General features: G+C 72.2%; 402 protein-coding genes, 6 tRNA genes, 3 rRNA genes, 2 pseudogenes and 1 riboswitch (2 of these 414 only partly in view). Of the genes and pseudogenes, 246 read left to right on the top strand and 167 right to left on the bottom strand.

Annotated features, from left to right (window positions below):
* The 6 genes from OHA81_RS15340 to OHA81_RS15315 form a co-directional block, all read left to right on the top strand.
* A protein-coding gene (locus tag OHA81_RS15340) for an aldose epimerase family protein (RefSeq protein WP_329196412.1) crosses the window boundary here: on the top strand, positions 1-392 show its final stretch. It extends 397 nt beyond the left edge of the window; only the last 392 of its 789 coding nucleotides appear in the window; the start codon falls outside the window, past its left edge; it ends in the stop codon at positions 390-392.
* A gap of 21 nt (positions 393-413) precedes the next feature.
* Complete coding sequence (pyrE, locus tag OHA81_RS15335) at positions 414-953, top strand: orotate phosphoribosyltransferase (RefSeq protein ID WP_329196410.1); 540 nt, start codon at positions 414-416, stop codon at positions 951-953.
* Between the two features lie 261 nt (positions 954-1,214).
* Positions 1,215-2,237 carry a class II fructose-bisphosphate aldolase gene (fbaA, locus tag OHA81_RS15330; protein ID WP_329196408.1) on the top strand — a complete coding sequence of 341 codons (1,023 nt, stop codon included), beginning with the start codon at positions 1,215-1,217 and terminating at the stop codon, positions 2,235-2,237.
* 211 nt (positions 2,238-2,448) lie between these two features.
* On the top strand, positions 2,449-3,198 hold the full coding sequence (locus tag OHA81_RS15325; RefSeq protein ID WP_329196406.1) for a ScbR family autoregulator-binding transcription factor: 750 nt from the start codon (positions 2,449-2,451) through the stop codon (positions 3,196-3,198).
* Between the two features lie 126 nt (positions 3,199-3,324).
* Complete coding sequence (locus OHA81_RS15320) at positions 3,325-4,029, top strand: AfsR/SARP family transcriptional regulator (protein WP_329196405.1); 705 nt, start codon at positions 3,325-3,327, stop codon at positions 4,027-4,029.
* Positions 4,030-4,099: 70 nt separating this feature from the next.
* Positions 4,100-6,052, top strand: coding sequence for a helix-turn-helix domain-containing protein (locus OHA81_RS15315; protein ID WP_329196403.1), 1,953 nt, complete (start codon positions 4,100-4,102; stop codon positions 6,050-6,052).
* 75 nt (positions 6,053-6,127) lie between these two features.
* Here OHA81_RS15315 and OHA81_RS15310 read toward each other — a convergent pair whose 3' ends face one another.
* The gene (locus tag OHA81_RS15310) at positions 6,128-7,324 is read right to left on the bottom strand and encodes an IS701 family transposase (protein WP_443056768.1); all 1,197 of its coding nucleotides are present in this window, start codon (positions 7,322-7,324) and stop codon (positions 6,128-6,130) included.
* A gap of 232 nt (positions 7,325-7,556) precedes the next feature.
* Between OHA81_RS15310 and OHA81_RS15305 the strand changes: the two genes are divergently transcribed.
* From OHA81_RS15305 to OHA81_RS15285, 5 genes are all read left to right on the top strand, one after another.
* Positions 7,557-7,970, top strand: a complete 414-nt coding sequence (locus OHA81_RS15305) for a DUF3151 domain-containing protein (protein WP_329196399.1) — start codon at positions 7,557-7,559, stop codon at positions 7,968-7,970.
* A gap of 128 nt (positions 7,971-8,098) precedes the next feature.
* Positions 8,099-8,944 carry a tryptophan 2,3-dioxygenase family protein gene (locus OHA81_RS15300; protein WP_329196397.1) on the top strand — a complete coding sequence of 282 codons (846 nt, stop codon included), beginning with the start codon at positions 8,099-8,101 and terminating at the stop codon, positions 8,942-8,944.
* 13 nt (positions 8,945-8,957) lie between these two features.
* Positions 8,958-10,190 carry a kynureninase gene (kynU, locus tag OHA81_RS15295; RefSeq protein ID WP_329202306.1) on the top strand — a complete coding sequence of 411 codons (1,233 nt, stop codon included), beginning with the start codon at positions 8,958-8,960 and terminating at the stop codon, positions 10,188-10,190.
* Between the two features lie 210 nt (positions 10,191-10,400).
* On the top strand, positions 10,401-11,273 hold the full coding sequence (locus OHA81_RS15290) for an alpha/beta hydrolase (protein ID WP_329196395.1): 873 nt from the start codon (positions 10,401-10,403) through the stop codon (positions 11,271-11,273).
* Positions 11,274-11,476: 203 nt separating this feature from the next.
* Positions 11,477-12,409 (top strand): hypothetical protein, encoded by a 933-nt coding sequence (locus OHA81_RS15285; protein ID WP_329196393.1) that lies wholly within the window; start codon positions 11,477-11,479, stop codon positions 12,407-12,409.
* A gap of 184 nt (positions 12,410-12,593) precedes the next feature.
* Here OHA81_RS15285 and OHA81_RS15280 read toward each other — a convergent pair whose 3' ends face one another.
* Entirely contained in the window at positions 12,594-13,877 is a 1,284-nt protein-coding gene (locus OHA81_RS15280) for an adenylosuccinate synthase (protein ID WP_190186053.1), read from the bottom strand.
* Between the two features lie 184 nt (positions 13,878-14,061).
* Here OHA81_RS15280 and OHA81_RS15275 point away from each other — a divergent pair, with 184 nt between their 5' ends.
* Positions 14,062-14,877, top strand: coding sequence for a diacylglycerol kinase (locus OHA81_RS15275; RefSeq protein ID WP_329202304.1), 816 nt, complete (start codon positions 14,062-14,064; stop codon positions 14,875-14,877).
* A gap of 18 nt (positions 14,878-14,895) precedes the next feature.
* On the opposite strand, the gene OHA81_RS15270 is transcribed toward OHA81_RS15275, so the two are convergent.
* The 11 genes from OHA81_RS15270 to OHA81_RS15220 form a co-directional block, all read right to left on the bottom strand.
* Positions 14,896-16,098, bottom strand: a complete 1,203-nt coding sequence (locus OHA81_RS15270) for a cytochrome P450 (RefSeq protein WP_329196390.1) — start codon at positions 16,096-16,098, stop codon at positions 14,896-14,898.
* 92 nt (positions 16,099-16,190) lie between these two features.
* Positions 16,191-16,850, bottom strand: a complete 660-nt coding sequence (locus OHA81_RS15265; protein ID WP_329196388.1) for a response regulator transcription factor — start codon at positions 16,848-16,850, stop codon at positions 16,191-16,193.
* Entirely contained in the window at positions 16,847-18,208 is a 1,362-nt protein-coding gene (locus tag OHA81_RS15260) for a sensor histidine kinase (protein ID WP_329196386.1), read from the bottom strand. Before OHA81_RS15260 ends, OHA81_RS15265 begins: the two co-directional genes overlap by 4 nt.
* An 87-nt stretch (positions 18,209-18,295) precedes the next feature.
* Entirely contained in the window at positions 18,296-18,967 is a 672-nt protein-coding gene (locus OHA81_RS15255; RefSeq protein WP_329196384.1) for a response regulator transcription factor, read from the bottom strand.
* On the bottom strand, positions 18,964-20,289 hold the full coding sequence (locus OHA81_RS15250) for a sensor histidine kinase (RefSeq protein WP_329196382.1): 1,326 nt from the start codon (positions 20,287-20,289) through the stop codon (positions 18,964-18,966). The genes OHA81_RS15255 and OHA81_RS15250 overlap by 4 nt, the downstream gene beginning before the upstream one ends.
* 10 nt (positions 20,290-20,299) lie before the next feature.
* Positions 20,300-21,502, bottom strand: coding sequence for an acyltransferase family protein (locus tag OHA81_RS15245; RefSeq protein WP_329196380.1), 1,203 nt, complete (start codon positions 21,500-21,502; stop codon positions 20,300-20,302).
* A complete protein-coding gene (locus OHA81_RS15240; protein WP_329196379.1) occupies positions 21,495-22,469 on the bottom strand; it encodes an alpha/beta hydrolase in 975 nt (324 codons plus the stop codon). The genes OHA81_RS15245 and OHA81_RS15240 overlap by 8 nt, the downstream gene beginning before the upstream one ends.
* Before the next feature lie 205 nt (positions 22,470-22,674).
* A complete protein-coding gene (locus tag OHA81_RS15235; protein ID WP_329196378.1) occupies positions 22,675-23,292 on the bottom strand; it encodes a LysE family translocator in 618 nt (205 codons plus the stop codon).
* 155 nt (positions 23,293-23,447) lie between these two features.
* On the bottom strand, positions 23,448-23,837 hold the full coding sequence (locus OHA81_RS15230; protein WP_329196376.1) for a nuclear transport factor 2 family protein: 390 nt from the start codon (positions 23,835-23,837) through the stop codon (positions 23,448-23,450).
* Positions 23,838-23,918: 81 nt separating this feature from the next.
* Entirely contained in the window at positions 23,919-24,497 is a 579-nt protein-coding gene (locus tag OHA81_RS15225; protein WP_443056767.1) for a MarR family winged helix-turn-helix transcriptional regulator, read from the bottom strand.
* A 55-nt stretch (positions 24,498-24,552) separates the two neighbouring features.
* A complete protein-coding gene (locus OHA81_RS15220; RefSeq protein WP_329196373.1) occupies positions 24,553-25,194 on the bottom strand; it encodes a DJ-1/PfpI family protein in 642 nt (213 codons plus the stop codon).
* Between the two features lie 195 nt (positions 25,195-25,389).
* On the opposite strand from OHA81_RS15220, the gene OHA81_RS15215 reads away from it, so the two are divergent.
* The 3 genes from OHA81_RS15215 to OHA81_RS15205 all read left to right on the top strand — a co-directional run bounded on the left by OHA81_RS15215 (position 25,390) and on the right by OHA81_RS15205 (position 28,487).
* Complete coding sequence (locus OHA81_RS15215) at positions 25,390-26,742, top strand: aspartate aminotransferase family protein (RefSeq protein WP_329196371.1); 1,353 nt, start codon at positions 25,390-25,392, stop codon at positions 26,740-26,742.
* 175 nt (positions 26,743-26,917) lie between these two features.
* A complete protein-coding gene (locus tag OHA81_RS15210) occupies positions 26,918-27,589 on the top strand; it encodes a GntR family transcriptional regulator (protein ID WP_329196368.1) in 672 nt (223 codons plus the stop codon).
* A 247-nt stretch (positions 27,590-27,836) separates the two neighbouring features.
* Entirely contained in the window at positions 27,837-28,487 is a 651-nt protein-coding gene (locus OHA81_RS15205) for a hypothetical protein (protein ID WP_329196367.1), read from the top strand.
* A 33-nt stretch (positions 28,488-28,520) separates the two neighbouring features.
* Here the strand turns inward: OHA81_RS15205 and OHA81_RS15200 are convergent, their stop codons facing one another.
* The gene (locus OHA81_RS15200) at positions 28,521-29,231 is read right to left on the bottom strand and encodes an SLATT domain-containing protein (protein ID WP_443056766.1); all 711 of its coding nucleotides are present in this window, start codon (positions 29,229-29,231) and stop codon (positions 28,521-28,523) included.
* A 288-nt stretch (positions 29,232-29,519) separates the two neighbouring features.
* Between OHA81_RS15200 and OHA81_RS15195 the strand changes: the two genes are divergently transcribed.
* The 7 genes from OHA81_RS15195 to OHA81_RS15165 all read left to right on the top strand — a co-directional run bounded on the left by OHA81_RS15195 (position 29,520) and on the right by OHA81_RS15165 (position 35,781).
* Entirely contained in the window at positions 29,520-29,864 is a 345-nt protein-coding gene (locus OHA81_RS15195) for a YbaB/EbfC family nucleoid-associated protein (protein ID WP_329196363.1), read from the top strand.
* A 49-nt stretch (positions 29,865-29,913) separates the two neighbouring features.
* Positions 29,914-30,513, top strand: coding sequence for a recombination mediator RecR (gene recR / locus OHA81_RS15190; protein ID WP_329196361.1), 600 nt, complete (start codon positions 29,914-29,916; stop codon positions 30,511-30,513).
* Complete coding sequence (locus tag OHA81_RS15185) at positions 30,506-31,153, top strand: DUF5063 domain-containing protein (RefSeq protein WP_329196359.1); 648 nt, start codon at positions 30,506-30,508, stop codon at positions 31,151-31,153. The genes recR and OHA81_RS15185 overlap by 8 nt, the downstream gene beginning before the upstream one ends.
* Before the next feature lie 183 nt (positions 31,154-31,336).
* Entirely contained in the window at positions 31,337-32,611 is a 1,275-nt protein-coding gene (locus tag OHA81_RS15180; RefSeq protein WP_136217624.1) for an aspartate kinase, read from the top strand.
* The gene (locus OHA81_RS15175) at positions 32,608-33,684 is read left to right on the top strand and encodes an aspartate-semialdehyde dehydrogenase (protein WP_329196356.1); all 1,077 of its coding nucleotides are present in this window, start codon (positions 32,608-32,610) and stop codon (positions 33,682-33,684) included. The genes OHA81_RS15180 and OHA81_RS15175 overlap by 4 nt, the downstream gene beginning before the upstream one ends.
* A gap of 169 nt (positions 33,685-33,853) precedes the next feature.
* On the top strand, positions 33,854-34,699 hold the full coding sequence (locus OHA81_RS15170; protein ID WP_443056550.1) for a SigE family RNA polymerase sigma factor: 846 nt from the start codon (positions 33,854-33,856) through the stop codon (positions 34,697-34,699).
* Complete coding sequence (locus OHA81_RS15165) at positions 34,696-35,781, top strand: hypothetical protein (RefSeq protein WP_329196354.1); 1,086 nt, start codon at positions 34,696-34,698, stop codon at positions 35,779-35,781. The genes OHA81_RS15170 and OHA81_RS15165 overlap by 4 nt, the downstream gene beginning before the upstream one ends.
* On the opposite strand, the gene OHA81_RS15160 is transcribed toward OHA81_RS15165, so the two are convergent.
* Positions 35,753-36,550: an SURF1 family protein gene (locus tag OHA81_RS15160; RefSeq protein WP_329196352.1), complete on the bottom strand. Its 798-nt coding sequence runs from the start codon at positions 36,548-36,550 to the stop codon at positions 35,753-35,755. The genes OHA81_RS15165 and OHA81_RS15160 overlap by 29 nt on opposite strands.
* 42 nt (positions 36,551-36,592) lie before the next feature.
* Complete coding sequence (locus OHA81_RS15155; protein ID WP_329196350.1) at positions 36,593-38,410, bottom strand: S9 family peptidase; 1,818 nt, start codon at positions 38,408-38,410, stop codon at positions 36,593-36,595.
* A 157-nt stretch (positions 38,411-38,567) separates the two neighbouring features.
* Here OHA81_RS15155 and codA point away from each other — a divergent pair, with 157 nt between their 5' ends.
* On the top strand, positions 38,568-39,869 hold the full coding sequence (gene codA / locus OHA81_RS15150) for a cytosine deaminase (RefSeq protein ID WP_329196349.1): 1,302 nt from the start codon (positions 38,568-38,570) through the stop codon (positions 39,867-39,869).
* A gap of 52 nt (positions 39,870-39,921) precedes the next feature.
* Here codA and OHA81_RS15145 read toward each other — a convergent pair whose 3' ends face one another.
* The 4 genes from OHA81_RS15145 to OHA81_RS15130 all read right to left on the bottom strand — a co-directional run bounded on the left by OHA81_RS15145 (position 39,922) and on the right by OHA81_RS15130 (position 43,522).
* Complete coding sequence (locus OHA81_RS15145) at positions 39,922-40,584, bottom strand: TetR/AcrR family transcriptional regulator (RefSeq protein WP_329196347.1); 663 nt, start codon at positions 40,582-40,584, stop codon at positions 39,922-39,924.
* Between the two features lie 112 nt (positions 40,585-40,696).
* On the bottom strand, positions 40,697-42,154 hold the full coding sequence (locus OHA81_RS15140; RefSeq protein ID WP_329196345.1) for a SulP family inorganic anion transporter: 1,458 nt from the start codon (positions 42,152-42,154) through the stop codon (positions 40,697-40,699).
* Between the two features lie 248 nt (positions 42,155-42,402).
* Positions 42,403-42,476 (bottom strand) — tRNA-Pro (locus OHA81_RS15135).
* 101 nt (positions 42,477-42,577) lie between these two features.
* Positions 42,578-43,522 (bottom strand): metallophosphoesterase, encoded by a 945-nt coding sequence (locus tag OHA81_RS15130; protein ID WP_329196343.1) that lies wholly within the window; start codon positions 43,520-43,522, stop codon positions 42,578-42,580.
* 79 nt (positions 43,523-43,601) lie between these two features.
* Here OHA81_RS15130 and OHA81_RS15125 point away from each other — a divergent pair, with 79 nt between their 5' ends.
* On the top strand, positions 43,602-44,063 hold the full coding sequence (locus OHA81_RS15125) for a GatB/YqeY domain-containing protein (RefSeq protein ID WP_329196341.1): 462 nt from the start codon (positions 43,602-43,604) through the stop codon (positions 44,061-44,063).
* A gap of 92 nt (positions 44,064-44,155) precedes the next feature.
* Here the strand turns inward: OHA81_RS15125 and OHA81_RS15120 are convergent, their stop codons facing one another.
* Positions 44,156-46,459, bottom strand: a complete 2,304-nt coding sequence (locus OHA81_RS15120) for a transglycosylase domain-containing protein (protein WP_329196339.1) — start codon at positions 46,457-46,459, stop codon at positions 44,156-44,158.
* 396 nt (positions 46,460-46,855) lie between these two features.
* On the opposite strand from OHA81_RS15120, the gene OHA81_RS15115 reads away from it, so the two are divergent.
* Complete coding sequence (locus tag OHA81_RS15115) at positions 46,856-47,206, top strand: WhiB family transcriptional regulator (RefSeq protein ID WP_329196337.1); 351 nt, start codon at positions 46,856-46,858, stop codon at positions 47,204-47,206.
* A 93-nt stretch (positions 47,207-47,299) separates the two neighbouring features.
* Here OHA81_RS15115 and OHA81_RS15110 read toward each other — a convergent pair whose 3' ends face one another.
* Together OHA81_RS15110 and OHA81_RS15105 are read right to left on the bottom strand one after the other, a co-directional pair.
* Complete coding sequence (locus OHA81_RS15110; protein ID WP_329202297.1) at positions 47,300-48,598, bottom strand: ArsA family ATPase; 1,299 nt, start codon at positions 48,596-48,598, stop codon at positions 47,300-47,302.
* Between the two features lie 38 nt (positions 48,599-48,636).
* Positions 48,637-49,620, bottom strand: coding sequence for an ArsA-related P-loop ATPase (locus OHA81_RS15105; RefSeq protein ID WP_329196335.1), 984 nt, complete (start codon positions 49,618-49,620; stop codon positions 48,637-48,639).
* Between the two features lie 212 nt (positions 49,621-49,832).
* On the opposite strand from OHA81_RS15105, the gene OHA81_RS15100 reads away from it, so the two are divergent.
* The 5 genes from OHA81_RS15100 to OHA81_RS15080 all read left to right on the top strand — a co-directional run bounded on the left by OHA81_RS15100 (position 49,833) and on the right by OHA81_RS15080 (position 52,747).
* Positions 49,833-49,997, top strand: a complete 165-nt coding sequence (locus OHA81_RS15100; RefSeq protein WP_136216794.1) for a DUF4177 domain-containing protein — start codon at positions 49,833-49,835, stop codon at positions 49,995-49,997.
* Positions 49,994-50,467, top strand: coding sequence for a RidA family protein (locus OHA81_RS15095; protein WP_329196332.1), 474 nt, complete (start codon positions 49,994-49,996; stop codon positions 50,465-50,467). Before OHA81_RS15100 ends, OHA81_RS15095 begins: the two co-directional genes overlap by 4 nt.
* A gap of 224 nt (positions 50,468-50,691) precedes the next feature.
* A complete protein-coding gene (locus OHA81_RS15090; protein WP_329196331.1) occupies positions 50,692-51,621 on the top strand; it encodes an NUDIX hydrolase in 930 nt (309 codons plus the stop codon).
* Complete coding sequence (locus OHA81_RS15085) at positions 51,618-52,463, top strand: MBL fold metallo-hydrolase (RefSeq protein WP_329196329.1); 846 nt, start codon at positions 51,618-51,620, stop codon at positions 52,461-52,463. The genes OHA81_RS15090 and OHA81_RS15085 overlap by 4 nt, the downstream gene beginning before the upstream one ends.
* Positions 52,460-52,747, top strand: a complete 288-nt coding sequence (locus OHA81_RS15080; protein WP_329196327.1) for a hypothetical protein — start codon at positions 52,460-52,462, stop codon at positions 52,745-52,747. The genes OHA81_RS15085 and OHA81_RS15080 overlap by 4 nt, the downstream gene beginning before the upstream one ends.
* A 249-nt stretch (positions 52,748-52,996) precedes the next feature.
* Here OHA81_RS15080 and OHA81_RS15075 read toward each other — a convergent pair whose 3' ends face one another.
* Positions 52,997-53,671, bottom strand: a complete 675-nt coding sequence (locus OHA81_RS15075; RefSeq protein ID WP_003981529.1) for a Crp/Fnr family transcriptional regulator — start codon at positions 53,669-53,671, stop codon at positions 52,997-52,999.
* A 211-nt stretch (positions 53,672-53,882) separates the two neighbouring features.
* Here OHA81_RS15075 and nth point away from each other — a divergent pair, with 211 nt between their 5' ends.
* From nth to OHA81_RS15060, 3 genes are all read left to right on the top strand, one after another.
* The gene (nth, locus tag OHA81_RS15070; protein WP_329196325.1) at positions 53,883-54,923 is read left to right on the top strand and encodes an endonuclease III; all 1,041 of its coding nucleotides are present in this window, start codon (positions 53,883-53,885) and stop codon (positions 54,921-54,923) included.
* Between the two features lie 115 nt (positions 54,924-55,038).
* Positions 55,039-55,797 (top strand): NUDIX hydrolase, encoded by a 759-nt coding sequence (locus OHA81_RS15065; protein WP_443056548.1) that lies wholly within the window; start codon positions 55,039-55,041, stop codon positions 55,795-55,797.
* A gap of 13 nt (positions 55,798-55,810) precedes the next feature.
* Positions 55,811-57,013 carry a MarP family serine protease gene (locus OHA81_RS15060; RefSeq protein ID WP_329196321.1) on the top strand — a complete coding sequence of 401 codons (1,203 nt, stop codon included), beginning with the start codon at positions 55,811-55,813 and terminating at the stop codon, positions 57,011-57,013.
* 348 nt (positions 57,014-57,361) lie between these two features.
* Here OHA81_RS15060 and OHA81_RS15055 read toward each other — a convergent pair whose 3' ends face one another.
* The 5 genes from OHA81_RS15055 to OHA81_RS15035 all read right to left on the bottom strand — a co-directional run bounded on the left by OHA81_RS15055 (position 57,362) and on the right by OHA81_RS15035 (position 65,320).
* Positions 57,362-58,321, bottom strand: coding sequence for an alpha/beta fold hydrolase (locus tag OHA81_RS15055; protein WP_329196319.1), 960 nt, complete (start codon positions 58,319-58,321; stop codon positions 57,362-57,364).
* The gene (locus tag OHA81_RS15050) at positions 58,318-58,776 is read right to left on the bottom strand and encodes a phage holin family protein (protein ID WP_329196317.1); all 459 of its coding nucleotides are present in this window, start codon (positions 58,774-58,776) and stop codon (positions 58,318-58,320) included. Before OHA81_RS15050 ends, OHA81_RS15055 begins: the two co-directional genes overlap by 4 nt.
* Before the next feature lie 52 nt (positions 58,777-58,828).
* Positions 58,829-60,265 (bottom strand): Na+/H+ antiporter NhaA, encoded by a 1,437-nt coding sequence (gene nhaA, locus OHA81_RS15045; RefSeq protein WP_329196314.1) that lies wholly within the window; start codon positions 60,263-60,265, stop codon positions 58,829-58,831.
* 299 nt (positions 60,266-60,564) lie between these two features.
* A complete protein-coding gene (acs, locus tag OHA81_RS15040; RefSeq protein ID WP_329196312.1) occupies positions 60,565-62,562 on the bottom strand; it encodes an acetate--CoA ligase in 1,998 nt (665 codons plus the stop codon).
* A gap of 334 nt (positions 62,563-62,896) precedes the next feature.
* A complete protein-coding gene (locus OHA81_RS15035) occupies positions 62,897-65,320 on the bottom strand; it encodes a SulP family inorganic anion transporter (protein WP_329196311.1) in 2,424 nt (807 codons plus the stop codon).
* 232 nt (positions 65,321-65,552) lie between these two features.
* Here OHA81_RS15035 and OHA81_RS15030 point away from each other — a divergent pair, with 232 nt between their 5' ends.
* Positions 65,553-66,863 (top strand): hypothetical protein, encoded by a 1,311-nt coding sequence (locus OHA81_RS15030; RefSeq protein WP_329196309.1) that lies wholly within the window; start codon positions 65,553-65,555, stop codon positions 66,861-66,863.
* On the opposite strand, the gene OHA81_RS15025 is transcribed toward OHA81_RS15030, so the two are convergent.
* Positions 66,817-67,851, bottom strand: coding sequence for an ATP-binding protein (locus tag OHA81_RS15025; protein WP_329196307.1), 1,035 nt, complete (start codon positions 67,849-67,851; stop codon positions 66,817-66,819). The two genes, OHA81_RS15030 and OHA81_RS15025, sit on opposite strands and share 47 nt — an antisense overlap.
* 109 nt (positions 67,852-67,960) lie before the next feature.
* On the opposite strand from OHA81_RS15025, the gene OHA81_RS15020 reads away from it, so the two are divergent.
* Positions 67,961-68,833: an oxidoreductase gene (locus OHA81_RS15020; RefSeq protein ID WP_329196305.1), complete on the top strand. Its 873-nt coding sequence runs from the start codon at positions 67,961-67,963 to the stop codon at positions 68,831-68,833.
* A gap of 624 nt (positions 68,834-69,457) precedes the next feature.
* Here OHA81_RS15020 and OHA81_RS15015 read toward each other — a convergent pair.
* Positions 69,458-70,321: an HAD family hydrolase gene (locus tag OHA81_RS15015; protein ID WP_329196303.1), complete on the bottom strand. Its 864-nt coding sequence runs from the start codon at positions 70,319-70,321 to the stop codon at positions 69,458-69,460.
* Positions 70,322-70,830: 509 nt separating this feature from the next.
* Between OHA81_RS15015 and ssd the strand changes: the two genes are divergently transcribed.
* From ssd to OHA81_RS14980, 7 genes are read left to right on the top strand one after another with little or no spacing between them, the layout of a single operon-like run.
* On the top strand, positions 70,831-72,069 hold the full coding sequence (gene ssd, locus OHA81_RS15010) for a septum site-determining protein Ssd (RefSeq protein WP_329202295.1): 1,239 nt from the start codon (positions 70,831-70,833) through the stop codon (positions 72,067-72,069).
* Positions 72,066-73,214: a TadA family conjugal transfer-associated ATPase gene (locus OHA81_RS15005; protein WP_329196301.1), complete on the top strand. Its 1,149-nt coding sequence runs from the start codon at positions 72,066-72,068 to the stop codon at positions 73,212-73,214. Before ssd ends, OHA81_RS15005 begins: the two co-directional genes overlap by 4 nt.
* Positions 73,215-73,240: 26 nt before the next feature.
* On the top strand, positions 73,241-74,110 hold the full coding sequence (locus tag OHA81_RS15000; protein WP_329196298.1) for a type II secretion system F family protein: 870 nt from the start codon (positions 73,241-73,243) through the stop codon (positions 74,108-74,110).
* Positions 74,110-74,886, top strand: coding sequence for a type II secretion system F family protein (locus tag OHA81_RS14995; RefSeq protein WP_329196296.1), 777 nt, complete (start codon positions 74,110-74,112; stop codon positions 74,884-74,886). Before OHA81_RS15000 ends, OHA81_RS14995 begins: the two co-directional genes overlap by 1 nt.
* A 48-nt stretch (positions 74,887-74,934) precedes the next feature.
* Positions 74,935-75,132 carry a DUF4244 domain-containing protein gene (locus OHA81_RS14990; protein ID WP_329196294.1) on the top strand — a complete coding sequence of 66 codons (198 nt, stop codon included), beginning with the start codon at positions 74,935-74,937 and terminating at the stop codon, positions 75,130-75,132.
* The gene (locus OHA81_RS14985) at positions 75,119-75,496 is read left to right on the top strand and encodes a TadE family type IV pilus minor pilin (RefSeq protein ID WP_329196292.1); all 378 of its coding nucleotides are present in this window, start codon (positions 75,119-75,121) and stop codon (positions 75,494-75,496) included. The genes OHA81_RS14990 and OHA81_RS14985 overlap by 14 nt, the downstream gene beginning before the upstream one ends.
* A complete protein-coding gene (locus tag OHA81_RS14980) occupies positions 75,493-75,840 on the top strand; it encodes an Rv3654c family TadE-like protein (RefSeq protein ID WP_329196289.1) in 348 nt (115 codons plus the stop codon). Before OHA81_RS14985 ends, OHA81_RS14980 begins: the two co-directional genes overlap by 4 nt.
* Before the next feature lie 370 nt (positions 75,841-76,210).
* On the opposite strand, the gene OHA81_RS14975 is transcribed toward OHA81_RS14980, so the two are convergent.
* On the bottom strand, positions 76,211-78,667 hold the full coding sequence (locus OHA81_RS14975) for a DEAD/DEAH box helicase (protein WP_329196287.1): 2,457 nt from the start codon (positions 78,665-78,667) through the stop codon (positions 76,211-76,213).
* 81 nt (positions 78,668-78,748) lie between these two features.
* Here OHA81_RS14975 and bldG point away from each other — a divergent pair, with 81 nt between their 5' ends.
* The 10 genes from bldG to OHA81_RS14925 all read left to right on the top strand — a co-directional run bounded on the left by bldG (position 78,749) and on the right by OHA81_RS14925 (position 95,528).
* Positions 78,749-79,090 (top strand): anti-sigma factor antagonist BldG, encoded by a 342-nt coding sequence (gene bldG, locus OHA81_RS14970; protein ID WP_030028781.1) that lies wholly within the window; start codon positions 78,749-78,751, stop codon positions 79,088-79,090.
* A gap of 171 nt (positions 79,091-79,261) precedes the next feature.
* Positions 79,262-79,702 (top strand): ATP-binding protein, encoded by a 441-nt coding sequence (locus OHA81_RS14965; protein WP_329196285.1) that lies wholly within the window; start codon positions 79,262-79,264, stop codon positions 79,700-79,702.
* Between the two features lie 731 nt (positions 79,703-80,433).
* A complete protein-coding gene (locus tag OHA81_RS14960) occupies positions 80,434-82,839 on the top strand; it encodes a sodium-translocating pyrophosphatase (protein WP_329196283.1) in 2,406 nt (801 codons plus the stop codon).
* Positions 82,840-83,079: 240 nt separating this feature from the next.
* Complete coding sequence (locus OHA81_RS14955) at positions 83,080-83,637, top strand: small secreted protein (protein ID WP_329196280.1); 558 nt, start codon at positions 83,080-83,082, stop codon at positions 83,635-83,637.
* Positions 83,638-83,991: 354 nt separating this feature from the next.
* A complete protein-coding gene (locus OHA81_RS14950) occupies positions 83,992-85,521 on the top strand; it encodes a DUF7059 domain-containing protein (RefSeq protein ID WP_329196278.1) in 1,530 nt (509 codons plus the stop codon).
* A 407-nt stretch (positions 85,522-85,928) separates the two neighbouring features.
* Positions 85,929-88,751, top strand: a complete 2,823-nt coding sequence (gene topA / locus OHA81_RS14945; RefSeq protein ID WP_329196276.1) for a type I DNA topoisomerase — start codon at positions 85,929-85,931, stop codon at positions 88,749-88,751.
* A 320-nt stretch (positions 88,752-89,071) separates the two neighbouring features.
* Positions 89,072-92,281 carry a dTMP kinase gene (tmk, locus tag OHA81_RS14940; protein ID WP_329196274.1) on the top strand — a complete coding sequence of 1,070 codons (3,210 nt, stop codon included), beginning with the start codon at positions 89,072-89,074 and terminating at the stop codon, positions 92,279-92,281.
* A 132-nt stretch (positions 92,282-92,413) separates the two neighbouring features.
* Positions 92,414-93,625: a DNA polymerase III subunit delta' gene (locus OHA81_RS14935; protein ID WP_329196272.1), complete on the top strand. Its 1,212-nt coding sequence runs from the start codon at positions 92,414-92,416 to the stop codon at positions 93,623-93,625.
* 160 nt (positions 93,626-93,785) lie between these two features.
* Positions 93,786-95,339, top strand: a complete 1,554-nt coding sequence (locus tag OHA81_RS14930; RefSeq protein ID WP_329196270.1) for an alpha/beta hydrolase — start codon at positions 93,786-93,788, stop codon at positions 95,337-95,339.
* Positions 95,340-95,454: 115 nt separating this feature from the next.
* Positions 95,455-95,528, top strand: a tRNA-Thr gene (locus OHA81_RS14925).
* A gap of 48 nt (positions 95,529-95,576) precedes the next feature.
* Here the strand turns inward: OHA81_RS14925 and OHA81_RS14920 are convergent.
* From OHA81_RS14920 to OHA81_RS14850, 15 genes are all read right to left on the bottom strand, one after another.
* The gene (locus OHA81_RS14920; protein ID WP_329196268.1) at positions 95,577-96,962 is read right to left on the bottom strand and encodes a tyrosine-type recombinase/integrase; all 1,386 of its coding nucleotides are present in this window, start codon (positions 96,960-96,962) and stop codon (positions 95,577-95,579) included.
* 65 nt (positions 96,963-97,027) lie between these two features.
* Positions 97,028-97,228 carry a helix-turn-helix domain-containing protein gene (locus OHA81_RS14915; RefSeq protein WP_329196266.1) on the bottom strand — a complete coding sequence of 67 codons (201 nt, stop codon included), beginning with the start codon at positions 97,226-97,228 and terminating at the stop codon, positions 97,028-97,030.
* A gap of 271 nt (positions 97,229-97,499) precedes the next feature.
* Positions 97,500-98,081, bottom strand: a complete 582-nt coding sequence (locus tag OHA81_RS34610; RefSeq protein WP_443056765.1) for a DUF3631 domain-containing protein — start codon at positions 98,079-98,081, stop codon at positions 97,500-97,502.
* Between the two features lie 554 nt (positions 98,082-98,635).
* Positions 98,636-98,992: a hypothetical protein gene (locus tag OHA81_RS14905; RefSeq protein WP_329196264.1), complete on the bottom strand. Its 357-nt coding sequence runs from the start codon at positions 98,990-98,992 to the stop codon at positions 98,636-98,638.
* Positions 98,989-99,891 carry a bifunctional DNA primase/polymerase gene (locus tag OHA81_RS14900; protein ID WP_329196262.1) on the bottom strand — a complete coding sequence of 301 codons (903 nt, stop codon included), beginning with the start codon at positions 99,889-99,891 and terminating at the stop codon, positions 98,989-98,991. The genes OHA81_RS14905 and OHA81_RS14900 overlap by 4 nt, the downstream gene beginning before the upstream one ends.
* A gap of 73 nt (positions 99,892-99,964) precedes the next feature.
* The gene (locus tag OHA81_RS14895) at positions 99,965-100,243 is read right to left on the bottom strand and encodes a hypothetical protein (RefSeq protein ID WP_329196259.1); all 279 of its coding nucleotides are present in this window, start codon (positions 100,241-100,243) and stop codon (positions 99,965-99,967) included.
* Between the two features lie 20 nt (positions 100,244-100,263).
* Positions 100,264-100,443, bottom strand: coding sequence for a hypothetical protein (locus OHA81_RS14890; RefSeq protein WP_329196257.1), 180 nt, complete (start codon positions 100,441-100,443; stop codon positions 100,264-100,266).
* 11 nt (positions 100,444-100,454) lie between these two features.
* A complete protein-coding gene (locus OHA81_RS14885) occupies positions 100,455-100,940 on the bottom strand; it encodes a hypothetical protein (protein ID WP_329196256.1) in 486 nt (161 codons plus the stop codon).
* A 223-nt stretch (positions 100,941-101,163) separates the two neighbouring features.
* Entirely contained in the window at positions 101,164-103,233 is a 2,070-nt protein-coding gene (locus OHA81_RS14880) for a hypothetical protein (protein WP_329196255.1), read from the bottom strand.
* On the bottom strand, positions 103,233-104,846 hold the full coding sequence (locus OHA81_RS14875; RefSeq protein WP_329196253.1) for a hypothetical protein: 1,614 nt from the start codon (positions 104,844-104,846) through the stop codon (positions 103,233-103,235). The genes OHA81_RS14880 and OHA81_RS14875 overlap by 1 nt, the downstream gene beginning before the upstream one ends.
* 79 nt (positions 104,847-104,925) lie before the next feature.
* Positions 104,926-105,264, bottom strand: coding sequence for an RRQRL motif-containing zinc-binding protein (locus OHA81_RS14870; RefSeq protein WP_329196251.1), 339 nt, complete (start codon positions 105,262-105,264; stop codon positions 104,926-104,928).
* Entirely contained in the window at positions 105,264-105,497 is a 234-nt protein-coding gene (locus OHA81_RS14865; protein WP_329196249.1) for a hypothetical protein, read from the bottom strand. Before OHA81_RS14865 ends, OHA81_RS14870 begins: the two co-directional genes overlap by 1 nt.
* Positions 105,494-106,498 (bottom strand): DUF2637 domain-containing protein, encoded by a 1,005-nt coding sequence (locus OHA81_RS14860; RefSeq protein ID WP_329196247.1) that lies wholly within the window; start codon positions 106,496-106,498, stop codon positions 105,494-105,496. The genes OHA81_RS14865 and OHA81_RS14860 overlap by 4 nt, the downstream gene beginning before the upstream one ends.
* The gene (locus OHA81_RS14855; protein ID WP_329196245.1) at positions 106,495-106,821 is read right to left on the bottom strand and encodes a DUF6303 family protein; all 327 of its coding nucleotides are present in this window, start codon (positions 106,819-106,821) and stop codon (positions 106,495-106,497) included. Before OHA81_RS14855 ends, OHA81_RS14860 begins: the two co-directional genes overlap by 4 nt.
* Positions 106,818-107,087, bottom strand: a complete 270-nt coding sequence (locus OHA81_RS14850; protein ID WP_329196244.1) for a DUF6284 family protein — start codon at positions 107,085-107,087, stop codon at positions 106,818-106,820. The genes OHA81_RS14855 and OHA81_RS14850 overlap by 4 nt, the downstream gene beginning before the upstream one ends.
* A gap of 464 nt (positions 107,088-107,551) precedes the next feature.
* Here OHA81_RS14850 and OHA81_RS14845 point away from each other — a divergent pair, with 464 nt between their 5' ends.
* The 6 genes and pseudogenes from OHA81_RS14845 (at position 107,552) to OHA81_RS14820 (ending at position 113,481) form a co-directional block, all read left to right on the top strand.
* Entirely contained in the window at positions 107,552-108,340 is a 789-nt protein-coding gene (locus OHA81_RS14845; RefSeq protein ID WP_329196243.1) for a GntR family transcriptional regulator, read from the top strand.
* Positions 108,337-108,990: a YdcF family protein gene (locus OHA81_RS14840; RefSeq protein ID WP_329196241.1), complete on the top strand. Its 654-nt coding sequence runs from the start codon at positions 108,337-108,339 to the stop codon at positions 108,988-108,990. The genes OHA81_RS14845 and OHA81_RS14840 overlap by 4 nt, the downstream gene beginning before the upstream one ends.
* A gap of 537 nt (positions 108,991-109,527) precedes the next feature.
* On the top strand, positions 109,528-110,730 hold the full coding sequence (locus tag OHA81_RS14835; RefSeq protein ID WP_329196239.1) for a tetratricopeptide repeat protein: 1,203 nt from the start codon (positions 109,528-109,530) through the stop codon (positions 110,728-110,730).
* Positions 110,731-111,552: 822 nt separating this feature from the next.
* Positions 111,553-112,809: a serine hydrolase domain-containing protein gene (locus OHA81_RS14830; protein ID WP_329196237.1), complete on the top strand. Its 1,257-nt coding sequence runs from the start codon at positions 111,553-111,555 to the stop codon at positions 112,807-112,809.
* Positions 112,810-112,907: 98 nt separating this feature from the next.
* A pseudogene (locus OHA81_RS14825) lies at positions 112,908-113,090 on the top strand (SigE family RNA polymerase sigma factor); the annotation flags it as partial.
* A gap of 19 nt (positions 113,091-113,109) precedes the next feature.
* Positions 113,110-113,481, top strand: coding sequence for a hypothetical protein (locus OHA81_RS14820; RefSeq protein WP_329196235.1), 372 nt, complete (start codon positions 113,110-113,112; stop codon positions 113,479-113,481).
* 37 nt (positions 113,482-113,518) lie between these two features.
* Here the strand turns inward: OHA81_RS14820 and OHA81_RS14815 are convergent, their stop codons facing one another.
* Positions 113,519-115,201: a bifunctional 3'-5' exonuclease/DNA polymerase gene (locus OHA81_RS14815; RefSeq protein ID WP_329196233.1), complete on the bottom strand. Its 1,683-nt coding sequence runs from the start codon at positions 115,199-115,201 to the stop codon at positions 113,519-113,521.
* A gap of 591 nt (positions 115,202-115,792) precedes the next feature.
* Here OHA81_RS14815 and OHA81_RS14810 point away from each other — a divergent pair.
* The 3 genes from OHA81_RS14810 to OHA81_RS14800 all read left to right on the top strand — a co-directional run bounded on the left by OHA81_RS14810 (position 115,793) and on the right by OHA81_RS14800 (position 119,553).
* Positions 115,793-116,959 carry a DUF2786 domain-containing protein gene (locus OHA81_RS14810; RefSeq protein ID WP_329196231.1) on the top strand — a complete coding sequence of 389 codons (1,167 nt, stop codon included), beginning with the start codon at positions 115,793-115,795 and terminating at the stop codon, positions 116,957-116,959.
* A 157-nt stretch (positions 116,960-117,116) separates the two neighbouring features.
* Positions 117,117-119,168, top strand: coding sequence for an FUSC family protein (locus OHA81_RS14805; RefSeq protein WP_329196229.1), 2,052 nt, complete (start codon positions 117,117-117,119; stop codon positions 119,166-119,168).
* A 139-nt stretch (positions 119,169-119,307) separates the two neighbouring features.
* Positions 119,308-119,553, top strand: a complete 246-nt coding sequence (locus tag OHA81_RS14800) for a DUF397 domain-containing protein (RefSeq protein WP_329196227.1) — start codon at positions 119,308-119,310, stop codon at positions 119,551-119,553.
* Between the two features lie 159 nt (positions 119,554-119,712).
* Here the strand turns inward: OHA81_RS14800 and OHA81_RS14795 are convergent, their stop codons facing one another.
* Positions 119,713-120,222, bottom strand: a complete 510-nt coding sequence (locus OHA81_RS14795) for an ATP-binding protein (protein WP_329196225.1) — start codon at positions 120,220-120,222, stop codon at positions 119,713-119,715.
* Between the two features lie 354 nt (positions 120,223-120,576).
* Here OHA81_RS14795 and OHA81_RS14790 point away from each other — a divergent pair, with 354 nt between their 5' ends.
* The 6 genes from OHA81_RS14790 (at position 120,577) to OHA81_RS14765 (ending at position 127,611) form a co-directional block, all read left to right on the top strand.
* A complete protein-coding gene (locus OHA81_RS14790; RefSeq protein WP_329196223.1) occupies positions 120,577-121,455 on the top strand; it encodes a helix-turn-helix domain-containing protein in 879 nt (292 codons plus the stop codon).
* A 92-nt stretch (positions 121,456-121,547) separates the two neighbouring features.
* Positions 121,548-123,005 (top strand): aldehyde dehydrogenase family protein, encoded by a 1,458-nt coding sequence (locus OHA81_RS14785; protein ID WP_329196221.1) that lies wholly within the window; start codon positions 121,548-121,550, stop codon positions 123,003-123,005.
* Positions 123,006-123,172: 167 nt separating this feature from the next.
* On the top strand, positions 123,173-125,248 hold the full coding sequence (mrdA, locus tag OHA81_RS14780) for a penicillin-binding protein 2 (protein WP_329196219.1): 2,076 nt from the start codon (positions 123,173-123,175) through the stop codon (positions 125,246-125,248).
* Positions 125,249-125,340: 92 nt separating this feature from the next.
* A complete protein-coding gene (locus tag OHA81_RS14775) occupies positions 125,341-125,883 on the top strand; it encodes a DinB family protein (protein ID WP_329196217.1) in 543 nt (180 codons plus the stop codon).
* 83 nt (positions 125,884-125,966) lie between these two features.
* Positions 125,967-126,725, top strand: a complete 759-nt coding sequence (locus tag OHA81_RS14770; protein ID WP_329196216.1) for a MerR family transcriptional regulator — start codon at positions 125,967-125,969, stop codon at positions 126,723-126,725.
* 178 nt (positions 126,726-126,903) lie between these two features.
* Positions 126,904-127,611, top strand: coding sequence for a DedA family protein (locus OHA81_RS14765; RefSeq protein WP_329196214.1), 708 nt, complete (start codon positions 126,904-126,906; stop codon positions 127,609-127,611).
* Between the two features lie 86 nt (positions 127,612-127,697).
* Here OHA81_RS14765 and OHA81_RS14760 read toward each other — a convergent pair whose 3' ends face one another.
* Positions 127,698-129,338, bottom strand: a complete 1,641-nt coding sequence (locus tag OHA81_RS14760; RefSeq protein ID WP_329196212.1) for a threonine/serine ThrE exporter family protein — start codon at positions 129,336-129,338, stop codon at positions 127,698-127,700.
* Between the two features lie 263 nt (positions 129,339-129,601).
* Entirely contained in the window at positions 129,602-130,096 is a 495-nt protein-coding gene (locus OHA81_RS14755; RefSeq protein WP_030031597.1) for an inorganic diphosphatase, read from the bottom strand.
* Between the two features lie 128 nt (positions 130,097-130,224).
* Here OHA81_RS14755 and dacB point away from each other — a divergent pair, with 128 nt between their 5' ends.
* The 6 genes from dacB to folE all read left to right on the top strand — a co-directional run bounded on the left by dacB (position 130,225) and on the right by folE (position 137,848).
* Entirely contained in the window at positions 130,225-131,679 is a 1,455-nt protein-coding gene (gene dacB / locus OHA81_RS14750) for a D-alanyl-D-alanine carboxypeptidase/D-alanyl-D-alanine endopeptidase (protein WP_329196210.1), read from the top strand.
* A 70-nt stretch (positions 131,680-131,749) separates the two neighbouring features.
* The gene (locus tag OHA81_RS14745) at positions 131,750-132,913 is read left to right on the top strand and encodes a zinc-dependent metalloprotease (RefSeq protein WP_329196208.1); all 1,164 of its coding nucleotides are present in this window, start codon (positions 131,750-131,752) and stop codon (positions 132,911-132,913) included.
* Positions 132,914-133,205: 292 nt separating this feature from the next.
* Complete coding sequence (gene tilS / locus OHA81_RS14740; protein ID WP_329196206.1) at positions 133,206-134,228, top strand: tRNA lysidine(34) synthetase TilS; 1,023 nt, start codon at positions 133,206-133,208, stop codon at positions 134,226-134,228.
* Between the two features lie 69 nt (positions 134,229-134,297).
* The gene (gene hpt / locus OHA81_RS14735) at positions 134,298-134,858 is read left to right on the top strand and encodes a hypoxanthine phosphoribosyltransferase (protein WP_329196204.1); all 561 of its coding nucleotides are present in this window, start codon (positions 134,298-134,300) and stop codon (positions 134,856-134,858) included.
* A 239-nt stretch (positions 134,859-135,097) separates the two neighbouring features.
* A complete protein-coding gene (gene ftsH / locus OHA81_RS14730; protein ID WP_329196202.1) occupies positions 135,098-137,125 on the top strand; it encodes an ATP-dependent zinc metalloprotease FtsH in 2,028 nt (675 codons plus the stop codon).
* 114 nt (positions 137,126-137,239) lie between these two features.
* The gene (folE, locus tag OHA81_RS14725; RefSeq protein ID WP_329196201.1) at positions 137,240-137,848 is read left to right on the top strand and encodes a GTP cyclohydrolase I FolE; all 609 of its coding nucleotides are present in this window, start codon (positions 137,240-137,242) and stop codon (positions 137,846-137,848) included.
* Positions 137,849-137,965: 117 nt separating this feature from the next.
* Here the strand turns inward: folE and OHA81_RS14720 are convergent, their stop codons facing one another.
* From OHA81_RS14720 to OHA81_RS14695, 6 genes are all read right to left on the bottom strand, one after another.
* Positions 137,966-138,454 carry a DUF3180 domain-containing protein gene (locus tag OHA81_RS14720; RefSeq protein WP_329196200.1) on the bottom strand — a complete coding sequence of 163 codons (489 nt, stop codon included), beginning with the start codon at positions 138,452-138,454 and terminating at the stop codon, positions 137,966-137,968.
* A gap of 55 nt (positions 138,455-138,509) precedes the next feature.
* Positions 138,510-139,118, bottom strand: coding sequence for a 2-amino-4-hydroxy-6-hydroxymethyldihydropteridine diphosphokinase (gene folK, locus OHA81_RS14715; protein WP_329196198.1), 609 nt, complete (start codon positions 139,116-139,118; stop codon positions 138,510-138,512).
* Positions 139,115-139,474 (bottom strand): dihydroneopterin aldolase, encoded by a 360-nt coding sequence (gene folB / locus OHA81_RS14710; RefSeq protein WP_136216387.1) that lies wholly within the window; start codon positions 139,472-139,474, stop codon positions 139,115-139,117. The genes folK and folB overlap by 4 nt, the downstream gene beginning before the upstream one ends.
* 130 nt (positions 139,475-139,604) lie before the next feature.
* Positions 139,605-139,991 carry a nuclear transport factor 2 family protein gene (locus OHA81_RS14705; protein WP_229873896.1) on the bottom strand — a complete coding sequence of 129 codons (387 nt, stop codon included), beginning with the start codon at positions 139,989-139,991 and terminating at the stop codon, positions 139,605-139,607.
* Between the two features lie 85 nt (positions 139,992-140,076).
* A complete protein-coding gene (folP, locus tag OHA81_RS14700) occupies positions 140,077-140,949 on the bottom strand; it encodes a dihydropteroate synthase (protein WP_329196195.1) in 873 nt (290 codons plus the stop codon).
* 79 nt (positions 140,950-141,028) lie between these two features.
* A complete protein-coding gene (locus OHA81_RS14695; protein ID WP_329196194.1) occupies positions 141,029-142,882 on the bottom strand; it encodes a phosphatidylglycerol lysyltransferase domain-containing protein in 1,854 nt (617 codons plus the stop codon).
* 152 nt (positions 142,883-143,034) lie between these two features.
* Here OHA81_RS14695 and OHA81_RS14690 point away from each other — a divergent pair, with 152 nt between their 5' ends.
* Positions 143,035-144,144 carry an alpha/beta hydrolase gene (locus OHA81_RS14690; protein WP_329196193.1) on the top strand — a complete coding sequence of 370 codons (1,110 nt, stop codon included), beginning with the start codon at positions 143,035-143,037 and terminating at the stop codon, positions 144,142-144,144.
* Positions 144,145-144,223: 79 nt separating this feature from the next.
* Here OHA81_RS14690 and OHA81_RS14685 read toward each other — a convergent pair whose 3' ends face one another.
* Positions 144,224-145,186, bottom strand: a complete 963-nt coding sequence (locus tag OHA81_RS14685; protein WP_329196191.1) for an ABC transporter ATP-binding protein — start codon at positions 145,184-145,186, stop codon at positions 144,224-144,226.
* A 171-nt stretch (positions 145,187-145,357) separates the two neighbouring features.
* Between OHA81_RS14685 and OHA81_RS14680 the strand changes: the two genes are divergently transcribed.
* The 4 genes from OHA81_RS14680 to OHA81_RS14665 all read left to right on the top strand — a co-directional run bounded on the left by OHA81_RS14680 (position 145,358) and on the right by OHA81_RS14665 (position 149,000).
* The gene (locus tag OHA81_RS14680) at positions 145,358-146,083 is read left to right on the top strand and encodes an ABC transporter permease (RefSeq protein WP_329196188.1); all 726 of its coding nucleotides are present in this window, start codon (positions 145,358-145,360) and stop codon (positions 146,081-146,083) included.
* A gap of 3 nt (positions 146,084-146,086) precedes the next feature.
* A complete protein-coding gene (locus OHA81_RS14675; protein WP_329196185.1) occupies positions 146,087-146,758 on the top strand; it encodes an ABC transporter permease in 672 nt (223 codons plus the stop codon).
* Positions 146,759-146,815: 57 nt separating this feature from the next.
* On the top strand, positions 146,816-147,796 hold the full coding sequence (locus OHA81_RS14670) for an ABC transporter substrate-binding protein (RefSeq protein WP_329196184.1): 981 nt from the start codon (positions 146,816-146,818) through the stop codon (positions 147,794-147,796).
* 112 nt (positions 147,797-147,908) lie between these two features.
* The gene (locus OHA81_RS14665; protein WP_329196182.1) at positions 147,909-149,000 is read left to right on the top strand and encodes a hypothetical protein; all 1,092 of its coding nucleotides are present in this window, start codon (positions 147,909-147,911) and stop codon (positions 148,998-149,000) included.
* 23 nt (positions 149,001-149,023) lie between these two features.
* On the opposite strand, the gene OHA81_RS14660 is transcribed toward OHA81_RS14665, so the two are convergent.
* The 3 genes from OHA81_RS14660 to OHA81_RS14650 form a co-directional block, all read right to left on the bottom strand.
* The gene (locus tag OHA81_RS14660) at positions 149,024-149,239 is read right to left on the bottom strand and encodes a hypothetical protein (RefSeq protein WP_190185956.1); all 216 of its coding nucleotides are present in this window, start codon (positions 149,237-149,239) and stop codon (positions 149,024-149,026) included.
* 90 nt (positions 149,240-149,329) lie between these two features.
* Positions 149,330-150,226: an arylamine N-acetyltransferase family protein gene (locus OHA81_RS14655; protein WP_329196178.1), complete on the bottom strand. Its 897-nt coding sequence runs from the start codon at positions 150,224-150,226 to the stop codon at positions 149,330-149,332.
* Positions 150,227-150,383: 157 nt separating this feature from the next.
* On the bottom strand, positions 150,384-151,526 hold the full coding sequence (locus tag OHA81_RS14650) for an NADH-quinone oxidoreductase subunit D (protein ID WP_329196177.1): 1,143 nt from the start codon (positions 151,524-151,526) through the stop codon (positions 150,384-150,386).
* A gap of 86 nt (positions 151,527-151,612) precedes the next feature.
* Between OHA81_RS14650 and OHA81_RS14645 the strand changes: the two genes are divergently transcribed.
* The 3 genes from OHA81_RS14645 to OHA81_RS14635 all read left to right on the top strand — a co-directional run bounded on the left by OHA81_RS14645 (position 151,613) and on the right by OHA81_RS14635 (position 154,095).
* Positions 151,613-152,104: a PH domain-containing protein gene (locus OHA81_RS14645; protein WP_329196175.1), complete on the top strand. Its 492-nt coding sequence runs from the start codon at positions 151,613-151,615 to the stop codon at positions 152,102-152,104.
* A gap of 38 nt (positions 152,105-152,142) precedes the next feature.
* On the top strand, positions 152,143-153,489 hold the full coding sequence (locus OHA81_RS14640; RefSeq protein ID WP_443056546.1) for a PH domain-containing protein: 1,347 nt from the start codon (positions 152,143-152,145) through the stop codon (positions 153,487-153,489).
* Positions 153,490-153,621: 132 nt separating this feature from the next.
* Positions 153,622-154,095 carry a carboxymuconolactone decarboxylase family protein gene (locus OHA81_RS14635; RefSeq protein WP_329196173.1) on the top strand — a complete coding sequence of 158 codons (474 nt, stop codon included), beginning with the start codon at positions 153,622-153,624 and terminating at the stop codon, positions 154,093-154,095.
* Between the two features lie 31 nt (positions 154,096-154,126).
* On the opposite strand, the gene OHA81_RS14630 is transcribed toward OHA81_RS14635, so the two are convergent.
* Positions 154,127-154,804: a response regulator transcription factor gene (locus OHA81_RS14630; RefSeq protein WP_329196171.1), complete on the bottom strand. Its 678-nt coding sequence runs from the start codon at positions 154,802-154,804 to the stop codon at positions 154,127-154,129.
* A 3-nt stretch (positions 154,805-154,807) separates the two neighbouring features.
* Complete coding sequence (locus tag OHA81_RS14625) at positions 154,808-156,010, bottom strand: sensor histidine kinase (RefSeq protein ID WP_329196170.1); 1,203 nt, start codon at positions 156,008-156,010, stop codon at positions 154,808-154,810.
* 107 nt (positions 156,011-156,117) lie between these two features.
* On the opposite strand from OHA81_RS14625, the gene OHA81_RS14620 reads away from it, so the two are divergent.
* A complete protein-coding gene (locus OHA81_RS14620) occupies positions 156,118-157,125 on the top strand; it encodes an SAM-dependent methyltransferase (RefSeq protein WP_329196168.1) in 1,008 nt (335 codons plus the stop codon).
* Positions 157,126-157,160: 35 nt separating this feature from the next.
* Here the strand turns inward: OHA81_RS14620 and OHA81_RS14615 are convergent, their stop codons facing one another.
* From OHA81_RS14615 to OHA81_RS14605, 3 genes are all read right to left on the bottom strand, one after another.
* Entirely contained in the window at positions 157,161-158,723 is a 1,563-nt protein-coding gene (locus OHA81_RS14615) for a M28 family metallopeptidase (RefSeq protein ID WP_329196166.1), read from the bottom strand.
* Between the two features lie 119 nt (positions 158,724-158,842).
* The gene (locus tag OHA81_RS14610) at positions 158,843-159,967 is read right to left on the bottom strand and encodes a DUF5937 family protein (protein WP_329196164.1); all 1,125 of its coding nucleotides are present in this window, start codon (positions 159,965-159,967) and stop codon (positions 158,843-158,845) included.
* Between the two features lie 567 nt (positions 159,968-160,534).
* On the bottom strand, positions 160,535-161,659 hold the full coding sequence (locus OHA81_RS14605; RefSeq protein WP_329196162.1) for a threonine aldolase family protein: 1,125 nt from the start codon (positions 161,657-161,659) through the stop codon (positions 160,535-160,537).
* Between the two features lie 108 nt (positions 161,660-161,767).
* Here OHA81_RS14605 and OHA81_RS14600 point away from each other — a divergent pair, with 108 nt between their 5' ends.
* The 11 genes from OHA81_RS14600 to OHA81_RS14550 all read left to right on the top strand — a co-directional run bounded on the left by OHA81_RS14600 (position 161,768) and on the right by OHA81_RS14550 (position 170,256).
* Positions 161,768-162,724: a Rossmann-like and DUF2520 domain-containing protein gene (locus OHA81_RS14600; protein ID WP_329196161.1), complete on the top strand. Its 957-nt coding sequence runs from the start codon at positions 161,768-161,770 to the stop codon at positions 162,722-162,724.
* A complete protein-coding gene (panC, locus tag OHA81_RS14595; protein ID WP_329196159.1) occupies positions 162,721-163,731 on the top strand; it encodes a pantoate--beta-alanine ligase in 1,011 nt (336 codons plus the stop codon). Before OHA81_RS14600 ends, panC begins: the two co-directional genes overlap by 4 nt.
* Positions 163,728-165,485, top strand: a complete 1,758-nt coding sequence (locus OHA81_RS14590) for an L-aspartate oxidase (RefSeq protein ID WP_329196158.1) — start codon at positions 163,728-163,730, stop codon at positions 165,483-165,485. Before panC ends, OHA81_RS14590 begins: the two co-directional genes overlap by 4 nt.
* Positions 165,482-166,471: a carboxylating nicotinate-nucleotide diphosphorylase gene (gene nadC, locus OHA81_RS14585; RefSeq protein WP_329196156.1), complete on the top strand. Its 990-nt coding sequence runs from the start codon at positions 165,482-165,484 to the stop codon at positions 166,469-166,471. Before OHA81_RS14590 ends, nadC begins: the two co-directional genes overlap by 4 nt.
* 3 nt (positions 166,472-166,474) lie before the next feature.
* Entirely contained in the window at positions 166,475-167,284 is an 810-nt protein-coding gene (locus tag OHA81_RS14580; protein ID WP_190185942.1) for a type III pantothenate kinase, read from the top strand.
* Positions 167,285-167,486: 202 nt separating this feature from the next.
* Entirely contained in the window at positions 167,487-167,678 is a 192-nt protein-coding gene (locus OHA81_RS14575; protein WP_190185941.1) for a DUF397 domain-containing protein, read from the top strand.
* A 112-nt stretch (positions 167,679-167,790) separates the two neighbouring features.
* Positions 167,791-168,396, top strand: coding sequence for a hypothetical protein (locus OHA81_RS14570; protein WP_329202289.1), 606 nt, complete (start codon positions 167,791-167,793; stop codon positions 168,394-168,396).
* A gap of 14 nt (positions 168,397-168,410) precedes the next feature.
* The gene (locus tag OHA81_RS14565; protein ID WP_329196152.1) at positions 168,411-168,578 is read left to right on the top strand and encodes a hypothetical protein; all 168 of its coding nucleotides are present in this window, start codon (positions 168,411-168,413) and stop codon (positions 168,576-168,578) included.
* A 165-nt stretch (positions 168,579-168,743) separates the two neighbouring features.
* On the top strand, positions 168,744-169,205 hold the full coding sequence (locus OHA81_RS14560; RefSeq protein ID WP_329196150.1) for a BlaI/MecI/CopY family transcriptional regulator: 462 nt from the start codon (positions 168,744-168,746) through the stop codon (positions 169,203-169,205).
* Between the two features lie 9 nt (positions 169,206-169,214).
* The gene (locus OHA81_RS14555) at positions 169,215-169,745 is read left to right on the top strand and encodes an amino-acid N-acetyltransferase (RefSeq protein WP_329196148.1); all 531 of its coding nucleotides are present in this window, start codon (positions 169,215-169,217) and stop codon (positions 169,743-169,745) included.
* A gap of 175 nt (positions 169,746-169,920) precedes the next feature.
* Positions 169,921-170,256, top strand: a complete 336-nt coding sequence (locus OHA81_RS14550) for a histone-like nucleoid-structuring protein Lsr2 (RefSeq protein ID WP_329196147.1) — start codon at positions 169,921-169,923, stop codon at positions 170,254-170,256.
* On the opposite strand, the gene OHA81_RS14545 is transcribed toward OHA81_RS14550, so the two are convergent.
* Positions 170,238-170,843 (bottom strand): SCO3374 family protein, encoded by a 606-nt coding sequence (locus OHA81_RS14545; protein WP_329196146.1) that lies wholly within the window; start codon positions 170,841-170,843, stop codon positions 170,238-170,240. The genes OHA81_RS14550 and OHA81_RS14545 overlap by 19 nt on opposite strands.
* Before the next feature lie 462 nt (positions 170,844-171,305).
* Between OHA81_RS14545 and OHA81_RS14540 the strand changes: the two genes are divergently transcribed.
* Together OHA81_RS14540 and OHA81_RS14535 are read left to right on the top strand one after the other, a co-directional pair.
* Positions 171,306-173,831, top strand: a complete 2,526-nt coding sequence (locus tag OHA81_RS14540) for an ATP-dependent Clp protease ATP-binding subunit (protein WP_190185936.1) — start codon at positions 171,306-171,308, stop codon at positions 173,829-173,831.
* Positions 173,832-174,221: 390 nt separating this feature from the next.
* Positions 174,222-174,872 carry a M23 family metallopeptidase gene (locus OHA81_RS14535; RefSeq protein ID WP_329196143.1) on the top strand — a complete coding sequence of 217 codons (651 nt, stop codon included), beginning with the start codon at positions 174,222-174,224 and terminating at the stop codon, positions 174,870-174,872.
* Between the two features lie 54 nt (positions 174,873-174,926).
* Here the strand turns inward: OHA81_RS14535 and OHA81_RS14530 are convergent, their stop codons facing one another.
* The 6 genes from OHA81_RS14530 to OHA81_RS14505 all read right to left on the bottom strand — a co-directional run bounded on the left by OHA81_RS14530 (position 174,927) and on the right by OHA81_RS14505 (position 180,693).
* Positions 174,927-176,114: a LamG domain-containing protein gene (locus tag OHA81_RS14530; RefSeq protein ID WP_329196142.1), complete on the bottom strand. Its 1,188-nt coding sequence runs from the start codon at positions 176,112-176,114 to the stop codon at positions 174,927-174,929.
* Between the two features lie 88 nt (positions 176,115-176,202).
* Positions 176,203-177,516 carry a two-component system sensor histidine kinase CseC gene (gene cseC / locus OHA81_RS14525; RefSeq protein WP_329196140.1) on the bottom strand — a complete coding sequence of 438 codons (1,314 nt, stop codon included), beginning with the start codon at positions 177,514-177,516 and terminating at the stop codon, positions 176,203-176,205.
* A gap of 13 nt (positions 177,517-177,529) precedes the next feature.
* Positions 177,530-178,240 (bottom strand): two-component system response regulator CseB, encoded by a 711-nt coding sequence (gene cseB, locus OHA81_RS14520; protein WP_329196138.1) that lies wholly within the window; start codon positions 178,238-178,240, stop codon positions 177,530-177,532.
* Between the two features lie 13 nt (positions 178,241-178,253).
* Complete coding sequence (locus tag OHA81_RS14515; RefSeq protein ID WP_329202286.1) at positions 178,254-178,895, bottom strand: hypothetical protein; 642 nt, start codon at positions 178,893-178,895, stop codon at positions 178,254-178,256.
* Positions 178,896-178,939: 44 nt separating this feature from the next.
* Positions 178,940-179,500 carry a SigE family RNA polymerase sigma factor gene (locus tag OHA81_RS14510; protein WP_329196137.1) on the bottom strand — a complete coding sequence of 187 codons (561 nt, stop codon included), beginning with the start codon at positions 179,498-179,500 and terminating at the stop codon, positions 178,940-178,942.
* A gap of 287 nt (positions 179,501-179,787) precedes the next feature.
* On the bottom strand, positions 179,788-180,693 hold the full coding sequence (locus OHA81_RS14505; RefSeq protein ID WP_329196136.1) for an A/G-specific adenine glycosylase: 906 nt from the start codon (positions 180,691-180,693) through the stop codon (positions 179,788-179,790).
* A 332-nt stretch (positions 180,694-181,025) separates the two neighbouring features.
* Between OHA81_RS14505 and OHA81_RS14500 the strand changes: the two genes are divergently transcribed.
* Positions 181,026-181,757, top strand: coding sequence for a hypothetical protein (locus OHA81_RS14500; RefSeq protein WP_329196135.1), 732 nt, complete (start codon positions 181,026-181,028; stop codon positions 181,755-181,757).
* Positions 181,758-181,775: 18 nt separating this feature from the next.
* Here the strand turns inward: OHA81_RS14500 and disA are convergent, their stop codons facing one another.
* Positions 181,776-182,900, bottom strand: a complete 1,125-nt coding sequence (gene disA / locus OHA81_RS14495; protein WP_329196133.1) for a DNA integrity scanning diadenylate cyclase DisA — start codon at positions 182,898-182,900, stop codon at positions 181,776-181,778.
* Positions 182,901-183,116: 216 nt separating this feature from the next.
* The gene (gene radA / locus OHA81_RS14490) at positions 183,117-184,529 is read right to left on the bottom strand and encodes a DNA repair protein RadA (protein ID WP_329196131.1); all 1,413 of its coding nucleotides are present in this window, start codon (positions 184,527-184,529) and stop codon (positions 183,117-183,119) included.
* Between the two features lie 207 nt (positions 184,530-184,736).
* Between radA and OHA81_RS14485 the strand changes: the two genes are divergently transcribed.
* On the top strand, positions 184,737-186,485 hold the full coding sequence (locus OHA81_RS14485; protein ID WP_329196129.1) for a BACON domain-containing protein: 1,749 nt from the start codon (positions 184,737-184,739) through the stop codon (positions 186,483-186,485).
* 61 nt (positions 186,486-186,546) lie between these two features.
* Here OHA81_RS14485 and OHA81_RS14480 read toward each other — a convergent pair whose 3' ends face one another.
* Positions 186,547-187,344: a hypothetical protein gene (locus tag OHA81_RS14480; RefSeq protein WP_329196127.1), complete on the bottom strand. Its 798-nt coding sequence runs from the start codon at positions 187,342-187,344 to the stop codon at positions 186,547-186,549.
* 87 nt (positions 187,345-187,431) lie between these two features.
* Here OHA81_RS14480 and OHA81_RS14475 point away from each other — a divergent pair, with 87 nt between their 5' ends.
* The 4 genes from OHA81_RS14475 to ilvD all read left to right on the top strand — a co-directional run bounded on the left by OHA81_RS14475 (position 187,432) and on the right by ilvD (position 192,098).
* Positions 187,432-188,361 (top strand): Ppx/GppA phosphatase family protein, encoded by a 930-nt coding sequence (locus OHA81_RS14475; RefSeq protein ID WP_329196126.1) that lies wholly within the window; start codon positions 187,432-187,434, stop codon positions 188,359-188,361.
* Between the two features lie 280 nt (positions 188,362-188,641).
* Entirely contained in the window at positions 188,642-189,475 is an 834-nt protein-coding gene (locus OHA81_RS14470) for a sugar phosphate isomerase/epimerase family protein (protein ID WP_329196124.1), read from the top strand.
* On the top strand, positions 189,472-190,122 hold the full coding sequence (locus OHA81_RS14465) for a TetR/AcrR family transcriptional regulator (RefSeq protein ID WP_329196122.1): 651 nt from the start codon (positions 189,472-189,474) through the stop codon (positions 190,120-190,122). The genes OHA81_RS14470 and OHA81_RS14465 overlap by 4 nt, the downstream gene beginning before the upstream one ends.
* Positions 190,123-190,247: 125 nt before the next feature.
* The gene (gene ilvD / locus OHA81_RS14460; RefSeq protein WP_329196121.1) at positions 190,248-192,098 is read left to right on the top strand and encodes a dihydroxy-acid dehydratase; all 1,851 of its coding nucleotides are present in this window, start codon (positions 190,248-190,250) and stop codon (positions 192,096-192,098) included.
* A gap of 49 nt (positions 192,099-192,147) precedes the next feature.
* Here ilvD and OHA81_RS14455 read toward each other — a convergent pair whose 3' ends face one another.
* Positions 192,148-194,307 (bottom strand): serine/threonine-protein kinase, encoded by a 2,160-nt coding sequence (locus OHA81_RS14455; protein ID WP_329196118.1) that lies wholly within the window; start codon positions 194,305-194,307, stop codon positions 192,148-192,150.
* A gap of 107 nt (positions 194,308-194,414) precedes the next feature.
* On the opposite strand from OHA81_RS14455, the gene OHA81_RS14450 reads away from it, so the two are divergent.
* From OHA81_RS14450 to proC, 5 genes are all read left to right on the top strand, one after another.
* Positions 194,415-194,726 (top strand): peptidase, encoded by a 312-nt coding sequence (locus OHA81_RS14450; RefSeq protein ID WP_329196116.1) that lies wholly within the window; start codon positions 194,415-194,417, stop codon positions 194,724-194,726.
* Between the two features lie 79 nt (positions 194,727-194,805).
* Positions 194,806-195,339 (top strand): hypothetical protein, encoded by a 534-nt coding sequence (locus tag OHA81_RS14445; protein WP_329196114.1) that lies wholly within the window; start codon positions 194,806-194,808, stop codon positions 195,337-195,339.
* A gap of 71 nt (positions 195,340-195,410) precedes the next feature.
* Positions 195,411-196,214, top strand: a complete 804-nt coding sequence (locus OHA81_RS14440) for an ABC transporter ATP-binding protein (protein WP_329196113.1) — start codon at positions 195,411-195,413, stop codon at positions 196,212-196,214.
* Positions 196,211-196,948, top strand: coding sequence for an ABC transporter permease (locus OHA81_RS14435; RefSeq protein WP_329196112.1), 738 nt, complete (start codon positions 196,211-196,213; stop codon positions 196,946-196,948). The genes OHA81_RS14440 and OHA81_RS14435 overlap by 4 nt, the downstream gene beginning before the upstream one ends.
* Positions 196,949-197,023: 75 nt before the next feature.
* Positions 197,024-197,833 (top strand): pyrroline-5-carboxylate reductase, encoded by an 810-nt coding sequence (gene proC / locus OHA81_RS14430; RefSeq protein WP_190185916.1) that lies wholly within the window; start codon positions 197,024-197,026, stop codon positions 197,831-197,833.
* Between the two features lie 47 nt (positions 197,834-197,880).
* Here the strand turns inward: proC and trpS are convergent, their stop codons facing one another.
* Entirely contained in the window at positions 197,881-198,879 is a 999-nt protein-coding gene (gene trpS, locus OHA81_RS14425) for a tryptophan--tRNA ligase (RefSeq protein ID WP_329196109.1), read from the bottom strand.
* A gap of 893 nt (positions 198,880-199,772) precedes the next feature.
* Between trpS and OHA81_RS14420 the strand changes: the two genes are divergently transcribed.
* The 11 genes from OHA81_RS14420 to OHA81_RS14370 all read left to right on the top strand — a co-directional run bounded on the left by OHA81_RS14420 (position 199,773) and on the right by OHA81_RS14370 (position 211,841).
* Positions 199,773-201,297, top strand: a 16S ribosomal RNA gene (locus tag OHA81_RS14420).
* Positions 201,298-201,582: 285 nt separating this feature from the next.
* Positions 201,583-204,705, top strand: a 23S ribosomal RNA gene (locus OHA81_RS14415).
* Between the two features lie 73 nt (positions 204,706-204,778).
* Positions 204,779-204,895: ribosomal RNA gene (rrf, locus tag OHA81_RS14410) — 5S ribosomal RNA — on the top strand.
* The 16S, 23S and 5S rRNA genes sit together here, the layout of an rRNA operon.
* Positions 204,896-205,026: 131 nt before the next feature.
* Complete coding sequence (locus OHA81_RS14405; protein WP_329196107.1) at positions 205,027-205,680, top strand: HAD family hydrolase; 654 nt, start codon at positions 205,027-205,029, stop codon at positions 205,678-205,680.
* A gap of 102 nt (positions 205,681-205,782) precedes the next feature.
* Positions 205,783-207,027, top strand: a complete 1,245-nt coding sequence (locus OHA81_RS14400) for an MFS transporter (RefSeq protein WP_329196105.1) — start codon at positions 205,783-205,785, stop codon at positions 207,025-207,027.
* Positions 206,999-208,147: an acetoin utilization protein AcuC gene (locus tag OHA81_RS14395; protein ID WP_329202284.1), complete on the top strand. Its 1,149-nt coding sequence runs from the start codon at positions 206,999-207,001 to the stop codon at positions 208,145-208,147. The genes OHA81_RS14400 and OHA81_RS14395 overlap by 29 nt, the downstream gene beginning before the upstream one ends.
* 115 nt (positions 208,148-208,262) lie before the next feature.
* A complete protein-coding gene (locus OHA81_RS14390; RefSeq protein ID WP_329196103.1) occupies positions 208,263-209,093 on the top strand; it encodes a phosphatase in 831 nt (276 codons plus the stop codon).
* A 114-nt stretch (positions 209,094-209,207) separates the two neighbouring features.
* Positions 209,208-209,417, top strand: a complete 210-nt coding sequence (locus OHA81_RS14385; RefSeq protein ID WP_008738568.1) for a helix-turn-helix domain-containing protein — start codon at positions 209,208-209,210, stop codon at positions 209,415-209,417.
* A 140-nt stretch (positions 209,418-209,557) separates the two neighbouring features.
* The gene (locus tag OHA81_RS14380) at positions 209,558-209,656 is read left to right on the top strand and encodes a 30S ribosomal protein bS22 (RefSeq protein WP_003948845.1); all 99 of its coding nucleotides are present in this window, start codon (positions 209,558-209,560) and stop codon (positions 209,654-209,656) included.
* Positions 209,657-209,751: 95 nt separating this feature from the next.
* Complete coding sequence (locus tag OHA81_RS14375; protein WP_329196101.1) at positions 209,752-210,825, top strand: NAD-dependent epimerase/dehydratase family protein; 1,074 nt, start codon at positions 209,752-209,754, stop codon at positions 210,823-210,825.
* Entirely contained in the window at positions 210,825-211,841 is a 1,017-nt protein-coding gene (locus tag OHA81_RS14370; protein WP_329196099.1) for a lysophospholipid acyltransferase family protein, read from the top strand. The genes OHA81_RS14375 and OHA81_RS14370 overlap by 1 nt, the downstream gene beginning before the upstream one ends.
* Before the next feature lie 93 nt (positions 211,842-211,934).
* Here OHA81_RS14370 and OHA81_RS14365 read toward each other — a convergent pair whose 3' ends face one another.
* From OHA81_RS14365 to OHA81_RS14355, 3 genes are all read right to left on the bottom strand, one after another.
* Positions 211,935-213,140 (bottom strand): DUF5667 domain-containing protein, encoded by a 1,206-nt coding sequence (locus tag OHA81_RS14365; RefSeq protein ID WP_329196097.1) that lies wholly within the window; start codon positions 213,138-213,140, stop codon positions 211,935-211,937.
* A 223-nt stretch (positions 213,141-213,363) separates the two neighbouring features.
* Positions 213,364-214,173: an ECF subfamily RNA polymerase sigma factor, BldN family gene (locus OHA81_RS14360; RefSeq protein ID WP_329196095.1), complete on the bottom strand. Its 810-nt coding sequence runs from the start codon at positions 214,171-214,173 to the stop codon at positions 213,364-213,366.
* A gap of 318 nt (positions 214,174-214,491) precedes the next feature.
* Complete coding sequence (locus OHA81_RS14355; protein WP_329196093.1) at positions 214,492-215,442, bottom strand: HAD family hydrolase; 951 nt, start codon at positions 215,440-215,442, stop codon at positions 214,492-214,494.
* A 123-nt stretch (positions 215,443-215,565) separates the two neighbouring features.
* On the opposite strand from OHA81_RS14355, the gene OHA81_RS14350 reads away from it, so the two are divergent.
* From OHA81_RS14350 to OHA81_RS14315, 8 genes are all read left to right on the top strand, one after another.
* A complete protein-coding gene (locus OHA81_RS14350) occupies positions 215,566-215,844 on the top strand; it encodes a glutaredoxin family protein (protein WP_329196091.1) in 279 nt (92 codons plus the stop codon).
* 273 nt (positions 215,845-216,117) lie between these two features.
* On the top strand, positions 216,118-216,951 hold the full coding sequence (locus tag OHA81_RS14345; RefSeq protein WP_329196089.1) for a redox-sensing transcriptional repressor Rex: 834 nt from the start codon (positions 216,118-216,120) through the stop codon (positions 216,949-216,951).
* On the top strand, positions 216,948-218,642 hold the full coding sequence (locus OHA81_RS14340) for a glutamyl-tRNA reductase (RefSeq protein ID WP_329196087.1): 1,695 nt from the start codon (positions 216,948-216,950) through the stop codon (positions 218,640-218,642). Before OHA81_RS14345 ends, OHA81_RS14340 begins: the two co-directional genes overlap by 4 nt.
* A complete protein-coding gene (hemC, locus tag OHA81_RS14335; protein WP_329196085.1) occupies positions 218,639-219,607 on the top strand; it encodes a hydroxymethylbilane synthase in 969 nt (322 codons plus the stop codon). The genes OHA81_RS14340 and hemC overlap by 4 nt, the downstream gene beginning before the upstream one ends.
* The gene (locus tag OHA81_RS14330) at positions 219,604-221,271 is read left to right on the top strand and encodes a bifunctional uroporphyrinogen-III C-methyltransferase/uroporphyrinogen-III synthase (protein WP_329196083.1); all 1,668 of its coding nucleotides are present in this window, start codon (positions 219,604-219,606) and stop codon (positions 221,269-221,271) included. The genes hemC and OHA81_RS14330 overlap by 4 nt, the downstream gene beginning before the upstream one ends.
* A gap of 146 nt (positions 221,272-221,417) precedes the next feature.
* Positions 221,418-222,419 (top strand): porphobilinogen synthase, encoded by a 1,002-nt coding sequence (hemB, locus tag OHA81_RS14325; RefSeq protein ID WP_329196081.1) that lies wholly within the window; start codon positions 221,418-221,420, stop codon positions 222,417-222,419.
* Between the two features lie 88 nt (positions 222,420-222,507).
* Entirely contained in the window at positions 222,508-222,861 is a 354-nt protein-coding gene (locus OHA81_RS14320) for a hypothetical protein (protein WP_329196080.1), read from the top strand.
* A 62-nt stretch (positions 222,862-222,923) separates the two neighbouring features.
* The gene (locus OHA81_RS14315; protein WP_329196078.1) at positions 222,924-223,196 is read left to right on the top strand and encodes a DUF1876 domain-containing protein; all 273 of its coding nucleotides are present in this window, start codon (positions 222,924-222,926) and stop codon (positions 223,194-223,196) included.
* Between the two features lie 176 nt (positions 223,197-223,372).
* Here the strand turns inward: OHA81_RS14315 and OHA81_RS14310 are convergent, their stop codons facing one another.
* From OHA81_RS14310 to argS, 4 genes are all read right to left on the bottom strand, one after another.
* Entirely contained in the window at positions 223,373-223,825 is a 453-nt protein-coding gene (locus OHA81_RS14310; RefSeq protein ID WP_329196075.1) for a hypothetical protein, read from the bottom strand.
* Entirely contained in the window at positions 223,822-224,331 is a 510-nt protein-coding gene (locus tag OHA81_RS14305; protein WP_329196072.1) for an RNA polymerase sigma factor, read from the bottom strand. Before OHA81_RS14305 ends, OHA81_RS14310 begins: the two co-directional genes overlap by 4 nt.
* Positions 224,328-224,756: a DUF3995 domain-containing protein gene (locus OHA81_RS14300; RefSeq protein ID WP_329196070.1), complete on the bottom strand. Its 429-nt coding sequence runs from the start codon at positions 224,754-224,756 to the stop codon at positions 224,328-224,330. Before OHA81_RS14300 ends, OHA81_RS14305 begins: the two co-directional genes overlap by 4 nt.
* Positions 224,757-224,910: 154 nt before the next feature.
* Positions 224,911-226,683: an arginine--tRNA ligase gene (gene argS, locus OHA81_RS14295; RefSeq protein ID WP_329196068.1), complete on the bottom strand. Its 1,773-nt coding sequence runs from the start codon at positions 226,681-226,683 to the stop codon at positions 224,911-224,913.
* A gap of 166 nt (positions 226,684-226,849) precedes the next feature.
* On the opposite strand from argS, the gene lysS reads away from it, so the two are divergent.
* Positions 226,850-228,577, top strand: coding sequence for a lysine--tRNA ligase (lysS, locus tag OHA81_RS14290; protein WP_329196067.1), 1,728 nt, complete (start codon positions 226,850-226,852; stop codon positions 228,575-228,577).
* A 153-nt stretch (positions 228,578-228,730) separates the two neighbouring features.
* Here lysS and OHA81_RS14285 read toward each other — a convergent pair whose 3' ends face one another.
* The 3 genes from OHA81_RS14285 to OHA81_RS14275 all read right to left on the bottom strand — a co-directional run bounded on the left by OHA81_RS14285 (position 228,731) and on the right by OHA81_RS14275 (position 232,039).
* The gene (locus OHA81_RS14285; protein WP_329202282.1) at positions 228,731-229,999 is read right to left on the bottom strand and encodes a DUF2637 domain-containing protein; all 1,269 of its coding nucleotides are present in this window, start codon (positions 229,997-229,999) and stop codon (positions 228,731-228,733) included.
* 153 nt (positions 230,000-230,152) lie between these two features.
* A complete protein-coding gene (locus tag OHA81_RS14280; RefSeq protein WP_329196065.1) occupies positions 230,153-231,022 on the bottom strand; it encodes a DUF3558 family protein in 870 nt (289 codons plus the stop codon).
* A 123-nt stretch (positions 231,023-231,145) separates the two neighbouring features.
* The gene (locus tag OHA81_RS14275; RefSeq protein WP_329196063.1) at positions 231,146-232,039 is read right to left on the bottom strand and encodes a DUF3558 domain-containing protein; all 894 of its coding nucleotides are present in this window, start codon (positions 232,037-232,039) and stop codon (positions 231,146-231,148) included.
* Between the two features lie 193 nt (positions 232,040-232,232).
* Here OHA81_RS14275 and OHA81_RS14270 point away from each other — a divergent pair, with 193 nt between their 5' ends.
* Positions 232,233-233,426, top strand: coding sequence for an RtcB family protein (locus OHA81_RS14270; protein ID WP_329196062.1), 1,194 nt, complete (start codon positions 232,233-232,235; stop codon positions 233,424-233,426).
* A gap of 106 nt (positions 233,427-233,532) precedes the next feature.
* Here the strand turns inward: OHA81_RS14270 and OHA81_RS14265 are convergent, their stop codons facing one another.
* Entirely contained in the window at positions 233,533-234,294 is a 762-nt protein-coding gene (locus OHA81_RS14265) for an SDR family oxidoreductase (RefSeq protein ID WP_329196060.1), read from the bottom strand.
* 159 nt (positions 234,295-234,453) lie between these two features.
* On the opposite strand from OHA81_RS14265, the gene OHA81_RS14260 reads away from it, so the two are divergent.
* Positions 234,454-234,948, top strand: coding sequence for a hypothetical protein (locus OHA81_RS14260; RefSeq protein ID WP_329196058.1), 495 nt, complete (start codon positions 234,454-234,456; stop codon positions 234,946-234,948).
* A gap of 6 nt (positions 234,949-234,954) precedes the next feature.
* On the opposite strand, the gene OHA81_RS14255 is transcribed toward OHA81_RS14260, so the two are convergent.
* From OHA81_RS14255 to OHA81_RS14245, 3 genes are all read right to left on the bottom strand, one after another.
* Positions 234,955-236,457: an FAD-dependent oxidoreductase gene (locus tag OHA81_RS14255; protein WP_329196056.1), complete on the bottom strand. Its 1,503-nt coding sequence runs from the start codon at positions 236,455-236,457 to the stop codon at positions 234,955-234,957.
* A gap of 21 nt (positions 236,458-236,478) precedes the next feature.
* Positions 236,479-237,261 (bottom strand): Mut7-C RNAse domain-containing protein, encoded by a 783-nt coding sequence (locus tag OHA81_RS14250; RefSeq protein ID WP_329196054.1) that lies wholly within the window; start codon positions 237,259-237,261, stop codon positions 236,479-236,481.
* Positions 237,262-237,425: 164 nt separating this feature from the next.
* Positions 237,426-237,911 (bottom strand): carboxymuconolactone decarboxylase family protein, encoded by a 486-nt coding sequence (locus OHA81_RS14245; RefSeq protein ID WP_329196052.1) that lies wholly within the window; start codon positions 237,909-237,911, stop codon positions 237,426-237,428.
* Positions 237,912-238,096: 185 nt separating this feature from the next.
* On the opposite strand from OHA81_RS14245, the gene OHA81_RS14240 reads away from it, so the two are divergent.
* Together OHA81_RS14240 and OHA81_RS14235 are read left to right on the top strand one after the other, a co-directional pair.
* Positions 238,097-239,002: an RNA polymerase sigma-70 factor gene (locus tag OHA81_RS14240; protein WP_329196050.1), complete on the top strand. Its 906-nt coding sequence runs from the start codon at positions 238,097-238,099 to the stop codon at positions 239,000-239,002.
* A 176-nt stretch (positions 239,003-239,178) separates the two neighbouring features.
* Complete coding sequence (locus OHA81_RS14235; RefSeq protein ID WP_329196049.1) at positions 239,179-240,276, top strand: serine hydrolase domain-containing protein; 1,098 nt, start codon at positions 239,179-239,181, stop codon at positions 240,274-240,276.
* A gap of 43 nt (positions 240,277-240,319) precedes the next feature.
* Here OHA81_RS14235 and OHA81_RS14230 read toward each other — a convergent pair whose 3' ends face one another.
* Positions 240,320-240,757, bottom strand: a complete 438-nt coding sequence (locus OHA81_RS14230; RefSeq protein WP_136216611.1) for a hypothetical protein — start codon at positions 240,755-240,757, stop codon at positions 240,320-240,322.
* A gap of 295 nt (positions 240,758-241,052) precedes the next feature.
* On the opposite strand from OHA81_RS14230, the gene hemL reads away from it, so the two are divergent.
* The 8 genes from hemL to OHA81_RS14190 all read left to right on the top strand — a co-directional run bounded on the left by hemL (position 241,053) and on the right by OHA81_RS14190 (position 249,383).
* Positions 241,053-242,375, top strand: coding sequence for a glutamate-1-semialdehyde 2,1-aminomutase (gene hemL / locus OHA81_RS14225; RefSeq protein ID WP_329196047.1), 1,323 nt, complete (start codon positions 241,053-241,055; stop codon positions 242,373-242,375).
* On the top strand, positions 242,372-243,061 hold the full coding sequence (locus OHA81_RS14220; RefSeq protein ID WP_329196045.1) for a histidine phosphatase family protein: 690 nt from the start codon (positions 242,372-242,374) through the stop codon (positions 243,059-243,061). The genes hemL and OHA81_RS14220 overlap by 4 nt, the downstream gene beginning before the upstream one ends.
* A gap of 295 nt (positions 243,062-243,356) precedes the next feature.
* Positions 243,357-244,574, top strand: coding sequence for a hypothetical protein (locus OHA81_RS14215; protein WP_329202280.1), 1,218 nt, complete (start codon positions 243,357-243,359; stop codon positions 244,572-244,574).
* A 66-nt stretch (positions 244,575-244,640) separates the two neighbouring features.
* Positions 244,641-245,270 carry a TlpA family protein disulfide reductase gene (locus tag OHA81_RS14210; protein ID WP_329196044.1) on the top strand — a complete coding sequence of 210 codons (630 nt, stop codon included), beginning with the start codon at positions 244,641-244,643 and terminating at the stop codon, positions 245,268-245,270.
* Positions 245,271-245,275: 5 nt separating this feature from the next.
* Positions 245,276-246,055 (top strand): cytochrome c biogenesis CcdA family protein, encoded by a 780-nt coding sequence (locus OHA81_RS14205; RefSeq protein ID WP_329202278.1) that lies wholly within the window; start codon positions 245,276-245,278, stop codon positions 246,053-246,055.
* A 13-nt stretch (positions 246,056-246,068) separates the two neighbouring features.
* Positions 246,069-247,781, top strand: coding sequence for a cytochrome c biogenesis protein ResB (resB, locus tag OHA81_RS14200; protein ID WP_329196043.1), 1,713 nt, complete (start codon positions 246,069-246,071; stop codon positions 247,779-247,781).
* A complete protein-coding gene (ccsB, locus tag OHA81_RS14195) occupies positions 247,778-248,857 on the top strand; it encodes a c-type cytochrome biogenesis protein CcsB (RefSeq protein ID WP_329196042.1) in 1,080 nt (359 codons plus the stop codon). Before resB ends, ccsB begins: the two co-directional genes overlap by 4 nt.
* 25 nt (positions 248,858-248,882) lie before the next feature.
* On the top strand, positions 248,883-249,383 hold the full coding sequence (locus tag OHA81_RS14190; RefSeq protein ID WP_329196041.1) for an SRPBCC domain-containing protein: 501 nt from the start codon (positions 248,883-248,885) through the stop codon (positions 249,381-249,383).
* 12 nt (positions 249,384-249,395) lie between these two features.
* Here the strand turns inward: OHA81_RS14190 and OHA81_RS14185 are convergent, their stop codons facing one another.
* Positions 249,396-249,740 (bottom strand): PLD nuclease N-terminal domain-containing protein, encoded by a 345-nt coding sequence (locus OHA81_RS14185; protein ID WP_329196039.1) that lies wholly within the window; start codon positions 249,738-249,740, stop codon positions 249,396-249,398.
* A gap of 90 nt (positions 249,741-249,830) precedes the next feature.
* Here OHA81_RS14185 and OHA81_RS14180 point away from each other — a divergent pair, with 90 nt between their 5' ends.
* Genes OHA81_RS14180 through mqnP form a run of 3 tightly spaced genes read left to right on the top strand, consistent with a single transcriptional unit; the run spans position 249,831 to position 252,681 of the window.
* Positions 249,831-251,288 carry a menaquinone biosynthesis decarboxylase gene (locus OHA81_RS14180; protein ID WP_329196037.1) on the top strand — a complete coding sequence of 486 codons (1,458 nt, stop codon included), beginning with the start codon at positions 249,831-249,833 and terminating at the stop codon, positions 251,286-251,288.
* Positions 251,285-251,761, top strand: coding sequence for a hypothetical protein (locus tag OHA81_RS14175; protein WP_329196035.1), 477 nt, complete (start codon positions 251,285-251,287; stop codon positions 251,759-251,761). The genes OHA81_RS14180 and OHA81_RS14175 overlap by 4 nt, the downstream gene beginning before the upstream one ends.
* Positions 251,761-252,681 carry a menaquinone biosynthesis prenyltransferase MqnP gene (gene mqnP, locus OHA81_RS14170; RefSeq protein WP_329196033.1) on the top strand — a complete coding sequence of 307 codons (921 nt, stop codon included), beginning with the start codon at positions 251,761-251,763 and terminating at the stop codon, positions 252,679-252,681. Before OHA81_RS14175 ends, mqnP begins: the two co-directional genes overlap by 1 nt.
* Here the strand turns inward: mqnP and OHA81_RS14165 are convergent.
* On the bottom strand, positions 252,678-253,301 hold the full coding sequence (locus OHA81_RS14165) for a rhomboid family intramembrane serine protease (protein ID WP_329196031.1): 624 nt from the start codon (positions 253,299-253,301) through the stop codon (positions 252,678-252,680). The genes mqnP and OHA81_RS14165 overlap by 4 nt on opposite strands.
* Positions 253,302-253,392: 91 nt before the next feature.
* On the opposite strand from OHA81_RS14165, the gene OHA81_RS14160 reads away from it, so the two are divergent.
* On the top strand, positions 253,393-254,079 hold the full coding sequence (locus OHA81_RS14160; protein ID WP_329196030.1) for a UbiX family flavin prenyltransferase: 687 nt from the start codon (positions 253,393-253,395) through the stop codon (positions 254,077-254,079).
* Here the strand turns inward: OHA81_RS14160 and OHA81_RS14155 are convergent.
* Positions 254,076-254,210 carry a hypothetical protein gene (locus OHA81_RS14155; RefSeq protein ID WP_268250203.1) on the bottom strand — a complete coding sequence of 45 codons (135 nt, stop codon included), beginning with the start codon at positions 254,208-254,210 and terminating at the stop codon, positions 254,076-254,078. The two genes, OHA81_RS14160 and OHA81_RS14155, sit on opposite strands and share 4 nt — an antisense overlap.
* Positions 254,211-254,333: 123 nt before the next feature.
* On the opposite strand from OHA81_RS14155, the gene OHA81_RS14150 reads away from it, so the two are divergent.
* From OHA81_RS14150 to OHA81_RS14130, 5 genes are all read left to right on the top strand, one after another.
* Positions 254,334-254,789 (top strand): Lrp/AsnC family transcriptional regulator, encoded by a 456-nt coding sequence (locus tag OHA81_RS14150; protein ID WP_190186407.1) that lies wholly within the window; start codon positions 254,334-254,336, stop codon positions 254,787-254,789.
* Between the two features lie 110 nt (positions 254,790-254,899).
* A complete protein-coding gene (mqnE, locus tag OHA81_RS14145; protein ID WP_329196026.1) occupies positions 254,900-256,063 on the top strand; it encodes an aminofutalosine synthase MqnE in 1,164 nt (387 codons plus the stop codon).
* A gap of 132 nt (positions 256,064-256,195) precedes the next feature.
* A complete protein-coding gene (locus tag OHA81_RS14140; RefSeq protein WP_329196024.1) occupies positions 256,196-256,720 on the top strand; it encodes a GNAT family N-acetyltransferase in 525 nt (174 codons plus the stop codon).
* Between the two features lie 158 nt (positions 256,721-256,878).
* A complete protein-coding gene (locus OHA81_RS14135) occupies positions 256,879-257,148 on the top strand; it encodes a DUF4229 domain-containing protein (protein WP_190186469.1) in 270 nt (89 codons plus the stop codon).
* A gap of 482 nt (positions 257,149-257,630) precedes the next feature.
* The gene (locus tag OHA81_RS14130) at positions 257,631-258,953 is read left to right on the top strand and encodes a dicarboxylate/amino acid:cation symporter (RefSeq protein WP_329196023.1); all 1,323 of its coding nucleotides are present in this window, start codon (positions 257,631-257,633) and stop codon (positions 258,951-258,953) included.
* 73 nt (positions 258,954-259,026) lie between these two features.
* Here OHA81_RS14130 and OHA81_RS14125 read toward each other — a convergent pair whose 3' ends face one another.
* Together OHA81_RS14125 and OHA81_RS14120 are read right to left on the bottom strand one after the other, a co-directional pair.
* The gene (locus OHA81_RS14125; protein ID WP_329196020.1) at positions 259,027-259,269 is read right to left on the bottom strand and encodes a DUF397 domain-containing protein; all 243 of its coding nucleotides are present in this window, start codon (positions 259,267-259,269) and stop codon (positions 259,027-259,029) included.
* Complete coding sequence (locus tag OHA81_RS14120; protein WP_329196018.1) at positions 259,266-260,123, bottom strand: helix-turn-helix domain-containing protein; 858 nt, start codon at positions 260,121-260,123, stop codon at positions 259,266-259,268. The genes OHA81_RS14125 and OHA81_RS14120 overlap by 4 nt, the downstream gene beginning before the upstream one ends.
* A gap of 154 nt (positions 260,124-260,277) precedes the next feature.
* Between OHA81_RS14120 and OHA81_RS14115 the strand changes: the two genes are divergently transcribed.
* Positions 260,278-260,730, top strand: a complete 453-nt coding sequence (locus tag OHA81_RS14115) for an ATP-binding protein (protein ID WP_329196016.1) — start codon at positions 260,278-260,280, stop codon at positions 260,728-260,730.
* Here OHA81_RS14115 and OHA81_RS14110 read toward each other — a convergent pair.
* Positions 260,675-261,061, bottom strand: a complete 387-nt coding sequence (locus OHA81_RS14110; RefSeq protein WP_329196015.1) for a MerR family transcriptional regulator — start codon at positions 261,059-261,061, stop codon at positions 260,675-260,677. The genes OHA81_RS14115 and OHA81_RS14110 overlap by 56 nt on opposite strands.
* A 135-nt stretch (positions 261,062-261,196) precedes the next feature.
* Between OHA81_RS14110 and OHA81_RS14105 the strand changes: the two genes are divergently transcribed.
* The 5 genes from OHA81_RS14105 to OHA81_RS14085 all read left to right on the top strand — a co-directional run bounded on the left by OHA81_RS14105 (position 261,197) and on the right by OHA81_RS14085 (position 266,466).
* Positions 261,197-261,850, top strand: a complete 654-nt coding sequence (locus tag OHA81_RS14105) for a class II aldolase/adducin family protein (RefSeq protein WP_329196014.1) — start codon at positions 261,197-261,199, stop codon at positions 261,848-261,850.
* Positions 261,847-262,269 carry a carboxymuconolactone decarboxylase family protein gene (locus OHA81_RS14100; protein WP_329196012.1) on the top strand — a complete coding sequence of 141 codons (423 nt, stop codon included), beginning with the start codon at positions 261,847-261,849 and terminating at the stop codon, positions 262,267-262,269. Before OHA81_RS14105 ends, OHA81_RS14100 begins: the two co-directional genes overlap by 4 nt.
* Positions 262,270-262,623: 354 nt before the next feature.
* Positions 262,624-263,568, top strand: a complete 945-nt coding sequence (locus OHA81_RS14095; protein WP_329196010.1) for a helix-turn-helix domain-containing protein — start codon at positions 262,624-262,626, stop codon at positions 263,566-263,568.
* 228 nt (positions 263,569-263,796) lie between these two features.
* The gene (locus OHA81_RS14090; protein ID WP_329196009.1) at positions 263,797-264,405 is read left to right on the top strand and encodes a hypothetical protein; all 609 of its coding nucleotides are present in this window, start codon (positions 263,797-263,799) and stop codon (positions 264,403-264,405) included.
* A gap of 207 nt (positions 264,406-264,612) precedes the next feature.
* Positions 264,613-266,466, top strand: coding sequence for an AMP-dependent synthetase/ligase (locus tag OHA81_RS14085; protein WP_329196007.1), 1,854 nt, complete (start codon positions 264,613-264,615; stop codon positions 266,464-266,466).
* 43 nt (positions 266,467-266,509) lie between these two features.
* Here OHA81_RS14085 and OHA81_RS14080 read toward each other — a convergent pair whose 3' ends face one another.
* Both OHA81_RS14080 and OHA81_RS14075 read right to left on the bottom strand, forming a co-directional pair.
* Positions 266,510-267,652, bottom strand: coding sequence for a lipase family protein (locus OHA81_RS14080; RefSeq protein ID WP_329196005.1), 1,143 nt, complete (start codon positions 267,650-267,652; stop codon positions 266,510-266,512).
* Between the two features lie 257 nt (positions 267,653-267,909).
* On the bottom strand, positions 267,910-268,944 hold the full coding sequence (locus OHA81_RS14075; protein WP_329196003.1) for an AraC family transcriptional regulator: 1,035 nt from the start codon (positions 268,942-268,944) through the stop codon (positions 267,910-267,912).
* 118 nt (positions 268,945-269,062) lie between these two features.
* Here OHA81_RS14075 and OHA81_RS14070 point away from each other — a divergent pair, with 118 nt between their 5' ends.
* Positions 269,063-270,823 (top strand): AMP-dependent synthetase/ligase, encoded by a 1,761-nt coding sequence (locus OHA81_RS14070; protein WP_329196001.1) that lies wholly within the window; start codon positions 269,063-269,065, stop codon positions 270,821-270,823.
* Between the two features lie 73 nt (positions 270,824-270,896).
* Here OHA81_RS14070 and OHA81_RS14065 read toward each other — a convergent pair whose 3' ends face one another.
* Positions 270,897-272,099: an aminotransferase-like domain-containing protein gene (locus tag OHA81_RS14065; RefSeq protein WP_329195999.1), complete on the bottom strand. Its 1,203-nt coding sequence runs from the start codon at positions 272,097-272,099 to the stop codon at positions 270,897-270,899.
* A 202-nt stretch (positions 272,100-272,301) separates the two neighbouring features.
* Between OHA81_RS14065 and OHA81_RS14060 the strand changes: the two genes are divergently transcribed.
* Complete coding sequence (locus OHA81_RS14060; RefSeq protein WP_329202276.1) at positions 272,302-273,177, top strand: hypothetical protein; 876 nt, start codon at positions 272,302-272,304, stop codon at positions 273,175-273,177.
* Positions 273,178-273,310: 133 nt separating this feature from the next.
* Here OHA81_RS14060 and OHA81_RS14055 read toward each other — a convergent pair whose 3' ends face one another.
* From OHA81_RS14055 to OHA81_RS14045, 3 genes are all read right to left on the bottom strand, one after another.
* Complete coding sequence (locus OHA81_RS14055; RefSeq protein WP_329195997.1) at positions 273,311-273,523, bottom strand: DUF397 domain-containing protein; 213 nt, start codon at positions 273,521-273,523, stop codon at positions 273,311-273,313.
* A 202-nt stretch (positions 273,524-273,725) separates the two neighbouring features.
* Entirely contained in the window at positions 273,726-274,610 is an 885-nt protein-coding gene (locus tag OHA81_RS14050; RefSeq protein ID WP_329195995.1) for a helix-turn-helix domain-containing protein, read from the bottom strand.
* 312 nt (positions 274,611-274,922) lie between these two features.
* Positions 274,923-275,684: a GOLPH3/VPS74 family protein gene (locus OHA81_RS14045; RefSeq protein ID WP_329195993.1), complete on the bottom strand. Its 762-nt coding sequence runs from the start codon at positions 275,682-275,684 to the stop codon at positions 274,923-274,925.
* Positions 275,685-275,870: 186 nt separating this feature from the next.
* Between OHA81_RS14045 and OHA81_RS14040 the strand changes: the two genes are divergently transcribed.
* From OHA81_RS14040 to OHA81_RS14030, 3 genes are all read left to right on the top strand, one after another.
* Positions 275,871-278,771, top strand: coding sequence for a hypothetical protein (locus OHA81_RS14040; protein WP_329195992.1), 2,901 nt, complete (start codon positions 275,871-275,873; stop codon positions 278,769-278,771).
* Between the two features lie 208 nt (positions 278,772-278,979).
* Complete coding sequence (locus tag OHA81_RS14035; RefSeq protein ID WP_329195990.1) at positions 278,980-280,758, top strand: MFS transporter; 1,779 nt, start codon at positions 278,980-278,982, stop codon at positions 280,756-280,758.
* A gap of 89 nt (positions 280,759-280,847) precedes the next feature.
* Positions 280,848-281,051, top strand: coding sequence for a hypothetical protein (locus OHA81_RS14030; RefSeq protein ID WP_329195988.1), 204 nt, complete (start codon positions 280,848-280,850; stop codon positions 281,049-281,051).
* Positions 281,052-281,141: 90 nt separating this feature from the next.
* Here OHA81_RS14030 and OHA81_RS14025 read toward each other — a convergent pair.
* A tRNA-Arg gene (locus tag OHA81_RS14025) sits at positions 281,142-281,214 on the bottom strand.
* Positions 281,215-281,588: 374 nt separating this feature from the next.
* On the opposite strand from OHA81_RS14025, the gene OHA81_RS14020 reads away from it, so the two are divergent.
* Complete coding sequence (locus OHA81_RS14020) at positions 281,589-282,383, top strand: SDR family NAD(P)-dependent oxidoreductase (protein WP_329195986.1); 795 nt, start codon at positions 281,589-281,591, stop codon at positions 282,381-282,383.
* Between the two features lie 44 nt (positions 282,384-282,427).
* Here the strand turns inward: OHA81_RS14020 and OHA81_RS14015 are convergent, their stop codons facing one another.
* The gene (locus tag OHA81_RS14015) at positions 282,428-283,705 is read right to left on the bottom strand and encodes a M6 family metalloprotease domain-containing protein (RefSeq protein ID WP_329195984.1); all 1,278 of its coding nucleotides are present in this window, start codon (positions 283,703-283,705) and stop codon (positions 282,428-282,430) included.
* 262 nt (positions 283,706-283,967) lie between these two features.
* On the opposite strand from OHA81_RS14015, the gene OHA81_RS14010 reads away from it, so the two are divergent.
* The 4 genes and pseudogenes from OHA81_RS14010 (at position 283,968) to OHA81_RS13995 (ending at position 287,528) form a co-directional block, all read left to right on the top strand.
* A complete protein-coding gene (locus OHA81_RS14010; RefSeq protein ID WP_329195983.1) occupies positions 283,968-284,675 on the top strand; it encodes a TetR/AcrR family transcriptional regulator in 708 nt (235 codons plus the stop codon).
* 14 nt (positions 284,676-284,689) lie between these two features.
* Positions 284,690-285,190, top strand: a pseudogene (locus tag OHA81_RS14005) (MFS transporter); the annotation flags it as partial.
* 171 nt (positions 285,191-285,361) lie between these two features.
* The gene (locus OHA81_RS14000) at positions 285,362-286,126 is read left to right on the top strand and encodes a dioxygenase family protein (protein ID WP_329202274.1); all 765 of its coding nucleotides are present in this window, start codon (positions 285,362-285,364) and stop codon (positions 286,124-286,126) included.
* 421 nt (positions 286,127-286,547) lie between these two features.
* Positions 286,548-287,528, top strand: a complete 981-nt coding sequence (locus OHA81_RS13995; protein ID WP_329195981.1) for a sigma-70 family RNA polymerase sigma factor — start codon at positions 286,548-286,550, stop codon at positions 287,526-287,528.
* 193 nt (positions 287,529-287,721) lie between these two features.
* On the opposite strand, the gene OHA81_RS13990 is transcribed toward OHA81_RS13995, so the two are convergent.
* A complete protein-coding gene (locus OHA81_RS13990; protein WP_329195980.1) occupies positions 287,722-288,672 on the bottom strand; it encodes a helix-turn-helix transcriptional regulator in 951 nt (316 codons plus the stop codon).
* Positions 288,673-288,734: 62 nt separating this feature from the next.
* Here OHA81_RS13990 and OHA81_RS13985 point away from each other — a divergent pair, with 62 nt between their 5' ends.
* The gene (locus OHA81_RS13985) at positions 288,735-290,294 is read left to right on the top strand and encodes an MFS transporter (protein ID WP_329195978.1); all 1,560 of its coding nucleotides are present in this window, start codon (positions 288,735-288,737) and stop codon (positions 290,292-290,294) included.
* A 69-nt stretch (positions 290,295-290,363) separates the two neighbouring features.
* Here OHA81_RS13985 and OHA81_RS13980 read toward each other — a convergent pair whose 3' ends face one another.
* Positions 290,364-291,125, bottom strand: coding sequence for a DUF6227 family protein (locus OHA81_RS13980; RefSeq protein ID WP_329195977.1), 762 nt, complete (start codon positions 291,123-291,125; stop codon positions 290,364-290,366).
* A 183-nt stretch (positions 291,126-291,308) separates the two neighbouring features.
* Between OHA81_RS13980 and OHA81_RS13975 the strand changes: the two genes are divergently transcribed.
* A complete protein-coding gene (locus tag OHA81_RS13975) occupies positions 291,309-291,980 on the top strand; it encodes a vitamin K epoxide reductase family protein (RefSeq protein ID WP_443056538.1) in 672 nt (223 codons plus the stop codon).
* 139 nt (positions 291,981-292,119) lie between these two features.
* Here the strand turns inward: OHA81_RS13975 and OHA81_RS13970 are convergent, their stop codons facing one another.
* Complete coding sequence (locus tag OHA81_RS13970; RefSeq protein ID WP_329202272.1) at positions 292,120-292,530, bottom strand: rodlin; 411 nt, start codon at positions 292,528-292,530, stop codon at positions 292,120-292,122.
* 332 nt (positions 292,531-292,862) lie between these two features.
* Between OHA81_RS13970 and OHA81_RS13965 the strand changes: the two genes are divergently transcribed.
* Together OHA81_RS13965 and OHA81_RS13960 are read left to right on the top strand one after the other, a co-directional pair.
* A complete protein-coding gene (locus tag OHA81_RS13965) occupies positions 292,863-293,345 on the top strand; it encodes a hypothetical protein (RefSeq protein WP_329195974.1) in 483 nt (160 codons plus the stop codon).
* Positions 293,346-293,528: 183 nt separating this feature from the next.
* Positions 293,529-293,771 carry a chaplin gene (locus OHA81_RS13960; protein ID WP_329195973.1) on the top strand — a complete coding sequence of 81 codons (243 nt, stop codon included), beginning with the start codon at positions 293,529-293,531 and terminating at the stop codon, positions 293,769-293,771.
* A gap of 86 nt (positions 293,772-293,857) precedes the next feature.
* Here OHA81_RS13960 and OHA81_RS13955 read toward each other — a convergent pair whose 3' ends face one another.
* The 5 genes from OHA81_RS13955 to OHA81_RS13935 form a co-directional block, all read right to left on the bottom strand.
* Positions 293,858-294,202, bottom strand: a complete 345-nt coding sequence (locus tag OHA81_RS13955; protein WP_329195971.1) for a hypothetical protein — start codon at positions 294,200-294,202, stop codon at positions 293,858-293,860.
* 161 nt (positions 294,203-294,363) lie between these two features.
* Positions 294,364-295,581 carry a chaplin gene (locus tag OHA81_RS13950; RefSeq protein ID WP_329195969.1) on the bottom strand — a complete coding sequence of 406 codons (1,218 nt, stop codon included), beginning with the start codon at positions 295,579-295,581 and terminating at the stop codon, positions 294,364-294,366.
* A gap of 121 nt (positions 295,582-295,702) precedes the next feature.
* On the bottom strand, positions 295,703-295,936 hold the full coding sequence (locus OHA81_RS13945; protein ID WP_443056537.1) for a chaplin: 234 nt from the start codon (positions 295,934-295,936) through the stop codon (positions 295,703-295,705).
* Between the two features lie 240 nt (positions 295,937-296,176).
* Positions 296,177-296,587: a rodlin gene (locus tag OHA81_RS13940; protein ID WP_329195967.1), complete on the bottom strand. Its 411-nt coding sequence runs from the start codon at positions 296,585-296,587 to the stop codon at positions 296,177-296,179.
* Positions 296,588-296,693: 106 nt separating this feature from the next.
* Positions 296,694-296,849: a hypothetical protein gene (locus tag OHA81_RS13935; RefSeq protein ID WP_329195965.1), complete on the bottom strand. Its 156-nt coding sequence runs from the start codon at positions 296,847-296,849 to the stop codon at positions 296,694-296,696.
* Positions 296,850-296,952: 103 nt separating this feature from the next.
* Here OHA81_RS13935 and OHA81_RS13930 point away from each other — a divergent pair, with 103 nt between their 5' ends.
* From OHA81_RS13930 to OHA81_RS13890, 9 genes are all read left to right on the top strand, one after another.
* On the top strand, positions 296,953-298,140 hold the full coding sequence (locus tag OHA81_RS13930; RefSeq protein WP_329195963.1) for a DUF3344 domain-containing protein: 1,188 nt from the start codon (positions 296,953-296,955) through the stop codon (positions 298,138-298,140).
* Between the two features lie 100 nt (positions 298,141-298,240).
* Entirely contained in the window at positions 298,241-299,434 is a 1,194-nt protein-coding gene (locus OHA81_RS13925; RefSeq protein WP_329202267.1) for a glycosyltransferase family 4 protein, read from the top strand.
* On the top strand, positions 299,431-300,936 hold the full coding sequence (locus tag OHA81_RS13920; protein WP_443056536.1) for an exopolysaccharide biosynthesis polyprenyl glycosylphosphotransferase: 1,506 nt from the start codon (positions 299,431-299,433) through the stop codon (positions 300,934-300,936). Before OHA81_RS13925 ends, OHA81_RS13920 begins: the two co-directional genes overlap by 4 nt.
* 2 nt (positions 300,937-300,938) lie before the next feature.
* On the top strand, positions 300,939-302,318 hold the full coding sequence (locus OHA81_RS13915) for an O-antigen ligase family protein (protein WP_329195961.1): 1,380 nt from the start codon (positions 300,939-300,941) through the stop codon (positions 302,316-302,318).
* A complete protein-coding gene (locus OHA81_RS13910; protein ID WP_329195959.1) occupies positions 302,315-304,198 on the top strand; it encodes a lipid II flippase MurJ in 1,884 nt (627 codons plus the stop codon). The genes OHA81_RS13915 and OHA81_RS13910 overlap by 4 nt, the downstream gene beginning before the upstream one ends.
* A complete protein-coding gene (locus tag OHA81_RS13905; RefSeq protein ID WP_329195957.1) occupies positions 304,188-304,964 on the top strand; it encodes a polysaccharide deacetylase family protein in 777 nt (258 codons plus the stop codon). Before OHA81_RS13910 ends, OHA81_RS13905 begins: the two co-directional genes overlap by 11 nt.
* Positions 304,961-306,244, top strand: a complete 1,284-nt coding sequence (locus OHA81_RS13900) for a glycosyltransferase (RefSeq protein WP_329195956.1) — start codon at positions 304,961-304,963, stop codon at positions 306,242-306,244. Before OHA81_RS13905 ends, OHA81_RS13900 begins: the two co-directional genes overlap by 4 nt.
* A 67-nt stretch (positions 306,245-306,311) precedes the next feature.
* A complete protein-coding gene (locus OHA81_RS13895) occupies positions 306,312-307,046 on the top strand; it encodes a lipopolysaccharide biosynthesis protein (RefSeq protein WP_329195955.1) in 735 nt (244 codons plus the stop codon).
* Entirely contained in the window at positions 307,043-308,185 is a 1,143-nt protein-coding gene (locus tag OHA81_RS13890) for a GNAT family N-acetyltransferase (protein WP_329195954.1), read from the top strand. Before OHA81_RS13895 ends, OHA81_RS13890 begins: the two co-directional genes overlap by 4 nt.
* A gap of 62 nt (positions 308,186-308,247) precedes the next feature.
* Here the strand turns inward: OHA81_RS13890 and OHA81_RS34605 are convergent, their stop codons facing one another.
* Positions 308,248-309,882: a glycoside hydrolase family 26 protein gene (locus OHA81_RS34605; protein ID WP_443056535.1), complete on the bottom strand. Its 1,635-nt coding sequence runs from the start codon at positions 309,880-309,882 to the stop codon at positions 308,248-308,250.
* A 149-nt stretch (positions 309,883-310,031) separates the two neighbouring features.
* On the opposite strand from OHA81_RS34605, the gene OHA81_RS13880 reads away from it, so the two are divergent.
* The 5 genes from OHA81_RS13880 to OHA81_RS13860 all read left to right on the top strand — a co-directional run bounded on the left by OHA81_RS13880 (position 310,032) and on the right by OHA81_RS13860 (position 315,565).
* Entirely contained in the window at positions 310,032-311,429 is a 1,398-nt protein-coding gene (locus OHA81_RS13880; RefSeq protein ID WP_443056534.1) for a carboxylate--amine ligase, read from the top strand.
* A 140-nt stretch (positions 311,430-311,569) separates the two neighbouring features.
* The gene (locus OHA81_RS13875) at positions 311,570-312,847 is read left to right on the top strand and encodes an NAD(P)-binding domain-containing protein (RefSeq protein ID WP_329195951.1); all 1,278 of its coding nucleotides are present in this window, start codon (positions 311,570-311,572) and stop codon (positions 312,845-312,847) included.
* Between the two features lie 30 nt (positions 312,848-312,877).
* Positions 312,878-313,201, top strand: coding sequence for a hypothetical protein (locus OHA81_RS13870; protein ID WP_329195949.1), 324 nt, complete (start codon positions 312,878-312,880; stop codon positions 313,199-313,201).
* Positions 313,202-313,311: 110 nt separating this feature from the next.
* The gene (locus OHA81_RS13865; protein WP_443056533.1) at positions 313,312-315,315 is read left to right on the top strand and encodes a SpoIIE family protein phosphatase; all 2,004 of its coding nucleotides are present in this window, start codon (positions 313,312-313,314) and stop codon (positions 315,313-315,315) included.
* Positions 315,316-315,397: 82 nt separating this feature from the next.
* On the top strand, positions 315,398-315,565 hold the full coding sequence (locus OHA81_RS13860) for a hypothetical protein (RefSeq protein WP_329195947.1): 168 nt from the start codon (positions 315,398-315,400) through the stop codon (positions 315,563-315,565).
* A 139-nt stretch (positions 315,566-315,704) separates the two neighbouring features.
* Here the strand turns inward: OHA81_RS13860 and OHA81_RS13855 are convergent, their stop codons facing one another.
* Positions 315,705-316,133 (bottom strand): DUF6299 family protein, encoded by a 429-nt coding sequence (locus tag OHA81_RS13855; RefSeq protein WP_329195946.1) that lies wholly within the window; start codon positions 316,131-316,133, stop codon positions 315,705-315,707.
* A gap of 185 nt (positions 316,134-316,318) precedes the next feature.
* Between OHA81_RS13855 and OHA81_RS13850 the strand changes: the two genes are divergently transcribed.
* Together OHA81_RS13850 and OHA81_RS13845 are read left to right on the top strand one after the other, a co-directional pair.
* Positions 316,319-316,933, top strand: coding sequence for a hypothetical protein (locus OHA81_RS13850; protein ID WP_329195944.1), 615 nt, complete (start codon positions 316,319-316,321; stop codon positions 316,931-316,933).
* A 68-nt stretch (positions 316,934-317,001) separates the two neighbouring features.
* On the top strand, positions 317,002-317,496 hold the full coding sequence (locus OHA81_RS13845) for a DUF5949 family protein (RefSeq protein WP_329195943.1): 495 nt from the start codon (positions 317,002-317,004) through the stop codon (positions 317,494-317,496).
* A gap of 83 nt (positions 317,497-317,579) precedes the next feature.
* Here the strand turns inward: OHA81_RS13845 and OHA81_RS13840 are convergent, their stop codons facing one another.
* On the bottom strand, positions 317,580-318,833 hold the full coding sequence (locus tag OHA81_RS13840) for a cytochrome P450 (protein WP_329195941.1): 1,254 nt from the start codon (positions 318,831-318,833) through the stop codon (positions 317,580-317,582).
* A 60-nt stretch (positions 318,834-318,893) separates the two neighbouring features.
* Entirely contained in the window at positions 318,894-320,048 is a 1,155-nt protein-coding gene (locus OHA81_RS13835) for a low temperature requirement protein A (RefSeq protein WP_329195939.1), read from the bottom strand.
* A gap of 179 nt (positions 320,049-320,227) precedes the next feature.
* Between OHA81_RS13835 and OHA81_RS13830 the strand changes: the two genes are divergently transcribed.
* A complete protein-coding gene (locus tag OHA81_RS13830; RefSeq protein ID WP_329195937.1) occupies positions 320,228-320,488 on the top strand; it encodes a hypothetical protein in 261 nt (86 codons plus the stop codon).
* Between the two features lie 10 nt (positions 320,489-320,498).
* On the opposite strand, the gene mscL is transcribed toward OHA81_RS13830, so the two are convergent.
* From mscL to OHA81_RS13800, 6 genes are all read right to left on the bottom strand, one after another.
* A complete protein-coding gene (gene mscL / locus OHA81_RS13825) occupies positions 320,499-321,101 on the bottom strand; it encodes a large conductance mechanosensitive channel protein MscL (protein ID WP_329195935.1) in 603 nt (200 codons plus the stop codon).
* Positions 321,102-321,236: 135 nt separating this feature from the next.
* Positions 321,237-321,632, bottom strand: coding sequence for a hypothetical protein (locus OHA81_RS13820; protein WP_329195933.1), 396 nt, complete (start codon positions 321,630-321,632; stop codon positions 321,237-321,239).
* Between the two features lie 351 nt (positions 321,633-321,983).
* The gene (locus OHA81_RS13815) at positions 321,984-322,817 is read right to left on the bottom strand and encodes an S-methyl-5'-thioadenosine phosphorylase (RefSeq protein WP_329195931.1); all 834 of its coding nucleotides are present in this window, start codon (positions 322,815-322,817) and stop codon (positions 321,984-321,986) included.
* Between the two features lie 77 nt (positions 322,818-322,894).
* The gene (locus OHA81_RS13810) at positions 322,895-323,203 is read right to left on the bottom strand and encodes an FmdB family zinc ribbon protein (protein ID WP_329195929.1); all 309 of its coding nucleotides are present in this window, start codon (positions 323,201-323,203) and stop codon (positions 322,895-322,897) included.
* 108 nt (positions 323,204-323,311) lie between these two features.
* On the bottom strand, positions 323,312-324,610 hold the full coding sequence (locus tag OHA81_RS13805; RefSeq protein WP_329195928.1) for an MFS transporter: 1,299 nt from the start codon (positions 324,608-324,610) through the stop codon (positions 323,312-323,314).
* 427 nt (positions 324,611-325,037) lie between these two features.
* Positions 325,038-326,558 carry a potassium/proton antiporter gene (locus tag OHA81_RS13800; protein ID WP_329195927.1) on the bottom strand — a complete coding sequence of 507 codons (1,521 nt, stop codon included), beginning with the start codon at positions 326,556-326,558 and terminating at the stop codon, positions 325,038-325,040.
* Positions 326,559-326,771: 213 nt separating this feature from the next.
* Here OHA81_RS13800 and OHA81_RS13795 point away from each other — a divergent pair, with 213 nt between their 5' ends.
* Positions 326,772-329,636 (top strand): penicillin acylase family protein, encoded by a 2,865-nt coding sequence (locus OHA81_RS13795; RefSeq protein ID WP_329195926.1) that lies wholly within the window; start codon positions 326,772-326,774, stop codon positions 329,634-329,636.
* Between the two features lie 3 nt (positions 329,637-329,639).
* On the opposite strand, the gene OHA81_RS13790 is transcribed toward OHA81_RS13795, so the two are convergent.
* Entirely contained in the window at positions 329,640-330,236 is a 597-nt protein-coding gene (locus OHA81_RS13790; protein ID WP_329195925.1) for a 5-formyltetrahydrofolate cyclo-ligase, read from the bottom strand.
* A gap of 140 nt (positions 330,237-330,376) precedes the next feature.
* Here OHA81_RS13790 and galU point away from each other — a divergent pair, with 140 nt between their 5' ends.
* From galU to OHA81_RS13755, 7 genes are all read left to right on the top strand, one after another.
* Complete coding sequence (galU, locus tag OHA81_RS13785) at positions 330,377-331,279, top strand: UTP--glucose-1-phosphate uridylyltransferase GalU (RefSeq protein ID WP_329195924.1); 903 nt, start codon at positions 330,377-330,379, stop codon at positions 331,277-331,279.
* 4 nt (positions 331,280-331,283) lie between these two features.
* Positions 331,284-332,621: a molybdotransferase-like divisome protein Glp gene (gene glp / locus OHA81_RS13780; protein WP_329195922.1), complete on the top strand. Its 1,338-nt coding sequence runs from the start codon at positions 331,284-331,286 to the stop codon at positions 332,619-332,621.
* Positions 332,622-332,695: 74 nt separating this feature from the next.
* A complete protein-coding gene (gene moaC, locus OHA81_RS13775) occupies positions 332,696-333,208 on the top strand; it encodes a cyclic pyranopterin monophosphate synthase MoaC (RefSeq protein WP_329195920.1) in 513 nt (170 codons plus the stop codon).
* A 92-nt stretch (positions 333,209-333,300) separates the two neighbouring features.
* The gene (locus tag OHA81_RS13770; RefSeq protein WP_329202261.1) at positions 333,301-333,801 is read left to right on the top strand and encodes a MogA/MoaB family molybdenum cofactor biosynthesis protein; all 501 of its coding nucleotides are present in this window, start codon (positions 333,301-333,303) and stop codon (positions 333,799-333,801) included.
* A 17-nt stretch (positions 333,802-333,818) separates the two neighbouring features.
* Positions 333,819-334,457, top strand: coding sequence for a GNAT family N-acetyltransferase (locus OHA81_RS13765; RefSeq protein WP_329195919.1), 639 nt, complete (start codon positions 333,819-333,821; stop codon positions 334,455-334,457).
* A gap of 147 nt (positions 334,458-334,604) precedes the next feature.
* Positions 334,605-335,624, top strand: a complete 1,020-nt coding sequence (sepX, locus tag OHA81_RS13760) for a divisome protein SepX/GlpR (RefSeq protein WP_329195917.1) — start codon at positions 334,605-334,607, stop codon at positions 335,622-335,624.
* A gap of 78 nt (positions 335,625-335,702) precedes the next feature.
* Positions 335,703-335,776, top strand: a tRNA-Ala gene (locus OHA81_RS13755).
* A gap of 143 nt (positions 335,777-335,919) precedes the next feature.
* On the opposite strand, the gene OHA81_RS13750 is transcribed toward OHA81_RS13755, so the two are convergent.
* A complete protein-coding gene (locus OHA81_RS13750; protein WP_329195916.1) occupies positions 335,920-336,429 on the bottom strand; it encodes a GNAT family N-acetyltransferase in 510 nt (169 codons plus the stop codon).
* Positions 336,430-336,467: 38 nt separating this feature from the next.
* Here OHA81_RS13750 and OHA81_RS13745 point away from each other — a divergent pair, with 38 nt between their 5' ends.
* Positions 336,468-337,271: an exodeoxyribonuclease III gene (locus OHA81_RS13745; RefSeq protein ID WP_329195915.1), complete on the top strand. Its 804-nt coding sequence runs from the start codon at positions 336,468-336,470 to the stop codon at positions 337,269-337,271.
* Here the strand turns inward: OHA81_RS13745 and OHA81_RS13740 are convergent.
* A complete protein-coding gene (locus OHA81_RS13740; RefSeq protein WP_329195914.1) occupies positions 337,253-337,951 on the bottom strand; it encodes a MerR family transcriptional regulator in 699 nt (232 codons plus the stop codon). The genes OHA81_RS13745 and OHA81_RS13740 overlap by 19 nt on opposite strands.
* Positions 337,952-338,112: 161 nt before the next feature.
* Here OHA81_RS13740 and OHA81_RS13735 point away from each other — a divergent pair, with 161 nt between their 5' ends.
* Genes OHA81_RS13735 through OHA81_RS13725 form a run of 3 tightly spaced genes read left to right on the top strand, consistent with a single transcriptional unit; the run spans position 338,113 to position 341,527 of the window.
* A complete protein-coding gene (locus tag OHA81_RS13735) occupies positions 338,113-339,690 on the top strand; it encodes a flavin-containing monooxygenase (protein ID WP_329202259.1) in 1,578 nt (525 codons plus the stop codon).
* Positions 339,687-340,637, top strand: coding sequence for an alpha/beta fold hydrolase (locus tag OHA81_RS13730; protein ID WP_329195913.1), 951 nt, complete (start codon positions 339,687-339,689; stop codon positions 340,635-340,637). The genes OHA81_RS13735 and OHA81_RS13730 overlap by 4 nt, the downstream gene beginning before the upstream one ends.
* Positions 340,634-341,527 carry an SDR family oxidoreductase gene (locus OHA81_RS13725; RefSeq protein ID WP_329195912.1) on the top strand — a complete coding sequence of 298 codons (894 nt, stop codon included), beginning with the start codon at positions 340,634-340,636 and terminating at the stop codon, positions 341,525-341,527. The genes OHA81_RS13730 and OHA81_RS13725 overlap by 4 nt, the downstream gene beginning before the upstream one ends.
* 154 nt (positions 341,528-341,681) lie before the next feature.
* Here the strand turns inward: OHA81_RS13725 and OHA81_RS13720 are convergent, their stop codons facing one another.
* Entirely contained in the window at positions 341,682-345,020 is a 3,339-nt protein-coding gene (locus OHA81_RS13720; protein WP_329195910.1) for a S41 family peptidase, read from the bottom strand.
* 153 nt (positions 345,021-345,173) lie between these two features.
* Between OHA81_RS13720 and OHA81_RS13715 the strand changes: the two genes are divergently transcribed.
* Both OHA81_RS13715 and OHA81_RS13710 read left to right on the top strand, forming a co-directional pair.
* The gene (locus OHA81_RS13715) at positions 345,174-345,764 is read left to right on the top strand and encodes a TetR/AcrR family transcriptional regulator (protein ID WP_329195909.1); all 591 of its coding nucleotides are present in this window, start codon (positions 345,174-345,176) and stop codon (positions 345,762-345,764) included.
* Positions 345,765-345,901: 137 nt separating this feature from the next.
* Positions 345,902-348,094, top strand: a complete 2,193-nt coding sequence (locus tag OHA81_RS13710; RefSeq protein WP_329195907.1) for an MMPL family transporter — start codon at positions 345,902-345,904, stop codon at positions 348,092-348,094.
* A gap of 108 nt (positions 348,095-348,202) precedes the next feature.
* On the opposite strand, the gene OHA81_RS13705 is transcribed toward OHA81_RS13710, so the two are convergent.
* Positions 348,203-348,589 carry an SsgA family sporulation/cell division regulator gene (locus OHA81_RS13705; RefSeq protein ID WP_329195905.1) on the bottom strand — a complete coding sequence of 129 codons (387 nt, stop codon included), beginning with the start codon at positions 348,587-348,589 and terminating at the stop codon, positions 348,203-348,205.
* 181 nt (positions 348,590-348,770) lie between these two features.
* On the opposite strand from OHA81_RS13705, the gene OHA81_RS13700 reads away from it, so the two are divergent.
* The 4 genes from OHA81_RS13700 to OHA81_RS13685 are packed head-to-tail and all read left to right on the top strand — an operon-like array spanning position 348,771 to position 352,551.
* Entirely contained in the window at positions 348,771-349,826 is a 1,056-nt protein-coding gene (locus tag OHA81_RS13700) for an energy-coupling factor ABC transporter permease (protein ID WP_329195904.1), read from the top strand.
* Between the two features lies 1 nt (position 349,827).
* Positions 349,828-350,589, top strand: coding sequence for a cobalt ECF transporter T component CbiQ (gene cbiQ, locus OHA81_RS13695; protein WP_329195903.1), 762 nt, complete (start codon positions 349,828-349,830; stop codon positions 350,587-350,589).
* A complete protein-coding gene (locus OHA81_RS13690) occupies positions 350,577-351,353 on the top strand; it encodes an energy-coupling factor ABC transporter ATP-binding protein (RefSeq protein WP_329195901.1) in 777 nt (258 codons plus the stop codon). Before cbiQ ends, OHA81_RS13690 begins: the two co-directional genes overlap by 13 nt.
* Before the next feature lie 28 nt (positions 351,354-351,381).
* Positions 351,382-352,551 (top strand): serine hydrolase domain-containing protein, encoded by a 1,170-nt coding sequence (locus OHA81_RS13685; RefSeq protein ID WP_329195899.1) that lies wholly within the window; start codon positions 351,382-351,384, stop codon positions 352,549-352,551.
* An 841-nt stretch (positions 352,552-353,392) separates the two neighbouring features.
* Here OHA81_RS13685 and OHA81_RS13680 read toward each other — a convergent pair.
* Both OHA81_RS13680 and OHA81_RS13675 read right to left on the bottom strand, forming a co-directional pair.
* On the bottom strand, positions 353,393-355,009 hold the full coding sequence (locus OHA81_RS13680) for a penicillin-binding transpeptidase domain-containing protein (RefSeq protein ID WP_329195898.1): 1,617 nt from the start codon (positions 355,007-355,009) through the stop codon (positions 353,393-353,395).
* A 199-nt stretch (positions 355,010-355,208) separates the two neighbouring features.
* Positions 355,209-356,975: a dolichyl-phosphate-mannose--protein mannosyltransferase gene (locus OHA81_RS13675; protein ID WP_443056531.1), complete on the bottom strand. Its 1,767-nt coding sequence runs from the start codon at positions 356,973-356,975 to the stop codon at positions 355,209-355,211.
* Between the two features lie 78 nt (positions 356,976-357,053).
* Between OHA81_RS13675 and rsmI the strand changes: the two genes are divergently transcribed.
* The 12 genes from rsmI (at position 357,054) to OHA81_RS13615 (ending at position 372,139) form a co-directional block, all read left to right on the top strand.
* Positions 357,054-357,950 carry a 16S rRNA (cytidine(1402)-2'-O)-methyltransferase gene (gene rsmI, locus OHA81_RS13670; protein WP_329195896.1) on the top strand — a complete coding sequence of 299 codons (897 nt, stop codon included), beginning with the start codon at positions 357,054-357,056 and terminating at the stop codon, positions 357,948-357,950.
* Positions 357,951-358,109: 159 nt separating this feature from the next.
* The gene (locus OHA81_RS13665; RefSeq protein WP_329195894.1) at positions 358,110-358,610 is read left to right on the top strand and encodes a hypothetical protein; all 501 of its coding nucleotides are present in this window, start codon (positions 358,110-358,112) and stop codon (positions 358,608-358,610) included.
* 109 nt (positions 358,611-358,719) lie between these two features.
* Positions 358,720-359,595, top strand: coding sequence for a TatD family hydrolase (locus OHA81_RS13660; RefSeq protein ID WP_329195893.1), 876 nt, complete (start codon positions 358,720-358,722; stop codon positions 359,593-359,595).
* A 381-nt stretch (positions 359,596-359,976) separates the two neighbouring features.
* Positions 359,977-361,593 carry a ubiquitin-like domain-containing protein gene (locus OHA81_RS13655; protein WP_329202255.1) on the top strand — a complete coding sequence of 539 codons (1,617 nt, stop codon included), beginning with the start codon at positions 359,977-359,979 and terminating at the stop codon, positions 361,591-361,593.
* The gene (rsmA, locus tag OHA81_RS13650; protein WP_329195891.1) at positions 361,590-362,492 is read left to right on the top strand and encodes a 16S rRNA (adenine(1518)-N(6)/adenine(1519)-N(6))-dimethyltransferase RsmA; all 903 of its coding nucleotides are present in this window, start codon (positions 361,590-361,592) and stop codon (positions 362,490-362,492) included. Before OHA81_RS13655 ends, rsmA begins: the two co-directional genes overlap by 4 nt.
* On the top strand, positions 362,489-363,418 hold the full coding sequence (locus OHA81_RS13645) for a 4-(cytidine 5'-diphospho)-2-C-methyl-D-erythritol kinase (RefSeq protein WP_329195889.1): 930 nt from the start codon (positions 362,489-362,491) through the stop codon (positions 363,416-363,418). The genes rsmA and OHA81_RS13645 overlap by 4 nt, the downstream gene beginning before the upstream one ends.
* A gap of 55 nt (positions 363,419-363,473) precedes the next feature.
* Entirely contained in the window at positions 363,474-365,270 is a 1,797-nt protein-coding gene (locus tag OHA81_RS13640) for an ABC-F family ATP-binding cassette domain-containing protein (protein WP_329195887.1), read from the top strand.
* Between the two features lie 159 nt (positions 365,271-365,429).
* A complete protein-coding gene (locus OHA81_RS13635; protein ID WP_329195885.1) occupies positions 365,430-367,091 on the top strand; it encodes an outer membrane protein assembly factor BamB family protein in 1,662 nt (553 codons plus the stop codon).
* A 43-nt stretch (positions 367,092-367,134) separates the two neighbouring features.
* Positions 367,135-368,907, top strand: a complete 1,773-nt coding sequence (locus tag OHA81_RS13630; protein ID WP_329195883.1) for an outer membrane protein assembly factor BamB family protein — start codon at positions 367,135-367,137, stop codon at positions 368,905-368,907.
* Between the two features lie 130 nt (positions 368,908-369,037).
* Entirely contained in the window at positions 369,038-369,730 is a 693-nt protein-coding gene (locus OHA81_RS13625; protein WP_329195882.1) for a response regulator transcription factor, read from the top strand.
* Positions 369,731-369,867: 137 nt separating this feature from the next.
* A complete protein-coding gene (gene galE / locus OHA81_RS13620; RefSeq protein ID WP_329195880.1) occupies positions 369,868-370,827 on the top strand; it encodes a UDP-glucose 4-epimerase GalE in 960 nt (319 codons plus the stop codon).
* A gap of 538 nt (positions 370,828-371,365) precedes the next feature.
* Positions 371,366-372,139: a response regulator transcription factor gene (locus tag OHA81_RS13615; protein ID WP_329195878.1), complete on the top strand. Its 774-nt coding sequence runs from the start codon at positions 371,366-371,368 to the stop codon at positions 372,137-372,139.
* On the opposite strand, the gene OHA81_RS13610 is transcribed toward OHA81_RS13615, so the two are convergent.
* Complete coding sequence (locus OHA81_RS13610; RefSeq protein ID WP_329195877.1) at positions 372,098-372,595, bottom strand: MarR family winged helix-turn-helix transcriptional regulator; 498 nt, start codon at positions 372,593-372,595, stop codon at positions 372,098-372,100. The genes OHA81_RS13615 and OHA81_RS13610 overlap by 42 nt on opposite strands.
* A 176-nt stretch (positions 372,596-372,771) precedes the next feature.
* On the opposite strand from OHA81_RS13610, the gene OHA81_RS13605 reads away from it, so the two are divergent.
* Together OHA81_RS13605 and OHA81_RS13600 are read left to right on the top strand one after the other, a co-directional pair.
* Entirely contained in the window at positions 372,772-373,629 is an 858-nt protein-coding gene (locus OHA81_RS13605; RefSeq protein ID WP_329195875.1) for a trans-aconitate 2-methyltransferase, read from the top strand.
* A gap of 1 nt (position 373,630) precedes the next feature.
* The gene (locus tag OHA81_RS13600) at positions 373,631-373,993 is read left to right on the top strand and encodes a VOC family protein (RefSeq protein WP_329195873.1); all 363 of its coding nucleotides are present in this window, start codon (positions 373,631-373,633) and stop codon (positions 373,991-373,993) included.
* A 62-nt stretch (positions 373,994-374,055) separates the two neighbouring features.
* Here the strand turns inward: OHA81_RS13600 and OHA81_RS13595 are convergent, their stop codons facing one another.
* From OHA81_RS13595 to OHA81_RS13585, 3 genes are all read right to left on the bottom strand, one after another.
* Positions 374,056-375,852 carry an FG-GAP repeat domain-containing protein gene (locus OHA81_RS13595; RefSeq protein WP_329195871.1) on the bottom strand — a complete coding sequence of 599 codons (1,797 nt, stop codon included), beginning with the start codon at positions 375,850-375,852 and terminating at the stop codon, positions 374,056-374,058.
* A 196-nt stretch (positions 375,853-376,048) separates the two neighbouring features.
* Complete coding sequence (locus tag OHA81_RS13590) at positions 376,049-376,723, bottom strand: TetR family transcriptional regulator (RefSeq protein ID WP_443056530.1); 675 nt, start codon at positions 376,721-376,723, stop codon at positions 376,049-376,051.
* The gene (locus OHA81_RS13585) at positions 376,720-377,700 is read right to left on the bottom strand and encodes an acyl-CoA desaturase (protein WP_329195869.1); all 981 of its coding nucleotides are present in this window, start codon (positions 377,698-377,700) and stop codon (positions 376,720-376,722) included. The genes OHA81_RS13590 and OHA81_RS13585 overlap by 4 nt, the downstream gene beginning before the upstream one ends.
* 381 nt (positions 377,701-378,081) lie before the next feature.
* Between OHA81_RS13585 and ppc the strand changes: the two genes are divergently transcribed.
* The gene (ppc, locus tag OHA81_RS13580; RefSeq protein ID WP_329202251.1) at positions 378,082-380,775 is read left to right on the top strand and encodes a phosphoenolpyruvate carboxylase; all 2,694 of its coding nucleotides are present in this window, start codon (positions 378,082-378,084) and stop codon (positions 380,773-380,775) included.
* Between the two features lie 71 nt (positions 380,776-380,846).
* On the opposite strand, the gene pth is transcribed toward ppc, so the two are convergent.
* From pth to OHA81_RS13550, 6 genes are all read right to left on the bottom strand, one after another.
* Positions 380,847-381,437: an aminoacyl-tRNA hydrolase gene (pth, locus tag OHA81_RS13575; protein WP_329195868.1), complete on the bottom strand. Its 591-nt coding sequence runs from the start codon at positions 381,435-381,437 to the stop codon at positions 380,847-380,849.
* Positions 381,438-381,547: 110 nt separating this feature from the next.
* Positions 381,548-382,135, bottom strand: a complete 588-nt coding sequence (locus OHA81_RS13570; protein ID WP_329195866.1) for a 50S ribosomal protein L25/general stress protein Ctc — start codon at positions 382,133-382,135, stop codon at positions 381,548-381,550.
* Positions 382,136-382,342: 207 nt separating this feature from the next.
* Entirely contained in the window at positions 382,343-383,320 is a 978-nt protein-coding gene (locus tag OHA81_RS13565) for a ribose-phosphate diphosphokinase (protein WP_136213578.1), read from the bottom strand.
* A 145-nt stretch (positions 383,321-383,465) separates the two neighbouring features.
* Positions 383,466-384,914, bottom strand: a complete 1,449-nt coding sequence (glmU, locus tag OHA81_RS13560) for a bifunctional UDP-N-acetylglucosamine diphosphorylase/glucosamine-1-phosphate N-acetyltransferase GlmU (RefSeq protein ID WP_329195864.1) — start codon at positions 384,912-384,914, stop codon at positions 383,466-383,468.
* A 111-nt stretch (positions 384,915-385,025) separates the two neighbouring features.
* Positions 385,026-385,098: transfer RNA gene (locus OHA81_RS13555), tRNA-Gln, on the bottom strand.
* A gap of 22 nt (positions 385,099-385,120) precedes the next feature.
* Positions 385,121-386,020, bottom strand: coding sequence for a hypothetical protein (locus OHA81_RS13550; protein WP_329195862.1), 900 nt, complete (start codon positions 386,018-386,020; stop codon positions 385,121-385,123).
* A 131-nt stretch (positions 386,021-386,151) separates the two neighbouring features.
* Here OHA81_RS13550 and OHA81_RS13545 point away from each other — a divergent pair, with 131 nt between their 5' ends.
* Entirely contained in the window at positions 386,152-387,411 is a 1,260-nt protein-coding gene (locus OHA81_RS13545) for a sensor histidine kinase (protein ID WP_329202249.1), read from the top strand.
* On the opposite strand, the gene OHA81_RS13540 is transcribed toward OHA81_RS13545, so the two are convergent.
* Together OHA81_RS13540 and OHA81_RS13535 are read right to left on the bottom strand one after the other, a co-directional pair.
* Positions 387,408-387,914 carry an SUKH-3 domain-containing protein gene (locus tag OHA81_RS13540; RefSeq protein WP_329195860.1) on the bottom strand — a complete coding sequence of 169 codons (507 nt, stop codon included), beginning with the start codon at positions 387,912-387,914 and terminating at the stop codon, positions 387,408-387,410. The genes OHA81_RS13545 and OHA81_RS13540 overlap by 4 nt on opposite strands.
* Before the next feature lie 5 nt (positions 387,915-387,919).
* Complete coding sequence (locus tag OHA81_RS13535) at positions 387,920-388,471, bottom strand: YwqJ-related putative deaminase (RefSeq protein WP_329195858.1); 552 nt, start codon at positions 388,469-388,471, stop codon at positions 387,920-387,922.
* A gap of 229 nt (positions 388,472-388,700) precedes the next feature.
* Between OHA81_RS13535 and OHA81_RS13530 the strand changes: the two genes are divergently transcribed.
* From OHA81_RS13530 to OHA81_RS13520, 3 genes are all read left to right on the top strand, one after another.
* Positions 388,701-389,696, top strand: coding sequence for an SMI1/KNR4 family protein (locus OHA81_RS13530; protein WP_329195856.1), 996 nt, complete (start codon positions 388,701-388,703; stop codon positions 389,694-389,696).
* Positions 389,697-389,703: 7 nt separating this feature from the next.
* Positions 389,704-392,106: an SUKH-4 family immunity protein gene (locus OHA81_RS13525; protein ID WP_329195853.1), complete on the top strand. Its 2,403-nt coding sequence runs from the start codon at positions 389,704-389,706 to the stop codon at positions 392,104-392,106.
* Between the two features lie 162 nt (positions 392,107-392,268).
* Complete coding sequence (locus OHA81_RS13520) at positions 392,269-393,129, top strand: cellulose-binding protein (protein ID WP_329195852.1); 861 nt, start codon at positions 392,269-392,271, stop codon at positions 393,127-393,129.
* 156 nt (positions 393,130-393,285) lie between these two features.
* Here the strand turns inward: OHA81_RS13520 and OHA81_RS13515 are convergent, their stop codons facing one another.
* A complete protein-coding gene (locus OHA81_RS13515; protein WP_329195850.1) occupies positions 393,286-394,233 on the bottom strand; it encodes a hypothetical protein in 948 nt (315 codons plus the stop codon).
* 82 nt (positions 394,234-394,315) lie between these two features.
* The gene (locus tag OHA81_RS13510; protein WP_443056529.1) at positions 394,316-395,767 is read right to left on the bottom strand and encodes an MFS transporter; all 1,452 of its coding nucleotides are present in this window, start codon (positions 395,765-395,767) and stop codon (positions 394,316-394,318) included.
* Positions 395,768-396,439: 672 nt separating this feature from the next.
* Between OHA81_RS13510 and OHA81_RS13505 the strand changes: the two genes are divergently transcribed.
* On the top strand, positions 396,440-397,216 hold the full coding sequence (locus OHA81_RS13505; RefSeq protein ID WP_399279362.1) for an ABC transporter ATP-binding protein: 777 nt from the start codon (positions 396,440-396,442) through the stop codon (positions 397,214-397,216).
* The gene (locus tag OHA81_RS13500) at positions 397,213-399,789 is read left to right on the top strand and encodes an ABC transporter permease (RefSeq protein WP_329195847.1); all 2,577 of its coding nucleotides are present in this window, start codon (positions 397,213-397,215) and stop codon (positions 399,787-399,789) included. The genes OHA81_RS13505 and OHA81_RS13500 overlap by 4 nt, the downstream gene beginning before the upstream one ends.
* Positions 399,790-399,903: 114 nt before the next feature.
* Here OHA81_RS13500 and OHA81_RS13495 read toward each other — a convergent pair whose 3' ends face one another.
* A complete protein-coding gene (locus tag OHA81_RS13495; protein ID WP_443056527.1) occupies positions 399,904-401,394 on the bottom strand; it encodes a DUF2079 domain-containing protein in 1,491 nt (496 codons plus the stop codon).
* Positions 401,395-401,549: 155 nt separating this feature from the next.
* Here OHA81_RS13495 and mfd point away from each other — a divergent pair, with 155 nt between their 5' ends.
* The 3 genes from mfd to OHA81_RS13480 all read left to right on the top strand — a co-directional run bounded on the left by mfd (position 401,550) and on the right by OHA81_RS13480 (position 407,374).
* Positions 401,550-405,083: a transcription-repair coupling factor gene (mfd, locus tag OHA81_RS13490; RefSeq protein WP_329195843.1), complete on the top strand. Its 3,534-nt coding sequence runs from the start codon at positions 401,550-401,552 to the stop codon at positions 405,081-405,083.
* 156 nt (positions 405,084-405,239) lie between these two features.
* Positions 405,240-405,875 (top strand): hypothetical protein, encoded by a 636-nt coding sequence (locus OHA81_RS13485; protein WP_329195842.1) that lies wholly within the window; start codon positions 405,240-405,242, stop codon positions 405,873-405,875.
* Positions 405,872-407,374 carry a protein kinase domain-containing protein gene (locus OHA81_RS13480; protein ID WP_329195840.1) on the top strand — a complete coding sequence of 501 codons (1,503 nt, stop codon included), beginning with the start codon at positions 405,872-405,874 and terminating at the stop codon, positions 407,372-407,374. Before OHA81_RS13485 ends, OHA81_RS13480 begins: the two co-directional genes overlap by 4 nt.
* Position 407,375: 1 nt before the next feature.
* Here the strand turns inward: OHA81_RS13480 and OHA81_RS13475 are convergent, their stop codons facing one another.
* Complete coding sequence (locus OHA81_RS13475) at positions 407,376-409,721, bottom strand: YfhO family protein (protein ID WP_329195838.1); 2,346 nt, start codon at positions 409,719-409,721, stop codon at positions 407,376-407,378.
* Positions 409,722-409,957: 236 nt separating this feature from the next.
* Here OHA81_RS13475 and OHA81_RS13470 point away from each other — a divergent pair, with 236 nt between their 5' ends.
* Positions 409,958-410,581, top strand: coding sequence for a SurA N-terminal domain-containing protein (locus OHA81_RS13470; protein WP_329195836.1), 624 nt, complete (start codon positions 409,958-409,960; stop codon positions 410,579-410,581).
* A 28-nt stretch (positions 410,582-410,609) separates the two neighbouring features.
* Positions 410,610-411,593 (top strand): nucleoside triphosphate pyrophosphohydrolase, encoded by a 984-nt coding sequence (locus tag OHA81_RS13465; RefSeq protein WP_329195834.1) that lies wholly within the window; start codon positions 410,610-410,612, stop codon positions 411,591-411,593.
* Positions 411,594-411,606: 13 nt separating this feature from the next.
* Here the strand turns inward: OHA81_RS13465 and OHA81_RS13460 are convergent, their stop codons facing one another.
* Positions 411,607-412,824 carry a globin domain-containing protein gene (locus OHA81_RS13460; RefSeq protein ID WP_329195832.1) on the bottom strand — a complete coding sequence of 406 codons (1,218 nt, stop codon included), beginning with the start codon at positions 412,822-412,824 and terminating at the stop codon, positions 411,607-411,609.
* Positions 412,825-412,956: 132 nt separating this feature from the next.
* On the opposite strand from OHA81_RS13460, the gene OHA81_RS13455 reads away from it, so the two are divergent.
* From OHA81_RS13455 to OHA81_RS13415, 9 genes are all read left to right on the top strand, one after another.
* Positions 412,957-414,231, top strand: a complete 1,275-nt coding sequence (locus tag OHA81_RS13455) for a cytochrome P450 family protein (RefSeq protein ID WP_329195830.1) — start codon at positions 412,957-412,959, stop codon at positions 414,229-414,231.
* A gap of 114 nt (positions 414,232-414,345) precedes the next feature.
* Positions 414,346-415,416, top strand: coding sequence for a LysM peptidoglycan-binding domain-containing protein (locus tag OHA81_RS13450; RefSeq protein ID WP_329195829.1), 1,071 nt, complete (start codon positions 414,346-414,348; stop codon positions 415,414-415,416).
* Between the two features lie 276 nt (positions 415,417-415,692).
* Positions 415,693-415,864, top strand: a riboswitch (cyclic di-AMP (ydaO/yuaA leader).
* Positions 415,865-415,867: 3 nt separating this feature from the next.
* Complete coding sequence (locus OHA81_RS13445) at positions 415,868-416,596, top strand: transglycosylase family protein (protein ID WP_329195827.1); 729 nt, start codon at positions 415,868-415,870, stop codon at positions 416,594-416,596.
* Between the two features lie 262 nt (positions 416,597-416,858).
* Positions 416,859-418,154 carry a phosphopyruvate hydratase gene (gene eno, locus OHA81_RS13440; RefSeq protein ID WP_329195824.1) on the top strand — a complete coding sequence of 432 codons (1,296 nt, stop codon included), beginning with the start codon at positions 416,859-416,861 and terminating at the stop codon, positions 418,152-418,154.
* A 122-nt stretch (positions 418,155-418,276) separates the two neighbouring features.
* A complete protein-coding gene (locus OHA81_RS13435; protein ID WP_136213601.1) occupies positions 418,277-418,765 on the top strand; it encodes an FtsB family cell division protein in 489 nt (162 codons plus the stop codon).
* 40 nt (positions 418,766-418,805) lie between these two features.
* Positions 418,806-419,345 (top strand): DUF501 domain-containing protein, encoded by a 540-nt coding sequence (locus OHA81_RS13430; RefSeq protein ID WP_329195822.1) that lies wholly within the window; start codon positions 418,806-418,808, stop codon positions 419,343-419,345.
* A complete protein-coding gene (locus OHA81_RS13425; protein WP_329195820.1) occupies positions 419,342-420,313 on the top strand; it encodes a Ppx/GppA phosphatase family protein in 972 nt (323 codons plus the stop codon). Before OHA81_RS13430 ends, OHA81_RS13425 begins: the two co-directional genes overlap by 4 nt.
* 473 nt (positions 420,314-420,786) lie before the next feature.
* A complete protein-coding gene (locus OHA81_RS13420; RefSeq protein WP_329195819.1) occupies positions 420,787-422,166 on the top strand; it encodes an NAD(P)/FAD-dependent oxidoreductase in 1,380 nt (459 codons plus the stop codon).
* A 295-nt stretch (positions 422,167-422,461) separates the two neighbouring features.
* Positions 422,462-423,835: a cyclopropane-fatty-acyl-phospholipid synthase family protein gene (locus OHA81_RS13415; RefSeq protein ID WP_329195817.1), complete on the top strand. Its 1,374-nt coding sequence runs from the start codon at positions 422,462-422,464 to the stop codon at positions 423,833-423,835.
* 93 nt (positions 423,836-423,928) lie between these two features.
* Here OHA81_RS13415 and OHA81_RS13410 read toward each other — a convergent pair whose 3' ends face one another.
* Positions 423,929-426,481, bottom strand: a complete 2,553-nt coding sequence (locus tag OHA81_RS13410; RefSeq protein WP_329195815.1) for an ABC transporter permease — start codon at positions 426,479-426,481, stop codon at positions 423,929-423,931.
* A gap of 53 nt (positions 426,482-426,534) precedes the next feature.
* Entirely contained in the window at positions 426,535-427,296 is a 762-nt protein-coding gene (locus OHA81_RS13405; RefSeq protein ID WP_329202245.1) for an ABC transporter ATP-binding protein, read from the bottom strand.
* A gap of 406 nt (positions 427,297-427,702) precedes the next feature.
* On the opposite strand from OHA81_RS13405, the gene OHA81_RS13400 reads away from it, so the two are divergent.
* Positions 427,703-427,787: transfer RNA gene (locus OHA81_RS13400), tRNA-Leu, on the top strand.
* Between the two features lie 341 nt (positions 427,788-428,128).
* On the opposite strand, the gene OHA81_RS13395 is transcribed toward OHA81_RS13400, so the two are convergent.
* From OHA81_RS13395 to OHA81_RS34600, 10 genes are all read right to left on the bottom strand, one after another.
* Positions 428,129-428,989 (bottom strand): immunity 49 family protein, encoded by an 861-nt coding sequence (locus OHA81_RS13395; protein WP_329195813.1) that lies wholly within the window; start codon positions 428,987-428,989, stop codon positions 428,129-428,131.
* Positions 428,986-431,832, bottom strand: a complete 2,847-nt coding sequence (locus OHA81_RS13390; protein WP_329195810.1) for a hypothetical protein — start codon at positions 431,830-431,832, stop codon at positions 428,986-428,988. Before OHA81_RS13390 ends, OHA81_RS13395 begins: the two co-directional genes overlap by 4 nt.
* On the bottom strand, positions 431,829-432,269 hold the full coding sequence (locus OHA81_RS13385) for a DUF6507 family protein (protein WP_329195809.1): 441 nt from the start codon (positions 432,267-432,269) through the stop codon (positions 431,829-431,831). The genes OHA81_RS13390 and OHA81_RS13385 overlap by 4 nt, the downstream gene beginning before the upstream one ends.
* A gap of 25 nt (positions 432,270-432,294) precedes the next feature.
* Entirely contained in the window at positions 432,295-432,606 is a 312-nt protein-coding gene (locus tag OHA81_RS13380) for a pore-forming ESAT-6 family protein (protein ID WP_329195808.1), read from the bottom strand.
* Between the two features lie 42 nt (positions 432,607-432,648).
* Positions 432,649-432,981 (bottom strand): hypothetical protein, encoded by a 333-nt coding sequence (locus OHA81_RS13375; RefSeq protein ID WP_329195807.1) that lies wholly within the window; start codon positions 432,979-432,981, stop codon positions 432,649-432,651.
* A gap of 141 nt (positions 432,982-433,122) precedes the next feature.
* Positions 433,123-434,541, bottom strand: a complete 1,419-nt coding sequence (locus OHA81_RS13370) for a DUF6177 family protein (RefSeq protein ID WP_329195806.1) — start codon at positions 434,539-434,541, stop codon at positions 433,123-433,125.
* A gap of 159 nt (positions 434,542-434,700) precedes the next feature.
* On the bottom strand, positions 434,701-438,675 hold the full coding sequence (gene eccCa / locus OHA81_RS13365) for a type VII secretion protein EccCa (RefSeq protein WP_329195804.1): 3,975 nt from the start codon (positions 438,673-438,675) through the stop codon (positions 434,701-434,703).
* Positions 438,676-438,697: 22 nt separating this feature from the next.
* Positions 438,698-439,921, bottom strand: a complete 1,224-nt coding sequence (locus OHA81_RS13360) for a MinD/ParA family ATP-binding protein (protein WP_329195802.1) — start codon at positions 439,919-439,921, stop codon at positions 438,698-438,700.
* Positions 439,922-439,982: 61 nt separating this feature from the next.
* On the bottom strand, positions 439,983-441,338 hold the full coding sequence (gene eccD, locus OHA81_RS13355; protein ID WP_329195800.1) for a type VII secretion integral membrane protein EccD: 1,356 nt from the start codon (positions 441,336-441,338) through the stop codon (positions 439,983-439,985).
* A 48-nt stretch (positions 441,339-441,386) separates the two neighbouring features.
* The gene (locus tag OHA81_RS34600) at positions 441,387-441,803 is read right to left on the bottom strand and encodes a hypothetical protein (RefSeq protein ID WP_443056526.1); all 417 of its coding nucleotides are present in this window, start codon (positions 441,801-441,803) and stop codon (positions 441,387-441,389) included.
* A gap of 168 nt (positions 441,804-441,971) precedes the next feature.
* On the opposite strand from OHA81_RS34600, the gene OHA81_RS13345 reads away from it, so the two are divergent.
* On the top strand, positions 441,972-442,820 hold the full coding sequence (locus OHA81_RS13345) for a Bax inhibitor-1/YccA family protein (protein ID WP_329195798.1): 849 nt from the start codon (positions 441,972-441,974) through the stop codon (positions 442,818-442,820).
* A 171-nt stretch (positions 442,821-442,991) separates the two neighbouring features.
* Here the strand turns inward: OHA81_RS13345 and OHA81_RS13340 are convergent, their stop codons facing one another.
* On the bottom strand, positions 442,992-443,222 hold the full coding sequence (locus OHA81_RS13340; protein WP_136213617.1) for a DUF4287 domain-containing protein: 231 nt from the start codon (positions 443,220-443,222) through the stop codon (positions 442,992-442,994).
* Positions 443,223-443,320: 98 nt separating this feature from the next.
* Here OHA81_RS13340 and OHA81_RS13335 point away from each other — a divergent pair, with 98 nt between their 5' ends.
* Complete coding sequence (locus OHA81_RS13335) at positions 443,321-443,680, top strand: hypothetical protein (RefSeq protein ID WP_329195794.1); 360 nt, start codon at positions 443,321-443,323, stop codon at positions 443,678-443,680.
* Here OHA81_RS13335 and OHA81_RS13330 read toward each other — a convergent pair.
* From OHA81_RS13330 to OHA81_RS13320, 3 genes are all read right to left on the bottom strand, one after another.
* Positions 443,664-444,497, bottom strand: a complete 834-nt coding sequence (locus OHA81_RS13330; RefSeq protein WP_329202243.1) for a hypothetical protein — start codon at positions 444,495-444,497, stop codon at positions 443,664-443,666. The genes OHA81_RS13335 and OHA81_RS13330 overlap by 17 nt on opposite strands.
* A gap of 251 nt (positions 444,498-444,748) precedes the next feature.
* Positions 444,749-445,969, bottom strand: a complete 1,221-nt coding sequence (locus OHA81_RS13325; protein ID WP_190187660.1) for an acetyl-CoA C-acetyltransferase — start codon at positions 445,967-445,969, stop codon at positions 444,749-444,751.
* 179 nt (positions 445,970-446,148) lie between these two features.
* Positions 446,149-447,276 (bottom strand): SGNH/GDSL hydrolase family protein, encoded by a 1,128-nt coding sequence (locus OHA81_RS13320; RefSeq protein WP_329195790.1) that lies wholly within the window; start codon positions 447,274-447,276, stop codon positions 446,149-446,151.
* Between the two features lie 131 nt (positions 447,277-447,407).
* Here OHA81_RS13320 and OHA81_RS13315 point away from each other — a divergent pair, with 131 nt between their 5' ends.
* Positions 447,408-448,793 carry a cystathionine beta-synthase gene (locus OHA81_RS13315; protein WP_329202241.1) on the top strand — a complete coding sequence of 462 codons (1,386 nt, stop codon included), beginning with the start codon at positions 447,408-447,410 and terminating at the stop codon, positions 448,791-448,793.
* A gap of 453 nt (positions 448,794-449,246) precedes the next feature.
* On the opposite strand, the gene OHA81_RS13310 is transcribed toward OHA81_RS13315, so the two are convergent.
* Positions 449,247-449,636, bottom strand: coding sequence for a hypothetical protein (locus OHA81_RS13310; protein WP_329195789.1), 390 nt, complete (start codon positions 449,634-449,636; stop codon positions 449,247-449,249).
* Between the two features lie 145 nt (positions 449,637-449,781).
* On the opposite strand from OHA81_RS13310, the gene OHA81_RS13305 reads away from it, so the two are divergent.
* Positions 449,782-450,624 (top strand): MurR/RpiR family transcriptional regulator, encoded by an 843-nt coding sequence (locus tag OHA81_RS13305; protein WP_329195787.1) that lies wholly within the window; start codon positions 449,782-449,784, stop codon positions 450,622-450,624.
* 92 nt (positions 450,625-450,716) lie between these two features.
* Here OHA81_RS13305 and OHA81_RS13300 read toward each other — a convergent pair whose 3' ends face one another.
* Positions 450,717-452,105: a diaminopimelate decarboxylase gene (locus OHA81_RS13300; protein WP_329195785.1), complete on the bottom strand. Its 1,389-nt coding sequence runs from the start codon at positions 452,103-452,105 to the stop codon at positions 450,717-450,719.
* 104 nt (positions 452,106-452,209) lie between these two features.
* Here OHA81_RS13300 and hutU point away from each other — a divergent pair, with 104 nt between their 5' ends.
* The 4 genes from hutU to hutI all read left to right on the top strand — a co-directional run.
* A complete protein-coding gene (gene hutU / locus OHA81_RS13295; protein WP_329195783.1) occupies positions 452,210-453,895 on the top strand; it encodes a urocanate hydratase in 1,686 nt (561 codons plus the stop codon).
* A gap of 77 nt (positions 453,896-453,972) precedes the next feature.
* Complete coding sequence (locus OHA81_RS13290; RefSeq protein WP_329202239.1) at positions 453,973-455,163, top strand: allantoate amidohydrolase; 1,191 nt, start codon at positions 453,973-453,975, stop codon at positions 455,161-455,163.
* Positions 455,154-456,494, top strand: coding sequence for a formimidoylglutamate deiminase (locus tag OHA81_RS13285; protein WP_329195781.1), 1,341 nt, complete (start codon positions 455,154-455,156; stop codon positions 456,492-456,494). The genes OHA81_RS13290 and OHA81_RS13285 overlap by 10 nt, the downstream gene beginning before the upstream one ends.
* A 17-nt stretch (positions 456,495-456,511) precedes the next feature.
* Positions 456,512-457,549, top strand: the 5' portion of a protein-coding gene (gene hutI, locus OHA81_RS13280; protein ID WP_329195779.1) for an imidazolonepropionase. It continues 156 nt past the right edge of the window; 1,038 of the gene's 1,194 nt are visible here — the first part of the coding sequence; its start codon is at positions 456,512-456,514; its stop codon lies beyond the right edge, outside the window.

Raw genomic sequence — 457,549 nt, 5'->3', positions numbered from 1 at the left:
TCCCGGCCCAGGCCGGCTGGCACCCCTGGTTCCACCGCAGCCTCACGCCGGGCGGCCCCGAGGCGCAGCTGGACTTCGCCCCCGCCTGGCAGGAGGAGCGCGGCCCCGACCACATCCCCACCGGCCACCGCATCGACCCGAAGCCCGGGCCGTGGGACGACTGCTTCGGGATGCCCGAGGGGGTGGACGTCACCCTCACCTGGCCCGGCGCGCTGGAACTGAAGATCACCAGCCGGGCCGAGTGGGTGGTCGTCTACGACGAGCAGCCGCAGGCGGTCTGCGTCGAGCCCCAGTCCGGTCCGCCGAACGGTCTGAACACTCTGCCGCGGCTGGTCACGCCGGTGGACCCGCTGGAGGTCTCCACGACCTGGGCCTGGCGGCGCCTGCCCTAGTCCCCCTTTAAGCTCAGAGCCATGAGTGACGTACGCGATGCGCTTCTGCAGCAGATCAAGGACAAGGCCGTCGTGCACGGCAAGGTGACCCTGTCGTCCGGGCGGGAGGCCGACTACTACATCGACCTCCGCCGGATCACCCTCGACGGCGAGGCCGCGCCGCTGGTCGGTCAGGTCATGCTCGACCTGACCGCCGACCTCGACTACGACTGCGTCGGCGGTCTGACCCTGGGCGCCGACCCGGTGGCCACCTCGATGCTGCACGCCTCCGCCGCGCGCGGCGCGCGCCTGGACGCCTTCGTCGTCCGCAAGGCGCAGAAGGCGCACGGTATGCAGCGCCGGATCGAGGGCACCGACGTCAAGGGCAAGCGCTGCCTGGTGGTCGAGGACACCTCCACCACCGGCGGCTCCCCGCTGACCGCCGTCGAGGCGGTCCGCGAGGCCGGCGGCGAGGTCGTGGCAGTGGCGACGATCGTGGACCGCGGCGCGGCCGACGCGATCGCCGCGGCGGGCCTGCCCTACCTCACCGGCTACCAGCTCGGGGACCTGGGCCTGTCCTAGATCCACAGGGGCTCGTCGCGGTTGCGGAGGCCGGGCGTCCACGGGGCGAGACGCCCGGCGGAACCGGGCCGTCCGGGCGCCGCGGTCGCTGACCTGCTGTTTTCTCACCACTCCCGGGCCCCGCGGAATGTTTCACGTGAAACGTCCACCCGGCCCGGGTAGAGGCGGGTACCGAGTCTGGAAAGATAGGCGCGACGGCAACGTCGCCCCCAGGTCAGGGCCAGCAATCGCACACTCCCCGCACATCCAAGGAGCGGACAGATGCCCATCGCAACCCCCGAGGTCTACAACGAGATGCTGGACCGGGCGAAGGCAGGCAAGTTCGCCTACCCCGCCATCAACGTGACCTCGTCCCAGACCCTGCACGCTGCGCTTCGCGGCTTCGCGGAGGCCGAGAGCGACGGCATCATCCAGATCTCCACCGGTGGTGCCGAGTTCCTGGGCGGCCAGTACAACAAGGACATGGTCACCGGCGCCGTCGCCCTGGCGGAGTTCGCGCACGTCGTGGCCGCCAAGTACGACATCACGGTCGCGCTGCACACGGACCACTGCCCGAAGGACAAGCTGGACGGCTACGTACGTCCGCTGCTGGACATCTCGGCCGAGCGCGTGGGCCGCGGTCTGAACCCGCTCTTCCAGTCGCACATGTGGGACGGCTCCGCCGAGACCCTGGCCGACAACCTGGCCATCGGCCAGGAGCTGCTCGCCAAGGCCGCCGCCGCGAAGATCATCCTTGAGGTCGAGATCACCCCGACCGGCGGCGAGGAGGACGGCGTCAGCCACGAGATCAACGACGAGCTGTACACCACCGTCGAGGACGCGATCCGCACCGCCGAGGCCCTCGGTCTCGGTGAGAAGGGCCGCTACCTGCTGGCCGCCTCCTTCGGCAACGTGCACGGCGTCTACAAGCCGGGCAACGTCGTGCTGCGCCCCGAGCTCCTCAAGGACCTCCAGGCCGGTGTCGGCGAGAAGTTCGGCAAGCCCTCCCCGTTCGACTTCGTCTTCCACGGCGGTTCGGGCTCCACGGCGGAGGAGATCGCCACCGCCCTGGAGAACGGCGTCGTGAAGATGAACCTGGACACCGACACCCAGTACGCCTTCACCCGCCCGGTCGCGGACCACATGTTCCGCAACTACGACGGCGTCCTGAAGGTCGACGGCGAGGTCGGCACGAAGTCCAAGTACGACCCCCGCACCTGGGGCAAGGCCGCCGAGGCCGGCATGGCCGCCCGCGTCACCGAGGCCTGCGCGAACCTGCGCTCCACGGGTACCAGGCTGAAGTAGCCCTTCCGTCACGGCAGTGTCCGTGACCGGGGCCCACGGCAGGGGCCTGTCCGTCCATCAGGGACGGGCAGGCCCCTGCCGCATGTCCGCGGGCGCCGGTTCCGCCGGAGGTGACACACGGCGGTGGACTGCGGCTCCGCGATGGTGTGGAATCACCTCACAAGAACGTACTCCCGGGGATGTAAATCCGGGGGTCAGGAGAGGCCCACCCATGAGAACAGAGCGCCCCCCGGTAAAACAGGACCGGGCGGTACGAACCCGGCAGGCCATATTGGTGGCGGCCGCGACGGTGTTCGAGGAGTGCGGCTACGACGCCGCCAAGCTCTCCGACATCGTCAACATCGCCAAGGTCACCAAGGGCGCCCTGTACTTCCACTTCGGTTCGAAGGAGGCCCTGGCCCAGGCCGTCATCGACGCCCAGAACCAGGGGCAGCCGGAGGCCCTGCCGCAGGACTACAAGGCGCAGGAGTTCCTCGACATGGGGATGATCTTCTGCCACCAGCTGCGGCACGACGTGCTCATGCGGGCCAGCGCCCGGCTCACCCTGGACCGGGCCGGACAGACCCTCGACAAGGCAGCCCCCTATCAAGCCTGGATCGCCCTGCACACCGAAGTGCTGGCGGAGGCCAAGCGGCGCGGCGAGCTGCTCCCGGGCGTCGACCCCGCGACCCCCTCGCAGCTGATCGTCGGCGCGTACGCCGGTCTCAACACGATGTCCCACACGCTCGGCCTGGACATGGACCGGCAGGTCTCGGAGCTGTACGCGCACGTCATGCCGAGCGTGGTCGTCCCGGCCGTGGCGATCCGCCTGGACACCGCACCGGGGCGGGGCGCGCGGGCCCTCTTCGGCGGGCGGGGAACCCATGAGTGCCGAGAGGGCTGTGCGGTGGGCGTGGCGCCGGACGAGGACGGCGCGGTGACCCGGCCCGATATCAACCTGCCGGAGGCGCTGGGAGCCTGACGATCCCTCATTTTCATTCGGGAGCCGCCTCATCCGTCACACGGTTTCCCTTCCTCCCCTTCCAAAAAAGATGCTTCCGGGTATTATTTTTTGGGGGCGTAGCCTCCTGGTCAGGGGGAGAAAACTGTGGACATTCAGGTGCTCGGCGTGCCGCGCGTCACCGAGAACGGCGTGCCCATCAAGGCAGCCACGCCCGAGGCGGGGCACTTACTGGCGGCGCTGGCCGTCTCTCCCGACCGGGTCGTCCCGGAGGCCGTCCTCGCGGACGAGCTCGCACACCGTACTTCGACCCGCTACCACCACGCCGTCCTGCACGCCGCCGTGCGCCGCCTGCGCGAACGGCTGGCGGAGGCCCTGGGGGCCGGTTCGGTACGGACCCCCGAGACCGTGCTCTCCGCGAGGCCCGGCGGGTATGTTCTCGACACCGGCGGCGGCCGGTCCGACGTCCGGCAGTTCGAGCGCGAGGCCGGAGCCGGCTACCGGGCCATGGGCCGGGGCGACTTCGAGCAGGCCGCCCGCCGACTGCGCCGCGCCCTCGCCCTGTGGACCGGCCCCGCCCTGGACGGCATCGACGCCGGGCCCTGGCTCCGCTCCCGCATCGCGGTGCTCGACGCCGACCGGTGCTCGGTGCTGGAGCAGTGGGTCGAAGCCGAACTCGCCCTGGGACGGCGCCGGGAACTGCGGCTGGAACTGGCCGGACTGCGCGGCGCCGGCGGAGGGGAACGGGCCGCGAGCCCCTTCCTGGAAGGGGTCCGCCGCGCCGAGGAACGCCTCGATGCCCTCCGCCTCGCCCGCCCCCTCCTCGACGCGCCCGTGCCCTGCGGCGCTTGACCCTCCGCCGCGCGGAACCTAGGTTCGGGATCCGGGCTGAAAACAGCAGGTCGGACGGGGGAAACGTCCTATGGGGGACAGCGGGTCGCGGGACGGGGACGCCGACGGGGGCGTGCTCGCGGTACTGGAACTGCTCGCGGAAGAAGCGCCTCAGAGCGCTTACGAAGCCCTCCTGGACGAAGCCCGGCGCGGGGACGCGGACCCCGCCCGGCTCGCCGCACTCACCCACGCCGTGGCGCTGGCCCGCTCCGTCCGGGCGAGCGCGAGCCGCCGCAAGCAGCGCGAGGCCGCGCTGACCGCCCTCGTGGACACGGCGCACGACCTCACCTCCCCCTACGACATCGACGGCCTGCTGCGCCTGATCACCCGCCGGGCCCGGCGCCTCCTCGGCTTCGACATGGCGTGGCTGTCCCTGAGCCGTCCGGACGGGTCCGCGTACGTACGGACCTCCGAGGGCGAGACCACCGCCCTGAACATCGGCCTCGAACTGGGCACCGGCAACGGCCTGGGCAGCATCGCCCAGGAGCGCCGTTCCCCGGTCTGGACCGCCGACTACCTGAACGACGACGCCCTCACGCACGAGCCCGGCATCGACGCCGTCGTCCGCGCCGAAGGACTGCACGCGATCATCGCCGTACCGCTGCGGCGCGGGGACTCCACTCTCGGCGCGCTCTACGGGGCCGACCGCCGCGTGCGCCGCTTCACCCCCGACGAGATCGGCCTGCTGCTCTCGCTCGCCGACCTGGCCGCCGTCGCCCTGGAGAAGGCCCGGCTGCTGGAACAGACCCGCGACGAGGTGACCGAGCTGGCCGCCTTCGGCACGCGCACCAACACCGCCCTCACCCGGGTCCGTTACCTGTGGGAGTGCCACGCCCGGCTGGCCGGGCTGGTCCTGGACGGAGCCGGGCTGCTGACCCTGGCCCGGGCCACCGCCGACGCGCTGGACGGAGTGCTCCAGGTCCGGGACCCCGGCGGGCGGGTGCTGACCGTCACCGGTGAACTCCCCGAGCTGGACGAGGAGTCGGTGACCAAGGCGTCGCTCCAGGCGCTGACCGGGCGGCGCCCCGTCCGACTGCCGGGGGAGGTGTGGCTGGCGCCGGTGCTGGCGGGCGCCGAGGACCTCGGGGTGCTGCTGCTCAGCGCGTCCGCGCCGCTCGCGGAGGAGGACGTACGGCTGCTGCGGCTGGCGGCGCAGTCGGTGGCCTCGCTGATGCTGATCCAGCGGGGTACGGCGGCCGCGGAAGGGCCCGTGCACGACGAACTGCTGGCCGATCTGCTGGATCGGCCCCACTCGTTCGACCTGCGCCTCTCGGAGCGCACCCGGCGGCTCGGCGTCGACCTCGACCGCCCGCACGTGGTGGTCGTGGCCCGGCCCGAGGGCGGCGAACTGGGCCGGGCGGTGGCCTGGGCGTCCTCGTACGCGTACCGCATGGGCGGTCTCAAGGGCGTCCGCCGAGGCTGCATCGTGCTGCTGCTGCCGGGTACGGACGCCTCGGACGCCGCGCACCGGGCCTCCGGGGAGCTGTCGCCGCTGCTGGGCCACGCGGTGTCGACGGGAGCCGCCGGACCGGCCGAGGGGCCGGGGGAAGTGCCGCGCGTGTACGCGGAGGCGGTGCGTTGCCTGGACGCGCTGACCGCGCTCGACGGGGCGGGGGGTACGGCTTCGCTGCGCGAGCTGGGTTTCGTGGGGCTGCTGTTGTCCGCGGACCACGACGTGGAGGCCTACATCGCCTCGACGATCGGCCCGGTGCTGGAGTACGACGCGGACCGGCTGACGGACCTGACGCGGACGCTGGACGCGTACTTCGCCTCGGGCGGCAGCCCCACGCACGCGGCGGAGGCGTTGCACGTCCACCCGAACACGGTCTCGCGGAGACTGGAGCGGATCACGGACCTGCTGGGCGAGGGCTGGCAGAAACCGGGGCGGGCCCTGGAGATCCAGATGGCGCTCCGGCTGCGCAAGACCCGCGCGGTCCTGCACGCCCGCCGCTTGACGGAACCCGTCCCGTCCCACTCCCCCTGACACGGCGCCGGCAGGGGCGATCCCCCGGGACGGGCCCGGCCGCCCCACCAGGGGCGCGTCGTCGGCTCGGCCGGGTCAGCAGCCCGCCAGGGCGGGGCAGGGGCGGCGGTGCAGGCGGGCGCCCGGGTCGCCCGGGTCGAGGCCCGGTGAGGAGACCGGCAGGCGGCCGCCCAGCCACAGCCCCGCGTGCGCCACCGAAGCCAGCGTCACGTGCCGGTGCCACCCCGACAACGACCGCCCCGCGAAGTCCCGCAGCCCCACCCGGTCCATGCTCGCCCCGGCCGCCCGGGACACCGTCCCCGCCTCCTTCGTCAGCCGCACCAGCGCCCCCGGCGCGACCCGCGTCATGTCGGTCACCCACATCCGCCCCGGCAGCCGCCGCGCATCGGACCACTCCCCGAACAGCAGCATCTCCCGCCCCGCGAGCAACACCCGTACCGCCGCCACGAGCGAGCTGCGCCGCGCCCCGGCCCGCTCGGGGTCCGCCCACTCCACCGGCATCCGCATGCCCCGCACGTTCTGCAGGATGTCCCGCGCCGCCATGGGCAACGCCCCGTAACTCGGCAGACGCTGGTCCGCCACCCCCAGCCGCGCCCCCGGGCTGATGCGCGCCACCACCGGCACCCCGGCCTGCGCGAAGCGGGCCAGCGTGGCCCGGGTCGCGATGTCGGGGACGTCGAGCACGACCGGCCGTACGCCCGCCGCGGAACCCCGTGCGAGCTCGGCCGCCCCCGCGACCGCGCAGGCCTCGTAGGAGTCCGCGGACTCCACCGGCCCCGCGCCGCCGAGGAACAGCCGCCACTGCACCGGCGTCGCCGCACCGCCCGAGGTGAACCACGTGGCGAAGGCCTGCTGCCCCCGGAACATCTGCCCCTGGTGCGGGTCGAAACGGTTGCCGATGCCCACCGAGTGCTCCCCGCCGCGCGGGATCGCCATCGGCTGCACCACCCACGCGCTCAGCGGCGCCGACCGGGCGAGGTACTGCGCCAGCGCGGTACGGATCGGCTGCCAGTCCCAGGTCGAGCCGGCGATGAAGTGGTGCAGCGCCTGCTCCTCGGCGGCCCCGCCGGAGCCGGTCTGCAGCGCCATGTTGCGGATCGACTTGCGCCCCTGCGCGGCGAGCAGGCCCCGTACGTACTGGCGTCCCCGCTCGCGCTGGTCGCGGCGCCGCAGTGGCGCGAACACCGCGGCGCACAGTTCCTCGACGACCTCTCCCATGGCGGCCTCCCCCCTCGCGGCCTCCCCCATGCGGTCGGGCCGGCCGGTCCCCATGCCGGTGCCGGTGTCCACGCGCTTCCCCCTCCGTCGACTACCCCCCTACCGTCCGCCCCAGGGCCTCCTCGCGGGGAGGTGCGCCGGCCACACCCCTGCCGCCCGCCGTGGTGGGGCGCCCACCACCGGCCCGCCACCGGCTCACCTCCGGTCACCCCCCGGCTCACCTCCGGTCACCCCCCGGCCCGGCTCCGGGCGGCGTGGAGCGGGCCCGATACCCCAGACTGGGCGCATGTCGATTCACCAGAACCTGCTCGGGGGCCCCGCCCCCACCCACCTGCCCGACGAGCCCGGCCCGCGCGAGGCCCTCGCCGCCGGCACCCCGGCCGCCGAGGTGGCCGCCGCCCACCCGACGTCCTCGCTCGCCTGGGCCACCCTGGCCGACGAGGCGTTCGCCGCCGGCCGCACCATCGAGTCGTACGCGTACGCCCGTACGGGCTACCACCGCGGCCTGGACGCCCTGCGCCGCGCAGGCTGGAAGGGCCACGGCCCGGTGCCGTGGGAGCACGAGCCGAACCGCGGTTTCCTGCGTGCCCTGCACGCACTGGCGCGCGCCGCCGGGGCCATCGGTGAGAAGGACGAGTACGAGCGCTGCTCGACCTTCCTGCGGGACTCCTCCGCGACGGCTGCGGACACGCTCGCGTAACGCCCTGGCCTGCAGGCCTAGAGGGGCCCCGGAACCTCTGTTTATGATGCGAACAGGGGACCGGGGCTCCACTTACCTCACCGGAAGGAGCGGACCGCTACCCGGAAGCAAGTGTCGAGGAGACAGAGATGTCGCAAGCCCTTGATGCCTCCGGAGCCGGTTCGGACGCCCCGAACCTCGACTTCGCCGGCACCACCCCCTACGAGGACTACGTCCAGGCGGACGTCCTCACCCACCTCCAGCACCTCCGCTCGGACGACCCCGGCGAGATGGTCTTCCTGGTGACGACCCAGGTCATGGAGCTGTGGTTCACGGTGATCGTCCACGAGTGGGAGACGGCCGCCAAGGCCCTGCGCGAGGACCGGATCCCGGTTGCGATGGACGCGCTGAAACGATCCCTCCGTGAGCTGGAGGCCCTCAACGCCTCCTGGCGCCCGCTGGCGCAGTTGACCCCCGCGCAGTTCAACTCGTACCGCTCCGCGCTCGGCGAGGGGTCCGGCTTCCAGTCGGCGATGTACCGCCGGATGGAGTTCCTGCTCGGCGACAAGTCGGCGTCGATGCTGGTGCCCCACCGGGGCGCCCCGCGCGTCCACGCCGAGCTGGAGAAGGCCCTCCAGGAGCCGAGCCTCTACGACGAGGTGCTGCGGCTCCTCGCGCGCCGCGGCCTGCCGGTTCCCGCGTCCGTGCTGGACCGTGACCTGTCGCGGCGCTACGAGCCCTCGCCGCAGGTCGAGGCCGTCTGGACGGAGTTGTACGCCGACCCGGACGGGCAGCCGGACCTGCACCGGCTCGGCGAGGTGCTGACGGACGTGGCGGAGCTGGTGTGGCGCTGGCGCAACGACCACCTGGTGGCCACCCGCCGGGCGATGGGCGCGAAGACGGGCACGGGCGGCTCCGCGGGCGTGACCTGGCTGGAGAAGCGCGCGCAGAAGAACGTGTTCCCCGAGCTGTGGACGGCGCGCAGCCATGTCTGAGCCGACGCCCACCATGACCGACCCGTCCGTCACCGACCCGTCCGTCGTCCGGCCGTCCGCCGGTGGACTCGCGCAGCGCGCCGCCGCGCTGGACGCCGCCGACGAACTCGGCAAGCTCCGCGAGCGCTTCACCCTCCCCGAGGGCGTCGTCTACCTCGACGGCAACTCCCTGGGAGCCCTCCCCTCCGGCGTCGCCGCCACCACCGCCGATGTGGTGGGCCGCCAGTGGGGCGAGCTCCTCATCCGCTCGTGGGACGAGTCCGGGTGGTGGACCGCCCCCGAGCGCATCGGGGACAAGATCGCCCCCCTGATCGGCGCGGCACCCGGCCAGGTGACGGTCGGCGACTCCACCAGCGTCAACCTCTTCAAGGTCCTGGTCGGTGCGGCCCGCCTCGCGGACCCCTCCCGGACCCGGCTGCTGGTCGACGCCTCCACCTTCCCCACCGACGGTTACATCGCCGCGTCGGCCGCCCGGATGACCGGCCTGACGGTCGAGCCGGTCGACCCCGCGGGAGCCGCGGCGGCGATGGGCGCGGACACCGCCGTCGTCCTGCTCAACCACGTCGACTACCGCACCGGGCGTCTGCACGACCTGCCGGCCCTCACCGGTGCGGCCCGCGCCGCCGGCGCCGTCATGGTCTGGGACCTGTGCCACTCCGCCGGGGCGCTGCCCGTGGGCCTGGACGAGAACGGGGTCGACCTCGCGGTGGGCTGTACGTACAAGTACCTCAACGGCGGACCCGGTTCGCCCGCGTACCTGTACATCGCCGAACGCCACCAGGCCGCCTTCGACTCGCCGCTCCCCGGCTGGAACGGGCACGCGGACCCGTTCGCGATGACCACGGAGTACGTCCCGGCGGCGGGCGCGGCGCGCGCCCGGGTGGGGACCCCGGACATCCTGTCGATGCTGGCGCTGGAGTCGGCACTCGACGCCTGGGACGGGGTCGCGATCGAGTCCGTGCGGGCCAAGTCCCTCGCGTTGACGGACTTCTTCCTGGAGTGCGTCGCCGCGTACGTCCCGGCGGGCTCCGTGGAACCGGTGACCCCCGAGGAGCACGCCCGCCGCGGCAGTCAGGTCTCGCTGCGGACCGCGAACGCCCGCGAGGTCATGACCGAACTCATCGCGCGGGGCGTGATCGGGGACTTCCGGGCGCCCGACGTCCTGCGCTTCGGGTTCACCCCGCTCTACGTCGGATTCGCCGACGTGGAGCGCGCGGCCCGGACGCTGGGTCACATCTTCGGGTGATGTAGCGGAGAAACGTCACATCGCGAGGCGCATCACTGGGCGGGCGGAGCTTCGGCTCCGCCCGCGTCCACATTGCCTCGGGCCGCCGCCTGACGGCGTGTTCAGGCCTGATACGGTCCCGCTCTGCCGGAGCACCGGAACACGTGTCCCTGCCGTAACTCCTGCTGCAGTGTTCTCCCTTGCCCCATGCGTTACCGAGAGGTTGAGCCGATGACGGACCCCGCAGTCGAACGGGACGCCGCCGAGTCCGCTTCGGCCTTCTCCCATCCGCCGGTCGAGCCCGACGTGAGCTCCGCGTACGGTGAACACCCGGACCAGGTGGTCGACTTCTACGCCCCGCGCGGCGGCGCCCCGGGCCCGGCGCCGCTGGTCGTGGTCCTGCACGGCGGCGCCTGGCGGGCCCCGTACGACCGCGGCCACGTCACCCCCTTGGCGGACTTCCTGGCCCGGCGGGGCTTCGCCGTCGCCAACGTCGAGTACCGGCGCGGGAGTTCGCTGCCGCATCAGGGGGGCGGCCCCATCGCGGGACGCTGGCCCGAGACCTTCGACGACGTCGCCGCCGCCATGGACGCGCTGCCCAGGCTCGCCGCCGAGGCGCTGCCGCAGGCCGACGTGCGCCGGATCGTGGTGACGGGTCACTCTGCCGGGGGCCACCTCGCCCTGTGGGCCGCCGCCCGTCACGTGCTGCCGGAGGGGAGTCCCTGGCGGCTGCCGGCCCCGCCGCTGCTGCGCGGGGTGGTGGCGTTGGCCCCGATCGCGGACTTCGCGGTCGCGGAGGAACTGGGTGTCTGCGGCGGGGCGTCGGCGCAGCTGCTGGGCGGGGAACGGTACTGGGACGAGCGGCTGCCGTACGCGGACCCGGCCGCGCTCCTCCCGACGGGCATCGCGACGGCCGTGGTGCAGGGCCGGGACGACATCGTGGTCCCCGAACAGGTGGCGGAGGCGTACGTCGCGGCGGCCGCCAAGGCGGGCGAGCTGGTCGGCCTGACCCTCCTGGACGGCGTCGGCCACTTCCCGCTCATCGACCCGGCCGCCGACGCCTGCGCGGTGGTCGCCGAGGAGATCTCGCAGCTCGCCTGGTGATCAGCGGTCAGGGGTCAGGTTGGACAAAAGCGGCCCAAGGGGACTGGTTCTGGCCTTGTTGATCATTCAACGTGGCCGGTTTCCCACAGGTGGGTTGGCTGAGGATGCCCGCCTGGCTACGGTCGATCGCGGCGTGGGACATCGCGCCGTTGCCCTCCGGACGGGCCCGGTTTCCCCTCCGGTCGAGCGAAGGGGAGCATGCATTGGCCGAGGACGAGCGGCGGCTCTGGCTTTCCGTCTACAGCACGGCAGGCGGCTGGCAGGCCGACCAGGTGTTCGCCGACCGGACGAGCGCGGCCGCGCCCGCGATCGCGGTCGACGGGGGCGAGCTGTACTGCGCCCACCGGGGCGCGCGGCAGGAGGACGGGCGCTACCTGCCGCTGCGGGTGACCACGTACGCGCCGGAACTGCTGGACGTACTGCGCGGCGAGGTCACGGAGGACCGGCTGCTCGGCGAGGCGGTCGAGACCCCGGTCCTGGCCGTCCACCGGGGTGGGGTCCACTGCGCCCACACCCTCGCGGAGCCCTCGGGCCGCACGCGGATCGCCGTCACCCCGCTCGCCGGGGACGGGTCGTCCGCGGCCGCCCTGGAGGACGCGATCGCCCCGGCGCTGGTCTCGTACGGGGACGCACTGCACCTCTTCGCCGTCGCACCGCTGTACGGGAAGATCATCCATCGGGTGGCGCGCACGGCGCGCGGACCGTGGGAGAAGCCGGCCGGGGGCGACGGCGCGTACGGGATGCTGCGCGTCTGGAACAAGAACGGCCCTTACCCCGCGAACCTGTCCGCCACCGTCCACGACGGCAGCATCCACCTCGTCTACCGCTTCGGTACGGACGACGCCCGACTGATGCACGCGGTCTACGACGGCGGCACCTGGCACAAGCCCGTCCCGCTGGGCGAGGGCCACACGAGCCGGCGCGGGGCGGCCGTGGCCTCGTACGACGGCAGGCTGCACGCGGTGTACCCGTCCTCGCACGCGGACCGGCTGCGCCACGCGGTCTTCGACGGCAGGAGCTGGGACGAGGGCACGGACCTCGACGAGCACGACAGCCGCAACACCCCGGCGTTGGCCCCGGTCCACGACACGGCCACGGGGACCTACACCCTCCTGCTGGTCCACCGCTCCACCTGACCGGCCGGCCTCGGCACCGCCCCGGCCGGACGGCCGGAGGGGCCGGGCATGCAGAAGGGGCCGGGGGCCCAAGACGCGGGAGGGGCCGGGGGCCCAAGACGCGGGAGGGGCCGGGCTGCCCAAGACGCGGGAGGGGCCGGGGTGCCCACCGGCGCCCGGCCCCTCCCGGCACTTCCCGGTTCCCCTAGAGGAACGAGTTGATCTCGATCGTCTCGGTCCGGCCCGGGCCGACACCGATCGCCGAGATCGGGGCGCCCGACATCTCCTCCAGGGCCTTGACGTACGCCTGGGCGTTCTTCGGGAGGTCCGCGAAGGTCTTGGCCTTGGTGATGTCCTCGGACCAGCCGGGGAGGTTTTCGTAGATCGGCTTCGCGTGGTGGAAGTCCGACTGCGAGTACGGCAGCTCCTCGACGCGCTTGCCGTCGATCTCGTACGCGACGCAGACCGGGATCTGCTCCCAGCCGGTCAGCACGTCCAGCTTGGTGAGGAAGAAGTCCGTCAGGCCGTTCACGCGGGTGGCGTAACGGGCGATCGGGGCGTCGAACCAGCCGCAGCGGCGGTCGCGGCCGGTGGTCACGCCGCGCTCGCCGCCGATGCGGCGCAGGTCCTCGCCGTCCTGGTCGAACAGCTCGGTCGGGAACGGGCCCGCGCCGACGCGCGTCGTGTAGGCCTTGAGGATGCCGATGACGCGGCTGATCTTCGTCGGGCCGACACCGGTACCGGTGCAGGCGCCGCCCGCGGTCGGGTTGGAGGAGGTCACGAAGGGGTACGTGCCGTGGTCGACGTCGAGCAGCGTGCCCTGGCCGCCCTCGAACAGCACGACCTTGTCCTCGTCCAGCGCGTTGTTGAGGATCAGGGTGGTGTCGGCGACGTACGGCTTGATCTGCTCCGCGTACTGGAGCATCTCCTCCACGATCGCGGCGGCGTCGATCGCGCGGCGGTTGTAGAGCTTCGCGAGGAGCTGGTTCTTGCCCTCCAGCGCCGCTTCGACCTTCTGCTGGAGGATCGACTCGTCGTAGAGGTCCTGGACGCGGATGCCGATGCGGTTGATCTTGTCGGCGTACGTCGGGCCGATGCCGCGGCCGGTCGTACCGATCTTGCGCTTGCCGAGGAAGCGCTCGCCGACCTTGTCGAGGGTGACGTTGTACGGGGTGATCAGGTGCGCGTTACCGCTGATCAGCAGCTTCGAGGTGTCGATGCCGCGCTCGTTGAGCCCGCGCAGCTCGGAGAGGAGTACGGCCGGGTCGACGACGACGCCGTTGCCGATGACCGGGGTGCATCCGGGGGAGAGGATGCCGGAAGGGAGAAGGTGCAGCGCGTACTTCTGGTCGCCTACGACGACCGTGTGGCCGGCGTTGTTGCCGCCCTGGTAGCGCACCACATAATCAACGGATCCACCGAGCAGGTCGGTGGCCTTTCCCTTGCCCTCGTCACCCCACTGAGCTCCGAGCAGCACAAGAGCGGGCACAGGCGTACACCTCTTCCGGATGGGGCATGTCCAAGGTCAGGGGGCGTACGACGATGTACACCGCAGGCTGAGCCGTCGGACCGGTACCCCGGAATAGACGAAGGCCCTGGCGCAATAGCGCAAGGGCCTCTTGCACAAAGATGCTACCCGAGGAAGGACCGAGGTGTCGGCTCCAGAGCCCACCATGAGCCATGCGGGCGCGCCGGTAGGCGGCCTGCTCGTGCTCGTCGACCCGGTCGCCCGCCGTCTTGACGGCGAGTCCGTACGGATCGCGAAAGATGTGTTGTGCGCCGGTGCCACGGCGAAAGTTTCTCTCCCCGACTCGCCGGAGGAGTTTGCGCGGGCACTCGCCCGCCGGGGCCATCGGCGCCCCGTGATCGTCGGGGACGACCGGGCGCTGCTACGCACGGTGACGCTGTTGCACCGCTCCCGTGACCTGCCGGGGGAGCCGTTGTCGCTGATCCCGGTGGGGCCGGTGGGGTCCCTCACGCTGGCGGGGTCCCTGGGCGTGCCGCTGTCGGCGGTGATGGCGGCCCGGGCGGCGCTGGACGGGGCGGTGCAGGCGCGTGACCTGCTGGTCGACGACAGCGACGGGGTGGTACTGGGCGGCCTGCGGATCCCGCCGCCGGTGCGGACGCAGGTTCCACCCGTACGGAGCTACCGGTCGTTGCTCCGGATGCTGCTGCCGGGACCGCCGGGGGTCGGGCCGGCGCCGGCGGGGCCGGTGCACCGGCTGAGGGTGGAGGCGGACGGGGTGGTGCTGGCGGATGTGGACCACCCGGTGCAGGACGTCGCGGTGGTCACGCGGGAGGCGGGCGGCCTGGCGGAGGTGGTGGTCCGGCTGATGGGGTGCGCGGCGCTGACGGAGCGGGCCGCGACGGTGACGGTGTCGGGCGCGGACTTCCGCTACCGCGCCGACCACGCGGCCGTGTCGGGCCCGCTCCGGCGCCGCACCTGGACCCTGCGTCCCGCCGCCTGGTCCCTGACCGTGCCGCGCTGACGGCCGTGCCTGCCGTTCTCAGCAGGCGACCAGCAGTTCCCGCAGCCCTCGGATGATGTACCCGTCCCGCCACTGCGGCTCCTCCACGAGCCGCAGCGGCGGCGCGCCGGCTGCCAGCAGGGCGCCGAACGACGCCCTGAGTTCCAGCCGCGCCAGCGGGGCGCCCAGGCAGTAGTGGATCCCCGCCCCGAAGCTCAGGTGCGGGTTGTCGCCGCGTACGAGGTCCAGCGCGTCGGGGTTCTCGAAGCGCGCGGGATCCCGGTTGGCGGACCCGAAGAGCAGCGCGACCTCGGCGCCCCGCGGGATGACCGAGTCCCCGATCCGGATCTCGTCCAGCACCCAGCGTTCGAACATTTGTAGGGGTGTGTCGTATCGCATGAGTTCATCCACAGCTGTGGACAACTTTTCGGGATGGCGGCGGAGGTCGTCGAGCTGGGCGGGATTGCGGAACAGCGCCCACCAGCCGTTGACGGTCGTGTTGACCGTCGCCTCGTGGCCCGCGTTCAGCAGCAGCACGCAGGTGGAGATCATTTCCTGCTCGCTGAGCCGGCCCTCCTCGTCATGGGCGGCGATCAGTCCGGAGATCAGATCCGCCCCGGGGCGCCGGCGCCGCTCGGCGATCAGGGCGCGCAGGTAATCGCTGAACTCGACGCTCGCCCTGACGGCCCGTCGCGCCGTCTCCTCGTCCGGCCGGAGCTCGAACATCCCGCAGATATCCGCCGACCAGGGCCGCAGCAGCGCGCGGTCCGACTCCGGGATCCCGAGCAGCTCCGCGATCACCGCGACCGGGAGCGGCTCCGCGACGGCGGTCAGCAGATCACCGCCCCCGTCGGCCAGCAGCGCGCCCGCGAGATCCCCGGCCAGCCGCTCGACGGCGGGCGCGAGACGCTCCACGGTGCGCGGGGTGAAGGCCTTCGCCACCAGCCGCCGCACCCGCGCGTGCGCGGGGTCCTCCAGGTCCAGGAGACCGTTGCCGTTGAGGACGTGGAAGGGCTCGTGCTCCGGCGGCGGCGCCTGCTGCCCGAACTCCTCGTGGGTGAACCGGTGCAGGTACGTGCGTCCCAGCTTGCGGTCACGCAGCAGCGCGCTCACATCGGCGTAGTGCGGCACCAGCCACTGCCCCGTAGCCTGCGACCACACCGCCCGCCCCTGTTCGCGCAACTCCCGATAAGCGGGGTACGGATCGGCGACGAACGCGGCGTCCCACGGATCAAAGCGCATTCCCGAAGCCTAGATCGGCCTCCCACCCCCTCACCCCCTTCGCCGCGAACCGCATCCTCTCCCGCTCCGAGGCCCCCTCCCCCTCATCCCCTTCACGCAGGGGTCACCAGCCGCGTCTCGTACGCGAACACCGCCGCCTGTGTGCGGTCCCGCAGGCCCAACTTGACCAGGATCCGGCTCACATGCGTCTTGATGGTGGACTCCGCCACGACCAGCCGGTCGGCTATCTCCGCGTTGGCCAGCCCCTGGGCGATCAGGATCAGCACCTCCGTCTCCCGCTCCGTCAGCTGCGACACCCCGGCCGGGTCCGCGAGCTTCGGCGCCTCCGCGAGCTTCGAGAACTCGCAGATCAGCCGCTTGGTCACCGAGGGGGCCAGCAGCGCCTCACCGCCCGCCACCACCCGTACCCCCTCCGCCAGTTGCCTCGCCGACGCGTCCTTGAGCAGGAACCCGGACGCCCCCGCCCGCAGCGCCTGGTACACGTACTCGTCCAGGTCGAAGGTGGTCAGGACCAGTACCTTCGCATCGGTGTCGGCGGCCACGATCCGCCGCGTCGCCTCCAGCCCGTTCATCTCCGGCATCCGGATGTCCATCAGCACCACGTCCGGCCGCAGGGCGTTCACCTGAGCGATGGCCTGGCGGCCGTCCACCGCTTCGCCGACCACCTCGATGCCTTCCATGGCGTTCAGCAGGACGGAGAAACCCTCGCGGACCATCATCTGGTCATCGACGATCAGCACCTTGATCGTCATACCGGCCGCTCCTGCGAGGGCGACGGCGAGGACGACGGCGAGGACGACGCCGAAGGCTCCGCCGTCCGGCGCACCGGTATGAACACGGCTACCTCGTATCCGCCGGCCGCCGTCTCCCCGGCCGTCATCTCCCCCTCCAGCATGGCCACCCGCTCCCGCATCCCGGTGATCCCGTGCCCCGCGCCCGGTGACGGCAGGACCTTCTCCGTCGGCGGTCCGTTGACGACCCGTATCCCCAGACCGCCCAGCACGTACGACACCTCCACTCCGGCCGCCGCGCCCGGCGCGTGCCGCAGCGAGTTGCTCAGCGCCTCCTGGATGATCCGGTACGCCGACAGCTCCACGCCCTGCGGCAGTTCCCGCACCGCTCCGGTGACCGTCTTCTCCACGCTCAGCCCGGCCTCGCGCACATTGGCCAGCAGCCCGTCCAGCGAGGCCAGCGTCGGCTGCGGCGCGTCCGGCGCCTCGTAGTCCGCCGAGCGCACCACTCCCAGCACCCGCCGCAGCTCCGTCAGCGCCGCCACCGCGTTCTCCCGGATGGTGACGAACGCCGCCTCCAGTTCGGCCGGCGGGTTCTTCACCCGGTACGGCGCCGCCTCCGCCTGGATCGCCACCACCGACATGTGGTGCGCCACCACGTCGTGCAGCTCGCGCGCGATCGTCGTCCGCTCCTCCAGGAGCGTGCGCCGGTCCCGCTCGACGGCGGTCACCTGCTGCTGCGCGACGACCTCCCGCTCCGCCTGTCGGCGGGTGTTGCGGACCGTGACCGTCAGCAGGACGAGGGCGGAGGCGAACGCCATGGGTGCCACGTTCGACTCGTAGCTGCCCACGAGCACCGGTATCGCCGCCCCGAACACCAGGGTGATCGCCCACAGCCAGCAGGCCACCCGGGGCCGGCTCCGCATGGCCACGACGGCCATCACCCCGAGGTAGGCGATGAAGGTCGCCGGGGACCACGGCCAGGTGAGGTCCCGGCCCTGGACGAGCGAGAGGCCCGTCGTCACACCCAAGGCCACCCAGAACGCCCCCACGGGGCGCACCAGCGTCATCAGGACCGGCATCGCCGCCACCAGGCCCATGAACAGCCGCACTGCCTGCGGCATCCCGTGGGAGTCGGCGGTGGTGGCCAGCACGACGATCAACGCCACGACCCCCACCAGCGCGTGCGGCAGGTAGCCGGCCTTCGCGCGTATGCCCGCCGGCAGCAGGCGCAGCAGCGGCCCGTCCACGCGCATCGGCGCCAGCGGCCGGTAGGCGAACGCGCCGCTGATCAGGTCCTGGCGCATGATCTCGAAGAGCCCCGAAGCCATCCGCAATTCCGGTGTCCGGGCTGTCCCCCCGGTGGTCGTCTCGGTCATATGAGAACCGTAGGTCCGCGCCCCCGTCGTCCGCGTCGCCACCGATGGGGATATCCGCAGCTCCCCCTCAAGTACTACCGGGGTGTATCAGTAGCCCGTCGGACGGATCAGTCCCGTCTCGTACGCGAACACCGCGGCCTGCGTCCGATCGCGCAGGCCCAGCTTCACCAGGATGCGGCTGACGTGCGTCTTGACGGTCTGCTCGGCCAGGACGAGGTGCTGGGCGATCTCCGCGTTCGACAGGCCCTGCGCGATCAGGGACAGCACTTCCGTCTCCCGCTCCGTCAGCTCGTCGATCCGGGCCCGGGAGGGTGCACGGGGCGCCCCCAGCCGGGAGAACTCGGTGATCAGCCGCTTGGTGATGTTCGGCGAGAGCAGAGCCTCACCGGCCGCCACCACCCGTACCGCCTCAGCGAGCTGGTCGGCGGAGGCGTCCTTGAGCATGAAGCCGCAGGCCCCGGCGCGCAGGGCCTCGTACACGTACTCGTCCAGGTCGAAGGTGGTCAGGACGAGCACCTTCACGGCGGCCGCGCGGTCGGCGGTGATCACGGACGTCGCCTCGATGCCGCCCATGCCGGGCATGCGGATGTCCATCAGCACCACGTCGGGGCGGAGTTCGGCCGCCTTCGTGATCGCCTCGGCGCCGTCCACGGCCTGCCCTACGACCTCTATGTCGGGCTGGGCGTTCAACAGCACGGTGAACCCCTGCCGGACCATCATCTGGTCGTCGGCGATCATCACCTTGATCGGGGCGGTCATGAGGCCTTCTCCGTCTTCTCGGTCCCGGGCACCGCGCCCCCGGGCAGGTCCATGGGCAGTACGGCGCTCACCTCGTACCCGCCGTCGGGACGCGGGCCGGCGGCCAGTTCACCGCCCAGCATGCCCGCCCTTTCGCGCATCCCCAGCAACCCGTGCCCGGTGCCGGGCGACGGCGCGGCCACCCGGGTCGGGGCGCTGTTGGCGATGCACAGGTGCAACTCGCGCGGACCGTAGGCGATCCCCACCTCCACCCGGGAGCCCGGGGCGTGGCGCAGGCAGTTGCTCAGCGCCTCCTGCACGATCCGGTACGCGGTGAGCTCGACGCCCGGCGTCAGGGGCCGGCGTATGCCGGCCGTCTCGGTGGTGACCTCCAGCCCGGCTCCGCGCACGTTGTCCACGAGGCCGTCGAGTTCGGCGAGGGTGGGCTGCGGGTGGTGCGGGTTGGCCGGATCGTCGGGTCGCTCCGAGCGCAGCACGCCGAGGACGCGCCGCAGTTCGGTCAGGGCTTCCAGGGCGTTCTCCCGAATGCCCGCCAGGTTCTCCTTGAGCTCCTGCGACGGGTTCTCCACCAGGTGCGGGGCGACCTGCGCCTGGATGGAGATCACCGACATGTGGTGCGCGACGACGTCGTGCAGCTCCCGGGCGATGCGGCTGCGTTCCTCCAGCAGCGTCCGCCGGGCCCGCTCCTCCTCGGTCAGGGTCTCCTGCGCGACGAGCTGGCCACGGGCCAGCCGCATCGCCCGCAGCGCATAACCGAGGAGTCCGGCGAACCCGAAGACGAGGAGGGCCACGAGGAGGCTGCTCCGGCTCTTCTCCGGCTTGAAGACACCCTCGGCCACGGCGCCGGCGGCGACCGAGACGCTGATGACGGCGATGGTCACCCGGGGCGGTACGCGCAGGGCCACCAGCAGGATCAGCGGGGCGAAGGAGAACGGCCCGATGGCCGTCCACGGCCACGCCTGTCCCTGCCCGACGTGGTCGCGGATCACCCAGGCGATGAAGCCGGCGTTCAGCAGGCCGAGCCACCAGGCGGCGATCGGCCGGAACAGCGCGCTGATGATGGCGAAGCCGGTGAAGAGCGACAGCAGGACGATGCTCGGGTCGTGGATGTCGTAGTGGTCCTGGAGTTGCACGGAAGTGAGGGAGCCGAAGAACACCGCCGCGTAGACGACCAGGGTGTGAGGCAGCCGGGCCAGCCAACGGGGCCGCGCCATCGGAGGCAGCGGATCCTTCTTCAAGGTGAACAACTCCCGGACCAGGCCCCGCAGGGCGTGGCCGGCTGCCGCGGGGGCCGGATCCGGGGACGCGTTCTGGGCATTCACACCGGTCAGCCTAGGCACGGGTGACCTCCATGGCCGGAGCCCCTCGGTGGTCACGGGGCACAGGCGAGGCTCGGACGGCGGGGTCACGGCGCCGGGACGCGCCCTGCTCGTGCGTGTGGAACGTAGCCCAGCAGACGGCGAGCGCGGCGGCGAACAGCGGCAGCCACAGCAGCCGGCACGCTATCCAGCCCGGGGAGCCGGGCACGGTGTGCAGCCCGGGCAAGTCCGGTGAAACGAGGAGCCCGAGGGCGGTGACGGCCATCATCGCGGTCTGGTGCCAGAGGAAGACGGTCATCGCGGACAGGTTCAGCAGTGCCACCTTCGCCCAGGTCCTGGGCCTTCGCACGGCGCGGGCGAGCGGTTCACGGAGCAGCAGGGCCAGCCCGCACTGGGCCAGGCCGAAGCTCACGGCGGCGAGGGTGGGCGGGTTCAGGTTGGAGACCGCTGCGCCCGGAACACCCACCATCGACGCGGGATAGCCGCCCCACAGGACGAGCGAGGCGGTGGCGACGGCACCCGCCACGAGCAGCGCCACCGCCGATCCGCGGCGGGCGAACGCGCCGCGGGACCAGGCCGCGCCCAGAGTGAAGGGGACGAGCCAGCCGGCGGCGACATTGCCCCAGCCGACCCAACCCGGGCCCCCGAAGCCGAATCGCCAGACATCCACGCCCGCGACCACGGCCAGCGGCACCGCGGGGTGGAGCCGAGCCACCAGCGGCGTCGCGGCGGTCAGCACGGCGAACACGAGCAGGAACCACAGCGGGGAAAGGACGAGCCTGAGCAGGGTGTGGAGGGTGTCCGGTGCCACCCCGCCCAGCAGCATCCCGGCGGAGGCGACGCCCCACAGCGTGAGCACCGCCGCCACCGGCCGGAACAGCCGGCCCAGCCGCTGCCCGACCCAGATGCGGTACGGAACTCCGCGCGCCCGGGCCGAGGCGTACCCCTGGGCGGCGACATGGCCGCCGACCAGGAAGAACACCGCCAGCGTCTGGAACACCCAGGAGACCGGGGCCAGCCAGGGCATGCGCGCCAGCGGGCTCGTGCTGCTCAGGCCGCCCTCGGCCGTGGTCAGCGCGGTGACGAGCCAGTGGCCCAGCACCACGCCGAGGATGGCCAGGGCCCGCAACGCGTCCACGCAGCGGTCCCTGGAGGCCGGAGTCCCGGCATCGACACGGTCCGCGAGCCGGGACCAACGGGCGTGGGCACTACGCATGAGGGACCTCCGGCGTGGCGGCGGGAGCGGCGGTGGCGGCAGGCCCGATGACGATGCGGGCCAGGGCGTCGAGGGACGCGGTGCCGGGCCCCAGGTAGTCGCTGTGGCCGACCCGGCCGGCGGCGAAGACCCGTGCGCCGAAGGCCGGATCGACAGGATCGGTGCCGAACCCGACACCGCCGAGCCGTACGTGTGGGACGTTGCCGATCCAGTCATCGCTTCCCCGCCCGGCCCACACCTGGGCCCGGGTGGGCAGCTCGGAGACGGAGCCGGCCCCGGTCCCAGGACTCCCGTAGAGCACCAGGTCGGTCACCTTGGGGCCGGTACCCGTACGGGCGCAGACCACCGAACCGTAGGAGTGGCAGAGCAGCGAGATCCGGGTGTCGGGGCGGGTGCGGGCTTCCAAGCCGGCCAGCAACGGGCCCAGTTCGGCGGCCGCGGCGTCGGCGCGGGCGGTCGTCAGGACGGTGGTGCTGACCGTGCCGGGGGTGTCGTACCCGAGCCAGGCGACCACGGCGGAGTTCGGGTGCTCGGCCTGGAGGCGCTGCTCAAGGGCGACCGCCCCGGCACGGAACCTCTGGTAGGTGTCCAGCGTGGTGTCGGACCCCGGCACAAGAACGGTGACCCGGTCAGCACCCTCCAGATCGCCGAACACCTCCACGGCCCGGCCCCCGCCCCGGCCGTCGAAGGCGAGGAAATGGGGGCCGGAGCCGCCCGACCCCCGCGCCATGGCCTGCAACTTCACGGCCCGGCCGGTACGGCCCGCGTCCCGCGCCATCCGGGCCGCCTCGGCGATGTTGCCGAGGTTCGCGGCGTACCGGCTCTCCGGGGTGGCCGTACCGGCGAAGGCGACGGGCCTGGGCGCCGGTACGTCGGGGGACGCGGCGGCGGAGAGGGGGAGCACCACGGCCGCCGCGATGAGGCCGGCCAGCAGGGTGCGGCGCAGGCGGCTGCCAGTGGCGTTCATGAGGGGGCCCTTCGGTCCGGGAGAGCGTTGCGCTCTTCTCTGGTTCCGAAGTTATGGATCAGCCCCCCTCGTCGGCGTCCCGCTGAGGAGCGGCCTTCGCTGGTAGCTCTCAGGTATCACGCCCCCTACTTCCGAGCCACCGCGCGCCATCGGCGGACGCAGGTGCGACAGCCCGCGGTTGACGAAGCGTCAGGCCCACGGGCGTTCAGGAGGCCGCCGTCGCCACCCGGACGCCGAAGGCGATCAGGACCGTGCCCGTCACCCGGTCCAGGGCGCGGCGGACGCGCGGGCGGGTGAAGAGGAGCCGGGCGCGGGAGAGGACGTGGACGTACGTGCCCAGCCAGAGCAGCGTCAGCAGTACGTGGACCGCCACGAGCAGCGCCATGCCCACCGCCGGGCGCAGACCGGCCGGGGCGAGGGTGGGGAGCAGGCCCGTGTAGAAGACGGCGATCTTCGGGTTCAGCGCGTTGCTGACCAGGCCGGTGCGCCAGGCGCTCGTCCCGCGCCGTTCCGCCCGTTCGCCCCGTACGGCCGGCTCGGCGCCGGCGTGACGCAGCGACTGGACGCCGAGGAAGCAGAGGTAGCCGGCACCCGCGAGCTTGACCACCAGGTACACCTCGGCGGACGCGGCGAGCAGGGCCGCGAGTCCGGCGACGGTGAGGGCGCCCCAGAGGAGCAGACCGACGCAGATCCCGCCGACCGTGCGCAGCCCGTCGGCGCGGCCGCGCGAGACGGCCCGCTTCGTCACGATCGCCATGTCCGGCCCCGGAACCAGGGTCAGCAAGGTCAGCACGCCCGTCGCGGCGAGGAGGTGGGTGTACACGCGGCCCAGTCTGGCAGCCGCACCTCGACCGCGGCTCGGGGCGACCGCGCCCCGGCCGACCCGGTCCACGACCGGCGGCTCAGGGCAACCGCGACCCCCGACCGCGACCGCAACCCCGCCGCGACCACAACCCCCGACCGCGACCGCGACGCGGCTCAGTCCGCCGCCAACGGCTCGACGTACCCCGCCCGCCAGCGGGGCGCCGGGTCCTGGCCCGGGCTGGTCCAGTACTCCCTGGCTCCGACGACCACCCCGTCCCGCACCGTCCACAGCGAGACGGCCCGGTAGACCACGTGCTCCTGGGGTACCTCCACCTCCGTGACGACGAGGTCCCCGTCGGCGAGTATCCGCAGCACCTCCACGGGCACCTCGTCCACGTCGTCGTCCTCGGCGAGGACGGCGACGAAGTTGGCCCGGCCCACGATCCGCTCACCGCTGACCGGCCACTCGATCACGGCGTCCTCGGCGACCAGCTTGGCGACGCCGTCCCAGTCGCGCGCCTCGATCCGCTCCCACAGTCGTGCCACTACGTCCAACGGCTCCATGTGCGGCAGTCTGCGACGCGGTCACGGGACGCAACAAGCTTTGCCCGCAGGCTTATTGACTTCGACACAATCGGTGCGGCCCTACCCTTCCCGGGGCTCCGCCGAAGACGGGTCCGCCAGCGCGCCGAGGGCGCAGGACAGCCTTTCCAGGGTCCGGACCGTCTCCGCGAAGGCCTCCTCGCCCAGTTCCGCGGCCAGCCGGTGTGCCAGCGCCGCATGCCCGGGAGCGATGCGGGCGATCGCCGCGCGCCCCTCCTCCGTGGGCCGCAGGAGCTTGGCGCGCCGGTGGGCGGGGTTCGGTACGTACTCGGCGAGACCGTTCGCGGCCAGCAGGTCGGCGATGCGCTGGACGCTCTGGCGGGTGATGCCCATGACGCGCGCGATGCCCGCGACCGACAGGGGTTCGCGGAGCACCGCGCCCAGCACCTGCCAGCGCGCCGCCGTCAGCCCGGCCGGGCGGGCCAGCTCCTCGGAGACGGCGAGGAACTGGCCGTTCAGCCGGAAGACGCCGAGGGCGGTACGGCTCAGCAGGTCCTGGCGCGCCCGCGCCGACGGCTCCGGAGCCTGCCCGGCCGCGAGCCCCGCTTCCGTCACCGCCCCATGCCCCGTCTCCGCCGCGAGCCCCGCTTCCGTCACCGCCTCCGTCACCGCCTCGGCCATCACCGCCCCGGGCCCCGCCTCCGTCACCGCCCCGGGCGTCGCCGCCTGCCCCGCCTCAGGCATCGTCAGAGTCCGTCGCGGCCGCCAGCACCGGGTACGCGGTGGCGTCCGAGTCGTGGAAGAGGCGGTACCAGGCGTCCAGGACGACCGGCTCGTACACGCCCAGCCGGGCGAACACCTCGCGGGCGAACGCCACCGGCTCCGTCGGCCCCGCCGTGATGAGGTCGCCGTCCGTGACCGCGTCCGTCTCGACGTAGTCGGGGCCGCCCGCGTATCCGGGCTGCGCCGCCAGGTACGGGGCGGCGGCGCTCGTGTGCCGGCGCCCGTCCAGCAGGCCCTCGCGGGCGAGGCCGGCCGTCGCGCCGCAGATCGCGGCCACGGGCACCCCCGCCGCCAGGAACTCGCGGGCCTTCGCCGCGAACGGCGCCAGCGTGTCCCCGGTGTCCCAGAGCGCGGCGCCGGTGAGGATCAGCAGGGACGAGTCCTCGGGGCGCAGCCCGGCCAGGGCGAGGTCGGGCCGGATCCGGACGCCGCCCATCGTGGTGACGGGCTCTTCGGCGGCGAAGGCGACCGTGCGGACCCGGTGGCCGCGCCGGGTGAGGTGCGCCGTGGTGTGGCCGGTCTCCCAGTCCGCGTACGTGTCGTAGACGGCGAGGTGGACCGGCTTGCGGGACGGTTCCCGCGCGGTGTCGCTCATGGTGCTCGCCTCCTCGTGGGGGCAGGTCCCGGGCCCCGCCCGGAAGGACTCGGCCCGCTATGACAACATGCTGTCATCTTGGCAGGAAGCTGCCAAGTCTTCGGCCCGATCGCATACAGACTGCCGAGGGCGGGCCCCCACCCGCATACAGTCCGCCGATGTACCTCCGGGCCCGGGCCCTCCTAGCGTGACCGCATGACCCCTCATGTCACCGGCGCGGCGGTCAAGGCCGCCGATCGCGCCCACGTCTTCCACTCATGGTCCGCCCAGGCCCTGATCGATCCCCTGGCCATCGCCGGTGCCGAGGGGTCGTACTTCTGGGACTACGACGGGAACCGCTTCCTCGACTTCGCCTCCCAGCTGGTCAACACCAACATCGGTCACCAGCACCCCAAGGTCGTCGCCGCGATCCAGGAGCAGGCCGCCCGGCTCTGCACCCTCGCCCCCGGCTTCGCCGTCGACGTCCGCTCCGAGGCCGCACGCCTCATCGCCGAGCGGACCCCCGGCGACCTCGACAAGGTCTTCTTCACCAACGGCGGCGCCGAGGCCGTGGAGAACGCCGTACGGATGGCCCGGCTGCACACCGGCCGCCAGAAGGTGCTCTCCACCTACCGCTCGTACCACGGCGCCACCGCCGCCGCGATCAACCTCACCGGCGACCCGCGCCGCTGGCCCTCCGACACGGCCGCCGCCGGTGTCGTGCACTTCTGGGGACCCTTCCTCTACCGCTCGCCCTTCCACGCGACCACCGAGGCCGAGGAGTGCGCCCGCGCCCTCACCCACCTCGCCGACACCATCGCCTTCGAGGGGCCGGCGACCATCGCGGCGATCATCCTGGAGACCGTGCCGGGCACGGCCGGCATCATGACCCCGCCGCCCGGCTACCTCGCCGGCGTCCGCGAGCTGTGCGACCGGTACGGCATCGTCTTCATCCTGGACGAGGTCATGTCCGGGTTCGGCAGGACCGGCAAGTGGTTCGCGGCCGAGCACTGGGACGTCACCCCCGACCTGATCACCTTCGCCAAGGGCGTCAACAGCGGCTACGTCCCGCTCGGCGGCGTCGCCATCTCCGGCGCGATCGCCGAGACGTTCGCCACCCGCCCCTACCCGGGCGGACTGACGTACTCCGGCCACCCCCTCGCCTGCGCCGCCGCCGTCGCGACGATCAACGCGATGGAGGAGGAGGGCATCGTCGAGAACGCCGCCCGCATCGGGGAGGACGTGATCGGCCCCGGCCTCGCTGCGATCGCCGAGCGGCACCCGTCGGTCGGGGAGGTCCGGGGCCTCGGTGCCTTCTGGGCCGTCGAACTCGTACGGGACGGGGAGACGCGCGAGCCGCTCGTCCCGTACAACGCGGCCGGCGCCGACAACGGGCCGATGGCCGAGTTCGCGGCCGCCTGCAAGGCCTCCGGCCTGTGGCCCTTCGTCAACATGAACCGGACCCACGTGGTCCCGCCCTGCACCGTCACGGAGGCGGAGGCCAAGGAGGGCCTGGCCCTGCTGGACGCGGCGCTCGACGTGGCCGACCGCCACACCACGGCCGGCTGACGACCGCAGGTCCCCTCCCGCGAGCGACAGCACACGCGGCATCCCAGGCGGCATCCCACGCGACATAGCGCCCGAATATCGGGCGCTATGTCTGTTTAATTCCTGTGTACCGATCGGTTTCGGCCGGATCGGCTGGCCTAAGGTGTCCGAAGTCCTACCGAGGAGACGGGCCCCTATGCCAGGCAGCGGAGCTGTCACCCGCAACACACTCCGCCGGCAGATAGCGGACGCACTGCGCGACGAGGTGCTCGCGGCGCGCCTGCCTCCCGGCACCGAGTTCACGGTCAAGCAGATCGCCGAGACGTACGAGGTGTCCGCGACCCCCGTGCGCGAGGCGCTGGTGGACCTCTCCGCCCAGGGCCTCCTGGAGTCGGTGCAGCACCGCGGGTTCCGGGTGCGCACCTACAGCGTCGAGGACTACCGGGGCATGGTGGAAGCCCGCATCCTGGTCGTGGACGGGATCTTCCGCCGGCTCGTCGAACGCGGCACGGCGATCGGGTCGGGCGAGCTGCTGGTCTCCGTGCGGCGCCGGGCCGAGGAGGCGCGGCGGGCCGCGCAGAGCGGTTCCCTCGAAGTGCTGATCGGCTACGACCTGCGGTTCTGGCGGGAGCTGAGCGGGCTGGTCGGGAACACGTACATCTCCGAGTTCCTGCACCGGATCCGGATCCAGTGCTGGGTCTTCTCCGTGCCCCACCTCCAGAAGGCGACGGCGGCGGAGATGCGGCGGGCGCTGTGGGACGGCCACGGCGAGCTGGTGGACGCGGTGACGCGGGCGGACGCCGGGGAGGTGCGCCGCATCGTGCACGCGTACAACCAGCACGGCCTGGACTGGGCCGCCGGCCTCTAGCGACGCCCGACCGTCCCGCCACGGCCTGTGGCGACGGCCGACCGCCCCGCCACGGCGCGTGGTCCGGCGGCTACCGCCCCGCCACGGCCCGGTAGCAGTCGTCCAGCCACGGCCCGCTGTCCTGATGACCGGCCGTCACCGGCCGGGTCGGCCGCCGTCCGCGGGCCGGTGTCCGCCGACCCCTTCGCGGAGCGTGTCCGGCGCATTACGCTGGCCCGATCGGCGGCAACGACTGATCGGAGCCCGCGTGGCCTGTGACCTGTGGCTGGTCCCCCTTGTCGACGTGCTGTGCCACAGCCCCGACAACCCCTTCGCGGAAGAGATCGCCTCGTACGACAAGGCGCTGGGCGAGGCGGGCCTGCCGTCCGTCCCGGTGTTCGCCTACATGCCGGGCCTGAGCGGCGACGTCGCTCCGGTGGCCGGCTTCGACTACGACGCCCTGCACTTCCTGCGCCGGGCGTACCTGCTCCAGATCTGCGGGCTGCCGGTGACGCCGGTGGACGAGCTGGGCGGTGACTACGAGCAGCTGCTGGAGATGTTCGAGTCCACGGCCCAGCAGTCGCACCTCGTATGGCACTACGACCACGCGGGGGCCTACGTCCCGGTGGACTTCCCCGTTCCGCTGGCCAACGAGGAGCTGCTGGCGGGGGGCGGGCCGCTGGGCTCCGCGCAGGGGCTGCTGCGGGAGCTGGCCTTCGTGGCGCCCGCGATCGGGATAGACCCGGGCAATCCGCCGGCCGCCCCCGCGCCGCCGGGCCGTCCGACCTCGCTGGAGGAGCCGGCGGGGCCGATCCCGTACGACGACAGCCCCTTCGCGCGGGAGCGGCACGTGTGGCTCGGACTGCACGCGGCGGCGACCCGCAGCCTCGGCCAGGGGTCGATGATCATTTTCAGCTGAGTGCACCGACCGCGCCGCGCCCCCGGTCCGGTCTCAGCGGGGCTGCTCCGGGGGCCGCTGGCGCGGCATGTTCGGGCGGGTGCCCGGCGGGAGGGCGAAGCGTGCCGGGGGGACGCCCGGGTCCGGCCGGGAGGCCGCAGAGCCCAGGGACTGCATGACCAGCGGGGCCGGTCCGGCCCGGAACTCGACCATCCAGTCCGCCGTCTCGGAGCGCACGAGCTCCGTGATGTCCTCCGAGAACCGCCGCAGGACGGTCAGGCAGCGCTCCGCCGCCTCGCTCGCCGTGCCCTCGGTCGGGCCCAGCACCTCCCGCACGTTCTCCGAGGCCCAGTCGAACTGGAGGGTCTGGAGCCGGCGCTGCACCGCCTGCGCCGTGGCCACGTCCCGCATCCACCCGGAGGTCAGCCCGAAGAACCGGTCGCAGGCCAGGCAGGCCGCGCCGAGCAGCAGGCACAGGTAGCCGTACGAGGCTGCCCCCGGGGCGGAGCCCGTCAGCTCCAGCAGCGGCATCGAGGCACCCACGACGGCGCCGGCCGCCGCCCCCACCCGCAGCGTGCGCGCCCCGCGCCGCTTCCACGCCCGGTCGGCCAGGTACCACTCCGCGGTGCGCAGGGCGTCGGCCTCGACCCGCCGGTAGAGCTCGTCGAGCCGCTCGGCGGGCTCGCCCCAGTCCCCGAGAGGAAACGGCCGGCCGGTCAGGTCGCCGTCCTCTGCGGGATCCCGGGGTGGCCCCTCGGGCTGCATCTCCGGCTGACTCACCCGGCACTCCCTCTGCCTGCGCTGACGTGTGGTGGTGCGCGTGTGCGCAATGGTGCGCATGCACTTCCTACCTTCGAATGACGCGCGATGGACGACGAATCCCGCGATTTCCGCTCGCAAGGAGGGCTCCAGCAGGTGCGCGCACCCCCGCTCTCTCACTCGAAAGAGTTGGTCCTCACGGCGTAGGGCGCTGCGCGCGGGGACCACGTAGGCTCGGATTGACCAAGCGTTGAGAAGTATCCGTTGTTTCCGCAGTGATGGAGTGAGTGCCCTGTGATTCCCGGTGGTGGCCAGCCCGACATGCAGCAGCTGCTCCAGCAGGCCCAGAAGATGCAGCAGGACCTCGCCGCGGCCCAGGAGGCACTTGCGCAGGCCGAGGTCGAGGGCCAGGCCGGCGGCGGCCTGGTCAAGGCGACCGTCACCGGTTCCGGTGAGCTGCGCGCCCTCGTGATCGACCCCAGGGCCGTGGACCCCGAGGACACCGAGACCCTCGCCGACCTGGTGGTCGCGGCGGTCCAGGCCGCCAACGAGAACGCGCAGGCGCTCCAGCAGGAGAAGCTGGGCCCCCTGGCCCAGGGCTTCGGCGGCGGCAGCGGGATTCCCGGCCTCCCGTTCTAGCCGACGCCCCCCGGCACCCCACATCTGAAACCCGAAAGAAGGCAGTCCGTTGTACGAAGGCGTGGTCCAGGACCTGATCGACGAACTGGGCAGGCTGCCCGGCGTCGGGCCCAAGAGCGCGCAGCGGATCGCCTTCCACATCCTGCAGACCGAGCCCACCGACGTCCGCCGCCTCGCGCACGCGCTGCTCGAAGTGAAGGACAAGGTCCGGTTCTGCGCGGTGTGCGGGAACGTGGCGCAGGAGGAGCGGTGCGGGATCTGCCGCGACCCGCGCCGCGACCCGACGGTCGTCTGTGTCGTGGAGGAGCCCAAGGACGTGGTCGCGATCGAGCGGACGCGCGAGTTCCGGGGGAAGTACCACGTCCTCGGCGGCGCGATCAGCCCGATCGAGGGCGTCGGCCCGGACGATCTGCGCATCCGTGAGCTGCTGGCGCGCCTCGCGGACGGCACGGTCACCGAGCTGATCCTCGCCACCGACCCGAACCTGGAGGGCGAGGCGACCGCCACCTACCTCGCCCGCATGATCAAGCCGATGGGCCTGAAAGTCACCCGCCTGGCCAGCGGACTCCCCGTCGGGGGAGATCTGGAGTACGCGGACGAGGTCACGCTCGGGCGGGCCTTTGAAGGAAGGCGACTTCTCGATGTCTGACGCAACGCTGCACGCGATCGGCCAGGATCCGGACGACTTCGCCGTCCAGATCGCGGACCAGATCGAGTCCTTCATCGTCGCGGTCACCGAGGTGGCCAAGGGCGAGGACCCGGACAGCGCGGTGCCCTTCCTCCTGCTGGAGGTTTCGCAGCTGCTGCTGGCGGGCGGTCGGCTGGGCGCCTACCAGGACGTCCTGCCGGACGAGCGCTACGAGCCGGACCTGGGACCGGAGCCGGATGTGGACGAGCTGCGCGAGCGGTTCGCTTACATGCTCGACCCCGTCGACGTGTACTCGGAGGTCTTCGACCCCTACGAGCCGCGGAAGGCGCCGGTCGCGCACCGGATCTCCGACGACCTCGCCGACGTCGTCGCCGACCTGCGGCACGGGCTCGCGCACTACCGGGCGGGCCGGACCACCGAGGCGCTGTGGTGGTGGCAGTTCTCCTACTTCTCCAACTGGGGCTCGACGGCCTCGGCCACCTTGCGCGCGCTCCAGTCGCTGGTGGCCCACGTGCGCCTCGACCAGCCGCTGGACGCCCTCGACGGCCTGGACACGGACGAGGACCTGGCCGAGGACGACCTCGCGGAGCAGGCGGGCGAGGTCATGGCGCAGGAACTGGGCGGCATCGGCCGCGCGTAGCCGGGGCGGGCGGGGTCGTGCCGGCAGGCGGCCGGGGACGTGCACGGCAGGCGTACGCGGACGTGCCGGCAGGTGATTCTGGGATGAACGCAACATCTCATGATGTGGTACGTGCCGGTCGGATTCCGGGCGCTCGTTAGACTGCGTCACTGACCGCAGTACTGGATTGAGCGAGGAGCGCACGTGGGCCTTGTCGTGCAGAAGTACGGAGGCTCCTCCGTAGCCGATGCCGAGGGCATCAAGCGCGTCGCCAAGCGGATCGTGGATGCCAAGAAGAACGGCCACCAGGTGGTCGTTGTGGTATCCGCGATGGGCGACACGACGGACGAGCTGATCGATCTCGCCGAGCAGGTATCCCCGATGCCTGCCGGTCGTGAGTTCGACATGCTGCTGACCGCGGGAGAGCGGATCTCCATGGCCCTGCTGGCCATGGCGATCAAAAACCTGGGCCACGAGGCCCAGTCGTTCACCGGCAGCCAGGCAGGTGTCATCACCGACTCCGTCCACAACAAAGCGCGCATCATCGATGTCACGCCGGGCCGCATCCGCACCGCGCTGGACGAGGGCAACATCGCCATCGTCGCCGGTTTCCAGGGAGTGTCGGCCGACAGCAAGGACATCACCACGCTCGGCCGCGGCGGCTCGGACACCACCGCCGTCGCGCTGGCGGCGGCGCTGGACGCCGAGGTCTGCGAGATCTACACCGATGTCGACGGCGTCTTCACCGCGGACCCCCGCGTCGTGAAGAAGGCCCGGAAGATCGACTGGATCTCCTCCGAGGACATGCTGGAGCTCGCGGCCTCCGGCTCCAAGGTGCTGCTGCACCGCTGCGTCGAGTACGCACGCCGCTACAACATCCCGATCCACGTCCGTTCGTCCTTCTCCGGACTGCCGGGCACCTGGGTCAGCAACGAGAATCCGCAAGGGGACGAGCCGGTGGAGCACGCCATCATCTCCGGAGTCGCGCACGACGTCTCCGAAGCCAAGATCACGGTCGTCGGCGTCCCGGACAAGCCGGGCGAGGCCGCGGCGATCTTCCGCGCGATCGCGGACGCCGAGATCAACATCGACATGATCGTCCAGAACGTGTCGGCCGCCTCGACCGGGCTGACGGACATCTCCTTCACCCTCCCCAAGGCCGAGGGCCACAAGGCCATCGAGGCCCTGGAGAAGGCGAAGGGCGCGATCGGCTTCGACTCGCTGCGCTACGACGACCAGATCGGCAAGATCTCCCTGGTCGGCGCCGGCATGAAGACGAACCCCGGCGTCACCGCCTCGTTCTTCCAGGCGCTGTCCGACGCGGGCGTCAACATCGAGCTGATCTCGACCTCCGAGATCCGCATCTCGGTCGTGACCCGCCAGGACGACGTCAACGAGGCAGTCCGCGCCGTGCACACGGCCTTCGGCCTGGACTCCGACAGCGACGAGGCCGTCGTCTACGGAGGCACCGGACGATGACCGGCACCCGGTCCGCCCCGGCCCCGGCGCTCGCCGTGGTGGGGGCGACCGGAGCGGTCGGCTCCGTCGTCCTGCGGATACTGTCCCAGCGCGCCGACGTCTGGGGTGACATCCGCCTGATCGCCTCTCCGCGCTCCGCCGGCCGCGTGCTGGCCGTGCGCGGCCGGGAGACCGAGGTGCTCGCCCTCAACGAGGACGCCTTCGACGGCCTCGGGGCGGGCGACGTGGTGCTGTTCCTGACCCCGCCCGGGGTGTCCGCGCAATGGGCCCCCGTCGTGACGGCGCGCGGAGCCGTGGCCGTGGACCAGTCGGCGGCCTTCCGGGAGGACCCCGAGGTGCCGGTGGTGGTGCCCGAGGTGAACCGGCACGCCGTACGGGTCCGGCCGCGCGGCATCGTCGCGGGCCCCGACTGCGTGACCGCCACCATGATCGCCGCCCTGGGCGCGCTGCACGCCGACTACGGGCTGGCCGACCTGGCCGTGTCCTCGTACCAGGCCGCGAGCGCGGCCGGCCGGGCCGGTACGGAGGCACTGCGCCGCCAGCTCTCGCTGGTCGCCGGGACCTCCCTCGGGGAGCAGCCCGGGGACGTACGGCGGGTCGTGGGCGAGGACACCGGCCCCTTCGCGGCCCCGCTCGCACTGAACGTGGTGCCCTGGTCCGGGGAGCTGCGCGAGGGCGGCTGGTCCTCGCACGAGCTGGCGGTGCGGTCGCAGACCCGGCGGATCCTGGAGCTGGCGGAGCTGCCGATCGCGGTGACCTGCGTACAGGTTCCCGTGCTGGAGGGGCACTCGCTGACCGTACGGGCCCGGTTCGACCGCGAAGTGGACGCCGGACAGGCCCGCAAGACGCTCGAGGCGGCGCCCGGCGTGGTCCTCGTGGACGATCCGGCGGCGGGGGAGTTCCCCACGCCGGTGGACGCGGCCGGGACGGATCCGGCCTGGGTGGGCCGGGTGCGGGCGTCGCTCGACGACAGCCGTGCCCTGGAGTTCTTCGTCTGTGCGGACAATCTGCGCAAGGGAGCGGCGCTGAACGCGACCCAGATCGCGGAACTGATCGCGGGTGAATTCGCGTAGTTCACTTTGTAGGATCGGTGGCGATCCCTCGATCAAGGTGATGGCCCGACTGCCGCCTGGATAAACGGGGCGAACGGGAAGATCAGGTGCGCATGAGGGCAACGGGGACATGGCCGGCCGGTCCGCCCGGTGCGTACAACCCCGACGGGGCGGCGTGCGTCCAACGGGCGTGGCAGAGGCATTGCTCGACTTCACGCTCGCTCCGGCACGAACCGCTGCGGCACGAACCGCTGCGGCGGTCGTCCCGGCCCGCGTCGCTCCGGCGCGCCGCCGCGTCCCGGCTTCCGCGTCGGGCGGGTTCCCGGTGATCCTTCCCGTCCCGCCGACCGGCGTACCGGCGGCGGCCCTGCCGACCCGCGGCGGCCGCGTCCCCGCGCCCCGCGACAGCGCGGAAACCACCCACGGCCCGCGGGCCGTGGGGGAACCCGCCGCGCGCACGCGGAACGTCGGGGAACCCGCCGGGAGCACGCGGGCCGCCGGGGAGCCCGCCGAGCCCCCCTACGACAAGGCCGTCGTCGCCGGCACCACCGTCGACCACCTCACCCAGACCTACCAGGCCCACTACCGTTCCCTCCTCGGGCTCGCCGCGCTGCTCCTGGACGACACCGCCTCCTGCGAGGACGTGGTCCAGGAGGCCTTCATCCGCGTCCACTCCGCCCGCAACCGGGTCCGGGACCGCGACAAGACGCTGGCGTACCTCCGCCAGACCGTCGTCAACCTGTCGCGCTCGGCGCTGCGGCGCCGCATCCTCGGCCTGAAACTGCTCTCGAAGCCGATGCCGGACATGGCGAGCGCGGAGGAGGGCGCGTACGACCGGCTGGAGCGCGACGACCTGATCAAGGCGATGCGAGGGCTCCAGCGACGGCAGCGCGAGGTGCTGGTGCTGCGGTACTTCGCGGACATGACCGAAGCCCAGGTCGCCGAGACGCTCGGCGTGTCGCTCGGCTCGGTGAAGGCGTACGGTTCGCGGGGCATTGCCGCGCTGCGGGTGGCGATGGAGGCTGCGCAGTCATGAAGGACGACCACACCACGCCCCGGACGCTGGACGAGCAGCGGCTGCGCCACCTGCTCAGCGGGGCCGTGCAGGGCCTGGAGCCCTCCGACCACGCCCTGGAGCGGCTGCGCCACGCGGTCCCCGCCCGCCGGACCCGCAAGCGCCGGGCCCTCGTCGGCGCGGCCGCGGCCGTACTCCTCGCCGGGGCCGCCGTGCCGACGGCCCTGCGCATGACCGGCACCGCGAGCAGCAGCGCCGCCGGACACCCCGCCATGGCCGGACACGGCGAGCCGCGGGGAGGCAGGACCGGCGGTCCCTCCGACCCGCACCAGAACGGCTCCGGGGCCTACTCCAAGTCCACGGGCCCCGCCGGCGGGCACCCCGAGCCGGGCGGCACCGGCCCCGCCCCCGCCCCCCGCCCGAGCGGCTCCCCCTCGGGCGGTACGGTCGCGGACCCGACGGCCGGCAGTACCTCGACCGGCACCCCCGGCACCCAAAACCCCCAGCTGCCCCCGCTCGGAGCGGTACGGGGCGTCCCCGAGTGCACCGCCGGGCAGCTCGGCGTGCTGGGCAGCGCCCGCGCCCCCGGCGCCGACGGTGCGGTGTACGGCAGCTTCAAGGTCACCAACGTCTCGGACCGGGGCTGCCTCGCCGCGGGCCCGGACACCGTGACGGCGGCCCCCGCGGCCGACTCCCCGCCGCCCGCGAAGAGCCCGGCGGTCACCGTGGTCGGCCACACCGCGGGTGACCCGGCGAGCGCGCTGCTCCCCGACCCGTCCGCGGAGTCCCGGTCGGTAGTCCTCCAGCCGAACGCGGCGTACGAGGTCCGGTTCGCCTGGGTGCCCTCGGACCGCTCCTGTCCCGCGGGTACCGCCGACCCGTCGGCGAAGCCCGCACAGGGCGGCAGCGGCGCGCCGGGCGCCACCGGCCCGGCCGCGGCCGCCGACCCGCTGGGCGGCACCACGGCCCCGGCCCCCACCGGGGTCGAGGTGTCGCACACCCCGGCGGCGGGCGCCCCGACGACCCAGGCGACGATCCCGGCGGCCTGCGGGGGCACGGTCTACCGGACGGGGGTCATTCCCCTGACGCAGCCGACGCGGTAGCGGCCGGCCGCGGCTGCTGCGGCACCAGGCCCGCCTGCGCGTCGCGCAGGGTCTCCACCTCGCGCCGGTAGAAGCGGAACCACATGAACAGCACGAAGGCGGCGAAGACGAACCACTCGCCCGTGTAGCCGAGGTTCTGGAAGGCCTTCAAGTCGAGACCGGTGTTGTCCGGGGCCTTCGCGGGCACCGGAAGCATCCCGTCCACCGAGGTCTGCACCGTCAGCCACGCGTCGTACAGCGGCTCCTGCACCAGGTTCACCAGCGTCGCCGCGCCGATCACCCCGAGCTGCCCGGCCGGCAGGCCGCCCTGGGCGTGCACGCCCTTCGTACCCGAGTTCTCGGACGCCTGGAGCGCGCCGGTGACCTCCACCCGGCCACCCGGCGCGGCCGGAGCCTTCGCCGGGTCCGCCGCGCCCGGCAGCCACCCCCGGACCACGGGGAGGACCTTGCCGGAGTCGGTCCGCAGCAGGCCCAGCACGTAGAAGCCGCTCCTGCCGTCGAGGTCCCGCTCGGGGACCAGCAGCTGCTCGCCGTACACCCCGGCCGTGGACGCCAGCCTCCCGGACGTCTTCTTGTCCACCGGGAGCAGCGAGTCCAGCGGCGCGGCGGCCCGGTCGGCGGTCTGCCTCCCGATGGCCTCCCGGTGGTCGCCGACGCGGTCCTCGAAGCGGCCGAGCTGCCAGGTCCCCATGAACAGGCAGAAGGGGATGGCGAGCGCGACGAAGACGTTGATCCCCCACCAGCGCGGGGTCAGGAGAAACCGGTGCACCCCACCACGGTACGGGGGGTGCACCGGGTCACCGGTGCCGGGTCAGGCGGGAAGGTGCTTGAGGGCGAACTCCAGATCCATCCGGACCTGCTTGATCCGCTCCTCCACCACGAGCGATCCGTGCCCCGCGTCGTACCGGTACACCTCGTGCACCGCTCCGCGCGCCGCGAGCCGCTCCACGTAATTGTCGATCTGCCGGATCGGGCAGCGCGGGTCGTTCACGCCCGCCGCGATGTGGACCGGAGCCTTCACCGCGTCCACGTACGTCAGCGGCGAGGACGCCTCGAACCGCTCCGGGACCTCCTCGGGAGTCCCGCCGAAGAGGGTGCGGTCCAGGGACTTCAGCGCCTCCATCTCGTCGTGGTACGCCGTCACGTAGTCCGCGACCGGCACGGCGGCCAGGCCCACCGCCCAGGCGTCGGGCTGCGTGCCCAGGCCCAGCAACGTCAGGTACCCGCCCCAGGAGCCGCCCGACAGGACGAGCCGCTGCGGGTCGGCGAGACCGCTGCCGACGGCCCACTCGCGGACCGCCGCGATGTCCTCCAGCTCGATCAGGCCGACGCGGTGCTTGAGGGCGTCGGTCCACTCCCGCCCGTACCCGGTCGAACCGCGGTAGTTGACGCGGACGACCGCGAAGCCGTGGTCCAGCCAGGCCGCCGGGGTCGCGGCGAAGGCGTCGCTGTCGTGCCAGGTGGGCCCGCCGTGGATCTCGAAGACCGTCGGGAAGGGGCCTTCGCCGTGGCCGACGGGCCGCTGCGCCAGCGCGTGGACGCGCCCGCCCGGGCCCTGGACCCACACGTCCTCCACCGGGACCGAACCCGGGGGCCGGAAGCCGGGCGCATCGAGCACGACCCCGCCCGCCGTGGACCGGATCGCGGACGGTTCGGCGGCCGAGGACCACTGGTACTCGACCGTGCCGTCGGGCCGGGCGCTCGCGCCGGAGACGGTGCCCGGCGGGGTGTCGACCTTGACGAGCTCGCGCGCGGCCAGGTCGTAGCGCCAGAGTTCGCTGCGCGCCTCGAAGCCGTGCTCGATCAGCAGCGCGGTGCCGTCCGGGTACCACTCGGCGCTGACGTCGCCCGGCAGATCGACCGCCAGGTCCTGCTCGGACCCGGTGGCCACGTCCCAGATCATCGGCTCCCAGCGGCCGCGCCGCTGGTGCCCGACGAGCAGCCGGGTGTCTCCCGCGACCGGCGCGAAGCCGAGCACCTCCAGGCCGAGCTCCACCGTCCCGTCCCGGGAGTCGTCGAGCTCGGCGACGGTGCTCCCGTCGAGGGTGACCACGCGCAGCGCCGAGTGCATGGCGTCGCCGTGCTCGGTGTGCTCGATCGCGATCAGGGTCCCGTCCCGGGAAAGGTCCCCGACGCCCGCCGACTCCCGGTGGCGGTAGATGACGGCCGGGGCGCTGCCGTCGGGCCGTACGACGTGGATGGTCGTGCCGTCCTCGTCGGTGGAGCGGCCCACGACCGCCGTGCCGTCCCGGCCGATGGCCAGCCCGGCCGGGTAGGAGGGCGCGAGGCCCGGGGTCGCCGGTTCGTCGGGTCCGCCCGCGAAGGGCTGGCGCACCCAGGTGCCGAACTCGTCGCCGTCGGTGTCGGAGAACCACCAGATCCACTCGCCGTCGGGGGAGAGGGTGCCGTCGGTGGTGCCGTTGGGGCGGTCCGTGGCCTGCCGCTGGGCGCCGGTGGCGCGGTCCCACGCGTACAGCTCGTACGTTCCGGTCGCGTTGGAGACGAAGAGCGAGCGGTCCGGGGCGTCCTCGGCCCATTCGGGCAGCCCGACGCGCGGGGCCCGGAAGCGCTTCTCCCAGTCGGGCATCTCGGGGGACGGTGCGGAGGTCACATCGGTGTCGCTGGTCATGGCCCCACCTTGCCGTACCGGGCGCCGGTGTGCCGAGTACGCCGAACGGGCGGCCGCCGAGGGCGGCGGACCCGGGCGTGCGGCCGGTCGCCGCGAAACGCGGCGCATGCGGCCCGGGGCCCGGGCACGGCACGGCCGCCGGCCCTACGCTGACCGCATGCGGATGATCGTCCGGGGTGCCCGGCTGCTGCACGCACACGGCCTGTCCGATGTGGAGGTGTCCGAGGACGGGCGCATCGCGCGCGTCGTCCCGTACGACGACCAGAAGGAACCACCGGCGACCGGTGTGCTGATCGAGGCGCACGGCGCGCTGCTCACGCCGCCCTTCGTCGAACCGCACATCCACCTCGACACCGCCCTGACCGCGGGCGAGCCCCGCCCCAACGCGTCCGGCACCCTCTGGGAGGGCATCGCCTGCTGGAGCGAGCGCAAGAAGACGCTGACCCGCGAGGACGTGATCGCCCGGGCCACGCAGGTGCTGCGCTGGCAGGCCGCCCAGGGGGTGCTGCACGTACGGACCCACTGCGACACCACCGATCCGGCGCTGACCGCGCTGGATGCGCTGCTGGAGGTCCGCGACCGGGTGCGGGACGTGATGACCCTCCAGATCGTGGCCTTCCCGCAGGAGGGCATCGTCTCCTTCCCGGACGGCGGGGCGCTGCTGCGCGAGGCGGTCCGGCGCGGGGCGGACGTCGTCGGCGCGATCCCGCACTTCGAGGACACCCGCGAGGACGGGGTGGCCTCGCTGGGAACCGCCTTCGCGCTGGCCGAGGAGCACGGGCTGCGCGTCGACGCGCACTGCGACGAGATCGACGACGAGCAGTCCCGCTTCGTGGAGGTACTGGCCACGCTCGCGCTGCGGTCGGGCCTGCGGGAGCGGGCGACGGCCTCCCACACGACGGCGATGGGTTCCTATGGCGGCGGGTACAGCTTCAAACTCCGACGGCTGCTGGCGCGTTCGGGCATCAACCTGGTCGCGAACCCGTTCGCCAACCTCAACCTCCAGGGCCGCTTCGACGCCTACCCCAAGCGGCGGGGCCTCACCCAGGTCAAGGAGATGCTGGCGGCGGGCGTGAACGTGGCCTTCGGCCATGACGACGTGATGGACCCGTGGAACGCGCTCGGGACCGCGAACCCGCTGCAGACCGCCCTGGTCGGCCTGTACGCCGCCCAGCTGACCGGCGCCGACGAGATCCCGGTGGCCTTCTCGATGGTGACGGACCGTGCGGCGCGGGTGCTCGGCCTGTCCGGCACGGAGTACGGCATCGCACCGGGCGCGCCGGCCTCGTTCCTGCTGCTGCCGGCCGACTCCCCCGAGGAGGCCGTCCGCCGCCAGGTCCGCCCCCGCTACGTCGTCTCGCGCGGCACCGTCCTCGCCGAAACCCCGCCCGCGCCGACGCGCCTGCTGTCCTGGCCGGGTGAAGCCGGCCCGACGGAAGTGGACTTCACCCGGAAGTAGCCCGGCCGGCCGGGCAGTCGGCCGCCGGGCCGGGGCGGGTCCCGCGGGCCGCTCAGATCCCCCTCTCGATCATGGCGATCACGTCCTGGCCGGCGTCGTGCGCCTGCTCCGGGGTCACCCCGCGCAGCGGTCCGTCGATGACCAGGACCGCCAGCCCGTGCACCGCCGACCAGGCGAGGAACTCCGCCCCGGGCCGGCGCTCGGGCGGCAGGACGCCCGTCTCCACGAGGGCGTCCAGCGCGGCTCCGAGCAGCTCGAACGGGGTGAGCCCGCCGGCCCCGGCGGCCGTGGCGTCGGTGGCGTAGGTCATGTCGGCCGGGACGTGGAAGGCCGTACGGAACCAGCCCGGCTCCTCGACGGCGAAGCGGATGTACCCCGTCCCCACGGCGCGGAAGCGGGCCCGCGCGCGTGCGACGGGGTCCCCGGTCGGTGCGAGGCCGGCGATCTCGGCCTCCATGGCGAGGGCCACCCGCGCCATGGCCGCCTGCGAGACCCCGTGCACCAGCGCCCCGCGGTCGGCGAAGTGCCGGTAGGCGGCGTTGGGCGAAACCCCGGCGCGCCGGGTCACCTCGCGCAACGACACGGCGTCCGGCCCGCCTTCCCGCGCCAGTTCCAGCGCGGTGTCGAGCAGGGCGTTGCGCAGGTTCCCGTGCCGGTAGGTACTGCGTTTCGGCGACGGTTCCGGCGGCGGTGGTCCGGTGTCCGGTGGAGCCATGTGGATCTCCGATCCCTAGATGTGGACACCGTCTACTTTATAGCGCCGGCCGGCGCGCGAGCCGTGGCGACCGTCGACTGCTCCGCTCACGGCCGGCGCAGGGGTGTGCGGCTCACGCCGACAGCCGGCCGCTGAGCGTCCCGTGCAGCCGGGCGCTGCGCTCGTTCAGGCCGACGATCTCCACGTCCTTGCCGCGCTGGCGGTACTTGGCCTCTATGGCGTCGAGGGCGGCGACGGACGAGGCGTCCCAGATGTGGGCGGACGACAGGTCGATGACGACCCGTTGCGGGTCCCCGGCGTAGTCGAACCGGCCGACGAGGTCGTTGGAGGAGGCGAAGAAGAGCTCGCCGGCCACGCGGTAGACGACCTCCCCGCCACCCGGGTCCGTCACGGAGGTGACGGTGGCCAGGTGCGCGACGCGCTTGGCGAAGATGACCATCGCGGTGACCGACCCGGCGACGACGCCGACGGCGAGGTTGTGGGTGACGACCACGCAGACGACGGTGAGCACCATGACGGTGATCTCGCCCGCCGGCATCCGCCTGAGCGTCCCCGGGGCCACCGAGTGCCAGTCGAAGGTCGCGAAGCAGACCATCACCATGACGGCGACCAGCGCGGCCATCGGAATGCGCGAAACGACGGGCCCGCACACGATGCACAGGACCATCAGGAAGACGCCCGCGAGGAAGGTCGACAACCGGGTACGGGCGCCGGACACCTTCACGTTGATCATCGTCTGGCCGATCATCGCGCAGCCGCCCATACCGCCGAAGAAGCCGGTGACGATGTTCGCGACGCCCTGGCCGACGGACTCGCGCGTCTTGTCGGAGCGGGTGTCGGTGATCTCGTCGACCAGCTTCGCCGTCATCAGCGACTCCATCAGCCCGACCACCGCCATGGCGAGGGCGTACGGGGCGACGAGGACCAGGGTGTCGAGGGTGAAGGGCACGTCCGGCAGGCCCGGCACGGGCAGGGAGGAGGGCAGCGCGCCCTTGTCCCCGACGGTGGGCACCGCGATGCCTGCGGCGACGGTGATCGCCGTGAGGATCGCGATGGACACCAGCGGGGCCGGGACCACCCTGCTGATCTTCGGGAAGAACACCATCAGGGCGAGCCCGCCGGCGACCAGCGGATACACCGCCCACGGCACGTCCCGCAGCTGGGGGACCTGGGCCATGAAGACGAGGATGGCGAGGGAGTTGACGAAGCCGACCATCACCGAACGGGGAACGAACCGGATCAGCTTCGCCACCCCGAGCGCGCCCAGCACGATCTGGAAGACGCCGGCCAGGATCACCGCGGCGACCAGGTAGCCGAAGCCGTGCTCGCGGTTGAGCGGTGCGATCACGAGCGCGACGGCTCCCGTCGCCGCGGAGATCATCGCCGGCCGCCCGCCGACGATCGAGATCACCACCGCCATGGTGAACGAGGCGAACAAACCGATGGCCGGGTCGACCCCGGCGATGATCGAGAAGGAGATGGCCTCGGGGACCAGCGCCAGCGCGACCACCAGGCCGCCGAGCACCTCGGTCCGCAGCACCTTCGGCGACGACAGCCATGCCGGTCGCACGGGACGGAACGGGCCGCGCGGGCGCGAGGGCACGCGGGCGGGTGAGGAAGACAAGACGGCACTGACCTCGGGCTCGGGCACGCACCGACCCGCGGCCGGGCGCGCGGGGAAGACACGCGTGAACGGAGTCGCCCGGATTCCGGTGAGGAGCCGGCCGGGGCGCCCCCGATGCATCCCGAGCGGTCTCCGCAGACGCAGGAAGGGCTTGATCCGCGATGCGGATCAAGCCCTTTTCTGATCTTGCGAAGTCGGGGTGGCGGGATTTGAACCCACGACCTCTTCGTCCCGAACGAAGCGCGCTGCCAAGCTGCGCTACACCCCGATCGTCACCCGTGCAGCGTGTGCTGTCCTGGCGACATCGATTACTTTAGCGGACCCTCGGCCGGAGACGAAATCCGGTTTTCGCGGGGCGCTCGCGAGCCGTCAGGCCGGGCCTGCCGGGGTCAGGGTCAAGAGGGTGGCCTCAGGGGGGCAGGCGAAGCGGACCGGGGTGAAGCGGTTCGTGCCGCAGCCGGCCGAGACGTGGAGGTACGCGCGGTTGCCGTTCGCCGTGTGCGTGGAGAGGCCCTTGACCCGGTCGGTGTCCAGGTCGCAGTTGGTCACCAGCGCCCCGTAGAACGGGACGCACAACTGCCCGCCGTGCGTGTGGCCGGCCAGGATCAGCGGGTAGCGGTCGGCGGTGAACGCTTCCAGGACGCGCAGGTACGGGGCGTGGACCACCGCCATGGAGAAGTCGGCGTCCGCATCCGGTCCGCCCGCGACCCTCTCGTAGCGGTCCCGCTTGATGTGCGGGTCGTCCAGGCCGGTGAAGGCGATCTCCAGACCGTCCAGCTTCATCCGTGCCCGCGTGTTGGTCAGGTTCAGCCAGCCGGCCGCGTCGAAGGCGTCCCGCATCTCTTCCCACGGGTTGTGCACGGCGCCGACGACCGGCTTGTTGCCGTTCAGCCCGTGCCGGCCCTGCGCCTTCTCGATCAGGTAGCGGCCGGGATTGCGCAGCCGGGGCCCGTAGTAGTCGTTCGAGCCGAAGACGTAGGCGCCGGGGAAGGACATCAGCGGCCCGAGGGCGTCCAGCACCTCCGGCACGCCCTCCGTGTCCGAGAGGTTGTCGCCCGTGTTCACCACGAAGTCCGGGCGCAGCCCCGCGAGCGACTGGAGCCAGGCGCGCTTCTTGCGCTGGCCGCTCACCATGTGGATGTCCGACACCTGCAGTATCCGCAGGGGCCGCATGCCGGCGGGCAGGACGGGAACCGTCACCCGGCGCAGCCGGAACGACCGGGCCTCGAATCCGGCGGCATAGGCCACACCCGCGGCCCCCACCGCCGCGATACCGGCGGTGACCTTCAGAGGTACTCCGTAACGCGCACGCATGACCCCATCGTCGCACCCCGCGTCACCCCCGCGGAAAACCGGCGGGCGCGGGCGCCGCCGCACCTGGCAGACTCGGGGCATGACCACGCTCAAGGCCAAGCTCCAGGAAGACCTCACCGCTGCCATCAAGGCGCGCGACGAGCTCAGCTCGTCCACGCTGCGACTGACCCTCGCCGCCATCACCAAGGAGGAGGTCGCGGGCAAGGAAGCGCGCGTGCTCTCCGACGACGAAGTCCTCAAGGTGATCGCCAAGGAGGCGAAGAAGCGCCGTGAGGCCGCGGAGGCGTTCGGCCAGGGCGGTCGCGCCGAGTCGGCCGCGCGGGAGCTCGCGGAGGGTGAGTTCCTCGACAAGTACCTGCCCAAGCAGCTGACGGACGAGGAGCTCGGCGAGATCGTCGCGCAGGCCGTCGCCGAGGCGAAGGCCGCCGGTGCCGAGGGGCCGCGGGCCATGGGCGCCGTCATGAAGATCGTGAACCCGAAGGTCGCCGGGCTGGCGGAGGGCGGCCGCGTCGCCGCCGTCGTCAAGCAGCAGCTCTCGTAAGCACCGCCCGTACGAAAGGGGAGGCCCCCGCCGGATCCGGCGGGGGCCTCCCCTTTCGTACGCGGGCTACTGGGACGTCTTTCGTGCACGGGCTACTGGACGTCGCCGCCGATCGTGCCCGGCGGCAGGGGGATCTCGGGGAAGGGATCGACGGGGACGCCGCCGCCGGTGGTTCCGGCGATCGTCGTCCCGCCCGGATCGCCGTCACCCGGCTTGCCGTCCCGCCCGGGCTTGCCGGGCTTGCCCGGCTTGGCCGGCTTGGCCGGGGTGGGGTTGCCCGGCTGCGTCGGCGGCCGGTTGCCGCGTGCGCCGCCGGACGGGGTGGAGGAGTCCCCGACGAACACCGTCGAGAAGGGCAGGTTCTCCCGGCCCGCCAGCGCGCCCGTCACCGCCTGCTTCCAGATCGGGCCGGGCAGCCCGCCACCGTAGACCTTGTCGTAGAACTCGCCGCCGATGGTGATGTTCTCCATCGACACCTGCTTGAGGCCCGCGGAGCCGACCCACGTCGCACCGGCCATGTTCGGGGTGTACCCGACGAACCAGGCGTTGTAGCGGTTCTCCGTGGTACCCGTCTTGCCCGCGCTCTGCCGGTCGGTCAGACCCGCCTGGGCGCCGGTACCGGAGTCGACCACGCCGAGCAGCAGGGTATTGATGGTGTCGGCCGTCTTCTCCGACATCACCCGCTCGCACTGCGACTTCGGGACGGCCAGCGCCTTGCCGTGCGCGTCGGTGATCGACTCTATGGCGACCGGCGTGCAGCGCACGCCCCGGTTGGCGAAGGTCGCGTACGCGTTGGCCATGGTCAGCGGGGACATGCCCTGCGTACCGAGCGCGATGGCGGGGACCTCCGGCAGCTTGGCGCCGTCGGCCGGGATGACGCCGAGCTTGGTGGTCATCTCGGTGACCGGGCACAGCCCGATGTCGCTGATCATCTCGACGAAGTAGGTGTTGACCGACTTGGCCATCGCCTCCCTCATCCCGTACGGCCCGTTCTCGGACTCGGACTCGTTCTCCACCCGGTCCTTGGGCTTGCTGTCGTTGACCCACAGCTTGTCGCCGCAGGTCTGCACGCCGCTCGGGTACTCCATGTCGTGCGGGGAGGCGTACACCTTGGTCGCCGGCACGCCCTGCTCGATGGCCGCGGCCGCGACGAACGGCTTGAAGGTCGAGCCGGTCGGGAAGCCGAAGTTCGATCCGCCCATCCGCTTGTCGACGGAGTAGTTGATCTGCGTCTCGTTCTTGCCGAAGCCGTACGGCCTGGACTGGCCCATCCCGAGGACGCGCCCGGTGCCGGGCTGCACGAGGGTGACGGCCGTCGCGACCTTGTCGTCCTGGTGGACGTGGTCCTTGATGGACTCGTTGACCGAGTCCTGCGACTGCGGGTCGAGCGTCGTGCGGACCGTCAGGCCGCCCTGGTTCCAGAGCTTGGCGCGCTCCTCGCGCGTCTTGCCGAACACCGGGTCGGTCAGGAACGTGTTGCGCACGTAGTCACAGAAGAAGCCGGCGCCCTTGACGGCGGTGATGCAGCCGTTCTTGGGCCGGGTCACCTTGAGCGTGACGGGCTTCTGCTTCGCCTCCTCGGCTTCCGCCTGGGAGATGTCCTTCATGTCGGCCATCCGCTGGAGGACGACGTTGCGGCGCTTCATCGCCTCCTGCGAGTCGTTGACCGGGTCGTAGCGGGTCGGCGACTGCACCACGCCGGCCAGCAGCGCGGACTCCTCCAGCGTCAGGTCCTTGGCCGGCTTGCTGAAGTAGCGCTGGGAGGCGGATTCGATTCCGTACGCCTGCTGCCCGAAGTAGGTGATGTTGAGGTAGTTCTCGAGGATCTTCTTCTTCCCGAGCTCCTCCTCGACCTGGATCGAGTACTTCAGCTCGCGGATCTTTCGCCCGAGGCTCTTCTCCTGCGCCTCGCGCACCTTCGACTCGTCGTCACCGGCTTCCTCGACGAAGACGTTCTTCACGTACTGCTGCGTGAGCGTGGAAGCGCCCTGCGCCGCGCCGCCTTCCTGCGCGTTGCGGTTGACCGCGCGGAGGATGCCCTTGAGGTCGACCGCGCCGTGTTCGTAGAAACGCGAGTCCTCGATGGCGACGATCGCCTTCTGCATGTACGGGGAGATGGCCGTCAACGGCACGACCTGGCGGTCGCGCGAATAGACCGTGGCGATCAAGCCACCCTCCGCGTCCAGGATCGTGGTGCGCTGGCTCAACGGAGGCGTCTTGAGATTGGCCGGGATCTCGTCGAATCCCTCGACCGTCCCCTTGGCCGCGAGGCCCAGGGCGCCGGCGCCCGGGATCGCGATGCCGGCCAGTACGACTCCGGAGAGAACCGACACCCCGAGGAACTTGGCGGCCTGTTGCGGCCCCGTGAGCCCGCCGCCCGAGCGCTTCTTTCCCATGGAGGGCAGCCTACGTTCTCATTCGCCGGACACGCGCGAATGCCTTGGCCTAAGCTGGCCCCAACTGTCACAGCAGCGCGGCGCGACATCAACCCCTCGGCTTGATTTTCACCCTTGCCGAATGCGGTGGACTGATGTCCGAATCCCGCCGTTCACTCGGACGGCACCCGGCGGTGATTCTCCGATTTCATCCGAATCGCCGGAATGGCCGGGCATGTCGTCCGATCACTCCGTCGGGTGATCTGCCGCTTACCCATAGTCCGTTCGGACCATTCAAGATTGGGCCCGTCGGGGGTGTTGCGCTGTGCTCGCCTTCCGTAACGTCCTCAACTGGCAGCGGTGAATATGCCGCTACCGCCGTGGGGGAGCCTCGATTCGGGAGAGGACGGCGCCGGGATGGGCTGGGTTACCGACTGGAGTGCGCAGGCAGCCTGCCGCACTACCGATCCGGATGAACTGTTTGTTCAAGGAGCGGCACAGAACAGGGCCAAGGCGGTGTGCACCGGGTGTCCGGTGCGGACCGAGTGTCTGGCCGACGCGCTCGACAACCGTGTCGAGTTCGGAGTATGGGGCGGAATGACCGAGCGGGAGCGTCGCGCGTTGCTGCGCCGGCGTCCCACCGTCACCTCGTGGCGACGGCTGCTCGAAACCGCCCGCACGGAGTACGAACGCAGTACGGGCATCCTCACCATGGATGTCGACGCGGCGATCGACGTTCCGTACGAGACGTACGCGGCAGCCGGGTAAACCCCGCCCGCACCGTACGCTGTAGCCGGGTCAACCGCCCGCGCCTACACGGCAGCCGGGCGACCCGCCCGCGACCCGTCCTCGTACGAACGCCTACGCTCCGGCCGGAACCCCGGTCGCGAGCCGCTCTCCGATGGCCCGTAGCCCGGCGAGGTCGTGCACATCGCCGGGCAGGGCGGCCACTTCGGCCACCGCCACCTCAGGGTGCAACGAGGTGAAGCGGTCCCGCGTGCGTCGTTCGCGCGCGATCACCTGCATCCGCTCGGCATGCAGGCGCAGCAGTCCCGCGGTGATCTCGTCCACACCGGCGTCGTCCACGTCGGCGCTGGGGGAGCCGGTGTCGGAGGTGCCTGTGTCGGTGGTGCCCTTCTCGGGCGTGCCGGTCTCGGTGGTGCCGGTGTCCGCGTCCGAGTCACGAAGTCCAGCTTTCCCGGACTCCTGATCGACAATGCCGGCGTCCTCAAGATTCTCTGCGGCGGCCAACGCCCGCTCCGCGGAGAGCTGTCCGGCGTCACTGCCGTGGACCCGGTTCAGTACCAGGCCGGCCAGCGGCATCCGTTCCGCCGCCAGCCGCTCCACGAAGTACGCCGCCTCGCGCAGGGCGTCCGGCTCGGGCGCGGCGACCACGAGGAAGGCCGTACCGGGGGCCTGGAGCAGCCGGAAGGTCGCGTCCGCCCGGGTACGGAAGCCGCCGAACATGGTGTCCATCGCGGCCACGAAGGTCTGCACGTCCTTGAGCAGCGACGCGCCCATCAGCTTGCTCAGCGTCCCCGTCATCAGCGACATGCCGACGTTGAGGAACTTCATCCCGGCCCGCCCGCCGACCTTCGCCGGAGCCATCAGCACCCGGATGAACTTCCCGTCCAGGAAGGACCCCAGACGCTTCGGCGCGTCGAGGAAGTCCAGCGCGGACCGGCTCGGCGGGGTGTCGACCACGATCAGGTCCCAGTCGTCCCGCGCCCGCAGCTGACCAAGCTTCTCCATCGCCATGTACTCCTGCGTGCCCGCGAAGCCGGCCGACAGGGACTGGTAGAAGGGGTTCGCCAGGATGGCCCGGGCCCGTTCGCCCTCCGCGTGCGCCTCGACGATCTCGTCGAAGGTGCGCTTCATGTCGAGCATCATGGCGTGCAGTTCGCCGCCGTCCCCGGACACGCCCGCGACCTTGCGCGGCGTGTTGTCCAGCGAGGCGATCCCCATCGACTGGGCCAGCCGGCGCGCCGGATCGATGGTCAGCACGACCACCTTCCGCCCGCGCTCCGCCGCCCGTACGCCGAGTGCGGCAGCGGTGGTGGTCTTGCCGACGCCGCCCGAACCGCAGCACACGATGATCCGGGTCTTCGGGTCGTCCAGCAGCGCGTCGACCGCCAGCACGGGCGGAGTGTCCAGGCCCATCTCGTCGTCCACCGGCTTCTCGCTCGTCGTCGGCCCGCTCATTCGTCGCCCGCCTGCTTGCGCAGTTCCGTCGCGAGCTCGTACAGCCCGGCCAGGTCCATGCCCGTGCCGAGCAGGGGGAGCTCGTACGTCGGCACGTCCAGCCCCTCCAGCACCGTCCGTTGCTCCCGCTCCAGCCTCACCCGGCCCGTGTGTTCCGCGGCCTGCGCCAGCAGCGGGTCCACCAGCCGCTCGGCCAGGCCGCCACGGCGCGAGCCGCCCAGACCCGCGCGGGACAGGGCCTTGGCCACATCGGCGCGCCGCTCGCCGGCGGCGGCGCCCAGGGCCTCCTCGTCCAGATGGTGCGGGCGGACCATGTTGACGACGACCCGGCCCACGGGCAGCCCCGCGGCCTCCAGTTCGGCGATCCCGTCCGCCGTCTCCTGGACGGGCATCTCCTCCAGCAGCGTGACCAGGTGCACGGCCGTCTCCGGGGACTTGAGCACCTTCATGACGGCCTGCGCCTGGTTGTGGATCGGCCCGAACCGGGCCAGACCCGCCACCTCGTCGTTGACGTTCAGGAAGCGGGTGATCCGCCCCGTCGGCGGGGCGTCCATGACCACGTGGTCGTAGACGTACCGCCCGGTCTTGTCCTTGCGCCGCACCGCCTCGCAGGCCTTGCCCGTCAGCAGGACGTCGCGCAGGCCGGGCGCGATGGTCGTCGCGAAGTCGATCGCGCCGAGCTTCTTGAGGGCGCGGCCGGCCGAGCCCAGCTTGTAGAACATCTGGAGGTAGTCCAGCAGCGCCCGTTCGGCGTCGATCGCGAGCGCGTACACCTCACCGCCGCCGCCCGGCGCGACGGCGATCTTCCGCTCCTCGTACGGGAGCGCCTCCGCCCCGAAGAGCTGTGCGATGCCCTGTCTGCCCTCGACCTCCACCAACAGAGTCCGTCTGCCCTCGCGTGCGAGGGCGAGCGCGAGTGCGGCGGCGACCGTGGTCTTGCCGGTGCCGCCCTTGCCGCTGACCACCTGGAGCCTGCTCACAGCGTCCGAGCCTAACGAGTCGGCCGGACGGTTCGTGTTGCGGGCCGCCTCCCGGGTCGTTTCCCGGTCACGTCGCGGGTCGCTTCCGGGTCACGCTCAGGTCGCTTACGGACCGCTCCCGGGTCGCGTGCGAGGTCGCGGGCGGGGCGTCGTGCGGACCGCCCGACGAGGCCGGGCAGGGGGCCCGGGCCACAGGCACTACCCTCGCTCCCATGACCAAGAAGTTCGAATACGCGACGGTCCCGCTGCTGGTCCACGCCACCAAGCAGATCCTGGACACCTGGGGCGAGGACGGCTGGGAGCTCGTCCAGGTCGTGCCCGGGCCGAACAACCCCGAGCAGCTCGTGGCCTACATGAAGCGGGAGAAGGCCGCATGAGCGGGACGGCCGAGGCGAAGCTGGCCGAGCTCGGCCTGACCCTGCCGGAGGTCGTGCCGCCGCTGGCCACGTACCAGCCGGCCGTGCGGTCGGGCGTGTACGTGTTCACCGCCGGCCAGCTCCCGATGGTCAAGGGCAGCCTGCCGGTCACCGGCAAGGTCGGCGCGGAGGTCTCGGCGGAGCAGGCCAAGGAGCTGGCGGCGACCTGCGCGCTGAACGCCCTGGCTGCCGTCAAGTCGCTGATCGGTGACCTCGACAAGATCGCGCGTGTCGTGAAGGTCGTTGGCTTCGTGGCCTCGGCCCCCGACTTCACCGGGCAGCCGGGCGTGCTGAACGGTGCGAGCGAGCTGCTGGGCGCGGTGCTCGGCGACAAGGGCGTCCACGCCCGCAGTGCGGTCGGCGTGGCGGTCCTCCCCCTGGACGCCCCGGTCGAGGTCGAGATCCAGGTCGAACTCGCCCCCGGGGCCTGACCCCGAGCCGCTCCGGCCGAGGCCGGAGCGGCGGCTCCCGGCCCCTTGCGCGCTCCGGCGTCGGGACCGGCCCCCACGCGCTCCGGCCCCCGGCCGGGCCGGGGGCCCGTACCGGCCCGGCGCCGGCCCGGGACCTGCGGACCGGCGTGCGCGCGGCGGTTGGCGGGCCGGGGCCGGCCGGGGTGGGCCTCGAACATCGGGACGGATGGCCGTAGCATCCCGCCATGCCCAACGGTGAGCAGGGACAGCAGCAGCCGCATCCGCACGGGGCCACGCCCGCCGGGGGCCAGTGGTACCCGCCGGAGTGGCCCGACCGCATCCGCGCGCTCGCGGACGGCACCCTCACCCCCGTCGAGCCCAGACGCGCCGCCACGGTGATGCTGCTGCGGGACACCGACGAGGGCCCCGCCGTGCACATGCTGCGCCGCCGCACCTCCATGGCCTTCGCCGGTGGCGCCTACGCCTACCCCGGCGGCGGGGTCGACCCCCGCGACGAGGACCACCTCGTCGGCTGGGCGGGACCGAGCCTCGCCCACTGGTCGGACCGGCTCGGCACGGATCCCCGTACCGCCCAGGCCATCGTCTGCGGAGCCGTCCGCGAGACCTTCGAGGAAGCCGGCGTCCTGCTCGCCGGCGAGGCCCCCGACACCGTTGTCGGCGACACCACCGGCGAGGACTGGGAGGCCGACCGGCTGGCCCTCGTGGGGCGGGAGCTGTCGTTCGCCGAGTTCCTCGGCCGCCGCGGCCTCGTGCTGCGCTCGGACCTGCTCGGGGCCTGGGCCCGCTGGATCACCCCCGCCTTCGAGCCCCGCCGCTACGACACCTGGTTCTTCGTCGCCGCCCTCCCCGAGGGCCAGCGCACCCGCAACGCTTCCACCGAAGCCGACCGGACCGTGTGGATCCGCCCAGCCGAGGCGGCCGCCGGCTACGACAAGGGCGAGCTGCTGATGATGCCGCCCACCATCTCCACGCTGCGGTCCCTGGAGCCGTACGAGAGCGCCGCCCAGGCCCTGGCCGGTGCCGCGGGCCAGGACCTGACCCCGGTCCTCGCGCAGGCCGCCCTGGAGGGCGGGGATGTGGTGCTCAGCTGGCCGGGGCACGATGAGTTCACCAAGCGCGTCCGCCTCGGACGCCCCGGAGGTGCCACCGCATGACCGACGCCGCAAGCCTGCCGGGCCAGCCCCGCGGAGTGGTCTCCTCCGGGCCCGCCACCGCCCGCGCGGTCAACGTCCTGGCCCCCAATGCCTCCGCCATGACCCTGGACGGCACCAACACCTGGCTCGTCTCGGAGCCGGACTCGGACCTGGCCGTCGTCATCGACCCGGGCCCGCTGGACGAGGGGCACTTGCAGGCGGTCATCCGTACCGCCGAGGAGGCCGGCAAGCGGGTCGCACTGACCCTGCTGACGCACGGCCACCCCGACCACGCGGGGGGCGCCGGCCGCTTCGCCGAGCTCACCGGCACCAAGGTGCGTGCCCTCGACCCGGCGCTGCGCCTGGGCGACGAGGGCCTCTCGGCGGGCCAGGGCATCCGGGTGGGCGGCCTGGAGCTGCGCGTCGTGGCGACGCCCGGCCACACCTCCGACTCCCTCTCCTTCCACCTGCCCGCCGACCGGGCCGTCCTGACCGGCGACACCATCCTCGGGCGCGGCACGACCGTCGTCGCACACCCCGACGGCCGGCTCGGCGACTACCTGGACTCCCTGCGCCGCCTGCGTTCGCTCACGGTCGACGACGGGGTCCACACGGTGCTTCCGGGCCACGGGCCGGTCCTGGACGACGCGCAGGGTGCCGTCGAGTTCTACCTGGCCCACCGCGCGCACCGCCTCGCGCAGGTGGAGACCGCTGTGGAGAACGGTTTCCTCACTCCGGAGGCGGTCGTGGCGTACGTGTACGCCGATGTCGACCGGTCGCTCTGGCCGATCGCGGAATGGTCCGTTCGGGCGCAGCTGGAGTACCTTCAAGATCACGGACTGATCCCAGGGGAGCCCGAATGACCGTCTTGTACCTGCTGCTCGCGCTGATCGCGACGGCGGCGTGGGTCACCTCGACGGTGGCCCTGCGGATGAAGGCCCTGGAACGCCGGGCGGACGGCCTGGAGCGCCGCCTGGGCCTGGTGCTGGAGCACTTCGGCATCGAGGAGCCGGAGCCGGCGGGGATGGACGAGGTACGGGCGCTGGCCCGCGACGGCCGCACGGTCGAGGCCATCCGCGCCCACCGCCGCGCCACCGGCTCCGGCCTGCTGGAGGCCAAGCAGGCGGTCGAGGCACTCACCGACTAGGCGGAGCGGCCACCGACCAAACGGGCCCCACCGACCGGGCGCGCACCCACCGCCCAGGCGGAGCGGTCGCGGACCATGGCGGCCCACCCACCCCCCCACCGGCCGGGCCACCCACCGACCGGCCGTGATGGCGGGCCGCGCCGCCCGCGGCGCGGCGAAACGGCCACGCGTGCCCCCGGGCAACGGCAGAAGGGCCCCGCCCCTCGGGGCAGGACCCTTCCGCTACCGGCCCGTGCGTGCCGCCGCGCGTCAGCGCGAGCGCTTCGCCAGCCGCTCCACGTCCAGCAGGATCACCGCACGCGCCTCCAGCCGCAGCCAGCCGCGCCCGGCGAAGTCGGCCAGCGCCTTGTTCACCGTCTCGCGGGAGGCGCCGACGAGCTGCGCCAGCTCCTCCTGCGTGAGGTCGTGCACGACGTGGATGCCCTCCTCCGACTGCACGCCGAAGCGGCGCGACAGGTCCAGGAGGGCCCGGGCCACACGGCCCGGAACGTCGGAGAAGACCAGGTCGGACATCTGGTCGTTGGTCTTGCGCAGGCGCCGCGCCACGGCGCGCAGCAGCGCCGTCGCCACCTCGGGCCGGGCGTTCAGCCAGGGCTGGAGGTCGCCGTGGCCGAGGCCCAGCAGCTTGACCTCGGTCAGCGCGGTCGCGGTGGCGGTGCGCGGGCCCGGGTCGAACAGCGACAGCTCGCCGATCAGCTCGCCGGGGCCGAGGACGGCCAGCATGTTCTCGCGGCCGTCGGGGGAGGTGCGGTGCAGCTTGACCTTGCCCTCGGTGACGACGTACAGCCGGTCACCGGGGTCGCCCTCGTGGAACAGGGCGTCACCGCGTGCGAGGGTCACCTCGCCCATGGAGGCGCGGAGCTCCGCGGCCTGCTCGTCATCGAGCGCCGCGAACAGCGGGGCGCGCCGCAGAACGTCGTCCACGAGTCTCTCTCCTATGTCGACCAGCTCAAGGGGACCGCTCCCCATTTTGCCGGACGGCTGAAACAGTGCGATCAATCACAAGGATGCCGGACGTACGGGTGTGCTGGGTGGCCGGAGCCCCATCAGGGTGGTGTTACCTGAGGTCCGGACGGCTGTCGGCGGTCGGCCTTAGGCTGGCCGGGTGTCCAATAAGCCGGTGAGAGCACAGGCCATGGGGTCCGCAGGAGTGACGGCGGCCCAGAATTCAGCCGTGGGCGAACAAGCCCCCGGAGCGTCGCCCTCGGAGGTTCCTCCGAGTCCCCAGGGCAAAGGTTCGACCAAGAAACAAGCGTCCGGGCGGGCCGCGAAGCAGGCGTCCGCTCCGGCCCCGAAGCAAGCGTCCGGGCGGGCCGCGAAGCAGACGGCCGGCCCGGCCCCGAAGCAGGCGTCCGGTCCGGCCCCTGAGCGGGCGTCCGGGGGGCCCGCCAAGCGGCCCAAGCCGGAATCCCGCCTCGCGATGATCCGCAGGGCCCGCCGGATCAACCGGGAGCTGGCCGAGGTGTACCCGTACGCGCATCCGGAACTGGATTTCCGCAACCCGTTCGAGCTCCTGGTCGCCACCGTCCTCTCCGCGCAGACCACCGACCTGCGCGTGAACCAGACGACCCCGGCCCTGTTCGCCGCCTACCCGAGCCCCGAGGCCATGGCCGCGGCCGCCCCGGAGGATCTGGAGGAGCTGATCCGGCCGACCGGGTTCTTCCGGGCCAAGTCGCGCTCCCTCCTCGGGCTCTCGCAAGCGCTGTGCGAGAAGTTCGGCGGAGAGGTGCCGGGCCGGATAGAAGACCTGGTGACCCTGCCCGGCGTGGGCCGCAAGACGGCCAACGTGGTCCTCGGCAACGCCTTCGGCGTCCCGGGGATCACCGTCGACACGCACTTCGGCCGGCTGGTGCGCCGCTTCAAGTGGACCGAGCAGGAGGACCCGGAGAAGGTCGAGGAAGAGATCTGCGCGATCTTCCCCAAGAGCGAGTGGACGATGCTCTCGCACCGCGTCGTCTTCCACGGCCGCCGGATCTGCCATGCCCGCAAGCCCGCTTGCGGCGCTTGCCCGATCGCCCCGCTCTGCCCGTCGTACGGCGAGGGCGAGACCGATCCCGAGAAGGCGCGGATGCTGCTCAAGTACGAGAAGGGCGGCCAGCCCGGCCAGCGGCTGAGCCCGCCGCCGGACTATCCGGGGCTGCCCGCACCACCGCTGGGCGGCGCCCCGGCGCCCTGAGAGCGGAACGCGGCGCCGCGAGGCGGCCCGCAGAGGAACGAAACCGGCGCCGGGCCACGTTGAGCGGGTGTCGCCGTCGCCGGGGTGGACACGGATCCAGGGAGCAGGGGTGCCTATGACGCGGGGTACGAGGGACGAGAGCATGACGGGCGCGCCGGTGGGCGGGTCGGAGGCCCCGGGTGATGAGTCGTACGTCGGCCCCCGCGGCGGCGTGACCCTGAGCACCCGGGGGCTTCCCGCCTGGCTGGGCCCGGTGGTGGAGGCCGCGCGCACGGTGCGGCCCCACCAGCTGAGCCGGTTCCTGCCCCCCGAGGACGGGCGGGGCCGCCAGTCCGCCGTGCTGATCCTCTTCGGTGAAGGCCCGCGCGGCCCGGAGCTGCTGCTCCAGGAACGGGCGGGGAGCCTGCGTTCCCACGCGGGCCAGCCCTCCTTCCCGGGCGGCGCCCTCGACCCCGAGGACGGCGATCCGCACACCACGGGCCCGCTGCGCGCCGCCCTGCGGGAGGCCCAGGAGGAGACCGGCCTCGATCCCGCCGGGGTCCAGCTCTTCGGGGCGCTGCCCCGCCTCTACATCCCGGTCAGCGAGTTCGTCGTGACCCCGGTGCTCGGGTGGTGGCGGGTCCCGACCCCGGTCGGCGCCGTGGACCCGGCGGAGACGGCCCGGGTCTTCACGGTGCCGGTGGCGGATCTCGCGGACCCGGCGCACCGTGTGACGGCCGTGCACCCGAGCGGTCATCTGGGCCCCGCTTTCACCGTCGAATCGGCTCTGGTCTGGGGTTTCACCGCCGGGGTGATCGACCGGTTGCTCCACTTCGCGGGGTGGGAGCGGGAGTGGGACCGCTCACGTGAGGTCACGATCGACTGGCGCGCATGAGACGGTGGCCCACGTGAACGTGCTGGACATCCTGTTGCTGGTCGCCGCCGTGTGGTTCGCGATCGTCGGCTACCGCCAGGGCTTCGTCGTCGGCATCCTGTCGGTGATCGGCTTCCTGGGCGGTGGTCTCATCGCCGTGTCCCTGCTGCCTTTGATCTGGGACCAGGTCACGGACAACGGCACCCAGGTGTCCACCACCGTCGTGGTGATCGCCGTCGTCGTGATCATCATCTGTGCCTCGATCGGCCAGGCCCTCACCACCCATCTGGGCAGCAGGCTCAGACGCCACATCACCTGGTCCCCGGCCCGCGCGATCGACGCGACGGGCGGGGCGCTGGTGAACGTGGTCGCGATGCTGCTGGTCGCGTGGCTGATCGGTTCCGCGCTCGCCGGGACCTCACTGCCCACCCTGGGCAAGGAGGTCCGCAACTCCAAGGTGCTGCTCGGCGTGTCGCGGGTGATGCCGGCGCAGGCGAACACCTGGTTCTCGGATTTCAGTGCGACCCTGGCGCAAAACGGTTTCCCCCAGGTGTTCAGCCCGTTCTCCAACGAGCCGATCACCGAGGTGCGGTCGCCCGATCCGGCGCTCGCCCGCAGCGGCGTCGCCGACCTCGCCAAGCGGTCGATCGTGAAGGTCGTGGGAACCGCGCCCAGTTGCAGCAAGGTGCTGGAGGGCACGGGCTTCGTCTTCGCGCCCGGCAAGGTCATGACCAACGCGCACGTCGTCGGCGGGGTCGCCGAGCCGACCGTGCAGGTGGGCGGCGAGGGCAAGCTCTACGACGGCAAGGTGGTGCTCTACGACTGGGAGCGTGACATCGCCGTCCTGGACGTGCCCAAGCTGAGGGCGCCCGCGCTGGAGTTCACCGACAAGGACGCGGTGAGCGGCAGCGATGCGATCGTGGCCGGCTTCCCGGAAAACGGTGCATACGACATCCGCTCGGCGCGCGTACGCGGCCGGATCAACGCCAACGGTCCGGACATCTACCACCGCGGCACGGTCCGACGGGACGTGTACTCCCTGTTCGCGACGGTCCGCCAGGGCAACTCCGGCGGTCCGCTCCTGACGCCCGACGGCAAGGTGTACGGGGTCGTCTTCGCCAAGTCCCTCGACGACCCCGACACCGGCTACGCCCTGACGGCGGACGAGATCCGCGACGACATCCGCAGCGGGAAGGCCGCCCAGCAACGGGTCGACAGCCAGGGCTGCGCGCTCTGAGCCGCGGCCCGGGCCGGGATTCCCGGGAGCGCCCTACATCCGCGGATGGCGCAGCCGGGCCGATACCCAGCGGGCCCGGCGGCGCAGGATGCGCGGAATCCCGAGTCGAGGGTCGTGGCCTTCGCGGCTTTCCCTCTCGTGGGTGCCCGGCGCGGCGGCCGAGCGGCGTTCGTGTGCGGTGTCACCGTAGTCGTGCGTCCAGCCCATACTCCGAGCTGTGCCCGGGCCCCAAGGTCGGTAATCCCGTACGGGGCGGCCAATTGGCCTATGCGCCGGGCAATTGAACGACCGTCATACGAGCGTATGGGGGATGGTCCGAGGAGTCCGCCGAACGGCCGTCCGCCCGGTTCAGCGGTCCGGCTCGGGGTCCTTGAGCCAGTTCACCAGCTCCGCCGAGAAGGCCGCGGGGTCCTCCTCGTGCGGGAAGTGCCCCAGCCCGTCGAACAGCCGCCAGCGGTAAGGGGCTTCGACGTACTCGCCGGAACCGGCAGCGCTGCGCGTACGCATCACCGGATCGAGCGAGCCGTGCAGGTGCAGCGTCGGCACCCGCACCGGCCGCTTCATGCGCCGGTTGAACTGGAGCCCGTCGGGCCGGGCCATCGAACGCATCATCCAGCGGTACGGCTCGATCGAGCAGTGCGCGGTGGACGGGATGCACATCGCGCGCCGATACACCTCGACGTCGGCGTCCTCGGGCGGCACCGGACCGGACCACTCCCGGATCAGCCGGCCCACGAGCGCCCCGTCGTCGGCGACGAGCTGCCGTTCGGGGAGGAACGGCCGCTGGAACCCCCAGATGTGCGAACTCGCCCGGGTCTGGCCGAAGTCCGCGAGCATCGCCGCGCGCCAGCGGCGCGGGTGCGGCATGGAGGAGACCACCAGCCGGCGGACCAGCTTCGGCCGCATCACGGCCGCCGTCCAGGCGAGGTAACCGCCCAGGTCGTGTCCGACGAGGGCGGCGTCCGGCTCACCGAGGGACCGGATGACGCCGGTGATGTCGAGCGCCAGGTTCGCCGGGTCGTAGCCGCGCGGCGTGCGGTCGCTGCCGCCCACCCCGCGCAGGTCCATCGCGACGGCGCGGTATCCGGAGTCGGCGAGGGCGGTCAGCTGGTGCCGCCAGGTCCACCAGAACTGCGGGAAGCCGTGCAGCAGCAGCACCAACGGCCCGTCACCGAGCTCGGCCACGTGGAACCGCGCGCCGTTGGCGGCGACGTCCCGGTGCGTCACCTCTTTCCCGCCGGGGATGTCGAGCCGTACCGCCGAGGCGGCCGTGGGCGGGGTGCCGGAAGCCGGCGAGGGCGCTGTCATGAGGACGAGCGTGCCACACCCACAGCCTTGTCACTGACCGGGCGCGGGTGCGGCTTGACGGTCCCGACGACCGCCGCCGTCTGCTTGATGGAGGCGATGGACTTCTCCGGGGGCTTGACCTTCTTGAACTTCGAGACGGCCAGCAGCGCCGCCACTCCGGCGAGCAGCAGGAACGCGCCACCGACGATGAGGAAGGACCAGGCGAGCCCCAGCCCGAGGTTGTGGATCCCGTACGCCGCGGCGAAGCTCAGCACCGGCAGGGAGAACAGTGCGAACACCCCTGCGGTGGAGATCGCGGCCCCGCCGATGCCCGCGCGCTTGACGTCCTGGCGCAGCTCCGCCTTCGCGAGGGCGATCTCGTCGTGCACCAGGGCGGACATCTCGGCGGTCGCCGAGGCGACCAGCTGGCCGAGTGTGCGCTCGGCTCCTTCCACCCCTTGGTCCAACGCGCTCATCGCTCTCTCCCTACGTCGTCCGTCGTCGACGGCTGTCCTCCGTCAGTTCAGATCATGCCGGACGGTCGCGCTCTGCGCTGGACCCGGCCGCCGCTTCGTTTCCCGCGGGCGTCGCGGCCGCTGCCGCGAGGCGCCGGTGTTCCGCCGCCTTCTCCTCGTGGATGCGCGCCATGCGCAGGTGGTATTCGGGGTTGTCCAGTTCGTAGATGTCCGGGATGCCGTCGTGGTCCTCGTCGCGGTCCTCGGCCTCCGTCAGCGCCCTGTACTTGCGGTCGCGGAGCTTGAGCAGCACGCACGCGACGATCGCGGCCGTGAGCGAGCCGATCAGGACGGCGGCCTTGACCTCGTCGGTGAGCGTCTCGTCGCCGGCGAAGGCGAGTTCCCCGATGAGGAGGGACACCGTGAAGCCGATGCCGGCCAGCGAGGCGACCGCGAGCACGTCCGGCCAGGCGAGGTCCTCGTTCAGTTCGGCCTTGGTGAAGCGGGCCGCCAGCCAGGTGCCGCCGAAGATGCCCACGGTCTTGCCGACGACCAGACCGAGCACCACGCCGAGGGTCTCCGGCCGGGTGAAGACCTGGCCGATCGCCTTGTCGGAGAGGGAGACACCGGCGGCGAACAGGGCGAAGAGGGGGACGGCCAAGCCCGCCGAAAGGGGCCGTACGAGGTGTTCGATGTGCTCCCCGGGGGAAGTGTCCTCGCCCTCCTTGCGGCTGCAGCGCAGCATCAGGCCCATCGCGACACCCGCGATGGTGGCGTGGACCCCGCTGTTGTACATCAGCCCCCAGATCACGAGGGCGAGCGGGACGTAGACGTACCACCCGCGGACGCCGCTGCGGAGCAGGAACCAGAAGAGAGCGAGGCCCGCGACGGCGCCGCCGAGCGCCGGGAAGTCGATGTCGCTGGTGAAGAACACCGCGATGATCAGGATGGCGAAGAGGTCGTCCACGACCGCGAGGGTCAGCAGGAACGCGCGCAGGGCCGACGGCAGGGAAGTGCCGATGACCGCGAGGACCGCGAGCGCGAAGGCGATGTCGGTGGCGGTCGGGACCGCCCAGCCGTCCGTCGAACCGCCGCCGACCAGGTTGACGAGTACGTAGACCACCGCGGGCATGACCATGCCGCTGAGGGCGGCGATCACCGGGAGGGCGGCCGCCTTGGGGTCGCGCAGGTCGCCCGCGACGAGTTCGCGCTTGAGCTCGATGCCGGCGACGAAGAAGAAGACGGCGAGCAGGCCGTCCGCCGCCCAGTGCTGGAGGGAGAGGTCCAGGCCGAGCGAGCTGGGGCCGATGTGGAAGGACCGCACGCTGTCATAGGCGCCCGCGATCGGGGGGACGTTGGCCCAGACGAGTGCGGTGATCGCGGCCACCAGGAGGAGCACGCCGCCGACGGTTTCGGTCCGCAGGGCGTCGGCGACGAAGCGGCGCTCGGGCAGCGAGAGCCGGCCGAGCAGCTTGCGGCGCTGGTGGTCGGTGGGACTGGGCGCGGCCACTTGAGGCACCTCCGGGGCGGTTGGACGGCATGGCGAAGCTCGTTGCCGACCAGACTTCCCGGCGCACCCTGAGTATTTCTTTACCTTCCTCATACTTTACAGGGAGTGCGCAAGGGCGTATCCGGCGATCTTCACTTTATGCGCGAAAGGGCCATCCGGCGCGCCGCACCGGATGGCCCCGTCGGCGGTGTCAGGGCTGGCTGCTCCCTGGTTCCGACCGCTTCTGTTCCGACCCGCTTCTGTTCCGACCCGCTTCGCCCTGTTCGGCAGGGCCGTGCCGGGCTCGCTCCCGCCCCGGCTCAGTCCTCGGTGCCGGCGGCGGGCAGCTTGCTCTGGATCAGGTCCATCACGGAGGAGTCGGCGAGCGTGGTCACGTCACCGACGGCCCGGTTCTCCGCCACGTCACGCAGCAGACGGCGCATGATCTTGCCCGAGCGGGTCTTCGGCAGCTCCTGCACCGGCAGGATGCGCTTCGGCTTGGCGATCGGGCCGAGCGTCGCGCCCACGTGGTCACGCAGCTCCGCGACCAGGGTCTGCGTCTCGGACGCGCTGCCGCGCAGGATGACGAAGGCGACGATGGCCTGGCCGGTGGTCTCGTCGTTCGCACCCACCACCGCCGCCTCGGCGACCGAGGGGTGGGAGACGAGCGCCGACTCGACCTCTGTGGTCGAGATGTTGTGGCCGGAAACCAGCATCACGTCATCGACCCGGCCGAGCAGCCAGATGTCGCCGTCCTCGTCCTTCTTCGCGCCGTCACCCGCGAAGTACTTGCCCTCGAAGCGCGACCAGTAGGTGTCGATGAACCGCTGGTCGTCACCCCAGATGGTGCGCAGCATCGACGGCCACGGCTCGGTGAGCACCAGGTAGCCGCCCCCGCCGTCGGGGACCTCGCGGCCCTCGTCGTCCACGACCGTGGCGCCGATGCCCGGCAGGGCGCGCTGCGCCGAGCCCGGCTTGGTCTCGGTGACGCCCGGGAGCGGGGAGATCATCATGGCGCCGGTCTCGGTCTGCCACCAGGTGTCCACGATCGGGCAGCGGTCGCCGCCGATGTTCTTGCGGTACCAGATCCAGGCCTCGGGGTTGATCGGCTCGCCCACCGAGCCGAGGACCCGCAGGCTCGACAGGTCGAACTTCGCGGGGATGTCGTCGCCCCACTTCATGAACGTCCGGATCGCCGTGGGCGCGGTGTAGAGGATGGTGACGCCGTACTTCTGCACGACCTCCCAGAACCGGCCCTGGTGCGGGGTGTCCGGGGTGCCCTCGTACATCACCTGGGTGGCGCCGTTGGCGAGCGGACCGTAGACGATGTAGGAGTGCCCGGTCACCCAGCCGATGTCGGCCGTGCACCAGTAGACGTCCGTCTCCGGCTTGAGGTCGAACACCGCGTGGTGGGTGTACGCGGCCTGCGTGAGGTAGCCGCCGGAGGTGTGCAGGATGCCCTTGGGCTTACCCGTGGTCCCCGAGGTGTACAGGATGAACAGCGGGTGCTCGGCGTCGAAGGCCTGCGGGGTGTGCTCCGCGGACTGGCGCTCGACGATGTCGTGCCACCAGACGTCGCGGCCCTCGGTGAAGGCGGTGTCCTGGCCGGTGCGGCGCACGACGAGGACGTGCTCGACCTGCGGGCACTTGGCGACGGCCTCGTCGATGGCGGGCTTGAGCGCGCTGGGCTTGCCGCGGCGGTAGCCGCCGTCGGAGGTGATGACCAGCTTGGCGTCGGCGTCCTGGATGCGGGAGGCGACGGCGTCGGCGGAGAAACCGCCGAAGACCACCGAGTGGGCGGCGCCGACGCGGGCGCAGGCGAGCATCGCGACGACGGCCTCGGGGATCATCGGCAGGTAGACCGCCACCCGGTCGCCGGCCCGCACGCCCAGCTCGGTCAGGGCGTTGGCGGCCTTGGAGACCTCGTCCTTGAGCTCGGCGTAGGTGATCGCGCGGCTGTCGCCGGGCTCACCTTCGAAGTGCAGGGCGACGCGGTCGCCGTTGCCGGCCTCGACGTGCCGGTCGACGCAGTTGTACGCGACGTTCAGCTTGCCGTCCGCGAACCACTTCGCGAAGGGCGGGTTGGTCCAGTCGAGCGTCTGCGTCGGTTCGGTGGCCCAGGTCAGCCGCCGGGCCTGCTCGGCCCAGAAGCCCAGCCGGTCCGCCTCGGCCTGTGCGTACGCAGCCCCTGTCACGTTGGCAGCGGCGGCCAGGTCGGCAGGGGGAGCGAATCGGCGCTCCTCCTTCAACAGGTTGGCCAGGCTTTCATTGCTCACGACATCTCCCTTTCCCAGGGTGTCCGTTGTGTCCCCGGGCATAGCTCATCAGTCAGCGGCCCAGGTGACAAGGGGTAGCCGAAAATTGGTTTAGACCTATAGCACGGCTGAGCCCATGCCGATGACCCCTTCCCGCTGCGGTGCGCAGCGCCGCACGGCATGGTGCGGTGCGGTGCAGTGCGGCGCAGTGCGGGAAGGGGCCACGCAGTGGCACGGATACGGGAGGTTATCCGTTCGCGGGCACCGCGGGCCTTGGCGTGGCCGATTCCCTACGGTGCGGGCCGGCGGTGCGGGGCCGGCGCGGCGGGGCCGGCGCGGCGGGACTGACGGTGCCGGACCCGGGCGGGGCGGACCGGGTCCGGGCCCTGCCGCGCGGTCAGGCGTGGCCGCCGACGCTGTCGAAGACCCGGCAGTCGAAGAAGTCGTCACCCCCGGAGAGCAGGTACGCCTGGGCCTCGCCCACGTGGAAGTACATCCCGTGCAGCTCCAGCGTGCCCTCGGCCAGCCGTCTCGCCACCGATTCGTGCGCCCGCAGGTGCTCCAGCTGCTGGACGACATTGGTCAGGCACAGCTGCTCCACGGCGTCCGCCGGCAGCCGGCCCGCGATCCGGGCCCAGGGGTGGTGCCGGCTCGTCATCCGCTCCAGGCTGGGCAGACCGTGCCGCAGCCAGCGCCGCAGCGGGGTCATCGGCGCTCCCGGGTTCGAGTTCAGCAGCGCCTGCATCGCGCCACAGCCCGAGTGCCCGCACACGGTGATGCTGTCCACCTTGAGCACGTCCACGGCGTACTCGATCGCCGCCGCGACCGAATCGTCCGCGGCCTCCGCACCCGGCAGCGGAACCAGATTGCCGACGTTGCGGACGGTGAAGAGGTCACCCGGCCCGCTGGCCGTGATCATGCTGGTCACCAGCCGGGAATCGGCGCAGGTGAGGAACAGCTGGGACGGCTGCTGCCCCTCGCGGGCGAGCCGGGCCAGCTCGTCCCGCACGTGCGGTGCGGTGTCCCGCTGGAAGGCGCTGATTCCGCTGGCCAGTTGTCCGGCTCCGCGCCTGCGGGACTCGCTCACTGCGGTCGCGCCCGCCGGCCTGGGCGGCGTACGGTCCTCCTCGCGCCCGGCGGGGCGGTGGTCGCAGTGGTTCTTCCAAGGCGTCCAGGGGCGGCAGCAGTGGTGCGCCCCGCGCAGATCTCCTCCCGGTCCGGCCGGCTCACCGCCTCCGGGCCGGCCGCTCTCGACGGGCCGGGGCCCGGTGCGGCCCGTCACCTCGACCGAACCACCGTGTGCGACGTGCGCGTCCTTCCAGTCCTGGAGCGTCTCGAAGGCGGCGTGGTCCATGAACGAGCCGTCGAGCTCGATCACCGCCTGCGCGTCGTGCGGAATCTGGTTCAGCACTCGGCTCAGTCGCGGGACGGCGAGGAAGGTCAACTGCCCCCGCGCCCACACCCGGTGGACGCCCTCCAGCTCTTCGAGCGTGATCCGGGTCCGGGCGAGCCGGTGCAGGGCGAGCGCCACGGCCACCGCGATGCCGACGGCGACACCCTCCAGGACACCGCCCAGGACCACGGCCGCGATCGTCGTCACGTAGACCAGGATCTCGCGGTGCCGGGTGACGGTGCGCACATGCGTCGCGCTCACCATCTGCACCCCCACCACCATCACCAGCGCGGCGAGCGAGGCGAGCGGGATCAGGTCGAGGACCGGGACGAGCAGCCCGGCGGCGAGCATGATCCACAGACCGTGCAGCATCGACGCCCGGCGGCTGACCGCCCCGGCCCGGACGTTCGCCGCGCTGCGTACCGCCCCGCCCGCCACGGGCAGCCCGCCCAGGGCTCCAGAGAGGACGTTCGCCGCGCCCTGCCCGCACAGCTCCCGGTTGAGATCGGCGCGCGGCGGGCGGCTGCCCCTCGTCCGGGCGGAGGCGGTCAGCTTGTCGGTGGCGACGGCGGACAGCAGGGACTCCACACTGCCGACCAGCGTGACCGTCAGCACGGCGGCGACGATCCCGAGCACCGGCCCCTCGGGCAGCTCGGGCAGCGCATGGCTGCGCCAGGACGGCAGGTCCACCCGGGGCAGGTGCAGCCCGGCCGCGGTCGCGAAGACGGTGGCGGTCGCGACGGCGGCGAGTGCGGCGGGCACCTTGCGCAGGGCCCGCCCGGCCCGCCCGGGCAGTCGTGGCCAGCCGAGCAGCACGACCAGCGTCAGCACGCTGATGCCGACCGCGGCGGGATGCAGGTCGGCCAACTGGGCCGGCAGACCCCGGACATTGGCGAGGGCGGAGCTCTGCGGGGTGCCTCCGAGCACGATGTGCAGCTGGGCCAGCGCGATGGTCACCCCGATGCCCGCGAGCATGCCGTGCACGATGGCCGGGCTCACCATGAGCGCCGACCGGGCGGTGCGCAGGAACGCGAGCCCGAGCTGGCAGCAGCCGGCGAGCACGGTGATGGCGCACGTGGTGCGCCACCCGTAGCGCTGGATCAACTCGGCGGTGACCACGGTGAGTCCCGTGGCCGCCCCGCTCACCAGGAGCGGTGCGCCGCCGAGCCGCCCGGCCACGATCCCGCCGACCGCCGCGGCCACCAGACCGGCCTGGAGCGGTGCGCCGGTGGCCAGCGCGATGCCGAGGGACAGGGGCAGGGCGATCAGGAAGACGGCGACGGAGGCGGAGAGATCGGCGGACAGGCCTGCGGGCAGGCCCTTACCCGGCTGACGGCTTGGGCGACTGCCCGGCCACAGTGTGCGGAACCGGTGGCCGGTGGCTGAGGAGTTGGCGGCTGATGGGTCGGTGGCGGAAGTGGCTGTCATGGGTTCCCGTCTCCTCTGAGGAGGGATGAAGCGGCGGGAGTCAACACTCGGTAAATGGATGGTAATGGAGAGTAAAGAACGAGGGGAGGGAATGGGGGCAAATGGCTTAGCAATTACCCCTCAGGAGTGATTAAGCATTTTGTACGGCTTGTCGCATCATCTTCAAAGCAGACCGCGTGGGACGGTGCCGCCCGGAAGTCCCGCGAGGGAACTGTGAGGGAGAGGTGTGCGGATGATCGCCGCTACGAAGAAGATCGCCGGCGGCCTGGTCGCCACGGCCCTGGTCCTGTGCGCCGCCGGGTGCGGAAGCTCGGAACGCGCCAAACCCCCTGCTCTCGGGGGTCCGAACGCCAAGAAGGGTGCCGTGCCGGAGGCGGCCCCCGGCAGCGTCAACCGGCTCATCGGCGACGGCTCGACCGCGTACACCGGCCGGCAGCCGAACGTACAGCAGCCCCAGAAGCTCAAGCCCGGTGAAAAGCCCCCGCAGTTCGTCGTCTTCTCCTGGGACGGCGCCGGCGAGGACAGCCAGAAGCTCTTCTCCCACTTCCGTGAAGTGGGCAAGGAGTACAACGCGCGGATGACCTATTTCCTCAGCGCCCTGTACCTGCTGCCAGAGGAGAAGCGTTCCCTCTACACCGCCCCGCAGCACTCCCCGGGCCGCTCCGACATCGGCTTCGGTGACCCGCAGGGCATCAAGGACACCGCCACCCAGGTCCGCGCGGCCTGGTTGGAGGGCAACGAGATCGGCACCCACTTCAACGGCCACTTCTGCGGCCCCGACGGCGGCGTGGGCACCTGGTCCGTCGAGGAGTGGAAGAGCGAGATCAACCAGGCGAAGGCCTTCGTCAAGAACTGGAAGACCAACTCGCCCGAGCTCAAGGGCATGGAGGCGCTCCCCTTCGACTACGACAAGGAACTCATCGGCGCCCGCACTCCCTGCCTCGAAGGCCAGAAGAACTTCATGCTGGCGGCGAAGGACATGGGCTTCCGGTACGACTCCAGCGGCATCAGCAAGCAGATCTGGCCGAAGAAGACGGACGGCCTGTGGGACATCCCGCTCCAACTGGTGCCCATGCCGGGCCGGGCGTTCGAAACCCTGAGCATGGACTACAACTACATGGTCAACCAGTCCGGGACGACCACGCAGGGCGACCCCTCGCAGCACGCGTACTGGGGCGAGCAGATGCGCGACGGCCTCCAGAAGGCCTTCGACCGCGTCTACCAGGGCAACCGCGCACCGCTGATCATCGGCAACCACTTCGAGTCCTGGAACGGCGGCACCTACATGAAGGCCGTCGAGGAGTCCATCAAGTCGATCTGCACGCAGAAGGAGGTCCGCTGCGTACCGTTCCGCGAGCTGGCCGACTGGCTGGACGCCCAGGACCCCAAGGTCCTGGAGTGGATGCGCACCCTCGACGTGGGTGAGGCGCCCAAGGAAGGCTGGACGAAGCTCCTGACGGCGGGGCCGCCGGCCAAGCCGGCCGCCCCGGCCCAGGTCAAGCCGGCTGGGGAGCCGGCCGAGTCCGGTTCGGACGAGGGCTGACCAGCCCCTGCGATCCGGCGGGGCGCGCCTCGTCGAGGACGAAGCCGGGGTCGACCTGTTCGGCGAGGTCGACCCCGGTCTTGGCGTTGCCCCAGCTCTCGGCGTTCTTCAGGTGGAAGTGGACCATCTGCTGGGTGTACCGGGCCCAGTCGCGCTCGGCGTACGAGTCCTCGGCCGCGTCCTGGAGTACCTGTAGCGCGAGCCGGTTGCTCGCTTCCAGCAGCTCGAACGAGGCGGGCCGGCCCTTCTCCAGCGACCGGACCCAGTCCGAGTGCCCGAAGGTGACCAGCAGGTCCTCGCCCACCTCGTCCCGGAGGAACTCGATGTCCTCGGGGCCCTGCACCTTGTTGCCGATCACCCTGAGGGCGACCCCGTAGTCCCGGGCGTACTCCTTGTACTGGCGGTAGACGGAAACGCCCTTGCGGGTCGGCTCGGCCACCAGGAAGGTCATGTCGAAGCGGGTGAACATGCCCGAGGCGAAGGAGTCCGAGCCGGCGGTCATGTCGACGACGACGTACTCGTCGGGGCCGTCCACCAGGTGGTTCAGGCACAGTTCGACCGCGCCGACCTTGGAGTGGTAGCAGGCCACGCCGAGATCGGCCTCGGTGAACGGGCCCGTGGCCATCAGCCGTACGGGCTCTCCGTCCAGCAGCACCGGGCGCGCGCAGGCGTCGTACACCGGGTTGTCCTCGGTGACCCGCAGCAGTCGTGAGCCGGTTCCGGGCGGGGTCGTCTTGATCATGGTGTCGGCGGACGCGATGCGCGGGTTGGACCCGCGCAGGTAGTCCTTGATCATCGGTAGCTGGGCGCCCATGGCGGGCAGCGCGGCGGCCTCGTCCTCGCTCAGCCCGAGCGCGACGCCGAGGTGTTGGTTGATGTCGGCGTCCACCGCGACGACGGGGGCTTCATTGGCGGCGAGGTGGCGGATGAAGAGGGAGGACAGCGTGGTCTTGCCGCTGCCGCCCTTTCCCACGAAAGCGATCTTCATGTTCACCAAGCGTAGTGGATCGGTTGCTTTCCGTGGTCTAGGTGAGTGAAGAAGACCACTCCAAGGAGGGGTCGGTGCTATGGGGGCGCAGTGCGTAGGCTCCTTACTTATGAGTAGCGCTGCTGACCCGCTGGCCCCACTGGCCGGGCTGCCGGGTGTCGCCGATTCCGTGGATTCCGTACGCAAGGCCGTGGACCGGGTCTACGGGCACCGGGTGATGCGCCGGCGCGGCGGCGAGATCACCTCGGAAGCCGCCCTGCGCGGAGCCAGGGCCAGTGCGGCGCTGTCCGGGGCCGACTGGGCGCTGGAGGAGGTGCGCCGCCGGACCGACTTCGGCACGGAGGCGGAGGCGCGCACGGTGGGCGCGGCCCTGCGGCTGACGGCCGAGGCCGGTCAGCTGCTGAGCATCTGGCGCCAGTCGCCGCTACGGGTCCTGGCGCGCCTGCATCTGGTGGCCTCGGGTTCCACCCTGACGACGGGAGCCGACTCCGTCGCGCGCGGGGGCGGGGGCGGGGGCGCGAACGGGGGCGACACGGTGGGGCGGCCGCGGCTGGCGGGCGAGCCCGTGGACGAGCCGCTGATCGAAGCCCCGCTGCCCAGCGCGGAGGAGGTCGCCGGACGACTGGACGGCCTGTCCCGGCTGGTCATCGCGGGGGGCTCCGCTCCGGCACTGATCACGGCGGCGGTGGTGCACGGCGAGCTGCTGGCCCTGCGTCCCTTCGGCTCGTACAACGGCCTCGTCGCGCGGGCGGCCGAGCGGATCGTGCTGATCAACAGCGGCCTCGACCCGAAGGCGATTTGCCCGGCCGAGGTGGGCCATGCGGAACAGGGCTCGGAGGCGTACGTGGCGGCCTTCGAGGGCTACGTCTCGGGCACCCCCGACGGGATGGCGGCCTGGATCGCGCACTGCGGGCGGGCGGTCGAACTGGGAGTGCGTGAGTCGACGGCGGTCTGCGAGGCGCTCCAGCGCGGCGCGGCCTGACGGCCGGGGTTCTGCTCCGGGCGCCTGGCCGGGCGTCTGCTCTGGGCGCCTGCCCTGGGAGCCTGCCGCGGGCGACGCCGGCAGGGGCGCGAGGGCGTCCCGGACAGGGTTGCGGCGACACCGTCCTGCTTTGGTGTCGCCGCTGGCATTCCCGCCGGGTTACCAAGCGTCCTCGATGTTGCCCATCAAGCCGGGTACTTTGCCCTTGGCCTGGTGCGGCTGGCCCGTAATCGACGGGTCGACGTCGCGTGGGTGCTCGGCGTTCCTGCATCGGTCCGTGGGCCTTACTGCGTTTTAAAGATGATCCTCTCGGATGTTCTTTGGTCTCGCGGGCCGTTGACTCCTTTGTACTCCGCTTCCGAGACGAGCGAAACCCCTGGTCTCACTTCTTTACCTTTCTCGGCTATTCGGGATATATCGGACGCCTAAATCGGGCCATTGCAGGCCGTGCCGCCCTAACGTGGAGCGCTGCCGGTCCCCGGCCGCCGGCCGCCGGACGCCCGGATCCGGCGCTCGCGTAATCCGGTGGCCCCGCAGCGAAGCAACCGAACCGTACGCCGGTGATCCGGCGAGCCGAACCGGCGGGGTGGGGTGCGCGCCGGTTCGGGCGGGATCAGGCCGTTCTCAGGCGGCCACGGCGCCGGCGCGGCGACGGCTGGCGTACCAGACGAGGCCTGCCGTGGCCGCAGCCGCGCCCACGGCCGCCGCGGCCACCCACGCCGGTCGCGCAGTCATGGACAGCCCCGGCACCCGCTGCTTCAGCCGCACCGGCCGGTTGAACACCAGCACCGGCCACTCCCGCGCCACCGCCTCGCGCCGCAGCGCCCGGTCGGGGTTCACCACGTGCGGGTGCCCTACCGCCTCCAGCATCGGCACGTCGGTGATCGAGTCGCTGTAGGCGTAGCACCGCGCGAGGTCGTATCCCTCGGACTCCGCGAGCTCGCGTACCGCCTCGGCCTTCGTCGGGCCGTAGGCGTAGTAGTCGATCTCCCCGGTGAAGCAGCCGTCCTCGCCGACGACCATGCGGGTGGCCACGACGCGGTCCGCACCGAGCATCTCCCCGATGGGCTCGACCACTTCGGCACCCGAGGTGGACACGATCACCACGTCACGTCCGGCGGTGTGGTGGGCTTCGATCAGTGATGCGGCCTCGTCGTAGATGATCGGGTCGATGAGGTCGTGCAGGGCTTCGGCGACGATCTCGCGCACCTGCTGGACATTCCACCCCTTGCAGAGGGCGGACAGGTACTCCCGCATCCGTTCCATCTGGTCGTGGTCGGCGCCGCCGGCCAGGAAGATGAACTGGGTGTATGCGGTGCGCAGGACGGCCCGCCGGTTGATGAGGCCACCCCGGTAGAACGACTTGCTGAACGTCAGGGTGCTTGACTTCGCAATGACCGTCTTGTCCAGGTCGAAGAAGGCGGCGGTCCGAGGCGAGGAGTGCGGCAAGGGCTGATTTTCCACGCCCCGAGCATATGCGCCCACCATTCGGCGTAAGGTGTGGCGCGTGGGTTTGCCTGAGAGGGCTCTCGGGTACACCATGGAAGTCACGGATCGTTCGCGACCGTGCTAACCCGGTCTGGCTCCTCCCCCCCCGAGTCGGACCGTGGGGACGACCCCCGCTCTCCCCCCCGGCGGGGGTCGTCGCATGTCCGGACGCGGTTCGCGCCCCTTGCCTTCGGCTCTCGAGGAACATCTTCCAGGCCCCTTCCCTTCGGCGGGCCCACGTGGCGAAGGCCCTCACCACTCCGAACTCGTGACTCTGCGTAGTTGTTCCGGAGCGCTGTGAACTCACCCGATGGGGTGGCGGAGATATCCACAACCACGTTCTTGTCCACAGATATCGAGCAAGATCCACTTCTTTTTCCTGATCGCTGCACCGTGATTCCAGCCGCGAAGTCCGCGGTTCATGGATTTGCAGCGAGAAGGGGGCGGAGATCGTGGCTGGATCGAAGTCGTGTGTTGTTCCGGAGTTCGCGGTGTCGGGTGGGGCCGGGGTGCCGAACCGGACGGTCGGCGCCGTGCCCGGTGGCGGACGCCCGCTGATCATCACCGAGGATCCCTTGCTGCTCGACGACCTGCTGCGCCTGTGCGCCGCGGCGGGCGCCGAGCCGCATGTGCACCACACGGTGCCCGAGCAAATCGGAGGGTTCGGTGATGCGGGTGCCAGTGGGGCCGGAAGGCTCCCCAGTGGCGTGAGTGCCAGGAGTGGCGGGGGCGGCGCGGGCGCAAGTGGCGTCAACAGCGCGCCCGATGGTGCCGAGGCCGTGGGCCGGTCCCGCGGCGGTACCGGCTGGGAATCCGCTCCCCTCGTCCTGGTCGGGGACGACGCCGCCCGACGGGTCCGTGGAGCGCCGCGCCGGGACGGCGTCTTCCTCGTCGGTCGCGATCTGGACGACCCCGGGGTGTGGCAGCGGGCGGTGGAGATCGGCGCCGAGGAGGTGCTGCGGCTGCCCGACGCCGAGAGCAGGCTCGTCGACCGCATCGCCGATGTGGTCGAAGGGGCCGGTCGGCCCGCCCTCGCCGTGGGGGTGATCGGCGGCAGCGGCGGGGCCGGGGCGTCCACCTTGGCCTGCGCCCTCGCCGTACGGGCCGCCAGGGCGGGGGAGCGGACCATCCTCATCGACGGTGACCCGCTCGGCGGGGGCATGGACGTGCTGCTCGGCGGCGAGGGCGCCGAAGGGCTGCGCTGGCCGGATTTCGCCGGCTCGCGCGGCCGGGTCGGTGCGGGGGCGCTGGAGGAATCACTGCCCGAGTTGCACGCGCTCAGGGTGCTGAGCTGGGATCGCGGGGACCGGGTCGTGGTGCCGCCCGCCGCGATGCGGTCGGTGGTTGCCGCTGCTCGCCGCCGGGGCGGGGTGGTGGTGGTCGACCTGCCCCGGCGGGTGGACGAAGCCGTCGCCGAGGTGCTGGCCCAGCTGGACCTGGTGCTGATGGTGGTGCCGGGCGAGCTGCGGGCCGTGGCCGCCGCGGGGCGGGTGGCCGCCGGGGTACGGATGGTGGCCCGGGATGTCCGCGTCGTCGTACGGGGGCGCTGCCCTGACGGGCTCGACGCCGAAGCGGTCGCGGACCTGCTGGGGGCGCCGTTGGCCGGGGTGGTGCCGGTGGAGGTGGGGCTTCCGGGGCGGGTGGCCGAGGGGGAACCGCCGGGGGCGCGGGGGCGTAGCGCGCTCGCCCGGTTCTGCGACGGCTTCTGGCAGCGGGCGCTCGGCTCCGCCCAGGGGGTGCCGGCATGAGCGCGGTACTGCTGGACGCGGTGCGGCAGCGGCTCGCCGAGAGCGGGGCGGAACCGACCCCGGCCAGGGTGGCCGCCGCCCTCCGGGCGCAGGGCCGGCTGCTCGGAGATGCGGAAGTGCTGGGCGCGGCAGCCGAGTTGCGGTCGGAGTTGGTCGGCGCGGGCCCGCTGGAGATGCTGCTCGCCGACCCGGAGGTCACCGATGTGCTGGTGGCGGCCCCGGACCGGGTGTGGGTGGACCGGGGTGGCGGGCTGGAGCTGACCGGGGTGACCTTCGCCGACGCCGAGGCGGTGCGCCGGCTCGCCCAACGGCTGGCGGCGGTCGCGGGACGACGCCTGGACGATGCCCGGCCCTGGGTGGACGCCCGGATGCCGGACGGCACCCGGCTGCATGCCGTGCTGCCACCGGTGGCGGTGGGGTCGGCGTGCCTGTCGCTGCGGGTGGTGCGGCCCAAGGCGTTCACCCTGGACGAGCTGGTGGCCGCGGGCACGCTGCCGCCGGGCGGGCAGACGCTGCTGGCGGCGATGGTCGAGGCGCGGCTGTCGTTCCTCGTCTCCGGTGGGACCGGGACGGGCAAGACCACCCTGCTCAGTGCCCTGCTAGGGCTGGTCGGCCCGGGTGAGCGGATCGTGCTCGCCGAGGACTCGGCCGAGCTGCGCCCCGACCATCCGCATGTGGTGCGGCTGGAAACCCGGCCCGCCAACCAGGAGGGGGCGGGGCTGGTCACCCTCGCCGACCTGGTCCGGCAGGCGCTGCGGATGCGTCCCGACCGGCTGGTGGTCGGCGAGGTCCGGGGCGCGGAGGTGGCGGACCTGCTGGCCGCGCTGAACACCGGGCACGAAGGCGGCTGCGGCACCGTGCACGCCAATGCCGCGGCGCACGTACCGGCCCGGTTGGAGGCCCTCGGGACGGCGGCCGGGCTCGACCGGGCGGCACTGCACAGCCAGTTGGCGGCCGCACTGGCTCTCGTGGTGCACCTGGTCCGGGACCGGTCGGGCCGTCGGCGGGTTGCCGAGGTGCATGTCCTGGAGCGGGATCCGGCCGGCCTGGTGGTCACGGTGCCCGCGCTGCGCTGGGGCGCGCGGGGCTTCGTACGGGAGTCCGGCTGGGACCGGCTCGGCCCGCTGTTGGGCGGTGCCGGGTGAGCGCCGGGGTGGGGGCGGTGGGCTCCGTGGGATCGGTTCCCGTGTTCGCCGGGGTGTTGTGTGCCGGGGCCGCGGCGTGGCTGCTGGCCGGGGGCGACCAGGTGTCGCGACGGGCCCGGCTTGTGCTGGGCGGGGGCGCGCCGGTGGTGCCGGGCGGTCCCGTGAGCTGGGCGCGGCTGGTGATCGCGGTACGGATTCGGGCCGCGCGGTGGCGGGAGTGGGCCGGTCTCGGGGCGGGCCTGCTGGTCGCGCTGATCGGGGGATCGGTGATCCCCCTGGCGCTCGGGGCGGTCTCCGTGCCGCTGGTGCGGAGGTGGCTGCGGGTCCGGGAGCGGGAACGGGCCCGGGCCGGGCGGGCAGCCGAGGTGGTGGCGCTGTGCGGGGCGGCCGTGGGGGAGCTGAGGGCGGGCGCGCAGCCCGGCCAGGCGCTGACGGCGGCGATCCGGCGGACGGCCGCCGGGCAGGGCCGGCCCGGTCCGGCGGAGTCCGGGGTGCTGGCAGCCGCGGCGTTCGGCGGCGATGTGGCGGCGGCGCTGCGGGAGGGGGCGCGGGAGCCGGGGTCCGAGGGCCTGGCCGGGATGGCGGCCTGCTGGCGGGTTTCCGTGGACGGTGGCGCGGGGTTGGCCGCCGGACTGGAGCGGCTGGAAGGGGCGTTGCGGGCGGAGCGGGACCGGCACGAGTCGTTGCGGGCCCAGTTGGCGGGCGCCAGATCGACCGCGGTGGTGCTCGCGTTGCTGCCCCTGGTGGGGCTGCTGATGGGGACGGCGCTCGGCGCGGATCCGCTGCGGGTGCTCCTGCACACCCCGATGGGGTGGGGCTGCCTCCTGGCCGGCGGGGTGTTGGAGGCGCTGGGACTGCTGTGGTGCCGGCGGATCGTACGGATGGGGGAGCGGTGATGGGCGGCTCGGTGGTTCACCGGCTGGGTGTGGCGGTCTGCCTCGCGGGGGCCGTGCTGTGCCTGGCCTCGGTGGTGGCGGCGCGGGTGCGGGAGCGGGCGGCCCGCCGGAGGATCGCGGCTCTGTCGACGGTGCGGGCCGCCCGGCCGAGGCCGGCGCGGGGCGTACGGATACGCGCGCTTGCGGTGGCGTGGGCCGGGCCGGCCGGAGCGGTGGTGGCGTGCTGGGTGCTCCTCGGCGGGGTGACGGGGCTGCTGCTGGGCTGCGGGGCCGCGTTCGGTGTGCGGCGGATGCTCCGGCGTCGCCGCCCGGAGGCCGGGGTGGATCCGGCTGAGGCGGAACGGCAGTTGCCGTTCGCGGCCGACCTCCTGGCCGCGTGTCTGGCGGCGGGGGCCGGTCCGGTGGAAGCGGCCGAGGTGGTGGGTGAATCGCTGGGCGGCCCGGTCGGTGAGCGGCTGGCGTTGGCCGGGGCGGAGCTGCGGCTCGGCGGCGAACCCGGGGCGGCGTGGGGCAGGTTGGCCGAGATACCGGGTGCCCGCGCTCTGGCGGAGTGCCTGGAGCGGGCCGCCCGTACGGGGGCGCCGGCCGCGGAGCCGGTCTCCCGCCTGGCGGCGGCCCTGCGGGCGGACCGGGTCCGGCACGCCACTGCCAGGGCGCAGCGGGCGGCGGTACTCATCACCGCACCGGTGGGCCTGTGTTTCCTCCCCGCATTTCTTGCAATGGGAGTGGCGCCTGTGGTGATCGGTATGGCTTCCGGTCTTCTTTCGGGCCGTTGAGATCACCAGCTGAAAACAGATCAAGAACATAATCAACAGGAGGCAGTCATGAAGATCATCTGGATTCGTGCCCGGGCGGCGCTGAGCGGTCGCGGACGCGATGCCGGGATGTCGACTTCCGAATACGCCATGGGCACCATCGCGGCGTGTGCGTTCGCCGCCGTTCTGTACAAGGTGGTGACGAGTGACGTGGTCTCGACGGCGCTGCAGTCGACCATCGGGAAGGCTCTCGATGTGCCGTTCTGAGAACGGCCGGCGGGGAATCGGCGACCGCGGGTACGTGACGGCGGAGGCCGCGCTGGTGATCCCGGCGCTGGTGCTGTTCGCGGCGCTGCTGGTGTGGGCGCTGATGGCGGCGGCCGCGCAGATCCGGTGCGTGGACGCGGCGCGGGCCGGGGCGAGGGCCGCGGGCCGGTCGGAGCCGGCGGAGGTGGCGGTGGCGGCGGCCAAGGCGGCCGCCCCGCCGGGGGCGGAGGTGGGGCTGGAGCGGTCGGGCGACCTGTGGCGGGTCCGGGTGTCGGCGCCCGCTCCGGGGCCGGCCGGGCTGCCGGTCCGGCTGGGTGCGCAGGCCGTGGCCCTGGCGGAGGACAGTGTGGGGCCGCCGCCATGAGCCGGGACCGGGGCTCCGCCACGGTGTGGGCCGCGGTGGTGACGACCGTGCTGGGGGCGGTGTTCGGGGGTGTGCTCCTGCTGGGCCAGGTGGTGGTGGCCCGCCACCGTGCGGCGGCCGCTGCGGATCTCGCGTCCCTGGCGGCGGCGACGGCTTGGGCGCACGGTCCCGAGGCCGCGTGCGGCAGGGCCGTCAGGGTGGCCCGGGCGCAGGGAGCGGCGCTGACGGAGTGCCGCCTGCTGGGCGAGGTGGCCGACGTGACGGCCCGCGTCCCCACGGGCCCCTTCACCCCGTCGTCCACCGCCCGCGCCGGCCCCCCTGTGCCCCCGCCGGAGGCCGCCTGACGGCTGCTGCCTACCCGACCCCCCCCTGTGTCCCTGGAAGCCGCCTGACGCTGTTGCCTGCCCTGCTGCCCGTCCCTCCGCCGGAGGCCGTCTGGCCCCGCCGCGGGACGGCTGCTGCCTACCCTGCTGCCCGTCCCCCCGCCGGAGGCCGCCTGGCCCCGCCGCGGAGGCGGCCGACCCGTGGTCCCCTGTCGCTGGCCCGACCGGCGGCGTCCGGGCCCAGGTCCGCGGCCGGACCCCGGCCGTGATCCGCGTGGTTACCCGGGTGGTGGCCGCCGGGGGCCAGGGGTGTGGCGGCCGGCTCGTGTCGGGCGGCATCCGGTCGGCAGGGGACGGGCGGCCCGGTCCCGCCGCCTGCGGTACGGCGGGGTCAGGGGGTGGGTGGTGCTTGGGCGAGGAGGCGGGTGAGGAGGCGGATCGCGCCGCGTTTGTGGAGGGGGTCGTTGCCGTTGCCGCACTTGGGGGACTGGATGCAGGAGGGGCAGCCGGCCGCGCATTCGCAGGCGGCGATGGCGTCGCGGGTCGCCGTCAGCCAGGCACGGGCCGTGTGGAAGGCCCGTTCCGCGAAGCCGGCGCCGCCGGGGTGGCCGTCGTAGACGAACACCGTCGGCAGCAGGGTGTCCGGGTGCAGCGGGACGGAGACTCCGCCGATGTCCCAGCGGTCGCAGGTGGCGAACAGCGGGAGCAGCCCGATGGAGGCGTGCTCGGCGGCGTGCAGGGCGCCGCCGAGGATCTCCGGGATGATCCGGGCCTCGTCCAGCTGGTCCTCGGTCACCGTCCACCACACGGCCCGGGTGCGCAGCGTGCGCGGCGGCAGGTCCAGCTTGGCCTCCCCGAGCACCTCACCGGAGAGCAGCCTGCGCCGCAGGTAGGAGACGACCTGGTTGGTCACCTCGACCGAGCCGAAACAGAGCCGTGCGGGCCCCCACGGGATCTCGTGCTCGGTCTCCAGCACAGAGATGGAGGTGGTGTCCCGGGCGGTCGTGGAGAACGGCGGGTTGGCCTCCTCCACCAGGGCCACGGAATCCTCCAGGTCCAGGTGCTTCACCAGGTAGGTGCGGCCCTGGTGGAGGTGGACGGCCCCGTCGTGGACGGCGGTGTGCGAGGCCGACTCGTCGACCGTACCGAGCAGCCGGCCCGTCGCGGCCTCCACGATCTGCACGGGGCGCCCGCCGCCGCCCCTGATGTCGGTCAGGTCCGCGGCGCGCTCCCGCCGGGTCCAGTGCCAGGCCGTGGCCCGGCGCCGGAGCAGTTTCGCCGCCTCCAGCTGGGGGAGCAGCTCCCCGGCCGTCGGACCGAACATGGTCAGGTCGGCCTCCGTCAGCGGGAGCTCCGCGGCGGCCGCGCACAGGTGGGGGGCCAGGACGTACGGGTTGTCGGGGTCCAGGACGGTGGCCTCCACCGGCCGCCGGAACAGTGCCTCGGGGTGGTGGACCAGGTAGGTGTCCAGCGGGTCGTCCCGGGCGACCAGGACGGCCAGCGCCCCCTGCCCCGAGCGTCCGGCCCGCCCCGCCTGCTGCCACAGGGACGCCCGGGTGCCCGGGTAGCCGGTGATCAGAACGGCGTCCAGGCCGGACACGTCCACGCCCAGTTCCAGCGCGGTGGTCGCGGCGAGCCCCAGCAGCTCCCCGGAGTGCAGCGCCCGCTCCAGGGCGCGCCGCTCCTCGGGCAGGTAACCGCCCCGGTACGCGGCGACGCGCCCGGGCAGCGAACGGTCCACCGCCGCCAGCCTTTCCTGGGCGATCACCGAGATCAGCTCGGCGCCGCGCCGGGAGCGGACGAAGGCGACCGTACGGACCCCCTGGACCACCAGGTCGGTCAGCAGGTCGGCGGTCTCGGCGGTCGCGGTGCGGCGGACGGGGGCGCCCTTCTCCCCCTTGAGGTCGGTCAGCGGGGGTTCCCAGAGGGCGAAGACCACCTCGCCGCGCGGCGAGGCGTCGTCGGCGACCTCGGTGACCGCCAGACCGGTCAGCCTGGACGCCGCGGCCGCCGGGTCGCTGGCGGTGGCGGAAGCCAGCAGGAAGACGGGCTCGGAGCCGTAGCGGGCGCACAGCCGCCGCAGCCGCCGCAGCACCTGCGCCACGTGTGACCCGAACACGCCCCGGTAGGTGTGGCACTCGTCGATCACGACGTAGCGCAGCGCCTTGAGGAACGAGGACCAGCGCGGGTGGCCGGGGAGGATGCCCCGGTGGAGCATGTCGGGGTTGGTCAGCACGTAGTTCGCGTACTGGCGGACCCATTCGCGTTCCTCGACCGGCGTGTCCCCGTCGTAGACGGCGGGCCGGATCGCGTTGCCCAGCGGCGCGGCGAGCTCCCGGACGGCCCGCCGCTGGTCGGCCGCCAGGGCCTTGGTCGGAGAGAGGTAGAGGGCGGTCGCCCCGCGCCCGTTGGGTGCCTGCGCGCCGTCCGCGAGGGCGGACAGGACGGGCGCCAGGTAGGCCAGCGACTTGCCGGAGGCGGTGCCGGTGGCGACGACGACGGAGGTGCCGTCCAGGGCGTGCTCGGCGGCTTCGGCCTGGTGGGCCCACGGATGGTCGATCCCCGCCGCGGCGATGGCCGCTACGACATCTGATCGAATACGGTCCGGCCAGACCGCATGACGACCCGCCCGAGGGGGCAAGTGCTCCGTATGGGTGATGCGCGCAGCCCGGGATGGCCCCGCTGCCAGCCGGTCCAGGACCGTGCCGGGGGTGGGTCGTGTGTCCGCGTGTGCCGTGGGCCGACCGGGACCGTGAGTGTTGGCCATTGGAACCGAGTGTGTCACTGGCGTGCGGGACAATGGTCCCAAGGCGTCGTGCGCGCCTGCCGGTAAGTGATTGAATGCCATCGCGGCAGCCAATCCCTCCTCTACCTTCGGGTAGGGAGGCCCCTGGGGGGCGCCGCTCGATAGCAAGGTGCTGGAGGATCCGTGGACCTGTCCCTGTCGACTCGCACTGTCGGCGACCGCACGGTCGTAGAGGTCGGTGGCGAGATTGATGTGTATACCGCGCCCAAGCTGCGCGAGCAGTTGGTGGAGTTGGTGAACGACGGCAGCTACCACTTGGTTGTCGACATGGAGCGAGTGGACTTCCTCGACTCCACCGGCCTCGGTGTGCTCGTGGGAGGCCTCAAGCGCGTTCGCGCGCATGAGGGCTCGCTGCGTCTGGTCTGCAACCAGGAGCGCATCCTCAAGATCTTCCGTATCACCGGTCTGACGAAGGTGTTCCCGATCCACACCACTGTGGACGACGCCGTCAACGCCACCGACTGACGCTCCTTGGCGGCGACCAGCCGTCAGGGAGCCGACGACGGGCGGGGGTACCGGGCCATGGGCGGTCCGGGCCCCTGTAAGGCACGCCCGGGCACCCGCTCGGGGCCTGAGCCCGCGCCCGTAGTTCGTGGCGCCCGCAGTCGAGGCGCCCGTAGTCCGAGGGGGACGCGCATGGCCACCGTTGAACTCCGCTTCAGCGCCCAGCCCGAACACGTCCGGACGGCCCGTTTGGTCGCCGCAGCCGTGGCGCGCAGGGCCGGCGTGGAGGAAGCAGTCCTCGACGAGGTCCGCCTCGCCGTGGGCGAGGCCTGCTCGCGTGCCGTCGGGCTGCACCGCAGCAACGGGCTCACCGCGCCCGTCCGGGTCGTGCTGACCGAGGAGGAGAAGCAGTTCTCCATCGAGGTCGGCGACGAGGTCCCCGGGCCGGCCGGCGGTCCGGTGGAGGCCGTGCCGGGGATCGAAGCCGTCCTGGACCCCGACATCGAGGGCGAGGACGAGATGGGCCTGGCCGTCATCAGCGGGCTCGTCGACGACGTCGAGGTGACCAGCGGCGAAGCGGGCGGGACCATCCGGATGACCTGGCCCGTCGCGCGGGTCGAGGCCCTGCCGTAGCAGTCGTGCCCTGCCGTGGTCGAGGCCGGCCGTAGCCGCGCCCCTGCCGTGGTCGCGCCCTGCTCGTCACCACCTGGCCTCGTGGCGCCGCCGCCTCGCGCCGTCGCCACGTCGCGCTGCCTCGCGCCGTCGCCACGTCGCGCTGCCTCGCGCCGCCGCCTCGCCGCGTCGTACTGCCTCGCCCCGCCGCCTTTCCGCCACGCCGTTTCACGCCGCGCCGTTTAGGTACGCCCCGCCCCGTGTCGGCCCCGACCCCGCGTGGGGCCGTTTTCCGTCCTGCCCCGGCCCCGCCCCGCGCCCACCTCCGGCCCGCGGGCCGGGCCTGCGCGTACCCCGTCTCAGCCGGGCCGGTCTGCCCGGCGTGGCGCGGGTCTCGGCCTCGCCGGGTGCCGGGTCGTGGGGTGGTGCCGGTGGGGGCCGGGCTCCGGGGCGGGGGATGCCGGTCAGCCGGGGTGGTGCCGGGTGCGCGTGCCATCGTATCTTCTGATCTTTATCAAGGCCCTGCTGAGCAGGGCCTTTTCCGTTTTCCGGATGGCGCCGCCATGAATATCCGGCTCAATGATCAATCGTCAATGCCTTTGCCCCATTACTACTTTCGAGGGTAATGGAGTGACGCGATCTATTGCTGAGGAGCAAGAGCAGGCCAATTCCGTTTGCCGCCCACTGTTTTGATCAGGTCGCGCTCCTTACAATCCGTCCACATCTTGAGCTCATCACGTCAAGGAGGACGAATGACGGGGCTCTTCACCCCCAACGCGCCGGTCGGCAACTCCGATCTGGCAGCCGCAGTGCTCACCGATGACAATCGCCTCATCGTCATGGTGATCGCCGCGGTCGCGCTCGCCGCACTCGTCGTCGCGCAGATCCTGGTCCGCCAGGTGCTCGCCGCCGACGAGGGCACCGACAGCATGAAGAAGATCGCCGCCGCCGTTCAGGAAGGCGCCAACGCCTACCTCGGCCGGCAGCTGCGCACGCTCGGCATCTTCGCCGTCGTCGTTTTCTTCCTGCTCTTCCTGCTCCCCGCCGACGACTGGTCCCAGCGGGCCGGCCGGTCCGCCTTCTTCCTCGTCGGCGCCCTCTTCTCGGCCGCCACCGGTTACATCGGCATGCGCCTGGCCGTTCGCGCCAACGTCCGTGTCGCCGCCGCCGCCCGCGAGGCGACCCCCGTCGAAGGCGGCCCCGCCAAGGACCTCACCGAGGTGGCCCACAAGGCGATGAGGATCGCCTTCCGCACCGGTGGCGTGGTCGGCATGTTCACCGTCGGCCTCGGCCTGCTCGGCGCCTCCTGCGTCGTGCTCGTCTACGCCGCCGACGCACCCAAGGTCCTGGAGGGCTTCGGCCTCGGCGCAGCCCTCATCGCGATGTTCATGCGCGTGGGCGGCGGCATCTTCACCAAGGCCGCCGACGTGGGCGCCGACCTGGTCGGCAAGGTCGAGCAGGGCATTCCGGAGGACGACCCGCGTAATGCCGCGACCATCGCCGACAATGTGGGCGACAACGTCGGCGACTGCGCCGGGATGGCGGCCGACCTCTTCGAGTCGTACGCCGTCACCCTCGTGGCCGCCCTGATCCTCGGCAAGGCCGCCTTCGGCGACCTGGGCCTGGCCTTCCCGCTGATCGTCCCCGCCATCGGCGTCGTCACCGCCATGATCGGCATCTTCGCGGTCTCCCCGCGCCGGTCCGACCGCAGCGGAATGGCCGCCATCAACCGCGGGTTCTTCATCTCCGCGGTGATCTCCCTGGTGCTCGTCGCGGTCGCCGTCTACGCGTACCTGCCGGCCACCTACAAGGAGCTCGTCGGCGTCGAGAACGCCGCGATCACCAACCACAGCGGTGACCCGCGCATCCTGGCCGTCGTCGCCGTCGCCATCGGCATCGTCCTCGCGGCCCTGATCCAGCAGCTGACCGGCTACTTCACCGAGACCAACCGGCGTCCCGTCCGGGACATCGGCAAGTCTTCCCTGACCGGTGCGGCCACCGTCGTGCTCGCCGGCATCTCGGTCGGCCTGGAATCCGCCGTCTACACCGCGCTGCTCATCGGCCTCGGCGTCTACGGGGCGTTCCTGCTCGGCGGCGCGTCGATCACGCTGGCGCTCTTCGCGGTGGCCCTGGCCGGCACGGGCCTGCTGACCACGGTCGGCGTCATCGTCGCCATGGACACCTTCGGACCGGTCTCCGACAATGCGCAGGGCATCGCCGAGATGTCGGGCGACGTGCAGGGCGCGGGCGCGCAGGTGCTCACCGACCTGGACGCCGTCGGCAACACCACGAAGGCCATCACCAAGGGCATCGCCATCGCGACGGCGGTGCTCGCGGCGGCCGCGCTGTTCGGCTCGTACAACGACGCGATCGCGACCGCCGTGAAGGAGGTCGGCGCCAAGGCCGGGGAGATGAACCTCAGCCTCGACATCGCCCAGCCCAACAACCTGGTCGGTCTGATCCTCGGCGCTGCCGTCGTGTTCCTGTTCTCGGGCCTGGCCATCAACGCCGTCTCCCGTTCCGCGGGCGCCGTCGTCTACGAGGTGCGCCGGCAGTTCCGCGAGCACCCCGGGATCATGGACTACTCGGAGAAGCCCGAGTACGGGCGTGTCGTCGACATCTGCACCAAGGACGCGCTGCGCGAACTCGCCACGCCCGGGCTGCTCGCGGTCCTCACGCCGATCGCGGTCGGGTTCTCGCTCGGCGTCGGCGCGCTCGGCTCGTTCCTCGCGGGCGCCATCGGCACGGGCACGCTGATGGCCGTCTTCCTCGCCAACTCCGGTGGTGCGTGGGACAACGCGAAGAAGCTGGTGGAGGACGGCCACCACGGCGGCAAGGGCAGTGAGGCCCACGCCGCGACCGTGATCGGCGACACCGTCGGCGACCCGTTCAAGGACACCGCGGGCCCTGCCATCAACCCGCTGCTCAAGGTCATGAACCTGGTGGCGCTGCTGATCGCCCCGGCGGTCGTGCAGTTCAGCTTCGGCGCGGACACCAGCGCGACGGTTCGGGCGATCGTCGCGGCCCTCGCCATCGTCGTCATCGTCGCCGCGGTGTACATCTCGAAGCGGCGCGGCATCGCGGTCGGCGACGACAGCGACAGCGGCACGGCGGAGCGGGTGGCCACGCCGTCCGCCGACGCGGCGACGGTGTCCTGACGGGCCCTCAGCGGGGTCCGGCGGGGCTCTGAGCCGGGTCGGCCGGGCTCTGAGCGGCGCCCGGCAGGGCTCTGAGCGGGCTTTTCGGGGCCTTTCCCGGGCCCTGGGACGGCCGGCTCGAAGGTACGCCCGAACGGCGGACGGGCGGCGCGGACTGACGCGCCGTCCGTCCGCCTTTGCATGTCACCCGATGGCTGGCGTGTATCTTCCGGGCCGAGAGCCTTCGAAGGGACCAATCCGGTGAACAAGAAGTTTGCGACCGCGGTGTCCGGCGGTGCGGTACTGATGCTCGTGCTGTCCGGGTGCGGCGGGGACGACGGCGACAAGAAGGCCGACGCATGGGCCAAGAAGGTCTGTGACGCCTGGCAGCCCGAACTCAAGAAGATCGAGGCCGCCAACGCCGACATCAAGCGGGTGGCCACGGAGAGCAGCAAGCCGGAGGAGGTCCAGAAGACCGACTCGGCGGCGTTCCAGGTCATGTCGGACTCGTACAAGTCGATGGGGAACGCCGTGTCGAGCGCGGGGGTTCCGCCCGTGAAGAACGGCGAGGCGACCCAGAACGCGGCGGTGAAGGGCTTCGAGTCGACGTCGAAGGGCTACGCCGATCTCAAGGTCAAGATGGACTCCCTCGACGTCAAGGACCAGACGAAGTTCGCCGCGGGCCTCAACGAGGTGGCCGGTGGTCTGGAGACCGCGACGCAGGGCGGCAAGGACGCGCTGAACGGGCTGAAGTCGGGCGGCCTGGACAAGGCGATGAACGGCCAGAAGGGCTGCCAGGTCCAGACGTCGGCGAAGTAGCGGCCGGCGCCTGCTGCGCGGGGCCGGTGCGGTGGCGGCCGGTCCCGGTGTGATCGTCGTACGTCGACACGGCCGGCCGGGGCCGGATGCGGCCCCCGGCCCTCCTCTTGCCCCTCGCCGCCCGTCCCGGCCCCTGCCGCCGGCCGACGACCGGTCCTGGGAGCACCCTGGCCGGTGTTGGCCGCCGCGGGCCGCCGGGCCGGGGTCGCCGCCGGGCCGGGGTCGCCCGCCGCCGGCCACCCCCCGCCGGGCCCCCGCCCGGCACACCGCCGGCCCCCGCCCCCGCCACACCCCCGCTGCGCTGCACGGCCGCGCGGAACACGCATTGTCGGAGTCAGCAGCCACAATGGGCGGGTGAGTACCACCAGCCTCCCCTCGCCCGACCGCGCCGCCGAGCTCCGCACCGCCCTGCTGGCCGCCGGCTTCACCGCCGATGGGCTGCTCGACCTGCTCGGCGCCCCCGCCTACGCCGCGCTGGCCCGCAGCGAGACGGTTCCGGCCCTGCGCGCCACCCGCGACCACGCCGACGCCCCGCTCGCCACGCTGGTCCGGCTCTTCCTGCTCCAGCAGCCGGTGCCCGAGGCCCAGGCCGCGGCCGCCCTGCCCGTCGAGGCTGCGCTCGCCGACGGCTGGCTGCGGCGTGGGGAAGCCGCCGACGGCGAGGACACGGTCCGCGCCACCGTCGACCTGCGCCCGTACGGCGGGCCCGACGGGGAGGACTGGTTCATCGTCTCCGACCTCGGCTGCGCCGTGGGCGGCGCGGGCGGGATCGGCAGCCGCGAGGAGGGCGTGGTGCTCGGCGTGGGCGGCGCGTCCACCACCTTGGCCGGGATCACCGTGCGCATCCCGGTCGGCTCCGCCCTGGACCTGGGCACGGGATCGGGGATCCAGGCGCTGCACGCCGCCCAGCACGCGACGCGGGTCACCGCCACCGACGTCAACCCCAGGGCCCTGGAATTCACCCGGCTGACGCTCGCGCTCTCCGGTGCCCCGGCGGCCGAGCTGCTCGCCGGGTCGCTCTTCGAGCCGGTCGGGGACGCCACGTACGACCTGATCGTGTCGAACCCCCCGTTCGTCATCTCCCCCGGCGCGCGGCTGACGTACCGGGACGGCGGGATGGGCGGCGACGACCTGTGCCGGACCCTGGTCCAGGAGGCCGGCGCCCGGCTCAACCCGGGCGGGTTCGCGCAGTTCCTCGGGAACTGGCAGCACGTGGAGGGCGAGGACTGGCGCGACCGGCTCCGCTCCTGGGTGCCGCGCGGCTGTGACGCGTGGATCGTGCAGCGGGACGTGCAGGACGTGACGCAGTACGCCGAGCTGTGGCTGCGCGACGCCGGCGACCACCGCACCGACCCCGCCGAGTACGCGCGGCGGTACGAGGACTGGCTGGACGAGTTCGAGGCCCGCAAGACCAAGGCGGTCGGCTTCGGCTGGATCACGCTGCGCCGGACGGACGCGGCCGAGCCTTCCCTCGTGGTGGAGGAGTGGCCGCACTCGGTGGAGCAGCCGCTCGGGGAGACGGTCCTGGCCCACTTCGCCCGCCAGGACTTCCTGCGCGAGCACGATGACGCCGCCCTGCTGGCGGGGTACTTCGCGCTGGCCGAGGAGGTCGTCCAGGAGCAGGTCGGCGCGCCCGGGGCGGAGGATCCGGAGCACGTGGTGCTGCGGCAGAACCGCGGGATGCGCAGGGCCACCAAGGTGGACACGGTCGGCGCGGGCTTCGCCGGAGTGTGTGACGGCTCACTCAGCGCCGGGCGGATCCTGGACGCGATCGCGCAGCTGATGCAGGAGGACCCGGTCGTCCTGCGCGACCGTACTCCGGAGGCGATCCGGATGCTGGTGGAGCAGGGGTTCCTGGAGCCGGTCACCGTCCCCGGGCAGTAGTCGGCGGACGCCGCTCCGGCGGTGGCGGGGCTCGCGTCCCGCACTGTGCGCCGGTGGTCTGCGGCGCGCGCCCCGCCCTTGCGGGGCGTCCCGTCGGACCTCGGGGACGCCGCGTGGAGCAGGGCGGGGAACCCCGTGCGACCGGGGCCCCGGCCCCGCTTCCGGAACGGGGCCGGACGGTCCTCGGGCCCTGCTGCCGGAGCGGGGCCAGACGGCCCCCCGGCCACCCGGCCCGGTGATCGCCAAGGGTCCGGCGCGGTATCCGGGCGGCAGAAGTGGCACTTGTCGGGTTACCGTTCGAGTGGCCGTTGCGGGCTTGTCCCGTTTGACACGGGGGCGGGTTGTACCGTCACACTCCGCAGCGTCGCCGTACCGCGACCGAGTGCCGACCGGAGAGAAGAGCCAAGTTGTCCCCGACTAGCGAGACCGCAGAGGGCGGCCGCCGACTCGTCATCGTCGAGTCCCCTGCCAAGGCGAAGACGATCAAGGGCTACCTCGGCCCGGGATACGTCGTCGAGGCGAGCGTCGGGCACATCCGCGACCTCCCCAGCGGCGCGGCCGAGGTTCCCGACAAGTACACCGGCGAGGTCCGTCGTCTCGGCGTGGACGTCGAGCACGATTTCCAGCCGATCTATGTGGTGAATGCGGACAAGAAGGCTCAGGTCAGGAAGCTCAAGGAGCTGCTGGCCGAATCCGACGAGCTCTTCCTCGCCACTGATGAGGACCGCGAGGGCGAGGCCATCGCGTGGCACCTCCAGGAAGTCCTCAAGCCCAAGGTCCCCGTCCACCGCATGGTCTTCCACGAGATCACCAAGGACGCGATCCGCGACGCCGTCGCCAACCCGCGCGAGCTGAACCAGCGCATGGTCGACGCGCAGGAGACCCGCCGCATCCTCGACCGCCTCTACGGCTACGAGGTCTCGCCGGTCCTGTGGAAGAAGGTCATGCCGAAGCTGTCGGCGGGCCGCGTCCAGTCGGTGGCCACCCGTCTCGTCGTCGAGCGGGAGCGCGAGCGCATCGCGTTCCGTTCCGCCGAGTACTGGGACCTGACCGGCACCTTCGGCACCGGACGCGCCGGTGACCCGTCGGACCCGTCCACGCTGGTCGCCCGCCTGAACACGGTCGACGGCAAGCGCATCGCGCAGGGCCGCGACTTCGGCTCGAACGGTCGGCTCAAGAGCGAGGTCCTGCACCTCGACGAGGCGAACGCGCGGGCCCTGGCCGCCGCGCTGGAGCAGACGTCGTTCGCCGTCCGGTCGGTCGAGTCCAAGCCCTACCGCCGCTCCCCGTACGCCCCGTTCCGCACGACGACGCTCCAGCAGGAGGCCTCGCGCAAGCTCGGCTTCGGTGCGAAGGCGACGATGCAGGTGGCCCAGAAGCTGTACGAGAACGGCTTCATCACCTATATGCGTACGGACTCCACCACGCTCTCCGACACCGCGGTGTCGGCGGCGCGGGCGCAGGTCACGCAGCTGTACGGGGCCGACTACCTGCCGGAGAAGCCGCGCGTCTACGCGGGCAAGGTCAAGAACGCGCAGGAGGCGCACGAGGCGATCCGGCCTTCGGGTGATCGTTTCCGCACGCCGGCCGAGACGGGTCTGACCGGCGACCAGTTCCGCCTGTACGAGCTCATCTGGAAGCGGACCGTCGCCTCCCAGATGAAGGACGCGGTCGGCAACTCGGTGACCGTGAAGATCGGCGGGCGCGCCTCGGACGGCCGCGACGCCGAGTTCAGCGCGTCCGGCAAGACGATCACCTTCCACGGCTTCATGAAGGCCTACGTCGAGGGCGCGGACGACCCGAACGCCGAGCTGGACGACCGCGAGAAGCGGCTGCCGCAGGTCGCCGAGGGCGACGCGCTGTCGGCCGAGGGGATCACCGCGGACGGCCACTCCACCAAGCCGCCGGCCCGCTACACCGAGGCCTCGCTGGTCAAGGAGCTGGAGGAGCGGGAGATCGGCCGGCCGTCGACGTACGCGTCGATCATCGGCACGATCCTGGACCGCGGCTACGTGTTCAAGAAGGGCACGGCGCTGGTGCCGTCCTTCCTCTCGTTCGCCGTCGTCAACCTGCTGGAGACGCACTTCGGACGGCTCGTCGACTACGACTTCACCGCGAAGATGGAGGACGACCTCGACCGCATCGCGCGGGGCGAGGCGCAGTCCGTGCCGTGGCTCAAGCGCTTCTACTTCGGTGCGGAGGACGCGTCGGAGGTCGTACCGGCCGACGGCGACCACCTCGGCGGTCTCAAGGAGCTCGTCACCGACCTGGGCGCGATCGACGCCCGTGAGATCTCCTCGTTCCCCGTCGGCGACGGGATCGTGCTGCGCGTCGGCCGCTACGGGCCGTACGTGGAGCGCGGCGAGAAGGACGCCGAGGGCCACCAGCGGGCGGACGTCCCCGACGACCTCGCGCCCGACGAGCTGACGACGGACTACGCGGAGGAACTCTTCGCGAAGCCGAGCGGCGAGTTCGAGCTGGGCACCGACCCGGTGAGCGGGAACGAGATCGTCGCGAAGGACGGTCGCTACGGGCCGTACGTGACGGAGATCCTCCCCGAGGGCACGCCGAAGACGGGCAAGAACGCGGTGAAGCCGCGGACGGCCTCGCTGTTCAAGTCGATGTCCCTGGACACGGTGACGCTGGACGACGCGCTCAAGCTGATGTCCCTGCCGCGGGTGGTGGGCGTCGACGGTGAGGGCGTGGAGATCACGGCGCAGAACGGCCGCTACGGCCCGTACCTCAAGAAGGGCACGGACTCGCGGTCCCTGGAGACCGAGGACCAGCTGTTCTCGATCACGCTGGACGAGGCGCTCGCGATCTACGCGCAGCCGAAGCAGCGGGGGCGGGCCGCGGCCAAGCCGCCGCTCAAGGAGCTGGGCACCGACCCGGTGAGCGAGAAGCCGGTGGTCGTCAAGGACGGCCGGTTCGGGCCGTACGTGACGGACGGCGAGACGAACGCGACGCTGCGGCGGGACGACGACGTCGAGACGATCACGCCCGAGCGGGGCTACGAGCTGCTCGCGGAGAAGCGGGCGAAGGGGCCGGCGAAGAAGACGGCCAAGAAGGCGCCCGCGAAGAAGGCCCCCGCGAAGAAGGCCGCGGCGACGAAGACCGCTGCGGCGAAGAAGACGACGACGGCCAAGAAGGCCGTCGCGAAGAAGACGGTGGCGAAGAAGGCTCCCGCGGCGAAGAAGACGACGGCGTCCGCCCCGGCGTCGGACGACTAGCCCCCCTCGCCGGACGGGGCCGCTTCTTGCAGCCCCGCCGGCGTTTGAGGCGCGGGTCCGGGCGGGGCCGGTTCTTGCAGCCCCGCCGGCGTTTGAGGCGCGGGTCCGGGCGGAGCCCAGGGAACGGTGGAAGGGCGGGTAGGGGACGGCCCGCGCAGCGGCAAGCCCGTCGGCGGCTCGGGCCGGGCTGGCAGCGGGCGTGGGGTGAAGCCTCGTCCCCCCGCGCCCGCGGGGCACGGCGACCGCGGCGCGCCCGGGGTCACATCGGACGGTTATCCACAGGCTCCGCAGGCGCCAAGCGCAGCGGATAGGCTGGGCGGATGACGCGAGCCGAGCAGCCACCGGTCGTGACCGCCCCCGAGAACCCCACCTACGACGAAGCCCTAGCCGCCGACTCCCGAGAGCGAGCCGTCCGCGCCCTCCTGCGCACGCCCAGGCTGCGCCGGCTGTGGAGCGCCCAGTTGGTGAGCGGCATCGGCGATGCCCTCGCCCTGCTGACGCTGGTGTTGCTGACGCTGCAGGCGGCCGTCTCCGAGGAGGCCTTCGGCGGCGGCTACAGAGGTGCCGCCTTCGCCGTCGCGGCCGTCTTCGGGGTCCGGATCCTGGCCACGCTGCTCTTCGGCGCCGTGCTCCTCGGCCCGCTGTCCACCCTGACCGCCCCCGGCGGCAGGCTCGACCGCCGCTGGACGATGGTCGGCGCCGACGGGGTGCGCATAGCACTGTTCGTCGTCGCCCCGCTCTGGCTGGACTGGATCCCGGCGCAGGCCGTGACCGCGCTGCTGGCCACCGTCTTCGCCTCCGGTGCCGCCGAGCGGCTGTGGACGCTGGCCAAGGAGAGCGCCGCTCCCGCGCTGCTGCCCGCGCCGCCGCCGGAGGGTGCGACCGTACGGCCGCTTCCCGACCACCTGGACACCTTGCGCCGCCTGACGCTGCGTACGGGATTCGCCGCGATGCCCGCCGCCGCGGCCGTGCTGCTGGCCGCGAGCCTGATCGGGCGCGCGCTCGGCCTGGGCGTGGAGTGGTTCGCCGAGAACGAGGCGGCGCTGGGTTCCTACGTCGCCGCCGGCCTGTTCGCCGCGTCCGTCTCGCTGCTGTTGCCGCTGGTGCTGCCGGAGGTGAAGACCCCGCGTCCGAGGTCACCGCTGGAGGGGCTGCGCGCACCCAAGGCGGGGGACCGGCCGGAGAAGGGCCGTACCGGAGCCATCGCGCTGCTCGTGACGGCCTGCGCCGCCGTTGCCGCGGCGGTGTCCTGCGCCGCCTCCGTTGCGGTGCTGCACGCCTTCGACCTCGGCGGGGGCCCCTCCGCGTACGCGCTGCTGGTCCTCGCCCTGGTCGGCGGGACCGGCCTGGGCATTCGGGCCGCGCAGGCGGGCAAGGTGCTGCCGGGGCTGTCGCGGCGCCGGCTGCTGGCGCTCGCCATAGCGGTGGCGGGGCTCGCGCTGCTGCTGGCGGGGCTGGTGCCGGACACCGCGACCGTGCTGTTCCTGTCGCTGTCGGCCGGTCTGGCCGCGGGGGTGGCGGCCAGTACCGGGCACACCCTGCTCGACCAGGAGACCGAGGAGTTCCGCCGGGCCCGGGTCACCGAGCACCTCCAGGCCGTCGTGCGGGTGGCCGTCGCCGTCGGGGCCGTCCTCGCCCCCGTCCTCGCCGCGGCCATCGGCCCGCACCGGGTGGGCGGCGGCCGGGTGGTGTTCGCCCATGGGGGCGCCTCGTTCACCCTGATGCTGGTGGGCGCGCTGCTGCTGCCGGTCGCGGCGCTGGTGCTGGCCAAGGCCGACGACCGCGGCGGTGTGCCGCTGCGCCGTGACCTTCGCGAGGCCCTGCGGGGCGGGGAGCCGCTACAGGCCCCGTCGGCGACCGGATTCTTCATCGCCCTGGAGGGCGGTGACGGCGCCGGCAAGTCCACGCAGGTGGAGGCGCTGGCCGACTGGATACGGGGCAAGGGCCACGAGGTCGTCGTGACGCGCGAGCCGGGAGCGACGCCGGTCGGCAAGCGACTGCGCTCCATCCTGCTGGACGTCTCCTCCGCCGGGCTGTCGAACCGCGCCGAGGCACTGCTGTACGCCGCCGACCGCGCGGAGCACGTGGACACGGTGGTCCGGCCCGCCCTGGAACGCGGCGCGGTGGTCATCACCGACCGCTACATCGACTCTTCGGTGGCCTACCAGGGCGCCGGGCGCGACCTGTCCCCGACCGAGATCGCCCGCATCTCCCGCTGGGCCACGGGCGGACTGGTGCCGAACCTGACCGTGCTGCTCGACGTGTCGCCGGAGACGGCCAGGGAGCGGTTCACGGAGGCGCCGGACCGGCTGGAGTCGGAGCCGACGGAGTTCCACCAGCGGGTGCGGGCCGGGTTCCTGACACTGGCCGCGGCCGACCCCGGGCGCTACCTGGTGGTCGACGCCGGCCAGGAACCGGGCTCGGTGACCACGGTCGTACGGCACCGGCTGGACCGGATGCTCCCGCTCTCCGAGGCGGAGATCGCCGCCCGGGCCGAGGCCCGCCGGCTCGCCGAGGAAGAGGCCAGGCGCAAGGCCGAGGAAGAGGCGGCGCGCAAGGTGGAGGAGGCCAGACTGCGGGCGGAGGAGGAAGCCCGCCTGGCCCGCGAGGCCGAGGCCGCCCGGATCAAGGCCGAAGCCGAGGCCGCCCGCAAGGCGGAGGAGGAGCGGCTGCGCGCCGAGGAGGAGGCCCGCGCCCGGGCCGAGGCCGCGCGACTGCGTGAGGAGGCCGAGGAGCGGGCCCGCGCCGCGGAGGCGGAGCGGTTGCGCAAGCAGGCCGAGGAAGAGGCCCGGCTGCGGGCCGAGGCGGAGGAGCGGCGGCTGGAGAAGCAGCGGCGGGCGGAGGAAGCCCTGCTGCGAGCCGAGGAGGCGCGCCGGCTCGCGGAGCAGTCGGCTGCCGCGGCGGCCGCCGCTGCTGCTGCCCGGACGGCTGCGGGGCCGGGGCCGGAGGTGGCCCCCGCGGCCCCCGCGGCTCCCATGAACCCCACGGCCCCTGTGAATCCCGCGCCTCCGGCCGCCCCTGCGCCTCCGGCGGCCCCCGCGGCTCCCGCTGTTTCCATGCGCAAGGAGCCCGAGCAGCCGCGGTCCCGGCGGCCGCACCCGGACGATGCCGTCACGGTGGAAACCCCGGTGGTCAAGCGGGTCGTACAGCCCGACGACGTGACGCAGACGGTGCCGGTCCCGAAGGTCGACCCGGCGGCGGAGACCTCCGTACTGCCGCCGGTCCGCCCCGGTGAACCGCGCCGGGACCGGCCCGCCGGGACCGGCCGTACCCCGTCGGCCTCGCGCCCCACCACCCGCCACTCGCAGGAGAGCCCGGCCGACCGGGTGCCTCCGGGCGTGTTCCGGGATGCCGGGAACGACGTGACGCGCGAGCTCCCGGCCCTGGACGAGGACGGCCGGCCGCGCCGGACCCGCTCGGAGTGGGCCGAGACGACCCCGCTGGACGACCTGCCCACCTTGGCCGACGAACTGCTGGGCTCGCGCCCGGACGACGAGGGCGACGACGACCGCCCTCGCCGCCGCCGCTGAGCGGAGGCCGGCTTCCGGCGCCGGGCCGTCGGTCGTTGTCAGTGGCAACCGCCACAATGTGGACAGGCGCTCGGTAGGCACACGAAAACGAACACGCGTGCACGGCACGGATGAGGAAGGGCGGTGGGCGGGATGCCCGTATGGGACGACCTGGTGGGCCAGGACCGCGTGCAGGCGCAGCTCGCCGCCGCCGCCCGTGACGCGGACGCCCTGGTCACGGCCGTCTCGGACGGAGTGCCGCCGCCGGCCGCGTCCAAGATGACCCACGCCTGGCTGTTCACGGGGCCGCCCGGATCAGGCCGGTCCACCGCCGCCCGCGCCTTCGCCGCGGCCCTCCAGTGCACCAGCCCCGACCGCGCCCTCGGGGGAGAGCCGGGCTGCGGCTTCTGCGAGGGCTGCCACACCACCCTCGTCGGCACGCACGCCGATGTGGAGATCGTCCGCACCGACCTGCTGTCGATCGGCGTGAAGGAGACCCGGGACCTGGTCCGCCGGGCCCAGCTCTCGCCCGCCGTCGGGCGCTGGCAGGTCATCGTCCTGGAGGATGCCGACCGGCTCACCGAAGGTGCGGGCAACGTGCTGCTCAAGGCCGTGGAAGAGCCTGCTCCGCGGACGGTGTGGCTGCTGTGCGCGCCCTCCCTGGAGGATGTGCTGCCCACCATCCGCTCGCGCTGCCGGCACCTGACGCTGCGTACGCCGCCCGTGGCCGCCGTCGCCGATGTGCTGGTGCGGCGCGACGGCATCGAGCCCGCCGTCGCGGCCGCCGCCGCCCGTGCGACCCAGGGGCACATCGGCCGGGCCCGCCGGCTGGCGACCGACGAGGCCGCCAGGACGCGCCGCGCCACCGTGCTGCGGCTCCCGCTGCGCGTGGACGACGTGGGCGGCTGCCTGAAAGCCGCCCAGGAGCTCGTCGACGCCGCCGCCGAGGACGCCAAGCAGGTCGCGGAGGAGGTCGACACCAAGGAGACCGAGGAGCTGCGGGCCGCGCTCGGCGCCGGAGCGGGCGCGGGCAGCCGGATGCCGCGCGGTACGGCGGGCGTGATGAAGGAGCTGGAGGACCGGCAGAAGCGCCGCCGTACGCGGACCCAGCGCGACAGCCTCGACCTGGCGCTGATCGACCTCACCGGCTTCTACCGGGACGTGCTGGCCCTCCAGCTCGGTTCGGGCCTGGCCATCGCCAACGAGGAGATACGGGCGGACCTGGACCGGATCGCCCGCGCCTCGGGCCCCGAGCGCACCCTGCGGCGCATCGAGGCGATCATCGCGTGCCGGGACGCCCTCGACCGGAACGTGGCCCCGCTCCTTGCCGTCGAGGCCATGACGATGGCGCTGCGGGCGGGCTGAGCACACCGCCCGTTGACGTGTTCACCCGTACGAGGGGTCCGGCGCCCGCTCTCCGGCGAGTCCGCTTCCCCCTGGGGGGCTGGGCGCTCGGACGGCGACGGGTGGGCGAGCGGCCGTCGCGGTGCCGTCGGGGGCGCCCGGCAGGTCGTAGGCTCGCCGCATGGACACCAGTCGCCTGCTGCGTACGACCGGAACCGTGATCGCAGCTGCCGGGCTGCTGCTCTCCGGGTGCACCTCCGGTGGGCTGGGGGAGCCCCGGGCCTCCGCGTCCCCGGCCGCGCCGGGCACCGTACCGGCGGCGCTGCGTCCGTACTACGGGCAGAAGCTGAGCTGGCGCGAGTGCGGTGTGCCCGGCTTCCAGTGCTCCACGATGAAGGTCCCCCTGGACTACGCGGACCCGGGAACCCCTGACTCGGCCCAGGCGATCGACGTGGCGGTGGCCCGCCGGGTGGCGACGGGTCCCGGCAAGCGGCTGGGCTCCCTGGTGGTCAACCCGGGCGGACCCGGCGGCTCGGGGATCGGGTACCTCCAGGCGTACGCGGGCATCGGCTACCCGGCGGCGGTCCGGGCCCAGTACGACATGGTGTCCTTCGACCCGCGCGGGGTGGACCGGAGCACTCCCGTCGAGTGCTTGAGCGGCCCGGCGATGGACAAGTACACCCAGGTGGACCAGACGCCGGACGACAAGGCCGAGCAGGCGCTGCTGGTGGCGGCGTTCAAGGAGTTCGCGGCGGGCTGCGAGGCGCACTCGCGGCGGATCCTGCCGCACGTCGGGACCGTCGACGCGGCGCGGGACATGGACATGCTGCGTGCGGTGCTGGGCGACGAGAAGCTGACGTACGTCGGGGCCTCGTACGGCACCTTCCTCGGCGCGACGTACGCGAACCTGTTCCCGGGCCGGGTGGGCCGGCTGGTCCTGGACGGTGCGATGGACCCCTCCCGGTCCGCGCTGGAGATGAACCGCGACCAGACGGAGGGCTTCGAGACGGCCTTCCGCTCCTTCGCGAAGGACTGTGCGAAGCAGCCCGGCTGCCCGCTCGGCAAGGGTTCGCCGGACGCGGTGGCGCAGCGGCTGGAGGAGTTCTTCCGCAAGGTCGACGCCCAGCCCCTGCCCACGGGCGAAGCGGCCCGGCCGCTTGGCGAGTCCCTGGCGACGACCGGGGTGATCGCGGCACTCTACGACGAGAGCGCGTGGCCGCAGCTGCGCGAGGCACTCACGGCGGCGCTGGGCGGCGACGGCTCGGGCCTGCTGGCCCTCGCGGACAGTTACTACGAGCGGGAGCCGGACGGCAAGTACGCGAACCTGATGTTCGCGAACGCCGCCGTGAACTGCCTGGACCAGCCCCCGGCCTTCGCCGGGCCGACGGCGGTCGAGGCCGCGCTGCCGTCCTTCGAGAAGGCCTCACCGGTCTTCGGGGCGGGGCTGGCCTGGGCCTCGCTGAACTGCGCCTACTGGCCGGTGAAGGCCACCGGCACGGCGGGCCGGCTGACGGCGAAGGGCGCCGCGCCGATCGTGGTCGTCGGCACCACCCGCGACCCGGCGACCCCGTACAAGTGGGCCCGGGGCCTCGCGGAGCAGCTCGACTCGGGCACCTTGCTGACCTACGACGGCGACGGCCACACGGCGTACGGGCGCGGCAGCGACTGCGTCGACACGGCGATCAACCGCTACCTCCTGGAGGGCACCCCGCCACCCCCGGCCAAGCGCTGCTGACCCCGGCCACCTCCGTGCGCACAACCCGGTTCGGGGCACCCCGTTCCACCCTGTAGACTTGGCGCCGCTGCTGATGAGAGCACCTCTCCGGGGGAATTCTTGTCGAACCAGCGGTGCCGCCTTAGCTCAGTTGGCCAGAGCAACGCACTCGTAATGCGTAGGTCTCGGGTTCGAATCCCGAAGGCGGCTCTGTAGAACCCCCAGGACTCACTCGCCGTGACCTGGGGGTTTTGCTTTTTACCGGATCTTGCGGCGGCGTCGTGCCCGGGCCGCTCGTGTGCTCTCGGTCTCAGTCCTGGTCTCAGAGGGCGGATTGGGGCCCGGCATGAACGCCTCGCCCATGCGGCGCATCGCCTCCCGCGAGAGTTCCGATCGGCCCTTGACGTAGCGCCGGGTCTGGCTGATCTGGGTGTGCCGGAGGATCTCCATGATCGTGGGCATGTCCACGCCCAACTCGTTGAGGATCGTGCCGGCCGTGTGGCGGCTCCCGTCATGCTGGCGGCGGTCGCTGATCCCGGCTTCCTCAAGCAGCTCCTTGAACTCCTCCCAGTCGGCCCGCGGGTCGAGCGGCCGGCCGTCGGGCCGGGTGAAGACGGCGCCACACTCCTCCCAGAGGTCTCCGGCGGCCTGCCGGTGCTCGTCCTGCTTCGCCTTGTGCTCCAGGAGGTACGGCAGGAAGGGCGGGGGGATCGGGACGGGGTTCTGGCTCTTCTTCGTCTTGGGCCGGGTGAAGGCAAGTCCCCCGCCCTTCCGCTCCGGGCAGGTGCTGGCGTGCCGACGGCAGATCTTGGGGCAGGGCTGTGGACAGCCGCGCTTGTAGCTCTTGTGGGCCGCGCAGTCGGCCGGGCACGGGTCGAACCGGTGCAGCCGGGCCCCGCAGGCGTGCGCGTCCTTGCAACCGTGCCTCCAGGTGAGGCGCTGGAGCTGCCACGCAGGGTGGAACAACCCCTGCTCCAGGTCGACATAGGGCCAGCGAAGGCCTAGAGCCTCGCCCTGCCGGAAGCCCATGCCGACCCCGATGGCCCACCGCATGAACGTCGGGCGTTTGGCGGCGGCCGCCAGAAACGCCTTCGACTCCTCACGCGAGAACGGGTTCGCCTCCGTCTCGTCCACGGAAGGCGGGTCCACGAGGGTGGCCACGTTCTCGCTGATGATCCGGCGGCGGTGGGCGATTTTCAGGGCGCGGGAGAGGATCCGGTGCACCTTGACCACGTGCGAAGGTGCGTGCCCCTCCTCCAACATGGCCGCGTACATCACCTCCAGGTGTTCCGGCGCGAGCTTGTCCAGGCGGTGCTTCCCGACGCCCGGGATGATGTCGTTGCGGGTCTTCGACCAGTAGTCGTCCAGGGACCGCGGCTTGAGTTTCAAGCTCGCGATCGTGGTCAGGTACGTGTCCATCCACTCCGCGACGGTCGGCTTTCGCCCGGCCTTCGTGGCGCGGCCCTCGTCGCGCAGCTTCTCCAGCTCGCGGACCTTCTTGGTGACCGCGGTCTCGGTCTTGGCCCGGCGGTGCCGGCGGTCGGGGCCGCCGTCGGGCTTCACGCCCATCGTGACGCGGCCGTGCCACCACCCGTCACTGCCCAGGTAGATGGACGACTCCATGTTCGGCCTACGGGGACTCATGCGCTCCTCCATACGGAAGGCGGCCCCGGGGACTTCCCGGGGCCGCCTGCGGTTGTGGCTTGAGATCAGACGGACTGGGGCTGGAGCTGGGCGGCGAACGCGTCGATGTCGGTCCGGCGGATACGGCGAGCGCGGCCGACCTTGACGAAGGGCAACTCGCCGCCGGCCATCAGCTCGTAGATGGTGGAGCGGCCGAGCGAGAGCAACTCGGCCGCCAACTCGACCGTGCAGAGGACGGGGGCGACGGAAATGGCTGCGGTGCTCATCGAAGTGCCTCCACGGCGATCGGATTTCGGGGCTCTGCCCCGTCTGCAGAAATCCGCTACTGCCGCTACCTCCGCTACCGCCCTGGTCAGGGGCTTGTTCGTGGTAGCGGATTGGGTAGCGGTAGCGGATAGATGCGCGACCGGCCCGGCCGTTGGGGGCCGGGCCGGTAGCGGGTGTGACTGGTGGGGTAGCGGATGTTTTCGGGCTATCCGCTACCTCCGCAGGGGGTGTGACCTGCGGGGTAGCGGAGGTAGCGGAGGTAGCGGATTCTCAGGGGGTGGGGGGAGGGCAGTACCTCGCCCAGGCGTCGACGAGGTCGGCCGCGTAGTAGCCCTTGAGGACCGTGGAGCCGGTCTTGATGTTGCGGGGCTCGATCGGCTTGTTGTCTCCGGTCATGTACTCGCCGAGCATCTTCGCCAGACCCCGGGAGGTCAGCGGCTTGCCGCCCATGTCCGCCCAGGGCGCCTCTTCCAGCGCGTAGAGGCGGTCCAGTACGGCGACGGTGGGCAGTCGCTCGATGCCTTCGAAGACGTGGTCTCGAAGGTCGGTGAGCAGGCGGATGCCGATGCTGCCCTTGTCGTCCTGCTTCGACGCGGCCACGATCTCGGCGCACGCGGAGCGGGCGCGGGCCGGCCAGTCGCCTCCGGCGGCGTCCGCGACGGCGATGAGGGGCTCCCACACGTCCGCAGGCCGGTCGGTGACCTCTTCCGGCATGTCCGGGAACACTCCATCGACCAGGTGCCGGACACTGTCGGCCCAGACGGCGAGCCGGTCTCGCAGGGCATGGCCTTCGGGGGCGTGCAGGCGCCGGCGGAACGGCTGGACGCGTTCGTTGCGGGCTCGGCGGCGCATCCGGATGATGACCGACCGGGTCAGGATCGTGTCCGGCAGCGAGCCGAGTCCGGCCATGGCCACCACGCAGAAGCTGGGGAACTCCTGGACGGTCTGGTTGGTGCCGTCTCCGACGCACCGCCACATGCCGGCGCCCCGGTGGTGCCCCGCGTTCAGAAACCCGCGCAGCGGTTCGTTGTCCCCCGCCTTCGGGCCGAAGATCGTGTCGACCTCGTCAAAGAGGATCGTGGGCCGGGTCTCCAGGGTGGAGACGGCCCGGAAGAGAACCGGCGCGGACGCGTTCGCGGCCACCAGCGGCTGTGGGACCAGCGTTTCCACGATCTCCAGCGCGCGGGACTTCCCGGAGCCGGGTTCCGGGGAGAGGAACGCGAGGCGAGGGGTGGAGTCGAAGCAGTCCAGCAGGTGCGCGTGCGCGTCCCACAACGTGACGGCAACGTAGGCGGCTTCGGTGGGGAAGACATTGAACCGCCGGTGGAAAGCCTCCACCTCGTCCAGCAGCACGGAGCCGTCGGTGGCGGCCTGGATGGGTGCGGGCATGGTCTGGGTGTCGAGGGTCATGCGGCCTTCCTCCGGTCGGCGGAGACGCGGCCCAGCGGGCACACGGTGCGGTGGTCGGTGTGGAGCTGGATGAGGGCGAGCACGTTGTTGTGTCCGACAGCGCTGCGGTCATGGCCGCACTCGCACTTCGAGTGAGCGGTCGGCACCGCACCGCGCGGGGCGCAGATGCGGAGGACGGCGACGATGTAGCGGCCGTCCGCCGGGTGCGGGTCAGGGAGAAGAGATGAAGGGACGCCTTCGGCGACGACCTTCGGCGCGCCACTGCCGTCTGCGGCTGGGGCCGGTTCGGCGGAGCCGGGGCCGGTGGGGGGTGCGGGGAGGCTCTTCAAGGAGGAACGGGGGCACTGGTTCATGCCGTCCGCCTCATCGCGTTGCGGGCGATGGACCAGTTCAGACCGGAGCGGATCGTGTTGCGGCACTCGGAAGACGGCAGGCCGGCCGACTCCCCCGCCCATTGAAGAGCCTCCTCCACCACATCGCGGGGGAGGTCGCCCGCGGCGATGAACCGGCCCAGAGCGCGGGCGGCCCGCAGCAGCGTTCCGTTGCGCTCCCCGGCTGGGGCCGATTCCACCGATGCCGTCTCGGCGTTCAGGGCGGCGGTCGCGTACTTGCCTGTCCGGAGTGTGGCGGGGCGTCCGGTCAGCTTGCGCAGGGCCTGCTTGGGTGCCAGCAGCCCGTAGAGCCAGGTGGGGAACGGCTCCGGGGCCGCCGGGTGGGTGACCTCGTACACCCCGGCAGGTGTGACGCTGCCGGGGGCGACGACGTACCCGCCCCACGCCCGGGTGTCGATCAGCCTGCCCAGACGGCCCGCCGTGTTGCCCAGCCGTACCCCGGCCGGAGCGGTGAAGTACAGGTGGGACCCGCCGGTGGGAGTCCCTACCGAGAGCGTTGTCGGGGCGGCCTGCCCGGCGCGCTCGCAGAGCGCCTTGAAGGTGTCCGCGCCGTAAGGCGCGTCCGAACTGCCTTTGCTCTTCGGCACGTCCAGGTCCACGACCACGAGGTTGGACGGGCCCGTCGCGATGCCGACGTTGAAGGGGAGCCGGTCCCACGCGCGGCGGATCCGGTCCGGGTCGCTGGTGGCCCGGTCCTCCCATTTGCGGTGCCCGCCGGCGCAGTCACCCAGGGCGGGGCAGTGCTCTTCACCGTGGAGGGCGGGGCGCTTCTGTCCGGGGCGGAGCGGGAACACGCTCCAGCCGAGGGCAGCGGCATCGAGCGCGGCTGTCAGCAGCGCGGATGCGGGTTGATGGGTCATGCTGGATTCCTCCAGTGGTAGCTGGAAGAGGGCGGCCCCGGTCATTGGCGTGAGGGGGCCGCTCTCGGCGTTTCTAGAACGGGGGCTCGTCGCTGTAGGCGCCGGCCTGAGGCTGGGGACTGGTGCCGCGCCAGCTCAGGCGGCGCGGGAGCGGGAGAAGGACCCATCGGCGGGTCTCCTCCCAGCACGGGCAGGGGTCCCACTCGGTGCCCGCGTACTCGCCGGTGGAGTAGTCGCCGTAGTCGCGGTTGTGACCGCCAATCCCCTGACAGTCAGGGCAGTCGGGCCGGGGCGTGTCGGTCAGGACCAGGGCCAGCCGCGGCCAGTTGCTGCGATGGATGCGGAGTCGCATGGTTCTCCTCCTTGTGCCGGTCAGTGCCGGGTGTGGTCGGTGGCGAGGTCGGTCAGGCGTTTGGCCTCGTCGGGGGTGACGGCGCGGTAGCGGACGCTGACGCGGCAGCCCGGGTGGGGGCAGCGGATGGTGTGCTTGCCGGTGAGCAGGGCGACCGCGTCGGAGATCAGTTCCGACAGCGGGGCCGGGTCCTGGTTCATGGGGTGGCCTTTCAGCGCTGGTTGAGGGTGCCGGTGGCGCGGCCGAACAGTCCGGAGGCGGTGATGTTCTGGGTGACGTGCTGGACCGGCGCGGTTCCCCGTCCGGCTCCGCGGGTGGTGCGGAGGAGGAGCGGGGCGAGGGTGCCGGCGGCGATGAGGGCGATGGCGGCCCAGAGGGCGTCGGTGATGGCGGTCAGTCCCGGGGCGGCGTAGGAGATCCCGAACCCGGCGGCGGCGATGCCGCCGCCGACGGTCGGGGCGAGGAGCGCGGTCGTCTTGGCCCACGCGGGGATTGGCTGGGCGGCCGGCGCGGCCGGGGGCGGGGTGGGGTGGTTGTAGGCGAGGGTGCGGTAGCCGTTGGGGAGGGTGACCATCTCGACCCCCGGCGGGAGTTCCGCAAGCGGCATCGCGGGCTGCTGGATCGTGGTGGGGTGGTAGATGGGGTCGCCGTAGCGGGCGGGCGGGGTGGTGCTCGCGGTCGTGGGCTCATAGGGCATTGCAGGCTCCTGGACGCGGTGCGGGCGGCCCCGTTGGTGGTGGGGCCGCCCGCGTGGGTGGTCGCTCTGCGTGTGTGCGGCTACTGCCTACTGCCTACTGCCAACCCGGTACTGCCTACTGCCAAAACGGCTGGTGAAGGTGCCTGGTGGGCAGTAGGAGGCCCGTATCGGGGGTTACTGCCAATTTGGCGGTAGGCAGTAGGCGGTAGCGGTGTGTGGCCGTTCAGGCGTGATCGGGGTGGACGTAGACGGAGTGCGGGCCCCGGTCGCGGTAGTGGAGTTCGCCGCGTTCGGCGGCGGCCTTGAGGGTCTTGCGGACGGCTTCGCGGCTGCGGCCGACGAGGTCGGCGACGGCGGCGGGCTTCATGCCCTCGGCGCCGGCCGCGCGGATCGCGGTGATCGCGTCCGGGAGCCAGGAGGGCCCGGCTTCCTTGTCGTCGCGGAGCGCGGACAGGTTCAGCCCCGACGGCTCGGCCTTCGGCTCCTCCGGAGTGTCGGGGGTCTGGGGCTGGGGACTGGTGGTGAATTCGATGCCGATGAGCCGCTCGAACTCGGCGTCGACCGCATCCGGTGCCGGGGCGGCCGGGGTGGGGTCGCTGCGGAGCGCGGAGAGGTTCAGGCCCGACCCGCCCGCCGACGTCTGGGACTCGACGGGCGGGGTGGTGTGGTGCTCGGTGATCCAGGCGGTGCGATTCTGGTCCCAGCGGCGGGCGTAGTCGGGGCCTGCGGCTTTCGCGGAGACTGGGTCGAGGCGGGGGTGTCGGTCGGAGGTGGCGATGACAATGTCGCGGATCTGGGCGGGCTTGATCCGCCAGGACTTGAACAACCCGATCCCGGATTCGGGGGTGCCGAGGAAACCGGCGCCCTTGTAGGGGGCTTGGTCGACCTTGAGTCCCCGGGAGCCGGGGAACAGCTTGGACAGGTCCATGCCCTCGGTCTCTCCGCCGGTCAGGGCGGCGCGGACCTTGGCTTCACGGCGGATCATCAGGTCGCCGAGGACGGCGCCAGTCGCGCCGAGGGCGGTCAGGACGGTGCGCAGGGCCATGGCGCGGGCGATGCGGATGACTTCCAGGATCTTCCGGGCGAGGACCCGGTGCTGCTTGTCAGTGGAGGCGAGGATTTCGGCGCCTTCATCGATGACGATTTCGATCTGCGGAATCTCGTGACTGACTGGAAGGAGGTCGGTGTTCGCCTTGGACATGAGGTCCTGGTAGGCCATCTTGCGGTGCTTGGCCACCCGGATCGCGGTGTCCAGCATGAGGAGGGCTTCCTCGTGGGTGGAGGCGAGCCAGTCGATGCCCGGCCGTACCGCTTGTCCGCCAGTGTTCTCGGTGCGGACCCAGGGCAGGCCGGCCGATCCGGCGTTGAGGTCGATGACCCAGGTGACGACATCGGTGCAGCGGGCGAACCCGGCAAGGATCGTGTGGACCATGTTGGTCTTGCCCGATCCGGTGGGGCCGACGACGAGGGCGCACTGCTCGCGCAGGAACACCGGAACCTCGTCGGCGTTCGTGCGCACGCCCCAGGGGATGCCGGTCAGGACCGACAGCGGCCCGTAATTCGACGGGTAGGGCATCTCCTGTTCCAGGACGTTGACGGTGGTCACGTCGATGAGGACGCGGCCTTGGTGGATGCCGCGGGAGGCGGTGGCGGTGCAGCCGTGCGGCAGCCGGGCGTCGGCGGACAGACGCGCGGACTCGGTGGCGATCTTGGCGTAGGTGATGCCGCCGGGCGGGAGTTCGGCGTCGATGGTGAACCCGGCGCCGGTCGGCCACATCTCGACCGCCAGAACGCGAACGGTGATGTGGCAGACCCGCTCGATGCGGTCGACCCATTCGGCGGCGATCTCCCGCCGCTCCGCCGAGAGTTCCCGGGCCACCTGCCGTTCGGCCGCCGCGAGCGCTTCCAGCTCGCGGGCCTCCTCGTAGAAGCCGACGGAGCGGGCGGCGGCGCCCATGCCGACCCCGATCACCGCGAGAGAACCTAGGGCGGTCCAGGTCAGCGGGTTGGTGGCGAGCGCCCAGGTGGTCCAGCCGGACCCGAGGAGCCAGGAAGCGGCCCGGGCGCCGATGGTGCGGCCGGCCAGCTTCTGGCGGAGACCGGTGGCGGTGTGGCCGATCGTGCCGACCGTACCGACCGCGAGCGCCCAGGTGGGCGGCATGTGGGCGAGGGTGCCGACGGTGGCGACGGCGAACGCGCCGGTCGTCGCGGACAGGGCCCCGGTCACCGGTCCGTGTCCCGCGGCCCAGTCCAAGGCCAAACCCTCGTGCTTGATGGCGGAAGTGGTGGTCATCAGACGTTCCAGCCCTTCTCGGCGTCGGGCCCGTTGCGGGGATCCTCGTGGCGGGCGATGTCGGCCTCGTGGGCCTGCCGGAACACCGCGCCCAGGTCTTCGGCGACGGCAGTGGCAGAGTTCAGGGCGCCGTAGATGTCGTTGAAGCCGCCCGCGACTTCCTTCTCCAGCGGGAACTCCGAGTCGGAGCGCTCCGCGAGGATCTGCATGATGTTCGCGATCGAGCCGAGAGCCTGGGGCAGGCCCTCGATCATCGCGAGGATCTCCATGGCGCTTTCCGGCTCGTAGGACTGGGCGGCCTGTTCCATCTCGGCGGCCAGTTCCTCGAACCTGAACCCGGACGTGGTGCTGTCCATCTCGTGTGCTCCTTCGCTGACGGGAGGTGCGGGTACCTGTCCTTCGGGCCGCTCGACCCGGTCGGTGATCTGCTGCTCGTCGTCCTGCTCCAGCTCGGCCGCCGCTTCCTGTTCGGCGGCCTTCTCGTCCTGGTCGAGCCGGGCGCGGATCTCCCCGTCCCGGGTCTCGCGCTCGGCTTCGGCGCGGCCGGCGAGAAGGCGGTAGAGGCGGCGGCCGGGGTGCATCAGCCATGCCCAGCCGAGCTTTCGCCCCAGTGGCGTGGTGACCATGCCGACCACACCGGCCAGCAGCCCGCACAGCGCGGCCATGGCCCGACGCCCGTGGAAGCGGGCGGCGGAACGGAGCAGGGCTTTGCGGGCCGCCTTCTGGGCGGGGGCCTTGAGCTGGGCGACCCTCGCCCGGAGTGCTGCCGACCGGACACCCTCACGGCCCGAGGCCACGGCCCGGCCGGAGCTACGATCCCGCGCTGCCCGGACGGCGCCGACGGCCCTGTCCCGAACGGCGCCGGCTTTTCCCATGCCCTTCGCCAGGGTCCGCGCCGCCACCCCCCGCGGCTTGCCGCCGGTGGTGTTGGCGCGCTCGGCGGCCTTGGCGGCCCGCCGCGAGTCGGCGACCTGCCGACGGGCCTGCACCGTCGCCGCGCGGGAAGCCGCCCGAGTCGGAGACTGCGTACGGGCCTGGGACCGCAGTGCCTGCACCTGACCGGCCCGCCCACCAGCCAGACCCGCTGCCGAACGGGCGGCCCGCTGACGAGCCGAGGACGCCCCGGACTTGCCCGCAGATGAAGCGGACCGGCCAGAGGGGGCGCCCGCACGATGCCCGACCTGCCGCCCGGCAGCGGCCTTTCGGGTGCCGGCGCCCCCACCACCGGCACGTGGTGCGGTGCGGGGCTGGGACGGCACACGGCCCAAGAGGTCACGGCCACCCTTTCCGCCCGGCGTCCGGCCGGCGACCTGGGACGGCTTCGCAGCGGTCTTCTTCGCGACGGTCTTGGAGCGGCGCCGCATGGCGGCGGTGCCCAGGACTGCGGCGCCGGTCATCGCGACCGCCGCCGCGATCGGCCCACCGACCAGGGCAGAGGCGGCGAGCAGGCCCGCCGTGGTGTTCGCCCCGGACAGGGACAACGGCACCACGGGGAAGCCGCCCGGGGTGTGCTCGACGTCCTTGGCCGGCGCGGGCTTGTCGGCCTCCGGCGGGGTCGGGGTGGGGGTGGATTCTTCGGGGGGAGCCTGCGGTTCGGTGACTGTCTCGGTCATGCTGAACGTGCTCCTTCACGGGAGAAGAGGGCCCGGCCGTCGCTGTAGGAGGCTTGCGGTCGGGCCCTTGCTGAGTGGTTCAGGCGACGCGCTGTTCATCGGGGTAGGCGCAGGGGACGCACATGCCGAGCGAGGCCGGGATGACGTATCCGGCATCGGTGCGGCACTGGGGGCAGGTGCGGCGTGCCGCGTTCGCCTTGGCGAGGGCCGCGGCTTTCCGCGCGGTCATCGGCCGGACCGGCTTGGCGCGCTCCACGAGGTAGAGGTAGGCGACCAGCGGGCCCCGCCGGTAGCGGGGCCGTTCCACCTGCGCGGCGACGTCCTGTCCGCCGGGCCGGAGCCCTTGGGCGCGGAGTTGTCGGCGGGTGGCCAAGCCGACCGGGGCGAGGCGCCAGGAGTAGACGGGCAGCGTGCTCATCAGCCGAGGCGGTGGTAGGCGGCCCGGCAGGCGGCGGCGTGCTCGTTCGCCGTGCGGCGGGTGAAGAGCAGGTTGTCGAGCATCTCGGAGCGGTCGCCGCAGCCGTGGCAACGCCAGCCCGAGCCGTGGTAAGCCAGGGTGCCGATCACGTCGACGGCCGCGCCGACCTGGTTGTGCATCTGGATCAGCAGGTTGTCCGGCTCGGCGGGCGTGGTCTGGGGGGAGAGCTTCACGAGGTGGCTCCTTCCAGGGCGGGGGCGGTCTTCGCGTCGCGCAGTTCCTGGTAGCGGGCGGAGACCCAGCCCACGGACCAGCCGGTCAGTTCCGCGGCGACCCGAACGGGGAGTCCGGCGTGGAACGCGGCGCCGACGGTGGCGAGGGCCGGTTCCTCGTCGAGCTTCTTTTCCGGCGGTCCGGCGGACAGCAGTGCGGCGCGTTCACGCTCGATGCGTTCCTGTTCACGGAGCCGTTCACGGCGTTCACGCTCGGCCCGCTGCTGGGCCTCCAGTTCGCGCTGCTGCGCGGCCTGGCATTCAAGGCGTTCACGCTCGGCCCGGGCCTGTTCACGCTCGTGTTCACGGCGTTCACGGGCCTCGCGCTCCGCACGCTCGGCCGCCTCCGCTCGCTCCTGTGCTTCGCGGCGGATGCGGTCCTGTCGTTCGGCTTCCTCACGGATCAGGCGGGCCTCGTGTTCACGCTGTTCACGGGCGATGGCCGCCTCGTGCTCGCGGCGTTCACGGGCCCGCATTTCGCGGGCGTCCTCCCGGTCCTGGACCGCCTTCGCCCGGGCTTCCGCCTTGGCGTGCTGCTCGGCTTCCAGAGACCGGACGGCGGCGGTCAGGGCCCGCCGGTAGGCGAGGCCAGCCTCCGCCGTGACGATCAGCAGGAGCGGCGCGACGGAATGGATAGCGACCCCGACCAGGTCCCCGACCAGGGCGGACGCCCCGATGTTGAGGGCGAGGGTCATGGCACCGGTCATCCAACGCAGGGCCACCGGCCACGTACCGCCGTGCCCGCCGAGACGGGCCAGGACGGAGTCGAGGCGGACCACGATGACCACGGCCGCATCCACCACGAGCGGCAGGATCGGTGCCGTCCACCGCCATGCGCCGGGGGTGTGTGCGGCCATCAGCGGGGTGACGGTGAGGACGGAGTAGAGCATGGCCCCGCCCACGATCAGCCACGTGCCCACGGCCAGCGCGCGTTCCGCTGAACGCAGGTGAACGCTGTTCATGGCGCCCCCTGCGTCAGAGGCTGGACCTTGACCGTGCCCAGGAGGAGGACCCGTACAGGGTGGGGGTGGTAGTCCGGACCGGTGCCCTCCATCCACTCCCACTCGGCGTCCTCAGCGAGCGTGAACCCCAGTTCCATCAGGGCCGCAAGGCGCTGGTGAACGCTCGGGATCTCGGTGGACGTCGGCCACGTGAAGGTGGGCCACTCGCTGACCAGACCGGTCATGGCCACGAACACCTGCCAGCACGGGCCGGGCGTCCGCTCCGGTGTGGTGGTGCCGCAGCAGCGCAGCGACAACTGCGCTCCGAAGATCTGCTTGCTCATGCCGCGTCCCCCGACACCGTCGCGCCGGCGGTGCGGTTGGCCATGTCCCGCCGGGCCGCCAGGACCCGGTTCCGGGTCCGCCGGATGCGGCGGGCGTCGAGCTCGGACGCGGGGCGGTCCAGCAGCGCGATCAGAGCGTCCAGCAACTCGACCTCGGCCAGGACCACGGGCATCTCGGTCTCGATCGCGTCCAGCTCCGCGTCCGACGGCTCCAGACCGTCGGACCACGGGGTAACAACGTCGTGAAGTGCAGCGATGGGCTTCATGGGTCTTGCTCCTTCTACAGAGGAACGGGACTCAGCAGCCCCCGGCGCGGGAACGCCGGGGGCTGCACTGCGATGGGGGTGAAGCAGGAAGAACTACTCCGGCTCCCCTCGACCCCGCCCGTACAGCGCGGAAGCGCTGGACGGGCGGAGGAGGCAACCGGCCGCCAACCGATCGAGCGGCGGAGAGGTTGGGTGGCGCTGATCCGTACGCGGGGACAGGACCCGTGTACGCCGCCCTCTTAGAGGGGGGCGGATGCCTCGATCCACTGTTGAGTTCTCAAATCCCAACCGCTTCCTTTGAGCCGTCACCGGCTCTCCGGGCGCCGAGAACAGCCCAAAGAGGGCCCCTCTCCGGTCCGCTGTCCTAGGACTGCGGACTTCTGTGGATGACTATGGACTCGCAGTCCCAGGACTGTCAACAGTCCTGGGACTGTGTTTCACTGGCTGCGTCGAAAGGAGTTCCCGTGGCGCCGAAGTGGCGAGAGCTGGCGGACAAGCTGGCCGAGCGCATCCGAAGTGGCGAATACGCCCCTGGCCAGCAGCTTCCGCACATCCGGGACCTGGTGGACGCGGGCGAGGGCTCCAAGTCCACGGTTCACGCGGCGTACAAGGCGCTGGAAGCTGAGGGCCTGGTGACGTCCTCGCGCGGGCATGGCACGGTCGTGCGCGAGCGAGCGCCGCTGAAACGGCTCGGCATCGCTCGGTATGACAAGGCGAAGTGGCGTGACGGGGACGAGGTCGCGTTCATTGCCGACCGCGTCGCGTCCGGCCGTGCGTACAAGCGAGGTGAACAGACGCAGAGCGTCAGCCGGGTGCCGGCGCCTCCGCTGGTGGCCGCGGCGCACGGACTTCCTGAGGGTGCCGAGGTGTACGCGCGAGCGAGGCTCGTGAAGGAAGGCGACCAGCCGACCCACACGCTGACCAGCTACTACCGGCCTGAGCACGTAGAGGGAACGCGCATCGTCGACCCGACGCCGGGCCCCGCCGGCCGTGGCGGCGGATTCCGCGTGCTCTACGACGCGGGCTACGAGATTGACCACATGCGTGAGGAGCTGTTTGCCAGGGCCGCAACGTCTGAGGAGGCGGCCCTCCTGCAGTTGGCGCCTACTGAATGGGTCGTTGAACTGCATCGGACGACGTACACGGTGGACGGCACCGTCGTCGAGTTCGCCGTCGGCCTGCACGCGGCTACTCGGTTCGCCTGGGCGTACGACTTCCAGGTCCCCGATTCGGCACGGAAGGCAAGACCATGATCTCTGCGCAGAATTGGGCCGATGCTGAACGGCTCTGGGACTTCCAGCAGATGCACCACGAGCCGCGACCTTGCTCAGTAGCCATCGGGCTCGGGAGCCACGACCTGGGCGTCGCTGACTTCACAGTTGACCTCTACAGGCGCGGCATGATGCCGCTGATCGTCTTCACCGGTGCCACGAGCCGGACGACCCGCGAGCGGATGCCCCGCGGGGAGGCGGAGCACTACCGTGATCGGGCGCTGGAACTAGGTGTCCCCGCCTCCGCCATCCTCGTGGAGCCAGCAGCGCGGAACACGGGCGAGAACATCCGCCTCTCCCGATCGCTGCTTGCAGACGAGGGTGTGCGCGTCGATTCGGCCCTACTGGTCAGCAAGCCGTACGAGGAGCGGCGCGCCTATGCGACAGCCCGCAAGCTCTGGCCAGAGGTGGAGATCATCAGTGCGTCCGCGCCGATGACGCTTGCGGAGTATGTGGACTCGATCCAGGACTCCCGGCTGGTCTTCGACATGCTCGTCGGTGCCCAACAGCGGCTTCTCCTCTACCCGCAGCTGGGGTTCCTGATTCATCAGGACATTCCCCCGGCTGTTTCTACGGCCTACGAGCGCCTCTGTTCTGAGGGTTTCACCAGCCGCCTCCTAGCCGGTCAATGAATGAAGTCCCGAGCGGTGATGCAACCGACGACATTTGATGTCGGTTGGTCTCACGTCTCGAATGAGGTGTGATGGGGTGACAGGCGGCGCCAGAGGCCGACTTTCGGCAGGGGCCCAACCAACACCGGAATGACGTAGCGCCGTATGACGGTGCTGGCGACCGTGGCGAGGCTCCCATCCCGCCCGCTTCGACCCCGGGCAAGCCGAGCAGGCCTGGAAGCCAGGGTCAACGTGGTTATAGATGGGAGGCGGTCCTGAGTAGCCGTGTGATCGCCAGCTCGTGTGGTTGACGCCTGGCACCGGCGGTGTTGCACACCACCAGCTCCCACGCACCGGTCTGCTGTCACCCACTTCCTGACGAGTCGGAGTGGATACGCCTCCACTGCACCAGCCAACTCGGCGGATGTGCATAGGAAGTCCGACTAGAGGTGCAAAGTGTGCCACTCAGTGCCAAGCTGAGAGATGAAGGCGGGGGCAGCAAGCCTCTTTCCCTCGATCCTTACCCAGGACACACCTCGCCGCGGTGGAGGTAGCCACATGGCCGCCGATTTCATAGCTGCGCAAGGAAGTTCGACGAACTGGGCGCTTGTCGGTCCTCTCATTGGCGCCGCAGTGGCAGCGATAGGCCTCTTTTTTGCGGAACGGCACCGAAAAACAGAGACGGTGCAAACCGTGGTTGATCGGGCAGTTGATGCGAGAATCGGGCAAGTATTTCGCGAATTCAACGAGTATGAGTCTTCTGCCAGAGCTGCCTTGGAAGGCGCCCAGGGAATGGAGCGACAGCTGCAGCAACAGCTTGAGGCGTCGGAGTCGCTTGCAAACAGGTTGGGAGATCTCCTTGGGTCCGGCGATGAGGCTGTCTCGACCCTAGAGAGTTCCAAGGCGATGATTCCGGCGCTATTGTTGGAGAACGCGAGAAGTGCCGAGATTCCGGTGGCGCTTGGCCACCTTTCATCCCTCGCAAACTCTCCGATTGCTGCATCGGATGAATTTGAACGAGGAGGTGATATGGCCGGCAGACTCCAGAGCTATGAACTTGCCCTAAGGCTGTATGAGAGGGCAGTCGAGGTAACCCCTCAAAATGCTACAGCCAGAGCGTCCCTGATCCGCATGCGCGTGCGCCTCGGGAAGGTTGCTGTAGCGGACGCGGTTGTAGAACTAGCAGAGCTGACACTGGCGAACCCAAACAATCGCCTCGTCCTCATGGAAGCGTGTAATACCTGCAAGGATTTTGATGACTATGAGTCACTCAGAATCCTTTGCGAAAAGATGCTGAAGGTAGCCCCAAAAAATTCGGTGGCTTGGAGGAATCTTGCGATTGCGCTAGAAAATCTGGACTCTTCGACCGAAGCAGTGGAGAATGCTTACGAAAATGCGTTCCAGTTCATCAAGGTAGGATTTGATGAGACCAGTGACATAGCGAACGCCGCCAAAGCGTACGTTAACTTCCTTAAAGCTCAAAAGAAATTTGACAAGGCGCATGAGATTTTAAAGCGAGGCCTTGAGGCTGACCCCGGATCGGAGATACTTCTGATATTGCGCGGCGATCTTGAGGTGGCGAGTAATGGCGATATGAAGCTTGCTACGTGGTGCTACCGTGAAGTGGTCAACAGAAAGAATCCGAGCACCCTGCAGCTGGCAGCATCGAAACTGGAAGAATTGGCTAAGCGTGCAGACTTGCAGAAAGTGGGAATAATTTCGGGGGCAACTGCCGAAAAGCCATCTTGGATGAAATTCTGACGGGCTGGTCTATTCCGCTTGCGCGGTGCCTGTCTGCGGGGCCAGACATATCGTCTCAGGGTGAATGTACTTCGGGAAAAGGGCGTGTCCGGCAGGCACGTTGAGCCCTCCCGCAGTCAGGCGCGTGATGCATGAATGAAGCCGTAGCGCTCGTCGCGGTCCTACAGCATCCAGTGCGCACGAACGCCGCCTCGTGCCGGGGGATGTGACGATGCCTGCCGGTCAAGGAGCACCCCGGGCATGACGGATGGGCTGGCGACGGACGGAGCTGAGGAGGACCTGGGCAGTTCCTGCCCGTTCGGCCAATGGCCACATTGGGCTAGGTTCGTATACGCGATCTTCCAAGATGCTGCAGAGCAGCCAGCGACCGGTCTCAGTTGTGGGCTCTTTCAGCGCTGGATCCGGCGAGGTGCGCGGGTGTCCTCCGACGTCCGGCTCTAGGTGCGAGCAGGGGTGTGACGCCCGCGGGGAACGTCGGTGGAGGCTAGTGGACCAAGATCGGACAACTCGTAATGCGTAGGTCTCGGGTTCGAATCCCGAAGGCGGCTCGGATTAGCCCCAGGACTCACTCGCCGTGACCTGGGGCTTTTTCATGCCCTGACCAGTCGGGGGCGGAACGCGATGACCTTCGCGCCCTCGTGCGTGCCCATTGCGTGCCCATTGTGCTGAGTGGGAACGGGTGTGACCTCGACCTCACCCTCGACCGGGGCGGCGACCTCAAGGGGCCGCCGGGCGGCCTCAGACGAGTTCTGTGCCGCGGCGAGGGGTGTCGGGCTAGGTTGGGTTGGTGGTGCTCAGGGGTCTCGTGGTAGGAGGCCTGGCATGACGAAACGGTGGCGCGGTGCGGCGGTCGGAGCAGCCGCGGTGGGGCTCGTGGCGGTGCCGCTCGGCGTGAGCGCCGGGTACGGCTGGGACATGTCCGCCACCCCGGCGTCCGTGGCGCGTACCGCGGTGCAGCCGTCGGCCACTGTGACCCAGCCTTCGCCTTCGGCCTCCGACGAGTTCGCGCAACTGACCCCCGCTGTGGTGCGCCAGCTGGATGCAGCCATCCAGAAGGTGATGAAGGACGCCCAGGTCCCCGGGGTGATCGTCTCCCTCTCGGCACCCGGCAAGGGCACTTACGAGCGGGCTTTCGGCGTGGCCGACAAGGCCAACGGTGCGCCGATGACACCGGATCTGAACATGCGGATCGGCAGCGAGACCAAGACGTTCACGGTCACCGCCCTGCTCAAGCTGGTCGACGCGGGCAAGGTCGGGCTCGACGACCCCATCGGCACGTACGTGTCCGGCGTTCCCAACGGGGACCGGATCACTCTGCGCCAGCTCGCCGGGATGCGCAGCGGCCTGTTCAACTACTCCGAGGACCCGGGGTTCTTCAAGGCCCTGACCAGCAACCCGCGACGACCGTTCACCCCGCGCGAACTGCTGGCGTTCGCCTTCAAACACCCGGTGATGTTCGCGCCGGGAGCGAAGTTCTCCTACTGCAACACCAACCTGATCCTGCTGGGACTGGTGGTGGAGAAGGTGAGCGGGGACAAGCTGGCCGACTACATCCAGCACAACGTGATCGAACCCGCCGGGCTGCACCACACCCTTTTCCCGACGGGCTCGGAGTTCCCGAAGCCGCACGCCCAGGGCTACACGAACCAGACCGCCTCCGGTAAGACGGAGGACGCGGCGGACTGGAACCCCTCCTGGGGCTGGGCCGCCGGAGCGATGATCTCCGACCGTGAGGACCTGCGGACATGGGCCAGGGTGGTGGCCACCGGAACCCTGCTGACGCCGCAGACCCAGGCCCAGCGGTTGAAGGTCCTGAACGCGGACAACATCCCGGACTCCGGCTACGGACTCGGCATCTTCAACGTCGAAGGCTGGATCGGGCACAACGGCTCCCTGCCGGGCTACGAGTCCCTGACCGTCTACCTGCCGGGTCCGCAGGCCACCTTGGTAGTGCTGCTCAACACGGACATCACGTACCAGGGCTCGGAGCCCAGCACCCTGTTCGGGCAGGCGATCACCAAGACGGTTACCCCGAAGCACGTCTTCGACCTGCCCGCCCAGCCGGTGACGGGCCACTGAGGGCTGCGCCAACCGCCGGGCGATCAAAGACGTTTCACGTGAAACATCCGCGCGCGGTCATCGCGTCAATGGGGTGAGAGAGACGCGAGGGGGAGGGCATGCGGCAAGGTCGCAGAGACGGGTCCCGCGAGTTCGCGTCGGACAGATCGGGACCGTTGTACCGGTCGGCGTGCCTGCTCGCGAGTGGGGACACCCACCTCGCGGAGGACCTGGTCCAGGAAACCCTGGGCCGGATGTACGTGTTGTGGGGCCGGGTGTCCCGTATCGACAATCCGGCCGCCTAGCAACGGCGGGGACGTCGTGCTCGACGACGGGAAGGGCCGGTCGCTGATCCAGCTGTCCTACCAGGTCATCGAGGAGTACCCGGGCGGCCGGGCCGGTGAACAGCTCACCGACCACTACCGGGCCGAGAGCGACGCGGGGCGCGGGACATTCACCAGGACACCGGACGGCGCCGCGATGCTGACCGAACAGCACCCGCGCGGCGACGGCGGGGCGGGCGTGGTCGAGTGGAGCGTGGACGTGCTGCACCCGAACGGGCTGCGACTGATCGTCAGGGGGTACAACTCGGAAGGCCCGGACGAGCCCGCGACGCGCACCGCGCCCGCGCTGACGATGGAACAGCTCACGGCCATGGCGATGGACGGTCGCTGGTCGCAGTTGCCGAAGTAGGGCGCAGCCGGGGGCGTCGGCGGGGCGCTGGGCGGACTCACTTCGCGTCGGCGTAGCACTCCACGACGGCCGTGCTGAACGGGAACCGGACTGGGGTGTCGCCGAAGGTGATCCGGCCGGCCCGGTCGCCGGCCGCGCGGATGGCCTCCACGACGGCCCCGGCCTCCTCGGCCGGGCAGTGCACGATCACCTCGTCGTGCTGGAAGAAGACCAGCTCGGCGCGGAGGCCGGCGGCGGCGATGTCCTGCCGGAGGGCGGCGAGCATGAGCAGCGCCCAGTCGGCGGCGCTGCCTTGCACGACGAAGTTGCGGGTGAAGCGGCCGCGGGCGCGGGTGTCGGTCGAGGCGTAGCCCGGGGTCCAGCCGCCGTCCTCCCGGTCCTGTGGGATCCCGGCCTCGCCGCCGTCTTCTTCGGTGGAGCCGGCGGGCGGCGGGCAGGTCCGGCCGAGCCAGGTGCGTACCAGTCGGCCCTCTTCGCCCGCCTTGGCGGCGTCGTCCACGTAGGCCACGGCCCGGGGGAACCGGCGGCGGAGCGCGGCCAGGTTCTTGAGGCCGTCCCCGGAGGTCTGTCCGTAGACCGCGCCGAGCACGGCCAGCTTGGCCTTGTCCCGGTCGCCGGAGAAGCCGTGGCGGGAGATGGAGGTGTAGAGGTCCTCCGGGCGGCCGGCCACCTCCATGAAGGCCGGGTCGCGGGAGATCGCGGCGAGCACCCGGGGTTCCATCTGGTCGGCGTCGGCGACGACGAGCCGCCAGCCAGGGTCGGCGACGACGGCCCGGCGGATCACCTTGGGGATCTGCAGGGCGCCTCCGCCGTTGGTGACCCAGCGGCCCGTCAGGGTGCCGCCGGGGATGAACTCGGGCCGGAAGCGGCCGTCGTGGACCCAGTCGCCGAGCCAGGACCAGCCGTGGGCGGTGTAGATCCGGTACAGCTTCTTGAACTCGATGAGCGGGGCCACGGCCGGGTGGTCGATGCCCTGGATCTCCCAGCGCCGGGTGGACTTGAGCTTGATCCCGGCCTCGGCGAAGGCCTTGACGACATCGGCGGGCAGCTCGGGGTGCACGCGCCGGCCGAACGCGGTGGAGATGCGGTCGGCGAGTTCCGCGAGGCGGCGGGGCGCGCCGCCGCCCGCGTACCGCTCGCCGAGCAGCTCGGTGAGCAGGGCCCGGTGCACGTCGGCCCGCCAGGGCAGGCCGGCCCGGTGCATCTCGGCGGCGACCAGGAAAGCGGCGGACTCGGCGGCGGTGAGCAGGCGGGTGCGGTCGGGGTGGGCGGTGGCGTCGTGCCGTCGCGCCTGGTCGGCGTGGACGGCGATGAGCGCGTCCAGCGGTACCGGGGCGGGGCGCGGATCGAAGAGGGAATCCTGCGTCCCGGGCTCGGCGGCGCGCGCCGGCGGGTCGGGCGGGACCGGCAGGCCGCTCAGCCGGGCCCAGGCGGCCGCGGCCGAGCGGGGTTCGCCGAACCGGCCTTCGTGGCGCAAGAGCAGCAGTTCGGCGTCCTCGACGTCGTAGCACCGCTCGACCCGCACTCCGGCGGCCAGCAGGCGGGGGTAGACGGAGGCGGTCGACTGCCACACCCAGCGCGTGCCCTCGGGCGCGGCGCGGACCGCCTCGGCGGGCTCGCGCACCCGCAGCGGCGCCGTCCCGGCGGGGGCCAGGGGTGCGGCGTGCCACCAGCCGTCGCCGTCCTCGGCGAGGGCCCACCGGCCGGCGTGCTCGTTCATGGGTGCGAGTGTCCCACCGGGGGCTGACAGCGGACCGGCGCACCGGGCCGCCCGGGGCGGCGGACGCGCTGGGGGGCCGGGGCCCTGACCCCGGGCCCCCGCCCGGGGCCGGGGGCCCGCGCCCCGCGGCCCTGACCCCGGGCCTCTCACCCGGGGCCTCCCGGGGCTCGGGTGGACCCCGGGCCGGGGCACGGGGCGGGGACCCGAGCCGGAGTCCCGGCAAGGACCCGGGCCGGGGCCCCGGGGCGAGAGCCCGGCGAAAGCCCGGCGAAAGCCCGGGGTCAGAGTCCGTAGAAGACCCGGGCCTTCGTCGGGCCTTTGCCGGGTTCTTGCCTCGCGCCTTCGTCGGGCTCTGGCCCCGGGCTTTCGCCGGGCCTTCGTGCTCGGCCTTCGCCCCGGGGCCCCGCCTCGGGCGCCCGGTCAGGGGCCTTGGCGGGATACCGCCCCGGAACCCGGCCCCGGCTTCATGCCCCCGGCACGGGCTGTGCCCCGGGCCTTCACCGGCCCTCGCCGGCCCCGCCGCGGGTGCCCGCCCCCGCCCCCGCCGCCGGCATCAGCGGGGGTGGGGGCGGACATGCCAAGCTGAGGGGTGTGAAAGACATCGTCGACCGCGCCTGCGAAGCAGCCCTCTACGCCCAGGGCGACGCCGCGCTGGACACCGGTGCCTCGCTGCTCGCCGCCGACCCCGCCCGCTGGAGCGGAGCCGCGGCGGAGCTGCTGGCGCGCGGGGAGACGTACGTACGGCAGGCGTGGGAGCGCGGCTGGCGACCGGCCGACGTGCTCCGGCTGGTCCGCCGGGACCTGGACGAGCGGCACGCGCGGATCACCGCCGACCTCGTCGCGGCCGAGGCGCGGCGCTACGCACGGCTGCCGGAGCGGTGGACCGACGCCGAGGTGTGGTGGCAGCAGGACGACCGCTACGGCGACCAGCTGGCGCAGCGCGAGAAGACGGACCGGTTCACGCTGGCGACGGCGGTGCTGGAGGTGTTCCGGCTGCTGATCCGGCTGCCGTCGGTCGAGCCGGTCGGGCCGCTGCCCGGCGACCCGTCCGACCTCGGCGAGCACGCGCACATCGAGCCGCGGATGCTCGGGCGGATCCGCGCCCTGCTGGCGAAGGCCGAGGCGACCACCTACCCGGAGGAGGCGGAGGCGCTGAGCGCGAAGGCGCAGGAGCTGATGGCCCGGCACACGGTCGACGAGGCCCTGCTCGCCGCCGGGGGCGGGGGGCCGGCCCGGACGCCCGGTGCCTGCCGGATCGGCGTGGAGCCGCCGTACGAGGAGGCCAAGGCGGTGCTGCTCGACGCGGTGGCCACCGCCAACCGGTGCCGGGCGGTGTGGAACAGCGGCTTCTTCTTCTCGACGGTGGTCGGCTTCGAGAGCGACCTGGAGGCGGTGGAGCTGCTGTACACCTCGCTGCTCGTGCAGGGCACGGCGGCGATGACCCGCGCGGAGGCGGCTCAGCGCTCGGGCGGCCGCAAGCGCACGAAGACCTTCCGGCAGTCGTTCCTGCTCGCCTACGCCAGCCGGCTCGGGCACCGCCTGGCGCAGACGGCGGAGCACACGGTGTCCGAGACCCCGGCGCACCTGCCCGCGCTGGTGGCCCGGGACGTCGCCGTCACCTCCCGGGCAGAGGAGATGTTCCCCCGCACCACGACCACCCGCCTGCGCGGCGCCACCGACCACGCGGGCTGGGAAGACGGCACGGCCGCCGCCGACCGCGCCCACATGACGGGCCGCCGCCACCCCCTGCCCGGCTGAGGCTCCGGGCCTGCCCCGCCGGCGGTGCGCGCCGGCCGGTGTCCGGTCCGGGGTTCGGCGGCGCACGGCGGCCGGTGTCGGGTCCGGGGTTCCGCCGCGCGCGGCTGCCGGTGTCGGGTCCGGGGTTCGGCCGCGGCCGGCCGTTACGCTCGGGCCCATGGGCTGGCTCCGGGCGTTGCAGGACACCGCCCGGAGCGGGATGAAGGTGGAGCGCGCGCGGTCGGAGCCGCTCGTCGCCGTGCGGGCCGCCGTCGGGCTGGCGATCGTGATCGGGGCCGGGCTGGCCCTCCTCGGGCCGGGGGCGGCCGCGAGTTCCGCCTTCGGGGCCTTCACGGCCGCCATCGCCACCCTCCAGCAGAGCTGGCGCCCGCGCCCCGCGCTGGCCCTCGTCTCCGGGCTGACCCTGGCCGTGTCCACCTTCGTCGGCTACCTGGTCGGTTCCCGCGACACCCTCGCGTTCCTGGCCCTGCTGGCCGTCTGGACCTTCCTCACGGGCCTGCTGTGGGCGGCAGGCGCCACCGCCGGGATCATCGCCTCCGGCAACGTCGCGATCATGCTGGTCACCGTCACCCTGCCGACCTCCGTCGCACAGGCCGCCGGGCACGCCGCGATGATCGCCGCCGGCGGTGTGGTGCAGGCGCTGCTCATCGTCCTGTTCCCGGTCCGCCGCTGGGGCGCCCAGCGCGACGCCCTCGCCGACGCGCTCGCCGCCGAGGCCGACTACGCCCGCCGGCTGCGCCGGGACCCCCTGGCCCCCTTCGACCCGCAGCCCCTGATGAAGGCACGGGACGCCGCCACCGTGACGGTCCGCCAGGCCCGGCGGCGGCCCGCCGAGCTGCACGGGGCGCGGGGGCTCGCGGAGCGGATCCGCCCGGTGCTGGCCTCGCTGGCCGACCCGGCGGTGGGGGCTCCCGCCGAAGGCTCGGCGCGCGAGCGGGTGTCCGAGCTGCTCGCCGCCGCCGGGGCGGTCCTGGACGCCGCCGCGCGGGCGATCCGGCACGGGGAACCCGTACGGCTCCCCGCGCCGTCCCTCGCGGTGCTGAAGGCTCCCGACCAGGGCGACCTCCTCCAGGGCGCGCCGCTGCGGGCGGCGCGCCGGCTGACGGCGCTGCTGGACGACGTGCTGGAGACCGCCGATCCCGGCTCCGGGCGGACCGCCGATCCCGGCGCCGCGATGCTGCGGCCCGCGCTGCCCGCCCTGGTGCCGCCGGTGGTGAAGGCCGTACGGGGCGAGCTGCGGTCCGGGTCGCCGGTGCTGCGCCACGCGCTGCGGGTCACCGCCGTGGTCTGCGCGGGGTACGCCGTCGGTCTGGCATTGCCGTTCGGGCACGGCTACTGGGCGCCGATGGCCTCCGTCATGGTGATGCGGCCCGACTTCACCCAGACCTGGTCCCGGGCGGTGGCCCGGTTCGGCGGAACCCTCGTCGGGGTGTCCGTGGCCACCGCCACCGTCCGGCTCGCGCAGCCGGGGATGTACCTCTCCGGTCTCCTGGCCGTCCTCAGCGCGGGCCTGATGTACGCGCTGATGCGCACCGGTTACGTCGTCGCGCAGGCCTGCGTCTCGGCCTACGTGGTGTTCCTGCTCGGCATGGGCGGCCTGCGCTGGGACCAGACCGTGCCCGACCGGGTGGCCCTCACCCTGGTCGGCGGTGTCCTGGCGATGGCCGGGTACGCCTTCTACCCGGCCTGGGAGACGCCGCGGCTGCGCACCCGCCTCGCGGACTGGCTGGCGGCCGGCGGACGGTACGCGCACGCCGTGCTCGCCCGGTACGCCGATCCGGGCGGGGTCCGGCCGGAGGACGTCAGGCGGGCGCTGCTCGCCACCCGGGACGCCCGGATCGCCTGGCAGGAAGCGCTCGGCCGGGCCGAGGGGGAACCGGTGCGGCACCGCGGCCTGTCCCGGGCCGCGGCCGACGGCGCGGCGGACGCGGTGGCCGCCCTCGGCCGGGCGGTCATGCTGCTGGAGGCGCACATCCCGGACCGCGCCCACGACCCGGTGCCGGGGGCCGCCGAGCTGGCGGCGGCGGTGCGGGCGGACACCGAGGCCGGTGCGAGAGCGGTGCGGGAGCGGCGGGCCCCGCAGTGGGGCGGGGTCCGGGCGGTTCTGGCCGATCCCGGCTGGGAAGCCCGGGATCCCGGGGTGCTGCGGGCGGCGGCCCAGCACGTGCTGGAGGCGCTGGAGGAGCTCTCTCAGGCGCTGATTCCCTGATCAGCGGCGTGCGAGGGAGACGTACGGCAGTGCAGTGATCACTACGGCACCCTCCGTGCACGTGCATCTGCCCGTGCAGCTCGCCATGAACAGAGCTATGATCCGGTGCAGTTGACATCTGCACTATCGGGGGCTTCCTGTGGACCACGCGTACAACGGGATGGCAGCTGCAGAACTCACTTCCTTGTTCGGGCTGACGTGGCAGAAGAGCAGACACAGCAATTCGCAAGGCTCCTGTGTCGAATTCGCCAAGCTGCCGGGTGGCGACGTCGCGATGCGCAACTCGCGCTTCCCGGACGGCCCGGCGCTCATCTACACGCCCGCCGAGATAGTGGCGCTGCTGCTGGGCGTCAAGGACGGCGAGTTCGATCATCTGGTCGCCTGAACCGCTGACCGCCCGGGAGCCGGGAGCAGCATCACAACAAGCCATGCACGTGCACCGGCCGGGACTGATCGCAGAGATCAATCCCGGCCGGTACGCATGCGGGTCTGGCTGGTAAGCACGTGGCTCGCGCGCCGGACGTCGACCGTCCGCGCCGCCCGCTCAGTCGTGGAGCAGGAACAGGGCCCAGACGACCTTGCCGGTGAGCCGCCCCGCGAGCGGGTGCCAGCCCCAGCTGTCGCTGTAGGAGTCCACCAGGAACAGCCCGCGCCCGGACTCCAGGTCGAAGTTCTCCTCGGTCCGCTCGGGCGAGAACGCCCCGCCCGGCCGGTCCTCGCTGGGGTCCCGCACCGCGCACACCAGCCGGGTGCTCCACCGCATCAGGTGCAGCCGTACCGGGGCGTCCGGATCCGGGGCCGGCCCGCGGGCGTCGTCGGGCAGGGCGTGGCGCAGCGCGTTGGTGACGAGTTCCGAGACGACCAGCGACACGTCGTCGAAGCGCTGGTCGAGGCCCCACTGGGACAGCGTCGAACGGGTGAAGGAGCGCGCTCCGCGCACCGCTTCGAAGCGGGCGGGCAAGGCGCAGGAAGCGGACCCCGAGACGGCCGTGGGGTCGACCGGGGGCAACCCCTGCCGTAACGGCTCCAGCATGGTCGATCCATTCGTCCCCATGCGAGGCACTCCCGGGATTCGCGGACGGAGCGGCGTCTCCGGCCAGAAAGAACTGCGGGGTGGGTCCGGCGCCGGCGCGAAGTGCACGCAGGTGCGCGGGGACCATCGTTCCGAATGCCGAAGCCGTATGCAAGGGCAGATGCACGTGCACGCGCCGGACCTGTCCCGTCCCGTGATGGTTCTTGCTCATTTCTTCCTACGCATACTTACGGACTTCTTTTCCGGGACGCCGGATTCCGTTACAGAACGAGTACGGACAGGTGCGTTTTGGTGGCAGACTGCGGCCCCTGGGGTTCGGGGGCCCCAGCGACGCAGCACGCAGACGACAGCGCTGACCACGCGCACACCATTGCGATGGGGAGGGCAGGACTAGTGACCGCAGAAGCCAGCGGTTCCGTGGTGCGCCGCATCCTCCTGGGCTCACAGCTCAGGCGACTCCGAGAATCCCGCGGCATCACCCGTGAGGCGGCCGGCTACTCGATCCGCGCATCCGAATCGAAGATCAGCCGCTTGGAGTTGGGAAGGGTGAGCTTCAAGGCCCGGGACGTCGAAGACCTCCTGACGCTCTACGGAGTCACGGACGGCGCGGAGCGGGAGTCCCTCCTGGGACTGGTCCGCGAGGCCAACGCGGCGGGCTGGTGGCACAGTTACGGCGACGTGCTGCCCGGCTGGTTCCAGACGTACATCGGGCTCGAAGGCGCCGCCTCCCTCATCCGCATCTACGAGGTCCAGTTCGTCCACGGGCTGTTGCAGACGGAGGCCTACGCCCACGCCGTCGTCAAGCGCGGCATGCCGGGCGCCTCCGCGGCCGAGATCGACCGCCGCGTCGCGCTGCGCCTGGAGCGCCAGAAGGTCCTCGTCTCCGAGAGCGCCCCGGTCTTCCACGCCGTCCTCGACGAGGCCGCGCTGCGCCGCCCCTACGGCGACCGCGACGTGATGCGCGGCCAGTTGGAGCACCTCATCGAGGTCTCCCAGCGCCCCAACGTCCAGCTCCAGGTGATGCCCTTCTCCTTCGGCGGCCACGCGGGAGAGAGCGGCGCGTTCACGCTGCTGCGCTTCCCGGAGTCAGACCTCCAGGACATCGTCTATCTGGAACAGCTCACCAGCGCCCTCTACCTGGACAAAGACGAGGAAGTGGCGCAGTACGCACGGGCGATGGAGCGGCTCCAGGCGGACTGCCCCGATCCCGACCAGACCCGCGATCTCCTGCGCGGGCTCCTCCAACTGTCTTGATCCGCACGTAGTATGACGTCTGATCAGTGCATGACGACGACCGATCGGTCTCCGGTGCAGCGCACGGGTGCGCGCTCGCAGTAAGGGATGGCATGTCCATATTCGACGACCTGGCCCACCAGTACATCGATGGCGAATGGCTGCCCGGCGCCGGTTCGTGGGACATCATCGACGTCAACCCCTACAACGGTGAGAAGCTCGCCGCCATCACCGCGGCCACGGTCGAGCAGGTCGACCAGGCCTACCGCGCCGCCGAGCGCGCGCAGCGGGAGTGGGCCGCCACCAGCCCCTACGCGAGACGCGCCGTCCTGGAGCGGGCCCTTCGGATCACCGAGGACCGCCGGAAGGAGATCGTCGAGGCGATGATCGACGAGCTCGGCGGGACCCGTCCCAAGGCCGAGTACGAGGTCCACCTCGCCATGGAGTTCATCCGCGAGGCGATCCAGCTGGCCATCCGCCCCGAAGGCCGGATCCTCCCCTCGCCGGTCGAGGGCAAGGAGAACCGCGTCCAGCGCCTGCCGGTCGGGGTCATCGCCGTCATCAGCCCCTTCAACTTCCCGTTCCTGGTGACCATGAAGTCGGTCGCCCCGGCGCTCGCGCTCGGCAACGCCGTCGTGATCAAGCCGAACCAGAACGCCCCGGTGGTGGGCGGCGGGGTCATCGCCAAGGTCTTCGAGGACGCCGGGCTCCCGGCCGGGCTGCTGAACGTCCTGGTCACCGACATCGCCGAGATAGGCGACGCGATCCTCACCCACCCCGTGCCCAAGGTCATCTCCTTCGCCGGCTCCGACCGGGTCGGGCGGCACGTGGGCGCCGTCGCCGCCCGCCACTTCAAGCGGACCGTCCTCGAACTCAGCGGCAACAGCGCCCTGGTCGTCCTGGACGACGCCGACCTCGACTACGCGGTGGACGCGGCCGTGTTCAGCCGCTTCGTGTACCAGGGCCAGGTCTGTATGGCGGCCAACCGGATCCTCGTGGACGCCTCCGTCGCCGAGGAGTTCACCGCGAAGTTCACGGCCCGGGTCCGCGGCCTCAAGACCGGTGACCCGCGCGAGGCCGACACGCACATCGGTCCCCTCATCAACTCCTTCCAGGCCGACGCCCTGACCGCCCTCGTGGACCGGGCCGTCGAGGAGGGCGCGCAGGCGCTCGTGCGCGGTTCTACGCGCGGCAACCTCGTCGAACCGACGGTGCTGGCCGGGCTGCCCGAGGACTCCCCGCTGCTGGGCCAGGAGATCTTCGGCCCGGTGGCGCTGCTGGTGGTGTTCGACGGCGAGGACGAGGCGGTCCGGCTCACGAACGCGACCCCGTACGGGCTCAGCGGCGCCGTGCACACGCGGGACGTGGAGCGCGGGGTGCGGTTCGCCCAGCGGATCGAGACCGGGATGATCCATGTCAACGACTCCACCATCGGCGACGAGCCGCTGGCGGCCTTCGGGGGCGAGAAGGCCTCGGGGCTCGGCCGGCTGAACGGCGAGGCGACGGTGGAGGCCTTCACCACCCAGAAGTGGATCTCGGTCCAGCACGGCCGGACGAGCTTCCCCTTCTGAGGGCTGCCGGTTCCGAAGGCTTCTCAGGGCTGCCGGTTCCGAAGGCCGGCGAAGGGTTCCGACGGCCGGGCGCCGGCCGCCGGCCGGTCCGCCCGCGGTCCGTTCGGCTTCCCGTTCTACACTCGGCCGGGCAAGCGTCAGGCGGGAACGTCCGGGGGAGAGCCGAGTTGAGCAACATACCGGAGACCGGGCGGACCCCCCGGGTCCAGAACCGACTGGTGATCATCCAGGTGGTGGTCTTCTCGCTGCTGGTCACCCTCGGCGGCCGGCTCTGGTACCTCCAGATACGCAACGGCCAGGAATACACGGACGAGGCGAAGAACAACAACACCCAGCAGGTGGTCCAGCCCGCCGTGCGCGGCTCCATCCTCGACGACCGCGGCGTTGCGCTGGCCGACAACGAGACCCGCATGGTGGTCTCCGCGAGCCGCACCGACCTGTCGAAGATGAAGGACCGCGGCAAGGGCGTCCTGACCCGCCTCGCGGGCGTCCTGGGCCTCCCGCCCGAGGACGTGGTCAACAGCGTCCGGCTCTGCGACGCGAAGACCCCCAAGCCGTGCTGGAACGGATCCCCGTACCAGCCGATCCCGGTCACCGACGAGGCGACCACCGACCAGGTCCTGGAGATACGCGAGCACGCCGAGCAGTTCCCCGGCATCACCGCCGAGCCCACCGCCCTGCGCCGCTACGCCGCCCCCGACCAGGCCAACACCTCCCAGGTGCTCGGCTACCTCTCGCCGGTCACCGACGAGGAGATCAAGAAGGCCAAGAACACCGACTCCCCCTACCTGCGCTCCGACCAGGTGGGCCGCTCCGGCCTGGAGCGCACGTACGACAAGGAGCTGCGCGGCAAGGCGGGCATCACCCGTTACGAGGTGGACAACCTCGGCCGGGTCATCGGAGAGCGCGAGAGCGTGAAGCCGCAGCCCGGCTCGAACATCGTCACGTCGATCGACGCGCGCGTGCAGGCGGTCGCCGAGCGCGAGCTGAACAACGCCATGGTCGAGGCCCGCAAGACCTACGACAAGAACACCGGCAGCAACTACAAGGCCGACTCGGGCGCCGTCGTGGTCATGGAGGCCAAGACGGGCCGGATCGTCGCGATGGCCTCCAACCCGACCTACGACCCCAACGCGTGGGTCGGCGGGATCTCGGCCAAGGACTACAAGGCCCTCACCGACAAGGACTCCAACTACCCGCTGCTCAACCGGGCCATCCAGGGCCAGGCCGCTCCCGGCTCGATCTTCAAGGTGGTCTCCTCGACGGCCGCCGTGAACGCCGGGTACCCCTTCAACGGCCGCTACGGTTGCCCCAGCTCGTACCGGGTCGGGAACCAGACCTTCACCAACTTCGAGTCCCAGGGCTACGGCGACATCACCATCGGCAAGGCCCTCGAGGTCTCCTGCGACACCGTCTACTACGGCATCGCGGACCAGGAGTGGAAGAACGACGGCGGCATCAAGCCGAAGAAGGATCCGGCCGACTGGTTCTTCAAGACGGCCCACGAGTTCGGCCTGGGCAAGCCCACCGGCATCGACCTGCCGAACGAGGTCCCGGGCCGGGTCCCCGACCGGCAGTGGAAGAAGGACTTCTTCGAGGCGAACAAGGCCGCCTGGTGCCGCGACGGCAAGAAGGACGGCAGTTTCGCGGAGAAGATCGCCTACGAGAACTGCCGCCAGGGCAACCAGCTCCGCGAGGGCGACGCGATCAACTACTCCATCGGCCAGGGCGACACCCTCGTCACGCCGGTGCAGATGGCCTCCGTGTACGCGGCCATCGCCAACGGCGGCACGCTCCACCAGCCGAGCGTCGGCAAGGCGGTCGTCAGCGCCGACGGGACCTCGGTCAAGGAGATCGCGCCGAAGGAGCAGGGCCGCCTCCCGATGGACGCCGAGACCCGTGACGACATCGACGGGGCCCTCGCGTCCGTCGTGACCAACGGCAGCGCCGCCTGGCGCTTCGGCGGCTGGCCGCAGAAGCAGATCCCGATGCACGCCAAGACCGGCACCGCCGAGGTCCAGGGCAAGCAGACCACCTCGTGGTTCGCCTCGTACACCGCCGACTACTCGATCGTGATGACGATCTCGCAGGGCGGCACCGGCTCCGGCGCCTCCGGGCCGGCCGTCCGCAACATCTACGAGGCGATGTACGGGCTCGACGACGCGGGCAAGCAGGACCTGTCCAAGGCGCTCCTCCCGCAGCCCCGCTCGGCCCTCCCGGTGATCCGCCCCGACGCCCCGTGATCCTTGCCGATCGAGGACCGAACCTGACCGCAAGCCTGCGTAGCGTGGTCCTCGTCGGCAAGAGAACACCAGACACGAGGCGGTCGGTCAGCATGGTCACCCACGTTCCCGCGGAAGCCCACGGCGACGAGCGCGGCGCGCTCCTGTCCTTCGTGGAGGCCCAGCGCGGCGGCATCCGCCGCTCGGTGCTCGGCCTCAGCGAGGAGCAGGCGGCGAGCCGCCCGAGCGCGAGCGAGCTGTCCCTGTCCGGACTGCTCAAGCACTGCGCGGAGTGCGAGCTCAACTGGCTGCGGATGGCGCAGCAGCGGCCCAACGAGCGGCAGCGCACCGAGGAGGACTGGGCCGACTCCTTCCGGCTCGTCGGCGGGGAGACGGTCGGGGAGGTCCTCGCCTTCTGGGACGACGTGGCGGCGCAGACGGCCGAGTTCGTCGCGGGCCTGGACAGCCTGAACGAGACCTTCCCGCTCCCGGATGCGCCGTGGTTCCCCAAGGACGGCAAGGTCTCGATGCGCTGGCTGCTGCTGCACCTGGTCGAGGAGTTCGCCCGGCACGCCGGGCACGCCGACGTCGTGCGCGAGTCCCTGGACGGCAAGACGGCGTTCGAGCTGGTGGCCCTGGCCTCCAGGCCCGAGTAGCGGTCCTCCGCGGGCACGACTTGCACCTCACGCGGCGTGAGGGCCCACAGTGAGGGGCGTACCCAACCAGAGGAGCGGAAGTGATGGGCTACTCCGTGGGCCAGGTCGCCGGTTTCGCCGGAGTGACGGTGCGCACGCTGCACCACTACGACGAGATCGGCCTGCTCAGCCCGAGCGGGCGCAACCGGGCGGGACACCGGCGGTACGACGACGCCGACCTCGACCGGCTGCAGCGGATCCTGTTCTACCGGGAGCTCGGCTTCCCGCTCGAAGAGGTCGCGGTCCTGCTGGACGACCCGGAATCGGACCCGAGGGAGCACCTGCGCCGGCAGCACGCCCTCCTGTCCGACCGGATCGACCGGCTCCAGCGGATGGCCAAGGCCGTTGAGCACGCCATGGAGGCGCACGAGATGGGAATCAACCTCACGCCCGAGGAGAAGTTCGAGGTCTTCGGGGACAAGGACCCGGAGCAGTACGCGCAGGAGGCCGAGCAGCGCTGGGGCGGCACCGACTCGTACCGCGAGTCGCAGCGCCGGGCGGCCTCGTACACGAAGGACGACTGGAAGCGGATGCAGGCCGAGGCCGCCGACTGGGGCGACCGCTACGCGGCCCTGATGGAGGCCGGAGAGGCCCCAGAAGGCGAGCGGGCCACGGCCATGGCCGAGGAGCACCGGAGGCACATCTCGAAGTGGTTCTACGAGTGCCCGTACGAGATGCACACGTGCCTGGGCGAGATGTACGTCTCGGACGAGCGCTTCAAGGCGTTCTACGACTCCATGCGGCCCGGGCTCGCGGAGCACCTGCGGGACGCCATCCTGGCCAACGCGGTACGCGCCGCGTGATGCGGCCCGGCCGCTCGGTGTGACGAAACCCGCGCGCTGTTTCCCGTACCGCCCCCTCCCGGTCCCTGGAACCCGGCGGGGGCGGTGTGCGTTCATAATTGGAACCACCCGTGGTTGAAACCACCCGTGCCGCGCGCCGCGCAGCGGACGTCCCCCGATCCAGGAGAGCCCGGAACTCGTGTACACGCTTGCGCTCGCCCCTGAGTGGCTGTCCCCGGACTATCTGATCTCGAACTTCGGCCTGGTCGGCATCCTGGTCATCGTCTTCGCCGAATCGGGGCTGTTCGCGTTCCTCCCCGGTGACTCCCTGCTGTTCACGGCAGGTCTGCTGGTCGCCAACGGCGAGTACCTCCACGAGCCGCTGTGGCTGGTCTGCACGCTGATCGTGGCCGCCGCGATCCTCGGTGACCAGGTGGGATACCTGATCGGCAAGTTCTTCGGGCCCAAGCTGTTCAGCCGGCCGAACTCCAGGCTGTTCAAGCGGGAGAACCTCGACGCGGCGCACGACTTCATGGACAAGCACGGCCCCAAGGCCATAGTGCTCGCCCGTTTCGTCCCGATCATCCGTACGTTCGCGCCCATGGTCGCGGGCGCCGGCGCGATGAAGTACCGCACTTTCCTGGCGTTCAACGTCATCGGCGGCACCGTCTGGGGCGCGGGCGTGACGCTGCTCGGGTACAACCTGGGCCAGTTCGACCTCATCAAGAACAACATCGAGACGATCTTCATCGGCATCGTCCTCATCTCGGTGATCCCGGTGATCTTCGAGGTGCTCAAGGCGCGCAAGCAGAAGAAGGCCGCCGGCGCCGGGGCTCCGGCCGCCGTGGGCCGCCAGCGGGAGGCCGAACCCCAGGCCTCCGGCCGCGGCCGCCACGCCAAGCGCTGACCGGCCGCCCGCGTACCGGGCCACCGCACGCCCCACGGCGCCCCGGAGGCAAGGCCTCCGGGGCGCCGTCGCGTGCGCAGAGGGGCTCAGAAGCCGCGGGTGCGCTTCGCCGCCCGGCGGGTGGCCGCGCTCGCGGCTCCCGGGATGCGCATGAACAGCCGTGAGGTCTCGGACCCCAGGTTCACGCCGATCGCGATGGCCAGGGCGATGGCGGCGGCGTTCACGAGCGAGGCGAGGCCCTCGTTCAGCCGGTTCTCGGCGATCAGCAGCAGCCCGTAGTACGTCGCCGAGCCCGGGAGCAGCGGGCCGATGGCCGCCGTCGTGTAGGGCAGCGCGGAGGCGAAGCGGTAGCGGGAGAAGAGCTGCCCGAAGAGGCCGACCAGCCCCGCCGCGATCGCCGTGGACGGCACCGGCGGGATGCCGCCCGCGTAGTGAAGGGCCCCGAAGGTCACCCAGGCGACCCCGCCGTTCAAGGTCACGATCCCCACGGTGGAGCGTTCCTGCTGGAGCAGGATCGCGAAGGTGAACACCAGCACCATCGAGGCCGCGATCTGGACCAGCGGCCGCTGCGTGATCAGCAGCACTTCGTCGGGATTGGGCTTCGCGTGCAGCTGGAGCCCGACGTACAGCACCACCAGGACGCCCATGATGATGCCGATGAAGAGGTACATGACCTCCAGCAGCCGGGCGGAGGCGGTGATGTAGAAGCCGGTCAGGCCGTCCTGCACGGCCGCGACCAGGGCCCGCCCCGGAAGCAGCGCGAACAGCCCACCGGTGATCACCGCGGAGGCGCGCACGTCTATGTCGGCGAGCTTGAGCGCCACCCCGATCGCGGCGGGCGGCATCGCGGCCACCACGAACTGGTAGAACTCCGGCAGTCCGCGCCCGGCGCAGAGCCAGGCCAGCCGGTCGCCCAGGACCGCGCCGACGGCGGCGGCGAGGAAGACGAACACCCCACCGCCGACCAGGGTGGAGGCGGCCCCGGCGAGCAGTCCGGCTGCGGCGGTGAGCACCCAGCCGGGGTACGGGTGCCGGTTGCGCCGGATCTCCGCGAGGCGGCGGTAGGCCTCCTCCAGGGACACGTCGATCTCGTGGGCGCTGATGTCGTCCACCAGCCGGTAGACGGCCGCGAGGCGGGTGTAGTCGGTGCCCCGGCGGCGTACGGTCCGGCTCGCCGAGACCGGGTCGCCCACCAGGGAGGGCTGGTGGGTGATCGACAGCAGGGTGAAGGTGACCGTGGGCTCGCAGCGGTCCAGCCCGTAGCTGCGGGCCACGGCGAACATGGCGGCCTCGACGTCCTCGGCCCCCTCGCCGCCCGCGAGGAGCAGCTCGCCGATGCGCAGCGTGAGGTCGAGTACGCGGCCCACGGCGGGCCCGGCCTCGCTCTGCTTCTGCACCTGCTCGGGAACGGGCCGGACGTCCACCGGCATGCGCAGCATGGTGCGCATGCGGTCCTGCCACGGGGACTGCGTCATCGCGGCCATCGGGAAGCCCTGGCCCGGGGTGTACGCGGGCGGCGAGTGCTGGGCGCTGTAGGTGGCCGGGGGAGCGAAAGCGGAACCCTCGGGCTCGGCGGGCTGGGCGGCCAGGCCGTCGGGGACGGCGAACTCGGAGGTCGGCTGGTCCTCTTCGGGCGCGTCGGGGGCCGTCCCGGCCGGCCGGGCGAATGCGCTGTGCGCCTCGTCGGACGTGGGCTTCTTGTCTTCTGCCCCGTCGGCCTCCGCCACGCGTCCTCCAGTCAACGATCACCAGCGGTATCAGTATGCGGAATCGTTTCCTCCCCGGCGAAGCGGAACCCCGTCGCGACCCCGGCACGGAACCCGGCACGGGTGTTGCACCGGGCGCCGGGCGGTACCCGTTGCCCGGACCCGGACCCGGACCCGGACCCGGACCCGGACACGACGACGGGCGGCGCCCCCTTCGGGGGGCACCGCCCGCGGTGTCACAGGGGTGACGGGACGTCCCGCTCACCCACGTCCGAGCACAGGGCTCAGTGGTGGCCGCCCTGGGCCTCCAGGCGCTTGTACGAGGCCTCGATCTCGGCCTCGGCCTCGGCGCGGCCCACCCAGTTGGCGCCCTCGACCGACTTGCCCGGCTCCAGGTCCTTGTAGACCTCGAAGAAGTGCTGGATCTCCAGGCGGTCGAACTCGGAGACGTGGTGGATGTCGCGCAGGTGCTCGACGCGCGGGTCGGAGGCCGGCACGCACAGCAGCTTGTCGTCGCCGCCCGCCTCGTCCGTCATGCGGAACATGCCGATCGCGCGGCACTTGATCAGGCAGCCCGGGAAGGTCGGCTCGTCGAGGATGACCAGCGCGTCCAGCGGGTCGCCGTCCTCGCCGAGGGTGTTCTCGACGAAGCCGTAGTCCGCCGGGTAGCTGGTGGAGGTGAACAGGCGACGGTCCAGACGGATCCGGCCGGTCTCGTGGTCCACCTCGTACTTGTTCCGCGAACCCTTGGGGATCTCGATGGTGACGTCGAACTCCACGTCCTGCTCCTCCATGATCAGCTTCATGCTTCGAGACTGCATTGATTCAGCGCGCCCGTCCGGCCCAGCCCAACCGGGTGGGTGCCATGCTCGCGGCAAGACGCAATGGTTAAGTGTCCCTCACGCATATGTGTGATCGCGAAAGGGGCTGGTCCGAGGTGCCTCCGGTCAAGACGTGGCAGCTCATCGCGGGGTCGGCCGTCGCCGGCCTCGCCCTGTCGGCCGTGACGGTGGCCGCCGCGGGTCCATGGGACTCCGGCCAGCGTAAGGCCGAGCGGGACAGGGCCGCCTCCTGGAGCCTCATGGGTGGCGCAGATCACGCGGCGGGCTCGCTCCCGCAGGCCGCCCCGAGCGCGCCCGGCGTGCTCGCCGGGATCGGCCCGGGCGTCGCCCGCAAGGCGGGAGCGCCCGACCCCGGCGCTCTGGCGGCCGCGCTGGAGCCCCTGCTGGCCGATCCCGTCCTCGGCACCGCCCGTACCGCCTCGGTCGTGGACGCGGCGACGGGCGAGGTGCTGTACGAGTCCGGGCCGCGCGACGCCATGACCCCCGCCTCCACCGTCAAGATCGCCACCGCTTCGGCCGCCCTGGCCGCCCTGGGGCCCGAGTACCGGATCCGCACCACGGTGGTCCCCGCAGCCGCACCCGGGCAGGTCGTCCTCGTCGGCGGCGGCGACCCCTCGCTCACCGCGATGAAGAAGAGCCCCGCCGGGTCCGGCGGCAGCCTCGTCGCGCTCGCCGCCGACACCGCCCAGGCGCTCAAGGCAGCCGGCACGGACTCGGTGACCCTGGGCTACGACGACTCCCTCTACAGCGGCCCGGTCCGCCACCCGATCGGCGAGAACGACAACCTCGCCCCCGTCACCGCCCTCATGGCCGACGAGGGCCGGCCCGGCGAATCGCCCTCGGGTCCCGTCGAGCGGAGCAAGGACCCCGCCCAGGACACCGCCCGCGCCTTCGCCGCCCTGTTGAAGGAACGCGGCATCAAGGTCACCGCCGACCCGGCGAGGGACAAGGCGCCCGCGGGCGCCCGGCCACTGGCCACCACCTTGTCCGCGCCGCTCGGCGGCCTCGTCGAGCGGATGCTGACCAACAGCGACAACGACATCGCCGAGGCCCTCGCCCGCCAGACGGCCATCGCCTCCGGCCAGCCCGCCAGCTTCGAGGGCGCCGAGAAGGCGGTGACCGCCAAGCTCGCCTCCCTCGGCGTCGACACCGCCGGCGCGCGCTTCGCCGACGGCAGCGGCCTCAACCGGGCCGACAAGGTCAGCAGCAGCCTGCTCACCGGCCTCCTCGTCCGCGCCGCCGACCCGCAGCGGCCGGAGCTGCGCCCGGTCCTGACCGGACTCCCGGTCGCCGGATTCACCGGCACCCTGCGCACCCGCAACACGGGCGGCTCCCAGGCCGCCGGCCTGGTCAGGGCCAAGACGGGGACCCTGAGCGGCGTGAACGCCCTCGCCGGGACCGTCGTGGCCCCCTCGGGGCGGCTGCTGGCCTTCGCGTTCCTGAGCGCGAACGGCCCCGACGGCCCGACCGCCGAGCGGGGCCTGGACAAGCTCGCGGCCGCGGTGGCGGCCACACCGTAGCCGGGGCGGCCCGCGGCCGGCCGCGGCCGGGGGGATCCCGCGGACGGGCCGGTCCACGTACGGTTGACGCATGACGAGCATCGGTGGTGCGGAGATGGTCGACTGGAACCTCGCGGTGGCGACCGCGACCCGGCTGGTCCGGCCCGGCCCGGAGGTCAGCAGGGACGAGGCCCGGGCCGTGGTGGCGGAGCTGCGCGGGCACGCCAGGACGTCGGAACGGCACGTGCGCGACTTCACCCGGATGATGGGCGCGCTGCCCGAGGGGACCACCGTCCACGACACGCCCGTCCTGGTCGTCGACCGGGCGGGCTGGGTGCGGGCCAACGTGGCCGGCTTCCGGGAGCTGCTGGCCCCGCTGCTCGGCAAGATGCGGGAGCGCCGCGGCAACTCCACCGGCGGCGCCGTCTTCGGCGCGGTCGGCGGCAAGGTCACGGGCGTCGAGCTGGGCATGCTGCTGAGCTTCCTGGCCTCCCGGGTGCTCGGCCAGTACGAGACCTTCGCGCCCGCGACGCTCGACCTGCCGGGCTCGGCCCTGAGCGGCGGACGGCTGCTGCTCGTCGCCCCGAACATCGTGCACGTCGAGCGGGAGCTGGAGGTGAACCCGCACGACTTCCGGCTGTGGGTGTGCCTGCACGAGGAGACCCACCGTACGCAGTTCACGGCCGTCCCGTGGCTGCGCGCCCACCTGGAGGGCGAGATCCAGACGTTCCTCGGAGCGACCGAGATGGACCCGATGACGGTGCTGGAGCGGCTCCGCGAGGCCGCCCAGTCCTTCGCCGGTGCCCGGCCCGACTCCGAGCGGGGTGACGAGGGCCGGTCGCTGGTCGACCTGGTGCAGACCCCCGAGCAGCGTGAGGTGCTGGCCCGGCTCACCGCCGTGATGTCGCTGCTGGAGGGCCACGCCGACTTCGTGATGGACGGGGTGGGCCCGGAAGTGGTGCCCTCGGTGGCCGAGATCAGGGAGAAGTTCCAGCAGCGCCGGGCCAGCGGGGCGGGCCACCTCGACGCCGCGCTGCGCAAGTTGCTGGGCCTCGACGCGAAGATGCGCCAGTACCGGGACGGCGAACGGTTCGTCCGCGCCGTCGTCGGCCAGGTCGGGATGGAGGGCTTCAACCGGGTCTGGACCTCCCCGAACACGCTGCCCACCAAGGCCGAGATCGCCAAGCCCGCGGACTGGGTGGCCCGCGTCCACCGCAAGGGGAGCGAGGGGCGCGACGGGAGCGAAGGGGCGTGAACACGCGCACGGCGCGGGGCGCATTGCCGCGTCGGGCAGGTGTGAACTTGTCTCGTTGGGGGAAGCAGCATCACCCTTCCGAGGGACCGTGGGCCGTGGAAGGGCGTGCGATGCTCAGGGAACGGCTCGGTTCTGTCACCATCGACGCACTCTGAGTGACATTCGGAGTGGCGGCCGGCATGAGGGGCGGTTCCCCGCGGGGGGCCGCCACCGATACCGGGCGGACCGAGGACACCCCTGCGCACCACCCCCACGCCTCCGAGGCATCCGAACTCCACGAAGGGCACCGGACATGGGTCCCCATCCTGCGGTCGCGGCGATACGCCTGGCGGTCCGCCGCGTACTCCACGACATCCTGACCGACCTGACAGACCCGGCGGACCGGGACGGCGCCGCGCCGCTCGTCCTCGTCGCCTGCTCGGGCGGCGCCGACTCCATGGCGCTCGCCTCCGCCCTCGCCTTCGAGGCCCCCAAGCTCGGCGTCCGGGCCGGCGGGGTCACCGTCGACCACGGCCTCCAGGCCGGCTCCGACCTGCGTGCCGCCGAGGTCGTCTCCCGCATGACCGCGCTCCGCCTGGACCCGGTGGAGTCCGTCGCCGTGCGCGTCGGCCGCGACGGCGGGCCCGAGGCCGCCGCCCGCGATGCCCGTTACGCCGCGCTGGACGAGGCCGCCGGCCGGCTCGGGGCGGTCGCCGTGCTGCTCGGCCACACGCGTGACGATCAAGCCGAAACCGTCCTGCTGGGCCTCGCCCGGGGCTCCGGCATCCGCTCGCTGTCCGGCATGGCGGAAGTGTCCGGCGGCACCGGCCGCAGCCACCGCTACCGGCGCCCGTTCCTCCACATCGACCGGCAGACCGCCCGCAAGGCCTGCATGGTCCAGTCCCTCCCCGTCTGGGACGACCCGCACAACGCCGACCCCGCCTACACCCGCTCCCGGCTGCGCCACGAGGGGCTGCCCGCCCTCGAGAAGGCGCTCGGCAAGGGCGTCGTCGAGGCGCTCGCCCGTACCGCCCAGCTCTCCCGCGACGATGCCGACGCCCTGGACGCCTGGGCCGCCGACGCGGAGACCCGCGTGCGCGACGAGGACGGCCGCCTGGAGTGCGCGAAGCTGTACGCCCTGCCCCCGGCCGTCCGCCGCCGCGTCCTGCGCCGGGCCGTGGTCGCCGCGGGGTCTCCCGCCGGCTCGCTCTTCGCCCGCCACATCGAGGAAGTCGACCGACTCATCACCGGATGGCGCGGTCAGGGCGCCATCAACCTGCCCGGCCGGGTCGAGGCCCAGCGGCAGGGTGGCAGACTTGTCATCCGGCAGGGCTGATTGGTGCTGAAACGCGGCTGAGTCCTCCGGGGGCACCCACCTCCGGAGTCCCGGCCGACGACGAAAGTGATGCGGGTGGACGTAAAGGACATGGGCGACGACCTCCAGTCGGTGCTCATCACCAAGGAAGAGATCGACGCGAAGCTGGCGGAGCTGGCTGCGAAGATCGACGCGGAGTACGCGGGCAAGGACCTGCTCATCGTCGGTGTGCTCAAGGGCGCCGTGATGGTGATGGCGGACCTGGCGCGCGCCTTGTCCACCCCGCTCACCATGGACTGGATGGCGGTGTCCTCCTACGGCGCCGGGACCCAGTCGTCCGGCGTCGTGCGGATCCTCAAGGACCTGGACACCGACATCAAGGGCAAGCACGTCCTGATCGTCGAGGACATCATCGACTCGGGCCTGACCCTGTCGTGGCTGCTGTCGAACCTGGGCTCGCGCGAGCCGGCCTCCCTGGAGGTCGTCACGCTGCTGCGCAAGCCCGACGCCGCGAAGGTCGCCATCGACGTCCGGTGGGTCGGCTTCGACATCCCGAACGAGTTCGTGGTCGGGTACGGCCTGGACTACGCGGAGAAGTACCGCAACCTGCCCTTCGTCGGCACGCTCGCCCCGCACGTCTACGGCGGCTGACCGGCCCACGGGCCGTGCGGTGAACCCCGTACCCCCGCCCCCGGGGAACCCATGGGAAACCTGTGGGCCCCGGGGAACCTGGCGGCGCTTCCCGCCGTTGGACCAGGGGAAGACGGGACTGTCAGCCGTCCCACGAGGCCGCGGGTGACAATTCAGGGGTACATTCCGAAGAACAGTCTTTACTCACAGCAGCATTTACCTACGGGCAGGAGGGACGGGGCGCCTAGCGCCCCGTATGGATGGACGTGAAGCGATACTTCCGTGGGCCGGTCATGTGGATCGTGCTGGCCGTCCTCGCCGTGGTCGTGTTGATGAACGTCGTCGGCTCCGGCGGCGGCTACAAGTCGGTGGAGACCAGCGAGGTCATCAAGGCGATCAACAGTGGCCAGGTGCAGAGCGCCAAGCTCACCACCGGTGACAGCCAGATGATCAAGATCGAGCTCAAGAAGGACCAGAAGCTCGGCAACAACGACGGCACCAAGTTCCAGGCCAACTACATCGGGGACCAGGGCGTCCAGCTCGCCCAGAACCTCCAGACCAAGTACGAAGCCGGTCAGATCACCGACGGGTACACCGTCTCGCCGGACAAGACCAGCCCGTTCCTGAGCGTGCTGTTCTCGCTGCTCCCGTTCGTCCTCATCGTCGTCGTCTTCTTGTTCCTGATGAACCAGATGCAGGGCGGCGGCTCCCGGGTGATGAACTTCGGGAAGTCCAAGGCCAAGCTCATCACCAAGGACACCCCGAAGACGACGTTCGCCGATGTCGCGGGCTCCGACGAGGCCGTCGAGGAACTCCACGAGATCAAGGAGTTCCTCCAGGAGCCGGCGAAGTTCCAGGCCGTCGGTGCCAAGATCCCCAAGGGCGTGCTGCTCTACGGCCCGCCCGGCACCGGCAAGACCCTGCTCGCGCGTGCCGTCGCGGGCGAGGCCGGTGTTCCCTTCTACTCGATCTCCGGTTCCGACTTCGTCGAGATGTTCGTCGGTGTCGGCGCCTCGCGCGTCCGCGACCTGTTCGAGCAGGCCAAGGCCAACGCGCCGGCGATCGTCTTCGTCGACGAGATCGACGCCGTCGGCCGGCACCGCGGTGCGGGTCTCGGCGGCGGTCACGACGAGCGCGAGCAGACCCTCAACCAGCTGCTGGTCGAGATGGACGGCTTCGACGTGAAGGGCGGCGTCATCCTGATCGCCGCCACGAACCGTCCCGACATCCTCGACCCGGCGCTGCTGCGCCCGGGCCGCTTCGACCGGCAGATCGCGGTCGACCGTCCGGACATGCAGGGCCGTCTGGAGATCCTCAAGGTCCACCAGAAGGGCAAGCCGGTCGCTCCGGACGTCGACCTCTCGGCCGTCGCCCGTCGCACCCCCGGCTTCACGGGTGCCGATCTCTCCAACGTTCTGAACGAGGCCGCGCTGCTCACGGCCCGCTCGAACAAGAAGCTGATCGACAACCACATGCTGGACGAGGCGATCGACCGCGTCGTGGCGGGCCCGCAGAAGCGGACCCGGATCATGTCGGACCGGGAAAAGAAGATCACCGCGTACCACGAGGGCGGTCACGCCCTGGTCGCGGCGGCCTCCCCGAACTCCGACCCGGTCCACAAGATCACCATCCTGTCCCGCGGCCGGGCCCTGGGTTACACCATGGTCCTGCCCGACGAGGACAAGTACTCGACCACGCGCAACGAGATGCTCGACCAGCTCGCGTACATGCTGGGCGGGCGCGCGGCCGAGGAACTGGTCTTCCACGACCCGACCACGGGCGCGGCGAACGACATCGAGAAGGCCACCGCCACCGCGCGGGCCATGGTCACCCAGTACGGGATGACCGAGCGGCTGGGCGCGATCAAGTTCGGCGGCGACAACACCGAGCCGTTCCTGGGCCGCGAGATGTCGCACCCGCGGGACTACTCGGAAGAGGTCGCGGCGCTGGTCGACGAAGAGGTCAAGAAGCTCATCGAGACCGCGCACAACGAGGCCTGGGAGATCCTGGTCGAGAACCGGGACGTCCTGGACAACCTCGTGCTGGCGCTGCTGGAGAAGGAGACGCTGGGCAAGGAGGAGATCGCGGAGATCTTCTCCACGATCGTGAAGCGCCCGGCCCGTCCGGCGTGGACCGGTTCCGCCCGCCGTACCCCCTCCACCCGTCCGCCGGTGCTCTCTCCCAAGGAGCTCCAGCTGACGAACTCGGCGAACGGCGCCTCGGCGGCGTCCCCCGCGGTGTCGGTGGAGAAGGCCCCCGAGGTCGCTCCGGAGGACCGCGCCGAGTAGTCGGTGCGGCCCGACGGGCCCCGGAATGCATGCCGCGCCCCCCAGGTTCTAGCCTTGGGGGGCGCGGCACTTTCACATGCCCGCGAGCGCTGTGCACACAGGAACGAGGAAGACATGACCGACCCAGTGACCCTGACCGGTGGCGAGGGCACGATCGGCGCGTTCGACGAGAAGCGCGCCGAGGCGGCCGTGCGCGAGCTCCTGATCGCGGTCGGTGAGGATCCCGACCGTGAGGGTCTGCTGGAGACGCCGGCCCGGGTGGCGCGCTCGTACAGGGAGATATTCGCCGGCCTGTGGCAGAAGCCGGAGGAGGTCCTGACGACGACCTTCGACCTCGGCCACGACGAGATGGTCCTGGTGAAGGACATCGAGGTGATGAGCTCCTGCGAGCACCACCTGGTGCCCTTCCACGGCGTGGCGCACGTCGGCTACATCCCGTCCACGGACGGCAAGATCACCGGCTTGTCGAAGCTCGCCCGCCTCGTGGACGTGTACGCCCGCCGTCCGCAGGTGCAGGAGCGGCTGACGACGCAGGTCGCGGACTCGCTCATGGAGATCCTGGAGCCGCGCGGCGTCATCGTGGTCATCGAGTGCGAGCACATGTGCATGACCATGCGCGGTGTCCGCAAGCCCGGCGCGAAGACCATCACCTCGGCGGTCCGCGGCCAGCTCCGCGACTCGGCCACCCGCAACGAGGCGATGAGCCTCATCATGGCCCGCTGACCCGGTGCACTGACCGCCGGCCGTGCCCGAACGCGCCCGGGAGCCGCTGAGCGCGGGGCCGGCCACGTCGCGCCCGAGCGGCCGGGTCCCGCGTACGGAGCGGGCCCCGGCGGGGCGTCAGGCGCGGGCCTGGGACTGTGGGGTGGTGTCGTCGTCCTCGGGGAGTTTCAGGACGTGCTCCAGGAACAGGGCCGCGGCGATGACCGCCGCGCCAGCCAGGACGGAGCCGCCCGCGTACCAGGCCTGGTCGCGGCGGACGGGGACGTCGAGGGAGTCGGTCAGCAAGAACACGCCGACGCCCCCGTACATGCCTGCCACCAGGGCCGCGACCAGGGCGCTGGCCTGCCCGAACACCACCGCTCGGGCCGCCATCAACGGCTCGACGCCCTTGGCTCCCGGCCGGCGCTCGCGCTGCGCCTTGAGCCGGCTGCGCATCGAGAGCCCCGTCGCGAAGAGGATCACCGCGATCACCGCGAGGACGATCGGCGCGGCCAGCGGGACGCCCGGCAGGGTGCCGTAGGTGTTCCACAGCCGGGCGCCCGCCCAGGACAGCACCCCGGCGACCACGAAGATGCCCGCCAGGACCGCCGGCCTCAGTTGCTTCACGTGCCCGTTCCCCGCTTTCTGAGCCGCTTTTCGTCAGCAGTGAACAGGCTAACGACTACTCGGGGAGGTGGAGTTCCAGGTCCGGGCGCGGCGCGACGCCGGTGAGGCCGATTCCGGCCAGCAGTGCGGAGACCGCTCCACGGCCCGGGAGCTGGGCCTCGGGGTCGATGTCGTGCCACGGCGCGAGCACGAAGGCCCGCTGGTGGGCCCGCGGGTGGGGGAGGGTCAGGACGGGGTCGTCCGAGACGACATCGGCGTACGCGACGATGTCGACGTCGATCGTGCGCGGCCCCCAGCGCTCCTCGCGGACGCGGTCGAAGGCCTCCTCGATGGCGTGCCCGCGCTCCAGCAGGGAGGAGGGGGGCAGCGTGGTCTTCACGGTGACGACCGCGTTCAGGTACGAGGGCTGGGAGCCGGGCGCGACGCCCCACGGCTCGGTTTCGTAGACGGGCGAGACGCCCTTGACCCGCAGGCCCGGGGTGTCGCCGAGGGCGTCGATGGCGCCCTGGAGGGTCTCCAGCCGGTTGCCGAGGTTCGCGCCGAGCGCGATGACGGCCCATTTCGGGTTGGACAGCGTCGTGTCCGCCGCGTCGACTGCTTCCACCACCGAGGCGGGAACGGGCTGGACGGTCGGGTCGCTCTGGGCGCTGAGTCCGTTGTTCATGCGCGGCTCCGGGTGATCGTGATGGTCACGTCGTCGAAGGGGACGGTGATCGGCGCGTCCGGCTTGTGGACGACGACCTCGACCTGCGCCACCGCTTCGTGCTTGAGGCACTGCTGGGCGATCCGCTCGGCGAGGGTCTCGATCAGGTCGACCGGCTCTCCCTGGACCACGTCGACGACTTCCTCGGCCACCACCCCGTAGTGCACGGTCTTGGCCAGGTCGTCGTCGGCCGCCGCGGGACGGGCGTCGATGTGCAGCACCAGGTCGACGATGAAGGTCTGGCCTTCTTCGCGTTCCCGGGGGAAGACGCCGTGGTGCCCGCGAGCCTTGAGGCCGCGCAGCGCGACACGATCCACGCGAATCACTCCTGTTTCGTAGGTGCTTCCGGCCCCGGGACTCCCCGGGGCCATGGTCCTGCGCCGAGTGCGGTCGGCGTCGTCCACCTTCGAATTTACCTGCGATAAACCTCCGGCCCCGCCCATGGGGTCAGTCGGTGTCCTCTTCGTCCTCATCTTCGGAGTCCGTAAGGACGGGGGATCCGTGGTGGGACCACAGGCGCCAGCCCTCGGATGTGCGTCGGAACACATTCGTGGCGACGACCAGCTGACCGACCAGCGGACCCAGCTCCCCGCCGTCCTCCGCGGGGCCGCCGCTGAGGATGTTCTCGGTGCAGGTGACCAGCGCGGTGTCGCCGAGCACGGCCACCTTGGTGTCGGTGAGGAAGAACTGGATGTACTCCGTGTGGGACATGATCAGGGCGTACGAGCGCAGCACCTCGCCGCGGCCGGAGAGCACCGGCCAGCCGGGGTGCACGCAGGAGATCTCGTCCTCCAGCCAGAGTGCCGACAGTGCGTCGAAGTCCCCCTGCTCCATGGCCTCGTAGAAGGCGGTGTTGATCTCTTCGACGGCCTCGATGTCGGTACGGCTCACCGTGCCCCTTCCCGGTCGGTCTGACGGATCACAGTGCCCCTTCCACGGCGCGGGCCACCCGAACCGCGTCGGCGCTCGCCCGTACCTCGTGGACCCGTACCGCCCAGGCGCCCTGGTGGGCGGCGATGGCGGACACGGCGGCCGTGGCGGCGTCCCGCTCGCGGGCGGGCGGCGGGGTGCCGCCCCCGGGCCCCGCGAGGACCCGTCCGAGGAAACGCTTCCGCGAGGCGGCGACCAGCAGCGGGAAGCCCAGCTCCCGCAGCTCGCGCAGGTGGGCGACGAGGGCCAGGTCGTGCTCGGCGTTCTTCGCGAAGCCCAGGCCGGGGTCGACCACGAGGCGCTCGGGCGCGATGCCGCCGGCGATGACTGCGTCGATGCGGTCCCGCAGCTCGGCGGTGACCTCGGCGAGGACGTCCCCGTAGACGGCGAGGCTGTTCATGCCGGCGCTGAAACCGCGCCAGTGCATGACCACGAACGGCACCTCCGCGGCGGCCACCGCCGGGATCATGCCGGGATCGGCGAGCCCGCCGCTGACGTCGTTGACCAGCCGCGCACCGGCGGCGACGGCCTGGGCCGCGACCTCCGCGCGCATGGTGTCGACGGAGACGACGATCCCCTCGGCGGCCAGGCCGCGCACGACGGGGACGACGCGGCGCAGCTCCTCCTCGGCGTCGACGCGGCTGGCGCCGGGCCGGGTGGACTCCCCGCCGACGTCGACCAGGTCGGCGCCCTGGGCGACGAGGTCGAGCCCGCGCTTGACGGCGGCGGTGGTGTCGAACCAGCGGCCGCCGTCGGAGAAGGAGTCGGGGGTGACGTTCACGACGCCCATGACCCCGCAGCGGTCCCACTCCGGCAGGCCCGTCACCCGGCCCCTGGCGGTGGCCCCGTGGTTGGTGTTCATAGCTCAAGGGTAGGGCCCGTGCCCCGGCCGTTCGGCGTACGGGGACGGGCCCTGGGGGCGCGCGAGCAGGACGTACCGGCTACGCGGCCTGCACCTCGCGCTCGCCGGGCTGGGCCGGTACCGCCGCACCGTCCGTGTGGGCGCAGGGGCGGACCTGCTTGGGCGGGCGGCGGCTCGCGAAGAGCCGGGGCAGGGCCAGCGTCACGAAGCCCTCGGCCTGCATCACGGCGAAGCCGATGCGGGGCAGGTCGCGGGTCTGCCGGTAGACCATGAAGCGGGGTTCCCAGCGCGGGCGGAACTTCTCGTTGAACTTGTACAGGGACTCGATCTGGAACCAGCGCGACAGGAAGACCAGCAGGCCGCGCCACATCCGCAGCACCGGTCCGGCGCCGATCTTCTCGCCGCGGGCCAGGGCCGCGCGGAACATCGCGAAGTTCAGGGAGACCTTCTCGATGCCGAGCTCCGGGCAGGCCCCGAGGGCGGCGACGATCAACAGTTCGTTCATGCCGGGGTCGGCCGCGCGGTCGCGGCGCATCAGCTCCAGGGACATGCCGTCCTTGCCCCAGGGGACGAAGTGCAGGATGGCCTTGAGGTCGCCGAAGGGGCTGGTGTCGCCCTCCTCCACGCGGTGCGCGGTGGCGATGAAGCAGTCCCCGTCGCCCGGGTCGCCGACCCGGCCCAGCGCCATGGAGAAGCCGCGCTCGGTGTCGGTGCCGCGCCAGGCCTCGGCGGCGCCGCGGACCTGCTCCAGCTCCTCCTCGGTCAGCTCGCTGACCCGGCGGACCTTGGTGGTGTAGCCGTTGCGTTCGATGCGCTTGACCATCTGGCGGACGTTGCGCATGGCGCGTCCGGCGAGGGAGAAGTCTTTGACGTCGACGATCGCCTCGTCACCGAGTTCCAGGGCGTCCAGGCCGGTCTCACGGGTCCAGACCTCGCCGCCGGTCTCGCTGCATCCCACGACGGCGGGGGTCCAGGAGTGGGCCTTGGCCTCCTCCATGAACCGCTCGATGGCGCCGGGCCAGGCCTCGACGTCGCCGACCGGGTCGCCGGAGGCGAGCATCACGCCGGAGACGACGCGGTAGGTGACGGCGGCCTTGCCGCTGGGGGAGAAGACGACGGCCTTGTCGCGGCGCAGCGCGAAGTGGCCGAGCGAGTCGCGGCCGCCGTGCTTGGCCAGCAGCTCGCGCAGCTTGGTCTCGTCGTCGGCGGTGAGCCGGGCGGCCGGGTGCTCGGGGCGGAAGGCCAGGTAGATGGTGGTGACCGCGGTCAGCATGCCGAGCGCGCCGAGGGAGTAGCCGACGGTCCAGGAGACGCGTCCGGCGTACTCGACCGGGCCCTCGAAGCCGAAGAGCCCGTAGACGACGTGCGTGATCTGCTCGTACAGGCTCGGGTTGCCGACGACCTTGTTCGGGTGGACGTTGACGATGACCAGGCCGAGGCTGATGGAGCCGGCGCTCATCAGGACGAAGTTGGCCAGCGCCTTCCAGCGGCTGCGCGGGTCCGGGAGCGCCTTGAACTCACTCTGGTGGCGCAGCAGCAGGGCCAGGAGCACCGCCGCGATGACCACGCCGATGACGGAGTGCCGGTATGTGAATTGCGCCACCGCGCCCGCGGGCAGCAGGACCACCGCGGCCCGCCAGGCACGCCGCTTGCGCCGCTTGAGGCCGTGGGCCAGCAGCAGGATCAGTACGCCCGCGCTGATGGACAGCGCGGCGGCGAACGGACCCAGGGAGCCGGGCAGCACCTCGGTGAACGAGTGGAACCGGCTGTGCCGGAATCGCGGGAAGACACCCGCCGCGATGTCCAGAAGGCCGACGATCATGACGGCCGTACCTACCAGGCCGGGCACCGACTCCGGCTGGGGTCCGCGGAAGATTCGGCGGACCGCCTTCGGAACCTGTCCCGACTTATCGCCATCTATCCTGCTAGACATCGCTTCCCGTTGCTCCGCGAGAGATCATATGGCCGAAGGCCGCGACAGCCTCCGGAGTGTGGTGCGTCCCCTAGGACGACATCGAGGGCGAGCGGGTTCACTCTTCCGTCGAGAAAAACTAGTCCTGCCACCAGAAAGTCGACTGACTGCTCATGGGTCTCACCAGTAATACGGTTCTGGTCCTGGCCATCATCCTCGGTGTGCTGCTCTTCGCGGCCACCGTGTGGTTCTGGCCGCGGCTCTCGGGCCGCACCTGGCGTGCGTTGCTCGGCCGGATCGGCCTCCTGCTCGTGACCCAGCTGGCGCTCTTCGCGGCGGTCGGCCTGGCGGCGAACAAGTCCTTCCTCTTCTACGGTTCTTGGGCCGACCTGTTCGGCCAGCAGACGTCCATGGGCAAGGTCGTCGACCACTCGATGAGCACCAAGGACATCAAGGTCGTCGACAAGCAGAGCCTGGACGTGCCCGGCGGCGCCAAGCCGCAGGTCGGCGGTCAGATCCTGAAGGTTGCCATAACCGGCCCCAAGTCGCAGATAACGAGCCCCGGGTACGTGTGGCTGCCGCCGGAGTACTTCCAGCCGCACTACAAGAACAAGAACTTTCCGGCCTCCATCGTGCTGACGGGCTACCCGGGCACGGCCGAGAACCTGATCAAAGGGCTGAACTACCCGATGACGGCCTTCAAGCAGGCCAAAGCGGGCAAGATGCAGCCGATGATCCTCGTGATGCTGCGCCCGACGATCGCGCCCCCGCGCGACACGGAGTGCGTGGACATCCCGGGCGGCCCGCAGACCGAGACCTTCTTCGCGCAGGACCTGCCGCAGGCGATCCAGAGCACCTTCCGGGTGGGCAAGAAGCCGCAGAACATGGGCTTCATCGGCAACTCCACGGGCGGCTACTGCGCCCTGAAGATCGCCGCGCACTACCCGCAGACCTTCGGCGCCGGTGTGGGCCTGTCCGCGTACTACCAGGCCGCCGACGACCCGACGACCGGTGACCTGTTCAAGGGCGACGACAGGCTCAAGAAGCGCGCCGACGTCCTGCACAGCATCGAGCACAAGAAGCCGGCCGGTACGTCCTTCCTCGTCACGACCAGCGAGAAGGGCGAGGACAACCTCGGCGACACCAAGAAGTTCATCAAGCTGGTCAAGGGCTCGGACCGGGTTTCCTCGATCATCCTCGACAGCGGCGGCCACAACTTCAACACCTGGCGCCGCGAGATCGCGCCGATGCTGGTGTGGCTGAGCGGCCGGATGCAGGCCTGACGTGGGCCGCCGGCGGGGTTCCGGCGGGGGGAGCGAGGAGGGTGACCGGCCCTGACGGCCGGTCACCCTCCTTTCGCGTTCACGCCTCCTGGAGCTGGGCCCGGCGCAGCGCCCGGTGCACGGCCCCGGGGGTCAGTACGCCGAGCAGCGCGCCGGAGTCCGGGTCCGTGACCCCGATCCGGCCGGAGTCCTCCTGGAGCAGCGCCGCGAGCGCCTCGCGCAGCGTGGCCCCCAGCGGCACGTCGGCGGCCGGGGCGGTGCCGTCGGCCGGAGACAGGTCGGCCGTGTCCACGGGGGTGACCGCGAGCCGCTTGAGGCCGCGGTCGGCGCCGACGAAGGAGGCCACGTACGCGGTGGCGGGCGCGGCCAGCACCACGGCCGGGCGGGCGAACTGCTCGATGGTGCCCGCTCCGTAGACGGCTATGCGGTCGCCGAGCCGGATCGCCTCCTCCAGGTCGTGCGTGACCAGCAGGATCGTCTTGCGCACGGTGCGCTGGAGCTCCAGGAACTCGTTCTGGAGGTGTTCGCGCACCACCGGGTCCACGGCGCCGAACGGCTCGTCCATCAGCAGAACCGGCGGATCGGCGGCGAGCGCGCGGGCCACGCCGACGCGCTGGCGCTGGCCGCCCGACAGCTGCTCCGGGTACCGGTCGCCGAACACCGACGGGTCCAGTCCGACGAGTTCGAGGAGCTCGGCGGCGCGGGCGCGGGCCTTGGCCTTGGGGGTGCCGATGAGCTGGGGCACGGTGGCCGTGTTCTCCAGCACCGTCTTGTGCGGGAACAGCCCGACCTGCTGGATGACGTAGCCGATGTGCCGCCGCAGTTCGACGGGGTCGGCGGCGGAGACGTCCTCGCCGTCCAGCAGGATCCGGCCGGAGGTCGGCTCGATGAGCCGGTTCACCATCTTCATGGTGGTCGTCTTGCCGCAGCCGGAGGGGCCGACCAGCGTGACCAGCTCACCCTCCGCCACCTCGAAGGACAGGTCCTCGACGGCCGTGGTCCCGTCGGGGTAGCGCTTGGTCACGTGCTCGAATCGGATCACCCCGCCATCTTTCCTCACTCCGGGGGCATGGTGTGTGAAGGGTGTGTTGCCCGCGTGCGAAGGATTCCGGCCATTGTCGGTGCCGGGGGTTATGGTCGGTTCCGGCCGCGTCCCCCGCGCGACGGGGCCTTGATCGAAAACGTATGCGTCCGGTGAGAGGGGGTGGGCAGGGTGGACAAGCGGAACTGCCTCGTGGACAACGACTGGTTCTGCTGGGAGTACGTCACCTCCCGCTCCCAGGAACTCACCGACGCCACCGTCCAGCACGTCTGGATCACCGCCGTCTCGGTGCTGATCGGTCTCGCCGTGTCGGTGCCGCTCGCGCTGCTGGCCCGCCGGGGCCGCCGCTGGGCCGCTCCCGTCCTCGGTCTGACCACCCTGCTCTACACGATCCCGTCCCTCGCGATGTTCTCGCTGCTGCTGCCGTTCTTCGGGCTCTCGGCGGCGCTGGTCGTCACCGGGCTGGTGCTGTACTCGCTGACGATCCTGGTCCGCAATGTGATGGCCGGCCTGGCGGCCGTGCCGGATGACGTACGGGAAGCGGCGCGCGGGATGGGGTACGGACCGGGCCGCCTGCTGTGGCAGGTGGAACTGCCGCTGGCACTGCCCGCGTTGCTGGCCGGGGTACGGATCGCCACCGTGTCGACCGTGGCCCTGACGACCGTCGGCTCCATCGTGGGCAAGGGCGGGCTGGGCAACCTCATCGCCCCCGCCGTGAACAGCTCCTTCAAGGCGCAGGTGCTCACCGCATCCGTGCTGTGCGTACTGCTCGCGCTGGTGGCGGACCTGCTGCTGCTCGGCTTGCAGCGGCTGCTCACGCCGTGGACCCGGGCGGGCCGCGCGCGCAAGGCGACGACCCCGGACGTTCCCGTGCCGGTCCCGGCCGAGGGGGTCTGAGTCATGGGCGTACTGGGCGGGACGTGGGACTGGCTGGCGGACGGCGCCAACTGGGCGGGGGAGAACGGCGTCTGGCACCGGCTCGGCGAGCACGTGTACGTCAGCGGGATCGCGCTGGCCATCGCCTGCGCGGTGGCCCTGCCACTCGGCCTGTGGCTCGGCCACCTCGGCAAGGGCGGCGCCCTCGCGGTGAACGTGTCCAATGCCGGGCGGGCCGTCCCGGTCTTCGCGGTGCTGGCCCTGTTCATGGTCTCGCCGCTGCGCAGCGCGGGCTATCTGCCGACCGTCATCGCGCTCGTGCTGTTCGCGGGCCCGCCGCTGCTGACCAACGCCTACGTGGGCGTGCGCGAGGTCGACCGCTCGGTGGTCGAGGCGGCCCGGGGCATGGGCATGTCCGGGGTCCAGCTGTTCCTGCGGGTGGAACTGCCGCTCGCCCGGGCGCTGGTGATGACGGGCCTGCGCTCGGGCGCCGTCCAGGTCATCGCCACCGCCACGATCGCGGCGATGGTCGGCCAGGGCGGCCTGGGCCGGATCATCACCGCCGGTTTCAACACGTACAACACCCCGCAGGTGGTGGCGGGCGCCGTACTCGTGGCCCTGCTGGCCCTGCTGGTGGAGGGGGCGCTGGTGGCGGCGGACAGGCTGCTGCCGCGCCACCCGTCGGCGGCCCGCTGACCGCCCCGCTCGACCCTGATCTCTCCCGTCGGCCCCACTCCTTTGGAGGAGCACCACATGAGCAAGTCCCTGCACGTCCTCGGCGCGGCGCTGGGTGTGGCCGCCCTGGCCGCATCGCTCACCGCGTGCGGCGGCGACAGCCTGGAAAAGACGAAGGACGGCGGCTCGTCCTCGGCCTCGGACGGCGGCGCCAAGGGCAAGCTGGTGATCGGCGCGGCCGGCTTCACCGAGTCCAACGTACTGGCGGAGCTGTACGCGCAGGTCCTGCGGGACGCGGGCTACTCGACCTCCGTCACCACGGTCAACAACCGCGAGCTGTACGAGCCGTCGCTGGAGAAGGGCGAGATAGACGTCGTCCCCGAGTACGCGGCGACCCTGGCGGAGTTCCTGAACGCCAAGGTCAACGGCAAGGACGCGCCGAAGGACAAGCCGGTCGCCTCGAGCGATGCGACGGCGACGGTGGCGGCGCTGGAGAAGCTCGCGACGCCGCTCGGGCTGAAGGTCCTGCCGGCGGGTTCGGCGGTCGACCAGAACGCTTTCGCGGTGACGAAGGAATTCGCCGCGAAGAACAACCTCAAGAGCCTTTCCGATCTCGGTAAGTCGGGGCTCAAGGTGAAGATCGCCGCCGGCGACGAATGCGCCGTGCGCCCCTTCTGCCAGCCGGGGCTGGAGAAGACATACGGAATTTCGGTCTCCGGTGTCGACCCGAAGGGTGTCGGGACCCCCCAGGCCAAGCAGGCCGTCAAGGACGGCGTGGACCAGCTCGTGCTCACCACGACCACCGACGCCACGCTCGACAGCTACGGCCTGGTCCTGCTGGAGGACGACAAGAAGCTGCAGAACGCCGACAACGTCCTGCCGGTCGTCAACGCCAAGGACGCCGGCTCCGCGGAGGTCGCGGCCGCGCTCGACCGGCTCACCAAGACGCTGACGACGGCCGACCTCGTCGACCTCAACCGGAAGGTGGACGCGGAGCGCGCGAAGGCCTCCGATGTCGCCGGGGCGTACCTCGAATCCAAGGGTCTGCTCAAGAAGTAGCCGCGTACGAAGATCAGTTACGCGGTTGGTGCGGAAATGGCGGGTAACCGCCCGGTAAGAGATTGCCGGGCGGCTACCCCACACCACGCCTACGCCCTGTAAATTTCAGGCCATGCCCCGTGGACGCCACCGCAATCCAGAACCTCTGCACCGTCTGCTCACGCCGACGGCCCTCGCCGGTGTTTCCGTGGCCGGTGCCGGCGCGGCCTGGCTGCTCGCGGAACCGGTGGCGCTGCGCCTGCTCGTGGCCCTCACCGCGGCCGCGGGCGTGGCGGGCGCCGTCGTCATGCGCTCCTGGGACCGCTCGGCCGGGCGCCGGGTGGCGGAGCTCGCCCGGGAACGGGTCAAGGACGAGTGGAAGACGGAAGAGCGGATAGCAGAGCTCGAATCCGACCTGGACGAAGCCCGCGTGCTGCGCGCCAAGCTCGACGCGAAGCTGCGGGCCAAGCGCGTCGAACTGGCGGGCCTGCGCGGTGAACACGCCTCGCTGCTGCGCCGGTACGCGACCGCCGAAACGGAGCGCGCCAGCGCCCTGGAGCGGCGCAGGCTGCTCGCCATCGAGGCTGCTTCGGGGCCGGGCGCGCCCAAGGAACTCCCGGTGGTGTCGCAGGAGCGCACCGGCAGCGGGGCGCCCACGGCGGTCGGGTACGCCCGCGCGAACGCGGCGATGGCCGCGCTGGTGCGCAAGGCGGAGCAGCGGGCCGCGGCGTCGGGGGCTTCGGGGGCCGCGGTGACCGCTGCTCCGGGCGACGGGTCCGGCGCGCACGGCCGTGCGACGGGCGGTGGGGCGGACCGTGAGACGGGCGCCGAGGCGGGTGCTGAGACGGGCGCCGATGCGGGCGCCGGTGCGGGCGCCGGGACCGCGCAGCTTCCGGCCCGGCGGCTCGCGGCGACGGTGGCCCCGTATGCGGCACCCCGGCGTTCCGCTTCGCGCGTCGAGGGCGGCTTCGACTTCTTCGGCACCAAGAACGCCGCCCAGGCCCGCGCCGTGATCGAGTCCGTGCAGAACGAGGACCTGGCGGACGTCGTCGGCGCGGAGGCGCTCGCGGTGCACAAGGCGGAGTCGGCCGGACAGGGCGACCCCGAACCGGAGTTCAAGGCGGCGACCGCCGAACAGCGCGCGGTGGGCCAGGTCATCGACCTGACGGCCCACGACGAGACCGAGCCGGTCGACGTGGCCCGGCTGCGCACCGCGATCTCCTAGGCACCTTCGCAGGGGGAGCGCGGTCAGAACAGCGGCAGCTGGCCCGGGTGCGGCCCCAGGGTGAAGCCGTCCAGGGTGGGGGCCGAGGCGCCGAGGACCACGCGGGCGCGGGAGCCGGGGCAGGACACCAGGCCGCCGCGCTCCCGGCCGCCGGGCGGGTCGTGGCGGGCGATCCTTCCGGCCGTCACGGCGCAGTCGCGGCCGCAGGCGGGGCAGGCCCGTCGGGGGGAGTGGGACATGCCCCCAGTCTGCACCCCGCCACCGACAGCCGTACCGCCACGGGCAGCCGTACTGCCACCGGCCGGCCCTGCCCGTCGCCGGAGCCGGGCTCAGGCCGGCCGGGCCGCCGCCCAGGCCTCGTGGGCGCGCAGCACCCGCGACCACAGGGCCGTGCGGTCCGCCGGGGTCAGGTCGCCCAGGTCCCGCCCGAAGACGGTGGCGACGGCTTCGTAGAACTCCCCCGAGTCCGACAACTCCCGCTTGCTCGTGCCCCCGAGCGGGTCGATGCGGCTCAGGACCCGCCCCTGGAGCGCGTCGATGCCCCCGGCGTCACGCCGGTACAGGACGAGCGTGCGCACGAAGGGGGAGTCCTCGTCGGCCGAGAGCCAGGCGTGCATGGGGGCGAAGTCGGCCATCACGGCCGGCGCGGAGCGGAAGTTCATCCGGGGCGCCGGGCGGGCGGAGTTGTGCAGGCTCCACCCCCCGGCCCCGCTCCCGCCCTCCCCCTCCGCAACCCGCGGCTCCAGCCGCTCCAGCCGCTCCAGCCGCTCCAGTGCGTAGGGGAAACCGCCCTGCTCGTACGTGCCTTCGCGCAGCGGCAGCGGCTCGTGCGGGCCGTCGCCGAGCCCGACGTCCACGAGGTATTCCGCCCCCTCGACGCGCACGGTCAGCGTGAGGTGGTCACCGCTGATCTCCTGCGAGGCGGGGTCCTTGGCGACGCCGCCGTAGTGGCGCGTCACGTCGTAGCCCAGGGTTTCGAGGAGCGCCGAGAACGCGCCGTTGAGGTGGAAGCAGTAGCCGCCCGTCCCCGCGGCCAGGCGGCGTACCGACAGCTCCGGGTCGATGCCGGGCGGCCGGCCGAGCTGGATCCCGAGGTTCTCGAACGGCACGCGCTCCACGTGGGCCCGGTGCAGGGCGAACAGGCCCTCGGTGGAGGGGGTGCCCGGGTCGGCGACGCGCAGCCGCCGCAGGTAGTCGGCGTACATCGCGGAGGTCCCAGAGGTCATGCGGGCACCCTAGGCCGGGCCCCGGGCTGCTCCGCCCGGTTTTCGTGCCGCATGTCAGGTCCCGGGTACGTCAGGTCGCCGGGTACGTCAGGCCGCCCGCGCGTCAGACCGTCCGCGGGTCAGGTCGCCCCCGTGTCTGCGCCCGCTCGACCGAGCGCTACTTGTCGATGTCGCCGACCACGAAGAACAGCGAGCCGAGGATCGCCACCATGTCCGCGACCAGCTGTCCCGGCAGCAGCACCGCGAGCGCCTGGATGTTGTTGAAGGACGCCGACCGCAGTTTCAGCCGGTAGGGCGTCTTCTCGCCCTTCGAGACGAGGTAGTAGCCGTTGATGCCGAGCGGGTTCTCGGTCCACGCGTACGTGCTCCCCTCGGGCGCCTTGAGGACCTTCGGCAGGCGCTGGTTGACCGGCCCCGGCGGCAGCTCCGCCATCCGGTCCAGGCAGGCCTCGGCGAGGTCGAGGGCGTTGTGCGTCTGGTCGAGCAGCACCTCGAAGCGGGCCAGGCAGTCGCCCTCGGTGCGGGTGACCACCTCGAGGACGTCCTGGAGCTCGCCGTAGGCCAGGTACGGCTCGTCGCGGCGCAGGTCGAAGTCGACGCCGGAGGCGCGGGCGATCGGGCCGGAGACCCCGTACGCGTGCACGGCCTCCGCCGACAGCACGCCGACCCCGCGCGTGCGGCCGCGGAAGATCTCGTTGCCGTGGACCAGCTTGTCGTAGACGTCCATGCGGGTGCGGACGTCGGCGATCGCGGCGCGGGCCCGGCCGAGCCAGCCGGCCGGAAGGTCCTCCTTGAGGCCGCCGACCCGGTTGAACATGTAGTGCATCCGGCCGCCGGAGATCTCCTCCATGACGGCCTGGAGCTCCTCGCGCTCGCGGAACGCGTGGAAGATCGGGGTGATCCCGCCGAGTTCGAGCGGGTACGACCCGAGGAACATCAGGTGGTTCAGTACCCGGTTCAGCTCGGCGAGCAGGGTCCGCATCCACACGGCCCGCTCCGGGACCTCCATGCCCAGCATCCGCTCGACGGCCATGACCACGCCGAGTTCGTTCGAGAACGCGGACAGCCAGTCGTGCCGGTTGGCCAGCATCACGATCTGCCGGTAGTCGCGGGCCTCGAAGAGCTTCTCGGCGCCGCGGTGCATGTACCCGACCACCGGTTCGGCACTGACGATGCGCTCGCCGTCCAGGACGAGGCGCAGGCGCAGGACGCCGTGCGTGGAAGGGTGCTGCGGTCCGATGTTGAGCACCATGTCGGTGCTTTCCGCCGCTCCGCCGATGCCGACCGTGGTCTCCGTCATGGCCGCATTGTCTCAGCCTCCGGGGGTGTCCCACCGGTCAGGCCCGGCCCGGTCCGAACGGTGGGACACCCCCCTACCCTGTGCCCATGGAAACAGGGACGAGCGGCGGGACGAGCCGCCCCGACTGGGTGGGGCTGCCGGACGGCCTGCTCAGGCTGCGCCGGCTCCTGCTGGGGTTCTGGGCGGTGCTCCTCGCGGCGGCGACGGGGGTCGTCCTGGGCCTGGCGGCCGGCCCGGCGTGGGCGGCCTGCGGGGCGCTGTGGCTGGTGGCGGCGGCCTGGGCCTGGGTGCTGCTCGGGCGGAACTGGCGGTCCTGGCGGTACGCGGAGCGCGCCGACGACCTGCTGATCAGCCGGGGGGTGCTGTGGCAGGCCCAGACGGTGGTGCCGTACGGCCGGATGCAGCTGGTGGAGGTGACCTCCGGCCCGCTGGAGCGGCGGTTCGGGCTGGCTTCCGTGCAGCTGCACACGGCGGCCGCGGCGACCGACGCCAAGATCCCCGGGCTGGTGCCGGGCGAGGCCGAGCGGCTGCGCGACCGGCTGACGGAGCTGGGCGAAGCCAGATCGGCGGGCCTGTGAGCCGGGCGGGCGGTGAGGCCGGGGGTACGGCGGAGGCGGTGGGCGGCCCGACCGCCGGGGCCGCGGAGGCGGTGGGCGTCCCGGTGGCGGGAGCCGCGTACGAGCGACGGCTGCACCCGCTGACCCCGCTGCTGCGCGCCTGGGTCCCGATCGCGGCCGTCATCGGCGCGCTCGCGCAGCAGGGCGACCGGGCGGAGGAGTGGATCACGGAGCTGCCCGTGTCGTTCCGCTTCCTGCTCCTCGTCGCCCTGCTCCTCGTCTTCGGCACGTACGGGCTGCTGAGCTGGTGGTTCACGCACTACGCCGTCACCGACACCGAGCTGCGCATCCGCAGCGGGCTCCTCTTCCGCCGTACCGCCCACATCCGGCTCGACCGGATCCAGGCGGTGGACGTCACGCGGCCGATGCTGGCCCGGCTCGCCGGGGTCGCGAAGCTGCGGATCGACGTCATCGGCGCCGACGACAAGGACGAGCTGGCATACCTGGGCGAGAAGGACGCCGCCGCGCTGCGCGCCGAACTCCTCGCACGGGCCGCCGGCTTCGCCCCGGCCGAGGCGGTCGCCCTGGGCGAGGCGCCGGAGCGTGCGCTGCTCCGGGTCGGGCCGCGCGAGCTGGTGGTCTCCCTGCTGCTGAGCCTGGGCGTGCTGGCGGCGGTGACCGGCGGGCTGCTCGTGCCGGTGGCGGTGTGGTGGTTCAGCGCCAACCCCTGGGCGGCCGCGGCGGCCCTGCTGCCGTTGCTCGGCTGGGCCTGGAGCAGCAGCGCGGGCCGGTTCCTGACCGAGTACGACTGGACGGTCGCGGAGTCCCCCGACGGGCTGCGGCTCGACCACGGGCTGTTGGACCGGGCCCACGAGACGGTGCCGCCGGGCCGGGTACAGACCGTACGGATCGTCGAGCCGCTGCTGTGGCGGTGGCGCGGCTGGGTACGGGTGGAGCTGGCGGTGGCGGGCTCGAAGAACGACGTCCTGGTGCCGGTCGCCGCGCGGGCCGCCGCGTACGAGGTGATCGCGCGCGTGCTCCCTGGCGTGGACCTGACGGCACTCGGCTTCTCCCCCGCCACGGGGGCGGGGGCGCGCTGGGTGGTCCCGGTGTGGTGGCGGGGCTACGGCGTGGCCGTCTCCGCGGACGTGTTCGCCGCCCGGCGGGGGCTGTTGTGCCGCCGTACGGAGATCGTTCCGCACGCCAAGGTGCAGAGCGTGAGACTCACCCGGGGTCCGTGGAAGCGGCTCCACGGCGTGGCCGACGTCCACGTCGACACCGGCGCCAACGGCACGGTGACGGCCCGCCTCCGCCCGGCCCCCGAGGCCTCCGCCCTCCTCCACGCCCAGGCGGACCGCTCCCGCACCTCCCGCGCCACGGCGCGCCCGGACCGCTGGATGACCTGACGCCGACGCCGACGCCGCCGGAGCCCCCCGTCCTCCGCGGCGGAGGTGACGTACGTCATATCGACCTCTGTCACACGGGGCCGCGCCGCCCGGTCATAGCGGTGTAACCCCGTAACGGCAGAGGAGAACACCATGAGCGCCCGTTTGAACCTCTTCGGCAACGCGACAGCCGGGAAGTTCCTCAAGCACCTCAACTCGGCCGGCAAGTCGGTGTCGGATTCGGCGCTGCCCGCCGCGACGCAGGAACTCGTGAAGATCCGCGCGAGCCAGATCAACGGGTGCGGGTTCTGCACCGACATGCACGTCAAGGACGCCGCCGCCGCCGGTGAGACCCCGCTGCGCCTGCACCTGGTGGCGGTGTGGCGGGAGGCCACGGTGTTCACCGAGGCCGAACGCGCCGCGCTGGAGCTGGCGGAGCAGGGGACCCGCATCGCCGACGCGGCGGGCGGTGTCACGGACGAGGCGTGGGCGAACGCGGCCAAGCACTACGACGAGGAGCAGCTCGCCGCCCTCGTGTCGCTGATCGCCCTCATCAACGCCTACAACCGGCTGAACGTCGTCGTCCAGCAGCCCGCCGGCGACTACCAGCCCGGCCAGTTCGGCTGAGGGCCGTCCGGCGCGGGCAGCCCTCGGCCGGTCAGACCGACGGGGGGCTGCCCGCGCGGACCAGGCCGGATTCGTAGGCCAGGACGACCACTTGGACGCGGTCGCGCAGGCCCAGCTTCGTCAGGATGCGGCCCACGTGCGTCTTCACCGTCGCCTCCGACAGGACCAGCCGGGCCGCGATCTCGCCGTTCGACAGGCCCTGCGCCACCAGCAGCATGACCTCCCGCTCCCGCTCCGTCAGCCGCTCGATCTCCTTGTTCCGGGGCTCCTGCGAGGTGGTCGGCAGCATCGGCGCGAACCGGTCCAGCAGCCGCCGGGTCGTCGAGGGCGCCACCACCGCGTCGCCGCTGTGCACCGAGCGGATCGCGGCCAGCAGCTCCGCCGGCGGGACGTCCTTGAGCATGAAGCCGCTCGCGCCCGCCTTGAGGCCCGAGAACGCGTACTCGTCCAGGTCGAAGGTGGTCAGGATGATCACCTTGGGGTGCTCCTCCGGTTCGCAGATGCGCCGCGTCGCCTCCACCCCGTCGAGCCTCGGCATCCGGACGTCCATCAGCACCACGTCCACCTTCGTGGCCCGCAGCACCTCCAGCGCCTCCAGGCCGTCACCGGCCTCGGCGACGACCTCCATGTCCGGCTGGGCCGCCAGCACCATGCGGAAGCCCGTGCGCAGCAGGACCTGGTCGTCGACCAGCATCACGCGGATGGACATCAATCACCTCTTCTTGAGTGGGAGGAGCGCGCTGATCCGGAAGCCGCCGCCGGGCCGCGGGCCCGCGTCCAGCGTGCCCCCGACCATACCGACGCGCTCCCGCATGCCGATCAGTCCGTGCCCGGCGCCGTCCGCGCCGCCGTCCTCGTACAGTTCGTGGGCGGCGCCCCGCCCGTCGTCCTCGATCAGCAGCCCGAGGCCGTCGTCGAAGTACACCAGCCGGACGTTCGCCCTGGCCTCCGGGCCGCCGTGCTTGCGCGTATTGGTCAGCGCCTCCTGCACGATCCGGTACGCCGTCAGCTCCACCCCGCTCGGCAGCCGCCGCGGCGCGCCCTCGACCGCGAAGTCCACGGCGAGCCCGGCCGTGCGGACCTGCTCGACCAGGACCTCGATCTGCTCGACGTCCGGCTGGGGCACGTAGTCCTCGGACTCCTGCGGCTCGCCGGTGCGCAGCACGCCCAGCAGCCGCCGCATCTCGGCCAGCGCCTGGCGGCCGGTGCCCGAGATGGTCTGGAGCGCCTCCTTGGCCTGTTCCGGTGCCACGTCCATCACGTACGCGGCGCCGTCCGCCTGGACCACCATCACCGAGACGTTGTGCGCGACCACGTCGTGCAGTTCGCGGGCGATCCGGGCGCGCTCGGCGGCGACGGCCACCTTGGCCTGCGCCTCGCGCTCCTTCTCCAGGCGCTGGTTCCGCTCGACGAGCTGGGCGTAGTAGGCGCGGCGGGTGCGCAGCGAGTCGCCCAGTACCCAGGCGAGGGCGAAGGGGACGATGGCGAAGAGGGTGAAGAAGATGTTGTCGCTGGTGTCGCCCTTGTCGACGTGGAAACGCAGGGCGTACAGGGGCGCGGCGGTCAGCCCGACGGCGAACGCGAAGCGCGAGAGCCGGCGCGAGACCTCGCCCGAGGCGGCCACGGTGTAGAGGATCACCAGCATCCCGAAGTCGCCGTTGTGCACCTCGATCCCGGCGGCGAGCTGGTAGGCGCCCGTGCCCACCGCCAGCCAGAACATCTGCGGCGTCCACTTGCGGCGCAGCGCGATGACGACGCCCATCGCGATCACCGAGGGGACGGTGAGGAGCCGCTCGGCCGTGCCGCGCTGGCCGGCGGACGCCAGGTCCAGCAGCGCGATCCCGCACAGGAGGACGGCCCAGAAGCTGTCGACCCCTGTCGGGTGTCTGCGGAGGAAATCGTAAAGGCGCTGCACGTAACCCAGCGTAGGCAAAGGAGATAGGTGCTGGAGTCAACCACAGGGGCGATCCGTGCGAAGGGGGCGTACTCCCCAAGGTGGAGGGTGAGCTTAGCCTGTGGGGAATGAGCGCTCAGGGTGAAGGGATCGGGCCGGTCCGCTGGCGGGCCGCCATGGAGGCGGCGCTGTACGGACCGGGCGGCTTCTACGTGGACCCCCGGGGCCCCGGCCCCGCCGGGCACTTCCGTACCTCCGTGCACGCCTCGCCGCTCTACGCGGGCGCGGTGGCCCGGCTCCTCCTCGCCGTGGACGAGGCCCTCGGCCGCCCGGAGCGGCTGGACCTGGTCGACGTGGGGGCCGGGCGCGGGGAACTCCTGACCGGGGTGCTCGCCGCCCTGCCCGCGCCGACGGCGGCGCGGGTGCGCCCGTACGGGGTGGAACGCGCGGACCGGCCCGAGGGGCTGGACCCCCGCGTCCGCTGGGTCGCGGAGCCGCCCGAGGGGGCGACGGGGCTGCTGTTCGCCAACGAGTGGCTGGACAACGTACCGCTGGAGGTCGCCGAGGACGGGCGGTACGTCCTGGTCGCGCCCGACGGTACGGAAGGCCCGGGCGGCCCGCTGGAGGACCGGGACCGGGCCTGGCTGGAGCGGTGGTGGCCGGACGGGGGCCGGGCGGAGATCGGCCGCCCGCGCGACGAGGCCTGGGCGGCGGCCGTAGCGGCCCTCGACCGGGGCCTGGCCGTGGCGGTGGACTACGCGCACACCTGCGGGGCCCGGCCCCCGTACGGCACCTTGACCGGATTCCGCGGCGGCCGGGAGGTCGCGCCGGTCCCGGACGGCAGCTGTGACATCACCGCGCACGTGGCCCTGGATGCCTGCGCGGGGCCGGGCGCGGTCCTGCTCACGCAGCGGGAGGCGCTGACCGCCCTCGGCGTCTCGGGCGCCCGCCCGCCGCTGACGCTGGCGTCGACGGATCCGGCGGGGTACGTGCGCGCCCTCGCCTCGGCCGGGGAGGCCGCCGAACTCACCGCGCGCGGCGGCCTCGGGGACTTCGGGTGGCTGGTGCAGCCGGTGGGGTTGCGGGGGGTGCCCGGCCTGCCGGGCCCGTCCCGCTCCGGGGCCCGGCAGGGCTGACGCCGCGCGGCGCCGCCCGTGCCGGACCCGCCGCACTACTGGGTCACGCCGTGGCCGTGGCCCTCGCGCAGACCGCTGCCGCTGCCGCTGCCGGCCGCGCCGCCGTCCGCGTGCCGGGCGGAGACCTGCCGGGCGAGCGGGGCCAGGTCGTAGGCGTAGTGGCCGACCGCGTTCGCGATGACGTCGACGTTGATGTCGAGCGCCTTGTGGTCGATGTTGGCGATGGTGTCGCCCTTGCCGTGGTAGTTCACGTCGTAGGCCACACCGGCCTGGCCGCCGAACTTCGCGGCCTGCGCCGCCGTCTTGATGCCCTCGGCCCCGGTGTCCGTACCACCGGAGGGGATCCCGGCCTCGATGAACGGGCCGTAGTCCGAGCGGCCGGTGAAGTCCGAACCCTCGTGCGGGATGTTCCGCCCGTCCAGGAAGTCCGTGATGCCCTTCTCCAGTTGGGCCGAGCCCTCGGGTCCGGGGCCGGAGCCGACCTTGTCCGAGTCGTCGCCGTCGTAGACGAAGTAGGCGCCGTTCGGCGAGGCGATCATGTCGAAGTTCAGGTAGAGCCGGATCTGCTTCTTCTGCGCGTCCGTCAGGCCGCCCACGTACGCCTCGGAGCCGAGCAGGCCGAACTCCTCCGCCGACCACCAGGCGAACTTGACCTTGTTCTTGATCTTCGTCTGGCTGCTCGCGAGGCGCTGCGCGACCTGGAGGATGCCGGCCGAGCCGGAGCCGTTGTCGTTGATGCCGGGGCCGGCCGCGACCGAGTCGAGGTGCGCGCCGAGGAAGACGGTGTTGTTCTCGTCGCCGCCGCGGGTCTCGGCGATGACGTTGTACGTCGTGCGGTTCTCGCGCAGTTCGCGGATGTCCAGGGTGACCTCGACCGGTCCTGCCGCGGCCTCGGCGGCGAGCTTCTCGCCCTCCGCCTGGCTGATGCCGCCGGTGGGGACCTTGCCCGCGTCGGCCTCGCCGAGCGTGCCGCTCAGGGCGCCCTCGGTGTTGTTGTAGATGACCGCGCCGACCGCCCCGGCCGCCGCGGCGTTGGCCTGCTTGACGGCGAAGGTGCAGCCGCCGCGCTTGACGAGCGCGATGCGGCCGGTGAAGGCGCCGGGGGCGAAGTCACCCGGCTCGCAGCCGTTCGTACCGTCCGCGTCGACGGGGACGACGGCGAGGCGCGCCGTGACGCCGTCGGCCGGGCCGCTCGCGGTGTACGTCATCAGCTTGATGGGGACCTCGCGCGGGGAGGCGCCGCCCACCTTCAGCGTCTCGGCGACCGTCTCGACGTACACGAAGTCGAACGCGTTCTTCGTGACCTCGTACCCGGCCGCCTTCATCACGGCTTCCACGTACTGGGCGGACTGCACGTGGCCCTTGGAGCCGGCCACCCGGGTGCCGTTGTTGTAGTCGGCGATCGACTGGAAGACCTTGAGGTGGTTGGCGGCGCCCTTGCCGGTCGCCTCCCGGACCAGCTTCTTCGCGAGCGCGTCGCCCTTGGCGGCGTCGCTCTGCGGGCTGCTGGCACCGGCGGGCCCGGCGAGCAGCAGCGGGGAGGCCAGGGCCAGCGCGGCCAGGGCGGCGGTGGCTGCGGCTATACGGCGTGAGGGCATGGAGGTCCTTTCACGGCAAGGTGCGGCGGGCCGAACGGTGGACGCACGTTAAGCAGCGGGGAGCCGCTCCCGCCAGACTGCGAATTCCGGCCAGTCCCAGGCGAGTTGCCGGCCGGCGGTCAGCGGAGGATCCCCTCGATGAAGTCGGACCCGATGCGGGCCACCACGGACAGGTCCAGCTGGTGCTGTGCGTAACGGCCTTGGCGGCGCGTGTGCAGCAGCCCGGCCTTCTTGAGCACGGCGAGGTGACGGGAGACCTCGGGGGCGGATATGCCGCACACGGTGGCCAGCTCGCCGGTGGTGTACGGGGCCCTGGCCAGGCTGCGGCACAGCTGCATCCGCATCGGGTGCGCGAGGGCGTCCATGCGGCGCCGCAGCAGCTCGACCGAGCTGGGGGACGAGGCCGGTTCGGGGGAGCCGAGGGGGTAGTGGACGACCGGTCGCCAGCCGGGGGCGTGCAGTACGAGCAGGTGCGGCCAGCCGAAGTTGGTGGGGACGAGGACCAGACCGGCGCCGATGGTGGGATCGGTGGCGGTGGCCGATCCGTCGACCATCTTGTCGACGGTGATGGTGGTCCCGGCCTCGTCGACGCTCAGCGCCGCCGAGGCCTCCCGCAGCGCGGCGGACAGGCCCTTGCGGCGCAGCACCTCGGTCTTGTGGCGGGCGTCGGCGGCCTGCTGGGGGCCGGTCCGCTGCCAGGTCTCGGCGAAGAACGCCTCGTCGCAGTCCTCCAGGAGGCGGCGCAGCCAGACGCGGACGGCGGCGGTGTCGTCCAGCAGCCGCCGCGAGAACCGCAGCTGGGCGGGCCCGCGGGCGGCGGCGGCCTCCAGCACCCGGGCGCGGGAGGAGGGGTCCTTGAGGGGGGAGGGGGCGCCGCCCTCGTTGTAGAGCGCGAGCCAGCAGTGTTCGAGGGCGGCCGTCACGAAGCGCTCGTCGTCGAGGCCGTCGAGCACGTCGAGCTCCTCGGCCAGGGTCGCGGCGGGGAGTCCGGTGCCGCCGGGGGTGCCGGCGAAGGGCATGAAGATGTCGGAGAAGGAGCTGCGCCAGAGGAAGTCGGCCTCCAGCAGCCGGTCGGCGAGGCAGGGGTCGAACGCGGCGGCGGTGGCGGTGGCCCAGGGGGCGAGGCGGGGGTGGTGGGCGGGCTGGGAGAGCGCGTGCAGGGCCATGCAGAGTTCCGCGAGGGGGGAGGGCGCGAAGCGGATCCGCTCCGCGGGGAGCCCGGCGATGTCGATGGTGACGCTCATCGCCCCATTCTCCCGGGCCCCCGGCCCCCCGCCCCCCACACGGGCCGTCCGGGCGACGCCCCCGGCGGAGCGGGATCGTCCCGGGGCCCCGCCCCGAGGCATTCCAGCCTCGCCGCCGCTCGGGGCGCGGTGCCGGGGTGTTCCAGCCTCGCCGGCGTTTGAGGCGCGGGTCCGGGCGGAGCCCGGGGAACGGTGGAAGGGCGGGTAGGGGACGGCTTCGCGCAGCGCCCACCGCGCCGCCGCTGCGGGGGCCGGCCCCCGAACCCCCGCGCCTCAAACGCCGGCGGGGCTGGAACACCCCGGCACCGCGCCGGAGCTCCCGCGCGCCGAACGCCGGCGGGGCTGAACACCCCCGGCCCGCACCGGGGCCTTCGCTCCCCGAGCGCCGGCGGGGCTGGGACCCCGGGCCCGCGCCCGAGCCCCCGCTCCCCGAGCACCGGCGAGGCGGAACGCCCCGAGGCCGCCCGAGCCCCCGCGCCCGAACGCCGGCCGGGCCGGGGTCGGCCGACTCGGGGACGGGGCCGGCCGGCCGGGGCTACGGCCCCGCCGGGGTGGGGGATGGTTCGGCTACAGGCGGGCCGTGAAGTCCGCGACCGCCGCTCGGACGTCCGACGCGGTCCAGGACAGGGACGGCGAGGTGACCTCGAGTTCCGTCATGGACAAGCCCGGGGGCCCGGCGGGGGCCCAGCGGCGGAACAGGACGCACCCCGTCTCCTCCGCCTGCCGCAGCCCCGCCTCCGTCAGCCGGTCCGCCTCGTACGGCAGCCACACCTGGAACTGGTGCGTGTGCGGCACCTCCGGATGCACCCGGAACCACGCGAGTCCCGCCTGCGCGAAGCCCTCCCGCAGCGCCTGCGCCACCACCCCCGCCTGGGCCACGTACGACGGCAGGCGCGGCAGCTCCACCTCCAGGCCGGCCAGCGCCGACAACGCCTGCGGGAACTGCCGGAAGACCTGGCCCCCGTACCGGTGCCGCCAGACCCTCGCCTCCGCGACGAGCGACGCGGAGCCCGCCAGCGCCGCCCCGCTCAGCCCCCCGAGGGACTTGTAGAACGACACGTACACCGAATCCGCGAGCCCCGCGATCTCCGGCAGCGGCCGCCCGAGCCGCACCGTCGACTCCCACAGCCGGGCCCCGTCGAAGTGGACCACCGCATCCCGTTCCCGGGCCGTCTCCACCACCGCCACGAGCTCCTCCCACGTCGGCAGCACGAACCCCGCCTCCCGCAGCGGCAGCTCCAGCATCAGCGTGCCGAACGGCTCCGCCAGCTCCGCGACCTCCCGGGCCGTCGGCTGCCGCGGCTCGCGCGTGGGGTGCACCGTCCGCAGTCCCGCCAGCACCGACAGCGCGTCGCTCTCCCACAGCTCCGGGTGGCTCATCGGGTGCAGCGCCACCACCGGGTTCCCCGTCCGCCCCGCCCAGCACCGCAGCGCGACCTGCTGGGCCATCGTCCCGCTCGGGAAGAACGCCGCGTCCTCCGTCCCCAGCAGCTCCGCGACGCGCTGCTCCAGCCGCGCCACCACCCCGTCGCCGTACACGTCGACGCCCTCGTCCGGGTCGCTCTCCGCCAGTCCCGGCAGCATCGCCAGCAGCTCACCCACCGTCGGCTCCAGCAGGCTCCGGGACAGGACCCGGTCGGCCCGTCGCCACGCCGCCACCAGCCGCTTCGTCCGGTCTTCGTCATCCGTCATGCCCTGATCATCGCCGGGCCGCCGCCGACCGGCCGACACGCCCAGGGGCTAGCATGGCGGCGTATCGTCCGGTACCCCCCGCGGACTGGAACGGAAGGCATTCCCCGCGTGAACGCAGCCCATCAGACGGAGCCCCGGGATCCGTCCGACCGCCCTGCCCGGCTCGCCGTGGGCGTCGTCGGCGCCGGCCGGGTCGGCCCCGCGCTGGCCCGCGCCCTCCAGCAGGCCGGGCACCGCCCCGTCGCCGTCTCCGGTGTCTCCGACGCCTCCCGCCGCCGGGCCGCCCGGATGCTGCCCGACGTGCCGGTCGTCCCGGCCGAGCGGGTGCTCGAACACGCCGACCTGGTGCTCCTGACCGTCCCGGACGACGCCCTGCCCGGCCTCGTCGAGGGCCTCGCCGAGACGGGCGCGATCCGCCCAGGCCAGCTGCTCGTCCACACCTCCGGGCGCTACGGGACCGCCGTCCTGGACCCGGCCCGGCGCGCGGGCGCCCTGCCGCTGGCCCTGCACCCCGCGATGACCTTCACCGGCACCGAGGTCGACGTGCAGCGCCTGGCCGGCTGCTCCTTCGGCGTGACCGCCCCCGACGAGCTGCGGCTCGCCGCCGAGGCCCTGGTCATCGAGATGGGCGGGGAACCCGAGTGGATCGCGGAGGAGAACCGTCCGCTCTACCACGCCGCCCTCGCCCTCGGCGCGAACCACCTGGTCACCCTGGTCGCCCAGGCCATGGAGCTGCTGGCCAAGGCCGGCGTCGAGCACCCCGACCGGATGCTCGGCCCCCTCCTCGGCGCGGCCCTCGACAACGCCCTGCGCTCCGGTGACTCCGCGCTCACCGGGCCGGTGGCCCGCGGTGACGCCGGTACGGTCGCCGCGCACGTCTCCGAGCTGCGCAAGCACGCCCCGGCCGCCGTCCCCGGCTACCTCGCGATGGCCCGGACCACCGCCGACCGCGCCCTGGCGCACGGTCTGCTCAAGCCGGAGCTCGCCGAGGACCTGCTGGGCGCCCTGGCCGGGAGCGAGACCAGCCCCGACCCCGAAACCGACCCCGAGGGCGACGGCCGATGACCGAGCACCCCCTGCTGCTGAACACCGCCGACGCGCTGCACCGGCTCCCGCGCACCGGCCGTCGCGCCGTCGTCATGACCATGGGGGCCCTGCACGACGGCCACGCCACTTTGGTCCGCACCGCCCGGGACCTGGCCGGCCCCACCGGCCAGGTCGTGGTCACCGTCTTCGTCAACCCCCTCCAGTTCGGGGCGAACGAGGACCTCGACCGCTACCCCCGCACCCTCGACGCCGACCTGGAGATCGCCCGCAGGGCGGGCGCCGACGCCGTGTTCGCCCCGGCCGTCGACGAGGTCTACCCCGGCGGCGACCCCCAGGTACGCATCAGCGCCGGCCCCATGGGCGGCCGCCTCGAAGGGGCCACCCGCCCCGGCCACTTCGACGGCATGCTCACCGTCGTCGCGAAGCTGCTCCACCTCACCCGCCCGGACCTGGCCCTCTTCGGCCAGAAGGACGCGCAGCAGCTGGCCCTGATCCGCCGGATGGTCACCGACCTGAACTTCGCGGTGGACGTGGTGGGCGTACCCACCGTCCGCGAGGAGGACGGCCTCGCCCTGTCCTCCCGCAACCGCTACCTCTCGCCCGCCGAGCGCCGCACGGCCCTCGCCCTCTCCCGCGCCCTGTTCGCGGGCCGCGACCGCCTCGCCGCCCAGGCCGCCCTGCGCGCCCGCGCCGAGGCCGCCCCCGCCAGTGACCAGCGGGCCACCGGCCTGGCCCGGCTCGGCGAGATCCGCGCCTCCGCCGACGCGCACGCCGTCTCGGTGGCGGTCTCCGCCGCCGGCACGGGCCTGCCCGACGCCGTCCGGGCGGCTGCCCGCCACGTGCTGGAGGAGGCCGGCCGCCAGGACCCGCCGCTGGCCCTGGACTACCTCGCGCTGGTGGACCCGCAGGACTTCACCGAGGTCGGCCCCGATTTCACCGGCCAGGCCGTCCTGGCCGTCGCCGCGAAGGTGGGCACGACCCGGCTGATCGACAACATCCCATTGGAGTTCGGAGCACACACGTGAGCACCCCAGGCACAGGCACCGCCGGCACCGGCATACGGCTGCACGCCCCCGCCCCCGGCTGGGCCGTCGAAGCCGACGTCGTGGTCGTCGGCTCGGGCGTCGCGGGCCTGACGGTGGCGCTGCGCTGCGCCGCCGCGGGCCGCCGTACGGTCGTGGTCACCAAGGCCCGGCTCGACGACGGCTCGACCCGCTGGGCCCAAGGGGGCATCGCGGCCGCCCTCGGCGACGGCGACACCCCCGAGCAGCACCTGGACGACACCCTGGTGGCGGGGGCGGGCCTGTGCGACGAGGCGGCCGTACGGCTGCTGGTCACCGAGGGCCCCGACGCCGTACGCCGGCTCATCGAGACCGGCGCGGTCTTCGACACCTCCGCCGAGACGGGCGAGATCGAGCTGACCCGCGAGGGCGGCCACCACCGCCGCCGGATCGCGCACGCGGGCGGCGACGCGACGGGCGCCGAGATCTCCCGGGCCCTGGTCGAGGCGGTCCAGGCGGCCGGTATCCGTACCGTCGAGAACGCCCTCGTACTGGACCTCCTCCAGGACGCCGGAGGCCGTACGGCCGGCGTCACCCTGCACGTCATGGGCGAAGGCCAGCACGACGGCGTCGGCGCCGTCCACGCCCCGGCCGTGATCCTCGCGACCGGCGGCATGGGCCAGGTCTTCTCCGCCACCACCAACCCGGCCGTCTCCACGGGCGACGGCGTGGCCCTCGCCCTGCGCGCCGGCGCCGAGGTCTCCGACCTGGAGTTCGTCCAGTTCCACCCGACGGTGCTGTTCCTGGGACCGGACGCCGAGGGCCAGCAGCCGCTGGTGTCGGAGGCGGTCCGCGGCGAAGGCGCCCACCTCGTCGACGCCGACGGGGTGCGCTTCATGGTGGGCCAGCACGAGCTCGCCGAGCTCGCCCCGCGCGACATCGTCGCCAAGGGCATCATGCGCCGCATGCAGGAGCAGGGCACCAGTCACATGTACCTCGACGCCCGGCACTTCGGCGCCCAGATGTGGGAACAGCGCTTCCCCACCATCCTCGCCGCCTGCCGCGCCCACGGCATCGACCCGGTGACCGAGCCCATCCCGGTCGCGCCCGCCGCCCACTACGCGTCCGGCGGCGTACGGACCGACCTGCACGGCCGCACCACCGTCCCCGGCCTGTACGCCTGCGGGGAGGTCGCCTGCACGGGCGTGCACGGCGCGAACCGGCTCGCCTCCAACTCCCTGCTGGAGGGCCTGGTCTTCGCCGAGCGCATCGCCGAGGACATCGTCGCCAACCCGTCCGCCGGGGGCGCCCCGGTCGTTCCCGCCCCCGCCACCGGCCCGCTCCAGCCCTCCGGGGCGCGCTACGAGGTCCAGCGCATCATGACGGACGGCGCGGGCGTCCTGCGCTCCGCCGGCTCCCTCGCCGGTGCCGCCGCCGCGCTCGAGGACCTGTACGCGGCCGCCCTGGGCGACCTCGAGGCGCACGGCAAGACCGCCGAACCGGGCGTCGACACCTGGGAGGCCACCAACCTCCTGTGCGTGGCCCGGGTCCTGGTCGCCGCCGCGCGGCGGCGCGAGGAGACCCGCGGCTGCCACTGGCGCGAGGACCACCCCGACCGGGACGACGCGAACTGGCGGCGCCACCTCGTCGTCCGGCTCTCCGCGACCGAGAAGCGGGCCCTGGTCGTCACCCCCACCGACTCCGCGGACTTCCCGTCCGTACAGCGGCCCCCCCGTGGCACCGACACCGTCAACGACAGCATGGAGCAGTCAGCGTGAGCACGCACGAGCACGACCACCAGCACGACGAACTCCCCCTCATCGACCGGTCGGAGGGCGGTTGCGGCGACGACTGCGCCTGCGGTGACGGCGAGGAGTCCGGCCTGGACCCGGCGCTGGCCCAGCTGCTGACCGACGCCGGCCTGGACCCCATCGAGGTCGAGGACATCGCGCACATGGCGCTGTCCGAGGACCTGGACGGCGGGGTCGACGTCACCACCGTCGCCACCGTGCCCGAAGAGGCCGAGGCCGTGGCGGACTTCGTCGCCCGCGAGGACGGCGTCGTGGCCGGTCTGCGCGTCGCCGAGGCCGTGTTCTCGATGGTGTGCACCGAGGCGTTCGAGGTGGAGCGGCACGCGGAGGACGGCGACGCCGTCAAGGCCGGTCAGCTGCTGCTGTCCGTGCGCTCCCGCACCCGCGACCTGCTGACCGCCGAGCGCAGCGCGCTGAACATCCTGTGCCGGATGTCCGGCATCGCGACCGCCACCCGCCGCTGGGCGGACGCCCTGGAGGGCACGACGGCCAAGGTCCGCGACACCCGCAAGACCACGCCGGGCCTGCGCGCGCTGGAGAAGTACGCGGTCCGCTGCGGCGGCGGCGTCAACCACCGCATGTCCCTGTCGGACGCGGCGCTCGTCAAGGACAACCACGTCGTCGCGGCGGGCGGCGTCGCGCAGGCGTTCACCGCCGTGCGCGAGGCCTTCCCGGAGGTCCCGATCGAGGTCGAGGTCGACACCCTGGAGCAGATCGGCGAGGTCCTGGAGGCGGGCGCCGACCTCATCCTGCTGGACAACTTCACGGTGGCCCAGACGGCCGAGGCGGTCGCCCTCGTCGCCGGCCGCGCCACCCTGGAGTCCTCGGGCCGGCTCAGCCTGGACAACGCCCGCGACTACGCCCTGACCGGCGTGGACTACCTCGCGGTCGGCGCGCTGACGCACTCCTCGCCGATCCTCGACATCGGCCTCGATCTGCGCGGGGCGGTGTAACCCATGCTGCTGACCATCGACGTCGGCAACACCCATACGGTCCTGGGCCTGTTCGACGGCGACGAGATCGTCGAGCACTGGCGGATCTCGACCGACCCGCGCCGGACGGCCGACGAGATGGCCGTCCTGATGCAGGGCCTGATGGGCACCCACCCGATGCTCGGCACCGAACTGGGCGACGGGATCCACGGGATCGCCATCTGCTCGACGGTGCCCTCGGTGCTGCACGAGCTCCGCGAGGTCACCCGCCGGTACTACGGCGACGTCCCCGCGGTGCTGGTGGAGCCCGGCATCAAGACCGGTGTGCCGATCCTGATGGACAACCCGAAGGAAGTCGGCGCGGACCGCATCATCAACGCGGTCGCGGCCGTCGAGCTCTACGGAGGCCCGGCGATCGTGGTCGACTTCGGTACGGCGACCACCTTCGACGCGGTGTCGGCGAAGGGCGAGTACGTGGGCGGGGTGATCGCGCCGGGCATCGAGATCTCGATGGAGGCGCTGGGCGTCCGGGGCGCCCAGCTGCGCAAGATCGAGCTGGCGCGCCCGCGCAACGTGATCGGCAAGTCCACGGTCGAGGCGATGCAGTCGGGCGTCGTGTACGGCTTCGCGGGTCAGGTGGACGGGGTCGTCGCGCGCATGGCCAAGGAGCTGGCCGGCCCGCACGGCGAGCCGGACGACGTGCGCGTCATCGCGACGGGCGGCCTGGCCCCGATGGTCCTCGGCGAGTCCTCGGCGATCGACGACCACGAGCCGTGGCTGACGCTGATCGGCCTGCGGCTGGTCTACGAGCGCAACGCGCCCAACTTCGACTAGCCGGCCCGCCCGGCTGACCGACCTACCCGACCCGACCGACCCGACCGACCGACCGGCTCCGGCGTCCGGCCCGGCCCCGCACCCCGGGCCGGACGGGGAATTCACCGACGAGCAATTTCCCCGAAATGGCCGGAACGCACGCCCGCCGGGGTTACGGTCCCTCCGGGAAACACCCGAACCCTTCCCCGGCGGAGGAGACACCATGACCGCGACCGCTCGGCTCACCTGGCAGAAGTCGTCCTACTGCGGCGACGGCGACGCATGCGTCTACGTCGCCTCCGCCCCGGGCGTCCTGGTCCGCGTCGCGGACCGCGCCGACCCGGCCCACCTGGTCCTGGCCACCACCCACGCGGCCTGGGCCGCCTTCCTGGAAGCGGTCAAGGCGCAGCCGTAGGAAGAGCCGACGGAGGGCCCCCGGCGCGCCGGGAAGAGCCCACATCGGGGGATTTTGTCCGATTAGCGCGTATCTTCGCCCCATGCCCACGCCCTACGGTTCCCGCGGCGGCATGGCGTTCAGCGCTGCTGAGCTGCACCTGCTCAGGCGTTCGCTCGCCCACGCCCTCCAGTCCTCCCCGGCCCCCCTGACGGCCGGCGAGGTCCAGGACTGCCTGCGCCTCGCGGCGTCGGTGGACGACGCGGTGCAGGAGGCGGGGCGGCTCAGAGAGTTCCTCCTCGCCGACCTGGCCCGCTACAGAGCCGCCCTCCCGGGCAGCCTGCCCGGGTACCTGGAGCTGCTCCAGGACGCCCTGGCCGCCGGCTACGAGCCCGTCCCCGACGACCTCGCCGCGCTTCGGGCGCTGCGCGCCAACCCGGTCGCCGCCGCGGTACTGGAGCGGGCCCGCACGGTCGCGGAGCGCTCCGTGCGCCGCCGGCTCTCCACCGCGCCCGCGCCCCGGACCCGCCTGCTGGCCCTGGCCGGCGGCCGCGAGGAGGAGCGGCGCTCGCCGCCGAGGCCCGCGCCCGGTCCCGCCCCGCGGCCCGCCGAGAAGCCCGCCCAGCCGGGCGAGAAGCCGGCGCCGCATCCGGAGCGGCCCATCCCCACTCCGGGCGAGGTCTTCCCGCCGCGCCGCAAGCCCACCCCGCCCCCGAAGGACGACCGCGCGGCGGGATAGCTACGCTGGTGGGCATGGACTACGTTTCCGCGCTCGTGCCCCCCTTCGTGATGGCCGTGTTCTTCATCTTCCTCGTCAAGACGATCGTGAAGAGCCAGGGCGGTGCCAACAAGGCAAAGGAAGACGCGGCGGTGGACGCCGTACTCGCCCGCGCCGAGACGGCCCGGCAGACCGGGAACTGACCCGGCGGACCGGGAACCGGCCCCGGGAGACCGGGAACCGGCCCGGCACCGCGGACCGGCCCGAGAACAGCTGTGGGGCCCCGACCGAGTCGGGGCCCCACATTTGTCGCGCGTTGTCCTCCGAATAGTCGGGCAATTCCTGACAACCCGCACTATCGTGCTGTTGTGCCTCGCCCCTTGGGAGAACTCGAAGACGCCGTGATGACACGGGTGTGGCAGTGGAACCGCCCGGTCACCGTTCGTGAAGTCCTGGAAGACCTTCAGCAGGAACGGTCCATCGCGTACACCACGGTCATGACCGTTATGGACAACCTCCATCAGAAGGGGTGGGTCCGGCGGGAAGCGGAAGGCCGCGCCTATCGCTATACGGCGGTCTCCACCCGCGCCGCCTACTCGGCCGCACTGATGAACGAGGCCTGGTCGACCAGCGACAATCCGGCGGCCGCCCTCGTGGCCTTCTTCGGCATGATGTCCCAGGAACAGCGCGAAGCCCTCCGCGACGCCGTACGGATCGTCAGCCATGACGACGAGGGGCCCGCGGAACCCGCCACCGGCGAAGTGCCGCCCCCGCCGGCCGCGGAAGGCGCGGGGGACACCGGCGAGCGGCCGCCCGAGCCGGGGCGATAGCGTCACCGCATGGGAGAGTTTTCCACCGAAGACGCTAAATCAGTGACCATCCGCCGCGCGCGCACGGGCGATGTTCCCGCACTGCGCCGCCTGCTCGACCAGTACGTACAGCAGCGGATCCTGCTCGACAAAGCCCCCGTGGTCCTTTACGAGGACATCCAGGAGTTCTGGGTCGCGGAACGCGACAGCGACGGTCAGGTCGTCGGCTGCGGCGCTCTGCACGTGATGTGGGAAGACCTCGCCGAAGTACGCACTCTCGCGGTCGACCGCGCGTTGAAGGGCGCCGGCGTAGGGCACCGGGTGCTGGCCCAGTTGTTGGAGACCGCGCGCCGGCTCGGCGTGAGCCGGGTTTTCTGCCTCACCTTCGAAGTGGACTTCTTCGCGAAGCACGGCTTCGTCGAGATCGGGGAGACCGCGGTCGACACCGATGTCTACATGGAGCTCCTGCGTTCCTATGACGAGGGCGTCGCCGAGTTCCTCGGTCTCGAACGAGTGAAGCCGAACACCTTGGGCAACAGTCGGATGCTTCTGCACCTCTGATCGGTGGGTGCTCGATCCCGGCCGCTTTTAGAGGCTCCGCACACCTGTGGCCTATGTCCGAATCGCGTACGTTTCCCGCTCCGGGGCGGCCTTGAACCTCTCGCCGGGGGTTTGTGTTTTCCCGGCAAAAGCGGTTTCCTTTCCGCGTACTGCATTTTCGATGAAAGGAAATCCGGTGGCACAGAAGGTTCAGGTCCTTCTTGTCGACGACCTCGACGGTGGCGAGGCGGACGAGACCGTGACGTTCGCTCTGGACGGCAAGACCTACGAGATCGACCTCACCGCCGCCAACGCTGAAAAGCTCCGCGGCCTGCTCGACCCTTACACCAAGAGCGGCCGCCGCACCGGTGGCCGTGCCGCCACGGGCCGTTCCAAGGGCCGCGCCGCCGCGACGTCCGGCAACCCGGACACCGCGGAGATCCGCGCGTGGGCGAAGGCCAAGGGCCTCACGGTCAACGACCGCGGCCGCGTCCCCGCCGAGATCCGCGAGGCCTACGAGAACCGGGCCTGATCCACGGCACCGGCCCGCCCCGCCGGGGGCGTACGCCGCCGCAGGCGCGCCCTGTGGCACTCCGTCGCCGCCGCGGCGACCAGGCGTACGAGATCGGGCCCGTCGCCCTGCCCCGGACCGGGCAGGGCGGGCAGTGATGCCTCGCACCCCTGCTCGGGGGGCCGCAGCCACACCGCGGCCCCCCGAGGGCCGTGCGCCGCGGGGTGCCCGGGAGGCGCCGGGGCGGCGATCAGACCCCCCTCGCCGAGCGCGGTGAGGTCGAGGTCCACCCCGCCCCATTCCAGCCAGTCGAGGAGCCCGTCCAGCTCCTCCGCGCCCCCGGGCGCCACGAGGAACCGCATCCGGCGGCCCGCGACGGCCACCGGTCCGGTGGCGACCCGACGGCGCAGCACCTGCGTCCCCGCGTCGGCCGGCAGCTCCAGTACGTCGAACACGGTCCCGGTGGCGAGCCGGGCGGGCGCCGCGTCGGCCAGGGTCCAGCCGGGCACCCGGGCGTACCAGGCGGCGTAGGACTCCGCGCCGGGGGCGGTCCGGGGCGGTGGGACGGCGGCGAGGCCGCGGGTGTTCCCGGCGGCGGTGAGTGCCATGTCCCGAGCAACTGCGGATTCGGCTCCGGGTTACGCCATGCGTACGGAAGAATGCGGAACGTAAACGTCCGACGGGCTCAGTCCCACATTCGAAGACGGAAGCCTGTTCGCCCGTAGCGGAGACGACCGTGGTCCCCGGCATGGAAGGTTCGTCCTTAGGGGTAAGACATTCCTAGTGGATAGGGGCGACACGGCGAGGTGAACGGCCTTCGAGGGGGTTCCGTTCGCCATCGGCGTACACGTGTGACGGGTATCTGCCTGGCCTGCGGGAACATCGTCTCGCACCATCGGGTTGGAGCAGTTGTCGGCTCTTACGGCCGGTTTTCCCACAGAACGTGGGGGTGAGCCGCGGACGGATGTCGGCAGTTGGAATGAGCTGTCCCGCCCCGCGGGACTAGCATGCGGAAGGACAGGGCGGGGACCGACCCCGAACTGCCCGACCGCTCTGAGGAGCGATAAACGATGTTCGAGAGGTTCACCGACCGCGCGCGGCGGGTTGTCGTCCTGGCTCAGGAAGAAGCCCGGATGCTCAACCACAACTACATCGGCACCGAGCACATCCTCCTGGGCTTGATCCACGAGGGTGAGGGTGTCGCCGCTAAGGCCCTGGAGAGCCTCGGGATTTCGCTCGAGGCTGTTCGCCAGCAGGTTGAGGAGATCATCGGTCAGGGGCAGCAGGCCCCGTCCGGCCACATCCCCTTCACCCCGCGGGCGAAGAAGGTCCTGGAGCTTTCGCTCCGAGAGGCCCTCCAGCTCGGCCACAACTACATCGGCACCGAGCACATCCTGCTCGGCCTGATCCGCGAGGGCGAGGGCGTCGCCGCCCAGGTCCTCGTGAAGCTGGGCGCCGATCTGAACAGGGTCCGGCAGCAGGTCATCCAGCTGCTCTCCGGGTACTCCGGAGGCGGCAAGGAGTCGGCCACGGCAGGCGGCCCGGCCGAGGGAACCCCCTCGACCTCGCTCGTCCTCGACCAGTTCGGCCGCAACCTCACCCAGGCTGCCCGCGAATCCAAGCTCGACCCGGTCATCGGGCGCGAGAAGGAGATCGAGCGGGTCATGCAGGTGCTGTCCCGCCGGACCAAGAACAACCCGGTGCTCATCGGCGAGCCCGGCGTCGGCAAGACCGCCGTCGTCGAGGGCCTGGCCCAGGCCATCGTCAAGGGCGAGGTGCCCGAGACCCTCAAGGACAAGCACCTCTACACCCTCGACCTGGGCGCCCTGGTCGCCGGTTCCCGCTACCGCGGTGACTTCGAGGAGCGCCTCAAGAAGGTGCTCAAGGAGATCCGCACCCGCGGCGACATCATCCTGTTCATCGACGAGCTCCACACCCTGGTGGGTGCGGGCGCCGCCGAGGGCGCGATCGATGCCGCCAGCATCCTCAAGCCCATGCTGGCCCGTGGTGAGCTCCAGACCATCGGTGCCACGACCCTGGACGAGTACCGCAAGCACCTCGAGAAGGACGCGGCGCTGGAGCGCCGTTTCCAGCCGATCCAGGTGGCGGAGCCTTCCCTCCCCCACACGATCGAGATCCTCAAGGGCCTGCGCGACCGCTACGAGGCCCACCACCGCGTCTCCATCACGGACGAGGCCCTCGTGCAGGCGGCCACCCTGGCGGACCGCTACATCTCGGACCGCTTCCTGCCGGACAAGGCGATCGACCTGATCGACGAGGCCGGCTCCCGGATGCGCATCCGCCGGATGACCGCACCGCCGGACCTCCGCGAGTTCGACGAGAAGATCGCGAACGTCCGCCGGGACAAGGAGTCGGCCATCGACTCCCAGGACTTCGAGAAGGCGGCCTCGCTCCGTGATTCGGAGAAGCAGCTGCTGGCGGCGAAGGCCAAGCGCGAGAAGGAATGGAAGGCCGGCGACATGGACGTCGTCGCCGAGGTCGACGGTGAGCTCATCGCCGAAGTCCTCGCGACCGCGACCGGCATTCCCGTCTTCAAGCTGACCGAGGAGGAGTCCTCGCGGCTCCTGCGCATGGAGGACGAGCTCCACCGTCGCGTCATCGGCCAGAAGGACGCCATCAAGGCCCTCTCGCAGGCGATCCGCCGTACCCGTGCGGGTCTCAAGGACCCGAAGCGTCCCGGTGGCTCGTTCATCTTCGCCGGCCCCTCGGGCGTCGGTAAGACCGAGCTCTCCAAGACGCTCGCCGAATTCCTCTTCGGCGACGAGGACGCGCTGATCTCCCTCGACATGTCGGAGTTCAGCGAGAAGCACACGGTTTCCCGTCTCTTCGGTTCGCCCCCCGGCTACGTGGGCTACGAAGAGGGCGGCCAGCTGACCGAGAAGGTCCGCCGGAAGCCGTTCTCCGTCGTCCTCTTCGACGAGGTCGAGAAGGCGCACCCGGATATCTTCAATTCCCTTCTCCAGATCCTGGAGGACGGTCGTCTGACCGACTCCCAGGGCCGGGTCGTGGACTTCAAGAACACGGTCATCATCATGACGACCAACCTGGGTACGCGGGACATCTCGAAGGGCTTCAACCTGGGCTTCGCGGCCCAGGGCGACACCAAGACCGGATACGACCGGATGAAGGCGAAGGTCAACGAAGAGCTCAAGCAGCACTTCCGGCCCGAGTTCCTCAACCGTGTCGACGACACGGTCGTCTTCCACCAGCTCACTCAGGAAGACATCATCCAGATCGTCGACCTGATGATCGCCAAGGTGGACGAGCGCCTCAAGGACCGCGACATGGGCATCGAGCTCAGCGGCGAGGCGAAGCAGCTCCTGGCCAAGCGCGGCTACGACCCGATCATGGGTGCGCGCCCGCTGCGCCGGACCATCCAGCGCGAGATCGAGGACATGCTGTCGGAGAAGATCCTCTTCGGCGAGCTGCGCCCCGGTCACATCGTGGTCGTGGGTGTGGAGGGTGAGGGCGAGGACGCCAAGTTCACCTTCCGTGGCGAGGAGAAGACGGCTCTGCCGGACATGCCTCCGATCGAGGCGACGGGCTCCGGCCCGGACCTCTCCAAGGGCGCGTAAGCGCGAGCCGCCCCTGGCGGTGTGAAGGGCGGCCCCGGGACCGAAAGGTCCCGGGGCCGCCCTTTCGTGTGTGTGGTGCAGGCCGCACCGTGCCCCGGGGCGTGGGCCGTACACGCCCTCGCGGCGGTGACAAGCCGCACAGGGCAAATCGGACCTCCTACCACCTTTCGTAGATCGACTGTCCGTTTTGCCCCCGGCTCCCCCCTGATGTGAAGCGGTCAACACCCTGGGGTACTTCGTCCGTATCTACGAGCTCGGGTAGTAATGGGGCGGTTTGGGCGGGAGCAGGTGGACGGGTTACCAAAGTGGGCGAGCCCAGCCCGGTACGTCGGCAGCCGCCGAGCGCGCCGGGCAGCTTGTTGCCCTGTTCCCGGCCCCGGAGGTCCCCGCATGTCCGCGAAGCGCGTCAGCACCCGTCGTACCCGTCTTGCCCTCGTCGCCACCGGTCTCGGTGCGGCCCTGGCTCTCGGTGCCGGGACGTCCGCCGCCTTCGCCGACGAGGCCAACAGCGCCCTCACCGGTACCGCCCAGCTGGTGGCCGCCCAGGCGAAGGCCCAGGCCCAGGCCGCGACCACCGCCGCGAAGCCGGCGGCCGCCAAGCCGGTTGCAGTGAAGCGGGCGGTCACCTGGAACAAGCCGGTGGCCCGTTACACGCTCTCCGCGACCTTCGCCCAGGCCGGCGGCCTGTGGGCGCACAAGCACTCCGGCCAGGACTTCGCCTGCCCGATCGGCACCCCGGTGCACGCGGCGAGCGCGGGCGTGGTCGTCAAGGCAGGCCCGAACGGCGGCGGCGACGGCCCGGCGTACGGCAACGCCATCGTGATCCGGCACGCGAACAACACGTACTCCCAGTACGCGCACCTCTCGCGGATCCAGGTCAAGATCGGCCAGAAGGTCGCGATGGGCGCGCGGATCGGCCTGTCCGGCAACACCGGGAACTCCACGGGCCCGCACCTGCACTTCGAGATCCGCACGACCCCGAACTACGGCTCGGCCGTGAACCCGGTCGCCTTCCTCCGCAAGGTCGGCATCACCGTCTGAGTCCCGTGCTGCCGGGGCAGGGGGTACTGAGCCCCCACGCCCCGGCGCGGGGGCTCAGTACAGGAGCCAGGCAGCCGTGGGGCGGGCCACCGGGTCGAGCTTGCCCGCCTTGAGGGCGTCGATGCGGTACTGCGGCAGGGCCACGTCGTAGATGCGCAGGCTGTCCATGGCGCCGTTCCAGGGGGCGGTCCAGTTGTCCTGGTGGCGGGAGCGGCCGATCTCCAGCGGGCCGGGGGCCGGGAAGATGCCGGAGGGCACCGGCGCCTCCTGCGCCTTCTTGCCGTTCACGTACAGCGTGATCTTCTTGCTCGGTGCGTCGTAGGTCGCCGTCAGCTCCGAGAACGTCCTCTCCATCTTCGAGCTCACGCCGGAGACCGTCGTGGTGGTGGTCTCGGCGCCCTGGTCGCCGGTCTGCACGCGGAAGATCCAGACCGGCTTGCCGTTCACCTCGTCCAGGCCGAGCTCGAAGGAGAACGACTTCTCGTTGCCCTGGCTGATGGCGATCTGGCGTCCCTTGGGCACCCGGTTCCACACGCGGGCGACGACGGTGAAGCTCTTGGACGTGTCGACGACGCGCTGCTGGGACTCGGCGAACGAGTTCGCGTTGTTCTTGAGCCGGACCTCGTAGCGCTTGTCGATCGGGAAGACCCCGGCGTCGGGACCCATCTTGAGGTTGGACTTGCCGCTCAGGTCCCGGATGGTCGTCGGGTCGCCCGGCACGGTCGGGGTGAGGTCGGTGGGCGGCTGGTTCTGCGAGGGGGTGGCGGACGCCGAGGGCGTGTCGTCGCCGCCCTTGCCCTCGTCGCCCTTGCCGTCGCCCAGCAGCAGGAACGTTCCTCCGGCGGCGAGCAGCGCCAGCACGCTCACCCCGCCCACGATCAGCCAGAGCCGCTTCTTGCGCCGCGCCGCCGCCGAGCGGTCCGCGAGCGCGTCCCAGTCGGGCTGCGGCGTCTGGGCCGGGAGCGGGAAGGGCTGCTGCGCGGGCTGCGCCTGCGCGGGCTGCTGGGCCTGCGGGTAGGGGCCCTGTTGGTAGGGGCCGGGCTGCGGCTGCTGCGGATAGCCGTACCCGCCCGTCTGCGGCGGGGGACCGAAGCCGCCCGGTGCTTGCTGCCCGGCGGGAGCGCCGGGCGGGAAGCCGTAGCCACCGGAGGCCGGAGTTCCCGGCGGGAACCCGTAGCCGCCGCTCCCCGGGGCGGGCTGCTCGGGCTGCGGGCTGCTGGGGGGATTCGTACCGTCGGTCATTCCACGGATGCTAAGACATGAGCGGTACGGAGCGAACGCCCGTAGGTCCCGATCGGGAACCGATCGGGATCAAGCCCCCGGGTGCCCGCTACACCGACGGCTTGATGATCGGAAAACTGCCGGTCGCCGTCGGCGCGTGCTCGGGCAGCCACAGCACCGCCACCGCCCCGGCGGCCGCGCCCCCGCCCTCCGCGAGGCCCCGCGCCGCAACGTTGCGGAACGTCAGCCGGGCGCCCAGGACGCGCGCCTGCCCCTCCGCGATGGTCAGCCCCAGCCCGTGCCCGACCCCGGCCCGGTCCGTGGACCCCGTACGGAAACGGCTCGGCCCCTCGCGCAGCAGCGCCTCCGGGAAGCCCGGCCCGTGGTCCCGTACGCGTACCACCCGGCCCTCGATGTCCACCTGCACCGGCGGCTGCCCGTACCGCCCGGCGTTGGCCAGCAGGTTGCCCAGGATCCGCTCCAGGCGGCGCGGGTCGGTGCTGACGATCTCGTCCGCGACGACCCGTACCGACGCCTGCGGCATCAGCGCCTTCACCCGCCGCGTCACGAACTCGCCCAGCGCCACGTCCTGGAGTTCGGCCCGCTCCGAGGCACTGTCCAGCCGGGCCACCTCCAGCACGTCCTCGACGAGCGCCCGCATCGCCTGCGCCCGGTCCCGCACGAGCTCGGTCGGCCGGCCCGGGGGCAGCAGTTCCGCCGCGGTGAGCAGGCCCGTCACCGGGGTGCGCAGCTCGTGGGCGATGTCGGCGGTCACCCGCCGCTCGGCCTCCACCCGCTGCTGGAGGGTGTCCGCCATGGCGTCCACGGCCCGCGCCAGGTCGTCCGTCTCGTCCCGTACGACGCCGCCCACCGCGTCCCGTACCCGTACGTCGGGATCGCCGTGCGCCACCCGCTGCGCGGCGGCCGCGGCCTTGCGCAGCCGGCGCGAGATCTGCCCGCCGATGAGCACGCCCAGCGCCGAGCCGGCGAGCACCACGGACAGCGAGCCGACGACCAGTGCCCGGTCCAGGTCGCGCACCATGTTGGCGCTCTCACGGAACTGCGTGTGCAGCGACACCACCTGCCCGTTGCCGAGCGGTACGGCCGCCCACACCTCCGGGAGCCCCCGGGGGTTCTCCTGGACGTAGGTCCCGCGCCGCCCGCTGCGCGCCTTCTCGCGCAGCTCGGCGGGCAGGTCGGGGTCGTTGAGCTTGGCGCCCATGGGGGGCTTGCGCCCGGCCTCGGCGTTGCGGGAGATGAACTGCACGCGGTCCAGCTGCACCTCGCGGGCGCTCTCCAGCATCGACACGCGCGCAGCGCTGTGCACCACGAGGCTCAGCGCGACGGCGATCAGCGCACCGACCGCGGCGACGGCGAGGGCGATCTTCCAGCGGATCCCGGTGCGCAGGGTGAACCGCTTCACAGCACGGACCGTTTCATGGCTTGAGCTTGTATCCGAAGCCCCGGACCGTTTCGATCCGGTCCTGTCCGATCTTGGTGCGCAGCCGCTGGACGTGGACGTCCACGACGCGGGTGTCGCCGCCCCAGTCGTAGTCCCAGACCCGCTCCAGCAGCCGGTCGCGGGAGAGGACGGTGCCGGGCGCGGAGGAGAACTCCAGCAGCAGCCGCATCTCGGTGGGGGTCAGGGCCACGGGGGCGCCCGCCTTGCGCACCTCCATGCCCTCGGTGTCGACCTCCAGGTCGCCGAAGTTCAGCACCCCGCGCTCGCCGGAGTCCTCCTCCCCGGCCGCCGGGCCCCCGCCGTGCACGCCGTTCGCGTGTCCGAAGCGGCGCAGCACGGCGCGGATGCGGGCGACGAGGACGGAGCCGTCGAACGGCTTGGTGACGTAGTCGTCGGCGCCCGCCTCCAGCCCCAGGACGACGTCGATGGAGTCGGCCCGCGCGGACAGCATGATCACGGGGACGGTGGACTCGTCGCGGATGCGGCGGCACAGGCTCACGCCGTCCATGCCGGGCACCATCACGTCGAGGAGCGCGATGTCGGGCCGGTTCGCGCGGAACGACTCCAGGCCGGCCAGGCCGTCGGGCATGGCGGTGACCACGAAGCCGTCGCGTTCCAGCGCCAGGGTCGTGGCCTCGCGGATGACGTCGTCGTCCTCCACGAACAGCACATGGGTCTCGGCCATGCGGTGCCTCGCTTCAGTTCTTGGGTGTGACGGCCGGGGCGGGCTGGGAACCGCCGTCGACGTTGCTGTAGTCCGTGTGGACCCGGTCCTGCTCGGTGAACTTCTCGCCGTTCCACCGGTACGTGATCACGTCCTCGCCGGACGGGTACGAGAGCGCGTCGCTCTTCCCGTACACCGGCTTGGTGACCACGAGGTCGCCGCGGTCGATCTCCGCGTAGACGGGAGGCTGCTCGTCCGCGAAGACGTTCGCGTACGTCGCGCCCTCGGCGCGGTACACGTACGTGCCGCGCCCCAGCGCGTCGGCGCACGACAGCACGTTGACGACGATGTCGACGACCGGGCCCGCGGTGACCTTCCCGTAGCTGACGTCGACGGGGTACTCCTTGCCCGTGCAGGGCTTGAGGTCCCGTTTGACCTCGGCGCTCACCTTGGGGTCCGCCTTGAGCAGCGCGACCGGGTCGACCTTCCCGGCCGGGCGGTCCGGGGGCACCGCGGAGGACGCGGCGTTCGGGGACGCGGCCGAGCCGACCGGCGCGCCGGTCCGGGCCACCGTCTCGGTACGGGCCGGGCCGCCGTCGCGCAGCCCCGTGCCGCCGGTCGAGCAACCGACCGCGAGCAGCCCGGTGCCGACGAGGACGACCGTCCCCGCCGACATCAGCACCAGCGGCTTCCTGCCGCCGGCGTCCTTGCCATGGCCGTTCAGGCCGCGCACCGCTCCCGCCCCTCGTACCGCACCGTGTGGTCGCCGCGCTCCAGCGCGCGCATGTCGAGGTCCCGGCTCTCCAGCTCCTGCCGGAGGCGGGCCAGTGCGCGGTGCAGGGTGCTCTTCACGGTTCCCGTCGACATGCCGAGCGCCGCCGCCGTCTCCTCGGTGCTCATCTGCTCCCAGTGTCGCAGTACGACCACACTGCGCTGCTTGGGGGCGAGGACCTTGAGGATGTCCATCAGCAGGGCGCGGTCGGCGCGCTGGTCGGAGCCGTCCTCGACGGAGGCGTCCGGGAGCTGCTCGGTGGGGACCTCGTCGAGCTTGCGGGCACGCCACCACTCGGTACGCGTGTTGATCATGACGCGGCGCAGGTAGGCGTCGGCCAGCGCCTTGTCGGCGATGCCGTCCCAGCGGCCGTACGTGCGCACGAGCGCGGTCTGCAGGAGGTCCTGGGCGTCCGTGGGGTCCGGGACGAGGCGCCGGGCACTGCGCAGCAGCGCGTCCTGCCGGGTGCGTACGTACTCCTCGAATCCGAGTACCTCGCCGTGCGCCATCTCAGACCGCCTCCGTTCCGCCCAACGTGCATCCACCGTGTTACGGGTCCGACGGTACGGAGGCGTTGTCACGGCACTGTGCGGGTAAGCCTTCGGTGGGCGCACGGACACCCGTAGGTTGTGTAACAACGCCGGTGAGCTGCGGTTTCCCGGGCGTGAGCGGAGCCGCCGACTCCACTTCCGGCGGCTCCTTGCGGGGGCGCGCGCCGCCTTCCGGGAGTCCGCGGCGCGTCTTGGCGCCGGCTCGGCGGCGGGCCCCGCGCCGGCTCCGCGGCGGCCCGTGGGCGTCAGCTGCGCGGCAGTCGGTACATGCCCTGCGCGAGGGGCTCCACCAGCCCGTCGGAGACCAGCCCGTCCAGCGCCCGCGCCCGCTGCACCGGTTCGTCCCAGACCGTGTCGAGCACGGACTGCGGAACCGGGCCCACCGCCTCCCGGAGCACCGCGAGGAGCCGGCCGCGCACCTGCCGGTCGGTCCCGGCGTACGTCTGCGCCCGCCGCGGCGGCCCGTCGTGCGGCGGCTTCCCGGCGAGCCGCCACGCGCACTGCCCCGCCACCGGACAGCGCTCGCAGTCCGGGGACTTGGCCGTGCACACCAGCGCGCCGAGCTCCATCGAGGCTGCCGCCCAGCGCGCCGCGGTCGCCTCCTCGGCGGGCAGCAGGGCCCGGGCCAGGCGCCGTTCGGCGGCGGTGGTGGCGTTCGGCGGGAATTCGACCCCGGTCGTGGTGCGGGCGATGACCCGGCGGACGTTGGTGTCCAGCACCGCGTGCCGCTGGCCGTACGCGAAGGAGGCCACCGCCGCCGCCGTGTACTCGCCGATCCCGGGCAGCGCCAGCAGCTGTGTGTGGTCCCGCGGCACGTCGCCCCCGTGCCGTTCCGTTATCGCGACGGCGGCGCCGTGCAGGCGCAGGGCCCGGCGCGGGTAACCGAGCCGGCCCCAGGCCCGTACGGCCTCGCCGGGGGCCTCGGCGGCCAGGTCGGCGGGCCGGGGCCACCGGGCGAGCCACTGCTCGTACACCGGCAGGACCCGGCTGACCGGGGTCTGCTGGAGCATGAACTCGCTGACCATGACCCCCCAGGGGCCGGCCTCGGGGCGGCGCCAGGGCAGGTCGCGGGCGTGCTCGTCGAACCACGCGATGACGGGGGAGTGCAGCGCGTGGGAGACGTCGGGGGAGGGGAAGGTGGATGCAGTCATGGCACACGCATCCTGGCACGTTTCGTCCCCCTCGCGCCGGGCCCGGCGCGGGGCCCGCGGGTGTGGCGCGGGCGCGAACCGGACCCCACCGCCGTGGTCCGGGCCGCGCACGGTCACGGACGGTGCCCGCCGCCCGTACGCCGGGGGCACCCCGTATGGCCTGATCTTTTCGGCCGGACGGGGCCAGCGGGATGATCATCGGCAAAACACGCCGGATGCACGGCATGTGGGGCGCTGATCGCGGCGCCGGTTCTCGTAAAGTTCCGTCCGTGGGATCACTGCGCAATCCGGTCGGGCCGCTCCCCTCCTCCATTTACTGGCGACGGAGGGCTGTGCTGGCGTCTGTCGCCGCGCTCCTCGCGCTCCTCGCCGTATGGACCGTCAGTTCCGGTGGCGGGAAGCCGAGTACGAACGGCGAGGGCAAGGGGGGCCCGCGTCCCGTCACCTCGATCACCCCCGGTCCCTCCGGCTCCGGCCCGGCGATCAGTCAGGCGCCGGGCGGCCGAGGCGGTTCCGGCTCCGGTTCCGGTTCCGGAGCCGGGACGGGTTCCGGTGCGGGCGCCGGCAAGAACGGCGAGACGGGCGGCGGCGGTTCGAGCGACGGGGGCGGCAACGGGAGCTCCGGCGCCGCGGCCCCGGTCCCCGCCGACGCCGCGCTCCCCGCCTGTGCGCCGGGCGTGGTGCAGTGGGAGGTCAAGAGCGTCAAGAACGAGTACGAGGCGAACGAGAAGCCCCGGCTCGAACTGATCGTCCGCAACGTGTCGGGAACCACCTGCAAGATCGGACTCGGCCCGAAGCAGGCCGTCATGACGATCACTCAGGCCAGTGGCAACAAGCCGGTGTGGTCGGGTGCCGACTGCCCGGCCGGTGCGGGCAACGCCTTCTTCCGGCTGCCCGCGCAGGGCGAGGCGAAGCAGTCGCTGGAGTGGGACCGCAAGCCCAGCGCGCCCGACCAGTGCCAGACGCCTCCGGCGGGGTCGGCGGCCCCGGACACCTACGTGGTCGAGGTCAAGGCCCCCGGCCTGCCGGTCGCCCGCACCTCGTTCGTCCTCAAGCAGGACTGAGCGGGGCGGGCGCGCCGCTCACACGTAGCGTTCGAGGATCGAGGACTCGGCCAGGCGGGACAGGCCCTCGCGGACGCTGCGCGCGCGGGCCTCGCCCACGCCGTCCACGGTCTGGAGGTCGTCCACGCTCGCGGCCAGCAGCTTCTGCAGGCCCCCGAAGTGCTCGACCAGCCGCTCGATGATCGCCCCCGGCAGCCGGGGCACCTTGGCCAGGAGCCGGTACCCGCGCGGCGAGACCGCCGAATCCAGCGTCTCAGGCGAGCCCGTGTACCCGAGGGCCCTCGCGACGATCCCCAGCTCCAGCAGCTCCGGGTGCGTCAGCGCGTCCAGCGCCGGCAGCGCCTCCTCCACCGTGCGGGAACGCTTCGCCGTCGGCTCCGGAACGTAGTCCCGGATCACCAGCTCCCGTTCCTGCTCGATCCCGACCGTCAGCTCGTCCAGCTGGAGCGACAGGAGGCGTCCGTCGGTGCCGAGTTCCACCACGTATTCGGCGATTTCCGTGGCAATACGGCGAACCATTTCCAGCCGCTGCGCGACCGCCGTCACGTCGCGCACCGTGACCAGGTCCTCGATCTCCAGCGCCGACAGCGTTCCCGCGACCTCGTCCAGGCGCAGCTTGTACCGCTCCAGCGTGGCCAGCGCCTGGTTCGCGCGGGACAGGATCGCCCCGGACTCCTCCAGGACCCGCCGCTCCCCGTCCACGTAGAGCGCGATCAGCCGCATCGACTGCGACACGGACACGACGGGGAACCCGCACTGCTTCGAGACCCGGTCCGCCGTGCGGTGCCGGGTGCCGGTCTCCTCCGTCGGGATCGACGCGTCCGGGACCAGCTGCACGCCCGCCCGGAGGATCTTGGTGAGGTCCTTGTCGAGGATGAGGGCGCCGTCGAGCTTGCACAGCTCGCGCAGCCGGGTCGCGGTGAACTCCACGTCCAGCACGAAACCGCCCGTGCACATCGCCTCGACGGACTTGTCCATCCCGAGGACGATCAGGCCGCCGGTGTTGCCGCGGACGATCCGTTCGAGACCGTCGCGCAGGGGCTGACCAGGTGCGACCGCGCTCAGCGAGGCCCGCATCATGGCTTCCTGCCTGGAGCTCGCGCCCGACTTCCCGGATGCTGCTGCACCGTCCTTGGCTGCCACTGCACTCCTCCGGTCGCGGGTTGCGCCGCCTGCGTACGGCCGGGCGGACCAGCACAAAGTCTACCGGCGCGCTCTGCGCCTTGGCCGTGCCTTGTCCCGTATCGGTCCCGCACCCCCACCGCGGGACGAGTTCCGGCCGCCCGGCCACCGCCCGGCCACCGCCCTCCGGCCGGCCTTCGGCCCGGCCGGCGGTGACGGCCGGCGGTGACGGCCGGGCTACTCGCCCGCCCGCTCCCGGGCAGGCGTGCGGGCCCGGCCGCGCGGCAAGACCCGTAGCGCGTCGCCCATGTCCGCCACCTCGATCACCTTCATGCCCGCCGGCACCTTCCCCGGATCTGCCGGGACCAGCGCGTGCGTGAACCCGAGCCGGTGGGCTTCCGCGAGCCGTCGCTGGACGCCGGTCACCCGCCGCACCTCGCCCGCCAGCCCGACCTCCCCGATCGCCACGAGGTTCTTCGGCAGCGGGACGTCGCTCGCCGCCGAGGCCAGCGCCAGCGCGATCGCCAGGTCCGCGGCCGGCTCCGTGAGCTTCACCCCGCCCACCGTGGCGCTGTAGATGTCCCGCTTGCCCAGGGCCGTGATCCGGCCGCGTTGCTCCAGCACCGCCAGCATCATCGAGACGCGCGAGGTCTCCAGCCCCGAGGTGGTCCGGCGCGGCGAGGGGATCTGCGAGTCCACCGTCAGCGCCTGCACCTCGGCGACCAGCGGCCGCTTGCCCTCCAGCGTCACCGTCAGGCAGGTGCCCGGCACGGCCTCCGCGCGGCGCGTGAGGAACAGCCCGCTCGGGTCGGCGAGACCGATGATGCCCTCGTCGTGCAGCTCGAAGCAGCCGACCTCGTCGGTGGCCCCGTAACGGTTCTTCACACCGCGCACCAGCCGCAGCCGCGCGTGCCGGTCGCCCTCGAAGCTGAGCACCACGTCCACGAGGTGTTCCAGCAGCCGGGGGCCGGCGATCGCGCCGTCCTTGGTGACGTGGCCGACGAGCAGGGTCGACATCCCGCGCTCCTTGGAGGCCCGGATCAGTGCCCCGGCCACCTCGCGCACCTGTGCCATGCCGCCGGGCGCGCCGTCGATCTCGGGGGAGGCGATGGTCTGTACGGAGTCCAGGATCAGCAGCGAGGGCTTGACCGCGTCCAGGTGTCCGAGGACGGCGGAGAGGTCCGTCTCCGCCGCGAGGTAGAGGTGGTCGTTCAGCGCGTTGATCCGGTCGGCCCGCAGCCGGACCTGGCTCGCGGACTCCTCGCCCGTCACGTACAGGGTGCGGTGGTCGTCGGTGGCCGCCTTCGCGGCGACGTCCAGCAGCAGCGTCGACTTGCCGACGCCCGGCTCGCCCGCCAGCAGCACGACGGCCCCCGGCACGAGGCCGCCGCCGAGGACCCGGTCCAGCTCGTCCACGCCGGTGCTGCGGGCCGTCGCCGTACGGCCGTCGACCTGGGCGATCGGGACGGCGGGGGCCGAGACCCGGCCGGCCGCGGTGGTCCGCACGGCGGGCGCACCCATCTCCTCGACGGTCCCCCACGCCTGGCACTCGGGGCACCGGCCGAGCCATTTCGCGGTCGTCCAGCCGCACTCGGAGCAGCGGTAGGACGGCCGGTCCTTGGCGGATGAACGAGATGTACGGGCAGCCATGCGCACCACCGTAGCCGCCGGCACCGACACCGCCGCCGGGACGGCTTGCGGCACCCCTTCCGGCACTGCCCCCGGTACCGCCCCCACTACCGCCCCCGGCTGCCGCGTCAGGGGCGCTGTCAGCACGGGCTCGATCTGTTCACCCGTAAGGGCTAAAACCGCTGAAGGCTTCCGGACCGTCACGGGCGCGCCGCCTACGGTCGCCGAGTGAACAGCAGCAGCCAACCACACCCCCCGGCGCGCACCGGCGCACACCGGGCGCAGGGGCGCACGCCCTCCCGCGGACCCGAGCTGGGCCCCGCGGACGAGCAGCCTCCCCCCTTCCGGCACGAGCCCTACCTCGACGGACTGTTCACTTACTGCCTGTCGGTGCTGTGTGACCACGACACCGCCACCGACGTGCTCGGTGAGGTCCTCGCCGTCGCCGAACGGCATCCCGGCCGGTGCCCCGACGAAGGGGACCGGCGGGCCTGGCTCTACGCACTGGCCCGCTGGGGCTGCCTCACCCGGCTGGGCGAACAACGGCGCACCCGCCAGGGGGCGCATTCCGCCGGGCGCACGCCGGAGCACACCGACGAAAAGCATGCGCCGGGGGCGCTGGACGTGAGCGCCTACCGCCGTACCGAGCTGGCCCGCCTCGCCTGGCCCGAAGCCGCCGGAACCACCCCCGAGCAGCGCGAGGCCCTCGAACTCGCCGTCCGCCACCGCCTCGCCGTACCGGAACTCGCCGCCGTCCTCGGCACCCAGGCAGCCACCGCCCGGGAACTGCTCACCGGCGCCGCATGCGAGGTGGAACGCACCCGCGCCGCCCTCGCCGTGGTCGAGACCGGCAACTGTCCGGCCGTGTCCCGGCTCACCGGCGACGGCCAGGTGCTGCTGTCCACCACCCTGCGCGCCGAGCTGGTGCGCCACGTCGACGACTGCCCCCGCTGCCGCCGGGTCGCCGAACGGGTGGGCGCCGCGGCGCCCTGGCCCGGCTCCGGCGGCGTCCACACCCCCGGGCTCCCCCTGGTCCCCGCCCCGCGCCCCGCCGTCCACGCCGCGATGCTGCGCTCCGGCCGGCGCCGCCGGGGCGGGCCCGGCCCCCGCTTCGACCGCACCGGCTTCCCCATGGACCCCAAGGACCGCGCGGCGCGCCGCGACCGGCTCCGGGCGCGGGCGGTCACCACCACCGTCGTCGCCACCGTGGTCGCCGCTCCCGTCCTCGCGCTGTGGGCCGCGTACCGGGGCGCCCCCAGTACCGGCGAACCCGCCGCGGGCACCACCGCCCGTATCTCGGCCAGCGAATCGGAGCTTCCGCTCCCACACGTCGACGGGCGCCCCTTCGCCGCCTATCAGAACGCCGGCAACACGCGCACCACCGGCGAGCCGGGCTTCGCGCCGGGCGCGGACGTCCCGGACGTCTCGGTCGAGGTGATCAGCCCCGGTGCCTCCGGCACGCCGCAACCGGGTGGTCCCGGGGCCCCGGGCCACATCGCCGTGAGCGCCTCCACCCGGGGCGGCACCACCGCGCTCACCCTCACCGCCTCCGGCGGCGCGCCGGTGCACTGGCGGCTGTGGTCGGACGCGCCGTGGCTGCGGGCGAGCCGGAGCGCGGGCACCCTGGCGCCGGGAGGATCGGTCACCGTGTGGATCACCGTCGACTCCGCGGCCCAGCCGGTCGGGGCCTGGTCGGCCAGGGTCGGGATCGACCCCGACGGCGCGGTGGTCTCCCTCCGGGGCCACGGCCGCCCCGCGCCGCCCGCGACGCCACCCGGGACCCCGGACCGGGACCCGGACCCGGACCCGACGCCGACTCCGACGCCGCCCAGCCCCACGCCGACGCCGCCGGCGACCCCGGATCCCACGCCGACTCCGACGCCGCCGAGCCCCACGCCTACGCCGACGGAGCCCGAAGGAACGGTTTCCCCCGCGCCGGACCCGGGCGGCCCGGGCCCCTCCGGTTCGGCGTCCTAGCCGGGTCAGCCCACAGCGCAGGCCCACGGCGCAGGCTCAGGCCCCGGTCCGGGTCCGCCGGTCAGGCCTGGCCGGCCGCCGCCGGCGGGTCCGCCGGGTGCGGGGCCATCGGCAGCAGCGAAGACAGCCGCGCCTCGCACAGCTTCACCAGCTCCGCGTACGCCGCCTCGCCCATCAGCTCCGTCAGCTCGGGCCGGTAGGACACGTACACCGGCTGCCCGGCGCCGTGCGCGGAGGTGGCCGAGGTGCACCACCAGTGCAGGTCGTGGCCGCCCGGCCCCCAGCCGCGCCGGTCGTACTCCCCGATCGACACCTGGAGCACCCGCGTGTCGTCGGGCCGGTCGATCCAGTCGTACGTACGCCGGATCGGCAGCTGCCAGCACACGTCGGGCTTGGTCTCCAGCGGCTCCTGGCCGTTCTGCAACGCCAGGATGTGCAGCGAACAGCCCGCGCCGGCCGGGAAACCGGGCCGGTTCAGGAAGATGCAGGCGCCGTCCCAGCGGCGGGTCTGCTTCTCCCCGTCGTCGTCCGTCTGCGTCCAGCCGGACTCGCTGCCGACGTCGTGGAACTGCCACAGCTCGGGCGTCAGGCGGGCCACGTGCCCGGCGACCCGCTTCTCGTCGTCCTCGTCGGAGAAGTGCGCGCCGAGCGTGCAGCAGCCGTCGGCCGCCCGGCCGGCCTGGATGCCCTGGCAGCCGCTGCCGAAGATGCACGTCCATCGGGAGGTCAGCCAGGTCAGGTCACAGCGGAAGACCTGCTCGTCGTCGGCGGGGTCGGGGAACTCCACCCAGGCCCGGGGGAAGTCGATGCCCTTCTCGTCGGCCACGACCTTCGGTTTCTTCTTGGGGGTCTTGGACATGTTGGCCTTCTTCGTATTTGGCACAAACCCAAGCCTAAGCGCCCCTTACCTCACCCATACGCGACGAGCCCAGTAGCGTTTCCGGTTATGAGACTCGGTGTCCTCGATGTGGGTTCCAATACGGTTCATCTGCTGGTGGTGGACGCGCACCCCGGTGCGCGCCCGCTGTCCGCGCACTCGCACAAGGTGGAGCTGCGGCTCGCGGAGCTGCTGGACGAGCGGGGCTCGGTCTCGCCGGAGGGCATACGACGGCTCGTGTCGGTGATCGGCGACGCGGTGCAGGCCGCCGAGGACAAGGGCTGCGAGGACCTGCTGCCCTTCGCGACGAGCGCGGTGCGGGAGGCGACGAACGCGGACGAGGTGCTGGCCCGGGTCAAGGCCGAGACCGGCATCGACCTGCCCATCCTCAGCGGTGACGACGAGGCCCGCCTCACGTTCCTCGCGGTGCGGCGGTGGTTCGGCTGGTCGGCGGGCAAGCTGCTGGTCCTGGACATCGGCGGCGGCTCGCTGGAGATCGCGTACGGCATCGACGAGGAACCCGACGCGGCCGTGTCCCTCCCGCTCGGCGCGGGCCGCCTCACCTCGGCGTGGCTCCCCGGGGACCCTCCGGCGCCGGCCGACGTGAAGGCGCTGCGCCGCCACGCGCGTGCGCAGATCGCCCGGTCGGTCGGGGAGTTCAGCCGCTTCGGGACGCCGGACCACGTGGTGGCGACGTCGAAGACGTTCAAGCAGCTGGCCCGGATCGCGGGCGCGGCCCGCTCGGCGGAGGGGCTGTACGTACAGCGCGACCTGACGCGCAAGGCGCTGGAGGAGTGGGTCCCGCGCCTGGCCACGATGACCACGGCCCAGCGAGCCGCCCTTCCGGGCGTCTCGCAGGGCCGTGCGCACCAGCTGCTGGCGGGTGCGCTGGTGGCGGAGGGCGCGATGGACCTCTTCGGCGTGGACGACCTCGAAATCTGCCCCTGGGCCCTCCGCGAGGGCGTGATCCTGCGCAGACTGGACCACCTGCCGGCCTGACCCGCACCGATCCGCAGCCCCCGGCCCGCGCGGCGCCCCACCCGGTACGACCCCTACGGCGCGGCCGGGTCCTGCACGCCTTCCCTCCGCCACCGCCCGGCCGGGCAGGGCACGTTGGACCGGCCGCGGGCCGCCGTGGGGAGGAGGCCCGGCCACCGGCCGTGTACCGGTGCGGTGGAGGGAGGGCGCAGGGGCGGCCGCAGGGGCTGGGCCGGGGACGGCCGGTGGCGGGTGGCGGGTGTCACGGCGGGGGGCGGGGCGGGGACCGTACCCTGTCTCCGTGGCAGAACCAGTCCGGATCCCGAACGTGAAAGTCGCCCTCTCCACCGCCTCCGTATATCCGGAGACGACGGCGACCGCCTTCGAGATCGCCGCACGCCTCGGGTACGACGGCGTCGAGGTGATGGTCTGGACGGATCCCGTCAGCCAGGACGTCGACGCGCTGCGGCGGCTGTCCGACCACCATCAGGTGCCGGTCCTGGCCGTGCACGCCCCTTGTCTGCTCATCACCCAGCGGGTGTGGTCCACCGATCCGTGGACCAAGCTCCGCCGCGCCCAGGCCGCCGCCGAGCGGCTCGGGGCGTCCACCGTCGTCGTGCATCCGCCTTTCCGCTGGCAGCGCCAGTACGCCCGTGACTTCGTCACCGGCATCTGGCGGATGGCCGACGAGACCGACGTCCGGTTCGCCGTCGAGAACATGTACCCCTGGCGCTACCGCGACCGCGAGATGCTCGCGTACGCGCCGGAGTGGGACGTCACCAAGGACGACTACCGGCACTTCACCATCGACCTCTCGCACACCGCGACCGCCCGGGCCGACGCCGCGGCCATGGTCGACCGCATGGGCGAGCGCCTCGCGCACGTCCACCTCGCCGACGGGAACGGTTCCGCGAAGGACGAGCACCTCGTCCCCGGCCGCGGCACCCAGCCCTGCGCCGAGCTGCTGGCCGGGCTGGCCCGTACGTCCTTCGACGGGCACGTCGTGATCGAGGTCAACACCCGCCGCGCGATGTCCTCCGCCGAGCGCGAGGCGGACCTCGCCGAGGCCCTCGCCTTCACCCGCGAGCACCTCGCCGCAGCCACGGCCGCGCCCAAGCCGGCCCGCCGCCCATGACCGAGCCCCCCGTGAACGAGCCGTCCACGACCGAGCCGCCGCCCCGCCGGCGCCGCGGCCCCGGCCGCCCCCGCCAGGACGAGGCCGACGAGGGCCCCGGCACCCAGGAGCGCATCCGCGCCGCCGCCCGCGCCGAGTTCGCGGCGCGCGGCTACGACAAGACCTCCGTACGCGGCATCGCGAAGGCCGCCGGCGTCGACCCGGCCCTGGTGCACCACTACTTCGGCAGCAAGGACGACCTCTTCGCCGCCGCGATCGAACTGACCCTGGAGCCCGCCCTCGTCGCCCCGCGGATCCTCGAAGGCGGCCCGGACGGCATCGGCGAGCGCCTCGCCCGCTACTTCCTCGGCGTGTGGGAGAACCCCGCCACCCGGGTGCCGCTGCTCGCCGTCATCCGGTCGGCGCTCACCCACGAGGCGGCGGCGAAGGTGCTGCGCCGGCTCATCCTGCGCCGGGTCCTGGAGCGGGTCGCCGCCGAGCTCAACGTGCCCGACCCCACTTTCCGCGCGGAGCTCGCCGCCTCCCACATGATCGGCATCGTGATCCTGCGCTACGTCGTCCAGGTCGAGCCCCTCGCGTCCGCCGAACCGGAGGCGATCATCGCCCTCGTAGCCCCTACGCTGCAGCGTTATCTGACCGAGGACTGAGCTGCCCGTATCGGGATGCGGACAACCTGTCCGCATCGCGGGCCAGGAGCGTAGCCTCGTAACCGAGCCATATCCACAGTCGCGGGGGCGTGCGAACGCCACCGTACTCATGGGGAGTGAACCCGATGCCCGAGCTGAGGTCCCGCACCGTCACCCACGGCCGCAACATGGCAGGCGCACGCGCGCTGATGCGCGCCTCGGGCGTAGCGAGCGCGGACATCGGGAAGCCGATCATCGCGGTCGCCAACTCGTTCACCGAGTTCGTCCCCGGCCACACCCACCTCGCCCCGGTCGGCCGGATCGTCTCCGACGCCATCCGCGCCGCGGGCGCCATCCCGCGCGAGTTCAACACCATCGCCGTGGACGACGGCATCGCGATGGGCCACGCCGGCATGCTCTACTCCCTGCCGTCCCGCGACCTGATCGCGGACTCCGTGGAGTACATGGTGGAGGCGCACTGCGCCGACGCCCTGATCTGCATCTCCAACTGCGACAAGATCACCCCCGGCATGCTGATGGCCGCGATGCGCCTCAACATCCCGGTCGTCTTCGTCTCCGGCGGCCCCATGGAGGCCGGGCAGGCCACCCTGGTCGACGGCACCGTCCGCAAGCTCGACCTGATCGACGCCATGGTCGACGCCTCCAACGAGAACGTCTCGGACGAGGACATCCTGCGCATCGAGGAGAACGCCTGTCCGACCTGCGGTTCGTGTTCGGGCATGTTCACCGCCAACTCGATGAACTGCCTCGCCGAGGCCATCGGTCTGGCCCTCCCCGGCAACGGCTCGGTCCTCGCCACGCACACCGCCCGCCGCGCCCTGTACGAGGACGCCGGCCGGACCGTCGTGGAGATCACCAAGCGCTACTACGAGCAGGACGACGCCTCCGTCCTGCCCCGCAACATCGCCACCCGCCAGGCCTTCGAGAACGCCATGGCCCTCGACATCGCCATGGGCGGCTCCACGAACACGATCCTGCACCTCCTCGCCGCCGCCCAGGAGGCCGGCCTGGACTACGACCTCACCGACATCGACGAGGTCTCGCGCCGAGTCCCGTGCCTGGCCAAGGTCGCGCCGAACGTGGCGCCCGGCGGTACGTACTACATGGAGGACGTCCACCGCGCCGGCGGCATCCCCGCCATCCTGGGCGAACTGCACCGCGGCGGCCTCCTCAACAAGGACGTCACCACCGTCCACTCCGAGAACCTCGAAGACTGGCTCGCCACGTGGGACGCCCGCTCCGGCACGGCGTCCGAGGAGGCCATGGAGCTGTGGCACGCCGCCCCCGGCTGCAAGCGCTCCGCGACCGCCTTCTCCCAGTCCGAGCGGTGGGACAGCCTCGATCTGGACGCCGAGGGCGGCTGCATCCGCTCCGTCCAGCACGCCTACTCCAAGGACGGCGGCCTGGCCGTCCTGCGCGGCAACCTCGCCGCCGACGGGTGCGTGGTCAAGACCGCCGGCGTCGACGAGTCGATCTGGACCTTCGAGGGTCCGGCCGTGGTCTGCGAGTCGCAGGACGAGGCCGTCGACAAGATCCTGCGCAAGGAGATCGAGCCGGGCGACGTCGTCGTCATCCGCTACGAGGGCCCGCGCGGCGGCCCCGGCATGCAGGAGATGCTCTACCCCACCTCCTTCCTCAAGGGCCGCGGCCTCGGAAAGGTCTGCGCGCTGGTCACCGACGGCCGCTTCTCGGGCGGCACTTCCGGCCTGTCCATCGGCCACGCCTCCCCGGAGGCGGCCTCGGGCGGCACCATCGCCCTGGTCGAGGACGGTGACCGGATCCGCATCGACATCCCGAACCGCTCGATCGAGCTGCTGGTCTCCGACGAGGAGCTGGCGGCCCGCCGCGAGGCCCTCGGCGGGGTCTACGCCCCGAAGGACCGCGAGCGCAAGGTGTCCGCCGCGCTGCGCGCCTACGCCGCGATGGCCACCAGCGCCGACAAGGGCGCGGTCCGCGACGTGTCCCGCCTGGGCTGAGCTCCCGGCCCGCCGGGCCCCGCTCCGCTTCCGGACCCCGCCGGCGTCCTCACCACCCGGCGGGGTCCGCCGCGTCCACGGCGAACACGGACCCGTCGGGCGCGGACGCGTACACCGTGCCGTCGGCGACGACGGGCGCGTTCAGGGAGGCGGCGAAGGCGCCCTGGTCGCCGCCCATCCGCGGCTTGGTCTGCCCCAGCAGCCGCCCGCCGGAGGCCTCGACCGCGAGCAGCCGGCCGTCGGGCGCCGTCAGGTAGACCCGCCCGGCGGCGACCGCCGGGCGGGACGCGACCGCCAGGCCCGTCTCCAGCCGCCACAGTTCCCGCTCCGGGCCCACCGCGGCCAGTCCGCCCGCCGCGCCCACGAGGTACACGACGCCGTCGGGGCCCGCCGTCGCCTGGGCCTCGTACAGGGGGACCGCCAGGCGGACCCGCCGCACCGCCCGCGTCGCCAGGTCCACGCGGACGACGGCGTCCGTCTTGCCCTGCGCGTCGTTCTCCAGCAGGTACGCGCTGCCCTGCACGGTGGCGACCGGCTGGAGGAGCCCCGCCGTACGGATCTGCCAGCGCACCGCCCCGTCGCCCGGGTCGACCGCCGCCACCTGGGTCTGCCTGCCGTCCGGCTGGCGCGTCGCCACGTACAGCGCGGCCCTGCCCGAGGCGTCCGGGCCGCCCCACCACACCGAGCCCGTCCCGCCGATCCGCCTGCTCCACTTCGGGGTGCCGGTCGCCGCGTCCAGCAGGGTCGCGCTCCCGTCGGAGCCGGCCGCGAGGACGTGCCCGGCCTCCGCGACCACCTGGGCTCCGCCCGGCAGGTCGCGCTGCCAGCGCCGGGTTCCGGTCGCCGGGTCCAGGGCCTGGAGTACGCCGCTGCCCGCCCCGGCGGCGAGGACGAGGCCGCCCGCGTACAGCGGAGCCCGCGCCGACCCCGGCCCGGGCTCCGCCTGCGCCGGGACCGTCCACCCGAGGGCGCCGTTGGAGGGGTCCAACCGGGCGGCCGCCAGCCCCCGCCCCGAGCAGTACAGCGCCGCGCTCCCCCAGGAGCAGGCCCCGCTGCCCTTCCCGGCGGAGGGGCCCGCCAGGGGCACCGACCAGGGCGCGAAGTGCTTCGTCGCGCCCGCCTGCGCCGCCGTGGAGGCCGTCGGCCCGGGGGAGTCGTCGCCCGTCGCGGAGCCGAGGTAGCCGCCGACGGCGCCGCCCGCGAGCAGCACCACCAGCCCCGCCGCCCACGCCGTGCGGACCCGCCCGCGCACCGGGCGCCCCGCCGCCCCGCCGGCCGCCGGGCTCGCCGCGTCCTCGCCGCCGGTGCCGATGCGCTCCCGCCGGTGCGTGTCGACTTCCGCCGGGGCGGGCCGCCGCGGTTGCGGGGTGAACACCTGCGTGTCCTCGCCGGTGGGGTAGGCCAGCGCCCGCATCTGGGCGATCAGCGCGTCGGCGGTCGGCCGCCGGGCCGGGTCCTTCGCCAGGCAGCGGGCGACCAGCGGGACGAGCGGCTCCGGGAGCCCCGTCAGATCGGGCTCGCCGTGCACCACCTGGTACGCGACGAGGTAGTGGCTGTCGGAGTCGAACGGGCCGCGCCCGGTCGCCGCGTGCACCAGTACCGCGCCCAGCGCGAACACGTCGGCGGCCGTCCCGACCTCGCGCGGCGACTGGAACTGCTCCGGCGCCATGAACGGAGGGGTCCCGATCAGCTTGCCCGTCTCGGTCCGCAGGTCGCTGTCGGCGGGCCGCGAGATCCCGAAGTCGATGACCCGCACCCCGTCGGGCGCCATCAGCACGTTGCTGGGTTTGAGGTCCCGGTGCACCACCCCGGCCCGGTGGATGTCCCGCAGCGCCTCCGCCAGGCCGGCGGCCAGCCGGGTCAGCTCACCGGGGTCCAGAACCCGTTCCCGTACCCGCTCGGAGAGCGTCGGCGCGTCGATGAACAGCGTGGCCATCCAGGGCCGTTCGGCGTCGGGGTCCGCGTCCACCACCGGCGCGGTGAACGCCCCGCTCACCCGGCGCGCGGCCGCGACCTCCTGCCGGAAGCGCGCCCGGAACTCCGGGTCCACCGCGTGCTGCGCGTGCACCACCTTGACGGCGAGTTTCAGCCCCGAGCTGGAAGCGGCCAGGTGGACGACGCCCATACCGCCGGAGCCGAGCACGGATTCCAGCCGGTAGTGCCCGGCGTACTCGGGAAAGCCCGCGCCGTCCGTGCGCCGACCATGCACCACTCACCACCCCCGCCGGAGCCTAGTCGATGGCACGTGCGACCATCCAAGGGCTTGCCGCCCTGCGTGAGTTGCGCCGGGCAACGCCCACGGGGGGAGTTTTCCGCATGACTGTCGAGAACGATTCGAGCCAGGTCCAGGCCGAGGCCCAGAGCCTGTCCGGCTCCGGATTCCCGACGTTCCCGGTCGCTCCGGGATACCAGGTGAACGTCCGCACCGGCCCGGGTACCGGCTACTCGATCTCCCGGGTCCTGCCGCTCGGCGCGTACGTCTCCATCCACTGCCAGTGCGACGGCACCACGGTCTCCGGCCCCTACGGCACCACCGGCATCTGGGACTGCGTCGGCAACGGCGAGTTCGTGTCGGACGCGTACGTGAAGACGGGCAGCGACGGGTACGTGGCCACCCGCTGCGGCTGACCGGCTGCCGCCCGCCCCACCGTTCTGCCAGATGAGACGCACCCCGACGGGTGCGTCCCGGGCTGGAATAATCGCCGGTGTGAGCGACGACCAGCGAGACCAGACCCCCGCCGACCCGGCCCCCGCGGCGCCGGCCCCGGCAGCCGGCCCGCGCCCCGAGCCCCTGCGGTTCTTCGGCACCACCTGGGTCGACCACGACGGCGGCTACGCCCTGCGCCGCGCCGGGGTCGCCGCCGGGTCCCTGGTCTCGGCCTTCGCCGCCGCGTACCTGCTGCGCTTCGCCTACGAGGGGCTGGAGATCGGCGACGTCGGCCCGTTCCTCAGCATCTCCGTCGTCGTGCTGTTCGCGATCGCCAGCGCCATCGCCTTCGTCAAGACGTGGGAGTCGTTCGGCCGCCGCCCCCGGCCGTCCTCGGACGAGGCCGCCCTCAAGGGGCTCAAAGCGATCGGTTTCATCGGCTCCCTCATCGCGTACTTCCTGCGCAGCCTGACCGAGGCCCCGGGCGAGAAGCTGCACCGCGCCGAGTACGAGCAGGCCCGCGCCGAGTTCGCCCGCCGGCGCAGCACCCGTACGGGCAACCCGTCCGCGCGCCGCCCCAAGCGCAAGAAGTAACGGGGCAGTCCCCCTCCTCCCGCCCGGCCTGTTGACGCCCGGGCACCGCCAGGAGCATTATTCATCACGTGATGAATAAATCGCCCGACGGCACCGACGGGGCTGCGGCCCCCGCCGTCCACGCCCGCGCACTCACCGTCCGCCGAGGCACCGGCCGCCACCCGCGCACCGTCCTCGACGACCTCGCCTTCGACGTCCCCCGCGGCCGCATCACCGGCCTCCTCGGCCCCTCCGGCTGCGGCAAATCAACCCTCATGCGCTCCGTCGTCGGCACGCAGGCCCACGTCACCGGCACCCTCGACGTCCTCGGCCGCCCCTCCGGCCACCCCGAGCTGCGTTCCCGCATCGGCTACGTCACCCAGGCGCCCTCCGTCTACGACGACCTCACCGTCCGGCAGAACCTCGACTACTTCGCGGCCGTCCTCACCCCGGGCCGCGCCGCCGCCGAACGCCGGCGCGCCGACGTCACCCGCGCCCTCACCGACGTCGACCTCACCACCCACGCCACCGCCCTCGCCGGCAACCTCTCCGGAGGCCAGCGCAGCCGCGTCTCCCTCGCCGTCGCCCTGCTCGGCGCCCCCGAACTGCTCGTCCTCGACGAACCCACCGTCGGCCTCGACCCCGTCCTGCGCCGCGACCTGTGGAACCTCTTCCACGAACTCACCGCCGCCCGCGGCACCACGCTCCTCGTCTCCTCCCACGTCATGGACGAGGCCGAGCGCTGCCACGACCTGCTCCTCATGCGCGAAGGCCGCATCCTCGCCCAGGACACCCCCGACGCGCTCCGCACCCGCACCCACTGCGCCACCGTCGAAGAAGCCTTCCTGCGCCTCGTCGACGAGGCCGACGCCCGAGCCCGGGAGCAGACCCGATGAACGCATCCCGCACCACCGCCACCGCCGGCCGCGTCCTGCGCCAGCTCGGCCACGACCCGCGCTCGATCGCGCTGATGCTGCTGGTCCCCGTACTGATGCTGACGCTGCTCCGCTTCGTCTACGACGGGAACCCGCACACCTTCGACAGCATCGGCGCGTCCCTCCTCGGGATCTTCCCCCTCATCACCATGTTCCTGGTGACCTCCATCGCCACCCTGCGGGAGCGCACCTCCGGCACCCTGGAGCGCCTCCTGGCCATGCCGCTCGGCAAGGGCGACCTCATCGCCGGCTACGCCCTCGCCTTCGGCGCCGTCGCCGTCGTCCAGTCCCTCCTCGCCACCGGCCTCGCCCTGTGGGTCCTCGGCCTGGACGTCCTCGGCTCCCCCTGGCTGCTCCTGCTCGTGGCGCTGCTCGACGCCCTCCTCGGCACCGCCCTCGGCCTGTTCGTCTCCGCCTTCGCCGCCTCCGAGTTCCAGGCCGTCCAGTTCATGCCGGCGGTGATCTTCCCCCAGCTCCTGCTCTGCGGCCTCCTGACGCCCCGCGCCACCATGCAGCCGGTCCTCGAAGCCCTCTCCGACGTGCTGCCGATGTCCTACGCCGTCGACGGCATGACCCAGGTCCTCGGCCACACCGACATGACCGCCGCCTTCGTCCGGGACGCCGTCATCGTCGCGGCCTGCGCCCTGCTCGTCCTCGCCCTCGGCGCGGCCACCCTGCGCCGCCGCACCCCGTAGCCCCGCGCCGACCGCCCGCCGACCGCACTGCGGACACCGGGGCCCCGGGCGCCGCCCGGATGCAAGGATGAAGACATGACCCAGACAGTCGCCGTCCTCGGCACCGGAAAGATCGGCGAGGCCCTGCTCAGCGGGATGATCCGCGGCGGTTGGCCGGCCGGCAAGCTCCTCGTCACCGCCCGCCGCGCCGAACGGGCCGCGGAACTCCGCGACCGCTACGGCGTCGAGGCCGTCAGCAACGCCGAGGCCGCGAAGCGGGCCGACACCCTCATCCTCACCGTCAAGCCGCAGGACATGGGCAAGCTCCTGGAAGAGCTCGCCCCGCACGTCCCCGCCGACCGCCTGGTCATCAGCGGCGCCGCCGGTGTCCCCACGGCCTTCTTCGAGGAACGCCTCGCCCCCGGCACCCCCGTCGTCCGCGTCATGACGAACACCCCCGCCCTCGTGGACGAGGCCATGTCCGTCATCTCGGCCGGCAGCCACGCCACCGCCGCACACCTCGCCCACACCGAGGAGATCTTCGGCGGCGTCGGCAAGACCCTGCGCGTCCCCGAATCCCAGCAGGACGCCGCGACCGCCCTCTCCGGCTCCGGCCCCGCCTACTTCTACTTCCTGGTCGAGGCCATGACGGACGCCGGCATCCTCCTCGGCCTGCCCCGCGCCCAGGCCCACGATCTGATCGTCCAGGCCGCCATCGGCGCCGCAGTGATGCTCCGCGACAGCGGCGAACACCCGGTCAAGCTGCGCGAGGCCGTCACCTCCCCCGCCGGCACGACCATCAACGCCATCGTGGAGCTGGAGAAGCACGGCGTACGGGCGGCCCTGATCGCAGCCCTCGAAGCGGCCCGCGACCGCAGCCGCGAACTCGCCTCCGGCAACAGCTGACGCCTGCCGCGGTCCGCGCCCGTGAGCGGGCCGCGGCAGTACGCCTTTCAGGGCTCCAGCAGCCCGATGTTCCGGTACGCCCGGTCCACCACCGGCCGGGCCAGCCCCCGCGCGCGCTCCGCCCCGGCCCGCAGCACCCGCTCCACCCCACCGGGATCGGCCGCCAGCTCCGCGTGCCGCTCCTGCACCGGACGCAGCACCTCGACCACCGCCTCGGCGACGTCCCGCTTGAGCGCCCCGTACCCCGCGTACCCGTCGGCCAGCGCGGCCGGCTCCCCGCCCGTACAGGCGGACAGGATGTCGAGCAGGTTCGCCACCCCGGGGCGCGTGGCCCGGTCGTAGACGACCCCGCCGTCCCCGCTGTCGGTCACGGCCCGCATCACCTTCTTGGTGATCACCGCCGGCTCGTCGAGGAGATAGACGATGCCCGCCCCGTTCTCGTGCGACTTCCCCATCTTGGACGTCGGATCCTGCAGGTCCATGACCCGCGCGGCAACGGTGGGCAGCACCACCCGCGGGACGGTGAAGGTGTGCCCGTACCGGTGGTTGAACCGGACCGCGAGATCGCGGGCCAGCTCCACGTGCTGCCGCTGGTCCTCACCGACCGGCACCTCGGCAGCCTCGTACGCCAGGATGTCGGCGGCCATCAGCACCGGGTACGTCAGCAACGACAGCCGCACGCCGTCCCCGGCCGCCTGGGCCCGCGCCGCCTTCTCCTTGTACTGGATCATCCGGCGCAGCTCGCCGTCGGTCGCGGTGCACTCCAGCAGGTAGGCCAGCCGCGTGTGTTCGTCCACGTGGCTCTGCAGGAACAGCGTGCACTTGAGGGGGTCCAGCCCGGAGGCGAGGAACAGCGTGGCCGCCTGCCTGCTGAGCCGCCGCACTCGGGCCGGATCGTGATCGACGGTCAGCGCATGCAGGTCCACCACGCAGAACAGCGCGTCCTGCGGCTCCTGCTCGGCCGCGACCCACTGCCGCAGGGCGCCCAGGTAGTTCCCCAGCGTCAGGTGCCCGCTCGGCTTGATCCCGCTGAAGATCCTCGTCATGTCCGTCTCCCTGGATGAGTGGCCTTGTGGCCGTCTGGTCGGTGGCACCGCGTGGGGCGACCGAGCCACTCCCGGGGGGAGAAACAGAAACGGCCGCCGAAGCGGCGGCCGTGAGCGCATGCGCGCGCAGGTGGAGGTCGGCCGCCGTCAGGCGGCCCACCAGCAGAGGCTGAGCGTGAGCGCATGCGTAGTCATGGGGCAGAGGCTAGCGGGGAGACCCCGGCCCGCGCCAGGGTTGACACACCTGTCGCAGGTCCGTAAGGTTCTTCGAGTTGTCCGAAGTGAGCGCCGACCCCGGTCGGTCCCCGGACGGCCATCCCGCACTACACATTCGAACGAATGACGCACTTTGGCGTCTCGTTTTCATGCGTATTTGCGAATGAGGAATCCGTGTCCGAGGACGCAGCCCCCGATTGGCATCGGGGGCGGGGAATCCGCTACTGTCTCACTCGCCGCAAGGGCCCAACGGCCCGCCCGGCAAATCCCGCTGACTGGGAGTCAGGCCCGAAAGGATCTGATAGAGTCGGAATCGCCGGAAAGGGAAACGCGAAAGCGAAGAACTGGAAGGCGGAAAACAAGCGGGACCGGTTCTGATAGAGTCGGAAACGCAAGAACAAAGAAGAACAAAGGAAGCGCCCGGAGGAAAACCCGCGAGGGTGAGTACGAAGGAAGCGTCCGTTCCTTGAGAACTCAACAGCGTGCCAAAAATCAACGCCAGAAGTTGATACCCCGTCCACTCCGGTGGATGAGGTTCCTTTGAAAAAGTCCTGTGGGGCTCCCTCGTGGAGTGCTTGCAGGCAATGAACACAGCGAGGACGTTGTGGTCAGCCGGTCTTATTCCGACTGTGGCTGGCCCGCTCTAAGTGTGTGTTTCACCCGATTACGGGTAAACATTCATGGAGAGTTTGATCCTGGCTCAGGACGAACGCTGGCGGCGTGCTTAACACATGCAAGTCGAACGATGAAGCCCTTCGGGGTGGATTAGTGGCGAACGGGTGAGTAACACGTGGGCAATCTGCCCTTCACTCTGGGACAAGCCCTGGAAACGGGGTCTAATACCGGATAATACTCCTGCCTGCATGGGCGGGGGTTGAAAGCTCCGGCGGTGAAGGATGAGCCCGCGGCCTATCAGCTTGTTGGTGGGGTAATGGCCCACCAAGGCGACGACGGGTAGCCGGCCTGAGAGGGCGACCGGCCACACTGGGACTGAGACACGGCCCAGACTCCTACGGGAGGCAGCAGTGGGGAATATTGCACAATGGGCGAAAGCCTGATGCAGCGACGCCGCGTGAGGGATGACGGCCTTCGGGTTGTAAACCTCTTTCAGCAGGGAAGAAGCGAAAGTGACGGTACCTGCAGAAGAAGCGCCGGCTAACTACGTGCCAGCAGCCGCGGTAATACGTAGGGCGCAAGCGTTGTCCGGAATTATTGGGCGTAAAGAGCTCGTAGGCGGCTTGTCACGTCGGATGTGAAAGCCCGAGGCTTAACCTCGGGTCTGCATTCGATACGGGCTAGCTAGAGTGTGGTAGGGGAGATCGGAATTCCTGGTGTAGCGGTGAAATGCGCAGATATCAGGAGGAACACCGGTGGCGAAGGCGGATCTCTGGGCCATTACTGACGCTGAGGAGCGAAAGCGTGGGGAGCGAACAGGATTAGATACCCTGGTAGTCCACGCCGTAAACGTTGGGAACTAGGTGTTGGCGACATTCCACGTCGTCGGTGCCGCAGCTAACGCATTAAGTTCCCCGCCTGGGGAGTACGGCCGCAAGGCTAAAACTCAAAGGAATTGACGGGGGCCCGCACAAGCGGCGGAGCATGTGGCTTAATTCGACGCAACGCGAAGAACCTTACCAAGGCTTGACATATACCGGAAAGCATTAGAGATAGTGCCCCCCTTGTGGTCGGTATACAGGTGGTGCATGGCTGTCGTCAGCTCGTGTCGTGAGATGTTGGGTTAAGTCCCGCAACGAGCGCAACCCTTGTCCTGTGTTGCCAGCATGCCCTTCGGGGTGATGGGGACTCACAGGAGACCGCCGGGGTCAACTCGGAGGAAGGTGGGGACGACGTCAAGTCATCATGCCCCTTATGTCTTGGGCTGCACACGTGCTACAATGGCCGGTACAATGAGCTGCGATACCGTGAGGTGGAGCGAATCTCAAAAAGCCGGTCTCAGTTCGGATTGGGGTCTGCAACTCGACCCCATGAAGTCGGAGTCGCTAGTAATCGCAGATCAGCATTGCTGCGGTGAATACGTTCCCGGGCCTTGTACACACCGCCCGTCACGTCACGAAAGTCGGTAACACCCGAAGCCGGTGGCCCAACCCGTAAGGGAGGGAGCTGTCGAAGGTGGGACTGGCGATTGGGACGAAGTCGTAACAAGGTAGCCGTACCGGAAGGTGCGGCTGGATCACCTCCTTTCTAAGGAGCACAGTACCGATTGCAGGCAAATGTTCTGCACGGTCAGCTCATGGGTGGAACGTTGATTAGTTGGCACGGTCATGGAAGACCCTCACGAGTACTGCTTCGGCGTGGAAAGTGTGCGGATCTCAAATGATCGTGCTTGGCACGTTGTTGGGTGTCTGAGGGTACGGCCGTATGGCTGTCCTTCTGCGATGCCGGCCCCAGTGAACTTGTGCTTTCGAGTGCAGGGTGATGGGTGGCTGGTCGTTGCTTGAGAACTACACAGTGGACGCGAGCATCTGTGGCCAAGTTTTTAAGGGCGCACGGTGGATGCCTTGGCACCAGGAACCGATGAAGGACGTGAGAGGCCGCGATAGGCCCCGGGGAGCTGCCAACTGAGCTTTGATCCGGGGGTGTCCGAATGGGGAAACCCGGCAGTCGTCATGGGCTGTCACCCACTGCTGAACACATAGGCAGTGTGGAGGGAACGAGGGGAAGTGAAACATCTCAGTACCCTCAGGAAGAGAAAACAACCGTGATTCCGGGAGTAGTGGCGAGCGAAACCGGATGAGGCCAAACCGTATGCGTGTGATACCCGGCAGGGGTTGCGCATGCGGGGTTGTGGGAATGAGCTTGATCGGTCTGCCGGCCGGTCGGCGAGTCAGAAACCGTTGATGTAGTCGAAGGACATGCGAAAGGTCCGGCGTAGAGGGTAAGACCCCCGTAGACGAAACATCAGCGGCTTGCTTGCTCATCTCCCAAGTAGCACGGGGCCCGAGAAATCCCGTGTGAATCTGGCGGGACCACCCGCTAAGCCTAAATATTCCCTGGTGACCGATAGCGGATAGTACCGTGAGGGAATGGTGAAAAGTACCGCGGGAGCGGAGTGAAATAGTACCTGAAACCGTGTGCCTACAAGCCGTGGGAGCGTCGCCGTTGTTCTTCGGAACAACGGTCGTGACTGCGTGCCTTTTGAAGAATGAGCCTGCGAGTTAGCGGTGTGTAGCGAGGTTAACCCGTGTGGGGAAGCCGTAGCGAAAGCGAGTCCGAATAGGGCGATTGAGTTGCACGCTCTAGACCCGAAGCGGAGTGATCTAGCCATGGGCAGGTTGAAGCGGAGGTAAGACTTCGTGGAGGACCGAACCCACCAGGGTTGAAAACCTGGGGGATGACCTGTGGTTAGGGGTGAAAGGCCAATCAAACTCCGTGATAGCTGGTTCTCCCCGAAATGCATTTAGGTGCAGCGTCGTGTGTTTCTTGCCGGAGGTAGAGCACTGGATAGGCGATGGGCCCTACCGGGTTACTGACCTTAGCCAAACTCCGAATGCCGGTAAGTGAGAGCACGGCAGTGAGACTGTGGGGGATAAGCTCCATGGTCGAGAGGGAAACAGCCCAGAGCATCGACTAAGGCCCCTAAGCGTACGCTAAGTGGGAAAGGATGTGGAGTCGCAGAGACAACCAGGAGGTTGGCTTAGAAGCAGCCACCCTTGAAAGAGTGCGTAATAGCTCACTGGTCAAGTGATTCCGCGCCGACAATGTAGCGGGGCTCAAGCGTACCGCCGAAGTCGTGTCATTGCAGCAATAGGGCCAACGCCTGCTGTGATGGGTAGGGGAGCGTCGTGTGCCGGGTGAAGCAGCAGCGGAAGCTAGTTGTGGACGGTTCACGAGTGAGAATGCAGGCATGAGTAGCGATACACACGTGAGAAACGTGTGCGCCGATTGACTAAGGGTTCCTGGGTCAAGCTGATCTGCCCAGGGTAAGTCGGGACCTAAGGCGAGGCCGACAGGCGTAGTCGATGGACAACCGGTTGATATTCCGGTACCCGCTTTGAAACGCCCAATATCGAATCAGGCGATGCTAAGTCCGTGAAGCCGTTCCGGACCCTTCGGGGAAAGGAAAGTGGTGGAGCCGACGAACCAGACTTGTAGTAGGTAAGCGATGGGGTGACGCAGGAAGGTAGTCCAGCCCGGGCGGTGGTTGTCCCGGGGTAAGGGTGTAGGCCGAGGGGTAGGCAAATCCGTCCCTCATTAAGGCTGAGACCTGATGCCGAGCCGATTGTGGTGAAGTGGATGATCCTATGCTGTCGAGAAAAGCCTCTAGCGAGTTTCATGGCGGCCCGTACCCTAAACCGACTCAGGTGGTCAGGTAGAGAATACCGAGGCGTTCGGGTGAACTATGGTTAAGGAACTCGGCAAAATGCCCCCGTAACTTCGGGAGAAGGGGGGCCATCACTGGTGAGGGAACTTGCTTCCTGAGCTGGGGGTGGCCGCAGAGACCAGCGAGAAGCGACTGTTTACTAAAAACACAGGTCCGTGCGAAGCCGTAAGGCGATGTATACGGACTGACGCCTGCCCGGTGCTGGAACGTTAAGGGGACCGGTTAGTGCGCTTTCGGGCGTGCGAAGCTGAGAACTTAAGCGCCAGTAAACGGCGGTGGTAACTATAACCATCCTAAGGTAGCGAAATTCCTTGTCGGGTAAGTTCCGACCTGCACGAATGGCGTAACGACTTCTCGACTGTCTCAACCATAGGCCCGGTGAAATTGCACTACGAGTAAAGATGCTCGTTTCGCGCAGCAGGACGGAAAGACCCCGGGACCTTTACTACAGTTTGATATTGGTGTTCGGTTCGGCTTGTGTAGGATAGGTGGGAGACTTTGAAGCCGTGACGCCAGTCATGGTGGAGTCGCCGTTGAAATACCACTCTGGTCGTGCTGGATGTCTAACCTCGGTCCGTGATCCGGATCAGGGACAGTGTCTGATGGGTAGTTTAACTGGGGCGGTTGCCTCCCAAAGAGTAACGGAGGCGCCCAAAGGTTCCCTCAGCCTGGTTGGCAATCAGGTGTTGAGTGTAAGTGCACAAGGGAGCTTGACTGTGAGACCGACGGGTCGAGCAGGGACGAAAGTCGGGACTAGTGATCCGGCGGTGGCTTGTGGAAGCGCCGTCGCTCAACGGATAAAAGGTACCCCGGGGATAACAGGCTGATCTTCCCCAAGAGTCCATATCGACGGGATGGTTTGGCACCTCGATGTCGGCTCGTCGCATCCTGGGGCTGGAGTCGGTCCCAAGGGTTGGGCTGTTCGCCCATTAAAGCGGTACGCGAGCTGGGTTTAGAACGTCGTGAGACAGTTCGGTCCCTATCCGCTGTGCGCGTAGGAATATTGAGAAGGGCTGTCCCTAGTACGAGAGGACCGGGACGGACGAACCTCTGGTGTGCCAGTTGTCCTGCCAAGGGCATGGCTGGTTGGCTACGTTCGGGAGGGATAACCGCTGAAAGCATCTAAGCGGGAAGCCTGCTTCAAGATGAGTATTCCCACCTCCTTGAGAGGGTAAGGCTCCCAGTAGACGACTGGGTTGATAGGCCAGATGTGGAAGCCCGGTAACGGGTGGAGCTGACTGGTACTAATAGGCCGAGGGCTTGTCCTCGGTTGCTCGCGTCCACTGTGTTAGTTCTGAAGTAACGACCGTGTTGTCATCCGGTTGGTCAACTTCATAGTGTTTCGGTGGTCATAGCGTTAGGGAAACGCCCGGTTACATTCCGAACCCGGAAGCTAAGCCTTTCAGCGCCGATGGTACTGCAGGGGGGACCCTGTGGGAGAGTAGGACGCCGCCGAACAATCATTGCGGGAAGCCCCGCACCGGCCCTTCGGGGCCGGTGCGGGGCTTTTCTGCGTTCACCTGCGTTTTCAGCCGATCACCCGCACGGGGTTGCGCTCCGCCCGCGCTGACGGCTCGTAAGGTGGGCTTATGGGTTATGACCTCGTCATCTTCGACAACGACGGCGTGCTGGTGGACAGTGAGCCGCTCGCCAATCGGATCCTCGCCGGGTACCTGACCGAGATCGGGCACCCCACCACGTACGACGAGTCGCTCCGCGACTACATGGGCGGCGCCGTGCACCGGGTGCACGACCTCGTGCTGCAGCGGACCGGGCAGCGGTTGCCCGAGGACTTCGACGAGATGCTGCACTCCCGGACGTTCGAGGCGTTCGCGCGCGAGCTGCGGCCCGTCGACGGTGTGGAGGAGGTGCTCGGGGCGCTGACCGCGAAGGGGGTCGCCTACTGCCTCGCCTCCTCGGGGAGCCACGAGCGGATCCGGGTCGGGCATCGCGCCGCCGGGATCGACGGGTGGTTCGAGGAGGAGTGGATTTTCAGCTCGCAGGACGTGGGCCGTGGAAAGCCCGCGCCCGATCTGTTCCTGCACGCCGCCGAACGGATGGGTGTCGAGCCGGCGCGGTGCGTGGTGGTCGAGGACAGCCCGCTCGGGGTGGAGGCCGCCGTGGCCGCGGGGATGGACGTGTACGGGTTCACCGGGATGATGCCCGCCGACCGGCTGGCCGGGGCGAAGGCCTGCTTCGGGGAGATGAAGGACCTGATCCGCTTGCTCGGCCTCGACGAGTGACCGGTGGCGGTACCGGAGCCGCCCCACTGACACGTGCTGACACGTGATTGGTGGGGTGATCGCTCTACCCACCGGTAGCCCCGGCCCCTACGCTGAGCCGCCATGACAGATGACGTGCGGCTGCGCCGTGGCCGGTGGTCCTTGGCGTTCAGTTTCTTCGTGCAGGGCGTGACCTTCGCCCTCCTCGTGACCCGGATCCCGGCCATCCAGGACCAGTACGGGATATCCGACGGGCTGCTGCCCGCCTTCCTGGCCGCCGTGCCGGTCCTCGCGGGGATTTCCAGCGTCGCTACCGAGCACCTGGTGAAGCGGATCGCGCCCGGCGTGGTCCTGAGGTGGGCCCAGCCGTTGGTACTGCTCGCCCTCCTCGGCGCCGGCGCCGGCGGGCAGATGTGGCACGTGGCCCTGGCGCTCGGGGCGTTCGGGCTGTCGGTCGGGGCGCTCGACGCCTCGATGAACATGCTCGGGGTGAGTCTCCAGCGGACGTACGGCCGCAGCATCATGCTCGGCTTCCACGCCTCGTACAGCCTGGGCGGGATCGTCGGGGCCTCCGCCGCGTGGGCGGGGGCGCATTGGCATCTGGGGCTCTTCGTGAGTTACCTGCCGGCCGTCGTCCTGTTGCTCCCGGCGGCCCTGGCGGCCAGCCGGTACTACGTGGACCAGGGCGCGCCGGGCGCGGACGGCGGCGCCGGGAAGGGCCTGGGGCCCGGCGGGTTCGGGCTGTTGCTGCCGCTGTGCCTGGTGATGGCGTGCGCGTACATCGGGGACTCGACCGTCTCGAACTGGAGCGCCAAGTACCTCCAGGACGTGCTGGGGAGTTCCGAGCAGCTGGCGACGGTCCCGTACAACGTGTACATGGTGACCACGCTGCTCGGCCGGGCCGTCGGGGACCTGGGCGTGCGCCGCTTCGGGCCGGTCGCGGTGGTGCGGGCGGGGACGGTGGTCGCGGCCGGCGGGTTCGCGGTGGTGGCCGCCGCGCCCGGGGCGTGGACGGGGATGCTCGGCTTCACCCTGCTGGGGATCGGGCTGTGCGTGATCGTGCCGCAGACCTTCGCCGCCGCGGGAAGGCTCGCTTTCGAGAAGTTCGGCCCCGGGGCGTCGGACACGGCCGTCGCCCGGCTGAACATCTTCAACTACGTGGGCTTCCTGATCGGTTCGCCGCTGGTCGGTGGGATAGGGGACGCCTGGAGCTATCGCGGCGCGATGCTGGTGCCGATGGTGCTGGTGTTGGTGACGCTGTTCTACGCCCGTTCCTTCGGCGTCGGCGGGGCCCGATACGGTGTCGGGCATGAGCGGCGAGCCGGTGACCGGGTTGTTGATGTGGGACGAGGCGGTAACGAGGTATGACTTCGGACCGAGCCATCCGATGGATCCGGTGCGCCTGGCGCTGACCATGGGTCTGGTCCGGGCCTTCGGGCTGGACCGGGCCATGGAGGTACGGGCGGCCCGGGCGGCCGGGGATTCGACGCTGCGTCTCGTGCACCGGGAGGACTACGTCGCCGCGGTGCGGGAGGTGTCGGCCGATCCCGGGGTGGCCGACGGCTCGTACGGGCTCGGCACCGTCGACGATCCGGCGTTCCACGGGATGCACGAGGCGTCGGCGCTGATCGCGGGGCAGTCGGTGGCGGCGGCCGAGGCGATCTGGCGCGGGGAGGCCGGGCACGCCGTGAACTTCGCGGGCGGGTTGCACCACGCCATGCCGGGTGGCGCGTCCGGGTTCTGCGTGTACAACGACGCGGCGCTGGCGGTGGCGCGGCTGCTGGAGCTGGGCGCCGAGCGCGTCGCGTACGTGGACGTGGACGTGCACCACGGGGACGGGGTGCAGGCGGCGTTCTGGGACGACCCGCGGGTGCTGACGGTGTCCCTGCACGAGCATCCGCGGACGCTGTTCCCGCAGACCGGGTGGCCGCAGGAGACGGGCGGGCCGGCCGCCGAGGGTTCGGCGGTCAACGTGGCGCTGCCGGCGGGGACGGGTGACGAGGGCTGGCTGCGGGCGTTCCACGCGACGGTGCCGGAGCTGCTCGCGGACTTCCGGCCGCAGGTCCTGGTGTCCCAGCACGGGGCCGATACGCATTTCGAGGATCCGCTGGCCCATTTGGCGGTGTCGTTGGACGCGCAGCGGGCCGTCCAGGAGGCGTGTCACCGGCTGGCCCACGCGTACGCGGACGGCCGCTGGCTCGCCCTGGGCGGGGGCGGCTACGCGGTGGTGGACGTCGTACCGCGCTCCTGGACCCATCTGGTCGGGATCGCGGCGCACCGGCCGGTCGATCCGGCTTCCGACGTGCCGCAGGAGTGGCGGAGCGAGGTGTACGCGCGGACCCGACAGCCGGGGCCGGTGCGGATGACGGACGGCCGGACGGTCGGATGGCGGGACTGGGAGGCGGGCTACGACCCGGCGGACAGTACGGATCAGGCCGTCCTGGCGACGCGGCGGGCGGTGTTCCCGCTGCGCGGGATGCTCGTGTAGGCGGTGGGCGCCGCGGGGTGTGCGGCGGGGTGTGCGGCGGGGCACCGTTACGCCAACCGTGGGGCTGTGCACGGGAATTGATGAGGCGCGGCGTCCGGTGCGGCAGCATCGGAGGGTGTTGAGCACCGGCGCGTTGCGTGCGCATCTGCTGGCTTCCCGGTTGGCCGGGCCCGTCGCTACGTCGCGTGAGGAGAGCCTGCGCAGTTACAGACTGTTCGCGGCCCGCGATCCGCGGGTGCTGCTGGGGCTGGAGCCGCAGTGGCGCTGGGGTGAGCGTGATCTGCTGCGGCTGATGGCGGACAGGTGCGGGGTCTCGGCGGACCCCGCGCACGTCAGCGGGCCGGACGTGATCGATCCGGAGCGGACGCTGGCCGGGCTGGAGGCGTTCGCGGCGCGGCTGGAGGAGGCGGCGCGGCGGCGGTCGCCGGTGATGTTCGGGACGGGACACCCGCACCGCCTCCTTGCGTTCTACGCCGGTTTGGCCCGTGCCCTGTCGGCGGTGGGCTGTGTTGTCCTCACCCCGGCGCAGGGGGTGCATGTCGACATGGCGACCCGGTTCGGCGTAGGAGGGCACCGCATCGATTACGTACGGGGGGTCGCACTGGTGCGGGAAGCCGGCGCGCGTCCACCGGTGAGTGTCACCGGCGCGCACACCCATTCGCCGCTGCCGGTTCGGATCGCGCTGGGGGCGTTGGCGGATGCCGGAGGGCCGTTGCCGGAACTGGTGGTGGGGGACCACGGTTGGGTCTGCGGCGCAGGTCAGTTGGGTGTGGAGGCGATCGGGCTGGCGGATACGGACGATCCGGCGCTGTTCGTGGGGGAGGCCGAGGGGCGGGTCGCGGTGACGGTTCCGCTTGATGACGGGGTGTCCTCGGATTTCTACCGGCCCCTCGTTCGTTACGTATTGGGCCGCGCCGGTCTGCCGTGGCGTCAGGAGTGGCCGTAGCTCCTCTTCCCCACTCGTATCACACGCCCCTACTCTGGGGAGTGAGCGTGCGACGACGGGGTGTAACCGGAGGGGAAGCCGGTGCCCGTCATGCGCGGAAGGTCAAGGTGTGTCATGGCTGCTGGCGAGAGGCCTCTCAGTGAGGTTCAGTTCCTGACCGTGGCGGAGGTCGCCTCGGTGATGCGAGTGTCGAAGATGACCGTGTACCGCCTGGTGCACAACGGTCATCTGCCCGCCATCCGGGTGGGCCGGTCCTTCCGGGTCCCCGAGAACGCGGTTCACGAGTACCTCCGAGAGTCTTATGTGGGGGTGGAGTCGGCTTGAGATGACTCTCGGGTTGCCCTCGGATTACAAGCTCAGAGCTCGGGCGGGTAGGCTAGGCCGACGTAGGTCGTGTGGGCCCAGACGCCCCGCACCGATCCCCGCTGGCGCGGGGATGTTCCGAGAAGTGAGCGAGGGTAGTCGTGGGCTCTGTTATCAAGAAGCGGCGTAAGCGGATGGCCAAGAAGAAGCACCGCAAGCTGCTCAAGCGCACCCGCGTCCAGCGCCGTAACAAGAAGTAAACGGCAGCTGTACGTGTTCTCCGCAGCCCCTCCACCATCCTGGTGGAGGGGCTGCGGTGTAGCCGGGGGACTTCTTCGAGGGAGGCGCTGAACTCGTGGGCAAGGTCGTTCTCGTCACTGGGGCTGCCCGGCAGCTGGGAGGCCGCTTCGTGCGCCGTATCCAGCGGGAGCCGGACGTCGATCGGGTCATCGCGGTGGATTCGGTGGGCCCCCCGCACCGGCTCGGCTCGGCCGAGTTCGTCCGTACGGACATCAGACAGTCGGCCATCGCCCGGGTGCTGGCCGAGCACGCCGTCGACACGGTGGTGCACCTCGCCGTGACGGGCGGCAGCGCGGGCAGCGGCGGCGCGCGCAGCGCCGTGAAGGAAACGAACGTCATCGGGACGATGCAGCTGCTCGGGGCGTGCCAGAAGTCCCCGACGGTACGGCGGCTCGTGGTGAAGTCCAGTACCAGTGTGTACGGGGGCACCTCGCGGGATCCGGCGGTCTTCACCGAGACGACGCAGCCGAAGTCGCTGCCGGCGGCCGGCTTCGCGAAGGACGCGGTGGAGGTCGAGGGGTACGTACGGGGCTTCGCGCGCAGGCGGCCGGACGTGGCGGTGTGCGTGCTGCGGTTCGCGAACATTCTGGGCCCCTACGCGGATTCGGCGCTGGCCGAGTACTTCTCGATCCCGGTGATGCCGACGGTGCTGGGTTACGACCCGAGGCTGCAGTTCGTCCACGAGGACGACGTGGTGGACGTGCTGCGGCTGGCGGCCGGGGAGCCCGCGCGCGGGACGCTCAACAGCGGGACCTTCAACATCGCGGGTGACGGGGTGTTGCTGCTGTCGCAGTGCGCGCGGCGGCTGGGGCGGCCCACGGTGCCGCTGGTGATGCCCGCGGTGACCTGGGTGGGTTCGGCCTTGCGGGCGGTCGGGGTGACGGAGTTCTCGCCCGAACAGATCCGGCTGCTGACGCACGGGCGGGTCGTGGAGACCACACAGATGCGGTCCACCCTAGGGTTCGAGCCGATGTACACGACCGCCGAGACGTTCGCGGACTTCGCGCGGAGCAGGGGAAGCGGGCTGTTGCCGCCGGAGCGGGTGGGGCGGGCCGTGGACCGGGTGGCCGGAATGCTGAACGCGGATCTGTCGGGTGTCGGGACGGCGGCTGAGGGAGCGGAGCGATAGTGGCGGACGCGAAGGTCATTCCCTTCGACGAGGAGCGGCCGCGCCGGCGGCCGCCGCGGCGGGTGCGGGTGGCTCCGCCGGCTGGTGAGCCGGTGGTGCAGCCCGCACCCGAGCCGGGACCGGAGGCGGCAGCGGCCGCCGGGGCGGGTGGGACCGGCGGGCCCGTGGGGCGTTCGGCTGACTGGGACCGGCGGATCGCCGGCGGGCTGGCGTTCCTGCGCAGGCGGATCACCGGGGAGTACGAGGTCGATGACTTCGGCTACGACAAGGAGCTGACGGACCAGGTCCTGATGTCCATGATGCGGCCGCTGTTCGACAAGTACTTCCGGGTCGAGGTCAAGGGCATCGAGAACATCCCGAAGGAGGGCGGCGCGCTGATCGTGTCGAACCACTCGGGGACGTTGCCGCTGGACGGGTTGATGCTCCAGGTGGCCGTGCACGACCACCATCCGGCGGAGCGGCACCTGCGGCTGCTGGCCGCGGACCTGGTGTTCATGCTGCCGGTGGTGAACGAGCTCGCCCGCAAGGCCGGTCACACGCTGGCCTGCGCGGAGGACGCGCAGCGGCTGCTGGAGGCGGGGGAGCTCGTCGGGGTGATGCCGGAGGGCTTCAAGGGGGTGGGGAAACCGTTCCGGGAGCGGTACAAGCTCCAGCGGTTCGGGCGGGGCGGGTTCGTGTCGACGGCGCTGCGGGCGCGGACGCCGATCGTGCCCTGTTCGATCGTGGGGGCGGAGGAGATCTACCCGATGGTCGGCAACGCGAAGACGCTCGCGCGGCTGTTGGGGGTGCCGTACTTCCCGGTGACGCCGACGTTCCCGTGGCTGGGGCCGCTCGGGATGGTGCCGCTGCCGACGAAGTGGACGATCCAGTTCGGGGAGCCGATCTCCACGGAGGGGTTCCCGGCGGAGGCGGCGGAGGATCCGATGCTGATGTTCAACCTGACGGACCAGGTGCGGGAGCAGATACAGCACACCTTGTACCGGCTGCTCGTGCAGCGGCGGTCCGTCTTCTTCTGACGGCGGGGTCTCGGGCGGCGAGGTGGTCTGAGGGGCCCGGACATGACGGAGCGGTGCCCGGCGGGATGGTCCGCCGGGCACCGCTCCGCTTTGTTACTCGGTGTCCTCCGCCTTGAGGCCCAGGCCCGGGAGCAGGCCGGGGAGGAGCGGCGGGAGGGTGATGTCCGGCTGGGGCTGTTGCGGTGCCGCTCCCGAGGGGGGCGGCGTGGCGTGGCCCGGGTCGGACGGGTGGAGCAGATCGCCGGTGCCGCCCAGGAGCCCGCCGGGGGCGGAGGGCTTGGAGGCCGCTGACGGGGGCGCGCTCGGGGGTGACGCCGCCGGCTGGCCTGCGGGGGACTCGGGCTGCTGCTTCCCGGGGGAGGCGCTGGGCTTCGCCTGGCCGCCCGTGGCGCCACGGGACTGCTCCGGTGGCTTGGGCAGCAGGTTCTGGATGGGCGCCACGTCTTCGTCTATGGCCTGGAAGACCGACTCGACCTCGCCCCCGACGTCGGTGAGCTGCGCCGGGAGCTTCTCCCGGAGCTTGCCCCACGCGTCGCGGTGGGAGCGGGAGAACGAGGACAGCATCTGCATCGGGCCGAGCGAGCCGTCCCGCTCGTACGCCGCCTGCAGCAGCCGGTGGCCTTCCGCCGCGTCGTGGCTCATGCCCGCCAGTGCCCGGCGGATCGCGCCCAGGGACTCGTGGTCCAGGACGCCGGTCCGGCCGCGCTCCATGAGCCTGCGGGCTTCCGAGAGCCGGTTCGAGGCCTGGTCGAGGTAGAGCTCGCCCCGGTCCGAGTCCTCGTCGGCCATGCCCAGCTTGATGTCCTCCATGCCCCGCTTGACGGGGTAGAGGGAGTCACCGGGCAGGGCGTCGGTGCTGGCAGCGGCCACTCCGCCGAAGGCCCCCGCGGCCACACCCACGGTGAGGCCGCCCGCTGCGATGCCCTTGGACCAGCGGGAGCGGGGCCGCAATTTCCGGAGCGAGGTCGCCCGGTGGGCGCCGCGGCCGGTCCGCTGTTCGGGCACGAGAGGGTCCGGTGCGGCACCGCCCCCGGCCCTCTCTTCCATTACCAGGGCCTCCATGGCGGCGACGAGCTGTGCTCGTTGCACCACTTTGACCTCGGGGTCCAGCACCGGGCGCGGCATTCTTTCGCCGAGCACGTTCGCCAGGGCCAACAACCGGTCGTGGTCGGCAGATTCGGCAGGTGCCTCGGACTGCTCGGCCGCCGGGTCCGGTTCCGAAAGGTCGGACGGGGTCCGCTCCTCCAGGGCCTGGGCGAAGGCGTTCGCCCGCCGGTGCGGAGTCACGTTCGCGATCACTGGCGGCACCTCCTCTCGTCATGACGATCGACTCCCCCAGGTGTCCGGAAGGTTGCCTTCCTTGAGCACATCCACACTTTCGAGTGAGCGGCTTCGGGCAGGGCGTGTCCACAGGGAGCCTGCATTCCGCACAACGAGCGGCGCGGCACTTGGGTTACGGACGAAGGATGATCGGACCACAGCGGCATCGGAGTCATCAAGGGTCGGTGGTGTCGGGAGGCGGTCAGCGGGCGTCGTCCGGGAGGAGGCGGGCCAGGGTGCGGACCGCCCGGTACTGGAGGGTTTTGATCGCGCCCTCGTTCTTCCCCATCACCCGGGCCGTCTCGGCGACCGAGAGGCCCTGCAGGAAGCGCAGGGTCACGCACTCCTGCTGCTGCGGGTTGAGTTTCCGTACGGCCTCCAGCAGGGCCGCGTTGGAGAGGGACTCCAGGACGGAGTCCTCGGGGGAGCGTTCCACCTCGTTGGCGTCGAGCATCTCGCCCGTGGTCACTTCCAGGCGGAAGCGGCTGGACTTGAAGTGGTCGGCCACCAGGTTGCGGGCGATCGTCACCAGCCAGGCCCCGAAGTCGCGGCCCTGCCAGGTGAAGGTGGAGATGCGGCGCAGCGCGCGCAGGAAGGTCTCGCTGGTGAGATCCTCCGCGGTCGCCTTGCCGCCGACGCGGTAGTAGATGTAGCGGTACACCGTGTCGCTGTACTGGTCGTAGAGCCGGCCGAAGGCTTCGGCCTCGCCGGCCTGGGCGCGTTCGACCAGGTCCATCATGCGGGCCTGGTCGCTGTCCGCGGTGGGGCGGCGGGCGGCGGGCGCGCTCGTGCCGGTGGCGGTGCCCGCACCGCCCGCGCGACCGCGTCTGCCCACCGTCGCTCCGCCGTCGGTCAGGGCGTAGCAAGGACCGGCCGGGCCGAGGCCGGCAGGGACCGCGGCGGCGAAGGCGGGGACGGCGTACGCGGTGGGGACGAAGCCGCGCAGGTGGTCGAGGACCGTTGCGCGCAGCGTAGCCAGGCCCGAGGCGTCAACCCCGACAGGTGGGTACACGGGACTCCCAGAGGCAGAGCTTCCATCACGTGCAGTGCGGGACCGTTCACCCGTCGTGGCGACAGATGGTCGGTGGCATGCGTTTGAGGAGAATAACGCTTCGTACAGGCAGCACTACACCCAGTTGCTCAAATCACCGGTTCCGACACTTCTGTTGCGTACCGAGGGCATATTCAGTCGCAGTTGATGATCGGTTCCTGATCGGTTGGATACGCGGAATGGGCGCTTCCGCGGTGCTGGGCGACCGAGTCGGGCATGCCGGAGTGCCGCGCCGACGGCGCGGGTAAAGGTGCGGGATTGCGCGCGGGGACCCTGGGGCTACTTGCGGCGGCGGTGCAGGGCGATGGCGGCGGCCGTGCCGCCCGCGATAGCGCCGACCCCGGCGGCCGCCGGGACGCCGACCTTCACGGCCTTGCGGCCGGTCCGATAGTCGCGCAGCCGCCAGTCGTGTGCCTGGGCATGCTTGCGCAGTTTTGTATCGGGATTGATCGCGTACGGATGTCCGACCAGTGACAGCATCGGGATGTCGTTGTGCGAATCGCTGTAGGCGGCGCAGCGTTCGAGAGCGAGTCCCTCGGCGGCGGCCAGGGCGCGTACCGCCTCCGCCTTCGCGGGGCCGTGCAGCGGCTCGCCGACCAGGCGGCCGGTGTAGATGCCGTCGACGGACTCGGCGACGGTGCCCAGGGCGCCGGTCAGGCCCAGGCGCCGGGCGATGATCGTGGCGGTCTCGACGGGGGCGGCCGTCACCAGCCACACCTTCTGGCCGGCGTCGAGGTGGGCCTGGGCCAGGGCGCGGGTGCCCGGCCAGATCCGCTCGGCCATGTACTCGTCATAGATCTCCTCGCCGATCGCCATGAGTTCGCAGACCTTGTGGCCCTTGACGATGGACAGCGCGCTGTCACGGGCGTCCTGCATGTGCTCGGGGTCCTCGACCCCGGCGAGCCTGAACCAGGCCTGCTGCCAGGCGAAGCGGGCCAGTTCGCGGCGGCGGAAGAACTCGCGCTTGTAGAGGCCGCGGCCGAAGTGGAAGATCGCGGCGCCCTGCATGACGGTGTTGTCGAGGTCGAAGAAGGCGGCGGCGAGGTCGTCGCCCTGGACCGGGAACTCGGCCTCGGCGGGCGTCTCGGGGGCCGCTTCCGGCGCTCGGTGGAGAGGTGGCGCCTCGTCCTGCGCGCTCTTGCGGGCGGCCTCGGCCGAGGCCTCGCCTGCCAGCACGCTCCGCGCGGTGGCGGAGCGCCTACGGGGGGTGAGCCATCCCAGAGCGGCCATGACGCGAGCATAGCCACTGTGTTCGGGAGTTCCCGAACCGAGGAGGAACGCGGGCGTGAACTCTTCGGAACGGCTGCCTCCGCGGCCGTCGGTGGCGCTCGCGCGGCGCGGGACAATGAGGACATGAGTCCTCTGTTGCGCCGCAAGGAGAAGAAGCGCCCCGGGGAGCGGCTGGTCACGCTCATCGGGAAGCCGGGATGTCATCTGTGTGACGACGCCCAGGAGGTGGTCGAGAGGATCTGCGCCGAGACCGGGGCGCGGTGGGAGAAGAAGGACATCTCGCAGGACGAGGAGCTGTACCGGCTGCACTGGGAACAGATCCCCGTGGTGCTGGTGGATGGTGAACAGCACACCTTCTGGAGGGTGAACCCCGAGCGGCTGCGCCGGGCGTTGGAGGGCTGACCGTCCGGCCGGTTACCATCATGGGCGATTTGTGGGGGCTCGGGGGCGTATCGATGAGGAGTGTGCACCGGTTTGCCCCCCTCCGGATTTGAACGAGTTCGGCCCGTTCCCGGTTCCGCCCCTCGGTGCGGCGACCGCGTGACCCCGGTCACTTTGGACGGACAAAACGGACACAATCTTTGTGCACGCGTTCACAAAGACATAGCCTGCTTCCGACGGGGCGGTCTTGGGACAAGTGACCGCCTGCAGCCCCGCTCATCCCGCAGGAGCATCGTGGCAACTGGCCGAACTCACCGACCGGCGACCCGCAGCCGAGGTATTCCCGAGGCCACTGTCGCCAGGCTTCCGCTGTACTTGCGTGCCCTCACCGCGCTCTCCGAGCGATCGGTGCCCACGGTGTCCTCCGAGGAGCTCGCGGCCGCCGCCGGAGTGAACTCCGCCAAGCTCCGCAAGGACTTCTCCTACCTCGGCTCCTACGGCACGCGCGGCGTCGGCTACGACGTCGAGTACCTCGTCTACCAGATCTCCCGCGAACTCGGGCTGACCCAGGACTGGCCGGTCGTCATCGTCGGCATCGGCAACCTCGGTGCGGCCCTGGCCAACTACGGCGGTTTCGCCTCGCGCGGGTTCCGGGTAGCGGCACTGATCGACGCGGACCCGGCGATGGCGGGCAAGCCGGTGGCCGGAATGCCCGTGCAGCACACCGACGACCTGGAAAAGATCATCGAGGAGAACGGCGTCTCCATCGGGGTGATCGCCACTCCGGCGGGCGCGGCGCAGCAGGTGAGCGAGCGGCTCATCGCGGCGGGCGTCACCTCCATCCTGAACTTCGCGCCGACCGTGCTGTCCGTGCCGGACGGCGTCGACGTGCGCAAGGTGGACCTGTCGATCGAGCTCCAGATCCTGGCGTTCCACGAGCAGCGCAAGGCCGGCGAGGAAGCGGCTGCCGCCGCGGGCTCCGCCGGTGACCCGGGTGCCGCCGCCGCTGTCGCGGGCGCGACCGGTGCGGCCGCCGCCGAGAGCCCCGTGGCCGCTGCTGCCGCGGCCGCCTCCGGCGTCCGCAAGGGCGGTCCCGAAGGTGATGTTCCGGCGGTGATGCCGGCATGAGTCTGCTGGTCGTAGGGCTGAGCCACCGCAGCGCGCCGGTGAGCGTGCTGGAGCGGGCCTCGCTGTCCGCGGACGCCAAGGTCAAGCTGCTGCACGACACCCTCGCCGCCGAGCCGGCGACGGAGGCGACGGTGCTCGCCACCTGCAACCGCATCGAGCTGTACGCGGACGTGGACAAGTTCCACGCCGGTGTGGCCGAGCTGTCGACGTTGCTGGCGCAGCACAGCGGGGTGGCGCTGGAGGAGCTCACTCCCTACCTCTACGTGCACTACGAGGACCGGGCGGTGCACCACCTGTTCTCGGTGGCGTGCGGGCTGGACTCGATGGTGGTCGGCGAGGGCCAGATCCTCGGGCAGATCAAGGACGCGCTGGCGCTGGGGCAGGAGCAGCACACGGCCGGCCGGCTGATCAACGACCTGTTCCAGCAGGCGCTGCGGGTCGGCAAGCGGGCGCACTCGGAGACCGGGATCGACCGGGCCGGGCAGTCGCTGGTGACGTTCGGGCTGGAGCAGCTGTCCATGGGGGCCGAGGTCCCCGCATGGGCGGCGGGCAAGCGGGCGCTGGTGATCGGCGCCGGCTCGATGTCGTCGCTGGCGGCGGCGACGCTGGCGCGGGTCGGCGTGGCCGAGATCGTCGTGGCGAACCGGACCGCGGAGCGGGCGGAGCGTTTGGCCGGGATTCTGGTTGCCTCGGGCACCGGGGTGGCGGCGCGGGCCGTACCGATGGCCTCCGTGGCGGGTGAGCTGGCGCGGGCCGACGTGGTCGTGTCCTGCACGGGCGCGACGGGGCTGGTGCTGACCGCCGACGACGTGCTGGCCGCCGTCTCCCAGGGCGCCGCCCCGGACCCCGCGCCCCGGCCTCCCGCGGAATCCGCCCCGGCGTACCCCCAGGCGGGGCCGGAAGCGGCGGGTGTGGACGGGGTCGACCCGGGCGTGCTCGCGCGGCTCGTGGCGGCCGCCGAGGGCGGGCGCAGGCTCGCCGACGCCGGGGCCGTGCGGGTCATCAGCGCTCCGGCCGAGCGGGACGAGTGCCCGCTCGGGCCCGACGGGCGCTCCGCGCTCACCGGGGTCGACGCCAACTCCCTGGAGCTGCACGGAACGTGGGCCGACCAGGGCGAGGCCACCGCGCACCGGCAGCCCCGCAAGGGCGCCCGTGGCCAGGTCGACGTCCGGCCGGTCCGTCTCGCGCTGCTCGACCTGGCCATGCCGCGCGACATCGACGCGGCCGTCCACCGGATCCCCGGCGTACGGCTGGTCGACATCGAGTCGCTCGCCGAGGCCTCGGCGGACGCCCCGATGGCCGCCGACGTCGACGCGGTGCGCGCGATCGTCGCCGAGGAGGTGGCGGCCTTCGGCGCGGCCCAGCGGGCCGCGCACATCACGCCCACCGTCGTCGCGCTGCGCGCCATGGCCGCCGAGGTGGTGGCCATGGAGGTGGCCCGCCTCGACGGACGCCTGCCGGATCTGGACGAGCGCCAGCGGGCCGAAGTGACGCAGACCGTGCGGCGCGTCGTAGACAAGCTCCTCCACGCGCCGACCGTGCGCGTCAAGCAGCTCGCGAGCGAGCCCGGCGGCGCCGGGTACGCGGAGGCGCTGCGCGAACTCTTCGACCTCGACCCTCAGACGGTGGCCTCCGTCAGCCGGGCGGACGCGGCCGATCCGAAGAACGACGACCCAGGACGGGCATCATGAACACACGTCCCGACCAGCCCCTCCGGCTTGGCACGCGACGCAGCAAGCTGGCCATGTCGCAGTCCGGGCACGTCGCCGAGGCGGTACGGGCGGTCACCGGCCGGCCCGTCGAGCTCGTGGAGATCACGACCTACGGTGACGTGTCCCGGGAGCACCTCGCGCAGATCGGGGGCACCGGTGTCTTCGTCACCGCCCTGCGCGACGCGCTGGTCCGGGGCGAGGTGGACTTCGCCGTCCACTCGCTCAAGGACCTGCCGACCACGCAGCCCGAGGAGCTGGTGATCGCGGCCATGCCGAAGCGGGAGGACGCGCGGGACGCGCTCGTCGCCCGTGACGGCCTGACCTTCGAGCAGCTGCCGGACGGCGCGCGGATCGGTACCGGTTCGCCGCGCCGGATGGCGCAGCTGCACGCGTACGCCAAGAGCCTGGGCAAGGTCGTCGAGACCGTGCCGATCCGCGGGAACGTCGACACCCGGATCGGGTACGTGCGCGCCGGTGAGCTCGACGCCGTCGTCCTGGCCGCCGCCGGCCTGAACCGCATCGGCCGCGGCGACGAAGCCACCGACCTGCTGTCCGTGGACAACGTGCTGCCCGCACCCGGCCAGGGAGCCCTGGCCGTGGAGTGCCTCGCGTCGGACACGGCCCTGATCGCCGCCCTCGCCGAACTCGACGACCCGTTCACGCGGGCCGCCGTGACCGCCGAGCGGTCCCTCCTCGCCGCCCTGGAGGCCGGATGCAGCGCCCCCGTGGGCGCGCTCGCCGACCTCCTGGCCGACGGGCAGATTGTCAATGAGATGCGCCTGCGCGGCGTCGTCGGAACCCTCGACGGCTCGACGCTGGTGCAGCTGTCCACCACCGGTCCCGTGCCCCAGTCTTACGACGAGGCCATGGCGCTCGGCCGCGAACTCGCGGACGAGATGCTGGCCAAGGGCGCGGCCGGTCTGATGGGGGAGCGATCGCTTTGAACCCCTCAAGTCCCACTCCCTCCGCCTTCGCGGCGGTCGCCGCCCACGGGCACGTCACCTTCCTGGGTGCCGGCCCCGGTGACCCGGGTCTGCTGACACTGCGGGCCGTGGAGGCGCTGGCCTCGGCGGACGTGCTGATCGCGGAGCCCGAGGTGCTGGAGGTCGTACGTACCCACGCGCGCGCGGGTGTCGACACGCCGCAGCTGACGGTCGCTGACGAGATGTCAGCAGCCGCCGGGGTACCGGTGATCCGCGACGCGACCAATCTTGTCATGGAGGCCGCGCGGTCCGGCAGGCGGGTCGTGCGTGCCGTCACCGGCGACCCCGGGCTCGACGGCAACGCGGCCGAGGAGATGCTCGTCTGCGCCACCGAGGGGATCCCCTTCGAGGTGGTGCCCGGTGTCGCGACCGCCGTCGGCGTGCCCGCGTACGCCGGTGTGCCGCTGCGCGGCCGGGGCGGCGCCGACGTGCGCTTCGTGGACGCGCGTACCGCCTCGGCGCGGTGCTGGAGCGAGGTCGGCGCGAGCGACGGCGTCCTCGTCGTCTCCGCGACGCTGGAGACGGTGTCGGCGGCCGCCGCGGAGCTGGTGGGCGCCGGGCGGGGGGCCGACACGCCGCTGACGGTGACCGTGGCCGGTACGACGACCCGGCAGCGCACCTGGAGCGCGACGCTGGGCTCCATCGCGCAGGTCTTCAAGCAGGGCAAGGTGCTCCCCTCGCCCGAGGGGTCGCGGCCGGTCATAGCCGTGGTCGGTGAGCACGGCGCCGCCGCGCGGCGTGAGGACCTGGCCTGGTTCGAGTCGAAGCCGCTGTTCGGCTGGCGGGTGCTCGTGCCGCGCACGAAGGAGCAGGCCGCCTCGCTCTCCGACCAGCTGCGTTCGTACGGCGCGGTGCCGCACGAGGTGCCGACCATCGCCGTGGAGCCGCCGCGCACCCCGCAGCAGATGGAGCGGGCCGTCAAGGGCCTGGTCACCGGCCGCTACGAGTGGATCGCGTTCACCTCCGTCAACGCGGTGAAGGCGGTGCGGGAGAAGTTCGAGGAGTACGGGCTCGACGCGCGCGCCTTCGCGGGCATCAAGGTCGCCGCAGTGGGCGAGCAGACCGCCGCCGCGCTGGTCGAGTTCGGTGTGAAGCCGGACCTGGTGCCGAGCGGCGAGCAGTCGGCCGCCGGGCTGCTGGAGGACTGGCCGCCCTACGACCCGGTCTTCGACCCGATCGACCGCGTCTTCCTGCCGCGCGCCGACATCGCGACCGAGACGCTGGTCGCGGGCCTGATAGAGCTCGGGTGGGAGGTCGACGACGTCACCGCCTACCGGACGGTGCGCGCGTCGCCGCCGCCGGCGGACACGCGTGAGGCGATCAAGGGCGGCGGCTTCGACGCCGTTCTCTTCACGTCGTCCTCCACGGTGCGCAACCTCGTCGGGATCGCCGGCAAGCCGCACAACGTCACCGTGATCGCCTGCATCGGCCCCGCGACGGCCAAGACGGCGGAGGAGCACGGTCTGCGGGTCGACGTGCTCTCGCCCGAGCCGAGCGTGGGCAAGCTGGCCGAGGCCCTGGCCGAGTACGGCGCGGCGCGCCGCGAGGCGGCCAAGGAGGCCGGCGAGTCGGTGTACCGGCCGAGCGAGCGCCGTCCGGGCGCGCGCCGCCGCCGTACCACCTGACGGCGGGCAGCAGGCACGACGGGGCCCGGACGCGACGCGTCCGGGCCCCGCGGCGTAGCCGGGCCGTGGTGCGGCGCGGGGGCCGGCGGGGGTACGGCCTACGCTGGTTCCCGACTGTTCTCGACGCTCGAAGAGGCGACTAGAAGATGAGCACGTACGGATCCTTCCCCGGCTCGCGCCCCCGCCGGCTGCGCACCACCCCGGCGATGCGGCGGATGGTCGCGGAGACCCGCCTGCACCCCTCGGACCTGATCCTCCCCGCCTTCGTGCGGGAGGGCATCAGCGAGCCGCTGCCCATCTCGGCGATGCCGGGCGTGGTGCAGCACACGCGGGACACGCTGCGGAAGGCGGCCGTGGAGGCCGTGGAGGCGGGCGTTTCGGGGATCATGCTGTTCGGTGTCCCGGCGGACGAGAACAAGGACGCGCTGGGTACGGCGGGCACGGAACCGGACGGCATCTTGCAGGTGGCGATCCGCGACGTGCGGTCCGAGGTGGGCGACGACCTCGTGATCATGTCCGACCTGTGCCTGGACGAGTACACCGACCACGGCCACTGCGGCGTGCTGGACGAGCACGGCCGCGTCGACAACGACGCGACGCTGGAGCGCTACGCCGAGATGGCTCAGGTCCAGGCCGACGCGGGCGTCCACGTGGTGGGCCCCAGCGGCATGATGGACGGCCAGGTCGGGGTGATCCGCGACGCGCTGGACGAGACCGGGCACGAGGACGTGTCGATCCTCGCCTACACCGCCAAGTACTCCTCGGCGTTCTACGGTCCGTTCCGCGAGGCCGTCGGCTCCTCCCTCCAGGGCGACCGCAAGACCTACCAGCAGGACCCGGCGAACGCCCGCGAGTCCCTGCGGGAGCTGGCGCTGGACCTGGAGGAGGGCGCCGACATGGTCATGGTCAAGCCCGCGGGCCCCTACCTGGACATCCTGTACCGGGTCGCGCAGTCGGTGGACGTGCCGGTGGCCGCGTACCAGATCAGCGGCGAGTACGCGATGATCGAGGCGGCCGCGGAGAAGGGCTGGATCGACCGGGACCGCGCCGTGCTGGAGGCCCTGCTGGGCATCAAGCGCGCGGGCGCGGACACGATCCTCACGTACTGGGCGACGGAAGTCGCGCAGTGGCTCGGCCGGGAGCGCTGAGCGCGCGTAGCGGCGTGGGTAGTGCCGCCCGGCGCGGATGAGTACCCGCACTCATGCGGCGGCCTCGCCGGGGTGGCTGGATGGGGGCATGGAACACAACGACGCCGGCCGGGACCGGTACGCCCTCATCGCCCCGATCGTGACGACCCTGATCACGCTGCCCCTGGGGCTGGGGGCGTTCGGGTTCGCCGGGCTCAGTCCGATGGCCTGCGATTCCTGCAACGGTGAGGCGGCCCGGCGCTTCGACGACAGCTTCGGCTCCGCCTTCGCGGTGTTGCAGGTCGGGCTGGTCGTGGCGCTCGTGCTCCTGGTGGCCACCTGGGCGCTGCCCTGGCAGCAGCGCAACGCCGCGAAGCGCGTGCTCCTCGCCGCGCTCGCGCCGGCCGCCGTCCTCCTCGCGTGGCTCGTCTTCTACGGCATGGTCGACTGGCCGGCCGAGTAGCCGCAGGCGTGGTGGTGGGCGCACCCTGGAGGGAAGAGGTCGACCTCTGGAGGTGATCCCTCATGGCCACGCTCGCCGGGTGGCATGTGGAACTCGAATTCACCGAGGAGGGCCACCGCACCAGCGCGGCAGCCCTGCTCAGGCTCATGGACGGCTCCGAACTGCGGGCGCGGGGCTACGCGATGCGGCATCCGTCCGACACGGACCAGATCCGGGTCGGGGAGGAGATCGCGGGCGCACGGGCGCTCATGGATCTCGCGTCGCAGCTCCTGGACAAGGCCCACACCGAGATCGACGCGGAGTCGGGCCGCCACTCCTACCCGCTGACCCAGTGAGCGGGGCGGGTCCGGGCGGACGGTGAAGGGGCGGGGACGGGACGTGCGGGACCTTCGGGTCCCGCACGTGCATCCGGCCGGCGCACGGCGCCGATTGCCGGGGCGGGCCCGAGAGCCCGGGCCGGCGCCGAGTTCCCGGGCCGGCGCCGATTTTCCGGGCCGGCGCACGGCGCCGCCTAGCTCCGCTCCTGCACCCGGCCCTCCAGGCGGGTCATCGCCCGGGCCAGTTCGCCGGCCGTCCCCAGCGGGACGATCGCCGCGCGGCCCGGGACCCGTACGCCGCCCGTCAGGGCCACCCGGGTGCCGCCGCCCGGCTCCGGGGCCGCCGCCATGCCGACGATCAGGAAGCGGCTCTGGAGCCAGCACCAGCCCGGGCGCAACACCCCCCTGAGGTGGGCGCGCAGCCCGTACTTGCTGCGGGCCATGGCCTCCACCCGGTCGCCGCTCACCCGCAGCACCCTCACCCGGCGCATGTCCGGCTGGAAGCGGCCGAACTCGCCCTCCAGGTCGGCCATCACCGCCCAGACCGTGTCCGGGTCGGCGGGCAGCACCCGCTCGGCGATCCGCGCGCCCGGGATCCCGGCCGCCATCACCCGCAACCGGCCGACGCCGTCGCTCGCGTACGTCATGAGAACCACGCCTTCCGGAAGCTCGAACGGGCCCGGTGCAGCCGGGACTTGGCGGTACCGGGCGGTACTCCGAGGACGGCCGCGGCGGCCTCCTCGTCCAGTCCCTCGACGTCCCGCAGCACCAGCACCGCCCGGTGGCCGGGGGACAGGCGGGCCAGTACGTCGTCGATGTCGGCGGCGAGCTGCGGGTCGCCGCGCCCGGGGACGTCGGCCAGTTCGGCGGGCCGGTCCCGGGCCGCGCGGCGGGCGGTGCGCACCGCCTCGCGGACCGCGATGGCCCGGACCCAGCCGTACAGCGCCTCGGGGTCCCGCAGCGTCCTGAGCGCCCCGAAGACGGCGACCAGCGCCTCCTGCGTGGCGTCCGGGCCGTCCGCGAGGGCGATCGGGGTGCAGACGCGGGCGACGTACGGGGTCAGGTGGTCGAGGAGGTCGTGCATCGCCAGGGTGTTCCCGGCGCGGGCGGCCCGGGCGAGGGTGACTCCGCGCTCGCGTTCCGCCGGGGTCACCGGGCGCGCGCCAGACGGGCGGCGGCCCAGCCGAAGCCGAGGCAGGCGGGGGTGTAGAGCGCGAGGTTGAGTACGGAGAAGGGCCCGGGCGGGCTGTCGACGGCCCCGGTCGCGCACCCCAGGCCCGCCAGGCCCCGCACGGCGAGCCCGGCGGCGACGGCGCCGGTCACCAGGCGGGTCGCGGGCCCGCCCCGGCGGCGGGAGTGGGCCAGGACGGCGCCGGCACCGGTGAGGGTGACGGCGGCGAGCGGCAGGACGACGGGCGGCGCGAAGGAGACCTCGGTGCCGAGGACGGCCAGGGAGAGCGCGTGCGCGTCGGCGGCGGGCCAGGTCCGCCCGGTGGCCCAGTACAGGTGCGCGAGGCCGTCCACGGCCAGCAGGGCCGCGAGCGCCGTGCCCAGGCGGCGGCGGGTGGTGTCGTTCATGTGCTCCCCCTCGGTGTGCGTACCAACACCCTGGAGAGGAGCCGCCCGCGCGGAACGTTCCCTGTGTTCCGCGTCACAGGCGCGGCGGGCCGGGCCGGCGGGGCGGCCCGGCGGGGCGGCCCGGAGTCGTCCTCCGGGCCGCCCACCGGGTCCGTCAGAGGCGCTCGGGGGTGCGGATGCCGAGGAGCGCCATGCCCTTGGTGAGGGTGCGGGCGGTCAGGTCGCAGAGGAAGAGGCGGTTCTCCATCTGCTCGGCGGTGTCGGCCTTGAGGACCGGGCACTGGTCGAAGAAGGTCGAGTAGAGCGTCGCGAGCTGGAAGAGGAACGCCGCGACCTTGTGCGGGGCGTATTCGGCGGCCGCGTCCGCGATGACCTCCCCGAACTGGTCGATGTGCAGGCCGAGCGCGCGTTCGGCCGGGGCGAGCGCCAGCTCGGGGTGCGCGACGGGCCGGGTCTCTCCGGCCTTGCGCAGGATCGAGCGGTTACGGGCGTACGCGTACTGGAGGTACACGGACGTGTCACCGGTCAGGGACACCATCTGGTCGAGGTCGAACTTGTAGTCGCGGCCGGCGGAGGTGGAGAGGTCGGCGTACTTGACGGCGCCGATGCCCACGTACTGGCCGTTGGAGACGATCTCCTCCTCGCTCAGGCCGATCTTCTCGCTCTTCTCGCGCACGACGGCGGTCGCCCGCTCGACGGCCTCGTCCAGCAGGTCGACCAGGCGGACGGTCTCGCCCTCACGGGTCTTGAACGGCTTGCCGTCCTTGCCGAGGACGGTGCCGAAGGCCAACTGGACGGCCTTGACCCCGTCGTTCAGCCAGCCCGCCCGGCGGGCCGTCTCGAAGACCATCTTGAAGTGCAGGGACTGGCGGGCGTCGACCACGTAGATGAGGGTGTCGGCCTTGAGTTCGCCCACGCGGTTGCGGATCGCGGACAGGTCGGTGGCGGCGTAGCCGAAGCCGCCGTCGGACTTCTGGACGATCAGCGGCGTCGGGTTGCCGTCCGGGCCCTTGTACTCGTCGAAGAAGACGCACAGCGCGCCGTTGGAACGGACGGCGACGCCCGAGTCCTCCAGCAGCTTGCAGGTCTCGGCGAGCATGTCGTTGTAGCCGGACTCCCCGACCACGTCCGGGTCCTGGATGTCCATGTCCAGCTTGTGGAAGACCGAGTAGAAGTAGATCTTCGACTCGTCGACGAACCGCTGCCACAGGGCGAGGGTCTGGGGGTCCCCGGCCTGGAGGTCGACGACCCGGGCGCGGGCGCGCGTCTTGAACTCCTCGTCGGAGTCGAAGAGGGCGCGCGAGGCCTTGTAGAGGCGGTTCAGGTTGGACATGGCCTCCTCGCCGGAGACCTCCTCGCCGCCCTCGGCCTTGTGGTCCAGCTCGTGCGGGTGCTCCAGCAGGTACTGGATGAGCATCCCGAACTGGGTGCCCCAGTCGCCGATGTGGTGGCGGCGGACCACCTTCTCGCCCGTGAACTCCAGGATCTCGACCATCGCGGCGCCGATGACGGCGGAGCGCAGGTGGCCGACGTGCATCTCCTTGGCGACGTTGGGCTGCGCGTAGTCGATCACCGTGGTGCCGGCGTCCTCGGCGTACGGGACGCCGAGGCGGTCGTCGGCGGCGCGGGCGGCCAGGGTCTCGATGATCGCCCGGTCGGTGATCGTGATGTTGAGGAAGCCGGGGCCGGAGACCTCGATGTCCTGGATCACACCGCCCTTGTCCAGGCCTTCGAGGACGGTCGACGCGAGCTCGCGCGGGTTGGCCTTGGCCTTCTTCGCGAGGGCCAGGATGCCGTTGGCCTGGAAGTCGGCCCGGTCGCTTCGTCGCAGCAGCGGGTCGGCGGCACCGGCCTCCGGCAGGGCGGAGGCGAGGGCGTCCGCGACGCGCTGATGGACGGAGGAAGCGAGGGAAGGGACCGAGGCCATGAGCTGCCGTTCCTGTGAGGTGAACTTGGTTGTTCCGACAAGAGCCGAGTATCCCACGCGGGGGCCTTCTGTTTCTCTGGAGAATGCGGGAGGGGAGCAACCCCGGAGCGGCCTGTTCCGTCTGGGAGAATGGCGTAAGCCAGCATTCGAGATAGAAGGACGTGTCGTGGCTCAGAGCAGCACCGAGACCGACTGGGTCTCCCGTTTCGCGGACGAGGTCATCGCCGAGGCGGAGCGCCGAGCACCCGGCAAACCTGTCGTCGTCGCGTCCGGACTCTCCCCTTCCGGCCCGATCCACCTGGGCAACCTGCGCGAGGTGATGACCCCGCACCTGGTCGCCGACGAGATCCGCCGCCGCGGCATCGAGGTCCGGCACGTCCTGTCCTGGGACGACTACGACCGCTACCGCAAGGTGCCGGCGGGTGTCGAGGGCGTGGACGAGAGCTGGGCGCAGCACATCGGCAAGCCGCTGACGGCCGTCCCGGCCCCGGCCGGGTCCGCGTACGGCAGCTGGGCCGAGCACTTCAAGGCCGCGATGGTCGAGTCGCTGGCCGAGCTGGGCGTCGAGTACGACCCGATCAGCCAGACCGAGCAGTACACGACGGGCGTCTACCGCGAGCAGGTGCTGTTCGCGATGAAGCACCGGGCGGACATCGACGCCGTGCTCGACCAGTACCGCACGAAGCAGAAGCCGGGCGGCAAGAAGCCGCAGCAGAAGCAGGTCGACGAGGCCGAGCTGGAGGCCGCCGAGGGTTCGGGCGCCGCTGCCGAGGACGACGGCAGCAGCGCCGAAGGCGGCTACTTCCCGTACAAGCCGTACTGCGGCGAGTGCGGCAAGGACTTCACGAAGGTCACGGCGTACGACGACGAGACCACCGAGCTGACCTACGTCTGCACCGAGGACGAGTTCACCGAGACGGTCGCGCTCAACGAGTTCAACCGCGGCAAGCTGGTCTGGAAGGTCGACTGGCCGATGCGCTGGGCGTACGAGGGCGTCGTCTTCGAGCCCTCCGGCGTCGACCACTCCTCGCCCGGTTCGTCGTTCCAGGTCGGCGGGCAGATCGTGCACATCTTCGGCGGCGAGCAGCCGATCGGGCCGATGTACGCGTTCGTCGGCATCAGCGGCATGGCCAAGATGTCGTCCAGCAAGGGCGGGGTCCCGACCCCGGCCGACGCGCTCAAGATCATGGAGCCGCAGCTGCTGCGCTGGCTGTACGCGCGCCGCCGCCCGAACCAGTCGTTCAAGATCGCCTTCGACCAGGAGATCCAGCGGCTGTACGACGAGTGGGACAAGCTGGAGGCGAAGGTCGCCGACGGCTCCGTGCTGCCGGCCGACGCCGCCGCCCACACGCGCGCCGTGCGGACCGCGGCCGGTGAGCTGCCGCGCACCCCGCGCCCGATGCCGTACCGGACGCTGGCCTCGGTGGTCGACATCACCGCCGGGCACGACGAGCAGACGCTGCGCATCCTGTCCGACCTGGACCCGGAGCGGCCGCTGGCCTCGCTGGACGAGGTGCGGCCGCGGCTGGACCGCGCCGAGAACTGGATCACCACCCAGGTCCCGGCCGACCAGCGGACCCTGGTGCGCGAGGAGCCGGACACCGAGCTGCTGTCCTCCCTGGACGACGAGGGCCGGGAGTCGCTGCGGCTGCTCCTGGAGGGACTGGACTCGCACTGGTCGCTCGACGGGCTGACCACGCTGGTCTACGGCGTGCCGAAGGTGATGGCCGGGCTGGAGCCCGACGCGAAGCCGACGCCGGAGCTCAAGGTCGCGCAGCGCACGTTCTTCGCGCTGCTGTACCGGCTGCTGGTGACCCGGGAGACCGGGCCGCGCCTGCCCACGCTGCTGCTGGCGGTGGGGGCGGACCGGGTGCGCAAGCTGCTGGCCGCCTGAGCCACCGCCGGCCGCCTGAGCCACCGCCGGCCGCCCGAGCCGCTGCCGGCCGCCCGAGCCGCTGCCGGCCGCCCGGGCGGCGCGGCCCCGTGGCTCCGTAGGACGTGCGAAGGGCCCGTACCCCTGGGGGTGCGGGCCCTTCGTCGTGAGCGGTTACGCGATGTGCTCGTTCTCCAGGTCCCGCTGGTAGCGGAGCTTGAGCTCGGGCATCAGGCGGCGGATCATCGAGGCGCTGCGCGGGTGCACGATCCCGTGGCGGTCCGAGAGGTGTATGTCCACCTGCTCCGGGGTCGGGAACTGCGAGTGCTCGTCGAGGAAGGCGCGGAACACCTCGTAGGCGGCCTCCGCGAACTTCACCTCGTCGACGTCCGGGTCCGGGGCGCTCTCCGGCACCGGTGCGGGGGTCTGCTCCTGCTGGTCCGGGCCGGCCGGGGGCATGACCGGGGTCGGCTCCAGGCCCTCGACGTACTGGGGGTTGTAGCCGCCCTCGTACGCGGCCTGGGGGGCCAGGGGCGCGGCGAACCAGGCGCTGTTGTGGGCGGCCGGCATGGCGGTCGGCTCGACTGCGAAGGGCAGGGGGGCGGGGAGGGGGCCGGGGACCGCCGGCTGGGGGGCGGGCCGGGCCCCGGGTGCGGCCTGGGCCTCGGACGCGGCTTCCGGAGCCGGTTGTCCGGGCGCCGCCTCGAGGGCGGGGGCCGGGACGGTGGCATCCGGCCCGGCCTCGGCCGGGGGCAGCAGCATCGGTTCGATACCGGCCGCCGCGAGGCCGGTCGGGGCCGTCTGGGCGAGCGGCACCCCTATCCGGGCCAGGCGCAGCGGCATCAGCGCCTCCACGGGGGCCTTGCGGCGCCAGGCGCGCCCGTAGCGGGCCTGGAGGCGGGCCTGGTAGATCAGCCGGTCCTGCTCCATGCCGACGGCCTGCTCGTAGGAGCGCAGTTCCCACAGCTTCATCCGGCGCCACAGTTTGAAGGTGGGGACGGGGGAGAGCAGCCAGCGGGTGATCCGGACGCCCTCCATGTGCCGGTCGGCGGTGATGTCCGCGATCCGGCCGACCGCGTGCCGGGCCGCCTCGACGGTGACCACGAACAGGATCGGGATCACCGCGTGCATGCCGACACCGAGCGGATCCGGCCACGCTGCCGCGCCGTTGAACGCGATCGTGGCGGCGGTCAGCAGCCACGCCGTCTGGCGCAGCAGCGGGAACGGGATGCGGATCCAGGTCAGCAACAGGTCGAGCGCCAGCAGCACGCAGATGCCGGCGTCGATGCCGATGGGGAACACCAGCGAGAAGCTGCCGAAGCCCTTCTTCAAGGCCAGGGCCCGCACCGCGGAGTACGAACCCGCGAAGCCGATGCCCGCGATGACCACGGCTCCGGCGACCACGACACCGATGAGTATCCGGTGCGTACGAGTCAACTGCATCGCGGCCACGCGTGATCCCCTGTCCTTCGACGTGCTACGAGCTGCTGCCGGGAGCTGTTCGAGCCCGGGCAGGCACAGAGTACGGGTGACTGGATGTCAGCCCTACCTCTGCCCCTGCTCCCGCCGATTCCGCCGGCTTCGACCGGGCGCTTCCTACTGGTCCGCGGACTTCGAGGGCTCCGGGGACTTGGACTCCTGCCCCTGGCCCTGGCCCTGCCCCTGCCCCTGACCCTGGCCCTGGCCCTGCGCGGACTGCGACGGCGCGGGGGCCTGCTGTCCGCCCTGGCCGGGGGCCGGCTGGCCGGTGCCCGCGGCCTCGACCGAAGCGGCCGTCTCCTTGGCGGCGGCGACGGCGTCCTGGAGCAGCTTGCCCTGGTCGGGGGCGGCGGCGCCCTCGTAGGCGGCGCCGTTGTAGTCGAGGGTGATCACGACGTTCTTGTCGCGCACGACGATGGTGGTGTTGAAGAAGTCGACGTCCTTCTTCACGCCGTAGACGACCGAGGTGCCCTGGTCACCGATCCCGCCGGCCTGCTCCACCTTGACGTCGTGGGCGCCGTCGACCTTCTTCGCCGTCTCGACCTGCTTGTTGTACTGCTCCTCGGCGCGCTTGTTGCCGCTGCCGAGCGTGGCGTGGGAGTCGTAGCGGACCAGGGAGATCGACAGCCAGTGGTACTGCGAGCCCTTGAGGCCGTCCTCGTCGAGACCGTTCCAGGAGCAGCTGGCGCGGCTGGAGAGGTCGTTCGACTTCGTCGCCGTGCCGTTCTTGTCCTTCGCTTCGGGCACGAGGGAGTCGATGGTCTTCGACTGCACCGCCTTGCAGGGCTCCGGCAGCGTGGCGAACGCCACCTTCTCCAGGGTGGGCGACGCCTTCGCGCCCGGCTTGGAAGGTGCGGAGGAATCGGACTTCTTGCCGTCCGAGCCCGAGGCCTTGCCCGAATCGGAGGAGCATCCGGCGACGGTGAGGATCACCGGGACGGCTGCGCAGGCGAGAACGCGGGTGAGGCGCGAGGCTGATCGGTGCATGTTTCCTTCAGTCGTTGGGGCCATTTCGGGGCGCGGGACTCGAACAACGGTAGCCCGACCCGGCGCCCGGCTGCTGTGCGCGCCGTCACGCGGGCCGCGCGCGCCCCCCGGGGGCGCGTGCGGTCAGTCGTTGAACCGTTCGACGAGCGCCTGCGCCAACTGCCGGACCTTGTCCTGGGTTTCCGCGCTGGAGGGCACGACCCCGGGCTGGGACGGCTGGATGCTGTACTCGATGGTGACGATGACGTTCGAGGTACGGAACACAGTGCGCACGGTGCGCGACTGGGGGGCGGTGGTGCCGGCCGGGCTCAGCTTGTCCTCGATGTACGCCTCGTTGCCCAGCCCCTCCAGCACGCGGGAGCCGAGCTCCGGCGGGGCGGTGGGGGTGGGGCTTCCGCTCGGGCTGCCGCCGGCTCCTGCCGGGTTCGGGGCCGAGCCGGGAGCGGTCGCGCCGGCGGTCGCGCCGGAAGCCGTCGCGACGGGAGCGGCGGGGACCGGGGGAGCCGTGGCGGGTGCGGCGGGCGCGGAGGGCGTCGCCGAAGCCCCGGGGAAGGGGAGGTGGGCGTCGGTGAGGCGGCGTACGTACACCTGCCGCGCCTTGTCGTCGTCGCTCGCGGCGGCGCGGTCGTACGAGACCACGCGCTCGAAGCCGACCGACAACAGCCGGGTCTCCGAGGGCGTCTGCGCGGTCCAGCGGCAGCCGACGCGCCTGTCGGCGTCGTACGAGGCGTCCGCCGTCCCGGCGTAGAGCAACTCCCGCTGTTCGGCGGTGAGGCTCTCGTCGGCGGGGAGCATGCCGCGCAGCCGCTTGAGGTCGGCGGCCTTGCACGGGGCGGGGAGGCTGCGGTACTTCCCCGGCTGTGCGGGCACGGCGGAGCTGCCGCCGGCCTTCGCGTCGGTGGTGGTCCCGGGGCCGCTCGTCTCGGTGCACCCGGTGAGGCCGGTGACCCCGGCCACGAGCGCGGTGAGCATCGCGACGCCTGGCAGGGCCCGCCGTCGTACCGCCTTGCGCTGCACGTCCTGTGGCTCCCTTCGGCCGGCCGGCTGCCCGGCGGTCAGGAAATTGCTTTGCCGTGGCTGGGGCACGGCTGGACACAATGTCTATCGCACACGCTGGTGCCGGCGCCGGTTCCTTGTCCGCTATGGGGCTATGAGCGAGGCTTTTTGCGTATTCCGACTTTCCTGTGATTAACGGGGTTTTGAGGGCGTTATGTCGTACGTAGAGGTACCCGGGGCGAACGTCCCGATCCGGATGTGGACCGATCCCGCGTCGGTCGAGGACCACGCGATGCAGCAGCTGCGCAACGTCGCGACCCTGCCGTGGATCAAGGGCCTGGCCGTCATGCCCGACGTCCACTACGGCAAGGGCGCCACGGTCGGTTCCGTGATCGCGATGAAGGACGCGGTGTGCCCGGCGGCGGTCGGCGTCGACATCGGCTGCGGGATGTCGGCCGTGCGGACCTCCCTCACCGCGAACGACCTGCCCGGCGACCTGTCGGGACTGCGCTCGAAGATCGAGCAGGCCATCCCGGTGGGCGTGGGCATGCACAAGGAGGCCGTGGACCCGGCGCGGCTGTACGGCTTCGGGGCGGCCGGGTTCGGGGATCTCTGGGAGCGCTTCGACCACGTCACGGACTCGGTGAAGTACCGGCGCGACCGTGCGATGCGGCAGATGGGGAGCCTGGGGCAGGGCAACCACTTCTGCGAGGTCTGCATCGACACGGACGGCTCCGTCTGGCTCATGCTGCACTCGGGTTCGCGCAACATCGGCAACGAACTGGCGAACTTCCACATCGGCGTGGCCCGCGGTCTCGCGCACAACCAGGGCCTGGTCGACCGGGACCTGGCGGTGTTCCTGGCGGCGACCCCGGAGATGGACGCGTACCGCAACGACCTGTTCTGGGCGCAGGAGTACGCGAAGTTCAACCGCGCCGTGATGATGAGCCTGTTCAAGGAGGTCATCCGCAAGCAGTTCCGCAAGGCCAAGGTCTCCTTCGAGCGGGAGATCAGCTGCCACCACAACTACGTGGCCCAGGAGCGGTACGACGGCATGGACCTGCTGGTCACGCGCAAGGGCGCGATCCGCGCGGGCAGCGGGGACTACGGGATCATCCCCGGCTCGATGGGGACCGGTTCGTACATCGTGAAGGGACTCGGCAACGAGAAGTCCTTCAACTCGGCTTCGCACGGCGCGGGCCGGAAGATGAGCCGGACGGCGGCGAAGAAGCGTTTCTCGGCGCGGGACCTCGCGGAGCAGACCAAGGGCGTGGAGTGCCGCAAGGACTCCGGCGTGGTGGACGAGATCCCGGGCGCGTACAAGTCGATCGAGCAGGTCATCGACCAGCAGACCGACTTGGTCGAGGTGGTGGCCAAGCTCAGGCAGGTCATCTGCATCAAGGGCTGACCGGCGCGCGCCGCCCAGCGCGCGCCGTTCGGCGTGTGCCGTTCACCGCGCGCTCCGCGCGTCGCGTCCGGGAACCGGTTCCTCGTGGTCGCCCCCGGGGGGTGGGTCAGAGCTCGCGGTGGACCTTCGTGTTCGAGGCCTGGGCGCGCGGGCGGACCACCAGGAGGTCGATGTTGACGTGGCTGGGGCGGGTCACCGCCCAGGTGATCGTGTCGGCCACGTCGTCTGCGGACAGGGGGTGCGCGACGCCCGCGTAGACCTTCTCGGCCTTCTCCGCGTCGCCCCGGAAGCGGGTCTTCGCGAACTCCTCCGTCTTGACCATGCCCGGCGCGATCTCGATGACGCGGACGGGCTGCCCGACGATCTCCAGCCGGAGCGTCTCGGCGAGCACGCGGGCGCCGTTCTTCGCGGCGACGTAGCCCGCGCCGCCCTCGTAGGTGGAGTGCCCGGCGGTGGAGGACAGGACGACCACCGTGCCGTCGCCGGAGGCCACCAGGGCCGGGAGCAGGGCCTGGGTCACGTGGAGCGTGCCGATGACGTTGACCTCGTACATCGTGCGCCAGTCGGCGGGGTCGCCGGTGGCCACGGGCTCCGCCCCGATCGCCCCGCCGGCGTTGTTGACGAGCACGTCGCAGCGCGCGAGGGACGCCGCGAAGGCGTCCACGGCGGCGCGGTCGGTGACGTCGAGGGCGTGGGCGGTGGCCCGGTGGCCCGCGTCGGTGATCTCGGCGGCCAGGGCCTCGATGCGGTCCTTGCGGCGGGCGGTGAGGACGACGTGGTAGCCGGCCGCCGCGAGCTGCCGGGCGGTGGCCGCGCCGATGCCGCTGCTCGCGCCGGTGACCACGGCGGTACGGGTGGCGGGGCTCATGGGCGTGCTCCTCGTTCGTCGTTCGTTCGTACGGGCGATTCCCGGCCAGCATAGGCGGATGCCACGGCTCAGCCGGTTGGCCGTCCCCGGCGGCCGCGCCGCGCCCTCGTTCGTGTGATGGTCCGACCGGCGGGGGCCGGAGCGGTCTAGCGTCCGCGCGTGGAGGTGGTGGCGGTGCGCCGTGGTGCCGTACGGAGTGTGGTGGTGGCGGGCTTGCTCGTGCTGGGCGGTGCCGTGGGCGCGGGCAGCGCCGGGGCCCGGGCGCCCGAGCCGGAGGCGGACGTCTCGTACCACGGCCGGGTCTCGCTGGACCGGGGGCAGCTGCGGGTGTGGCTGGTCCCGCAGAACGAGGGTCCGACCGCGCTGGCCGACGCCACGCTGCGGGTGCGGCTGTCGGCGGACCTCGGGGACGTGCAGGAGCTGGCCGAGGGGTGCGCGCGGGCCGGGCGGCGCGAGGTGGTCTGCGAGACCGGCCCGCTGCCCGCGCACGGGAGGGGCCGGCACATCGGGCTGCTGCTCGGGCTGCGGGAGCGGGTTCCGGAGGTGGTGGTACGGGTCGACACGTGGTGGAACGGCGACGCCGCCGACCGCAACAGCGGCAACAACGAGCACGCGGTGCTGGCCCTGGACACGGGGGACTCGTACGCCTTCTGACCTCTGCTACTGCTGTTCCTTGTGCGGCGCGGGCCGGGGCAGGAGCCAGGACGCCACGGCGGACGCGGTGGCGGTGTCGTCGGCCCGCTCGGAGCTCCAGGCGACGTAGCCGTCGGGGCGTACGAGGACGGACGCCGTGCGGGGCCGCCCGGTGGGCCAGTGGTGGTGGGAGAGCGGGCTCCCGGGCGGGGTGGGCCGTCCGGGAGGGGTGATGAGGACGAAGCTGCCGGTGCGCAGGGCCTCGTAGAGGCGCAGGCCGCCGGCGAGGGGCAGGTCGGGGGCGCGCCGGCCCGCGGTGGTCGGGCGGTGGGTGCCCGCGGGGGGCGGGTAGCCGATCCCGATGCCGGAGACGAGGCCGAGCGCGCGCTCCTGGGCCGGGCCGACCCGGGCGAGGACCGCGGCGCCGAGCGCGCGGGCGGCGCGGCGGGCGGGGTCGCTGACCATGGCGGTGCGGACGAGGGCGCCGCTCGCGCGCAGGACGAGCCGGCCGACGGGGTGGCGTTCGCGGTGGTAGCTGTCGAGGAGGGCCTCGGGGTCGGGGCTGTGGCCGTGGAGGACGGCGGCGAGCTTCCAGGAGAGGTTGGCGGCGTCCTGGAGGCCGGTGTTCATGCCGAGGCCACCGGCGGGGGAGTGGACGTGGGCGGCGTCCCCGGCGAGGAAGACGCGGCCGGCGCGGTAGTGGGGGACCTGGCGTTCGTCGCTGTGGAAGCGGGACATCCAGCGGGGGTCGTGCATGCCGTGGTCGGTGCCGAGGGCGGCGCGGGTGATGGCGCGCAGCTCTTCGAGGCCGACGGGGTCGGTGTCGGCGGCGCGGCCGTCGCGGTGCCAGGCGATGGCGCGGTACCAGCCGTCGCCGAAGGGGACGACGAGGGCGAAGGCGTCGGCGCTGCCGTTGACGGCGAGGAAGTCCTCGGGGGGATCGGTCAGCCGTACGTCGGCCAGGACCATGGAGCGGACGACGGCCTTGCCGGGGAAGGGGAGGCCCAGGGCCCGGCGGACGGTGGAGCGGACGCCGTCGGTGCCGACGACGTGGCGGGCGGTCTGCCGCACGGGGCCGGCGGGGGTGGTGATGTCGAGGGTGACGCTGTCGTGGTCCTGGTGGAGGCCGGTGACTTCGCAGTCATATCGGATGACCGCCCCTGTGGACAGAGCTCGGCGCTCCAGCAGTTTCTCTGTCTCATATTGAGGGGTGATCAGTACGAAGGGGTAGCGGGAGCTCAGCCGTTGAAGGGAGAGGGCCATGCCACCGAAGGGGCGCAGCCGGTCGATCCGTCGGCCGGTGGAGACGAGCTGGTCGGCGATGCCGCGCGCGTCGAGGAGTTCGAGGGTGCGGGCGTGGACGGCGAAGGCCCGGGTCAGATTGGCGGCGGTCTGGGGGCGCCGCTCGATGAGGGTGACGGAGAGACCTGCGGCGGCGAGGTCGCCGGCGAGCAGGAGCCCGGTGGGTCCGGCTCCGACGACGGCGACGTCGACGACGGCGTGGGGCGTGTGGTCCTCAGCGGCAGTCATGCCTCGGCAGTTTGCCGCACCTCACGCGGCGGCGTCACCGTCTCCGTCGCCCCGGCCCTTGTCGCCGGGGCCGAATTCGGCCACGGCTTCGGAGACGATCCGCTCCAGGCGGGCGTGGTGGGCGCCGCGCCAGTACACGCGCTCGCAGTCGGTGCACTGGGCGAACACGTCGTAGGAGCGCTGCGTGCCGTGCTGGAGGCGGTCGCCCACGCTGTCCTTGTCGGCTTCGCGGAGCGGTCCGTTGCAGGCGGTGCAGCGGGTCCAGGGTGCGAGGTGCGGGGCGAAGCGGCTGAGTACGTCGCGCAGTTGCTCGTCGGGGTTGTCGCTGTAGACGTACGCGCCGGCGAAGATCTCGCGGCGGCGCAGCAGGCCGCGGTCGCGGGAGAGGAGGACACGGCGCTCGGCGGCGGAGCGGGTGGCGAGGGCGGGGTCCCCGATGTCCTCGTTCTCGTAGGCGGCGTCGACTCCCAGCAGGCGCAGGCGGCGGGCGAGCGTGCCGAGGTGGACGTCGAGGAGGAACCGGAGGGGGGTGCCGTCGTCGCTGCGCTGCGGGATCCGCTGGGGGCGGTCGACGCCGAACACCTCGACCAGCTCGCCTGCTTGCGGGACGTACGAGACGGGCACCTCCTGCCCGTCCACGAGCAGCCGGCCGACCTCGGTGAGCGGGACGCCGGCGGACTCGACGACGTGTCCGACGCTGGAGGCGCCGTCGGTCACGGTGGGAACCCGCTCGGCCCGCCGACTGGGCGCGGCGAAGACGTGCAGTTCGGGCGCGAGGGTGAGCTGAATGCCGGGTCCGTTCACCCTGCCAGCATGCCATCCGCCTCCGACGCCCCGGGCGGAATTTCCACCGCCGCCCCCCGCCCCGGGGACCCTCCGCCCCGGCGCGGCTCGCCGGTCCCGCCCGGGCCCGGAGGGCCGGCGGCCCGGGGCGACGGGCGGAGCCGGGTGGTCGGTCGTGGGGGTGGTCAGCCGAGGAGGGCCGCGAACATGCCGGGTTCGTAGGAGCCGCCCTGTTGGTGGACGATCACCGCGAGACGGTTGGCCGCGTTGATCAGGGCGGTCAGGGAGACCAGCGCCGCGACCTGGTCGTCGTCGTAGTGCTTGCGCACCTCGGCCCAGGTCTCGTCGGACACGCCCTGGTGGGCGTCGGCGAGCCGGGTGCCCTCTTCGGCGAGGGCCAGCGCGGCCCGCTCGGCCTCGGTGAACACGGACGACTCGCGCCAGGCGGCGACCAGGTGGAGCCGGACCGCGCTCTCACCGGCGGCCGCGGCCTCCTTGGTGTGGATGTCGATGCACCAGCCGCAACCGTTGATCTGGCTGATCCGCAGCGACACCAGCTCCTGCGTGGACTTCGGCAGCGGCGACTGGTCGATCACCAGGCCGGTGTTGGCGAACCGCTTGGCGAACTTGACCGCGATCTCGTTCTCGAACAGGTTGAACCGGGTTTCCATGATCTCGTCCTCACTCGTGTGTCTTGCGGGAACGAACACCAGATGCCGGCGACCCGCCGCCTGTGACAGGGGCGGCGCTGTGACGAGCGTCACCGCCCGGGGGTGTCACAAAGCGGCGGCCGGCGGCATCTCGTGCGCGTGTCACCGACACGGCGAACAGGCAGGCCGGCAGGCAGGAGCAGCAGGTGAAGAGCGAGCACGGCGAGCACACGGAAGACGCGGGCGCCACCGAGGCGTTCGTCGCCCACCGCAACCTGCTGTTCACGGTGGCCTACGAGATGCTCGGCTCGGCCGCCGATGCGGAGGACGTGCTGCAGGAGACCTGGCTCCGGTGGGCGGGCGTCGACCTCGCCCCGGTGCGGGACCGCCGGGCGTACCTGGTGCGGATCACGACCCGACAGGCACTGATCCGGCTGCGGACGCTCGGCCGCCGCAAGGAGTCGTACGTCGGCTCCTGGCTGCCCGAGCCGCTGCTGACGACCCCGGACGTGGCCGAGGACGTCGAGCTGGCCGACAGCGTCTCGATGGCGATGATGCTCGTCCTGGAAACGCTCGCGCCGACCGAGCGGGCGGTCTTCGTGCTGCGCGAGGTGTTCGACCTCGGCTACGAGGAGATCGCCGAGGCCGTCGACAAGACGCCGGCCGCGGTCCGCCAGATCGCCCACCGGGCACGCGCACACGTCGCCGCGCGCCGCCCGCGCGCGGCGGTCTCCAGGGCCGAGACCCGGGGCGCGCTCGACGCGTTCCGGCGGGCGGTGGAGACCGGTGACCTCCAGGGCCTGCTCGACCTTCTCGCACCGGACGTCGTCCTCCTCGGTGACGGCGGTGGCATCAAGCAGGCCGTCCTGCGGCCCGTCGTGGGGGCCGACAAGGTGGCCCGCCTCCTCGCCACCGGACTGGCCAGGCACACCACGGCGTCGCTGCGCCCGGCACAGGTCAACGCCCACCCGGCCGTGGTCCTCCACCTCGACGGCGCGCTCGACACCGTCCTGGCGGTGCGCATCGACGACGGCCTCATCACCGGCCTGTACGCCGTGCGCAACCCCGAGAAGCTGTCCCACATGCACCGGGAGACCTCCCTGCGCCGCTGAGCCGGGAGCCCGGGTCGGCGACGGGCCCGCAAACGCCCGGGAGCGCCCGGAGCGCCCGGGAGCCACCCGCCCGGGGGACCCGGCGCACGGCCCGGCGCGGCGACGGGCGGCCCGGACCCGCTCTGGCCACGCTAAGTGCGCAGATCACCACCGCACCGCACCACCCGGAGGCAGAGATGACCCAGGCCGTACCGTTCACGACCGCCGAGACCCACGGGCTGCGGGACACGCTGGACGAGATCGTCGCCGACCGCGCCACCCCCGGCGGCGTCCTCGTCTGCGGTACGGCCACCGGGGAGCGGACCGTGATCTCCGCCGGGGTCGTCTCCCCGTACACCAACCCCAAGGCCCCCGACGAGAACACCGTCTACGACCTGGCCTCGCTGACGAAGGTCACGGCGACCTGGCCGCTCGTCGGCCGGGCCGTCGCCGACGGGCTGCTCGACCTCGACACCCCGGTCCGGGCGTACCTGCCGCCGATGGACGGCCCCATGCCCAGCGGTGAAGCCACCGTGCGCCAGCTGCTGTCGCACACCGGCGGCCTCCAGGCCGCGACCCGCCTCGACCTCTACGACCTCACCTCCAGGCCGTTGCACGAGCTGATCTGCCACGAGCTGATGGAGAACCTGCCCGGCAGCCACCGCTACGTCAACCGCGGCTACATCCTGCTCGGCCTGGCCCTCGTCCACGTCGCCGGCCGGCCGCTGGACCGCCTGGCCGCCGACTTCTGGGCCGAGCTGGGCATGGGCCGCACCGGCTACGGTCCGATCCCCCAGGCCCCCGACGTCGCGCCGACCGAGCACCCCGACGGCCATGACCGCCTGTGGGGCGTGGTGCACGACGAGAACGCCGCGACGATGGGCGGGGTCGCCGGCCACGCCGGGGTCTTCGCGCCCGCCGCGGACCTCGCCACGTACGCCGAGCACCTGCTGGGCGGCCGCACGGGCCCCACCCCCTCGGGCCGCACGGGCCCCACCCCCTCGGGCCACGCGCGCCCCACCCCCTCGGGCCACGCGAGCCCGCTCACGCTGTGGCTGCGCGAGAGCCTCGCCCCCCAGGCGGAGATCGAGCCGGGCCTCTACCGGGGCCTGGGCTGGATCCTCGCCGCCGGCGGAACGGTGGCCTACCACCACGGCTTCACCGGGACGAGCCTCTACCTCGCCCCCGCCACCGGCCGCTACGTGGTCATCGTCACCAACGCCGTCCACAACGGCGCCCCCCGCGTCCGGCTGGCCCCGCTGCGCGAGCGCGCCCTCAAGATCCTGACCGGGTGAGGCCGGGCTTCACGAAGGGACGGGCTTCACGAAGGGACGGGTGTCACGGCCAGACGAGGCAGTACGCCTGGTGGCCCGCCTCATGGAGGCGGTGGGAGAAGTCCTGCCACTCGTGCAGGAGCTGGTAGACGTTGAACGCGTCGCTCGGCCCCCCGCGGTCGGGGACCGTGGACCAGATGAAGGCCGCCGCTCCGACGGACTCCTCGCCGACGCCGCGCAGCGGGTCGACCACCGTCATCGGGAGCTTGACCACCGCGTAGTCGGGGTGCAGGACGACCAGTTCCAGCGGGGGCACCTTGTGCAGGGGTATGCCTTCGATGCCGGTCAGGACCATCGCCGCCATGGTCTCCGGCTTGATCTTGGTGAACAGGCCGCCCATGCCCAGCTCGTCCCCGCCGAGCTCCTCCGGCCGCATGGTGACGGGCACCCGCGCCGCCGTCGCGCCGTCCGGGGCGCCGAAGTACTTGTAGGTCACGCCCATGCCACGGCCCTTGGGCAGAGCGTCCGGCGGCACGATCGGTTCGGGTGCCGCATCGGCGGCCTCGGTGCCGCGCCGCCGGTGCTTGCCGCGACGGCGGGCATCACGGGCGCGCTGCGGGTCCAGGCCGTCCGTACCCTCGCCCGGTCCACCACCGCGTTGCATATCTCCACCCGACTGGTATTGCCTGCCCCGGCCCCGCGGCCCCCGCCACGCAGCCTGATCATCATGGCAGTGACCTCCCCCGGGGTGGCGCGGTGAAACGCCCGTCCGCAAGTCTGTCGCGGCCTCTGAGACCATGGCTGGTGTGAGCTACCCGTATCCGTATGAAGCCCCAGTCTCGCAGAACCTGTTTACGCGCGCGTCCGTAGTGACGCCCGGCGGCGTGAACTCTCCCGTGCGCGCCTTCCGCGCCGTGGGGGGTACGCCCAGGTTCATGGTGTCTGGTACCGGTCCGTATCTGACCGATGCCGACGGCCGCGAGTACGTCGACCTGGTCTGCTCGTGGGGACCGATGATCCTCGGCCATTCCCACCCCGCCGTGATCGAGGCGGTTCAGGCCGCCGTCGCCCGCGGCACGTCCTTCGGTACGCCGGGCGAGGGCGAGGTCGCGCTCGCCGAGGAGATCGTGGCGCGCATCGAGCCCGTCGAGCAGGTGCGTCTGGTGTCGTCCGGCACCGAGGCGACCATGTCGGCGATCCGGCTGGCCCGCGGTTTCACCGGCCGCGCCAAGGTCGTCAAGTTCGCCGGCTGCTACCACGGTCACGTCGACGCCCTGCTGGCCTCCGCCGGTTCCGGGCTCGCGACCTTCGCGCTCCCCGACACCCCGGGTGTCACGGGAGCGCAGGCCGGCGACACGATCGTGCTCCCCTACAACGACCTGGAGGCGGTCCGGGCGGCGTTCGCCGCGCACCCCGGCGAGATCGCCTGTGTGATCACGGAGGCCGCACCCGGCAACATGGGCGTCGTCACCCCCGGTGAGGGCTTCAACCAGGGCCTGGCCGACCTGTGCCGCGAGAACGGGGCGCTGTACATCTCCGACGAGGTGATGACGGGCTTCCGCACCTCCCGCGCCGGCTGGTACGGGGTCGACGGGGTCAAGCCGGACCTGATGACCTTCGGCAAGGTCATGGGCGGCGGCTTCCCGGCCGCGGCGTTCGGCGGCCGCGCGGACGTGATGGGCCACCTGGCCCCGGCGGGCCCGGTCTACCAGGCGGGCACGCTCTCCGGTAACCCGGTCGCCACCGCCGCCGGTCTGGCGCAGCTGCGCCTGCTGGACGGGGCGGCGTACGACAAGGTCGACGCGGTGTCGGAGCAGATCCGGCAGCTGGTCACCGAGGCGCTGACCAAGGAGGGCGTCGCGCACCGGCTGCAGACCGCCTCCAACATGTTCTCCGTGTTCTTCACCGAGGACGAGGTGAAGAACTACGACGACGCGAAGAAGCAGGACGCCTTCCGCTTCAACGGGTTCTTCCACTCGATGCTGGCGCAGGGCGTCTACTTGCCGCCGTCGGCGTTCGAGTCCTGGTTCGTGTCCACCGCCCACGACGAGCAGGCCGTCGAGCGCATCGCCGCCGCCCTGCCCGCCGCCGCCCGCGCCGCCGCGGAGGCCACCGCATGAGCAGCAGCACGCCGGGCGAGATCACCGTCGTCCACCTGATGCGGCACGGCGAGGTGCACAACCCGGACGGTGTGCTCTACGGCCGCCGCTCCGGCTACCACCTCTCCGAGCTGGGCCGGCAGATGGCCGAGCGGGTCGCGGAGCACCTCCAGTCGCGGGACATCACCTACGTCGTGTCCTCCCCGCTGGAGCGGGCGCAGGAGACGGCCGCGCCGGTGGCCAAGGCGCACGGTCTGGACGTGGCGAGCGACGCGCGGCTGCTGGAGGCGGGGAACGTCTTCGAGGGCAAGACCTTCGGGGTCGGTGACGGGGCGCTGCGCAAGCCGGCGAACTGGAAGCACCTGACGAACCCGTTCAAGCCGTCCTGGGGCGAGCCGTACGTCGAGCAGGTCGTGCGGATGATGAGCGCGCTGGAGGCGGCGCGTGACGCGGCGCGCGGGCACGAGGCGGTGGCGGTCAGCCACCAGCTGCCGATCTGGATCGTGCGCAGCTTCGCCGAGAAGCGGCGGCTGTGGCACGACCCGCGCCGCCGTCAGTGCACGCTGGCCTCGCTGACGTCGTTCACGTTCCAGGGCGACGCGCTGGTGTCGGTGGGCTACAGCGAGCCGGCCCGGGACCTGGTCCCGGCGCATCTGCTGGCGGGCGCCAAGCCGGTGAAGGGGAAGTCGAAGGCCTTCGGCGCGTAGGCCCCGGCCGGGCGGCACGGGGCTACGGGCCCCGGCCGCCCGGCGCCGCCCCACCGCAAGCCGCCCCGCCCCCAGGCTGCCAGGCCGCCCGGCCCCGCCCCCAGGCTGCCCGGCCGCCCCGCCGCAGGCCGCCCGGCGCCGCCCCGGCCACACCGCCCCCCGGCCGCCCTTCTCGGGCGTGCTCGGCCTGGAGCGTGCCAAGAGTTGGCCTGTTTTCGTACAAGCCGCTCCGGGGGAGCCGTGTCACCCTCCCGCTCCGCCTGAATGTCGGTTTGTATGACATTTCATGAGCCAAGTGCGCGACTACAGCCGGAGGGCGGTGCTCGGCCTGGGACTTGGCGCCGCGGCGGCCGGCATCGCCGGATGCGGCGGCAGTTCGTCCGGTCCGGGCGGCCCGGCCCCGACGCGCGGGCCGAACCCCGGTCCGCCCCCGGTCAAGCTGCTCGGCGACGGTTCCACCGCCGACACCGGCCCGCAGCCGCACCAGCCGCCCGCCCCCGTCCCGCTCCAGTCTGGCGAGACGCCGCCCCAGTTCGTGGTGTTCAGCTGGGACGGCGCCGGCGAGGTGGGCAACGGCCTCTTCCCGCGCTTCCTCAAGGTCGCCAAGGACCACGGCGCGGCCATGACCTTCTTCCTGTCCGGGCTCTACCTGCTGCCGGAGTCCAAGAGGGAGCTCTACCGGCCGCCCGGCAACCCGGTCGGCGCCTCCGACATCGGCTACCTCAGCGACGAGCACATCCGCGCCACCCTCACCCACGTGCGCCAGGCGTGGCTGGACGGCCACGAGGTGGGCACCCACTTCAACGGCCACTTCTGCTCCGGCTCCGGTTCCGTCGCCCACTGGAGCCCGCAGGACTGGCGGAGCGAGATCGAACAGGCCGTGTCGTTCGTCACCAACTGGCGGACGAACACCGGGTTCGCCGACCTCGAACCACTGCCCTTCGACTACGGCAAGGAGCTGGTCGGCGCCCGCACCCGCTGCCTGCTCGGCCAGGACGCCCTGCTGCCCACCGCCCGCGAGCTGGGCTGGCGCTACGACGCCTCCTCGCCCGGCGGCGACCAGCGGTGGCCGCAGAAGCGGGAGGGCCTGTGGGACCTGCCCCTGCAGTCGATGCCCTTCCCCGGGCACTCCTTCGAGGTGCTGTCGATGGACTACAACATCCTCGCGAACCAGTCCGTCAACACCACCCGGGGCGTTCCCGGCAACTACCCCGCGTGGCGCACCCAGGCCACCGCCACCTACCTCGGGGGCTTCGAGCGGGCGTACGAGACCAACCGCGCGCCCCTGTTCATCGGAAACCATTTCGAGGAGTGGAACGGCGGGATCTACATGGACGCCGTCGAGGAAGCCCTCAAGGGCATCGCGGACAAAAAGGATGTAAGGCTCGTATCCTTCCGGCAGTTCGCCGACTGGCTCGACGTCCAGGACCCGCGGCTGCTGGCCAAGCTGCGCGCCCTCACCCCCGGCCGGCAGCCGGCCGGTGGCTGGCGCGCGTACCTCACCCTCGGCTGACCAGCGGAGAGACCCCCGCCCGGGGGGTGCGGAAGATCCGCAAATCGGTCATGCGAAACTTTTCACATGAGCCTTGGCCAAGCCCCCCGCCGCCGCTCGACCAGCGGCCGCGTCAGTCTGCTGACCGCGGTGACCCTCGCGAGCGCCCTGACCCTTACGGCGTGCGGCGATTCGGGCAGCAGCAAACCCTCCGGTTCCGCCGGCGGGAACTACGTCGCGGGCGCCGGCGGCATCTCCACCGTCGCCAAGGGCGAGCGCACCGAGGCACCCAAGCTCGACGGCGAGACGGTCGACGGCAAGACGCTCGACACGACCGCCCTCAAGGGCAAGGTCGTCGTCCTCAACGTCTGGGGCTCCTGGTGCCCGCCCTGCCGGGCCGAGGCCCCCTACTTCGCGAAGGTGTCGAAGGAACTGGCCGACAGCGGCAAGGACGTCGCCTTCGTCGGCCTGAACATCCGCGACAACAGCAAGCAGAACGCCGCCGCCTTCGAAGAGAACTTCGGGATCACCTACCCGAGCCTCTACGACCCCGACGGCCGGCTGATCCTCCGCTTCCCCAAGGGCACGCTGAACCCCCAGTCGATCCCCTCCACGGTGGTCCTCGACAAGGAGGGCAAGATCGCCGCCCGCACGCTGGTCGCGCTCAACGAGACCCAGCTGCGCTCGATGATCGACCCGCTGCTCGCGGAGAAGTGACCGACGTGGTCACCGAGCTCCACCTCCTCGCCGCCGGGGCGACCGGTGTGAACACCACCGTCCTCAACGGGGCGCTGCTGCTCGCGCTGCCCCTCTCGCTCCTGGCCGGCCTGGTCTCCTTCTTCTCGCCCTGCGTGCTGCCGCTGGTCCCCGGCTACCTCTCCTACGTGACCGGGGTGGGCGGCGCCGACCTCGCCGAGGCCCGCCGCGGGCGGATGCTGGCCGGGGCGAGCCTGTTCGTCCTCGGCTTCACGGCGGTCTTCGTCTCGACGGGCGCGCTCTTCGGCTACTTCGGGGACACCCTCGCCGAGAACAAGGACGTCATAGCCCGCGTCCTCGGCGGCCTGGTGATCGTGCTCGGCCTGTTCTTCATGGGGGCGATCCCCGGCCTGACGATGCGCGAGTTCCGCTTCCACAAGAAGCCGGCCGCCGGCCTGATCGGCGCGCCGTTGCTCGGCGTGCTCTTCGGCGTCGGATGGACCCCCTGCATGGGTCCGACCCTCGCCGCCGTCAACACGCTCTCCATCGACCAGGCGACCGCGGGCCGCGGCGCCCTGCTGACCACGGTGTTCTGCCTGGGCCTCGGGGTGCCGTTCATCCTGACGGCGCTCGCGTTCCGCAAGGCGCTCGGCGCGTTCGGGTGGGTGAAGCAGCACTATGCGTGGGTGATGCGGATCGGCGGCGGCATGCTGATCGTCACCGGACTGCTCCTCGTCACAGGTTGGTGGGGCACGCTCATCAGCGACATGCAGAGCTGGACCAACGGCTTCACGGTGGGGATCTGAGGACTACACGGACATGAGTACGACCGACAAGGCGTCCCCCGAGGCGTCCCAGCAATCCTCCGCGTCCGCGCGCGGCGACGACGACGCCGCCGCCGGAGCGCAGCTGTCCACTGCCCCCCTGGAGGACGCCCCCGGCGGCCCGGTGGGCATCGGCGTGCTCGGCTGGCTGCGCTGGTTCTGGCGCCAGCTCACCTCCATGCGGGTGGCGCTGATCCTGCTGTTCCTGCTCTCGCTCGCCTCCATCCCCGGCTCGCTCATCCCGCAGACCCAGGTCGACGCGATGAAGGTCGCCACCTGGAAGCGCGAGCACGCCTCGTGGGTGACGGTCGCCGAGAAGCTCCAGCTCTTCGACGTCTACAGCTCGGTGTGGTTCTCCGCGATCTACCTGCTGCTGTTCATCTCGCTGATCGGCTGCATCCTGCCCCGCTCCTGGCAGTTCGTCGGCCAGCTGCGCGGCCGCCCGCCCCGCGCCCCCAAGCGCCTCGACCGGCTGCCCGCGTACACGACGTGGCGCACGGAAGAGCCCGCCGACGAGGTCATCGCGGCGGCCGGGAAGGTACTGGGCGCGAGCCGCTTCCGTACCGAGACGGGTGCGAGCTCCGTGGCCGCGGAGAAGGGCTACCTGCGCGAGGCCGGGAACCTGCTCTTCCACATCGCCCTCATCGTCATGCTGGTGGCCTTCGCCTGGGGACAGCTCTACAAGTCCGAGGGCGGCAAGCTCGTCCTGCGCGGCAAGGGCTTCTCCAACACGCTCACCCAGTACGACGACTTCAAGTCCGGGTCCTTCTTCACCCCCGACGACCTCCCGCCCTTCTCCTTCACCCTGGACCGGTTCGACGCCTCGTACGCGAAGACCGGCCCGCAGAAGGGCACCGCGCGCGACTTCAAGGCGTACGTCACCTTCCGCGAGGGCGCGAACGGCGCACCGCACAAGCGCGAGATCGAAGTCAACAAGCCCCTGGAGGTCGACGGCTCCAAGGTCTACCTCCTCGGCCACGGCTACGCGCCGGTCGTCTCGGTGACCGACCCCACCGGCAAGGTGATCTTCAAGGACGCCGTGCCGATGCTCCCGCAGGACTCCAACCTCACCTCCTCCGGTGCCATCAAGGTCACCGACGGCTACAAGGACAAGGACGGCAAGAAGGAGCAGCTCGGCTTCGGCGCCATGTTCGTGCCGACGTACGCGGGCGAGGGCAAGGGGACGATGTTCTCCCAGTTCCCCGACCTGGGCTTCCCGGCGCTCATGCTCAGTGCCTGGCACGGCAGCCTCGGCGTGGACTCGGGTCTGCCGCAGAACGTCTACCAGCTCGACACGTCGAAGATGCAGATGTTCAAGGACGATGCGGGCCAGTTGTTCAAGCAGAAGATGCTGCCCGGGGAGACGATGACCCTGCCGGGCGGCGCGGGCACCGTGAAGTTCGAGGGCATCGAGCGCTGGGCCACCTTCTCGATCACCCACCAGCCCGGCAGCGGCCTCGCCCTCGCGGGCGCCATCGCCGCCATCGGCGGCCTGGCCGGCTCCCTGTTCATCCAGCGCCGCCGGATCTGGGTCCGGGCGACCACGGGCGAGGACGGGGTGACCGTCGTGGAGATGGCGGCCCTCGGCCGCAGCGAGTCCACCAAGCTCCCGCAGGAGCTGGGCGCGCTGGCCGCCGCACTCCACCAGCAGGCGCCCACGGCGCCCGACCGACCTGTCAAGGAAAACGTTGAAGGGGAGCGCGGATGACGCCGCTCGCAGCCGAGGCCAATGAGAACCTGGCCCAGATCAGCAACTACCTGGTCTATTCGTCGATGGCGGTCTACACGCTCGCCTTCCTCGCCCACATCGCCGAGTGGATCTTCGGCAGCCGCAGCAAGGTCGGCCGTACGGCCGCCGCGCTGACCGGGGCCCCGGCCGCCGCGGCCCCGGCCGTGCAGGTGCGCGGGAAGGGGGGCACGGCCGTCCTCGACCGGCCGCAGGTCGTCACCCGTTCCGCCGCCGGCACCCGCGACGTCCCGGACGGCCCCGGCGCCGCCGGCGGCACCGAGCAGGGTGACCTGTACGGGCGGATCGCGGTCTCCCTGACCGCCCTCGCCTTCATCATCGAGGCGGCCGGTGTCGTCGCGCGCGCGACGTCGGTGAAGCGGGCCCCCTGGGGCAACATGTACGAGTTTTCGCTCACCTTCTCCACGGTGGCCGTCGGCGCGTACCTGATCCTGCTGCTCCTCAAGAAGAACGTCCGCTGGATGGGTCTGATCCTGGTCACGAGCGTCCTGCTGGACCTCGGCATCGCCACCACCTGGCTGTACACGGCGAGCGACCAGCTGGTCCCGGCCCTGCACTCGTACTGGCTGTGGATCCACGTCTCCACCGCCATCATCTGCGGCGCCGTCTTCTACATCGGCGCGACGGGCACGGTGCTGTACCTGTTCCGCGACGGGTACGAGGCCCGGCTGGAGCGCGGCGAGCAGCCGGGCCGCTTCGCGACCTCGGTCATGGAGCGGCTGCCCTCGGCCGCGACGCTCGACAAGTTCTCGTACCGGATCAACGCGGCGTTCTTCCCGCTGTGGACGTTCACGATCATCGCGGGCGCGATCTGGGCGGGCGACGCCTGGGGCCGGTACTGGGGCTGGGACCCCAAGGAGGTCTGGTCCTTCGTGACGTGGGTGGCGTACGCCTGTTACCTGCACGCGCGGGCCACGGCGGGCTGGAAGGGCCGCAAGGCCGCCTACCTGGCGCTCTTCGCCTTCGCCTGCTGGATCTGGAACTACTACGGCGTGAACATCCTGCTGAACGGCAAGCACTCCTACGCGGGCGTCTGACCGGCGGGAGTGCGACGCTGGTGTCATGTCTCCTGTGAGCCATGGCACCAGCGAGAGCCGCGGCGAGGACCGCCGGCTGATCCGCTTCGAGCCGCACCTGCCGTACTCCTACGAGGGCCTGTGGCCCGCGCTGACCACGGCGGGCGGGCTGCGCCGCTGGCTGGGCGAGGCGGAGGTCCTGGAGCGGCACCTCGACGGAGCCGTCACCCTGCGCCCGCTCGACGGCGGTCCCGCGGCGTCCGGCCGGATCACGGCCTGGGACGTCGAACGGGTCGTGGAGTACACGCTCGGCGGGCTCGGCCGGATCCGCTTCCACCTGGAGCCGGTCGGCACGGACTCCACGGTGATCCGGTTCCTGAACGAGCGCGAGGGCCCGGGCGCCGACCCGCCGGGCGTCCTGGCGGACTGGCACCAGCACTTCGAACTCCTCGAAGCGGCGCTGACGGGCCCGGGTGCCCCCTGGACCGAAGCCCGCCGGGCCGAGTTGCGCGAGTCCTACGCGCGGCCCCTCACCAGACGGTACTGAGCGGCGCGGCCGTCAGTCGTTGTCGGCGCCCTTGTCCTTGTCGCGGTCCTTGTCGCGGTCCTTGTCGTGCTCGTTGCCGCGCTTCTTGTCACGCTCCTCGCGCAGGGACCGCAGGAACTCCGGGTTGTCGTCGGGCGCCACCCAGTCGGTGCGCCGGACACGGCCGCCGCCGGCCGCCGTCCGGGTCCTGCCCGCGAACAGCCACACCACGGGCCCCACGATCGAGAACAGCAGGATGATCAGCACCCACACCACCTTCGGCAGGTGCTTGACCTCCTCCTCCGGCGTGTTCAGGCAGTCGATGAAGGCGTAGATGGTCAGCGCGATGATCAGCAGGAACGGCAGGTAGCGCAGCACGGTGCGGGACCGACTCCCAGGCAGTGGCGGCGGGCCCACGCGGAGCCCCGGTGACGCCCCCAGGGTAGTAGGTGACGGATACTGGGCCCCATGGCTTACGACGATCTCCGCTCGCTGCTCCGGGCTCTGGAGCGGGAGGGCGACCTCAAGCGCATCAAGGCCGAAGTCGACCCCTACCTGGAGGTCGGGGAGATCGTCGACAGGGTCAACAAGGCGGGCGGGCCCGCGCTGCTCTTCGAGAACGTCAAGGGCTCGGCGATGCCGCTCGCCATGAACGTCTTCGGGACCGACCGCCGGCTGCTCAAGGCCCTCGGCCTCAAGTCGTACGACGAGATCAGCGACAAGATCGGCGGTCTCCTCAAGCCCGAGCTGCCCCAGGGCTTCATCGGCGTGCGCGAGGCGTTCGGCAAGCTCGGCTCGATGGTGCACGTGCCGCCGAAGAAGGTGAAGGGCGACTCCGCCCCCGTCCAGGAGGTCGTCCTCACCGGCGACGACGTCGACCTGGACCGGCTGCCCGCCCTGTTCACCTGGCCCAAGGACGGCGGTTCCTTCTTCAACCTGGGCCTGACGCACACCAAGCACCCGGAGACGGGCGTGCGCAACCTCGGCCTGTACCGCCTCCAGCGCCACGACAAGCGCACCATCGGCATGCACTGGCAGATCCACAAGGACAGCCGCAACCACTACGCCGTCGCCGCCGCGCGCGGCGAGCGGCTGCCGGTCGCGATCGCCTTCGGCTGCCCGCCGGCGGTGACGTACGCGTCCACCGCGCCGCTGCCGGGGGACATCGACGAGTACCTGTTCGCCGGGTTCGTCGCGGGCAAGCGCATCGAGATGGTCGACTGCAAGACGGTCCCGCTCCAGGTGCCCGCCCATGCCGAAGTCGTCATCGAGGGCTGGCTGGAGCCGGGCGAGATGCTGCCGGAGGGGCCCTTCGGCGACCACACCGGCTTCTACACCCCGCAGGAGCCCTTCCCGGCGCTCACGATCGACTGCGTGACGATGCGCAAGCGCCCGCTCCTCCAGTCGATCGTGGTCGGCCGCCCGCCGACCGAGGACGGGCCGCTGGGGCGCGCGACGGAGCGCTTCTTCCTGCCCCTGCTCAAGATCATCGTCCCGGACATCGTGGACTACCACCTCCCCGAGTCGGGCGGCTTCCACAACTGCGCGATCGTCTCGATCGACAAGAAGTACCCCAAGCACGCCCAGAAGGTCATGCACGCGATCTGGGGCGCGCACATGATGTCGCTGACCAAGCTGATCATCGTGGTGGACAAGGACTGCGACGTCCACGACCTGCACGAGGTGTCCTGGCGGGCGCTGGGCAACACGGACTACAGCCGCGACCTCACCGTCGTGGAAGGGCCGGTGGACCACCTCGACCACGCCTCCTACCAGCAGTTCTGGGGCGGCAAGGCCGGTATCGACGCGACGAAGAAGCTGCCCGAGGAGGGCTACACGCGCGACGGCGGCTGGCCCGACATGGTCGAGTCCGACCCCGCGACGGCCGCCCTCGTGGACAGCCGCTGGAAGGAGTACGGACTGTGAGCACGGCGATGGGCGGACCCGCCCTCTTCATCGGCACCGACACGGCGTACGTCGCCGTCCTGCGCCCGCGCCTGGATGCGGCCGACCCGGAGGTCCGCGCGGCGGCCGAACAGGCCGGCGTGACGCCCGAGGAGTTCGCGGGGCCCGGCAACATCTGGGCACTGATGTGGGAGGACGGGACCGGCGGGGGCGGCGGTTTCGAGCTGCCGGGTCTGCGGGACGCGGAGGCCGAGGACTTCGCCGACCGGCTGCTGGCCGAACTGTCCTTCGACACCGGGCCGTTCATCGTCGGCGCGGGCCAGGTGCTGCGCCTCCAGGGCTACCCGGGGCAGGCGGGCGGGGGATGCCGCTTCGTTTCCACCATCACCCCGCCGGAGGGCGAGGAGCCGTCCCCGGTCACGCTGGAGATCCCGCCCGTGGACGCCGACGCGCTCCGCGCCGACCTCGAAGACTTCCGCGGGGGCCTCGCGTGATGACGACAGCCGACGGGGTGGTCGGTCCCGGCCCCGCGCCGCAGGCCCCCGGCAAGGTCAAGGCGTTCCTGCGGCTCGTGATGATCGAGCACTCGGTCTTCGCGCTGCCCTTCGCCTACATCGCCGCCCTGACGGCCATGTTCGGGCTCGACGGGACGATGCACTGGGTCGAGCTGCTGCTCGTCACGATCTGCATGGTGGGCCTGCGGACCTTCGCGATGGCCGCCAACCGGATCATCGACCGCGAGATCGACGCCCGCAATCCCCGCACCGCCGGGCGCGAACTCGTCACCGGCGCCGTCTCGGTGCGCTCCGCCTGGACCGGGGCCGGGGTGGCGCTGGCCGTCTTCCTCGGCTCGGCGGCGCTGCTGAACCCGCTGTGCCTGGCGCTGGCACCGCTCGCGGTGATCCCGATGGTGGTGTACCCGTACGGGAAGCGGTTCACGAACTTCCCGCACGCCATCCTGGGCGTGGCGCAGGCGATGGGTCCGGTCGGGGCCTGGCTGGCGATCACCGGTACCTGGTCCTGGGACGCGGTGGTGCTCGGTCTCGCCGTGGGCGTGTGGATCGGCGGCTTCGACCTGATCTTCGCCTGCCAGGACGTGGCCGCCGACCGTGCGGAGGGCGTGAAGTCGGTCCCGGCCCGCTTCGGCATCCCGGCCGCGCTGTGGGGCGCGCGCGGCGCGCACGCCGTGACCACCGGGCTGCTCGCCTGGTACGCCGTCATGACGGATGCCGGGCCGTTCTTCTGGGCCGGCCTGGTGATCGTCGTGGCCGCGTTCCTCTACGAGCACACGATCGTCACGCCGCACGACCTGTCCCGGCTGAACCGGGCCTTCTTCACGGTGAACGGTTTCATCGGGATCGCGCTCTTCGTCTGCGCCGTCCTGGACGTCGCCGCGCGGGGCCTGACGCTCTAAGCGCTGCGCCGGCGGAACAGGAACGCCGCCGCCACGCCCGCGAGGAGCCCGAAGAGGTGGGCCTGCCAACTGATCATCGCGTCGGTGGGCAGGATCCCCGACAGGAACGTGGTGCCCCAGACGGCGGCCATGCACAGCCCGGTCACCACCCCCAGCGGCCGGCGCTCCACGAAGCCGCGTACCAGCAGGTACCCGAAGAGGCCGAAGATGAGGCCCGAGGCGCCGGCGGTGACGGTGTGGGAGGGCGATATCAGCCACACCGCGAAGCCGTCGGCGAGGGTGAGGACCGCGGACAGGGCCAGGAAGCGGCGTATGCCGCTGAGGGCGGTGACGAAGCCCAGCACCAGCAGGGGCAGGCTGTTGGACGCCACGTGGTCGAAGCCGAAGTGCAGGAACGGGGCCAGCGGTATCCCGCTCAGGCCGTCGGCCTCGCGGGCGATGATCCCGTACGCGTCCAGCGCGTGGCCCGCGGTGTAGTCCACCGCCTCGATCAGCCACAGCAGCGCAACCCAGCCGAGCATCAGCTTCGCGGCGGCCTTGGCCCGCTCGGCCCGGCCCCACCCGTCCGCTTCCGCGTCCCCGCCGCGCCGTATCCCGTGCCCCTCGCGCACCAGGCTCATGGCGACACCCCCCCGTCTTTCGTGTCCACCCTTCGAACGTCCGGGCACCTTACTCCGTGCCCGCTCGCGGTGGCCGGATAGTCTCGGAGTCATGACTGACGGCAAGCGCACCCCGTGGGTGGTCGGGGTTTCCGGGGCGTCCGGGACGCCGTACGCGGCGGCGGTGGTCCGCGGGCTCCTCGCGGCGGGGGAAAGCGTCGACCTGGTGGTGAGCCGGGCCTCGCGGCTCACCCTGCTGGACGAGACCGGCATCGCGTTCCGTGACGCGCACTGGCGCGAGGACCTCGCCCAGTGGCTGGAACGCGGCGCGGACGGCAAGCCGGGCGGCTTCGCCCCGCCGGTGCTGGACGACGTGCGTTACTGGGGCGCCGGGGACCTGGCCGCCGGCCCGAGCTCGGGCTCGTACCCGGCCAAGGGGATGCTGATCGTGCCCGCGTCCACGGCGTGCGTGGCGGGGGTGGCGCTGGGACTGTCGAAGGACCTGCTCCAGCGCGTGGCGAGCGTGACGCTCAAGGAGCGGCGCCGGCTGGTGGTCGCGGTACGGGAGACCCCGCTGAACGGGCAGACCTTGAAGCAGCTGGTGGCGCTGGACGAGGCGGGCGCGGTCGTGCTGCCCGCCTCTCCGGCGTTCTACTCGGGTGCGACGCACATCCAGGATCTGGTGGACTTCGTCGCGGGGCGGGTGCTGGATGCGGCAGGAGTGCCGCACCGGCTGTACCGCCGGTGGGAGGGGGAGCTGGGAGGTTCCCGTGCTCCCCGGGAGGCGAGCGGTGGCTAGCGCTTCTTGTCGGTGCGCGGCTTGCGCATCTTGTCGACGCGGTGCGCGGCGGACGGCTGGTCGGTGCGGGATCGGTTGGCCAGCTCCTGGAGCTGTCGCATGTGCGCGTAGGCCATCTCGATCGTGTACACGGTGAACCACTCCTGAAGATCGTCTTTGATCTGATGAAAGATTTCACAGGGCGTTGACCCCTGTATGCCTTAGATTCTATACCTAGACTCGCAGAATCGCCGAATAATGGAAGGCTCCACGTAATGGACACGGTGGACAGGCAGCTCATCCAGGCACTCCGGGAAAACGGCCGTGCCTCGTACGCGGAGCTGGGCCGTCTCGTGGGCCTCTCCGGCCCCAGCGTCACCGACCGCATCAACCGCCTGGAGACGGCGGGCGTGATCACGGGCTACCGCGCGACCGTGAACGCGGCCTCGCTCGGCCTCGGCGTCACCGCGCTGATCGGCATCTCGCTCTCGGACGCCGCGGACCACGAGGACGTGGCCCGCAGGCTGCGCGACCTCGCCGAGATCGAGGACTGCTGGTTCATCGCGGGCGACGACTCCTTCATGTTGAAGGTGCGCGCCAACGACGTGGACGGCCTGGAGAAGATCATCCGCAAGCTCTCCGGCACCAAGGGCGTCTCCCGCACCCGTACCACCATCGTGCTCTCCACCAAGTGGGAGAACCGGGTCGGGGAACTGCCCGAGGAGGGCTGAGAGTACGGTGGGTGGCGGTTGCACCCACCCGCCACGGGGTGGCGCGGCACAGGAAACGCAGGGCATGGGCAGTGCAGGACAGAGCAGGACACACAGAGGAGAGGACCGGCATGGACGCTGGGCTCAAGCGTGAGCTGGAGGAGAAGGTCCGTTCCGGCGAGCGGCTGACCCGTGAGGACGGCATCGCCCTCTACGAGTCCGACGACCTGGCCTGGCTCGGCGGCCTCGCCCACGAGGTGCGCACGCGCAAGAACGGTGACGTCGTCCACTTCAACGTCAACCGCCACCTCAACATGACCAACGTGTGCACCGCGTCCTGCGCGTACTGCTCGTTCCAGCGCAAGCCGGGCGAGAAGGACGCGTACACGATGCGCATCGAGGAAGCCGTCCGCCTGGCCAAGGCCATGGAGAACGAGAACCTCACCGAACTGCACATCGTCAACGGCCTGCACCCGACCCTGCCGTGGCGCTACTACCCGCGCTCGCTCTCCGCGCTCAAGGAGGCGCTGCCGAACGTCTCGCTCAAGGCGTTCACGGCCACCGAGATCCACCACTTCGAGACGATCTCCGGCATGTCGGCCTCCGACATCCTGGACGAGCTGATCGAGGCCGGCCTGGAGTCGTTGACCGGCGGCGGCGCGGAGATCTTCGACTGGGAGGTCCGCCAGCACATCGTGGACCACCGCACCCACTGGGAAGACTGGTCGCGCATCCACCGCCTGGCGCACTCCAAGGGCCTCAAGACCCCCTCGACCATGCTCTACGGGCACATCGAGGAGCCGCGCCACCGCGTGGACCACGTGCTGCGCCTGCGCGAGCTCCAGGACGAGACCGGCGGCTTCCAGGTCTTCATCCCGCTGCGCTACCAGCACGACTTCGTGGACATGCAGGACGGCAAGGTCCGCAACAAGCTCCAGGCGCGCACGACGATGGCGACGGGCGCCGAGGCGCTCAAGACCTTCGCGGTCTCCCGCCTGCTGTTCGACAACGTGCCGCACGTGAAGGTCTTCTGGGTGATGCACGGCGTGCAGACCGCCCAGCTGGCGCTCCAGCACGGTGCGGACGACATGGACGGCTCGGTCGTCGAGTACAAGATCACGCACGACGCCGACAACTACGGCACCCCGAACAAGCTGGGCCGGGAGGACCTCCTGGAGCTCATCCGGGAAGCCGGCTTCCGCCCGGTCGAGCGCAACACGCGCTACGAGATCATCCGCGAGTACCCCGGCCCGGACGCGGACCTGCGCGAGTCGCCGCAGGCGATGCGCGTCTGACGCGGTCCTGCGAGACGCTCCAGGAGGCGAGCCCCGGTCCCGGTGGACCGGGGCTCGCGCCGTCGTGGGGTGCCGCAAGAGGCGGGGCCCACGTGGTTGCCGATCCCCTGGAGTAATAGGTACTCTCCGCCCATGGCCCTTACCTTCACCGTCGATCCCCTCGTCGGCCCGGCCCTGCGCGACGGGCTCCTCGCCCTGTGGACCGAGGTCAGCAACGCGGGCGGCGCCGTCGGCTTCGTCCCGCCGGTCACCACCGACGACATCCGGCCCGCGCTGGTCAAGCACCTCGCGGCGATGGCCGAGGGCACCCACCACCTGGTCGTGGGCCACGACGAGGACGGTGAGGTCGCCGCCGCGGCGGTCCTCGCCCTCAACCCGCACCGGCTCATGCGCCACTGGGTCTGGGCCTACACCGTCATGGTCGCCCCCCGCCTCCAGGGCCGGGGAGCGGGCCGCGCGCTCATGGATGCCGTCGCAGACGCGGCCCGCGCGCTGGACGGCATCGAGGCCGTCCGCTTGACCTGCCGCGGCGGCCTGGGCCTTGAGCACTTCTACGCCGCCTGCGGCTACAAGGAGGTCGGCCGCGTCCCGGACGCCATCCGCGTGGGCCCCGGCGACGACCGCGACGACATCACGATGCTGCTCCCGCTGCACTGACGCGGGCCGCCACGGCCGGCCGCAGGGGTCACACACCCCGGCGGACCGCAGCCCCGCCCCGGCGTGCTTCACTGGATGGGCACGTGCCGCCGTACGAAGACGAGAGAGAAGGGGTCACCGTGTCCCTCAAGCCGAGCGCGACGATCCGCTACACCGCGATGCGCCTGGGCATCTTCGTCGGGTGCCTGGTGCTCGTCGCCGTATTCGTCCGGCTCGGCTGGGTGCCCGCGGGCCTCGGTGACGCGAACTTCGCCTGGATCGTGCTGCTGGCCCTCGTGCTCTCCGCGCCGCTGTCCTTCGTGCTCCTGCGCAAGCAGCGCGACGAGATGTCCGCGCAGATCTCCGGACGTGTCGCGGGTGCGAAGCAGAAGCTCGCCGAGAACCGCGGCCAGGAGGACGCGGCCGACGACGCCGCCCGCGTCGCCTGACGCGGGCCGGTCCCCGGCCCGTAGTTTTCCTCACACACGCATCCGCCCCAGCAACGGGAATACCGCCCGTAACGCTGGGGCTTTCGTGCGTCCGGGCAGGTGTGGGTAGGTCCGTGCAGCCCGGGCCTCCGCCCCGTCGCGACCATGGCTCAAAGGGTGCCTTTGAGATTCTCAAAGGAGAAGTGTTAGCGTGTTCAACATGTTGACCACAGTTGCGCACCAGATGACCGCGAGCGTCCCGCTCGTGGCGCGCCTGCACGTCGACCTCTGCCGCCGCGTGTCCGCGGCCTGTTGCTGTTGTCGCTGAGCCGACTGCCCCATACGGCTCACCGATACGGCAGTGGTCCCGGCCGGCCCGGCTTCCTCCGGGTGCTGCCGCACCGCGTCACCACCAGCACGCACCACCACCGCAGAAACCTTCCGTCTGTTTCCTGCGCGTCCCCGTTCTTCACGCGTCGTCCGTGACGCGTCACCCCCGGAGAGTGTCCGTGTCCGCCACCCCCCAGGCCCCGGCCCCCGCCGCCAAGGCCTCGTTCAAGTTCCCGTTCTGGGCCCAGATCGTCACCGGTCTCGCGCTCGGCGTGCTGTTCGGCTGGCTCGCCAAGAGCCAGGACATCAGCTGGCTCGGTACGACCCTGGAGCAGATCGGCGACATCTTCATCCAGCTGCTCAAGCTGGCCGTCGCCCCGCTCGTCTTCTTCGCGATCCTGGTGTCGATCACCAACCTGCGGAAGGTGAACAACGCCGCCCGGCTCGCCTCCCGCACCCTGCTCTGGTTCATGATCACGTCGCTGATCGCGGTCGGTATCGGTCTTGCGATCGGCCTGCTGACCCACCCGGGCTCCGGCACCGGCCTCACCCCGCAGGACGGCAAGCTGCCCAAGCACCAGGGCTCGTGGATCGACTTCCTGACCGGCATCGTGCCGAAGGACGTCGTCACGCCGTTCACCGAGCTGAACGTCCTCCAGATCGTCTTCCTCGCCGCCGTCGCCGGTATCGCCGCCCTCCAGCTCGGCACCAAGGCGCAGCCCGTCCTCACCCTCGCCGAGTCCGTCCTGGAGCTGCTCCAGAAGGCCCTGTGGTGGGTCATCCGCCTCGCGCCCATCGGCACCGTCGGCCTCATCGGCACCGCCATCGCCACCTACGGCTGGGACCTGATCGGCAAGTACGCCACCTTCACCGCGGACGTCTACGTCGGCTCCGCCCTGGTGATGTTCGGCGTGTACCCGCTGCTCCTCGCGACGGTCGCCAAGGTCAACCCGCTCCAGTTCTTCAAGGGCGCCTGGCCGGCCATCCAGCTGGCCTTCGTCTCCCGCTCCTCGGTCGGCACCATGCCGGTCACCCAGAAGGTCACCGAACGCCTCGGCGTCCCGAAGGAGTACGCCTCCTTCGCGGTCCCGTTCGGCGCCACGACCAAGATGGACGGCTGCGCCGCGATCTACCCGGCGCTGGCGGCGATCTTCATCGCGCAGATCTTCGACGTCCAGCTGGGCATCAAGGAGTACGTGCTCATCGCCTTCGTGTCGGTGGTCGGCTCCGCCGCCACGGCGGGTCTGACCGGCGCCACGGTCATGCTGACCCTGACCCTCTCCACGCTGGGCCTGCCGCTGGAGGGCGTGGGCCTGCTGATGGCGATCGACCCGATCCTGGACATGATGCGCACCGCCACCAACGTGGCCGGCCAGGCCGTGGTCCCGGTCATCGTCTCGGCCCGCGAGGGAATCCTGGACAAGGAGGCCTACGCGGCCGCCTCCTCCTCCCCGCTGGAGGACCCGGCCCGCACCCCGGTGGCCGTCGCCGCCTGAGTCCCGTACGCACGCACCGCGGCCCCCGCCCCCGTCCGGGCGGGGGCCGCGGTGTCGTGCGGTGCGGCGCGGTTCAGCGGGCCGAGGCCACGAACCCCGCCCAGGCGGCGGGGCCGAAGGCGAGGTGGGGGATGTCGGTGTCCTTGGAGTCCCGGACGAGGACGGCGGCGGGGGTGGCGGCGACCTCGACGCAGTCGTCACCTTCGCTGCTGTCGCTGTAACTGCTCTTGAACCAGGCCACCTCGACGCAGTCGTTGATGTCGCTGCTGTCGCTGTAGCTGCTCTTGAACCATTGCAGCTCGGACTTGGGGGTCATATTTCTCCCAGCAATTGCTCGATGAAGGCCCGGGACGCCCGTGGTGAGAGAGCCTGCGCGCGGATCATTCCATAGCGCAGCTCCAAGATCTGGAGCTGTCGTGGCTCGGATACGGGACGGCCGTTGAACACGCCTTCCGAGCGTCCGACCGCCGTGCCGTCACCGAACTTCAGCACCTGGATCAGGCCCCCCATCCCGGCGTGGTCATCGCAGTTGGTCGGCATCACCTGAATCGTGACGTTCCGCAACTGAGCTAATTCCAGTAGGCGTTCCAGCTGCCTACGCAGAACCATTGTGCCTCCGATGGTGCGCCGAAGGGTTACCTCTTCTTGGACGAAGCTGAGCGCAGGCGCCGGCATCCGCTCGAAGATCGACTGGCGCGCCAAACGCCCCGCCACCCCTCGTTCGACCTCTTCGGGGGACTGAGGAGGCTGCGCCATCTCGAACAGTGCCCGCGCGTAGGCATCCGTCTGGAGCAGCCCGTGCAGGTTGTGGTTGCCGTACGCCGACAGTTCCACCGCCCGCGCCTCCAACTTCGCCAGATCCCGAACCTTCTTCGGGTACCGCACCTGCTCCATGTCCGGCTTCATCGCGCGGATCTTGCCGCCCGCCCCCAACGCCTCGTCCGCCTTGTCCAGGTACTCCGGGCGCGGGATGCGCCTGCCCGACTCGACCTTGCGGACCAGGTCCTCCCCGTACCCGATCGCCACGCCCAGGTCCGAGGCCCGCATTCCCGCCTGTTCCCGCCAGGTGCGGAGCTGGCGACCGAGCGCGGACAGGACCGCGACCCCCTGTTCGTCCTCGGGATCGACGTCCCAGCCGGCGTCTTCCGTACCGTCACTGTCCACGCCCACGCGCGCCACCTCCGACGAGCCGATGTCCTCAACGCCCCCTTCCCCGGGCAACGGTCCGGACGGACCGGACAGCACGGGACAACGTCCGGACAAAGCCCGGACGCAAGGGCGTTGTGACTTCTCACGCTACGCACACGCCGCCACGCTCTGTGAGGTGAACAGTGAACTCGCCGCAAGCGCGCTCGACGCCCGGCACTATGACGTCCTGCTGTCCGCCACCCCTCGCGGGGCCCGGCTCGCCCGGCTGCTCGCCGTCGAGCAACTGCGCGGCTGGGGCCTGCCCTTGGACGCGCCCCGCGCCATCGTGGCCGAGCTCGCCGTGAACGCCGTCACCCACGGGCGGGTGCCCGGGAGGGGGTTCCGGATGGAGCTGCTTGCGCGTCCGGGCGTGCTGCGGATCGAGGTGGCCGATACGCGGGGTGACCGGCTGCCCGTGCTGTGCGCGCGGGGGCGGGGGCTGGTGCTGGTGGACGCGTTCGCCGACCGGTGGGGCGTGCGGGAGGGGCCCGCGCCGGGGAAGGTGGTGTGGGCGGAGGTCTCGTGGGGCGCCGCTACGTGGAGGGCGTCTCCCAAGCCGTCATCTGCTCGCGGAACTTCGGGCAGCTGACGATGTCCTCCTCGCCGCACTGGAGGGCGTGGACCAGCAACTGATGGGCGTGGTCGAGGTCGATCATCCGCTGCTCGACCTCGGTGATCTTGGCGCGGATCATCGCCTGCCTGCGCGGCTGGTCCTCCTGGAACTCGCCGATCTCCGCCAGGGTCAGTCCGGCCTGCTGGCACTTGCGCAGCACCACGATCCGCTGTGCCGCCTCCGGCGGGTAGCGCCGCTGTCCGCCCTGTCGTTCCGGCGCGGGCAGCAGGCCGTGGCGTTCCCAGAACCGGATGGCGGACGCCGGAACCCTGGTGGCCTCCGAGAGCTGTCCGATGGTCATGCGCATGGGCCGCTCCTCGTCCACGTCCCGGCTCTTCCGGACCGGCGCTTGACTTAAACCTTAGTTCAAGTTGAAGAGTGGGGTGCAGGAGGGCAGCGGCGAACGGAAGCGGCCGCTGCCGGCAGATTTCGGAGGTGCCCGATGGCAACCACGCGTGCACGGAACGACCTGGTCGCGGCGGCGGAGGCGCTGTTCGCGGCGGGGGTGATGTCCCACTCGGGCCACGCCAACCTCAGCGCCCGGCTCGACGGCGACAGCTTCCTGCTGACGCCCGGATTCGTCCGGGGGGTCCGGCCCGAGGACCTGGCGGTCGTCAGTCTCGACGGGCAGGTCCTGGAGGGGGAGCTGCGGTCGGTCAGCGCCGAGATCATCACGATGCACAGCATCGTCTACCGGGCCCGGCCGCAGGTGGGTGCCGTCATCCACACCCACTCGCCCTCCGCGACGGCCTTCGCCGTGGCCAACCGGCCCCTGCCGTGCCGGACCGAGCCGATGCTCCGCTTCGGGCAGGCCGAGGCCGTCCCGGTGGTTCCCTGGGGGCCGCGCGGGTCCGACGTGGCGGTGCGCGGCATCGCCGACGTACTGGAGCGGTGCCCGACGACCTCGGCGGCCCTGCTGGCCAACCACGGCATCCTGGTGTTCGGCCCGGACTCGGCGGCGACCGCCCACCTGGTGGTGGCGATCGAGGAGAGCGCCGAGGCGGAGATCGCGGCGGCCGCCATCGGCGGGGCCGTGGACTTCCCCGAAGGCGCCCTGGAGGCCGTACGCGCCTCGATCGCCCGGGTCGCGTCGTGAGCGACGGCGACTTCGCCCGCCGCACCGAAGCCGTGCGCGCCCGCTACACCTCCACCCTCGGCGGCGTTCCGGGCGGAGTGCAGGACCGGCTGAGCCTGGCGCGGGACTTCGACCGGCTCCCCACCGAAGAGGCCCTCGCGGCGCTGCGGCACATCGTGCTGACCGAGAACCCGCTGGGCGCGCGCGTGCAGCAGCTCGTCCACTTCGGGCAGCTCCTGTCCCTCGGCCGTGAACACCCCGCCCGCATCCACGCCCAGGGCGCCCTGCATGCCGGCGCCACCCTCGCGGACCTCATCGGCGTCGCCGAAACCGCCCTCATCACCTCGGGCGTCCCGGCCTACGTCCTGGGTGCGGAGATCATCGTGGATCTCCGGCGCACCAGTGGCGGCGCCGGGTCTGGTAATGGTGCGAGCCGGTAGGGAGCCGGGCGAGAGGTGTCTCCGGCGCGGGGAGTTCGGGTGGGTATGTACCTCCTCGGCAGGCAGTGGCGACCGGGTCGCGGTGGGCCGGGACCCGGTGGCGCTGGTGCCTGTACTTCCCAGGACGAGAGAGGGTGAATGACCACCGACCAACCCTCCCGGCCTCCCGTCGCTCGGACGGGTGAACTGTGGCAACTGGGCTGGATTTGCGCGGGGTTGGCTGGCATATGCTCAGCTTCACAACCCCAGACATGAAACGGCCCCCGCCGGGACTGGAATCCCGGACGAGGGCCTGACCAACAGGGAAGTAGCAGCTTCCCGATGGTTACCAACAAGGAAGTAGTGCCTTCCCCGATGGCTTTCACGCAGTCTAGTGCGCTGCCGCGCGCGGCCGCCCGGCTTACGCCCCGGAATCACCGGTCCGGCGTCATCCACGTCAAGTCCCGTCACCGCAAGCGTTTCACGGTGGTGGGCAACCACCTGGCCCAGCACGCCCGGCTGTCGGCGACCGCCATCGGCGTCGCCCTGTACATCCAGTCGTTGCCCGACGGCGCGTCCGTCAACATCAAGGCGCTGGCCGCACACTTCCCCGAGGGGCAGATCCGCATGGCCGCGGCGCTGCGGGAGTTGGAGCAGTTCGGCTACGTCGAGCGGCGTGTCGTACGGCTGGACAACGGGCGGATGGTCACGCGGACGTACTACTACGAGCAGCCGGGTGCCGAGGCGGAGGACCCCGCGGAAACCCGTCCGGGGCGCGTGCGGCCCGCCCCCGTGCCGGAACCGGAACCGGTGCCCGAGGCCGCAGGGGAGGCCGTAGAGCCGGACCGGGAGGTCGAGGAGCCGGAACCGGAACCGGAAGAGCCGGACCGCGAGGCCGAGGAGGCGGAAGCCGGGACCGGAGGGCCGGGAGCGGCCCCCGTCGCCCTCCATCCGGCCACCTTCGACCTGTTGGCGGGCCTGCGCGGCCTCGACCCCCGGCTGCTCCTGTCCGAACGGGACGTCCTTCGCCTCGCACCCGGGCTCTCCGCCTGGCTCGCACGCGGGATCGCCCCCGACGTCATCGCCCGGAAGCTGAGCGCCGACCTCCCCGAGCCCCTGCGCAACCCGGCGGGCATCCTCGGCTACCGGCTCACCGCGATGCTCCCACCGCCGCTCCCTGCGGCCCTGCCCGTCGTCCCGGTCACCCGCCCGGACCCCTTCCAGACCTGCGACGGCTGCGAACGCGTCTTCCGCTCCAAGGAACCGGGCCGCTGCCGCGACTGTTCCCCCGGCGAACCGGCCAACGCATCGGCCGCCTAAGGCTCCGCGGCCCCCTGGCAGGGCGAAGCGGCTCCCGGTCGACAGGTTCCGGGGGGCAGGGGAGCATGGGGGTGGCGGCCTCCTGCCGGGGCCGATCGGGAGGTGCGCACGGCACGCACCCGCCCCCGGCGCACCGCGCCGGCATCGTGGGCCACGGGTCGTCGGCCCCCTCGCAGTGGTCGGCCACGTGACTCCTTCACCCTGCCCCACCACAGGTGAGGAACAACGATGAACCAACGCACCCGCATCACTCTGTTCACCCCCCTGCTGGCCTGTTCGCTGGCCATCGGTACGGCCGCCACCGGTTGGGCCGCCGCGGCCCCGAAGACGGCTCCGGGCGCCGCATCCGCCTCGGCCGCGTGCTTCGTCGAGGTCAAGGCCGACGACGCGACGAAAGCGATCGTGACCGGCCAGGGATTCGACAAGGCCAAGGGCGATGTCCTCCTCGACCAGACCGACGGCGTGGGCGGCGGCACCGCCACCGTCGGCGACGACGGCACGTTCACCTCCGGTGACGTGCCGGCCGGCAAGTACAAGGCCTCCCAGAGCGGCGGGTACGGCTCCGACTGCGTGGGCGGCGCGGCGGCTCAGGACGCGGTCAACCAGAAGCTGATCACTTCTGAGCGGGAACGCGGCGCCAGCGAGGGCTTCACGGACGGAAAGGCGCTGGCGCTGGCGGGCACCTGCGACGCCCAGCCGAAGCCCCCGCAGAACCAGAAGCAGAATCAGAACGGCCTGGTCCCGAACTCCGAAGGGGCGAAGAAGGCCGACGAAGCCCACCACGCGGCGTACGACGCCGCCTTCACCGCGGCGCTCAAGAGGTACTGCACCGGCTAGCCGTTCCGCCTGCGCCTGCAGTGCGCCCTCCGCGCGGACCCGGCGGTTCACACCGCCCGGTCCGCGTCGGTGCGTGCGGCGGGCGTGCGCGATAAGTGGAGGACTCGGGTCCGGGGTGGTCGGGGCGTGTGCAGGGGCTGGTCAGCGGCTGTTACCCGTGCGTAGATTACCGGCGGTAACTCCGGAGCCGAACCGAGGAGAACGCCCGTGCATGCCGAGCCGAAGCCCGCTGAGCCGGCCGAGCCCGTGAAGACCGTCATCGACGGGGTGGTGCGGCAGGTCGCGGTACCCCCGCTCGTCGGCCCGCCCGCGCGGGGGTCGCTCGGGGACATACCGTTCGACAACGCGGCCCAGGCGCCCGGCGAGGCCGTGCTCGCGCGCAAGCAGCCCGACGGCAGCTGGCGCGACGTGAGCGCCGCCGAATTCGCCGCCGAGGTGCTCGCCGTCGCCAAGGGGCTGATCGCCGAAGGGCTGCGGCCGGGGGACCGGCTCGCCATCATGGCCCGCACCACCTACGAGTGGACCCTGCTGGACTTCGCGGGCTGGGCTGCCGGGCTGGTGACGGTGCCGATCTACCCGACCTCCTCGGCGGCCCAGGCGTGCTGGATCATCCAGGACTCGGGGGCGGTGGCCTGCGCCGTGGAGGACACCACGCAGGCCCGCATCATCAGCGCCGAACGGGTGAACCTGCCGGGGCTGGTGCACCTGTGGGAGTTCGACACGGGAGCCGTGGCACGGCTCGTCAGGGCCGGGGAACGCATCCCGGAGGCGCTGGTCCACGAGCGCAGGCGGGTCCGTACACCACAAGACGTCGCCACGCTCGTCTACACCTCCGGCACCACCGGCCGGCCGAAGGGGTGCGTGCTGACGCACGGGAACTTCTTCGCCGAAGTCGACAACGCGGTGGAACTGCTGCACCCGGTCTTCCGGGCCGTGACCAGCGAACCGGCCTCCACCCTGCTGTTCCTGCCGCTGTCGCACGTGTTCGGGCGGATGGTGGCCGTGGGCTGCCTGCGCGCGCGGGTGAAGCTCGGACACGCGCCGAGCATCCGTACGGAGGACCTGATGGCGGACCTCGCCGGGTTCAGACCGACGTTCCTGCTGGCCATCCCCTACGTCCTGGAGAAGGTCTACAACACCGCGCGGGCGACGGCGGAGCGGATGGGCCGGGGCGCGTCCTTCGACCGGGCGGCGAGGATCGCCCGGCGCTACGGCGAGAGCGACGTCCCCGGGTGGGGGCTGCGGGCGGCGCGCGCACTGTACGACCGGCTCGTGTACCGGCGGATCCGCGCGGCGCTGGGCGGGCGCGTGCGGTACGTCCTGAGCGGGGGTTCGCCGCTCGGCGCGCGGCTGGCGGCCTTCTACGCGGGCGCCGGGGTGGAGGTCTTCGAGGGCTACGGCCTGACGGAGACCACGGCGGCCGCGACGGTGACGCCCCCGCTCAAGCCGCGCCTGGGAACGGTCGGGTGGCCGCTGCCGGGGACGGCGGTACGGATCGCCGACGACGGGGAGGTGCTGCTGCACGGGCCGCACGTCTTCGCGGGCTACTGGAACGGCGGGGCGACCGTGCCAGGCGGGTGGTTCGCGACCGGCGACATCGGGGAGCTGGACGCGGACGGGTACCTGACCATCACCGGACGCAAGAAGGACCTGATCATCACCTCCGGCGGCAAGAACGTCGCCCCGGCGGTCCTGGAGGACGCGCTGCGGGCGCACCCCCTGGTGGCCCAGTGCCTGGTGGTCGGCGAGAACCGGCCCTACGTCGCCGCGCTGATCACCCTGGACGGGGAAGGGCTGGCGCACTGGAGGCAGATGCACAAGAAGGGCGACCTGCCGACGGCGGAGCTCGTGCGGGACGAGGAACTGCGGGCGGACGTCCAAAGGGGCGTCGACGAGGCGAACGCGCTGGTGTCGCGCCCGGAGTCGATACGGCGGTTCGTGCTGCTGCCGCAGGACTTCACCGAGGAGCGGGGACACCTGACTCCGTCGCTCAAGCTGCGGCGCGGCGTCATCGCGCGGGAGTTCGCGCGGGAGATCGACGCGTTGTACCGGGGGCGGTGAGGGGCGGGCGCCCCGGACACCGCCGCCCGGCAGCCGCAGCGGATCAGCAGTTGGCGTGCGTGGCGCGGCCCGCGAAACGGTCCGCGAGCCAGTTGCCGGCCGCCAGGGAGTGGCTGATGACCCCGCTGACGTGCTCACCGACCCAGACGGTGTCGAACTCGACGTCCGCGCCCCGCGCGCACCACTCGGAGCGCAGCTCGCGGCCGACGGCGTACGGGATCAGCTCGTCGCCGAGCGCGTGGTACTGGTACACCGGCGCGGCCGGGGCGGTCCCGCCGAGCCTGCTCTGGCCGAGCCGGGCCCGCCAGTCGGGCTGGGCGAGCGGGTCGCGGGTGGTGAGGTCGGAGATCCGCTTGAAGGAGCCGGCGATGGCGTCGATGGCGACGCAGCCCTCGCGCAGGCCGCCGACCAGGGCCTTGCCCGCCGGGTTGAGGTAGGAGTCGAGTTTCAGCTCGGGGAAGGCGGCGTCCTGTCCGGCGGCGGCCATGAAGATCAGCCCGGAGCCGTAGGAGCCGTTGTTGAAGTCGGCGACCTTCATCAGGTCGGCCGGGACGCCGCCGGTCGCGGTGCCCTTGACCTGCAACTCCGGTGCGTACGAGCCCTGCAGCTCGGCGGCCCAGCTGCTGGCCTGGCCGCCCTGGGAGTAGCCCATGATGCCGATCGGCGTGTCCGCGGGCAGCCCCGCCTCGGGGAGGCGCAGGGCCGCCCGGGCGGCGTCGAGCATGGCGTGACCTGCGGAGGGGCCGACGGTGTAGGTGTGCACGCCGGGCGTGCCGAGGCCCTCGTAGTCGGTGACGACCACCGCCCAGCCGCGCAGGGTGAGTTGCTGGATGAGGTTGGCCTCCATGGCGGTGCCGTTCGGGAGGTTGTTGCTCGGGGCGCAGGAGTCGCCCATGCCGACGGTGCCGACGGCGTAGGTGATCAGGGGGCGGGGGCCGGTACGGCCGTCCTGCGGGACGATGACCGTTCCCGAGACGACGTCGGGCGCGCCGTCGGCGGTGGTCGAGCGGTAGCTGATCTTCCAGGCCTTGGTGTTCGTGGGCTGGCCGGGCAGCGGGTGGAACGCGGAGGGCGCGGTGGCGACGAGGTCGCCGGGGCGGGCGGCGGAGGCGGTGGCGGGGCTCGCGGCCGTGAGGCCGAGGGCCAGGGCGGCCACGGCGGCGAGGGCGGTGCAGCGCAAACGCATGGGCGGCTCTCCCAGGTGTCCGTGTGGGGGCAGGTGAGGAGAAGGTAGTGACCGACCGGTCGGCACGTCGCTGACTGTGCAGCTCACCTTTGCTGACCGGAGCCATCACCGGGCCGACGCGCGGCCCCCCGCGGCCGCCGCGCCGAGCCGCCCACCGCGCCGAGCCGCCCGTAACCGCGCCCGCCGAGCCGCCCACCGCGCCGAGCCGCCCGCCACCGCGGCCGCCGAGCCGCCCACCGCGCCGGCCGGGCAGCCCGTCAGCCGCCCGAGGCGATCCGGTAGGCGCCCGGAGTGGTGCCCGTCCAGCGGCGGAATGCGCGGTGGAAGGCGGTGTCCTCGGAGAAGCCCAGCCGGGCGGCCAGCTCCGCGATGGGCTCGCCGCTCTCCGCGAGCCCCGCGATGGCCGCGTCCCGCCGCACGTGGTCCTTCAACTGCTGGAAGGACGTGCCCTCCTGGCGCAGGCGCCGCCTCAGCGTCGCCGGGGACACGGCGAGGCGCGCCGCGACCTCCCCGAGCTCCGGCAGCCTGGGCGAGGTGCGCAGCCGCCGCGTCAGGGTCCGGCGTACCTGCTCCGCGACCGTGGTCCCGTACTCCGGCCGCGACAGCAGGTCGAAGGGGGCCCGGCGCAGCATCGCGTCGAGGGCGGGCTCCTCCCGTACGAGCGGAGCGGTCAGCCACTGCGCGGCGAACGCGGCGGCCGTCCGGTCGGCGCCGAAACGGACCGGGCAGTCGAAGAGCAGCTCGTACTCCTGCGCGTAGGGCGGCGCGGGGTACGCGAACGCCGCGTACAGCAGCGGGATGCGGCGCCCGATCAGCCAGCTGCTCAGCCGGTGCCAGATGGCGAGCACGCACTCGGACAGGAAACGCTCCTCGGCCCGGCCGGGGTTCCCGGCGCCGCCCTCCACGAAGTCGCTCCGCACCCCGAACCTGGCTTCGCCGTCGCCGACCTCCAGCGCCAGTTCCGGGCCGCCCGGGAACAACCCGTAGAACGCCGCGGCCCGTTCGACGGCCGCCCCCAGGTCCCGGCAGCCCAGCGAGGCGTAGCACATCATCGCGAAGGTGCCGGGCCGGCTCGGCAGCGCGCCCAGCCCGAGGAACTCGTCCTGCGTCGTGCGGTACAGCGCCCGGAACAGCCGGGCGAACTGCGCGGGCGTGATCCGCGCCCGGTCGTCGCCCAGCAACAGCGGCGGGATCTGCGCCTCTTGCAGCAGCGGCACGGTGTCGATGCCGGCGCGCCGCGCCCCCGCCAGCAGGGCACGCACATGGTGCACGGTGATCGTCCGCCTCCCCATGGGACCGACGGTAGCCCCAATGAGCTCCGGGGTCAGCGGTGCTGACGCTTCCGGTCATGCCGTACGGGCCGCTGCGGTGCCTAGCGTCGTCGTACTCACTCCCCGGGAGGCGAAGACGATGGACGCCGCACAGGACCTGGCGCGACCGCGCACGCTGGCTCTCTTCACCGAGTGGACGGGGGAGCGCTACGGGCACCACAGCGCGCTCCGCTTCCGGCCGGGCACCGCCACCGCCCCGGAAGGCGGCTGGAGCACGCTCTCCTACGAGGACCTGCGGGCCCGCGTCCGCCGCACCGGGCGGGCCCTGCTGGGCCTGGGGATCGTGGCGGGCGAGCGGGTGGTGGTCCTCGCGGAGACCCGGCCGCAGTGGACGTGCACGCACTTCGGGGTGCTGGCGGCGGGCGCCGTCCTGGTGCCGGTGTACCCGACGGCGGGGGAGGAGGAGCTGGCCTGGGTGCTGTCGGACTCCGCGGCGGTGGTGGCGGTCTGCGACGACGCCGCCCAGGCGGCCAGGGTGGAAGCCCTGCGCGGGCGGCTCCCGGCGCTGCGGCAGGTGGTCCTGATGGACGCCCTGCCGCAGCTGCCGCCGGCACCGGAGACGGAGCTGCGCGCCCGCGCGGAGGCGGTGACCCCGGACGCGGACGCCGCCGTCGTCTACACCTCGGGGACGACCGGGCCGCCGAAGGGCTGCCGGCTCACCCACGGCAACCTCGGCGCCGTCCAGGACGCCACCTTGCCGGTGGTGAAGGGCGGGCCGGGCGACAGGACGTACCTCTACCTGCCGCTCGCCCACCTGCTGGCGCAGCTCATCCAGTTCACCACGCTGCTCCAGGGCGGGGAGCTGTGCTACTTCGGCGGCCGGATCGAGAACGTCCTGGCCGAGGTCGCCGAGGTGGCTCCGACCCACCTGCCCTCCGTACCGCGCCTGTTCGAGAAGCTCCACTCGGTGGTGCTGTCGCTCGCGGAGTCGGTGGAGGGCGGACGGGAGCGCTTCGAGGAGGCGGTACGGCTGGGCGTACTGGCTGCCGAGGGGCGCCTGCCCGAGGAGGCGCGCACGGCGTACGAGGCGGCGCGCGAGACGCTGTACGCCCCTGTCCGCGCCGCCTTCGGGGGCCGGCTCACCTGGGCGCTGACCGGCGGCGCCCCGATCGCGCCCGCCACCTTGGACTTCCTGCGCGCCTGCGGGATCCCGGTCCACGAGGGCTACGGGATGACGGAGTCCGCCGGGGTGATCAGCCTCAACCACCCGGGGTCGGCCCGCCCCGGCACGGTCGGCCGGCCGGTCGCGGGCTGCGAGGTCCGGATCGCGGAGGACGGCGAGGTCCTGGCCCGGGGCCCGATGGTCTTCCCGGGCTACCACGGCGACGCGAGGGCGACGGCGGCGACGGTCGACGCCGACGGCTGGCTGCACACCGGCGACCTCGGCTCGCTCGACGCCGACGGCTTCCTGTCGATCATCGGCCGGAAGAAGGAGCTGGTCATCACCTCGGCGGGGAAGAACATCACCCCGACGGAGGTCGAGTTCGCCCTCCAGGCGTCCCGGTACGTCTCCCGCGCGGTGATGATCGGCGACCGCCGCCCCCACCCGGTGGCCCTGATCACCCTGGACGCGGACGAGATCGCGGCCTGGGCGGCCCGGGAGGGGATCGCCCCGGGCACCCTGGCCCGGCCCGAGGAACACCCGGCGGTCCGGGCCCTGGTGGCGCGGGCCGTCGAGGAGGCCAACGCCACCGTCTCCCGGCCGGCCCGGATCCGTGCCTTCCACCTGCTCGCCGAGGACTTCTCCGTCGAGGCGGGCACGTTGACCCCGACCTTGAAACTCCGGCGGGCGGTGGTGGCGCAGCGGTACGCCGCCGAGATCGAGAAGCTGTACGGCTGAGGGCGGGCGGCGGGGGTGACCGGCCGGGGGTGACCGGCCGGGGGTCCCGGTGGGGAGGGGCCGACTGGGGCGACTACCGCAGGGCGCGGCCCAGCCGGCGCAGGCCCTCGGCGATCTCGGCGGGGGTGTGCGTGACGAAGGACAGCCGCAGGGTCCGGTGGTCGGGGGTGCCGGTGAAGAAGGGGGCCCCGGGGACGTAGGCCACGTCGTGTGCGACGGCGGACTTGAGCAGGGCCGTCGCGTCGTACCCGGCGGGCAGCCGGGCCCAGACGAACATGCCGCCCTCCGGCCGGTTCCACTCCGAGCCCGCCGGGAGCGCCTCGGGCAGGCCGGCCAGCAGCGCGTCCCTTCGGACGCGGTAGGCCGCGCGGACGGTGGCGACGTGGGCGTCCAGGTCCACCGCCGCCAGGTAGTGGGCGGCCGCCAGCTGGTTCACTGTCGAGGTGTGCAGGTCGGCCGCCTGCTTCGCGACGACCGCGGCCCGCAGCAGGGCCGCCGGGGCGCGGAGCCAGCCCAGCCGCAGGCCCGGTGCCATGAGCTTGGAGAAGCTGCCGAGCAGGGCGGTGCGGTCCTGCGCCCCGGGGTGCGCGGCGAGCCACGGCTCGTGCGCCCCCTCGTAGCGGAGGTCACCGTACGGGTCGTCCTCCACCAGCCACAGGCCGAGCCGGGAGGCGATCTCCGCGACCGCCGCCCGGCGGGCTCCGGGGAGGGTGCGGCCCGTCGGGTTCTGGAACGTGGGTATCGCGTACAGCAGCTTGGGCCGCTCCCGCCGGACGATCTCCTCCAGGGCGTCCGGGAGGATGCCGTCCTCGTCGCAGGGGACGGGCACGACCCGGACCCCGGCCAGGCCGAAGCCCTGGAGCGCCGCCAGGTAGGTCGGGTTCTCGACGAGGACGACGTCGCCCGGGTCGAGCAGGGCGCCGGCGAGCAGGGCGAGCCCCTGCTGGGAGCCGCTGGTGACGACGACCTGGTCGGCGGTGGTGGGCAGCCCACGGGCGGTGGCGCGGGCGGCGATCGTCGCGCGGAGTTCCGGTACGCCCTCGGTGGTCGAGTACTGCAGGGCCCGGGCGGCGGAGGCGGGGGCGGACAGGGCCGCGTCGTAGGCCGCACGCAGGCCGGCGGTGTCGAAGAGCTCGGGTGCCGGGTAGCCGCCGGCGAAGGAGACCACCTCGGGGCGGTCGGTGAGGGAGAGGATGTCGCGGATGGGCGAACCCGCCACCGCGGCCGTCCTGGCGGCGAAGGCGGGCGGCGGCTGGACGGCGGCGGGGCCGGGCATGGGGACTCCTTCGGCAGGCGGGTGCGCGCAGCCTAACCGCGAAAGATGCAGAGGACACCTACCCGTCCGCCACGTGAACGGGCCCGGCCGTGGCGGTGTCGGCCCCCTCCACAACTGACGCTGCATCAGATAGACCGGTGTCATGACGACAGACGAGACGGCGGCAGACGCAACGGCGGCAGACGCAACGGCGGCAGATGCGATGACGGCAGGCGCGACGACGGCGGACGCCATACCGGTGCGGGGCGGCGACACCCGGGCCGAGGACTACGCGGCGCTCGCCTCCGTGGGCCCGTACGGCGTCCGCCCGGGCCACGCGCTGATCACCATGGTCGAACCGCACCCGGGCCACGAGTTCGCGTACAACCGCTGGTACGAGGACGACCACTACTACGCCGGCGCCATGGCCATGCCCTGGATGTACGCCGGACGCCGCTGGGTCGCCACCAAGGACCTCCAGGAGCTGCGCTACCCCGAGAAGTCGGCCGTCGCCCAGCCCGTCTCGGCCGGGTGCTACCTGTCGACGTACTGGGTGACCGAAGGCCGGTACGACGAGCACATGAAGTGGACCGTCGGCATCAACAAGCGGCTGAACCGCGACGGTCGCGTCTACCAGGACCGCACGCACGTCTTCACGGCCTTCCAGGACCACGAGGCCACCGTCTACCGCGACGGTGCGGCCGGGCCGCGCGACTTCCACGCCCTCGACCACCCCTACTCGGGGCTGGTCCTCCAGGTCGTCGACGCCGTCGGCCCCGAGCAGCGGGCGCGACTGCTGGAGTGGCTGCGCTCGCGGTCCCTGCCGAAGCGGCTGGCGGGCGGTCCCGCGGCGATGGTGACGGTCTTCCGGCCGACGCCGCTGCCCGGCGACCGCATGACGTACGTCAAGCAGGTCGAGGGCGTCGGCACCCGGTTGACGCTGCTCTGGTTCCTGGAGGCCGATCCCCGGACCTGCTGGCACCGGTTCGAGGGACTGGACGCGGAGGTCGCGGAGGCGGGTCTGGGGCGGGTGGAGCTGGTGGCCCCGTTCATCCCGACGGTGCCGGGGACGGACCGTTACGTGGACCGGCTGCGCTGAGGGCGGTTCGTTCCGCGGCGCGGCGGCTCCGGTCGGGCTGCGGACAGGGCAGAGCCCCCTCGGCCTGGACGGCGACCGGTCGAGAGGGCATCAACCAACGGCTTGTTCATGAGGCGGACGGACGTCGTCACGCTCAGACGAGGCGTCCCAGCCGGCCCTCGGTGACGTCGGCGACGAAGGAGTTCCAGGACCCCGGCGCGAAGGTGAGGGACGGGCCGTCCTGCACCTTCGAGTCGCGGACCGCGATGGCCTCCATGACGGGCGACTTGACTTCGACGCAGGCGCCGTTGCCGCCGGAGTAGGAGGACTTGGTCCAGTTTTCCGTAGCGCCCTGACGAATAGCCATGTTTTTCTCCGGTTCAGCGAGTAGTTCCGGGTCTCGTCGGCCTTTGCTTCCGGCCGACGTGATCGACGCTACCCGCACCGTCCGACGGGTGAAGTGGGCGTTCACTCGACCGGGTGGCATATTCCATTCAGGCCTTCTGTGGCCGGGGAGTGACGGTGTACCGTACCGGCCCCCCTCGCCACCTGCCCGGTTTCCTCCGCTTTTACTTCCCCTTGCCCGCATAGTGGTCAATGATCTCGGCGATGAACTGCCGTGTCTGTTCGACATTGAGCGCTTGGGCGCGCAAGTGCTCGTACATCACGCTGTACTTCTGAACGTCGTTGGCCTTCTCCAGGTACAAATCGCTCGTCACGCCTTCGATGTAGACCACCGTCGAGTCGGAGGCGTCCGGGAATTCGAGGATGGCGTACTGCCCGTTGACGCCCGGATGCGCGCCCATCGAGAACGGCATCACCTGCACGGTGATGTACGGCTGTTCCGACTGCTCTATCAGGTATTCGAGCTGCCGGATCATCAACTGCGCGTCGCCCACGTGCCGGCGCAGCGCCGCCTCGTCGATCACCGCCCACAGCCGCAGCGGCCCGACCTCCGGGTTGTTGTTGTCCGTCTCGGAGAGCCGCTTCTGGCGGTGCATCCGGACCTGGACGCGCTTGTCCACGTCGGCCGGCGCGGTCTCCGGGAGCGCGCCGCGGATCAGGGCGTGGGCGTACTCGGGGGTCTGGAGCAGGCCGGGGACCATCTGGGGCTCGTACGTGCGCAGACTGGTCGCATCGGTTTCCAGGCCGATGTAGACGCTGTACGGGATGTCGCCGAAGGCGTGCCACCAGCCCTGCTGGCGCGAGTCCTTGGCCATCTGCATGAGGGAGTCGACGAGCCGGCGGTCCTCGACCTCGTACACGTCGCACAGGTCGCGGACGTCGCGCTGGCTGATGGAGCGACGGCCGTTCTCCAGCCGACTGATCTTGGACTGGGAAACGAGCAGACGCTCGGCGACCTGCTCGGCCGTCATTCCTTTGTCCTCGCGCAACTTGCGCAGCTCCATGCCCAGTCGGCGGCGTCGGACGGTGGGATTGACATTGGACGCCACGGGGACGGCACCTCCGCCTTCTTCTGGATCTGTCTCTCTGCGTGTCTGATGTTCAGCAGACTGCCACCGAAGGGTGCGGCGGCGCTGGGGAACGGACCGGAAAGACAGACGTGCGGGGCGGTGGGACCGGTGAACCGGTCTCACCGCCCCGCACGCTGGCGGCTCCCGAACCGGGTCTTTTGGGGGACGGCCGGTTGCGGCGTGGCGCACGTGGTGCCTGTGGTGCCGGCCCGCTGGGTGGGTCAAGGGGTGTCGCGGGCCGCGGTGCGGGTGGTGGTGCGCGTGGTGGTGCGCGTGCTGCTCAGCTGCCGTTCAGTGCGCGGCCACCCGGGCCATCGCACCCGTGCGGCGCGGCTGCATCGGTACGGCGGCGGCCCGGGCGGTGGGTGCCGCCGATGCCGAGGCCGTTGCCGACGCGGTGGCCGGGGCGCGGTCCCGCCTCGGCTGTGCCGCCACCCCGTTCTGGACGTCCATGACGGCGTGCGCCACGAGACCGCCCATGGGGTCGTGCCGGATCAGGTCCCGCAGCCGGGACCTGGACGACCGCCCCTCGTTGCCGGGGTACAGGTGCTTGCCGAGTCCGACCGCGTGGGCCAGTGCGGCGAGCGCCGCGGTCCGCGGGTCCGGCGGTACACCGGTGCGGATCGCACTGTCGAGCCGGGCGCGGATCTCCCGGCTGATCGCCGTGTCCGTCGCCTGGTAGCGAGTCGTCGGCAGCACCCCGCACATCTGTCCCGCGACGGCATGGACCATGCCGCAGCGCTCCAGGTGAGCGAGGTAAATCTGACGGAGCCCCAGCCGGGGCCCGCCGATCCAGTGAACGGCCCGGACCGGGCTGCCGCGCCTGCGCAGCAGTTCCAGTGCGGAGTCCAGAGTCGGATCTCCTGTCGGCCGTGGCATCACCACGGCGATACGATCCCCATCAGGGGCTATCCGTCCTGCCAGAGCCAGCTCTACTAGCTGTGCCCCGGCCAGGCCGAGGTCGAGCGACTGCGGCTGCGCCGTGGTTCCCGTGGTCGGGTCCAAGGCGAGCAGCAAAAGCTCCTCCGGAATTGTTCTGCGGCTCCTGCCCATCCATGCCTCCCCGCGTGGATGAGTGACAGGGTGACGCCTCTCACATTCATCTGTCGAGAGCGCCTGGACGCTTTGTGGGGGAACCGGCAGCTATGTCGTTCTCGTCTAGCGGGTGGGCGATGCCCCCGAGACGGGACACTGTTAGACGGTTCGGACAGCGACCGGACGGCGAACGAGGAGGAACTGGTGGCGGGCGAGTCCCCCGACAAGTCGGTAGATGAAGGTGCGTCGGGGACGGCGGAGCCCGCCACGCCGCGTGCGGAGCGGGACCCGAGGCTGTCGGTCCTCCGCCCGCGCGAAGCGGTGGAGCCGGGCGACCGGGACCCCTTGAAGGAAGCGGTGGCGGCCTGGGTCGCCACGGAGCCCTCCCGGGGTTCGGGGGACCGTGCCCCGGCTCGGGCCGAGGCCGAGGCCGAGGCCGAGGCCGAGGCCGAGGCTTCGGGTGCCGATGAGGCGGACTCCGCCGAGCCGGCGGGCCCGGCTGACCGGCGGACGACCACGTCCGGTGCCGTGAAGCCCGGCTCCTCCTCCGTCGAGCCGGAGGAGGAGCCCCGCACGCCCACCCCGGCCAAGTCGGCGGCTGCCGACAGCGAGCAGGCTTCCGCTTCGGACGCCGACGGTCCGGATCCGGCCAAGCCGTCCGGCTCCGGCGAGGCGGAGAAGACGGCGTCCGGCGCCGCGAAGCCGGGTTCCGGCAAGCCGGAGGACAAGCCGGCCGCGGCCGAGCCGGCCGACAGTGAGCGCACCGCGGTCTTCCGTGCCGTGAAGCCGGAGGCTGCCGGGTCGGGTTCTGCTGGTCGGGATTCGGCCAAGGCGTCCGGCTCCGACGCGTCGGAGAAGACGGCGTTCGGGGTCGCGAAGTCGGGTTCCGGCAAGCCGGAGGACAAGCCGGCCGACAGTGAGCGCACCGCGGTCTTCCGTGCGGTGAAGCCGGAGGTCGCCGGGTCGGGTTCTGCTGGTCGGGATTCGGCCAAGCCCGCTGGCTCCGGTGAGGCGGAGAAGACGGCGTCCGGTTCGGGTGCCGACGGGGCGTCGGGTTCCGCTGCGGCGGAGAAGAAGACGGCTGACGAAGCCCGCACCGCTGCCCCGGCGAAGCCCGCGGCGGCTGGCCCGGCCGACAGTGAGCGCACCGCTGTCTTCCGTGCGGTGAAGCCGGAGGCCGCCGGGTCGGGTTCCGCTGGTCGGGATTCGGCCAAGGCGTCCGGCTCCGGCGAGGCGGAGAAGACGGCGTTCGGGGTCGCGAAGCCGGGTTCCGGCAAGCCGGAGGACAAGCCGGCCGACAGCGAGCGCACCGCCGTCTTCCGTGCGGTGAAGCCGGAGGCCGCCGGGTCGGGTTCCGCCGGTCGGGATTCGGCCAAGGCGTCCGGCTCCGACGCGTCGGAGAAGACCGCTTCCGGGGCCGCGAAGCCGCGTGCCGAGAAGCCCGGGGACACCGGCACCGGCCCCGCCGACAGTGAGCGCACCGCCGTCTTCCGCAAGCCGGGATCCGGGGACCCCCGCACCACCCCGGCCAAGCCGGCCCCGGCCAAGCCGGCCGCGGCCGAGCCCGCCGACAGTGAGCGCACCGCCGTCTTCCGTGCCGTGAAGCCTGGTACGGCCGCGCCGACCGCCGAGGGCCGGGATGCGGCCAAGCCCGCTCCCGGCGGCCCCGCCGCCAAGCCGGCCGGAGCCAACCCGCGCGGAAGCACCTTCGTACCCCTCGGCGGCGACGGCCCCCGGCCGCCCGCCCCGCAGACGGCCCGGCCCCCGGCCCGCCCCCAGCCCTCACCCGACGCCGAGCGGACCACGCAGCAGCCGCTGCCCCCCAAGCCGCCGCTCGACATGCTGGCGGACCTCACCAACAACCCGCCCCCGCCGCCGACCCCCCTCCGCACCACGGTCCGGCGGGTCAAGATCTACGCGCCGGTCGTCCTGCTCCTCGCGGTCGTCCTGGCGGTCGTGCAGCTCGTGCGCCCGCTGCCCGCGCCCCGCCTCGCCCTGAGCGCTAAGGCCTCGTACACCTTCGACGGCGGCGCCCCCACCCTCCCCTGGCCGAAGGAGGGCCAGGGCTTCATGGCCGCCGCCGGCCTCGGCACCGTCGGCACCTTCGGCGAGCAGAAGCCCATCGCCATCGGCAGCGTCGCCAAGACCATGACGGCGTACGTGATCCTCAAGAACCACCCCCTCAAGCCGAGGGAAAAGGGTCCGATGATCGACGTCGACAAGACCGCCGTGGACGACGGCCGCAAGGAGTCCGAGGGCGAGTCCACGGTCAACACGTTGAAGGAGGGCGACAAGATCTCCGAGTACGACGCCCTCGCCGCGATCATGATCCCGTCCGCCAACAACGTCGCGCGCCTGCTCGCGCGCTGGGACACCGCCGGTGACCAGGAGGCGTTCGTCAAGAAGATGAACGACGCCGCCCGGGAACTCGGCATGACGAACACCACGTACACGGACCCCTCCGGTCTGGACCCGGCGACGGTCAGCACCGCCGAGGACCAGGTCAAGCTGGGTCTCAAGGTCGTCGAGATGCCGGAGCTGCTCGCGATCACCAAGCTCCCGAGCTGGACCGACCCCTCGGGCAAGCCCTGGCGGAACTACAACGACCTCGTCCCGTACAACGGCGCCGTCGGCATCAAGACCGGCTCCACCACCAAGGCCGGCGGCAACCTGCTCTTCGCCGCCGAGAAGAAGGTCGGCAAGACCAACCAGCTGATCGTCGGCGCGGTGCTCGGCCAGTACGGCACCCCGATCCTCGGTACCGCGATCGCGGCGAGCAAGGACGTCATGCTCGCCACGCAGAAGGCGCTGACGGACGCGACCGTGGTCAAGAAGGGCGATGTCGTCGGGTACGTGGACGACGGGCTCGGCGGTCACACCCCCGTGGTCGCCACCGCCGACGTGCAGGCGGTCGGCTGGCCCTCGCTCACGGTCACGGTGAAGCTGGGCGACGGCGGCTCCAAGCTGCCGGAGACCGCGAAGGCGGGCACCGAGGTGGGGATGCTGACCGTCGGTGAGGGCGCCAGTCAGGTGAAGGTGCCGGTGGCGTTGAAGAGCGACCTCGTCGCGCCCGGCATCGGCAGCAAACTGACTCGCGTCGGCTGACCCACGGCCCACCGCCTACGGCCCCACGGGCCCCACGGCCCCCGACCCGCACGGGCGCCCCGGACAACCCCGGGGCGCCTGAGCGCGTCTGAGAAGGGGGGCCGGAACCCGAACCGGCAGAACCGGCAGAACCGGCAGAACCGGCACAACCGGCAGATCCGGCAGAACCGGGACGGACGCGTGAACGCGACGGAAGAGAGCGTCGGCAGTGACCACCGCTGAGCAGTACAGGCGACCGGAGCGCGCCCGCGACACCGGACCGCGCGACGGGACCGACGGGAGCTGGGCGCACCGGCACCCGGTGGCCGTCGCCGCCGCCCTCGCCGCGCTCCTGCACGTCGTCTGGTTCTTCAGCTTCGCCAACAGCGGGGGCGACCTCGCGGCGCAGGACGCGTGGGCGGAGTTCGTCGGCCGCCACCCCGACACGGCGTACAACCTCGCCTGGTACGGGGGCATGCACCCGGTCTCGTACAGCGTGGTCTCGCCGTACCTCATGCACGTGCTCGGCGTCCGGACCACCATGATGGTCGCCGGCACCGTCTCGGCGGCGCTGCTCGCGCTGATCCTCACCCGGTGCCGGGGCGCCGTGCGGCGTCCGCTGTGGCCGGCCCTGGCCGGGGTGTACGGGCTGCTGTGCAACGCCCTGTCCGGCCGCGTCACCTTCGGGCTCGGGGCGATGTTCGCGCTGGCCGCCGTCGCCGCGGTCTTCTGCTGGCCGCGCAAGTGGGCGGAGCGCCGCTGGGCCAAGGCCGCCGTCGCCGCCCCGCTCGCGGGGCTCGCCACCGCTTCCAGCCCGGTGGCCGGCCTCTTCCTCGGGGTGGTCGCGGCCGCGCTGTTCCTGAGCGGGCGGCGGCCGGGGGCGTACGCGCTGGGGCTGGCGCCGGTGGCCGTGGTCGGGCTGTCGGCGTGGCTGTTCCCGTTCTCGGGCACGCAGCCGATGAAGCTGGGCTCGGCCTGGCTGCCGTTCGTGTTCGGGCTGGCGATCCTGTTCCTGGTGCCGAAGCGGTGGAAGACGGTCCGGATCGCCTCGGCCGTGTACACCGTCGGGGTGTTCCTGACCTGGGCGATCGACTCCCAGGTGGGGTCGAACGTCACCCGCCTCGTGATGCTGTTCGGCGGGGCGGTGCTGCTGGCGGCGCTCCCGTATTCGATCCCGCGCTCGCGGCGCTGGTACGCCGTGGTCGTCGCCTTCGCCGGGCTGACGGTCTGGATCACCGCCAACAGCATCACCGACATCATCCGCACCACCCCGCTCGCCGCATGGAACCGGGAGCTGGCTCCGCTGGTCGACCAGCTCCAGAAGTCGGGCGCCGACCGGGGGCGGGTGGAGGTGGTACCGGCCAGCAGCCACCGCGAGTCCTCGGCCTTCCCGTCGTACGTGAACCTCGCGCGCGGCTGGAACCGCCAGGCCGACCTGGAGCGCAACCCGCTCTTCTACGACGACACCCTCACGGCCGAGAGCTACCGGTCCTGGCTGGAGCGCTGGGCCGTGCACTACGTGGTGCTGCCCGCCGACAAACCCGACTCGGGCGGGGCGGACGAGGCGAAGCTCGTGCGCGAGGGGCTGCCGTACCTCCAGCAGGTGTGGGGCGACGCGAACTGGCAGCTGTACAAGGTGCTCGCCCCGACGGACCTGGTGGCCGGGGCCGCCACGGTGGTGCGGGCGGGCGCGGACCAGCTGGTCATCGCGGTGCGGGAGCCGGGGCGGGTCCTGGTGCGGATCCCGCACTCGCCCTGGCTGGGGCTGGTCGACGCGGCGGGCCGGGCGGTGGCGCCGCCCCAGGAGACCTTCGCGTCGAAGGCGGCCGCAACGGCGCCGAAGCAGTACGCGAACACGGCCGGCTGCCTGTTCAAGGCCCCCGTGGACGCCGACGGGGACGTCTGGACGGAGCTGCTGGCGCCGGCCGCGGGACAGTACCGGGTGTCGGCGAAGTACCAGCTCCCCCGGGGTACCCCCTGCCCGGAGGAACTCCTGCGCGGCCCTTGATCGGCGTGCGGTGGCCCCCGTACCTGCATACGATCCGGTTAGACCGATTGGCAGACCGATTGGGTGCTTCCCGAGGGAGTGACGACGGGATGAGTAAACCGCACAAGCAGGACGTCCGGACGGCGATCACGAAGGCCGCGGAGCAGACCCACCTCCCCCGCACGCCGGGTCACGGCTTCGAAGGTCCGGTCCCCAGCAAGGTCAAGGGCGGAGCGCACACGAAAGCGGCCCTCAAGCGCTCCGGCGCCCCCCAGGGCGACCGCATCGGCGAACGCACCAAAGGCCTGAGCTGACCCCATCGCCTGCCCGGCCCCCCGGCAGCCGAAAACCCGGAAGGCCCCCCACCATCCCGGCGGGGGGCCTTCTCCATGCGTCGTGCAACGTGCCCTCGGCAGGATTCGAACCTGCGACACCGGCTTTAGGAGAGCCGTGCTCTATCCCCTGAGCTACGAAGGCGGGGCCCTGGCGTGAAACGTGTCCGAATGCTCCGCATGAGAGCCCGGCTCGCCTCGGCAAGGTCCTGGGCTGCCACGAGGGCAGCCCAGGGACAGGGTAGCGGATCAGGGCGGGGCTCTGCGGCTCGGTTCCCGGGCGATCGGCGCGGTCGCGGACGGGGCGGCCGGACGCACACCGCAGGCCGGGGCCGATGCGATCCCCGGAGCCGGAACACCAGTTGGGGACCGACCGCAGCCGCCGGTGGTCCGGCACCCCGACAGGAGGGCACGGCGTGCCTGCGAGGGTGCATGGGACCCCGGCGCGCACAATGCCCGTGCATTTCCGATCCACGAGGAAAGTCCGTTCCGAGTTCCCGACACAAGGAGTGCCTGCCGATGGATCTGGAACTCACCGGAAAAGTCGCCGTCGTCACCGGTGCCGGCAAGGGCATCGGCCTGGCCATCACCGAGGCGTTCCTGCGCGAGGGCGGCCGTGTGGTCGCCGGCAGCCGTTCCGAGACCCCCGAGCTGGCCGCATTGCGCGAGAGGTACGACGTGGCCTTCGTCGCCGGCGATCTGGCTACCGCCGAAGGCGTGGATGCGCTGATCCAGGCGGCGATGGAACGGCAGGGCAGGATCGACGTCTTGGTCAACAACGTCGGAGCCACGAAGCCCCGCGTCGATTTCCTCTCCATCGACGACGCACAGTGGCAGCGGGCCTTCGACGTGAACTTCTTCAGCGCCGTCCGCGCCGTCCGCGCCGCGCTGCCGCACTTGCTCGCGGGCGGCGGAGGCGCGGTCGTCAACATCAGTTCCCTCAACGCCCGGCTGCCCTTCCCCACGGTGGTGGACTACTCGGCGGCCAAGGCCGCGCTGACCAGCCTCACCAAGGCACTGTCGGAGGAGTTCGCGCCGCGCGGCGTACGGGTGAACTCCATCGCTCCGGGCCCGGTCCGCACCCCGTTCTGGACCGCCCCCGGCGGCTTCGCCGAGGCCGTGGCGGCCGGCGCGGGCACCACGGCCCAGGAGGCCATGGACGTGGTGGTGCCGCAGCAGACGGGCATCAGTACGGGACGCTTCACCGAACCCCAGGAGGTCGCCGACCTCGCGCTCTTCCTGGCCTCGCCCCGCGCCGCGAACATCACGGGCGCCGAATTCCTCATCGACGGCGGCCAGACCAAGACGACCTGAGCGGGCCGGTCGGGGATGCGCGGCCCCGGGCGGGAGAGACGATCTCAGGGGCGGGTCACCCGGATCTGGAAGCTGCCGTCGGGGCGTTCGGACGTGACGGCGATGGTGATGCGCGCCTTGGGGTCGGTGAAGGTTTCACCGGGGCGGAAGGGGGCGTCCGAGAGCTCCGAGTGGACGTTCGGGCGGCGGGTGCAGCCGCCGCTGGCGGTCGTGCTGTCGGAGACCGTGACCGGGCCGCGGCCGGTGTCCACCTGGGAGTCCACCTTGTAGATCAGCACTCCCGGCTTGCACACGGACTCGTCGTTCCCGGCCTGCGTGCGCACCTCCACCGCGTACCCGCTGTTCTCCGTCAGCGGTACGAAGGCCAGCTTCATGCCGCCCTCCACCCCCAGCGGCGTCAGTACCTGCTCCGTGACCCCGGACTTCGACGCGCAGCCGATCTGGTTGCTGTCCAGCCAGCCCAGCTTCCACTTGTGCCAGCCCAGCAGGTCGTTGTTGGAGCCCCAGTCCTCGCTCATGATGTCCCAGTGCCCGACCGCGCCGCCCCCGTCGGGGGTGTACAGGTCCGGCAGCCCGAAGACGTGGCCGTTCTCGTGGGGGAGGACCCGGTAGCCGGTCTCCCGGTAGGAGCCCGAACCGTCGTCCTGCCGGCTGTAGACGAAGGACGTGTTGGAGAGCGGCACCCCGTCGGCCATCGGTGCCTCGCCGTTGCCGGAGAACGTCACCGACAGGACGGTGTCCAGGGCCGACGGCCCGGCGTTCGGCGTGACCAGGACGTTGATCAGGTCGTAGCGGCTGAAGTCGACCTCGGGGTCGGCGGCCTGCGCTATGTGCTCGACCAGCTGCCGGTAGCCCGGTTCGTACGCGGACCCGCGGCCGATCCCGTACGCCGCGAACGGCATCGGCATCCTCAGCCAGTTCCGTATCGGCGCCTCGGCCCGGTAGGTGAGCCGGCCGTAGGAGCTGGTCCGGAACCAGTCCGAGGTCTGCGGGAAGAACTCCGCCAGCCGGTCCACGGCCGAGCCCTCGCCCTTGGCGTCGGGAAAGTCGATCATCAGGTTCAGTGCCCGGACCTCGCCGGTCGAGCGGGAGTACCCGGGCGGCGTCGGAAGTCCCTCGGACATCTGGACGCCCATCGTGCTCGCGATCCGGCAGGGCGCGAGCGCCGAGTCGACGCTCGTGGCCACGGGACCCGCGGCGGAGTGGGTGCGGCTGGATATCCCGGCGCTGGCGGTGGCGGTGACGCCGATGGCCAGCGCGGCGATGCCGACGTACGCGCAGGTGCGGCGCGGACTGCGTATCCGGTGGCGGGTCTGCGTCATGGAGCTCGCCTTCGGGCCGCGGCAGCCGGCCGGGCCCGGTCTGCTCTCTGTGCGCTCACCCTCCGACGGCTGTGGCGCGCCCGCGCGTCAGGAGCGGCCAAACGGGAGCACGGTGCGGCAGGGGTGTGATCCAGGTCATACGAAGGAGTGAAATAACCGGGGAGTCGATCCCCGTTTGGAGTATTGACCCCGCAAACGGGGACGGCTTCCCCGTTTCTGGTGGTCGCCGTGCAGACGAGTCCCGTGCCGAGGAGGCCCCGGAATGAAGCGCTCCACCACCGCCGCGGCTCCGACCGCGCCCCGGGTGCCGGTGGACCTCGCGGCTCCGGCCCCCGGTCGCGGCGACGGGCTCCCGCGCCCGCGCGCCGACGCCGTCCGCAACCGGGAGCGCATCCTGGCGGCGGCCCGCGAGCTCTTCGTGGAGTTCGGCTCCGCCGCCCCCTTCGACGAGGTCGCCCGCCGGGCCGGCGTCGGCAACGCCACGCTGTACCGGCACTTCCCCGACCGGGCCGCGCTGGTCCACCACGTCGTGCTGTACGTCATGGACCGGGTCGTCCTCCACGCCGAGGAGGCCCTCGCCGAGGAACCCGACGCCTTCGCCGCGCTGTGCCGGTTCACGCACGCGGCCGCGGACGAGCGGTTCGGCGCCCTGTGCCCGATGCTCTCCGCCGACTTCGACCACGACCACCCCGAACTCCACGCGGCACGCGGTGCGTTGGCGGTGGCCATCGAGAACCTGCTGGCTGCGGGCCAGGGTGGCGGACTCGTCCGCACCGACATCGGGGCCGGTGACCTGATGATCGCCCTCTCCCAGCTCGGCCGCCCCCTCCCGGGCACCGGTTGCATGGACGCGGACCGCTTCGTCCACCGTCACCTCCAGGTGTTCCTCGACGGGTTGCGGGCCCCGGCCCGCTCCGAGCTGTCGGGCGGCGCGACCACCCTGGAAGACCTGAGGCGGACCGCCATGTAACGCCCCACACCGCCGGCTTCCTCCTCGCCGCCACCGGCATGCTGCTGCTCACGCAGCTCGAGGTCGGCTCCTCGTACCCGGCGCTGATCCTGCCGGCGCAGCTGCTGCTGGGCCTGGGGATGGGTTCGGCGTTCATGCCGGCGATGTCGCTGGCCACCCACGGGGTGAACCCGGCCGACGCCGGCGTCGCCTCCGCCATGGTGAACACCTCGCAGCAGGTGGGCGGCGCCATCGGTACCGCGCTGCTGAACACCATCGCCGCCTCGGCGACGACCGCGTACCTGACCGACCACGCGGCGCAGGCCGCCGCGGGCGGTGCGGCGGCGAAGCTGATCCAGGCGCAGGCCATGGTGGAGGGCTACTCCTCGGCCATCTGGTGGGCCGTCGGCATCCTGGTCACCAGCTCGCTCATCGCGTTCACCCTGATCAACACGGGTCGGCCCGGCTCGGCCGGTCCGGTCGCCTCGGGTGACGGCGTGGCGGACGAGGTGCGGATCCCGGTGGTCGCCCACTGACGCGGGCGCCGGGCGCCGTACGGGAATGACGGATGACCCCGCTTCGTTCAAATTTGAACGAAGCGGGGTTAGTCTTTTCGAAGGGACCGCGTACCGCGTACGGGACCCCGCGACCGGCCATGAGGAGCGCGCGCTGTGACTGCGAACACCACCACCCCCCGAGCGGGCCGCATGCCCGCGCTGTACCTGAGCCACGGCGCCCCGCCGCTCGCCGACGACCCGGTCTGGCCCGGCGAACTGGCCGCCTGGTCGGCCGCCCTGCCCCGCCCCCGCGCGATCCTGATGGTCTCCGCGCACTGGGAAGAGGCCCCGCTGGCCCTCGGTGCCACCGAGCGGGCCCCGCTCGTGTACGACTTCTGGGGCTTCCCCGAGCACTACTACCGGGTGTGCTACGACGCCCCGGGCGCCCCCGAGCTGGCCGCCTCCGTGCGCAAACTGCTGCGCGCGCCCGGAACCCCGGTCCAGGACATCCCGGACCGCGGGCTCGACCACGGGGCCTACGTCCCGCTCGTGGAGATGTTCCCGGAGGCCGACGTCCCGGTGCTCCAGATATCGATGCCGACGCTCGACCCGGCCCGCCTGATGGAGATCGGCCGCACCCTCGCCCCGCTGCGGGACGAAGGGGTCCTGATCGTGGGCAGCGGCTTCTTCACGCACAACCTCGCCGCGCTCCGGCACGCGGGCGGCGTGCCCGGCTGGTCGACGGAGTTCGACGCCTGGGGCCGTGAGGCGCTGGCCGCCGCCGACGTGGACGCCCTGCTCGACTTCGAGGCCAAATCCCCGGCCGGCCGTCTGGCCCACCCGCGTACCGAGCACTTCGCGCCGCTGTTCGTCACCCTGGGAGCCGCCGAGGCCTCCGGCGATCTCGGAGCCCCGGGCACCCCCGTGGACGGCTTCTGGATGGGGTTGTCGAAGCGCTCGCTCCAGTTCGGCTAGGCCGCAGCCGGGCCCCTTTCCCGGGGGCCGGCGGTTCGCCCCGTATCCGGCCATTGGGGTCATTCGCTCACCAGTCCAGGCAACCAGGCGCTGGTCGCGGCCGTCTTGACAGGAGAGGCGCGCCGAGAAGGGCTACAGAGAAGTGCGCGGGGGAATGCGCGGAGGAGCGCGGGAGAACCGCCCAGGAGAAACGTGCCCTCCGCTGCCGTGAAAGACGGCGATAGCGGGGCAGGGTACTGCAAGATGTGGAAAAAAGACGGCCCCCGTGGGAATTCTGTCCCGATTCCAGTCGTTGTTTCCATCGGAAGCGGGCACTCGGGAGAGTGTCCGAAGGACGCGTCGACCGTGCCGCACTTCTCACAGCCGAGGCGTCCGGCAGCCGCACCGCGAACGAAATCCATCGCATCGCAAGGGAGCACGCATGGCAACCCGCGCCGTCGCCCGCAGTCAGTCCACGGGCAGTGCCCGCGCCGCGGGCGGCGAGATCGCCGACCGCGACCTGGTCGGCATGTACCTGGACGAGATCGCGCGCACCCCGCTGCTCGACGCGGCCAAGGAAGTGGAGCTGTCGCAGATCATCGAGGCGGGCGTCTACGCCCAGCAGATCCTCGACGGTGCGATAGAGCGCGCAGGGCAGACGTCCCCGGCGCGTGAGGAGCTGGAGGCCCTGGCGGCCGAGGGAGAGCGCGCCAAGGAAGTCTTCATCCGCTCCAACCTCCGCCTGGTCGTGGCCGTCGCCCGCCGCTACCCGCGCAGCGGGCTCCCCCTGCTCGACCTGATCCAGGAGGGCAACGCCGGCCTGGTCCGCGCGGTCGAGAAGTTCGACTACACCAAGGGCTTCAAGTTCTCCACGTACGCCACGTGGTGGATCCGCCAGGCCATCACCCGTTCCATCGCCGACCAGTCCCGGACCATCCGCCTCCCCGTCCACCTGGTCGAGGAGCTCGGCCGCATCCGCCGGATCCAGCGCGAGTTCAACCGCGAGAACGGGCGGGACCCGGAGCACGCGGAGATCGCCGCCGAGCTGGACACGACGGAGAAGCGCGTCGGTGACGTACTGGACTGGGCGCGCGACCCGGTCAGCCTCAACATGTCCGTCGACGACGAGGGCGACACCCAGTTCGGGGACCTGCTGGAGGACACCTCCGCGATCTCCCCGGAGCAGTCCGTGCTGTCCCTGCTCCGCAGTGAGGAGCTGGAGGACCTGCTCGGCAAGCTCGACCAGCGCACCGCGTCGATCATCAAGATGCGGTACGGGATCGAGGACGGGCGCGAGCGCACGCTGACCGAGGTCGGCAAGCAGCACGGCCTGACCCGGGAGCGGATCCGGCAGATCGAGAAGCACGCGCTGCTGGAGCTCAAGCGGATGGCGCGCGACACCGGCTTCGACGCCGTGGCCTGATCGGCCCCGCCCGACCGGCCCCACAAGACGCCCCGCCCGACCGGCTACGGAAGGCGGAGCCCCCAGAACGAGCCCCCGGTGCCTATCCCCCCCAGGCGCCGGGGGCTCCCTGCTGCCCGGGCGACGGAACCGCCCGGGCACGGCCCGCCCGGACGGGGGAACCGCCCCGGGCGCGGCCCGCCCGGACCGCGACTCACGCCCCGACGGGGCTCGACCTCGTCAGCCGCGCGGCCAGCGCCCGGGCGGCCTCCGCGAGCGCCGGCGGGGTGTGGACCGTGAAGTCCGCTCCCGCCAGAGCGAGCCGGGCCGCCAGCCACTCCGGCGCGTCCCCGCTCTCGAACCGCACCCGGCAGCCCCGTGCCACCGGCACCACCTGCCCCCTCAGCCAGCCCGGCAGCGCCTCGGCCGGCGCATCGAAGGTCACCTCGACCGCGTACGTCTGCTCCCCGCGCAGCCCCCGCCGCACGAACTCCGCCGCCTCCACCGGCAGCGCCCGCGGGGCGAACCGCGCGCCCGTCGCGAACGGGTCGCTGACCCGGTCCACCCGGAAGGTGCGCCAGTCGTCCCGTTCCAGGTCGTACGCGACGAGGTACCACCGGCTCCCCGTGCTCACCAGCCGGTACGGCTCCACCAGCCGCCGGGACTCCGCCCCGTCCCGCGCCCGGTAGGCGAACCGCAGCCGCTCCGGTCCCGCCACCGCCGCCGCCATCGTCGTCAGCGTCCGCGGATCCACGCTCGCCCCGTCGCCGCGGGCCACCGCCACCGTGGCCGACTGCAGCGCGCCCACCCGGTGCCGCAGCCGCGCCGGCAGGACCTGCTCCAGCTTCGCGAGGGCCCGTACGGACGCCTCCTCCACCCCCTCGATGGCGTGCCCGGCCCCCGCCCGCAGCCCCACCGCGATCGCCACCGCCTCCTCGTCGTCCAGCAGCAGCGGCGGCATCGCCGCGCCCGCCACCAGCCGGTACCCGCCCTCCGACCCCAGCGTGGCCTCCACCGGGTACCCCAGCTCCCGCAGCCGCTCGATGTCCCGCCGGATGGTCCGGGCGCTGACCCCGAGCCGATCGGCCAGCTCGCTGCCGGGCCACTCGCGCGGGGTCTGGAGCAGGGAGAGCAGGGTGAGCAGCCGGCCGGGGGTGTCGTTCATGACATCAGGCTGCCAGGGAAATAGGACACCACCTGACCTACATGCCGTCTAGGTTGCTTCCTATGAGCACCGAGACAGCCCAGACATCGCCCGAAAGAGAGACCGGGCCCGTACGAGAAGAGCGGAACGACACCCTCGACGACCACACGAGCGACCACCCGAACGACCACGCGGGCAGCAGCTCGCCCGCCGACCGCCGCCGCTGGCTGGCGCTCGCCATCGTGATGACCGCGGCGTTCATGGACCTGGTCGACGTCACGATCGTCAACATCGCGATACCCAGCATGCGCGAGGACTTCGGCGCCTCCACCAGCGCGATCCAGTGGATCACCGCCGGGTACGCCCTCGCCTTCGCCGCCGGTCTGATCACGGGCGGCCGTCTCGGTGACATCTACGGCCGCAAGCGCCTGTTCCTCATCGGCATCGCCGGTTTCACCGCCGCCTCGGCGCTCTGCGGCATCGCCGCCAACCCGTCCGTGCTCGTCGCCTCCCGCATCCTCCAGGGCGGTATGGCCGCCATGATGGTGCCGCAGGTGCTGGCGATCATCCACGTCACCTTCCCGCCCCACGAGCGCGGCAAGGTCTTCGGCATGTTCGGCGCGATCGTGGGCCTCGGCGCCGTCTCGGGCCCGATGCTCGGCGCGCTGCTCACCGAGTGGAACCTCTTCGGCCTCGAATGGCGCCCGATCTTCCTGATCAACCTGCCCGTCGGAATCGCGGGCGTGATCCTGGGCGTCAAGTTCATCACCGAGTCCAAGGCCCCCAAGGCGCTGCGGCTCGACCTGGTCGGCGTCGTGCTCGCGACCCTCGCCCTGGTGATGCTGATCTTCCCGCTGACGCACGGCCGTGAGAACGACTGGCCGCTGTGGGGCTTCGTCTGCATGATCGCCGCGCCGTTCCTGTTCGCCGGCTTCATCGCCTACGAGAAGCACAAGATCCGCAAGGACGGCTCGCCGCTGGTGGAGCTCTCCCTCTTCAAGATCAAGAGCTTCGCGGGCGGCATCGCCGTCCAGCTGACCTTCGGCATCGCGACCGGCATCTTCTTCCTGGTCTGGACGCTGTACATGCAGATGGGCCTCGGCTGGACCCCGCTGCGCGCGGGCACCACCGGCATCCCCTTCTCGATCGCGGTGTCCGCGGCCGCGGGCATGTCCGTGCAGAAGCTCGTGCCGCGCTTCGGCCGCAAGGTGCTCCAGGCGGGCGCGCTGACCATGGCCGCGGGCCTGCTCCTCTACATCTGGGAGTCCGCCCACTACGGCATGGGGATCGCCTCCTGGCAGATGGCCGCGCCCCTGGTCGTCATGGGCATCGGTATGGGCCTGATCGTGGCCCCGCTCACCGACACCGTCCTCTCCCAGGTGCCGCGCGAGCACGCCGGCTCCGCCTCCGGCCTGATCAACACCACGGGGCAGATGGGCAACGCGCTCGGTCTGGGCCTGACGTCCGTCGTCTTCTTCGGAGTGATCGACGACGACATGGTCTACGGGGCCCCGTACGTCGAGGCCTTCCGCAGCGCGCTGTGGTGGGTCGTGGCGGTCCTGGTCGTGATCTTCACGGTGATGTTCATGCTGCCGCGCAAGCAGGTCCCGATGGACGAACGCGAGGGCGCCGAGACCGCCTGAGCAGCAACGTGACAGTCGGGCGCGCCCACCTGCGGAGGGCGCGCCCGACGCGCTGAAGGGCGCCCCCCGTCAGCGGACCCGGGCGCGCAGCTCCATCGCCTCGCGCGCGGTGGCCTCGCTCTCGTACACCTCGCACATGTGGCGGCCGTCCGGCGTGGCCGTGTGCTCGACCTCCCACAGGCTCACCTCGCTGCCGTCCACGAGGACGAACGCGTGCTCGTACAGGGTGAATCCCACGCCCCGCCCGTCCGACAGCCACTGCCGGCCGCCGAAGGCCTGGGTGATCTGGTGCGCGTAGGCCGACCGCAGGCGCAGCGCCACCCGCTCGCCGGGCCGGTCCGCGTTCTCCGCCCGGCGCAGCACCCGGCGGGCGTGGTCGGCGGACTGCTCCACCGCGTACTCCCGGTGCGGGGCGCGCGCCGGGTCCGCGAACAGGGCACTGAGGGCGGCCGCGTCGTCCTGCTGCTCCGCCCCTTCCGGCGCCAGGTCCCGCGCCACTTGTGAGGGCACCTCACCGAACGTGCGGGCCACCGCGAGGCAGAGCTCGGACCGGCTCGCGAACAGCTCGTACCGCACGACCCGGTCGCCCTGCCGGCGGTAGACCAGTTCCCAGAGCGACTCCGCGCCGCCGTCGGCCAGGAGGTAGGTGTGCCGGTGGGTCTCCCGCCACAGTCCCGCCGACGGGCTGTGGTGGGTGGTGTGCAGCGAAGAGCTGTGGGCGAGCGCCGTACGCAGGCGCCCGACCAGCCGGTCCGGCAGGTCGAAGGAGTTGAGGGCGCGGCCCAGGAGTCGATCGAGGTGGGCCTCGGTTGTCTCGTACGGATCGCTCAAGGTGGGTCTCCAGGCCGTCGCAGCTTGTCACTTCGCGGAAGCACAACGTAGCCCCTGGCACTGACATCACGTCCGGGATTCGTTAAAACGTCCGGGAAGCATCAGGGGTTCCCGCCACCCCATCAGGTCAACTTGCGTACGAATGCGTACGGTTGGCCCCGGTCTGCTGGGAAGCGCGGGACTATGGGCCACATGGCAACGAACGGCACGGCACCAGACAGCACCACAACCACCCCAGTGGGCCTCCCGCGCCAACAGGACCGCTCCAGACGGACCGGTGACGAACCCGCCCGCGCCCCGCGCGGATTGGCGTGGTTGCTGGTCCTCACCGGATGCGCAGGCGTGCTGGCCTCCTGGGTGATCACGCTCGACAAGTTCCTCCTGCTGGAAGACCCGTCCTTCAAGCCGGCGTGCAGCCTGAACCCCGTGGTCTCCTGCGGCAGCGTCATGCAGAGCGAGCAGGCGCAGGCCTTCGGCTTCCCCAACCCCATGCTGGGGCTGGTCGCCTACGGGGCCGTCGTGTGCGTGGGCGCGGGCCTGCTGGCCGGGGCCCGCTACCGGGGCTGGTTCTGGCTCGGACTGAACGCCGGGATGCTCTTCGGCACCGGCTTCTGCACCTGGCTCATGGCCCAGTCCCTCTACGAGATCAACGCGCTCTGCCTGTGGTGCTGTCTGACCTGGGCGGCGACGCTGGTGATGTTCTGGGCGGTCACCGCGCACAACCTCCGTACGAGCGCGGCCCCCGGCGCGCTGCGCCAGTTCTTCACCGAGTTCGGCTGGGCGCCGCCCGCCCTGCACCTGGGCGTGATCGGGATGCTGATCCTCACCCGGTGGTGGGAGTTCTGGACGAGCTGACGCGGCCACGCGCGAGGGCCCCGGCAGCTGGAGGCTGCCGGGGCCCTCGTCACCTCACACACCGCACCGCGTCACCGCGTCGCTCCACGGGCGCCGGGGCCCGGCCCTGCGGCCGGTCGGGCCGCCGGGGGAACGGCGATCAGCTGCCGTTGGACAGGTTGCCGGAGAGGACCGGGATGTTGTCCAGGATGTGCGAGAGCGGCTCGTCGCCCTTGGCCTGGGTGGAGTTCTCGGTGCACTGCTGGTTCTGCGGGTTGGACAGGACGTTGATGTCCTGGACACCGACGTTGATCAGGGCGAGGATCGACTGCACGTTGGCCTTGACCGGCAGGCCGATGCAGGGCTTGTTCAGCGTGCCCTGGACCAGGCCGAGCTGCGGGCTCAGGGGCCCCTCGGTCTTCTGGTTGCCGTAGATCTGGGTCGCCCCGTTGCCGTTGACGGTGTTGATCCCGTTGTCGTTGCCGATGGCCATGGCCGGGGCCGCGACAGCAGCGCCCGCGCCGACAGCGGCGGCGGTGACCGCGGCAGCAGTCATGATCTTCTTGAGCATCATTGGTCCTTTTGTCGCACGAGTGCCCGCTAGTGGAGCGCCCTGATCAACTGCCTCCGCAGGGGGTTGGTTCCGCTGCTTCACTCAAACGGCCCGTTCGGAGGAGCGCGTTTCCCCGCCCGGGTGAGGGCGCCCCGGACGTGTGCGCGAAGTCCGTACGCGGCCCGCACGTACGAGCTGTCAGGGCGGCCCGTACGGGCGGTCCCCTCGGACGGCCCGCACGCGGAGGGCCGTCCGTGGCCCTCCGGTTGCGCTCCGTGCAAGGTGTTCGCACGGTGGGTAAGGAAGTGGATCGTTGGGGTCCACTTCGTGCGACCACCGTAAGGAAGCCCATGCGCACGAAGCCGTTCCGCACCCGCGTCCTCGTCCCGTCGGCCCTCGCCGCCGTCATACTTGCCGGCGCGGCAGCCCCTGCGGGCGCCGCGGGCGGCGACAGTTCCGCCTCGCTCTCGCGTCGAGTGGCGGCCGTCCAGCAGCAGGTGAAGGAAGTGGAGGCGGCCAAGGCGGCGGCCGGGCCGGTCGACGATCTGCTCGCCGGTCTGCTCAAGACGCTGCAGGACCTGCTCAAGTCGTTGACGAGCCTGCTGCCGGCCGGGGTGACCCTGCCGCCGATCGAGCTGCCGAAGCTGCCGGAGATCCCCGCGTTGCCGGCGCTGCCCGCCCTGCCGACGCTGCCGGTCGACGCGGTCAAGAAGACCCCGTCCGTCATCGTCCCGGCGGTACCCGCCACTCCGGCGGTTCCGCCGGTGGCGAGTCCCCTCAAGCCGCCCGCCGACCTGATCCCGGAGATCCCCGACGTGCCCGACCTGCCCTGAGGGCGGGACGGGCCGTCGCCGCCGGGCGGCGGAGTGCGGACGCGAACGCGGCGCGGGGTTACGACTATTGAGCTGAACAGGTCTGATCCCGCCCGTACCCGTGTCGTTCGGGAACCTGAACCGTTTCGCTCGATGTGAGCCCCAAAGATCGGGGCAGGACGTCGAAGAGAAGGTGCACTTCCCATGAACTCTGCTGCCAAGAAGGCCGCCGTGGCCCTGGCCTCCGCTGGTCTCGCTGTGGCCGGTGCCGCGGGCGCCGCCTCCGCCGACGCGGGTGCCGAGGGTGTGGCCGCGGGGTCCCCCGGTGTCCTCTCGGGCAACCTGGTCCAGGTCCCGGTCCACGTTCCGATCAACGTCTGCGGTAACTCCGTCAACATCGTTGGTCTGCTGAACCCGGCGTTCGGCAACGTCTGCGTCAACGACTGACGTCGGCACACCCGTCTGTGGGCGCCCCGGCCTCGCCGGTGGCGCCCACAGTCATGCCGGTACCCGGCCGGTCCGGTCCGATCGGGTCAGTTGGCCCCGCCGTTGAGGTGGACGCCGCCGAGCATCGGGGTCGCCTGGGTGGCCCCGTCCGCGAGCTTCATCACCTGGCCGGGCGCGTCGTTGCGGACCTTGTTGACGCTCTGCACGGTGCCGACCACCTTGCCCACGGTGTCGCCCTGCTCGGCCAGGGCGTTGCCCGCGGTCTGGGGGAGGGCCTCGGAGACCGGGTTGACGGCGTTCAAGGTCTCCGTCACCCCGCCCGTCAGGCTCATGGGGGGCATGGCCGCCGTCTCGGCCGCGAAGGCGGGAGCGGTGGCGGCGAGGGCGGCGACCGAGCCGGCGACGACTGCGGCGACCTTCGTGAACTTCATTTTTTCGAAATCCTTTTCCAGCGGCGACCGTCGCGCCGCTTTCGACCTGGCTAACGATTCCCGGGGGATACGGAAACGCGCGAGCGAACACGGCGACGGCCGGAAAATCCGAACCAGGGATTCTCCGGCCGATATTTCTTCCGATTACCGGTATTGCCCGGTCAGGCGGCCCGGGAGCGCCGGTAGAGAATGGCGCCGCCCAGGACCAGCGCCGCGGCGAGCGCCGCCGCCGCGCCGGGCTGGCCGGCTCCGGTGGCGGCCAGCTCCGGTGCCCGGACCTGCGGGCGGGCCGGTACGGGGGCCGGTGCCGGAGCGGGTGCCGGTGCCGGTGCCGGTGCGGGCAGGACGTGGACGGGGAGGTCTCCGGCGGGGGCGGCCGGCGGCTGGTCCGCGGGACGCGGGGCCTGCGGCGCGGGCGCCGGGGCCGGGTGCTCCACGACCTGGCTGCCGTGCGGCGGGCCGCCGGGACCCTCTTCCACCGGGGCCGGGAGGGTGTGGGGGGCCTCTTCCTCGACCGGGGCCGGGAGGGTGTGCGGGGCCTCCTCCTCGGCCTGCGGCGGCGCGGGCGGTGCGGGGTGCCCGGCCCGCGGGTGGTCGTCGCACTCCTCCTCGCCCCGGCCCCCACGGGAGTCGAAGCCGCCGTGCGAGTCCGCGGGCTGCGGGAGTTCGGTCCGGGGGGCCGTGTGGTGCGGGGCCTGGTGCTGGGGGGCCGCGTGCGCCGGGGCCTGGTGCTGCGGGGCCGCGTGGGGTGCCTGGTGCTGGGGAGCCGCGTGCTGGGGCGCCTCGTGGTGCACCGCTCCCTGGTGCTGGGGTGCCGTGTGCGCCGGGGCCTGCTGCTGCGGGGCTGCGTGCGCCGGGGCCTGCTGCTGCGGGGCCTGCTGCTGCGGGGCTGCGTGCGCCGGGGCCTGCTGCTGCGGGGCCTCGTGGTGCATGGCCCCGTGGGGCGGGGCCGCGGGCTGCGGAGCGGCGTGGCGGGGGGCGTGGTGCCGGGGGGCGGCCTCGTCTTCGTGGCGCTGCCGCGGGAGCGCGTGGCGGCCCTGCCGCTCGTCGAGGTAGCGCTCGAAGGCCTCGGCGTGCTCCGGGCTCAGGTAGCGCTCGTAGTCGAAGTCGGCGTCGGATCCGGTGGTGTTGGCACAGGTGTTCCCGAACGCCGGGTTGAGCGCCGCACCCCCGTCCACGCTGTTGCCGCACACGTTCGGGGAGAACGTGATCGGTACGGAGACGGCGTTCCCGGACGCCACACCAGGCGAGTGCGCGGCTTCGGCCATCGCCCCCGGGAATGCGTAGGCCGCGCCGGTCGCGATCGACAGCAGGCTCGAAGCGGCCGCCGCCGTGAGCACCCCCTTGCCCAGTACCTGTCGGCTCAGTACCTGTCGCATGGGTCCTTCCCTGTCTACCGGCGCTCTCGCCGGTGCTGAATCGAAATGGCCTCGGAGTGCACCGCCGTGCACTCCGAGGCCACTGGCGAGGAGGTGTGCCCTTGCGGGCGCGAGCGCTTCGTCAGTCGTTGACGCAGACGTTGCCGAACGCCGGGTTCAGCAGCGCGATCACGTTGACGGTGTTGCCGCAGACGTTCACCGGCACGTGCACCGGGACCTGGACGAGGTTGCCCGAGAGGACACCGGGGGACCCCACGGCCGCGCCCTCGGCACCCGCGTCGGCCATGGCGGGAGAGGCGGCACCGGCGGCCATCAGAACGCCGGCGGCCAGCACCACTGCCTTCTTGTACGTCATTTGTTTTCGATCCTTCCTGCAGAGGCGTATCCACTGCAAAATTAACAACGAGTGGCTTCGGAAAAAGAAACCGGCTATTTCCGGGGGCGTGCGGTCATTTCACCCCGATGCCGCGCGCGCGTGCTCCGGAATTCGCCGGCGGATTCGGTCGGGGACCTGCGTCGGCCCGTGGAAAGGGCTCATACGCGGCGGGGCCGCCGCGACCCGAAGGTGCGGCGGCCCCGTCCCGGCGCGGTGCGCTCAGCTGCCGGAGGAGACGTTGCCCGACAGGACCGGGATGTTGTCCAGGATGTGCGAGAGCGGCTCGTCGCCCTTGGCCTGGGTGGAGTTCTCGGTGCACTGCTGGTTCTGCGGGTTGGACAGGATCGGGACGTCCTGGACGCCGACGTTGACCAGGGCGAGGATCGACTGCACGTTGGCCTTGGCCGGCAGGGCGATGCAGGGCTTGTTGAACGAGCCCTGGATCAGCGCCATCTGGGGGCTCATGTTGCCGTAGGTGGCCTGGTTGCCGTAGATCTGCGAGGCGCCGTTGCCGTTGACGGTGTTGATGCCGTTGTCGTTGCCGATGGCCATCGCCTGGGGCGCCATGGCGGCACCAAGGCCCACGACGGAGGCGGCAACCGCTGCGCCGGCCGCAAACTTCTTGATCATTGTCGTCCCTTTTTTGCAGGATTGCCCGTTACTTGGAGCACCCGGATCAACGGCCCGCCCCCGGCTCGGGTTGCGTGTCTTCACCCGGATGCCGAAGTTTCGGACATCACGGTTGACGTCGGGCGTTGACGCGGGTGGTGCCGAGCGTGTGGCGCGGCGGAGGGTCGGGCGCGGCGAGGGCGCGGGTGGCGGTGATCCCTGCGGCGGCCCCGGCGGCGGGTCCGCCCGGGACGGGGGTGTCCGCCGTCGCACCGTCCTTCATCTCCGCTTTTCCCTTTCCGTTCGAACAAGGTGCACCTGCATAACGACCCGCCCACTGCGAGGGTGCGTGTTATCGCCCAAAAGGCCGTACGAGCGAGTCCCGCGTGATTTCAGCCCTGATATCTGCCAAAGTTCACTCCTGTTTTGTCCCCTTGATCGAAATAGGAGGCAGGGTCATGGGTTCCCCCCGAAGAATCCTCGGCGCGCTGGGTCTTCTGTCCTGCCTCATGCTTTCGGCCAACGTCCCCGTGGCCGGTGCGGCCACGCCCGCCGCGACGGAGACCGCCGCCGTCGGGGAGCTGCCCCGCGTCCCGTTCACCCAGCGCTACCAGGCCGTGCTGCACGGCGGGCTGGTCCGGGCGTCGAACTCCTCGATCTCCTGCCGCAAGGAGGAGGCGCCGCAGGCAGAGCCGTGCGCGGAGGTCAAGCGCGGCGCGGCGGGGGTCAACGGCGACTACGACATGTTCTACACGGAGGTCGACAAGGACCCCGACACCTACAACTCCACCCGCGCCGAGCTCAAGATCCCCCAGGGGGCGAAGGTCGCGTACGCCCGGCTGTACTGGGGCGGGAACCTGCGCGTGGGCGAGCAGAAACCGCCGGAGGACAGCGGCCGGGTGCTGGTCGCCGAGCCCGGCGGGGCGTACAAGGAAGTCCTGGCGGACACCGTGGTCGGGCACCGCACCGACGCGGCGAGCGACGCCTACCAGGCCTCGGCCGACGTGACCCCGCTCGTGCGCAAGGGCGGTACCGGGATGTGGACGGTCGCCCAGCTGAACATCGCCATGGGCCGCTCGGAGGCGGGCGCCTGGGGCGGCTGGACGCTCGTCGCCGCGTACGAGCAGCCGCAGGAGCCGCTGCGCCGCGTCTCGCTGTGGGACGGCTTCGAGGGCCTGGCGTCCGGGGCCGGCGAGGCGGCCGGGGAGACGGTGGAGCTGACCGGGCTGAACGCCCCGGCGGGCTCCACCGGGCGGCTCGGGGTGGTCGCGTACGACGGCGACCGGGGGAGCCTCGGGGACTCGCTCACGGTGACCGCCGACAGTGGCCGCCGGGTGAGCATCAGTGATGCGGAAAATCCTTTCAATGACGTCATGAATTCCACCATCACGGAATTCGGGCAGGCGTTCGTGCGACAGCCTGAATATATGAACAATCTCGGATACGACGCGGACGTGTTCGATCTGAGTCCCGCCCTGTCCGGTGGCGCCCGCAGCCTGAGCTTCAAGTTCACGGGCGAAAGCCAGGGGCAATTCCTCGGCGTGCTCTTCGTTCAGACAGACGCGCGCCGCTGAACGCAGGAGACCACTCCACGTGCCGACACATCGTTCGACAGCACACTCCCCGCACCCGCCCTCCCCGCACCCGGCCACCGAGCCGTTCACCGTCCTCCACCTGGTCCAGCCCGTCGACGGCGGGGTCGCCCGGGTCGTCACCGACCTCGTGCGGGCCCAGTCCGCCGCCGGGCTGCGCGTCGTCGTCGGCTGCCCGGGCGGCGGGCAGCTCGGCGAAGCCGCCCGCGACGCCGGGGCCGAGGTCCACACCTGGCACGCCGGACGGTCGCCCGGGCCGGCCCTGCCCGCCGAAGTCCTCGGCGCGCTGCGGCTGGTCCGCCGCGTCCGGCCCGACCTCCTGCACGCCCACAGCGCCAAGGCCGGCCTCGCCGGACGGCTCGCCGTCCGGGGCTCCGTGCCCACCGTCTTCCAGCCCCACGCCTGGTCCTTCGACGCCGTCGGCGGGGCCACCGCCGCGCTCGCGCTGCGCTGGGAGCGGTTCGGGGCCCGCTGGGCCGACCGGGTGCTCTGCGTCAGCGAATCGGAGCGCCGGGCCGGGGAGTCGGAGGGCGTCACCGCCCGCTGGTCGGTGATCCGCAACGGCGTGGACCTGTCCCACTTCCGCCCCGGCCGCGACGACCGGGACGAGGGCCGGGCCGCGGCGCGCGCCGCACTGCCGCTGCCCGACGCCTTCCGCGGCGGCGGACCGCTGGCCGTCTGCGTCGGACGGCTCTGCCCCCAAAAGGGCCAGGACATCCTGCTCCGCGCCTGGCCCGAGGTGCTGGGGACGGTCCCGGACGCCCGTCTGGTCCTGGTCGGCGACGGCCCCGACGGCGAGGCACTACGGCACTGCGCGCCGCCCGGCGTGCACTTCGCCGGAGCCGCCGCCGACATCCGACCGTGGCTTCGGGCCGCCGACATCGTTGTACTGCCGTCGCGGTGGGAAGGAATGGCGCTCGCCCCGCTCGAAGCCATGGCCTGCGGCCGCCCGGTCCTGGTCTCCGACGTCAGCGGTGCCCGGGAGAGCCTGCCGCCCGGCCAGGGACGGCTGTGCCTGGTGCCTGCGGAGGACCCGACGGCGCTGGCCAAGGCCCTGGGACGGCTGCTCGCCGAACCGCGGCTGCTCACCGAACTGGGGGAGCAGGCCCGGCAGCACGCCCGGACCGAGTTCGACGTGCGGAGGACCACGGACGCGGTCACCGGCCTGTACCTCGAAATGCTGGGCAGGGCCGCCCCCTCGCCCGGCCGGGACCAGACCCCCGGCTCCGCCGCGGGGACCCCCAAGCCCTCGAACATGGAGCGCATCAGCCGATGACGATGGACAGCGCACCCGCCCGGCACACCGGGCAGAGCGGCACGGGGCCCGCCGGCGGCACCACCGCCGTCCGACGTGCCGGAACCGCCATCCACCCGCCGCGCCGGCCCAAGGCCGAGCAGGCCCGGCCCGCCGTCCGGCCGCAGCGGGCCCGGCGCGGCTACGGGAACCTCCCGCTGCTGACCGCCGACGCGCTGGCCGCCGCACTCACCACCACGGCCGTACCCGGACTGGAACCCACCGCCGGCCTCGTGGCACCCCTCGCCGTACTGGTCACCGCACTGCACGCGCAGGCCGGGCTCTACCGGCCCCGGCTCGCGCCCTCCGCGCTGCGCGAGCTGCCGGCGCTGGCCGGACGGGCCGCGGTGCTGTGGTGCGGGGCCGCCGCCGTGCTGGCCGCCGTCCGGCCGGGGCAGGCGCTCGGCTGGGAGGTGCTGCTCGGCGCCCTGTGCGTGCAGACCGTACTGGCCTGCGCGGGCCGGGGGTTCGTCAACCAGCTCCGCCGCCGGGCGGCCCTGCGCAGACCCTGCTCGGCGCTGGTCGTCGGGCGCGGGGAGGGCGCGGGAGCCGTCGCCGCCGCGCTCCACGGGCGGCGCGAGTACGGGCTGCGGCCGGTCGGGATCGCCGACACCGGCTCCGCGCCCGACGCGGAGAGCGGCCCGCTGCCGGTGCTGTGCACCCACGAGGACGTGCGGCGCGCCGTCATCCAGAACTCCGTCCGGCACGCCGTGTTCACCCGGCCGCCCGAGGCCGACGAGCGCACCGCCTCGCTGGTCCGGCTCTTCCACGACCACGGTTGCCGGCTCTGGCTCGCCGATCCCGCCGGGACCGCCAAGGTGACCGGCATGCGGGTGGCCGAGCCCGCCGACCAGCTGTGGGGGTACGCCGTGCAGCCGCTGCTCCCGCGGCCCGCCCGGTCGCTGGAGCGGCACGCGAAGCGCATCATCGACTCCACCCTCGCCGCGGTGGCGCTGCTGGCCGCGGCGCCCGTGATGGGTGCGTGCGCCCTGGCCGTACGGCTCTCCGACGGGCCGGGGGTGATCTTCCGTCAGGAGCGCGTCGGCCTGTACGGGCGGCCCTTCACCCTGCTCAAGTTCCGCACCCTGAGCGCCGACGCGCACGAGTCCGCCACCCGGTGGACCGTCGCCGGGGACCGCCGGATGAGCCCGATCGGGTCCTTCCTGCGCAAGTCCTCGCTGGACGAGCTGCCGCAGCTGTGGAACGTCGTACGGGGCGACATGAGCCTGGTCGGCCCCCGCCCCGAAAGGCCGTTCTTCGTCGCGAAGTTCAGCACCGTCCACCCCGGCTACGAGGCCCGCCACCGGATGCCCGTCGGGATCACCGGACTCGCCCAGATCAACGGCCTGCGGGGGGACACCTCCATCGAGGACCGGGCCCGCTTCGACAACCACTACATCGACACCTGGTCGCTGTGGCAGGACCTGTGGATCCTGGCCCGGACCGCGGCCTCCTTCTTCCGTTTCCGGCTGGGAGGCAGCTGAGCATGACCCTCGCCGCATCGCACGCCCGCCCGCGGGGCCGCCCGTACAGCGGGCCGCTGCTGCGCCGGCACTGGCCGCTGCTGCCGCTGGCCGCGACCGTCCTGCTGCTGCTCGCCCCGCTGCCCGCGGGGGACGCGAGCACCTCCGGCAAGGTCGGGCCGGCCGACGCCGCCTCCCTGCTGCTCGTGGCCGTCTGCGCGCTGCGGGCCCTGCAGGGCAGGGTGCGGGCGCTGAGCCCGCTCGGCGCGCTCGTCCTCGGGCTGCCCGCGGTGGGGCTCGCGGTGGCGACGGTGACGGCGGGGGACCCGTACGCGGCCCTGCCGGGGTTCGTGCGCTACCTCCAGGTCTTCGTACTGGTCCCGGCGGCGATCGTGCTGCTGGTGCGGGACGCCGGGGAGTTCCGGCTGGCCGCGGCCTGCTTCGTGGTCCTGGCGCTGGTACAGGGCGCATGGGGCGTCGTCCAGTTCGTCACCCACACCGGCGCCTCGTACCAGGGCGCGGACATCCGGGCGGTGGGCACCTTCGGCCCCGGCGACGTCATGGGCATGGCCACGGTCGTCGCCTACGGGCTGGTCGTGGCGACCGCTGCCGCCCTCGCGCCGGGGCTGCCCGGCCGGGTCCGGCGGATCGCGACCGTCAGCGCCGCGGCGCTGACGGTGCCGCTGGTGCTGTCGTTCAGCCGGGGCGCGTGGATCGCGACGGCCGGTGCGGCGGTCCTGGTGATGGTGCTCGCCGGGATCCGGCGGGCGCTCAAGGTGGTGGTGGCGCTGGCAGCCGTGGGCGTGGTGCTGGTGGGCGGGTTCGGGGTCGGCTCCGAGATGGTCACCGAGCGGCTGACCTCGATCACCCAGGTCTCCGACGCCCCCGACCAGTCGGTCACCGACCGGTACACGATGTGGGCCGCCGCCGAGTCGATGTGGCGGGAGCGGCCGGCCGCCGGGGTGGGCCTCAAGGGCTTCCCGGCCAACCGGGACGGCCACTCCTCGCTGGCGCTGTCCTCGGGCAGCGACACCGCGGGCGCCGGCCAGGCCTTCGTCAAGCAGCCGCTGCTGTCGCCGCACAACATGTACCTGCTGGTGCTGAGCGAGCAGGGACTGATCGGGCTGACGGCGCTGGCGGGCGGCTGGGCCGCGCTGCTGGTCGCGGGCCTGCGCCGGTACGCGGCCGGTGGTGAACGGGGCCTGCGCGACTGCGGGCTGATCGCGGTCGGACTGCTCGTGTGGCAGCTGACCGACTTCCTCTACGCCGACATCGGGGGGCCGTCGACCGTGCTGACCGGAGTGATCATCGGACTGGCGGCGTGGTGGGCCCTGCCCTCCGGACCCGGGGGTGCCGCCGTGCTCCCGGCCCGGCCCGTCCCCGAGGGGCCGGCCGGCCGGTGACCGATACGACGCCGTGGCGGCCCGCGGCCTCGGCGACCGACCTCGCCGGGGCCGCGGGCCGTCCGCCCGACCCCCAGCCCCCGTCGGCCCCGTCACCCGCCGAGCCGCCCGGGGAGCGCGTCCGCCCGGCCCGGGCCGCCCGCCCCGAGCCGACGGCGCCCGCGCCGGACACGACGGGGCCCGGCACGGACGGGAGCGGGCCGGCGGGCCCCGGCGCGGCGGCGGACGACGGGGCCGGGCAGGACGCGCGGCGCGGCGGGGGCGGACCGGCCCCGCTCGGGCGGTTCCTGGCCAAGGCCGCCGCCGTCACCGCCGGACTCACCGCGGCGGGGGCGGTGTTCGGCCTCGTACGGGACCAGACCATCGCGCACCTCTTCGGCGCCGGCCACGACAGTGACGCCTTCCTCATCGCCTGGACCGTCCCCGAGATGGCCTCCACGCTGCTCATCGAGGACGCCATGGCACTGCTGATGGTGCCCGCGTTCAGCCACGCGCTGGCCCGCCGGGCCGCCAGCCGGGCCGGGCGCACCCGCAAGGAGGCCCGTAGCCAGGACCCCGTACGGCTGCTCGTCGGAGCCACCCTGCCCCGCCTCGCCGTGTTCCTGGCTGCCGTCGCCTCCGTACTGGTCCTCGCCGCGCCGCTCGTCGTGGGCGTGCTCGCGCCCGGCCTGCCCGACCCCGAACTCGCCGTCCAGTGCACCCGGATGACCGCGCTCACCGTCCTCACCTTCGGCGTCGCCGGGTATTTCAGCGCCGCGCTGCGCGCGCACCGCTCGTTCCTGCCACCCGCCGCGATCTACGTCTCGTACAACGTCGGCATCATCGGCACGATGGTCGCGCTGCACGCCCTGTGGGGGGTGCGCGCGGCGGCCGCCGGGGTCGCCGTCGGCGGGGCGCTCATGGTCCTCGTCCAGCTCCCCGCGTTCCTTCGCAACGTGGGCTTCGGACCGGGCCGCGTGAAGGCGGCCCACCGCAGCGAGCGCGACCGCGACCGGCCGACGCTGATCGCCTTCGGGCTGATCGCCCCGGTCATCTTCTTCGCCGTGTTCCGCCAGTCGCAGGTGCTCGTCGAACGCTTCCTCGCCGCCTCCCTGCCGCCCGGCGCCATCTCGCACCTCAACTACGCGCAGAAGGTCGCGCAGATGCCGATGGTGCTCTCCTTGATGATCTGCACCGTCACCTTCCCCGTCGTCGCCCAGGCCATGGCCGGCGGCGAGCGCGAGAAGGCCCGCCGGCGCGTGGAACAGGACCTGGCACTCGCCTCGCTCGCCGTGCTGATGGGCACCGCCTTCGTCATCGGCTACGCGCCCCAGATCATCCAGGTCCTCTTCGAACGCGGGGCGTTCACCCACCACGACACCCAGGCCACCGCCTCCGTCATGCGCGTCTACGGCCTCGGGCTGCTGGGGCACTGCCTCGTCGGGGCGCTGAGCAGGCCCTTCTTCTCGACCGACCGGCCCACCTGGTTCCCCGCGCTCGCCATGGGCGCCGGGCTCCTCGTCAACGTCGTGGCCGGTGCCTTCGCCGTCGGCTGGTGGGGCACGTACGGGATCGCCGCCGCCAACGCCGCCGGCATCACCGCCACCGCCGCCCTCCTCCTCACCGGACTCGGCTCTCGGATCGTCCCCATCCAGGTCCGCCGGGTAGCCGTCAGCATCGGCCGGCTCGCCGTCGCCGCCTTCGCCGCCTGCACCACGGGGTGGATCGCCGGACCGATGATCCCCGACCCGCTGCTCAGCGCCGCGCTCGGCTGCCTGCTCGTCCCGGCCATGTTCGGGGCCACCGGGATGGCCATGCGGGCACTGGAGATCACCGCCCTGCCCGAACAGATCAGCCAGCTCACCTCCCAGCTCACCCAGAGGTTCCGTCATGCCCGCTGACACCGACACGGCGCCCGCCGCCACGGTGGTACCACCCCGTCGCACCCCGTCCCCGTGGATCCTGATGTACCACTCGGTCGCCGAGTTCACCGACCCCGCCGAGGACCCGTACGGCATCACCGTCACGCCGGGCGCCCTGGAGGCCCAGCTGCTGTGGCTGCGCTCCCGGGGCCTGCGCGGGGTGTCCGTCGGCGAACTGCTGCGGGCCCGCGACGCCGGGCGGGACGCCGGGCTCGTCGGGCTCACCTTCGACGACGGCTACACCGACTTCCTGACCCGGGCGCTGCCCCTGCTGCGCCGCTACGACTGCACCTCCACCCTGTTCGTACTGCCCGGGCGGCTCGGCGTCGACAACGTGTGGGACCCGCTCGGACCGCGCAAGCCGCTGCTCACCGCCGAAGGCATCCGCGAAGTCGCCGCCTCGGGACAGGAGATCGGCTCTCACGGGCTGCTGCACCAGGACCTCACCGCCACGCCCGACGACGTGCTCCAGCAGGAGCTGCGGGGCAGCCGCGAGCTGATCCGCGAGCTGACCGGGACCCTGCCCGAGGGGTTCTGCTACCCGTACGGGCACCTCGACCCCCGGGTCGTGGAGGCGACCGCGGCCGCCGGGTACCGGTACGCGTGCGCCATCGACCCCGGCCGGCTCGCGGGGCGGCACGCCATGCCGCGCACGCACGTCAGCCAGGCCGACGGCGGGGCCCGGCTGCGCGTCAAGCAGCTGCGCCACCAGGGCCGGCAGCTGGTGCGCGGGGTGCGCTGGTGAAGGCGCTGCACATCATCACGGGGCTGGGCGTGGGCGGCGCCGAACAGCAACTGCGGCTGCTGCTGCGGCACATGCCGATGCACTGCGACGTCCTGACGCTGACCAACCCGGGACCGGTCGCCGAGGGGCTGCGGGCCGACGGGGTCCGGGTCGTACACCTCGCCATGAAGGGCAACCGGGACCTGGCCGCGCTGCCGAAGCTGGTGCGGTTCATCCGGCGCGGCCGGTACGACCTGGTCCACACCCACCTGTACCGGGCCTGCCTGTACGGGCGGCTCGCGGCCCGGCTCGCGGGGGTCCGGGCGATCGTCGCCACGGAACACTCCCTGGGCGCGGCCGAGATCGAGGGCCGACCGCTGTCGGGCGGGGTACGGGCGCTGTACCTGGCCGGAGAGCGGCTCGGCGCGGCGACGGTGGCCGTCTCGGAGACGGTGGCGGCCCGGCTGGAGGCCTGGGGGGTGCCGGCCGGGCGGGTGCACGTCGTACCGAACGGGATCGAGGCCGCACGGTTCCGCTTCGACGAGGACGTACGGCGCTCCACGCGGGCCCGGACCGGGCTGCCCGAGCGGGCGTTCGTGGTGGGCGGGGTCGGCCGGTTGGTGCCGGGGAAGCGCTTCGACGTGCTGGTGCGGGCCGTGGCGGCGGTGCCGGGAGCACACCTGGTGCTGGCCGGGGACGGTCCGCAGCGGTCCGCGCTGCGGCGGCTCGCCGGGGAACTCGGGGCGCAGGGCCGGATCCACCTGGTGGGGGAGCGGGACCCGCTGGGGGACGGCGCGGACGGGCGCACGCCCGGGGTCGCGGCGCTGCTGGCGGCGATGGACGTGTTCGTGTCGCCCTCGCGGGAGGAGGCGTTCGGGCTGGCCGTGGTCGAGGCGCTGGCGGCGGGCCTGCCGGTGCTCCACGTCACCTGCCCGGCGATCGACGACCTTCCGGCGGCGCAGGCGCCGGGGGCGCGGCGGATCGGGACGGGCACGGAGGAGCTGGTCGCGGCCCTGCGGGGACACATGGAGGCGGGCGTGCGGCGCCTGCCGGTACCCCCGGTGGTGCGGCGGTACGACATCGCGGGAAGTGCGCAGCGGCTTCTCGCGGTCTACGACACGGTCCTGCCGGGGCGGGGCCGCGGCCCGGCTCCCGAGGGGCCGGAGCTGCCCCGGCCCGCCGGGCGGGACGGCCGGGGCGCCGCCCCGGGCCCCGCGCCCCGGACTCCCCCGGCGGCCGCCGCGGGCGCCCCCACGGGGCCGGGTTCGCCTCACGCGCCGGCCGTCACGTCCGGTGAGTAGTCCTCCCGCAAGGGTCCCCGTCCGGGGGCCGAAGGAAGTCCCCTCCACTCAGGAAGCGAGCACGCACATGGCCGACACCGCCGATCAGAAGAAGAAGTCCGACCACCGCCGCCGGATCCGCGTCCCGCGCCCGCCCGCATGGTGGCCGTTGCCCGCCTGCGCGCTGCTGGGGCTGGCCGCGGGCGGGGCGTACGGGGTGCTCAAGGCGCCCGAGTACGCCGCCACCAGCTACGTCGTCGCCGTCCCCAACGAGACCACCGAGCCCGCCACCGCGCTCGGCTTCGCCCAGGCCTACGCCCGCATCGCCACCAGCAGCTCCACCCTCGCCTACGCCCAGCCCCGCGCGGGCATCGGCGCCCGGCAGCTGCGGACGCAGGTGCGTGCGGAGACCTCGCCCGACTCACCGATGATCGCCATCACCGGCACCTCCAAGAGCCCGTCGGAGGCCGCCGACATCGCCAACGCCGTTGCCGACGCACTTTCCCTGAGCAGCAATCAGGCCGCCAAGAACACCGGCGTCCAGTTGATCCTGTTCAACCAGGCCGTCGCACCGGCCGACCCCGCCTCCCCGTCCGCACCCGTCAGCGGCGCCGTCGGCATGTGCGCCGGCGGCCTGATCGGCGGGCTGTGGCTGCTCGCCGCTCCCGCCCGGCGCCGCCGCGGGACGCCCGCCGCCGAGGGGGCCGTGGAAGGGGCGGTCGTGGACGGGGCCGCCGCGGAGGAGACCGTGGTGGAGGAGTACGCCTCGCTGCCCGCGCAGGGCGAGCCCGCCCCGGCCAAGGAGAAGGAGCCCGTGCGATGACTGCGGGCCGCACCGGGGCCCTGTCGGTGACGCTGTGCCGCGACCCCCGGCAGTTCGCCGCGCTGGAGGAGGAATGGAACCGGCTCCTGCGCGCCTGCCCCACCGCCACCCCCTTCCAGAGCCACGCCTGGCTGCACTCCTGGTGGCTGTCGTACGGCCGTGAGGGCAGGCTGCGGCTGCTCGTCGTACGGCGCGGGGAGGAACTGGTCGGCGCGGCCGCCCTGACGCTCGTGCACCGGCCGTTGCCGCTGCTGGTGCCGCTCGGCGGCGGGATCACCGACTACTTCGACGTGCTCGTGGCCCCCGGCCACGCCGACCAGGTCGTCCCGGCGCTGGCCCAGGGCCTGCACCGGGCCGCCCGCGGCGCCGTCGTGGACCTGCGCGAGGTCAGGCCCGGCGCCGCGGCCGAAGCCGTCTTCGAGGCCTGGCCCGGTGCCCGCGCCAAGCTGGCCGACTCCACCTGCATGGAGCTGCCGACCATGCCCTTCGACGAGCTGGTCAAGCGCATGCCCGCGTCCGGGGCGCAGCGGGTCCGGGCCAAGCTGCGCAAGACCGACGCCGCCGGGATCGAGGAGCACGAGGTCACCGAACGGGAAGTACCGGGGGCGGTGCGGACGCTGCTGCGGCTGCACGAGAAGCAGTGGCGCGGGCGCGGGGTCACCCCCGAGCACCTCAAGCCGCGCTTCGCCGAGCACCTCACGCGGGCGACCCGGCGGATGGTCCGGGCGGGCGAGGGCCGGCTGACGGAGTTCCGGCTGGACGGGAAGGTGGTGGCCGCCAACGTCACGCTGCTGTCGGCGGCGCTGAGCGGCGGCTACCTGTACGGGGCCGATCCGGACCTGCGCAACCGGAAGGTGGACATCGCCACCCTGCTGCTGCGCTACGAGACCGGCCGCGCCCTCGCCGAGGGCCGCCCGGTGGTGAGTTTCCTGCGCGGCAACGAGCCGTACAAGAACCACTGGCGGCCCGAGACGGTCGTCAACCAGCGGCTCCTGCTGTCCACGAACGCGCTCGCGCCCCTGCTGCGGCTGCACGAGTCGCAGCTGACGGGGCGCGAGCGGGCGGTGGACGCGTTGCGCGAGGCGCTGCCGGCCGCCAGGGACTGGCGGGCGCGGCTGAACGAACTGCGGGTGCGATGACGGGAGGGACGCGCCCGCGACCGTGCCGGTGCCCCGGCCGGAGCCGGAGCCGGGGCCGGCGGCTAGAACGGCCAGAGCGAGCCCTTGCTCCAGTCGATCTTGATGCAGACGGCCTGGTTGCCGACGAGCTTGGACAGCCACTCGCCGAAGTTGATCGGCACGCACCACTGGGTGCTGTTCGTGCCGGGCGGCTTCGGCTTGGGCGGCACCACGGGGAGGTGGGGCGCGACGGGCACCAGCGGACTCGGCACGACGGAGGGGGCGGGCGTGGGTGTCGGCGTGGGTGTCGGCGTGGGCTCGGGTGTGGGCGACGGCACGGGGACCGGGACGGGCACCGGGTCGGGGACGACGGGGTCGACCGGCGGGACCGAGGGGCTCGCCGGGGCCGGATCCGGTGTGCTCGGCAGCGGGACCGGGCTCTCGGACACCGGCGCCTCGGGAGTGGGGGAGGCGGGTGTGGGCGTGGGAGTGGGTGTGGGCGTGGGAGTCGGAGTGGGCTTCGGCGACGGGACCTGTGGGCTCGGCGCCACCGGTTCGGACGCGACGGGTGCCGGCAGGCTGGGGCTGGGCACGACCGGCGGCGTCGGGACCGCGGGCGGCGTCGGGACGACCGGTGGCGTCGGGACGACCGGTGGGGTCGGGACCACCGGCGGCGTCGGGACCACGGGCGGCGTCGGGACGACGGGCGTCGGGGTGACCGGGTCCGGCTTGCGCGGGGTCAGCGCGGTACGGAACGCCTGGGCCGACCGCGGGTTCGCCTTGCACTGCCACACGCCGTGCGGGCAGTAGTCCGTGATGGTGTGGTAGAGCGGCTTGTGCTGCTCGATCCACTTGAGCATGCGCCGTACGTACTCGGGATTGTCCCCGCGCCGGAACAGCCCCCACTCCGGGTACGAGATCGGCTTGCCGTGTGCTTTCGCGAAGTCGACGTGCTGCTGGAGCCCGTACGGCTGGCTGATCTGCTCGTCGAACGTCCGGCCGGGGCCCTGGTCGTACGAATCCATCCCGATGACGTCGACCACGTCGTCACCCGGGTAGCACCGGGTCCAGCCGATCGCGTCCGAACCCCGGTTCGGGGCGAAATCGAACTTGAACTTCTGTCCGGGCACGGAGCGCATCGTGTTGACCACGCGCCTCCAGTACGCCTTCCACCTGTCCGGGTCGGGACCGCAGCGGTGGGTGTACGTGGCCCCGTTCATCTCCCACCCGAGCACGATGACGGTGTCCGGCACGCCCAGGTCCACCAGCCTCTCGGCGAGCTTGCGGAAGTGGCCGTCGTACTCGCCCCGCGCACCGGCGGCGATCAGCCGGGCCACCTGCCAGTCCGACACCCGGTCCTCGTTGCGGGCCTGCATGGGCACGTTGAGCACGAACATCCGGTCGTCGCGGGCCTGGCGCCACTCGGCCCAGTCCTCCAGGAAGTCCACGGAGCCCTCGATCCCGGCCCACCGGTCGCCGGGCAGATAGGTGTGCCCGACCCGGATCTCCTTGCCGCCCAGCCAGCGCGACAGGTACGGGATCCGCGCGACACCGGGCGGCCCGAAGTCGAGGTAGGCGCCCATGGCGATGTCGGCGCCGGAACCGGAGCCGGACGGCGGCTGCGGTTCCGGCGCCGCCAGAGCCGCGCCGGATGCGAGGAGTCCGGCCGTGACCGTACCGATGCAGGTGCTCGCCAGTCGGCGGTGTGGTCTGCGCATGGCATCTCCCGAGCTTCCTGAACCGGTGCGGTCACCAACGACGTTAGACATCACATCCGACGAATGGCCTGTCCGATGACCCATCAGTAGGCCATTCGCAGGTGCGTACCATTCCCGCTTGGTCCGACTAGGTGAAAGACACCGCTGCCATGCACGCGTTCGCCAACCATGTGCCCGCCGTACTGCTCAGACTCGATCGCAATCCGTTCCACCACGGAACCCTCGGCGCCGTCAGATCCCTTGGCCGCAGGGGCGTGGAGGTCCATGCCGTCGTCGAGGCCGGGGGAGGTCCCATGGGACGTTCGCGGTACCTGCGCGCCGCGCATCCGGGGCCCGAGGGAGGGCTGGATCCGCAGGCACCGGAGGCGTTGCTGGAGTGCCTCGTCGGGGTGTCCGAGCGGATCGGGCGGCCGGCGGTGCTGGTCGCGATGGACGACCTGAGCGCCATCGCCGTGTCGCGGATGGCGCCGATGCTGACCGGGCGTTACCGGATCCCCCATCAGCCCGACGGCCTGCCCGCCCGGGTGGCCGACAAGGCGGAGCTGTCCCGGCTGTGCGCGCGCTGGGACATCCCGCACCCGGAGACGGTGATCCCGGCGAGCGCGACCGAGGCCGCGGAGGCCGCGTGGCGGCTGGGCCTGCCGGTGGTGGCGAAGTGGAGCCGGCCGTGGCTGCTGCCCTCGGGCGCCGGGCTGCGGAGCACCACGCTGCTGCACTGCGCCGCCGAGGCGCGTCGGCTGTACGAGCGCTCGGCGGAGGCGGGGAGCCGGCTGCTGCTCCAGCGGTTCCTGCCGGCCGGTACGGACACGGACTGGTTCTTCCACGGCGCCTTCGGCCGGGACGGCCACCCGCTGCTGGTCGGCTCGGGCCGCAAGGAGCTGTCCTGGCCGGTGCGGACGGGGCTGACGGCGGTGGGGCGGTGGCTGCCGGACCCGGCGGTGGAGGAGGCGGGGCTGCGGCTCGCCGAACGGCTCGGCTACCAGGGCATCTTGGACCTCGACTTCCGCCGCGACGAGCGGGGCTGCTTCCGGCTGGTGGACTTCAACCCGCGTCCCGGAGCGCAGTTCCGGCTGTTCACCGACGCGAGCGGGCTGGACGTGGTGCAGGCGATGTACATGGATCTGACGGGGCAACGGGTACCGCAGCCGTCGGGCGGTCCCGGCCGGGTGTTCCTCGCGGAGAACTACGCGCTGCTGGCGGCCGTACGGGGCCGTCGCCTGCCGTTCGGCCCGCGCGCCGGCCGGGGCACGGCGACGGCCGGCCCGGTCGCGCCGCGGTCCGGCCGGGTGGAGGCGGCCTGGTTCGCCGCCGACGACCTGGCGCCGTTCCTGGCGATGCTGGCCGCGTTCCTCGGGCGGGGCGCGGAGAAGGGCGCACGGGTGCTGCGCGGGGTTCCCGCGCGGGGCCGGCGCACCGCCCGGATGGTGGTCCGCGCGCCCCGCCAGCGGGGTCGGCAGCAGCCTCCGGCCGCCTCGGGCGGCTCGTCGCCCCGCAGCGCCGCGCCGCCGGAGGCGCCGGCGGAACCGGACGAGCTGGTGACGCGGTGATCCGGTGACCCGGTGAGTCCGCCGGACCCTCCCGCGCCGCCCGCCGGGCCGCGCGGAGGGTTCCGGCGGCCGGGGCGAGGGCCGCTCGCACCAGGGCGCGGCCGGGCATCCATGGGACGGGAAGGACAGCGATGACGCGGATGGACGATCTCGTGGTGGTCGGCGCGGGACCGTACGGGCTGTCGATCGCCGCGCACGCGGCGGCCGCCGGGCTCGGAGTACGGGTCCTGGGACGGCCCATGGCGTCGTGGCGGGACCACATGCCCGCGGGCATGTACCTCAAGTCGGAGCCCTGGTCCTCGAACCTGTCCGCGCCCGCGGGGCGGCACACCCTCGCGGACTACTGCGCCACCCGGGGGCTGGCCGCCGAGCACGGCAGCCCGCTGCCGATCCGCACGTTCAGCGCGTACGGGCTCTGGTTCGCCCGGCACGCCGGCGGTCCCGAGGTGGAGGAGGTCACCGTCACCGAGGTGGCCCCGCGCGGCGACGGCTTCGTGGTCAGGACCGCGGAGGGGCCGCCGCTGCTCACCCGTACGGTCGCGCTCGCCGTCGGGGTCATGCCGTTCGTGAACCTCCCCGCGGCACTGCGCGACCTGCCGCCCGGTCACTGCTCGCACAGCAGCGGCCACCGCGACCTCACCCGTTTCGCCGGCCGCGAGGTCGCCGTCCTCGGCGCCGGGCAGGCGGCCCTGGAGACCGCCGCGCTGCTGGCCGAGGCGGGGGCCCGGCCGTGCCTGGTGGCCCGGCGCCGGCGGCTGGACTGGAACACCGTCCCCCAGCCGCTGGAGCGGCCCCTGACCCGCGCCCTGCGCGACCCGCACAGCGGTCTGGGCACCGGCTGGCGCAGCTGGGTGTGGTCGGAGCTGCCCTGGGCGGTACGGCGGCTGCCCGCGGCCACCCGGGAGCGGATCGCCGCCACCGCGCTGGGGCCGGCCGGGGCGTGGTGGCTGAGGGACCGCTTCGAGCAGCGGGTCCCCGTACTGCTCGGGCACCACCTGCACCGGGCGGTCGCCGTCGGCGAGCGGACCCGGCTGGGGCTGACGACGGCGGCCGGGGAGTCCGTCGTCCTGGACGTCGCGCACGTCATCGCGGCCACCGGTTTCGCCCCGGAGCTGCGCCGGCTGGAGCTGCTGGACGCAGGGCTGCGGGCCGCGCTGGCGACCGTGGGCGACGGCGGCACGCCCGAGCTGGGCCCGCGTTTCGAGTCCTCGTGGCCCGGCCTGTTCTTCGCGGGGCTGCTGACCGCTCCCTCGTTCGGCCCTTCCATGCGATTCGTGCACGGCGCCGGCTTCACGGCGGGGAGACTGGTCAAGGGAGTCCTGGAGCGCCTCGGCGGCCGGGGCGCGCTGCCGGGCTCCCCCGGCGGGACCGGGGTCGACCGGGCGCCCGCGGGGTATCCCAAGACGTATCTGCGGTGAGCGACGTCGGTGCGCTGAGAAGGGGTCGTGATGGGCGCGGAGCGAGCACAGGGCGGCGGCCGTGGCTGGGTACGCATTCCGGCGAGCCGCGGGGAGCAGCCCCCGGCCGGGCCCGCCCCGGGCCCCGGCCCCGGATTCGGTTCCGGTTCCGGCCCCGGATTCGGCCCCGGTTCCGGCCCCGGATTCGGCCCCGGCCCCGGCCCCGGATTCGGTTCCGGTTTCGCGTCCGGCGAGCAGCACACGATCTACCTCGCCCTCCTCTCGCGCTGGCGAGAGGCCGGGCGGACCCTTCCGGGGCATCCTGACGAGGAGTGGGAGCGGCTGATCTCCCAGCCGTGCTGGCCGGGCCGTTAGGTGGTGTGAGTCTCTTGGCAGCGGCGGAGCGATCCGACGGACCCGGGCCGGACGGCCCGGCATCACGGGAGCCCCTGACCGGGCCCGGGGAACGGCTCGCCCTGAACGGTATGGGCAGCTTCGACTGGAACCTGGGCACCGGGGTGCTGGTGCTGGACGACGCCGGCCTGACCGTCTTCGACCTGGAGCGGGCGGAGTTCCACGACACCCCGGAAGGCCTCGGGCTGCGGATCCCGGCCGATGACAGCGCGCGCCTCGCGGACACCGTGCAGGGCGTCCTGGACAGCGGGGAGGAGACGTACGGCGCGTACTTCACGGTGCGCCGGCGCGACGGCCGCGACCAGTGGACGCACACGCAGGGCCGGGTGCTGCGCGATGCGGGCGGCAGGCCCGTACGGATCATCGGGATCGTCCGGGACGCGACGGCCGAACTCGCCCAGCTGACCGCCCTGCGGAAACTGGAGACGGCCCGCGCCCACCAGGCGACCATCGTGCAGCGCACCACGGAGGCCCTGTCCCGGGCGGTGACCGTGGACGACGTGACGGCCAGCCTGACCGGCGCGGGCGCGCTGGAGCGGCTCGGCGCGGACGGGCTGGCGCTGGGGCTGGTCGAGAACGACGCCATCAAGATCATCGCGTTGAGCGGGGAGAGCCTGGAGATCCTCAGCGAGCGGCAGTTCACCCGGCTGGACGGTTCGCTGCCGCTCTCGCACGCGGTGGTCACCCGGGAGGCGCGCTTCGTCACCTCGCTCACCGACCTCGCGGCCGAGTTCCCGCTGCTCGCGGACTACCTCGCCCGGATCCCGTACGACGCGGCCGCCTACCTCCCGCTGATCGCGCAGGCCAAGGCGATCGGCGGGCTGGTGCTGTTCTACCGGCGGCGCAGCGAGTTCAGCCCCGAGGAACGCAACCTGTGCCTGGGCCTGGCCGGCATCGTGGCCCAGTCGCTCCAGCGGGCCCTGCTCTTCGACCAGGAGCGGGAGTTCGCCACCGGCCTCCAGGCCGCGATGCTGCCCCGCCGCATCCCCGGGATCAGCGGCGGGGAGATCGCCGTGCGCTACCACTCGGCCTGGAGCGGGCGCGAGGTCGGCGGGGACTGGTACGACGTGATCGCGCTGCCCCGCGACCGGGTCGGCATCGTGGTGGGCGACGTACAGGGCCACGACACGCACGCGGCGGCCATCATGGGCCAGCTGAGGATCGCGCTGCGGGCCTACGCGGGCGAGGGGCACCCCCCGTCCACGGTGCTCGCCAGGGCCTCGCGCTTCCTCGCCGAGCTCGACACCGAACGCTTCGCGACCTGCATGTACGCGCAGGTGGACCTGGAGACGGGAGGCGTACGGGCGGTCCGCGCGGGCCACCTCGGACCGCTGATCCGGCACACCGACGGCCGAACCGGCTGGCCCAACGTGCGCGGCGGCCTGCCGCTCGGACTGGCTTCGGTGTTCGAGCAGGAGGAGTTCCCCGAGACCCGCCTCGACCTGGTGCCCGGAGAGACGCTCGTGCTGTGCACCGACGGGCTCGTGGAGGAACCCGGGACCGCCATCACGCAGGGCATGGAGGCGCTCGCCCACGCGGTGCGCAGCGGCCCCGAGGACGCCGGTGCCCTCGCCGACCACCTCTCGGACCGGCTCTGGGAGCGCTGGGGCTCCGGGGACGACGTGGCCCTGCTGGTGCTGCGCCGGGCCCCCGACCCGGGCACGCACCGCGCTCCCCGGATCCACCAGTACATCCACCAGGCCGACCCGGAAGGCCTCTCGGAGGCCCGCTACGCCCTGCGGCAGGCGCTGCGCGACTGGGGCATGCCGGAGCTCGCCGACGACGTGGAGCTGGCGGCCGGGGAGCTGCTGGTCAACGCCCTGCTGCACACCGACGGCGGGGCCGTGCTGACGATGGAGGTGCTGCCCGAGCCGGTCCGGCGGATCCGGCTGTGGGTCAAGGACCGCTCCAGCGTGTGGCCGCGCCGGCGCACCCCGGGGGAGTCGGCGACCACCGGGCGCGGGCTGCTGCTGGTGGACGCGCTGGCCTCGCACTGGGGGGTGGAGTCCCGGGGCGAGGGGAAGGCCGTCTGGTGCGAGTTCGAGGCGACGGGCGTGCCCCACGGCGGAAAGTGACGGGAATGTCACAGGTTGTGCGGTTCGGGGTGTGGGGTGATGATGCGGCCATGGAACCGACGTGTGACGCGGGGACCGTGACGTGCGCCGCCTGAACGGGCGTGCCGCCACCGGGATCCTCGCACTGCTCCTGCTGCTGGCCGGCGTCCCGGCCGTCGTGGACTGGACGACGGGCCGCCCGCACGCGGAGCCGGGCTGCCAGACGGTCGCCTTCATGTCGATGACCGGCGCCGCACCCCGTTGCCGCTGACGGCCCGGCTCGCGGGAGGACGCCGTCGCCGTCGGCCCGTTGCCGACGGCCTCGCGTATGACCCGGCCGCGGCCGTCCCTCCCGGTAGCGGCGGCTACCGGAGGGGCCGGCGCTATACCTGCCGGGCTCTCGGCCCCGGTCACCGGTGGTCGACCACCTCGGCGCCGTGGACGTCCTCCGCCAGGGTGTCGACCGACTTCGGCATGATGCCGCCGGCCCGGTTGACCCGCTGGAGCCGCGCCTCGACGCCCGCCTCACCGGCGTGCAGGCCGGGGGTCCAGGCGAGCCTGGCGTGGCTGTGCCAGCTGTGCTCCGCGCCGTCGCAGACGGGCTCCTCGTCCGCGTTGCCGCCGAGGCGGACCGAGTCCTGGACGACCACGGTCATCAGCTGCACCGCCCCCGCGGGTGAGGGGTCGTTGCAGACGTACGTCCCGGAAAGGGTGATCGTGCCCTCCGGCGTGATGTGGGCGTACGGGCGTACGGAAATCGAATTGTCGTAAGAGGTGGCGGTGGCCGGGGTGGCGCATACCGCTGCGGCGGCCAGTGCGGAGAACGCGGACAGAGCCATTCGGGGGCCGGTCAGGGCCATCATTCCTCCAGGTGGATGTGGGTGGCGGAATTCCGCCGGAACGCATTGTGCTGGCAGTCGGGCGCCGATGTGCTTCGCCGGCTCGTGTCGGTGTGTGCAATTTCCCGCCCGGCCGCGTGAAACTGGCCGGAATACATCCCCGAAGATCCCCGAAGGGATCCCGTATGCGCAGCCACTCCGCTTCCGCCCTCGCCGTCGCCGCCCTCCTGCCCTGCCTGCTGTTCGGTGCCACCGCCTGCCAGAGCGCGCCCGCGGGGGAGGCCCCGGCCCCCGCGGCGGCGCCCGGGGTCCCGGTGGACGACGGGGCGCCCGGCGCCGGTGAGGATCCGGCCGGGTCCGGCGCGCAGGCCCAGGCCGGCGCCGCGAAGGACGCTCATGTGGGTGAGTCCGTACGGGTGCGGGGGCGCCAGGTGGGCCGTCACCTCCAGGTGGTGCTGAACGCGTACGTGGACCCGGCCGTCAGCGTCGACAAGAACTTCGCGCCGGCCGCCGGGACGCGCTGGGCGGCCGCCTCGATGTCGTTCGTCAACGTGGGCGGCGCTTCGTACGGGGCGCTCGGGCGCATGTGGGCGTACGACAGTGCAGGCGGCCGGCACGCGGTGGTGCCCACCGGTGAACTGACGACGGGCAAACCGCTCGTCTTCGATTCCCTCGCGGTCGGCGAACGGGCCGAAGGGTGGGTGGTGTTCGAAATCCCGGAAAAGGTGCGCGTCGTACGGCTCCAGTACCAGGACGCGAACATCCAGGCGAATTCCGGCGGGGGATTCTGGGCGGTCTAGCGGCGTCGTAGCCCGCGCGGGTGAAAGGCCGTGAAAGGGCCGTGGGAGAGAGCACTAAGGTGCGGCGCATGACTTCAACCCAAGCCGAAATCGACCGGTCCGAACTCGGCACCCTCTCGGTGCTCGCCTGGATCGGCGACCCCTCCGAAGGCCACGACATCCCCTACCTCCTCGCCTACACCCTCGGCGACGGCCCGAAGGGCAAGGAGGCCGGTGAGGCGGCCGCCCGCGGGCTGCTGGAGGAGATCGGGCTGCCCATCGGCGACGTGGTCATGGACGGCACCCGCAGCCCCTCCACCTTCGCGGTGAAGATCCTGCTGGCGGGCAACCAGGTCGCGCTCACCCTGCCCGGCCTGAACGCCACCTGCACCGCCCCCGACGAGTGGGTGACGGCGGCCGGCGAGAGCGGGCAGGCGTACTTCCTCTTCGCCACCACCGCCTGGCCCGAGGCCGTCCCGGGCCGGCCGGTGAGCCCGGAGCTGCTCCAGGCGTTCGCGGGTGACGAGGCGGTGCTGACCAGCAGCGCCCACTGCGTCATCACGGTGCAGAGCCTGCGCCAGTAGCCCGGCGCACCTTTCTCCGGCCGCCGGGCCCCCAGCCCGCCCGGCGGCCGGCACCCGCCGCACCGCTTCGAACCGCCCTCTCGTCAGGGCTGGTCGAAGGAGAACCGGAGCGAGCGGACCCGGTTGTCGAAGCTGGAGCCCGCCAGATCGGGCAGGCCCGCCGCCCGCAGCCCCACCGGCCGGGTCAGGAGCTCCCGGAACAGCGCTTTCATCTCCACCCGGGCCAGATGCGCGCCCAGGCAGAAGTGCGGGCCGCCGCCCCCGAACCCCAGGTGCGGGTTGGGCGAGCGGGTGATGTCGAAGGCGTCCGGGTCGGGGAAGACGGCCTCGTCACGGTTGGCGGAGGCGTAGTACAGCACCACCTTGTCGCCCGGCCGGAACAGGTGGCCGCCCAGCCGGTGTTCGGCGATCACCGTCCGGCGGAACTGGATGATCGGCGTCGAGTGGCGGACCATCTCGTCCACCGCCCCGTCGGCGTACGTCTCGAAGTCGCCGAGCAGCAGGCCGCGTTGGTCGGGGAAGTCGGTGAGCAGGGTCAGGCCGTGCGTGATGGCGTTGCGGGTGGTCTCCACCCCCGCCACCATCAACAGCGAGAAGAACGCGCCCAGCTGCCGCGCCCCGAGCGCCTGGCCGTCCACGTTCGCGCAGATCAGCGCGGAGATCAGGTCGTCCTGAGGGTTCCTGCGCCGCTCGCGCCCGATGCCCGCGACCATCCGCTGCATCCGGGCCAGCGCCCGCAGCCCCCGGCCGGGCATCCGCAGCCGGGCCGCCAGGCCGCGCTCGACCCCGATGTTCTCGGAGGCGTGGTTGACCCGGTCGGCGATCTCCGGCCGGTAGCGCTCCGGGATGCCCATCATGTTGCAGATGACCTCCAGGGGCAGCCGGGAAGCCACGGCCGAGACGAACTCGTCGGGCCGGTGCGCCAGTACGTCGTCCACGATCCGGGCCGCCACCGCGTGGATGTCCGCCTCGGCCGCGGCCAGCAGCCGGGGCGTGAAGGCGCGCTGCACGATCTTCCGCAGCTGCGCGTGGTCCGGCCCGTCCAGATTGACCATGGAGTCCCCGAACAGTGCCCGCACCCAGCGGGCCGGTTCCGGGGTGGTGACCCCGGGCGCGCTGGCGAACACCTTCGGCAGCCGGCTCGCCTCCTGCACGTCCGCGTGCCGTACCAGCGCCCAGTGGCCGCGCCCCCGGCCCTCGGGGACGAACACCGGGGCGTCCAGCGCCCGCAGCCGGGCGAAAGCGGCCAGGCGGTCATCGGGGGGCAGTTGCCAGAAGGCCGGATCGGCCAGCTCCTGCCCGGGCCGGTCCGCGTACCGCTGTGCCGGGACTGTCATGGCCCGCACCTTCTTCCTCGTCGTCGGCGCAGTCGCCGTGCCGCCCCCGACCGTCTGTACTCACGCACCAGAACGCGTCCGCTCGGTCAAGGTCACGCCCACCGCCACCGAGGCCCCCATGACCAGGCCGGCCCACAGCACCGCGTCCTCCCCGCTCCAGGAGCAGGCCAGGATCGCCAGCGCGGAGAGCGGCAGCAGCAGTTGCTGGGCCGTCGTGCGCTTGAAGTGGCGGGCGTGCAGGAACCAGACGGCGACCAGATACAGGGCGGTGGGTACGGTGACCGTCAGATTCGCCGCCAGCTGCGAGATGTGGGCCTTGCCCACCGCCTGCTCGACCGCCACTTCCATCCCGGCGCCGACGGCCGCCGCCGCACCGAGGATCACGTAGTGCCCGTAACCCCAGGGGATCGCCTGGCGGTTGCCGGACAGCCGCTCGTGGGCGGGAACCGCGAAGTAGATCCACCAGGCGGAGAAGACGATCAGCAGGCCGCCGGCCGCGATCGGCAGCAGCACGCCCAGAGCCTCCTGCTCGTCGAGGGCGGACTGTACGGCGACGGTGCTCGCCGACACCGTCTCGCCGAGGACGATCAGCGTGAACAGGCCGTACCGCTCCACGATGTGGTGCGGGTGCCAGGCCGTCTGGTGACGCCTCTCGGCGATCAACGGGACGGAGAGCTCGGCGGCCACCAGCACCAGGAACAGCCAGCGCCGTGCGCCCGCGGGAGCCGCGAGCAGGGCGATCCAACCCGCCTGGCACACCACCAGACCGGCGGCGTACATCAGTGCCGAGCGCCGGGCCGGTCCGCTCTCGCCCGCGGCGGCGCGCAACCACTGCGCGGTCAGCGCGATGCGCATCACCACGTAGCCGAAGACCGCCACGGTCCAGTCCTGGGCGTCGAAGGCCCGCGGCACCCCGGCCGCGTAGATCAGCACGCCGGCGATCTGGACCAGGGTCGCCACCCGGTACGGGATGTCGTCGCAGTCGTAGGCGGAGGCGAACCAGGAGAAGTTGAGCCAGGCCCAGAACACCCCGAAGAAGACGAAGAGGTAGCCGGTGATGCCGGCGCCGAAGTGCCCCTCGGCCAAGGCGTGGACCAGCCGTGCCCCGGCCTGGGCGACCGCGACGACGAAGCAGAGGTCGAAGAACAGCTCCAGCGGCGTCGCGGTCCGGTGCGCCTCGTCCGGGCGCCGGGCGGTCATTCGTACGTACAACATGGCGCCCAGGACAGCAGCCGGACGCCGGCCGGCACCCGAGGCGCGCGGGTCCGCGGTGAAACGGGGTACCGCTCGCGGGCCCGCGTCCCGGGGTGTGCGCCGGTGGGGCTGTGCCGCCCCGCGGGCGGGGTCCGGCGGCTGACCGGTGGCCCCGGCGGGAGCGAACGTACCCTGGGGGCATGAGCACCGCCCCCGCCTCCGACCGCCAGGACCCCGCGGACCCCTCGGGTTCCCCCACGACCGGGCCCGGGGCCGCCGCGCCCGCCGCCGCGGCGGCGAAGCCCAAGCCCAGGCCCAAGCCGAAGCTCGACTTCGGTGACCCCCTGGACCAGCAGTCCTCGGACGACACGGACCGCGGCTGGGGCGAGCGGCCCCCCGCCGGCGGCAGCGCGGCCGACCTGGCCCGCTTCCTCGACGAGAAGCCCCCGCACCACGTGTGAGCGCCGGGGCTCAGACGGAGCCGTCGCGCCCCTGGCCGTAACCGGGTGCCTGGCCGTAGCCCGGTCCCTGTCCGTAACCCGGCGCCTGGCCGTAACCGGGCCCCTGTCCGTAACCCGGTCCCTGCGCCGCCTGGACCCCGGGGCCGCCGGCCTGGCCGGAGCCGGTGCGCTGGGCGACGAGGTTGTCGCGGATCTCCTTGAGGACCTCCAGCTCGGTGATCTCCATGGTCTCCTGCACGCCTTCCCGGGCCTTGCGCCTCTCCTCCATCCTGGCCAGGTACTTCGCCATCGGCAGCACCATCAGGAAGTAGACGACCGCCGCGGTGATCAGGAAGGTCAGCGTGGCGTTCAGCACCGAGCCCCACATGATGTTCACGCCGGTGGGGTCCCCCTTCGCGTCGACGCCGCACGGGGCCTTCAGGCAGGACGAGTAGACGTCCAGGTTCTTCGTGCCGAAGGCGCCCACCAGCGGACTGATGATCCCCTTCACCACGGAGTTCACGATGTTGGTGAACGCGGCGCCGATGACCACGGCCACCGCCAGGTCGACGACGTTGCCGCGCATCAGGAAGGCCTTGAAGCCCGCCAGGACGCTCTCGTTCTTCTTGCTCACGACTGAGCCTCATCTCGCATCTGCGGAACCATCTACGGAACACGGATCCAACGGTTGCGAAAACTACGGCAGCCGGGGCCCCGCCTGTCCAATCGAAGCCCTTCCGAAGACGGTGTGACAGGTCACCCGTCCGATTCAGCACAAGGTCACCGCCAGCCGTGACACGCTGCCGGCGCCGACGAGGGCCCGCGCGGTCTCCCGGGGGACGGACAGCACCACCGTGGCCCCGCCGTCGCCCGGCGTCCCCTCCGGCTCCGGCACCCGCGCGACCCGAGCCGCGGCAGCCACCACCCGGGGCGGCCCGGCGCGCTCCGCCGCCACCACGTCCACCCGGTCCCCGGGCCGCAGCAGCCGCACCGTCGCCGCGTCCGCGATGCGTACGGGGGCCGACACCATCCGCACCACCGTGGGCGGCGGTCCCGCCTCCGGCGGTCCGGCGCCCCGGGAGGCCCGCGCCTGTGTCCCGCCGACCGCCAGCGCGGCCGCGACGACGGCCAGCCCCGCCGCCCCGGCCCGCCTCCGACGTCGCACGGCGCGCCCGAGGCGGTCCCCGCCACGCCCCACCCGCAGCGGCGGGAAGAGCGGGACGGGGTGCGCGGGCAGGCCCGTGGGAGGCAGGCGCGTGAGAGGCAGGGCCCCGGGAGTCGGGCCCGTAGGAGAAGGGGGTGCCGTAGGAGAAGGGGATCCCGTAGGAGAAGGGGACGAGGAAAGCTGCGGGGAAAGGAACGCGGACATGCGGAACACCGCCCGGCTGTGGGTTCGGGGTCCGGACCCGGCGTCCGGACACCCCTCACGATCCGCCCCGGCGCCCGATCCCGCTCACGCCTGTGGACCGTCCCCAGGTTGTGGACAACCCCGTCACCCCCAGGGGTGAGTGCGGCGCTAGGGCAGCTCGATGCCCAGGTCCCAGCCGTCGTGCGCGTGCGTGCACAGGCAGTCCCGGGATTCCGTCGGCGGCAGGGCCGCGACCGCGTCGAACAGGACCTCGCGCAGCCGCCCGACGTTCTCGCCGAACACCCTCAGCACCTCGGTGTGGGAGACGCCCTCGCCCGTCTCGGCGCCCGCGTCCAGGTCCGTCACCAGAGCCATCGAGGTGTAGCAGAGGCCCAGCTCCCGCGCGAGGACCGCCTCCGGGTGCCCGGTCATACCGACCACCGACCACCCCATGGCCGCGTGGAAGAGCGATTCGGCGCGCGTCGAGAACCGGGGGCCCTCCACCACGACCATCGTGCCGCCGTCCACCGGCTCCCAGCCCCGCCCGCGCGCCGCGCCCATCGCCGCCGCCCGCCCGACCGGGCAGTAAGGGTCGGCGAAGGTGGTGTGCACGACGTTCGGGACGGATCCGTCCGGCAGCGGCTCCCCGTCGAAGAAGGTCTGCACGCGGGACTTCGTGCGGTCCACCAGCTGGTCCGGCACCAGCAGCGTGCCCGGCCCGTACTCGGCCCGCAGACCCCCCACCGCGCACGGCCCGAGCACCTGGCGCACGCCGACCGAGCGCAGCGCCCACAGGTTGGCCCGGTAGTTGATCTTGTGCGGCGGGACGGTGTGGCTGCGCCCGTGCCGCGGCAGGAACGCCACCGACCGGCCGGCCAGCTCACCCAGGTACAGGGAGTCGCTGGGGGGCCCGTAGGGGGTTTCCACCTGTATTTCGGAGACGTCCTCCAGGAAGGAGTAGAACCCCGAGCCGCCGATGACACCGATCTCTGCGTTCGCCATACGGTCACCCTAGCCGCGGACGCACACGGCCCCGCCGCCCAGGTGAGGGCGGCGGGGCCGGGCGGAAAGCGGACGGGTCAGGCGGCCGAGGTGGAGCTGCTGCTCGTGGTCGACGAGGACGACGTGGTCGAGGACGCGGCGGCCGGGGCGGCGGCGGTCGACGTCGTGGACGAAGCCGGCTTCGAAGCGGGCGTGCTGCTCGACGACGCACCACGGCTGTCGTTCCGGTAGAAACCGGAGCCCTTGAAGACGATGCCGACCGCGGAGAACACCTTCTTCAGGCGTCCGTCGCAGTTCGGGCACACGGTCAGTGCGTCATCGGTGAACTTCTGCACGGCCTCAAGGCCCTCACCGCACTCGGTGCACTGGTACTGGTAGGTCGGCACGAATTTCCTCCTGGCACTCTCACTCAATGAGTGCTAACGACGCTCCATGGTGACGTATTCCGGCGGAACAGTCCACCGATCTCGGCCGCGCGGTGACCGACACCACCCTCAGACGGTGCTGAGGTCCCGCTGCCGGCCCCGGTTCTCCCGGGCCTGCGGGGTCTCCGAAGAGCTGACGATCCGGCCGGCCGCCTTCGGCGCGAGCTTCGCCCGCAGGGAAAGCAGCGTGACCAGCGCCAGCGCGGTCGCGGCCGCCGGCACGAGGAACCCGTACGAGGACCCGTGCGCGTCCGTCAGGCGGCCGGCCACGATCACGGCGATGGCCTGCCCGAAGGCGACCGCACCGGTCAGCCAGGTGAAGGCCTCGGTGCGGGCGTTCGCCGGGATCAGCGCCTCGATCATCGTGTAGCCGGTGATCAGGGCCGGGGCGATGCACAGACCGACGAGCAGGCCGATGGCGGCGAGCAGGACCATCGAGTCGGCGGTCCACAGCAGCGACGCGGTGGCGGTCAGCCCGATGTAGCCGAGCAGCAGCCGGCGGCGCGGGCCGATCTTCCAGGCGATGGCGCCGCAGGCGATGCCGGCGAGCATGTTGCCCGCGGCGAAGACGCCGTACAGCAGGCCGTTCGCACCCGGGCTGCCCATCTCGCTGGAGAAGGCGGCCATCGAGACCTGCATGCCGCCGAAGACGGCGCCGATCCCGAGGAAGGCGACGATCAGGACGCGCAGACCCGGGAAGGACAGGGCCGAGGCGCGCTTGCCGCCGGTGGAGGTCTGCGCGTGCCCCTTGGGCTGGGTCGCGCGCTGGGCGGCGAAGAGCAGGCCGCCGAGCAGCGAGAGCGTGGCTTCGGTGATGAGCCCGGCCGAGGGGTGCAGGCCGGTGCACAGCGCGGTCGCGAGGACCGGGCCGACGACGAAGGTGAACTCGTCGGTGACGGACTCGAACGCGGCGGCGGTCGGCAGCAGCGGCGAGCCCTCCAGCTTGGCGGCCCAGCGGGCCCGGACCATCGGCCCGACCTGCGGCACCGAGGCGCCGGCCGGGATCGCGGCGGCGGCGAGGGCGAGGACGGGGGCGCCGAGCAGCGCGAGCGCGACCAGGGCGCTCACGGCGGCGGCGTGGAGGAGTACGACCGGCAGCAGGACGGCGCTCTGGCCGTGCTTGTCGGTCAGGTTGCCCATCAGGGGGGCGCACAGCGCCATGGAGATGCCGGTGACGGCGGAGACGATGCCGGCGTTGGCGTAGGAGCCGGTGGTGTGCTGGACGAGCAGCAGGATGCTGATGGTCAGCATGCCGAACGGCAGGCGGGCGGCGAAGCCCGGGAGCAGGAAGCCGAGGGCGCCGGGAGTGCGCAGGAGCTGTCCGTAGCCGGGGCGGGCGGACGAGTCGGTCGTGACCGCGGATGTCACGGCCTTGCCTTTCCGCTGCCTGGTAGAACTCCCCGTCTGCGGACGGTGCGGCACCTTGTGGGCGAGCCGCACCCGTACATGTGGGAGCCCCGAGAGCTGTCCTCTTGCGCAGAACCGAGTGATACCTGGGCGCCCACTGCGGGGGCCACGGCCGCTTTGCGGTCGCGCCAGCTCTGCGTCAGGCAGAGTTGGTTCGTTCTGGTGTGCCTTTATCGTACAGGCAGACCGTCGCTTACGCCCTGTGATTCCGACGACAATTTATGGGTTCACCTGCGATTAACTGGAAGTTCGCATTCCGCAAGCCGTCAAAGCAGGGCAGAAGTGCCCACCGGACCGCGAAATCACAGATTTAGAACGTCGCTCTAACGCTCCGAAGCCCCACCAAAGGCCCACCCGAGCCCCACCCGAGCCCCACCCGGGCCCCGCCTCAAGCCCCGTTCGAGCCCGTCCCCAGCCATCCCGCGAGCTTGCCGCCCCGCGCGACCGCCCGCAACCGTGCCTCCGCCGCGTCCCGTACCTGGTCCGTCGCCACCACCAGCAGCTCGTCCTGCCGGCGCAGCACCGTCGACGGCGCCGGTACGAAGCTCTTCCCGTCCCGCACCACCAGCGTCACCGACGCCCCGGCCGGGAGCCGCAGCTCTCCGACCTCCACGCCGTGCATCCGCGAGGCCGGGGGTATGGCGAAGGACAGCAGGTGCCCGCGCAGCTTCTCCAGCGGAGCGGACTCGATGCCCAGGTCCGCCGCCTCGTCCGCGGCGCCGAGTTCGAGCTTGCGCGCCAGCCACGGCAGGGTCGGGCCCTGGACCAGGGTGTACACGACGACGAGGACGAAGACGATGTTGAAGACCCGGTCGCTGCCCTCGATGCCGGTCACCATCGGGATGGTGGCCAAGATGATGGGCACGGCGCCGCGGAGGCCCGCCCACGACATCAGGGCCTGCTCCTGCCACGGGATCCGGAAGGGCAGCAGGCTGACGAACACCTCCAGCGGCCGCGCCACCATCGTCAGCACCAGTCCGATGATCACCGCGGGCCAGAAGTCCTTGGCCAGCTCGTGCGGGGTCACCAGCAGGCCGAGCAGGACGAACATGCCGATCTGGGCGATCCAGCCGAGCCCGTCCGCGAACCCCCGGGTGGCGGGCCAGTGCGGCAGCTTCGCGTTGCCGAGGACCATCGCCGCCAGGTACACCGCGAGGAAGCCGGAGCCGTGCGCCATCGCGCCGGCGGCGTACGCGGTGATCGCGATGGCCATCACGGCGATCGGGTAGAGGCCCGAGGCGGGCAGCGCCACGTGCCGCAGGCCGTACGCGCCCAGGAAGCCCACCGTGAGGCCGATGGCGGTGCCGATGGCCAGTTCGAGGGCGATCTTGCCGATCAGGACGTACCAGTCGTCCACCGGTCCGACGGTCGCGAAGGACACCACCAGGATGACCACCGGGGCGTCGTTGAAGCCGGACTCCGCCTCCAGCACACCCGTCACGCGGGACGGCAGCGGCACCTTGCGCAGCACCGAGAAGACGGCCGCGGCGTCGGTCGAGGAGACGACCGCGCCGATCAGCAGGGCCTGGCGCCACTCCAGTCCGACCAGGTAGTGCGCCCCGGCCGCCGTGACCCCCACGCTGATCGCCACCCCGAGGAGGGAGAGCGTGATCGCCGCCGGCAGGGCCGGCCTGATCTGTTTCCACTTGGTGCCCAGACCGCCCTCGGCGAGGATCACGACGAGCGCGGCGTAGCCGATGACCTGGGTCAGTTCGGCGTTGTCGAAAACGACGTTGCCTATGCCGTCCTGGCCTATCGCTATGCCTATGCCGAGGTAGATGAGCAGGCTGGGCAGACCGCTGCGCGAGGAGACGCGTACCGCCGCTACCGCGACGAGCAGCACGAGCGAGCAGACCAGCAGGAGCTCATTGAGCAGGTGGACAGTCAGCGGGCGGCCCTTTCCCTCCATGTGCCCTGACGGATCGTTCCTCCGGAGGCACGTGACAAGTACTTCGTTACCTTACCTAATCTTTGACGGAGTCTTTACTCGACAACCACATTGTGAAACGTGCGCCCGCCCCTGTCCTACGGACCTCGACCCCTGGCGGATCATCGAGGGCGGTCCTGCGCCTATGGTGGCTTCCAGCAATCCCAGGACCACCCTGCCCCTCTAAGGACAGCGATGCCCGCCAACTCATCCGGCCCTTCCGTCAAGAAGAAGGGACGACGCGCACGTCTGATCGTGCTCGTCATGGTCCTGGCGCTCTTGGCGGGACTCGGCTACGGGGCGTACTGGAGCGTCGACGGCGTCCGTGCCTCCTATCCCCAGACCACCGGCTCCCTCAAGCTGCCCGGCCTGACCGCGGCCGTCGAGGTCAAACGCGACGAGCACGGGATCCCGCAGCTCTACGCGGACAACGACGAGGACCTCTTCCGCGCGCAGGGCTTCGTCCACGCGCAGGACCGCTTCTGGGAGATGGACGTCCGCCGCCACATGACCTCCGGGCGGCTCTCCGAGATGTTCGGCTCCGGCCAGGTCGAGACCGACGCCTTCCTGCGCACGCTGGGCTGGCGCCAGGTCGCGCAGAGCGAGTACGACACCAAGCTCTCACCGGAGACCAAGAAGTACCTCCAGGCGTACGCCGACGGGGTCAACGCCTACCTCAAGGGGAAGTCCGGCAAGGACCTCTCCGTGGAGCACGCGGCCCTCAAGCTGACCGGCGATTACACGCCGGAGCAGTGGACGCCGGTGGACTCGGTGGCCTGGCTCAAGGCGATGGCCTGGGACCTGCGCGGCAACATGCAGGACGAGATCGACCGTTCGCTGATGGCCGGCAAGCTCTCGCCGCAGCAGATCGACGACCTCTACCCGCCGTACCCCTTCGACCGGAACAAGCCGATCGTCGAGGGCGGCGCCGTCTCCGGGGGCAAGTACGTCCCCCAGGGCACGGCGTCCGCGGGCTCGACGGGCACGGGCAGCGGAACGGGCTCCACCGGAACCGGAACCGGAACCGGAACCGGCACGGGGACCGGCACCGGCTCCCAGGCCACCCCGAACGGCCAAATCACCACCGGCCTCGCCGACAACGCCTCCGCCCAGGGCGCGAGCGTCGGCCTGCGCACCCAGCTGTCCTCCCTCGCCAAGACCCTGGACGAGATCCCGGCCATCCTCGGCCCCAACGGCAGCGGCATCGGCTCGAACTCCTGGGTCGTGGCGGGCAAGTACACGACCACCGGCAAGCCGCTGCTCGCGAACGACCCGCACCTCGCGCCCCAGCTGCCCTCCGTCTGGTACCAGATGGGCCTGCACTGCCGCGCGGTCTCGCCCCAGTGCCAGTACGACGTGGCCGGCTTCACCTTCTCCGGCATGCCGGGCGTGGTCATCGGCCACAACGCCGACATCGCCTGGGGCATGACCAACCTCGGCGCCGACGTCACCGACCTCTACCTGGAGCAGATCAAGCCCGACGGCTACGTCTACGACAACAAGGTGGTCCCCTTCACGACCCGCGAGGAGGAGATCAAGGTCGCGGGCGGCAAGAGCAAGCGGATCACGGTCCGCACCACCAACAACGGCCCGCTGATCTCCGACCGCAGCGACGAGCTCGCCACCGTCGGCTCCCGCGCCCCGGTCAGCGGCTCCGCCCCCGACCGCGGCGACGGCTACGGCGTGGCCCTGCGGTGGACGGCGCTGGACCCGGGCAAGTCGATGGACGCCGTCTTCAAGCTCGACCGGGCCAAGGACTTCGCGGGCTTCCGCGCCGCCGCCCGCGACTTCGAGGTCCCGTCCCAGAACCTGATCTACGCCGACAACAAGGGCCCCAACGGCAACATCGGCTACCAGGCCCCGGGCCGCGTCCCGATCCGCGTCGGCGACGGCCGCATGCCGGCGCCCGGCTGGGACCCCAAGTACGCCTGGAAGGGCGGCAAGGACGGCACGAGCGGCTACGTCCCGCAGGACGAGATGCCGTACGAACTCAACCCGGCGCGCGGCTACATCGTGACGGCCAACCAGGCCGTCACCGAGAGCGGCACCGGCGCGGGCAAGTACCCGTACGTGCTGACCACCGACTGGGGCTACGGCGCCCGCAGCCAGCGGATCAACGACCTCATCGAGGCGAAGACCAAGGACAACGGCAAGATCTCCACCGATGACATGCGCACCATGCAGATGGACAACAGCAGCGAGATCGCCGCGCTGCTGACGCCGATGCTGGCCAAGATCCAGGTCTCCGACCCGGACGTGCGCTCGGCGCAGAAGCTGCTGGAGGACTGGAACTACACCCAGGAGCCCGACTCGGCGGCGGCCGCCTACTTCAACGCCGTTTGGCGCAACATCCTCAAGCGCGCCTTCGGCGACAAGATGCCGAGGGAACTGCGCGTCACCAACAGCTGCATGAACGTCCAGGACAGTGGCAACGGGCCCGCCGACGACCTCGCCGACATCGTCCGCGAGTGCGGTAGCCGCGGAGCCGACACGGCGCAGCCGGACGGCGGCGACCGCTGGTTCGAGGTGGTCCGCCGCCTGGTCAAGGACGAGAAGTCGGCGTGGTGGAAGTCGCCCGGCACCGTGCGGGAGAAGCCGACCACGACCCGCGACGAGCTGTTCGCCCGGGCCATGAAGGACGCCCGCTGGGAGCTGACCGCCAAGCTCGGCAAGGACCAGTCGACCTGGAGCTGGGGCCGGCTGCACCAGCTGACGCTCAAGAACCAGACGATCGGCACCGAGGGCCCCGGCTTCATGCGGTGGCTGCTGAACCGCGGACCGTGGAACCTGGGCGGCGGCGAGGCCACGGTCAACGCCACCGGCTGGAACGCCTCCAGCGGCTACGGCGTCACCTGGGTGCCGTCGATGCGGATGGTCGTCAACCTCAACGACCTCGACAAGTCCCGCTGGATCAACCTGACCGGCGCCTCGGGACACGCGTACAACTCCCACTACACCGACCAGACCACGATGTGGGCCAAGGGCGAGCTGCTGGACTGGCCGTTCGGCAAGGAGGCCGTGGACAAGGCCACGGCCGACACCCTGACGCTCAAGCCGTAGAGCTCAGAATCCTTCGAAGCGGACCACCCCCGACGGGGTGGCCACCGCCCGGACGGGGTGGTCGTGCGGTTCCTCCGGGACCCGCGCGACCACCTCTTCGTCGTAGAGGAGCACCACCAGCGCCGGATGCGCCCCGGCGCGCTCCAGCCGCTCCAGCACCCTGTCGTACGAGCCCCCGCCGCGTCCGAGCCGCATCCCGCGCGCATCGACGGCGAGTCCCGGCAGCAGGACGGCGTCCGCCCCGGTCACCGCGTCCGGGCCCAGCGGCGGCCCGGACGGCTCCAGCAGCGCCATCTTCCCCGCGTGCGCGGTGGCGGTGAGGCTGTCCGGGCCCTCGTACACCGCCCAGTCGAGGTCGTTGTCGGGCAGCAGCAGCGGCAGCAGGACCCGCTTCCCGGCCGCCCGGAGCGCGTCGAGCAGTTCGCGGGTGCCGGGTTCGGTGCCGACGGAGACGTACGCGGCGACCGTCGCCGCTCCGGCCAGTTCGGGCAGTCCCGAGGCGGAGCGGGCGAGCGCGCGGGCCGACGTACGGCGCGACTCGGCGGAGCGGGCGCGGCGGGCCGCGAGCAGCTCGCGGCGCAAGGCCGCCTTCTCGGCCACGCGGGCCGCCCTCCGGCCGGACGCGTCTGACTGGTTCCCTGCCACAGCTGGATCAGATTTCCTTCCGAAGCGGCACAGACCGGGAGCTTCTCCCCGGAATCTGACCTGGCGTTTCTGCGTAACCCACTATCGTTCTGCGCATGAATCAGTTGCACCCCGTGATCAAGAAGGCCGTCATCCCGGCCGCGGGCCTCGGCACTCGCTTCCTCCCGGCGACCAAGGCGACCCCGAAGGAAATGCTTCCGGTCGTGGACAAGCCCGCCATCCAATACGTGGTCGAAGAGGCCGTCTCGGCGGGGCTCGACGACGTACTCATGATCACAGGACGTAACAAGCGCGCCCTCGAAGACCACTTCGACCGCAATTACGAACTGGAGTCCGCCCTCATCGCCAAGGGCGACGACGACCGGCTCAAGAAGGTCCAGGAGTCGAGCGACCTGGCCACCATGCACTACGTCCGCCAGGGCGACCCGCGCGGCCTCGGCCACGCCGTGCTCTGCGCCGAGCCGCACGTCGGCGACGAGCCCTTCGCCGTCCTGCTCGGTGACGACCTGATCGACCCCCGCGACCCGCTGCTGCGCCAGATGGTCGACGTCCACGCCCGCACCGGCGGCACCGTCATCGCCCTGATGGAGGTCGACCCGGCGAACGTGCACCTCTACGGGTGCGCCGCCGTCGAGGCGACGGACGAGCCGGACGTCGTGCGGATCACCGGACTCGTCGAGAAGCCGGAGCCGGCTGACGCCCCCAGCAACTACGCGGTCATCGGACGCTATGTCCTCAACCCCGCGATCTTCGGCATACTGCGGGAGACCGAGCCGGGCCGCGGCAACGAGATCCAGCTGACCGACGCCCTGCAGAAGCTTGCCGCCGACGAGAGCGTGGGCGGCCCGGTGCACGGCGTGGTCTTCCGGGGCCGCCGCTACGACACCGGGGACCGCGGTGACTACCTGCGGGCCATCGTCCGACTCGCGTGCGAGCGGGAGGACCTGGGCCCCGAGTTCCGCACCTGGCTTCACCGTTACGTCACGGAGGAGATGTAGCACCTTGAGCAGCCCCGACGCACCGCAGGACACCGGCCCGCACCGTCTGTGGTCGGTGGACGAGCACCTCGCGGACGTCCTCGCCGCCGTCCGGCCGCTGGAGCCCATCGAGCTCCAGCTGCTCGACGCCCAGGGCTGCGTCCTGGTCGAGGACGTCACCGTGCCCGTCGCCCTGCCGCCCTTCGACAACAGCTCCATGGACGGCTACGCCGTCCGGGTGGCCGACGTCCAGGGGGCGAGCGAGGAGTTCCCCGCGGTGCTGACGGTGATCGGGGACGTCGCTGCGGGCAGCGGTGAACTGCCCACCGTGGGCCCCGGCCAGGCCGCCCGCATCATGACCGGCGCCCCGCTGCCGCCCGGCGCGGAGGCCGTCGTACCGGTCGAGTGGACCGACGGCGGCACGGGCGGCGGCGCGGCCTCCCAGATGACCCCGGCCAGCGCCGCACCCGAGGGCGCGGGCGGCGAGGTACGGGTGCACCGGCCGGCCGAGGCCCGGCAGCACGTCCGCTCGCGCGGCAGCGACGTACAGGCCGGTGACCTGGCGCTGGCAGCCGGTACGGTGCTCGGTCCGCCGCAGATCGCGCTGCTCGCCGCCATCGGACGGGGCAGCGTACGGGTCCGGCCGCGGCCCCGGGTGGTCGTCCTGTCCACCGGCAGCGAGCTGGTCCAGCCGGGGGAGGCCCTGGGCGCCGGGTCGATCTACGACTCCAACAGCTTCGCGCTGGCAGCGGCCGCGCGGGACGCCGGCGCCCTCGCCTACCGGGTCGGCGCCGTCGCGGACGACGCGGACACCCTGCGCGCGACCATCGAGGACCAGCTGGTCCGGGCCGACCTGCTGGTCACCACGGGCGGGGTCAGCGTCGGCGCGTACGACGTCGTCAAGGAGGCGCTGACGGCGGTCGCCACCGGCTCCGACGCGGTGGACGGCGCCGGGATCGACTTCCGCAAGCTGGCCATGCAGCCGGGCAAGCCGCAGGGCTTCGGCACCATCGGCCCCGACCACACCCCCCTGCTGGCGCTGCCGGGCAACCCGGTGTCGTCCTACGTCTCCTTCGAGCTGTTCGTCCGCCCCGCGATCCGGGCGCTGATGGGCCTGCCCGACGTCAGCCGTCCGGCCGTACGGGCCGTGCTCAAGGCGGACCGGGCCATCGGCTCCCCCGCCGGCCGCCGTCAGTTCCTGCGCGGCGCCTACGACGCGCAGAGCGGGACCGTCAGCCCGGTCGGCGGATCGGGGTCCCACCTGATCGCCGCCCTGGCGCACGCCGACTCGCTGATCGTGGTACCGGAGGACGTCACCACGGTGGAGCCGGGGGCCGAACTGGAAGTGGTCCTGCTCGGCTGAGGACCGGCCGGTGCGGGTAGCGTGTTGCACCACACAGGCCCCTCGCGGGCCCGGAGCGGGAGCGGCACGAACCTATGGCAGCGTTTTCCCGGGCGGAGACCCCCGGACCCCCTGAGCACAGCAGGCTGACGCACATCGACGAGGCCGGTGCGGCGCGGATGGTCGACGTCTCGGAGAAGGACGTCACCACCCGCACGGCCCGGGCCAGCGGGCGCGTCCTCGTCTCCCCCCGGGTGATCGAGCTGCTGCGGGGTGAGGGCGTGCCCAAGGGCGACGCCCTCGCCACCGCGCGGATCGCCGGGATCATGGGGGCGAAGAAGACCCCCGACCTGATCCCGCTCTGCCACCCGCTGGCCGTCTCCGGGGTGAAGGTCGACCTCGCGGTCGCCGACGACGCCGTGGAGATCTTGGCCACCGTCAAGACGACCGACCGCACCGGCGTGGAGATGGAGGCGCTGACCGCGGTCGCCGTCGCCGGGCTCACCGTGATCGACATGGTCAAGGCCGTCGACAAGGGCGCGGTCATCACGGACGTCCGGGTGGAGGAGAAGACCGGCGGCAAGTCCGGCGACTGGAGCCGCGCGTGAACGCCCCGCGCGGCGGCGAGGCGTTCAGCCACAGCCACCTCCCCCCCGCGCAGGGCCGGGCGTGGACGGCCGAGCCGGTCGCCGCGGAGCCGGTGCGCACCCCGCGCGCCCTGGTGGTCACCGCCTCGAACCGCGCCTCGGCGGGCGTGTACGCCGACAAGGGCGGCCCGCTGCTGGCGGAGGGGCTCGGCCGGCTCGGCTTCGCCGTGGACGGGCCGCGCGTGGTGCCGGACGGGGACCCCGTCGAGGAGGCGCTGCGCGAGGGCGTGGCCGCCGGGTACGACGTCATCCTGACCACCGGCGGTACCGGCATCTCGCCGACGGACCGCACCCCGGACGCCACCGCGCGGGTACTGGACTACGAGGTCCCCGGCATCCCGCAGGCCATCCGCGCCGAGGGCCTGGCGAAGGTACCGACGGCCGCGCTGTCCCGGGGCCTGGCGGGCGTGGCGGGCCACACCCTGATCGTGAACCTGCCCGGTTCGACGGGCGGGGTGCGCGACGGCCTCGCGGTGCTGGAGCGGATCCTGCTGCACGCCGTCGACCAGATCCGGGGCGGCGATCACCCCAGACCTTCCGGGAGCGCGAGCTGAACGGCCCTTCCTGGCCCGTGGTGCTGACGGACGGTGACGTCACGCTCAGGCCGATAAAGCTGCGGGACCAGCGCGCGTGGCGCGAGGTCAACCGCCGCAACCGGGACTGGCTGCGGCCGTGGGAGGCCACGATCCCGCCGCCCGCGCCGTGGGGGCCGGTCATCCACCGGCCGACGTACCGCCAGATGGTCCGTCACCTGCGGGCGGAGGCGAACGCGGGGCGGATGCTGCCGTTCGTCATCGAGTACCAGGGGCGGCTGGTCGGCCAGTTGACGGTCGCCGGGATCACCTGGGGGTCGATGTGCGCGGGTCACGTGGGCTACTGGGTGGACCGCGACGTCGCGGGGCGCGGGGTGATGCCGACGGCCGTCGCGCTCGCGGTGGACCACTGCTTCGCGAAGGTCGGACTGCACCGGATCGAGGTGTGCATCCGGCCGGAGAACGGTCCGAGCCGCCGGGTGGTGGAGAAGCTCGGGTTCCGCGAGGAGGGGCTGCGGCCGCGCTACCTCCACATCGATGGTGCCTGGCGGGACCACCTCGTCTTCGCGCTCACGGCGGAGGAGGTTCCCGAGGGGCTGTTGCACCGCTGGCACCGCAGGGCGGCGGCGCGCCACCGGGACGGACCTACGGGCCCGCGGGGCCTCCCCAATTCATAAAAATCGCAAAAGCGTTCGAATTCTTTCGGGTTCGTCCATAACCTGATCCGAAGAATCACAAAAAAAGTCGGTGATATCAGCGAGATCGCGCGACACACCGGCTCAATTGGCCGATCCCCTCGCCCGCGTCCCTCTACGGTGTGGGGTGTGAGCAGCAGCGGCCTCATCTACGCAGTCATTGTCGGGGCCTGGGCCGCCTACTTGGTGCCCATGTGGCTCCGGAGGCAGGACGAGCTGAACGAAGCCCGTCCGACGGAACGCTTCTCCACTGCCATCCGGCTGCTTTCCGGCCGGGCGGGAATGGAGCGCCGTTACGCCAAGGGACTGCGTGAGCGCGGTGCCGAAGAGGTGGAACCCCAGCCCCACGCGGACCCGGACGCGGCGACGGAAACGGTGAATTCCGTGGAAGCCGACGCCCGGGCTTTCGTCGTGCCCCCGACCAGGGCGGAACCGAGGTCGGCCGGCGCGCAGCGGGCGGAGCGGGCCCGGCGCGAGCAGCGCCTCCAGGTCCTCGCCCGCCGCAGGCGCACCACCGCGCTGCTCTTCCTGGTCTTCACCCTGGGCGCGGTCGTCGCCGCGGTCGGCGGCCTGCGCTTCCTGTGGGCGCCGGCCGTCCCCGCGCTGCTGCTGAGCGCCTACATCGTGCACCTGCGGGTCCAGGAGCGGCGGCGCTACGAGTTCACCATGGACCGCCGGCGCGCGGAGGCGGCCGCCCGGCGGCTGCGCGAGCACCACTCGCGCCGACGCGAGTCGGAGGCCGCGGCCGGCGCCGAACCGGATCCCGCGCCGCCGGTGTCCCCGCAGGAGGCGGGGCGGCGCGCGGTGGTGGAGCAGACCGACCACGCCGAGTGGGTGGACCAGCAGCGCGAGCGCGAGCGGGGCCCGGCGCGCGGCGACAGCTGGGAGCCGGTCCCGGTCCCGCTGCCGACCTACGTGACGGCCCCGGTCGCCCCCCGCGCCACCGGTCCGGCGGCCCCCGACGCCTGGAGCGCGACCCGCTCCAGCACCGCGGAGCCGACCGAACCCCGCCTGCGCGCCCAGCCGGGCCCGCCGAAGCCCGCGGCGGCGGAACCGAAGCCCCCGCGCCCCCGCGGCCGCGAGCGCGGCCGCACCCCGCTCTTCGACCAGTACGAGGGCGAGTCCCGCCCCCGCGCCGCGAACGAGTGATCGGTGACCTGCGCGGACGCTCCCGAGAACCGGTTTTGGAGCACCCGCGCGGGGATGCTAATGTTTCACACGTCGCAAGGGCCTGTGGCGCAGTCTGGTAGCGCACCTCGTTCGCATCGAGGGGGTCTGGGGTTCAAATCCCCACAGGTCCACAGACGACAGTTCCCGGGTGGCTCCCGGGAACGTCACGAGATCCCGTCCGGTCGAAAGACCGGACGGGATCTCGGCGTTTGCGGGGTCGTACCGTCGGCCGGGGGCACGCCGGGGAGCCCCCGCCCGGCGGACCCGCGGAGCGTCAGCGGGTCAGGGGGGAGCGGGTCAGGGGCTTGGCCATGCAGACGCTGGACTCGTACGTGCGGTAGTAGCCGAACTTGGGGCAGTCGTCGTAGCCCGAGGAGCGGTAGAGGGCTATGGCTTCCGGTTGTTGGTCGCCGGTTTCGAGGACCATGCGCAGGCGCCCGGCCTCGCGGGCGTCGGTTTCGAGGAGCGCGAGGATGCGGCGGGCCAGGCCCAGGCCGCGGGCCTCGGGGATGACGTACATGCGCTTGAGTTCCGCGTCGCCGTCGCGGTAGCCCTCCGGGCTCTCGTCGCGGGCGCGCCAGCCGCCGCTCGCGACCGGGGCGCCGGTTGTGTCGTAGGCCACGAAGTACAGGCCGTTCGGCGGGGCGAACATCGCCGGGTCGAGGACGGTCGCGTCGCCCTCCCCCTCGTAGCGGGCCCGGTATTCGAGCTGGACCTGGTCGTCGAGCTTGACCGCGTCCGGGTGGTCGTACGGCACGGCGCGCAGGGTAATCCCGTGAGACATCGGAACATCGTACGGAACGCTCCCGCTATCGTGCGGGGATGCTCACCGTGACCACCGTGAATGTGAATGGGATCCGCGCCGCAGCGAAGAAGGGCTTCGTGGAGTGGCTCGCCGGGTCCGACGCCGACGTCGTGTGCCTCCAGGAGGTACGGGCCGAGGAAGAGCAGATCCCGGTGGAGGCGCGGGAGCCCGAGGGGTGGCACACCGTGTTCGCCCCGGCCGCCGTCAAGGGCCGGGCCGGGGTCGCGCTCTACACGCGCCGGGCGCCCGAGCGGGTGCAGATCGGCTTCGGGAGCGCCGAGTTCGACGGCTCCGGCCGGTACGTCGAGGTGGACCTGCCCGGGGTGACCGTGGCGAGCCTGTACCTGCCGTCCGGAGAGGCGGGCACGGAGAAGCAGGACGAGAAGTACCGGTTCATGGAGGAGTTCATCGCCCACCTCGCCGAGCTCAAGGTGCGGGCCGCCGCCGACGGGCGCGAGGTCGTGGTCTGCGGCGACTGGAACATCTGCCACCGGGAAGCGGACCTCAAGAACTGGAAGACCAACCGCAAGAACGCCGGTTTCCTGCCCGAGGAACGGGAGTGGCTCGGCAACGTGTACCAGGAGGCCGGCTACGTCGACGTCGTGCGCGTGCTGCACCCGGACACCGACGGGCCGTACTCCTGGTGGTCCTACCGCGGCCGCGCCTTCGACAACGACGCCGGCTGGCGCATCGACCTCCAGGTGGCCACCCCGGGGCTGGCGGGACGCGCGGTGAAGGCGTGGGTGGAGCGGGCCGAGACGCACCCGGAGCGGTGGTCGGACCACGCCCCCGTGACGGTGGTCTACGAGCTGGGGTCCTGAGCTCCGGAGGGCCCCGACGCCCCGGGTGCCCCCGGGGCCAGCAGGCGGTCCATCGCCATGGTGAGCTCCGCCTCGACCACGCTCTTGGCGAGCGGACGCAGCCGGGGCAGGGCGTCCTGCGTCAGGTGCGCGGAGATCAGCTCCGTGAACAGGGCCGCCATCGCGTCGGCGTGCGCGCGCACCCGGCGGCCGGTCTCCAGCACCGCGGCCAGCGGGACGCCCTCGCGGACCAGCGCCGAGGAGACCTCCAGCAGACGGCGGCTGACGTGCACGATCTCGTCGCCGTCGACGGCGAGGTAGCCGAGGTCCAGGGAGGCCGCCAGGTTCTCCGGGGTGACCTCCCCCTCGAAGTAGTCGGCCAGCGCCTCGGGCGTCAGCCGTACCGGGGTCTCCTCCGACCAGCCGATGCCGAGCAGCTCGCCGAGCTGGCCGACGTCGCGGCCGTGTTCGAAGGCGGCCGTGAGCTCGGCGATCCCGCCGAGGGTGTGACCGCGTTCCAGGAGGGCGGCGATGGTGCGCAGCCGGGCGAGGTGGTGCTCGTCGTACCAGGCGATCCGGCCTTCGCGGCGGGGCGGTGGGAGGAGCTTGCGCTCGCGGTAGAAGCGCAGGGTGCGCACCGGGATGCCGGCCGCCTCGGCCAGCTCCTCCGTACGGTATTCGTGTGTCTTTTCTTCCGCCACATGCGCAGCGTAGGGCGTACCCGCAGTAACTTTCCCGGCGAGACCCCTACCCATGGGTACGGGGCTGCTCTACCCTCCCGATTGTGCCAGTGATTGCTGGCAGTGTTCGATGACGGTGCGGGCTGGGACTGTGGAAGCGGAAGGCGGCGGGCATGGGCGGCATGGACGGGCGCGAGCACGTGCGGGTGGCGGTGATCGGCTCCGGGTTCGGCGGGCTGGGCGCGGCGGTACGGCTGCGGCGCGAGGGGATCACGGACTTCGTCGTGCTGGAACGGGCCGGCTCGGTCGGCGGGACGTGGCGCGACAACAGCTATCCCGGGTGCGCGTGCGACGTCCCCTCGCACCTGTACTCCTTCTCCTTCGCGCCCAACCCGGACTGGCCCCGGACCTTCTCCGGGCAGCCCGCCATCCGCGCGTACCTGGAACACGTCGCCGACACCTTCGGGCTGCGCCCGCACATCCGGCTGGACTCCGAGGTGCGGATGATGCGCTGGGACGCCGAGGAGCTGCGCTGGGAGATCGAGACCCCCGCCGGTGAACTGACCGCCGACGTGGTGGTGTCGGCGACCGGGCCGCTGTCGGACCCGAAGGTGCCGGAGGTCCCGGGGCTGGACACGTTCCCCGGGAAGGTCTTCCACTCCGCCCGCTGGGACCACGACTACGACCTGCGCGGCAAGCGCGTCGCGATGATCGGCACCGGCGCCTCGGCGATCCAGATCGTGCCCGCCATCGCCCCCGACGTGGAGCGCCTGACGCTGTTCCAGCGGACCCCGCCGTGGGTGATGCCCCGCACGGACCGGGCGATCTCCACCGCCGAGCGCTGGCTGCACCGCCAGCTGCCGTTCACCCGGGCGGCGCGGCGCGGGCTGCTGTGGGGGATCCGCGAACTCCAGGTCAGCGCCTTCACCAAGCGGCCCGGTCAGCTCGGGCTGATCGAGTCCCTGGCCAAGGCCAACATGGCGCGCTCGATCAAGGACCCGCAGCTGCGGGCCAAGCTGACCCCCTCCTACCGGATCGGCTGCAAGCGGATCCTGCTGTCCAGCGAGTACTACCCGGCGCTCGCCCGGCCCAACGTGGACCTGGTGGCCTCCGGGCTGGCGGAGGTCCGGGGCAGCACGCTGGTGGCGGCGGACGGGACCGAGACCGAGGTGGACGCCGTCGTCTTCGGCACGGGCTTCCACGTCACCGACATGCCGATCGCCGACCGGGTGGTGGGCGCCGGCGGCGAGACGCTGGCGGACGCGTGGAAGGACGGGATGCAGGCGCTGCGCGGGGCGACGGCGGCCGGCTTCCCCAACTGGATGACGATCATCGGGCCCAACACCGGGCTCGGCAACAGCTCGATGATCCTGATGATCGAGTCGCAGCTGAACTACATGGCCGACTACCTGCGCCAGCTGGACGTGCTCGGCGGCCGGGCCGCCCTCGCCGCCAGGCCCTCGGCGGTGGGTGCCTGGAACCGGCGCGTCCAGGCCCGGATGGAACGGACGGTCTGGAACACCGGCGGCTGCACCAGCTGGTACCTGGACGCCGGCGGCCGCAACACGACCGTCTGGCCGGGCACCACGGGCGAGTTCCGGCGCGAGACGCGCTCGGTCGACCTCGCGGAGTACGAGGTCGTACGCGTCCGGGAGCGGGACCGCGAGCGGGTCCCGGCCGTCAAGGCGGCGGTCCCGGCGCCCGCGGTCCCGGCGCCCACCGCCCCCGCCGCCGCTCCCGTCGAGGAGGGCGCGGCATGAGGCGCCCGGCGTACGTCACCTCCGGCCGGTACGCGCCCCCGCCCGCCCGGCGCGAACTGGTCGCCGTCTCCGCCGACGGGGCCCGGCTGCACGTCGAGGTCCACGGCGACGAGGACGCCCCGCCCGTGGTCCTCTCCCACGGCTGGACCTGCTCCACCGCCTTCTGGGCCGCCCAGATACGCGACCTGGCCCGGGACCACCGGGTCATCGCCTACGACCAGCGCGGCCACGGGCGCAGCCCCGCCGGGCGCTGGTACACCACCTCCGCGCTCGCCGACGACCTCCTCGCGGTACTGGAGGCCACCCTCGCCCCCGGTGAACGGGCCGTCGTCGCGGGCCACTCCATGGGCGGCATGACGATCATGGCCGCCGCCGGGCGGCCGGGGTTCGCCGAGCGCGTCGCGGCCGCCCTGCTGTGCAGCACCGGCAGCGCGCGGCTCGTCGCGGAGGCGCTGGTCCTGCCGGTGCGCGCCGGGCGCGCGCGGACCCGTATCACCGGCGCGATCCTCGGATCCCGCGCCCCGCTCGGACCCGTCACGCCGGTCGGCAAGCGCGTGCTGAGGTACGCCACGATGGGCCCCGCCGCCACGCCGGACCAGGTCGAGGCCTGTGCGCGCATCGTGCACGGCTGCCCCACCGGCGTCCGGTACGCCTGGTCGCAGGTGCTCGCCGGGCTCGACCTGGAGGCCGACCTGGCCTCGCTGACCGTGCCCACCGCCGTCATCGGCGGCACGAACGACCGGCTGACCCCGATCCTGCACGCCCGTGCCCTCGCCGCCGCGCTGCCCGACTGCGCCGGCCTCACCGAGCTGCCCGGCATGGGCCACATGACCCCGATCGAAGCGCCGGAGGCCGTCACCCGCGTGATACGCGAGCTGGCCGCCCGCCGCCCGGCGCAGCACCGACCCGACACCACGCAGGCCACCCTGAAGGAGAAGACGCCGTGAGCGCTCGCAGGAGTCTGGAAGGCCAGGTCGCCGTCGTCACCGGCGCCGCCCGCGGGGTCGGTGAGCTCCTGGCCCGCAAACTGTCCGCGCGCGGCGCGAAGGTCGCCCTGGTCGGGCTGGAGCCGGAGGCCCTCAAAGAGGTCTCCGAACGGCTGCACACCGACAGCGACCACTGGCACGCCGACGTCACCGACCACGAGGCGATGGCCCGCGTCGCGCAGGAGGTCAAGCAGCGCTTCGGCAAGGTGGACGTCGTCGTCGCCAACGCGGGCGTCGCCTCCGGCGGGCCGTTCGCCGACTCCGACCCCGACGCCTGGCGCCGGGTGATCGAGGTCAACCTGATCGGCGGGGCCGTGACCGCCCGCGCCTTCCTGCCGGTACTGACGGAGAGCCGCGGCTACTTCCTCCAGATAGCCTCCCTCGCGGCGATCACCCCGGCGCCGATGATGACGGCGTACTGCGCCTCCAAGTCCGGGGTCGAGGCGTTCGCGCACTGCCTGCGCGCCGAGGTCGGCTACAAGGGCGTCAAGGTGGGCGTCGGCTACCTCTCCTGGACCGACACCGACATGGTGCGCGGCGCGGACCAGGACGAGGTCATGCGGGAGTTGCGCGGCCGGCTGCCGTGGCCGGCGAACCGCACCTATCCCCTCGGGCCGGCCGTCGACCGGATCGTGGCCGGCATCGAGCGGCGCTCGGCGCACGTGTACGCGCAGTGGTGGCTGCGGGGCACGCAGGGCGTACGGGGATACCTCCCGGCGCTGATCGCGGCCGGCGGCCGTCGGGAGATGCGGCACTTCGAGCCCCGGCTGGCCGGCATCCCGCGGGGGCTGGTCGGCGCCGGGGGCGCCGCCGACGAGCAGGAGCGGACGGCGGACGCGCCGCGCGGCTGACCGGGCCGGCCCGAGGGGCGCGGAGACACAGGGGCGCAGAGGGCTGTGGGGCCCGGGGGCGCGGCCCGTTGCGGCGGGCCGCGCCCCCGCGCCCGGGCCCTCGGTGGAGCCGTGCCCGCGCGCCTACGCCCTCGGTGGAGCCGTGCCCGCGCGCCTACGCCCTCGGCGGTAGCTTCGGCCGGCGCAGGTCCGGCACGTCCTCGTAGCCGGGCGGGACCGCTGCCGGGTCCTGCTCCAGCAGCTCCAGCGCCAGGTGCACGGCGTCGTCCAGCTGCGCGTGCCGCCCCTCCGCCCAGTCGAGCGGGGTGCGCAGGATCGCGAGGTCCGGCTCCACGCCGTGGTTCTCCACCGACCAGCCGTACTCCGGGAACCACGCCGCGTTCATCGGGACGGTGATCACCGTGCCGTCGCCCAGGGTGTGCCGGCCGGTCATCCCGACCACCCCGCCCCAGGTGCGCTGGCCGACGACCGGCCCGAGCCCCAGCAGCTTGAACGCCGCCGTGATCATGTCCCCGTCGGAGGAGGTCGCTTCGTCGGCCAGTGCCACGATCGGACCCCGGGGCGCGTTCGAGGCGTACGAGACCGGCTGCGCGCCCCGCGTGAGGTCCCAGCCGAGGATCGACCGGGTCAGCTTCTCCACCACCAGCTCGCTGATGTGCCCGCCCGCGTTGCCGCGCACGTCCACGATCAGCGCGGGCCGCGACATCTCCATCCGCACGTCCCGGTTGAACTGGGCCCAGCCCGAGCCGCCCATGTCGGGGATGTGGAGGTAGCCGCACTTGCCGCCGCTGAGCTCCCGGACCACCGCCCGCCGCTTGGAGACCCAGTCCTGGTAGCGCAACGGCCGTTCGTCGACGAGCGGGACGACCGCGACCCGGCGCGCCCGGCCCTCCCCCTCGGCCGGCTCGAAGGTCAGCTCGACCGTGGTGCCGCCCGCCGCCGACAGCAGGGGGTACGGCCCCGCCACCGGATCGACCGCGCGGCCGTCGACGTGGGTGAGGACCGCGCCCTCGCGGATGCCGGTGCCGGCGAGCGGGGAGCGGGCCTTGGAGTCCGAGGACTCGCCGGGCAGGATCCGCGACACGGTCCAGGCGCCGTCGCGGGGGACGAGGTTGGCGCCGAGGAGGCCGATGGCCCGCTGGTAGTGCGGGGGGCCCTCGTTGCGGCGCGCGGGGGAAACGTAGGCGTGGGAGGTGCCGAGCTCGCCGAGCACCTCGCGCATCAGGTCCGCGAACTCGTCGGGGGACGCGACCCGTTCGACCAGGGGGCGGTACTGGCGCAGCACCCCGTCCCAGTCGATGCCGCACATGTCCGGCTCCCAGAAGTAGGCGCGGATCAGCCGGCCCGCCTCCTCAAAGGCCTGGCGCCATTCGGCGGCCGGGTCGACCTCGTGCAGGATGCGCCGCAGGTCCAGGTAGACGGTGGAGTCGCTGTCGCCCGACTCGGTCGCCGGGACCGCGCGGAGGTCGCCGTCGTCGTTGACCACCAGCCGGGTGCCGTCCCCGCTGACCGCGAACCAGTCCAGCCCCGAGGCCAGCTCGGTCTTGCGCGCCTTAGTGATGTCGAAGTACTCCAGAGTCGGCTTGCCGGTCATGTCCGCCGGGTTGGCGAAGGTCTCGCCGAGCGCGCCCGAGATCGGCCAGCGCAGCCAGACCAGCCCGCCGCCGTGCACGGGGTAGAGGGCGGAGTACTTCGACGCGGCGACCGGGAAGGGCGTCACCCGGCTCTCCAGCCCCTCCACTTCCACCGTCACGGCGCCGTCGCCCTCGCCCGACTCGCCCTCCACCGGGTCGAGTCCGCCGGCGGCGGGCCTGCCGTCGGGGGTGAACGCGAACGGGGAAGGAGTGGCCGAGGACAGGGGCACCAGGTACGGGCGGCAGCCCAACGGGAAGGACAGGTCGCCGGTGTGCACGTCGTACACCGGGTCGAAGCCGCGCCACGACAGGAAGGCGAGGTAGCGGCCGTCCCGGGTGAAGACCGGGTTCTCGTCCTCGAAGCGGCCGTTGGTGACGTCGACGACCGTACGGGGGCCGGGGCCGGCGATCCGCGCCATCTTGATCTGGCGCAGCGACCGCCCGATGCCGGGGTGCGACCAGGTCAGCCAGCAGCCGTCGGGGGAGAACGCCAGGTCGTTGACCGGGCCGTTGACGGACCGCACCAGCTCGGTGACCTCGCCGCCGGAGCCGCCCGATCCGCCCGAGCCTTCGGACTCCTCCGCCTCCTCCGGCTCCTCCGTGGCGTCGATGAGCAGCAGCCGCCCGTCGTTCGAGGCGATCGCCAGGCGCTCCCCGTCCGGGTCGGACACCAGTTCCAGGACCCGGCCCAGTTTCCCGGAGGCCAGCCGGCGCGGCTGCCGGGGCCCTGAGGCGCGGGGCAGGTAGGCGATCTCGATGGCGTCCTCGCCCTCGGCGTCCGTCACGTACGCGACCTGTCCGCCGCTGCCGAGCATCTCCGGCAGCCGCACGCGCACGCCCGGGGTGTCGGCGATGGTGCGGGCCGGGCCGTCGCGGTGGGTGAGCCAGTACAGGCTGCCGCGCACGACCACGGCGCTGGCCCGCCCGGTCGTGTCGACGGAGAGCGAGTCGACGTGGCTGGCGGCCGGCACCTGGTACGTACGCCGCCCCGCGCGCGGGCCGCCGAGGCGGACGTCGAGCCGCCGCGGCGAGGCGTCGGGGGCCAGGGAGTCGACGAGCCACAGGTCGCCCGCGCACTGGTAGACGACCCGGGTGCCGTCGCTGGAGGCGTGGCGGGCGTAGAACTCCTCGTGGTCGGTGTGGCGCCGCAGGTCGGTGCCGTCGGGCAGGCAGGAGTAGAGGTTGCCGATCCCCTCGTGGTCGGAGAGGAAGGCGATCCGGCCGTCCACGAACATGGGCGAGTCGAGGTGGCCCTCGATGTCCTCCAGCAGCCGGGTCCCGTGCAGCCAGAGCCGGCCGGTGGCACCGCCCCGGTAGCGCTTCCAGGCCGCCGGCTCGTGCGGCGGCTTGCCCGTGAGCAGCAGGGTGCGCCGCTCGGGGGTGCCGTTGGCGCCCGGGACGTCCTGGACGGCGATGTCGGAGACCGGGCCCCAGGGGAGCCGGCCGCCGGGGCTGCCGTCGGTGGGCAGGCAGTAGGCCCAGGAGTAGTAGGAGAAGGGCTGGCCGTGCGAGGAGACGGCCAGGATGTCGCTGCGGCCGTCCTTGTCCGGCGGGGTCCAGCAGCAGACCCGGGTGTCGGTGGAACCCCAGTAGCTCAGTCTGCGGGCGGGCCCGCCGTCCACGGGGGCGAGGTGGATCTCCGGGTCGAGGCTGCGCCAGGTGGTGAAGGCGATGTGGCGCCCGTCGGGGGAGAAGCGCGGGTGCCCGACCCGCGTCCGGTCGACGGTGATCCGCCAGGCCCGGCCGGCGGTGGCGCCGGGCGGGACGAGGGGCGCCACCCAGAGGTCGTCTTCGGTGGCGAAGCACAGGAGGTCGTCGTGCAGGTGCGGGTATCGGAGGTACGCGCCGTCGTGACTCACCCCCCAATGCTTTCCGCGCGGCGGGGCCCTGGCAACTCGTACAGGTGATCCATGCCACGGGCTCGAGCGAAACGGAACGGTTTCGTTTCGATCGGCGCCGGGGTATGGTTCGAGGAGTACGAAACGGTTCCGTTCGGATGGGAGGAAGCGGAGATGCTCGAAGAGGTCTCGTCGCGGCGCACCCGGATCACCCCCGAACGGGAAGCCGAACTCCACGGAGCGGTCCTGGACCTGCTGCGCGAGGTCGGCTACGAGGCGCTGACCATGGACGCGGTCGCCGCCCGTACGAGGTCCAGCAAGGCGACCCTCTACCGCCAGTGGGGGAGCAAGCCGGAGCTGGTCGCGAAGGCCCTGCGGTGCACCAAGCCGGTCTCCCTGCGGGAGATCGACACCGGCAGTCTGCGCGGGGACTTCGCCCTCATGGTCGAGCACTCCGACGACGCGCAGATGGCCAAGGACACCGCCCTGATGCGGGGCCTGGCCCACGCCGTCCACGAGAGCCCGGAGCTCCACAAGGCGCTGCGGGACCTGCTGGTGGACCCCGAGATCAACGGTCTGCAGATGATGCTGCGGCGGGCGGTGGACCGGGGGGAGATCGCCCCGGACTGCCCGGCGCTCGACTTCGTACCGCACATGCTCATCGGGGCGTTCATCGCGCTCCCGCTGATCGAGGACCGCCCGGTGGACCGGGCTTTCCTCGGTTGCTTCATCGACGCCGTGGTGTTCCCCGCCCTCGGCGTCTGATCCTTCCCCCACCCTCCCCGGGGTGGGTCCGCTGCTCCTGACACGCCGCTCTCGTCGTCGGGTCGGCTCTCCATGCCCTCGGGGGGCGCCCACGGCGCCCCCACCCACTCCACGACCCGAACGGGAGAACCACCGACGTGGCCACCTTCCTCTACCGACTCGGCAGGGGCGCCTTCCGGCGCCGTCGCTTCGTCGCCCTCGTCTGGGTGGCACTGCTGTTCGCCGCCGGTTTCGGCGCGGCGTCGGCGTCCGCCCCCACCTCAGGCTCGTTCTCCATACCCGGCACGGAGGCCCAGAAGGCCTTCGACCTGCTGGAGCAGCGCTTCCCGGGCATGACCGCCAACGGCGCGACCGCCCGCATCGTCATCAAGGCCCCGGACGGCGCCAAGGTCACCGACCCGGCCCCCAAGGCCCAGGTCGAGAAGATCGTCTCCGGGCTCAAGGGCGGCGCCGGCGCCGACCAGATCGCCTCGGTCGACGACCCGTACCAGTCCAAGGCGATCAGCCAGGACTCCCGTACTGCCTACATCAGCACCAAGTACAAGGTCAGCGGCATGGAGCTGACCGACGCGACGCGCGAGGCGCTCAAGGAGTCCGGGAAGGACGCGCAGGCGGCCGGGCTGACCGTCGAGATCGGCGGTGACGCGCTGATGACGGCGCCCGAGACCGGCTCCGGCGAGGTCATCGGCATCCTGATCGCGGCCGTCGTCCTGGTCATCACCTTCGGCTCGCTGATCGCGGCCGGACTGCCGCTGCTGACCGCGCTGATCGGCGTGGGCATCGGCGTCTCCTCCATCACGGCGCTCGCCAACGTGCTGGACCTCGGCTCCACCACCTCCACCCTCGCGATGATGATCGGCCTCGCCGTCGGCATCGACTACGCCCTCTTCATCGTCTCCCGCTACCGCGCGGAGCTCGCCGAGGGCCGTGAGCGCGACGAGGCTGCGGGCCGGGCTGCCGGAACCGCCGGTTCCGCCGTGGTGTTCGCCGGTCTGACCGTGGTCATCGCCCTCGTGGGTCTGGCCGTCGTCAACATCCCGATGCTGACGAAGATGGGCTTCGCTGCCGCCGGCACCGTCGTCATCGCGGTCCTCGTCGCCCTCACCCTGGTCCCGGCCATCCTCGGCTTCGCGGGCAAGAAGGTCCTGCCTGCCGGTACGAAGAGCCGGCTGTTCGGCAAGGGCAAGCCGGCCGGCGCCGAGCCCAAGGCCAACGGCGGCACCCGCTGGGCACGCTTCGTCCTGCGCCGCCCGGTCCTGGTGCTGCTGGCCGGTGTGATCGGCCTCGGCGCCATCGCGATCCCGGCGGGCAAGCTGGAGATGGGCCTGCCGGACGACGGCGCCCAGCCGGTGTCCACCAGCCAGCGCCGGGCGTACGACCTGCTGTCCGACGGCTTCGGCCCGGGCTTCAACGGCCCGCTGATGGTGGTCGTGGACGGCGACAAGGCGCTCGCGGACAAGACGGTCGACCGGATCAAGGGTCTGGACGGCGTGGCCGTGGTCACCCCGCCGATGCCGAACAAGGCAGGCGACGCGGCGATCATCAACGTGATCCCGAAGGACCGCCCGTCCTCCACCGCGACCGAGGACCTCGTCCACACCATCCGCGACGGCAGCGGCGACGACGTCCTCGTCACCGGCGCGACCGCGATGAACATCGACTTCTCGCAGAAGATGAACGACGCGCTGGTGCCCTACCTCGCGCTCGTCGTCGGTCTCGCCTTCCTGCTGCTGATGCTGGTGTTCCGCTCGATCCTCGTGCCGCTCAAGGCGGCCCTCGGCTTCCTGCTGTCGGTCGTCGCGGCCCTCGGCGCGGTCGTCGCGGTCTTCCAGTGGGGCTGGCTCGGCTCGCTCTTCGGGGTCGAGCAGACCGGCCCGATCATGTCGATGATGCCGATCTTCATGGTGGGCGTCGTCTTCGGCCTGGCGATGGACTACGAGGTCTTCCTGGTCACCCGGATGCGCGAGGCGTACGTGCACGGCGAGCGCCCGGGGCAGGCCGTGGTGACCGGCTTCCAGTACAGCGCGCGGGTGGTCGTGGCCGCCGCCGTCATCATGATCGCGGTGTTCTCGGGCTTCATCGGGGCCAGCGAGCAGATGGTCAAGATGATCGGCTTCGGCCTGGCCGTGGCGGTCTTCTTCGACGCCTTCGTGGTCCGCATGGCCATCGTCCCGGCGGTGCTCGCGCTGCTCGGGCACAAGGCGTGGTGGCTGCCGAAGTGGCTCGACCGGATCCTGCCGAACGTGGACGTGGAGGGCGAGAGCCTGCGCAAGCACCTCGGGGAGTCCGCGCACGGTCCGGACAAGGACCGGGAGCTCGTCAACGCCTGACGTTGCGCCGCACGGGTGAACGACCGGCCCCGCACCGCCTGATCGCCAGGTGGTGCGGGGCCGGTCCGTCGTGCGTGTGCGGCCCGGACGGGCCCCGGGCCGTCTCGTCTAGCGGGCGGCGGCGAACGTACGGCGCAGGAAGCGGCGCAGCGCGGCGCAGTCGAACTGGACGACGGCCACACCCTCGGGCGAGTGGAACTCCACGATCACCTGCACCCGGCCGCAGGGCCAGACGCGTACGTCGCCGGTCCCGCTCGGGGCCAGCAGGCCCGCCTCCAGCAGGGCGCGGGGGAAGACCCACTCGTTGTCGGTGCCCTCGGGGGACACCCCCGCGGGGAAGACGATCCGGACGGCGAGCGGCTCATCGGGTACGAAGCGCAGGGCGACCGGAATGGCACGGTAGAGCGGATCGTCGGTGATCACGCGGGCGCGGACCCGTTCCTCGACTGCGGTCCTGGTGGCGGTCGCGTGGGGATTCTCGGCGGTGGCTGACATCTCCAAGACTCCTCCATATTGGGACATATGGGTCCGTATTTCCCCCAGCCTCGCACACTTCCACGAAACCGCCCGCTTCTCTTCGTACGCTGCGCGCTCTTGCCAACGGTTCGCAACTGGGCATTAGTCTTGAACGGTTAAACACTGTTGCGAGTCAACCGCAGGAAGCGGAGCGAAACCCATGCACGTGCCCGACGGCTTCATCGATGCCCCCGTCTCCATAGCCGCAGGTGTCGCAGCCGCCGGAGCGGTGGCCGTCAGCCTGCGTGGTGCCCGCCGTGAGCTCGAGGACAGCGCCGCGCCGCTCGCCGGACTGGTGGCGGCCTTCATCTTCGCCGTGCAGATGCTGAACTTCCCCGTCGCCGCCGGCACCAGCGGACACCTGCTCGGCGGCGCGCTCGCCGCGATACTCGTCGGCCCCTACACCGGTGTGCTCTGCGTGTCGGTGGTGCTGCTCATGCAGGGCGTGCTCTTCGCCGACGGCGGTCTGACCGCCCTCGGCGTCAACGTCATGAACATGGCCGTCGTCACCGTCCTCGTCGCCTACGCCGTCTTCCGCGGCCTGGTGAAGGTCCTGCCCAAGACCCGCCGCTCGGTCACCGCCGCCGCCTTCACCGGCGCACTTGTGTCCGTACCCGGCGCGGCCGTCATGTTCACCCTCTTCTACGCCCTCGGTGGCACCACCGACGTACCGCTCGCCAAGGTGTTCACCGCCATGGTCGGCGTGCACGTCCTCATCGGCATCGGCGAGGCGGTCATCACCGCCGCGACGGTCGGCGCGGTGCTCGCCGTACGCCCCGACCTGGTGCACGGCGCGCGCGGACTGAGCACGCCGCTCAAGCTGCGCGTCGGCGGTGAACTGGTCGACGCCCCCGCCGCCGCCCCTGCCGCGCCCGTCTCCGGTCCCCGCTCCACCAAGCCGGTGTGGATCACCGGGCTGGTCACCGCCCTCGTGCTCGCCGGTTTCGTCTCCTACTACGCCTCCGCCAGCCCGGACGGCCTGGAGAAGGTCGCCGCCGACAAGGGCATCGACCAGAACGAGCGGGAGCACGCCGCCGCCAACTCCCCGCTCGCCGACTACAGCGTCAAGGACGTCGCCGACACCCGTCTCTCCGGCGGCCTCGCGGGCGTCATCGGCGTCGGCGCGACCGTCGCCGTCGGCACCGGGATCTTCTGGAGCGTGCGCCGCCGCCGCGCGGAAGACCTGACGGCCACCTCGACCTCGGCCGCCGGCTGACATGGGCGCGGGCCACAGCCACAAGCTCTACCGCCACGGGCACTCGGCGGTGCACGCGCTGCCGCCGCAGTGCAAGCTCGTCGCCGCCTTCACCTTCGTGGTGGTCGTCGTCTCCACACCCCGCGGGGCGGTGTGGGCGTTCGCCCTCTACGCCGTCCTGCTCGCCGCGGTCGCGGCAGCGGCCCGGATCCCGGCCGGCTTCCTGCTGCGGCGGCTGCTGATCGAAGTACCGTTCGTCGCCTTCGCGGTCCTCATGCCCTTCGTGGCGCAGGGCGAGCGGGTCGAGGTGCTCGGCGTCCCGCTGAGCGTCTCCGGCCTGTGGGGCGCCTGGAACGTGCTGGCCAAGGGCACCCTGGGAGTGGCCGCCTCCGTGCTGCTCGCGTCGACGACCGAACTGCGGGCGCTGCTGCTCGGCATGCAGCGGCTGAAACTCCCGCCGCTGCTGGTCCAGATCGCCACCTTCATGATCCGGTACGGCGACGTGATCACCGGTGAGCTGCGGCGGATGTCCATCGCCCGGCGCTCGCGCGGCTTCGAGGCGCGCGGCGTGCGGCACTGGGGGGTACTGGCCAAGACCGCCGGCTCGCTGTTCATCCGTTCCTACGAGCGCGGCGAGCGGGTCTACCTCGCGATGGTCAGCCGCGGCTACGCCGGTTCGATGCCGGTGATCGACGACATCGCGGCCTCGCGCGCCCAGTGGGCGCACGCGGCCGTACTCCCGGTGACGGCCCTCGCCGTCTGTCTGATGGGATGGACGCTGTGACCACCGAAGCACCCTCTCTCGAAGTCTCCGGCCTCGCGTACGCCTATCCCGACGGGCACCAGGCCCTCTTCGGGGTCGACCTGACCGTCGGGCGCGGGGAACGGGTGGCGCTGCTCGGCCCCAACGGCGCGGGCAAGACCACCCTCGTACTCCACCTCAACGGCATCCTGGGCGGTGGCGTCGGCAAGGTGAGCGTGGCCGGGCTGCCCGTGGAGAAGCGGAACTTCGCCGAGGTCCGGCGGCGCGTCGGGATCGTCTTCCAGGACCCCGACGACCAGCTGTTCATGCCGACGGTGCGCGAGGACGTGGCCTTCGGCCCGGCGGCGGCCGGGATGCGGGGCGCGGAACTCCAGGCGCGGGTGGCCGAGGCGCTGGAGCAGGTGGGGATGGCCGCGTTCGCGGACCGGCCGCCGCACCACCTGTCCTTCGGGCAGCGCCGCCGGGTGGCGGTGGCGACCGTACTCGCGATGCGTCCGGAGATCCTCGTACTGGACGAGCCGTCCTCCAACCTCGACCCGGCGTCGCGGCGCGAGCTGGCGGACATCCTGCGCTCGCTGGACGTGACGGTCCTGATGGTGACGCACGACCTGCCGTACGCGCTGGAGCTGTGCCCGCGCGCGGTGGTCCTCAGCGAGGGGGTCATCGCGGCCGACGGGCGCACGCAGGACCTGCTGTGCGACGAGGAGCTGATGCGGGCGCACCGGCTGGAGCTGCCGTTCGGCTTCGACCCGCGGTCGGTGACGCTGCCGGCGGCCGCGGCATAAGTGCCCGCGGCCGGTTGTTGGACCGCTCGTGGACATCCAGGGTGAGGTGACGGAGGGCTTCGAGCCCGTCCGGGACGCTTTCGTACGCAACTTCGAGGTGCTCGGGGACCGGGGCGCGGCCGTCACCGTGTACCGGGACGGGCGCCGGGTCGTCGACCTGTGGGCCGGGACGAAGGACGCGGACGGCGGCGGGCCCTGGGAGGCGGGGACCGCGCAGGTGGTGCGGTCCGCGACCAAGGGCGTGGCGGCGGCGGTGCCGCTGCTGCTCCACCAGCGGGGGCTGCTGGACCTCGACGCGCCGGTGGGGGCGTACTGGCCGCAGTTCAAGGCGGGCGGCAAGGACCGCGCGCTGGTCCGGGACCTGCTCGCCCACCGGGCGGGGGTGCCCGCGCTGGACCGGCCGCTGAGCCCGGCCGAGGCCGTCGACGGGGTCTCGGGGGCGCGGGCCGTCGCCGAGCAGCAGGCCTTCTGGGAGCCGGGCACCGAGCACGGCTACCACGCACAGACGTACAGCTGGCTGCTGTCGGAACTGGTGCTGCGGGTGACCGGGGAGTCGATGGGCACCTGGCTGGCCCGGGAGGTCACGGGCCCGCTGGGGCTGGACTTCTGGATCGGTCTGCCGGAAGCGGAAGCGGAGGCGGGCCGCGTCGGGCGGGTGGGGGCCGTGGAGCCGCCGGAGCCGGCGGGGGGCCTTCGCACGCGCCCGCGGCGAAACGTTTCGCAGGCGTACGCGGACCCCTCCTCCCTGACCCGGCGCGCCTTCGGGGCGATAGCCCCGCTGCCGGACGAGAACGCCCCCGAGTACCGCGCGGCGGAGCTGCCCGCCTCGGCGGGGATCGGGACGGCGCGGGCGCTGGCCGGGTTCTACGCGGCGCTGCTGGGGGACACCGAGGACGGCGCGCGGCTGTTCACCCCCGAGACGGCGGTGCTGGCGTCCCGCGAGCTGTCGTCGGGGCCGGACCGGGTGCTGGTGGTGAACACCCGCTTCGGCCCGGGTTACATGCTGCACGGCCCGGCGTCGCCCCTGCTGTCCCCGGCGTCGTTCGGCCACCCGGGCCGGGGCGGTTCCCTGGCGTTCGCCGACGCGGAGGCGGGCATCGGCTTCGGCTACGTCACGAACTCCCTGGCCAAGTCGGTCACGGCGGACCCCCGCCCCCAGGCCCTGATCCGCGCCCTCGGCGCATCGCTGTCGGCCTGACGCCCCGCGGGGGGGCCGGGCGCCGCCCGGCCGGCCGGGCCGGCGGTGGCCGGCCGACGTGACCCCGGCGGCCCTCGAAAGGACCGCGTCGCGGCCGAGGGGGGCCTGCCTGCCCCTACGCGCCTGCCCCTACGCGCCTGCCTCGCACGTTCGGCCGGGACGACCCTGACGCCTACGGGGCGGGCCGAAGGGGCCGGCCGGGCCGGGCGGGCTGAGGGGGCGGAGCGAGCCGACCGGGCTGGACGGCCTGAATGGCCTGAGCAGGCTGCCGGGCACCTGGGCCGCCTGGGCCGGCTGGGCTGAGCCGGCGCGCCGTCGCGCGCCCTTGCCCGAGCCGACCGGGCGCGCCCCGGTACTGCCGGGCACCTGGCCGCGCTGCGGGCGGGCCGGTTCCAGGCGAGCTGGCTGACGGAGACGCGGGCCCGCTCGCCGGCTCCCGGGTGGTCCGAGTCGGGCAGGTGGGGGGCGTCACGGTGCTGGGCCCGGTCAGGCGAGCCGCTCTCGCCGTGGCACGGGCAGAGACCCGGCGGCTGCCCCTACCCGGCACGCGGCGCAACCCGTCCTGGTCCTGGACCTCCACCCGTGACCCAGGCCCGCTCCGGGCCCCGAGGCGGGTACGACGACCGGGGCGGCGCCCCCAGCGGTCGGGCCTGGCGACCGGCCGCGCACGGCCGAAGGGCGGCGGTGGCGCCGCCCCGCCGGAGTCCGCCCGGCGTCCGCCGGACGGAGTCCGGCGCAGCGGCGCGAAGCCCGGGAGGCCCGCCAGGGCCGATCGGCGCGAGCGGCGCGTGAAGAGTCACGTGGCCCGCCAGGGCCGATCGGCGCGAGCGGCGCGTGAAGATCAAGAGGCCCGGAGCACCGCTGCGACGATGGGGCCCGCCGCGTCCGCGCCGTGGCCGCCCGCTTCGACCATGGCGGCCGCCGCCACGTCGTCGCTGAACCCGGTGAACCAGCTGTCCGGGCTGACCCCGTCCACCTCCGCGGAGCCGGTCTTGGCGCCCTTGTCGCCGCCGACCGAGGACATCACGCCCGCCGCCGTCCCGCTCGACGCGGTCAGCCGCATCATCGACACCAGTTGCTGCCGCACCGACGGCTTCATCCCCCGCGCCGCCGCCGCGACCGGCCGCCCGTCCAGCTCCGCCGGGACCAGCAGCGGCTGGTGGAACTGCCCGCTGCGCGCCGTGGCCGTGAGGGAGGCGACGTTCAGCGGGTTCATGGTGATGTCGCCCTGCCCGATGTACTCGGCCGCCGCCTCCGCGCCCGAGGTGACGGGGACCTTGCCGTCGACCGACTTGACGCCCGTCTTCCAGTCCAGGCCTATGCCGAAGACCTCCTTCGCCTCCTTCGCCAGCGCCGCGTCGTCCTTGACGTCGTCGATCTGCTTGATGAAGGCGGTGTTGCAGGACTTGGCGAAGCTCGTCGCGAAACTCGCGCCGGGCAGCTCGAAGTCGTTCAGGTTGTGGAACGTACGGCCGCCCCAGGCCGCCTCCTTGACGCACTCCGCCGGTTTGTCGGCGGCCGCCTTGCCCCGGTCGAGCAGCATCGCCGCCGTCACGATCTTCATCGTCGAGCCGGGGGCGCGGGCGCCCTGCATGGCCGCGTTGAAGCCGTCCTTGCGGTTGTTCGCCACGGCCAGGACGTGCCCCGTGCTGGGCTGGACGGCGACCACCGACGACTCCGGGTACCGGGCGACGGCCTTCTCCGCCGCCGCCTGCACCCGCGCGTCCAGGTAGGTCGTGAGCGTGGCGGGCTCGCCCTCCGCCAAGGTCAGCAGCGTCCGCTGCGGCGTGCCGGCGACGGCCGGCTCGATGAACAGCGCCGCACCGGGTTTGCCGCCCGCCTTCGCGCCGTACGTCCGCGTCAGCTCGGCGAGGACCGGGCCCAGCGAGGGGTACTTCTCCGCCGTCAGCTCCTCGCCCCTGTGGTCCACGGCCTTGACCGGTGCGCCCGCGGGCGCACCGACGCGCAGCCGTTCACCCTTCTGGAGCTGCGGGTGGACGACCGAGGGCTGCCAGTCGACCAGCGCCTTCCCGGTGGAGACGCCGCGTACGACGGTCAGCTGGGAGTCGTAGGCGAGGGGCTTGGTCGTGCCCTCGTACGTGACCTCCGCCTCGACCTTGAACGGCACGGTGGTGCCGTTCGGCGTGCCGGGGGTGATCACGGCCTTCGACACGTACGCCTTGGCCGCGAAGTCCGCGACCGCGGTCTGCGCCTCCAGCGCGTTGTTCGTCAGGTCGGCGGCCGCCCGGGAGTCCCCCGAGGCCCAGGCGGCGAGGAAGTCCTTCGCGGTCTTCTCGGTCTCCTTCTGGCTCGGCGGCCCGGTCTCCTTGGTGGAGGCCCTCATTCCCGTCGCCCCGCCGGCGTCCTCCCCGACCAGCGCGTACACCCCGTACCCGGCCCCGCCGACCATCGCGAGGAACACCCCGCCGACGATGGCACCCTTCGCCGCCCCGTTCACTTGCGTCCCCTCCCCGGGCCCCAGTCCCTGAACATGTTCAAGAACCCTTGGTGCGGACCTTACGCGCTGCGAAACCCCCGGACACGCCTTGTTACCGGACCGGAACGTCCTGGCCGATTCCCGCCCCCACGGACGAGGTCCGGCCCCCTGACGGCGCCGGACCCCGTCCGAAGTCGCTTCACCCAGGTCCCCCGGCTCTTCAGACCCAGGTGTCCAGCCACATGCGGCCGCGCCAGGAGTCCATCGGGATGCTCTCGCCCGTGTAGATCGGCCAGAAATAGATGAAGTTCCAGATGATCAGCAGGACCAGGACACCCGCGCCGATCGCGCCCAGGGCGCGGCGGCGCTCCGAGGAGCCCGCCGGGCCGAGGAGGGCGCCGATCATCATCGTCACCGCCAGGCACAGGTACGGGACGAAGACCACCGCGTAGAAGAAGAAGATCGTCCGCTCCTGGTAGTTGAACCACGGCAGCAGACCCGCGGCCAGTGCGCACGCGATCGCGCCCGCCCGCCAGTCGCGGCGGAAGAACCACCGCCACAGCACGTACAGCAGCGCGAAGCAGCCCGCCCACCACAGCAGCGGGGTCCCCATGGCCAGCACCTCGCGGGCGCACTTGGCCGTCTCGGTCGCCGGGCAGCCGTCCGTGCCGGGCGCGGGGGACTCGTAGAAGTAGGAGACGGGCCGGCCCAGCACCAGCCAGCTCCACGGGTTCGACTCGTACGTGTGACCCGAGGTCAGGCCCACGTGGAACTTGTACACCTCGGTCTCGTAGTGCCACAGGCTGCGCAGCCACTCCGGCAGCCACGACAGCGAACTGCCCTGGTCGTGCTTGGCGGCCCAGTCGCGGAAGTAGCCGCCCTTGCCGTCGTCCGCGCTCATCAGCCAGCCCGTCCAGGACGCCAGGTAGACGGCGATCGCCACCGGCACCGTCGACAGGAACCCCGGCAGCGCGTCCCGGCGCAGCATCGCCGCGTACGGGGCGCCCGCGCCCGCCGTGCGGCGCGCGGCCGCGTCCCACAGCACCGTCAGCAGGCCGAAGAAGGCCAGGACCACCAGGCCGTTCCACTTCGTGCCGAACGCCAGGCCCAGGCAGACGCCTGCCAGGAGCCGGTACGGGCGCCACCCCAGCCGCAGCGTCTGCGCGACGACCGCGTCCGGCCGGGCGCGGCCGTCGCCGTCCACCGGCAGCGCCGCCGCCAGCCGCGCCCGCGTCCGGTCGCGGTCGATGACCAGCGCCCCGAAAGCGGCCAGCACGAAGAACATCAGGACCAGGTCGAGCAGCGCGGTCCGGCTCATCACCAGGTGCAGCCCGTCCACCGCCAGCAGCGCACCGGCCAGGCAGCCCAGGAACGTCGAGCGGAACAGCCGCCGGCCGATCCGGCACAGCATCAGGACCGACAGGGTGCCCAGCACCGCGGTCATGAACCGCCAGCCGAACGGATCGAAACCGAACATCCACTCGCCGAGGCCGATCACCCACTTCCCGACCGGCGGGTGGACGACGTAGCCCGGCTCCAGCGGCAGCGCGACCCCGCCCGGGTCGGCGAGGATCGACTTGTCGACGTCCTTGGGCCAACTCGCCTCGTAGCCCTGCCGGATCGTGGCCCACGCGTCCTTCGCGTAGTACGTCTCGTCGAATATCACCGCCTTCGGGCTGCCCAGGTGCGTGAACCGCAGCACTCCCGCCACCAGCGTCACGAGCAGCGGACCCACCCACGCCATGACGCGCTGCCAGCGCTCGCGCGCCGCGACGGGCACGCCGAGCGCCGTCCACAGCTGCTCGGAGGGCCGCGCGTACGCAGGCACGAGGCGGGTGCGGACGTCCGCGCCCCGCGCGCGCGGGGCGTAGCCGAAGCCGCGCAGGCGGCGGAGCCAGACGGGCGGCTCGGGTTCGGGGCCGCGGCCGCCCGGCGGGACGGGCGGGGCCCCCGCGGGGCTGGGCGGCGGCGTCGCGGTACTGGTCACCGGATCATCGTAGGGAACGCGGCTGTGGGAACCCCAGTGCCTGCGCGAGTCCCGTGGGGCGGCTGAGAGGATGGACCGGTGACGACTGACCAGCCCCGCGCCGCCGTGACCCCCTCCACCACCGGCGTGCTCGTGCTCGCCGGGACCCCGATCGGCGACCTCGCCGACGCCCCGCCGCGCTTGGGGGCCGAGCTGGAGCGGGCCGACGTGATCGCGGCCGAGGACACCCGGCGGCTGCGCCGGCTCACCCAGGGGCTCGGCGTGCACACGACCGGGCGCGTGCTGTCGTACTTCGAGGGCAACGAGTCCGCCCGCACCCCCGAGCTGGTCGAGGCCCTGGAATCCGGCAAGCGGGTCCTGCTGGTCACCGACGCCGGGATGCCCTCGGTCTCCGACCCCGGCTACCGCCTCGTCGCCGCGGCCGTGACCAAGGACATCAAGGTCACCGCCGTCCCCGGCCCCTCCGCCGTACTGACCGCGCTCGCGCTGTCGGGGCTGCCCGTGGACCGGTTCTGCTTCGAGGGGTTCCTCCCGCGCAAGGCGGGCGAGCGCCTCGGCCGTCTCCGCGAGGTCGAGGGCGAGCGGCGCACGCTGGTCTACTTCGAGGCCCCGCACCGGCTGGACGACACCCTGGCCGCGATGGCGCAGGTGTTCGGAGAGGGCCGGCGGGCCGCGGTGTGCCGCGAGCTGACCAAGACGTACGAAGAGGTCAAGCGCGGCGCCCTCGCCGAGCTGGCGGCCTGGGCCGCGGAAGGCGTGCGCGGCGAGATCACGATCGTGGTCGAGGGCGCACCGGCCGCCGCACCGGGCGACGTCGACGACGAGGAACTGGTGCGCAGGGTGCGGGTGCGGGAGGAGGCGGGGGAGCGGCGCAAGGAGGCCATCGCCTCGGTCGCCGCCGAGGCCGGCGTACCCAAGCGCGACGTCTTCGACGCGGTGGTGGCGGCAAAGAATGCGGCACGGAACGAGGCGTAGGTCGGTAAAGAGATAACCTGAAAAGCAAAGCTCAGACCGCGCACCGGCCCTTTTGGGCATGAGTGGCCCAAAGTCCGTCCAACACTGGACAGGGCCTGATGCGCTCCTGCCCGAAGAGGCGTCCACTGGCAATGCACCAGTGGAACAAGAGGAGCTGGCATGAGTGAGATCGCTGAGACCCCGGCACCCGCACCGACCGCCGCCACCGCCGTACCCACCGCCCCGCCCAGGCCGTCCGTGCACACCGTGCACGAGGCCTACTCGTTCGCCTGCATGAAGTGCGGGTACGGCTGGGAGCAGGGGTACGAGATCGAACACCACGTGGACGGCAAGGGCCAGCCCTTCATCGTGTACACGGCGGGCAGCGAGCGGGTTCCGTCGCCCCTGTCCAACCCGACCTGCATGAACTGCGGCGGCCACATCGTCCGCATCATGCGCGAGGGACAGGTCAAGTCGGTCCTCGGCATGCTCGACCAGCTCTACCACCAGGCCATCCACCCCGGCATCGCCGGACCGGTCCCGGCCACGCAGGACGCCCCCCGCCCGCCCAAGCCGCGCAAGGCGCCGCTCACGCACGAGGGCCCCGGCCCGGTGCCCGCCGGGTCCCCCTCCGTACGGCGCGGACCGCTGGCCCGGCTGCGGGGCCTCTTCCGGGGGTGAGCAGCGGGTGAGCGGCCGGTGAGGAGCCGAGGGGCGGCGGGTCGAGCAGCCGAGGGGCGGCGGGTGAGCGGGCGGGACCGCCCGCCCGACCGGTCATAAGATCGGCCTCATGAGCCGTTCCCCTGACGACACGCCGCCCCCGCTGCCCGAACCGCTGCGGGTGGCGGTCGCCGACTCGCACACCCACCTGGACATGCAGTCCGGAACCGTCGAAGAAGGCCTGGCCAAGGCCGCCTCCGTGGGCGTGACCACCGTCGTCCAGGTCGGCTGCGACGTGAAGGGCTCGCGCTGGGCCGCCGAGACCGCCGCCGCGTACGAGAACGTCCACGCCGCCGTCGCCCTTCACCCGAACGAAGCGCCCCGCATCGTCCACGGCGATCCCGACGGCTGGTCGAGGCAGGGCGCGCGCAGCGGCGGCGGCGAGGGGGCGCTGGACGAGGCGCTGGCCGAGATCGAGGCCCTGGCCGCGCTCCCGCAGGTCAAGGCGGTCGGCGAGACGGGACTGGACTACTTCCGCACCGGCCCCGAGGGCACGGCCGCGCAGGAGCGTTCCTTCCGCGCGCACATCGAGATCGCCAAACGCCAGGGCAAGGCCCTGGTCATCCACGACCGCGACGCCCACGCCGACGTCCTGCGCATCCTGCGCGAGGAGGGCGCTCCCGAGCGGACCGTCTTCCACTGCTACTCCGGTGACGCCGCCATGGCCCGCGAGTGCGCCGCGGCCGGGTACTACATGTCCTTCGCCGGGACCGTCACCTTCAAGAACGCCGCGCCGCTGCGCGAGGCGCTCGCGGTCGCCCCGCTGGAGCTGGTGCTCGTGGAGACGGACGCCCCGTACCTCACCCCCGCGCCGTACCGCGGGCGGCCGAACGCGCCCTACCTCATTCCGCTGACGGTGCGGGCGATGGCGGCGGTCCGCGGCCTGGACGAGGACGCGATGTCCACCGCCCTGGCCGCCAACACCGCCCGCGCCTTCGGCTACTGAGGGACCGTCGGCTCCGACACGCTGGGTATCCGCGCGGCTTTGATGAGTGACGGCCGTTGCCGCTAGGGTGCCGTGCCCGAACCAGCGGGGCCGGACACGTGGAGCGACGTCGTGAGCGAGACACAGGGCAGTGGCGGCCGGGCCGCGCAGACGGCCGTGCCCCGGCCGGCCGGAGCCCGGGACGGATGGGCCGCGGGCTTCGACGCGGCGGAGCCGGCGGCCCGGCCACCGGCCGCGGACGCCCCGGCCCCGATCTGGACCTCCCCGGCGCCCTGGCCCGCGACCGCAGGGCACGCGGGCCACGGCGAAGGCCCGTACGACGGCCCCTACGCCGACCGGTACGGCAGCCATGGCGACGGCCCCTACGCCGGTCAGTACGGCATCCGTGGCGAGGAGCCCTACGGCGGCCACCGCGACGGCCCGTACGGTGACCAGGGCGGTGGCCGGGGCCGCGGCGACGGCCGGGCCGACGCCGGGGCCGGCGGCCCGTACGCGGACCACCGCCGAGCCCCGCTCGACGGCCCGTACGAAGCCCCCTACGACAGCCCGCTCCGCGACCTCCTCGCCCCCCGCGGCGAGCCCGGTCACCCCGCGCCGCCGGAGGCGGACCCCGCCGTCCCGGCCCCCCGCCCCGCGCGGCGCCGCAACGGCCGCGGGCGCACCGCCGCCCCCCACGAGGACCCGTACCGCACCCCGGCGGAGGAGCCCCCGGGCCCCGGTCGGCGCCGCCGCCCGGAAGGCGGCGGCCCCGCCACCGTCTGGCCCCCCGCCGAAACCGGCCCCGGGCGCCGTCGCCGGAGCGAGAACCCGCCGCCCGCCCCGGCACCGGCCGGCACCGGCAGACGCCGCGCGGCCCCCGCAGCCGCTCCCCCTCCCGCGACCGCCGTCGCAGCCGCTGCGCCCGGCCCCGACCACTGGCGCCGCATCGTCCCCCAGGCCCTGGTCGTCGCCTTCCTCGCGGGCGGCACCACCGCCTTCGTCGCGGCCGACAAGACGGTCCGCCTCACCGTCGACGGCGTCCCCCGCACCCTCCACACCTTCGCGGACGGCGTCGACGAACTGCTCGCCGCCGAACACCTCGGCGTCGGCTCCCACGACCTCGTCGCCCCCGGCCGGGACACCGCCCTCGAGGACGGCGAGGAGGTCGTCGTCCGCTACGGGCGCCCCCTCCACCTCACCCTTGACGGAACGTCCCGCCAGGTGTGGACCACCTCCCGCACCGTCGAAGGCGCCCTGCGCCAGCTCGGCATCCGCGCCGAAGGCGCCTACCTCTCCGCCGCCCCCGCCGCCGCCGTACCGCGCGCCGGACTCGCCCTCACCGTCCGCACCGAACGCGGCGTCACCTTCATGGCCGACGGCCACGAGACCACCATCCGCACCAACGCCGCCACCGTCCAAGAGGCCCTCGGCCAGGCCGGCATCACCCTGCGCGGCCAGGACACCACCTCCGTCGCCCCGGAGTCCTTCCCTCGCGACGGGCAGACCGTCACCGTGCTGCGCATCACCGGCACCCGCGAGGTCCGCGAGGAACGCATCCCGTTCGAGACGGAGCGGGCCGAGGACGACAGCCTGTTCGCCGGCACCGAGCTGGTGGAACGCGCCGGCCGGCCCGGGACCCGCCGGGTCACCTACAGCCTGCGCACCGTCAACGGCGTACAGGAGAAACCCCGCCGGCTCTCCGACGAGGTGATCCGCGAGCCCGTCACCCAGCTCGTCAAGGTCGGCACGAAGCCGCTGCCGGCCTCCGTGGCGGGCGCCGACGACCTCGACTGGGACGCGCTGGCCCAGTGCGAGTCGGGCGGCCGGCCCTCCGCCACCGACGCGTCGGGCACCTACGGCGGGCTGTACCAGTTCGACGTGACCACCTGGCAGAGCCTCGGCGGCAGCGGCCGGCCCCAGGACGCCTCGGGCGCGGAGCAGACGTACCGGGCCAAGAAGCTCTACGTGCAGCGGGGGGCGACTCCCTGGCCCCACTGCGGCCGTAGGCTTTACCGGTGAGCACCGCAGAGCAGCAGCCCCACGAGACACCTTCCGACGCCCTCCTCGGACCGGCCGACATCCGGGAACTGGCCGCCGTCCTCGGCGTCCGGCCGACGAAGCAGAAGGGCCAGAACTTCGTCATCGACGCCAACACGGTCCGCCGGATCGTCCGCACCGCCGAGGTGCGGCCGGACGACGTGGTCGTGGAGGTCGGACCGGGTCTGGGCTCCCTCACGCTCGCGCTGCTGGAGGCCGCGGACCGGGTCACCGCCGTCGAGATCGACGACGTCCTCGCCGCGGCGCTGCCCGCCACCATCGAGGCGCGGATGCCCGGGCGCAAGGACCGCTTCGCGCTCGTGCACTCCGACGCGATGCTCGTCACCGAGCTGCCGGGCCCCGCGCCGACGGCGCTCGTCGCGAACCTGCCGTACAACGTGGCGGTGCCCGTCCTGCTGACCATGCTCGACCGCTTCCCCAGCATCGAGCGGACGCTGGTGATGGTGCAGGCGGAGGTCGCCGACCGGCTCGCCGCCGAGCCGGGCAACAAGGTGTACGGGGTGCCCTCCGTCAAGGCCAACTGGTACGCGCACGTCAAGCGGGCCGGGTCCATCGGACGCAAGGTGTTCTGGCCCGCCCCCAACGTCGACTCCGGTCTGGTCTCGCTGGTCCGCCGGACCGAGCCGATCAAGACCACCGCCTCCAAGGCGGAGGTCTTCGCGGTCGTCGACGCCGCCTTCGCGCAGCGGCGCAAGACCCTGCGCGCCGCCCTCGCCGGCTGGGCCGGCTCCGCCGCGGGCGCCGAGGCCGCGCTGGTCGCCGCGGGCGTCTCCCCGCAGGCCCGCGGGGAGTCCCTGACGGTGGAGGAGTTCGCCGCGATCGCCGAGCACAAGCCGGCCGCCGAGAGGCCCGCCCTGTGAGCGGCGGCGTGACCGTACGGGTCCCCGCGAAGGTCAACGTCCGCCTCGCGGTCGGCGCCGCCCGGCCCGACGGCTTCCACGACCTGGCGAACGTCTTCCTCGCCGTGTCCCTGTACGACGAGGTCACCGCGGCCCCCGCCGACGCGCTGACGGTGACCTGCGAAGGCCCCGACGCCGGCCAGGTGCCCCTGGACCGCAGCAACCTCGCCGCCCGCGCCGCCGAGGCCCTCGCCGCCCGCAACGGCCTCGCCCCGTCCGTGCACCTCCACATCGCGAAGAACATCCCCGTGGCCGGCGGCATGGCCGGAGGCAGCGCGGACGGCGCCGCGGCCCTGCTGGCCTGCGACGAACTGTGGGGCCTGGACACCCCGCGCGCGGAGCTGCTGGACATCTGCGCCGAGCTGGGCAGCGACGTGCCGTTCAGCCTGGTCGGCGGCGCGGCGCTCGGCACGGGCCGCGGGGAGGTCCTCACCCCCGTCCCCGCCGAAACCTTCCACTGGGTGTTCGCGGTCGCCGACGGCGGACTGTCGACCCCGGCCGTGTTCCGCGAGTTCGACCGGCTCACCGCCGGGCAGGACGTCCCGGCCCCGCAGGCCTCCCGGGCCCTGCTGGACGCCCTCGCCTCGGGCGACCCCGACGCGCTCGCCGCGACCCTGGCCAACGACCTCCAGCCCGCCGCCCTGTCGCTGCGGCCGCAGCTCGCCGACACCCTCGCGGCGGGCACCCGCGCCGGAGCCCTGGCCGCACTGGTCTCCGGATCCGGCCCCACCACCGCGTTCCTGGTCCGCGACGCACGGTCCGCGGCCACGGTGGCCGCCGCCCTCGAAGCCTCCGGGACCTGCCGCACCACCCGTGTCGCCGACGGCCCCGCCCCGGGAGCCACCGTCGTCTGCGCGCCGTCCGGGAGGGTTAGGCTGAGGGGCTGATCCACACCCTCTCCCGGACACCGGCCGGGGGGACCCCGCACCTGGAGCGCGTCTGATGGCCGTCAATCTGGTCAATGTCGAGGCAGTCAGCAAGGTGTACGGCACCCGTACCCTGCTCGACGGCATCTCCCTCGGCGTGTCCGAGGGAGACCGCATCGGTGTCGTCGGCCGCAACGGCGACGGCAAGACCACCCTCATCCGGATGCTCGCCAAGCTGGAGGAACCCGACACCGGCCGCGTCACCCAGTCCGGCGGCCTGCGCATGGGCGTCCTCACCCAGCACGACTCCCTCGACCCGCAGGCCACCGTCCGCCACGAGATCATCGGCGACATGGCCGACCACGAGTGGGCCGGCGACGCCAAGATCCGCGACGTGCTGACCGGTCTCTTCGGCGGCCTGGACCTGCCCGGCTTCGGCCAGGGCCTCGACACCGTCATCGGCCCGCTCTCCGGCGGCGAGCGCCGGCGCATCGCCCTCGCCAAGCTCCTCATCGCCGAGCAGGACCTCCTCGTCCTCGACGAGCCCACGAACCACCTCGACGTCGAAGGCATCTCCTGGCTGGCCAAGCACCTCCAGGAACGCCGCTCCGCGCTCGTCTGCGTCACCCACGACCGCTGGTTCCTCGACCAGGTCTGCACCCGCATGTGGGACGTCCAGCGCGGAGCCGTCCACGAGTACGAGGGCGGCTACAGCGACTACGTCTTCGCCCGCGCCGAACGCGAACGGATCGCCGCCACCGAGGAGTCCAAGCGGCAGAACCTCATGCGCAAGGAGCTCGCCTGGCTGCGCCGCGGCGCCCCGGCCCGCACCTCCAAGCCGCGTTACCGCATCGAGGCCGCCAACGAGCTCATCGCCGACGTGCCGCCGCCGCGCGACACGTCCGAGCTGATGCGCTTCGCCAACGCCCGCCTCGGCAAGACCGTCTTCGACCTGGAAGACGTCACCGTCCAGGCCGGGCCGAAGATCCTGCTCAAGCACCTCACCTGGCACCTCGGCCCCGGCGACCGCGTCGGCCTCGTCGGCGTCAACGGCGCCGGCAAGACCTCCCTGCTGCGCGCCCTCGCCGCGGCCGCCCGCACCCAGGGCGAGGAGCAGCCCGCGGGCGGCAGCGTCACCGTCGGCAAGACCGTCCGGCTGGCTTACCTCTCCCAGGAGGTCGGCGAACTCGACCCCTCGCTGCGCGTCCTGGAGGCCGTCCAGCGCGTCCGCGACCGCGTCGACCTCGGCAAGGGCCGCGAGATGACCGCCGGTCAGCTGTGCGAGCAGTTCGGGTTCACCAAGGAGAAGCAGTGGACGCCGGTCGGCGACCTCTCCGGCGGCGAGCGGCGACGGCTGCAGATCCTGCGCCTGCTGATGGACGAGCCCAACGTCCTGTTCCTCGACGAGCCGACCAACGACCTCGACATCGAGACCCTGACCCAGCTGGAGGACCTCCTCGACGGCTGGCCCGGCTCGATGATCGTCATCTCCCACGACCGGTTCTTCATCGAGCGCACCACCGACACCGTGATGGCGCTCCTCGGCGACGCGTCCCTGCGCATGCTCCCGCGCGGCCTGGACGAGTACCTGGAACGCCGCCGGGCGATGATCGAGGCCGCCGCCCCGGCGCCCGCGCCCGCGGCCGTCAAGTCGTCGTCCTCGGGCGACGCGCGCGCCGCCAAGAAGGAACTCCAGAAGATCGAGCGGCAGCTCAACAAGATGTCGGACCGCGAGTCGAACCTGCACGCGCAGATCGCCGAGAACTCCACCGACTACGACAAGGTCGCCAAACTCGACGCGGAGCTGCGTGAACTCATCGCAGAACGGGACGAGTTGGAGATGCGCTGGCTGGAGCTCGCCGAAGAGGCCTGATCCGGCCACCCCCGGTCGCCCGGCCGACCGGATAACGGCCACGTCACGGGCCGGTCCTCCCTTGGGAACAGGGCACGGACCGGCCCGATGTATGTTCGGCGTCAGTGATAGAAAGGTCATCCTCCCGTCACGACCGTCCCACGCCGAAGGTATGCGCTGATGACCGAGCCGCCCCAGCCGCCGCCGAACCAGCCGCCACCGCCTTCCGGTTACGGCCACCTGCCCGGCCCGCCGCAGCCCGGGTACGTTCCCCCGCCGGCCGCGAACCCGTACGCCCAGCAGCCCGCGACGGCCCCGCAGCAGCACGTCCCGCACCCCTCGCAGCAGCAGTTCCCGCAGCCCGGTTACGGCTACCCGCCGCCCCCCGGCATGCCCCAGGGCCGGCCCGGCGCGCCCGGCGGCCCGGGCAACCGGAAACTGGTCGTCACCATCGCCGCCGTCGTGGCCGCCACCCTCGTCCTGGGCACCGGCGCGTACTTCGCCTTCGGCCGGGACGGCGGCGGCGCCCCCAAGCCGCCCGTCGCGCAGGGCAGTACGTCCGCCGACGACAAGCCCTCCGGCTCGCCGTCCGTCGACACCGGCGACGGAAGCGGCAACGGCAGCGGCGACCAGGAGGACTTCAACGCCGGGCGCAAGCCCGGCGAGGACAAGGTCCTCTGGTACAAGAGCGCGAAGATCGACGGACCCGGCGCCGGCATTCCCGCCCAGGGCCAGTGGGTCGTCGGCGACGTTGTCGTCAAGACGGTGGGCAAGTCCCTCGTCGGCTACCAGGTCACCGACGGCAAGCAGAAGTGGAAGCTCGACCTCTCCTCCGACATCTGCGGGAGCACCCACCAGACCACGGGCGACGGCAAGACCGTCGTCCTGCTCAAGCAGGACGACAGCAACACCGCCGACTGCAACCAGCTGAAGCTGATCGACCTCAAATCGGGCAAGGAGGGCTGGACGAAGACCGTCGAGCAGCAGAACCTCTTCGACACCGCCATCAGCGCCTTCCCGAGCATCGTCGGCGACACCGTCACCGTCAACCGCCTCATCTCCAGCACCGCCTACAAGATCAGCACCGGTGACAAGCTCTTCACCGGCAACGTCCCCGAAGGCTGCAAGCCGCACGCCTACATCGGCGGCGGCGCCAAGATGATCGGCATCGCCACCTGCGAGGACGCCGACCGCACCGTCGAAGTCCAGGGCGCCGACCCGGCCACCGGCAAGAAGAGCTGGACCTACCGCCTGCCCAAGGGATTCACCGTCAACAGCGTCTATTCCGTGGACCCGCTCGTCATCGACGTCGGCAACCGCGGCACCAAGGAACGGGCCGTCCTCTCCTTGGGCCCCGACGGGCACAAGCGCGCCAGCATGTCCGCCGAAGGCTCGTTCGCCATCTGCCCCGGGGGCGACGAAGGCCGGCAGGGCTGCGGAACCTCCGCAGTCGCCGACGACACGCTGTACCTGGTGACCGCGTCCGCGACGGGCGGCAAGTCCAACGAGATCGTCGCCTTCGACCTGGGCACCGGCAAGGCGAAGTGGCGCACCCCCTCCGGGGACAACACCCTCCTCGCCCCGCTCGGGGCCGAGAAGGGACGGCTGATCGCCTACCGCAAGAGCCTGTCCTCCGACAAGGGCGGCGAGATCGTCGCCGTCCCGGCCGCCGGCGGCAACCCCACCGTGCTGCTGCACAACCCGTCGGGAGCCGCCTCGAAGGTCGAGAGCGCGTTCTACTCCCCGGAGCTCGACTACGTGGACGGCCGGTTCTTCCTGTCCGTCACCCGTCTGCAGGCCGACGGCAAGGACGAGAAGCTCCTGATGGCCTTCGGCAAGTGAACGAGTCCACCGAGCCGCCCACCGAGAGGCAGTAGATCCCCCCATGAGCACGCCCAGTACCCCGCCCCCGCCGCCGAACCAGCCGCCGCCGGGCGGCTACGGCACGCCCCCGCCGCCGAACCAGCCGCCGCCGGGCGGCTACGGCACGCCCCCGCCGCCGAACCAGCCGCCCCAGGGCGGCTACGGCACGCCCCCGCCGGTGCCGCCCGTGCCGCCGACGGTCCCGCAGCAGCCCGCGGCCGCCCCGCCCGGGCAGCCCTCGTACGGCTACCCCCCGCAGGCGTCGGCCGGCTACGGCTACCCCCAGCAGCAGGCCGCCGGCTTCCCCACGGCGCCGCACCAGGCCGTCGGCCAGGGCGGAGCGGGCGGCGGCGACAAGCGCACCCAGCTGATGATCGTCGGGGCCGCGCTGCTGGCCATCGTCCTCATCATCAGCGGCGGCTTCTGGTACGTCTCCGGCCAGGACGGCGGCGGCGGTGCCCAGCCCACCGCCAACGGATCCCCCAGCGGCAACACGGGGAACAACAAGGGCCCGGCGCCCTCGGGCGGCACGGAGAAGGTCCCGGCCAACACCAAGTCGCGGACCCTGGTCAACGTGCCCAGCCCGGCGCCCGACGACGTCGTCTCCGTCGACGGCTCCTGGCTCACCGACACCACCTACGTCAAGTCCGACGTGGCCAAGGTCGTCGGCTACAACCTCGTCGACGGCGGCAAGAAGTGGGAGATCCCGCTCCCCGCCCAGATCTGCGGCGCGACCAAGCACGTCAGCGGCAACAAGACCGCCATCCTCTTCCAGGAGGGCATGGCCAGCGAGAGCAACAAGTACCCCCGGTGCACCCAGGTCGGCGTCATCGACCTCGACGCCGGCAAGCTCGTCTGGTCCGGCACCGCCAAGTCCCAGACCAACGGTGACAAGCCCGTCCCCTTCACCGAGGTCACCGTCAGCGGCCAGACCGTCGCCGCGGGCGGCCTGGGCGGCGGCGCCGCCTGGAACCTCGCCGACGGCGCGTCGCTGTGGACGCCCAAGCCCGACGCGGAGGGCTGCTACGACCTCGGCTACGCGGGCGGCGAAGCCCTCGCCGTGCTGCGCAAGTGCGGCCGCGACCCCAACGTGACCCTGTACGCGCAGGCCCTCGACCCCGCCACGGGCGCGCCGAAGGCCTCGTACAAGCTGGCCCCCGGCATCGAGTGGGCGGGCATCATCTCCACCAAGCCGCTCATCGTCGCCGCCAACGTCGGCAACACCGCCAAGAACGCCACCAACGTCAGCGACCTCTTCGTCATCGACGACGCCGGCCAGCTCAAGTCCCGCATCGGCCTCTCCAGCGGCAACTACGGGCCCGACTGCCCCGCGACCGAGGTCGAGCAGTGCACGGGCATGGTCGTCGGCAACGGCAAGGTCTACCTCCCCACCTACGAGCACCAGGGCGCGGCGGGCTCCATCGGCCGTACCAACGAGCTGGTCTCCTTCGACCTGGAGACCGGCAAGGGCACCACGGACCGTGCCGACGCCGGTGAGCGGTACACGATGTACCCGCTGCGCATGGACGGGTCGAACATCATCGCCTACAAGGAGCCCCCGTACGACGGAGGCGGCCAGATCGTCAGCATCGACGGCAAGACGATGAAGCAGACCGTCCTGATGCAGAACCCGTCCGACAAGGCCGTCCACAGCGCCGAGACGCAGTTCGTGGTCGACCACGCGGAGTTCCGCTACCACAACGGGCACCTGTTCATCGCCCGCACGATGGTCCGCAAGCCGTACGGCAGCGCAGGTGACCCCGAGCACCTGTTCGTGTCCTTCATCGCCAACTGACCCCGGACCCCACGCGCGTACGAGCCCCCGGACGACCCCACGCTTCCGGGGGCTTTCGCGCGGTAACCGGCACGCCCCGTCGAACAAGCGTGTAGCTTGCCGGGTCAGGAGGAACGGGGAGGGTGCCCTGATGGGCGTACGGGTCATGGTGGTCGACGAGCACCGCCTGCTGGCCGAGGCGCTCGCCTCGGCCCTCAAACTGCGCGGCCACCGGGTCCTCGCGGCCGCCGCGCCGGCCGCCGGAGCGGCCGAGCTGGTCATCAGCCGCGCTCCCGAGGTCTGCCTCTTCGGTACCGCCACCCCCGCGGAGCCGGCCGTCTTCGAACCCGTCGTCCGCATCAGGCGCGAGCGCCCGCAGATCGCCGTCGTGGTCCTCGGCCCCGTGCCGAACCCGCGCGGGATCGCCGCGGCCTTCGCCGCGGGCGCCTGCGGGTACGTACGCCACGACGAGCGCATCGAGGGCGTGGAACGGGCGCTGGCCAAGGCGCGGGCGGGGGAGGTGGCCATCTCCCCGCAGCTGCTGCAGAGCGCCTTCGCGGAGCTGCTCAACCCCGCCGCCCAGCCCGACGACGAGGGCAGCCGGCTGCTGCGGCTGCTCACGCCGCGCGAGGTGGAGGTACTGGTCCGGGTCGCGGAGGGCGAGGACACCCGGCTCATCGCGGCCGGCATGGCCATCGCGCCGAGCACCGCCCGTACGCACGTCCAGCGGGTCCTGATGAAGCTGGGCGTGGGCTCGCGGCTGGAGGCGGCCGCGCTGGCCGCCCGTACCGGCCTCCTCGAGCGGGCCGCGCCGCCGGTGTGGCCGCCGACCGCCGGGACCTGAGGTTCCCGGGGCCACGGGGCCCGCGTTACGGGCGATTGCGGGCACGGCGCCCCCCGGATTTCCCCGGAGGCGTGCGATCCGGTAAGCCGGACCCTGCACGCTTTCCCGCGTGCGTTCCCCCGCGAGAGGCAGCAGCAGTGAGCAAGTACCTGGTCACGGGCGGCGCCGGATACGTGGGCGGCGTCGTCGCCGCCCACCTCCTGGAAGCCGGCCACGAGGTGACCGTCCTCGACAACTTCTCCACCGGCTTCGGCGAGGGCGTCCCCGCGGGCGCCACCCTGATCGAGGGGCGGATCCAGGACGCCGCCGAGCACCTGGACCCCTCCTTCGACGCCGTGCTCCACTTCGCGGCCTCCTCGCAGGTCGGCGAGTCCGTCGTGAACCCCGGCAAGTACTGGGACAACAACGTCGGCGGCACCCTCGCCCTGCTGACCGCGATGCGCGGGGCGGGCGTGCGCAAGCTCGTCTTCTCCTCCACCGCCGCCACCTACGGCGAGCCCACCGAAGGCCTGCTGACGGAGACGTCGGTGACCGCGCCGACCAACCCCTACGGCGCCTCCAAGCTCGCCGTCGACCACATGATCGCGGGGGAGTGCGTGGCGCACGGCCTGGCCGCGGTGTCGCTGCGCTACTTCAACGTGGCGGGCGCGTACGGGGAGTTCGGTGAGCGGCACGACCCCGAGACGCACCTGATCCCGCTGGTCCTGCAGGTCGCGCTCGGACAGCGCGAGTCCATCTCGGTGTTCGGGGACGACTACCCGACCCCCGACGGCACCTGCGTGCGCGACTACATCCACGTCGCGGACCTCGCGCAGGCCCACCTGTCGGCGCTGCGCGTCGCCACCGAGGGCGAGCACCTGATCTGCAACCTGGGCAACGGCAGCGGTTTCTCGGTCCGCGAGGTCATCGAGACCGTCCGCAAAGTCACCGGCCGGGAGATCCCCGAGGTCGTCGCCCCGCGCCGCCCGGGCGACCCGGCGGTGCTGGTGGCCTCCGCCCGCACGGCGCACGAGCGCCTCGGCTGGACCCCCTCCCGCTCCGACCTCACCGGCATCGTGACCGACGCCTGGAACTTCGCGCGCCGCAACCACTCCTGACCGGCCCCGCCCTCCTGACCGGCCCGCATCTCCGGACCGGCTCCGCCCTCGCGACCGGCCCGGCCCTCCTGACCGGCCCGCATCTCCGGACCGGGCCGGCGGCGTCCACCCGGCAGGGGCGCGCGCCGGGTCGCCGCGCGCTGCCGCCGGGCGCCCTACGCGGGCGCCCGGCGTGCGTACGCCGGGTGAACCGCCCACCGCGCAACTGCCCGTGGCACGCACCGAGGGCCCGGCCCGTCCGCCGGATCACGCGGATAGGTGAATTCCGGCCAGGGCGGCGGCCGTTCGGGGCCTCCGGGCCGGAAAAGCCGTCGAAAAACTTCTGCTATTCGGCCATCCGCCGGAGCCCGGCCGCTCTACGCTGATGCGTGACACCGGTGGGGGCCGGTGTCGATTCAGGGGTCGAGATACGCCGGGTACGGCGTCCGCTCCGGGGTAGTGCAGAGATGTCTCGGCGGCGGCCGCGGCTGCTGCGGATCACCACCCGGTCCGGGCGCCGTACCCGCCGTCGTCCGTTCCCCGACCCGTGGGGGTTTTCGTGGTTCGTATCCGCGTTCTCGTCGTCGACGATCACCGCATCTTCGCCGAATCTCTCGCGGCCGCACTCGCGGCCGAGCCGGACGTGGACGTGTCCGCGGCCGGCAGTGCTCCCGCGGCCGTGCGCTGCCTCGAACGCGCCGCGGCCGAGGGCCGCCGCTTCGACGTCATGCTCGTGGACGCCGACCTGGGCGCCGCCGCGGGGACCGTGCCCGTACAGCGCGCACCGGGTTCCGCGCCGCCGCCCGCGCCCCCCGGCGCGGACGGGATCGCGCTGGTCGCGAGCGTGCGCACGGCGCATCCGGGGGTGCGTACGGTGGTCCTCGCCGAACGCGACGACCCCCGCCGGGCCGCGCTCGCGCTCCAGGCCGGGGCCTCCGGCTGGGTGGCCAAGGACTGCTCGCTCTCGCGGCTGCTGGCCGTCATCCGCGGGGTGCTGCGGGAGGAGACGCACCTGCCGCCCGCCCTGCTGACCGGGGTACTGCGCGAGCTGACCGCGGCGCGCAAGCACCGTACGGACAGTGAGCGGCTGGTGGAGTCGCTGACGCCGCGCGAGCACGAGGTGCTGCGGTGCATGGTGGCCGGGCTGGGCCGCAAGGACGTGGCCGCTCGGCTGTTCCTGTCCCCGCACACCGTCCGCACCCACATGCAGAACGTCCTGGGCAAGCTCGGGGTGCACTCCACGCTCGCGGCGGTGGCGCTGGCCCGGCGGGCCGGGGTGCGTCCGGCGGAGCTAGCCGGGGATGTTGTCGAACGGAGCGGTCAGCCTGCGTAGCAGCGCCGCGAGGTCACCGCGCTGGTCCTGGGAGAGCTGGGCGAGGATGGCGCGTTCCTGCGCCAGCAGCCCGGCCAGGGACTGGTCGGCGCGGTCGCGGCCCTCGGGGGTCAGCCGGACCAGTACGCCGCGCCGGTCGCTGGGGTCGGGGAGCCGCTCCACCAGGCCCTTCTTCGCGAGCCGGTCGATGCGGTTGGTCATGGTGCCGGAGGTGACCAGGGTCTGGGTCAGCAGCTGGCCGGGCGAGAGCTGGTACGGGGCGCCGGCGCGGCGCAGCGAGGTGAGGACGTCGAACTCCCAGGGCTCCAGGCCGTGCTCGGAGAAGGCCAGCCTGCGGGCGCGGTCGAGGTGGCGGGCGAGCCGGCTCACCCGGCTCAGCACTTCGAGCGGTTCAACGTCGAGGTCAGGGCGTTCTCGCCGCCATGCCGCGACCAGTCGGTCGACCTCGTCCTCCATGCCGATCAGTGTAAGGGGTCTGTCGACGTGAAGTCTCTTCAATTCAAGGGTCTTGGACACTGGATACCTTGATGTCGAGTATCTTGACATCAAGATATATATTCGGCCAGGATGGGAATGGAGGGGGCCGGACGGCTTCCGCTTCCAACCGCCCCATCAGCAGGGAGGCTTCGTACATGCACTCCGACACCGCCCCGGCCCCGACGCCCGTCGTCACCTCTTCCGTGGCGCCCGTCTGGGACCCCCAGCAGTACCTCCGGCACGCCGGGCACCGCACGCGCCCCTTTCTCGACCTGCTGACGCGCATACCCGAGCTCCCCACCACCCCCGCACGCATCGCCGACCTCGGCTGCGGCCCCGGCAACGTCACCGCCCTGCTCGCCGACCGCTGGCCCCGGGCCCGCATCACCGGTTTCGACCTCTCCCCGGAGATGCTCCGCCGCGCCGCCCACGACCACGCCGGACCCACCCCGGGCGGCGGCCACCTGGACTTCGCGCACGCGGACCTCGCCGACTGGCACCCGGAGGAGTCCTACGACCTGATCGTCTCCAACGCCGCCCTCCAGTGGGTGCCCAACCACCCCGGCTCCTTCGCGGCCTGGATCACCGCACTGCGGCCCGGCGGCACCTTCGCCTTCCAGATCCCCGGCAACTTCACCGCGCCCAGCCACCGGATGCTCGCCGACCTGTGCGACACCCCGCGCTGGCGCGACCGCCTCGCCGGCCACGGCGCGCGCTACGTCCACATCCTCGAACCCGCCGAATACCTCGCCCGCTTCACCGAGCTCGGCTGCGCCGTCGACGTCTGGGAGACCACCTACCACCAGATGCTGTCCGGCCCCGACCCCGTCCTCGACTGGGTCAAGGGCACCGCCCTGCGCCCCGTCCTGACCGAACTCGGCGACGACAAGGAAGCCATCGACTCCTTCCTCGCCGAATACCGCGAAGCCCTGCGCGCCGCCTACCCCCCGGGCCCCCGGGGCACCGTGTTCCCCTTCCGCCGCATCTTCGCCGTCGCCCGCAAGGAGGCATGAGGTGCTCAGCGCACTGGACCACGTGCAACTCGCCGCGCCGCCCGGCTCCGAGGACCGCCTGCGCCGCTATTACACGGACGCCCTCGGCATGACCGAACTGCCCAAACCGCCCGCCCTCGCCGCCCGCGGCGGCTGCTGGTTCGCCGCGGGGCCCGTACAGCTCCACCTCGGCATCGAAGACGACTTCCGTCCCGCCCGCAAAGCCCACCCGGGCCTGCGCGTCACCGGGATCGAGGCCTACGCCGGCCGGCTCCGCGACCACGGAGCCGACGTCCACTGGGACACCGCCCTGCCCGGTCACAAGCGGTTCTTCTCCCACGACCCGGTCGGCAACCGCCTCGAATTCCTCGAACCCGCCCCGTGAGCACGACGGCGCCCCGCCACCGCAGCTGCGGTGGCGGGGCGCCGGGGCGTGGTGCGGGCGGGTCAGCCGATGCTGCGGTAGCTCATGTTGCCGCGGAACATGACCTGCGGGGTGAGGACCTGGCTGCCGAACAGGCTGTGGCCGCCCTCCATGCGGAACGCGTTGCCGCCGGCGTCGACGAGGACCAGGTCCGCCTTGCCGTCACCGGTGAGGTCACCGGGCGACATGATGTCCTTGTAGCCGCCCATGAACGCGTAGACCAGCCAGCGGGTGCCGAACGGTGCCGAGGCCTTGCCGGTGCCCGGGTGGAAGTACAGGCCGCCGTTGTTGTCGATGCCGACCATGTCCGCGTAGCCGTCACCGTTGAAGTCACCGGCGGCGAGCTGCTTGTACTGGTCCCAGCCGCCGCCGATGTTGAGCGGGGCGGCGAAGGCGTTGCCGGTGCCGTTGCCCTGGTGGACGTACAGGTTGCCCCAGATGTCGCGGGTCAGCAGGTCGCCCTTGCCGTCGCCGGAGACGTCGCCGCCGCCGAGGACCGCGTTGGTGACGCCCCACCAGTCGCCGGCGATGTTCTGGTTCGTGGTGCGGTTGGTCAGACCCCACTGGTTGAACTGGAACTTGTGGCCCCAGCTGGTCTTGTCCAGGCCGCTGACGCCGACCAGCTTGGAGCCGTCGTCCGGCCAGACGAAGTCGCCGGACTTGCGCGGCTCGAAGAGCGAGCCGTCGCTCTTGTTGTCGTACGACCAGTACTGGCCGGCGGCGTCGACCGTGCCGACGTTGTGCTTGCCGTAGACCGGGGTGATGCCCGCACCGAGGAAGAGCTCGGTGCTCTTCCAGTTCGAGCCGCAGTCGTACTGCTGGCTGAACAGGCCGTTGCCCTCGGAGAAGTGGCAGAACAGGTCACCGGTGGGGGTGACGCCCATCATGTCGGCCTTGCCGTCGCCGTCGATGTCGTCGGCGGCGATGATCTGCGTGTAGCCGGTCCAGCCGGTGGCGATCTGCGTGCGCCACTCGAACGGGCTGGCGCCGTTGCCGGTGCCCTTGTGGAGGAACAGCTCGCCCGTGTACGTACGGCCCAGCACGTCCGCGTCGCCGTCGCCGTCGATGTCGCTCAGGCCGACGATCTGGTCGTACTGGTTCCAGCCGCCGCTGACCTTCACCGCGGCCGCGAACGGGTTGGCGAGGTTGCCGGTGCTCTTGTAGTAGTACAGGTCACCGGCCGGCGTGCGGGCGATGACGTCGGGGCGGCCGTCCTTGTTCAGGTCGCCCGCCGCGATGACGCGGTTGTACATCTGCCAGCCGGAGCCGGTCCAGGTCGGCGCACCGGCGTAGCCGCCGGAGGTCTCGCGGAGCTGGAGCTTGCCGTCGAAGGTGAGCGTGAGGATCTCGGGGTTCCAGCCGCCGCCGACGTTGCCGAGGGCGATGATGTCCTTGACCGACTCGGTCTCGTCGCCCTGGATGCGGAAGTCGGTGGCGGGGTTGCCCGCGGGAGCGCTGGTCGCGAAGGCGCGGGTGAAGCCGCGCGTGTCGCGGAAGACCAGGTCGCTGAAACCGTCGCCGTCCAGGTCCAGGCGCGGCTGGGAGACGGCCCCCGCGGCAGCGGCGGCGGCGACGCCCTGGGGGGCGGCCGAGCGCGCGCCCTTGCCCGCGGGCTTGGCGTTCGGCGCCACCACGCCGGGGGCCGGGGCGGCGGCGTGCGGGACGGCGGCCTTGGGGCCGGCCCCCGGCGTGGCCGCGGCAGGTGCCGGGCGGTCCGAGGTCTTGCCGGCAGCGGTCGCCTGGCCCACGGAGAGCAGGGTGCCCGCGGAGAGGGCGAGAGCGGTGCAGGCCGCGATGCGGCCGAGGCGCGAAGAGCGCAAGTGGGTTCCCCAGTGATTCGCAGTGGAACCGGGTGGTCATCACGACGGTCGCCGGCGCAGGCCGGCACAGGCACAGGGCGTCGGTCGTACTTCCCCCCCGGGAGTGGCCCCACAGTACTGGCGCGTTTCCCGAGGTCAAAGTAGTTTTCCGTACAACCTTTCGACCTCGGGGTGGTCGGGGCGCCAGGACGCGTCGTCAGCTCCTGCGGTGGCCCACCAGGCGGGGCCGGGCCTCCAGGTTCTCCAGGCCGTGCCAGGCCAGGTTGACCAGGTGCGCCGCCACTTCCGCCTTCTTCGGACGCCGTGTCTCCAGCCACCACTGGCCGGTCAGCGCCACCATCCCCACCAGCGCCTGCGCGTACAGCGGGGCCAGCTTCGGGTCGAAGCCCCGGGCCTTGAACTCCAGACCAAGGATGTCCTCCACCTGCGTGGCGATATCACTGATCAGCGACGCGAACGTCCCCGTCGACTGCGCCACCGGCGAATCCCGCACCAGGATCCGGAACCCGTCCGTATAACTCTCGATGTAGTCCAGCAGCGCGAAAGCCGCCTGCTCCAGGAGCTCCCGCGGATGCCCGGCTGTCAGCGCACCCGTCACCCCCTCCAGCAGCTGCCGCATCTCGCGGTCCACGACCACCGCGTACAGGCCTTCCTTGCCGCCGAAGTGCTCGTACACCACCGGCTTCGACACCCCGGCCTTCGCCGCGATCTCCTCCACCGAGGTGCCCTCGAAACCCCTTTCGGCGAACAGCGCCCGGCCGATGTCCAGCAACTGCTGACGCCGCTCCGCCCCCGTCATCCGCACCCGGCGGCCACGCCGGGGCTTGTCACCGCTGGAACTGCTGCCGTCGATCGCCACGTCCCCCATCATGCCGCGTTCGAAGACATTTCCTTGCGCCGGGCGTCGATGCGGGACTCCGAAGGCCACCGCACGTCAGAGGCCCATCCCAGCTGTTCGAACCAGCGGATCAGCCGCGCACTGGAATCGACCTGCCCCCGCAGCACACCGTGGCGCGCCGACGTCGGCTCCGCGTGGTGCAGGTTGTGCCACGATTCGCCGCACGACAGCACCGCGAGCCACCACACGTTCCCCGACCGGTCCCGCGACTTGAACGGGCGCTTGCCCACCGCGTGGCAGATCGAATTGATCGACCACGTCACGTGGTGCAACAGCGCGACCCGCACCAGCGAACCCCAGAAGAACGCCGTGAAGGCCCCCCACCACGACATCGTCACCAGACCCCCCACCAGCGGCGGGATCGCCAACGACACCACCGTCCACAGTACGAAGTCCCGGGAGATCCGGCGGATCGCAGGGTCCTTGATCAGATCCGGCGCGTACTTCGCCTGGTTCGTCTGCTCCTCGTCGAACAGCCATCCGATGTGCGCCCACCACAGCCCCTTCATCAGCGCCGGGACCGTCTCGCCGAACCGCCACGGCGAATGCGGGTCACCCTCGTGATCGGAGAACTTGTGGTGCTTGCGGTGATCCGCCACCCACCGCACCAGCGGCCCCTCCACCGCCATCGAGCCCATCACCGCCAGCACGATCCGCAGCGGCCGCTTCGCCTTGAAGGAACCGTGCGTGAAATAGCGGTGGAAACCGATCGTGATGCCGTGGCACGCCAGGAAGTACATGAACACCATCAGGCCCACGTCCAGCCAGCTCACCCCCCAGCCCCAGGCCAGCGGGATCGCCCCCAGCAGCGCGACGAACGGGAGGATGATGAACAGCAACAACGCGATCTGCTCGACGGACCGCTTGCTCTCGCCGCCGCGCGTCGCGGACGGCTCACTCGTTCGGGACGGCGCCGCAGCGCCCTCGATCAGTTCGTCGGTGATGGCCACAGTGGATCCCCTGGGGGGTGAGGAGACGGAGGGCGCATGATCACGGACCCTACGGTCCCGTAACCTACGGCAACGTAAGTATGGCAAAGCTCCCGCCCCCGGCAAGAGGAGCACGCCCACCGGGCGGAGCAGCCCCGCGCTGCCGTCCCACGAGCACCGGCCACCTATCCTGGTCCCGTCGGACAGCGCGGTCCGCACGGGCAGCCCGGGCTGCGCAGCGGCACCGCCGCGCCCACCCCGGGGAGCCCACCGCCCAGTAGCGCTCGAACACTGCAAGGAGCCGCACCTGTGAGCAGTGCTGACCAGGCCGCCCAGGCCCCCGTCACCCAGGCCCCGGCCACCAAGGCCACCCTCACGCAGGCCGCCACCGCCAACGCGGAACTGCGCGCCGACATCCGCCGCCTCGGCGACCTCCTCGGCGAGACCCTCGTACGCCAGGAAGGCCAGGACCTCCTCGACCTCGTCGAACGCGTCCGCGCCCTCACCCGCACCGACGGCGAAGCCGCCGCCCGGCTCCTCGGCGACACCGACCTGGAAACCGCCGCCAAGCTCGTCCGCGCCTTCTCCACCTACTTCCACCTCGCCAACGTCACCGAACAGGTACACCGCGGCAAGGAACTGCGCGCCCACCGGGCCGCCGAAGGCGGCCTCCTCGCCCGTACCGCCGACATGCTCAAGGACGCCGACCCCGCACACCTGCGCGAAACGGTCAAGAACCTCAACGTCCGGCCCGTCTTCACCGCCCACCCCACCGAAGCGGCCCGCCGCAGCGTCCTCAACAAGCTGCGCCGCATCGCCGCCCTCCTCGAAGAGCCCGCCACCGGCGCCGGCGAACGCCGCCGCCACGACCTGCGGCTCGCCGAGAACATCGACCTCGTCTGGCAGACCGACGAACTGCGCGTCGTACGTCCCGAACCCGCCGACGAAGCCCGCAACGCCATCTACTACCTCGACGAGCTGCACGCCGGCGCCGTCGGGGACGTACTCGAAGACCTCGCCGCCGAACTCCAGCGCGTCGGCGTCGAGCTGCCCCCCGGCACCCGCCCCCTCACCTTCGGCACCTGGATCGGCGGCGACCGCGACGGCAACCCCAACGTCACCCCCGACGTCACCCGCGACGTCCTGATCCTCCAGCACGAACACGGCATCACCGACGCCCTCGCCGCCATCGACGAACTGCGCGGACTGCTGTCCAACTCCATCCGCTACACCGGAGCCACCGAGGAACTCCTCACCTCCCTCCAGGCCGACCTCGAACGCCTGCCCGAGATCAGCCCCCGCTACAAGCGCCTCAACGCGGAAGAGCCCTACCGCCTCAAGGCCACCTGCATCCGCCAGAAGCTCCTCAACACCCGCGAACGCCTCGCCCACGCCACCCCCCACCAGGACGGCCGCGACTACCTCGGCACCGCCGAACTCCTCGCCGACCTCACCCTCATCCAGAACTCCCTGCGCGAACACCGCGCGGCCCTCTTCGCCGACGGCCGCATGGACCGCACCATCCGCACGCTCGCCGCCTTCGGCCTCCAGCTCGCCACCATGGACGTCCGCGAACACGCCGACGCCCACCACCACGCCCTCGGCCAGCTCTTCGACCGGCTCGGCGAGGAATCCTGGCGCTACGCCGACATGCCCCGCGACTACCGCGGCAAGCTCCTCGCCAAGGAACTCCGCTCCCGCCGCCCCCTGGCCCCCACCCCCGCACCCCTCGACGCGGCCGGCGCCAAGACCCTCGGCGTCTTCTTCGCCATCAAGGACGCCTTCGAGAAGTTCGGCCCCGAAGTCATCGAGTCCTACATCATCTCGATGTGCCAGGGCGCCGACGACGTCTTCGCCGCCGCCGTCCTCGCCCGCGAAGCCGGCCTCATCGACCTCCACGCCGGATGGGCCAAGATCGGCATCGTCCCGCTCCTGGAAACCACCGACGAACTCAAGGCCGCCGACGTCATCCTCGACGCCATGCTCGCCGACCCCTCCTACCGCCGCCTCGTCTCCCTGCGCGGCGACGTCCAGGAGGTCATGCTCGGCTACTCCGACTCCTCCAAGTTCGGCGGCATCACCACCAGCCAGTGGGAGATCCACCGCGCCCAGCGCCGCCTGCGCGACGTCGCCCACCGCTACGGCGTACGCCTGCGCCTCTTCCACGGCCGCGGCGGCACCGTCGGCCGCGGCGGCGGCCCCTCCCACGACGCGATCCTCGCCCAGCCCTGGGGCACCCTCGAAGGCGAGATCAAGGTCACCGAGCAGGGCGAGGTCATCTCCGACAAGTACCTCGTCCCCTCCCTCGCCCGCGAGAACCTCGAACTGACCGTCGCCGCGACCCTGCAGGCCTCCGCCCTGCACACCGCCCCCCGCCAGTCCCACGACGACCTCGCCCGCTGGGACGCGGCCATGGACACCGTCTCCGACGCCGCCCACGCCGCCTACCGCGCCCTCGTCGAAGACCCCGACCTCCCCGCCTACTTCTTCGCCGCCACCCCCGTCGACCAGCTCGCCGACCTCCACCTCGGCTCCCGCCCCTCCCGCCGCCCCGACTCCGGCGCCGGCCTCGACGGCCTGCGCGCCATCCCCTGGGTCTTCGGCTGGACCCAGTCCCGCCAGATCGTCCCCGGCTGGTACGGCGTCGGCTCCGGCCTCAAGGCCCTGCGCGAAGCCGGCCAGGACGACGCCCTCGCCGAGATGGGCAAGCGCTGGCACTTCTTCCGCAACTTCCTGTCCAACGTCGAGATGACCCTCGCCAAGACGGACCTGCGGATCGCCCGCCACTACGTCGACACCCTCGTCCCCGACCACCTCAAGCACGTCTTCACCCGCATCGAAGCCGAGCACGAACTCACCGTCCGCGAAGTCCTGCGCATCACCGGCGGGGAGAAGCTCCTCGACTCCCACCCCGTCCTCCAGCAGACCTTCGCCGTCCGCGACGCCTACCTCGACCCCATCTCCTACCTCCAGGTCTCCCTCCTCGCCCGCCAGCGCGCCGCCGCCGAACGCGGCGAAGAACCCGACCCGCTCCTCGCCCGCGCCCTCCTCCTCACCGTCAACGGCGTCGCCGCCGGCCTGCGCAACACCGGCTGACCGGCACGCGGCACAACGAAAAGGGGGTCCCCCGTGCCCACAGGCACGAGGAGACCCCCTTTTCCGTTCCGCTACGCGTTGTACGCCGACTGCGCCCGCTCCAGACCCTCCTGGATCAGACACTCCACCGCATCCGCCGACCGGTCCACGAACCAGTCCAGCTCCTTGCGCTCCGTCGACGAGAAGTCCTTCAACACGAAGTCCGCCACCTGCATCCGGCCCGGCGGCCGCCCGATACCGCACCGCACCCGGTGGTAATCCGGCCCCATCGCCTTCGTCATCGACTTCAACCCGTTGTGCCCGTTGTCACCGCCACCCAGCTTCAACCGGAGCGTCGGATAGTCGATGTCCAGCTCGTCGTGCACCGCGACGACCCGCTCCAACGGCACCTTGTAGAAGTCCCGCAGCGCCGACACCGGCCCGCCCGACAAGTTCATGAACGACATCGGCTTCGCCAGCACCACCCGCCGGTTCGCCGGACCCGGAGCACCCATCCGGCCCTCCACCACCTGCGCCCGCGCCTTGTGCGCCTTGAACTTCCCGCGCATCCGCTCCGCCAGCAGGTCCACCACCATGAACCCGATGTTGTGGCGGTTGCCCGCGTACTCCGCCCCGGGATTCCCGAGACCGACGATCAGCCAGGGCGCCGCGTCGTCCGACATCAAAAGCTCCTTACGTGCCTGGAACGAAGACGACCGCCGTCCCGCTCCAGTGGAGCCGGACGGCGGTCGTTCAGCAAGTGCTGCGAATTGCTGAGGGGGAGAGGCGGAACTCAGGCCTCGGTGCCCTCGGCGGCGGCCTCGGCGGCCGGCTCCTCGGCCTGCGGGGCGACGACCTGCAGAACCGGGGTCTCACCGTCGACGGCCAGGGTGGTGCCCTGCGGCAGGACCAGGTCCGAAGCGTGAACGGTCGCGCCGGCCTCCAGGCCCGCGATCGAGACGGTGACCTCGGTCGGGATGTGGGTGGCCTCGGTCTCGACGGAGATCGTGTTCAGCAGCGTCTCCAGCAGGTTGCCGCCCGGGGCCAGCTCGCCCTCGGTGACGACCGGAACGTCGACCGTGACCTTCTCGCCCTTCTTGACGATCAGGAAGTCGACGTGCGAGATGGAGCGCTTCAGCGGGTGCTTCTGCACGGCCTTCGGGATGACCAGCTCGGTGCCGCCACCCGCGATGTCCAGGGAGATCAGGACGTTCGGCGTACGCAGCGCCAGCAGCAGGCCGTGGCCCTCGACGTTGACGTGCTTCGGGTCGGTGCCGTGACCGTAGATGACACCGGGAACCAGCGCGTCGCGACGGGCCTGGCGGGCAGAGCCCTTGCCGAAGGTGTCACGGAGCTGGGCGGAAAGCTTGACCTCGGACATGCTCACTCCTCGTGGGGTGACGGAAAGAAGGACGACGGTCACCCGGCCGGAACGGCCTGCTACGAAGAGCGCGTCGATAACGGAGCATCCGCACCCGAAAAACAGGTACGGCCTCCCTCGCCGAGCAACTCGAAGAGTCTACCCGGCCGGGAGGCCACACCCAAAAGGATCAGCGGCGCAGGACGCCGGCCGCTCCTGCGACGGCTCCTACTGCTGCTCTTCGAACAGGCTCGTGACCGAACCGTCCTCGAACACCTCACGCACCGCACGCGCGATCATCGGCGCGATCGACAGCACCGTGATCTTGTCCAGCTCCAGGTCCGACGGGTCCGGCAGCGTGTTCGTGAACACGAACTCGCTCACCTTCGAGTTCTTCAGACGATCAGCCGCGGGACCCGACAGGATGCCGTGCGTCGCCGTCACGATCACGTCCTCCGCACCGTGCGCGAACAGCGCGTCGGCCGCGGCGCAGATCGTGCCACCCGTGTCGATCATGTCGTCCACCAGGACGCAGACCCGGCCCTTGACCTCACCCACGACCTCGTGGACGGTCACCTGGTTCGCCACGTCCTTGTCACGCCGCTTGTGCACGATCGCCAGCGGCGCGTCCAGACGGTCACACCAGCGGTCCGCCACCCGCACCCGGCCCGCGTCCGGAGACACGATCGTCAGCTTCGACCGGTCCACCTTCGCGCCCACGTAGTCCGCCAGGACCGTCAGCGCCGACAGGTGGTCCACCGGACCGTCGAAGAAGCCCTGGATCTGGTCCGTGTGCAGGTCCACGGTCAGGATCCGGTCCGCACCCGCCGTCTTGAGCAGATCCGCCACCAGACGCGCGGAGATCGGCTCACGGCCCTTGTGCTTCTTGTCCTGACGGGCATACCCGTACGACGGCACGATCACGGTGATGGAACGCGCCGAGGCACGCTTCAACGCGTCGATCATGATCAACTGCTCCATGATCCACTTGTTGATCGGAGCCGTGTGGCTCTGGATCAGGAAGCAGTCCGCACCACGCGCCGACTCCTGGAAGCGGACGTAGATCTCACCGTTCGCGAAGTCGAAAGCCTTCGTCGGCACCAGGGCGACGCCCAACTGGTGCGCGACCTCCTCGGCCAGCTCGGGGTGGGCGCGGCCGGAGAAGAGCATCAGCTTCTTCTCGCCGGTCGTCTTGATCCCGGTCACAGCACAGTCTCCTCAGACGTGTTGAAAGCTGCTCGCCCCCGTGCGCGTCCGTCCCGCACACGGTGAGCCAGCCGAATTGCGTGCACCTATCACGGTACGCCGTCGCCGACGCACCTGTTTCCGGTCAGTTCACCCGGACAGCCGCTCAACGCGGCCCCGAGCCCTCCCCGACCGCCGACTCGGCCGCCGCAGCAGCGGCACTCCCCGGACGCTTACGCGCCACCCAACCCTCGATATTCCGCTGCTGGCCACGGGCGACGGCCAGCGCACCCGCCGGCACATCCTTCGTGATCACCGACCCGGCCGCCGTGTAAGCACCGTCCCCGACCGTGACGGGCGCCACAAACATGTTGTCCGAACCCGTCTTGCAGTGTGAACCGATCGTCGTGTGGTGCTTGTGCTCACCGTCGTAATTCACGAACACGCTCGCCGCACCGATGTTGGAGTACTCACCGATCGTCGCGTCCCCCACGTACGACAGGTGCGGCACCTTCGTACCCTCACCGATCGTCGCGTTCTTCATCTCGACGTACGTGCCCGCCTTGGCCTTCGCACCCAGGTTCGTCCCCGGACGCAGGTACGCGAACGGGCCGACGGTCGCCGACTCCCCGATCACCGCGGAATCCGCGACCGTGTTGTCCACCCGCGCCCCCGCACCCACCCGCGTGTCCGTCAGCCGCGTGTTCGGACCGACCTCGGCCCCCTCGGCGACATGCGTGCCCCCCAGCAACTGCGTCCCCGGGTGGACCACCGCGTCCTGCCCGAACGTCACCGTCACGTCCACGAACGTGCTCGCCGGATCCACCACCGTCACACCCGCCAGCATCGCCCGCTCCAGCAACCGCGCGTTCAACAACGCCCGCGCCTCCGCCAGCTGCACCCGGTTGTTGATCCCCAGGATCTGCCGGTGATCCGAACCCACGGCCGCCCCGACACGGTGCCCCGCCTCACGCAGGATGCCGAGGACGTCCGTCAGGTACTCCTCGCCCTGGCTGTTGTCGGTACGAACCTTGCCGAGCGCATCGCTCAGCAGCGCCCCGTCGAACGCGAAGACCCCGGAGTTGATCTCACGGATCGCGCGCTGGGCGTCGGTCGCGTCCTTGTGCTCCACGATGGCCGTCACGGCGCCGGTCGCCGCGTCCCGGACGATCCGCCCGTAGCCGGTCGAGTCGGGGACCTCGGCGGTGAGCACGGTGACGGCGTTGCCGTCGGCCTCGTGCGTGCGCGCGAGCTGCCGGAGCGTCTCGCCGGTCAGCAGCGGGGTGTCGCCGCAGACGACCACCACGGTCCCGGCGATCTCGCCGCCAAGCTCTTCGAGGGCCATCCGGACGGCGTGCCCGGTGCCGTTCTGCTCGTACTGGACGGCGGTGCGGACACCCGGGTCGATCTCGGCGAGGTGCGCGGCGACCTTCTCGCGGGCGTGGCCGACGACGACCACGAGGTGCGCGGGGTCCAGCTCGCGCGAGGCGGCGACGACGTGGCCGACGAGCGAGCGCCCGGCGATCTCGTGCAGAACCTTGGGAGTGGCCGACTTCATGCGGGTGCCTTCACCCGCTGCGAGTACGACGACGGCTGCCGGGCGGGTTGCGCTCACGGGGATGCCCTTCGGCTTCGGGGGTGGACCCGTGAAGGATACCGGTGGGCCGGGGGCCGGAAACGAGGCCGGGTCCCGACCGCGGAGGTCAGGACCCGAACCGGCTTGAGGCTCCCCCGTCAGGACTCGAACCCGAACCTAATGGCACCAAAAGCCATTGTGCTGCCAATTACACTACGGGGGACTATGTCCGACTAAACCGGACATTACGTCCTCATGGTCAAGTCGACGGCACCTACTATGCCGTACCAGGTGCCTTCAATGCGACGGTACAAATCAGAGCCCTTCAGGACGCGCACCGTGAGACAGCCGCGGTACGTGTCGCCCGTGTTCTTGCGGTTGGTGAGAGGGTTGTGCCGCTTCAACGTCGTCTTGCCGAAGTGGGAGGCGTCGAGGCCGACGACACCGGTCCAGTACTCTGCCGCCGCGGCCGCGTCGGCGGATTCGTGGATCTGCAGCGTGAACCTCAGGCGGTCGTCGTCCACGCCGAGGAGGCGCAGCCACGCCAGGAACGTCCTGATCATGCCCGGATCGCTGTTCACGAAGCTGATCTGCGGTTGTGGCCTGTGGGGCTTGGTCTTTCCGCCTTCGGCCCAGTAGAGGCCGACGCCGAGCAGGAACAATTCCCTGTCGGTGAGGGATCCGACCTCCTCCTGTGCCGCCCGGCGGTCTTCTTCGTACGCCGCCTGGCGACGCAAGTGTGCCTCCTTGCGCCCCTGCTGAGCCCGCACCATGTCGGTGCCGGGGGGTCGCACCTTCCGCTCCGGCTTCGGCAGGTCGCGGACCCAGAGGGAGATGGAGCTCTTCGAGCAGCCGAGCTCGACCTGTATCTGGTCGTAGGTCAGGCCCTGGAGGCGGAGTTCGCGGGCGCGGGCGCGGAGGTCGTCCTTGGCGTTGGGGCGCTTCGTCCATTCGGGGGCCGGTTCGCCCTCCAGCAGGCGGTTGAGGATGTCGTTGTTGTGGACGTGCAGGCGGTCGCGGATCTGGCGGCGGCTGAGGCCTTCGCGGCGGAGGGTGACGGCTTGCTCGCGAAGGGCGTCGAACGTGGTGGCGCCCGTGCGGAGGCCGCCGGTGCCGTCGCCCGGGCGACGTCGGATTTCGGTCATGTCGCCAATGTCGTCCGGAATGTGGGATTCAGGTATCGATGGGCGACACGTTCAGTCGTACGTGCGATTACCGGCGGTTTGCCGGAAAATCCCGCGGAGCCGTGGTGGGGGCGCTGCGTACGCTGGACGGCATGACCAGTACGGGGGAAGAGCAAGGCAGCGCTGGGCCGCCGTTGTGGTGGGAGCGGCGTCGGGACGTCGCGTGGGACGTGGGGATCGGGGTGGTGTCCGCCCTGGAGTGTGCGTGGGAGGGGGTGCCGTTCGCGCGCGAGGCCGGGGTGCCGGTGGTGCTCGGGGTGGTGTTCGGGTTCGTGGTGGGGGCCACGCTCGTGCTGCGGCGGCGCTGGCCGGTTGCCGTGGTGTTGGTGGCGGTCGCGGTGACGCCGGCGGTGATGGGGTTCCTGCTCGGGGTGGTGGGGCTGTACTCGCTGGCCGCGTGTGAGGTGCCCCGGCGGGTCACGGCGATCCTGACTTCGATGTCGCTCGTCGCGACGCTGGTGGTGATCTACCTGCGGACCGACGACGAGGCGGGGGTGACGCAGACCCTGTTGATCTCGCTGTCGGTGTTCGTGGCGGTGGCGCTGACGGTGCCGCCGGTGTTGCTGGGCATGTACGTGGGTGCGCGGCGCCGGCTGATGGAGAGCCTGCACGAGCGGGCGGATTCGTTGGAGCGGGAGTTGTCGCTGCTGGCGGAGCGGGCCGAGGAGCGGGCGGAGTGGGCGCGTACGGAGGAGCGGACGCGGATCGCGCGGGAGATGCACGACGTGGTGGCGCACCGGGTGTCGTTGATGGTGGTGCATGCGGCGGCGTTGCAGGCGGTTGCGGCGAAGGATCCGGTGAAGGCGGCGCGGAACGCGGCGTTGGTGGGGGACATGGGCCGGCAGGCGTTGACGGAGTTGCGGGAGATGTTGGGGGTGTTGCGGGCTCCGGCGGCGCAGAGGCCGGTGGCGGTGCCGGTGGTGCCGGTGGTGGTTGCGGGTCAGGAGGAGGGGCCGTCGTTGGCGGAGCTCGAGGTGCTGGTGGGGCAGTCGCGGGCGGCGGGGATGGTGGTGCGGCTTGATGTGCGGGGGGAGTGGCCGGGGTATGCGGCGGAGGTGGAGCAGGCGGCGTACCGGGTGGTGCAGGAGGCGTTGACCAACTGCCACAAGCACGCGCCGGGTGCGGAGGTCGTGGTGCGGCTGGCTCATCGGGAGGGTGAGGTGGCGATGCAGGTGGAGAACGGGCCGTGTGACGGTGATGTGGGTGGGGCGGGTCTGCCCAGTGGGGGGAACGGTCTGGTGGGGATGCGGGAGCGGGTGCTGGGGTTGGGCGGGGTGTTCGTGGCGGGGCCGACGGATTCGGGTGGTTTCCGGGTGTCGGCGGTGCTGCCGTGTGCGCCCGTGCGGGCTTAGCCGGTGGTGAGGCGGGTGGGCTGGAGGCCGGTGAGGAGGAGGGTGAGGGCTTCGTCGAGGGATGCGCCGAGGTACCAGTCGCCGGTGTGGTCGATGCCGTAGACGCGGCCTTCGCGGTCGATGGCGAGGTGGGAGCCGGTGTCCGCGTCGATGCCGAGGGGGCTGAGTTCGGTGGAGAGGGCTCGGCCGAGGTCGGCGAAGGTGCGGGCGAGGTGGAGGCCCGTGAGGGGGTCGAGGTGTACGGGGGTGGGGGCTATCTGGCGGCCGGGTCCGGGGGCGGTGAGGGTGAGGCCGCCGAATTCGGCCCAGGCTTCGACTGCGGCGGGGAAGACGGTGTGGCGGTGTCCGGCGGGGGTGGTGTGGTCGCGCAGGGCGTCGGCCCAGTATTCGGCCTGTTTGATGTCCCAGCGTCCGGGTTCCCAGCCGGCGGTGCGCAGGGCGGTGTCGATGGGGGTGGGGAAGCGGGTGGCTGAGGAGCGGTCGTAGGACGCGGAGGTGCTCATGGCGGCTACTCGGTGTGGGAGAGGTCGACGGGGCGTACGCCGAAGTGGGTGAGGAGGGCTTGGCAGGAGCGGCAGGGGGGTGCGTAGGTGCCGTGGAGGGGGTCGCCGTCTTCGCGGATGTGACGTGCGGTGATCTTGGCGTGTTTGAGGGAGCGGCGGGCTTCGCTCGCGCTGAGGGGTTTGCGGGAGGCGCGTCTGCTGCGGGCGGCTTCGGTGGCGGTGATGTGGCGGGAGAGGAGTATCGCCTCGGGACATCGGCCGGTGAAGCGTTCGCGTTGGCTGCTGGTGAGGGTGTCGAGGTAGTCCTGGACGAGTGGGTGGAGGGTGGGGGGCTGGTCGGCTTTGCCGGCGGTGCCGGTGAGGGTTTCGCCGCGTACGGAGAGGGCTGCGGCGATGGTGGGCAGGATGCCGTCGCGGCGGAAGCGCAGTACGGGGACGGTGTGGCCGTCGGTGGTGCTCCAGCGTAGGCGCGGGTCGCCGGTGGTGCCCGTGGTGCCGGTGGTGGCGCTGGTGGGTGCCGGTTCGGCGTGGTCCGTGCGTGTTGCCGTGTGCTGCATGGTCGCTCTTCCCTCCCGTGGCGGCGGTGGTGGCCGCGGTCGCGCACGCCCCCGTGCTGAGGGGACAGCCTGTCAAATGTCCCGTGTGGTGTGGAAGCGGGGTCGAATTTTCGTATCAATTCGGATGTTGCGGGCCGTGGTGTGGGTGGGCGGCCGGTGGGCGGGTGTCGCTCTTGCGGGAGCACATAGGCTGTGGTGAACCAGCCAGATCCAGCAGGGGGCTACCGCCATGACGACAGGTCGGCTCGGGCAGCAGGCCCCGCCACCCAACGCCGCTTATTCGGGGCAGGTCGTGCATTTTCCGGACCCGGTCCGGGCTGCCCGGCATCCTCACGGTGTCCGGATGAGTGGTGAGGGTCATCCCGATTTCTCTCCTTATGCTCGGGCGGCGGTGGAGATCGCGGAGCCGCCTGAGGGTTTCGGTGTGGACGAGCTGCGTTTGACGGATTACGTGTCCGCGAATGCGGCGATGCGCGCGGTGGGTCACGAGTTGTGGGACACGGTCGGTGCGGTGGCGACTCCGCACGGGTGGACGTGGCACCACGTGGCGGGTTCGCGCCGGTTGGAGCTGGTTCCGGTCGAGGTGAAGGCGTTGCTCCGTCATCACGCGGGGCTGGCGTCGGCGCCGGTGGATCAGGACAAGCGTGGGACGCGGCCCCTGCAGGAGGTGCGTCCGGTGCACCTGGGTCTGCCGAAGTCGGTGGTTTCGGTGTCGGAGCGGCAGGTGCAGGGGGTCGAGGAGGATCTCGGGTACCGGCTTCCGGAGGCGTACCGGTCGTTCCTCAAGGCGGCCGGGGGTTGTGCGCCGGTGGGTACGGGGCTGGACGTGGAGCTGGGCCTGCTGGTGGACCAGCCGTTCTTCACGGTGCGTGAGGAGGCGGCGGTCAATGACCTGGTGTACGTCAACAAGTGTTTGCGGGACCACCTGACGAAGGACTACCTGTGCGTGGCCTTCGTGCAGGGCGGGTTGCTCGCGGTGAAGGTGAAGGGTGAGGGGATCGGCTCCGTGTGGTTCTCCCCCTACGACGACGGACGGGACCGGGACGGCTGGTCGGTGCAGGAGCGCGTGGAGCGGTTGTTGCTGCCGTGCGGTGCTGATTTCGACGCCTTTCTGGAGCGGTTGGCGGGTAGTCCGCCGGAGTTGGAGACGGTGGCCGGTCTGATGGTGGACGGCGGATTCGCACGCTCGGTTCCCGTTGCGGGTGCCGCTCCGGTGGAGGGGTGACGGCGCGGTGGTGACGTTTGCGCAGGCGCAGGAGCGCGCCGAGGAGTGGATCAACGGGGACGTGCCCGCCTACCAGCACCGTGAGGTGCGGGTACGGGAGTTCGGACTCGGGTTCGTGGTGTGGTCGGAGGACCGGGCGGGCGGTCCGGTGTCCGGTGGTGGGCGGCATCGGCTGGTCATCGCGCGGGACAGTGGTGAGGTGACGTTGTGGCCCGGGTTGCCGGTGGGTGAGGTGATCCGGCGGTACGAGGAGGAGTACGGGGCGGCGGCGGCGCCGGTCGCGGAGGCTTCGGTGCCGTCGCCGCGGATCGACTCGGAGCAGACCTCGTTCATGTTGAGTCCGCCGGAGTGGTTGCAGGAGGCGGCGGACCGGGCGGGGATTGCGCGGGCGGAGCCGTCGGGGGGTGCGGGTTCCGAGGCTGCCGGGGTCCCTTCGGGCGCGGTGGCGTCCCGTGGCGGGGGCGAGGCGGCGTACGAGCCGACCGCCAATGACGGGGTGCCGGCCGGGGCGACGCCGTGGGCGGGGACGGATGTGAATTCCGGCGCGGACGAGCCGTCGGTGCCGTTGCCGGCGACGGTGTTCGCGCCGCCGCTTTCGGGGTCGGACGTGGAGGAGGGCGCGGCGGCGTCTTCGGGGGTGGCTCCGGAGGCGAAGACGACGTTGATGTCCGGGGGCAGTCAGCTGCCGAGGACGGCGATAGCGCCGGCGTTGGGGGAGGGTGCCGGGAGCATCGCCGACGCGCCGACGAGCAAGGCGCAGGTACGGCCGGGGGTTTCCAGGGCAGTGGCCGGTGCGCCGGCTGACGTGCCGTCCGCGCCTCCTGCGCCTCCCGCGCTGCCGGGGGCTTCTGGTGCGCCGGGTGGTGGGCTTGATCACGCTGCGACGATGCTGGCCGGTCCTGCTGTGGTGGGGCCGCCGGCTCCGCCCGGGCCGCCGCCGGCTCCTGGTGTGCCTGGGGGTGCGTCCGGGGGTGCCGGTGCGGGTGCCGGTGCTTCTGGTGGGCCGGGTGGTGGGCTTGATCATGCGGCGACGATGCTGGCGGGGCCTGCTGTGGTGGGGCCGCCGGCTCCGCCGGGGCCGCCGCCGGCTCCGCCGGGGCCGCCGCCGGCTCCTGGTGTGCCTGGGGGTGCGTCCGGGGGTGCCGGTGTTCCCGGCGCGCCGGGTGGCGGGCTTGATCACGCTGCGACGATGCTGGCGGGGCCTGCTGTGGTGGGGCCGCCGGCTCCGCCCGGGCCGCCGCCGGCTCCTGGTGTACCTCCGGGTCCGCCCGGGGTTCCCGGTGCTCCTGCGGCTCCTGGCGCGCCTGGTGTGGGCGCGCACCACGCCGCGACGATGCTGGCCGGTCCCGCTGTCCCGCAGCCGCCCGGCCCGCCCGGGCCGCCGCCCGGCGCGCCGCAGCACGGCCCGGCTCCCGTGGCGGCGCAGTCCGGCGTCCCCACGGTGGGTCCCGGCTACCAGGCCGTGTTGCGCTACCGCGCGCCCGACGGCTCCGAGCAGCAGCTGATCCGTCGTTCGGCGCCGGGTACGCCGCACCCGGAGTGGCAGATCCTGTACGAGCTGCGGGCGATGAACGTGCCGCCGCAGCAGGTGCTGGAGCTGCACACGGAGCTGGCGTCGTGTGAGCTGCCGGGTGGTTACTGCGCGCGGATGATCAGGGAGACGTGGCCGCAGGTGCGGATCACGAGCGTGGCCCCGTACGGCACGGATCACGCGAGCCGTCAGCAGGGCATGCGGCATCTGATCACCCACCAGAGTGAACTGCACCAGGTGGCGGACGGTCCGGCGCGCCCCGCGCCGGTGCGGGCGCCGCTGCCGCAGGTTCCGTTGCAGCCGGCGATCCCGCTGGAGGCGATCGCGCAGGAGCTGGCGGGGGCGTTCGGGCCGCAGGGCGTGTTCCGTTTCGAGCAGCGGGCGGTGTCCCGTCAGGGTGTGCCGGAGATCGTGGCGCAGACGCTGATGTGGTCGGGTCTGCCGGTGGACTTCGGGCCGTTCTTCTGGGCGCAGGCGGTGCCGGGTCAGCCGTTGCCGACGCTGGCGGAGCTTGCTGCGCAGCGGCAGGTGCAGGCGGCGTCGGACGCGGGTTCGTACCTGGTGGTCGGCAGTGACTTCGGCAAGGCGCTGTGCGTGCAGTACGGGACGGCGCACATCGTCGCGGTTCCGGTGGAGGCCGGTCCGGGCGGGGCGCCGGTGCCGCCGCAGTTCGTGAATTCGAGCCTGCCGCAGTTCGTGCGGTCGCTGGCGATGCTGGGTCAGATGTGGCGGCTGCGCCAGCATTTGACGCCGGAGCAGGCGGGGCGCTGGACCGTCGATTTCCAGGCGAATCTGGCGGGGCTGGACGGTGCGGCGCTGGCTTCGCCGGAGAGCTGGTGGTCGGTGCTGGTGGAGCAGATGTGGGACGGGCTGCTCTGATCGCAGCCGTCGGCAGGTGTGGCCGGGCCGGGACCCCCGCGAGGGGTTCCCGGCCCGGCCATTCCGGCTTCAGGGAGCAAATGGCGCATCCTTGACGGGAATCCCCGCGAGAGAGGCGCTTCCAGCATGAGTGCACCGATGACACCTCAGGGACCTCAGGGTTTGGCGACCGCGCGCGGTCGCGGTTACCGGACCGATCAGGTCGACCGGTATCTCGCGCGGCTGTCGGGCAGCCGGGACGAGGCCTGGGAGCGGGTGGCTCGGCTGACGGTCCTGGCGAAGCGGATGGAGGCGGAGGCGCAGCGGCTGCGGGAGGCGGTGGCCTCGCTGGCGCCGCAGACGTACGACGAGCTGAGCGAGCGGGCGCGGCGGATCCTGGCGCTGGCGCAGGAGGAGGGCGAAGCCGTACGGGGGGACGCGCGCGCGGACGCGGCGGCGACGCTGGGCGCGGCGGACGCGTACGCGGACCGGGTGGCGGAGCTGGCGCGGCAGGACGCGCACGCGGTGGTGGAGCAGACCGAGGTGCGGGCGCGGCAGGGGCTGGAGCGGGCGCAGCGCGAGGCGGACGAGGTGCGGGCCGGGGCCCGGGACGACGCGGCGCGGTGGCGGGCGGAGGCGCACGCGGCGCTGGTGGAGACGCGCCGGCGGGCGGACGTGCTGGTGGCGGAGCGGGAGCAGGAGCAGAGGGAGCGCCGGGAGGCGGCGGAGCGGGAGATCGCCGTACGGGAGGCGGACCAGGAGGCGCGGCTGTCGGAGCTGGAGCGGGACGCGCAGGCGCGGCTGGCCGAGGCGCGGCGGGCCTTCGCGGAGGCGGAGGAGGCGGCGCGGCACGGGCAGGAGGACGCCGAGGCCCGGGGGGCGGAGCTGGTCGCGGCGGCGCGGGCGCGGGAGGAGCGGGTGGGGCGGGAGACGGAGCGGGTCCTGCGGGAGCATGCGGCGGCGCAGGAGGAGATGCGGGCGCACATGAGTCATGTGCGGTCCAGCCTGGCGGCGTTGACGGGGCGGGCTCCTGCGGAGGGCTGACGGCTCCTGCGGAGGGCTGGCGCGGGTTCCCGTGCGGGGCGGGTGGGGTTGCCCGTGCGGGGCCGCCCCGCGGAGCGGCCCCGGCTGCGCCGGGCTTTGCGGGGCTCCGCCCCGCACCCCGCGCCTCAAACGCCGGCGGGGCTGGGGAGTGGTGCCTCAAACGCCGGCGGGGCTTGAGGGGGTGGCGGGACTGGTCGGGGCGGCGGGGCTTGAGGGGGCGGTCGGGGCTGGCGGGGTGGTCGGGTTGGCCGGGGTGGCGGGGCTGGTTTTGGCGGGGCCGGGTGGGGCGTCCGCGGCGGGGGCGTAGAGGTACGGGTCGCTGCGCAGGCCGTGGGAGGTGACCGTCACCGGGAAGGGGGCGGGCGGGGGGTTGGGGAGGGGGGTGGTGAGGGCGCAGGTCACGGGGTCGAGGACGGCCGGGACCGGGGTGTCGGCCACCGTGACGCGGGCGTCGTCGAAGCCGCCGCCCTCGATGGTGAGGATGCCGTCCGCGAGGGTGACGCGTGTGATCACCGGGTTGGCGCGGGTGGCCAGCTTGTTGACGAGGTAGGCACCCGCCGGGGCTCCGGTGAGGGCCCAGATCTCCCCGGGCAGGCGCGGGAGTCCGCCGCCCACGTCGGCGAGGAAGAAGAGGACGACGTAGAGCATCGTGACCGCGCCGAGTGCCACGTACTGGAGGTCGACCAGGTCCGTGCGGCCGCTGTCGTTCGCGATGAGTTCCCGCAGCGGCCGCCGGCCCGTGGTCGTGGGCCTGGCGGCCGGCTTGGCGAGGCTGCCGTTCTGCACGCGGATCCCGACGACCGTCTTGGCCCCGATCAGTGCCAGGTACGGGCCGCCCAGCAGCGGCAGGTACACCGTCGTCAGGTTGGACAGCGGGCCGTGTTCGCCCTGGAACCAGGCGACTCCGCCGCCCGCCGTCAGCCCGTAGGCGAGGCAGGTGAGCAGCAGCCACACCAGGATGACGGTCCAGGCCAGGGCGAGGGTGGTGGAGGTGGAGAGCCGGCCGTCGCGGCCGGTGATGAAGCCGGGGTGGTGGTAGAGCCGCAGGGCGGCCGGGCCGGCCAGGGCGGCGAGTAAGGCCAGGGCGAGGAGTGCGGATGTCATGGGTCCCCCGTGTGGTGGTGCCGGGCGGCGGGTCGCCCCCAGAGAGATACCCGTACGCCCCGAGCATGACAACTCGCGGGGGCTACTCCTGGCCCGGCAGGACGGGGAACCTGCGGGGCGCCACCGTCAGCAGGATCAGCAGCGCGGCCAGGGCGGCCACCGCCGCGCCGAGGAAGATGTGGTGCACGGCGGCGTTCACGGCGGCCCGCAGGTGGTCGGCGGCGGCCCGCGGGAGGAGTTCCGGCCGGTCCAGTGCCTTCGACACGTCGTCCAGGTGGTCCGGCAGTCCGGGAACGGGGGCCCGCGTCAGCCGGGCGGCGATGGTGGCGTTGGCGACGGCCCCCATGAGTGCCGCTCCCACGCTCTGGCCGACCTGACGGGAGAACAGGACGGAGGCCGTCGTGGTTCCCCGTTCCGCCCAGACCACCGTGGACTGGACCCCGGCGATCAGCGGGAGTTGGAAGAGCCCGAGGGCCGCGCCGAGCAGCAGCATGACCGTCGCGGCCTGCCAGGGCCGGGCCGGGTAGGGGAGCAGGGTGAAGGAGAACAGGACCACGGCGGCCAGGGCGACCCCGGTGGCGGCGGTGTCGCGGAAGCCGATGCGCCGGTAGACGTGCTGGGCGAAGGCGGCGGTGATGGGCCAGGTCAGGGTCATGGCGGAGGCGACCAGGCCGGCGTTGACCGCGCCGAGGCCGAGCACGGCCTGGGCGTAGGTCGGCATGAAGACCTGCGGGGCGGCCATGAGGAGGCCGAGGGCGGCCATGGCGAGGTTGACGGCGGCGATCGTGCGCCGGCGCCACACCCAGCCGGGCAGGATCGGTTCCTCGGCCCGGCGCTCCACCCGCACGACCAGGGCGGCCAGCAGTGCGCCGGTGGCCAGGAGTCCGAGGGAGGGCGCGGAGAGCCAGGGCCAGGCGACGCCGCCTTGGACGAGGGCGAACAGCACGACCCCGCCGCAGGCGAACACGCCGAGTGCGCCGGCCCAGTCGATGGGGCCCCGGCGCCCCGGCGACCGCACGGGTTCGGTGAGGTGGCGGGCGATGATCGCCAGTGCGGCGAGGGCGAGCGGCAGGTTGAGCAGGAAGATCCAGCGCCAGTCCGCGTAGGTGGCGATGACCCCGCCGACCGCGGGGCCGCCGACGGCCGAGGTGGCCCACACGACGGTCATCCGGGACTGGATGCGGGGGCGGTCCTTGAGGGGGTAGAGGTCGGCGGCCAGGGTCTGGACCGTGCCCTGGAGGGCGCCGCCGCCCAGTCCTTGGAGGATGCGGAAGGCGATGAGGGCGGCCATGTTCCAGGCGGCGGCGCACAGCAGTGAGCCGAGGAGGAACAGGCTGATGCCGATGAGCAGGACGGGCTTGCGGCCGTAGGTGTCGGAGAGCTTCCCGTAGACGGGGAGGGTGACGGTGCCGGCGAGTACGTAGCCCGCGAAGATCCAGGAGAAGACGGAGAACCCGCCGAGGTCGCCGACGATCTGGGGGACGGCGGTGGAGACGATGGCGCCGTCGAGGGCGACGAGGCCCATGGTCAGCATCAGCGCGGCGACGACGGCGGTCTTCGGCCGCCCGGGCGGGGCCGCCGCGGGCGCGCTTGCGGCCCCGGCCCGCCCCGCCTCGTCCGACTCCCCGGCCGCGTCCGACTCCCCGGCCGTATCCGGCTCTCCGGGCGCGTCCGACTTCCCGGTTCCGCCCGTCTCCCCGGGGTCAGCGGCCCTGACCGGTTCGCCGGCCGTGCCCGGCCGCCGGGGTCCCGCCGGTTCCCCGGCTCCCTCCGCCCGCCCCGCTCCCCCCGCCTCCCACGGATTGGCTGAAACGTTTCTCCTCAGACGGTTCCGCGCGCCCTCCCCAGGGCGGCCCCCCGCTCTCTCCCCCATGCCCACCGCAGTCCCCTCCACCATGCACGCGTGTGCGGGGAACACCCTCTCACCGGGCGTGCGCCGGCGGTATCCCCGAGACCCGCCGTCCCGAAGGATGAAAACCCCTAGGGGTTCCTCCACAGCCAGGGCGAGGGGTCTTTCGTCCCCGCGGAGGAGGTGCCGGTCTCCGGCAGGTCCTTAACTGAGTCATACGAGCGGGCCGGCCGGGGTGGGGGTAACCCCCGTACGGACACGGCGATGGGCACCAGTGCCCAGCGCACCCCCGTTCAACAGACTTGGGCCGGCGAGCTGCGCCGACCACCGACGAGGGGAAACACCGTGACAACGGCCATGACCGAAACCAGGCAGGGGGGCACTGGGGGGCATCCCGCCGTCGCGGCCCGGGCACGCGAGGTCGTCAAGGCGTACGGCTCGGGCGAGACCCGCGTCGTCGCCCTCGACCGGGTCGACGTGGACATCCACCGCGGCCGGTTCACCGCGATCATGGGCCCCTCCGGCTCCGGCAAGTCCACCCTGATGCACTGCCTGGCCGGTCTGGATACCGTGACCAGCGGCCGGATCCACCTGGACGACACGGAGATCACCGGCCTCAAGGACAAGAAGCTCACGCAGCTGCGCCGCGACAAGATCGGCTTCATCTTCCAGGCGTTCAACCTCCTGCCGACGCTGAACGCCCTGGAGAACATCACGCTCCCCATGGACATCGCCGGCCGCAAGCCCGACGCCCAGTGGCTGGCGCGGGTGGTGGAGACGGTGGGCCTCGCGGGCCGACTCAAGCACCGCCCGACCGAGCTGTCCGGCGGCCAGCAGCAGCGCGTGGCGGTCGCCCGCGCCCTCGCCTCCCGCCCGCAGATCATCTTCGGTGACGAACCCACCGGCAACCTCGACTCCCGCGCCGGGGCCGAAGTCCTCGGCTTCCTGCGCCAGTCGGTGGACGAGCTGGGCCAGACCATCGTGATGGTCACCCACGACCCGGTCGCCGCCTCCTACGCGGACCGCGTCATCTTCCTCGCCGACGGACGCATCGTGGACGAGATGGCGAACCCGAGCGCCGACCAGGTCCTGGACCGGATGAAGGACTTCGACGCACGCGGGCGGACCTCGTGACCGTCATGAAGACGGCGCGGCGCAACTTCGTCGCGCACAAGGGGCGCATGGCCCTCTCCGCCATCGCCGTACTGCTCTCCGTCGCCTTCGTCTGCGGCACCCTGGTGTTCACGGACACCATGAACACCACCTTCGACAAGCTGTTCGCGGTCACCAGTTCCGACGTCACGGTCAGCCCGAAGCAGCCCGACGAGGGCAAGGCGCCCGGTGACAGCGGCAAGCCCGAGGTGCTCGCCGGCCCGGTCGTCGAACGCGTCTCGAAGATCGAAGGCGTGAAGACCGCCGAGGGCGGTGTGATCTCGGCGGCCGTCACCGTCGTCAACGCCAAGAACGAGAACCTCGGTTCGGACGGCGGTGCCCCGACCCTCGCGGGCAACTGGACCGAGAACGAGCTCAAGTCCATGAAGATCACCTCCGGTCGGGCCCCGCGCGGCCCGACCGAGGTGATGATCGACGCCGACACCGCGAAGAAGCACCACCTCGCGCTCGGGGACGACATCCGCACGATCGCCGTCACCGGCGACAACCGGGCCAAGATCAGCGGTATCGCCTCCTTCACCGTGACCAACCCGGGCGCCACCGTCGTCTACCTCGACACCGCCACCGCCCAGCAGCTGCTGCTCGGCGCCCCCGGCGCGTTCACGCACGTCAACGTCACCGCCAAGGACGGGGTCGGCGACGAGCAGCTCAAGCGGAACATCGCGAAGGCCGTCGGCGCGGACACCTACAAGCTGCAGACCGCGAAGGAATCCGCGGACGCCAACCGCAAGAGCGTCGGCTCGTTCCTGAACGTGATGAAGTACGCGATGCTCGGCTTCGCGCTGATCGCCTTCCTGGTCGGCATCTTCCTCATCTTCAACACGTTCTCGATGCTGGTCGCCCAGCGCACCCGCGAGATCGGACTGATGCGTGCCATCGGCGCCGACCGCAAGCAGATCAACCGCTCCGTCCTCGTCGAGGCCTTCCTGCTCGGTGTCGTCGGCTCGGTCCTGGGCGTCGGCGCCGGGGTGGGTCTGGCCGTCGGCCTGATGAAGCTCATGGGCCAGATGGGCATGGACCTGTCCACCGACGACCTGACCGTCGCCTGGACCACCCCCGCCGTCGGCCTGTTCCTCGGCATCCTCGTCACCGTCGTCTCCGCCTACATCCCCGGCCGCCGCGCCGGGAAGGTCTCGCCGATGGCCGCGCTGCGCGAGGCCGGCACACCCGGCGACAAGCGGGCCGGCCGCATCCGGGCCGCCTTCGGCCTGGTCCTGACCGGGCTCGGCGGCGCCGCGCTCTTCCTCGCCTCGGCCGCCGACAAGGCCACCCAGGGCTCGCTGTGGCTGGGGCTGGGCGTCGTCCTGACCCTCATCGGGTTCATCGTGGTCGGCCCCTTCCTCGCCGGGATCGTCGTACGGCTGCTGTCCGCGCCGGTGCTGCGGCCCTTCGGCTCCGTCGGCAGGCTCGCCGAACGCAACGCGCTGCGCAACCCGCGGCGCACCGGCGCCACCGCCGCCGCGCTGATGATCGGTCTGGCGCTGGTCGCCTGCCTGTCGGTGGTCGGCTCCTCGATGGTGGCCTCCGCGACCGCCGAGCTCGACAAGTCGGTCGGCGCGGACTACATCGTCAGCTCCCCGTCCGGACAGCCGGTCGTGCCGCAGGCCGAACGGGCGATGCGCGCCGCCGCCAACCTGGACCACGTCACCGCCTACCGCGAGATCCCGGTGAAGATCACCGCTCCCGACGGGTCCAGCGGAGACTACGGCCTGGGCGCGACGGACCCCACGTACGCCAAGGACATCCGGCGCACGATGACGGCCGGCGAGCACGCGGCGGCGTACGGGGCGAACGCGATGTCGGTCGGCTCGCTCTACGCCACCGAGCACCACCTGAAGGTGGGTGACGAGCTGACGGTCGCCTTCAACGGCGGTAAGACGGCCAAGCTGAGGATCGCGGCGATCACCAGCGACGACGGCAACCTCGACAAGGGGATGAAGTACATCAGCACGGCCGTCGCCGAGGCGAACCTGCCGGCCGACGCGCTGCCGCGCCCCTTCATGCTGCTGGCCACCGCCAAGTCCGGGCAGGCGGACGCCGCCTACGACGGGGTCAAGGCCGCGCTGGCGCAGTACCCGCAGTACAAGGTGCTCAACCAGGCCGACTACAAGCAGGTCCTGCGCGACCAGGTGGGCCAGCTGCTGAACATCGTCTACGGGCTGCTCGCCCTCGCGATCATCGTCGCCGTGCTGGGTGTGGTGAACACCCTGGCGCTCTCGGTGGTCGAGCGGACCCGGGAGATCGGCCTGATGCGTGCCATCGGCCTGTCCCGGCGTCAGCTGCGCCGCATGATCCGCCTGGAGTCGGTGGTCATCGCCCTGTTCGGCGCGCTGCTCGGCCTCGGTCTGGGCATGGGCTGGGGCGCGACGGCGCAGCGGCTGCTGGCGCTCGAAGGGCTGAAGGTGCTGGAGATCCCGTGGCCGACGATCCTCGGGGTGTTCGCCGGCTCGGCCCTGGTGGGCCTGTTCGCCGCACTGGTCCCGGCGTTCCGGGCGGGGCGGATGAACGTACTGAACGCGATCGCCACCGACTAGGGACTGCCGGACAGGACCCGGTTCGGGAGGCGTTCGCCACGGGGGTACACCGGCCCCGGTCCCGCCCGCGAGGGCGCGGCCGGGGCCGGTGTCGTGTCCCGGTCCGGGGCCGCGTCACAGCCGTTGGAGGACGATGATCCCGCCGGCCTCGCCGAGCACCCCGAACCGGGCGCCGGGGTGCAGGCGGACGGCGCCGGCGACCGGGTCGTCGCCGGCCCAGCCGGAGGAGGTGTCGAAGGCGACGAAGGCCGGGAGCACGCCCGGGGCGGAGCCGATCCAGTAGACCCGACAGCGCGAGGTCAGCCGGGACAGCGGCGGGGTGTCGGCCTCCACGCTCGCCCCGTCCGGGATCCGGGCCAGGAGCCGGTCGGCCTCGGTGACGCGGGCGGGCGTGGTGTACGTGGACCGGTGCCCCAGCCGTTCCAGGGGGAGGGTGGTGGCGCTGAGGGTGAGGGCGGCCGCGAGGAGGGCGCCGGGCAGGTGGACGGCGTAGGCGCGCAGCCACGGCCGGGTGGCACGGCGGGACCTGTCGAGGGCGTCGGCCAGCGCGAGGGAGGCCACCGGCATGAGGACGGCGCTGTAGTGCCAGTCGGTGGACCAGTAGTGCTCGTCGCCGGACAGGAACCGCCAGCCGAGGGTGGGCAGGGCCACCAGCAGCAGCGGGGAGCGCAGGGCCAGCAGCCCGGTGGTGGGGACCAGCACCCAGGCGAGGGTGTCCACTTTGGTGGCGAGCCCGGCCGTCGGCGAGGCGCCCCCGACCTTCTCCCAGTAGGCGTAGCCGCTGCCGAAGGCCGGAATCACGACGGTGAACACGAGGACGGCCGCCAGGACGGCGAGGACGGCGGTCAGGGCGGCGGCCGCCGCGGCCCGCCGGTCGGTGCGCCGGGCCTGCCGGGCGACGAGCAGGGCCAGGGCGGCGAGGGTGAAGCCGAGGTCCTCCTTGACGAGGAGCAGGGGCAGCCCCCACAGCAGCGCGGCCCCGGGGCGGCCGGCGAGCAGCGCCTCCAGCGCGAAGGCGAGCAGCGGTACGGCGAAGCAGACCTCGTGGAACTCGAAGTCGACGGCCCGCTGGATGCCCCAGCCCAGTCCGTACGCGGCGCCCACGCACAGGCCCGGGGCCCGGCCGAGCAGACGGGTCGCGGCGCGGGTGACGGGTACCGCGGAGACGGCGAACAGGGCGGCCTGCGCGAGGAGCAGTGTGGCGGGGCCGGGGAAGACCCGGTACAGGGGTGCGAGCACGGCGATGACGGGGCTGAAGTGGTCGCCGAGGATGTTGGCGCCGGGGCCCTTGAGGTCGGCGACGGGCGCCTGGAGGTGCGCGTACGCCCTGACCGCCTGCTCGAAGATGCCCAGGTCCCAGGAGGTGGCTTCCATGCGCCGGTGGCGGGAGAGGGAGAGCACGGCGTAGGCGGCGAACAGCAGGGCGGCCAGTGCGTACGGCTCGGCGCGGCGGAGGTCCCGGCCCGCCGTGTCCCGGGGGACGGCGGCGGGCCCGGTTATGGCGTCAGTCGTCACGCGGTGGTGCTCCCTCTGCCGGTCGGGGTCAGGGGGATGAACCCTTGCGGCGGGGCGACGCGGCACGTTCGGTCGGTACTTCCGGGACATCGTAGAGGCGCGGCGGCGGCACGGGGCGGCGCGGGGCCGCCCCGGCGGCAATCCCTCGCGCGGGTGTCGGTCGCGCGTCGTACGCTGGGAGCCCCCGGCCCGTTCACGTGTCGGGTCCTTCGCGTTGCCCCTCCACCGGACGGAAAGCCTCCTTCATGAGCCTGCACGGACTGCTCGACGCCGTCACCCGGGACCCCGCCCTCGCCGAGGCGGTCGCGGCGGCCGGGGACGGCAACCGGATGCACGTCGACCTGGTCGGCCCGCCCGCCGCCCGGCCCTTCGCGATCGCGGCGCTGGCCCGGCGCACCGGGCGGACGGTGCTCGCGGTGACCGCCACCGGGCGGGAGGCGGAGGACCTCGCGGCCGCGCTGCGGTCCTTCCTGCCCGCGGACGAGGTGGCGGAGTACCCCTCCTGGGAGACGCTTCCGCACGAGCGGCTGTCGCCGCGCAGCGACACCGTGGGCCGGCGGCTCGCGGTGCTGCGCCGGCTCACGCACCCCAGCGAGGACGACCCGGCGGCCGGTCCCGTCAGCGTCGTGGTCGCGCCGATCCGCTCGGTGCTCCAGCCGCAGGTCAAGGGGCTGGGCGAGCTGGTGCCGGTGAGCTTGCGGCAGGGCGAGAGCGTCGATCTGGGGCAGGTCACCGGGGCGCTGGCCGCCGCCGCGTACGCGCGGGTCGAGCTGGTGGAGAAGCGCGGCGAGTTCGCCGTGCGCGGCGGCATCCTCGACGTGTTCCCGCCCACCGAGGAGCACCCGCTGCGCGTGGAGTTCTGGGGTGACGAGGTCGAGGAGATCCGTTACTTCAAGGTCGCCGACCAGCGGTCCCTGGAGATCGCCGAGCACGGGCTGTGGGCGCCGCCGTGCCGGGAGCTGCTGCTGACCGACGAGGTGCGGGAGCGGGCGGCGGCGCTGGCCGAGGAGCACCCGGAGCTCGGCGAGATGCTGAACAAGATCGCCGAGGGGATCGCGGTGGAGGGCATGGAGTCGCTCGCGCCCGTCCTCGTCGACGACATGGAACTGCTGCTCGACGTGCTGCCGGCCGGGTCCATGGCGGTGGTCTGCGACCCCGAGCGGGTCCGGACCCGGGCCGCGGACCTCGTGGCGACCTCGCAGGAGTTCCTGATGGCGTCCTGGGCGGCGACCGCAGGCGGCGGCTCCGCCCCCATCGACGTCGGCGCGGCCTCGCTGCGCGGCATCGCGGACGTACGGGAGCACGCGCGCGAGCTGGGCATGATGTGGTGGTCGGTGTCCCCCTTCGCCGCGGACGAGGAAGCGGCCGGGAGCGACACCCTCAAGCTGGGCATGCACGCCCCCGAGGCGTACCGCGGCGACACCGCCCGCGCGCTCGCCGACACCAAGGGGTGGATCGCCGACGGCTGGTACACCGTCTACCTGACCGAGGGCCACGGCCCGGCCGCCCGTACCGTCGAGGTGCTCGGCGGCGAGGGCATCGCGGCCCGTCTGGAGGCGGACCTGCGCACCCTGGAGCCGTCGCTCGTGCACGTGTCGTGCGCCTCGCTCGACCAGGGATTCGTGGACCCCGCCCTCAAGATCGCCGTCCTGACCGAGACCGACCTGACGGGCCAGCGCACCGCCAGCAAGGACCTGGGCCGGATGCCGACCCGGCGCCGCAAGTCCATCGACCCCCTCACGCTGGAGACCGGCGACTACATCGTGCACGAGCAGCACGGCGTGGGCCGCTACATCGAGATGGTGCAGCGCACGGTCCAGGGCGCCACCCGCGAGTACCTCCTGGTGGAGTACGCGCCCGCCAAGCGCGGCCAGCCCGGCGACCGGCTGTACATCCCCACCGACCAGCTGGAGCAGGTCACCAAGTACGTCGGCGGCGAGGCCCCGACCCTGCACCGGCTCGGCGGCGCGGACTGGACGAAGACCAAGGCGCGCGCGAAGAAGGCCGTCAAGGAGATCGCCGCCGACCTGATCAAGCTGTACAGCGCGCGGATGGCGGCCCCCGGCCACACCTTCGGCCCGGACACGCCCTGGCAGCGGGAGCTGGAGGACGCCTTCCCGTACGCGGAGACCCCCGACCAGCTCACCACCATCGCCGAGGTCAAGGAGGACATGGAGAAGTCCGTCCCCATGGACCGCCTGATCTGCGGCGACGTCGGCTACGGCAAGACCGAGATCGCGGTCCGCGCGGCCTTCAAGGCGGTCCAGGACGGCAAGCAGGTCGCCGTGCTCGTCCCCACCACGCTTCTGGTGCAGCAGCACTTCGGGACCTTCTCCGAGCGCTACAGCCAGTTCCCCGTCAACGTGAGGGCGCTGTCGCGCTTCCAGTCCGACACCGAGTCCAAGGCCACCTTGGAGGGGCTGCGCGAGGGCTCGGTGGACGTGGTCATCGGCACGCACCGCCTCTTCTCGCAGGAGACGAAGTTCAAGGACCTGGGCCTGGTCATCGTCGACGAGGAGCAGCGCTTCGGCGTCGAGCACAAGGAGCAGCTCAAGAAGCTGCGCGCCAACGTCGACGTGCTGACGATGTCCGCCACGCCGATCCCGCGCACCCTGGAGATGGCGGTGACCGGCATCCGCGAGATGTCGACGATCACCACCCCGCCGGAGGAGCGGCACCCGGTGCTCACCTTCGTCGGCCCGTACGAGGAGAAGCAGATCGGCGCGGCCATCCGGCGCGAACTGCTGCGCGAGGGCCAGTGCTTCTACATCCACAACCGGGTCGAGTCCATCGACCGGGCCGCCGCGAAACTGCGGGAGATCGTGCCCGAGGCGCGGATCGCGACGGCGCACGGACAGATGTCCGAACAGGCCCTGGAGCAGGTCGTCGTGGACTTCTGGGAGAAGAAGTTCGACGTGCTCGTCTCCACCACGATCGTCGAGTCGGGCATCGACATCTCCAACGCCAACACCCTCATCGTCGAGCGCGGCGACAACTTCGGCCTCTCCCAGCTGCACCAGCTGCGCGGCCGCGTCGGCCGCAGCCGCGAGCGCGGGTACGCGTACTTCCTCTACCCGCCGGAGAAGCCGCTGACCGAGACCGCGCACGAGCGGCTCGCGACGATCGCCCAGCACACCGAGATGGGCGCCGGCATGTACGTGGCGATGAAGGACCTGGAGATCCGCGGCGCGGGCAACCTGCTGGGCGGCGAGCAGTCCGGCCACATCGCGGGCGTCGGCTTCGACCTGTACATCCGCATGGTCGGCGAGGCCGTCGCCGACTACCGGGCCGCGGTCGAGGGCGCCGTGGAGGAGGAGCCGGCGCTGGAGGTGAAGATCGAGCTGCCCGTCGACGCGCACGTCCCGCACGACTACGCGCCCGGCGAGCGGCTGCGCCTGCAGGCGTACCGGTCCATCGCGTCGGCGAACTCCGAGGCCGACATCAAGGCCGTGCGCGAGGAGCTGACCGACCGCTACGGCAAGCTGCCCGAGCCGGTGGAGAACCTGCTGCTGGTGGCGGGGCTGCGGATGCTGGCCCGCGCCTGCGGGGTCGGCGACATCACCCTGCAGGGCAACAACATCCGGTTCGGGCCGGTGGAGTTGCGCGAATCGCAGGAGCTGCGGCTCAAGCGGCTCTACCCGGGAGCGGTGCTCAAGCCCGCCACCTCACAGGTGCTCATCCCGCGGCCGAAGACCGCGAAGGTCGGCGGGAAGCCACTGGTCGGGCGGGAGCTGCTGGGGTGGACCGGGGAGTTCCTCACCACCATCCTCGGCTCGTAACACCCGGCGCGAGGCGGTCCGGACCCGGTGTCCGGGCCGCCTCGCCGCCGATCGTGCGGCGACCGTACAACGGTTGGGCACATCCCCTCACCATGGCCGGAAACGCTGTATACGCTCATACCCGCAACCCTTCCGCACGGCCCGTCAGGAGCACCGATGCACGCCCCCGGCATCCCGCCGCAGCATCCCCACCGGCCCAGTACCGAGGGCGTGGTGGCGCTGCGCGTGCTGTTCGCGCTGCTGCCGGTCCTCAGTTGCGGATTCCTGGCCTGGGGCACGATGCTGCGGCTCGCGATAGTGACCCGCGCGGCCCGTGACTGGACGCTGCTGGCGCTCAGCTGCGTGCTGTCCGTGGCCTCGGTCGTGCTGATCGGCGCGGACCCGACCCCGGACACCAGCGGCTGGCAGGGCAACGCCGGCGCCGGCATCATCCTCCTCACCGGCTTCGCCACCTGCGTGTACTTCCTCGTCGCCGACATCCGCCACCACGAGAAGCGGGCCGCGGCCCCCGCCGCGCACTGGTACGCCGCGCAGAACCCGCCCTACCCGGGCCCGCAGCAGCAGACCACGCCCGCCTACGGCTACCCGCCCGTGCAGTCCCCCGGCCAGACGCCGCTGCCGACGCCCCCGCAGCCGCAGGTCCCGCCGCAGCCGACGCCGCCCCCGCGCATCGGGCAGGTCCGCGCCGAGCTCGACGAGCTGAGCGAGCTGCTGCGCAAGCAGACCCCGCCGCCCCCCGGCGGCCCCTACCAGGACCCGAACCGGACCGCCGTGCAGGGCCCCGAGCAGTGACCGACCGGCTCATCGGCGAGCGCTACCAGCTCGCCTCCCTCCTCGGCCAGGGCGGCATGGGCCAGGTGTGGACCGCCTACGACCGGCGCCTGGACCGCCGCGTCGCCGTCAAACTGCTGCGCCCCGACAAGGTCGCCGGTCCCGGCACCGTCGCCGAGGAGCTGCGCCGCCGCTTCGTACGCGAATGCCGGGTCACCGCGCAGGTCGACCACCCCGGCCTGGTCACGGTCCACGACGCGGGCAACGACGGCGACGAACTGTTCCTGGTGATGGGCCACGTCGACGGCTCCAACCTGGCCGACCACCTCGCGGAGCACAGCCCCTACCCGTGGCAGTGGGCCGTCGCGGTGGTCGCGCAGCTGTGCTCCGTGCTGTCGGCGGTGCACGCCGTGCCGATCGTGCACCGCGACTTGAAGCCCCGCAACGTCATGGTCCGCCCCGACGGCACCGTGCTGGTGCTGGACCTCGGCGTCGCCTCCGTGATGGACACCGACACCACCCGGCTCACCAACACCGGCACCCCCATCGGCAGCCCCGCCTACATGGCCCCCGAGCAGGCCATGGGCGGCGCGGTGGGCCCCTACACCGACCTGTACGCGCTCGGCGTGCTGCTGTACGAACTCCTCAGCGGCAACGTCCCCTTCGCCGGTTCGACGGCGCTGGGCGTCCTGCACCGGCACCTGTACGAGCCCCCGGCTCCGGTGCGCCCCGGGCGCCCGGAGGTCCCGCACGCGCTGGAGGCCGTACTCCTGCACCTGCTGGCCAAGGACCCGCAGGACCGGCCCGCCTCCGCGCAGGCGGTCTACGAGGCCCTCGCCCCGCTGCTGCCCCGCCAGGGCGGTGCCCCCGCCGGGCCGCTCGACCCGACCCGGCCGTTCCTGCGCCCCCAGGCCCCCTGGCCCGACCGCGCCACCACCCCCCAGGCCCCGCCGCAGCCCCCGGCCGCGCCCCGGCCGGACATCCCGGGAGCGGTGGACGAGGCGCGCAAGTTGCTGGACCAGGGGCAGCTCACCCAGGCCGGGGACATCCTCGGCGGCATCCTCCCGGCGGCCGCCGCCGAGCACGGGGAGCACTCGCCGGTGGTCCGCTCGCTGCGCAAGCAGTACGCGGCCACGCTGATGGACGACGGCCAGTACCGCCGGGCCCTGCCCGAACTGCGCTGGCTCGCCGAGCAGTTCCCGGCCGGGGACGCCCAGTCGCTGCGCTTCCGCTACGACGCCGCGCAGTGCCTCGAACAGCTCGGGGAACCGGCGGCGGCGCTCGCCGAATACCGCTCCCTGCTCCCGCTGTTCGAGAACCACTACGCCAACCCGGACCCCGGCCTGCCGCTGGAGGTCCGGCGCCGGATAGCGCACCTGCTGCTGTCCATGGGCGACCGGGCGGCGGCGCACGACACCCTGGTCCGCCTCCTGTTCGACGCGGACCGCCTCCACGGGCCGGCCCACCCGCTCCCCTCGGAGATCCGCCGCACCCTCCAGTGGCTCGGCCAGGTCCGCTGACTCACGCCAGGCGGCGCCCCCGGGCCGCCCGCAGGGCCACCACCAGCAGGGCCGCCGCCGCGAGGGCCGCCCCCGGCAGGAGTCCCGGGGGCCGGAAGGAGCAGCTCACCGTGGTGGTGCGGCCGTCCAGCGGGACGGCGACGAGCCCCAGGTGCGCCCCGGCCGGCCGCCCGTCGCAGGTCCAGCCGGCGATGGCGGGGGCGGCGAGGACCGCGGTGCCCCCGGTGCCCGGGCGGAAGGTGGCCCGGACCCCCGAGGCCCCGACCCGCACCTCCACCGGCGCCGACGCGCGCAGCGCCGCCACCGCCGCGTCCAGGCGGGCCCGGTCCAGGCAGGACAGCAGCCACCGCGCGGGCGCCGGGGCGTCGAAGCGCAGCGCCGAGGAGGCGCCCCGGGAGGGGCCCATGGGCTGGAGGGCGGCCCGGTTGCGCGGGGGAGTGGCGTTGAGGCGGAACGCCGGCCCGTCCGCGAGGCGGGCGGTCGCGTTGTACTGCGGCGCCCACAGGAACGCCTCGGTGCCCGCCCGGCACACCCCGGGCGCGACGGGGTCCTCGTATACCCGGGCACCCAGCAGGAGTTCCTGGTTGGTGAAGGGAGACTCCCCGTAGGACGGGGGCGGCCCCGGCGGGCGGAGCGTGACCAGCGGAAGGGTGGCGGCGCGGGCCACCGTGCCGTCGGGCCGCAGCCGGGCCCCGACCGAGAACAGGGCGTCCGTCACGGGGTTGTCGAGGCTCTGCACGTTGCGGCCCCGCGAGGTCCAGCCGGCGCCGAGGGCGACCATCGTGCGGGTGAACACGTCCGGGGTGTGGCTGCTGTAGTAGGCGCCGCCCTCCCCGCCCAGCAGCAACGGGTCGTTGCCCGTCAGGGCGGGCCTGCCCGGGTCGGTCCGGTACGCGGGCCAGCCCTCGGCGCCGGCCAGCGCCCGGGCACGGGCCGTGTGGGCGGGGCCCCAGGAGGGGTAGTCGTCCAGTCCGCCCAGCGTTCCCCGGTGCCCGTACGCGGTCGTCGCCGCGGCCTGTGCCACCAGGACCAGTGCCAGCGCCCAGGCCGCCGGCCGGGCGGACCACCCCCGGCGGCCGAGCACCGCCCAGGCGGCCGCCGCCACGGCGCCCCCGGCGCCGAACAGGGCGTACCCCCAGCCCGTCGCGAGCCCGCTCGCGCCCGCGCCGAGCGCGACGGCGGCCAGCACCCCCGCCCCCGCCGCCAGGGCCGCGAAGCCGGGCGGGCCCGCCGCCAGCGCCGTCCAGGCGGCGATCACCACGATCCCGGCGAGGACGAAGGTCTGCCGGTACGGGCTGCCGTTCGGCGTCGCGAAGACGTGCCAGGCCAGATGGGTCGGCGTCCACTGGAGCGACAGCAGCACCGCCACCACCAGGCCCGCCCACCACAGCCGGACCCGTTCCGGCAGCGCGCGGTGGAACGGCAGCGCGGCCGCCAGCAGCAGCGTCCCGGTGCCCACGAACAGGGCCGGGGAAGAGAAGGAGTAGGTGGCGGGCAGCAGCCGCGCCAGCAGGTCGGCCGCCGGCACCGGCCGGAACTCCCTGGACCAGCCCGGGTAGGCCTGCTCCGAGCTCAGGAACACCGGCAGCAGCACCGGCGCGGACAGGGCCGCGCCCGTCACGGTCGTCACCGCCGCCCGCCCCGACACGCGCAGCCGCTCCCGCACACCGTCCCGGGTCAGCACCACCCGTACCAGCAGCACCAGCGCGGCGCCCAGCGTCGCCATGTAGGCGGTGTAGAAGTTCGCCGTCCAGCACAGCGCCACCACCACCGTCCCGGCCACCGGCCGCCGCGCGCGCAGCGCCCACTCACCCGTCAGACACAGGAGCGGGAAGGCGATCAGGCCGTCCAGCCACATCGGGTTGTAGGACGCCTCGATCACCGACCAGCCGCACAGCGCGTACGAGGCGCCCAGCAGCCCCGCCGCCCACCACGGCCCGCGGCGCTGCGTGCGCAGCAGCCAGGCCATCGCCGCCCCCGCCACCGCCGTCTTGAGCACGGTGACGACGTACACCGCCAGATCGATGTCGGTGCGCGGGAAGAGCCCGACCAGCACGGCGAACGGGCTGCTCAGGTACGTCCCGTAGTCGGGCAGGAAGCTCGTGCCGTACCCGGACTGCCAGTTGAGCAGCATCCCGCCCTCGGCGCGCCCGTGCAGCAGGTCCCACAGGTGCGCGTGGAAGGGCACGAACTGGTTGCCGAGGTCGTTGACGCTGCGGTGGCGGTGCCCGTACGGGAAGACGCGCGCGAGGGCGTCCCCCGCGCACACGGCGGCCGCGGTGGTCAGGGCGGCGAGTACCGCACCCAGGAGTGAGGTGCGGCGCCGGGAGCGGTGCGGTGTCGACATGGTGGGCCGACCCTGACAGCCGCGCCGGTCCGCGCGGTGGCCGCCGGGTGGCGCCGGCGCGAACGGGCGCCGCACGGCCGTGCCGCGGCCGCAAGGCCGCTGCGCCCGCAGCGCACCCCGACACCCCGGTAATCGTTGGTCGAACCGGTGGCTCGGAACCCCCCGACTGCATACCATCGATCACCGCACGGCCTTCTTGTGCATTGCCGCACAATCTCCCGGCCCTGGAGGCTCCTTTGCACCGTCGCACAGCGCTCTCCGTCTCCGCCGCCCTGCTCGCGGCGGCCCCCCTGCTGTCCGCCTGCTCCGGCCAGGCACATCCCGGCACGGCGGCCGTCGTCGGCGGCGAACGCATCACCACCTCCGCCCTCCAGGCACAGGTGAACGAGGTCCGCAGCGCGCAGAACCGTTCCGATCAGGGCGCCCAACTCATCGAGGCGACGCCCCGCCTGGACCGGTCCAAGCTGAACCGGATGATCCAGTCCGCCGTCCTGGAGCGCGCCGCGAAGGACGCCGGGGTCACGGTGACGACCAAGGAGATCGAGGACGTCCGCAAGGCCCAGCTCCAGCAGGCGGGCACCCCCGCGGCGCTGGAGACGGCGGCCCTCCAGCAGGCCCAGCTCGCCCCGGACCAGATGGACGCGGACACCCGCTTCAAGCTGCTGCGGGACAAGCTGTTCGAGCACTACGGCAACCAGGACAAGGCGCTGGAGAAGCTCGGCGCCGCCGCGAAGGCGCTGCACGTCCAGGTCAACCCGCGCTACGGCCGCTGGGACGCGCGGCAGATCCTGCTCGGCGACGAAACGACGCCCTGGATCACCCAGCAGACCCGGCCCGAGCAGGCACCCGCCGGGGCGTGAGCCGTGGGGGCGGAGGTAGGTTCGGAGGGTGACTGAGCACGCGCCGCCCTCCGAGCCCACCGGCCGCATCGTCTTGCTGACCACCAGCCACCGGGTCGCCCCCGGACTGCTGTCCTGGCCGGCGTGGCAGACCCTGCACGCCGCCGACCGGGTGCTGTGCGCGGACCTGGGCCACCCGCAGCTGCCGTACCTGCGGGAGGCGGGCGTGGAGGTGGCGCACGAGAGCCCCGACGCCCACGCCCTCGTCGAGGCGTGCGCCGGCGGCCGCACCGTCGTCGTGCTGCCGGCCGGCGAAGGGGACCGGCGGCTCACCGACGGACTGGCCCGCCTGGCCGGCTCCGGCCGGGTCGCCATGCCCGACCTGGAGCTGATGCCCGGCTCCTACGACCTGCCCGGCGCCCGCCTGCTCGACCTGGTCCAGGTCATGGACCGGGTGCGCCGCGAATGCCCCTGGACCTCCCGCCAGACCCACGAGGGGCTGGTGAAGTACGCCATCGAGGAGGCGTACGAGCTGGTCGAGGCGATCGAGGCGGGCGACCGCGAGGAGCTGCGGGAGGAACTGGGCGACGTCCTGCTCCAGGTCTTCTTCCACGCGCGGATCGCGCAGGAGGACCCGGACGAGCCGTTCTCCATCGACGACGTGGCCGGGAACCTGGTCGAGAAGCTGATCCGGCGCCACCCGCACGTCTTCGGCGACGAGGCCGCCGAGACCCCCGAGGACGTCAGCGCGCACTGGCAGCGCACCAAGGCGGTGGAGAAGCAGCGGGAGTCGGTCACCGACGGAGTTCCCCTGGGCCAGCCCGGTCTCGCGCTCGCCGCCAAGCTGGCGGGCCGCGCCAGGGCTGCCGCCCTGGCGGTGGAGCTGCCCCGGGGCGAAGGCGTCGGCTACGAACTGCTGGAACTGGCGGCGCGCGCCGAGGCGGAGGGCATCGACCCCGAGACGGCGCTGCGCGCGGCGGCCCGCGCCTACCGGGCGGCGATCCGCGCGGCGGAGGGCGTCGCCGCGGAGTAGCGCCGCAGTGCGGTCAGGGCCGGCGGGGCGCGCGGGCCGCGGGGTTGTGCCAGTGCGGTGACGGCCGGCTCAGGAACCATTCGCCGAAGCCGAGGGGACGCCCGTCCGGGCCGTGGCCGCCACCGGCACCCGGGACGGGCACGGTGTCGTGGAAGACGTGCATGGGGTGTGCGCCGAGTCCCTCCAGGAGGCGGGCGGTCTCCTGGATGAACTGTGCCGGCCCGCTGAGGTAGACGTCCTGCTCCCACCACGGCCCGCAGTGCCCGAGCGCGGCCGCCAGCCGGGCGGTGGCCCCGTTGCGGTGCTGCCCGGGCGCCGGGGTGACGCAGGTGACGGTGAGCCACCCGAAGGCGGCGGCGTACGCGTCGATGAACGCTTGGTCGTAGAGGTGGGCGGCGTCCCGCGCGAGGACGAAGAGCCGTACGCCCTGATCGGGCGGATGCTGCGCGAGCTCCTCCAGCAGGGCCCGGACCGGGGCCCAGCCGGTGCCGGCGGCGATGAACGTGACGGGGCGGCCCTCGCGGCGCAGGGTCAGCCCGCCGCCGGGCGCGCCCAGCCGCAGCACCTCGCCCGGGTCGGTGCCGCCGACCAGGACGGTGCTGAGCCGGCCGCCCTCGATCCGGCTGACGTGCAGGTCCACCGTCCCGTCGGGGCGGGGCGCGTTGCCCAGGGAGTACGTGCGCCAGGCGGCCGGGGCCCGGTCGCTGCTCACGCTCACGTACTGGCCGGGCCGGTAACCGAGCGGGGCGTGCGGGCGCAGGGTAAGGACGGCGAGGTCGCGCCCGTACCGCAGGCGGCGCACGACCTCCGCGTCCCACCAGGGCGGGTCCTCGCTCTGCTCGGCCGCGGCGGTCATCACCCCGGCGATCACCCGGTACGCCTCGGCCCAGGCCCGCGCCACGGCCGGGGTCCACGCCTCGCCGGCGGCCTCCGCGAGCGCGGCCAGCAGGCTGGTGCCGACGGCCGCGTACTGCTCGGGACCGGCCATGAACTTGCGGTGGTCACGGCCGAGGTCGCGGAGATAGGGGAGGAGCGACTCGCTGTCCAGATGGGCGATGACATGCGTGAGGGCGGCGAACAGCCGGTCCCGCTGCCGCTCCATCTCCTCGGCGGAGGCGGGAAAGAGCCCGCGGAGCTCGGGGTGGTGCCAAAAGAGGTGGGAGTAGAAGAACCGGGTCGCGTGCTCGGCGCGTCTCTCCACCACCGCGAAGCTGCTCTTCAAGATCCTCACGTCCACAGGACCGAAGTAGGAACGGCGGAGGCGGGCCGGGTCAAGGGACGGCGTATATACGGCCAGCCCCGACGAACCGGCCATGAACCGGGCATAGCGGATGCGGGCCGGCGGCCGGGATACGGTCGACGGGTGCACGAGCCGACTCCCGCAGCCCCCGAAGACCCCGCCTCCCCCCAGGGCCCCACCCTGTTCGACTGGGAGTTCGCCACCGACCCGTATCCGGCGTACGCCTGGCTGCGCGAGCACGCGCCCGTGCACCGGACCAAGCTGCCCAGCGGGGTCGAGGCCTGGCTGGTGACGCGCTACGCGGATGCCCGTCAGGCCCTCGCCGACCAGCGGCTCAGCAAGAACCCGGCGCACCACGCGGAGCCGGCGCACGCCAAGGGCAAGACCGGGATCCCGGGTGAGCGCAAGGCGGAGCTGATGACGCACCTGCTGAACATCGACCCGCCGGACCACACCCGGCTGCGGCGGCTGGTGTCGAAGGCCTTCACCCCGCGCAGGGTCGCCGAGTTCACCCCGCGGGTACAGGAGCTGACCGACCACCTCATCGAGCAGTTCGAGAGCAGGGGTGAGGCGGACCTCATCCACGAGTTCGCCTTCCCGCTCCCCATCTACGCCATCTGCGAGATGCTCGGCGTCCCGCGCGAGGACCAGGACGACTTCCGGGACTGGGCCGGGATGATGATCCGGCACGGCGGCGGGCCGCGCGGCGGTGTGGCCCGCTCGGTCAAGCAGATGCGGACGTACCTCGGCGAACTCATCCACCGCAAAAGGGATGATCTGGGCGACGACCTCATCTCGGACCTGATCCGCGCCAGCGATCACGGTGACCACCTGACGGAGGCGGAGGCCACGGCGATGGCTTTCATCCTGTTGTTCGCCGGTTTCGAGACGACTGTGAATTTGATCGGCAATGGGCTGCATGCCCTTTTCATGAACCCCGGTCAGCGCGAGCGCCTGCAGACCTCGCTCGCCGCCGGCGAGAGCGCCCTGCTGGCCACGGGTGTCGAGGAACTCCTGCGCTACGACGGCCCGGTGGAGCTGGCGACCTGGCGCTTCGCCACCGAGCCGTTCCTCCTCGGCGGTCGGCACATCGCCGCCGGCGACCCGGTCCTGGTGGTCCTCGCGGCCGCCGACCGCGACCCCGAGCGGTTCGCGGATCCGGACACCCTGGACCTGTCCCGCAGTGACAATCAGCACCTCGGGTACGGCCACGGGATCCACTACTGCCTCGGCGCCCCGCTCGCCCGGCTCGAAGGGCAGACCGCCCTCGCGAGTTTGCTGATGCGTCTGCCAGATCTGGAACTGGCTGTTCCGCCTGCGGACCTGCGCTGGCGCGGTGGACTGATCATGCGTGGCCTGCGCACCCTTCCGGTCCGCTTCACACCCCGAAACAAGTGAGGGCGCCACCGGGCGCCGCCTGACCCGAAGTCAGTTACCGGCCGAACTTGTGACATGCGTTCGAAGGCGGCTAGGTTCTGCCGTTACCCCGCCGTTATGCGAAAGGTGCACTACATGCGTTCCGGGAACGGCCGCCACAGACGCCCCCGCCAGGTACCCGCCCTGGTCGTAACCGCCGGAGTCACGGGCTCCGCGCTGGCACTGCCGCTGCTCGCGGCCACCAACGCCTCGGCAGCGGACACCTCCACGTGGGACAGCGTCGCCGAGTGTGAGAGCGGCGGTACCTGGAGCGCCAACTCCGGCAGCGGGGCCTACGGCGGGCTCCAGTTCACCCAGGAGCAGTGGAACAACGCCGGCGGGCTCGAATTCGCGAAGCGCCCCGACCTCGCCAGCCGGTCCCAGCAGATAGCCGTCGGCGAGCGGGTGCTCGCCTCGCAGGGCCCCCAGGCGTGGCCGCTGTGCGCGGCGTCGTCCGGTCTCGTCAAGGACGGCCCCGCCGCCGACGTGGACCCGGGCGCCCTCGGCTCCCCGCGGCAGGTCGCCCCCAGCCCCTCGCGTCCCGAGGCCGCGGTGCCGGGCACCGGCTCGGCCGACCCCGCCACCGACTTCGGTGCGCCCACCCCGGCCGCCCCTGCCCCGGCAGCTCCGGGCCCGTCCGCCACGGCGCCGTTCACGCTGCCCATCGCGCCGCTCGCGCCCAACAGCGGACTGCCCGTCATGCCCGACCCGGACCCCGCGACGCCGACGCCGACGCTGCCGGGCGACCCGAACGCCACCGCGCCGGTGACGCCCGCTCTCCCGGGCACCCCGGCCACGCCGGGCACTCCGTCCACCCCGGCCACCCCGGGGGCCCCCGCCACGCCGTCCCCGTCCGCGACGCCCTCCACGCCCGCCGCCCCGGCGGCCGGGACCCCGTCCGCCACGCCGAACGCGCCCGCGGCCGACTCCGTGACGACGGGCGGCGGCAAGCACCGCGGCCCGGCCGCGGTCGAGACGCCCGCAGCGCCTGACGCCGCGTCGGAGCCCACGTACACGGTGAAGGCGGGCGACAGCCTGGCCGCCATCGCGGACGCCCAGGGGCTCAAGGGGGGCTGGAACGCGCTCTACGAGGCCAACGAGCAGGTCATCGGCAACGACGCCGACCTCATCAAGCCCGGTCAGAATCTGGATCTAACCAAGAAATAACGGGCACTTCGGGCGGCCGTAAAGACCTGAATGCCCGTTATCCGCAAGTGAGACATGCGTCTCTTCCGGTCAACTGGCGTGTCTCGTACCGAAGCTCCCGCAAACCCCGCCCTCACCTGCGAAAACGCCCCTAAGCGGAACGCAAGCAGGTCGATTTCTCCCCGATGTCCCTCGTTGAACATCGGGGAGAGACCTGTCTACCTTCTGAATCGCTCGCCACCGCGAGCCTCTTCGACCGCATCGCCGAATCCTGCCGGCGGACGGAGAGAACAGTCGTCGCGTAAAGCGCCGAAGGCAGGAGCGGGGGAACCAAGGTAGGCGCCGGGAACGGCCGTTGAGAGACGGTCATGGAACCGGCTAGGGGTTAAGCCGCGCGCTGGTCGCGCGGCCGGGCAACTCACTCGCCCGAACCCGACAGCTCACCTCGCAGGCGTCGGTGAGGAGAAACTCCATGCTGCTTTCCGGCAAGGGCAAGCACCGCCGCGCCACGGCCATTGAGCGGACCACCCGCATCGTCACGCTCGCCGGCGTCGCCGGTGTCGCCGTCGCCGCGCCGCTCATGGCAGCCGGCTCCGCGAGCGCCGCGACCGCCTCCGAGTGGGACCGCGTCGCGGCCTGCGAGTCCGGCGGCAACTGGGCCATCAACACCGGCAACGGTTACTACGGCGGCCTGCAGTTCTCGTCCTCCACCTGGGCCGCCTACGGCGGCAAGGCGTACGCCGCGCAGGCCAACCAGGCCTCGAAGTCCCAGCAGATAGCCATCGCCGAGAAGGTCCTCAAGGGCCAGGGCAAGGGCGCGTGGCCGTCCTGCGGCGTGGGCCTGTCGAACTCCTCGTACAGCGGCGGCGGCGCGGCCGAGGCCCCCAAGCCGAAGCCGAAGACCGAGACCAAGGCCGCCCCGGCGCCGAAGAAGGAGACCAAGCGGCCCGAGGCCCCGGTCACCCGCTCCGAGCGCTCCGAGGCCGCCCCGGCTCCGAAGGCCGCCCCGAAGGCCGCCCCGAAGACCGAGGCCCCGAAGACGGGCAACGGCTCGTACGAGGTCAAGGAGGGCGACACCCTGGGCACCATCGCCGAGGTGAACGGCGTCAAGGGTGGCTGGGAGAAGCTGTTCGAGCTGAACAAGGACATCGTGTCCGACGCCGACCTGATCTTCCCGGGCCAGAAGCTGAAGCTCAGCTGAACCATCGGGTAACACCGAATCCGACCACCGCCCGGCGCGTACCCCCCACGCGCCGGGCGGTGGCGCGTGCGCGTACGGGTGCGCCCGGAACCGGGGCCGAAGGGTGGTCCCTTTGTCCCGGAAAACGGGTGTCCGGCCGGTTTTTCGTCCCAGGGGCCGGGCGGTCGGCCGGTCCAGTGCCCGGAGCCGGTTAGGCTCTAGTCGGCAGGGCCGTCCCACGGTCCCCCGCCACCGCACACCCAGCGTCACATCCCAGAAGGAGATGCTCGTGCCGTCCATCGACGTCGTCGTAGCCCGGGAAATCCTGGACTCCCGAGGCAACCCCACGGTCGAGGTCGAGGTGGGCCTCGACGATGGCAGCACCGGCCGTGCTGCAGTCCCGTCCGGCGCCTCCACCGGTGCATTCGAGGCCATCGAGCTCCGTGACGGTGACCCCAACCGTTACATGGGCAAGGGTGTCGAGAAGGCCGTCCTCGCCGTCATCGAGCAGATCGGCCCGGAGCTCGTCGGCTACGACGCCACCGAGCAGCGGCTGATCGACCAGGCCATGTTCGACCTGGACGCCACCGACAACAAGGGCTCCCTCGGCGCCAACGCCATCCTCGGCGTCTCCCTCGCCGTCGCGCACGCCGCGTCCGAGGCCTCGGACCTGCCGCTCTTCCGCTACCTCGGCGGCCCGAACGCGCACCTGCTGCCCGTCCCGATGATGAACATCCTCAACGGTGGGTCGCACGCCGACTCCAACGTCGACATCCAGGAGTTCATGATCGCCCCGATCGGCGCGGAGTCCTTCTCCGAGGCGCTGCGCTGGGGCGCGGAGGTCTACCACACCCTCAAGAAGGTCCTGCACACCAAGGGCCTCTCCACCGGCCTCGGCGACGAGGGCGGCTTCGCCCCGAACCTGGAGTCCAACCGCGCCGCGCTCGACCTCATCGTCGAGGCCATCAAGCAGGCCGGCTACACCCCGGGCAAGGACATCGCGCTCGCGCTCGACGTCGCCGCGTCCGAGTTCTACAAGGACGGCAAGTACGAGTTCGAGGGCCAGTCCCGCTCGGCCGCCGAGATGACCGAGTACTACGCCGAGCTCGTCGAGGCGTACCCGCTCGTCTCCATCGAGGACCCGCTGTTCGAGGACGACTGGGCCGGCTGGAAGACCGTCACCGACCGCCTGGGCTCCAAGGTCCAGATCGTCGGCGACGACCTCTTCGTCACCAACCCGGAGCGTCTGGCCCGCGGCATCGAGGAGGGCTCCGCGAACGCCCTGCTCGTCAAGGTCAACCAGATCGGTTCGCTGACCGAGACGCTGGACGCGGTCGAGATGGCGCAGCGCAACGGCTTCAAGTGCATGATGTCGCACCGCTCCGGCGAGACCGAGGACGTCACCATCGCCGACCTCGCCGTCGCCGTGAACTGCGGCCAGATCAAGACCGGCGCCCCGGCCCGCTCGGACCGCGTCGCCAAGTACAACCAGCTGCTGCGCATCGAGGAGATCCTCGACGACGCCGCCGTGTACGCGGGCCGCTCGGCGTTCCCGCGGTTCCGCTCCGCGGACCAGTAGGCACGGCAGACAGGTGTGAGGGCGAGGGGTAATTACCCTCTTGCCTCCGTACGTCCCCGCACTCGGTCCCGTACCGTGTGCGGGGACGTATTGCGTAGTGCGGGCGCAGGGGAGGCGGGGCCATGGCCGGGAACCGGGATCGGTTCTCCACCTTCTCGACCGCGACGAGGCTCAAGCAGCTCGGTGAGCGGACCGCCGCCCACGTCTACCGCTCGCAGTCGCGCCGCCAGGTCCGCCGCAGCCGGCTCACCGGCCGGGCGGCGCTGCTGGTGCTCGTCCTCTGTACGCTGGTCGTCGCCCTCGCGTACCCGATGCGCCAGTACGTGTCCCAGCGCTCGGAGATCGCGGACCAGCAGCGGGCCGCCGACGGCGCGCGCAAGCGCCTCGAACAGCTGCGCGACGAGAAGGCCCGCTGGCAGGACCCGGCCTACGCCGAGCAGCAGGCGCGCAAGCACCTGCACTTCCTGCGGCCGGGCGAGATCGGCTACATCATGAACGACCCCGGGGCCGAGGCCGCCGAACACCGCCGCACCGGGCAGGCCGGCTCCGACCGGCCCTGGTACTCGAACGTCTGGGACGGCGTCGACAAGGCCGACCGGCCCGGCGACTGACCCAGACCACCCATACGAAACGAAGAGACGCACTCCAGGCATGCAGACGCCCCCGCCCCAGACCGACCGCACCGAGCCGACCGCCGCGGACATCGAGGCGTTCGAGCAGCAGCTCGGCCGCCCGCCGCGCGGCCTGCGCGCCATCGCCCACCGCTGCCCCTGCGGGCAGCCGGACGTCGTGGAGACCGCGCCCCGGCTCCCCGACGGCACCCCCTTCCCGACGCTGTACTACCTGACCTGCCCGCGCGCCGCCGGTGCGATCGGCACGCTGGAGGCCAACGGCGTGATGCGGGAGATGCAGGCCCGGCTCGCCGAGGACCCCGAGCTGGCCGCCGCCTACCGGGCCGCGCACGAGGACTACATCACCCGCCGCGACGCCATCGAGGTGCTCCAGGGCTTCCCGAGCGCCGGTGGCATGCCGGACCGGGTGAAGTGCCTGCACGTCCTGGTCGGCCACTCGCTGGCGGCCGGGCCCGGGGTGAACCCGTTCGGCGACGAGGCGCTGGCGATGCTGCCCGAGTGGTGGGCCAAGGGGCCGTGCGTCACGCCGTGCACGGGGGAGAAGGAGTCGTCGCAGTGACCCGGGTGGCAGGCATCGACTGCGGTACGAACTCCATCCGCCTGCTGGTCGCCGACTGCGACCCGGCGACGGGTGAGCTCGTGGAGCTGGACCGCCGGATGACCATCGTCCGGCTCGGCCAGGGCGTGGACGAGACGGGCCGGCTGGCCCCGGAGGCGCTGGAGCGCACGTTCGCGGCCTGCCGCGAGTACGCGGCGGTCATCGGGGAACTGGGCGCCGAGCGGGTGCGTTTCGTGGCCACGTCGGCCTCGCGGGACGCCGAGAACCGCGAGGAGTTCGTCCGGGGGGTGCTGGACATCCTGGGCGTGGAGCCCGAGGTGATCACCGGCGACCAGGAGGCGGAGTTCTCCTTCACCGGCGCCACCGCGGAGCTGACGGGCCGCACCGACCTGGAGCGGCCGTTCCTGGTCGTGGACATCGGCGGAGGCTCCACCGAGTTCGTGGTCGGCTCGGAGCACGTCGAGGCGGCCCGCTCCGTGGACGTGGGCTGCGTCCGGATGACCGAACGGCACCTGGTGGTGGACGGCGTCGTCAGCGACCCGCCGACCGGGGCGCAGGTCGCCGCCATACGGGCCGACGTCGAAGCGGCACTCGACCTGGCCTCGCAGACCGTGCCGCTGGGCCGGGCCCGCACCCTGGTGGGCCTCGCCGGTTCGGTGACCACCGTCGCCGCGATCGCGCTGGGCCTGCCCGAGTACGACTCCTCGGCGATCCACCACGCCCGGATCCCGTACGAGAAGGTCCGCGAGGTCACCGAACGGATGCTGACCTCCACGCACGCCGAACGGGAGGCCCTCGCGGTGATCCACCCGGGCCGCGTCGACGTCATCGGCGCGGGTGCCCTCGTCCTCCTCGCGATCATGGACCGCGTCGGCGCCTCGGAGGTCGTCGTCTCGGAACACGACATCCTCGACGGCATCGCCTTCGCCGCCGCGGGCGCGGGGGAGACGGCGAAGCGCCCTTCCTGACCCGTCGGCGCGTGCGGCTGCGGCGGTCCGTGACCTGAGTCGGCCTGGTCCGGGGGTGGTTCGGGCCTGGAGCGGGTGTCGATCCGACCTTGTGGCGGCCTGTTCGGGAGCCGGAAGAGCCTTCGAATGCACGAGCTTCGTGAAGTTCTTCACAAGGAAAAGAGGTCCGCAGGGTGACGCGGAGGGTCCCAAGGGGCGCTCGCGGGCCCTGCGGGCCCTTTTTGTGCGCGCGTTCGTGCGATTGCCGGAGGCCGGGCGTGCGGGTCGGTAGGTATCCACGAACCCGGTGGTCTACTCCGTTTTCGGCCTTACAGGCCAGTTCAGGACGGGTGAACAACGTGTGGCGTTACACCGTGGTTCCCGTTCGGCGCCATGACGTGGGTCACGTGGGCGGCGCAGTGTAGCAGAGGGTTCCGAGCACCTTGTGAAGGGGCTCACGAGCGTCACCCCTGTGGGTGCTGGATACTCGTTCCATGAGCACCACGGAGCGTCCCAGGATCCTCGTTGTAGGAGGTGGGTACGTAGGCCTGTACGCAGCCAAGCGCATCATGAAGAAGATGCGCTACGGCGAGGCGACCGTCACGGTCGTCGACCCGCGCTCGTACATGACCTACCAGCCCTTCCTCCCCGAAGTGGCCGCAGGCAGCATCTCGCCTCGGCACGTCGTCGTCCCGCTGCGACGCGTGCTGCCCAAGGCAGAGGTCCTCACCGGCCGGGTCACCAGCATCGACCAGGACCGCAAGGTCGCCGTCGTCACGCCGCTCGTCGGCGAGGCGTACGAGCTGCCCTTCGACTACCTGGTGATCGCGCTCGGCGCCGTCTCCCGCACCTTCCCGATCCCCGGCCTCGCCGAACAGGGCATCGGCATGAAGGGCGTCGAAGAGGGCATCGGCCTGCGCAACCACGTACTCGAGCAGCTCGACAAGGCCGAGTCCACGACGGACGAGAACGTCCGTCGCAAGGCCCTCACCTTCGTCTTCGTCGGCGGCGGCTTCGCCGGCGCGGAGACCATCGGTGAGGTCGAGGACATGGCCCGCGACGCGGCCAAGTACTACTCCAGCATCAAGCGCGAGGACATGCGCTTCATCCTGGTCGACGCGGCGGACAAGATCCTTCCCGAGGTCGGGCCCAAGCTCGGCACCTGGGGCAAGGAGCACCTCGAGTCCCGCGGCATCGAGATCTACCTGAACACCTCCATGGACTCGTGCGTGGACGGCCACGTGGTGCTGAAGAACGGCCTCGAGGTCGACTCCAACACCATCGTCTGGACCGCCGGCGTCAAGCCGAACCCGGTCCTGGCCCGCTACGGCCTCCCGCTGGGTCCGCGCGGTCACGTCGACGCCTCCCCGACCCTCCAGGTCACCGGCACCGACTACATCTGGGCCGCGGGCGACAATGCCCAGGTCCCGGACGTCGCCGCCCGCAAGGCGGGCGTCGAGAACGCCTGGTGCCCGCCGAACGCCCAGCACGCGCTGCGCCAGGCCAAGGTCCTCGGCGACAACGTCATCTCGGGCATGCGGGGCTTCCCGCAGACCGAGTACTCGCACTCCAACAAGGGTGCGGTGGCGGGTCTCGGCCTCCACAAGGGCGTCGCGATGATCGTCATGGGCAAGATGAAGATCAAGCTCAAGGGCCGGCTCGCCTGGTACATGCACCGTGGCTACCACGGCATGGCCATGCCGACCTGGAACCGCAAGATCCGCGTCTTCGCCGACTGGACCCTCGGCATGTTCCTCAAGCGCGAGGTCGTCTCCCTCGGTGCGCTGGAGTCCCCGCGCGAGGAGTTCTACGAGGCCGCCAAGCCGGCCCCGGCCGCCGCCCAGGCCCCGGCGCAGAAGGCGAAGGCCTCCTGACGCGGCGCGAGCCGCATCACGCCTGAGTACGACCAGCACGTCCCCGAAGGGGCCGCCCGCCATCCGTGGTGCGGGCGGCCCCTTCGGCGTTCCCGCCGGGTCCGGCCTCGTCCGGCACCCCTCGTCGGCAGCCGGGGGGTGCCGGGGCGCACTCAGGGGCGGGGCCCCGGGCACGGCCGCCTCGTGCCGTCCTGGAGGGTTCTTTGAGCCGCCTCCGCGAAGATCGTCCGTAAAGGGCCTAACCCTCGCCGGAATTGGGTAGGCCGTCCGGTCGGAACTTCTGGAGGTGCCTGCCATGACCGACGCCGCGCCGCGGCTGGCCGCTCTCGCCGAAACCTTGCTGGGCGCCCCCGTGCCCGTGCGCATACGTGCCTGGGACGGCAGCGAGGCCGGCCCGTCCACCGGCCCCACCCTGGTCCTGAACCACCGCCGGGCGCTGCGCCGCATGCTGTGGAAGCCGGGCGAGCTGGGCCTGGCGCGGGCCTGGGTGGCCGGAGAGCTGACCGTCGAAGGGGACCTGTTCGAGCTGCTGGACCGGGTGGCCGGACTCCTCTGGGAGCGCGAGCCCGCCCCGGCCCCGAAGCCCGCGACCAGCGGCCTCGCCGCCCCGCGCCCGCACCGGCCGGCCGCCGCCTCCGGCGCCGCCGGGACGGCCGCCCTGCTGCGAGACCCCCACCTGCGTGCCGCCGTACGCGACCTGGTCGCCCTCGCCCGGCCCTGGCCGGCCCCCGCGCCGCCCCCGGAGGAGGCCGCCCGCCGCGGGGGCGCCCTCCACAGCAAGGGCCGCGACCGCCAGGCGATCAGCCACCACTACGACGTCGGCAACGCCTTCTACGAGCACGTCCTGGGCCCCTCGATGGTGTACTCCTGTGCGTACTGGAGCCCCGGCGGCACCCTGGAGGACGCGCAGCGCGACAAGCTCGACCTGGTCTGCCGCAAGCTCGACCTCGCCCCCGGCCGGCGCCTGCTCGACGTCGGCTGCGGCTGGGGCTCCATGGCCCTGCACGCGGCCCGCGAGTACGGGGTCCAGGTCACCGGCGTCACGCTCTCGCAGGAGCAGGCCGTCTACGCCCGCAAGCGGGTCGCCGAGGAGGGCCTGGCCGACCGGATCGACATCCGGGTCCAGGACTACCGGGACGTCAAGGACGGCCCGTACGACGCGATCTCCTCGATCGGCATGGCCGAGCACGTCGGCGCCGCCCGCTACCGCGAGTACGCCCACACCCTGCACGGGCTGCTCCGGCCCGGCGGCCGGTTGCTGAACCACCAGATCGCCCGGCGGCCGGAGCCCGACGAAGAGGCCTACCGGATCGACGAGTTCATCGACGCCTACGTCTTCCCCGACGGGGAGCTCTCCCCGATCGGCACCACCGTCGGCGAACTGGAACGGGCCGGCTTCGAGGTCCGCGACGTGGAGGCGCTGCGCGAGCACTACGCGCTGACCCTGCGGGCCTGGGTGGCCCGGCTGGAGCGGCACTGGGACGAGGCCGTCCGGCTGACCTCCCCCGGCCGCGCCCGGGTGTGGCTGCTGTACATGGCGGCTTCCGCGCTCGGCTTCGAGCACAACCGGCTCGGCGTCAACCAGGTCCTCGCGGTGCGCCCGGGGGACGGCGGGGTCTCCGGGATGCCGCTGCGGGCCCGCGAGTGGGGCGCGCCGCAGACTCCGTAGCGCGCCGCAGACCCCGTAGCGCGCAGGGGGCATGCGAAGGGCCCCGCGACCGGAACTCCGGTCGCGGGGCCCTCCTGCGCGGGCCGGCCGTGGCTACTCGGTCTTGATGGCGGTCAGCATGTTCAGCCGGGCGGCGCTGCGGGCCGGCCACATGGCCGCCAGGGCGCCGACCACACCGGCCAGCAGCATGAAGATCGCGATCCGGTCGAACGGGACGACCAGTGCGTAGTGCGGCACCCCGTCCTTGATGGTCTGGCCGACGGCCCAGGCGATGAACGTACCGAGGACGACACCGATGACCGCGCCGAACAGCGAGATCACGATGGCCTCCAGGCGGATCATGTTCTTGACCCGGCCCCGGTCCAGGCCGATGGCGCGCAGCATGCCGATCTCCTGGGTCCGCTCGTAGACGGACATGGCCAGGGTGTTGACGACGCCGAGCACCGAGATGATCAGCGCCATGCCGAGCAGCCCGTACATGATGTTGAGCGCGGTGTTGATCGCGCCGCCCAGCTCGTTGCGCATGTCCTGCTGGGTGGCGATGTTCATCGCCGGGTTCTTGCCGAGGGCGTCGACGAGGGTCTGCTGGGCCTTGGCGGAGGGGCCGCCGTCCATCTTGACGAAGACCTCGGGCAGGTACGGCTTCTCCTCGTGGGCGGAGAGGATCTTGTAGTCGAGCACGTAGGGGGAGAGCATGCCGTCCATCTCCTTGTAGACGGCGCCCACCACCAGATCGGCCTTCTTGTTGTCGTCGAAGGCGGCCTTGAGCACCGAACCGACCTGGAGGCCCTGGGACTTCGCCGTCGTGTCGGCGACCGCGACCTGGCCCTTGCCGAGGCTGTCCAGCGAACCGGTGACCACCTCGATGTTGAGGAGCGATCCGATCGTGGCCGGTTCGACGCCGGAGACGGAGCGGGACGCCTTGCCGCCGTCGAAGCGCAGGTAGGAGGCCTGCTGCGGGGAGACGGCCTTGACGCCCGGCGCCTTGGCCAGCGCGCCGATCACGCTCTGGTCGAGTCCGCCGAAGCCGCCGGACAGCGAGATCTTGTAGTCGGCCTTGAGCTTGTCGGTGGTCATGCGGTCCACGGCCTTGCCCATGGTCACGCCGAGCACCGACAGGGCGGTGACCAGGGTCAGTCCGATGGCGAGCGAGGCGGCGGTGACGGCGGTGCGGCGCGGGTTGCGCACCGCGTTCTGCGCGGCCAGCTTGCCGGCGACGCCGAACGCTTTGCGTAGCGCCGGGCGCAGGGCCGCGATGACCGGGCGGGAGAGCGCGGGCAGCAGCACGATGATGCCGATCATCGTGAGGAACGCGCCCCCGCCGATGATCATCTTGCCGTCCTTGCCCATCAGCGCGCCGCCGAGGATCCCGGCCAGGCCGAACAGGGTGAGCGCGCCGCCGATGCTGTTGCGCAGCACCAGGGACTTCGCGGTGGCCGGCAGGTGGGCGCTGCCCATGGCGGCGACCGGGGCGATGCGGGCGGTGCGGCGGGCGGGCAGCCAGGCCGCGAGGAGCGTGACGAGGACACCGATGGCGATCGCGCTCGCGACGGTCACCGGGCTGATGACCAGCGGGCCGGCCGGGATCTTCGCGCCGATGGAGTCCATCACGGAGCGCATGCCGACCGCGAGGCCGACACCGGCCAGCAGGCCGACGGCGGAGGAGACCACGCCGACGACGAGGGCCTCGGCCAGCACGGACCGCTTGACCTGGCCGCGGTTGGCGCCGATGGCGCGCAGCAGGGCCAGCTCCTTGGTGCGCTGGGCGACCAGCATGGTGAAGGTGTTGTAGATCAGGAAGATGCCGACGAACAGCGAGATCAGTGCGAACGTCAGCAGCATCTGGTTGGTGGTGTCCATCTGCCGCTCGATGTTCTTGGCCTGCTCGGCGGCCAGCTCGGCGCCGGTCTTGGCCGTGGCGTCCTTGCCGAGGAGCGGCGTGACCTCGGACAGCAGCCGGTCGGCCGTGGTGCCGGGCTTCGCGCTGACCGAGAGCTCCTCGTAGAAGCCGGGGGCCAGGTAGAGCTTCTGGGCGGTGGCCGTGTCGAACAGCACCAGCGAGCCGCCCGCGTTGACCTGGCCGTCCTCGGTGGTGAACACGCCCGAGAGGGTGTACTCGGTGGGCAGGCCGTTGGAGGCCACCCGCACCTTGTCGCCCACCGCGTACTCGCCGCGGCGGGCGGTCTCCTTGTCGAGGGCGATCTGGTCGGCCTTCGCGGGGCCGTTGCCCTGGGTGAAGGCGTAGCGCGGGTCCTTGCCGTCCTTGACGGGGGCGAAGTTGGAGCCGCGGTTGGCCCATCCGCTGCCGATCAGCTTGCCGGCGGGGTCGGCGACACCGGCGAAGCCGGAGACGCGGCCGGAGACGGTGTCGACCCCCTGGAGGGCCTTGACCTTGTCGAGGGTCTGCGTGCTGATGCCCGGCTCGCCCTCCTTGGTCCCGTCGTCGTTGCGGGAGGGGCCGTTGGCGGTGACGGAGACGGCGACGCCGTCGAAGCTCTTGGCGGACTGGCCGGACAGCGCCTTGCCGACGGTGTCGGTGAAGACGAGCGTGCCGGAGACGAAGGCCACGCCGAGGACGACGGCGAGCACCGTCATCAACAGCCTGGCCTTGTGCGCGAGTACGTTGCGCAGGGCGGTACGGAACATGGTGGAGGCGTCCAGTAGGTCGGGGGTCAGCGGGGACGGGGAGGGGACGTCCCTCAGCTGGTGCGGCCCTTGGCGTCGAAGGCCTTCATGCGGTCGAGGACGCCGTCGGCGCTCGGGCTCAGCATCTCGTCGACGATGCGTCCGTCGGCGAGGAAGATGACGCGGTCCGCGTAGGAGGCGGCGACGGGGTCGTGGGTGACCATCACGACGGTCTGGCCGAGTTCGCGGACGGAGTTGCGCAGGAAGCCGAGTACCTCGGCGCCGGAGCGGGAGTCGAGGTTGCCGGTGGGCTCGTCACCGAAGATGATCTCCGGCCGGGACGCGAGGGCGCGGGCCACGGCCACGCGCTGCTGCTGGCCGCCCGACAGCTGCGTGGGGCGGTGGCCGAGGCGGTCGGAGAGGCCGACCATCCGGATGACCGAGTCCAGCCACTGCCGGTCGGGCTTGCGGCCGGCTATGTCCATCGGGAGGGTGATGTTCTCCAGGGCCGTCAGGGTCGGCAGCAGGTTGAAGGCCTGGAAGATGAAGCCGATCTTGTCGCGGCGCAGCTGGGTCAGCTGCTTGTCCTTGAGGGAGCCGAGTTCGGTGTCGCCGATGCGTACGGAGCCGCCGGAGAAGGTGTCCAGACCCGCGACGCAGTGCATCAGCGTGGACTTGCCGGAGCCGGAGGGGCCCATGATCGCGGTGAACCGGCCCTGGCCGAAGTCGACGGAGACGTTGTCCAGCGCGACCACCTGGGTCTCGCCCTGGCCGTACACCTTGGACAGCTGCGTGGCACGGGCGGCCACCGCCTGGGTGGTGGGGGCGTAGTTCATGGCGGTCACGGGTGACTCCTGTCGAGCGGGATGCTGCGCTGGGGCGGGACCCTTCCATCCTCGCCGCACGCACCCCCGCCCCGGATCAGCCGCGGTGCCGGTTCGACGGCCCACTGGAGGCTGACACGGGGGCGCGCGCCTCCTCCTCTGGTATGACGCCGCTCCCTTTGAGAGCGCCGTGCGCGGGGTGGCGGGTGGGGTGGCGCGGGGAGGCGAAATCCCGTCAAATGCGCGCGGGGGAGATCGTCGCCCGCGAGGTGCCGACCGTGCGTTATCGCACCTGACGACCACTCAAGCGTCAATAGAATCAGACAACATCGGACAGAGTCCCAGGTCGGGGCAGGGATACTTACGGATAGGCTCACCCTGGGCGTCCACAGCTTTTCCACGGGGGCCGCCACGCCCTGCCCGGATGGTGGAATGCAGACACGGCGAGCTTAAACCTCGCTGGCCTTCGGGCCGTGCCGGTTCAAGTCCGGCTCCGGGCACCACGCACGCGGGGCAGGGGCGCGCCGGTGACCACGGCCGCCCCGCCGGCGTACGACCGGGCGGAACACCGCCCCTCCGCCTCATCGCGAGCCCGTGGGCCGGGCCGTCACCGACTCGATGAACGCGGCCGCCACGTGATCGTGGACGCGCTCCGATGACCAGTTCCCCGAACGCGTCGGCCGCGCGCCGGGCCGGAGCTCCGAGTGCACCTGCGGCGCCGGCAGCCAGGACTTCCGAATCTCAGCACGCTGCCGCCGACTCGCGGCCAAGTTGGTCCTTGCGCGGGCATACGACGGCCACGTGGAAGGTGGTGAGCCGTGAACCGACGCGTCCGGTCCGCCTGTCAGGTGGGGAATTCGCCGAGCCACCCGCGGGTCAGCAGGTGGTGCGGAAGGTAGCCCGACTCGACCTCGACCGGCATCTTGCCGTCGAAGGCGAAGCACGCGATGGCCAAGGGGGCAAGGGCGAGATGACCACCAGGGCTTTCCACTCGCTTCTCGTCAGCCGTCCAGTACGCCTTGTGTAGCTCCAGTGCCTGTACCAACGCCTCGTTGAACCCGACCGCGTTCTGGGTGATGAACAGGTAGAAGAGGTTGATCGGCGGCGCCAGCACCGCCTCCAACAGCTCCCGTGGAGCTTGGACGGCGATGCCCGGAGTCGACATTTCGACGGCGCGGGTCAACTTCGCCACCAAGTCGGGCCCCTGCAACCAGTACGTCTGCAACGTATCGACCCAGTGCCGGACGAACTCGTCGAATCCGCCGTCATGGAGGCGATCGAGTGGGAAGCGGGCCAGTTCGGTGATGCGAACCTGGTCCCGGCACACCACGGCGAGCCAGAACGTGGTCAGCCACGTCCCGAGGTCGGTGAGGCCCTGATCCGCGCCCGTGGCCGGCAGTGTTCGGATCTGACGGTTGATCCGACACTCCACGGTTCCCTCGGTCGCCGAAGCCGTGGCGAAGATGGCGGACCCCACCTGAAGGGCGTTGACAACCGCTTCCCAGGTCTCCAGCTTCGCCGCACGGGGGTCGACCGTGCAACGTGCGCCGAGGTGGAGGAGCGCGTTGTTGAAGACGCGCCCGAGGGCGTGGGGGCGCCGCTCCAGCCTGTCGATGTCATCGGCCAGATCCTCGCCGAGTGACTCTGCCCATTCTTCTTCCGTGGGCCCCGGTGACGCAAAGTGCCTACTGACAATGGTGGTCACCGGAGGGTCCCCTTACTGATGTCGAAGCGCTGGTACTGGTAGCCACTGTACTGGAGCCCGTTTCGGTCGCCCTTGACGACGACGTATTCCAGATTCCCGTCGTCGAAGGCGTCTTCCAGTGCCTTCGCGAGCTTCCGCTCGCTCGGGATCTTCTTACCGCGCTCCTTCATTTCGCGGATGATGTCGAAGAAGTACTCCTGGGAGCCTTGTGAAACCCTGCGTCCGTCGGGGAGGTTTCGGCCGCCGAGCTTGGTGTCGACACTGCTCTTCGCTTCGACCACGACGTAACGACCGTCCGCGGTGCGCCACACCTGGTCGAACTGGTCATTTCCGTTCTTGGGGCCGTGCAGCGTTTCCTTCGTGGACCCGGCGTAGTGCTCAGCGATGTAATGGTGCTCTGCGACGTACTCGCCGTAGGCGCCAGTCTCTTCGATCATCGACTTGTGGTAGTGACGGTACGCCTCGCGACCCTCCGCCAGGTCGTGCGCGGTGTCCTCCGTGCCGTGAAGCGCGTGGTTGGCGTCCGCTTCCTTTTTGAACGTATCGGCGAGCTGATCCGCCCATACTGAATAGAAGCGCTTCCGGGTGGCTTCCTTCAGCCCGTCAAGACGTGCGGGATCGGTGATCGAACCCGGAGTCTCGTGCACGTACTTCGGGTCGAGGTAGTGAGGTGTAGGCGGTTCGGGAGCGTCCTTCGCACGAATCCAGGGAGAATTTTCGTCCGCCCTGGTGAGCTGCGGTGGCGTGGAACCGCTCTCGTCTACGAAATCGAGGTTCTTCCGATTTCCGTTGTTCTTGTAGTAGTCGTCGAAATAACCCGGTTCCTCGTTGGCCCGGTACACCTGGATCTCTTCGACCTGGGCCTCTGTCAGGTGCGGCCCGTAGGGGTTGTCGCCGTCCTGCATGAAGCTGGGCCGCTCCACCGGCTCCCGGGTGACCGGGCTGTTGCCGGCTGTCCCGTCGCCCGCACGCGCAGCGTCGTCCAGGCCGCCCCCGCCCGGGGTGTCCGGGAGGTGGGTGCCGCCCCCGCCGGGGGTGTCCGGGAGGTGGGAGCCGCCCGTGCCGGGGGTGTCCGGGAGGTGGGTGCCGCCGGTGCCCGGGCCGTCGGGGTGGGGGCCGCCGGTCGAGGGGCCGTCGGGGTGGCCGCCGGTGCCCGGGCCGTCGGGGTGGGGGCCGCCCGTGGAGGGGGTGTGCGTCGGGTGGGAGGTGCCGCCGCCGGGGGTGGTGTCGAGGTCGTTGCGCGGCATGCCGTCCGGGGCGTGGCCGCCGGGGGTGTGGTCGCCCGCGTGGCCGGTCGGGGTGTGGTCGCCCACGTGGACGGGGTCGGACATGTCGGAGCCGAGGCGGATCATGTCGTCGCCGCCGCGGGCGCCGGCGCCCACCAGGACGGGGGTTTCCACCTTGGGGGCGTGGGCCGTGGCCGGGGTCTTCTCGGCCTTGGCGTCGTCGGCGTGCTGGTAGAGGCTGCCGTCTTCCTTGTAGAGGTGGCCCTCGGGGTCCATGTACTTCGCGGGGCTGTCGTCGAAGGGCAGCTTGACCGTGCCCGGCGGCAGGGTGGCGGTGCCCTCGGGGAGCTTGATGCCCCCGTCCGGGAGCTTGATCGCACCCTCCGGGACCGCGGTGCCCGAGGGGAGGTGAATCGTTCCGTCCGGCAGCATCGTCGAGCCGTCGGGCAGCGCGAACGCACCGTCGGAGATCTTGGGGATCTCGACCTTGCCGATGCCCCGCAGGCCGGCCATCACATCGCCGATCTTCGACAGGCCCGCGCCCGCGCCCTTGAACACGTACGTCATCGGGTCGATGGCCCGCCCGGCCTTGCCCGCGAACGACAGCGCCTTCGCCGCCACGCCCGCCTTGCCCGCGCCCGAGGCGGCCGCGCCGGCGCCGTCGGTGAAGATCGCGGTGACCACGTTGAAGGTGACCGCGCCCGCCGCCCGCGACGGGTTCTCGCTCCACTGGTCCCACGCCAGCAGCGCCTTGCCCGTCTCCTTCATCGCCGTACGCGAATCACGCAGCCAGGACGGGAGGTACTTGCCCGGCATCGCCATGTACGCCGAACCGACGCCCGGGATGATGGCGATGGACACACCGGTGGCGAGCTTCGCCAGCCCGGTCCACGCCTGCTTCGTGGCGTCCCAGCCGTCGAAGCCGACCAGCGTGCCCAGGCCCTTGATGGTGCCCCACACGCCGTCGACGATGACGCCCTTGCCGAAGTCGTAGGCGTGCTCCCACACCTGCCACCACGGCACCGACTCCTGGACGGCGTCACCCCACGGCAGCGACTTCGAGTGCTTGAGCGCCTCCGCGTCGTAGCCGTACATGTTCGGGCCGTGCGAGCCGTCGTCGAGCTTGAGCGGCACCCCGCACACCAGCGCCACGATCTTGTTGTACGCCGTGGTCTCCGCGGCCTGGAACTGCGACCACACCTCGGCGATCTCGTTGCGCCGGTCGAGGTTCTCATCGATGAGATCCCCGTCCTCGGTCCACTTGTCGTCGTGCGAGACCTTCGACTTGAACGACGCCGCCTCCGCCTTGAGCGTCTCCAGCTTCTTCACCAGCGGGCGGATCTCGTTCGCGTACGTCCCCAGCGCGCCCGCGATGGTGCACATGTCGGAGGAGAACGACAAGGTGGTGTCCACCACCGGCTTCGTCACCGCGAAGAGCTGCTCGGCCTCGGGCGCCTTGTAGTACGCGGACATCCCGCCGAAGGTGGTGTGCACCGACGAGCCGGCGTTCGCGAGCGCGCCGCCGTCCCCCGACAGCGCCTTGACCTTCTCGTCCAGCACCGCGAGTTCACCGGTGAACACCGGGACCTCGGCGGGGTTGACCGGATCGTTGCTCACTTCGCGCCCCCCGTGGCGTCCCGCAGCTCATCCAGCCGCACGTTCTTCGCCGCGTCCTGGGCGTGCTTGGCCGCGTCCAGGTCACCCTCGATGTACTCGTTCGTCGCCTTCGCCGCACCCAGCACCGCGGCCTGGATCCGGTCCACCATCGCCTTCACGTCCGGCTGGCGCTTCTCCAAGTACTGCGACAGCGCGGCACCCACCGGCCCCGTCGTGCCCCGGTGCGACAACGCCACCTGCCCCGTCGCCACCGGCCCCTGCCGCGCCGCGTTCGGCACCGTCGCCGCCGAACCCGGCACCGCCGTGCCCGCCGCGTACGCGGCCTCCGACATGTGCGTCATCAGCGCGTTCAGCGCCTTCTCCAGCTCGCCCGCCCGCTCACCGGTGAGCTTGAGCTGGCTCTGCACACCCTGCGGCTTGATGTCCCACGCCGTCATACGTCCCCCGAAAAACCGTTTCTGCTCAGCCGATGTTGTCGACCGCGGCCTTCGCCCGCGCGATCGTCTGCTGCGCCGTCGCGTCGTTCTTCTCCAGCGTCGACTTCAACAGGTGGATGATGTTCTTCACCTCTTGCGACGCGTTCTTCCAGCGCAGTTCCTTGCCGTGGTACTCATCCGCCACGCCATCGGCCGCGAAGTCCGACATCGCCGCCTTCACCTGCGCGTCGCGAGCCGCGATCACCTGCTCCAGCTGCCCGATCACGACCTGGATGTTGCCCTGCGCCTCGGTCGAGGCACCCGTGTCATACGAACGACGGTCCGTGCCACCGGCCATCACACATCACACTCCCCGTGTGGTTGAAGAGACTTGCAACGTTCAGCGGCCGGCGAAGCGGGCCGCGTCGAAGTTCGCCGCCGACATCTGCTGCCGCGCGTTGTCACCCTGCTCGTGGTCACCGGTGCCGAAGGCCTGCTCCATACCCGACTGACCGCCCAGGATCGCCGACAGAGCCGCGTTCAGCTCCTTCGTGATCCCGTCCGAGTGCTCCTTGAACGAGTCGAACGCGACCTTGCCCTGACCGTTGAACTTGCCCTCCAACGGATGCGCCGCCGTGATCAACTGCTGGATCAGCGTTCCCAGATCCGTACTCGAGTTCCGCGACCCCGACATCAGGTTCGTCAGAACCTGCGTCCCCATGTCGAACTTCATCCCACACCCCCATCACCAGAGAACGACCGTAAGTATGGCCAATTCTGCCAACCTACATCGCTTTCGCAACCAGCTACCGGCAGCTGTGACCAAAGCCGGACATCGCATCGGCCGTCCCCACCGGCATGCCAAGGGGCTCCCTCACGCGCCCTTCAGATGCCTCATCAGCAGCTCGAAGTCCGCCCATCCGGCCAGGTCGGAGGGGTCTCCCGGCAGCGGGTAGTACAGCGCCGGCCGGCTCTTGGGACCCAGCGCCAACGGCCGCTGCGCCAGCGGGGTGTTGCGGGCCCGGTCGCCCGGCATCGCGCGGACCTCCTCCGCACCCAGGACGAAGGCCACCGGCACGCCCGGTCCCTCGAAGCGCGGCGGCACCGCCAGGTCGCGGCGGGCCTTGCGCAGCTGTACGAGCATCGACTGGAGGCCGTGGCGGGTGGCGAGCACCTCGGCGGTCCGGGTCAGGGCGTCCACCGGGGGCTCCTCGTCCGCGCCGTAGCCGAACGCGAGGGTGACCTCCTCCTCGACGCCCGCCTTCGTGCGCCGGACCCGCACCGTGGCGACGCCCGGGCGCTCCGGCCCGCCGACCACCACGAACCAGGTCGGCTCCGGCGCCCGCGCGTACGCGACGTCGGTCAGCCGGGCCGGGGACCACGGCAGGTTGGCCGGCTCCGCGGTGCCCCACCCGGCCGGCGGCCCGCCGGTCAGCTCCCGCCACACCGCCTCCAGGGCGCCCCCAAGGACGAGCCGTTCATCGGCGGGGTGGACCGCGCGGAAGGTGACGGCCAGCTGCCGTTCCCCGGTCGCGGAGACCTCCCGGAACGCGGCCGCCACCGGGGTACGGGGGTCCTCGGCGGTCGCGTCCAGCGCCTCGACCGGGGCGAACAGCCCGCTCTGCCAGCGCAGTACGGCCCCGGTGAGGCCGTCGTAGTAGCCGTCCCGCTCGTCCTGCACCACCCAGCGCGAGGGCCAGCCGCTCAGGTTTTCCCGGACGGCGGGGGAGAGGGTGGTGCCCGGCGGGGTGACGATCTGCAGCCCGAGCTCGGCTTCGGCGGCGGCCCGGAAGGCGTCGGAGAGCCAGGCGGTCATGGCCACCACCGGGCGGTCCTGGATGACGACGGCCACCCGGTCGGTGAGCACGTCGACGGCGGGCTGCGCGGCGGCCGGCTCCGGCGCCACGCCCACCCCCTCGGTCCGCACCACACCCAGCGCGCGCCCCGGCTCGCGGGGCCATGCGGAGCCCCCCGCCAGGGCGGCCAGCCGGGCCGCGAAGGTGCCCGCCAGCCGGGCGGCGTCCTCGACGCCGGTGGTGGCGCGGGCCTCCGTCCACCAGAAGGGGACCGGCGGGGCGGTGGCTCCGAGCAGCCGCTCGGCCTCCCCCTCGACCTGCACCAGCAGCGGCGCCTCGATGGAGACGAGCGGGCGGCCCTGCTCGTCGCACAGCTGCACCACGGCCCGCTCGGCGGCCGCGTTCACCAGCTTGTCGGGGCCCCCGGAGAGCAGTCCGGCGAGCACGGTCCACGGGTCGGGCATCCGCTCGGTGAGGGCGACGACGTCCTTGGTCATGTGCTGGTCAGATCCTTCGGTCGAAGTGCATGCGGGAAACGGGCGCGGGTCCGGCGCTCACCCGCGGCCGGCCTTACGCGGTCCACCCGGGGCCGGCCGTTCGCGGTCCACCCCGGGGCCGGCCTTACGCGGTCCACCCCGCGGCCGGCCGTTCGCGGGTCACCCGCGCCCGTACACGGTCTGGATCAGGCGGCTCGACTGGCCCCGGCGGACCAGCACCCCCCGCCCGGCGGGCTGCTGCGAGGCGTAGACCCCGGGCAGCAGCTGGCCCTCGCTGCGGTCGCCCGCCATGACCAGGGCCGAAGCGCCCGACTCGCGCAGCCCCTGCACCAACGGCTCGTACATGCCCCGCGAGGCACCGGCGACCCGGCGGGTCAGGACGAAGTGCAGGCCGATGTCCGCGGCCGAGGGCACATACGGCAGGAAGGGCGCCAGCGGCGACTGCCCGGCCGTGGTGAGTACGTCGTAGTCGTCGACGAGTACGACGATCCGCGGGCCGCCGCCCCAGCTGCCCGGCTCCAGGTCCTCCAGCGGCGCGGTGTCGTCGGGCATCCGCCGCTCCAGCTCGGTGGCGATGCCGGCGGACAGCCCGGCGCACAGCTTCGCGTTGTACGCGTAGCCGCCGTTGAGCTCCTCCGGGACCACCCCGCGCAGCCCGCGGCGCGGGTCCATGACGGCGAAGACCAGCTCTTCCTCGCCGTAGCGTTCGATCAACCCGCCCGCGATCGTCGCCAGCAGGTTCGTCTTCCCGCACTCGCTGTCGCCCAGGACCAGCAGGTGCTGGTCGTGCCCGAACAGGTCCACCAGGACCGGTGCGAGCGCCTGCTGGTCCAAGCCGATCGGCACCCGCTTCGGCTCGGCGGCGGGACCGGGCAGCAGGTGCGGCTCCAGCACGTGCGGCAGCACGCGTACCGGCTGGGCGGTCTCCCCGCTCCAGGTGGCGCGCACCGTACGGGCCGTGCGCTCCAGTACGGCGCCCAGCTCCGAGGGGTCGGCCAGCCCGTCCGTCCGGGGCAGCGCGACCTGTGCGAAGAGCTTCTGGTCGGTCAGGACGCGGCCGGGTTCGTCCGGCGAGAGCGTCTCGGCCAGCTTGCGGTCGACGCTGGACTCGCTGGGGTCGTTCAGCCGCAGCTCCACCCGCGTGCCGAAGTTCGACTGGGTGGCGATCCGCACGTCGTTCCAGCGCAGCATGCCGGCGACGACGTGGATGCCGTACCCGCTGCCGCGCTTGAGGATGTCGACGACCGCGTCGTCCAGGCTCTCGAAGTCGTCGCGCAGCGCGCCGAAGCCGTCGATGACCAGGACGATCTCGGCGGAGGCGAGCTGCGGCAGCCGGCCCGCCGCGTGCAGGGTGCGCAGCTGCTCGACGGAGTCGATGCCGTGCTCGCGGAACAGTTCCTCGCGGGCGGCGAGCATCGTGCGTACTTCCTCCACGGTCCGCGCCGCCCGCTCGCGGTCCGCCCGGCTGGCGATCCCCCCGACGTGCGGCAGCCCGGCGAGGGCCTGGAGCCCGCCGCCGACCAGGTCGAGGCCGTACACGCCGACTTCCTGCGGGGTGTGGGTCAGCGCGAGCGAGAGGACCAGGGTGCGCAGCAGGGTCGTCTTGCCGGACTGCGGCCCGCCGATGACGGCGGCGTGGCCGCCCGCGACCGTGAGGTCGAGGTACCACTCGCCCTGCCACTGCTTCGTCGGGTCGTCCAGCACGCCGAGCGGCACCGCGAGCCGCCCGCGCCGCCTGGCGAGCTGCATTCCGCGCGGGCCCACGTCCAGCGGGCCCGCGACCGTGTCCAGCGCGATCGCGCCGGGCAGCGGGGGCAGCCAGATCCGCCGCACCGGTGCGGCGGCCTGCTCCAGCTGGCCGACGATGATCCCCAGCTCGGTCGGACCGGTCTCGCGGCGCCGCGCGGTGGGCTCCTGCCCCTGCGCGCCCTCCGGCCTGGCCGGGCTGTTGAACGCCTCGTACGGGAGGGCCAGCGGCCCGGTGTCCTGCTCGTCGGCGCGCTCGACGGGGCCCCGGTAGGCGCCGGAGACGTAGCTCGCCTTGAAGCGTTCGTAGTGGCTGGTGTCCACCTTGAGGTAGCCGAAGCCGGGCAGCGGCGGGAGGTGGAAGGCGTCCGTGGTGTCCAGGACCGTGCGGGACTCGTCGGCGGAGAACGTGCGCAGCCCCAGCCGGTAGGAGAGGTAGGTGTCCAGGCCCTTGAGCTTGCCGCCCTCGATCCGCTGGCTGGAGAGCAGCAGGTGCACGCCGATGGAGCGGCCGATCCGCCCGATGGACAGGAACAGGTCGATGAAGTCCGGTTTGGCGGTGAGGAGTTCGCCGAACTCGTCGATGACGACGAACAGGTGCGGCAGCGGCTCCAGATCGGGCCGGCGTTCGGCGCGCAGCGCGTTGTAGTCGCCGATGTCGGCGATGTTGCCCGCGTCCTTGAGCACCTGCTGGCGGCGCTTGACCTCGCCGGCGAGCGAGGCGTGCACGCGCTCGACCAGACCGGCCTGGTTCTCCAGGTTGGTGATGACACCGGCGACGTGCGGCAGACCGGCGAACGGCGCGAACGTCGCACCGCCCTTGTAGTCCACGAGGACCAGCGCGAGGTCCTCCGGCGGATGGGTCGCCACCAGCGCGAGGACGAGGGTGCGCAGCAGCTCCGACTTGCCGGAACCGGTCGCGCCGACGCACAGGCCGTGCGGGCCCATGCCCAGCTCGGAGGACTCCTTCAAGTCCAGCAGCACCGGCTCGTGGGAGTCGCTGATGCCGATGGGCACGCGCAGGAAGGCCCGCTCCCCGCGCGGCGCCCACAGGCCGTTGACGTCGAGCTGGGCCACGTCCGCGATGCCCAGCAGGTTCGCGAAGTCGACGGGGCCCGACAGGGGGGCGTCGATCAGCGACTCGGCGGACAGGCGCAGCGGCGCGAGCATCCGGGCCAGGCCCTCGGCGAAGGGGGCGCCGACCTCGTCCACCGTTCCGTGGGCGCTGACCGGTTCCCCGTCGCGCAGGTCCTCTATGAGCACCCGGTCGCCCTCGACGGTGATCCGTACGCCGACCTGGCCCGGCTCCTGGATGCGCTGGTCGAGGAGGTGCAGGACGGTGACACCCATCTCGCGCAGCCCGACGGCGTCGTCGGGGCGCGGGAGTTCGACGGCGTCCTCCCCGTGCCCGTCGGCGATGACGAGCAGCCGGGAGGTCATCGACAGGGCGTCCTTGCCGGACAGCCCGCGGCGCACCTCGGCGGCGTAGGAGGCACGGCGGCGCAGTTCGGGGCCCAGCAGACGCGCGAGCTGCGGCGCGGACGGCGCGATCCGGCGGGCGGCGACGGGGCCGTCGAGCTGCTCGGGGTCCAGCAGGTGCGGCAGCCACTTGGCCCAGTCCCAGTCCGCGAGCCGGTCACCGGGCACGGCCAGCGCGATGGCCACGTCGTCGGGGGCGTGGGTGGCGGCGGCCTGCATCATCAGGGCGCGGGCCACACGGAGCCCGTCCTCGCGCGGGCCGATCACGGTGACGTTGCCGACGCGGTCCAGCGGGACGGTCAGCGGCAGTTCGGTGCCGGTGCGGAAGCGGGCGGTCAGCGCCGAGGCCTCGTTGAGCATGAAGCGGTCCGGCGGGGTGAGGACGGTGGAACCCTGCTCGGCGATCCGCAGGTCGCGTACCGGCATCTCGCCGGTGCCCACGCGCACGCGCAGGAAGTCCTCGTCGACGCGGCGGCGTTCCCACAGCCGGGCCGGGTCCCGCACGATGTCGTACAGGGCGCTCGGGGGCGGGCTGAGCACGCCGGCGCGCTCCGCCCGCTCGCGCTCCTCGGCGGCGAGTTCCTCCCGGAGGTCCTCCAGGTAGGCGAGGTAGGCCTCCCGCTGGGTACGGCGGGTGCGCTGGGCCTTGCCGCGCTGCGAGAAGACGAGGCCGACCGAGCCGATGACGGTGACGACGAGGATCAGCGCGCCGAGCGCGGCGAACTGGCTGTTGCGGACGACCGTCATCATCACGACCGACGACATCACGCCGGCCACGGGCAGCAGCGACATCGCGATGTTGCCGGCCTTGCCCTCGGGGAGGTTGGGCGGCGCCTCGATGGTGCGGGCCTCGGAGGCGGCCGGGGGCCTGATCGTCCTGGCCGGGCGGTGGATCAGTCGGGTGCTCATCTTCGTGGTCCGTCGTCGTCCGTCAGTGGCGCTTCTGGGAGAGCTGGAAGGCGTCCGCGGCGATCCGGGTGGCCGCCGACCTCGTCGCCCGGGCCAGCAGGTCGCTGCGGATGACGCCCCCGTCCGCCAAGTGGCGGTCGTGCGGCAGGACGTGGACGCGCGCACCGGTGGTCCCCAGCATGCGCACCGCCTCTTCCACGTCGATGCCCGCGTGCGGGGCCTGCTCCGTCAGGACGACGACCGTTCCGGCGATCACGTGCGGGGGCAGGCCCTGCATCCACTGGAGCACCGCGTACGTGCTGGCGACGCCGTCGAGGGTGGCGGGAGTGGTCAGGACGCGGGCCTGGGAGGCGGAGAGCGCGACCCGGGCGACCTCGGCGGGCAGCGTCTCGCAGTCGACGACCGTCACACCGAAGTAGCGGCGCAGCGCGACCATGGCCCGCTCGTAGGAGCGGGTGTCGAGCATGGCGCCGATCTGGCCCTGGCTGCCGGGCAGCAGCCAGGCGTTGTCGCGCAGCTGGACGAGGTAGCCGGTGACGTCGAGCAGCGACATCTGCGGCTCGATGATCCCGGCGAGGTCACCGGTGGTCCAGCGCAGCGACTCGGCTCCGAGCCGGATGGGCAGCGAACCGAGGGCCGGGTCGGCCTCGACGAAGAGCACCGGGTCCTGGCGGTAGTGCGCGTACGTCGTGCCCAGCAGGGCGGCGACCGTGGACTTGCCGGCGCCGCCGCGGATGGAGGTGACGGCGATCTGGCGGCCGGTGGTCACGGGCTGCTGGAGCAGCTCGGCGGTGCGGGAGGCGTCGGCGACCTCGCGGGCGACGGATGAGGAAACGGTTCGCCAGAGCGCGCCGACGGCGCGGGACACGAAGGGCTCGCCGTTACGGGGCCCCCGGCCCGCACGGACGAGGCCGGGGTCGACGGCGGGACGGGAGTCGAGCGTGCGACCGGGCCGGCCCGCGGCCTCGGCGGCGCCCTGCGCGGGGTGCGGGTATCCGTACGCCGGGGCCTGGGTGGCCGGGGCGTGTGGGGCGGGGGCGTGCGGGACGGGGGGCTGCCCGGCCGCGGCCTGGTACGGGTACCCGGGCGCGGGAGCCCCGGCGCCCTGGGCCGGGACCGCATCGTGGGCCGGGGTCGCGCCCTGCGGGTCCGGCCGGACCGGTTCCTGCCCCTGCGGGTGCGGCTGCTGGGCCCCGCCCCTCAGGTCGCGCAGGACGTCGCCCTGCCAGTTCTCTCCGCTCGGCATCCCTGCCCCTACCCCTCTCGTACCGACCTGCCGCCCCGCCCGGAGCCGCCTGCGAGTTGACTCAGAACTTGTCGAGCAGTTGCCCGTAGACGCCGAACACCCCGACGCTCAGCGGGAACAGCCCCACGACCCCCACCGACTCCACGAAGTCGGCGGTGCGCCGCAGCCGGACCTGCACGTGTTCCGGGGGCTGCACGGCGAGCCCGAGCAGCGGCAGCAGCGCGGCCACGCACAGCACGACGATCGCCCCCGTACCGCCGCCGTGCCCGATCCACAGCACCACCAGGCGTACGAGGAGGACGGCCGCCGCGGCCAGCAGCGCCACGACCTCGGCGACCAGCGGGAACGCCCGTGCCCGGGACAGCAGCACCACCGCGACGAGCGACGGCAGCACCACGGTCCACACGCTCGGCTCCCCGGCCAGCGTGAGCAGCCAGCCCGCCGCGGCGGCCGAGACGGCGGTCGCGACCGTCGCGAGGGCGAGGCCGCGGTGCGTGGCGGCGAGCGCGTTGCCCACCTGGTGGCGGCTGACGGAGGCGCCACCCGAACGCGTGTCGTCCAGCGCGGTCAGGCCCGAAGCCATCAGCGCGAACCGCGGCAGCAGCCCGAGCAGCAGTACGGAGAACAGGGCCATGACCGTGCCCAGCCGCGCCGGTTCGCTCTGGACGGCGGCGACGGCCTCCCACACGAGGGTGATGACGGCGACGGCCCCCGCGCCGATGAGCCCGCCGCGGCCGAGCGGGGAGAAGCAGCCGAGCATGAGGAGCGTCACGAGCAGCGCCCCCGCGACGGCGGCGAGCCGTAGCTGCCAGGACCAGTGGTGGGCGTCGGCGGCGGTCCACGCCGTGAGCACGCCGAGCCCCCCGGAGGCGAACAGCAGCGCGGTGGCGAGGCCCCGGTTGCCCTGCCCGATCCGGGCGCCGAGCGCGCCGGCGGCGAGCAGGACGAGCGTGACGGCCAGCAGGGCGGCGGCCAGGGAGTCGAGGGCGACTTCGCGCCGGGCGAGCAGCGCGGCGGTCATCGTGAACACGACCGTCGCCACCCCGGCACTGCCCCGGCGGGCGGCGGGACGCCAGCGCCACGCCCGCAGGTCGAGGTCGTCGGCCACCAGGTCGGTCACGTCGTGCACGACGGGGGCGGGCGGCGCCGAGTGGATCCTGACGAGCCGTAGGACCGCGCCGTCGGCTATGCCGGCGGAAGCGAGGGTGCTGTCCTGCGGGAGCGCGGAGCCGTCCGAGGTCAGTAGTTGGCGCGTCATCGGCCGCGAGGCTGCCCGGTCGTCGAGCAACTGGAGTATGTCCGGGAGCAGCTGCCCGATCGGCGTATCGGAGGGCAGGACCATGTCGGCCCGGCGCCGCTCGCCGACCAGGGTCACCCGGGACAGCTGTGCTCGGGAAGTCGTTGCTGTGCTCACCACTTGCAGGAACCTACCATCGCGGTGTCGCGTGCCTTCGGGACGGAATTTCTACGAGCCGCTCGGACGGGGCGACTTCGCCGCGGGCGGGGACGGCGGTTTCGACGGCTTCGGCGACTTCGAGGACGGGTGTTCCGTCGCGCCCGGCCCGACGGTCTTCGACGCGCCCGGCGAGCCCGACGGCCCGGGCAGCGGGCCGGGCGGCTGGCCGTACTGCCGCATCTGGCTCTGCTGCTGTTGTTGCTTTTGCTGCTCGGCCTTCTGTTTCGCCAGCGTGGCCTGGATGAAGGACCATCCGACGCACCCCGCGCACAGGACGGCCGCGATGGCGATGCCCGCGAACATCTTCCCGAGCCGTTCGTCCGCGGTGCGCCGCGCCCGCTGCGCGCCGAACAGCAGGGCGTCACGCATCCTGCGGCGGCGTACCGCCACCGATTCGAGCAACTGGCTGTCGTAGTCCCGTGCCATGCGCCGTCCGCCGCCTCCCCCGTGTTTTGCCTGTGCAACATAAAGCATTTATCAGCTTGGAACACGCGCGGCCCTCTTAAGATCCTCCTCCAGCAGTAGGGTGGTTTCTTTGCTAACGCATTACTCTTGTTCACGACGGCCGCGTCCCGCGGCCTACGGAGGAGTGAGATGAGGAGCAGTAACCCGGTCTTCTCGCGACGGGGGTTCAGCCGCGACACCGGCGGCTACGCGGGCTTTGACGCGCAGCAGGCCGGGACCGCGACCAACCCGTACGCGACGAACCCCTATGCCGCGGACGCCGTCACCGGCATGCCGCAGGCGCCGGCGCGCGCCCACGTGATGACCATGGACGACGTCGTGAGCCGTACGGCCATGACGCTCGGCACCGTGGTGCTCACCGCGGTCATCTCCTGGATCGCGCTGCCCGTCGACCCGGCGAACATCAACAAGTCGTACGGCATCGCCATCGGCGCCGCGCTCGTCGCGATGGTCCTGGCGCTCGTCCAGTCGTTCAAGCGCACCCCGGTCCCCGCGCTGATCCTGGCGTACGCGGCCTTCGAGGGCGTCTTCCTCGGCGTCATCAGCTCGGCCACCAGCACCTACATCGGTGCGGGCGTGGTCATACAGGCCGTGCTGGGCACGATGTGCGTCTTCGCGGCCGTGCTCTTCGCGTACAAGATGCGCTGGATCCGCGTCACGCGCCGCTTCACCGGCTTCGTGATGGCCGCCGCCATGGGCTTCATGCTGCTCATGGTCGTGAACCTGCTGTTCTCCCTGTTCGGGGGCGGCGACGGCCTCGGCTTCCGCAGTGGCGGCCTCGGCATCCTGTTCGGCGTCGTCGGTGTGATCCTCGGCGCGTGCTTCCTCGCCATGGACTTCAAGCAGGTCGAGGACGGCATCGCCTACGGCGCCCCGCGCGAGGAGTCCTGGCTGGCGGCCTTCGGCCTCACCCTGACCCTGGTGTGGATCTACCTGGAGCTGCTGCGCCTGTTCCAGATCCTCTCCGGCGACGACTAGGGCCGGCCGGTTCCGGCTGCCCCGGCAGCCCGGGAGCCCCGGCAGAGGAAGGCCCCGCGAGCGACTGTGCTCGCGGGGCCTTCCCGCGTCGTGAAACGGTACGGATCCAGCGCTGCGGAGCGAAGCGCCACGGTCGGGGGTCGGTCGGGGGACTGGTCGGGGGGCAGCGGCTCAGCCGAGTCTGCGGGCGGCCCTGCGCAGGTCGTACTCGTGGATGATCGCCTTCGCCTGGCCGTACGAGAGGTCGTGCGCGCCGCGAAGCCAGCTGACCTTCTCCTCGAACCGGACGAGGGAGGGGCCGTCGTCCACGGTGCGCAGCCAGTCGGACACTTCACGACCGGTGGTCAGGGGAATTCTGTCGATCATGTTGCGGTGTGTCTGCTCCGAGAACTCTACGGACATGGGCGCCTCCGGAGGTATCGCCTTGTTCTCTTCACGACACCGTGCCTCAGGGTTCGCCCGTTGGCAATGGCGCCGGGGCGGCGCGTAAGGTCGGCCGGGTGCTCGATACTTCGCCCCTGACCGCCGCCGTCGAACGTTTCGCCGACCGGCTGCGGTCCGCTCCGCAGAGCCGGCTCCAGCGCGGCGCCGCCGCCGAGGCGCTGGAACTGGCCCGCCAACTGGCCTCGCGGGCCCAGCGGCTGGAGGACGCGGCCCGGGACCCCCGGGGGGCGGCTCCGGCGCGCGTCGTGCCGGACGAGGGCGTCTTCGTGGTCGGCGACCAGGTGGCGGTCACCGGCCAGGACCTCGCCGAGGCGCTGCGCGGCGTCCGCGAGGGGGAAAGCGGAACGGCCCCGTCCGAGATTCTGGACGAGGCCGTGCGGCTGGTGGAGCAGGCGGAACTCAGAGCGATGCGATGACGCGGTCCGCGAGGATGTAGACGTTGCTGTCCGGGTCCTCGGAGTCCCCGCAGGAGAACGTGAGGGCGTAGGCGCCGGAGATCCCCGAGCCGCCCAGCAGGACCGGCGCGGTGCCCGAGCGCAGGGCCTCCGCCAGCCGCTCCGCGGTCTCCCGGTGCCCCGGGGTCATGCAGAGCGTGGTGCCGTCGGCGAAGACGTACACGTCCAGCGTGCCCAGCGGCCCGGGCCGGACGTCCGCGAGGGCCGTACGGGCCTCCGCGAGCTCCTCCAGGCGGCTGACGGTGCGCTCGTGGTCCACGCCCGGGTGCGGGGCCTGGACGGGTACGAAGTCGGGGTGCGAGGGGTGACGCCGGCGGGCCGCGGCCAGCTCGGCGGAGTCCTCGGGGTAGTCGTCCAGGAGGTCCTCGCCGAGGACCGGCTCCAGCCCCACCAGGTCCGCCTGCCGGGGCAGGAAGAGCGGGCTGTCCTCGCCGAGACCGGGCAGGCCGCCCAGCAGCGAGGTCGGGGCCTCTCCGGCGAAGCTCGGCGAGGCGTCGGCGGCGTCGCGGGCCTCCTGCGCGGCCCAGAAGGCCCGCGCTTCGGCCAGCTCCCGCTCCCGCTCCTCGGCGAGGGCTTCGGCGACGGCGGCTCGTATCTCGGCGGCGGGGGACTCCACGGCGCTGCGGGCGTGCGGCACGGTCGCTCCGCGCGGGTGGGCCGGCATCGCCAGCTCGCCGCGCAGGGCCGTGACCTGCTTACGCAGACCGTGTACGGCGTGCAGCGCAGCGGCGCCCACGGCCGTGGCAGCGGCCGTGGTCAGCAGCAGGGCAAGAGACATGGCGCTCACTGACTAACTCCTGGTTGATTCGATCCCCCGACTTCCTACATCAGCTTGCCGTGTGCTGGGAATGGCATGCAGTGCATTACGTCATGAATTGGACAGGCCATAGGTCCCCCGGTGGTCTGACGCACTTCCCTGACCTGGGGAAATGCCGATCCCCCAGGACATAGGTCACATCCTGGGGGAGATTCGGTCACAGGTCGGCCGCGACGGGGTTGAAACCCGGCCGCGAACGGCCGGGTCACGGCTCAGCTCAGGCGCTCGATGACCATGGCCATGCCCTGGCCACCGCCCACGCACATCGTCTCGAGGCCGAACTGCTTGTCGTGGAACTGGAGGCTGTTGATCAGCGTGCCGGTGATGCGCGCGCCGGTCATCCCGAACGGGTGACCGACGGCGATGGCCCCGCCGTTGACGTTCAGCTTCTCCAGCGGGATCTCCAGGTCCCGGTAGGACGGGATGACCTGCGCGGCGAACGCCTCGTTGATCTCGAACAGGTCGATGTCGCCGACCGTCAGGCCGGCCCGCTTGAGGGCCTGCTTGGAGGCCTCGACCGGGCCCAGGCCCATGATCTCGGGGGACAGGCCGGTCACGCCGGTGGAGACGATCCGGGCCAGCGGGGTCAGGCCCAGCTCCCGCGCCTTGGTGTCGCTCATGATGACGAGCGCGGCGGCGCCGTCGTTCAGCGGGCAGCAGTTGGCGGCCGTCACCAGGCCGTCGGGGCGGAAGACGGGCTTGAGGCCCTGTACGCCCTCCAGCGTGACGCCCGCGCGCGGGCCGTCGTCCGTGGAGACGACCGTGCCGTCCGGGGTGGTGACCGGGGTGATCTCGCGTGCCCAGAACCCGTTCTTGATGGCTTCCTCGGCGAGGTTCTGCGAGCGCACGCCGAACTCGTCCATGTCCTGGCGGGTCACGCCCTTGAGCCGGGCCAGGTTCTCGGCGGTCTGCCCCATCGCGATGTACGCGTCCGGGATCAGGCCGTCCTCGCGCGGGTCGTGCCAGGACGCGCCCTCGCTCTGCGCCACGGCGGCCGTACGGGCCTCGGCGTCGGCGAAGAGCGGGTTGTGGGTGTCGGGCAGGCCGTCGGAGGAGCCCTTCACGGAGCGGGAGACCATCTCGACGCCCGCCGAGATGAACACGTCGCCCTCGCCCGCCTTGATGGCGTGCAGGGCCATGCGGGAGGTCTGGAGGGACGAGGAACAGTAACGGGTGATCGTGCAGCCCGGCAGGTGGTCCATGCCCATCTGCACGGCGACGATGCGGCCCAGGTTGTGGCCCTGCTCGCCCCCCGGGAGGCCGCAGCCCAGCATCAGGTCGTCGATGTCGCGCGGGTCCAGCTCCGGGACCTTCGCCAGGGCGGCCTGGATGATCGTCGCGGTCAGGTCGTCCGGGCGGACGTCCTTGAGGGACCCCTTGAAGGCGCGCCCGATGGGCGAGCGGGCGGTGGAAACGATGACTGCTTCGGGCATCGGGGCTCCAAGGGGGTGCGTTGCGGCTCGTACCGGACCAGCATGTGAAGTTACCGGCCCGTACCGTCGAGGTCACCGGCCTCGCGGTGTGATGAGGACCGCACCGGCGCCGCGGGCCGGGGGAGCCGGGGGGACGGCCGCGCCCGCGGCATCCCGCCCGGCGGCGGGGCAGGGCGGGATCAGGGGCTGGAAACCGGGGCGTCGTCCGTGCTGTCGGTGGCCCCCGTGGCTCCTGTGCTCCCGGTGGTTCCCGTACTTCCCGTGGCCCCGCCCGTTACGCCCGTCACGCCCGTACCGGCCACCTCCGCCGGCTCGGCCGGCTGGCCGATGGGCTCCGACTCGGGGACCCGCCGGCGCCGCCGGTGCTTGAGCAGGGCCCACGGGCCGCGCGCCGGGGTGACCTCGGTGCCCGCCTCGCCCGCCGCGGCGGAGGCGGCCTTCGCCACCGGCAGCAGGTCCTCGTCGCGGGACACGTCGAGGCGGTCCGACCCGGGCCACAGCCCCAGCGCCGCGCACAGGGTCGGCAGGACGGCCATGGCGGCGGTCGCGTACCCCTCCGCCGACGGGTGGTAGGAGTCCGGGCCGAACATCTCGCGCGGGTTCGCCGCGAACTCCGGGCCCAGCAGGTCGCCCATCGACACCGTACGGCCGCCCAGCGCGACCACGCCGATCGTCTGGGCGGCCGCCAGCTGGCGCGAAGCCCGGCGGGCCAGCATGCGCAGCGGCTGGTAGACCGGTTCGATCGTGCCCAGGTCCGGGCAGGTGCCGACGACGACCTCGGCGCCCGCCAGCCGCAGCCTGCGCACCGCCGCGGTCAGCAGCCGGACCGACTGGGTGGGCGGCATCCGGCGGGTCACGTCGTTCGCGCCGATCATGATCACGCATACGTCGGGAGCCGGGGCGTCACCGTCCAGCAGCAGGCCCACCTGGCGGTCGAGGTCGTCCGACATCGCTCCCGACAGGGCCACGTTGCGCAGCTCCACCGGCCGCTCGGCCACCGCCGCCAGGCCCGAGGCCAGCAGGGCGCCCGGCGTCTGCCGTGCCCGTCGGACTCCGAGACCGGCGGCCGTGGAGTCGCCCAGCATGCCCAGCCGCAGCGGACCGGGACTAAGCTCGGGACCACCGAACTCGCTCCCGTACACCCCGTCCGCGCGGGGCGGATCGGGCAGGCCGGTGCCCACCGTGCGCTTGGCGAACTGGACCTCCGCCAGCACGAGCCCCACCGTGGCGACTCCGAGCAGCCCGAGGCCGCCCCCTCCGTACGCCGCGCCCGCCGCGATCCGGCGGGCCGTCCTCGCCCTGGACACCGTTGGGCACCTCGCTTTCCTGCCGGTCCCGATGACCTTCCTGCCCCGTAGAGCCGGTCAGCCAATCCCTTTCCGCATACTCTGGCCGGACCTCCCGGAGAACCCGTGGAGTCCCCTCCTTGGAGAACATGGTGCAATTCCACGACTCGATGATCAGCCTCGTCGGCAACACCCCGCTGGTGAAGCTCAACCGTGTGACCGAAGGCCTGCAGGCCACCGTCCTTGCGAAGGTCGAGTACTTCAATCCCGGTGGATCCGTGAAGGACCGGATCGCCGTCCGGATGATCGAGGCCGCCGAGCAGAGCGGTGCCCTCAAGCCCGGCGGCACCATCGTGGAGCCGACCAGTGGCAACACCGGTGTAGGACTCGCCATCGTGGCCCAGCAGAAGGGCTACAAGTGCATCTTCGTCTGCCCTGACAAGGTGTCCCTGGACAAGATCAACGTGCTGCGCGCGTACGGCGCCGACGTGGTCGTCTGCCCGACCGCCGTCGATCCCGAGCACCCGGACTCGTACTACAACGTCTCCGACCGCCTCGTGCGCGAGACGCCGGGCGCCTGGAAGCCCGACCAGTACAGCAACCCGAACAACCCCCGTTCGCACTACGAGACCACCGGTCCCGAGCTGTGGGAGCAGACGGACGGGAAGATCACCCACTTCGTGGCCGGCGTCGGCACGGGCGGCACGATCTCGGGCACCGGCAACTACCTCAAGGAGGTGTCCGGCGGCAAGGTCAAGGTCATCGGCGCCGACCCGGAGGGCTCCGTGTACTCGGGCGGCTCGGGCCGTCCTTACCTGGTCGAGGGCGTCGGCGAGGACTTCTGGCCGACCGCCTACGACCCGAACGTCACCGACGAGATCATCGCGGTGTCCGACAAGGACTCCTTCCAGATGACGCGCCGCCTCGCCAAGGAGGAGGGCCTGCTCGTCGGCGGGTCCTGCGGCATGGCGGTCGTCGCCGCCCTGAAGGCGGCCGAGGGCCTGGGCCCGGACGACGTCGTCGTCGTCCTGCTGCCGGACAGCGGCCGCGGCTACATGAGCAAGATCTTCAGTGACGAGTGGATGGCCGGGCACGGCTTCCTGGAAGAGGCGGGCCCCTCGGCGCGCATCGGGGACGTGCTCGCGGACAAGGAGGGCGGCATCCCGTCCCTGGTCCACATGCACCCCGAGGAGACGGTCGGCGAGGCCATCGAGGTGCTGCGCGAATACGGCGTCTCGCAGATGCCGATCGTCAAGCCGGGCGCCGGTCACCCGGACGTGATGGCGGCCGAGGTGATCGGCTCCGTCGTCGAGAAGGAGCTGCTGGCGGCGCTGTTCGCGCAGCGGGCCTCGCTGGGCGACCCGCTCGAGAAGCACATGAGCGCGCCGCTGCCGCAGGTCGGCTCGGGTGAGCCGGTGGCCGAGCTGATGGCGGTACTGGGCGAGGCGGACGCGGCGATCGTGCTGGTGGAGGGCAAGCCGACGGGTGTCGTCAGCCGCCAGGACCTGCTCGCGTTCCTCGCGAAGTCGGGCAAGTAGGCCGGTCAGCGGTCAGCGGTCAGCGGTCAGCGGTTCGCCGGGTGACGGCCGCCGGGGGCCGGCCGGGCTGTCGGTCGGGCTGTGTGCCCGGCCGCCGGCCCGGCCGATGTCGTCCCTCGTCCGGCCCGTCGCCCGATCGGTACGGGCCCGACACGTGACGGCAGCACCGGCTTAACACGGCTCCGGCACAGTGGTGGTTGTCGGCAGGGGAGCGGCAAGAGCCCCGGCCGGCACCACCGAACGGCGTTGGCGTACCTCCGGAGCGGCTCCCGGACCGCGTGAACGCCATGGACGCGGACGGCCCTGACCCGGCCCGTGTCCCGCGCGGGAACCGCCGTCGTCCCGCCCCCCGGGCAACCGGGGGTGCGGCGGTTCCCGCGCTCTCCTCTTTTCCGGGGCCCGGTTCGGTTCCGGGGCGCCACGCGCCTGACCCGCGGGGTGCGCCCCCGCGGGTCAGGCGCCCGTGCCGGCCCCCGCCGGGCGGCCGCGGCGGGGGAGCCGCTTGGTGGTGTGGGCGAAGTTCACCGCCACGACGCCCGCCCAGGCGACGAGCAGTCCGGCCAGGTGGGCCTGGGCGGCGGCGATGGCCGTCAGGGGGACCGCCAGCACCAGCGTGATGACGGCGAATCCGAACCGTTCACCGAAGCCGCCGACGTCGAGCGAGGACCCGGCGGGGTCATCGCCGCGGGCCGTCGCCAGCCGGTCCTCCGCCAGTCGGCGTCTGACCTGCGTGTGGATCTTGTCGACGAACGAGTCCACCAGCGCGGCCTCGTACTCCGACCCCAGCTCCCGGCGCGCGTCCAACGTCGCGTCGAGTTCCTTCTTCAGCTCCTGGCGCTCCATGCGCCCACCGTAGGAACCCCCGCGCTCCCCGGCACTGGGGCTAGCCCCCGTCTCGCGGAGCGGCCCGCGGCTTGCCGTCCTGCATAACCACATGCAGAGTGCTCGGTGACTGAATATTCACCGGTACGGGGACGGAGGGGACGGGATGAGCGACAGCCCGGCCGCGAGGCTGCAGAAGCTGTTCGAGGGACACCGGCTGACGCCGACCCAGCGGCGGATCGCGCACTGCATGGTGCGGGGCGCCGCGGAAGTGCCCTTCCTGTCGAGCGTGGAGCTCGCGGAACTGGCCGGGGTCAGCCAGCCGTCGGTGACCCGCTTCGCGGTGGCGCTCGGCTTCGACGGGTACCCGGCGCTCCGCCGCCACCTGCGCGAGGTGGCCCCGGCCGAGCGGCCGGAGGGCGGCCGGGAGGACCCGTACAACGAGTACCAGCAGGCCGTCCAGGGGGAGATCGAGAACCTGCGCAGGCTCTCGGCCATGCTCTCCGACCCCGCCCCCGTCCAGGAGGCGGGCCGGCTGCTCGCCGGGTCCCGCCCGCTGCCGGTGCTGGGCCTGCGCGCGGCGTCCTCGCAGGCCAGGGGCTTCGCGTACTTCGCCGCCAAGGTGCACCCGGACGTACGGCTGCTCGACGAGGGCGGTTCGATGCTCGCCGACCGGATCGACGCGGCGGTGACGGCCGGGGCCTCGGCGATGCTGTGCTTCGCGCTGCCCCGGCATCCGCGCGAGGTGGTCGAGGCATTGGACCACGGGCGGGCGGCCGGGCTGACCGTGGTGACGGTCGCCGACTCCGCCTTCGCCCCGGTGGCGCGCCACTCGGACCTGCTGATCCCGGCCCCGGTGGGCACGGGCCTGGCCTTCGACACCGCGTGCGCCCCGATGCTGCTGGGCCGGGTCCTCCTGGAGGCCATGGCCGACGCCCTCCCCGACGCCCAGTCCCGCCTGGAGGCCTTCGACGCGCGGGCGGCGTCGCGGGGGTTGTTCGTGGAGTGAGGCAAGGGAGCCCCGGCGTCCGTGGGGCGGGAGTGGGGGAAGGGAGCCCCCGCGTCACCCAGCGGCCCGCCCCCCACGGAACCCCGCCCCCCTCACAGCAGCGCGTCCCGCTGCCCGCCCCCCGCCTCCTCGACGAGTGAGGCCGGCGGCTGGGCCGGCCGGGCCAGGGCGAAGCGGACGTCGTCGGAGGCGGTCAGGGTGAAACCGTGGACCGCCGGTCGGGGCAGGCTGTTGTAGCCGTAGTGGGCGGTGAAGAAGTAGGCGCCGGTGTCGGGGACCCCGATCAGGTCGCCCGGCGACAGTTCCGGCAGCTCCCGGGCCGTCGCCAGCAGGTCCCCCGCGAAGCAGGCCGGGCCCGCGATGTCCTGGGCCAGCGGCGGGCCGGTCAGCGGGATGCCCTTGGTGTCGTACGGGAGGATCCGCAGCGGCCAGGACGCCGGGGCGTACACCGTGCGGGTGGCCAGCTGCACCCCCGCGTGGGTCACCGCGATGCGGCGGCCGCCCGTCGCCTTCGTGTACTCGACCCGCGCCAGGATCAGCCCCTGCTCGGCCAACAGGGACCGCCCGAACTCGGTGACCAGGCCGTAGCCGCCGTCGAACAGGGCGGGGACGGCCTCCCGCAGCGCCGTCACGTACTCGGCGTACGTCGGGGCGGTGGCGTCCGAGGCGAAGTTGACCGGGAGGCCGCCGCCGATGTCGAGGGTGTCGACCTGGCGCCGGCCGACGGCGGCGTTGATCTCCTGCGCCAGCGCGTGCAGTTCCCGTACGCCCTGCGCGATCAGGGCCAACGGGACGCCCTGCGACCCGGAGTGGGCGTGCAGCCGGGTCAGCCACGGCCGGGCCCGGTAGGCCTCCACCAGCCAGGCGCGGGCCCCCGGATCGCGCAGCGGGACGCCGAACTTGGAGGTGGCGGTCGCCGTGGAGAGCGCGTCGATCGTGCCGGCGCCCGTCTGCGGGTTGACCCGTACGCCGACCGGCGAGCGGGGCGGCGCCGCGGACACCAGGGCGTCCAGCCGCTCCAGCTCCTGCCGGTTGTCGACGTTGACGGCGATGCCGAGGGCGAGGGCCTCCCGCAGCTCCGCCACCGTCTTCGCGGGGGAGTCCAGGACGGTGGCCTGCGGCGCCACCCCGGCCGCCCGGGCCAGCGCGAGCTCCCCGGGGCTCGCCACCTCGCAGCCGATCCCCTCGTCCGCGAGCAGCCGCAGCACCGGGACCAGGGGGGCGGCCTTCACCGCGAAGGCGTGCAGGACGGGCGTGCCCGGCGCGAGCTCCGAGGCGAACGCGCTGGTCAGGGCCTGGGCGGCGGCGCGGATCCCGGCGATGTCCAGGAGGCAGACCAGCGGCTGCGCCGTCTCCGCCCCGCCCACCAGGCCCTGTTCCACGGCGGCCCTGACGGCCAGGTCGCGCCGCCGGGCGGCGGAGTGCGCCGGCCGGTCGTAGGCCCCGTCGGAGGTCCTCTGGGAAGCACTGTCGCAAGCCATGTCCGCATCCCATCATCCGGCGCGGTGGCCCGCAGCTGTTGACTGGATCTATTCATGCAGCGAGGATGTGAATGGATTGACCAACATCGGAGGAGGCACCCGCCATGTCAGGACCCCGCCCCGTACGTGCCGCGCGAGGCACCGAGCTCAGCGCCCTGGGATGGCAGCAGGAAGCCGCCCTTCGGATGCTGCAGAACAACCTCGACCCCGAGGTCGCCGAGCACCCCGACAAGCTCGTCGTCTACGGGGGCACCGGCAAGGCCGCCCGTGACTGGCGCTCGTACGACGCGATGGTCCGCACCCTGCGCACCTTGAAGCAGGACGAGACGATGCTCGTCCAGTCCGGCCGCCCGGTCGGCGTGATGCAGACCCACGAGTGGGCGCCGCGCGTCCTGCTCGCCAACTCCAACCTCGTGGGTGACTGGGCCAACTGGGAGGAGTTCCGCCGTCTGGAGCACCTCGGTCTGACCATGTACGGGCAGATGACGGCCGGCTCCTGGATCTACATCGGCACCCAGGGCATCCTCCAGGGCACCTACGAGACCTTCGCGGCCGTCGCCGCCAAGCTGCATTCGATCGGTAAGGGAGGGGTCGGCGGCACCCTGGCCGGCACCATCACCCTCACCGCCGGCCTCGGCGGCATGGGCGGCGCCCAGCCGCTCGCCGTGACGATGAACGACGGCGTCGCGATCTGCATCGACGTCGACCCGCGCGCCATCGAGCGGCGCATCGAGCACCGCTACCTGGACGTGAAGGCCGACAACCTGCGGCACGCGCTCCAGCTCGCGGTCGAGGCGCGCGACGCCCGCAAGCCGCTCTCCATCGGCCTGCTCGGCAACGCGGCGGACCTGCTGCCGCAGATGCTCGCCGAGGGCGCCCCGATCGACATCGTGACGGACCAGACCTCCGCCCACGACCCGCTCGCCTACCTGCCGACCGGCGTCGCCTTCGACGACATGGCCGACTACGCGGCCAAGGACCCGGCGGGCTTCACCACCCGCGCCCGCGAGTCCATGGCCAAGCACGTCGAGGCCATGGTCGGCTTCATGGACGCCGGCGCCGAGGTCTTCGACTACGGCAACTCCATCCGCGGTGAGGCCCAGCTGGCCGGCTACGACCGCGCCTTCGCCTTCCCCGGTTTCGTCCCCGCCTACATCCGGCCCCTGTTCTGCGAGGGCAAGGGCCCCTTCCGCTGGGCGGCCCTGTCCGGCGAGGCCTCGGACATCCACAAGACCGACAAGGCGATGCTCGAGCTCTTCCCCGAGAACGAGTCCCTGCACCGCTGGATCAAGATGGCCGGCGAGCGCGTCCACTTCCAGGGCCTGCCCGCGCGGATCTGCTGGCTGGGCTACGGCGAGCGCGACAAGGCCGGTGAGCGCTTCAACGACATGGTCGCCTCCGGCGAGCTGGCGGCCCCGCTCGCCATCGGCCGAGACCACCTCGACTGCGGTTCGGTGGCCTCCCCGTACCGCGAGACCGAGGCCATGCTCGACGGCTCCGACGCGATCGCCGACTGGCCGCTGCTCAACGCCATGGTCAACGTCGCCTCCGGCGCCTCCTGGGTCTCCATCCACCACGGCGGCGGCGTCGGCATGGGCCGCTCGATCCACGCGGGCCAGGTCTCGGTCGCCGACGGCACCAAGCTCGCCGGCGAGAAGATCCGCCGCGTCCTGACCAACGACCCCGGCATGGGCGTCATCCGCCACGTCGACGCCGGCTACGACATCGCCGAGACGGTGGCGGACGAGCGCGGCGTGCGCGTCCCGATGCGCGAGGGCGACGACGCGTGACCTCGCACACCCCCGACCACGGCGCCGCCGGAGCCCCGGCCCCGGCGGCGCCCGGCGGCGCCCGCTCCTTCCACGGCATGTGGAACGAACTCGCCCCCATCGGCCGCCACGCGGACACGGGCGGGTACCGCCGCTACGCGTGGACCGGCGCGGACGCCGACTGCCGGACCTGGTTCCAGGAGCAGGCTCTGGCCCGCGGGCTCACGTACGAGACGGACCGCAACGGCAACCAGTGGGCCTGGCTCGGCGACCCCCTCGCGGGGGACGCCGTCGTCACCGGCTCGCACCTGGACTCCGTCCCCGACGGCGGCGCCTTCGACGGCCCCCTCGGCGTGGTGTCCTCCTTCGCGGCCCTGGACGAACTCCGCCACAGGGGTGCGGAGTTCTCCAGGCCGCTGGCCATCACCAACTTCGGCGACGAGGAAGGGGCCCGCTTCGGTCTCGCCTGCGTCGGCTCCCGGCTCACCGCGGGGCAGCTGACCAAGGAGAAGGCGCACGCGCTCCGCGACGGGGAGGGCGTGAGCCTGCCCCGGGCCATGGAAGCCGCCGGATACGATCCCGACGCGATCGGGGCCGACCCCGAGCGCCTCGCCCGGATCGGCGCCTTCGTCGAGCTGCACGTCGAACAGGGACGGGCCCTGGACCTGTCCGGTGACCGCGTCGGCATCGCCTCCGCGATCTGGCCACACGGGCGCTGGCGCTTCGACTTCCGGGGCGAGGCCAACCACGCCGGCACCACCCGTCTCGTGGACCGGCGCGACCCGATGCTCACGTACGCGGCGACCGTCCTGGCCGCCCGCACCGAGGCGGCCCTCGCCGGGGCCGTCGCCACCTTCGGCAAGATCGCGGTCGAGCCCAACGGGGTCAACGCCATCCCCTCGCTCGTACGGGGCTGGCTCGACTCCCGCGCCGCCGACCAGGCCACCCTCGACACGGTCGTCACCGCCATCGAGAAGGCCGCCCACGAGCGCGCGGAGCAGGACGGCATCGACCTGGCCGTGGTCCGGGAGTCCTTCACCCCCGTCGTGGAGTTCGAGCACGCGCTGCGCGACGAACTGAACCGGATCCTGGGCGGGGCCGTCCCCGTCCTCGGCACGGGGGCGGGACACGACGCCGGAATCCTCTCCGCAGCCGTCCCGACCGCGATGCTGTTCGTACGCAACCCCACCGGCGTCTCCCACTCGCCGCGGGAGTTCGCCGCCGAGGACGACTGCGTCGCCGGAGTCCTCGCCCTCGCCGACGTACTGGAAGGTCTCGCGTGCCGTTGAAGACGTACTGGCTGGAACACGCCTGGCTCGGCACCCACGTCGAGCCGGGCGTCGCCCTGGAGGTGTCCGAGGACGGCCGGATCGCCGGGCTCGCCAGCGGCGTCCACGCCCCGCCGCGCGGCGCACAGGCCCTGCGGGGCCTCACCCTCCCCGGCCTGGCCAACGCGCACAGCCACGCCTTCCACCGGGCCCTGCGCTCCCTCGTCCAGGTCGGCAGCGGCACCTTCTGGACCTGGCGCGAGTTCATGTACCAGGTCGCCCAGAACCTCACCCCCGACACGTACTTCGCGCTGGCGCGGGCGGTGTACGCGGAGATGGCCCTGGCCGGCATCACCAACGTCGGCGAGTTCCACTACCTCCACCACGCGCCCGGCGGTACCCCCTACGCCGACCCGAACGCCATGGGCGAGGCCCTGATCGAGGCGGCGGCCGCCGCGGGCATCCGGATCACCCTCCTGGACACCGCCTACCTCTCCGCCGGCTTCGGCCAGGAGCCGAACGCCCACCAGCGCCGTTTCTCCGACGGCACCGCCGACGCCTGGGCCGAGCGCGTCAGCGCCCTGCGCCCCCGCGAGCACGCCCTGATCGGCGCGGCCGTCCACTCGGTCCGCGCCGTACCCGCGGGCCAGCTCGCCACGGTGGCCCGCTGGGCCGACGAACAGCGGGCCCCGCTGCACGTCCACCTCTCCGAGCAGACGGCGGAGAACGAGGCCTGCCAGGCCGCCCACGGCTGCACGCCCACGGAGCTCCTCGCCGAACACGGCGTGCTCGGCCCCCGCACCACCGGCGTCCACAACACGCACCTGACCGACCTGGACATCGGCCTCCTCGGCGGAACCGGCACCGGCACCTGCATGTGCCCCACCACCGAACGCGACCTCGCCGACGGCATCGGCCCCGCCCGCCCGCTCCAGCAGGCGGGCAGCCCCCTCTCCCTCGGCAGCGACAGCCACGCGGTGATCGACCTGCTGGAGGAGGCCCGGGCGATGGAGCTGAACGAACGCCTCAGCAGCCGCACCCGCGGCCACTGGACGGCGAACGCCCTGCTCACCGCCGCCACCGCCGACGGTCACGCCGCCCTCGGCCGCCCCGACGCGGGCCGCCTGGAGACCGGCGCCCTCGCCGACTTCACCACGATCGCCCTGGACTCCGTCAGGACCGCGGGGCCGCTGCCCCGACTGGGCGCCGAGACGGCCGTATTCGCCGCCTCCGCGGCGGACGTGCGCCACACGGTCGTGGGCGGCCGTCACCTCGTACGGGACGGGGTGCACACCCTGGTCCCGGACGTCCCCGCAGCCCTCGCCGAGTCGATCGCGGCCGTACGCGGCTGAAGGAGCCCCTGAACACCATGAGCACCCTGAACACCGCAAGCACCACGGTCATCACCAACATCGCCAACCTGGTCACGAACGACCCCTCCCTCGGTGACGCTTCCCCCCTCGGACTGATCCAGGACGCGGCGGTCGTCATCGACGGCGACCGCATCGCCTGGGTCGGTGAATCAAGCAAAGCACCCGCCACCGACAACGCCTTCGACGCCGCCGGCCGGGCCGTGATCCCCGGCTTCGTGGACTCCCACTCCCACCTCGTCTTCGCGGGCGACCGCACCGCCGAGTTCAACGCCCGCATGTCGGGCCGCGCCTACTCCGCCGGCGGCATCCGCACCACCGTCGCCGCCACCCGTGCCGCCACCGACGCGCAACTCGAAGCCAACCTGCTGCGCCACCTCGACGAGGCCCGCCGCCAGGGCACCACCACCTTCGAGACCAAGTCCGGCTACGGCCTCACCGTCGAGGACGAGGCCCGCGCGCTGCGCATCGCCGCCGCGCACACCGAGGAGGTCACCTACCTCGGCGCGCACATCGTCTCCCCGGACTACGCCGACGACCCGGCGGCCTACGTCGACCTCGTCACCGGCGACATGCTCACGGCCTGCGCCCCGCACGCCCGGTGGGTGGACGTCTTCTGCGAGAAGGGCGCCTTCGACGGCGACCAGGCCCGCGCGATCCTCACCGCCGGCGCCGCCGCCGGGCTCATCCCGCGCATCCACGCCAACCAGCTCTCCCACGGCCCCGGCGTCCAGCTCGCCGTCGAACTCGAAGCCGCCTCCGCCGACCACTGCACCCACCTCACGGACGCCGACGTCGACGCCCTCGCCCAGAGCGCCGCCACCGTCGCGACCCTGCTCCCCGGAGCCGAGTTCTCCACCCGCGCCCAGTGGCCCGACGCCCGTCGGCTCCTCGACGCGGGCGCCACCGTCGCCCTGTCCACCGACTGCAACCCCGGCTCCTCGTACACGAGTTCCATGCCGTTCTGCATCGCGCTCGCCGTCCGGGACATGAAGATGACCCCCGACGAGGCCCTCTGGTCGGCCACCGCCGGCGGC

Origin of the sequence: Streptomyces sp. NBC_00667, from assembly GCF_036226825.1 — a bacterium.
Lineage (GTDB): Bacteria > Actinomycetota > Actinomycetes > Streptomycetales > Streptomycetaceae > Streptomyces.
The sequence above is the reverse complement of the archived record's forward strand: the minus strand, read 5'-3'. Positions and strand labels throughout refer to the sequence as shown.

What these genes read in the sequence shown, in the direction of transcription:
- pyrE (WP_329196410.1), top strand. Translation starts at nt 414, where the DNA reads ATGAGTGACGTACGCGATGCGCTTCTGCAGCAGATCAAGGACAAGGCC.
- fbaA (WP_329196408.1), top strand. Translation starts at nt 1,215, where the DNA reads ATGCCCATCGCAACCCCCGAGGTCTACAACGAGATGCTGGACCGGGCG.
- OHA81_RS15325 (WP_329196406.1), top strand. Translation starts at nt 2,449, where the DNA reads ATGAGAACAGAGCGCCCCCCGGTAAAACAGGACCGGGCGGTACGAACC.
- OHA81_RS15315 (WP_329196403.1), top strand. Translation starts at nt 4,100, where the DNA reads ATGGGGGACAGCGGGTCGCGGGACGGGGACGCCGACGGGGGCGTGCTC.
- OHA81_RS15310 (WP_443056768.1), bottom strand. Translation starts at nt 7,324, where the DNA reads ATGGGGACCGGCCGGCCCGACCGCATGGGGGAGGCCGCGAGGGGGGAG.
- OHA81_RS15305 (WP_329196399.1), top strand. Translation starts at nt 7,557, where the DNA reads ATGTCGATTCACCAGAACCTGCTCGGGGGCCCCGCCCCCACCCACCTG.
- OHA81_RS15300 (WP_329196397.1), top strand. Translation starts at nt 8,099, where the DNA reads ATGTCGCAAGCCCTTGATGCCTCCGGAGCCGGTTCGGACGCCCCGAAC.
- kynU (WP_329202306.1), top strand. Translation starts at nt 8,958, where the DNA reads ATGACCGACCCGTCCGTCACCGACCCGTCCGTCGTCCGGCCGTCCGCC.
- OHA81_RS15290 (WP_329196395.1), top strand. Translation starts at nt 10,401, where the DNA reads ATGACGGACCCCGCAGTCGAACGGGACGCCGCCGAGTCCGCTTCGGCC.
- OHA81_RS15275 (WP_329202304.1), top strand. Translation starts at nt 14,062, where the DNA reads ATGAGCCATGCGGGCGCGCCGGTAGGCGGCCTGCTCGTGCTCGTCGAC.
- OHA81_RS15270 (WP_329196390.1), bottom strand. Translation starts at nt 16,098, where the DNA reads ATGCGCTTTGATCCGTGGGACGCCGCGTTCGTCGCCGATCCGTACCCC.
- OHA81_RS15265 (WP_329196388.1), bottom strand. Translation starts at nt 16,850, where the DNA reads ATGACGATCAAGGTGCTGATCGTCGATGACCAGATGATGGTCCGCGAG.
- OHA81_RS15260 (WP_329196386.1), bottom strand. Translation starts at nt 18,208, where the DNA reads ATGACCGAGACGACCACCGGGGGGACAGCCCGGACACCGGAATTGCGG.
- OHA81_RS15255 (WP_329196384.1), bottom strand. Translation starts at nt 18,967, where the DNA reads ATGACCGCCCCGATCAAGGTGATGATCGCCGACGACCAGATGATGGTC.
- OHA81_RS15245 (WP_329196380.1), bottom strand. Translation starts at nt 21,502, where the DNA reads ATGCGTAGTGCCCACGCCCGTTGGTCCCGGCTCGCGGACCGTGTCGAT.
- OHA81_RS15240 (WP_329196379.1), bottom strand. Translation starts at nt 22,469, where the DNA reads ATGAACGCCACTGGCAGCCGCCTGCGCCGCACCCTGCTGGCCGGCCTC.
- OHA81_RS15230 (WP_329196376.1), bottom strand. Translation starts at nt 23,837, where the DNA reads ATGGAGCCGTTGGACGTAGTGGCACGACTGTGGGAGCGGATCGAGGCG.
- OHA81_RS15225 (WP_443056767.1), bottom strand. Translation starts at nt 24,497, where the DNA reads ATGGCCGAGGCGGTGACGGAGGCGGTGACGGAAGCGGGGCTCGCGGCG.
- OHA81_RS15220 (WP_329196373.1), bottom strand. Translation starts at nt 25,194, where the DNA reads ATGAGCGACACCGCGCGGGAACCGTCCCGCAAGCCGGTCCACCTCGCC.
- OHA81_RS15215 (WP_329196371.1), top strand. Translation starts at nt 25,390, where the DNA reads ATGACCCCTCATGTCACCGGCGCGGCGGTCAAGGCCGCCGATCGCGCC.
- OHA81_RS15210 (WP_329196368.1), top strand. Translation starts at nt 26,918, where the DNA reads ATGCCAGGCAGCGGAGCTGTCACCCGCAACACACTCCGCCGGCAGATA.
- OHA81_RS15200 (WP_443056766.1), bottom strand. Translation starts at nt 29,231, where the DNA reads ATGCAGCCCGAGGGGCCACCCCGGGATCCCGCAGAGGACGGCGACCTG.
- OHA81_RS15185 (WP_329196359.1), top strand. Translation starts at nt 30,506, where the DNA reads ATGTCTGACGCAACGCTGCACGCGATCGGCCAGGATCCGGACGACTTC.
- OHA81_RS15175 (WP_329196356.1), top strand. Translation starts at nt 32,608, where the DNA reads ATGACCGGCACCCGGTCCGCCCCGGCCCCGGCGCTCGCCGTGGTGGGG.
- OHA81_RS15165 (WP_329196354.1), top strand. Translation starts at nt 34,696, where the DNA reads ATGAAGGACGACCACACCACGCCCCGGACGCTGGACGAGCAGCGGCTG.
- OHA81_RS15155 (WP_329196350.1), bottom strand. Translation starts at nt 38,410, where the DNA reads ATGACCAGCGACACCGATGTGACCTCCGCACCGTCCCCCGAGATGCCC.
- codA (WP_329196349.1), top strand. Translation starts at nt 38,568, where the DNA reads ATGCGGATGATCGTCCGGGGTGCCCGGCTGCTGCACGCACACGGCCTG.
- OHA81_RS15145 (WP_329196347.1), bottom strand. Translation starts at nt 40,584, where the DNA reads ATGGCTCCACCGGACACCGGACCACCGCCGCCGGAACCGTCGCCGAAA.
- OHA81_RS15130 (WP_329196343.1), bottom strand. Translation starts at nt 43,522, where the DNA reads ATGCGTGCGCGTTACGGAGTACCTCTGAAGGTCACCGCCGGTATCGCG.
- OHA81_RS15125 (WP_329196341.1), top strand. Translation starts at nt 43,602, where the DNA reads ATGACCACGCTCAAGGCCAAGCTCCAGGAAGACCTCACCGCTGCCATC.
- OHA81_RS15120 (WP_329196339.1), bottom strand. Translation starts at nt 46,459, where the DNA reads ATGGGAAAGAAGCGCTCGGGCGGCGGGCTCACGGGGCCGCAACAGGCC.
- OHA81_RS15115 (WP_329196337.1), top strand. Translation starts at nt 46,856, where the DNA reads ATGGGCTGGGTTACCGACTGGAGTGCGCAGGCAGCCTGCCGCACTACC.
- OHA81_RS15110 (WP_329202297.1), bottom strand. Translation starts at nt 48,598, where the DNA reads ATGGGCCTGGACACTCCGCCCGTGCTGGCGGTCGACGCGCTGCTGGAC.
- OHA81_RS15100 (WP_136216794.1), top strand. Translation starts at nt 49,833, where the DNA reads ATGACCAAGAAGTTCGAATACGCGACGGTCCCGCTGCTGGTCCACGCC.
- OHA81_RS15095 (WP_329196332.1), top strand. Translation starts at nt 49,994, where the DNA reads ATGAGCGGGACGGCCGAGGCGAAGCTGGCCGAGCTCGGCCTGACCCTG.
- OHA81_RS15090 (WP_329196331.1), top strand. Translation starts at nt 50,692, where the DNA reads ATGCCCAACGGTGAGCAGGGACAGCAGCAGCCGCATCCGCACGGGGCC.
- OHA81_RS15085 (WP_329196329.1), top strand. Translation starts at nt 51,618, where the DNA reads ATGACCGACGCCGCAAGCCTGCCGGGCCAGCCCCGCGGAGTGGTCTCC.
- OHA81_RS15080 (WP_329196327.1), top strand. Translation starts at nt 52,460, where the DNA reads ATGACCGTCTTGTACCTGCTGCTCGCGCTGATCGCGACGGCGGCGTGG.
- nth (WP_329196325.1), top strand. Translation starts at nt 53,883, where the DNA reads ATGGGGTCCGCAGGAGTGACGGCGGCCCAGAATTCAGCCGTGGGCGAA.
- OHA81_RS15065 (WP_443056548.1), top strand. Translation starts at nt 55,039, where the DNA reads ATGACGCGGGGTACGAGGGACGAGAGCATGACGGGCGCGCCGGTGGGC.
- OHA81_RS15055 (WP_329196319.1), bottom strand. Translation starts at nt 58,321, where the DNA reads ATGACAGCGCCCTCGCCGGCTTCCGGCACCCCGCCCACGGCCGCCTCG.
- OHA81_RS15050 (WP_329196317.1), bottom strand. Translation starts at nt 58,776, where the DNA reads ATGAGCGCGTTGGACCAAGGGGTGGAAGGAGCCGAGCGCACACTCGGC.
- acs (WP_329196312.1), bottom strand. Translation starts at nt 62,562, where the DNA reads ATGCCCGGGGACACAACGGACACCCTGGGAAAGGGAGATGTCGTGAGC.
- OHA81_RS15035 (WP_329196311.1), bottom strand. Translation starts at nt 65,320, where the DNA reads ATGACAGCCACTTCCGCCACCGACCCATCAGCCGCCAACTCCTCAGCC.
- OHA81_RS15030 (WP_329196309.1), top strand. Translation starts at nt 65,553, where the DNA reads ATGATCGCCGCTACGAAGAAGATCGCCGGCGGCCTGGTCGCCACGGCC.
- OHA81_RS15025 (WP_329196307.1), bottom strand. Translation starts at nt 67,851, where the DNA reads ATGAAGATCGCTTTCGTGGGAAAGGGCGGCAGCGGCAAGACCACGCTG.
- OHA81_RS15020 (WP_329196305.1), top strand. Translation starts at nt 67,961, where the DNA reads ATGAGTAGCGCTGCTGACCCGCTGGCCCCACTGGCCGGGCTGCCGGGT.
- OHA81_RS15015 (WP_329196303.1), bottom strand. Translation starts at nt 70,321, where the DNA reads ATGGTGGGCGCATATGCTCGGGGCGTGGAAAATCAGCCCTTGCCGCAC.
- OHA81_RS15005 (WP_329196301.1), top strand. Translation starts at nt 72,066, where the DNA reads ATGAGCGCGGTACTGCTGGACGCGGTGCGGCAGCGGCTCGCCGAGAGC.
- OHA81_RS14995 (WP_329196296.1), top strand. Translation starts at nt 74,110, where the DNA reads ATGGGCGGCTCGGTGGTTCACCGGCTGGGTGTGGCGGTCTGCCTCGCG.
- OHA81_RS14990 (WP_329196294.1), top strand. Translation starts at nt 74,935, where the DNA reads ATGAAGATCATCTGGATTCGTGCCCGGGCGGCGCTGAGCGGTCGCGGA.
- OHA81_RS14985 (WP_329196292.1), top strand. Translation starts at nt 75,119, where the DNA reads ATGTGCCGTTCTGAGAACGGCCGGCGGGGAATCGGCGACCGCGGGTAC.
- OHA81_RS14980 (WP_329196289.1), top strand. Translation starts at nt 75,493, where the DNA reads ATGAGCCGGGACCGGGGCTCCGCCACGGTGTGGGCCGCGGTGGTGACG.
- OHA81_RS14975 (WP_329196287.1), bottom strand. Translation starts at nt 78,667, where the DNA reads ATGGCATTCAATCACTTACCGGCAGGCGCGCACGACGCCTTGGGACCA.
- OHA81_RS14965 (WP_329196285.1), top strand. Translation starts at nt 79,262, where the DNA reads ATGGCCACCGTTGAACTCCGCTTCAGCGCCCAGCCCGAACACGTCCGG.
- OHA81_RS14960 (WP_329196283.1), top strand. Translation starts at nt 80,434, where the DNA reads ATGACGGGGCTCTTCACCCCCAACGCGCCGGTCGGCAACTCCGATCTG.
- tmk (WP_329196274.1), top strand. Translation starts at nt 89,072, where the DNA reads ATGACGCGAGCCGAGCAGCCACCGGTCGTGACCGCCCCCGAGAACCCC.
- OHA81_RS14935 (WP_329196272.1), top strand. Translation starts at nt 92,414, where the DNA reads ATGCCCGTATGGGACGACCTGGTGGGCCAGGACCGCGTGCAGGCGCAG.
- OHA81_RS14930 (WP_329196270.1), top strand. Translation starts at nt 93,786, where the DNA reads ATGGACACCAGTCGCCTGCTGCGTACGACCGGAACCGTGATCGCAGCT.
- OHA81_RS14920 (WP_329196268.1), bottom strand. Translation starts at nt 96,962, where the DNA reads ATGAGTCCCCGTAGGCCGAACATGGAGTCGTCCATCTACCTGGGCAGT.
- OHA81_RS14915 (WP_329196266.1), bottom strand. Translation starts at nt 97,228, where the DNA reads ATGAGCACCGCAGCCATTTCCGTCGCCCCCGTCCTCTGCACGGTCGAG.
- OHA81_RS34610 (WP_443056765.1), bottom strand. Translation starts at nt 98,081, where the DNA reads ATGCGCCGCCGAGCCCGCAACGAACGCGTCCAGCCGTTCCGCCGGCGC.
- OHA81_RS14905 (WP_329196264.1), bottom strand. Translation starts at nt 98,992, where the DNA reads ATGAACCAGTGCCCCCGTTCCTCCTTGAAGAGCCTCCCCGCACCCCCC.
- OHA81_RS14900 (WP_329196262.1), bottom strand. Translation starts at nt 99,891, where the DNA reads ATGACCCATCAACCCGCATCCGCGCTGCTGACAGCCGCGCTCGATGCC.
- OHA81_RS14895 (WP_329196259.1), bottom strand. Translation starts at nt 100,243, where the DNA reads ATGCGACTCCGCATCCATCGCAGCAACTGGCCGCGGCTGGCCCTGGTC.
- OHA81_RS14890 (WP_329196257.1), bottom strand. Translation starts at nt 100,443, where the DNA reads ATGAACCAGGACCCGGCCCCGCTGTCGGAACTGATCTCCGACGCGGTC.
- OHA81_RS14885 (WP_329196256.1), bottom strand. Translation starts at nt 100,940, where the DNA reads ATGCCCTATGAGCCCACGACCGCGAGCACCACCCCGCCCGCCCGCTAC.
- OHA81_RS14880 (WP_329196255.1), bottom strand. Translation starts at nt 103,233, where the DNA reads ATGACCACCACTTCCGCCATCAAGCACGAGGGTTTGGCCTTGGACTGG.
- OHA81_RS14875 (WP_329196253.1), bottom strand. Translation starts at nt 104,846, where the DNA reads ATGACCGAGACAGTCACCGAACCGCAGGCTCCCCCCGAAGAATCCACC.
- OHA81_RS14870 (WP_329196251.1), bottom strand. Translation starts at nt 105,264, where the DNA reads ATGAGCACGCTGCCCGTCTACTCCTGGCGCCTCGCCCCGGTCGGCTTG.
- OHA81_RS14860 (WP_329196247.1), bottom strand. Translation starts at nt 106,498, where the DNA reads ATGAACAGCGTTCACCTGCGTTCAGCGGAACGCGCGCTGGCCGTGGGC.
- OHA81_RS14855 (WP_329196245.1), bottom strand. Translation starts at nt 106,821, where the DNA reads ATGAGCAAGCAGATCTTCGGAGCGCAGTTGTCGCTGCGCTGCTGCGGC.
- OHA81_RS14850 (WP_329196244.1), bottom strand. Translation starts at nt 107,087, where the DNA reads ATGAAGCCCATCGCTGCACTTCACGACGTTGTTACCCCGTGGTCCGAC.
- OHA81_RS14840 (WP_329196241.1), top strand. Translation starts at nt 108,337, where the DNA reads ATGATCTCTGCGCAGAATTGGGCCGATGCTGAACGGCTCTGGGACTTC.
- OHA81_RS14835 (WP_329196239.1), top strand. Translation starts at nt 109,528, where the DNA reads ATGGCCGCCGATTTCATAGCTGCGCAAGGAAGTTCGACGAACTGGGCG.
- OHA81_RS14830 (WP_329196237.1), top strand. Translation starts at nt 111,553, where the DNA reads ATGACGAAACGGTGGCGCGGTGCGGCGGTCGGAGCAGCCGCGGTGGGG.
- OHA81_RS14815 (WP_329196233.1), bottom strand. Translation starts at nt 115,201, where the DNA reads ATGAACGAGCACGCCGGCCGGTGGGCCCTCGCCGAGGACGGCGACGGC.
- OHA81_RS14805 (WP_329196229.1), top strand. Translation starts at nt 117,117, where the DNA reads ATGGGCTGGCTCCGGGCGTTGCAGGACACCGCCCGGAGCGGGATGAAG.
- OHA81_RS14795 (WP_329196225.1), bottom strand. Translation starts at nt 120,222, where the DNA reads ATGGGGACGAATGGATCGACCATGCTGGAGCCGTTACGGCAGGGGTTG.
- OHA81_RS14790 (WP_329196223.1), top strand. Translation starts at nt 120,577, where the DNA reads ATGGGGAGGGCAGGACTAGTGACCGCAGAAGCCAGCGGTTCCGTGGTG.
- OHA81_RS14785 (WP_329196221.1), top strand. Translation starts at nt 121,548, where the DNA reads ATGTCCATATTCGACGACCTGGCCCACCAGTACATCGATGGCGAATGG.
- OHA81_RS14775 (WP_329196217.1), top strand. Translation starts at nt 125,341, where the DNA reads ATGGTCACCCACGTTCCCGCGGAAGCCCACGGCGACGAGCGCGGCGCG.
- OHA81_RS14770 (WP_329196216.1), top strand. Translation starts at nt 125,967, where the DNA reads ATGGGCTACTCCGTGGGCCAGGTCGCCGGTTTCGCCGGAGTGACGGTG.
- dacB (WP_329196210.1), top strand. Translation starts at nt 130,225, where the DNA reads ATGTGTGATCGCGAAAGGGGCTGGTCCGAGGTGCCTCCGGTCAAGACG.
- OHA81_RS14745 (WP_329196208.1), top strand. Translation starts at nt 131,750, where the DNA reads ATGACGAGCATCGGTGGTGCGGAGATGGTCGACTGGAACCTCGCGGTG.
- tilS (WP_329196206.1), top strand. Translation starts at nt 133,206, where the DNA reads ATGGGTCCCCATCCTGCGGTCGCGGCGATACGCCTGGCGGTCCGCCGC.
- hpt (WP_329196204.1), top strand. Translation starts at nt 134,298, where the DNA reads ATGCGGGTGGACGTAAAGGACATGGGCGACGACCTCCAGTCGGTGCTC.
- ftsH (WP_329196202.1), top strand. Translation starts at nt 135,098, where the DNA reads ATGGACGTGAAGCGATACTTCCGTGGGCCGGTCATGTGGATCGTGCTG.
- folE (WP_329196201.1), top strand. Translation starts at nt 137,240, where the DNA reads ATGACCGACCCAGTGACCCTGACCGGTGGCGAGGGCACGATCGGCGCG.
- folK (WP_329196198.1), bottom strand. Translation starts at nt 139,118, where the DNA reads ATGAACAACGGACTCAGCGCCCAGAGCGACCCGACCGTCCAGCCCGTT.
- OHA81_RS14705 (WP_229873896.1), bottom strand. Translation starts at nt 139,991, where the DNA reads ATGGAGCAGGGGGACTTCGACGCACTGTCGGCACTCTGGCTGGAGGAC.
- folP (WP_329196195.1), bottom strand. Translation starts at nt 140,949, where the DNA reads ATGAACACCAACCACGGGGCCACCGCCAGGGGCCGGGTGACGGGCCTG.
- OHA81_RS14695 (WP_329196194.1), bottom strand. Translation starts at nt 142,882, where the DNA reads ATGTCTAGCAGGATAGATGGCGATAAGTCGGGACAGGTTCCGAAGGCG.
- OHA81_RS14690 (WP_329196193.1), top strand. Translation starts at nt 143,035, where the DNA reads ATGGGTCTCACCAGTAATACGGTTCTGGTCCTGGCCATCATCCTCGGT.
- OHA81_RS14675 (WP_329196185.1), top strand. Translation starts at nt 146,087, where the DNA reads ATGGGCGTACTGGGCGGGACGTGGGACTGGCTGGCGGACGGCGCCAAC.
- OHA81_RS14670 (WP_329196184.1), top strand. Translation starts at nt 146,816, where the DNA reads ATGAGCAAGTCCCTGCACGTCCTCGGCGCGGCGCTGGGTGTGGCCGCC.
- OHA81_RS14665 (WP_329196182.1), top strand. Translation starts at nt 147,909, where the DNA reads ATGCCCCGTGGACGCCACCGCAATCCAGAACCTCTGCACCGTCTGCTC.
- OHA81_RS14660 (WP_190185956.1), bottom strand. Translation starts at nt 149,239, where the DNA reads ATGTCCCACTCCCCCCGACGGGCCTGCCCCGCCTGCGGCCGCGACTGC.
- OHA81_RS14655 (WP_329196178.1), bottom strand. Translation starts at nt 150,226, where the DNA reads ATGACCTCTGGGACCTCCGCGATGTACGCCGACTACCTGCGGCGGCTG.
- OHA81_RS14650 (WP_329196177.1), bottom strand. Translation starts at nt 151,526, where the DNA reads ATGACGGAGACCACGGTCGGCATCGGCGGAGCGGCGGAAAGCACCGAC.
- OHA81_RS14645 (WP_329196175.1), top strand. Translation starts at nt 151,613, where the DNA reads ATGGAAACAGGGACGAGCGGCGGGACGAGCCGCCCCGACTGGGTGGGG.
- OHA81_RS14635 (WP_329196173.1), top strand. Translation starts at nt 153,622, where the DNA reads ATGAGCGCCCGTTTGAACCTCTTCGGCAACGCGACAGCCGGGAAGTTC.
- OHA81_RS14630 (WP_329196171.1), bottom strand. Translation starts at nt 154,804, where the DNA reads ATGTCCATCCGCGTGATGCTGGTCGACGACCAGGTCCTGCTGCGCACG.
- OHA81_RS14620 (WP_329196168.1), top strand. Translation starts at nt 156,118, where the DNA reads ATGAGCGCTCAGGGTGAAGGGATCGGGCCGGTCCGCTGGCGGGCCGCC.
- OHA81_RS14615 (WP_329196166.1), bottom strand. Translation starts at nt 158,723, where the DNA reads ATGCCCTCACGCCGTATAGCCGCAGCCACCGCCGCCCTGGCCGCGCTG.
- OHA81_RS14610 (WP_329196164.1), bottom strand. Translation starts at nt 159,967, where the DNA reads ATGAGCGTCACCATCGACATCGCCGGGCTCCCCGCGGAGCGGATCCGC.
- OHA81_RS14605 (WP_329196162.1), bottom strand. Translation starts at nt 161,659, where the DNA reads ATGACGGATGACGAAGACCGGACGAAGCGGCTGGTGGCGGCGTGGCGA.
- panC (WP_329196159.1), top strand. Translation starts at nt 162,721, where the DNA reads ATGACCGAGCACCCCCTGCTGCTGAACACCGCCGACGCGCTGCACCGG.
- OHA81_RS14580 (WP_190185942.1), top strand. Translation starts at nt 166,475, where the DNA reads ATGCTGCTGACCATCGACGTCGGCAACACCCATACGGTCCTGGGCCTG.
- OHA81_RS14575 (WP_190185941.1), top strand. Translation starts at nt 167,487, where the DNA reads ATGACCGCGACCGCTCGGCTCACCTGGCAGAAGTCGTCCTACTGCGGC.
- OHA81_RS14570 (WP_329202289.1), top strand. Translation starts at nt 167,791, where the DNA reads ATGGCGTTCAGCGCTGCTGAGCTGCACCTGCTCAGGCGTTCGCTCGCC.
- OHA81_RS14565 (WP_329196152.1), top strand. Translation starts at nt 168,411, where the DNA reads ATGGACTACGTTTCCGCGCTCGTGCCCCCCTTCGTGATGGCCGTGTTC.
- OHA81_RS14555 (WP_329196148.1), top strand. Translation starts at nt 169,215, where the DNA reads ATGGGAGAGTTTTCCACCGAAGACGCTAAATCAGTGACCATCCGCCGC.
- OHA81_RS14545 (WP_329196146.1), bottom strand. Translation starts at nt 170,843, where the DNA reads ATGGCACTCACCGCCGCCGGGAACACCCGCGGCCTCGCCGCCGTCCCA.
- OHA81_RS14540 (WP_190185936.1), top strand. Translation starts at nt 171,306, where the DNA reads ATGTTCGAGAGGTTCACCGACCGCGCGCGGCGGGTTGTCGTCCTGGCT.
- OHA81_RS14535 (WP_329196143.1), top strand. Translation starts at nt 174,222, where the DNA reads ATGTCCGCGAAGCGCGTCAGCACCCGTCGTACCCGTCTTGCCCTCGTC.
- OHA81_RS14530 (WP_329196142.1), bottom strand. Translation starts at nt 176,114, where the DNA reads ATGACCGACGGTACGAATCCCCCCAGCAGCCCGCAGCCCGAGCAGCCC.
- cseB (WP_329196138.1), bottom strand. Translation starts at nt 178,240, where the DNA reads ATGGCCGAGACCCATGTGCTGTTCGTGGAGGACGACGACGTCATCCGC.
- OHA81_RS14515 (WP_329202286.1), bottom strand. Translation starts at nt 178,895, where the DNA reads ATGTCGGCGGGGACGGTCGTCCTCGTCGGCACCGGGCTGCTCGCGGTC.
- OHA81_RS14510 (WP_329196137.1), bottom strand. Translation starts at nt 179,500, where the DNA reads ATGGCGCACGGCGAGGTACTCGGATTCGAGGAGTACGTACGCACCCGG.
- OHA81_RS14505 (WP_329196136.1), bottom strand. Translation starts at nt 180,693, where the DNA reads ATGACTGCATCCACCTTCCCCTCCCCCGACGTCTCCCACGCGCTGCAC.
- radA (WP_329196131.1), bottom strand. Translation starts at nt 184,529, where the DNA reads ATGGCTGCCCGTACATCTCGTTCATCCGCCAAGGACCGGCCGTCCTAC.
- OHA81_RS14480 (WP_329196127.1), bottom strand. Translation starts at nt 187,344, where the DNA reads ATGTCCAAGACCCCCAAGAAGAAACCGAAGGTCGTGGCCGACGAGAAG.
- OHA81_RS14475 (WP_329196126.1), top strand. Translation starts at nt 187,432, where the DNA reads ATGAGACTCGGTGTCCTCGATGTGGGTTCCAATACGGTTCATCTGCTG.
- OHA81_RS14465 (WP_329196122.1), top strand. Translation starts at nt 189,472, where the DNA reads ATGACCGAGCCCCCCGTGAACGAGCCGTCCACGACCGAGCCGCCGCCC.
- ilvD (WP_329196121.1), top strand. Translation starts at nt 190,248, where the DNA reads ATGCCCGAGCTGAGGTCCCGCACCGTCACCCACGGCCGCAACATGGCA.
- OHA81_RS14450 (WP_329196116.1), top strand. Translation starts at nt 194,415, where the DNA reads ATGACTGTCGAGAACGATTCGAGCCAGGTCCAGGCCGAGGCCCAGAGC.
- OHA81_RS14440 (WP_329196113.1), top strand. Translation starts at nt 195,411, where the DNA reads ATGAATAAATCGCCCGACGGCACCGACGGGGCTGCGGCCCCCGCCGTC.
- OHA81_RS14435 (WP_329196112.1), top strand. Translation starts at nt 196,211, where the DNA reads ATGAACGCATCCCGCACCACCGCCACCGCCGGCCGCGTCCTGCGCCAG.
- proC (WP_190185916.1), top strand. Translation starts at nt 197,024, where the DNA reads ATGACCCAGACAGTCGCCGTCCTCGGCACCGGAAAGATCGGCGAGGCC.
- trpS (WP_329196109.1), bottom strand. Translation starts at nt 198,879, where the DNA reads ATGACGAGGATCTTCAGCGGGATCAAGCCGAGCGGGCACCTGACGCTG.
- OHA81_RS14405 (WP_329196107.1), top strand. Translation starts at nt 205,027, where the DNA reads ATGGGTTATGACCTCGTCATCTTCGACAACGACGGCGTGCTGGTGGAC.
- OHA81_RS14400 (WP_329196105.1), top strand. Translation starts at nt 205,783, where the DNA reads ATGACAGATGACGTGCGGCTGCGCCGTGGCCGGTGGTCCTTGGCGTTC.
- OHA81_RS14395 (WP_329202284.1), top strand. Translation starts at nt 206,999, where the DNA reads ATGTGGGACGAGGCGGTAACGAGGTATGACTTCGGACCGAGCCATCCG.
- OHA81_RS14385 (WP_008738568.1), top strand. Translation starts at nt 209,208, where the DNA reads ATGGCTGCTGGCGAGAGGCCTCTCAGTGAGGTTCAGTTCCTGACCGTG.
- OHA81_RS14355 (WP_329196093.1), bottom strand. Translation starts at nt 215,442, where the DNA reads ATGGCCGCTCTGGGATGGCTCACCCCCCGTAGGCGCTCCGCCACCGCG.
- OHA81_RS14350 (WP_329196091.1), top strand. Translation starts at nt 215,566, where the DNA reads ATGAGTCCTCTGTTGCGCCGCAAGGAGAAGAAGCGCCCCGGGGAGCGG.
- OHA81_RS14340 (WP_329196087.1), top strand. Translation starts at nt 216,948, where the DNA reads ATGAGTCTGCTGGTCGTAGGGCTGAGCCACCGCAGCGCGCCGGTGAGC.
- hemC (WP_329196085.1), top strand. Translation starts at nt 218,639, where the DNA reads ATGAACACACGTCCCGACCAGCCCCTCCGGCTTGGCACGCGACGCAGC.
- hemB (WP_329196081.1), top strand. Translation starts at nt 221,418, where the DNA reads ATGAGCACGTACGGATCCTTCCCCGGCTCGCGCCCCCGCCGGCTGCGC.
- OHA81_RS14320 (WP_329196080.1), top strand. Translation starts at nt 222,508, where the DNA reads ATGGAACACAACGACGCCGGCCGGGACCGGTACGCCCTCATCGCCCCG.
- OHA81_RS14315 (WP_329196078.1), top strand. Translation starts at nt 222,924, where the DNA reads ATGGCCACGCTCGCCGGGTGGCATGTGGAACTCGAATTCACCGAGGAG.
- OHA81_RS14310 (WP_329196075.1), bottom strand. Translation starts at nt 223,825, where the DNA reads ATGACGTACGCGAGCGACGGCGTCGGCCGGTTGCGGGTGATGGCGGCC.
- OHA81_RS14300 (WP_329196070.1), bottom strand. Translation starts at nt 224,756, where the DNA reads ATGAACGACACCACCCGCCGCCGCCTGGGCACGGCGCTCGCGGCCCTG.
- argS (WP_329196068.1), bottom strand. Translation starts at nt 226,683, where the DNA reads ATGGCCTCGGTCCCTTCCCTCGCTTCCTCCGTCCATCAGCGCGTCGCG.
- OHA81_RS14285 (WP_329202282.1), bottom strand. Translation starts at nt 229,999, where the DNA reads ATGCAGTTGACTCGTACGCACCGGATACTCATCGGTGTCGTGGTCGCC.
- OHA81_RS14280 (WP_329196065.1), bottom strand. Translation starts at nt 231,022, where the DNA reads ATGCACCGATCAGCCTCGCGCCTCACCCGCGTTCTCGCCTGCGCAGCC.
- OHA81_RS14270 (WP_329196062.1), top strand. Translation starts at nt 232,233, where the DNA reads ATGTCGTACGTAGAGGTACCCGGGGCGAACGTCCCGATCCGGATGTGG.
- OHA81_RS14265 (WP_329196060.1), bottom strand. Translation starts at nt 234,294, where the DNA reads ATGAGCCCCGCCACCCGTACCGCCGTGGTCACCGGCGCGAGCAGCGGC.
- OHA81_RS14255 (WP_329196056.1), bottom strand. Translation starts at nt 236,457, where the DNA reads ATGACTGCCGCTGAGGACCACACGCCCCACGCCGTCGTCGACGTCGCC.
- OHA81_RS14245 (WP_329196052.1), bottom strand. Translation starts at nt 237,911, where the DNA reads ATGGAAACCCGGTTCAACCTGTTCGAGAACGAGATCGCGGTCAAGTTC.
- OHA81_RS14235 (WP_329196049.1), top strand. Translation starts at nt 239,179, where the DNA reads ATGACCCAGGCCGTACCGTTCACGACCGCCGAGACCCACGGGCTGCGG.
- OHA81_RS14230 (WP_136216611.1), bottom strand. Translation starts at nt 240,757, where the DNA reads ATGGGCGTGACCTACAAGTACTTCGGCGCCCCGGACGGCGCGACGGCG.
- hemL (WP_329196047.1), top strand. Translation starts at nt 241,053, where the DNA reads ATGGCTGGTGTGAGCTACCCGTATCCGTATGAAGCCCCAGTCTCGCAG.
- OHA81_RS14220 (WP_329196045.1), top strand. Translation starts at nt 242,372, where the DNA reads ATGAGCAGCAGCACGCCGGGCGAGATCACCGTCGTCCACCTGATGCGG.
- OHA81_RS14210 (WP_329196044.1), top strand. Translation starts at nt 244,641, where the DNA reads ATGAGCCTTGGCCAAGCCCCCCGCCGCCGCTCGACCAGCGGCCGCGTC.
- resB (WP_329196043.1), top strand. Translation starts at nt 246,069, where the DNA reads ATGAGTACGACCGACAAGGCGTCCCCCGAGGCGTCCCAGCAATCCTCC.
- ccsB (WP_329196042.1), top strand. Translation starts at nt 247,778, where the DNA reads ATGACGCCGCTCGCAGCCGAGGCCAATGAGAACCTGGCCCAGATCAGC.
- OHA81_RS14190 (WP_329196041.1), top strand. Translation starts at nt 248,883, where the DNA reads ATGTCTCCTGTGAGCCATGGCACCAGCGAGAGCCGCGGCGAGGACCGC.
- OHA81_RS14180 (WP_329196037.1), top strand. Translation starts at nt 249,831, where the DNA reads ATGGCTTACGACGATCTCCGCTCGCTGCTCCGGGCTCTGGAGCGGGAG.
- mqnP (WP_329196033.1), top strand. Translation starts at nt 251,761, where the DNA reads ATGACGACAGCCGACGGGGTGGTCGGTCCCGGCCCCGCGCCGCAGGCC.
- OHA81_RS14165 (WP_329196031.1), bottom strand. Translation starts at nt 253,301, where the DNA reads ATGAGCCTGGTGCGCGAGGGGCACGGGATACGGCGCGGCGGGGACGCG.
- OHA81_RS14160 (WP_329196030.1), top strand. Translation starts at nt 253,393, where the DNA reads ATGACTGACGGCAAGCGCACCCCGTGGGTGGTCGGGGTTTCCGGGGCG.
- OHA81_RS14150 (WP_190186407.1), top strand. Translation starts at nt 254,334, where the DNA reads ATGGACACGGTGGACAGGCAGCTCATCCAGGCACTCCGGGAAAACGGC.
- mqnE (WP_329196026.1), top strand. Translation starts at nt 254,900, where the DNA reads ATGGACGCTGGGCTCAAGCGTGAGCTGGAGGAGAAGGTCCGTTCCGGC.
- OHA81_RS14140 (WP_329196024.1), top strand. Translation starts at nt 256,196, where the DNA reads ATGGCCCTTACCTTCACCGTCGATCCCCTCGTCGGCCCGGCCCTGCGC.
- OHA81_RS14135 (WP_190186469.1), top strand. Translation starts at nt 256,879, where the DNA reads ATGCGCCTGGGCATCTTCGTCGGGTGCCTGGTGCTCGTCGCCGTATTC.
- OHA81_RS14125 (WP_329196020.1), bottom strand. Translation starts at nt 259,269, where the DNA reads ATGACCCCCAAGTCCGAGCTGCAATGGTTCAAGAGCAGCTACAGCGAC.
- OHA81_RS14110 (WP_329196015.1), bottom strand. Translation starts at nt 261,061, where the DNA reads ATGCGCATGACCATCGGACAGCTCTCGGAGGCCACCAGGGTTCCGGCG.
- OHA81_RS14105 (WP_329196014.1), top strand. Translation starts at nt 261,197, where the DNA reads ATGGCAACCACGCGTGCACGGAACGACCTGGTCGCGGCGGCGGAGGCG.
- OHA81_RS14095 (WP_329196010.1), top strand. Translation starts at nt 262,624, where the DNA reads ATGGCTTTCACGCAGTCTAGTGCGCTGCCGCGCGCGGCCGCCCGGCTT.
- OHA81_RS14090 (WP_329196009.1), top strand. Translation starts at nt 263,797, where the DNA reads ATGAACCAACGCACCCGCATCACTCTGTTCACCCCCCTGCTGGCCTGT.
- OHA81_RS14080 (WP_329196005.1), bottom strand. Translation starts at nt 267,652, where the DNA reads ATGCGTTTGCGCTGCACCGCCCTCGCCGCCGTGGCCGCCCTGGCCCTC.
- OHA81_RS14075 (WP_329196003.1), bottom strand. Translation starts at nt 268,944, where the DNA reads ATGGGGAGGCGGACGATCACCGTGCACCATGTGCGTGCCCTGCTGGCG.
- OHA81_RS14070 (WP_329196001.1), top strand. Translation starts at nt 269,063, where the DNA reads ATGGACGCCGCACAGGACCTGGCGCGACCGCGCACGCTGGCTCTCTTC.
- OHA81_RS14065 (WP_329195999.1), bottom strand. Translation starts at nt 272,099, where the DNA reads ATGCCCGGCCCCGCCGCCGTCCAGCCGCCGCCCGCCTTCGCCGCCAGG.
- OHA81_RS14060 (WP_329202276.1), top strand. Translation starts at nt 272,302, where the DNA reads ATGACGGCAGGCGCGACGACGGCGGACGCCATACCGGTGCGGGGCGGC.
- OHA81_RS14055 (WP_329195997.1), bottom strand. Translation starts at nt 273,523, where the DNA reads ATGGCTATTCGTCAGGGCGCTACGGAAAACTGGACCAAGTCCTCCTAC.
- OHA81_RS14045 (WP_329195993.1), bottom strand. Translation starts at nt 275,684, where the DNA reads ATGGGCAGGAGCCGCAGAACAATTCCGGAGGAGCTTTTGCTGCTCGCC.
- OHA81_RS14030 (WP_329195988.1), top strand. Translation starts at nt 280,848, where the DNA reads ATGAGTAAACCGCACAAGCAGGACGTCCGGACGGCGATCACGAAGGCC.
- OHA81_RS14020 (WP_329195986.1), top strand. Translation starts at nt 281,589, where the DNA reads ATGGATCTGGAACTCACCGGAAAAGTCGCCGTCGTCACCGGTGCCGGC.
- OHA81_RS14015 (WP_329195984.1), bottom strand. Translation starts at nt 283,705, where the DNA reads ATGACGCAGACCCGCCACCGGATACGCAGTCCGCGCCGCACCTGCGCG.
- OHA81_RS14010 (WP_329195983.1), top strand. Translation starts at nt 283,968, where the DNA reads ATGAAGCGCTCCACCACCGCCGCGGCTCCGACCGCGCCCCGGGTGCCG.
- OHA81_RS14000 (WP_329202274.1), top strand. Translation starts at nt 285,362, where the DNA reads ATGCCCGCGCTGTACCTGAGCCACGGCGCCCCGCCGCTCGCCGACGAC.
- OHA81_RS13995 (WP_329195981.1), top strand. Translation starts at nt 286,548, where the DNA reads ATGGCAACCCGCGCCGTCGCCCGCAGTCAGTCCACGGGCAGTGCCCGC.
- OHA81_RS13990 (WP_329195980.1), bottom strand. Translation starts at nt 288,672, where the DNA reads ATGAACGACACCCCCGGCCGGCTGCTCACCCTGCTCTCCCTGCTCCAG.
- OHA81_RS13985 (WP_329195978.1), top strand. Translation starts at nt 288,735, where the DNA reads ATGAGCACCGAGACAGCCCAGACATCGCCCGAAAGAGAGACCGGGCCC.
- OHA81_RS13975 (WP_443056538.1), top strand. Translation starts at nt 291,309, where the DNA reads ATGGGCCACATGGCAACGAACGGCACGGCACCAGACAGCACCACAACC.
- OHA81_RS13970 (WP_329202272.1), bottom strand. Translation starts at nt 292,530, where the DNA reads ATGCTCAAGAAGATCATGACTGCTGCCGCGGTCACCGCCGCCGCTGTC.
- OHA81_RS13965 (WP_329195974.1), top strand. Translation starts at nt 292,863, where the DNA reads ATGCGCACGAAGCCGTTCCGCACCCGCGTCCTCGTCCCGTCGGCCCTC.
- OHA81_RS13960 (WP_329195973.1), top strand. Translation starts at nt 293,529, where the DNA reads ATGAACTCTGCTGCCAAGAAGGCCGCCGTGGCCCTGGCCTCCGCTGGT.
- OHA81_RS13955 (WP_329195971.1), bottom strand. Translation starts at nt 294,202, where the DNA reads ATGAAGTTCACGAAGGTCGCCGCAGTCGTCGCCGGCTCGGTCGCCGCC.
- OHA81_RS13950 (WP_329195969.1), bottom strand. Translation starts at nt 295,581, where the DNA reads ATGCGACAGGTACTGAGCCGACAGGTACTGGGCAAGGGGGTGCTCACG.
- OHA81_RS13945 (WP_443056537.1), bottom strand. Translation starts at nt 295,936, where the DNA reads ATGACGTACAAGAAGGCAGTGGTGCTGGCCGCCGGCGTTCTGATGGCC.
- OHA81_RS13940 (WP_329195967.1), bottom strand. Translation starts at nt 296,587, where the DNA reads ATGATCAAGAAGTTTGCGGCCGGCGCAGCGGTTGCCGCCTCCGTCGTG.
- OHA81_RS13935 (WP_329195965.1), bottom strand. Translation starts at nt 296,849, where the DNA reads ATGAAGGACGGTGCGACGGCGGACACCCCCGTCCCGGGCGGACCCGCC.
- OHA81_RS13920 (WP_443056536.1), top strand. Translation starts at nt 299,431, where the DNA reads ATGACGATGGACAGCGCACCCGCCCGGCACACCGGGCAGAGCGGCACG.
- OHA81_RS13915 (WP_329195961.1), top strand. Translation starts at nt 300,939, where the DNA reads ATGACCCTCGCCGCATCGCACGCCCGCCCGCGGGGCCGCCCGTACAGC.
- OHA81_RS13905 (WP_329195957.1), top strand. Translation starts at nt 304,188, where the DNA reads ATGCCCGCTGACACCGACACGGCGCCCGCCGCCACGGTGGTACCACCC.
- OHA81_RS13895 (WP_329195955.1), top strand. Translation starts at nt 306,312, where the DNA reads ATGGCCGACACCGCCGATCAGAAGAAGAAGTCCGACCACCGCCGCCGG.
- OHA81_RS13890 (WP_329195954.1), top strand. Translation starts at nt 307,043, where the DNA reads ATGACTGCGGGCCGCACCGGGGCCCTGTCGGTGACGCTGTGCCGCGAC.
- OHA81_RS34605 (WP_443056535.1), bottom strand. Translation starts at nt 309,882, where the DNA reads ATGCGCAGACCACACCGCCGACTGGCGAGCACCTGCATCGGTACGGTC.
- OHA81_RS13880 (WP_443056534.1), top strand. Translation starts at nt 310,032, where the DNA reads ATGCACGCGTTCGCCAACCATGTGCCCGCCGTACTGCTCAGACTCGAT.
- OHA81_RS13875 (WP_329195951.1), top strand. Translation starts at nt 311,570, where the DNA reads ATGGACGATCTCGTGGTGGTCGGCGCGGGACCGTACGGGCTGTCGATC.
- OHA81_RS13870 (WP_329195949.1), top strand. Translation starts at nt 312,878, where the DNA reads ATGGGCGCGGAGCGAGCACAGGGCGGCGGCCGTGGCTGGGTACGCATT.
- OHA81_RS13865 (WP_443056533.1), top strand. Translation starts at nt 313,312, where the DNA reads ATGGGCAGCTTCGACTGGAACCTGGGCACCGGGGTGCTGGTGCTGGAC.
- OHA81_RS13855 (WP_329195946.1), bottom strand. Translation starts at nt 316,133, where the DNA reads ATGGCTCTGTCCGCGTTCTCCGCACTGGCCGCCGCAGCGGTATGCGCC.
- OHA81_RS13850 (WP_329195944.1), top strand. Translation starts at nt 316,319, where the DNA reads ATGCGCAGCCACTCCGCTTCCGCCCTCGCCGTCGCCGCCCTCCTGCCC.
- OHA81_RS13845 (WP_329195943.1), top strand. Translation starts at nt 317,002, where the DNA reads ATGACTTCAACCCAAGCCGAAATCGACCGGTCCGAACTCGGCACCCTC.
- OHA81_RS13840 (WP_329195941.1), bottom strand. Translation starts at nt 318,833, where the DNA reads ATGACAGTCCCGGCACAGCGGTACGCGGACCGGCCCGGGCAGGAGCTG.
- OHA81_RS13835 (WP_329195939.1), bottom strand. Translation starts at nt 320,048, where the DNA reads ATGTTGTACGTACGAATGACCGCCCGGCGCCCGGACGAGGCGCACCGG.
- OHA81_RS13830 (WP_329195937.1), top strand. Translation starts at nt 320,228, where the DNA reads ATGAGCACCGCCCCCGCCTCCGACCGCCAGGACCCCGCGGACCCCTCG.
- OHA81_RS13815 (WP_329195931.1), bottom strand. Translation starts at nt 322,817, where the DNA reads ATGGCGAACGCAGAGATCGGTGTCATCGGCGGCTCGGGGTTCTACTCC.
- OHA81_RS13800 (WP_329195927.1), bottom strand. Translation starts at nt 326,558, where the DNA reads ATGGAGGGAAAGGGCCGCCCGCTGACTGTCCACCTGCTCAATGAGCTC.
- OHA81_RS13795 (WP_329195926.1), top strand. Translation starts at nt 326,772, where the DNA reads ATGCCCGCCAACTCATCCGGCCCTTCCGTCAAGAAGAAGGGACGACGC.
- galU (WP_329195924.1), top strand. Translation starts at nt 330,377, where the DNA reads ATGAATCAGTTGCACCCCGTGATCAAGAAGGCCGTCATCCCGGCCGCG.
- moaC (WP_329195920.1), top strand. Translation starts at nt 332,696, where the DNA reads ATGGCAGCGTTTTCCCGGGCGGAGACCCCCGGACCCCCTGAGCACAGC.
- OHA81_RS13750 (WP_329195916.1), bottom strand. Translation starts at nt 336,429, where the DNA reads ATGTCTCACGGGATTACCCTGCGCGCCGTGCCGTACGACCACCCGGAC.
- OHA81_RS13745 (WP_329195915.1), top strand. Translation starts at nt 336,468, where the DNA reads ATGCTCACCGTGACCACCGTGAATGTGAATGGGATCCGCGCCGCAGCG.
- OHA81_RS13735 (WP_329202259.1), top strand. Translation starts at nt 338,113, where the DNA reads ATGGACGGGCGCGAGCACGTGCGGGTGGCGGTGATCGGCTCCGGGTTC.
- OHA81_RS13730 (WP_329195913.1), top strand. Translation starts at nt 339,687, where the DNA reads ATGAGGCGCCCGGCGTACGTCACCTCCGGCCGGTACGCGCCCCCGCCC.
- OHA81_RS13715 (WP_329195909.1), top strand. Translation starts at nt 345,174, where the DNA reads ATGCTCGAAGAGGTCTCGTCGCGGCGCACCCGGATCACCCCCGAACGG.
- OHA81_RS13705 (WP_329195905.1), bottom strand. Translation starts at nt 348,589, where the DNA reads ATGTCAGCCACCGCCGAGAATCCCCACGCGACCGCCACCAGGACCGCA.
- OHA81_RS13700 (WP_329195904.1), top strand. Translation starts at nt 348,771, where the DNA reads ATGCACGTGCCCGACGGCTTCATCGATGCCCCCGTCTCCATAGCCGCA.
- cbiQ (WP_329195903.1), top strand. Translation starts at nt 349,828, where the DNA reads ATGGGCGCGGGCCACAGCCACAAGCTCTACCGCCACGGGCACTCGGCG.
- OHA81_RS13690 (WP_329195901.1), top strand. Translation starts at nt 350,577, where the DNA reads ATGGACGCTGTGACCACCGAAGCACCCTCTCTCGAAGTCTCCGGCCTC.
- OHA81_RS13665 (WP_329195894.1), top strand. Translation starts at nt 358,110, where the DNA reads ATGAGTGAGATCGCTGAGACCCCGGCACCCGCACCGACCGCCGCCACC.
- OHA81_RS13660 (WP_329195893.1), top strand. Translation starts at nt 358,720, where the DNA reads ATGAGCCGTTCCCCTGACGACACGCCGCCCCCGCTGCCCGAACCGCTG.
- OHA81_RS13640 (WP_329195887.1), top strand. Translation starts at nt 363,474, where the DNA reads ATGGCCGTCAATCTGGTCAATGTCGAGGCAGTCAGCAAGGTGTACGGC.
- OHA81_RS13635 (WP_329195885.1), top strand. Translation starts at nt 365,430, where the DNA reads ATGACCGAGCCGCCCCAGCCGCCGCCGAACCAGCCGCCACCGCCTTCC.
- OHA81_RS13630 (WP_329195883.1), top strand. Translation starts at nt 367,135, where the DNA reads ATGAGCACGCCCAGTACCCCGCCCCCGCCGCCGAACCAGCCGCCGCCG.
- OHA81_RS13625 (WP_329195882.1), top strand. Translation starts at nt 369,038, where the DNA reads ATGGGCGTACGGGTCATGGTGGTCGACGAGCACCGCCTGCTGGCCGAG.
- OHA81_RS13610 (WP_329195877.1), bottom strand. Translation starts at nt 372,595, where the DNA reads ATGGAGGACGAGGTCGACCGACTGGTCGCGGCATGGCGGCGAGAACGC.
- OHA81_RS13605 (WP_329195875.1), top strand. Translation starts at nt 372,772, where the DNA reads ATGCACTCCGACACCGCCCCGGCCCCGACGCCCGTCGTCACCTCTTCC.
- OHA81_RS13590 (WP_443056530.1), bottom strand. Translation starts at nt 376,723, where the DNA reads ATGATGGGGGACGTGGCGATCGACGGCAGCAGTTCCAGCGGTGACAAG.
- pth (WP_329195868.1), bottom strand. Translation starts at nt 381,437, where the DNA reads ATGTCGGACGACGCGGCGCCCTGGCTGATCGTCGGTCTCGGGAATCCC.
- OHA81_RS13570 (WP_329195866.1), bottom strand. Translation starts at nt 382,135, where the DNA reads ATGTCCGAGGTCAAGCTTTCCGCCCAGCTCCGTGACACCTTCGGCAAG.
- OHA81_RS13550 (WP_329195862.1), bottom strand. Translation starts at nt 386,020, where the DNA reads ATGACCGAAATCCGACGTCGCCCGGGCGACGGCACCGGCGGCCTCCGC.
- OHA81_RS13545 (WP_329202249.1), top strand. Translation starts at nt 386,152, where the DNA reads ATGACCAGTACGGGGGAAGAGCAAGGCAGCGCTGGGCCGCCGTTGTGG.
- OHA81_RS13540 (WP_329195860.1), bottom strand. Translation starts at nt 387,914, where the DNA reads ATGAGCACCTCCGCGTCCTACGACCGCTCCTCAGCCACCCGCTTCCCC.
- OHA81_RS13535 (WP_329195858.1), bottom strand. Translation starts at nt 388,471, where the DNA reads ATGCAGCACACGGCAACACGCACGGACCACGCCGAACCGGCACCCACC.
- OHA81_RS13530 (WP_329195856.1), top strand. Translation starts at nt 388,701, where the DNA reads ATGACGACAGGTCGGCTCGGGCAGCAGGCCCCGCCACCCAACGCCGCT.
- OHA81_RS13515 (WP_329195850.1), bottom strand. Translation starts at nt 394,233, where the DNA reads ATGACATCCGCACTCCTCGCCCTGGCCTTACTCGCCGCCCTGGCCGGC.
- OHA81_RS13510 (WP_443056529.1), bottom strand. Translation starts at nt 395,767, where the DNA reads ATGCTGACCATGGGCCTCGTCGCCCTCGACGGCGCCATCGTCTCCACC.
- OHA81_RS13505 (WP_399279362.1), top strand. Translation starts at nt 396,440, where the DNA reads ATGACCGAAACCAGGCAGGGGGGCACTGGGGGGCATCCCGCCGTCGCG.
- OHA81_RS13495 (WP_443056527.1), bottom strand. Translation starts at nt 401,394, where the DNA reads ATGTCCCGGAAGTACCGACCGAACGTGCCGCGTCGCCCCGCCGCAAGG.
- mfd (WP_329195843.1), top strand. Translation starts at nt 401,550, where the DNA reads ATGAGCCTGCACGGACTGCTCGACGCCGTCACCCGGGACCCCGCCCTC.
- OHA81_RS13485 (WP_329195842.1), top strand. Translation starts at nt 405,240, where the DNA reads ATGCACGCCCCCGGCATCCCGCCGCAGCATCCCCACCGGCCCAGTACC.
- OHA81_RS13475 (WP_329195838.1), bottom strand. Translation starts at nt 409,721, where the DNA reads ATGTCGACACCGCACCGCTCCCGGCGCCGCACCTCACTCCTGGGTGCG.
- OHA81_RS13450 (WP_329195829.1), top strand. Translation starts at nt 414,346, where the DNA reads ATGCGTTCCGGGAACGGCCGCCACAGACGCCCCCGCCAGGTACCCGCC.
- OHA81_RS13445 (WP_329195827.1), top strand. Translation starts at nt 415,868, where the DNA reads ATGCTGCTTTCCGGCAAGGGCAAGCACCGCCGCGCCACGGCCATTGAG.
- eno (WP_329195824.1), top strand. Translation starts at nt 416,859, where the DNA reads ATGCTCGTGCCGTCCATCGACGTCGTCGTAGCCCGGGAAATCCTGGAC.
- OHA81_RS13435 (WP_136213601.1), top strand. Translation starts at nt 418,277, where the DNA reads ATGGCCGGGAACCGGGATCGGTTCTCCACCTTCTCGACCGCGACGAGG.
- OHA81_RS13430 (WP_329195822.1), top strand. Translation starts at nt 418,806, where the DNA reads ATGCAGACGCCCCCGCCCCAGACCGACCGCACCGAGCCGACCGCCGCG.
- OHA81_RS13420 (WP_329195819.1), top strand. Translation starts at nt 420,787, where the DNA reads ATGAGCACCACGGAGCGTCCCAGGATCCTCGTTGTAGGAGGTGGGTAC.
- OHA81_RS13415 (WP_329195817.1), top strand. Translation starts at nt 422,462, where the DNA reads ATGACCGACGCCGCGCCGCGGCTGGCCGCTCTCGCCGAAACCTTGCTG.
- OHA81_RS13410 (WP_329195815.1), bottom strand. Translation starts at nt 426,481, where the DNA reads ATGTTCCGTACCGCCCTGCGCAACGTACTCGCGCACAAGGCCAGGCTG.
- OHA81_RS13405 (WP_329202245.1), bottom strand. Translation starts at nt 427,296, where the DNA reads ATGAACTACGCCCCCACCACCCAGGCGGTGGCCGCCCGTGCCACGCAG.
- OHA81_RS13385 (WP_329195809.1), bottom strand. Translation starts at nt 432,269, where the DNA reads ATGACGGCGTGGGACATCAAGCCGCAGGGTGTGCAGAGCCAGCTCAAG.
- OHA81_RS13380 (WP_329195808.1), bottom strand. Translation starts at nt 432,606, where the DNA reads ATGGCCGGTGGCACGGACCGTCGTTCGTATGACACGGGTGCCTCGACC.
- OHA81_RS13375 (WP_329195807.1), bottom strand. Translation starts at nt 432,981, where the DNA reads ATGAAGTTCGACATGGGGACGCAGGTTCTGACGAACCTGATGTCGGGG.
- OHA81_RS13370 (WP_329195806.1), bottom strand. Translation starts at nt 434,541, where the DNA reads ATGACCAAGGACGTCGTCGCCCTCACCGAGCGGATGCCCGACCCGTGG.
- eccCa (WP_329195804.1), bottom strand. Translation starts at nt 438,675, where the DNA reads ATGAGCACCCGACTGATCCACCGCCCGGCCAGGACGATCAGGCCCCCG.
- OHA81_RS13360 (WP_329195802.1), bottom strand. Translation starts at nt 439,921, where the DNA reads ATGCCGAGCGGAGAGAACTGGCAGGGCGACGTCCTGCGCGACCTGAGG.
- OHA81_RS34600 (WP_443056526.1), bottom strand. Translation starts at nt 441,803, where the DNA reads ATGGCACGGGACTACGACAGCCAGTTGCTCGAATCGGTGGCGGTACGC.
- OHA81_RS13345 (WP_329195798.1), top strand. Translation starts at nt 441,972, where the DNA reads ATGAGGAGCAGTAACCCGGTCTTCTCGCGACGGGGGTTCAGCCGCGAC.
- OHA81_RS13340 (WP_136213617.1), bottom strand. Translation starts at nt 443,222, where the DNA reads ATGTCCGTAGAGTTCTCGGAGCAGACACACCGCAACATGATCGACAGA.
- OHA81_RS13330 (WP_329202243.1), bottom strand. Translation starts at nt 444,497, where the DNA reads ATGTCTCTTGCCCTGCTGCTGACCACGGCCGCTGCCACGGCCGTGGGC.
- OHA81_RS13325 (WP_190187660.1), bottom strand. Translation starts at nt 445,969, where the DNA reads ATGCCCGAAGCAGTCATCGTTTCCACCGCCCGCTCGCCCATCGGGCGC.
- OHA81_RS13310 (WP_329195789.1), bottom strand. Translation starts at nt 449,636, where the DNA reads ATGGAGCGCCAGGAGCTGAAGAAGGAACTCGACGCGACGTTGGACGCG.
- OHA81_RS13305 (WP_329195787.1), top strand. Translation starts at nt 449,782, where the DNA reads ATGAGCGACAGCCCGGCCGCGAGGCTGCAGAAGCTGTTCGAGGGACAC.
- OHA81_RS13300 (WP_329195785.1), bottom strand. Translation starts at nt 452,105, where the DNA reads ATGGCTTGCGACAGTGCTTCCCAGAGGACCTCCGACGGGGCCTACGAC.
- hutU (WP_329195783.1), top strand. Translation starts at nt 452,210, where the DNA reads ATGTCAGGACCCCGCCCCGTACGTGCCGCGCGAGGCACCGAGCTCAGC.
- OHA81_RS13290 (WP_329202239.1), top strand. Translation starts at nt 453,973, where the DNA reads ATGTGGAACGAACTCGCCCCCATCGGCCGCCACGCGGACACGGGCGGG.